Genomic DNA, 366719 nt, shown 5'->3' with positions numbered 1-366719 from the left:
ATTTTTGTTTTAGAGACTCCCTGCTTGAGCAGTTGTCCAATTGCTCTTCGATGGAAGACGGTGAGATGATGGTAGCGTTTCATACGAGTGAGTAGTTATCAAACGCCCAGGGAGTGATGCACTTCGGCAGTTAATCCGCACGCCTAACACCGACCTTACCGCCATGAAACCCGCCCAATCTACTCATCCCCAGCACCTCCCGCTTGAGGACCAGCTCGTCGGCGTGAACGCCAAAACTGGCCTCTATCCTGCCGCGCGTTCCTGGTCCGGCGGACGCAGACGCATCCTCGGCAACGGGCCGCTGGAGTCCTACTGCTACCACATCATGTCCCGCACCTGCGGCGGCGAAATCTGGTTCGATGACGTCGAAAAAGAAGCCCTCCGCCGCATCCTCTGGCGCATGGCTGAGTTCTCAGGCATCAAGATCCTCACCTACTGCCTCATGGGCAATCACTTCCACCTCCTCGCCGAGGTGCCCCATCGCCCCACCTGGCTCCAACGCTTCGACGGCCCCAGTGGCGAACACAAGCTCTTCCAGCACCTCAGCATCCTCTACAGCAAGACTTGCCTCGGTTTGCTTCGCGACGAACTCACCAACCTCCGCCAGCGTGGCATGGCCCTCCTGGCCGACCAGAAAATCGAGGCTCTCAAAAAGCGCTTCTGCGATCTCTCCCTCTTCGTCAAAGAAATCAAAGAGCGTTTCAGCCGCTGGTTCAACAAACGCCGTGGCCGGCGCGGCACCCTCTGGATGGACCGCTTCAAAAGCGTCCTCGTCGAAGGCAAAGGCGAGCCCCTGCGCACCATGGCCGCCTACATCGACCTCAACCCCGTGCGTGCTGGTCTGGCGAAAGACCCGAAAGACTACCGCTGGTGCGGCTACGCCGAAGCCCTCAGCGGCAGCCGCCGGGCCCAGCGCGGCCTCTGCAAAGCCCTGGGCAAACCGGTGGACGGCTGGAAAAGCACCGCTGCCGCCGAAGCCTACCGCTGCTTGCTGCATGCCGACGGCCGCGAAATCAAAGACGCCCGGAACGAACACGTCGTGCGCTCCGGTGTCAGCGCAGACACCGCCCGTGCCGTGCTGGCTGCGAAAGGCAAACTCAGCACCACCGAGCTGGTGCGCCTGCGGGTGCGCTACTTCACCGATGGCCTCGCACTGGGCAGCAAAGAGTTTGTGGAAAGCATCTTCGAGGCGCAGCGCGAGCTCTTCGGCCCACGGCGGAAAAATGGAGCGCGGCGCATGGCTGGGGCTGAGGATGCTTTTTACACACTGCGCCAGCTCCGCATCCGGCCTCTGGGCTGAGCAGGCTGCCGTTGGGAATGAGGTATGAGTGCCTTGCATGCTCATGCCATACGCCCCCTCACTCCTTCACAAAATCTCTCATCTCATACAGCTTCGGATCCCTCACCGGCTCTTTGCGCGAGGCTTTGGCACGCTTGAGCATCTGTGAAAAAAGCGCATCTCCCGCCTCCCCCTCGTCCATCCCTCCAAACTGCTCCTCCAGTTTCTCCGGATCTTCGCCCGCCTCAAGGCGGCGCACCATCTCGCGGAGCTCCGGAGGTGTGCGGTCACCCATCATGTCCGTCATCTTGCGCATGAAATGCCCAAGCTGGCGCGGATCAGGATTCTCCTCATCCATCCCCCCCATCTCACGTTCCATGTCGGCCATGAAACTCTCCATCTTCGACTCATCGACCCCAGCAAAAGGGTCATCCCCCGCATCCTCCTTCGCCTTCCCGATCACCGCAAACGCAGACACCCGCCGCTCCATTTTCAAACCTTCACCATCTGGGCACACCGGCACCTTGTCACGGTAGGCCAGCGAACGCGCCAGGAAAGAATATAGTTTGTTGTTGTCAGGGCAGTAGAACTCGTAAATCGGCATGGCAGTCGGAAGAAATCTTCATCCAACATAACCAGCCAGCTCTGCCGCTCAAGCCCCTCCCAGAGGCTTCACTTGCCAAAAATCTTCACTTGGCAGAGCCCTGATTCATCGGCACACCATCCACCGTGCCCGCACTCTTCACGCCCACCGATCACTTCCGCGAACTCACCCGCGCCGAAATCTTCCCCAACCCCGCCCGCCCTCTCGAAGTCGATCTCGGCTGCGGCGACGGCACCTTCCTCACCGGCATGGCCGCCCACCATCCCGAACGCGATTTCCTCGGCGTCGAGCGCATGCTTGGCCGCGTCAGCAAAACCGCACGCAAAATCGAGCGTGCCCATCTCCCCAACGCCCGCATCATGCGCCTCGAAAGCGCCTACACCGTCGGCTGGCTCCTCCCCACCGCCTCCGTCTCCCGCCTCCACCTCCTCTGCCCGGATCCCTGGCCAAAGAAAGGCCACACCTCCCGCCGCCTCGTCAATCAAGCCGAATTCCTCGACGGCCTCCACCGCATCCTTATCGGCGAAAGCGGCGAATTCCTCCTCAAGACCGACGACCAGAACTACTTCGAAGACGCCCTCGCAAGCTTCGCCACCCGCACCCACCAGTTCACCCGTCTCGACTGGCCCGCAGACGCCTTCCACTACCCCACCACCGACTTCGAACAGGACTGGCTCAACATGGGCCGCACCATTCACCGTGCGAGATGGCGGAAAATCGCACGTTAAAATCTCGCCATGATCCGCCGCAGCCTGCTCCTCCTTGCCCTCGGTCTCCACATCAGCACCACCCATGCTGACGAAGCCCGCACCCGCATCGCCCTCGCAGGAGACTCCACCGTCACCGACAAAGCCGGCTGGGGCGCGGCCTTCGCCAAGCTCCTCGGCCCCAGCGCCGAGTGCCTCAACTTCGCCGCCGGCGGCCAGAGCTCCAAGAGCTTCCGCGACACCGGCAACTGGAAAAAAGTCATCGACTCCAAACCCGCCTACATCCTCATCCAGTTTGGCCACAACGACATGCCCGGCAAAGGCCCCAAACGCGAAACCGACCCCTCCACCACCTACCCGCAAAATCTGACCCGCTTCATCGAAGAAGCCCGCGCCATCGGCGCCAAACCCATCCTCGTCACCTCTCTCGCCCGCCGGACCTTCGACAACGGCAAAATCCGCGGCGAACTCAAACCCTGGGCCGACGCCGCCACCAAAGTCGCCACTGAACAGCATGCCCCCCTCATCGACCTCTTTGCCCGAAGCGTCGAACTGCACAAGAGGCTGGGTGTGGCTGGCTCCGACACATTTAACCCGCCGGGAAAAGACGCCAAAACCACCGACCGCACCCACCTCAACGCTCACGGTGCCGAAGTTATCGCCACTATCATCGCCGAAGAAATCCGCAAAGTCGCCCCGGACCTCGCCAAGCTCCTGAAGTAGCTGCGCCCAACGTGTTGCAGCTTGGCGCTGGCCGCAAAAACGTCTATGATCGAGCCGTGAAGCACATGCCGGGTCAGTTCTGGGGATTCAGGCGCCTTGCAAGGGCGCTGGCGCTGGCATTCGCCTTGCAAATTCACGCGCAAAACACCGCCAAACCCTGGGCTGAGCGCGAAACAAAGCTGGCCAATGAATATCTCTCCCTTTTGGTGCAGCAGCCGGAATACGGACGAGTGCTGGACTTGCTTTGGGCACTCTATGAGAAGCACGATGCCACCCAGCTGCTCGTCGAGAACGTCTCCCAGCAGGCGCAGAATTCCAAATTTGAAGCCGTCAAAATTGTCGAAGCACATCTGATCCGGCGCAGTGGCGACCTGAAACGGGCTGCGCAACTTTACGACGAACTGCTCAAGACAGCACCGAAGAACCTGATCCTTCTCAAATCGCGTGCGGAAGTGGCGCGCGAACTGTCAGACCCGGCCACGGCTTTCACCCTGCTCAAGAAGGCGGCCGAACTCATTCCCACGGATGATCCCCAGGGGCCACCCATGTGGATTGAACTGGGAGGAATGGCCATGGCAGGCGGAAAGAATGCCGAAGCCGCAGACGCTTATGAGCAGGCAGCCAGACTGAAGCCGCAGGACATCGATCTGGCCCGCCAGGTGGCGCAGCTGCTTCTGCAGGCGGGTTTCCCTGAGCGGGCGGCAAACTTTTTCTCCAAGCTGGCGGATCAAAAGGAACCGCAGCGCAAGCTCGACGCACTGTATGATCTGGCGCGGATTTACGAACACGCCGACCAGTTTGCGAAGGCAGACAAGGCCCTCACAGACGGTCTGGCGCTGCTGCATTTTCGTGATGGCCGTTATCTCGATTTTTTCCGCCGCCGAGTGAGGCTGCATGAGCGCTTTGGAACTCTGGACGACATGCGCAAAACCTTGGTGGATGCCGCCGCAGCATCTCCACCCTCTGAACAGGCTCTGCTGGACGCCTCCCGTTTTTTTGAGCTGACGGTCGAGCCTGATGAGCAGCTGCGCTGGCTGCGGGCTCTGGTGCAGGCAGTTCCGCAGACGGAGGACTACCGCTGGCAGCTGGTGCGTGCACTGCTGGACCATGAAGGAGCTGCAGAGGCGGCCAGGCTTCTTGATGAGCGCCTCAAAAACGACGGCACCGACCTGCCCGCCATCGTGCTTCTGCGCAGTGAGGCAGACCTGCGCAGCGGCGATGCGACCAGCGCAAGCCGACGCCTGCTGAAACTCCTGGAAGCCCAAAGCTCCACCGATGTGGAAAAGCAGGTTTTGAGTTTTGCTCAAACCCGGGCGCTCGACGCCGTCATTGAAAAAATCCTGCGCGCCCGCGTGGAGCGCGATCCTCAGAAAGCTGAGGCGGTGTTTGACCTGGCCGGGTATTTCCGTGCACGCCGGGATGTGGCGGCTGAGGACAAACTGCTCCATGAGTTCACCGACAGCGCGAAGACGCAGGAGGAACGGCAGAAGCGGCTTAGCGATGCCTCGACCTTTCTGGCGGCAAGCAACAACCTCGACAGCGCGATCATGCTCGCGCGCGAAGCCGTCTCCAAACCAGGCGCGGGCCGTGATGCCTGGCTGCATCTGGCGGAGCTGCTGGCTGAACAGGGTGAAAACGACGAGGCTGTGGAATGGATTGAAAAGGCCTGGCATGCCAGCACGACGGACGACGAGCGGGTGGATGTGGACGAGCGCATGCTCTCCATCCTCATGGGAGACACCAAGGCGGCTCCAAAGCTTCAGGGACTGGCTGCCGAGTTCAAGCTGCCTGATGCGTTCACAGGAGCCGGCTTCGCCAGCGACTCTGGAGACGGCGAGACCGCCAGACGCGAAAAACTCCCCGAGCGCGTGCTGGAGTTTGCAAAAAAGGCCATCTCCAGCGCCCGACAGGCAGACCCCAGCTCCAAAGATGCCCAGGCCACACGGTTTCGGGGCTGCTGGTGGGCTGTGCGCACAAACCAGCTTGATGACGCCTACCAGCTGCTCAATGCCCTGGAGTTTGATCCCCTGACGGAAAAGAAACAGCCGGTCTCCCTGGTGGTGGAACTGCTGAAGCTGGATCTGGCGCAGGAGGATGACAACCATGCGCTGATGGAGAGGCAGCTGAGGCGCCTGTCTGAACTGGATGCCGCAGGACGCGTGCGCTACACGCTGCGTCTGGCGGAACGGCTGATGGAATCAGAGCGTCGGGTGGATTCCGAAACCAGCAGCCCGGGCTGGAAAAGCACCACTCCCCTGCCACCACCGGGGCTGGCGGCAGCCAGACTGCTTGAACGCATCTACCGTGAATTTCCTGACTCAGGCCAGCTGCTCTCGGCTCTTTCCCAAATATACTTCCTGCAACGCCGCGCGGATGATGCGCTGGCTCTTTGGAAGCAGGCGGTGAAACGGGTCGAAGGCCCGGCGGCCATCCCTCTGCTGGAAAATTATGCAGACATCCTGCTGCGGCAGCATCGCATCGCGGATCACGTGGAGGTCCAGGCGCAGATTTTGGAACGCGAGACGGATGTGCAGCGGCGCCGCGAAGTGCTGCGCCGCTGCATCGACAGGCTGACGTTTTCTGATGCCAGCGGCGGCGAACTGGCGCCGAGTGTGGCGCGCGACCGCATGAAACTGCTGGAGCGCGCCCTGCAGGAGAGGGTGCAGCGGCATCCGTTTGACGGGTTTTACCACGAAGCACTGGCGCAGGTGTATGAACGGGGCGGCGACCATGTGAAGGCCTTTGCGAGCATGAAGCAGGCGTACTACACCGCGCCGGACACGCCCTTCTCTATGGATCAGTTGCGCGATGCCGCGCTGAAGGTGGCTGACTTGAATTCGGCGATTTATTTCCAGAAACAGATCGCCGCGATGGCTCCCCCCAAGGAGATCGCAACAGAGTCACGACGGCTGGTGGAGCTGCTGGAGCAGACGTTTCAGATCACGGAGGCGGACCGTGTGCGGCGGCGCCTGGAGAGCCGTTTTTCGCAGGATGCCGCAGCACTGGAGGAACTGGCAAAGTATTATCAAAACTCCGGGCAGGATGAGGCGGAAAGACGGGTGTATGAGCAGATGACCCAGGTGCGCCCGTGGGACGGCCGGGCGCGGCTGCGGCTGGCGCTGAAGTGCCTGCGTTTTGCGGATGAAGCAGAGGCAGAGAAACAGCTGCAGACAGTGCTCGCCACACCAGTGAAGGCGCCCAATTACGCCACGAGCGGAGTGCGGGCGCCGCTGCCTCTGACGGATACGCGTCGCACCGGCGGCGGCGTGACCACTGGAGACATCGTGTCTCTGCTGGATCTGGCCCCAGGACTGGAACGCAAGGACCTGGACACCCTGCGGGCTTTTCTGGGCCAGCCAAGGGCGGAGTTTGCCGAGCTGCCGGAAGACGCCGCCCTGGTGCGGTTGAGGGCGGTTGAAGAACTGGCAAAACTGCGCAGAGACCACGGCGGTGAGCCGCTGAGCCGGTGGATCAAGCAATGGAGCACCGGCGCGCAAGGAAACGAGGTGGAAAAACTCTGGGCGCTGTTTTACGCCGGAGCAGGCGCGGAATTTCGTATGGCGCTGAAGAAGGTGCTGCCAGACACCAGCAGCCTGGAGGCGCAGTTCGCAATGGTCTGGCTGACTCTCCACAGCCACGGGATGGATGAGGCGGTGCGCTGGGCAAATGAGAAAGGATGGTCGTCTGAGGTGCTGAAGGCACGGGCAGGCCTGCTGCAGGCCTGCGTCTCTATGCTTGCTGATGTCAGCTCCTTCCGCTTTCGCTCAGAAAGCCTGGAGCTTCTGGGCAGCAGCCGAGTGCTGCGCAACTCGGCCATCGTGGAGCTGACCCGCAAGCTGCAGGACAAGCAGCGGTATGACGAGGCGCTGGCGCTGGGTTCCTGCCTCCCGCTCAATTCACCGGAGATGGCCATGGATTACTCGCTCTTTCTCGCACGGATCGCTGAAAGCGCCGAGCGGTGGGAACTCGCACGGCAGTATCTTGCCGTGGCGGTGCGTGGCCCGGTGGCGGCAGAGAACTACCGCACCACTTACGACCCGTATTTGCTGAGCCTCTCCTCGCTGAGCCGCATGACCAATTCCGAGCAACAGCGCGAGGAAGCCCTGCTGGCGGCATGGCGCCGGTTGCAGCGCACCCAGCCTTCAGCACTGACGGCCATTCGCAAAGCGGCTGTGGCCGGACTGGCGGGCGCGGACCAAACGGGAGCAAACACCCTGGGCGGATTTCTTTCCGGGCCGTTCATCGCCCAGCGTGACATGGCGGACTCCAAGGGCAGTCTGCTGCCGCAGGGGTCATCGCGCTATGAGGAGGCTGCACACCTGCGCAGCCTTTGGGAGGAGACGCGCGAGATTGAAGCGCTGCTGATGCAGCAGGGACTCAACGGTGTGGTGAATGGAGCGAACAGCGCCCTGGCCCGGCATTACGGAGCCACGATGCTGGGGCCGCGCTCAGATTCAGAATTCGGCGAATGGAGAATCAATGACCTTCTGGGCAGACTGCGCGCGGCGGACTACCCCACGCGGCGGCGGCTCATCCGCGAGCATCTGGCTGCGGTGGATCTGCGGACTGAGCATTCGGTGGACACGCTGGGCAACCTCGGCAGCCGTCTGGAAAGCGCAGGCTTTGTGCGCGAGGCCATCGACATCTACATGATGCTGCCAGACCGGGCCCCTTCGAATCCGGACTATGCGCTGTGGCTGCTGCGGGTGTGTGAAACTTCCATGGAGATCGAGCCGGGTCTGGGCTTTGCGCTCAAGCTGCTGCTGGCCGAGCCGCCGCTGAAGCCCCCGCAGCCTGGAGATGACACCCTGCGCGAGAAGCATGCACTCTTCCTGGCGCGTGATTTCAACGTGGACGAGCTGCACCGCCAGGGCTTTCGCGAGCAGTTCTCCCAGGTGCTCGAGCGCAGGCGCCCTCACGAGGTCTCCTACCTGCGTGAACTCGGCCTGCTGCAGGAGCGCATGCAAAACCATCAGGCGGCGCTTTCTGCCTGGGACCGTGTGCACGCCTGCTACGTGGCGAATGACCAGGCAGGCACAGACCTCGACATCGAGGCCAGTTTGCACCGTGCCCAGATCCTGCAGCGCATGGCACAGCCGCTGGCCGCGCTGAAGGTGCTGCGTGAGGTGCCGCTGGCAGAGCCTCTGGACCCCATCGCACAGGACCTGCTGAAACTGCGCTGCCAGATCGCCACGGCCGCCGGTGCCTGGGATGATGTGCGTGCTCTGATGACACTGTGCGTCGAACGCAAATCCCTGCCCTGTGTGGTGGCGCTGGCAGATGGGCTGCGCACGCATGACCGCGCTGCCGAAGCACTGAACCTGCTCACTCAGGCAGACCGCACGATCAAGGGAGACCATGAGCGCTTCGCGCTCAGACTGGAGCAGCTCAAGGTGCTGGCAGCGGCACCAGACTGGGCCCCTGAACGCGGAAGGGCGCAAATCGCCGCGCTGTTCCGCACCACGACCAGGGAGCTGGACACACTTAAAGACATGCATGCATGGCTCAAGGGGCTGGCGGCAGGGAGTCAGGCCGCCGGCTGGGCTGCCATGCTGCGCACAGAGGCTCGCGCAGGCACCGACCGCCCCCTCGCGGCGCTGGCGCTGAGCGCCTTCACGGCCGTCCTGCCAGAGGAAGCGCATGCAGACTTCATCAGCGCGTGGCAGAGGGTGGAGGAAAAGGACCGGTCCTGCATCGAACTCGCCGCCGAAGAAATGCTCAAGGCAGGACGCGCAGCATGGGCCTGGAGCGCCTGCGAAATCGTGGCCGAGATCCCGACCTTTCGCGAACAGGGGCGAAAGCTGCCGCTGGCCGTGCGTGTCGCAGCTGCCCTGCATGATGAGACGACGGTGAAGGAGCTTTTCAGCGAAACCTTGCGGCTGTCCTTTCCAGGTGGTGCGCAGACGGTCGAGTGGGCAAAAGCCTTTGAGGAGACAGGACACGCCGGACTGGCGCAGGAGCTGCTCGCTGCAGCTCTGCAGCGCCTGGAGGACACCGCAGGTCTGCAGCCAGAGCTGTTTGCCGCGCAGGCACGCTTCCTGATCCGCCAGCAAGATTACGAAGCTGCGGAGATTTTTCTCATGCGCATGAGCTGGACCATGCCAAACGAGTCGGCAAAACTCATCTTTGAACTCTACCAAAGCTGGGGCAAACTGGCAGGGCTCGAAAAGGAACTGCCAAAATTCCGCCTTCCTGGGGGAGTCAGGCAGGAGATCCTTTTTCTCAACCGAATGGCAGCCACGCCCAGACCCAAGCCATGAACCGACCCATGATCATCACGATCTGCCTCAGCAGCGTGCTGCTGTGCCAGTGCTCAGGCCCGGAGGAAAAGAAGGTGGATCCCTCCAAAATGAATCTTGCGCAGCGCTCCATGCTGAAACCGAATGAAAATCAGCGCAGCCGATATGAGAAGTACATGAGCGATAGCCATCTGAGCAAAAGCAGCGCTGGCTCTTATTTTCAGAAGCAGACGCATCACTCCAAAAACTTCAACGGAGGCAACTCCTATTCCGGACAGAAGGAGTTCAAGACAGGTGAAAGCGTGTATGGCAGACCGAAATCAAAAGATCTCGACATGACTTACATGCTTGGAGACAAGCAGGCCCTGGGCAAGAACAGCAGCTTCAAGGCTGATGAATCCCGCTTTGGCAGCCAGAAGGCCAGGGAGGGCAGCGCGATCTTCGGCGGTGCGGACAATCAGTTCAAAACAGGCTCGGCGCTGACGAGATCGAAAAGCACCGGCAAGGAGCCGAAGATCATCGAAAATTACAATGACAGGGGTGAAGGCAAAAAGAGCGCGTACACGGAAGATGAGGTGCGGCAGCTCCTGAATCGGAACTAAAACCTGCCGCGCAAATGCTGGTGTGTCAGGCTGTTGGTGATGACGGTGCTTGCAGGAGCCTGCGCTCCTGCTTATGCAAACGTCATGCGCATTCTCCATACCGCAGACTGGCATCTCGGCGCACGGCTCGTCGAGCGTGACCGCCTGCCGGAGCATGCCGCTCTTTGTGACTGGCTGATCAGGACACTTAGCGAGGAAAAGATCGATGCGCTGCTGCTGAGCGGAGATGTCTTTGATGCTGCGAATCCGCCACAGGATGCGGTGGGCCTGTACTTTGATTTTTTGAAGCGCCTGGCAGACCTGCGCACGGTGAAGGCGGTGATCACGGGCGGAAATCATGATTCGGCATCCCATCTGAATGCGCCGCGCGAGCTGCTGAAGCGCTTTGAGGTGCATGTCTTTGGGCATGCGGGGGAGAATGTGGTGGACCTCGGTGATGCGGTGGTGGCGGCGGTGCCTTTTCTGCGTGAGCGAGATCTGAGACAGTCCACCACAGGCGAGGCGATGACGGAGGTGCAGGCACAGGTGCGTGCGGGGATCCGGGATCACTATGCCGCGCAGCTGACTGCCTGCCGGGCGCTGGCGGGAACACGTCCGGTGATCGCGATGGGACACCTGACCGCGCTGGGTGCCACGACGAGCGACAGCGAGCGCGACATCCACATCGGAAATCTTGGCGCGGTGGGCGCGGATGTGTTTGCAGGCTTTGATTACACAGCCCTGGGGCATCTGCACCGGCCGCAGAAGGTGGGCGGTCAGGAAAATGTGCGCTACAGCGGCTCCCCGTTGGCTCTGAGCTTTTCAGAGGCGGGAGACAGGAAGAGCATGGTGATCGTGGACACTCAGGGAATGAAGATCGAGACGCTGGTTGCACCTGTGACGCGCGTGCTGACCCGCGTCAGTGTGAGCCGGGCCAGCATGACGGAGGAACTGGCGCTTGTACCCGCCTCCAGCTGGGCGGAAGTGACGGTGAAGCTGGACGCGCCAGAGGCAGATCTGGACCGGCAGGTGCGTGAGGCTGCGGGCGGACGCTTTGACGTGTTGAAGGTGCTGGCAGATTTGCCCGCCAGCCAGACGAGCGCCTGGCAGCACCACGGACCGAGCCTGAGCGAGCTGCAGCCTCGCAAGGTTTTCCGCGAGCTGATCAAGGAAAAGCAGATTGCCAGTGAGGAGCTGTATGAGGTGTTTGATGAGCTGCTGGCCATCCGGGAACAAAAAATCACGGCCTGAAGCCATGCGACTCCTTGCTGTAAGACTCCAGAACCTAAACTCCCTCAGCGGCATGCATGAGGTGCGGTTTGATGCGGTGCCGCTGAGCACTGCAGGGGTGTTTTTGATCACAGGTCCGACAGGGGCGGGGAAATCGACACTGCTGGACGCCATGACGCTGGCGCTTTACGGTCGCGCAGCACGCTATGGCAATGACAAGGCGGATGAGATGATGAGCCGGCACACCATGGAGTGCTTTGCCGAGGTGGACTTTGAGACCGGCGGCCGCAAGCTCCGCGCGACGTGGCGGCTGGGAAAGACGAAGGGCGGCAATTTGAGGCCTGTGCAGCGGACACTGGCAGATGCCAGCACGCTCGAGATCCTTGCCGACAAAGGGCGTGAGATGGACCCGATGATCGAGTCCCTGACCGGACTGGATGCGCAGCGCTTTCTGCGCTCCGTGCTGCTGGCGCAGGGGCAGTTTGCCGCGTTTTTGAAGGCGAAGCCGAATGAGCGCGCGGAACTGCTGGAGAAGATCACGGGGACGGAGATCTACAGTGACCTCTCCGTCCTGGCCTATGAAACACACAAGGCGAAGGATGAGGCGGCGCGTCTGCTGAAGGAGCGGCTGGGGGCGGTGCAGGTGCTGGATGAAGAAAAGCGGACGCAACTGGAGACTGACCTGACGGCAGCGCGGACGAGCGCCGAAAGCCTGCGCATGGACAGCGATGCGGCGAGCAGGCAGCTGCATGCGCAGCGGGAGCACGGAAGCATTGCACGAGAGATAACCAAGCTGATAGTGACGAGCCGGTCACAGCAGGAAGCAGTGACGGCTGCGAGTCACGAAGCGAGCCATGCGAAGGCCGGCGCTGAAGCCGCAAAACAGGAACGCGCGAGGCGGGAACCTGTGTGGGAGCAGGCGGCGGGCATGGCAGCACAGAGCGAGCAGTTTGAAAAACAGCTCGGCGAGAGCCGGACGATGTACCAGACATGGGCGAAGGATCAGAAAGAAGCATCCGCCCGCCGTGCAACCGCTGAAAAGGCGCTGGCGACTCACCTGGAGGCCACCGAGGCGCTCGAAGAGTGGCTCAGGCAGAACGCAGGCGATGCACAGCTCGGCGAAGCCCTGCCAAAGCTGCGCACGTCCCTGCGTGCATGGCGTAGTGCGTATGAAAAGCTCGCCGAGCACCGGAAGTGTCACGCCGAAGCGGCGGCTCTGAAGCAAAAACTCGCCGAGGTAGAGGCTCATGCCAATGAGCTGGCAAAGCAACGGGACGAAAAGAATGCGAAGCTGAAACGGGACCGTGCGGAATCTGAGCGCCTGGGCAAAATGCTGGAGGGGCAGAGAGAGGTGGTGCGGCGGGCTGAACTGGTGGCGGGCTTTGATGAACATCGCCACGACTTAAAGACGGGCGAGCCCTGCCCGCTGTGCGGTGCGCTGGAGCATCCGTATGCGCACACCACCACCGATTTTGAATCGCAACTCCAGGGAGCGCGGAAACTTCTCGGCACCTTGGAGAAGCAGTGGGAAAAAGCCGGGCGTGATCTCGGAACGCTCGAGCGTGAGCTGGCAAAAAACGAGGCGGAAGTGGCGGCAGAGAAAAAAAGGGCCGCGGAGATGAAGAAGCGGGTGATGGAGCTGGAGGCGCCCACTGATGAAGAACTGCGGCAATGGGAGGCCGAAGAAAAAGAAAAACGCATGGCTCTGGCGGGCCTGCCGCACTCCGGCGAGCCCGGCTACGGCCCTGACGCGGCCGAACGCGAACTCGGCGCGCTGGAGCAGCGTGTGACGGTCTTTGCAAAGAGACGCGATGAGGCGGCACAAAAACGTGGCGAGCGGCAGAGACTTGAAAGCGACATCCAACTGGCAACGCAGGAAGACGCCGCAAAATCAAAGCGCCTGGAGGAACTGAAGAATGAAGGTGTGACGCTGCGGGCAAAGGCGGATGCGCTGAAGTCTCAGCTGAATGAGCTGCTCGGCGGCAGGACTCTGGCGCAAGACCGCGAGCAGCATGAAAACCGTGTCGCAACAGCAGAGAAGATCTGGCGCGAAGCGGAGGCAAAGCTCAATGCGCTGCAAACCCAGATGGCCGCAACCCTGGCGAAGCTGGAACAGCTCGAGGTGCGAAGGAAGCCCTTTGAAGGCCAGGCGGTGCCAGATGAAGAAGGGTTGCGACATCTGGAAATGGCGGCGAAACGGCTGGATGATGAGTTTGCAGCCAGGCGAACGGAGCTGGGATCTCTGCAACAGCAGGTGATCAATGATGATGCGGCGCGGAAGCGGCGTGAAACAGGTGGCGCAGAACTGCAGGCGGCGGAGGCCGAGGCACTGCGCTGGGGACGGCTGAGGGAGCTGATCGGATCGGCAGATGGAGCAAAGTTTTCCAAATTCGCCCAGTCACTGACGCTGCGGCAGCTCATCGGTCTGGCGAACGAGCATTTGAAGGTCCTGGCGGAACGCTACCGGCTGATGGCGGCGGAGGGCGATGAGCTGGATCTGCGCATCGTGGACCTGTATCAGGCGAATGTGGACCGGCCGATGGAAAGCCTTTCAGGTGGCGAGAGCTTCCTCGCGAGTCTGGCCCTGGCGCTGGGCCTCAGCGAGCTGGCCAGCCGCCATCACCCGATTGATTCGCTGTTCATTGACGAAGGCTTTGGCACCCTGGACACCGGGACGCTGGAGGTGGCGCTGAGCGCACTCGAAAATCTGAGATCGCGCGGAAAGACGATCGGTCTGATCTCACATGTGGAGCTGCTGAAAGAGCGGCTGACAACGCAGGTGCGCGTGGTGCGCGGAGCAGGAGGGACGAGCAGGATTGAGGTGGTGGCGTAAAAGCGCGATATCTTCGAGTCACTCCTTCTCGAAGACGACTTTCCCACCCAGCCAGGTTTTGAGCACCTGGGTTTGCACGAGGTCGTCGATGGGGCAGGTCAGAGGATCGCGATCGAGGAGGATAATGTCGGCGAGTTTGCCGGGCTCGAGGCTGCCGGTGTTTTTTTCGGACTTGAGGAGGAAGGCGTTGTTGGAAGTGTAGAGGCGGATGGCTTCCTCACGGGTGAGGCCGTTTTCAATGTGAACGGGCTGGTCGAGCTTGCGTGCCTTGCGGGTGATGGAGGTCCACATGCCGAGCCAGGGATTGTAGGGATTGATGCTGCGGAAAGAGCCGATCTTCTGCATGTGGTCGCTGCCGCCTCCGACGATGACTTTTTGGTCGAAGCAGGCACGGAGAGGCTGGAAGCGCGACATGCGCGCCTCGCCGAAATGCCCGGTGAGCGTGCGCCCGTCCATGTGCAGCCAGATGGGCTGGAGATCGATGCAGACGCCGAGCTTGGCAGCCTTGGCGATGGAGTCCGGGTGCATGAAATTGCAGTGGGTGACACTGCTGCGCGCGGCGCGGATGCTTCCGGGCTTCTGACCATCGACGGCCTCGTAGGTGTCGATCAGGAGCTGCACGGCGGCATCGCCGACACTGTGGGCGGTGAACTGCAAACCGGAGGCGGTGACTTTTTCGACGAGCTGCTTGAGGCGGTCGGCGGGAATTTTCTGCACACCACGATATTGAGGATCGGTGATGCCGTAGGCTTCGCTGATGCCCCAGGGCTCCAGCATCCAGGAGCTGCCGGTAAGCATGCCGCCGTCGAGATAGACCTTGGTGCCGATGATCTGCAGCATGGGATCTTCCTTGGTCAGCGGATGCTGGATGACTTCGTCGATGGCTTTTTCACAGGCCGGCCAGAGGCTCATGCTGGGAATGCCTGGAGAGGGGCGCATGCGCACGGTGAGATCGCCATTGGAGAGCATCTTTTGATAAAGCTCGCACTGCTTGAGGCTGGAGTCGCGATCTGCCACGGTGGTGAGGCCGACGGAGTTGTAGTCGTGGAAGAGCTCCACGGTGCGGCGGTAGGTGTCCTCGGGTTTGGGAGACTTTACCGAGATGGGTGCCTTGACGTTGTGGCTGAGGCTGCGGAGCAGTCCGGTGGGTTCGCCCTTGGCGTCCACTTCCATTTTGCCGGCGCTGCCTGCGGGCACTTTGTAGTCGCGGCTGTAACCGCCGAGCTTGAGAGCCAGACTGTTGAGCATGGAGTCCGGCCCGGTGGAGAAGACGACAGGATTGTTGGGTGCGATGCGGTCCAGCTCCTCGCGCGTGGGGTAGCGCTTCTCTTCGAGGCGGGTGATGAAAATCTGCCGCACGCTGATGAGATCGCCCGGCTTGGAGACTTTGACGCGTTCGCTGAGGTAGGCGAGCACATCGGCGATGGTCTCCATCGTGGGGATCTCGTGGTCAAACTCGATCATCGCCGCGCCGGGATGGACGTGGGAGTCCATGAGTCCCGGAAGGACGGCCTTGCCCCCGAGATCGACCAGCTGGCTCCCCTCCCCTTTCAGCTTCAGGACGTCGTCATTGCTGCCGACGGCCTCAATGCGTCCATCTGAATCGATAGCGATGGCTTCGGCGATGCGGAAATCTTTGTCCACTGTGACGACCTTGCCGTGATGGAGGATCAGGGCCGGAGCGGCGTGCAGGGAGACAGATGCCAGGGCGGTGAACAGGAGCGCGAGTTTCATCCGCATACCAACGCCGTAAAAATCCAGTTTGTGCTTCTCTGAATCGTCAGCCCGTGCTTGGTTGAATCCAGCAATGGCCATCTCCAATGTCGAAAACAAAGAGTCCCAGATCCGGGTGTATGATGAAAACAGCCAGTGCGTGGGACACATGCCAAACAAGCGGGTGGAGATAGCCGGATTTACCTCCGACTTCTTCGTCACCGTGGAGGGTGGCTGGATCCGCACCTATGACCAGGAATGCGAGCGCCTGGGCAGCATGAGCGGCATCGGTGTCACCGTACGCAGCGTGTCGGGCGGAAACTTCACGGTGTCCGAGGCGGGTGATGTGAGGACGTATGACCGAAAGTGCAAGGAAGTGCGTCCGCGCCGCACTTGACCGTCACACCCACATGGCCTCCAGCCGCTTGGCGCTCACGGGCTGGGCGGTGCCAAGCTCCTGGGCGAAGGTTTGAACGCGGTATTCCTCGAGCATCCAGCGGAAGGTTTCATGCTGCGATTTGGGCACGTGAGACTGCCAGCCGTCGAAGTCGGCGATGAGGTTGTATTTCTCCATGTCCTTGGCGGGATTCGCGAGGCAGCGCTCGTTGCGAATCTGGATGGCTTTTAAGTAGCGCGGCAGATGCTGCAGCTGCTCGTGCGGCGTGGTGGCCAGGAGATCGGCAGGAATGAGGCGGGCGACATCCTGCTCCAGGCCAGGGTAGCGTTTGGGCAGGGCGAGAAGCTTGGCGCGCAGATCGTGGATCTGGGTGAAGAGTGTCTTCACACGATGGGTGACCGCAGGGAGCTCGCGGCGGACGGTTTCGCACAGCTTGAAGAAGCGCTCCTGGGTGAGAGGAAAAGTGGGCTGCAGACGCAGCATGTGCGCGAGGATGTGCTCGTGGGCCTGCTGGGCGAGATTGGACGCGGGCGCTGCAGCGGGAGCATTAAGCTGGCTGAGCGCGGCCTGGAAACTGGCGGGCTGCTGCGGCTTGGCGGAAACTGAACCGCCGATGCTGCGGAGTTCCTTGGGCAGCCAGGCGAGATCTTTGCTCAGCGTGTTTTCGGCAAGCTTTCGGACAGCCGCAGGCGTGCCGCGGGCAGCTTCGGCAGCCGTGCGGAAGAGTCGCACGTCCACTTCGCCGTCACGCAATACGAGACCGAGATAACCGAGAACAGGAGTGCCGTTGATCTCTTCGACGACGATGGATTCCGGCAGATCGCCAAAGGACCAGGTCTTGAGGGCGAAGCGTTCGACGCGGGGCAGTGTCTTTTCCCAGGCATCCGAGCGCGGGTTCTGCTTCTGCACACTGCTGCGGAGCTCGTCCAGATCGCGGCTGGCGGCGATAACAGTGTTCTTTTTCGGATCGAGCACCTCGACACGCGGCTGCAGGTGCGCTGGCAGGCTTTGAGGAGGCCAGTCCTCCGCGCGCACATGGATGCGGTAGCGGCGCGTGATGAAATCAGCGAGCGCCGCATGAAAATCCTCCCGCCCGGGATCAAAAGCGGCGGCAATCTCGCGCGCCTTGGGATCGATGGGCATCAACTGGCGGCGGATGACTTTCGGCAACGCACGCAGCATGACGTTGGCAAGCTCTTCCCGGATGCCGGGCACCATCCACTGGATCTGACCGGTGGTGAGATGACCGGCAAGTTGCGCGGGCACGCGCACGGTGACGCCGTCGGTTTCCTCGCCTGGCTGGTAATTGTAGGTGACCGGCAGCGCGGTATTGGCCAGGGCCACCTGATCGGGAAACATCTGCAGGTCGGCCTCAAATTCTTCGCCAGCCGTGAGATCGTGCTCGGTGGCGCAGAGGAAGTCCGGCTGCTCCTCGATGTGCTCTTTGACGAGACGATTGAGGTCATGAATGGACGAGACGTTTTTAATGCGCTCGTCGTAGAAGCGGAACAGACGCTCCTCGATGGCATAGACGCGATTGCTGCGTACGCGGGTGAGCATGGTCTCGATCTTTTGGCGCAGCTTGTTGTTATGCGTGTAGAAGCGCTGAGTGATGGGCACTTCCTGACTGTCAATGAGCGCAGCGCGAATGAACATCTGAGTAGCCGCCACGGCATCGACCTTGAGGAAGTCGATATGCTGACGCCTCACCTCCAGGCCGTGAATAAGGACACGCTGAGTCACGAGCACGCGCCCCGCTTTGAGGTTCCAGTGTGGCTCGCTGTATTTGAACTGGCAGAGATGCGCACCGAGTTCAGCAATCCAGTTGGGGTCAATTTTCGCGAGCGTGCGCGCAAAGAGCTGCGAGGTCTGCACGATCTCGCCAGCGACGATCCACTGCGGCTGGCGGCCTTTGTCCTGACCCGGCTTGCCCTTGCCATTCTTCTCACGGCGCTCGTAAAGGTTTGAGCCGGGGAAGACGCAGACCTGGCGGTTGCCCGCGGCCTTGTAGAGATTGCGCTCCTCCTTCATGGCGATGTGGCCGAGCTGAGCCGTGAGGATGGAGCGGTGGATGGCGTTTTGCGTGGCCTGATCCAGGCCGCTGTCATCATCGGATGAGCTGGCGGCCTGATTTTGATTTCGCTGCCGCTCCCGGGGGCTGGAGCTGTTTTTCAGATCATCGCTGAAGCAGTCACAGAGCTGCTTCCAGACATCGCGCCACTCCTGCATGCGGGTAAAGGAGAGAAAGCTGCCTTTGCAGAATTTGCGCAGGGCGTTGCGTGAGTTGCCCGTGGGCTCAGGCGAGGCGCTCCAGATCTTAAAGAGGGTGAGAAAATCGGAATCGGGTGCCGCGAAGGCTTTGTGGGCGGCGTTGGCGAGTTCGCGTTTTTCTTCGGGCCGCTCGCGTGGATCCGGGATGCTGAGACCGGCGGCGATGATGAGCATCTCTGGCAGGGCTTTCTCAATGCGTGCCTGGAGCAGCATGCGGCCCAGCGTGGGGTCGAGCGGCAGACGGGCGAGCTCGCGACCTAGCGGCGTGAGTTCATGCACTTCGCTGAGGGAGCCAAGCTCGTGGAGCAGATCGTATCCGGCACGGATGGCAGCGCTGACGGGCGGATTGATGAAGGGGAAGTCCTCGATCTCTCCGAGCTTGAAGGCCTTCATGCGCAGGATGACCTCGGCCAGATTGGCGCGCTGAATCTCCGGCATGGTGAAGCGATCGCGCTTTTCAAAATCCTCCTGCGAATAAAGACGGATGCAGACGCCGTCCTGCACACGCCCGGCGCGGCCCGCACGCTGGTTGGCGCTGCTCTGGGAGACGGGCTCCACGGGCAGGCGCTTGGTGCGGGTGCGGGGATTGTAGCGGCTGATGCGGGCGAGGCCTGTATCCACCACATAGCGAATGCGCGGGATGGTGATGGAAGTTTCCGCCACGTTGGTGGCGATGACGACGCGGCGCTTGCGCCCCGGCTGGAAGATGCGCTGCTGCTCGGCGGAGGCCATGCGGCCAAAGAGGGCGAGGACTTCAAAGCCAGCACCCAGACGGCCATCAAGAAGATCGCGCGTGTCGCGGATGTCGCGCTCGGTGGGCATGAAGACGAGGACGTCTCCGTCGTCGGTTTCGATGAGGGCGTTTTCCACAGCGGCCACGGCGCCGTCGATGAAGCCGTAGTCATCCTCCCCGCCAGCAAGAGGCGCATAGCGAATATCCACGGGATACAGACGGCCTGAGACTTCGATGATGGGGGCACCGCCAAACGCGGCTGAGAAGGCCTCAGTGTCGATGGTGGCGGAGGTGACGAGGAGCTTGAGATCCGGGCGCTTCTTCAGCAAGCCGACGAGGTAGCCGAGGAGGAAGTCGATGTTGAGTGAGCGCTCGTGCGCTTCATCCAGAATGAGGACGGAGTAGGCCCGGAGCATGGGATCGCTCTGGATCTCGGCCAGCAGAATGCCGTCCGTCATGAATTTGATGCGGGTGTCGCGGCTCGTGTCGTCGCTGAAGCGCATCTTGCAGCCCACCTCCCTGCCCCAGGGCACGTTCAGCTCTTCGGCCACGCGTTTGGACACGCTCATGGCCGCCACACGGCGCGGCTGGGTGCAGCCGATCTGGCCGCGCACGTCCTGCAGGGCCTCCAGGCACATCTTCGGCAGCTGGGTGGTCTTTCCAGAGCCCGTCTCGCCCGCGAGAATGACGACCTGGTTCTGACGGATGGCCGCGATGATCTCCTCACGGCGGGCCGTGATGGGGAGGTCTGCGGGATAGCTGATCTGCGGCATGGGGCGAAAAGGGGGCGCGAAGAGTAGGCGGAAAATGAAGAATGACGAATTCCGAATGACGAATGTGCCGGAGATGTATTGTCCAGGATGGAATCCACCCGCGCCAAGTCGGCCCCCATGGGGGTCTGTTCTGTCACCGGCAAGACACAGCCTCTGGCCAAGATGCAGATGCTGCGGGAGCTGCGGCCCAACATCTCTCAGACGCTGCGCAACCGTCATCCTGAGCTGGCTGAGGACTCGCTGCTGTGCGCAGAGGCGGTGAATGCCGCACGGCTCGAGTATGTGCGCCATGTGCTTGAAAACCAGGTGGGCGACCTGACGCGGCTGGACGAGGAGGTGGTGGAGAGCCTGCACAAGCACGAGGTGCTGAGCGAGCGCCCGCTCTCTGAGATCGAGGAGGAGCAGCACCTCACCTTTGGCCAGCGGCTGGCGGACAAGATCGCAGACTTCGGCGGCAGCTGGCGCTTCATCATCCTTTTCTGCTCCTTTTTGCTCGTGTGGGTCGTCATCAACTGCGGCGTGCTGCTCAAGCAGCCCTATGACCCCTACCCCTTCATTTTGCTGAACCTGATGCTTTCATTCCTGGCCGCCCTTCAGGCCCCCGTCATCATGATGAGCCAGAACCGCCAGGAAGCGCGCGACCGCCAGCACGCCGAAGGGGACTACAAGGTGAACCTCAAGGCCGAGCTGGAAATCCGCCACCTGCATGAAAAGATGGACTACCTGCTGCACCAGCACACGACGAAGCTGATGGAGGTGCAGCAGATCCAGCTGGACCTGCTGCGCGAGCTGGCGCATTCACGGACCAAGGCAGCCAATTGATTCAGATAGACCGTGGCAGCGGACCGCGAGGTGTCAGCTCCACGTTCTGGGCAGGCAACGGCGCACCGTCCCTGATCCAATGGCGGAGAATCTGCGCATCCTTCCTGGAGATGGCATGCCCGCTGGGTGGCATGGCCCCCGGGATTTCATCCGGGAAAATGACCACCTGATAAAATCGGCTGGCCTCAGGCCTCCCAGGCACAATCCAGCGGGAGCCGATGAGCTTCGAGATCGCCCGGGTGTCGTTGATCGGCGGCATGGTGGAGAGGCGGTTGTCTCCATGGCAGTGCACGCAGTTGTGCTCCAGCACACGGAGCGCAGCCTCAGACTTGCCAGTTTCGGCACGGGCGGCGGTTTCTTCACTCACAGGCTGTGCGCATGAAGACAGCAATGCGGTGAACACGAGCAGCAGGCGCAGGCTTTTCATGCCGCACAGTTTGCCAGATCTTCGGCCTCAGGGAAACTGCAATGCATGCGCAGAAATTGGCTCACTCCTCGCCTTTGAAGTAGTCCGCCTCCTGCATTTCAAAGACCTTCCGCTGCGGCTTGGTCATCCATTTGCCGGAGTCGGGGTAGTGGATCACATCGGCGCGGGGCTGGTCGGCAACGACGATGAACGTCAGGTCTTCGGAGCCGTTGTTGATCAGCTGATGAGCCTCGCCGGGCGGAAAAACAAGGTAGTCGCCTGCCTTGATGGACTCCTTGCCGGCCGGGGTGCGCACCTGGCCGAAGCCGCTGAGGATGTAGTAGGCCTCCCACTGCGCCGAGTGCTCATGCAGGGGAAAATTGACTTTCCCCGGCGGGATGCGGTGGATCTCAAGGTCAAAAGGGTGCCCCCCTCCCCAGGTGCCCACATCCTTCTGCCCACCGGCGGCGATGGAGAGCGAGCGGCGGGCAAGGCCATACTTGCCCAGAGGCGAGTTTTGCTGGGTCCAGGGGAGATCTTCGGCGTGCGTGCGGGTCATGGATGCAGGATGTAGCACGCCAGTGGTGGTTTGGCGTCGCCGGGAGCAAAGAATTTTCAGGGAAAATGGCATCCCCGCTTGCCAACAGGCCGTACCCAATGCAGTTAGAATCATTCTAATTCTAAAGTTGTCATGCCCCCCTCCCCTTCACGCACTCCTGCCAAACCTTCCGGTCTGGACTGCCGTCTTGCCGTGCTGGGTTCGGACGTACGCCTCACGCCGCATCGGCGCGAGGTCTTTGAGGTACTGGCCTCCTCCACGGACCACCCCACGGCCTACGACATCCTGGACCGGGTCAAAAGCCGCAGCCCGGGCATCTCCCTGGCCACGGTGTACAACTGTCTGGAGCACCTGACCACCGCCGGCCTCATCAAGCTCGTCCATCTGGAGCGCGGACAGTCCCGCTACTGCGCAAACCTGCACGAGCACGTCCATTTCCACTGCGAGTCCTGCGGCAAGGTCATCGATGCACATCCGGTGACGGATTTTGACCCTGCCAAATTCTGGAATCTCCCCGCAGGCACCAAGGTGACCCGGACGGACCTCGCCATCCACGGCACCTGCTCCGCCTGTGCCGCCAAATCATAACCCCCATTTCTCCTCCCACATGTCCCTCGAAATTAAAGCCCTCCACGCCCAGATCCCCGGCCGCGAAATCCTCAAAGGCCTGAACCTCACGATCAACCCCGGTGAAGTCCACGCCATCATGGGTCCGAACGGCTCTGGCAAAAGCACCCTGAGCAAGGTCCTCTGCGGCCACGAAGACTATGAAGTCACAAGCGGCGAAGTCCTGCTGGATGGCGAAAACATTCTCGACATGGCCGTGGACGCCCGCAGCCGTGCCGGCCTCTTCCTGGCATTCCAGTACCCGCATGAAATCCCTGGCGTGAGCAACGCCAACTTCCTCCGCGCCGCGCTGAAGGCCCGCCTGCCCAAGGGCGAGGACATCGACGCCGTGAAATTCTACAAGCAGCTCTACGCCCGCATGGACCAGCTTGAGATGGACCGCAGCTTCACCAGCCGCAGCGTCAATGAAGGCTTCTCCGGCGGTGAAAAGAAGCGCAACGAGATCCTGCAGCTCATGATGCTGGAGCCCAAGTACGCCATTCTCGACGAAACCGACTCCGGCCTCGACATCGACGCCCTCAAGATCGTCTCCCGTGGCGTGAACGCCATGCGCAGCGAGAACCGCGGCTTCCTCGTGATCACCCATTACCAGCGCCTGCTGAACTACATCCAGCCTGACATCGTCCACGTCCTGATGGACGGCCAGATCGTCCACACCGGCGGCAAGGACTTGGCCCTCAAGCTGGAGGAGAAAGGCTACGACTGGGTGAAGGAGGAGATGCTGGCGGCAGCTTGAACATCTCACCGGCTTTAAACCCTCAACTTTTCTTCTTATGGTCTCCGCTCCTGACACAACCCTCGAAGCTCAAGCTTCCGAAATTCCCGACATCTCCGACATCAAGGTGGACAGCGTCGGCGATTTCACTTTCCCTGAGCGCAATAAGTACGACTCCGGCTTTGGCATCACCGAAAAGACGGTCGATTACATCGCCGATGTGAAGGGCGACCCCGACTGGATTCGTGAGTTCCGCCACAAGGCGCTCAAAGTCTTCCAGGAAAAGCCCATGCCCACGCATTGGGCCACCAAGGATCTGGAGAACATCAAGTTTGACGAATTCCGCTACTACCTAAGCGACGGCCAGAAGCCCAAGCGCTCCTGGGACGACGTGCCCGAGGACGTGAAGAAGACCTTTGACCGCCTGGGCATTCCTGAGCAGGAACGCAAGTTCCTGGCGGGCGTGGAGGCGCAGTATGACTCCGAAGCCGCGTACTCGAACATCAAGGCGGCGGTTGAAGAACAGGGCGTCATCTTCGTGAACAGCACCGAAGGTCTGCACAAATACCCGGAGATCTTCAAGAAGTGGTTCGGCAAGGTCATCCCCACGGGTGACAACAAGTTTTCCGCGCTGAACAGTGCCGTGTTCTCCGGCGGCTCCTTCATCTACGTGCCCCCGGGCGTGAAGGTGAAGCACCCGCTGCAGGCCTACTTCCGCATCAACAGCGAGCAGTTCGGCCAGTTTGAGCGCACGCTCATCATCGCTGACGAAGGCGCGGAAGTGATGTACATGGAAGGCTGCACGGCGCCGAAGTTTGAAACCGCCACGCTGCACAGCGCGGTGGTGGAACTCGTCGCCATGAAGGGCGCCAAGATCCAGTATGTGACCGTGCAGAACTGGAGCAGCAATGTCTTCAACCTGGTGACCAAGCGCGGCATCGCGCATGAGGACGCGGAAGTTCGCTGGATCGACTGCAACATCGGCAGCCGCCTCACCATGAAGTACCCCGGCGTGATCATGAAGGGCAAGCGTGCCCGTGGTGAAGTCATCAGCATCGCCCTGGCCAACAGCGGCCAGCATCAGGACACGGGAGCCAAGATGGTTCACGCCGCCGATGACACGACGAGCAACGTCATCTCCAAGTCCATCTCCATCGGCCAGGGCCGTAGCACCTACCGCGGCCTCGTTCACATCCCGAAACACCTCAAGGGCTGTAAGAACAACACCGAGTGCGATGCGCTGCTGATCAACAGCAACAGCCACACGGACACCTACCCCGCGATCAGCGTGCGGGGCAACCAGCACTCCACGCAGCATGAGGCCAGCGTGAGCCAGGTGAGCGCGGATCAGATTTTCTACCTCATGCAGCGCGGCCTCACCGAAGCCGAGGCCATGAGCCTCTCCGTGAACGGCTTCATCAACGATCTCGTGAAGGAATTCCCGATGGAATACAGCGTGGAACTCAAGCGCCTCATCGACCTCGAAATGGAAGGCAGCGTCGGCTAACCAGAACCACCGGCCCAACAACCTCCCCTGCCATGTCCGCCACTCTCGCACCAGCCCCCAAAAACACTCCCGCCCCAGTGTCCCCCGACTCCGACTCCCCTGCTCCTTCCGGCCTCGAAATCACCGTGCCTGTGCGCGATGAAAAATCCGCACCCGGCTGGTTCCTGGCCCGCTCCGAAGCGGCCTGGGCTGAATTCCAGGCGCTGCCGATGCCGGGCATCAAGGACGAGAACTGGCGCTACTCCAGCTCGAAGAAAATTGAGCTCGCTGATCACACCCCTGCCGCCGCACCCACGGCTGCAAACACCGCCGCTGCTCTCGCGGCCACAGAGGGCCTCAAGGAACGTGCCGCACGCTTTGTCTTCGTGAACGACGTGCTCGTCGAGTCCGACACCGCAAACCTGCCTGCCGGTGTGGTCTGCGTGACCTTCGCCGAGGCTCTGCGCGATCACAGCGACGTCCTCAAGCAGCACTTCATGCAGCGCGAGATGACGCTCGGCTCCGCCAAGTTTGCAGCGCTGCATCTCGCGCATGTCAAAGCTGGCGTGGTGGTCATCGTCCCCAAGAACGTGGCCATCGAAAAGCCCGTCGAAATTTTCCACTGGGTGGTGGGCGATCACGCCGCCATCTTCCCGCACACGCTCGTGGTCACCGGAGACAACGCCGAAGTCAGCGTGGTGGATCACTACCGCAGCCTCGACGGTGAAGGCGGGCTGAGCATCGCCATTGCCGACCTCGTGGGCGGTCGCGGCAGCAAGATCACCTACGCCGCCTGCCAGGAGCTGGCGGATGACGCGCAGGCGCTGCACCTTTCCAGCATCGTGGCCGGACGTGATGCTGCGGTGAAGAGCTTTCAGGTGCAGCTGGGCGCGAGCTTCAGCCGCAGCGAGAGCGTGAGCGACCTCATCGGAGAAGGCTCCCGCAGCGACATGCTCAGCGTGTCCCTGCCCATCGGCGAGCAGATCGTGGATCAGCGTACGCTGCAGAACCACAAGGCCCCTCATGCCAGCAGCGACCTTCTCTACAAGAACGCCCTCTACGGCAAATCGCGCAGCATCTTCAGCGGCCTCATCACCGTGGATGAAGGCGCACACTACACCGACGCCTACCAGACCTGCCGCAATCTGCTCAACAGCAACGAGGCCGAAGCGACGAGCCTGCCAGGCCTCGAAATCAGTGCTGACCAGGTGAAATGCAGCCATGGCGCCACGAGCGGCCCCATCAGCGACGAAGAACTCTTTTACCTCAAGGCACGTGGCATCAGCGACAGCGAAAGCCGGAAGCTCATCATCGAAGGCTTCCTGGCCGGTGTGATCGAGCGCTTTGGCAACGGCGAACTGCTCGACACGCTGGTCGCCCGCATTGATGAAAAACTGGAGCGTGCCGAGTAAGGCGGGTCCCGGCTCAGACCACGGCAGGAATCACCCCGACGGACAGATCCACCGGGCATTGGGTGACGCTTGGCGTGAGCCGTTCCCACATGTACTGCACGGCCCTTGCCAGCAGACGCACGTCCACACGCGCGTCATGCCGTTTCACCCCCTTGCTGGAGACCCCCACACGGCCGAGCACGGCATCCAGCCCGTGCCCGCCTTTGCCGCCCCAGATTTTGCGGGAAAAATCACGCGAATCCAGAGCGCTTGTCTCACGCACGGGAATGCCGTGGCGTTTGCAGTTTTCGGCGATGAAGCGCATGTCGAAGCGAATGCCGTTGTGCGCAATGAGCGTGGCATTCTCTCCGACAAAGCGGGAGAAATCCATGAGGACATCCACCGGTGAAGGGGCGTCCGCCACCTGCGCCTGCGTGATGCCGGTCAGCTTGGTGATGAAAGAGGGGATGCGGTTCTCGGGCCGGACGTAGCTGTCAAAATATTCCCCCTGGTCCCACCGTCCAGCCGTCACCTTCATCGCCGCGATCTGGATGATCTCGTGTTGAGAAGGGAGGAGGCCGGTGGTTTCGAGATCAAAGATGACAATATTCATGAATGCGGTCGGAACACGCCTTCGCATCCCGCCTCTTTGTTGCGGTCATCAGAGGCCGATTGCAAGCCTTTAAACGTACACCCTTGGAACACGGGTGTTGATGTTGGTCAGTACCTCGTAGGCGATGGTGCCTGCCGCATCTGCCACATCCTGGGCGGTGATGGACTCAGAGCTGTCGCTGCCGATGAGGGTGACGGTATCTCCATTGTAGGCGGTGCCCCACTCCAGATTCACCATGAACTGGTCCATGCACACACGTCCGACAATGGGGTGACGCTGGCCGCGAATGAGCACGGAGCCACGGTTGGAGAGGGCACGAAAATAGCCGTCCCCATAACCGACCGGCACCGTGACCACGCGCACTTGATGGTCGCTGCTCCAGGTGCCACCGTAGCTGATCGGGCTGCCCGGTTGCACCACCTTGAAAAACACGACCTGGGATTTCCAGCTCAGCGCCGGTGTCAGTTGCACCGGGCGCAGCACGTCCTTGGAGGGATACACGCCATAGAGCATGATGCCCGGCCGCACCAGGTCCAGATGACTCTCCGGCAGTTGCAGCACACCGCCGGAATTGGCAATGTGGCGCAGCGGAGTCTGCAATCCGTGTTTGGGATAGAACTCCAGCACCTCAAGAAAACGGGATAGCTGCTCCCTGGCGGCAGAGAGGTCGGAATCGTCCGAGCAGGCAAAATGGGAGTAGATGCCCGCCACCTCCACATTGGAAAATTGCAGGCTGGCCTCCAGCAGCTTCTCAGCGCTGTACCAGTGCACCCCGATGCGCTCCATGCCGGTGTCGATCTTCAAATGCACGCATGCCTTGGTCTTCACCGCCGCAGCCGCCTCGTCGATCTGCCTCAGCTTGTCCACGGATGAGGCGGCCATCATCAGGCCATGCTGGATGAACTGCGGGATCTGCCGCGTGGCCACACCACCAAAGACGAGGATGGGGATGCTGATGCCCGCCTGGCGCAGGACGATGGCCTCCTCCAAAAGGGCCACCCCAAGGCAGGGGGCCCCGTGGTTCATCAGATGCCGCGCCACCTCGACGATGCCGTGGCCGTAGGCATTGGCCTTGACCACCGGCATGACCTGCGCCGTGCCCACATGGGCGCGGATGGCGTCATAGTTCTGCGCGATGGCGCCGAGGCTGACCTCGACGTGGGCTGGGCGGATGGCGTCGGCTGGGTTCAAGTCGGGGACACTCGACTAACCCAGGATCGCTTTCAACTTCGCAGACACATCGGCAAAGGCTTCGTCGCTCAGCGCAGGTGTGGCAGCGGCAGCCAGTGGCAGTCCTTCCTCCGGCAGGGTGATCCAGGAGCGGCAGCCGCCGTAGCTCTTCGCATAGGGGAAGTGCCAGTTCTGCGGCAGCCTGTAGGCACGCACCAGCGCGATGTGCAGGCAGCTCTCGTCGTCATAGACAAAGCGCTCCTTCACCACGTCCTCGTTCCAGATGTGCAGCGGGGCCAGAGCGGCCACCTTGTCCCAGTCCGTGACCTTCCAGACCTGCTCCAGCGTCGCGCAGCCGTCGATGTCCACGCTGGTGCGCTGCTCCTCGGGCGGGAAGTCGCGCTGAGTATTTTCCGGCACCCAGCTGAGCTTTTCGGCCTGATTGTGAAACCAGGTGGGGAAGAGGAAAAACTGGCGGTGCTTCCACTCAAAGCCGCCGCGGCCTTCATGGATGCCGCCCTTGCGGAGAATGATGCTGAGGCGGCCCTGCGCGAGGGCATCGCAGACGAAGGACCATTCTTTGAATCCGGTGGGGGTGGTAAGGTTGGGCATGTGTGCGGATACATCGCCGCTCAGCCCCCCGCAAGTGCTGGCAGAGCGTGGAAAGTGCGGCATGCTGCGCCACGTTTGACTCCTCACATGTCATCCGCCCGCAATCCCACCGGGGCCTGCACCCAAATCAGCCGCCGCCAGCTCCTTTCCGCCGGCGGGCTGGGGATGTTTGGCCTCACGATGCCCCGCTTTCTCCGTGGCCTGGAAAGCCAGGGGGCGGACAAGCTCATCGCGCGCGCCAAGTCGGTGATCTTCTGCTTTCAGTGGGGCGGCCCCAGCCACCTGGAGACTTTTGACATGAAGCCGGACGCGCCCGAGGGCATTCGCGGCTTTCACAAACCCATCAAGTCCAATGCCGACGGCATCTGGGTCTCAGAGAAGCTGCCAAAGACCGCCAGGGTGATGGACAAGGTGACACTGGTCCGCTCCGTGCATCACACGATGAAGAACCACAACAGCGCCGGCTACTACGCTCTGAGCGGCCATGCCCCGCCCAGCGATGACCAGCGGCTGAAGGATTCGCCGGAGCTTTTCCCCGCCTACTCCTCCGTGGTGGACAAGATCGCGCCGCTGAGGGGCGAGATCCCCACGTCGGCCACCTTCCCGTACATCGTGAGCGACGGCTCGGTGACACCGGGCCAACGCGGAAGCTTTCTGGGCAAAGAACACGATCCTTTCATCGTGCTGCGCGACCCAAACGCGGCGGGCTTTGCCCTGCCAGAGCTGAGCCTGCCCAGCGGGGTGAGCTTTGAGCGGCTCAATGCACGCCGCGAGCTGCAGAAGCTCGTGGACTCCCAGGCCCGGTTGCTGGACTACTCCGCCGAGGCACGGGGCATCGAAAGCTACTACGACAAGGCGCTGGCCATGCTGCACAGCGAGAAGCTGCGCGCGGCCTTTGACCTCACCAAGGAGCCCGACAAAGTACGAGACGGCTACGGCCGCACCCCCTATGGCCAGAGCCTGCTGCTGGCACGCCGTCTGGTGGAGGCGGGGGTGAAGTTTGTCACGGTAAACTTTGCCCAGAGCATCGGCGGACAGAGCACCACTGAAGGCGGCTGGGACACGCACGGCTTCAATGACACACGCATGTTCCCCATCATTGAGAAGTACCACCTGCCCATCACCGAGCAGACGCTGCCGACCTTCCTCACGGACCTCGATGAGCGCGGCCTGCTGGACGAGACGCTGGTGGTCTGGATGGGCGAGTTTGGCCGCACGCCCAAGATCAACAAGAACGTCTCACGCGACCACTGGCCGCAGTGCTACACCGCACTGCTGGCAGGCGGCGGTGTGAAGCGCGGCTACGTGCACGGCGCCTCGGACAAAAACGGGGAACACCCTGCGGACAAACCAGTGAAGCCGGATGATCTGGCCGCCACCATGTACCACCTGCTGGGCATCCAGCCAGACACCGAGGTGCGTGATGTGGTGAACCGTCCCGTACCCATCAGCTACGGAAAAGTCATCCAGGAGATCATCTCATGAAAGCACTGCTCACCACCCTCTGCCTTCTGGCCTGCGCCAGTCTCAATGCCAGGGATCTTGGCATGAGTCCTCTCTTTAAACACTACATCGGCAGCTGGAAAGCCGCTGGTGAACTCAAGGGGGAAAACAACACCCTGGAGATCAAGGAGGAATGGACCGGCGCAGCGGAGGGGGACAATTCCTTTGTGATCAAAGGCACCCGCACCATCAACGGCGACACCCAGCCCTTTCAGTGGACCATCACCTACAATGAGGGCGCAGACAGCTACGAAGCGAACCTCACGGGCGCTGACGGCTCCCAAAACATCCATTTCGAAGGCCATGTGTCTGAGGTGAATCTCACGCTCGAGCTCAAGGCCATCACCGGCAGCGGCCAGAGCAGCATCACCATCACAGAAGCGTTCGCAGGCACAGGAGAAGCCAAAGATGTGATCGAGAGCAAGGTGACCTTCACTGGAGATGCAGGCCAGACGACGCTGGAAGGCGTAATCAAGCACGAGAAGGAGAAACAACCGTAGTGAACATCACCAACTGGGACCAGGCGTATCAGGAGAACTTCACCCCGTGGGACAAAGGCCTGCCAGCCCCTCCGCTGGCGGAATGGCTGGAGCACAACACCCTCACAGGCCGCGTGCTCGTGCCCGGCTGCGGCGTGGGCCACGATGTGGCTCATCTGGTGTCGCGCGGCATTGACGCCCACGGGCTCGACATCGCCCCCACGGCTGTGGAGCGGGCCAGGGCGCACTACCCCCAGCTGGCGGAGCGCTTTGTGTGCGCAGATCTGTTTGAGTTTCGCGGTGAATACGATGCCATCGTGGAGCACACCTGCCTCTGCGCGCTGCCGCCCGAGTGGCGGACGAAATACCGGGATGCGGTGGCGGGCCTGCTGAAGCCCGGCGGGCTGTTCGTTGGCGTGTTTTTCATCAATCCGGAAATGGACCCAGGTGAAACAGGGCCGCCGTTTGGCATCGCTCATGACGAGCTCAGCGCCCTGTTTGCCCCTCGCTTTGAAGTCCTGGAAAGCTGCATCCCGGCCAAGGCCTACCCGGGCCGTGAGGGACGTGAGTGCTTTCGCGTGATGCGGCTTACTGCCGCCTGATCTCCCCGGACAAAGGCGACGCAGGGACCATGACCCGCCGGGTGCTGAAATCCTGCGGCACCAGCTCTTTGACCGTACCTGCGATGATGTCTTCAATGCCGGAGGCAAACCGGGTGGGGCGGCCATAATACACCATGGCTCCGCCGCCTTCATAGCCTCCTTCCTCCCAGACCCGCTGAGATGGGATGTAGCAGGGCACATCGTTGGTGTAGCCGTTCACCCAGGTGCGGGCGGGGTCAAACTCACGTTTGAAACGCAGGCTGTAATCCACCACCACTTCCCCCGGGAGATTGATGGTGATCAAGTCGCTGCCATAATTCCATACCTGGATGCTGTATGGCAGCGCAGATGGAATTTTCTCTCCTCGCCCGAGCATGGCGAGATGCTGCCGGGCATGATATGCCGTCCATTTGTTCGGGTCAGCCGCCCGTGCCTGCCATTCCTCCTGCTTGGGCAGCGTGTCGTATGGGAGCATCACCTCGCGCTGGGCACAGTTGAGCGGGCCGTTCAAAGTCTGCATGGGACTGTTGATGAGGCGCACGGTCTCCTTGGCGATGCTGACGCCATGATCCACGGCAAAACGGTTCTCCCTGCGCGGGTAGGGGTTCTGGTCCGCACCACAGCCGACGGCGATGAGGCAGACAGAATCCGGAAAGCGCAATTCGAGTTCTTCGTGTGCCAGACCCGCCCAGTCGCCGTGCAATTCATTGATGCCCAGCGTCGTACAGTGACAGGCGTAGCTGATGTGCGTGGCAATCAGCTTCTGCCCATCAGCAGAACGGACACACAGCACGGGCAGCGCGCGGTCCGTTGGCCCGCTGAAATTTTGCGCATTTTGGAACCCGGCATCTGTTTTGAGCCGGCGGTTGAAGGCGAAATAGACCTTCCCCACATTCCATTCGAGCTTGGCCGGCACCATCTTGTCCAGAGCCCGGGTCACGATGCTGACGATGTGCGCGGTCAAATCCTCCGTGTAGCGCTCGATGTGCTTGGCGTGCTCCGCCGGCAGGTCTTCCCCGAAAAGACAGGTCAGCACACCTTTGAGCATCGGTGCACAGTGCGTATGCGTTGAGTGCAGGGCGAAGCGCTCGTCAGCAAGGGCCCTGCCTCCGGCAGCAAGCCGTTTCAGCACTTCGGCACGGACAGCCCCCGGCACACCGCAGTTGTCGACACAGACAAGCACTGCGGGCTTGTCGCCACGCCACTGCAGGGCCAGGGCATTGGCATGCAGACGCTGCGCGACCTTGGTGGCTTCCTCTGTCCGGCTGCCGTAGCCGCTGAGCCTTACGGGATAGTCGGGAGTGATGTCCACATCCGCCGCACCAGCTTTCCAAGCCACAGCCTGCTCCGCCAGCAGCGGCGAATGAACCAACAGCAAGAATATCGGGAGGATGATTCGTCGCATTTGTCCGATTATGGACAAATACGACGAATGCTGACAAGGCTAATGTGACCCCAGCCTACGAAATGCTAGGCATTTGCATTGGTCCAGTCGATGGCAGCACGGCAGATTTCCCAGAAACTGCCGGGTTCCATGCTGGCACCGCCCACGAGCGCGCCGTCCACATCCTTCTGGCTGATGAGCTCGGCCATGTTGCCGGGCTTCACGCTGCCACCGTACTGAATGCGGATCTTCGCGGCAACGTCTTCGCCAAAGAGTTCTCCGAGCACCTGGCGCGTGAAGGCGTGGGCCTCCTGCGCCTGCTCAGGGCTGGCGGTGCGGCCGGTGCCGATGGCCCAGACGGGCTCATACGCGATCACACAATCCGTGATGCGGCGGGGGCCGACGTCAGCGAGGGATTCACGAAGCTGGCTGCCGAGCACCTGCTCGATCTGGCCGTTGTCGCGCTCAGCGAGGGTTTCACCGATGCAAAGGATCGGGTGCAGACGTGCCTCGAGAGCCGCGAGCACCTTGGCGTTCACAATGGCGTTGGTTTCGCCATAGAGGCTGCGGCGCTCACTGTGGCCGAGGATGACGTGCCTGCAGCCGCACTCTTTGATCATACGTGCGCTGATCTCTCCGGTGAAGGCACCGGCAGGCTGGGCGCTCATGTTCTGGGCGGCCAGTTCGACGCTCTGCTCACGGGCGTTGATGAGCACATCCTGGGCTTTGGCCAGGCTCACAAAGGGTGGAGCCACGACGATCTGCACCGGCACCTTGTCGGGCACGAGACGGGCAAAGGAGCGGAGGAAGTCATCCGTCTCCTGGGGTGTCATGTGCATTTTCCAGTTGGCGGCGATGATGGGTTTGCGGAAGTGGACGAAGGCCATAAGGGGAGGGTTGCAGTTGTTTACAATGGTTGTCGGTGTTGACAGTGATTGGGCAAACAATTGTCAACCATCGTCAACAACCGTAAACCACCGTCAACGGTTTGAGTTACTTGTCTTTCAGGCAGGCGACGCCGGGGAGGACTTTGCCTTCGAGGAGCTCGAGGGAGGCACCGCCGCCGGTGGAGATAAAGGTCATTTTGTCGCCAAGCTTGGCCTTTTTGACCGCCTTCACGCTATCGCCACCACCGATGATGGTCTTGGCGCTGGAGTTGGCAGCCACGGCTGCGGCCACGTCAAAGGTGCCCTTCGAGCTGTCCTTGATCTCAAAAACGCCCATCGGGCCGTTCCAGATGACCGTCTTGGCCTTGGCGATTTCTTCGGAGAAGAGCTTCACGGACTCAGGGCCGATGTCCACACCTTCCCAGCCGTCCGGGATGCTTTCGCCAGCAGCGGTAAACTTGAGGTTGCCCAGCTTTTTGGTGTCGAAGTCAAAGGAGTCGGTGATCATGGCATCCACCGGGATGAGGATTTTCACGCCACGCTCCTTGGCCTTGTCCAGTGCGGCCTGCGCGATGGGCTCCCACTCCGGCTTGTAAAGGCTCTTTCCGATCGAGATGCCCTCCACGATCTTGCGGAAGGTGTACGCCATGCCACCGCCGATGATGATGGTGTCTGCCTTTTCGAGCAGGCGGTTGATGACGCCGATCTTGTCGTTCACCTTGGCACCGCCGAGGATCACCACAAAGGGGCGCTCGGGGTTTTCGAGTTCATCGTGCAGCCAGGTCAGCTCCTTCTCCATAAGCAGGCCGGAGACTGCTGGCAGGTAGTCGGCAATGCCGGCTGTGGAGCTGTGCGCACGGTGCGCGGAGCCGAAGGCGTCGTTCACAAAGATTTCGGCCAGCTCGGCCATGCCCTTGGCCAGGGCGGCGTCGTTTTTCTCTTCGCCAGCATGGAATCGGGTGTTTTCCAGAAGGAGCACATCGCCATTGCCCAGCGCCAGGGCCTTGGCCTTGGCTTCTTCGCCGATGCAGTCGCTGGCGAAGGCCACAGGCTTGCCGATCAGGGCGCTCAGAGCCGGAGCCACCGGAGCCAGGCTCTGCTTGGGGTCACGCTGGCCCTTGGGACGGCCCAGGTGGCTCGCGAGGATGATTTTAGCGCCTTTTTCGATCAGAAAATTGAGCGTGGGCAGAGTCTCCTGGATGCGCGTTGCGTCGGTGATGACCATCTGGCCGTCCTTCTCTTCGAGCGGCACGTTGAAATCTACGCGCACAAAAACGCGTTTTCCGGCGAGGTCGAGGTCACGAATGGTCTGCTTGGGCATGGTGTTTTTTAATGTGGGGTAAACAGGCCGCAAGGCGGCGGGGGCGTGATTCCTAGCACAGAGCGTGCTCGGTGCGCATGCAATTTTTTGCAGACAGGAACTGCGGGATCGGCGAAATGCCTATCGCTCATTCAAGTCCAGCCGGTGAATTTCCAGAGGAAGCTCCTGCTCCAGGAACTCGATCAGGCTTTTCACCCGCTGCGGCAGGTGCTCGTGCGCCGAATGGGCAATCTGGAGGTCGATGGGGGCCAGATGCCAGTCCGGGAGCAGTTGTACCAGGCGCCCCGCAGTGATGTCCCGGGCTGCCATCCACTCCGGCAAAATCGTGAATCCGGCACCCTCGATCGCGGCTTCTCTCAGAGCTGTCACGGTATCCAGCAGCATGACCGGGCTCAGCTTGAGCTTCTTGACCTGTCGGGACCGCTCCAGCTCCACACGGTCTCTGGAATAGAAATGCGGCTGCAAAATGCCCAGCCACGGCAGATCGTTCAGGTCATCCGGCCGGATGGGCAGACTGTGATATTTGAGCAGGGAGGGAGCCGCCACCAGCCTGCGATGCAGCTTGGCGATCTTGCGGATCGTCACCCTGCGGTCCGTCGGAGCCCCCACCATGATGCCGCAGTCAAAGCCCTCCTTGATGAACTTGGTGGGCCTGTTGATGAGATGCAGTTCGGTCGTGACATCCGGGTGCTGTCTCTGAAAGCGGGAGAGCACGCGCGAGACGATCCACTGCCCCACATCCACCACGGAGACCATGCGCAGGTGCCCGCGCAGGGCACGGCGCTCCGCACGCAGCCGGCTGCCCAGACGGTCTGCCACGGTGAGAAGCTCCCGGGCATCTGCCAGCACGATGCTCCCCGCGTCCGTCAGCCTCATCGTGCGCGTGTCCCGCCGGATCAGCGGAGCGCCAATCTGAGCCTCAAGGGATGCAAGATGCCTGCTCAGCGTGGGCTGAGCCACCCCCAGAACTCTGGCGGCACGCGAGATGCCGCCCGAGTCGGCAATCTGCACAAATTCACGCAAAAGGTGGAGGTCGTTCAAGCTGCTCATGCATTTACTGTATAAGTGATATGTCGATTATGCACTATTTAAGCTGTCGCATTGTTCGTAACTCTGATCATGGCGCGCGCATCGTTCTTTTCCGTCCCCCTTCTTCCAGCTCTGCGGCAGGCCCTTGTCGGCCTGCTCGTCCTGAGTTCCATGACCGCCTGCAAACGCAGCAGCACGGCCACCGCCGGCCCGCCACAGACAGCGGTCCCTGAAGTGACCGTGGCCAGGCCGGTCGCCAAGCGGCTGATGGACTGGGACGAATTCACCGGCCGCCTGACAGCACGCAAACGCGTTGAGGTTCACGCCCGGGTCTCGGGTTATGTGACCAAGGTCAGCTTCAAGGAAGGTGCCGAAGTCAAGGCCGGAGACCTGCTCTTCACCATCGATCCTCGCCCTTACCAGGCCATCGTTGAACGCGCCGAGGCCATGCTCTCCCAGGCAAAATCTGCGGCAGAAGTGGCCAGCGTGGAAGCACGAAACGCCACCGCACTGCGTCAGGGGCAGGCTATTTCTGTGGAAGAGTCCGAACGCCGTCTGAAAAGCGCCACCGGTGAAATGGCGGGCGTGCGCGGCGCTGAGGCAGCCCTGCGCGCCGCCAAGCTGGATCTCGAATTCACCGAAATTCATGCCCCCATCAGTGGTCGCATCAGCGATGCCCGTGTGACTGAGGGCAACCTCGTCAGCGGTGGCAACCAGGGGGCCACCCTGCTGACCACCATCGTCGAGCTGGACCCCATTTACTGCGAGATCGAGGCCGATGAGCGTTCCGTGCTCAAATACCGCGAAATGCACAAGACCGGCGAGCGCACGAGCGCCATGTTCGCCCGCATTCCCGCCCAGATGGAACTGCTGAACCAGGATGGCTGGCCCAACCACGGCGAAATCGATTTCGTGGACAACCAGATCAATCCCGCCACCGGCACCATCCGCGCCCGCGCGGTCTTTCCCAACGCTGACCGTCTGATGTCCCCCGGCTTCTTCGCACGCGTGCGCATCCCCGGCAGCGGCGAATACGACGGCCTGCTCATCCGTGACTCCGCCGTGGGAGACGACCAGGGCAGCAGTTTTGTGTGGGTGCTGGATGCCGAGGACAAGGCTGTTTACAAGCCCGTCACCCTCGGCCCGCTTCTGGATGGCATGCGCGTCATCCGCAAAGGTCTGGCAGCGGACGACCGCGTGGTGGTGCTGGGCCTCATGAGCGTGCGCAACGGCGCCAAGGTGAAGCCCACACTGACAGACATGCAGCCAGCGGCGGAAGCCACCAAATAACATCGACATGAATTTCGCCCGCTTCTTTGTGGACCGGCCCATCTTTGCGGCCGTGCTGAGCATCGTCATCACCCTGCTGGGCGTGCTGGCCTACCTGGCGCTGCCCATCGCGCAGTATCCCGAGGTCATCCCGCCCACCGTCGTGGTCTCGGCCACCTATCCTGGCGCAGATGCGCGCACGCTGGCGGAAACCGTCTCCACACCGCTGGAGCAGGAGATCAACGGCGTGGAAAACATGCTCTACCTCTCCTCATCATCCACCAGCGATGGCAAGGTGCAGATCACCGTGACTTTCCGCCTCGGTTCGGATTTGAATGAGGCCCAGGTGCTGGTGCAAAACCGTGTGAACGCCGCCGTCTCACGCCTGCCTGAAGAGGTCCGCCGTCTGGGGGTGAACGTCAACAAGCGCTCGCCTGACCTCACACTGGCCGCGCAGTTCTACAGCCCCGACGGTTCGCGTGAAGTCTCGTATCTCAGCAACTACGTCACACTCCAGGTGCAAAACGAGATCGCCCGCATTCCGGGCGTCGCCGAGGCCTCCTCCCTCGGAGGTCTGGACTACTCCATGCGCATCTGGCTCGACCCTGAAAAAGTGGCCAGCCTTGGCCTCACAGCGGGTGACGTCGTCCGTGCCATCCGTGAGCAAAACGTGCAGGTGGCCGCAGGCTCGCTCGGCCAGCCGCCTGCCTCCAAGGACTCGCAGTTTCAATACACCCTCACCGCTCCGGGCCGCCTGAAGAAGGCCGAGGAGTTTGGCGACATCGTGCTCAAGACCGGAGAACAGGGCGACGTCGTGCGTCTGGCCAACGTGGCACGCATTGAGCTCGGCTCCCGCGACTACTCCAGCCGCACCTACATGGACGGCTACAACGCCGTCTCGCTGCGCGTTTTCCAGCTGCCCGGCAGCAATGCCATCGAAACCGCCGACGCCGTCTACAGGCGCCTCAAGCAGCTCAAGGAGCGCTTCCCTCCAGGAGTCGATTACGTCATCAATTACGACACCACCAAGTTTGTGCGCGCCTCGATTGAGTCCGTGCTTCACACCCTCATGGAGGCGGTGCTTCTCGTGGTGTTCGTCGTCATCATCTTCCTGCAAAACTGGCGCGCCTCCATCATCCCGCTGCTCGCCGTTCCGGTCTCCCTCATCGGCACCCTCGCCGTGATGCAGTGGATGGGCTTCTCGCTGAACAACCTCTCGCTGTTCGGGCTCGTGCTCGCCATCGGCATCGTGGTGGACGACGCCATCGTGGTGGTGGAAAACGTCGAGCGAAACATCGCACTCGGACTGAGCCCGCGTGAGGCCTCGGTGCGTGCGATGAATGAGGTGAGCGGCGCTGTCATCGCCGTGGCCCTGGTGCTCTGCGCGGTGTTCGTTCCCACGGCTTTCATCAGCGGCATCACCGGCCAGTTCTACCGTCAGTTCGCGCTGACCATCGCGGTGTCCACCGTGATTTCCGCCTTCAATTCCCTGACGCTCAGCCCCGCCCTCTGCGCCCTGCTGCTGCAGCCGCACGGTGTGAAGCAGGACTGGTTCAGCCGCATGCTGAACTTCCTCCTGGGCTGGTTCTTCAGCGCCTTCAACCGCGTGTTCCAGTTTGGCTCCGACCTTTATGCCTCTCTCGTCGGCAAACTCATCCGTCTGGCCGTGCTGGTGCTCATCGGTTACGGCGGGCTCATCGGCCTTGCCGGCAAGCTTTTCAAAGACGTCCCCGCAGGCTTCATCCCCTCCCAGGACATGGGCTACGCCATCGTGCTGGTGCAGCTGCCTGACGCCGCGTCCTTTGAACGCACCGACACCATTGTGCGCCGCATGGATGCCATGGCACGCGAAATCCCCGGAGTGGCACACACCTTCGCCATCTCCGGCTACTCCTCCGTCCTGCAGGCCAACCAGCCCAACGTCGGCGCGGCCTTCCTTGTCTTTGACGAATTTTCCAAACGCCAGTCTCCCGAGCTGAAGGGAGACGGCCTTCTGGCAGTCATCCGCAAAAAATTCTCCACCATCCAGGAAGGCCGTGTGCTGGTTCTTCCACCACCACCCCTCCGTGGCCTGGGCAATGCCGGTGGCTTCAAAATCCAGGTCCAGGACCTCAACAACGCCGGCCTGCCAGCACTGGAGGCCGCCACGCAGAAGCTGCTGGCCGCCGCCCAGCAGGAGCCGGGGCTGATCTCCCTCATCACCGGCTTCCGTGCCCGCACGCCCCAGTTCAAGCTGGAGATCAACCGCGCACAGGCCAAGACCATGGGCGTCTCCCTGGCCGACCTCAATGAGGCGCTGCAGATCTACCTCGGCTCCGTTTACGTCAACGACTTCAACCTTTTCGGCCGCACCTACCAGGTCACCGCTCAGGCAGAAGCCCAATACCGCAAAGACCCCGCCGATGTGAGCCGCATCAAAATCCGCAACCAGGCAGGCGAGATGGTGCCGCTGGCAGCACTGGTGAAAGTGGTTAAAACCGGCGGGGCTGACCGCGTGCAGCGCTACAATCTTTACTACTCCGCAGACATCAACGGCAACACCCTTCCCGGCATCAGCTCCGGCCAGATGATCGAGAAAATCGAGCGCCTCGCCAAGGAACACCTGCCGGTCGGGTTTGCCATCGAGTGGACGGACCTCACCTACCAGCAGATCCTGGCGGGAGACACCCTCATCTACATCTTCCCCCTTTGCGTCATCTTCGTTTTCCTGGTGCTCTCCGCACAGTATGAGAGCTGGAGCCTGCCCATGGCCATCATCCTCATCGTCCCGATGTGCCTTCTCTCCGCCATCGGCGGCGTGTGGCTCCGTGCGCAGGACAACAACATCTTCACCCAGATCGGCCTGGTGGTGCTCGTCGGCCTCGCGGCCAAAAACGCCATCCTCATCGTGGAATTCGCCAAGCAGCTGCAGGACACCGGCATGGACCGCGTGAAGGCGGCCGTGGAGGCCTGCCGGCTCCGCCTTCGTCCCATCCTCATGACCAGCTTTGCCTTCATCCTCGGCGTGCTCCCGCTCGTGCTGGCCACGGGCGCCGGCGCGGAAATGCGTCAGGCTCTTGGCACGGCGGTGTTCTTTGGCATGATCGGCGTCACCATCTTCGGCCTTCTTTTCACCCCGGTGTTTTATGTCATCATCCGCGCCTTCGTGGAACGCCGCGAACACCGCCTCCAGTCAGCCGCCCCCGCCCCTGTGATTCATGAAGCCCACTAATCCGCTCCTCCTCGTCGCCTGCCTGGTTTCCAGCTGCAATGTGGGGCCGAAGTTTGTCAAACCGCAGCCCAAAATGCCCGCGGACTATGCCTCCCGCAACACGCAGGAGCAGCAGTCACACGAAGTGGACGCAGCCTGGTGGCGCAAGCTCAATGACAGCACTTTGAACGAACTGGTGGCCCAGGCCGAGACGCAGAACAAGGACATCGCCGCCGCCCGCGCACGTCTGCTGGAGGCCCGTGCCCTGTGGCGCGAGTCCCGCTTCAACTACGCCCCCACCGTCACTCTGGGCTCCACCTATGAAAACACCCGCAACGGTGCCACTTCCTTCTCCGGCCTGCGCACTCGCGACTTCGAGCTCTACCGCACCGGCTTCGATGCAGACTGGGAGCTCGACTTCTTTGGCCGCATCCGCAACTCCGTCAAAGCCGCCAAGGCGAACTCCGGCGCCATGGACACCAATCTGCAGGACCTCCTCATCTCCCTCCAGTCCGAAGTCGCCAGCAACTACATGGAACTCCGCGGCGCCCAGGCCCAGTTGAGAGTGGCCAATGAAAACGCCAGCAACCAGCGCGACGCCCTCCACATCGCGGAGGCCTCTCTCAAAGGAGGCCGCGGTACGCAGCTCGATGTCGCACGGGCCAATGCCCTCTGGAATGCCACCCTGGCGCAGATTCCCACCTACCAGGAAAACATCGCCAGATCGATTCACCGCATCGCCGTGCTCTGTGGTCAAAACCCCTCGGAGCTGCGCGGAAAACTTCAGGTCAGCAAAAAACAGCCCTCCGTCCCCAGCCGCATCGGCATCGTCAAGCCTGCCGATCTGCTGCGCAGACGGCCGGACATCCGCACCGCCGAAAACATTCTGGCGGCGGAAACGGCACGCATCGGAGTCGCCGTGGCAGATCTGTTTCCCCGCGTCACCTTCAACGGGCGCATTGGCTTTGAGTCCTCCACCCTGTCCTACATGACCAACCAGCCCAACGCTGACGGCTACAGCTTCGGGCCGCGCATCACCTGGGCGGCTTTCAATCTTGGCCGGGTCAGGCAGCAGATCGCCGCCGCCGGAAAGCGGGCAGACGCAGCGCTCGCACGCTATGAGCAGACCGTCCTGCTCGCGCTCGAAGAGGCTGAGAACGCACTCACCGTGTATGATCGTGAGCGCCTCCGGCTGCACCACCTCGAAGCCTCCGCCGCCTCCGCACGCGAAGCCGCCACCCTTGCTCGCAAACGCTACCAGGATGGCATCGCCGACTTCCTGACGGTTCTCGACGCAGAGCGTATGGCTCTGGGAGCTCAGAATGACATCGTCGTCAGTCGCACCCGCGTCGCCACGGCTTGGGTCACGATCTACAAGGCGATGGGCGGCGGCTGGAACGGCTAGCTGCGCCGCCTGGCAAAAACCCGGCACGCGGGCACGCTTTCACACGCGTGCCTCGACGGCAGATTCCCCCCCGGCTTGCCCAGCAGACACATCACGGACCGACCATCAGGAGCTGCCCCTCGCTTTTGGGCACGCCGCCTTTTTTCTCGACACTGAGAGCAAACTTGGCCTCGCCAGTCACCGGTTCCACAGGCCTGAAGCTGACTTTCGCTGACCCTTTGGCATCGATGCTCACCACTCCGGCGCTGACCGGAGCCGGCTTGCTGGGGTCCACCACCCACAGCTGGTAATCTTTGTCAGACTCCACTTTGGGCATCTTTTCGAGCACGATCACCCCCTGGCTGCGCTTTTGGTCCCAGACCACAAGCATTTCGCTCCGGCGGTATTCCCACACTTTGCTCTGCAGCGTGGCGATCTGAAGCTGCGACTGCTGCTCCTGCTCCTTCAAAGTCTTCACTTCAGCGGTGAGCTGGGCGATCTGCCCCTTCGCTTCGGACTCCCGCTTGTTCAAAGATTCGATCTCCAGCGCCAGCGCCCTTTTCTGCGCCTCAAATTCATCGCGCCGTTTTTTGAGCTCTTCTTCCAGCGTACGCGTCTTGCCGTCGTCCACGACAGGGACGGTCTGGTTCACAGGCGCAATGGCGCGCGAGGCTGCTGCAAGCTGCTGGGTCAGGCCAGAACGCTCCTGCCACAGCCACACAGAAGTCACGGCAAAGCTGGCGGCGATGGCCCAGCCGATGCCTCCCACAATCACACCGGGTGAAAGCCCGGCGCCCTTGACCCCGGTGGCACGCATCTTGGCACGGATGCGCTTCTTCATGTCCGCAGGCGGCTCCACCGGCTTGATCAGAGTGCCCATGTCCGCCGCTGCCTGCTCCAGCTCCCAGGCCAGCGCGCGCAGCTCCTTGTCACGTGCCACGGCACCGTCCAGAGAGCGCTTTTCGTCATTCTCCAGCATGCCGAGAGCATTCATGGCAGCCAGTTCTTCAAATCGTTCCTGTTCCATCATGCCCCTCCTTTCAAAAGATCGCGCAGGCGCATCAGCCCGCGGCGGATGTTGGTCTTCACAGTGCCGAGCGGGAGCCCCAGCGATTCGGCGATCACATGGTGTGTGAGCCCCTTCAGGAAGGCAAATTCGATCAGCTGGCGCTGCTCCGTAGGCAGCTCGCTCAGGGCCGCGTGCACCACCACGCCACGCTCACGGGCCTGCACATCCTCGTCAGCCCCGGCTTGGGCGGGTGCACCCAGCGTCGTTTGTTCCAGCAGCGCACTGTCCACCAGGCGGTTGCGCCGGCCCAGCATGCGCATGCGGTCGATCGCTTTGTGCCGGAACAGCATCACCGCCCAGGTGAAGGCTTTGCTGCGCTCCGCATCAAAGGTGGAGGCACGCTCCCACAGCAGCACAAACCCGTCCTGCAGCACATCTTCGGCTTCACGTTCATCGTGCAGCATCTGGCGCAGAAGGCCAAAAAGCCGCGGAGCCATGCGGTCATAGAGCTGGTCAAATGCACGTGAATCCCCACGTCCAGCACGCTGGAGCAGGTCTTCATCGCTAAGTTCTGGCTGGCTCATGTGGGGTTTGGTCGCAGTTCGTGCCGAAAAAGCCTCGATGCGCGGATTCCATGCCAGAGCTAATGCGATCACACAAGTTTTTGCGTCATCAAAGGCGGCCTGGATTCAAAAAAAATCACTTTATGTCCACCAGGCGGCAGCTTCGGGTGAAGAGCAGGGCGGATTCTACCTGCTCCAGCTTCAGCCCGGTCAGCCGCACCAGAGCCTGGCGGTAAAGCATGATCTGCGGGCGGTACCCCGCCACTTTTTCGGCCAAAGCCTCGTCGTCAGCCACCTCATCCGTTTTAAAGTCGATCAGACGCACCGAATCACGCTGGACTACGACCCGGTCAAACACGCCGCTGATCCAGCTCCCCTCGTGAATGAGGTCAAAAGGGCGCTCCCTCCACGCCTCGGCGCCTTCACAGGGCCTGACAAACGCCGCCCGCGCAGCCGCCGACTGCAGCACCCCACGGACCATGGACAGCGCGGCCGCCTCAATCGCCTCACCACGCAGCAGTCCGGAGGCCTGCCAGCGTGACTCCAGCACCGGCAGGCTGTCAGTCTCGGCATCCCACCACTCGACGTGAGCCAGCAGTTCATGCACCAGATTGCCCAGCTTCCGGCCAGGCTCCCGCCCGGCGCTGAAGAGCATGCTGCCTTTCACCTGAAAAGCTTCTTCACCAGAAGGCGTCACGCGCTTGGCCAGCGGCTGAAATTCCCGCAGCAGCTCGCCGAGCGGACGCGAAACCACAGGCACCTCCGCCACCGCGGGGGCCACGCCAGGAGACTCGGCATACCATTGCGCATCCCCCGTCTGCCATTCCACCTCATAGTCCCCGCAGGCCTCGCCAGCCCCCGCCACGCCCAGCATGCGGCGTAAAAACTGCGCCTCCCTCATCGAGGGCTCCTTGGACTTCGGCGGCGGCTCGGCCACGAGATACAGGCCGCGTTTGGCCCGTGTCATCGCCACATACAGGCGGCACAGCGACTCAAAACCCGAACGCTGCTTCGAGGTCTCCAGCTCCTGGTTCAAAGCTTCGTGCAACGGTGCAAAAATTCGCGGCGGCTCCTGCAGCACCCAGGAGATGCCCTGCGCATCCCGGTCCACGATCAGCGAGCGCCGCCGCACATGATCCATGGCATCTCCGTTCAAATCTGGCAGGATGACCACATCAAACTCCAGTCCCTTGGCCTTGTGCACCGTCATCACCTGCACAGCACACGCCGCCCCCCGCACCTGCACCGGCATTTCACGCACATGCTGCAGAAACGCATCGATGTCACGCGAGCCGCCGGCATCAAATTCAGCGGCCATTTCACCAAACTGGCGCAGCCGTAGCTCGTGAAAGGCATCAATCTCCGGCAGCAGGGTGCGCACATGCCGGGTCCAGGCCTCCGTGAAGCCGACAAACCCACGCTCAAAAACACACTCCCTCACCTGATGACAGGCAAGCGGCCAGCCCTGCCCCGGCTGCTCGATCTGCGACCACAGGGGCGTCATTCTCAGATGCTCCAATGCCAGCGCATCCCCCGGATGCGCCGCCAGTTGCAGCAGCGAGAGCAGCGCAAGCGTCACCGCATTGTCCGTAGCGGGATGGATTTGCGATTCGCACACCACCTCCATGCCCGTCGTCGCACGCAGTTCTTCGGCCACGGCGCTGGCGCTCTTGTTGCCGCGCACCAGCACCGCGCACGTCAGCCCGCGCTCCAGAGGACGGATCTCATTGAGCAGGGCTGCCACCGTGGGCGTCGTGGATGGATTGCGCCTGCCATCCTCGCTGGGCACGCTCAGCAGGGCTGCATAGCCGCCAAGCCGCTGATTTCGCTCGGCAGGCACATGGTTTTTAAAGGCAAAGCCGGCGGTGCAGCCCGGAAGCACCGCTTCGATCGCCGCCGCACTGGCAAAGACCGCATTCACCGCATCCAGCACCGCCGGGGCACTGCGGAAGGACTGGCTCAGCGTCTGGGGCTCCAGCCCGTCCTGGCCCTGGTGCGGCCACTCCTTCAGCACATCATCAAACAGCCCGGGCTCAGCCTGCCGCCAGAGGTAGATGGACTGCTTGGGGTCCCCCACAGCGTAGAAACTGCGCCTGCCGGACTCATCCTGCATCACCTCGTCCACCAAGCCCCGCACCACGTTCCACTGCACGCGGCTCGTGTCTTGAAACTCGTCAAACAGCCAGTGGTCATGGCGGCCGTCCAGGCGGAACCACAGATCTCCGCTCTCACCGTCCGCCCACTCCGAGCCATCGTTCGCAGCCGCCGCCAGGAGCCTTTGGACATCGGCAAAAGACAGCCTGCCCCGCGCGCGCACCCGCCGTGCATATTCGGCCTCATACAGTGCCATCAGAGCCGCCATGCCCTGGGTGCGCTGCACACGGCAGGTCAGCTCCTGGTCCAAAATCTCCCTGGCGACTCTCACCCAGGCACGCGCGGTCTCCCCGCTGAGTTCAGATTTTTTGCCACGCCCCCAGGCGATTTCGGCCCGGCCGGATTTGAGGTCCTGCCAGACCGCTGTCGTCTTGTCCAAAAAATACTTCACCCGCGTGGGTAGCGTCGCCCCCGGCTCCAAGGCCGAGGCTTCAGCCACCAATTCGTCAAAAAATCTCGCTCCCTCATCGGTTCGCGGGACGAAGCGGTCCCTGAGTTCGCCGAGGGCCGCCGTGAGACTGCCGGCACGCGCCTGCCCCACCCCCGGCAGCCTTCCCCAGGGGGCCCCATCTCCGCTGTCCAGCCAGGTGCTGTGATGGTCATTGATCCACGCCTCCAGGCTGCCCGCTGCACTGCGCTCCTCAATGCCAAAGGTGGCCTGCTTGAACCCCTCGAGCAGCGCGCGTCCTGCCTGCTCATCCCGCGAGGAATGAATGCGCTCAAGAAGCGCATCCAGCGCCTCCTGCCGGGCTTGGGCGGCTTCATTTTCGGCCATCACACTGGCGCCTAGGGGGAGGCCCAGTTCCAAAGGAAAACAGGCGGTGATGCCCGCAAAGAAACTGTCCATCGTGCCCAGGCGCAGGCGGTGGAGCTGCTGGGTCACCTTGCGCAAAAGCAGCACAAACTCCGGCCACTCCTCCGGCAAGGGCGCCATCCCCGCAAAGTAGTGCTCTGGCAGCTCCCCGTGGCGTGACAGCACCGAGAGCCGCTGCAGGATGCGCTGGAAAAACTCCCCTGCCGCCTTTCGCGTGAAGGTCATCGCCGCAATCCCCTGCGGTGACTGCCCGAGCACGAGCAGATGCAGATGCCGCCGCACCAGCTGGTAGGTTTTCCCGGAACCGGCGGAGGCGGAGACGAGGATGTGGCGGAGGCGGTTCACGTGCCCGGGATGCAAGCCCACGCGCCACCACATGTCCAGCACTCTCACGCCTCCACCCAGCGCCGGATCCAAGGCAGCGCCAGCACGACGGCGACAATCACCGATGCTCCAAGGTAAAAGCCGGCGCTCATATGCTCCGCCTGCCCAAACACCAGCGCCGCCAGCAGGATGCCGTATACAGGCTCCATGTTGTAAACCACGTTGACCGTGAAGACGCTGACACGGCGCAGCACATCCATAAAGCCCGCATAGGCCGCCACAGTGCACACCAGGGCAAGCACCCCGAGCCATAGCGCGGATGCGGCATCCGGCATTGTCGGCATGAAACCACCTTCGAGGAAGGGGCGTGAAAGCAATGCAGCGATGCAGGCACCCCCCATCTGATAAAGGCCGATGACGCTCCAGTCGGTGTCCCGGGCCACCTGCTGCTTGCTCAGGGTGGCAAAAAAGGCGGCCAGCACCGCAGCGGCAATCGCCACGGAAAAGCCGAGCCAGTGGCGGAACTCCACCTGATAGATAAACCAGACGGCCCCGACCATGACCGCACCCACCAGAAGCTCGGCCAGCCGCCAGCGCCTGGAGCCGTCTATGAGGGGCTCGATCAGGGAGCACCACAGCATGGCCGTAGGCATCGCCGCCAGGCAGACTGAAGCCGTGGCCAGCCGGGCAGACCAGAAAAACAAAACCCAGTGCAATCCCAGAATAACCCCCACACCCAGCATGGCCAAACCTCTGCGGTAACTCACCCAAAATGAACACCTTCGAAATCGGGTCAGCACCGCAAAACAAATCACGGCGAGCGCCGTGCGCCAAAACACGACATCCACAGGAGGCAGGACGATGAGCTTGCCTAAAATCGCCGTCAGTCCCCAGGCCAGCACCACGAGATGCAGCTGGATGTAATTGCGCACATTGGAACGGGACATGCTTTGTGACGGAACTGTTGCTCTGGCCGCTACACGTTTGAAGCGCCTCTTTTTAGGGCTTCATACAAGGACGAAACCTCCTCTTTGGCCATCATTTCATCTCATGACTGCAAAAATTGGCAGGAACCCCCATAGAACTTACGCCTTGACGTGGGGCAGTGCGGAAGCAGTAATGCAGGCTTGTCATGCTCCAGTCTGGGCGTGTCCTGCCGCCCGGTCATCCTCCTGTTTGTCTTATCTGCTCTGCCTATGAATTACGGAACTCCCTCCATGTCTCGCCTGACACTTTTTTCTGTAGCGGCCATCGCTTTGATGATGTTCCCAACACAGCAGGCACGGGCGCAAGCAGTGCTCCCCTCGGCACCGGTGGCAAAAAAGATCGTGCAGGATGTCCAGATCGTCCTCAAAGGCGCGGTGAAGCTGGACGAGAACCGCATTCGCAGCCAGCTCTCCACCCGTGTCGGACAGCCCTTCAGCAATGAAGCGGTGGAACGTGACATCCGCGCCCTCTACAGCACCGGCGCGGTGGAAAATCTGGACATCAACGCCGTGGATGTGCCGGGCGGCGTCAAGGTCATCGTCGAAATCGTCGGCCGCGGTGGCATTGCAGAAATCAATTTCATCGGCAACACCGCCATCGACAACAGCAGGCTGCGCAAGGACATCGCAGTCAAGGTGGGTGACCCGGTGGATGACATCAAGCTCTCGGCTGCACAGCAGAAGATCGTCGAGATGTATGAGAAGAAGGGCTTCTCCGACGTGATCGCCAGCTATGACATCACCCCCTCCGCCCGCGAGGGTTTCTCCACGGTGACCTTCAAGATCGACGAAGGCGCACGCGGCATCATCCATGACATCCGCTTTGAAGGCAACACGGCCATCAAGTCCCGCGTGCTGCGTGGCAAGATCAAATCCCAGGAGCATCACATCTGGAACCTCTGGGGCAAAAAGGGCAAGCTCAGCAACCAGGACCTGCAGGAAGACATCAAGAAGATCGAGCAGGCTTTCCAGGACGAGGGCTACGTTTACGCCAAGGTCACCGAAGTGCGGCGTGAACCGGTCTCATCCAAGCAGATGGACCTGGTGTATGTGATCAATGAAGGCGCCAAGTATGACGTCTCCGGCGTCAAGATCTCCGGCAACACCATTTTCACCACGGAAGTGCTCATGCAGGGCATCAAAACGGAGCCCGGATTTCCGTATGTCGGCAGCTTCATCAAGGCAGATGAAAAGATGGTGCAGGACTACTATGGCTCACGCGGCTATGCAGACGCCCGTGTGGAGACCAGCATCCTGGAAACTGGCGCAGGACAGGTCGCCGTGGCCTACAACATCACGGAAGGCACCAAGTCCTACATCAGCAAGGTGAACATCTCCGGCAACTCGGTCACGAAGGATGAAGTCATCCGCCGGGAACTGCCCTTCGCCCCCGGAGAGGAGCTCAACACCGTCAAAATCGAGGCGGGCAAGAACCGCCTGCAGAACCTGAACTACTTCAGCTCTGTGGACATGCGGAACACGCCCACGACCGCCCCCGGCTACAAGGACGTGGACATCAATGTGCAGGAACAGTCCACCGGTACGGTGAACTTCGGCGCAGGTTTCAGCTCCATCGACAGCATCACGGGATTCATCCAGGTGACCCAGACGAACTTTGACATTCGTGACTGGAAGGACTTCCGCGGGGGTGGCCAGCGCTTCAACGCCAACATCCGTGCGGGTGCGCTCCGTCGTGACGTCACCATCAGCTGGACGGAGCCGTGGTTCCTGGGACGCGAACTGGCCCTCACGGTCGAAGCGTTCTATCATAACCTCTACTACCTCTCCAACTTCTTCAACCAGACCAACGTCGGTGTTTCATCAGGCTTGCGCAAGCGGCTCGGAGAACACTCCTACATTGAAAGTACCTACACCCTTCAGCAGGTCAGAATTGACAGCATTGCCAGCGGTGCCTCGGCCCTCATTGCCCAGGAAGCAGGGTCCTACATCCAGAGCAAGATCGACACGAACTTCGTGCATGACACCCGCGACAGCGTCTTCATCACACGCAGTGGCCACAAGATCGAAGCGGGCATCCTGCTTTCCGGTCTTGGAGGTGACGTCCCCGTTTACGGCGGCAACATCGGCGGTCAGCAGTATTTCAACCTGCCTGGAGACACCATCCTCAGTTTTGAAGGAATGTTCCGCGTGGTCAACAGCTGGAACAACAAGCGGGTGCCCATCTTTGAGCGCCAGTTCCTCGGTGGCGCCAACAACCTGAGAGGTTTCACCTACCGTCATGCAGGCCCCAAAGATGCAACCGGTGAGCCTATCGGTGGTCTGACTTCCATTTACGCTTCCAGCGAGTTTTCCGTTCCGGTCCACATCACAGCCAACACTGAAAAATCGCCTCGCGTGGTGTTCTTCGGCGACGTCGGCACCATTTCCGGAGCCAGCGGCGCCACCACCGGCAATGGGTCGATCTACTCCGATGCCGGCATCGGCCTGCGCCTCTTCCTCCCTGTGGGTCCGATCCGCGTTGATTACGCCGTTCCGATCTCCAAGGACGCCACCTCAGGCTCGGGTCGCTTCCAGTTCAACATGGGCTACAAATTCTAGCCGCCTGTTGCCCTGTCTGTCCTCTCTGACGTCTTTTCATCTCTTCCAATCTCGTTCAACCTCCCAAAACTTATGATTCGCAGCGCGTTCATCGCCCTTATTCTCGCCACCGTCACCACTCTCCAGGCCGCCGATCTCAAAATCGGTGTGATCGACATGTCCAAAGTCTTCCAGGAGTACCACAAGACCAAAACCGCGGCGGACAAGTACAAGACTAATTATGAAAAGGCAGCTCAGGAAATGACTGAGTTCCAGAACACCTACAAGAACCTGACCGCCGAGGCCCAGAAGCTTCAGAAGATGGCGCAGGATCCCATCATCACTCCGGAACAGCGTGCCAAGTACGGCGCAGAGCTGGGTGAAAAGGTGAAAGAAATCCGTGCCCTGGAAATGGAAATGCAGGAATTTGCAGACCGCCGCCAGCAGCAGCTCAAGCAGGAGGACATGCAGATCCGCAAAGGCCTCTATGAGGAGATCCTTGTCGTCGTCCGCGCCCGCTCCAAAGAAGACGCCTACGACTTCGTCTTCGACAAGACCGGCGTCAGCCTCTCCACCGTGCCGATCATCCTGCACGTCCGGGAAGGTGCCGCAACCGACCTCACCGACCAGCTCATCGTTGAGTTGAACAAAAACGCACCGCCTCCAGGAGCCGAGCCCAAGAAGGAAGACGCCGCCGCTCCGGCAACCAAGGCAGCGGAGCCCAAAAAATAAGCCAGCGGCTGTCAGTTTCCCAAAGGCACGCCGCTAGCAACAGCGACGTGCCTTTTTTCGTTTTAGCGTTAATATGCCTGTCTGCACCATGAGCCATTCCATCACCCTGCAGAAACTTGCCGAGCTTGTCGGAGGGACCCTCTCCGCAGGCAGCCCTGAATCCGTCATTTCGGGATTGAACTCCCTGATGGAAGCAGGCCCTGGTGACGTCACCTTCCTCGGCAATGCACGCTACCTGCCTGCCCTGAAAACCACCCGCGCCTCCGCCGCCCTTGTCCCTGAGGACCTGGATGCCGGTGAGGCCAGAGAGGGGCTCGCGCTCATCCGCCTCAAAAACCCGACGCTCGCTTTTTCACACGTCATCCGCTTCTTTGGCCCGCCTGCCGTTGAATTCGCGCCCGGGGTTCACCCCACAGCCACCGTGGCCGAAGATGTGGTTTTTGACCCGCAGAAAGTCAGCATCGGGCCTCATGCCGTCATTGAGAGCGGGGTCCGCCTGGGTGATGGCTGCAGGATCCACGCCGGAGTCTATCTCGGGCGGGGGGTGCAGCTCGGCGCTGAATGCGTCATCCACGCCAACGCCGTCATCAAGGAATACTGCGTCCTGGGCCGGCGTGTCATCCTCCACAGCGGCTCCGTCATCGGGAGCGACGGCTTTGGCTATGAACTCGTCCAGGGACGCCACCAGAAGATTGACCAGGTCGGCATCGTGCAGATCGATGATGATGTGGAAATCGGCTCCTGCACCACCATCGACCGCGCCCGCTTTGGCCGCACCTGGATCGGCGAGGGCAGCAAGATCGACAATCTCGTGCAGATCGGCCACAACTGCACGCTTGGAAAGCACTGCATCATCGTCTCTCAGACCGGCATCTCCGGCAGCACACGTCTGGGCAACTACGTCACCATGGGCGGTCAGGTCGGCGTGGCCGGGCACCTCGAGATCGGAGACCGCGTCATGTTCCTTGCCAAATCCGGCGTCACCAAAAGCATCCACGATGCAGGCGCCTACACCGGCTACCCCGCCCGCCCGCTGATGGAAGGGCGCAAAATGCTCAGCCTTCCGGCCAAAATCCCGGATCTGCTGGAGCGCGTGCGCGTTTTGGAAAAAAAACTCGCCGCGCTCGAAGGCGAAGCAGTCCGCTCCTAGTCAGAAGCGTAACTTTGCCAGAAGCCAGAGCGGACGTTGCCAAGGTCCGCTCTTCGATCTAACGTCTCCACCCATGACAGCCGCCTCCCCCCTTCCCCTTCCCGTGATGCCGGACAGCCACGGCCACTATGGCCAGTACGGCGGCATGTTCGTGCCCGAGACTCTGATGTCGACGCTGAAGGAGCTTTCGGACCACTATGAGAAGGCGAAAGCTGACCCTTCTTTCCAAAAGGAGCTCGACAGGCTCCTGCATGAGTATGTCGGCCGCCCGACACCGCTCTACTTCGCTGAGCGCTGGACCGAAAAGCTCGGCGGCGCAAAGATCTACCTCAAGCGCGAAGACCTCCTGCACACCGGCGCCCACAAGATCAACAATGCCCTCGGGCAGATCCTTCTGGCGCAGCGCCTGGGCAAGAAGCGCATCATCGCTGAAACCGGGGCTGGCCAGCACGGCGTGGCAACGGCCACAGTATGCGCACGTTTCGGCTTCGAATGCGTCATCTACATGGGCAAGGTGGACATGGAGCGCCAGGCGCTGAACGTCGCACGCATGCGCTTCCTGGGAGCCAAGGTGGTCGCCGTGACAGCGGGACAGGCCACGCTCAAAGAAGCCGTGAACGAAGCCATGCGCGACTGGGTCACCAACGTGCGCAGCACGCATTACATCCTGGGTTCCGCTCTCGGCTCACACCCCTTCCCGATGATGGTGCGGGATTTCCACCGCGTCATTGGCGTCGAGGCCAGGCGCCAGATCCTGGAGCGTGAGGAGCGTCTGCCAGACCTCCTCGTCGCCTGCGTCGGCGGCGGCAGCAACAGCATCGGCCTCTTCCATCCTTTCCTCAATGACAAGGATGTGCGCATGACCGGCGTCGAAGCCGGCGGCGACGGCATCATTCCTGAACGCCATGCCGCACGCTTTCAAGGCGGACGCCTCGGTGTTCTCCAGGGGACCAAGACCTGGCTGCTCGCCAACGCCGACGGCCAGATCGAACTCACCCACAGCGTCAGCGCCGGCCTCGACTACGCCGCCATCGGCCCCGAGCACGCCTGGCTCCATGAGCAAGGCCGTGTCACCTACAACTACGCCACCGACAGCGAGGCGCTGGCGGCCTTCCAGGAGCTGAGCCAGGTCGAAGGCATCATTCCCGCCCTCGAAAGCAGCCATGCGATCGCGGAAGTCCGCAAAGTGGCCCCCACCATGCGCAAGGACCAGATCATCCTCGCCAATCTCTCCGGCCGTGGCGACAAAGACGTCGCGCAGGCTGCACGCATGATTTTTGGCGAAGAACTGAAGTTTTGACCTCGGGTCATGAAACTGCTGAGCATCGCTCTGAGCCTGCTTTCAAATGCCGAAGCCCGCACCGGCTCTCAATTCCTGAACCGGTGCAGCTGCAAGCACTCAAAAACCGCAGCGGGAGTGTTTTCCAACCTGCAGTAAAATGACCCCCACCGTTCCACCCGTCATGCAGGCGCAGCCCACGAATGCAATCCAGCAGGACATGCAGAAGCTGAAATCTCTTCTGCACGACTCGCTCTCTCCACACCTGCCTGCGGGGCAGAAGGACATGCGCATTCTGAATCTTGCCTGCGGCCGCTGCGACGAGGCGGAAACCCTGATCCAGGTCGGCTCCGAGCTCACCCAGGGCGGCGGCGTGGAGATGATCGGCGCAGACATCCGCATCCGCGAAATCCGCCAGGCACGTGAAACACACGGCCACCTGCCCGCACAGTTTTTGATCGAGGACGCCACCAGGATCGACCAGCACAAAGAGCTCAGCGACGACTTCAACATGGTCTTCCTCCGCCACCAAAACTTCTGGCACGGCCAGGAGCTGTGGAAAAAGATTTTTGACCAGGGCATCGCCAAACTGCGCCCCGACGGCATGCTCGTGATCACCAGCTACTTCGATGTCGAGCACCGGCTCGCGCTCCGGGCGCTGGAATCCCTGGGCATGGAGGTCGTCAGCAACAAACGCAACAAGGAAAGCAGGGCCCTGAAGGATGCTCCCGGCAAGTCCGTGGACCGCTGGGTCGCCGTTTTGCGGCAGAGGCGCGCCTGAGACAGCTCGCCAAGACCATTTACAAGGCTGCCGCCAGGCGGTAAACTTCACCCCCCTTCCCTAAAATCCCATGAATCGCCCCTTTTACGTCCTCACCCTCCTGGCGGCGCTTGTCCTGGCCACCCCGGTGACGCATGCCCAGTCCGTCGATACCAGCAGCGAGGTGGCAGACCAGTATTTCCGCGGCTTTGTCCTCAACAACGAGGCGGCCTCGCTCGAGGCAGCCGGAGACTACACGCTCGCCCAGACCAAGTTCAAGCAGGCTGGCGAGATCATGGACAGCATCGCCAGGAACTACCCCACCTGGCAGCCGGAAATGAGAGCGGCACGCCAGCATAAAATTCAGGACGCCCTCACCCGTCTGCAATCACGTTCTGCGCAGGCCCAGGCCCAGGCACAAGCCCAGGCTCCAGCCGCCACCCCTGCCCCGGCACCCGCAGCGGCAGCCGCTCCTGTGATGCCTGCAGCCACCATTCCGACCCCTGGCGCTCTGGCGCAGCCTGCGGTCACCATGCCCACCACCCCAGGCTCTCTCCCCAGCCTCAGCGACCTCCTCAGCCAGTGGGAGCAGATGCACAAGCAGCGCGTTCTCGAGCTCGAGGCCAAAAACAACCAGCAGCAGATCGACCTCGGCAAATGGCAAAACTGGTACCAGTGGGCCTCTGGCGAAATCACCACCGCACGCCAGCAGAACGACACCCTCGGAAAGAAGGCCGCCGCTCTGGAGCAGAGCATCCTCGCCATGGGCAGAGATGTCGAGGAAGGCCGCGCAGCTCAGACCCAGCTCGCCAAGCTCATGGAGGAAAAAATGGCCGTGGACCTCGAGATGCGCAAAAACGCCCAGAAGCTCACAGCCGCCGAAGCCGCAGCCAAGGAGGCCTCTCAAAAGCTGGCCGAAGCCTCCACTCAGATGGCCGCCGTTCAGCAGGAGCGCGACAAGATCCTCGGCGAGCGCGACAAAATTGTGAAGGAACGCGATGACGCAGTGAAACAGCGTGAGGTCGCAGTCAAGGAACGCGATGCCGCCAGCGCCCGCAGTCTGGGACTGCAGGCGGAGGTGGACGATCTCAAAAAGAAAACCGGCAATGCGGCGATGCAGCGCCTCATCGCAGAAAACGAGCGCCTCAAGAAAGAGGTCGCCGAAGCTCAGAAACAGGTCGAAACACTCAAGGCCGATGTCGGCCGCAAGGATCAGGAAATCGCCGCCCTGCGCGGGCAGCTCACCGGTTTGCAGGGCCAGCTGGCCGAGCTGCGCAAAGAGAGCGCCGCCTACCAGACCCAGGTGGCCGAGCTGACCAAGCAGCTCAAAGAAGTGCAGAACGGCATGGGAGGCAAGATGGCTGCCACCCCTGAGCTCACACAGGAAAATGAAATGCTGCGCGGCATCATCATGCGCCAGCTTCGCACGCAGCACCGCCAGCAGGCCGCCAAGGACCTCATGATCGCAGAGCTGCAGAAAATGGAGAGCGCCTCCAGCGAGCTCGTCAAGCAGGTCGAGGAAATGAAAAATGCACGCATGATCCTCACCCCCGAGGAGGAAAAGCTCTTCTCTGACCCCGTCGTGCGTGAACTCCTGGGCCCCAAGGGCGTGCAGGCCACCCTCATTGCCAATGCATCGCCCGACAGCGACAAAAAGGCCGCCCCACCCGCACCGACCTCCGTGGAAAAACTCATCAGCCAGGCCAACGAAGCCTACATGAACAAAGACTTCGAAAACGCCGCCAAGCTCTACCAGGACTCCCTGCGCGCAGAGCCCAAAAACGTCACCGCCCTCATCGGGCTTGGCATCACACGCCAGCGTGAAAACAAACATGCCGATGCCGAGGTCTCCCTCCAGAAGGCGCTGGCCTACGATCCCACGAACGAACCGGCCGCTTTTGCCCTCGGCGTCACCTACTTCAAGCAGGAGCGCTGGAAGGATGCCATGACCTACTTTGAGAAGAGCCTTGCCAAACGCCCTGACAATGCCAGCGGCAGACACTACCTCGGCATCATCGCCACCAAGCTGAACCTGATCGAGCGCGCTGAGCGCGAGTTCAAAACCGCTCTGGCCATCGATCCCGCCTATGGCGAGGCCCACTTCAATCTGGCCGTGCTCTACATCACCTGGGATCCGCCCCAGTGGGACAAGGCACGCGAGGAATACGGGGAGGCCATCAAAAAAGGCGTCCGGCCCGACAAAAATCTCGAAAAGCTCCTCGAAGGCGGCAAGGTTTCGCAACGTTGATGAGATGGCGGGCTCGCAGTCTCCGCTGCGCTTCCGTCATGAAAATCCTGTTCGTTTTCTTTCTCGCGGTATCGGGCATCCAGGCCCAGTCTTTGGTCGAAATCGGCGGCAAAGACGACGGCTTGGTGATCGATCTGCGCTACACCACGGCAGACAATTTTTTCAAAACAGCGTTCTATCCCGCGCACGCACGCGCCCTCCTCCGTCCTGAGACGGCCAAGAAACTGGCCCGCGTGCAGGCAGAGCTCAAGCCCCAGGGGCTGGCCCTTAAAATTTGGGACGCCTACCGCCCGCTCTCTGTGCAGCGCGCGATGTGGAAAACCCTGCCAGATGCTCGCTTCGTGGCAGACCCCGCCAAAGGCGGCCGTCATAATCGAGGCGCGGCGGTGGATGTGACGCTCGTCGATGCCCGGGGCATGGAGTTGCAGATGCCAACGGCACACGATGACTTCTCCGAGAAAGCCGGTGCTCACTTCAAGCTGGTGCCACCCGAAATCTTCAAAAACCGCGAAAAGCTCCAGCAGGTGATGACCAGGCATGGCTTCGCCGTGTTTGAGAGCGAATGGTGGCATTTTGACGACGCAGACTGGGAACGGTATGAAGCACTCGACGTTCCCATAGCCCCGGCGGAGGCCTTCCTGCGGCAAAAGCATCTCCTGCTCGACTCACGGGTGGTTAAAGAGGCGCGAAATGCCACACTGGTCCTGGGCACACCGCAGAAACATCCGGCCAATCCGCTGTTTCAGGCGGACAAGCCCTGGGAAAACTCGCTCAACAACCTCTATCCCAACGTTGTCTGGGATGAGGACAAGCAGATTTTCAAAATGTGGTACAAATGCGTTTTGGCTGACAAGGAAGTCATCGCACAAATGGATCAGCCCAGCACAGTGCATGAGGTCGGCTGGTATTTGCTTTACGCCACTTCCAAAGATGGCGTTCACTGGGACAAGCCCGAACTTGGCATCCACAAGTTCGCCGGCAGCAGCGCCAACAACATCGTCGCCCGTGACTGCCCCAATGTCGGCGTGTTCAAAGACCTTCACGATGCTGATCCCGCACGACGCTACAAAATGGTGAGTGATGTCGGCCTCGGCAAACCGCAGGTGCGCTTCTCAGCCGATGGCATTCATTGGAGCCCAGCCCTGGCCGCCCACGGCTTCGGCGCGCAGAACGGAGACACCCACAACAACGCTTTCTGGGACGAACGCACCGGCAAATACCTCTGGTTCACCAAACTTTACCTTGGCGAGCGGCTGGTCTCCCGCTTTCAGAGCGCTGACTTTCTCCATTGGCAGAATGACGGGCTGGTGCTGCGCTCCGGCATCGCCGAAGGCCGCGCCAGCCAGACCTACTGCATGCCGGTGTTCCGCTACGGCAGCATCTACCTGGGATATGTGATGATGTACCACGTCGGCGACGGCCGCTCAGTTGACTGCGAGCTTTCCTGGAGTCCTGACGGCCTGCAATGGCAGCGCGTGGCCCCAGGAACGCCATTCATTCCACGCGGGGCACAGGGCGGCTATGACAGCGAATGCATCTATGCCATGGCTGGACCGCCCATCCTCAAAGACGGCAGGCTCATGATCTTTTACGGTGGCGATGACTTTCCTCACACAGGCTGGAAGCGTCATTGCCTCCCCTGCCTGGCCACTCTGCGGCCAGATGGCTTCGCTGGCTATGCCCCTCTGGAGCAGGCAAAGCCCGCCCAAATCGTGACCCGTCTGCTCAGGCGCACATCAGAGCCCGTCTGCATCACTGCGGATGTGGCCGCAGGTGGGAGCCTTCGTGTCCTGGCGCTGGATGAGCAGGGCCAGGCGATCGCTGAAGCAGAGCGCATCACCACCTCTGTGACGGACGCCCCGCTCAGATGGCAGCCCGCCGACTGGCAGGCTTCCGCATTCCGTCTGAGGATGGACCTGGATCATGCAACCGTTTACGCTTTCCAAGCCGGTGAGCTGTTGGACCAGGAGCTTCCGAAGCCCAGTAGCCCATTGAAAGCAGCCAATCGCAAAATGCCTCCCCCGGCAGCACGGACGCTTTCATTCGACGCGACTGCCGAGGGCTGGAAGGGAGTGGACCGGCTCGAGCACCATGCCGCAGGAGGCGCAAAAGGCGGCTACATACAGGTATCACGCAGCGGCAGGGCGCTGCCCATTGCCCTCTCTCCGGCGACTGCCAAAGAATCACCGCTGGCGGGGGACTGGTCGCAGCTCTTTGGCGGCAAAGGCGCGGAGATCTCCTGCCATGTGCGTTCCTCAGAGAAAGGTGGACGCGTCATGATTGAGCTCTTCGCCAGGGATGTGGCGCAGTGGCAGTATGAGACTCAGACCACGTTTGCACCTGAATGGAGCCGCGCGGCTGCCGCACTACGCTATGACTGGGACGATGCCGAGGCGCTCGCCGCAGGCTGGAAGCGTGCGGCCAACGGCTTCTCATGGTCGGAAACGATCCAGTGCATCGGCAAAGTCGTGGTCGTCCCCAGCGCTGCTGGAGCGCTGGAGAGCTTCGACCTGGACGAACTGACCATCAGCGGCTCAGACCGCTGAGATCAGGGGCGGATCTCCTCGCCTGTGACAGCATTCGCCAAAGTGATCTGCTCACGATGGAAGGCAGGGTCACTGCGGAAGGTCAGGCGTGCCTGGTACTTGCGTTCGAGATCGACCAGCAGCTCACCATCTTCGGTCTTGAGGCGGGTCATCACCTCGGGATGCACGATGACGATGAGGCTCTTCTGGTCTTCCTTGGCTCGGCCCAGCACCGAAACAAGACGGCGCTGCAGCTCCACGCTCATGGTGAGGGGTGTTTTGACCTGGCCATGGCCTTTGCAGTACGGGCAGGGTTCATACAGCGTGGTGCCCAGGCTTTCATTCAGGCGCTGGCGCGTCATCTCCATGAGGCCAAACTGCGAGATCGGCAGCACCTGCGTCTTGGCCTTGTCGCGCTTCAGGTGCTCGAGCATGAGCTTGTACACGGCCTGCTGGTCACGACGGTGCTTCATGTCGATGAAGTCCACCACAATGAGCCCGCCCATGTTCCTCAGGCGGAGCTGCCGTGCGACTTCAGCCGCGGCTTCCAGGTTGGTTTCGAGCAGGAGCTTGTCCACATCCTTGTGGCCTTTGTTGCGGCCGGTGTTGACGTCGATGGAGACGAGAGCCTCAGTCTGATCGATCACAATGTAGCCACCGCACGGCATCCAAACCTGCCGGTAGAAGGCGTTGTCGATCTGCTTTTGAATGCCGTAGTGCTCAAAGATGGCGCTCTGCCCCTGGTAAAAGTTGATCCGGCGCTTCGCACGCCCGGAGATGTGGGCGGCCATGCGCTGCATGCGCTCCACGGTGGCGGCGTCATCGCAGGCCACTTCATCGATGTCCTCGGTGAGAAAATCACGCACAGTGCGCTCCACAAGATCAGGCTCCTGGAAGCAGCAGACCGGAGCGTTCTGTCCGTCACGCTTGGCCACGATCTGGTCCCACTCATCGAGCAGGATGTTCAGATCACGCACAATGTGCCGCGCACGCTTGCCGGAGGCTTCGGTGCGCAGGATGATGCCCATGCCTTCGGGCAGGCTGATTTTCTCGATGATCTTGCGCAGCCGGGAGCGCTCCTTCGGGTCCTCGATCTTGCGGGAAATCCCGCAGGTGTCGTTCAGCGGCATCAGCACCAGCAGACGGCCTGCGAGGGAGATGTTCGTGGTGACGCGCGGCCCTTTGTTGCCCACCGGGCCTTTGGTCACCTGCACCATGATCTCGGACCCAATCGGGTAGAGGCTCGGGATGTCCTTGGCCTCGATCCGCTTTTTCTTTTTGCTGCCGCCACGGTTGATCTCCTCCAGGCCGGCGTCCAGTGCGGCCGGGATGGCATCCCAGAAATGGAGGAAGGCGTTTTTGTCGAACCCGATGTCGATGAACATGGCCTTCAGGCCCTGCTCAATGTTGCGGATGCGGCCCTTGAAGACACTGCCGATGAGGCTCTGGGTGCCGACACGCTCGATGTTGTATTCTTCGACGACGCCTTTGTCGAGCAAGGCGACTCGGTTTTCCAGCTTCTCACAGTTGATGACGAGGCGCACACCGCTTTTGATGTCGCGTTTGCCCGTGAGCAGTTCTTTGATTCTTTGAACGAAGGTCAATGCCATAATGTAAAGTCTCCCTGAAAATGAGGCAGTTCTTCAGCGGAAGATCCTGCGTAAAAATCCGCCACCGCCGGGAGCGGGGTCGGATGGTTTGCTATCCTGGGAGCTTCCCCGGTTGAAAATACCGACCCTGCGCACTGGCACGGCCTTGGGCACGTTCTGTCCGGAGTTGCTCCCCGCCGATCCCGCTGAATCGGCTTTCGGCTTGATGTTGGGCGCCGTTTTCACGCGCGGCGCGTCAGCATCGACCGACTCTGGCGCGGACACACCCGTGCCCACGTCTCCGTCCTCATCCCCGCCGAGTGCCTCAGCGGGCACTGCGGCATCGGCGTATTGGACGGATGCGATATGATTGAAATGACCTTCCGCAGGTTCCATCGGCGTGACATCGACGACGAACTTGGGATTGTCCAAAGCCAGGCATTGCTCCAGCACGCGCCGGGCCACAGGCGCCGCGCAGCCGCCGCCGGACTTGCCGTTTTGCACCAGCACAGCCACGGCAAACCTGGGGTTTTGATAAGGCGCGAAACAGATGAACCAGGTGTGGTTGTCGTCATGCTTGACCCCCTTCTCGTCACGCCGCCAGTTCTGCGCAGTCCCGGTCTTGCCCGCGACTTCCACCCCGGTGATGCGGGCGCCTTTGCCCGTTCCGGAAGGATCGTTGACCACCTTCCACATCCCCTTGCGGATGACTTCGATCTGCTCCGGTTTGACGCTGGCGGAAAGGTCTCCCCGCAGGCTGGGTGGGTTGTCCAGCACCGCCCGGTCATGATCCATCACCCTTTTCAGCAGGTGCGGGCTCCAGGCCTTGCCGCCATTCGCCACCGTGGCGCTGACAGAGGCCATCTGCAAAGGAGAGGCCAGCACATACCCCTGCCCGATGGAGGTGTTCGCGGTGGCACCGTCGCTCCAGCGTTCATTGGGGTGGTTCGCGCGGAGCCAGTCAGGGTTGGGCAGAATGCCCGGGCTTTCATCTTCCAGCTCGATCCCCGTCCTTGTCCCGATGCCCAGGATTTTACCCACTTTGGTGATGTTGCTGATGCCCGCCGCATTGCCATAGCGGTAAAAGAAGCAGTTGCAGGAATACTTGATGGCATCACTCAGTCCCAGCGTGCCATGAGAGCCGCCGCTCTGACGTTGGATCCAGCACTGCATGGCCTTGTTGCCATACGTCACACTGCCGCTGCAGTTGAAGTGGCTCATGTTGATGCCGGCCAGACACCCGGCAAACGAGATCGGAATTTTGAAAGTCGAGCCCGGCACGTGCCCTTTCACCGCCCGGTTGAGCAGCGGCACGGTGTTGTTGTTCAGCAGCGCATCCCAGTCTGACTGCTGGATGCTGGGAATGAACTGGTTGGGATCGAAAGAGGGAACGGACACCATGGCCAGCACCTCACCGGAACTCGGCTCGATCACGGCTACGGCCCCACGCCCGACCTTGGCATCCCGCAGGGCTTTGTCCGCAATGATCTGCATGCGGGCATCCAGTGTCAGATACACGTCGTTGCCCTTTCTGGGCTCCTCGTATTCCTCATCCACTTCTCCCACGGGCCTGCCGCGCTGGTCGCGCTGCATGACACGCACACCGGGCTTGCCACGCAGGTAGTTGTCGAAGCTTTTTTCCACACCGGCCCCGCCAAAGTCATCCGGCACATAGTAGTCCCACCCCTTGCGGTCTTCAGCCGAGGCACGCTGATCATCCGGCAGGCGCACGTAACCCAGGATGTGGCAGGCGACTGATTTCAGAGGATACACTCGCGAGGCACGCTCGGCCACGGTGACCCCTGGCAGGCCCAGGTTGTGCTCGGCAATGCGGCTGAACTCGGCAAAGGTGAGGTCATCCCGGTAAACCCAGGGCACCGCACCGCCAAAGCTGCGGTAATGCACCCTCAGTGAATCCACGGAATAGTCCTTGTGCACGCCCATCTCCATCATGCGGCGCGTGATCGTCTCTTCAAAAACCTTGTAGATGTCGAGCTCCGGCTTTTTCCGCTTGATGCCCTTTTCGACAATCTCAAACGTGATTTCAGGAATGGGAGCCTTGGTCTTCTTGGCGATGCGTTTGAACTCGGTGACGACCTCGGCCAGATTGATCCGCACCTCGAAGCTCGCCTTGTTCGTCGCAAGCACGACACCGTTGCGGTCCTTGATCTCACCGCGCGGCCCGGGAATGCGCGCACGTTCCTTCTTCGCCCCGGGAATCATCTTCGCAAACTCCTCGCGGCGGTCGATCTGCAGCGACCACAGCCGGAACACAAGCAGCCCAAACCCGCACAGCATGGCGAGTGAGAACAGGTAGAGACGGAAGCGGTATTTAACGACCATCGAAACGGTACCTCAGGCCTTCGTATTTAATTTCATAGCTGGACAGACGGGCCAGCGAGTACAGCAGAAGAAAGATGAGCGGCGCGGCCAGCATCGCAAGCAGGCTGTCAGTGATCATCTTTGACCATACCCCTGTGGGAAACTGCAGCGAACCGCGCAAAAAGGTCATGATGAGATACTGCGAGAGCAGCCAGGAAAAAGTCGCCAGCCCGACCATCAGCACCGGGAGCTCAAGTCGGCCGCGCTTGAACAGCGGGCGTATGCCCTGCAACAGCGTCCCCAGCATGCCAAACAGCACGATGGAGAGCCCAAACGGCAGAGGATGGCTGCCAGCCCCCAGTTCCACATCGGCTCCGGTTCCAAAGACATCCTCCGCTCCTGCGAAGCCCTGCATCACCCCCGGCAGGTGCCTTGCATCCCAGATGAACCCGGTGATGAACGCCAGCAAAAGCATCATGGAAAAAGGGGCCGCCACCGAGGCGCTGAAAAAAAACACCGCCGGCAGAAAAAGCGTGGCAAACTGGGCGATCTCCAGCCCAGGAATGAACTCCTGCACCATGAAGGTCAGCAGGAGCAGAATGATGGAGATCGGGTGGAACAGCATGGCGGCTCAAGGCTTGGTGCGTGCCGGTGTCGCCGCAGGCTCCGGCGTGGGCTCGGCCACCTGCATTTCGATCACAAAGACATAATCCAAGGTGGAGAAATCAACGGCGGGTTCGATGACGGCCTCTCCGGAAATTTCACGATTCTCAAAGCGCTTCACACGGCCCAAAAGCAGGTCCGCGGGGAACACGCCTCCTTCACCAGAGGAGTAAACCCCGGCACCGGCATTGATGTTCGAGTTGCGATCAAGAAAACGCAGATGCAGCTCCGGGCGCACTTCCAGAGCAGCCCGCTCACCAACAAGAATGCCCTGATCCCGCGTGCCTTCGATCTTGGCGGACACGCGGCACATTTCATCCGTCAGCAGGATGACCTTGGCCATGTGGGGGGCCAGCGTGGAGGTTTTTCCCACCAAGCCTACCGAGGTGATGACCGGGCTGTCCGTGCCGATTCCATCGAGCGAGCCTTTGTCGATGATGAGGCTGTTCCACCAGGTGGTGGAGCTGCGGCGGATGACCTTGGCGGCGGTCATTTTAAAAGGAGCGGACTGCTTGAACTCAATGAGCTGGCGCAGCTTGGCATTCTCCTCGATGATCTGGTTGTACTTCTGCTGGATGATGCGTAGCCGCTCCAGCTGGACCCGCTGCTCGTCGTTTTCCCGTTTCAGCTCGGCCGGATTGACCTGCGGAGCCACGGCAGATTCCGCCGCCTGCTCCATCGCCGCACTGCTGTGGATGAAAGGGGACAGCAGACTCAGGACACGCGACTGGATCTGCCGGGTGGTCGCAGTGTCAAAGGTGAACACGGCAACCAGCCCTGCCACGAAGATCAGAAGCGCGAGGATGTTGAGCTTTTTCATGATTGGCCTTTCCTCCGGGCTGGGTGCGCTGCTTTTCGGCGGATGCTTTCAAGCAGACACAGTGCAGCGCGAAATGGTCATCAGACTTCGGTCGTGCTCACTTTGCGCAGGAATTCGAGTTCGCTCAGCACCCGTCCGGTGCCTTCGCCGACGGCGCTGAGCGGATCCTCCGCCACATGCACCGGCAGCGCCGTCTCTTCCTGCAGCAATTTGTCGAGGCCGCGCAGCAGCGCACCGCCACCGGCAAGCATGATGCCACGATCCACAAGGTCGGCTGAAAGCTCCGGCGGGCAGCGTTCCAGCGTGGTGCGCACGGCGTCGATGATCGCATTCAGCGGCTCCAGCATGGCCTCGCGCACTTCCTGGCTCGTGATGGTGATGGTCTTCGGCAGGCCGGCCACCATGTCGCGTCCTTTGACTTCCATGGTCGTTTCCTTGCCCAGCGGGAAGGCGGAGCCGATGCGCAGCTTGATTTCCTCCGCAGTGCGCTCGCCAATCATCAGATTGTAGGCACGCTTCATGTAGTTGATGATCGCCTCGTCGAGTTCGTCCCCTGCAACGCGCACACTGCGGCTGTAAACAATGCCGGAGAGCGAGATGATGGCCACCTCCGTGGTACCGCCGCCGATATCGACGATCATGTTGCCGGCGGCTTCCTGCACCGGCAGGCCCACTCCGATGGCCGCGGCCATCGGTTCTTCGATCAGATAAACCTCACGAGCGCCCGCCTGCTCCGCGCTTTCCTTCACCGCGCGCTTCTCGACTTCCGTGATCCCTGAGGGCACGGCGATGACCACACGCGGTCCGCGCATCTTGCGGCCGCCGCCTTGCACCTTCTTGATGAAGTGGCGCAGCATGGCCTCCGTCACGCGGAAGTCGGCGATCACCCCGTCTTTCAAAGGGCGGATGGCCGTGATGCCCCCCGGTGTACGCCCCAGCATGCGCTTGGCGTCGTCACCCACAGCGACGACTTCGTTGGTGCCGGTTTTAACCGCCACCACTGAGGGTTCTCTGAGGACGATGCCGTGGTCTTTTACATAAACGAGCGTGTTTGCCGTGCCGAGATCGATGCCGATGTCTTGGGCGACGAAGCCAAAAAGTTTGCCGAACATTGAGAATAAATGGGAAAAGTGTTGATGCGATCAGGAATCAGAACGGTTTGCGCGACGTGGAATTCCATCTGTTTTGAGAATCACGAAAGGCAACGCGCGCGCGTTATTCTAACCCAATACAAAACTAAAACCGCCTGAAAATGCGTCAAGGGATGTTTCTAAGAAGCTAGGAATTGGCGATTTCAGGCCATTTCTGTCACCACCCCGCCCTTTTCAGCCGCGAACATGGGTGAAAACGGACTTTTCGACGCCAAAGACCCGTCCGGCCAGGTGGTCTGCCTCCACCCAGTCCAGATTCGTGGTCGTGATGATCTTCTGCGTGCCCGGCGGCAGGCAGGCAAGCAGCGCACGCCGGCGGTGGGAATCCAGTTCGCCAAAAACATCATCCATCAGCATCAGGGGGGGCGCACCACAGGCATGCTCCAGCACCCTCGCCTGGGCGAGCTTCATCGCCAGCGCAAACGAACGCTGCTGGCCTTCCGAGGCAAAGGTGGTGGCATCCAGCTCGTTGAGCCCCATTTCAAGGTCATCACGATGCGGCCCAAGCGCCGTCGAACGCACACGGGCCTCTTCATCCCGCATCGTCAGCAAGGCCTCAAACAAACCCAGCGCCTCATCGTGGGTGCGCCGGTAGGCCATGCTCACCTTTTCCACCCCCTCGCTCAGCCTTGCATGCGCCAGCGAGACCTCCGGGCCCAGGGCGGCGCACAGCTCGGCACGCCTCTGCCACACCGTCCTGGCAAAGCCATCCATCACATGCGCAAAGGCGTCCGCCTGCTTCCAGGCGATGCTGGCATCCCTTTTCAGCACATGATTGCGCCCGCGCAGCGCACGCTCATACCCGCGCAGGGCATGCAGGTAATCTGGAAACATCTGGCTGGCGGCAAAGTCCAGAAACCTGCGCCGATGCTCCGCTCCACCACGCAGCAGGTTCATGTCGCGGTGGTCCATCCACACCACCACCCCGGAGGCCGCCAGATAGTCCGCCGACCGGCCGCACGTGACGCCGTCCAGCGCCAGCCGCCGCGTCGTGGCAGACTGCGCATAGCGCAGGCGTCTGCCATGCCACTGCGCCTCCACGAGGCATGTGGCGGCACCAAACCGCACCAGCTCCGCGCGGTTCGATGTCCGGGGCGACTGCAGCCGCAGCAGCACGCACGCTGCCTCAATGAGCGAAGTTTTTCCCTGCGCATTCCTCCCCACCAGCAGCGTCACATCAGGATGCAGTTCCAGCTTCGCCTCGGCGAAGCAGCGGAAATCACGCACAAACAGGTCGGTCAGCATGCAGTCAGACTCTTCTGCACCACGCTGCATTTCCGGTTGCGTTCACGTTGCACATGAAGATCAATCCCGCCCCTCTATGGCCTCCATCCAAACAGTCAAAGGCTTTCGCGACTTCTTCCCCGAAGAATGCGCTCTGCGTAACTACATTTTCGACACCTGGCGCGCAGTCGCACGTCGTTACGGCTTTGTGGAGTATGAAGGCCCCGTGCTGGAGCCCACCGACCTCTTTCGCAAAAAAAGCGGCGATGAAATCACCAGCCAGCTTTTCTGCTTCGTGACCAAGGGTGAGGATGACGTGGCTCTGCGCCCCGAGGTCACCCCTTCCCTCGCCCGCATGGCCACAGCCCGGCAGCGTGACTTCAAGAAGCCCATCAAGTGGTTTCAAATCGGCTCCTGCTTCCGCTATGAGGCCCCTCAGGAGGGCCGCACCCGAGAGTTCGTGCAGTTCAATGCGGACATCCTCGGAGATGCCTCCCCTGCCACGGACGCGGAGCTCATCGCCCTGGCGATCGACACCGTGCGCGAGTTCGGCGTGAGCACGGAGGACTTTGCCATCCGCCTGAGCAATCGCGAGATCTGGAACTCCTATCTGGCCGAACGCAACATCCCCCCTGAGCACACCTCGACCTTCCTTCAGATCATCGACAAAATCGAACGCGCCAAGCCCGAGGACACGGAAAACAAGCTCGCCGCCATCGGCCTCAGTCTCGCAGACGTGCGCGCCTTCATGGCGTCCGCAGACGAAAATCACCCCGCCTTCGCTGCCCTGCGCGAAAACCTCTCCGCACGCGGCCTCTGGCAGCAGGTGCGCATTGATGCCACCATCGTCCGCGGCCTCGCCTACTACACGGGCACCGTCTTTGAAGTCTTCGATCTCAAGCACGGCCTCCGCGCCGTCGCAGGCGGCGGCCGCTATGACAAGCTTTGCTCCCTGATGAGCGACGGCAAGGTGGACATGCCCGCCGCCGGCTTCGCCATGGGCGACGTGGTTCTCGGCATCCTGCTGAAGAAGACCCCGGGCGCACAGATGAAGCTCACCAGCGCCCTGCTCGCCTCCAGCAGCATCGATGCCTACGTGGTCGTGGCCGACGAAGCCCAGCGTGGAAACGCGCTCGCCGCCGTTCAGGCGCTGCGCTCAGCCGGCATCCGCGTGGACTACAGCTTTGCTGCGCAAAAAGTCGGCAAGCAGTTCCAGGCCGCCGAGGATCGCAAAGCACGCTTCGCCATCACCTTCGGTGCCGAATATCCCGAGGTCGTCGTCAAGAACCTCCTCGCCCGTTCTCAAAGCACCGTCCCAGTGGACGGCCTCGTCGCAGAAGTTCAGCGCCTGCTCGCCGAACCCGCACTGGGTCCGCTGATCGCCTGATCAAAGGCAAACAAGTAGCCTTCATGAGCGTTGGTTTGAGCCACTCTCATGAAGTCTCTCCTGTTTCTTCTCGGCCTCGCTGCCATCACCGCACAGGCTCAGCCGGCCTTCCGCGCAGGCGTCTCCGCCATCGACATCACTCCAAAGACCTTTCCACGCATCATCGCAGGCGGCTTTCTCGAAGGACGCGGGGACAAGATCGCCGACCGCCTGCACGTCCGCAGCTTTGTGCTCGATGACGGCAAGATGAAGATCGCCTTCGCCATCGTGGACACCTGCATGATGGAGCAGACGCTCATCGATGAAGCCAAGGCGCTCGCTTCAAAACAGTGCGGCATTCCGGTGGACCGCATGATGGTCAGCGCCACGCACACGCACTCCGCACCCGCCGCCATGGGCTGCCTCGGCACGCGCAAAGACACCGAGTATGGCCAATTCCTCACGCCAAAAATTGCCGAAGCCATCGTCGCGGCGGACAAGGCACTGCAGCCCGCGCGCATCGGCTGGGGCAGCTTTGACGACTGGGAGCACACGCACAACCGCCGCTGGATTCGACTGCCAGGAAAAGAGGTCATCGACCCCTTCGGCAATCCCACAGGCCGCGCCAACATGCATCCCGGCTACCTCAGCAAAGACGTCGTCGGCCCCAGCGGCCCGGTCGATCCCCAGCTCTCCGTCATCTCGCTGCAAACCATCGACGGCAAACCGCTCGGCGTGCTGGCAAATTACTCCCAGCACTACTTCGGCAGCGGCCCGATTTCGTCCGACTACTACGGCCTCTTCTGCAAACACCTCGCCGCCAAAATGGGCCAGTCGAACGAAGGCAACGGCCCCTTCGTCTGCGCCATGAGCCAGGGCACCAGCGGTGACCAGATGTGGATGGACTACGGCGCGGAGAAAAAGAACATCACCCTGGATGAATACGCCAGTGCCGTCGCTGAGAGTGCAATGAAAGCCCTTCAAAAGGTGGAGCATCTTGATTATGCCCCATTGGGAATGGTGGAGAAAACGCTGGAGCTCAGCTACCGCGTCCCCGATGAAAAACGCCTCGCTTGGGCACGCCCAATCGCAGCGAAGATCGTGAACGACGTGCCGAAAAACAAGGAGGAAGTCTATGCCCGCGAGGCTCTGATCCTGCACCAGCGGCAGAAGACGAGCGTGAAACTGCAGGCCATCCGCATTGGAGCACCTGACATTGGAGAGCTGGGTATTACCACGATGCCCAATGAAGTTTTTGCACTTACAGGTCTGCTGCTGAAATGGACATCGCCTTTTCACAATCACTTCAACATCGAGCTGGCGAACGGAGCTGAGGGCTACATCCCGCCACGTGAGCAGCATGCGCTGGGAGGCTACACCACATGGCCGGCCCGCACCGCAGGACTTGAGGTGGAGGCGGAAGGAAAGATCCGCACTGCATTGCACAAGATGATAAGGGAGCTTGATCTGGCTCCAGGCAGAGGCATGAGCGAAGATTGTCCTCCTTACACCTCGTCGATCATCGACTCTCATGTAGATCTGTTTATCGATTTTCAATGGGGTCTCAGTGATCTTTGCGCGGTGTATACAGGCGCCAGAACGGTCGTGAAAGGCGGCCATGCACTCTGGCTTTCCGGTTTTAATGCTGGAAGAGGATATGGAGATGAATCGGCGCTCAGGCCTCAGCAGGTCCAGGTGCCACGCGACAAGATCAACCGCTCCATTCACCTTGCTGGCGGCCATCTGGAAACTTCCCATCTCAAACTTGGAACTCAGGCCAGCGCCGCCCTCTGGTTCTGGCTGGGCCACGAAAGCGGCGCGAGTGATCGCACCGGCGAGCTTGTCAACGTATTCGGCATCAGCCTGAAAGCACATCAGGATGCAAAGCACCGCGTACGGCTTTCATTAGGGGGAGAGGAATCAAAGGAGGAGCTGTTTGCCGACGACTGGCATTTTGTAGTGCTCGTGCGTGATGGCGACGGCGTCCGCGTGCATATCGACGGGGCAGAAAAACCTTCGCTTCAGGCAAAGACCGGAAAAGTGAACGAAACACTGCTCTTTGGCAGAGGGCTTGAAGGCAGGCTAGATGAAATCACCGTTTGGAACAGGGCGGTCGAAACCGCGGTCATCACAGAGTTATGGCATATCTCAAAGCTGTCTGAAGACAATGCGCGGCATGCGATCACGCGGAAGGAAAAAGCCAAACAAGCTCAGGCCCAAACCTCGGCCATGCTGAAGGGCCATGAAAACTGGTCGGCCTCACTTCGCTTTCGCAACACCAAGGCAAACGACGCCTCCGCTGTGACCGCCTACCTCATCTCGCGCGGCCCAAAGGGCGATCATCTGGCTCCCGGCGACCACCTTGGCATTGGCGGCAGCTACAAAGACTCGCTGCCCGGAAGGTTGTTTGTCTTCAATGGAAACGCGGCCGATCAAATCGTGCGAGGGAAGACCATCATCACCCCTGGATCATGGAACAACGTGTCACTTCAACGCACCGGCTCACACGTGAAAGTCATGCTGAACGGTCAGGTGGAGATTGACGCCGAGCTTCCCGTCACAGCGCCCGGTGCTACAGAGCTCTTCTTCGGCAAACGTTGCGATGACTTTGCCCCCTTGGAAGGCGAGTTCACAGACGTGGCGGTCACTGGCCTGGAAAAGCCTGCCGCCGCACCCAAGCCAAAGGTGGAACTCGCCTCTCAGCCGCTCAGCCCAGAGGAATCAGCGAAGAAGTGGCATATCCGCGAAGGCTACCGCATCGACCTCGTCGCCGCAGAGCCTGTGGTTCTCGATCCCGTCGCATTTGACTGGGATGACAAAGGCCGCCTCTGGGTCATCGAGATGGCGGACTACCCCCTCGGCATGGATGGCAATGGCAAGGCGGGCGGACGTGTGGTCATGCTCGAAGACACCAACTCCGACGGCCGCTACGACAAACGCACCGTCATCGTGAACGACCTCAGCTATCCCACCGGCATCCTGACCTGGCGCGAAGGCGTCCTCGTGACCGCCGCTCCAGACATCTTCTTCATCAAGCCGAACGGTGAAAAACAAATTCTCTACACCGGCTTCAGCACCGGCAACCAGCAGCTCCGTGTCAACGGCCTGCGCTGGGGCATGGACGGCTGGGTTTACTGCGCAGCCGGGGCGCACCACGGCGGCTACAACAAGGGCACCCAGATCGAGTGCAAGCTCACCGGTCAGAAGATCGACCTCGGCAGCCGCGACTTCCGCTTCAAGCCGGACACCGGCGAGTTTGATCCGCAGAGCGGCCCCTCGCAGTTCGGTCGTGCGCATGATGACTGGGGCCACTGGTTCGGCGTGCAGAACAGCTTCCCGCTCTGGCACTACGTGCTGCAGGACCACTACCTGCGCCGGAATCCGCATGTCATTCCGCCGGACCCGATTCACCAGCTTTTCCCGCGCAATCCCCCTGTGTATCCCGCCAGCAGCATGGAAAAGCGCTTTCACAGCTTTGATCAAGCCGGCCGCTTCACCAGCGCCTGCGGCATCGAGGTCTATCGCGACCGCGTGCTGTTTGATGATAACAAGACCCACGCCTTCACCTGCGAGCCCTTCCACAACGTCGTGCAGCATCACATCCTCGAAGACGACGGTGTCACCTTCAAAGCCCTGCGCGATCCCGCCGAGTCAAAGCTGGACTTCCTCGCCAGCGAGGACCGCTGGTGCCGCCCCGTGATGGTCCGCACAGGCCCCGATGGCGCGCTCTGGGTGGCGGACATGTACCGCTACATGATCGAGCACCCGCAGTGGCTGCCACAAAATGGCAAAGACGAACTGCTGCCACACTACCGCGAAGGAGATGACAAGGGCCGCATTTGGAAGGTGGTCCGCATCTCTGCGCCATCCACACGCACAGATGCAGGGCAAGGCCTTGCCTCTGCCAATGGATGGCAGCGCGACAAGGCCCAGATGCAAATGGCCTGGGAAAACAGGAAAGCGGAGGCCAATGACCTCCTCCAATCCAAGCAGCCCCAGACGCGTGCGCAGGCGGCATGGTCATCGCTGAGCCAGGGCCGGCTGACCACCAGCGCGTGTCTGCAATTGCTGGAGGATGAGTCCCCCCACGTCCGCGAGCAGGCCTTGCAGATGGCCGAGCAGTTGAAATGGAAAGGCGACTCATCCGCATTGCAGCAGGCGCTGGCCAAACTCCTGCACGACAAAGATGAAAAGGTTCAGCTCCAGCTCGCCTGCACCTTGGGCGAACTGCGTGGCGACTGGGCGGCAGATCTGCTTGCGGAGTTGCTCCGCACAGCCCCCCCAGCTTCACCGCTGCAAGGCGCGGCCTTGAGTTCCGTACTGCCGCACCTGGAACGTGTCTGCGCTGCTTCTCCCGAGAGCGACAACCGCGTTGCAGGCATGCTGTTTCGCTGCGCTCTGGCGGTGAAAAATGAAAACGCCCTGGCAGCTCTGCTTTCGCGTCCGGCATCACAAAAACAGGCCGCAGAATTTCTGGCCGTTCTGGATGAAAACGGCCTTTCTCTGGCCCAGTTCGCCAAGCAGACCACTTCGCCAGCCGCGCAGCAGGGATTGAAACAAATGTCTGACATGCTTGCCAAAGCGGCCGCCGCGTTGAAGACCTCACAAACTTCACCACCCATGGCAGACCTGGAGCTGCTCGCCTCAGACCGCGAGCATCGGGAGATGGTCAAAGCTCTGCTGCCTGAGCTCTGGCAGAAATCGGCAGACGCCGGAGTGCTGCGTCTGGTCACCAGGCTTCAGCCAAAGAGCGGCCCTGAATTTCTCCTCGCAGGCTGGAACGAGCGCACGCCTGCGGTTCGCATGCAGATCCTTGAAACCCTCCTCTCCAACGACGGCTGGACACTCGCCCTGCTCCGGCGCCCCGAGGCCAAAGGCTGCGACGCCGCCACGCGGGCCCGGCTGACAAAGCACCCGAAAAAGGAGATCGCCAAACTGGCCGCAGCCGTGTTTGAAGATGCCTCCAGCTCCACCCGCGCAGCCGTCGTCGAAAAGTTCAAACCCGCCCTCAAGCTCAAGGGAGATGCCGCCAGAGGCAAAACCACCTTCGCCCAGGTGTGCATCAGCTGCCACAAGCTCGACGGCGTCGGCATCGAGCTCGGCCCGGATCTCCGCAGCGTCGTTCAGCACGATGCCGAGAAGCTTCTCAACTCCATCCTCGATCCCAGCGCCATCATCGAGCCCGGGTTCATGGCCTACCACTGCACCCTGAAAAACGGCGAGCAGCTCTACGGCGTGATCGCCACGGAAACGAGCGCCAGCCTCACCCTGAAAATGGCCGGCAACATGACCAAATCCGTGCTGCGTAGCGACATCGAAAAACTTCAAAGCACCGGTGCCTCCCTGATGCCGGAAGGTCTGGAGGCCGCGCTCACCCAGCAATCCCTGGCAGACCTGATCGCCTACCTGCAGACACCGAAGTAATTTTCGGATTCGCACTATGTGGCTAGAGAGCCCTCCTCTGGCGCGTATTGCACCTCGATGTCTTCTCCCGATCATCACTGCAGCGGCCACGGCGGACAGCATGCCTTCGGCTTCATGAACCCGCGCCTGCGGGACGGTGTGGTCGTCCACAGCCGCCGCTCCGTGCTCAAAACCAGCCTGGCAGGACTGGGCGGCCTGACACTCCCAGCTCTGACCAAACTTCGGGCCGAAGGCAAGACCGCCAAAAGCGGCAAGTCTGTGATCCTGCTCTGGATGACCGGCGGCCCCTCCCAAATCGACACCTGGGACCCAAAGCCCGGCCGCCCGCGCGAGATTCGCGGCCCCTTCAAGACCATCCCCACCAAGCTCCCCGGCACCCACATCTGCGAGTACCTGCCCAGGCAGGCCGCCATGCTGGACAAGTTCACGCTCATCCGCTCGGTGGACTGCCGCTTCAGCAACCATGAACCCAACATGGTCATGCAGACGGCGAACCTCGCCAACGAGCCGCGCACCAATCCCAAGGCTAAGTACTACCCTTCATTCGGCAGCATCGTGGCCAAGCATCACGGCGCGAATCATCCATCTATGCCGCCCTACGTGGTGCTGAACATGAAGTCCCGCTCCCACGTGGGCTGGGGTGGCTACCTCGGCACCCAGTACGATCCTTTTGATGGCAACAACGCCTCCAAGCTCTTCCAGCTCCCCGCCGGCCTCAGCATGGAGCGCCTGCAGGCACGCCAGACCCTCAGCCAGCAGATGGACGGCTTGCGCGCCGAGATCGACGCCAGCGGCATGATGAGCGCCATGGACAGCTTCTCCCAGACCGCCTTCGACATCGTCGCCGGTGGCCGCGCGCAGGAGGCCTTTGACCTCAGCCGCGAACCCCAAAAAGTGCGCGACCGCTACGGCGACCACGACTGGGCCAAACAGGCCCTGCTGGCACGCCGCCTCGTCGAGCGCGGCTCCTCCTTCGTCACCATTGACCTCAGCAACCACGGCGCTTCCGGCACCTGGGACAATCACGGCGACAACATCCCACCCTACGGCGGCATCTGGAACGGACTCCGCCCCCTGCTGCCAGTCTTCGACCACGTCATTACCACGCTGGTCAGTGACCTCGGAGAGCGCGGCCTCCTGGATGACACCCTCGTCATCTGCATGGGCGAGTTTGGCCGCACCCCCACCCTCGGCACCCAGGGCAGCACCGATGGCCGCAACCACTGGCCCTATGTCATGTCCATGTGCCTCGCCGGCGGCGGTTTCCGTCATGGCCAGGTCATCGGCGCCTCAGACAAAGACGGCGGCCAGATCGACGAGCGCCCCGTCACTCCTGGCGACCTCGCCGCCACCATCTACCACCACATGGGCGTGCCCCTCGACACCACCTACACCGACCACCAAGGCCGCCCCAACTTCATCGTGGACCAAGGTGCCCCCATCCGGGAGCTGATCTGAGTCCGCGCTGGCTCTGCATCGCGAATCTTTGAGCACCTGCTCCAGTCCGTGTATGCTGCACTGTAATCGATGCGCATCCATGTGGTCAGCGATCTTCATCAAGAGTTCGGCGAAGTTCCTTTGCCAAAGGTGGACTGTGACTGTGTGGTCCTGGCTGGAGATGTCTCGACTAAGACCAACGGTCTGAAATGGATATTGCGGGAGATCCCAGATGTCCCCGTGATCTACATCTGTGGCAACCACGAGTTCTACGGAGAAAACTACCCCAGTCTCTTCGGCAAACTGCGCACCTTGTCACAAGGCACCAACGTTCATTTTTTGGAAAATGAGTCGGCCACCATTCAAGGTGTGCGCTTTTTTGGTTGCACCCTATGGACTGACATGGCGCTGATGGGCGGCTGGATGGACGGCGCGGCCGAGGCAGGTCCTGCCATGAACGATTATAAAAGAGTGCGCAACTCTGCCCGGGGATACAAGCACCTCGCACCACGTGAAACACGTCTGGCCCACATGGCTTCTGTGGAGGCTCTGCGCTCCTTTCTCAGTTCAGGTCCGCCAGAGAGCTCTGTTGTCGTGACACATCATGCCCCCTCTCTCATCTCATTACCTGCACACAGACGCACAGAGCCAATAAGCTGCGCCTATGCCTCCCATCTCGACAGCCTGATCCAAGAGTTCCAGCCACAACTCTGGGTTCATGGTCACATTCACCACAGCAATGACTACATGATTGGCTCCACCCGTATTCTGGCCAATCCCCGAGCCTACCCGGATAAACCCAATCAAGGCTTCATCCCGGATTTAGTTGTGGAGATTCCTTCCGATTAACATCTTCACTGACTGTTCCCTGGCCATCACGATGTTCTCGCTCGCTTTGGCTCTCGCTTGAGGGGGCTCTGACTCACCACTCTGGAGCCCCCCATCTCCCAAATTCGCGACCTAATTGTGAACAATTGAACAGTTTGTGAATACAGGAGGAGTATTTTTTCGCGAATAATTATGGCAAACGCACTGACAATCTCTTATTTAAGAGATATTAAACACCGGTTCGTTTGTTTTCGTCACCGGAATTTCCGTTTGTCTGCTCATGTCTGCCGCCAAGAATGGTTCAAAGAAACCAGCCAAGCGCCCTTCCCGTAAGCGCAAGGGGGTTGGCTCGCACGTGATCGATTACGAACCGGAGTCCCCAGTCATCCGCGAGCACGAGGCGGTCGAGCGCCGCCGTCGGGGCTTCCGCACCGCCATGTGGCTGATCACGGCCATGCTCGTGATCGGCGTCTGCTGGGTGACCTGGCACGAGGCCTTGGAAAAAAACTCACAGTTTCTGCTCAAGAGCGTTGAGGTAAACACTGAGGGAACCCTCACGCGGCAGCAGATCGTGGCCGCCACCGGCCTCACCGAAGCCACCAACCTGCTCACCATGAACCTGCGTGAAGTGCGCGCGAAAATCGAGCGCCTGCCCCAGGTGAAGTCCGCGGTGATCCGCCGCGACTACCATGGCAAGCTCAAGCTCGATGTCGTGCAGCGCCTGCCAGTGGCCTGGATGGAGTGCCCCAAACACAAGCTCATGGGCCCGCTCAGCGGCAAGGGCTGCCTGATCGACGCCGAGGGTGCTCTCGTGCCATGCAATGTCATCACCAAAGACTATCTTGCCATGCCGCGCATTCAGTTCCCGGCACTCAGCGAGGCCACCCCCGGGATCCCCTCCCCGGACCTGCAGGTCCATGCGGCGCTGCGCCTCATGGAAAAGCTGCAAAGCCGCCATCAGGACGGGCACCCCGCGCTGGAAGTGATCGAAATTCCCAATCCATGGTCGCTCGTCGCCCATTTCAACGGCGACACCCGGGTCACCTTCGGCCTCGACGACCTTGACCCGCAGCTGGTACGATTTGACCGCGTCATGCATGAGGCCCATGAGCGCAAATGGCGCATCGCCACTGTAAACTTGATTGCAAGCATCAACACCCCCGTCACCTTTCATGAAACACCGGACGTCACCGGGCTGAATCTGGCGGACACCGCCTCCACCCCACCCGCACGCTGAAACTCATGGCAAAAAGCACCATCTACGCAGGTCTTGAAATCGGAACACACAAGATCTGTGTCGTCGTGGGTGAGGCCAAGCGCGACGGTGCCATCAAGATTCTCGGTGTCGGCCAGGCCCCCTCCCGTGGCGTGCGCAAAGGCGAGATCGTTGACTTCGAGAAAGTCCAGACCTGTGTGAACGACGCCCTTGTGCGTGCGGAGGACCGCAGCGATGTGATGATCCGCAACGTCTTCCTCGGAGTGACTGGCGCGCACATCGAAAGCCTCAACAACCGCGGCCGCCACCGCCTGCCGGACGAGCAGACGGAAATCACCGAGGACGATGTGGAGGAGGCCAAGGAAATCGCCCGCAGCGTCTCCATCCCGCAGTCGAATGTTTTCCTGCACAGTGTCACACGCCAGTACATCGTGGACGGCCAGGAGGCCGTGCGCCAGCCCATCGGGCGTGAGGGCCGCGTGCTGGAGGCGGACTACCACATCATCCACGGCGTTCGCGGCCGTGTGCAGAATGCCATCCGCTGCGTGCGTGAAATCCCGCTCGAAGTCGAGGACGTGGTCTTCAATCCCGTCGCGGCGGCACAGGTCGTGCTCACACGCGAGGCGAAAATGCAGGGCGCGCTCATGATCGACTTCGGTGCCGGCACTTGTGACTACGTCTTGTATGAAGACGGCATGATCACCGCCTCCGGCTGCGTCCCCCTCGGCGGCGACCACATCACCAATGATGTCTCCATGGCGCTGCAGATTCCGAACGGCCGCGCCGAACGCCTCAAGGTGGAGGAAGGCAGCGTGCTCTATGACGATGTGCCGGAAGGAGAAATGCTCAGCATCGAAGACGACACCGGCCTGATCCTTGGCGAGATCGAACGCGCCTTTTTGAACGAGGTCATGAATCTCAGAACCAAGGAGATCCTCACCCAGGTGCGCGTGCGCGTGGAAGATCATCTCGGCCGTTTGGGGGCGGGCGTTTTCCTCACCGGGGGCGTCAGCATGATGAAAGGCGTTGACGTCGTGGCCCGTGAAGTGTTTGGAATCAAGGTCACGCGCGCAGGTTCGGCCCCCGTCAGCGGCATCACCGCCACTTTCGAGAATCCGCAATACTCCGCCCCGATCGGCCTCATTCGTTATGCGCAGATTCTGGACAGCGAGAAGCCTTTTCTCTCCCCCCTGAAGCGTCTCGGCAGGCGCATGCAGGAACTTCTCTCGTCCGTCACACTTTAAAATTCAGCAGCAGCCCAACCCTAACCACCCACGATTATGGTAGAATACGACCGCTCCCAATCACCAGAAGGTGCCAGCAAAGCGGCGCCTCGCATCTGCATCGTCGGTGTCGGCGGCGCGGGTTCCAACGTCGTCGATCGCATCACCCTGGACCGCATCGTGGATGCCACGCTGGTCTGCGCCCATACGGACGTGCGGGTGTTGGGCCACTCGATGGCTCCTGTGAAGATCCAGCTGGGGGCCGAGCTCATGAAGGGCATCGGCGCTGGCGGTGACCCTGACCTGGGGCGTGAAGCAGCGCTTTTCTCCCGCGAACAGATCCGTCAGGCCATCGAAAACCACGACATCATCTTCATCAGCGCCGGACTCGGCGGCGGCACCGGCAGCGGCGCGGCCCCTGTCATTGCTGAGATCGCCAAGAACACCGGGGCGCTCGTCCTCGTCGTCGCCACCATGCCCTTCAGTTTCGAAGGCCGCCGTCGTCTGGCCCAGGCCGAGGAGGCGCTGGAGCTGCTGCAAAAACGTGCCGATGCCCTCGTGCTGTTTGAAAACAACCGCATGGGCGAGCTCATCCTTCCAAAGGATGGCATTCAGAAAGCCTTCAATCAGGCCGACCAGCTCATTGCCCAGAGCCTGCGCGCCATCTCCACCATCACCATCACGCCAGGCCTGGTGAAGCTCGGCCTTGATGACCTCACGTCCGCCCTGGCCAATGCAAATGGCCGCTGCCTCTTCGGCTTCGGCGAAGCCCGTGGCCAGAACCGTGGCGCCGAGGCGCTCAAGAAAGCCCTCAAGAGCCCGCTCATCGACTCCGGCCGCCTCCTGCATCAGACGAAGAACCTCCTTGTACACGTGGCTGGCGGCGAATCGCTCACACTGGTGGAAGTCGAAGGCGTCATGAAACAGCTCGGCCGCCATGTGCCGGACCAGACGCACATCCTCTTCGGTCTCGGAGTCGATGCAAAGCTGGGAGACGCCGTCGCAGTCACCCTCATCAGCTCTCTGGGCCTCAATCAGCTCAACGCACACGCCACGGCGGCGCCCCCCTCTGAAATGCTCATGCCGCGCCCTGAAGCGCCTGCGGCAGCCCCGGCCCCGGCTCCCGCCCCCAAACGCGAGACTCCGGCCCGCAAGGCCCCTTCCCCCTATGCCCCGCCGGCGGAATCCGTCCCGGATCTCCTCTTCAAGTCCGAGGAGTTCGCCTCCGTACCAGCCATCGGTGACTCCTTCCCAATGGCCAGCCTCCAAGCCGAGATCGCCAAAGTTCAGACTCAGGAGCTGCCGGTCTCCCATGTGGAGGAACCCGCTGATTTTGCCGACTTTGCGGCATTTGAAGAGCCCGCGCCGCCCGTGATGCCGACCGCCCCTGAAACGGCACGCATTCCCGTGCGCACCCCTGCCGCCAAGGAACTCGCAGACGCCGCCCGTAGCAGCAAGGAATCCACCCTCGCTGCCGTCGTGGCCCGCAGCGTCACCCTGCAGACCGAAATCTCGCCTGCACAGGATGATCTCATCTCCTTTGACGAGCCGGAGTCGGAGCCTTCGGCAGTCACTGCCGCCGTTGCGGCCACCACAGCCGTGCTTGCCCGCACCAAGCCCGCAGCGGAAAGCCAGCAGACCTTCAGCCTCGGCGAGGAAGACCGCGGCCGCTTCAAGGACACCGAACCCTCCATCGTGCAGGGTGAGGACCTCGACGTGCCGACCTGGATGCGCCTCAAGAAGAAGCTGCGCCGCTAAGACATTGCTTTTGCTGCTCAAAAACAGCATCCCAGGCGCGTTTGTTCCCACCCATGAACGCTCCTTTCTCACGTCGTCGCCTGCTTCAGTCCCTGCCCCTTGCTGCATGCGCCGGCAGTTTCAACATCCTCGCCCGCTCCCAGGAGTCGAAAAAATCATGGATCACCGGCAATCCGGCGATCGACAAGCCGCGCGAGATCGCGCTCAGCCTGCTCAAGCCCTCTCAGGCGCAGATTGACCATGCTTGGGAGCTCCATTTCGGCTCCGTCGTCTTTGAGAGCTACGGCTTCGCTCCTCGCTGCGCCATCGACGCCGAGGCCATGAACGAGGCCATCAAATCCGGCATGGGCGCCGCCGAGATCAACGACCTCCGCGAGTCCATGTCCATGAACCGCAACGCGACCAACGAGCGCGAGCGCAAGGAGTTCCTCGACGCCTTCCACGCCGCCGGTGTCACCTGCATTTTCCAAAATACCGGCGAGGAAGGCAGCGACCCCATGCGGCTCATCAAACGCCTCGCCCACTTCACCAAGGCCACCGACTTGCTGAATCCGACACTCTCCAAGGTCGTAACCTCCGACGAAATCGTGGCCCTCAAGAAGGCCGGAAACGTCGGTATATGCTTCACCACCAACGGTGTACCACTCATGCAGGACTGGGAAAGCGTCCGCGACGAACTGCGCTTCATCCGCCTCTTCCACGAACTCGGCACCCGCATGATGCATGTGACCTACAACCGCCGCAATCCGCTGGGAGACGGGGCCGGAGAGCCACACGATGGCGGCCTGAGTGATTTCGGCCACGCAGCCATCGCAGAGATGAACAAAATCGGTGTCATTGCCGATGTAGCGCACAGTGGCTGGAAGACGGCCTACGATGCAGCGAAGTGCAGCACGCGCCCCATGGTGGCCAGCCACACTACCTGCTGCGGGGTATATGAACACTTCCGCGGCAAGCCGGACGACACCATCAAGGCCATCTGCGACACTGACGGGCTCGTGGGCATCTGCTGCATCCCGCGTTTCCTGGGCGGCAAAGGGGACATCACCGCGCTGCTCGACCACCTGGACCATTTGATCAAAAAATTCGGTGCCAAGCATGCCGCCATCGGCTGCGACGTGGCCTACACCTCCCGTTTTGACAAAGAGGAGCGGGCCAAGCTGCTCAAAGCCCCGGGCGGCAGCGCGGACAAGTGGGAGCACCTCTGGCCCAAGGATGATTATGTCACAACTGTGACAGCGGAGCAGAGTGTCGCCTGGTCAAACTGGCCGCTTTTCACCCTCGGCATGATCATGCGCGGTCACAGTGATGAGACGATCCGGCAGGTTATCGGCGGCAACATGCTGAGGGTGCTGAAGGCAAATCAGGTCTGACAGGTGGCAAAAACCGCATTTGACCACCTGCAAGGTGGCAGGTTCGCTGCGCGTTTGGTTTTTGGTGGGAAGTGATGTAGAATCTCCCTCCAAACCCCCACATGACCCCGCGTTTCCAGTTTCCCTCTCTCGTTTTGGGCGGCCTTGCCGTCGCCAGTTCGGTCGCATCCGCCGCCGAATCGTTCCCTGCGGACCAGATCGAGTTTTTTGAGAAAAACGTCCGCCCCGTGCTGGCAGAACGCTGTTACGACTGCCATGGTGCCAGCAAGCACCAGAACGGCCTTCGGCTCGATTCACGAGCTGCCGTCATTCATGGCAGCGATTACGGCAAGGTCGTGGAGCCTGGAAATCCTAGCGCCAGCAAGCTGATCAAGGCAGTCAACCACATCGCAGGTGTGGAAGCGATGCCGAAAAAGGGCGATAAACTGCCCGCACCGCAGATCGCCGCGCTGGAAAAGTGGATCAGCATGGGCCTGCCGTGGCCCACCGAGGCCGCGCCTGCCGCCCACGCCAAGGCCGACCCCATGCAGCACTGGGCCTACAAGCCGGTGCAGAAACCCGCCCTGCCGGCTGGCTTCAACGGCAATCCCATCGACGCCTTCGTCGGTTCCAAGCTCAAGGCCGCCGGGTTCGACTTTGCCCCGCCTGCCGATGCCGCCACTCTCACGCGCCGGCTCCACCTCACCCTCACCGGCCTGCCGCCCACCTACGAAGAGCTGCAGAAAAAGCAGGATCCTCAAAAGCTGATTTCCGAACTGCTTTCCAAGCCCGCCTACGGCGAGCGCTGGGCGCGCTTCTGGATGGATGTGGTGCGCTACGCTGACACCAACGGCTACCAGGTGGCTGGCCGCAGCAACTACTACCCCTACGCCTACACCTACCGTGACTGGATCGTAAAGGCGTTCAACGACGACATGCCCTACGACAAGTTTGTGAGCTACCAGCTCGCGGCGGACCGCATCACCGCTGGCACGCCCAACTCTCCGGACCTTGCTGCGCTGGGCTTCTACAACGTGGGAGAACGTTTCATCAATGACCGCCTGCTGATCGCGGATGACCGCATCGATGTCATCGGCCGTGGCCTGCTGGGTCTTACCGTGGCCTGCGCCCGCTGCCACGATCACAAATTCGATCCGATCCCGAGCCGTGACTACTATGCGATGTACAGCATCCTCAACAGCAGCGACGAGCCGGATGACACCGCCATGCCCATCATCGGCAAGGCGGCCAATGAAAACGACGCCAAGGACTACGAAGCCAAGGTGGCCGAGATCGCCAAGAAGGAGCTCGATTTCAAACGCACCGTCTATGAGGAATTCCGCAAGCCGGAGCGTCTGGCCGAGTATCTCGCCTTTGCGCAGGAGACGGTGGACATCAAGGACAGCACGATCTTCAAAGGAAAAGCCGGCCAGATGAAGCTGCGCGACCGCGTGGCCAACCAGTGGCGCGATTTTCTGAAACGCTATGCGCTGACCGCCAAACCGCACGCCGCCATGGTGGCCTGGAGCCGCTTTGCCAAGCTGGCTGAGGCTGAATTCGCGGCAAAATCCCCCGCCATTGTCCAGGAACTGGTAAAACCTGAAAGCGGCTGCACGCCTGAGGTGGCCGCCGCGTTTGCACAGACGCCGCCGAAGTCCATGAAGGACGTTGCCCTGTCCTACGCACGCATCATCCTCGACAGCAAGGTGGAGCCCGTGCGCCAGCTCATGCAGGACAAGCTCTCCCCCATGTCCGTGCCGGTGGAGGGAGCCGAGGTGTTTTTCACCCGCAAAGACAGCGAGACTGTGGTGCGGCTTAACAACGAGCGCACCAAGCTGGACAGCACGCATCCAGGCACACCTCCGCGCGCCATGGTGATGGTGGACAAGCCCAAGCCCCAGGATGTGCGCGTCTTCATCCGTGGCAATCCCGGGCGTCAGGGAGATCCCGCGCCGCGAGCCTGGCTGACGATGTTCGGCGGCGAGAAATTCACGGACGGCAGCGGCCGCCTGGAGCTGGCCAAACACATCGCCAGCAAGGACAATCCACTCACTGCGCGCGTCATTGTGAACCGCGTGTGGTTGCAGCACTTCGGCAAGCCGCTCGTCTCGCAAACCAGTGATTTCGGTGTCCAGACGCCGAAACCCGTGCAGGCAGAACTGCTCGACTATCTGGCCGCCACCTTCATGGAAAATGGCTGGAGCCTGAAGAAGCTGCACACGCTTATCCTCACCTCCCGCACCTTCCAGCAGAGCAGCCATGCCACGCCGGAAAAAGCCACCAAGGATGCAGAGAACGACCTGCTGAGCCGGTTTAACCGCCAGCGTCTGGATTATGAAACCATGCGCGACGCGATTCTTGCCGCCACGGGTGAGCTCAACACCACCAAGCTAGGCGGCCGCGCTGTGGAGCTCAACGCCCAGGACGCCGACACCCTGCGCACCCTCTACCTCAAGGTGGACCGTTACGACCAAGCCAGCGTGCCAGCCATGTTTGACTTCGCCAATCCGGACGGTCACAGCCCGCAGCGCTTCAACACCACCGTCCCGCAGCAGGCGTTGTTCCTCATGAACAGCCCCTTCATGCGCGCCCGTGCGGACGCCATCGCCAAAGCCACACCGCTGACCGGCACCACGCTCGATTCCGAAGCCATCCGCGCGATGTACCACCGCGTGCTCTCCCGCGATCCGAAGCCGGATGAGGTGGAACTGGCCCAGCGCTTCGCCGCCGATGCGACTGCCCTCAATGCCGAGAAGCCCTTCCGTTGGAGCTACGGCACGATGAAGTTTGAACGCACCCCCGATGGCAAGCCCGCCTTCACCGACTTCCAGGCCTTCACACACCTGACCGAGCGCGGCAATGGGGGGCAGCGACTTTGGAGCCCTGCTCCCAAAATCCCTGATTCCACCTGGGGCCATGTCTTCTGGGCGAACTACGGCGGCCACGCCGCGCCCAATGGTTACATCGTCACCGCCCGCTGGCATGCGCCCGCTGATATGAAGGTCTCCATCGACAGCACGCTCAGCCGCAGCAGCGACCGTGGTGACGGTGTGCGCGGCTGGATCTACAACATGCGCACCGGCATCCTGGCCGAGCAGCTCTGCAACCCGCAGAACAAGAAGGTCCCCGTGCAGCTCACCACCGAGGTGAAACGCGGCGACATCCTCTGCTTCATCATCCACAACGAAGGCGGCACCGACAGCGACAGCTTTGACTGGCAGCCCACCATCAGCCGCGCCGACAACGGCGAAACGCTGACCAACCTCAAAAACGACTTCTGCGACTCCAGCCGCTGGCCCTTCGGCCGCGCCAGGCCCCAAAGCGCCCTCAGCCAGCTCGCTCAGGTGCTGCTCATGAGCAACGAGTTCATGTTTGAGGATTGAGTTGGGAGTTTTAGGTGTCACGCCAAAAAGCTCGACAGTCTCTCTGCAGGCGCAGTAGCATCGGGCCATGAGATTCGTTTTCCGCGTTCTCGCAATGGCGGCTGCACTGGCATTCACTGTGGGGTGTGGGCGCTCTGCCTTTGCACAAGCAAAACTAGCGATTGAAAGTCAGATTCAGCATTGGTCGGAGTGGTGGCTGATTGAAGTGGGACGGCACCCCCTTCCTGTTCCGCAGCTGCTTTCTATTGGCAGCCGATTTCCAGCGGCTGAAGCGGATCTGGTAAAACTGGAACCAAACGACGGGCCTCTGAGCGTTATAGCGGCATTCAAGGTTGTGGATCCCAACATTTCCGAGGGAAAATGGCACCTCGGATTGCTCACGACAGAAGCGCTCATACCACCTCCAAACAACCAGCCTGTTTATGCTGTTGCACGAAGCGGACCATCTTGGGCTAGGTTGCAATTGGCGGCACCTTTGCCTTGGTGTGGCTTGGCAGAATTTTCAGGGCTGAAACCGGTGCAAAAAAATCGCAACGCGTTTTCATGGCCGGGAAACATCCGCGCACCTGCATCCATCGGCTCAATTGCATTCTCCGACATGCATCTAGATGGCAACCCTTTCCATCTCAACATCCCCAAACGTCTGTCCGTCTATGGTGAAGATCTCAGGCTGTTTGAATTCAGCCTTCATCGTACAAGCGATGACTCGTTTGGTTTTGGAAACAGATGGACAGCGCTCTTCTTCAGATGGTCCCCGCCCGAGCTGGACGAAATGTTCTCGACACCTCTCCCAGCTTCGAGGTAGCCTGTTCTTCATGAAATCGCCGCGTGCTCGTTTCTGCCTGCGTTGTGCCGCCGTCTGCTCTTCGTTGGGGCTGCTGATTGGCTGCGCGTGGTTCGCCCACAAGCAGGCCAATCCGGCCATGATGCCAGGTTCCAAAAGCGGTCCAATACTCATGCCTGGCAGCAAATCGTTCACCGGCGGCACCTCGATCACCTCAGGTGCTTTGCAGACTGACAAGCCGCTGCTGCCGCCAGGGAAGCCATGAACAGGACGGCCCAATGCCTTCGCTCCTCCCTGCTGGCATCTGCATTTGCGCTGCTGACGGGTCATGCGCGGCCGTTGGAAGCGATGACTGCAGACACCGTGAACAGCATTGATGTCGAGCGCTGGGTTGAGTCAGGAACGGATGACGTCCGCCGGCTCGCTGCGCCGGTGCCTCAGTTGCTCTTTTCACATCCCGTCTGGCTGACAGGTGAGGAACTTCGTCCCTTCCAGGAACGACTGACTCTTGACGCTAAACTCACAGATCTCACTCACATGCCGGGAATGTGGAATCAAGCCTTCGCTGAACTGCTCACAACGGAAGGTCTGCTGATTACTGAACGACCCAATGAACCTGTTCAGGGAAACTTCTGGCTTCATTACTCCTATTACGAGGACAAGCTGTGGGAGTCCTTCTGGAGAAAGCACCTGCCAGTGCCAAGCGTCATACGCTCCACGGCATTCACGCCAGAGCTATTGCAGGAACACGGCGCACTGTACTGGAACACCTCCATGAGGTTCTGCAGTTTTTAATAACAGGGTATTTCCATCGGCCATGAAACCCCCGTCAAAACTCGTCCGCCTCGCGGTGCTGGTTTCATCCCTAACGCTGCTGACGGTCTATGTGGTCCATTCACAATCCAGAGGTCAAATGGCGTCTCCTCAAACGGAGGAGAAGTTGATGTTTCCCAGCTCCAAGGCTCTGACCCAGCCCGTGTTTTCAACCCGCAAGGTGAAATCAAACACCGTGGCAGCCGATACTTTGGCACCTCCAATGCAAAAGCCATGAACCTGCCAGCCCTCATCCTCTCCACCGGCGTGAGCCTGCTTTTCCTCGTGTTGCTGTTCCGCCCCTTGGAAGCACTCTTTCCTGCACGTGAGGGACAGAAGTTTTTCCGCCCGGCTTTCTGGACGGACCTGTGTTTTCTGCTGGGGCAGTACCTGCTCTGGAGCGGGCTGGTGTTCTGGACGTTGAATCACTTCCGTAGCTGGCTGGATGGCATTGTGCCTGCACATTTTCGGGCGGGGGTGGCGGAGCAGTCTTGGTGGCTGCAGGCGGTGGAGATGGTGGTGCTGAGTGACATCCTCATTTACTGGGCGCATCGGCTGCAGCACACGGTGCCGTTTCTGTGGCGCTTTCATTCGATCCATCACAGTGCGGAGCATCTGGACTGGCTGGCGGCGCACCGGGAGCATCCGCTGGATACGATTTACACGGTGGGCGTCATCAATCTGCCAGCGTTCATGCTCGGCTTTCCGTTGGAGACGCTGGCCGGGTTCCTGGCTTTTCGCGGGCTGTGGGCCATCTTCATCCATTCGAATGTGCGCCTGCCCATCGGGCCGCTGGGCATGATCCTGGGAGCGCCCGCGTTGCACCACTGGCACCACGACAAGGCACGCGATGCGGGGAACTACGCGAACATATCCCCGCTGATGGACATCCTCTTTGGCACTTACCGCTGTCCTGCTCACGAGCCCGAGGCATTCGGCATTCACGAGCCCATTTCCAAACACTACCTGGGGCAGCTCTGGCATCCGTTTCGCCGCAGGAAGCGAGAAAAAGCATGATCCCCTCCCCTGGCATGGAGTTTCCTGCCCAGCCATGACGATCTACCCCCAAAATGGCAAGATCAGCCCTTCCTTGTCGTACATGCCCCCGATATTGACCTCTCATCTCAACCCTTAGCACACCATGTTCCGCATTCCTGGCGTCCCCGGCAAAGACCTTTGCGACAAAAACCTCGGCTTCTCACGCCGTGACATCCTGCGTGTGGGCGGAGGATCCATGATGGGCCTCACGCTCAACAATGTGCTGCGTGGCCAGGCCATGGCGGCGAATTCTCCGAACGCAGGCCGTGCGGGCTGGGGCAAGGCGAAGCACGTGCTCATGATCTACCTCCAGGGCGGCCCCAGCCACCTGGACCTGTGGGACCCGAAGGAAAACGTGCCGGACAAGGTGCGCAGCGCCTTCAAGACGATCCCGACCAAGGTCCCCGGCAAGCACTTCACCGAGATCCTGCCAGGGCTCGCGAAGGTGAACGACAAGTTCACCATGATCAATTCGATGAGCTACACGCCGAATGGTCTTTTCAACCACACGGCTGCGATCTACCAGATCATGACCGGTTACACAACGGACAAGGTCAGTCCCTCCGGCCAGCTTGAGCCGCCGAACGCGAAGGACTTCCCGAACTTTGGCAGCAACATCGTGCGCCTGAAGCCGCTGCAGGAGCCGATGCTCCCCTTTGTGCAGCTTCCCCGGCCTCTGCAGGAGTCCAACGTGGTCGGCAAAGGCGGCGGTGCCGGCTTCCTGGGCAAGGCCTACGATCCCTACACGCTCTTCCCCGATGGCGATGACCTCGACATGGGCAAGATGGACCGGATCAAGATCGACGATCTTCAGCTCCGCCCGGATCTCTTCAGCGTGCGCCTGGAGCGCCGAGCCAAGCTGCGCGACGCCATCAATGACCAGATGCCGCAGATCGAGGCTGCCGTGAAAGACATGAGCCTGGACAGCTACTACAGCCAGGCGCTGAACCTGATCTCCAGCGGACGTGCCCGCGATGCCTTCGCGCTCGATCGTGAGCCTGACAAGCTGCGGGACCGCTACGGCCGCAACACCTTTGGTCAAAGCTGCCTGCTGGCCCGCCGTCTGCTGGAAGCAGGCACGCGCGTGGTGGAAGTGATCTGGCCCAAGGTCGCGAACTCCGACAACCACTCCTGGGACCATCACGTGGGCCTGACCGAGCGCATGAAGAACAAGTCCGGCCCGATGCTGGACCAGGGTCTCAGCGCGCTGTTTGAAGACCTGGATGCCAGCGGCCTGCTGGACGAGACCATCGTCGTGGCCCTTGGCGAATTTGGCCGCAGCCCCGAGAAGGGTGTGTCCACCAGCGGCAATGGCAACAGCGCGGATGGCCGTGACCACTGGCCGTACTGCTACACCGCCGTTGTCGGTGGTGCCGGCATCAAGCGTGGCTACGTCCACGGCAAGTCTGACGCCACCGGCTCCGCCCCTGCGGAAGATGCGGTGCATCCGACCGAGCTCCTCGCCACCATCTACCACGCCGTCGGCATCGACCCGGAGACGATTGTTTACAATCATCTCAACCAGCCGCGTGAGCTGGTGAAGGCCAAGCCGGTGACGAAGCTGTTTGCCTGATCGAATCCTTACCAAAGAGGCAGGGCGAAAGCTCTGCCTCTTTTTTGTTTACTCTTACTTCTGCGGCACCTTGGCCAGCAGGCGTGTGTCGTAGCCCTGTTTCGCCATGCGCTCCAGAATGCCGCGATAGGTGGCGTCATCGAGCACCGGCCTGCGGCTGAGCACCCAGGCCAGTTTGCGGCTGGGGTAGCCGATCACGCTCCACTGGTAGTCTGGGTCGAGGTCGATGATGAGATAAGGCACCCGCAGCGGCCAGACGAACTGCACGCGCCACTCGGCATTGGTGGCTTTGTTGTGAACCCAGGCCACGCCCTTCCACTGCTCCAGCGGCGCGTCGAGGCTGCCGCGCCGGAACAGGAAGATATTGTCCATCCTGCCATCCGGACGCATGGCGTAGCGGTCCAGCGTGCCCACCTTGCCCTTTTCCAAGGAATACGGGATGTTCGCAAAGACAAACCAGTCGCCCACGTAGCGCTGCAGATCGACGTGAGGAACGGTTCGCAGTGGAGCAGGCTTCATGGAGGAGCAGGAGACGAGGCTAAGCGAGGAAAGCAGCAGAAAGCCGAGGCTCAAAAATCGGTAGCGCATGACAGATGAACGAATCCGAGCGGTGCCTGGGTGCGAATTCAATCGTATCATCCCGGCATGCCAGCCGCCCCCACGCTCGAATCCCGTCTCGCCTTCCGTGAGCGCCCGACGCGTGCGCACGTGATGTCTCAGCGCTGGGAAAGCCTGCTCTTCCTGCACTGGCGCTGGGATGCGGCGGAGATTCAGAGCACGCTGCCGCCCGGGCTGTTTGTGGACACGTTTCAAGGCGATGCGTGGCTGGCCATTGTGCCATTCTACATGTGCGGCATTCGCCCGCGCTTCTGCCCGCCGGTGCGCGGCATCAGCGATTTCCTTGAACTCAATGTGCGCACCTATGTGCACGATGAGCAGGGCCGGCCCGGCGTGTGGTTTTACTCGCTGGACTGCAATCAGCGGCTCGCAGTCTGGACTGCGCGCACCTTCTTCCACCTGCCCTATCAGAATGCACGAATGAGCGCACAGGTGAGAGACGGCTGCATCGACTACCGCTGTCAGCGAGGTGGTGAACCGGCCGCGTCACATTTTCGCTATCGGATCGCCGCAGAATCTCAGATCGCAGAGCCTGGATCGCTCGCCTTTTTCCTCGCCGAGCGCTACCTGCTGTTCGCGCAGACACCGCGTGGCATCCGTTGCGGGCAGGTGCACCACACGCCTTACGCGCTTGCAGAGGCAAGTCTGGAGGCATGGGATGCGAAGCCGCTGCTGCAGGCAGGTTTCACGGACCCACGGCGCCCGCCAGATCACATTATTGGCTCGTCAGGTGTTGATGTGGCGGTGTATCCGCTTACTTCATGAACACCGAGATGCCTTCATCCACCAGAGGCTTGGCGGCACGCAGCTTTTTGTCGGTGGAGGAGAGCTGTTTGTCGCCGCTGAGATACTCCGGAATGTTTTCCGTGGTGGGGCTGAAGCGGATGCTCACCTTCCCCTCCAGTTTACCGCCTTCGAAGTTTGCGTAGCCACCGTAGTCCCATTCAAATCCGGCGATCTTGAAGGGCTTGCCGTTGATCTTCTCCACTTCTTCAACGGTCATGCCCGACTTGAGACCGTTTTCGAACTTCCAGGCCTTGCCCATGACGCGGATGTCGAAGACGACCTGCTTCTTGTCGTTGTCCGGGTCCCACACGATTTCCAGCTCACGATCCGTACCCGCAAACAACTTCGCGCCATCGATTTCCTCGCCTTCCGCGCCGGGGATCTTTTGCTGCTTGAGGCTGCCCTTGCCATAAGCACGCTCGATGTCCGTGGAGGTCATGCCCGGTTTGATCAGGCCCACGCGCTTGCCGAGGACAATCGTGTTGTCCTTGGGATCAAACTCATCGGCATGAAGAAAGGCGGTGAACAGCAGCAGGCAGGCGAGGATTCGGTTCATGCTGGGAATACGCCGACAACCGGGTCGCAAATCAAGCCGTTATTTGATCGTTGTGAGATGGCCGCGAAGCACACGGCGCGATTCCCAGCGCTGGTGCAGACGCATGACCGCATAGATCAGCCTGGACAATGGAGAAATCCATGAAGCCTCGTAATGATGAATGGCGTAGGAACCGAGCTCAGCAGCCCGCCTGCGACGGTTCTCAATGAGGCGCTCCGTCGGCGCCGCTGGAAAAAAGAGCTCGTGAGCATGAATGGTGACGTCTCCGACAGACCGGCTGCGTTCCTCCAGCGCCTCACTGCACATCCGCATGCCCATTTCGATCGTGTAGGAGGAGCAGGGCTCCAGCCTTTTCTTCATGCGGTAGCCTGATGCCATCCTATGCATGATTTCCAGCCAGACCGGGTGACCTGCGGGCGAGGCGATCAGCGCACTGCAGATAAAGTCACTGCCACGCATCCGCCGCCCGATGCCGTTGAATTCCCGACCGGACATGATGTTCGAACCACTCAACAGCGGATCGAACGGCTTGATCACCTCAACATCCAGGTCTGAATAGATGCCGCCTTGATGATGCATGTAGACGGCACGAATGAAATCCATCTTCAAGATGTAAGGGGTCAGCTTGGTGAAATACCCGGTGAACTCCGGATAGTGCTGCTGAATCAGGCCAAGGTTGTCAGCTTCAGTCCACAGGCGGTATTCAAAGCCGGGGTGATGTGCCCGCCATGAATGCTGAAACTCGCGGAGGTTGCCTGGTATTTCCGGCGTGTTCCATGTCTGGTGAATGATGCGCGGGATCATTAGGATCAATTATGTCAAAACGACGCTTGGGGATTACAACCAGATCATGAGGATTTACGGCCCCGCCTCCGGCGGCGATTCCACAACTGCTTGGTCGCTTCAACCAGATTGATCAAACGGATGTGCCAGCCCACCCAGGTATTGGCATAATGATGAATGGCATACGAGTTCAACCTGGATGCCAGTTCACGGCGCTCGTCCTTAAACCTCATCGACGGAGGCGCCGGGTAGAAAGGAACATGCGAGTGGATGGTGATGTCATCATGATCGCATGCATAGGCCTCGATCCGCTCATCGAAGATCTTAATGCCCATGCGAATGACGTGGAAAGCATGCGGTTCGAAGCGCCGCCTTGGGCGGAACCGATCAACCGTCGCCTGCATGATTTCCAGCAACAAAGGATGCCCAGCTGGCGAGGCAATGAAGGCATTGATGATGAAAGGCCGCCCGCACATGGGGATGCCGATGCCGCCATTTTCGCGCCCCACGATGATGCGGCCGTCCGCCACCAGAGGTTCCAGAGAACGAAGCGCTTCAAAATCCATGTCCGCGTAAATGCCGCCGAACCTGTGCATGTATGCGAGACGGATAAAGTCGATCTTGATGATTGACGGCGTGAAGCGATGAAAGGTCTCCTCAAACTGCGGATAGTGCTCACGGATCAGACGATCATTGTCTTCATCAGTCCACAGCCTATACTCCCAGCCAGGATGGTGCTGCAGCCAGGATTCCTGAAACTCGCGCATGGAGGCTGGCACCTCCCTTGTCTTCCAGGACTGATGAATGATGCGTGGGATCATGGTGTGAGGACAGGCTGCATGCGGCTCTCCAGCCATTTCAACAAGAGGGCAGCGGGAGGACGTTCAAGAAATCGCCGGCGGCATTCGGAGGCACTCGAGCGGACAGACTTGTCCGTCAGACAACGACGCAAAAGCGGGATGGCCCGTGCGGAAGAAAACGAGGCCAGAGGCAGCGCGAATCCAGCACCGGTTTTCACGACTCGCTCCGCATTGTCCGGCTGGTCAAAAACTGAGCAGGCGACGATCTGCGGAACTCCTGCGGCAAGAAACTGGGATACGGTACCGACGCCTCCTGCGTGGACCGCGACATCCATGAATTTGAGCAACCTTGAGTAAGGAGCATAGCTGGCCACATGGACAGAAGGAGGCAAGGACGGGGGGAAATGCGCAGGCTCACCGCAGATGAAAACCGCCTGACAGTCGAGCTGCAAGGCACACTCCAGGGCCGCCCTGAAAAACCCTGCTGCATGCCGCGAACCACCGCCGGCACTGCCAAGAGTGAAAAGCAGCTTTTTGCCTGGCGCCTCCAGGAAAGCGATAAAATCTGCGGACAGGGGAGATTCCTCAGCCAGATCTTCGAGAGGGAAATCCCACTGGAAGGTGTTGGCTGGCCAGTCAGGCTGGGGTTTTCCGAACCAGGACGGGAACAGCGCCAGGACTCCATCGGGTGAGTGGTACCAGTCTTTCCGCAGGCTGCGCGGAGGTCGCACCCCCTGATCAAGGCAGCATTGCCTGAGCACCGGCATGGGCTGGAAATCGCCGGATGCCGCCGCGAGTATCAGTTTGCGCAGAAAGACCGGGAGCTTTCTCAGCACGCGCACCCAGGGCAGTCCGGCGGGCAGATCGTAGGCGCTGATGAATGGAGCAGGCTGGATGTTGGTGGAAACAAACGGAATGCCATGCCTCTCCCGCAGCAACCGCGCCGCGAAGGAGATCATCGGCCCGAGGATTAGATCTGGCCTGCCGCGTGGTGCCACCTCCTCTGCGTAGGCCTGCAGGCAGGCGGCGGTACACCGGTCTGCATAGGCGTGCCCTTGCCGCATGGACTGCGCCCCTGACCACAAGGCAGACTCGTGCGACATCCTCTGAAACTCTCCTCCGTCCTTGATGGAGACAAAGTCGATCCCTGCGCGTGTCGCAGCATCGCGATACATGTCCACCCAAAGCATGGTCACCTCATGCCCCCGCTGTTTCATCTGGCGGCCCAACCAGATGAAGGGCAGCACATCCCCGGCCGTGCCGTGAGGCATGAGAAGGATTCGTTTGCTCATCGGTTAGGAATAATTGGAGGGCTGCATGCGCTGCTCCAGCCATTCCATGAGTGCGCTGGTTGATGGGCGGTTTTTCATGAGCCGCTTCGTGCAGTCGGCGGCTTTTTGACGCATGGCCGCGTCTTCCAGGCATTTCCTCAGGAGAGGCAGCGCCCGTCTGCAGTCGAATTTTCGAATGTCCAGCCCCACCCCAGCCCCCATGCGCTCCAGACGTTCCGCGTTGTCCGGCTGGTCGAAGCCCATGAAGACGATGAACTGCGGCACGCCGGCCTTGAAGCCTTGGGCAGTGGTGCCTATGCCACCATGGTGCACAAAGACGCTGGCGTGCTGGAGCAATGTGCTGAAGGGCGCATACTTCACGGCAAGAACGGTGTCAGGCAGACGGCCGGGCACCTGCCCGAGCTCACGAGTCACAAAGACAGCGCGGCAGCCAAGGCGTGTGCAGAGCTCCAGCGCGGTTTCAAAGAACTCACGGGCGTGCAGGTTCCCGGTGCCGGGCGTGAAGACCACCGGCTTTTCTCCCGCCGCGAGAAAGGCGACGAGTTCAGGCGACATGGATCTTTCTTCTGCGAGGTCTTCAAGCGGGAAGTCCCATTGCAGAGTGTTCACAGGCCAGTCGGGCTGTGCCTTTCCATACCAACCAGGAAACAGGGCCAGAACGCCATCGGGAGAAAGCCACCAGTGGCGCTGGAGATTGCGGGGTGGGGGCACGCCATTTTCGTGGCAGTTTCGACGCACGTGAGGCATGGCAAAACGGTCATATGGCATCACCAATCCAAGGATGATCTTACGCACGAAGACCGGCAGCATTCTCATCAGCCCCGCGCACAGCATGCCACCGCATATCTCATGCGCGCTGATGAAAGCGGGGGGATACAGCACCACCGAAATCAGGGGCAACCCGTGTTTTTCACGCAAAAAACGTGCCGCAAAATTGATGTGAGGCGCGACCAGAAGGGCGGGCATCCCGTCATGCGCCACAGAGGTGGTGAATGCCTTGATGTACTCTTCCATGCACTCTCCCGCGTACGCAAAACCCGCCTGCAATCCCCTGTGGGGCAACCATAAGTCGGGATTCCGAAGGAGTTTCTCAAATCCAGCACCGGGCATCGGCACATAATGAATGCCCGCCCTTTCGGCGGCTGGCTGGAAGGATTCCACCCAGATCATCGTGACGCTGTGCCCCCGCCGGATCAACTGCCGGCCAAGCCAAATATAAGGCAGCACATCACCCGCAGTGCCATGGGGAAGAAGGAAAATTTTACTCATGCAATTTTTTATTCTTTCCTCCGGACATGATTCTCTGCTCAATCCATGCGACCACTGCTTCTGTATCTCTGGCGACGTCGTTCCGGGGGGCCAGCTGGCGCGCCTTTTCCCGCATGTGCGGGTCCGACAGGCAGCGCTGCAGCAAGGGCAGCGCACGTTCGACTGAAAAACGGCTCACAGGGATGCTCAAGCCCACGCCGAGGCGCGCCACGCGTTCCGCGTTGTCATGCTGATCCAGCGCCATCTCCACCACGAGCTGCGGCACACCTGCCGCCAGACTTTGCGCAATGGTGCCAATGCCACCATGATGCACAAACGCGCTGGCGTGCGGCAGCACCGCGCTGAACGGAGCATAGGAAGCGACGAAGATACCCGCAGGCAGGTCAGCAGGCACCTGCGTCGTTTGAGGAGTCAAAAACACAGCGCGGCAGCCGAGTTTTTCTTTCAGGGCGAGCGCGGTTTCAAAAAACTGCCTGGCGTGGTGGTGTCCGGTGCCGGGCGTGAAGACCACGGGGGCCGCCCCGGCATCCAAAAACGCTTTCAGTTCGGGGTCCAGCGGACGCTCTGCCGCCATGTCTTCCATCGGAAAATTCCACTGCAGCAGATTTTGCGGCCAGTCCGGCTGAGGCTGTGCAAACCACGCCGGAAACAGGGCCAGAACTCCGTCAGGAGAGTGCCACCACTGCTTCCACAAGCTCCACGGCTTGGTGACACCGTTTTTGGCGCAACTCCGCCACACGGAGAACAAGGCAAAAACATCGAGCGGGTTCGGGAACGCCAGGATGGCCTTGCGCACCCATACGGGCAGTCTTCTCACCCAGCGAACCAACGGAATGACGAGCGGCACATCATACGCGCTAACAAACATCATGGGGTAGAGATGCACGCTGACCAGCGGGATGCCGCGCTTTTCCCGCATCAGCCTGGCACCAAAGCAGATCATGGGAGCCAGCATCAGATCAGGCATGCCCTCCCTGGCAATGAACGCCTCCACCGCCTCCACATAATCGCCCGTGGCGCGCCCGGCGTGCTGGTAGGCCACTTTGGAGCCATGCCCTGCCCGCCATAAGTGCGGATCGCTCAGCATCTGCTCCAGCGCATCATTGCCGACAGCCGCAAAATTCAGCCCTGCGCTGACGGCATGCTGCTCGTGAAGACGTGCCGTGATCATTGTCACGCGGTGCCCTCTCCGCATCAGCAACCTGCCCAGCCAGATGAATGGAAAAATGCTGCCGGAAGTGCCAAACGGCAGCAGCAGGACATGGCTCATGAGATGGGGTGGCAGGGCTTCATGCGTGATTGGATCCAGGCAAAAAGCACCTCGTGAGAAGGCATCTGCCGCAATTTCGCCGCGCATTCTAGCGCAGCCTGACGAATTTCAATGCCCTCCAGAAGGTGTTTCAGCTCATGCGCCACACGCTCAGGCGTGAACTGCCGCACGTTGAGCCCCCTGCCAGCGCCGAGGCGTTCCAGACGGTCCGCGTTGTCGGGCTGATCATGGGCCATCGCCATGATGAGCTGCGGCACACCGGCGGCAAAACCTTGGGACATCGTGCCGATGCCGCCGTGATGCACAAACACCGCGGCATGCTTCAGCAGCGTGCTGAAAGGCGCGTATTCGACCGTGAGAATACTGGATGGCAAATTGGGCGGCACCTGCTTAGGCTCGCGCGTGACAAAGACTGCACGGCAGCCGATTCGCTCGACGGCTTCCGCAGCGACAGCAAAAAAGCGTGATGCCTGCACATTCGCACTGCCCGGGGTGAAGATGACCGGGGGCTCTCCGTGTGCGAGAAACGCCTGCAACTCCGGCTGCAGCGTCTGCTCCCTGGCGAGGTCTTCGAGTGGAAAGGTCCATTGCAGCAGATTGGCCGGCCAGTCTGGCTGCGGCGCTGCGAACCATGCGGGAAACAAGGCGAGCACGCCATCCGGTGAGTCCCACCACTCACGCCACAGACTGCGCGGCGGTTTGACGCCATTCGCCGCACAGATGCGGCGCACTTTGGGCAGCGCGAAGAGATCGACAGGATTCGGCAGTGAGAAGATCAGCTTTTTGAAACCCGCAGGCAGCTTGTTGAAGAGGCGCATGAGCGGATGCAGCAGCGGTGTCTCATGCACGCTCAAAAAAACGGCGGGCTGCAAATGCACAGTGATCAACGGGATGCCATGCTTCTCACGAGCCAAGCGCCCGGCAAATGCGGTGACGGGAGCCAGCATCAGATCAACTTTTCCGCAGCTCTCGATGGCCGCGAGATAAGGCTCGACGGATTTGGCGGCGAACTCAAACACGACCTTGGTGCCGATGCCGGACTTCCAGATGCGGGGGTCTCGGATCATGGCCTCGAACTCATCTCTTTCTCCGAGAGAAATGAACTCAATGCCGACTTTGCGCGCCTGCTCTTCAAACAGACATGCCGTAATCATTCTCACGCGGTGTCCGCGCGCCGTGAGCTGCCTTCCCAGCCAGATGAAGGGAAACACATCGCCGGCACTGCCGAAGGGAAGCAAAAGAATCTCAGCCATGCGTCCAGCGTTTGAGCAACGCAGGCAGGGCCTGCGGACGCGACATTGTCACATAGATGCCTCCGACCACCGCACTGGCTCCACAGAACCAGAAAATGTCCCCGGGCGTCCAGCCAAGGCGGATGTTCAGCTCCTTTTGCAGCAAAGCGGCGGCACTGATGCCCACCCACGACAGCCACGAGGCCGCTCCCTGCACCGAGCCTTTGCGGTCTGCCGGCGGCCGGTGCTGCAGCACGGCAGCAAGCGGCACAATGAACATGCCACCGCCGATGCCCAGCAGGGTGAGGCAGACAGTGAATGCCGATTTGGAAATGTCGGTCAGCCCGAGCGCGAAACCCATGCTCGCCATGAGGAAGGCCCCAAGCGGAATGAGACCATACTCCACATGATCCCCGCTCAATTTTCCCGCGAGCAAGCTGCCCGCCGCCATGCCGACGGCAAGCGCGACCTGCAAGGCGCTGTTTTCCATAGGCTTGATGTGCAGCACCTGCTCCGCATAGAGAACCAGGTTCATCTGAATGAGCACGGCGATGAAAAAGAAGCCCGTGTTGCCGAGATTCGCCCGCCACAGATCGCGGTCCTTGCGCATCCATTTGAATTCACGCCACAGGTCACCCAGGAAGTTGATGCGCAGCGGTTTGTCAGGGCTCGCGGCAGGCACGCGCGTGATGCCCAGGCTCATGAGCCAGCCAGCAAAAGCGAGGGCCAGCAGAATGCCGCCCGACCACGCCGGCCTGCCAGCAAAGCTCTCCGCCAGCCAGGCGGCGGCCAGGGTGCCGAAGATGGCCGCGAGGAAGGTGAGCATCTCGATCACGCCATTGGCCCACGAAAGCTTTGCAGGAGGCACCACTTCAGGCAGCGAACCGTACTTGGATGCCGCAAAGAAGGCACTGTGAACTCCCATGAGGCAGATGCTCAAGAGTTGCAGCCCCATCCTACCGGAAGCCAGCGCATAGGTGGCGAAGATCATGATGCCGATCTCCATGATCTTCACGCCTATCATCACATGCCGTTTGCTGAAGCGGTCTGCCATCCAGCCGCCAAACATGGAGAGCAGCAGGAAGGGAATGGCGAAGTACATGCCCGAATCCGACACGAGCGCGTCGAGCTGCTCCTTGGGCAGCTTCTGAGCGATCACCAGATAGATGACCAGCCACTTGAGCACGTTGTCAGAGAAGGCTCCTTGAAACTGAGTGCCCATCAGGCTCCAGAAGCCGCGCTGCCAGCTGGATTGAAGAGTTGGAGGGGAAGAAGCATTCATGCGCGTTTGGCGGCGGCTTGTTCGGGCGTGGGACAGATTTTCTTCAGAACAAAGTGTGTCGGCACAAAGACCACGAAGATGAGCAGCGCAAGCCATGTGACGAGATAAAGTTCGGGGCTCATCCAAGTCTGGGGGTGCGCGTCGTCCATACCGAAAACGTAGTTCACATTACGCGGCAGATTGGGGTCGGAAAGAATGGCACCGGCCTTCGGCATCCAAAAATAGGCCACGAGGCACGAGGCCGAGGCCACCACCGTCCAGCCTTTGAGGGCACGCCTGTCATAGCCCAGCCTGAACACGAGCCAGGCCAGCAGAAAGGGCAGCCAGCCGTGGAAGAGAGACAGGCTGCGCAGAAACAAAGGCTTGGTCTCATCAACCATGTAGGCCGTCATTCCCGTCATCTTGAAACCGCAGAGCTGTGCGGCAAAGTCCACGCACCACAACGCCTGAGGCATCAGGATTCCCACCGCTGGCAAGGAGAGGAGCAGCGGACTTTCCCGCCATATCCCGAACAGCGTGAAGACAAGGGCGATGTCGCAGAAATAGAGGAAGTTCGTCGGGCCGTAGTGATACCAGTAAACGGGAATCAAAACCGCCATGAAGGCAGTGTAGGCAAGCTTGAGCCAGAGCGGGATGGCGTGGGCGGATGGAGTGTTGCTGTTCATGCATCAGGAGCATCCAACCATCGGCCCAGTCTGACCAATCGACCGTCTGTGAGCTTGCATTGAGAAAATGCATGACCCGCCGCCATCAGGCGCGTCAGGCCTACTGCACGCTCAGGCAGACCATGTCACCGGCGGCGTTGCGCACGTAGATGTGCCCGTTGGCAAGCACCGGAGCGCTCCAGCAACGGCCGGTGAGCACCGGGGTGCGGGAGATGGGCTCAAACTTAGTGGCGCTGGCCTTGGCGATGATGAGCTCGCCTTTGGCGGTCATGATGATGAGCTTGCCATCGGCTGCCATGAGAGAACAGAAGCCGACATCGGCGGCGCTCCACTTCTCCGTGCCCGTGGCAAAATCGATGCACTTCAGGCTGGCGGATTTGTCTGAATCGCCATCGCTGCCATACAGATGACCGTCAATCAGCACGCTGGAGTTGAATTGGTTTTTCATCACCCGGCTTCGCCAGATCTCCTTGGGTTCGGCGGAGGCGAGATCGAGCAAGGCGCAGCCTTTGTTGTAGCCGGAGGAGATGAAGAGCTGCGTGCCGCTGAGGATAGGATCTGCCGCATTCACGCCGTAGCTGGTGGACCAAGTGTGCTCCCACAGCACGCTGCCGTTGCTGGGGTCGACACCTTTGTAGGCGCGGCCGGAACTCAGCACGACCTGCGACTTGCCATTCACTGTGATGGGATACGGCGTGCAGTAGCCGGAGCTGGCCTTGTCGCTGGTCCACACGGTCTTCCCCGTGGCTTTGTCAACGGCAGTGCCGGCTTTGCCAACGTTCACTATGAGGAGCTTGCCAGCGACCAGCGGCGAGCCTGCGAAACCCCAGTCCGGGATGTCAGCCTCGGTTTCCTTCTGGATGTTTTTCTGCCACACGACCTTGCCCGTGGCGGCATCAAAACAAATCAGGTCGCCCCAGCGGCTCAGATGGTATGCCTTGCCATCTTCAATCGTCGGCGTGGCGGAGGTGCCGCCTTCATAATACTTATCCCCGAGGTCGGCGGCGTAGGCGTGCTTCCAGACTTCCTTGCCAGTGGTGGCGTCAAAGCAGAAGACCGTGTCCTTGCCGTCCGCATGCCCTGTGGTGTAAACGCGACCGGCAGCCACGGTGAAAGAGGCAAAGCCGATGCCAATCTGTGCCTCCCAGACCTTTTTGACCGCCGTCCCCGCCAGTTTCTCACTTGAGATACCGTCATGATTGGGGCCGCGCCAGACCGGCCAGTCAGCGGCTTGCAGGGCTGTGGTGGCAAGAAGGAGAAGGAGCGTGGATTTCATACCCCCAGAATGGAGCGGGAACGGCCTGAAATGGCAAGCTTGATCTCGATTGCGCCGCAGTGTTCCATTCCTGCGCTGCCAGTGCGGTTTGCACTCGCCGTCCGCCTGTTCTTGTGCTTTTTCACCTGCCCATGCCAGCCACCGCCACGATCACCAACATCTCCTGCTATCAGTTCGCCGACCTTTCCGGATTGAAGGACATGCGTGCCCGCCTCCTGGAACGCTGCAAAGAGCTGGGACTCAAGGGAACCATTTTGCTGAGCACGGAAGGCATCAACATGTTTGTGGCAGGCGTGCGGGAGAATGTGGATGCTCTTATGGATGAACTGCGCGCCATTCCAGGGCTGGAAGGACTGAAGCCCAAATACAGCGAGAGCACGGAACAGCCGTTCCGCCGCATGCTGGTGCGCATCAAGAAGGAGATCATCGCCTTCGGTGTCGAAGGCATCGAACCGGCAAAGTACACCTCGCCACGCCTTGAGCCCAAGGTGCTGAAGCAGTGGCTGGATGAAGGCCGCCCGGTCATTCTGTATGACACACGCAATGACTACGAAGTGAAACTGGGCACCTTCAAAGGCGCCGTCGTGGCGGGTGTCGATTCCTTCCGCGAATTCCCCGAGGCGGTGCGCCGCCTGCCACCGGAGATGAAGAAGGCGGAGATCGTGTCTTTCTGCACCGGCGGCATCCGCTGTGAGAAAGCCGCGCCCTTCATGGAGCGCGAGGGCTTTGAGCATGTGTGGCAGCTTGAGGGCGGCATTCTGAAGTACTTTGAGGAATGCGGCAGCGCGCATTACGACGGCGAGTGCTTTGTCTTCGACCAGCGTGTGGGCGTCGATCCCGGCCTGCATGAGACCGCCTCCTCGCAGTGCTTTGCCTGCCAGACTCCGCTCACAGCGGAAGAGCAGGCCGACCCCCGCTATGTGGAGCATGTCTCCTGCCCGTACTGCTTTAAAACCTCCGAGGAGCAGCAGCGCGAGAATCTGGCGCAGCGCCATGCGGCGATCCTCCAGGCGGTGACGCCGCTGCCGGGCAGTGTGCCCTATGATCAAACGCGGCCGCTGAATGTACCGGAGGCCTGTGATCACGCCACCATTCTGGACTGCCTCTGCCACGTGATGCCGCACATCCCGCGCGAGCAATGGCTCGCGGTCTGTGAAGAAGGACGCATGGTGACGGATGAGCGCGTGATCGTGCCGGCTCACCAAATCGTGCGCGCCGGGGAGCGCTACCTGCACCTGAAGCCTGCCCAGCGCGAACCGGATGTGAATGCGGACATCCGCGTGCTGTTTGAAGATGAGGCCATCATCGTCCTCAACAAACCCGCCCCGCTGCCGGTGCATGTGGGCGGCAGGTTCAACCGCAACACGCTGCAGTTCATCCTCAACACCGTCTGGCATCCGCTGAAGCCGCGCAGCGTGCATCGCCTCGACGCCAGTACAACGGGCGTGACCGTGCTGTGCAAGACACGCCACTTCGCCAGCTTTGTGCAGCCACAGTTTGAGCGTGGAGAGGTCGAGAAGCTTTATCTTGCCCGCGTGAAAGGACACCCGCCACAGGATGCCTTCACCTGTGATGCGCCCATCAGTGATGAAGCCGGCAAACTGGGTGGCCGCTCCGTTGATGCCGAAGGACAGGAGGCCAGGACAGAGTTCCGCGTGCTGCGGCGCGATGCCGATGGCACCGCACTCCTTGAGGCCCGCCCGCTCACCGGACGAACGAATCAAATTCGCATCCATCTCTGGCATCTCGGCTTCCCGATTCTCGGCGATGCCGCGTATCTGGCCGATGGCGAAGTCGGCGAGACGCAGACCCTGGCCGTGGGAGATCCCCCGCTCTGCCTGCATGCCCTGCGCATCACCTTCACGCATCCTTTGACGAAGGAACGCGTGACGTTTGAAGCAGAGCCGCCAGAATGGGCAAAATGAACCTCACTCTTGCCGACCCTCTTTATCGCCAGAACCTGAAGGCGCTCTACCGAGACACGTTGCTCAAGGACGTGATGCCCTTCTGGATGAAGCACGGCATGGACCGTGAGTTTGACGGCATCATCACCTCGCTGGATCGCGATGGATCCATCCTGGACACGGACAAGAGCATCTGGTTCCAGGGCCGTGCGGCCTGGACGCTTTCCACATTGTACAACACCGTGGAGAAGCGCAGTGACTGGATCGAGGCGGCGGGATCGTGCCTGGCGTTTCTGGAGAAGCATGGCTACTCCACGGATGGAAAACTGTTCTTCACCGTCACCCGCGAAGGCAGACCGCTGCGCATGCGGCGCTATGTATTCAGCGAGGCCTTTGCAGCCATTGCCCATGCAGCCTATGCCAAGGCCACGGGCGATGAGGGCTACGCAGAAAGGGCCAGGAGAGATTTCGCCACCTATTTGAAATACTCCTTCGAGAAAGGTTTGATGCACCCGAAGATCGAGCCGAACACGCGGCCGATGATGGGCATCGGGGCCTTGATGATCGGCATTGCCACGGCGCAGGAACTGCGCGCCAACCTCGGTGATGTGAAGATTTCAGGACATAGCTGCACGGAGTGGGTGGACCGCTTTATTTTGGAGATTCAGCAGTTCTTCTTTAAACCAGACATCGGGGCCCTGATGGAGGTCGTTTCACCGGATGGCGCGCTCATCGACCACTTCGACGGCCGAACCCTGAACCCGGGGCATGCGCTGGAGTGTGCGTGGTTCATCCTGCATGAGGGCCGCTGGTGGGGGGAAAAGAGCTACATCAAGCTTGGGCTGGAAATCCTCGACTGCATGTGGAAACGCGGCTGGGACGAAGAGCACGGCGGCATTTTCTATTTCCGCGATGTGCTGGGGAAACCGGTGCAGGAATACTGGCACGACATGAAATTCTGGTGGCCGCACAACGAGGCCATCATCGCCACGCATCTGGCCTGGCACATCACCGGGGATGCCAAGTACGCCACGTGGCACCAGCAGGTGCATGACTGGAGTTTTGCACACTTTCCCGATGCGGCCCACGGCGAGTGGTTTGGCTACCTCCATCGTGATGGCAGCCCCTCCTCGCTGCTGAAGGGCAGCATGTGGAAGGGCCCGTTCCATCTGCCGCGCATGCTGTGGTACTGCGGGCAGCTGCTGGAAGAACACGGCATTCCGTCAGATTCCCTGTAACAAAAGCCTGAGAGGAGGGTTGAGCACCTGAGCGGCGCCCGCTAGCTTGCTAACCACCATGGCCATTACCATCGACGAGATACTCCAAGCCGCCGAAGACCACCAGGCGAGTGACATTTTCCTGCAGGAAGGCGAGGTGCCGCGCATGAAGATAGCCGAGCAGCTCATGATTTTCGGCGACGAACCGCTGCTGCTGCCTCAGATGGCCGGGCTCTGGCAGGCCTGCGGCGGAGACACGCTCAATGACACGGATCGTGACTCCGGCCTGGTGTCACGCACTCATGTGCGCTTCCGTGTGAACCTGCACAAAGTGCTGGGCCGCATGGCGGCCGTGCTGCGCCGCATCCGCACGGACATCCCTGCCCTGCACACATTGGGTGCGCCGGACTGGCTGCTGCAGCGCTGGGCTCAGAAGCAAAACGGCATGATCCTCGTCACCGGCGCCACAGGACAGGGCAAATCGACCACCCTGGCGGCGCTGCTGCAGTGGATGAATGAAAACATCGCAAGGCATGTGATAACGATCGAAGATCCGGTGGAGTACATCTTTGCCAACAACCGCTGCCTCTTCACCCAGCGTGAGGTCGGGCGTGATACGCCCACTTTTGCCCGTGGGCTGCGCAGCGCCATGCGGCAGGCGCCGGATGTGATTTTTGTGGGAGAAATTCGCGACCAGGAAACGGCCCTGACCGCACTCCAGGCCTGTGAGACGGGCCATCTTGTGCTTGCCTCGATGCATTCCGCCACCGTCTCCGAAACGATGGAGCGCTTTGTGAACCTCTTCCCGCCGGAGCAGCTCGGCATGGGGCTGCACCTGCTGGCACATCAGCTGGTCGGAGTTTTGTGCCAGAAGCTCGTTCAGAATGTCCATGGCAAGCTTTTCATGCTGGCTGAGCACCTGGAGAACGGTGGTGCCGCGCGTGATTGGATCGCAAAACGGAACCTTTCCGGCATCACCGACTACATGAGCCGGGGCAGCGATCCCAGCACGAGGACATTCCTGCACTCGACCGTGGCGGCTTACCAAAACGGCATCATCTCCGAAGCTGAAGCCGTGGCCTCCGTGGGCAACGAGGCTGAATTTCGCCGTGCGGCACGCGGCATCTCCTGAGCCCCTCCTTTTTCATCCTCATGCGCTCTCACGACCTCATCGAATACCTGGCCATGGTCACAAACCAAGGCGGCTCGGACTTGCACCTCAGCGTGGATGCCCCACCCACGGGCCGCCTCCATGGCCAGCTCCAGCCGCTGACGGATGAGATTCTGGAAGCGGGAGACATCCGAGAGCTCGTCTTTGCAGTTTTGAAGGAAACCCAGCGCGCCAAACTGGAGCAGGACTGGGAGCTGGACTTCGCCATTCAGGTGGAAAACCTGGGGCGCTTTCGTGGCAACGCCTGCTACGTGCTGGGCCGCGTCGAGGCCTCGTTTCGCTTCATCCCTGAGCAGATTCCCGAGCTGCGTGATCTTGGGCACGGGCCGACGGTGGAAAGCCTGTGCAATCTGCGCGACGGGCTGATCCTCGTCACCGGGACCAGCAACTCAGGCAAGACAACGACGCTGAGCTCGATGACGCAGCACATTTCCCGGCAACGGCAGGCCAACATTGTGAGCATCGAAGACCCCATTGAGTATGTGTTCAAGCACTCGCGCAGCCTGGTGCGTCAGCGTCAGGTGGGCAGCGACACGCACACCTTTGCACAGGCTCTGCGCAGCGCGCTGCGGCAGGACGCGAATGTGATCATCATCAGCGAGCTGCGGGATCTCGAAACCATCAGCACCGCCCTGACAGCGGCTGAAACCGGCCACCTCGTCATCAGCACGCTGCACACGCAGGATGCACCATCGACCGTCATGCGTGTGATGGATGCCTTTCCTGAAGATCAGCAGGACTTCGTCGCCTCTCAGCTCGCGCACAGCCTGCAAGGTGTGATCTGTCAGAACCTGCTCTCCAGGCTTGACCAGGAGGGACGGGTCATGGCTTCGGAAATCATGGTCAACAACCAGGGCATCGCCTCCTGCATCCGCTCCCGGAGGCTCCAGCAGCTGCCCAGCCTGATCCAGATCGGAGCCAACGACGGCATGCATACCATTGATGACAGCGTGACCCATCTGGCGATTCATGGCTTCATTTCGCTCGACGACGCGCTGCTGCGAGCACGCGACAAGGACTTCGTGATCGCCGGCTATGAGCGCAAGATGCGTGAGCGTGAGGGCAGGAAGCGCTGAGGCACAAAAAAGCGGAACCAGTCGCCCGGTTCCGCTTTCTAAACGCTGATCATGCCAGCGCCGTGGGGACTACTTGTTCTTGGCGTCGAATTTGGCTTTGCACTTCTCGCAGCAGAAAGCGACGGTTTTGCCGTCTTTGCCGGTGCTGGTGATGCTGGGGTCAGCAGGCTTGCCGCTGATGGGGCATTTGTCGGCAGCCATGGCGGCCGAAGCGAAGGAGAGGGCGCAGATGGTGAGCAGTGTTTTCATCGATTTGTATGGGTATGGGTGTGACCGGTGAAATGACCGGCCAATGCTCGAAACGTATGAAACAGGGCGTTTCTTGTCGATCTTTGAGCGTTCCTTGCCCGATCTGCCAGAAAACCACCCGCGGCCTGCTACTCCCCAAAACCATGTCTTTCCTCTCCCGTGAAGCCACCGTCGCCAGCCCTGGATTCAGCCGCTGGCTAGTACCGCCCGCAGCCATCGCTGTTCACATGTGCATCGGGCAGGTGTATGGGTTCAGCGTTTTCAAGAAGCCGCTCGCCAGGGCTCTGAGCATCACCGCTCCCGGTGCGGGCGATTGGAGCGAAGCCGATGTCGGCGTGGCCTACTCGATCGCGCTCGCCCTGCTCGGGCTCTCGGCAGCTTTTTTCGGCAAGTGGGTGGAACGCAGCGGCCCGCGCAAGACCATGCTCGCCAGCATGCTCTGCTTTTGCAGCGGTCTGGTGCTCACCTCACTCGCCGTGCGCTGGCATCAGCTCTGGCTGCTGTATGCGGGCTACGGATTGATCGGCGGCATTGGGCTGGGACTCGGCTACATTGCACCGGTTTCCACCTTGATGAAATGGTTCCCTGACCGGCCCGGCATGGCCACAGGCATGGCGATCATGGGATTCGGCGGCGGTGCGCTTATCGGCGGGCCGCTGGCCGAGGAATTGATGAAGCACTTTTCCACTGCAAGATCCGTCGGGGCCAGTGAGACGCTGCTGGTGATGGCGGGTCTTTATGCCATCTCGATGCTGTTTGGGGCTTTGATCGTACGGGTGCCGCCTGAAGGCTGGCAACCCGCTGGCTGGGTGCCCAAGGAGCATGTTTCAAAACTGGTCACGACCGCCAATGTCGCCGTGGACACCGCCTGGAAGACACCTCAATTTTGGACGCTCTGGGTCGTGCTCTGCATGAATGTGAGCGCCGGCATCGGCATCCTCGGACAGGCCTCGCCGATGATTCAGGATATGTTCAAGGTCACGCCAGCCGCAGCGGCCGGATACGTCGGCCTGCTTTCGCTCTGCAATCTCGGCGGCCGGTTTTTCTGGTCTTCCATGTCCGACTTCATCGGGCGCAAGGGCATCTACTGCATCTACTTCATTCTGGGGGCCGCCCTGTATGCCAGCGTGCCGTGGATCCAGGGCCAGGGCAGCGTGACGCTGTTCGTGGCCGCCACCGGGCTGATCCTCACGATGTATGGCGGCGGTTTTGCCACCATCCCGGCCTACTTGCGCGATCTCTTTGGCAGCTATCAGGTAGGCGCGATCCATGGCCGGCTCATCACCGCCTGGTCCATGGCTGCGATCATCGGCCCGCAGCTCATGGACCGCCTGTCTGTGGCCAACAAAAAAATCATGCCTCCCGAACAGGCCTACAACTCGATCTTTCACCTCATGGTGGGCCTGCTCGTTGTCGGTCTGATCTCCAACCTGCTTGTCCGCCCTGTCGATTCCAAGCACCACATCGCTGAAAACGCCCAAGCCTGACTCCCGCCATGAAAGCTCTCACCCTTCTCCTCGCCTGGACGTGGATCACCCTGCCGCTGGGCTGGGGCGTGTATCAGTCCGTGCAGAAATCACTGCCCCTGTTTGGCATCACGGCAGTTGCGAAGTAGCGCGGGCGTGGCTTTGATGTGCCACACATGCTTTCGAACGCCACCTTCTTCCTAGCCCGCCGCTACCTGCGCGCGAAGCGTTCGTTTGTCTCTGTCATCACCGTCATCTCGATCCTGGGTGTCGCGGTCGGCGTTCTGATGATGATCGTGGTCAGTTCGGTCATGAAAGGGTTCGAAGGCGAGTTTCGGAAAACCCTCATTGGGTCTGAGCCTCACATCCTGCTGCATCCGCAGAACCAGAAACCCACGGACTCCAGATCAGCGGCCGATGTGCTGGCCAAGGTGCGTCAGCAGCCTGACGTGCTCGCCGCCAGCAGCTACGTCGGCGGCACGATGTTTGCGGAGCATGCGGGCCAGCAGTCCGGCATGGATGTGCTGGGCCTTCCTGAAGATGGCGCCAAGTTTTACATGGCAAAAATCGCCAGGCACAAGGACGAAGGCTCGCTGGAGCTCGCTCCGGGCGGCGTGGTCTGCGCCGACTATGTCGCGAGCGGGCTCGGGGCACATCCCGGCGACGCCATCAGCGTTTATGCCTCCGGCAATGTCACCAGCGCAGTCAGGCGCTTCCGCATCGCCTCGGACGAGCAGGACGAAGCCAAGCGCCATGCTGCCTACGAGGAGATCAAGCTCAACCCCAGGGATATCCAGCTGCTGGGCACCACCCGGGTGGAATCTGCGGGCACCTATGGCTATGTCACGCTTGAAACAGCGCAGCAAATCTTCGGCCTGGGTGATCAGGTCAGCGGTGTGCTGATCGAGCTCAAGCAGCCCGGAGAGGTCAAGGAAGTGATCAAACGCTTCACCGCTGCGGGCATAGTCCCACCCGAATGGAGTGCCTCGCTGTGGACCGATGCAGGCGACGCCCGCCTTGCCGCCATGAGCAATGAGCGTGTGATGATGTGGATCGTGCTCCTGATCATCGCGATTGTCGCAGCGTTCTCGGTCATGAACACGACGATCACTGTCACGACACAGAAGCGGCGCGAGATCGGCGTGCTGACAGCGCTAGGTTCAAGGCAGAGCCAGATCATCGGCATTTTTGTCTCCCAGGCGGCCTTTGTGGGCATTCTCGGAACATTGGCCGGGCTCATTCTCAGCGGGCTCGTGCTGCGATACCGTGATGAAATCCGCATGGGCATCGCAGTGCTGAGCGGTGGCAGCGCCAATGCCGACTCCGGCATGTTTCTGGCCACCATCCCGGCACAGGTCGAGCCCTGGTTCGTCGTCGTCACCTGTCTGGGCTCCATCACATTCTGCCTGCTCGCCGCCCTGCCACCCGCCTGGCTGGCCTCCCGCGTGGACCCTGCGGTGGCGCTGCGTGACTAATCTCAAAACTTCCATGACCAGCGCCCCCCTCTTCCTCGCCCTGCGCTATCTGCGGCCTACGCGCTCATTCATCTCGGTCATCACCGTGATCTCGATGCTCGGCGTCATGCTCGGCGTCGGCGTGCTGGTCTTTGTCATGTCCGTTTTCAGCGGGTGGCAGCGTGAGTACCGGCAGATGCTCATCGGCTTTGAGCCGCATGCCATGGTCGAGCCCGTGGGAGGCCCCGAAGGTGCGCCCCACGTTGACTGGCGCGAGCTGAGAAAAAACCTCGCCGCACGGCCAGAGGTCGTTTCCGCCGTGCCGGTGGCAGACAGAACGAGGGAGGGGCGGGCCGGCATCCTTGTCGTGGAAAACGAGGGCAGCCTGCAGGGAGTGAGCGTCATCGGCATGGCTGATGACAAGGACAACGGGCTTCTGCAAAAATTGAAAAAGCACGTCAAGGAGGGAAAGTTTGATCTCCAGAACGACACCATCATCCTCAGCGACAAGTTTGCGAAGGAGATCGGGGCCAAGGTCGGTGACACGCTGGTCGTGCATGCGGCCGAAAGCGTGAACCAGTTCATCCAGAAGTACCGTGAGATCCCCGAGAACGGCGACAAGAAAAAACGTGCCGAGGCGCTCGACAGCGTCACCGTGCTGTCCAAGGACCTGATCCTTGCCGCCACTTTGCGTGCGGACACCGCCGGCCTGCGCGGGTATGTGCCGCTGCATGTCGCCCAGGAGTTCTTCAACCTCGACAGCGCCATCAGCGGGATCGACCTGGAACTGAAGGACCCGGACAATGCCGAAGAAGTCATGGCCACGATCTACCAGTCAGGAGCGCTGCCTGAAAGCTGGGGCTACCGCACCTGGGAGCAGGAGCATGGCATGATGCTGGAGTCCGTGAAAAACCAGGAGACGATGATGTGGTTTCTGCTGCTTTTCATCATGCTCGTCGCCGCCATCTGTGTGATGAACACCACCATCACTGTCACTGTGAAAAAGCGCCGTGAGATCGGCATTCTCACGGCGTTGGGCACGCGTGCCTGGCAGATCATCGCCATTTTTGTCACCCAGGCCGGAATCGTGGCTCTCGTCGGTGCGGTGGCCGGACTCGCAGGTGGCTTCTTCGTTCTCAGCATCCGCAACTGGTTGCGCGAGCAAATCGCCGGCCTGACCGGCCGCGACATCTTCCCGCAGGACATTTATTTTCTCTCCAGCATCCCGGCGCACGTCGATCCAGAGAAGATTCTCGCCATCTGCGCCACCGCCATCGCCCTCTGCCTCCTGGCCGCGCTGGTTCCTTCATGGTTCGCCGCACGAGTGGATCCTGCGGTAGCGTTGCGGGACGGGGGCTAGGACTTGTGCGAGGTGTCATTTTGTCTGCGCCATTCATCCAGCCTCTGGGCAAGCGTCTCCGCAGTGACGGATTCCGTGATGCCATCCACAAGGGTTTTGGGTTTGCCGAAGATCGTCTCTGCGCGCACACGGTAATAAAACTTGCCGCCTGACTGCATGTCGGAGTCATGGACGAAGCCGGTGATGTGGCGCGGCTCGAAGGTCTCATGCCAGGAGTAGAAGGGGCCCACGCGGTTCAAGATGCGGATCTCCCGTCTGTTGATCTCAAGGCTGCGGCTGTGCAGCAACATCCACACCCCGCCCCCGACAATGAGCGGCGAGGTGATGCCCCAGAGGAGCCGGAAGACAAGCGGAGCCCCCTGCGCCTGCATGAAAAAAAAGGCCGCAGACCAGATGGCCCCAAACAGCAGCAAAAAAATGCCCGCTGCACGATTCCTCCCTGGAGGGCACAGGATGGAGACAGGCAGGCCACCGTCATCCACCTCCATCTCAATGCCCCTGGCATTCAGCCGCATGAGCAGATCATCCATGCTCAGCAGCGGCGCCCGCCCCGGCTGTGCAGACACGACTTGCCCTGCGCTTTCCACGGCTTCGGCCGCGGAAATAAAAACAGGCAGCGGCAGCACCACAGGTCTGCCACCTTGAGAGGAGCTGACTTCCAGTGTCCACACATGCTGCTCTCCCTCCGTCGTAACGATTGAGGCCTCGTCCAAGACAGCACATGGCAGGCCACGCGGAATTTCGATGCGGAGCGGCAGCGCCACGCCGCCCGCATCACGCCGAGCCTCGGCAGCGGGCAGTGTTGCAGCATGCTCCCAGATGGTTTCCTTCGCGGTGGCGTGGGAGTCACCGCTGTTGCGCGTGATGTGCCGCTGGCAGAGCACACGTACTGAAAAGGTGCTGTATGGAGAAGGCACACGGGAAAGCCTCAGTTCGCCCAGCAGCGGATGCCCCGGGGCAACCGGCACCCGCTGGAGCAGCAAAACGGGGCGGCCCAAGGTCATCCGGGACTTGAGCCGCCTCCAGGCGAAGTGAAGAGGAATCCAGGCCAGCGCGGTGGGGATGAGCGCGAGCCAGGCCAGCGCCGACCTGAAAAGCTCCCCGCTCAGAATCACGGCGAGGCTCAACGGCATTTGCACCAGAAGAATCCAGCCGGCGACTCCAAGAATAAACAGCAAGGGGTCTGGCTCTGGATAAACCCTCTCCCCCACCCACTCGGGACGCCAGAGCCACGGAGCCTCCGGGTGCTGCGCTCTGTGCCGTGCGATCTTGGCCGCCCTGCGCGACTGGCGCCAGCCGCCGATCGAGACCAGGCAGCCCGCCAAGGGAAATGTGGTCGGAAAAATGGAAATCAGGAGCAGCAGCTGCCAGCGGAGATCACGGAACAGCAAAGCCTGATCCGGCCTGGATGGATTCACAAAGCAACGAAACTGACCTCCAGACCTCCTTGCAGACTCAAGCTGCTGAAAAGCCTCCTGCTGAAAGCTGCCCATGTTGTCCGAACCGCCAAAGATCCCCACCTTTTCACCACGGTAGGCACGGCGGTCAAACTCGTAACGATACCTGGCCAGAACTTCATAGGTCGGCCCGCCTTTGCCGCTGTAGGACTTTTTGAGCTCTGCTGTCTCAATCCAGCACGGTGCCTCCACCCACTCACGCGCCTCCCACCATCCGCCAATCATGGGCAGATAGAAAAAGAAGCCGACGGCAACCCCAGCCAGTATAAAAGGCAGACCAAAGAGCACTGCACAGCCTCCGCTGAGCTGTTTCGTGGAACGGACCGAAGAGCGGTTTGAGCGTAACATCTTCACAAGATGCCACAAACCGTCTGACTTCCGCAACAACCGCGTATGATTCCGGCCATGCCTCCCGCCTTTCATCCCTATGGCCCTTCGCACAAGGCGGCGCTTGCCGTCACTCTGGCGGTGTTCATCGTCATGCTGCTGCTCTCCCGGACACGCTGGGCCGTGCTCTCGCAGCGGGTGCTGGGGGGCATGCTGCTGGCCCTGTACCCCATCGGTCTCAGCGTGCATGCCATGCATGGCTCTCTTAATGTTACGACGGCGCTCCCGCTCCAGTACTGTGACATTGCGACGCTCGCGGCGGGCTTGGCACTATGGACGCACCGCCCGTTTTTTTGTGAGGTGGTTTACTTTTTTGGCATTGCCGGGACCCTGCAGGGGCTGCTCACCCCCGCTCTGATCTACGAGTACCCGGACCCACGTTTCTTTTTGTTTTTCATCATGCACGGAGGGGTGCCGATCACGGCCTTCTACGTCGTCACCGCCATGAAAGCCCGCCCGCGTTCCGGAGCCGTACGGCGCATCATGACCTTCTCAGTAGCCTGGTATGCAGCAGTGGCGGTCGTGAACTGCACGCTGGGGGCAAACTACGCATTCCAGTGTTCAAAACCCGTCCAGGCCAGCCTGTTTGACAAGCTGGGGCCCTGGCCGTGGTACAACTTCAGCACCATCGGGCTGGGTCTTGTATTTTACACCGTTCTCCACCTCCCCTTTGCCTTTCGCAGACCCCGCCCTTGACACAGGGAGCATTTCCGGGCGTTTCGCCCCCCCTCAACCTCCCCGAGATGTCGCTTTGCATTTCCAAATTTGCCCCCATAATCGCCGCCCTTGAAAGCCCCTCCAACCCAGCCCACGAAAATGAGAACCCCAGCATGGACCACCGACGACAGCGCCGAGCTTTATGGCATCCGCGAATGGGGGCATGATTACTTCAACATCGCCAAAACAGGCGAGGTCACGGTGAAGCTGAAGGACGGCAAGAAGACCAAGGATGTCTCCCTCGCCTCCATCGTCAAAGGCCTGCGTGAGCGCGGCACCCAGCTCCCGCTGCTCATCCGTTTCGGCGATCTGCTGCGCTGGCGCATCGACGAACTGAACGAAGGCTTCGCCTCCGCGATCAAGGAAGGCAAATATCAGGGTGTTTATCGTGGCGTTTACCCCATCAAGGTGAACCAGCAGCAGGAAGTCATCGAGGAAATCACCCGCTATGGCCGCAAGTATCACTACGGCCTCGAAGCCGGCAGCAAGCCGGAGCTGATCGCCGCGCTCAGCTACATGCACGATCCGGAAGCCTACATCGTGTGCAACGGCTACAAGGACGAGGAGTTCATCGACCTGGCGCTCAATGCGCAGAAAATGGGCCTGCAAGTCATCCTCGTTCTTGAGATGCCAACGGAGCTGGACCTGATCCTCGAACGCTGTGAGAAGATGGGCGTGCGCCCCACGCTGGGGGTGCGCTTCCGCCTCAGCGCCGAAAGCGCCGGCCACTGGAGCGGCTCCGGCGGAGACGCCAGCGTCTTCGGCCTGAACATCTCCCAGCTGATGCATGTGGTCGATCACCTGCGCGAACGCGGCATGCTCGACTGCCTGCGCATGCTGCACTACCACCAGGGCTCCCAGATCCCGAACATCCGCGCCATCCGCCAGGCCGTCACGGAGGCCACACGCGTTTACGTCGGTCTCGTCCAAGAAGGCGCCCGCATGGGCATTCTGGACCTCGGCGGCGGTCTGGCCATCAGCTACGACGGCCTCAAGGGCGCCAGCGAAGCCAGCAGCAACTACGGCACCAAGGAATACTGCGCCGACATCATTGAGGCGATCACCGAAGTCACTGCCGAGGCTGGCGTGCCCCACCCGGACCTCATCACGGAATCCGGCCGCGCCATCGTGGCCTATTACTCCGTCCTGATCATCAACATCCTCGACATCAACCGCTTCGAACCTCGCAAGAGCGTGGCGGAACTCGAGCTCGACAAGGACGCCCCTCCCCTCCTGCGCAATCTCTTCGAACTCCGTCTCGACGCGGAAAAGCATGCCACCAAGACCTCCCGCGACCGCCTCCAGGAGATCTACAACGATGCCATCTACTACCGCGACAAGCTGCGCAGCGAGTTCAATTACGGCAAAGTCAACCTCCGCGAGCGCGCCCACGGTGAGGAGCTCTACTGGGACATCCTCACCTGGGTGTCCAAGATGCTCGAAAGCTGCGGCCACGATGGCAGCCAGATGGACCGTCTGGACACCATCATGACCGACTTCTACTACGGCAACTTCAGCGTCTTCCAGAGCCTGCCGGACCTTTGGGCCATCGACCAGATCTTCCCGGTCATGCCCATCCACCGCCTCAAGGAGAAGCCCACGCGCAACGCCGTGCTCTCCGACATCACCTGCGACAGTGACGGCAAGATCGACAAATTTGCCCACTCCAGCGGCATCAACCCCACTCTCCCACTGCACGATCCGCAGATCGAGAAAGGCCACGAGTACATGCTCGGCATTTTCCTCGTCGGCGCGTATCAGGAAACCCTCGGCGACCTCCACAATCTGCTCGGCGACACCAACGTCGTCAGCGTCCGTGTGGAAAACGGCAAGGTGAAGTACAGCCGTGAACTCGAAGGCGACAGCGTCTCGGAAGTGCTCACCTACGTGGAGTATGACCCGAAGGACATGCTCACGCGTTTCCGCAACCTCGCTGAAAGCGCCGTGATTTCCAAACGCATCACCGCCACTGAGCGCCGCGAGATCATGGAAAGCTTCGAGGCCGGCCTGCGAGGCTACACGTATTTCGAGAGCTGATTCAGCTCACATAAACGTCGCCTTCCGCAAGATCGCGCGCTGCAGCATCTCCAGATACTGCGCGCAGGGGATCTCGTGCCCGCCAAACATCGCCAGGTGCGGCGTGGTCCACTGCGTGTCATGCAGCAGGTAGCCGCGCTCGTGCAGACGTCTTTGCAGGTAGGTCAGCGCCACCTTGGACGCCTGCGGCTCGCGACTGAACATCGACTCGCCAAAAAACGCCCCGCCGATGCTCACCCCGTAGACGCCGCCGCGCAGCTTGCCGTCCCGCCAGACCTCCGCGCAGTGGGCAAAGCCCAGCCGGTGCAGTTCCTCATAGGTGTCCATGATGGTGTCGGTGATCCAGGTGCTCTCTCGGTCGGCGCAGCCACGTATCACATCGCCAAAGGCGCTGTTCCAGCGCACTTCAAAGGGATGGTCTTTGAGGTAGCGCTCAAAGCGGCGCGGCACATGAAACTCCGCCACGGGCAGGATTCCACGCATCTTGGGCCGGTACCATGATATGGAGCCATCCTCCTCCCCCATCGGGAAGGCACCCTCACAGTAGGCATTCAAGAGGTCCACAGGCTCGATTCGCTGCATGGGGCCAGTTTCAAGTTCCCCCCTCAAAGTTTCAAGCCGCGTGATTCAAACTTTGAACTTTAACCATGAAACTTTAAACTGAGCACTCGTGAACCTCGCCAATCAGATCACCGTTTTCCGTATCCTGCTGATCCCCGTCTTCATCGGGCTGGTCATCTACTACGGCGACAGTGCCCGCAGCGAGCACCCGGACGAAGCCCTGCGTCTTTGGGCGGCGGCGGTCTTCGGAATCGCCGCCATCAGCGATGCCTTCGATGGCTGGATCGCCCGCCGGTTCAATCAGCGCACCCGTTTCGGCGCCATCATGGACCCCCTTGCGGACAAGCTCCTGATGCTCGCCGCCATCATCCTGCTGAGCTTCACCGCCTGGCGGCAGCATTTTCCTCTTTGGTTCCCCATCCTGGTCATCGGGCGGGATCTCCTCTCCATTGGCGGCGCTTTCGTCATCGACCACTTCGCCGGAAAGCTGCAAATCCACACGCACTGGACTGGCAAAACCGCCACTTTTTCCCAGATGGCGGCTATTTTGTGGATCCTCCTCGACCTCAAGCCCGAATGGTGCATCTGGCCCACGCTCTTCGCCGGTTTCTTCACCGCGCTCTCCGGAATCATCAATCTGGTGGACGGATACCGGCAGCTCCAGTCTGCGGGTCACGATTGACGCGGGGGGCTCACCGTGCTCCTTGAGCAATGCTCAAAACCGTCGCCATCGTCGGACGCCCGAATGTGGGCAAGTCCGCGCTCTTCAACCGCCTTGCCGGCAAAACCATCTCCATCGTCCATGACCAGGCCGGTGTGACACGGGACCGCATCACCGCGCAGTGCCGCCGCGGGCCTGCTTGGTTCGAGATCATGGACACGGGAGGCATCGGCGCCAGCACGGACGATGTGCTGACTGACCAGGTCCAGACGGAGGCCTCCATCGCCCTTGATGTGGCGGACCTGCTGCTCTTCGTGGTCGATGTCGTCGATGGCATCACCACCATTGATCAAAGCCTCGCCCGCGAGCTGCGCCGGACCAGCAAGCCCGTCATCCTCGTGTGCAACAAGGCCGACTCCCCCAAGCGCAAGCTCAATGCCGGCGAATTCGCCCGTTTCGGCTTTGCCGACACCGTCGAAGTCAGCGCCGCGCACGGGCTCGGCATCGACGATCTCGTTGCGCTCATCTCCGAGCGCCTGGACCTGAAGGAGTCCACCGAAACGGAGGACGCCATCGCCCATCAGAATGTGCGCCCCTTGAAGCTTGCCATCGTCGGCCGGCCCAATGCAGGCAAATCATCTCTCGTGAATGCCATCCTGGGCAAGGAGCGCGCCATCGTCAGCGATGTGCCCGGCACCACGCGCGATGCGCTCGACATCAAGGCCACCTACAACGGCAAGCACTACCAGCTCATCGACACCGCAGGCATCCGCCGCCGCTCGCATCTGGACACAGTCGTGGAGATTTCAAGCGTGGACCGCAGTCTGCAGAGCATCAAGCGCGCGGACCTCTGCCTGCTTGTCATTGACTGCGCCGCCGGTGCCAAGATGCAGGACCGCAAGATCGCCCAGCTCATTCTGGAGGAGCGCAAACCCTGCATCCTCGTCATGAACAAGTGGGACCTCTTCCACCCGGATGCCAAGCAGAAGGACCGCATCGAGCATCTGGACGAGCTGATGCGCCGCGAGTTTTTCTTCCTGAACTACGCACCGCTCGTGGCCATCTCGGCCAAGAACAAGGACCACATCGGCAAGCTCTTTGTGCAGATCGAGAAAGTGCGCAGCGGTGCGCAGAACCGCATCGGCACCGGTGCCCTGAACCGCCTGCTGGCCAATGCCATTGAGAACACCCCCGGAGCCCTGGGGCGCAGCACCCACAGCTTCAAGCTGCTTTATGCCACCCAGGTCAACGAGGCCGAAGGCTTCGCCATTCCCGTGCCGCACTTTGTGCTCTTCGCCAACCGCGCCTCCAAGCTCACTGACAGCTACATGCGCTATCTGGAGAAAGTCATCCGCGACGAATGGAACGCCCCGGGCGTGCCCTTCAAGATGAGCGTGCGTGGCAAAGGGCCGAAGAACCCGAAGTAAGCTTGTCCGATGCCTGCCTGCCTTTGGACTTTGGCACTCGCGGCTTCCATGCTTTGAAGATGGTGACTAGGCTGCTGCATGGCCACCATCCAGACCACCACCGTCGGCTCCTATCCCGTCCCCGAATGGCTCAGCGCGCTGCCCAGCGAAGCCGCCGTGATCGACGCTACGCGTGTGGTCTTCGACACGCAGCGGCAGGCGGGCATTGACCTGCCGACCGATGGCGAGCTCTACCGCTTTGATGTGAACCATCCCGACACCAACGGGATGATCGAATACTTCGTCCACAAGCTCGGCGGCATCGACAGCCGTGTGGGTCGTGCAGACGCCGCCGCATTCCGCGCCAAAAACGAAATGGCCTTCCGCAGCAAACCCGCAGCGGTGGTTCGCGGCCCCATCACCGAAGGCGTGCTCAATCTGCCCGAAGACTGCGCCCGTGCCGCCCGAGTCGCCGGTGGCCCCTTCAAGTTTACCCTCACCAGCCCCTACATGCTGGCCCGCACGCTGCTGGACACGCACTACCACGATTTCGAAGCGCTCAACATGGCCATTGCCGACGCGCTTGCAGCTCAGGCCGCCCATCTGCAATGCGACTGCGTGCAAGTCGATGAGGCCAACATCCCCGGAAATCCGGCGGATGCCCCCATCGCGGCCGCAGGTATCAATCGCGTGCTGGACGCCGTCAAAGGCACCAAGGCCGTGCACTTCTGCTTTGGCAACTACGGCGGCCAGACGATCCAAAAGGGCGAGTGGGCCGCACTCATCGCTTTCCTCAACTCCCTGCATGCCGACCACCTCGTTCTCGAGCTAGCGCATAGGCCTGCCGCCGACTTGGACGCCCTCAAAGACCTAGACTCAAAAATCGGCGTCGGCCTCGGAGTCGTGGACATCAAGGTCAACCACGTCGAAACCGCCGACGAAATCGCCCGCCGCATCGAAGCGGCAGAGAAAAAACTCGGCTCCGGCCGGGTTAGGTTCATTCACCCAGACTGCGGTTTCTGGATGCTTAAGCGAAGCGTGGCCGACCGAAAAATCGCGGCTCTGGCAAAAGGGCGTGACAGGTTTGAAGGAAGGTGATTGCTTCCGGCACCAGCCTATGAAGCGTTTTTTCCTCTTCTCCTCGGTGCTCGCACTGGCCTCATGCGCCAGCTTCATCAACAGCCACCGCATGCATGCCGCAGAGACCAAACTGCAGGCCACACGCACCCTGCAGCAGTCCGGCCAATGGGACGCCGCTCTCGAAATGGCCGAGCGCATGCACTCCAGCGTGGCCAAAACCGTTCAGAGCGCCCCAGCTCACAAAAGCCCAGGCGGCAGGGTGGACCTCCGCCCCCTTCTCACAGGCTGGGAGACCGGCCCTTTTGCAGCCCTCAAAACCGCACTGCAAAAGCACGATGCCAAAGCCTCCACCACCGCTTTTTCCTCTCTCCGCCAGCAGTGCATGAACTGCCACACCGTGATTGGGAAGGCCGACATCAAGCTGAAGGAGATTCAGTAAACCTCACGTCAGGCCAAACAGCCTCTTCAGCGCCGCCTCATCCGCCCTCGTGGCCAGAATGAAGCTCTGATTGCCGTCGCTCCAGCTGGCCATGTTCCAGTTTTTGCAGGACTTGAACTGCGGCTGCAGCTGCGGCGGCACGTTGGCCATGCCGGCATTGTCCATCACCACCAGATGGGCTTCCTTCCCGGGCTCAATCTCAAAGCAGATGATCGAGGCCGTGCGCCCGGACACCTTGATGCATTTGCAGGCCAGCACCGGCATGGCCCCCACCTTCCCCGGCAGGCGCTCAGGCGTTGGGGACTGGTCGGCCACCAGCATCTTTTTGATGGCCTCAAAGTCACGCGACGGGTGCACCTTGGACACGCCATATTCCACCTTCGTCACCGCCGCGAGAGACTCCGCCTGCCAGGCGGGCATGGTGCTTTCAACCGGCCACAGCAGCGTCCAGCCCAGCGCAATGGCAGCAGCCCCCGCAGCCAGGGTGGGAAGCGCCCAGCGCAGCGGGCGTCGTGCAGGCTCGCGCGCATTTTGCAAAATGTTCTGACGCAGTCCCGCAGGCACCGTTGCCGCAAAGACCTCGGCCACCTCTTCATCAAAGGCGGTTCGCTTCTTCAGCCACGCGCCCAGTTCGGGATCGCTCTCCGCCATCGCACGCGCCTCCGGCGACGCATCCTGAGGACGGAGCGTCGTGGCGTCGAGTTCGAGTCTGGCTTCTTCGCGGTTCACGAGGCGGTGATGGGGATGATGTTGGCGGGAGTGGTGTTTTCAAGCCGGTGCAAAATGGCACGCAGGCTGTCCTTGGCTCGGGAAAGTCGGGACATCACCGTGCCGATGGGCACGCCAAGCGTCTCGGCAATGTCGCGGTATGATAACTCCTTGAGATAAAAAAGCACCAGCGGAGCGCGGAAGTTAGGCTCCAGCTGTTCCAAGGCCGTCTGCAGGGTGGCGCTGTCCACGCGGGGGTTTTCGCCATCGTCCTCCTCTTGCGTGGCTCCATGCACCTCGGCCTCAAACTCCACCTCCTCGTATTTCTTCTCCCGCCGGGCGATGGCCAGCCACTCGCGGTAGATCGTGGTGAAGAGCCAGGTCTTCACCTTGGAGGCATCCCTCAGGGAGTGGCCCTTCTTCGCCCATTGCAGGAAGGTCTGCTGCACCAGATCCTGCGCCGTCGCCTCGCGCCGGCTCATGCTCAGCGCAAAGCGGTAGAGCCCCTGATAGTGGGCGTCCACGATCTGCTCAAAGCTGGGCACGGGATCAGTCACGCAGCGAGGTATCGTGCGGGTTGCAGGCAGTTCAATGCCGAATTGAAGGGCGAGTTCCATGAATTCATGGGCGGGAGATGCAGGTAGGAGGCGGCTCTGCGGCGTTTATTCCCGGTTTTTTAGAATTTTTTTCGGTGCTGCACCAGCCCATCCACAGAAAGCCTGCCCGGGCCAAAAATGAAGACAATCGCCGCCGCCAGCAGAAAGAGGAAAGGCGGTGCCGTCACAAACGAGTCCGGGTCCGACCAGATTGTTTTGACCACATCCAGATGCGCCGTGCCATACGCCACCAGCATGGTGCAGATCAGCGGCACGCAGGTTACCCGGGAAAAAAGCCCCGCCAGCAGCAACAACCCGCCAAAACATTCCGTGCCTCCGGCCAGGTAGGCGTTCAGCTTCGGAAACGGAATGCCCAGCTCGGTGAAAAACGCGGTGGGGGCGCTGATGTCGCTCAGCTTGCCTTTCCCCGTCTGGAAAAACTGCCAGCCCCAGTAGAGGCGGATGCTCAGGAGAAAAGGATTCGGCAGCCAGCTGGCGGCGCGATCAAGAAAAGAATTGGCAAGCGTCCAGGGGTTCATGATTGGCGGGAGTGTTTTTGGGTGAGCCAGCCGAGCTGGGAAAATTCATTGAACCAGTCTCGAATCTGCGCAGGCCAGTCAGTCTCCGGGCATGCTTCGGAAAGCGCTCTCTCAATGGCCTCAGCGAGCGGAGCACCATCCTTCAGTGCGCAAAGCAGGGCATGGGCCTCCGGGGCCAGCCGCTTGAAGTACAGCCGGTTGTCATGCCGGTGCACGGCCAGATGCACACGCTCCCGTTTGAGTCTTGGCGCTCTGGCTGTGGCCGTACGCAAAGGCGCTTCAGTGACAGCCTGACTGGCGGAGCCGCGCACATCCGCGTCGCTCTTTTTCATCGCTGTGATGAAGTGGTCCACCGCATGCCCGATCTGCAGCAGCACCACGCAGGGCTGCACATCCAGGCGCAGCGTTGCAGGATCCTCCCCCAGCAGATCATCCACATGCAGCGGCTTTTTCTGCGCTTCATCAAAGGCCAGTGTCTGCGCCCATTCCACGCGCGCAATGTCTCGCGCCCTGGCATCAGTGATAAATGCGGGCAGCTCTGCCCCCAGATTTCTCAGAGTCCATGACATGCTCGGATGCTGCGCCAGGTAGTCGCGGCAGAGCTGGTGAAAGCGGCGTTCACCCAAAAACACACGCAGCGCCGGATAGTCATCGTAAAGGCAGTCCAGCAGCCGAAACCAGTACTGCCGCGCATAGATCTCCAGCCGTTCAAAACCGCTCATGCGGTCATTCGGTGCGATGTAGTCCGCCCTCGTTTCAGAGCGCAACCGGTCCTGCTTCGTCAGCGGCTGCATCAGGGCGGCGGCCATGCTGCGCTGCAGGTGGCGCAGATCAGCATTGGTGCGCAGTCTCTCAGGCGGCGTGTGAGTGCTCATGCAGATACAGGTTGGCTTTCAGCGCTTCGGCATGGACCTCGTCAAAGCTGGGAATCTTGTCATCCCACTCCAGCAGCGTGGCCGTGCTGCCGCACGATTGAATGGCGGCCGCATACAGATCCCACACGGGATCCGGCACAGGATGGTCATGCGTGTCGAGAATCACGTGATCCAGCCTCGTGTGTCCGGCGATGTGGATCTGCCCCACACGCTCATGCGGCACCGCCCTCAGGTATTCAAAAGGATCAAAACCATGGTTCTGCGACGACACATAGATGTTGTTTACATCCAGCAGGATGCCGCAGTCAGCACGCTCCACGACCTCGTTGAGAAACTCCCATTCCGTCATCTCATTCTGGGTGAATTCCGCGTAGCTGCTCACATTCTCCACGCAGATGGGCACCTCCAGAAAGTCGCGTGCCTGCCGTATTTTTTCAGCCGTGTGCCTGGCCACGCTCATCGTGTAGGGCATGGGCAGCAGATCATGCGAGCACCGCCCGTCCACGCTGCCCCAGCAGAGATGGTCGGAGAGCCAGGGTGTGTTGGTGCGTTTTACCAGCCGCTTCAGTTTTTTGAGGTGCTCTCGGTTCAGCGGATCCGCATTGCCAAAGTACATCGACACCCCATGCTGCACCACGCGGTACTGCTCCAGAATGCTGTCCAGAATCTCCAGCGGCCGGCCGCCATCGACCATGAAATTTTCAGAGATGATCTCAAACCAGTCGCACACAGGCTTCTTCTCCAAGATGTGCCGGTAATGCGGCACCCGGAGTCCGAGACCAATGCCGAGATCGGTGTGGCCGTTGTGTGGGTTGGCAGGCATGAGAATGACAAGAAGGGAGTAGCTTGAATTGATGAAAGGATGGAGGCGTGCGTGGCTGCCGCCTCCATCCCTTCAGCCCGGGCATCAGGGCTTCTTCGGCATGGTGTTGCAGCCGCCTTTGCCCTTGCAGGAGTTCTTGCCCTTGCAGCCGTTGTCACCGGACTTGCAGCCGCCCTGGCCCTTGCAGTCGTTGTGTCCCTTGCAGGCGTGCTGGCCCTTGTCTGCCATCTTCTCGATGGAGACGCCCAGGCTGGCGGCCTTCTGCGTGTTGGTGGTCTGGGCGGCGTAGGCTCCGGAAAGGAGACCGGTGAATGCGGCGGCGGCGATGATGTGCTTGGTGCTCATGGCAGTGGTGGTGTGCGTTGTATTTGGTTTGGATTTCCGGCTGGCAGGATCGTTTCCGGCCATCGCAGCGTGTGAGCCTCCGCCCCGGCGATTATTCCCACCGGATTGAACTTTCTTTTAGCAGGGGGCAAAAAGGCCTGCTTTAGTCCGCGCCTGCGCCTGGATTTCGAACCGAGCGCCTTCTCCCCCCATGGCATCTCCAAAGCATATTCATTTCATCGGCATCTGCGGCACCGCAATGGGCTCGACTGCGGTCGCACTGCGCGCCCTCGGCCACACCATCAGCGGCTCGGACAATCAGGTCTATCCGCCCATGAGCGACGTGCTGCGTGATGCCGGCATTACCGTCACAGAAGGGTACAATCCTGAAAACCTGCCGCTGAAGGCCGATGTGTACGTCGTTGGCAACGCCATCTCCCGCGGCAATCCCGAACTCGAAGCGCTGCTGGAGAAAAAGCTGCCCTACGTCTCCATGGCGGAGATGCTCAAGCGCGAGGTGATCCAGGGCAAGCGCAGCTTCGTCATCAGCGGCACCCACGGCAAGACCACCACCACCACCATGCTGGCGTGGATCTATGAGCACGCGGGTAAAAACCCCGGCTTCATGATCGGCGGCGTTCCTGAAAATTTCGAATCCGGCGCACGCTTCACGCACTCCGATCTCTTCGTCATCGAAGGGGACGAATACGACACCGCCTACTTCGACAAGCGCAGCAAGTTCCTCCACTACCTGCCCGAGTGCGCCATCGTGAACAACATCGAGTTCGACCACGCGGACATTTTCCGCGACCTCGATGAAATCCTGCTCTCCTTCCAGCGCTTCCTCAACACGGTGCCGCGCAACGGCCTCGTGCTCATCAATGGAGACGACCCCAACTGCCTCAGCCTGCGCGCCAAATGCCCTGCCCCGCTCAAGACTGTCGGCCTGGGCCCTGACTGCGACTTCCGCATCACCATCACCGGCACCACGCCTGAGAGCACTCAGTTTGCTATCAACGGCGTCGCCTTCGAGGTCCCCATGGTCGGCGAGTTCAATGCACGCAATGCCGCCATGTGCGTCTGCGCCGCGCGCTTTGCCGGATTGAGCGACGACGAGATCCGCGCCGGGCTTGAGAGCTTCCGCGGCATCCGCCGCCGCCAGCAGGAGCGCGGAGAGGCCCATGGCATCACCATCATCGACGACTTCGGCCACCATCCCACCGCCATCCGCGAGACCCTGCGCGGCCTGCGCCAGCGCTACGCCGGACGCCGCCTCTGGGCCCTCTTCGAGCCGCGCTCCAACACCAGCCGCCGCAACGTGCTGCAAAACGAACTGATCGATGCCCTCACTGAGGCCGACGGCTCCGTCATCGCTGCCGTGGCCAATCCCGAAAAAGTCGCCGCAGACCAGCGCCTCGACACCGCCAAGGTGGCCGAGTCAGTCACCGCCCGTGGCAAGCCCTGCTATTTCGAAGCCAGCACCGACGCCATCGTCGCCCGGCTCAAGCAGGAAACCCGCTCCGGTGATGTCATCGTGGTCTTCAGCAATGGCGGCTTCGACGGCATCCACGACAAGCTGCTGAAGACGCTCTAGCCACAGTGCCGTTTTTCCAGGCCTGACTTGAGGCTCTGCCGGCGTTTGGGGCATCCTCGCCAAAAGCAGGAGCAAATCTTCAATAGACAATTTCCACTTCGTCTCCCACCCGCACCTGGGCAAAAAACTCCTTTGCCTTTTCATACGGGAGGCGGATGCAGCCGTGCGAGGCAGGCTGGCCCGTGACATATCCGCTATGCAGGCCGATGGCGCTGCAGTTTAACCGCATGAACCAGGGCATGTTCACATGATACAGCGTGGAGACATGGGAGGTGTGCTTGTCGGTAATGACATACCGGCCCGGCGGGGTGCCGTAGCCCTCGCGCCCGGTGGAAACCATCGTGTGGTTGATGATTCGGCCCTGCTTGGTCACCCAGGCGCGCTGGCTGGAGAGATCCACGGTGACAAGCATGTCCGGCTCGGAATCTGGATCACGGCCCAGCAGCACGCGCATGAGAAAGAGATAGCCTTGCGTGGCGGCAAAGTTGATCGGGTACCGATGATATCGTGTAGTACCCATGCCAGGCCTGGCGCCAGCACGCATCAAAACCACCGCGCCTTCCACATCGCCGCGCGCGGCACAGCAGATCAGGGGGGTTATCCCACGGTCACTTTCCATGGCATTCCTGAGATCTTTGATGGAGCAGCGGTCAATCACCTGCTTCTGCACAGGCGAGTTGAAGCGGGTGTTGGGGTCAACGCCAAAGTCGAGCAGCGTCTTCAGCACAGGCACATTGCGGCGCATTGAGGCCAGGGCTATCGGCGGCTGTTTTTCATGGGCAGGCTGGCTCAGGTTCACCCCCGAAAGAGCCAGCACGCGCACGCACTCAGCCCGCCCCATGCGCACGGCGGCGCACAGAGGCGTGTCACCTCCCAGGGTCATTTCGTTGGGCGAAATGCCCATGGCGATGATTTTTGCCAGATGTTCAGCATCATCATTGAGCACCGCCTGATAAGCTTGCGGCAGCGCAGATGAACGCGGCATGAGGCGGTTCCAGTGCTCCGTAATCGGATCAATCAGTGGTCGCCATGCAGGTATTTGGACTTTCGCGAACGCGGCAGGCTTGTCGGTTTTTTGGACCGCTGCCGTCGAAGGCTCCACGTTGGCCGCTTTTGCAGGCAGGGCAGGCTTCACTGCGGCCGCCTCAGCCGCGCGCCTGAGGGCAGCTTTTTCAGGATCTGGCGGCACCGCAAGCGGCCTTACCGGATCAAATCTCGCATCAACGGGTAACGCGGCACGGATCTCTGCTCCCGTCTGGCTCAGCCTGCCCTGGCGCACTTTGCTCACTGCAGCCGTGGGTATTGCAACAGGCTCAAGGCGAAACATGTCATGGTTCTTCAAAAGCTGGACGATACCCCAGCAAACCCCCACGCCGACGAGCGGCGGGAGCACGCAGGCACCGAGCATGTTGATGAATGAACCTGGCTTCATTTTTGAGTCACAAGCCTGCCATTCATAACAAAAATGATCAGGGTGTCGAGCAGGTATTTGGCTGAAAAGGCGGCATATTATTCCCAAAGTTGATTTAGCTGATGACCGAAGGGCAGAGTTCAAACGGCTCGCAAAGTTTTATGGTAATTCTATAAAATGATGGAACCGTAGTTGATGGTCATGCCCTCCAAAGCACCAGCACCCAAATGCCTGCGCATCATGTGCGCGACATTCGCCTTGCTCTGCCTGAGCCTTGTTCCATGCAAAGCCATCGTGTTTGAGGCCACCGCTGATCCGAACCACAACATCACGGCGCCCACCGGCATTTTTGCGAATTCAGGATGGCAGTATGAGGGCACTTACGGAGCCTACCTCGGCACCATGATTGCGCCGCAGTACTTCATCACTGCACAGCACTTCGGCACCCAGGGCACCACCTTCACTCAAAACGGTGTTTTCAGCGGTGGCGCAGACGTGACCTATAACATCGATACCGCAGCCAACAGTGGCCTCGGCTACTGGGACATCGCGGGCACGGATCTGCGCATCTTCAAAATTCAGGAGACTTTTTCCGCCTACGCCCCGCTCTACACGGGAGCGTCAGAACTGGGCATGACCATGGTGATCAATGGCCGGGGCGGCCCTCGGGGCGCAGATGTCCTTGTCAGCGGCGTGCTGCACGGCTGGCAGGACACCAACCCGGATGGCATCGCCCGCTGGGGCACCAACACCGTCAGCAGCATTTATTCGAGCGCTGTTGGCGACCTTCTTGCGGCCTCATTCAGCGCCAGCGGGACTGCCGAAGAAGCCACGCTCTCCAACGGTGACTCAGGGGGCGGCGTCTTCGTCAATGATGGCGGGATCTGGAAGCTGGCGGGGATCAATTACAGCATCGATGGAATGTTCGACACCAACAATGTTTCCGGTGATGGCAGCGACTTCAACGCAGCCTTGTTTGACCGAGGCGGACTTTACCAGGGATCCGACTCCTTTGGCTGGACGTACATCCCCGACCTGCCGCTGGACAATCCCTCCAGCATGTACGCCTCGCGCATTTCCTCCAGCGCCTCCTCCATCATGGCCATCACCCTGGTACCAGAGCCGCACTCCGGCCTGCTAGTGATGATGGCGCTCTCTGCAGGCCTGCTTCAGCGCAGGCGCATCAGGCAGCCGGTTTGATCTCTGCAAAGATCAGCCTTCCTGCACTCGTGGGCAGGGTGCCCGAAACCACCACATCCACCGTTTGGCCGATCAGTGCCGCCGCATTGTTGACCACGATCATGGCACCGTCTGGCAGGTAGCCCACCGCCTGGTTTTTGTCCTTGCCCGGCTTGGTGAGCGGCAGCCGGAGCTCATCGCCCACGCTGAGCTCAGGATTCAGAGCTGCGGCAAGTTCGCGCATGCTCAGCACGGTGATGCCCCGCAAGCGGGCCACCTTGGCCAGGTTGTCATCATTGGTTAGCAGCCGGGCATTCAGCTCCCGCGCGAGAGTCACCAGACGAACCTCCACAGGGGCGTCTGAAGCTCCGTCCTCATGGATGGAAACTTTCATTTCCGGCTTTGCCCGCAGCTTTTCCATGGTGTCCAGCCCCCGCCGGCCTCGCAGTGACTGCGCGACTTCACTGGAGTCAGCCAGATGCTGAAGACCATCCAAAACACAACGCGGCACCACGACGGCACCGCTGAGAAATCCAGTGGCAAAAACCCCTGGCAAGCGGGCGTCCATGACCACATTGGCATCCAGCAGCAGCGGTTCGCCCTCGGAGCCGTCACGACGGAAACGGATGTATGGGATGAGAAATGCAAACTGATCACGGTCACTGCGCAGGGCAAATGTGACTCCAAAAAAAGCCAGCGTGCCGTAGATGCAAATTTCAGCGATATTTTGCAGCGCCGCCCCTTCTTCATGATTTTGAAAATAGGCGAGCTGGAAGACGCCGATGCGTGTGATCAGCCAGGCGCAGAAGAGCCCCACCGCCAGCCCCAGCGTGGCATGTGAAAAATCACGGAGAGTAAAGTGAGCCAGCATCACATCCAGCACCACCAGCAGCCCCATGAACACCGCCCCACTGAGCGCCCCGACCCAGGCATCCTGGTCCAGCCCCAAGGCGATCGCGATGCCGATGAAAACGGAAAAAGCAAAAAACAGCGCACGCACAAGGCGGATGGGCCAGGAGGTTTTCATGGAGTTGCTCAGGGATTAAAGCAAAATCCAGCAGGGGCAAAAGGATTCTCCCCCGGAATTGATCACGGCCGCATGGCCAGCCCACCGCGCCGAGTAAACTGCAGCTCCACACCGGCGCCTGCAAACACCCTTCCCATCTCACGTTCCAGCTCCGTCACACTCCGTCCGGCCAGGATAAACTCCCGCACCGCCCTCTCCTCATCCATGCCTTGTCCCATGGCCTGCAGCAGTGCTTTCACGCCTGCCCCGTTCCCTGCACGGTCAAGATAGGTGAGGTAGAAGGTCAGAAGCATTGCCGAGGCACGGTTTTCAGCGGCCACCGGCGTTTCCAGGCTGGCCGCCCATGATTTGGGATCTATCGCCATCAGTTCAGACAGGTTCAGCATGCCAAACCGCACCGCCTCCCCCATCTGCCTGGCACCCGACTCACGCAGGCTTTGCCGAAGTTGCTCAATTGTCTGAGCTGGAGACCTCCCCATATTCTTCACATCTGCGAATTCAGGCCTGTCAATCAGCAGCCAGGCTGGCGGCACCTGGGGAGACACTGGGGGCAACGCCACAGTTGCGGGCGCAGAAGACTCTATGGAAGACTTTTTCAACGCATAGGTGCCCGATGCCGGCGAGCGCACCGTCGGCAACAGCGACTTTAGGCTCTGAGCCTCCACCAAGGTAGATTCACGAACCGCAATGGCAGCGCTGGGGTGCGGCGTCTCCACCTTCAGCCACAGTGCAAATTCTGTGACTCCTAAGACTGCCGTAGCAAGTATGGCCACACGCAGCATCGAGACAACACCCGTGACTCCAAGACGACGCCGCTTACGGACGATTCTGGCTTGGTCCACCAGCGCTATGGGTGCGCAGCTGGGTGCTAAGGGTTCCATGACTGCAAGTACTGACCGGGTAAAAGCCAGGAGCGTCAAGCTCACCAGTCTAAACATTGATTCAAACAAAGTTAACTTATGCAAACTACTGCATCATCGCCTGCGCTTTTTCTGCCATCACTTCTTCCCCGCGGAAGGCCGCCAGTGCAGGCCTCCGCAGTAGCGGGTCCTCATCCAGCGTCCGCTCGGCCAGCTGTCGTGCCAGTCTCACCAGGCGCGTATCGGCCAGCAGTTCCCCAAACAGCAGCGGAGCCTGCCCGCTCTGCGCATTGCCCAGCACATCCCCTGGCCCGCGCCTCCGCAGGTCCTCCTCGGCAATCTGGAAGCCGTCGCTGGTCTCCTCCATGATGGCCAGGCGCTGCCGGTTCTCCTCGTCCTTGTCGTCCACAAACAGCACGCAGTAGCTCGTGTGCGCCCCGCGCCCGATGCGCCCGCGCAGCTGGTGCAGCTGCGCCAGCCCAAAACGCCCCGCATCATGAATGAACATCACCGTCGCGTTCGGCACATCGATCCCCACCTCGATCACCGTCGTGGAAACCAGCGCGTCCAGCTTCCCGGCTCGGAATCGCTTCATCACATCCTCCTTCTCTTCCGCGCTCATCCGCCCGTGCAGCAGCCCCACCTCGCACGGGGCCAGCAGCTTCGACCACTCCTCATGCCCCTTCGTTGCCGCGCCGGCCTCCAGCTTGTCTGACTCATCGATCAGCGCATACACGATGTATCCCTGCCGCCCCTCCTCGATTTGCTCCCTCAGAAACTTCGCCGCCTCTTTCAGCTTCGTCTTGGGCCTCACCTTCGTGATGATTTTGACCCCGTCACGCGGCCGCTGGTCGATCGTTGAGACCTCCAGGTCTCCGTAAATGGTCAGCGTCAGCGTGCGCGGGATCGGCGTGGCCGTCATCACCAGCACATCCGGTGTATCCCCCTTGCGGATCAGCTTCGCCCGCTGCGCCACCCCAAACTTGTGCTGCTCATCGATCACCACGATCCCCGTGTTGTGCATCAGCTCCATATCATGCAGCAGCGCGTGCGTGCCGATGACGATCTCAGCTTTACCCGTGCTGTTTTTTCCACGCATCAATTCCAGATCATCGCCATCCTCCCTTTTCGATCCCGTCCTGAGCGCCACCCGCAGCCCCAGCGGTTCCAGCCACTTCCGTGCATTGCGCGCATGCTGCTCTGCCAGGATCTGCGTGGGCGCCATCAGCACGGCCTGCCGCCCGGACTCAACCGCCCGCAGCATCGCCGCAAACGCCACCACCGTCTTCCCGCTGCCCACATCTCCGTGCAGCAGCCGGTTCATCGGATTCCCCGAAGCCATGTCTTTGTGAATCTCCTCCAGACAGCGCAGCTGAGCCGCCGTCAGTTGGAAGGGCAGCTCATTGAAAAAGTCCTTCAGCAGCTCCCCGGTACCAGTCTGCCTGCGCCCTCCTGACTCGATGACCTGCCTCTTTCTCCGCGCCACGCGGAGCTGATATCCATAAAACTCCTCCAGCGCCAGATAGCGCTTCGCCTGCTCCAGGCCTTCCGTGCTCGTGGGAAAATGCACCTCCTTCAGCGCCTTGGCGCGTGACATCCCTGCAAACTCCCCCTCCGCACTCGGCGTCGGCAGCAGATCTTCCACAAATGCATCCGGCAGCGCCTGCAGCACATGCCACGCCGCCACCCGCAGCGCCTTCTGCGTTATGCTGCCTCTCAGCCGGTACATCGGTGTGATGCGCCCCGTGTGAATCTGCTCCGCATCGTCATCCGCCCCGCCTTTGATGATCTCATACTCCGGATGCGCCATGCTCAGCCGCCCCTTCGTGTCCTTGATCACCCCATAGACGATCAGTTCCTGCCCCTCCGCCAGCACCCGGCTCATGAAGGGCATGTTCCACCACTTCAGCGTCAGCTGCTGCCCCAGCAAGCCCGTGGCATGCTGCACCACCGCCTCAAACACGCCCGAGCGCCCGCCAAAAAACTTGGTCCCCGTCTTGGTCACCAGTACGTGGTGGCACGCAGGCTGCAGCCCCGCCTGAAACGCCAGCGCCTGCATCTGCCGCCGGTCCTCATGCCGGAAGGGCAGATGCCACACCACATCCGCCGCCGTCTTCACCCCCTCCTTGCCCAGCAGCCTCGCCGCATGCACAGGCAGGCCGGGAACATCAGAAAGGGAAAGGTCGAGGGGGATCACAAGGGTGAGATGGAATGCAGGATCGACGCTGTCAAAGGCGATCTCGGTTCAAGGCACCGGCTTCTCCATCACATAATCATCCATCACAAACCCGCTGCCGATATCAGTCACAACATCCTCGGTGAATCGAAATCCCGCGCGCAGGTAGGAGCGGATGGCGCCCGCATTCTTCTTGTTCACCCGCAGGCGCACCGTCTTGCACTCCATCTCACGGGCCCGGTCCTCGGCCCAGCTCAGGGTAAAGGCACCCAGCCCATGCCCATGCACCTCGGGCAGCAGGTACAGTTTGTTGATGAAAAGCACGGGCTCAAACAGCTGCTTTTCAAAGGAGATGTACCCCACGGCCTTCGGCCCGGCCACTTCCACCAGCGCATACCATACATCCCGCGCCTGCATCTCGTGCGCCATCGCCCCCGGCTGGTACCAGATGGACAGCATGTAGCGGATCTGCGTCCCGCTGATGATGCCGGGGTAGCACGCATGCCAGATCTCGTGCCCCAGCCTCTGCACCACGGGCAGCTCTTCAGGCCCGATCCGCCGGATGCGCGCAGCCAGCGCTCCGCGCGGTTGCTGCTGGATCGTGTTCAGCGCATGCAGCCATACCTCTTCATCCCTCGCAGGCGAAAGCCGGTGCAGATGCGCGGATATCTCCTCCTGCGTGGGCTCCACCACCTGCTCCTCACGAATCTGCTTCTGGTCCGCAGGGAATTCCGCCTCGGGCAGGATCAGCCGTGCCAGATGCCAGCAAGCCCAGGCGCGCCAGGTGCGCAGTTCCTTGTTGGGCTCCACCATCCGCGTAGCCAGGTGCTGCCAGTGCCGGCGCGGATTTCCAATAAACTGCCCCTCCACCCGGTGCTGCATGATCCACACGAGCGCCAGATACGGCAGCGGCCATTTCGCCAGGATCGGCTCATCCGCCGCCAGTGGCAGGGAAAGCGCACGATTGATCAGCAGAATGCTCTTTGCCGGAAATCCCTCCCGCCACAAGCTCTGCGCATAGTGCAGCGCCACCTCATAAAACCTCGGCCCCCGGTCATGCTGCAGCGCCTGGATGTCATGATGGTCGTAGTGCCGGTTTTCCTCCGGCAGCATCGGACAGGGCGGATTGATCCACTCGGTGTGTTTCACTTTATTTCTCCTCCCATGCCATCGCACGTCCCAGCGCCCGTTTCCAGCCCTCCGTGATCCGGCTGCGCATTCCCGCCTTCATCGTGGGCTTAAACTTGCGGTCCGCCTGCCAGTGCTTGGCGATGTCGGCCACGTTTTTCCAGTAGCCCACCGCCAGTCCTGCCAGGCAGGCAGCTCCAAGTGCCGTGGTCTCGTTCACCTTCGGTCGTACCACCGGCACGCCCAGCAGGTCGCACTGCATCTGCATCAGCAGGTTGTTCACGCTCGCACCGCCATCCACCCGCAGCTCCTTCAGCTTGATGCCCGCATCCGCCTCCATGGCCTTCAAAATATCCATGACCTGCAGGGCGATGCCCTCCAGCGCCGCTCGCGCAATATGCGCCGCCGTGGTGCCACGTGTCATACCCACCAGCGTGCCACGTGCATACGCATCCCAGTGCGGTGCACCCAGCCCGGCAAACGCAGGCACCAGGTACACTCCGCCCGTGTCAGGCACGCTAGCGGCCAGCGCCTCCACATCCGCTGACTGGCGGATGATGCCCAGCCCGTCTCGCAGCCACTGAATCGCCGCCCCCGCGATGAAAACGCTCCCCTCCAGCGCATACTCCGTGCGTCCGTCGATCCTCCACGCCACCGTCGTCAGCAGCTTGTTTTTGGACGCGATGGGTTTCGTCCCCGTGTTCATGAGCATGAAGCAGCCCGTGCCATACGTGTTCTTCACCATCCCTGGCTTGGTGCACACCTGCCCAAACAGGGCCGACTGCTGATCTCCGGCGATCCCAGCGATGGGCGTCAGCCCGCCGAGCAGCTTCGTCTCACCAAACACCCCGCTCGAGTCCCGCACCTCCGGCAGCATCGAGCGCGGCACACCAAAGATTTTCAGCAGCTCCTCATCCCATGTCCCTTTGCGGATGTCATAGAGCATCGTGCGCGAGGCATTGCTCACATCCGTCGCATGCACCTTGCCTCCGGTCAGGTTCCACAGCAGCCAGGAGTCGATCGTGCCAAACGCAAGCTCCCCCTTCGCCGCACGCGCCTTGGCCCCCTTCACATTTTGCAAAATCCACTGCACCTTCGTGGCGGAGAAATACGCATCCACCACCAGCCCCGTCTTCTTCTGGATCACCTTGTCCAGCTTCTGCGCACGCAGCTTGTCACACATCGGTGCCGTGCGCCTGTCCTGCCACACGATCGCATTACAGACCGGCTTCCCCGTTTTGCGGTCCCACACTACGGTGGTCTCACGCTGGTTTGTGATACCGATCGCGGCCACATCCCCCGCCTTCGCACGAGCCTTGTGCAGCGCCTCGGCCGCCACCCCGGCCTGCGTCGCCCAGATTTCCTGCGCATCATGCTCCACCCAGCCGGGCTTGGGGAAGATCTGCCGGAATTCCTTCTGCGCCGTAGCCACAATGCCGCCGTCATGGTTGAAGAGAATAGCGCGGGAACTGGTCGTGCCCTGATCGAGAGCGAGGATGTATTTCATGGTTATTCAGAATGTTCCCAAGCCCAGCGCACAGAGTCAATGCCTTACAAACTGCCTGGCAACGTGTAGCTGGCATTTTTCCCCCTGAATGAATACTTTCCGCCGGAAAGCATCCAAACCACCGTCATGCAAGCCACCCCTGAACCCGCAGCGCCCGCCACAGCCCCCCGCGCGCGCTCCACCAAAAAAATCATCCTCATCACCCTCGCCGTCATCCTTGGCTGCGCGGGCATCGCCGCCGCCACCGGGGCCTTGTGGGTCAAGCACACCTTCTACCCCTCCCCCATGAAGCCGGTCAGTCTCACCGCCTCGGAGCAGGCCGCCCTCAACGGCAAGCTGCAGGCCCTCAACAACCCGGCCGCCATCCCGCCTGACGAGGCCAACCGTACCATCATCATCAATGAGCGCGAGGTAAACGCCTACCTCGCCCAGCAGCAGCTCGGCGAGAGCGTGCAGGTTCAGTTTGCTGAAGGCCAGGTCTCCGCTGCCATCATCCTCACCGCCCCTCCGGATTTCCCGCTCGTGCCCAATCAGAAAATCCGCCTCCGCTTCACCTTCGGCACCAGCCTCACCCCGGCCCACAAGCTTTCCCTCAAGCTCGACGATCTCAGCCTCGGCGGCATCTCCCTACCCAATAGCTGGATCGGCGACATCAAGGGCCTCGACCTCATCGCCGCCAACGTGGAATCCGACCCCGCTCTGCAAAAATTCGTCGCCGGCATCCAGTCCCTCGACATCCACAACGGCACCCTCCGACTCGTGCTGAACAAGTAACCGTTCAAAAAACAAAAAACCGCAGAGGATCATTCCCCTGCGGCTTTTTTCGTTTGGATTCAGCAGCTACTTCTTCGCATCAGCCTCGGCCAGGATCTTCTTGGCCTCCTCGGCACCGATCTCCCGCACCTGCAGGTTCCGCCAGCGGATCTCACCGCCATGCGTCTGCAGCATGATCGGCCCCTTCGCATGCAGCGGCTTCGTGCGGTCATAGTAGTTTTCCATCACGTTGCCATCCACCACCAGCTTGTCATTCAGCCACACCCACGTGCGTGCCCCGATCTGGCGGATGCGGAAGCTGTTCCACTCGCCAAAGGGCTTGTCCGCCACGACCAGAGGGTCACGTCCCGGCGTATCAGGAGTGTTGTTGAAAAGACCGCCCGAACCCAGATGGGGCCTGCGTGTCGGCTTGGACGGGTCAAAGACCTGGTTCTTGTCCCAGATCTGCACCTGTGGCACCCCGCGCAGATAGATGCCGCTGTCAGCACCCGCCACGGTTTTGTACTCAATGAGGAACTCCATGTCACCAAACTCCTGCTCCGTGGTGGCGTAGGGGCCATGACCGTCATTGACCAGTTCACCGTTTTCCACCTTCCAGAAGGTCGCGAACTCCTCGCGCATCTTCTTCAGCGCAGCCTCCTTCTTCTCGCCTTCCAGTTTGACGACGGAGTGCGGATTCAGCCCGTACCAGCCGGTCAGATCCTTGCCGTTGAAGATCGGCTTGAATGCGGAGTCTTCCGCACGGGCCACAAGACAAAAGGCCATCATCAGGCCGCTGAGGGAGAGTGTGTGTAATTTCATGGTCGTAGATCGATGGATTGCCGGATGCTTGTCACTTCGCTCCCTTGAGCTTGGCGATCAGGTATTCTGTGGTCGTTTTATACTTCACATCGGCAGCACCTGGATACACCACCTCGCAGCCCACGCCCTTTTCCTTGCAGTGTTCCTGCAGCTTCACGCCAAAGTTGGCCGTGTGTGTGGGGTCCTTCTCATCCTTGCCGATGGCGGGAGGCGCACCAAAGCTGCAATACACGCCTGGATCATCCGAGCTCACCAGCGCATAAGGCGAGTACTCATTGATCCACGGAAGGATGCGCTCGCGTGCAGCCACAAAGTCGTCGAAGTTTTTAAACTCGCCCGCCTTGCTGAAGGCATGGCCGCCATAGCGGCTGTTCGGCGTCCATTCACGCATCTGCTTCGGGTCCAGCGTCGTCTGCGGACCATTCACCGCTGCCGTCAGCAGGCGGGTGGACTCGCGCTTGATCGGATCGCTGCTCTTCGGATCCGCCATGTCGTCATGGTAGGCCAGCCACAGGCTGCTGCACGCACCAGCCGAGCCGCCGCTCGCCGCGATGCGTGTCTTGTCGATGTTCCACTCCGCCGCCTTGCTGCGCACCGTTTGCAGCGCCAGCGCCGCATCCGTCAGCGGGGCCTTCACCGGCGGCACCACATCCTGCGCCTGCGAAATGTAGCGGTAGTTGATCGACACCACCGAGATGCCTTCCTTCAAGAAGGGCTCCACCGCGATCCCCTTCTTGTCTCCGCCCTGCCAGCCACCGCCATGGATGAAGAAAAGCACCGGTGTCGGCTTGTCAGACTTGGCCTGCCAGAAATCCAGCACATTTCGTTCAGCAGGCCCATACTTAAAATCCGCCACCGTCGGCAGCGGATTCTTCGGATAGACCTTCTTGGCCGGTGCTTTTTTGACAGGAGCCTCAGCCTTCTTCGCCGGAGCATCGGCGGCAGAGGCAATGGAAACGAGCAGGAGGAGGGAGAGAGCGAGTTTCATGGTAAAGTTGAGTGAATCTTATCGCTCGTCGTTCAGGGTTTCTTCAGCGTCTCAATCAAAAACTCCGCAATGCTCTTGTGCTTCACGTCCGGCGCACCTGGATAAACCAGCTCGCATTCGTCGCCGATCTCACGGCAGTGCTCCTGCAGCTTCACGCCGTAGTTCGAGGTATGCGTCGGGTCCTTCTGCTCCTGCCCGATAGCCGGAGTGCTGCTGTAGTAGAGGTAAACAGGCGGATCATCCTTGCTCACCCATTCATACGGCGAGTACATCTTGATCCACTTCAGCACCGACTCACGCTTCTCCAAAAACTCCGCAAACCGCGTGTCGCGTGTCTTGCGCTCGTTCGGGTCCATGAAGCCAAAAGCATGACCGCCGTAGCGGCTGTTCGGCGTCCACTCCTTGAGCTGCTTCGGGTCCAGCGAGGTCTGCGCGCCGCTCACCGCCGCACACCACAGGCGCGTGGACTCACGCGCGATGGGATCACGGCTCTTCGGATCGGCCATATCGTCATGGAAGGCCAGGTAAAGACTGCTGCAGGCCCCGGCGGAGCCGCCGCTGGCGCCGATTCGCTGCTTGTCGATGTTCCACTCCGCCGCCTTGCTGCGCACAAACTGCAGCGCACGCGCCGCATCCTCCAGCGGCCACTGCACCGGCGGCATCACGCCAGCAAGCTGCGCCTGCCAGGAGTAGCGGTAGTTGATGGACACCACGGAAATGCCCGCCTTCAGGCAGGCCTCCAGCTCGCCCACGCCCGATTTGTCCCCCGCCACCCAGCCGCCGCCGTGGATGAAGAAAAGCAGCGGTGCCGGTTTCGCGGAATCGGCTTTGTAAAAATCGAGCACCTGCCGCTCATGCGTACCATAGGGCACATTCGCGAGCGTGGGCGCCCTCTTCGGCGCGGCAGGCTTCGCAGCAGGCGCAGCAGCAGGTTTCGTCGCTGGGGCAGGTGTCTGTGCGTTCAAAGACGCAGCAAGGATCAGTGTCAGAATGGCAGATGATTTCATGGTTGGTGGTGGATTGAAAGGATCAGGGTTTGGCAAAATGGTCCGCAGCAGCCTTCTGGAACGCCGGCAGAATCTTCTTCCCCTCGTCTGTTCTCCAGCCGGCATTCTGCACCATAAAGACGGTCACGATGCCCTTGGCCAGATCGATGGACATATTGGTGGAATAAGCCCCCCCGTGACCAAACGAGCTGCCATTAAGCGAGAAGCCCAGGCTGTAGGCGTTCAACCCCTCGCCGGTCTGCTTCGTCTGCAACTGTTTCAGCGCCGCCTCTGAAATATAGCGCTTCCCGTTCAGCTGGCCGCCATTGAGCAGCATCTGGCAAAACTTCACCACATCCGCCGCCGTGCTGAAGAGTCCCCCTGCGGGCATCGGCTGGCGGATGCGCTCATGCAGCGGGTAGTACAGCTGCCCCACCGTCGTGGCCTCCAGATCCGTCTTGCTCTCATTCGCCTTGTAGGAAGTCGCGATGCGCTTCTCCTGCTCCTCGCTCGGCCAGAAGGTCGTGTCCACCATCCCGAGCGGCGCAAAGAGCCGCTGCTGCATGAAGTCCTCATAGCTCATGCCAGACACCACTTCGATGATCCGCGCTGCAGTGTTGATGCCCGCATTCGCATACTGGTATTTCGTGTCCGGCTCAAACTGCAGCGGTGCCGCCGCATAGCTCAGCACCGCCACCCGCAGCGGCAGCATGTCCAGCGTCGGGCTCTCCACTGCCGATTTAAAGGCCAGCCCGCTCGTATGGCTCAGCACATTGCGCACCGTGATCGGGTGCTTCGGCTTCTTCAGCACCACATGCTCCGCATCCTTTTCCGCTATCACCATCTGCCCTTTGAATTCCGGCAGGTATTTCTCCACCGGATCATCCAGAGACACCTTCCCCTCGTCCACCAGCATCATGAAGGCTGTCGTCGTGATCGGCTTGCTCATCGACGCGATCCAGAAAATCGCGTTCTTAGCCATCGGCTTCTTCGCCGCGATGTCCGCCCAACCCACCGTCGTCACATCCAGCACTTTGTCCTTGTCTGCCACCATCGTCACCGCTCCCGCAAGCACCTTGTCCTCCACATACGGCTGCAAAACCGAGGCAATCGGCTTGGGCGCTTCAGCACGGAGACTGACAAGGGCAATGAAAAGAAATGAAGTGATATGTTTCATGATCACGGACCATTCCAAACGCTCCGCTCACGCCGTTCCATCAAACAAAACACAACCTCCAATCGGTGCCCCTAGGCTCACGCCAGCACCTTCTCAATCACCTTCCGATCCTCCACCCCCGTCAACCGCTGCGCCAGCCCCTGGTGCAGATAGCTCAGCCGCGAGTGATCAATCCCCATCAGATGCAGAATCGTCGCATGCAAGTCGCTCACATGGCAGCGGTCCTCCACAGCCTTGAAGCCCAGCTCATCCGTCGCACCTATGGCCTGCCCGCCTTTCACGCCAGCTCCCGCCAGCCACATGGAAAAGCCATGCCAGTCATGGTCACGTCCCGGCTTGCCCACGCCCTCGCTCGTCGGCGTGCGGCCAAACTCCCCGCCCCACACCAGCAGCGTCTCCTCCCACAGTCCCGTGCGTTTCAGATCGGCGATTAGCGCGGCTATCGGCTGGTCCGTCTCCCCCGCATGCAGCGTGTGGTTCGTGATGCAGTCATTGTGCCCGTCCCACGTGTCCTCGATATGCCCGCCACCAGAGTACAGCTGGATAAAGCGCACCCCTTTCTCGATCAGCTTGCGTGTGATCAGGCACTTGCGGCCAAATTCCGCCGTGCGTGGGTTGTTCAGTCCATACATCTCGCGCGTGGCTGCGTCTTCGTTGTCCAGATCCACAACGCTCATCGCCTCCGTCTGCATGCGGTAGGCCAGCTCATAGGATTCAATGCGCGCCATCAGCTCCGTCTCCTCAGGGTGCCGCAGCAGGTGCTCTTCGTTCAAGGATTTCAGCAGGTCCAGGCTGCGCCGCTGCGTGCGCTCGCTCGTCCCCTCCGGCGTGGCCAGATCCAGCAACGGCGAGCCCCCGCTGCGAAACAGCGTGCCCTGATATGCCGCAGGCATGTAGCCCGCTGTCCAGTTCGAGGCACTGCCGATCGGTCCGCCACGCGGGTCCGTCATCACGACAAATCCCGGCAGGTCTTGATTCGCCGAACCCAGCCCGTAGTTCAGCCACGAGCCCAGGCTCGGCTTGCCGATGAAGATGCTGCCTGTGTTCATCTGCAGGCAGCCCGAGGCATGTGCCGCCGTATCGGCATGCATCGAGCGAATCACGCACAGGTCATCCGCATGCATCGCCACATGGGGAAACAGGCTGCTGATCTCCAGCCCGCTCCGCCCATGCTTCTTAAACTCAAACGGCGACTGCATCAGATGCCCCACCGCACGTCCGTTCGATCCCACCTTCGCATCCCCCGTATAGGGCATGCCATTGTACTTCTTCAGCGCCGGCTTGGGATCAAACGTGTCCACCTGACTCGGCCCGCCGTTCATAAAGAGAAACACACAATGCTTCGCCTTCGCCACAAAATGCGGCCTCTTCTCAGCCAGCGGCGATGCAGCCATCGCATCCGCCGCCAGCAGATCCGCCAGCGCCAGCCCGGTAAAGCCGCCGGTGGCACGCATCAGGTATTCACGTCGTGTGAGAGGTCGGCTCATGATCATCACTCAGGATAAACAAACTCGTTCAGGTTCAAAATCACACGGCACGCTTGCTCCAGCGGCTGCTCCTGCAGAAACACAAGCATCTTCGCCAGCTCATCGCCCTTGGGCTCCCGGCACAGCGCCAGCTTCCACGCCAGCGCGATCTGCCTCTCCGCATCATCTCCCGCCTCTCGCCTGAGGCGTGCCGCAAAGTGCCGCGCCTGCTCGTTCACAAACTCACCGTTGAACAAGCTCAGCGCCTGCGGTGCCACCGTCGTCACCTGCCGCTGCGGGCAGCTGCTCACGGTGTCGGCAAGATCCAGCGTCTCAAACATCGGCACCACGAGCCCGCGCTTGATAAAGGCATAGATGCTTCGCCTCGACGCCTCGCCCTCATCCGAGGCTTTCCAAACCTTGTCCTTGTCCGTATTCGCTTCCAGCGCCGCCAGCGGAATGCCGGGCTTCATCGCGGGTCCAAATCGTTTCGGGTTCAGCCTGCCACTCACCGCCAGCATCGAGTCTCGAATAGCCTCCACCTCCAGCCGTCGATACTTCATCAGCGCCTCCGATGACCTTCCCATCTGCCACGCCTTGCTGGCCAGGATCAGACGATGCAGCTTCTTCAGCGACCACCCCGCATCGTGCATGAACCAATGCGCCAGCCAGTCCAGCAGTTCCGGATTTTCAGGCGCTGCGCCCATCAGCCCAAAGTCATTCGCCGTGCTCACCAGCCCCTGGCCAAAATGCTGCTGCCACACACGGTTCACCATCACCCGCGCCGTCAGCGGATTTTGCTCGCTCGCCATCCATCGCGCCAGCCCCAGACGCCGCTGCGTGGTCTTGTCATTTGCCGTTGGAAACGGCGGCTGCTCCTTCACCAAGATGGCAGGCACCGCAGGTCCCACCAGATCGCCAAACCGAGTCGGCGATCCACGCACCAGCACATGCGTCTCCGGCGCTTTCGCAGACGGTTCCTTCCACGCATACACCTCCGTGCCATCCACAGCCACCGTCAGCTCCTTGCGTCCATTGGCAGGACGTTGCAGCGGATTAAACACCGCCACCAGGCTGTAATAGTCACGCGTGGCCAGCGGCTCAAACTTGTGATCATGGCAGCGGGCACAGCCGATCGTCAGCCCCAGAAACGCCTGCCCCGTGGTGCTCACGATGTCATCCAGCTGGTCATACCGGTCCGCCGCAGGATCAGCAGGCTCATCATCCCAATGTCCCAGCCTCAGAAACCCGGTGGCAATAACTGATTTTACAGACCTCTCCGCCAGCTCATCGCCTGCCAGCTGCTCCATCACAAAGCGGTTGTACGGCTTGTCCTCATTGAGCGCCTCAATGACGTAGTCTCGGTAGCGCCACACAAAGGGCTTCTCCGCATCACGCTCATAGCCGTTGCTGTCTGCATAGCGCACCACATCCAGCCAGTGCCTCGCCCAGCGCTCGCCGTAATCAGGGCGTTTCAACAGATCATCCACCACCGCGCTCAGATCACCAGATTGGGCAAATCGCACCTGCTCCTCCACCGTGGGTGGCAGCCCCGTCAGATCCAGATGCACCCGCCGTAGCAGCGCCTGCGGACTCGCCTGCCGCACAGCCTCTGCCTTGCCAAACACAAACGCATCAATCGGATTCTTGTGCGCCGACTCCGGCACCGCCACACGCCTCACCGGCTGGAATGCCCAGTGCTCCGAAGGCTTTTTCGGAATCATCTCGTTCTTCGGAAACGGTGCCCCCGCTGCGATCCATTGCTTCATCAGCTCGATCTGCTCCGCACTCAGTCGCTTGCCCTCAGGCGGCATCTGCTCGTCCTCATCATTCGAGACAATCCGCTCCAGCAAAGATTCATGCGCCTCCTTCGGGATCAAAGCCCCCGCATCCAGCCGCAGGTCGCCTTTCTGCTTCACCGTCCCATGGCACGACACACAGCGCTCTTTCAGCAACGGCTTGATGTCCTTCACATAATCCACCGCCATCAGCGGCAGCCCTGTCACCAGCATCCAGACACACCCATGCAGCCCTGCGCGCGGCGCAGATGGCCGGAAGCTGCTGGAGTATGGGTTAGACGTTTGCATGGCTGGCATAGATCATCTGTCACATCAATACGGCCATTCCACACCTCTCTAAATTGAATGTCTGGCCTAATTCATGCATATTTTGGCATGGCCTCAGAGCACGACCCCAACCTCTATTTCAACATTCCAGGCCCTTGGAATGTGAACGCCACACGCCCTGTGCACTGCGATCTGGGGCAGATCGTTTACGCTGGCACCAAGTGGAACAGCCAGGCCACCTACGCCCACGCACCACCGCCGCACTACCTGCGTCCCACCCCCAATTACCTTCTCGTTCTCACGCTGGAAGGCACTGCAGACTACATGGACGACACCGGAGTGCGCTGCGTGTTGCAGCCCGGCACGCTCGTGTGGTCAAAACCCGGCATCAATCAAAGCTACGGCCCCCAGCATGGCGTGCGCTGGAGCGAGCTCTTCCTCTGGTTCAATGGCAGCGTGTTCGACGCCTGGCAGTCTGCTGGTTTCCCCGGCGAGCGCAGCCGTGTGCTGGAGCTCAGCCCCCTTCCTTACTGGACTGACCGACTCCGCCGCATCCTCCAGCCGCCGCCCGATGCACCGGCTCAGACACCTCTCTCCCGCCTCTGCCACTTTCAGCAGTGGCTCGCAGATGCGCTTCAGCAGGATGACGCACGGCACCAGACCACGGAAACCATGCAATGGCGCGAGACCGCTGAGCACATGCTCGCGCGTGGCAGGCTCGGCGCCCCCTCGCTGGAGCAGATCGCGGCAGACCTCGGCATGTCCTACAGCGCCTTCCGCAAACGCTTCCTGCACATGACCGGCAAAAGCCCCGGCGAATTCCGCGCCGACGCCATTGTGCTGCGCGCCTGCTCCCGCCTTCTCGAAAGCAGCCACACCCTCGCCCGCATCGCCGACGACCTCGGCTTCCACGATGCCTTCCATTTCTCCCGCCGCTTCAAACAAGTCGTCGGCATGTCCCCCAAAGACTTCCGCCGTCAGCACCGGCAGCGCTGAGCCACTACACCTCCGGCAGCTCAAACCCGGCGGCATACACTTCCTGCGCCAGCTTGTTCGCCTCGGCGGCAAACTCACCGGTGAATACCTCGTTCACCGGATCAAAGTCCAGCCACGGCCCCACAATGACCTGATCCACCTCGGTGTTGATCTGGTTCGCCGCCAGCGTGGCCAGCATGCCCTCAAACATCGTCTGTCCCATCTTGTCTCCCTGCAGTCGCTCTTTGATCTCCTCGTTCTTCATCGCCTTGCCCAGGCGATACGACGTATTCGCCAGATGCGAGAGCGCCGCCGCCTGCTGCCCATGCCGGATGTGCAGCACATCCTTCGTGTATTTCCCGGCACGCACGGAATCGATGAAGTTCTTCATGTGATCAGGCCCCGTCAGGAAGTTCTCAAACTTCGTGATCGTCTTGCCCTCGTTGTCGTAGGCCTTGGACTCCGCCACATAGCCGCCTTCACAGTGGATGATGTTCCCCGTGCGGATGCCCTTGTAGGGCGGTTCGCCGCTTTTCTTGTCCATGTTCTTCATCGGCAGGCCAAACATGTCCATCAGCAGCGGCACCGGCTCATACGGGTGAAAGGCCAGCTGGCAGTTCGCCGTCTGCCCGTCGTCCACATACCCCCAGCGGTGGCCCAGGCTCATCACACGCTGCGGCAGCACCGCAGGATCATTCAGCGCCCAGCGCGCCACATCGTACTGGTGCGGGCCCTGGTTCCCGATGTCACCATTCCCATACGGCCACTGCCAGTGCCAGTCGTAGTGAAACTGCTTCCTCATGATCGGCAGCACCGGACGCGGCGCAGACCACAGATTGTAGTCCACCGTGGCTGGCGGCTGCTGCGCGGCATCCACTTTGTCGATGCTCAGCCGCATCCCGTGCACCAGCGCATGAGACAGCTTCTTTTTCCCGATGTGCCCCTCGTTCACCCACGCCATCGCCGCAGCCCATCCCAGATCCGACCGCCGCTGCATCCCATGCTGCACGATGATCCCCTTCGCCGCCGCCTTCGTGGCCGCCGCCATCAGCTTGCGCCCCTCCACCAGATTGTGGCACACAGGCTTCTCCACATACACATGCTTGCCATGCTGCAGGGCCGTCAGCGCGATCAGCACATGGCTGTGGTTCGGCGTGGCAATCGTCACCGCATCGATTTCCTTGTCCGCGCAGCACTCACGAAAATCACGATAAGTCTTCACCGTGACATTCAGCTTGGACAGCTCCGCCACCTGCTTGTCGATCACCTCCTGGTCCACATCACACAATGCCACCAGACGCACTCCTGGCACCTTCATCAGCTCCTTGATGTGCCCGCGTCCGCGTCCGCGGAAACCGATCACCGCCACACGCACATCGCCATTCGCCCCTAGCGGTGCCGCCCACGCGGGCATGGATGCCATTCCGGCAAGAGAAGTCTGAAGAAACCGACGACGAGAAGTGATGGGCGCGTTCATAGTGCATCTCATACGTCCGCACCGGGCTTGCCTTTGCGAACTTCATGCCTAGCCATGCAAGATGCAGCCCCTGCCGACCCTCAGCGAAATCGAATCTGCCAAGGCCCTCATCCGCCCGCACATCCGCGAGACCCCCACCTACCGCTGGCCGCTGCTGGAGTCAGGACTCGGCTGCGAACTCTGGCTCAAGCACGAAAACCACACGCCCGTCGGCGCTTTCAAAATCCGTGGCGGTCTCGTTTACATGGACGAGCTCAAGCGCCACCAGCCCGACGTCCCGGGAGTCATCGCCGCCTCCACCGGCAATCACGGCCAGTCCATCGCCTACGCCGCCAGGCGCAATGGCCTGCGCGCCGTCATCGTCGTTCCGCATGGCAACAACCCGGAAAAAAACGCCGCCATGCGCTCTCTCGGTGCCGAGCTGGTCGAGCACGGCCGCGAATTTCAGGAAGCACTCGAATACTCCCGCGAGCTCGCCGCCAGGGAGGAGCTGCACGCCGTTCCCTCCTTCCACTCCTGGCTAGTGCGCGGCGTCGCCACCTATGCCCTGGAGCTCTTTCACTCCGTCGCGGATCTCGATGCCATCTTCGTCCCCATCGGCCTCGGCTCCGGCTTCTGCGGCATTGCATCAGCGCGCGAGGCACTGGGCCTTAAAACCAAAATCATCGGCGTGGTCTCCGCACACGCACCCGCCTACGCCCTCTCCTTCCAGCAGCGTCAGTTCGTCGAGCAGTCCAGCCAGACCCGCGTCGCCGAAGGCGTCGCCTGCAAGACCCCCAACCAGGACGCCCTGCGACACATCCTCCAGCACGCGCACGACATCCTCACCGTCACCGACGAGGAGGCTCTCGCCGCCATGCGCGAGATCATCCAGTCCACCCACAACATCGCCGAAGGCTCCGGTGCCCTCGCCTACGCCGCCCTCAAAAACCACTCCACCGCATGGCAGGGCAAACGCGTCGCCTGCATCCTCTCCGGCGCAAACGCCAGCATGCACATCCTCCGCGAAGCACTCAGCTAAGGACGCTCCACCACCGGCAGCACAATCTGCGATGGATGCTCACGGTCATGATGCACCGTATTCGTAGCGGTCACCGTCCTCCGGTGCTGCTGCAGCGGCTCCCCCGTGTTCGGGTTCACATCAAAACGCGGGAAATTGCTGCTGCTGATGTCCACACGAATCCGGTGCCCCTTCTTGAAGACATTGCTCGTGGGATAGAGCTTGATCGTGATAGGATACACCTTCCCCGGCTGCATCAGCTTCTCCTCCTTCAGCGAATCCCGAAACCGCGCCCGCATGATCCCGTCTGTCAGGTTCAGGTCAAAGCCATGCGGCCAGTCCGCGCTCGGCGGATACACATCCACCAGCTTGGCCGTGAAATCGGTGTCCACGGCGGACGACGAAATCCACAGCTTCACCTCCATCTCACCCGTCACTTCCGTGTCTTCCGCCAGCGGTGCTGTTTGAAACACCAGCACATCACTGCGCGCCGAGAGCGGAATGGGCTTCGTCCAGTTCCAGAACTTGTCACTGCCACGTTGATCCCACGCCCCCTGCTGCATGATGCCATCTCCCGAGGAGATGTTGCCTCCGAGCGTCGGCACCGGATTCTTCGGATCAAACGCATAGCTCTGCGCCGCCGCCTCCACCTTCGGCTTTGCATCACTCAGCAACCCTTCCGGATGCAGATAAAACGGCGTCGCCTTCGCCCGCGCCAGCGGCCACTCATTCTCATCGCGCCACTGCCCGCCATGATTCAGCAGCCCATCCTTCGTCTTGCTGCCATCACCCGTGCCCATCACAAAAAGACGCACCTTCTTCGCAAAGGGAGCCGCCTTGCCCACGCTGTTGTCCAGCCCCTTCATCCAGTGGTCAAACCACTCCTTGCGCCACGCCAGCTGGTCAGCGATGGCCGCCTCCGCGCCAAACTCCACCTGCCCGTGCGCCGACTTGTTCTGCATCCCGTGAATCCACGGTCCCATGATCAGGTACACATCACTTTTGAGCGCCTTGCTTAGCGCCTGAAAATTCGCCGAGGTGTTCCCCGCCCACGAGTCATACCAGCCGCCCACCAGATACACCGGCATGTCCTTGTATCGCTTCGGATCAGCCAGGATGTTGTTCTGCGCCCAGAAGTCATCGTCCTTGCCATGCCGCATCGCCTGGATCAGCCAGTCCTCATACTCCGGCGCCAGCTTCAGCGGCGTGCAACCCGGCCGCAGCGGCAGCAGGGACAGGTAGTCCCACCGGTGGTCCGCCATCTCCTTCAGCTCCACCTGCGTGGCCGGATTCAGCGCCGCATTGCTGCCCTTCCCGGCGTTCAGCATGATCCAGTTCCAGAAGCGCATCTCAAACGCCCCCGCATTCCGCATGCTCTGCCGTCCCATGTTCGACACCGCATCCACCGGGATCACCGTCGTCAGCTCCGGCACCTTCGCCAGCGCCATCGCGTGCTGCGTGCCGCCCACATACGAGGTGCCCACCATCCCGATCTTCCCGTTCGCCCACGGCTGCGCGGCTATCCACGCGGCGCAGTCCGTTCCATCAACGCCATCATCCGTCATCCAGTGCCACACGCCCTCGCTGGCGTAGCGCCCGCGCGTGTCCTGCGCCACAAACACATACCCATGCCTGGCAAAGTACTCGCCATAGCTCTTCGCTCCGTCCTTGTTGTACGGCGTGCGCGTCAGCACCACCGGCAGCTTCTCACTGCTGCCCGCCGGCAGATACACATCCGTGGCCAGCTTCACGCCATCGTGCATCGGCACCATGACGTTTTTCTCCACCTTCACGCCCGCCTCCTGCGCCTGCACATGCAGCCAGGAGACGGCGCAAAGAACCGTGAGCGAAAGCCGGTGCTGCCTCATAAAATCACTCCGCCAGCAGCTTCGTCACCGCCTCTTCCAGCTGGCCGCGTGCATTCGTGCTCACCACCATGCCCTTCTTATTCAGCAGCCACATGGCTGGGATCGATTGAATGCCATACTTGCTGGCGATCTCATTCTGCCAGCCCTTGCCGTCAAAGTACTGCGGCCACTCCATGCCCTTTTCCTTCACAAAGCCTTCCAGCTCCGCCTTGTCCTGATCCAGCGAGATGCCCACGATTTCAAAACCCTTGGCATGCAGCTCCTTGTACGCCTTGATCACGTTCGGCAGTTCGGCCACGCACGGTCCGCACCAGGTGGCCCAGAAGTCCACCAGCACCACCTTGCCCTGCAGCTTGCTCACATCCACCTCACGGCCATCCACAGCGGTAAACTTGAGCTCCAGCGGCTTGGCCTTGAGGTCGGCGCTCGCCTTGATGCTCTTCAGCTTGCCCTCCACCATCTGGTTCATCTTCTCCTCCGGGAAATCTTTCAGATGCTTCTCCGCCTTCGCGGTCCATCCGGCCAGGTCACCGCCGGGAGCCTCGGCGGCTTCCACAGATTCCATCACGCTCACCAAGCTGGCCTGGGATTTGGTTTCCGCTTTGGCATCCGCCGCCTTCACAATGTCATCCAGGCTGATCGCCGGCTTGGGAGCAGGAATTCCGGCCACCTCGCGCACGCGCCCCGTCATTGCTTCAAACAGCGCCGCATCCCAGCGCGCCGGATTGGACGGCCCCGCTTTCAGCGCCGCAGCATACGCGGCATCAAATTCCGTGATCCCCTTCTTGAGCATCGCGATCGCTTCTTCACGCGTCTTGGGCTTCTCCTTCGGATTTTTCACCCCCTCCACGATTTGATTGACCTTCTGCCATTCGGCATCGCCGTCGGCAGCACGCATTGAAGAAGAGACAGCCAGGACAAAAGTCGTGACTCCGAGGCAGAAAAGACGGTGGGCTTTCATGAAGGTGATCAGCCTAAACGGACACAATCCCCCACACCAATCTTTTTACGCAAAGATTTCCATCACACCCTGCTGCACTGCGGTGTGGATCTTTCGCATCAGCATCTCACGCCACCTACTCAGCCAGCAGCTTCTTTACCTGCTCCTCAAGCCCTTCAAAGGCAGTCTTGCTCGCCACCACGCCCTTCTTGTTCAGCAGCCAAGCCGTCGGGATGGACTCGAGTTTGTATTTCATGAACAGCTCATTCTCCGCGCCTTTGCCGTCAAAATACTGCGGCCACTCCATGCCTTTCTCCTTCAAGAAGGCTTCCAGCTCCGCCTTGTCCTGGTCCAGCGAGACGCCGATCACCTCAAAGCCTTTTTCGTGCAGCTCTTTGTAGAGCTTGATCACCTTCGGCAGTTCTTCCACGCACGGTCCACACCATGTGGCCCAGAAGTCGATCAGCACCACCTTGCCCTGCAGCTTGCTCACATCCACCGCACGACCATCCAAAGCCGTGAACTTCAGCTCCAGCGGCGCGGCCTTGGACTTCATGTCCTTGATCCGGTCTTCCACCATCGTGTTCATCTTTTCTCCGGGGAAGTCCTTCAGATGCTTCTCCGCTTTGGCGATCCAGCCCTCCACATCGCCTCCCGCTTCCGCAGCTTTGTCAGAGGCGATCATCACACTCGCCAGGCTGGCCTGCGATTTCGTCTCGGGTTTCGCATCCTCGGCTTTGACGATCTCATCCAGACTGATCGCCTCCTTCTCAGGCCCGGCCACGCCAGCCATCCCACGCACACGTCCCAGCATGGCTGCAAACAGTGCCGCGTCCCAGCGGGCGGGGTTGTTCGGTCCGGCTTTCAAAGCCGCCGCATAGCTCGCGTCAAATTCGGCCAGCCCATTCTTCAGCAAGGCGATCGCCGCATCACGCGACTGCGGCTTGTCCTTCGGATCTTTGATCGCTGCGATGGCTTCATTGACCTTCTGCCATTCAGCATCGCCGTCAGCGGCATGAAGGGAGAGTGAAAAACCCAGGGCAAGAGCCAGGGCGCAGGCGCGAAAAATTGGATGGACGTTCATTGAGAATGCAGGGAAGCCTAAACGGGCTGGATCCAGGCAACCAATCCTTTTACGCAAAGATTTCCGTCACCGCCTTTCCTTTTCCATCCTCCGTCACGTAGAAAGGCCGTCCCTCGATCTCAAATTCCGTCTTCGGGCTGATGCCCATCGCCGTCATGATCGTGGCATGCAGGTCCATCACACTCACGGGATTCTTCGTGGCAATCAGCGGCCTCTCATCGGCCGTCTCTCCATACAGGTGCCCCTTCTTCACGCCGCCGCCAAACATCACCACGCTCGTCCCGCCGGTAAAGTGGCGGTGCAGCCCGTAGTGCTTCATCTCACTCAGCGTATCCACCTTGAAGGTCGTCTGATCGTTCGCATTCGACCCCGGCTTGCCCTCCATCAGCGCATCACGGCTGAACTCGCTCGCGATGATAATCAGCGTGCGGTCCAGCAGCCCCTTCGCCTCCAGGTCACGCACGAGCTGCGAGATCGGCATGTCAATCTCCTTGTGCATCGCATCCACCGTCGTGTGGCCGTCCTTGTGCGTGTCCCACTGGAAAAACGGCACATACTCCGTGGTCACCTCCACAAACCGCGTCCCTGCCTCCACCAGCCGCCGCGCCAGCAGGCATCCGCGCCCAAAGCGCCCCGTGTCATACTTTGCGTAGCTCTCCTTCGGCTCCAGCGTAATGTCAAAGGCCTCCCTTTCCTTCGCGCTCAGCAGGCGGCACGCGTTGTCCATGCTGCGCAGCATCGACTCCTGCTGGTAGTCGCTCATAAACTCCCGCTGCGGGCTCTGGTCCACCAGCTTGCGGAAAAGCCGGTCCCGGTTCGCAAAGCGGTTCGCGTCCATCCCCTTCGGCGGCTTGACCGACTGCGCCGCCTCTTCCGGGAAGGGCAGGTTCATCGGCCCAAACTCGCTGCCAAAAAATCCCGCTGTCGTAAAGGCCTTCAGCTCCTCGCTTTCGCCCACGCCTTCCAGGCGCTGGCCGATGTTGATGAAGGCAGGCATCACCGGATTGCGCGGCCCAAGCACCTTCGCCATCCACGCACCGATGTGCGGACACGCCACAGTCTGCGGCGGCACATAGCCCGTGTGCCAGTGATACTGATGCCGCGAATGAAGAATGCTCCCCAGGTCCGGTTGCACCGCGCTGCGGATCAGCGTCGCCCGGTCCATCACGTGCGCGATGTTTTCCAGCCCCTGGCAGATTTTGATCCCGTCCACGCTCGTGTTGATCGCCGGAAACGTGCTCAGCATCCGCTTCACCTCCAGCCCCTTCTCAAAGGGCAGATAGCCCTTCGGGTCAAACGTGTCCGGCGCCGCCATGCCACCCGCCATCCACAGCAGGATGCACGCATCCGCCTTTGCTGGCGGGTGCGTCACCTTGTCGCCAGACTTCGCCCAGATGGCACGCGGCTCGCCCGTCATCCACGCAGCAGTGCCGGCTGCCGCCAGTTTCTTCAGGAAATCGCGGCGCACCAAGTGCTCGGGCAGGGAGGGATCAAATTCGTGCATGGCAGTACCAGTAAAACGCTCCCAGAATCACTTCGCTGGCTCATTTTTCTTCTTTCCCGGCCCGCGAGGCGGATCGCCCGGCATGCCCGAGTGCATCTTTCCCGCGGATGGGTCATGCGGCCCTTCCGGCAGCGTTTTGGCCCACGCCATCACCTTCTCGGCCAGCTTTTCCACCACCTCAGGATGATGCTCGGCCACGTTGTTCAGCTGCGTCAGGTCCTTCGTCACGTCATACAGCTCCACGCGGCTCCGGTCAGGGTTCACCAGCAGCTTCCAGTCCCCTTCACGGATTGCCAGCTCCGGGCTGTGGTGAAAGGGCTCGCCCGCGATGTTAAACCGCCACTCCCACATCAGTGGCTTGCTGCGTGGGCGCGCGACTCCTGTCATCACGTCGCTCACATCCTCCCCGTCCAGCGCATGCCCTTCAGGAATTTGCACCCCCGCCACTTTGCAGATCGTCGGCAGCCAGTCCACACCGGCCAGCACAGCTTTATCATTGATCTGCCCTGCAGGCACCTTGCCCGGCCAGCGCACGATGCCTGGCACGCGAATGCCCCCTTCATACAGGCTGCGCTTGCGCCCGCGAAAAGGCCCCGCGCTTCCCACACCGCTGTGTCCTGCATTGCCGATGTGGATGTCCTCCGGCCCGTTGTCGCTGCTAAAAAGAATCAGCGTGTTCTTGTCTTTGCCCATCTTCTCCAGCCCCGCCATCAGCCTGCCGACCTGTGTGTCCAGGTCCGTCACACTCGCGGCGAAGACCTCCATCGCAGCCGCCAGTGGAAAGTCCTTCCCACCCGCCCTCAGATGCACATATGCCCTCATCTGCTCAGGCGTCGGGTTCAGCGTCGCATGCGGCACCAGCGTCCAGAGCTGGAGATAGAACGGCCTGTCACCCGCCTGCCCGATAAACCTGAGCGCCTCATCTACAAACAGGGCCGTGGACTTGGCGCGGAAATACGGATCAGCTGCAGGCCCGTTTGCGCCCTCTTTCTCAGACGTACCCACATAGTCGAAACCATACTGACCGATCTCCGGCCCGCCAGAGCCATTGCCCAAATGCCACTTGCCGATATGCGCCGTCGTGTAGCCGGCGGTCTTCAGCAGCAGCGCCGCGTTCGGCACCTGCGGCTCCAGCCAGTTGGACATGCCACGTGCCTCGTTCTGCTGCGGCGTGGCGTAGTGCCCGTGGATGCGATGCCTGGCCGGATACTGCCCGGTAAAAAAGGCGCAGCGGCTCGGCGAGCACACCGAGGCGTTCACGTAGAACTGCGTGTACACCGTCCCCTGCTTTGCCATCCTGTCCAGGTTCGGCGTGCGGATGATCCGGTTGCCATAGCATCCAAGATCTCCCCAGCCCAGGTCATCGGCCAGGATGAAGAGGATGTTCGGCCTGTCCGCGGCAGCGGCGGAAATCGAGATCAGCAGGAGAAAGGCGAAAATGCAGCGCATGGCTGCCGCAAACGATGCCAGGCACCTCAAACTGTCACCAATGCCCCCAAGATTCCACGATTGACGCGCGTCCTCCTCTCCGCCATTTCCATACTGTGCTCGTCAGTCTCCACCATCTGCTGTTTGTGCTGCTGCCCCTGGCCTTGGCGGCCCGCCACATCATCCGGCCGCGACCGGACACGCTTGCCATGTCACATGGCGTCACCCGCTTCTGCCTCGGGGTCGGAAAATGGGTGCTGCTGGTCGATCCCCTGTGGCATCTGGCAGACATGACCTTCCGTGGCGGGCCCGAAAGCCTCGGCACCAGTGTGGCTTGGATGGGCTTTCTGGGCCTGCTGCTCAGCCTGCATTTCGCTGCCACCGCCGCTGGCGACACACTCGCCGGGCTCGGCGGCATGTTTGGCTTTCCAGTGTCTGACCTGGTGCAGGAGACGCTGTCGCTGCGGCGCTTCACCCAGGGAAAATGGCTGCGCCTGACCGCCCTCCTCCTGGCGGCCACCGTTCTGGCGGCCCTGCTCCTGACAGCCTCGTTCAACGACACCTGGCTGCATCTGAAGGCACTCTTCTCACCTCCGGCGCGGACAGCTTCCAGCGTGCTCCAGCAGGCACGCGTGCGCACAGACTTTCATGTGCTGACGATCGTCGCAGCACTTGCCAGCCTTGTCGCCCTGCCTCACTCACGTGATTTCCTGCGCGAGCCTGCCCCCTGGAAGGCTACCCTCTGCATCCTCATTTTCACCCTTGCTGCGGCAATGCTGTGGACGCATGCCGCCCCTGTGTCATGAAACCGCTGCCTCCACGAATCGACCCGGCAAAGCGTACGCCAGTCCCTCCAAGCCCGGAGCTAACCCCCCGGGCGGCGCAAAATATCGTCCGCGTGTTTGCTCTTCTGCTGGCCGTCCCCCTGCTGTTCGAAGCAGCCTCCTGGTTTACCTCTTCCAGGACCAATCTGGCGGCCGCCACCGTGCGTAGCGGTGTGCAGTGGCTGCTGATGCACGCCCTCAATGAAGGCAACCGCACAGTCTTTCTCGGCCGTGACGGCTGGCTTTTCGACCACCAAGAACTCGACCGGCTGGCCCATGCCAAGCGTGCGGGCAATGACGTGCATTCCGGACTGATCCGCCTCGCGGCTCAGTTGAAAGCACAGGACACCCAGCTGCTGGTCATCACCATTCCAGACCGCGCCACGCTCTACCCTGAAAAAATACGCCCCGGCCGCTATCTGGACGTGATCCGCCTGAAGGACGAGGCTGGCAGCCTGGCCGCCTTGAAAGCCGCAGGAGCCGATGTGCTGGACATGACCGACGGCCTCTGGGATTTCCGTGACAAAAAGCCGGTTTTTTATGCCCATGACAGCCACTGGACCCCTGAGGCCATGAAGGCTGTGGCGCTGGCGGTTCACAAGCATGTGCGCGAAAAATTCCCCCGGCTGAGCAGCGCCGAGACACCTGTCATCAATGCCAGCATTCTCGAACACACCGACCCAGGCGATCTGGCACGCAGGCTCGATCCGCTCCATGCATCCACTTTGCTGGGGGTGGAAAAAGCCGATCTGGTTTCCATCCAAGGCCTCCCGCAGAGCATCAAGTCTCCAGTTGTTCTCCACGGTGGCGACCTCATGAGGGTCTATGATGATGCTCAGCTCAGTTTTGGCGGCGGCAGGTCGCCGGACGCGGGCTTTGCCACACAGTTCGCCACATTGTTAGGACGCCCGCTGGATGTCAGAGGCATGCCACAGCCTGGAGAAAGCTACGATGACAAGAAGCTTGTCATCATTTTGTTGCCGATGGCTGAACTGGTGCCGTAAGTTTGCCCATCCATGCTCAGGCTCCTCCTCCACTTTTTTTTCGGCGGCGTTTTTGTCTATGCCGGGCTTTTGAAGGTGGCGGACCCCATGTCTTTTCTGGATGACATCCGCAGCTTCGACCTTCTCGGAGATCCCTGGGCCGCCTGGCTGGCCATGGGGCTTCCCTGGCTGGAAATTTTCGCCGGACTGTCCGTGATGAGCGGTCTCCTGCGTCCCGGAGGGTTGCTGATTTTGAACGGATCACTGCTCATCTTCCTCGTCGCCATCAGCATCTCCTGGTGGCGCGGCATCGACATCCGCTGCGGCTGCTTCGGCCACGCAGACGCCACCTCCAACTATCGCGACCTCATCCTGCGGGACATCCTGCTGCTCATCAGCGGACTCGTCCTGGTATGGCACGGCAAGCCCAGATCCAAAGCATGAGCACCGGACTCAAATACCACTTTGCCTCGGACAACACCTCCGGCATCTGTCCTGAGGCCTGGCAGGCTCTGGAGGAGGCCAACTCTGGCTACCAGCCCAGCTACGGCGCAGACACCATCACCAGCGAGGCCTGCGAAACCTTCCGCAGCTTCTTTGAAACCGACTGCGACGTCTATTTCGTCTTCAACGGCACCGCGGCCAATTCGCTCTCCCTCGCCACTCTCTGCCAGAGCTACCACAGCATCATCACCGCGCAGGAGGCCCATGTGGAGACGGATGAATGCGGTGCACCGGAGTTCTTCAGCCACGGCTCCAAGATCCTCCTCGCCCGCAGCCCCCTGGGAAAACTCGACCCCTCCGATGTCGAGCGCCTCGCCACCAGTCGCTCCGACGTCCACTTCCCCAAGCCCCGCGCCCTCAGCCTCAGCCAGAGCACCGAGCTTGGCACTGTCTACCGCCCAGGCGAAGTCAAAGGCCTCGGCGCTGTCGCGCGGCAGCACGGCCTCTCCATCCACATGGACGGCGCTCGCTTCTTCAATGCCCTCACCGGCCTGAATTGCGCCCCCGCAGACATCACCTGGCGTGCAGGCGTGGACGTCCTCTGCTGCGGCGGCACCAAGCTCGGCATGGCCGTCACCGAAGCCGTCGTCTTTTTCAACAAGGAGCTCTCCCAGGAGTTCGCCTACCGCTGCAAGCAGGCCGGACAGCTCTGCTCCAAAATGCGCTTCATCTCCGCCCAGTGGCTCCGCATCCTGCGAAACGACACCTGGCGCAAGCACGCTCAAAACGGCAACACCCTAGCACGGCGCCTCGCAGACGCCCTCGGCCACCTCCCCGGTGTGCAGATTCTCTACCCCGTGGATGCCAACGCCGTCTTCGCCAGACTGCCTGAAAAAATGAAGGAAGCACTCAAGGCGCGCGGCTGGGTCTTCTACAGCTTCATCGGCGGCGGTTCCCGCCTCATGTGCTCCTGGCGCACCACCGAAGCAGACGTGGACGCCTTCGTCTCTGACGCCGCATCGGCCGCCTGACCTCGCCTGTTTTACAATCCCTCAGGCTCGTCGCTGTCCGCCTTATTCTCCTGATCCTGCGCCACGGCAGAGCTCCGCTGGAAATGCAGCTGCAGCACACGCCGCAGATCCGCCTTCGTCGTCGTCACCTCATAGTCCTCGATCGTCACCTTCTCTCCCACCTTCGGCAGATGCCCCAGCAGGTGCGTCACATAGCCGCCGATGGTCGTCACCTCATCGCTCTCCAGTTCAATACCCGTCTGGTCCGCCAGCTCATAGAGATTGAATGTCCCTTCGACCGTAAACTCGTTTTCATTGATGCGGCGGAACTCGCTCACCTCGTGGTCAAACTCATCCTGAATGTCGCCCACGATCTCCTCCAGCACATTGTCCAGCGTCACGATGCCCACCGCTCCGCCAAACTCATCCACCGCCAGCGCCACATGCACATGCTTGTCCAGAAAGAAGCGCAGCAGCTTGTCGATCGGCATCATCTCCGGCACCATGTGCAGCGTCCGCATGATCTTGCGCAGGTCCGGCTGCGGCTGCCCGATCAGGCTGAGCAGATCCTTGATGTGAATGATGCCGATCGCGTGATCCAGGTGACCCTCCACCAGCGGGTAGCGCGTGTGCTTGGTGTCGATCGCGATCTTGAGATTGGCCTCAAACGTCTCGTCCGCGTCCAGAGACACCACCTGGTTGCGCGGCGTCATCACATCACGCACGCAGCGGTCATTCAGCGCCAGCGCGTTGAGCAGAATGTCCTTCTCTGTCTCCGTCACCTCCTTGGACTTCTGGCTTTCCGCCACGATGTGCCGCAGCTCTTCTTCAGAATGGGCGATCTCATGCTCGGAGACAGCGCTGATGCCCATCGTCCGCAGCACAAGGTTCGTGCTCGCGCTCAGTATCCAGATCGCCGGCTTGAGCACGACGTAAAACAGATGCAACGGCCGCGCGATCAGCAGCGTCATCGGCAGGGATTTGCGGATCGCCAGCACCTTCGGCGTCTGCTCCCCCAGCACCACATGCAGGTAGGTCACAATCGCATACGCGATGCCGATCGAGGTCCAGCGGATCACCGTCTCGCTGACAATGCCGATTTTAAAAAGCATCGGCTGCACCACGATGGCCACAAACGGCTCGCCAAAAATACCCAGCGCAATGCTCGTCAGCGTGATGCCCAGCTGCCCGGCGGAAAGGTACGCATCCAGGTTGCGCGTCACATTTTGCGCAAACTTCGCCCCGCGCGTCCCCTCATCAATCGCAGCCTGCAGCTGACTGTCCCGGACTTTCACGATCGCAAACTCCGCCGCCACAAAAAAGGCGTTGAGCAGCACGATCAGCAGCACAATCACGGCCTGCCAGAAAAGCTCCGAAGAGGTGAAACTCCACTCGCGCACGAGTTCAGCGGAGGCGTTGGCGAGCAGGAGTGTCATGAGGCGGCGCGGTCAGACGTTCACAGCTTCTCGTAGTTACCATCACATCTCTTTTCGAGGATGGTGAAGCCGGCGGCTTTCGCGTCGGAAACAGAAAGGGGTTTGGTGATCTTCGGTGTGTTGAAGCCCGAAATAAGTTTTTTGACCGGCTGCTTGCACAGCGGGCAGTTTTCCAGCGCAGGCCTGCTGAGAGGCCTACGCAGATCAAAGCCTCTGCGGCACGCAGGGCATCCTTTTTCCGGGTCTTCAGCGATGTAGGAGTAGGTAGGCATCTACAATAAAATATAAACGCTCCGCCTCTCCATGCAGCCGGAGAAAGCCCCGGCTGCAAGTTCGGACATGACTTTTACCAGCTGGACTTCGTCACCCCGGGGATCATTCCCTGGGAGGCGAGTTCGCGGAAGGTCATACGGGACATCTGGAAGCGGCGGATGAACGCACGACGACGGCCGGAAACGCGGCAGCGGTTGATCAGACGGGTCGGACTTGCGTCACGTGGAAGCATGGAGAGGCCGACGTAGTCGCCTTTCTCCTTGAGTTCAGCACGGAGTTTAGCGTACTTTTCGACAGTTTTACGTTTGCGCTTGTCGCGCTCGAGCCAGCATGTTTTTGCCATAGGGGCGCGGAGTCTGCCTCAAAGCCTTCTTTTCGCAAGAGAAAATTTCCACTGGCGCTGCCTCTGTTTCACGCTAAAAACCCCTTACTATGGTCATCTTTTACGGAATGTGTCTCGCTGCCTGCCTCCTTTTCTGCGGAGTTCTCGCTTTCACCTACTTGGTGAAAGGCTGAATCAGGCTGCGTCAGTGTCACTTATAAAGAAACGTCGTCAGCGGGCTGGTGGCTGAGGCCTCCATCGATCCCTCGCTGACTCCGATCTCATAGGCACTGCGTCCTGCCTCGACGCTCATTTTGAATGCTTTAGCCATTCGCACGGGGTCAGACGCCACCGCGATCGCTGTATTCACCAGCACAGCGTCTGCACCCATCTCAAAGGCCTCGGCCGCATGACTTGGCGCTCCGATTCCGGCGTCCACCACCACCGGCACCGTCGCCTGCGTGATGATGATCTCGATCTGCCGCCGCGTCGTAATTCCTTGGTGTGAACCAATCGGCGATCCTAGCGGCATCACCGTCGCCGTGCCCACATCCTGCAGTCTGCGGGCCAAAACGGGGTCCGCATTGATGTAGGGCAGCACAGTAAACCCTTCTTTCACAAGCACTTCAGCTGCTTTCAGCGTCTCGATCGGGTCTGGCAGCAGGTAGCGCGGGTCCGGGTGGATCTCCAGCTTTACCCAGTTTGGCAGCCCTGCGGCCACCGCCAGCCTGGCCAGCCGCACGGCCTCCTCCGCATTCATCGCCCCGCTGGTGTTCGGCAGCAGCAGCACGTTTTTCGGGATGAAGTCGAGGATGTTCGCAAAGGGGTCCCCCTTGCCAGAAAGATCCGCACGCCGCAGCGCCACCGTCACAATCTCCGTCTCCGACGCCACAATCGCATCTCTCATCAGCTCCCCGCTGGCAAACTTCCCCGTGCCCAGCATGAGACGGGAGTTAAACTGACGGTTGGCAATGATGAGAGGTTGATTGGACACAGGAAGTCAGAGATGCACCCAATCCTGCCTCACGCAAGCATCACCCGCTGCAACAGCTCGCCCGTCGGTGTCTGGATGCCGATGTAAAAGTCGCCAAACTCCCCGTACTGCGCCGTCACTTCGTCAAAGCGCATCTCATACACGATGCTCTTGATCTGGAACATGTCGTGCGCAAACAGCGTCACGCCCCACTCATAGCTGTCCAGGCCCGTCGAGCCCGTGATGAGCTGGCGCACCTTGCCAGAGTACTTGCGTCCAGTTTTCGCGTGGCCGCCCATCAGCTCACGACGCTTCGCAAATTCATTCGCATACCAGTTCGCGCCCACGTTGCGGCGCTTGCTCATCGGGTAAAAGCAGAAGACCTGCCAGTCCGGCATGTTTGGGTACAGGCGGTCGTTGAAGTATTTCGTCATGTGGCCCTTCCACTCGCCCAGCCGCTTCTCAAAGGCCTCAGTGCCCGGCGTCAGGTTCTCCGCCTTCTCCAGCTGAACTTTAAACTCTTCCTCGCTCTGCGAGTACTCCGTCCACTCGGTCATCGAGAGGTAGCTGTACGCCGGCGTCAGCACATCCGGCCCCAGCGCCAGGCTGATCTGCTTTTCAAATTTCTGCGAGTCATGCAGGTCCGGCGTCACCAGCATAAAGCCCAGCTCCGACTTTGGAGACACCATCGCAAACGCCAGCAGCTGCGTCCCCGGGTGCTTGCGGATCGCCTCAATCGTGCGCGTGAAATTCTCCCGCCGCTCCTGCCGCTCCTCCGGCGTCAGCGCCGCCCAGTAGCCATGATCGATGGTAAAAAACAAATGCTGCACCACCCAGCCCTCCTGGGCGATGAGCGGCTTCGATTCAGCAGGACCATTGGACGTGGGGAAAGAGGTGGGGATGAGCATGCAGGTTGGGATGGGGTTCCCTCCCCCATACGCCGGAATTCCCCCCGCTCAACGGCCTATCATTGGCTTTTGCTGCGCTTTATCGGTTCTTCCACAGCTTTAGTCATAGCGAATCTCAAACCTTCGAAGCATGGCCACGAATCGGCGGCTGCGGCGCAGAAGGGACGCCAGCCCAGCCAGCCAGAGCGCCAGCCCTAGAATCCAGGGCAGATCAGGGTGCAAAGGAGGAGGCCGCATCATCGTGTGCCTGCCCTCAAGCCAATGAACAGGTGCCACGATGATATCAGCAAGCATCGCAAACCCATCCGAGCTGCGGAATCCCAGGCTAAATCCAATCAAATAGGTCATTGCTGGCGGAATCCAGGAACGCGGCATGAGGCACGCTAAAAGGACCGGAAAAACAGAGCAGTAGCCGCCCCTCAGTAAAACCGTGCTGAGATCGAGCACCCGGCCTCCGATACCGTTTCCCCAGAGCCCAAGAAAAAAGCCAGCGATGCCGGCGGGAACACCTCCGACCACGAGCGCCACAAACTGGCGCTCATGCCAGGCAAGTTCACGCATGGGATTCATGAGAGTGGCATTCTTCACAGCTGTGGCTAGCTTGGCATGACATGAAAAATTCGTCGAGACTGTTTCTGCTGCTGTTCGCCCTGGACGTCTGCTCTGCGCAGGAGGCGTTTGACCGGCTGACCTTTCATGCGTCACCGAAGCCTCTGGCGGCAGAAGCGAAGACGAGCGACTGGCCACGGGTGCTCGGCCCCACGAACGATGCCCATTCACCTGAAACGCATCTGCTCAAGACCTGGGGGCGGGGCGGGCCGGAGAAGGTGTGGGAAGTCCAGATGGGTGAGGCCTATAACTCCCCCGCCATCAGCGGTGACTACTGCGTGATCTTCCATGCTCTGGAAGGCAGGGAAACCATCGAGTGCCTTCACCGTGAAACGGGGAAGCGATTCTGGTCCCAAGATTACCCGATCTCGTACCAGGATCGCTATGGCTTCGGCAATGGCCCGCGTGGCAGCCCGGTGATTGCCAACGGCATTGTGGTGACCTTTGGTGTGACTGCCGAGCTGCACGCGTTTGATTTAAAAACCGGCAAGCCATTGTGGCAGCTTGACCTGCGCAAAGAATACAACGTGCCGCAGGATTTCTTCGGCGCGGGAGGCACGCCGCTGATTCTCGACGGACGCGTGATCGTGAATGTCGGCGGCAAAAAAGCCCCCATCGAAGACAACGAAGGAATGCGTGACCGTAAAGCGAAGCTCGCGGAGGCAGGAGTGAGCGTGGCCGCCTTCGATTTGCAAAGCGGCAAGGTCGTTTGGACCATCGAGGACATCTGGGGCTCTAGCTATGCATCCCCCATTCCCGCCAAGATGCATGGGCAGACGAAGGTGCTGATCTATGCCGGTGGGGAGAGCGACCCGGCCACGGGCGGCCTCATGTGCATTGATCCCTCCTCCGGCAAGCTCCACTCCAAATTTCCCTGGCGCTCCGAGGACTACATCCAGGCCATCGGGACATCCCCCGTCGTCATCCCCGGCCAAAACCGCGCCTTCATCACCACGGCGTATCCGAAGGGCAGGCCACTCGGCGGCGCGATGGTGGAGTATGACGCGGAGTTTCAGGCCAAAGAAGTCTGGCAGTCCAAAAAGCTCGGCGTCCACTGGATGAACCCGGTGTATCACGATGGTCATCTGTATGCGATTGACGGTGAGACGGAGCCCAAGTCGCGCCTCGTCTGCGTGAACGCCGAGACTGGTGCAGAGGTGTGGGAGCAGCACATTGAATGGGAGGACGCTGAGTTTAGCAAGCTGACCGGACGTGCCAATCCCACACGTCTCAGCATCTTGCGTGCGAGTTTGCTGAAAGCCGATGGGGGCTTCCTTTGCCTCGGAGAAACCGGTTCACTGCACTGGCTCGATCTGAGTCCGGCCGGGGCCAAAGTGCTGGCACAAGCGCAGCCGTTTTATGCACTCAACACCTGGAGCCTGCCCGCGCTCAGTCACGGCCTGCTCTATGTGCGCCAGCAGTCGCAGGATCTGCTGCACAAGTCAGGCCCACGGGTCATGGCCCTGGATTTGAGAGGGAAGTAAACCATCCCCATAAATGGACATGAGTCAGCAGCCAGGCACCGCTTGCAGAGAGCTGCCGTGCTGCTGTAGCGAACTCTAACAAAAGAAGTAGAGGCTGGCGCCACCCCTGTTTCAGCAAGCCTTGCTGAAAACATATGAGCACCATGCGCCTGCCGTTTTTCACCACCTTTAAATTCCTGCAAATGAGGCATTTGAAATACGCATGTGAATGCGGATCATTTGCTGCCTGAGCACTCTGCAAACGATACTCGCTCAATCATCGAGACGATCTGTTGCATCGGAGTCCGGTTGTGTGCCAGTCAGCGCATCTTGAGAAATGGCACGTCAAATGCTAGACGACTGGAGTCTCGTTACAAATGTCACTTCAGATTCCAGAGACATCAAATCCCAATGACAATTGTCAGATCAAACCTAATGACATGCCCATGATCTCAAATGCATACATCATCGTAAGATCTGCCGGATCGAGAGCCGTCCTTGGCCTGTCCCTGCTTCTGTTACTGAATTCCTGCAACGAGAGTGCGACGGCGACAGGCAATGAAGTTAGAAAAACATTCCCCGTCACCTCCGCCGTGGTGATGAATGTCCCAAACGGCAAGGAATACGTTGCCAGCATACAAAACTCAAATTTCATCGAGCTGCGCGCCCGGGTGAACGGACGTCTCGAAAAAGTCTCTGTGGACGAAGGCCAGCGGGTCACTGCCGGCCAGCTCCTCTTCACCATCAGCAGTCATGAATACCAGGAGGAGGTCAAGCGGGCCAATGCGAAGCTCAAGAGCGCCCAGGCAGAGGCCAAGATGGCGGAGATCGACCTGCAGAACAATCAGCTGCTGCTGGAAAAAAAGATCATCGCCAGGTCCGAGTGGGAAATGGCCCAGGCCAGGCTGGACTCCGCCATGGCCAAGGTGGACGAGGCGCAGGCCACAGTCGCCGACGCCGAGCGCAGGCTCTCCTACGCCGAAGTCCGCGCCCCCTTTGATGGGATCATCAACCGCATCAAAAACAAAACCGGCAGCCTCGTCTCCGAAGGTGACCTGCTGACATCCATTTCCAATGACGGCGATGTCTACGCCTACTTCAACGTGTCGGAGCGTGAGTATCTGGAGCTGGCCAAACGCAAGGATCTCGGCGTTCAGGGCAGCGTTGCCCTGGAACTGGCCAATGGTGAAATCCACCCGTACAAAGGCCGAATCGAAACCTGGGAAAGCGTCATTTCAAAAAGCACCGGAAACATCGCCTTCCGCGCCAGCTTCCCCAATCCTGACCATCTCCTCAAGCACGGTTCCAGCGGCAAGGTGATCGTTCAGTCTGAGCTGAAAAATGCTCTCGTGATACCTCAGAAATGCACCTTCGAGGTACAGCACAAAACCTGTGTGTACATGCTCAACCCGGACAACAGCATCCAGCTGCGAGCCATCGACACCAAACTGCGCCTTCCCAACCATTATGTGGTCGACTCCGGTCTGAAACCCACAGACCGCATCATCTTCGAAGGCATCCAAGTGGTGAAGGAAGGTGATGTGATAGCACCGGACTTCAAAGCCCTCGCTGACGTGGCCCCGTTCTGATGCAGCACGCTCCGTAGCCAGCGCTCAGGACAGAAATGCCTGAGACCGCTGTCTCTCGTCCGGCAGTTCCGGACTTCAGAAGTCATGCACCCAACCGATGAATAAAAACGCCTGAATGATAAACGAGTTTATCCGCAGACCTGTGCTGTCGATGGTCATATCCATCATCATCACATTTCTAGGCCTGCTGGCACTGTATCAGCTGCCCATCACGCAGTTCCCCAGCATCGCACCGCCCGAGGTCAACGTGACGGTGGAGTACATCGGTGCCAATGCCGAAACACTGACCAAGGCGGCCATTGTCCCCCTGGAGAGGTCGATCAATGGCGTTCCCAGGATGAAATACATGTCCTCACGGGCCGCCAATGATGGCGTCGGTGTCATTTCAGTCATCTTTGAGGCGGGCACAGACCCGGATGTCGCGGCGGTGAATGTTCAAAACCGCGTCGCCACTGTGATGGGCGAGCTGCCTGAGGAAATCATCAAGGCCGGGGTCAGGATCGCCAAGGAAGAAAAGGCCATGCTGATGTATCTCGACATCACCAGCACGAATCCCGACATCGACGAAATGTTTCTCTACAACTTTGCCGACATCAACATCCTCACCGAGTTGAAGCGGATCAAGGGAGTCGGCTTTGTGGACATCCTGGGAGCCAGGGAATACGCCATGCGCATCTGGCTGAAGCCGGACAACATGCTCGCCTACAACATCTCGGCAGACGACATCCTGGCCGCCCTGAAGGAGCACAATGTTGAAGCCGCCCCGGGAAAGGTGGGCGAAAGCTCGGACAAAACAGAACCTCATCTCCAGTATGTCATCCGCTACTCCGGCAAATTCCGGTCCAAGGAGGATTACGAAAAAATCCCCATCCGCTCCAATGAAGAAGGCCAGATCCTGCGGATTAAGGACATCGCCGAAGTCGAGTTCAGCACCAATTATTTTGACGTCGAGGCAAAACTCAATGGCAGGCCCACGGCTGCCATTCTGCTGAAGCAGCTCCCCGGCTCCAACGCCAACGAAGTCATCGCCAACATCAAGCAGCGCATGGCCGAGATCAAGGAAGCCACCTTCCTCCAGGGCATGAACTATGAGATCAGCTACGATGTGTCGCGGTTCCTTGACGCCTCCCTGCACGAGGTGGTGCGGACTCTGGCAGAAGCCTTCCTGCTCGTTTCACTTGTGACGTTTGTCTTCCTCCAGGACTGGCGCTCCACCTTGATCCCCGTCATTGCCGTGCCCGTGTCGCTGGTCGGCACTTTCTTCTTCATGCAGTTGCTGGGCTTCTCCCTCAATCTCATCACCCTGCTGGCTCTCGTTCTGGCGATCGGCATTGTGGTGGACGGGGCCATTGTGGTGGTCGAGGCCGTGCATGCGAAAATGGAAAGCACCGGGGCGGGCCCGCGCCAGGCCACCGAGGAGGCCATGGGAGAAATCGGCGGCGCCATCATCGCCATCACTCTGGTGATGGCCGCAGTCTTTGTCCCGGCATCCTTCATGTCCGGCCCTGCGGGCATTTTCTACCAGCAGTTTGCGCTGACGATGGCCATTGCGATCGTGCTCTCAGGCTGCGTTGCGCTCACGCTGACGCCCGCATTGTGCGCCTTGATGCTGAAAAACATGCATCATGCGCCCAAAAGCAACAGCCTGCTGAACCGGTTCTTCAGCCTCTTCAATCGTAGCTACGACAAAGTCTCGGGGACTTACAACCGCTGGATTTCGGCGCTGGCAGGCAGGCGTGTCCTCAGCTGGGGCACCCTCCTCGGCTTCTGTGCCGTCATGGTATTCATGGGAGGCAGACTCCCCTCCGGTTTCATTCCCAACGAGGATCAGGGAGCGTTTTATGTCGGGGTCACCACCCCGGCGGGTTCCACCCTGGAACGAACCAAGGCGGTGGTGGATGAAATCCAGCACTGCTGCGAGGGCATTTCCGCCATCTCCTCAGTGTCCACGCTCGCAGGCGTCAACATCATCACCGACGCCAGCGGCTCGACCTACGGCTCCTGCCTCATCAATCTCACCGGCTGGCATGAGCGCACCGAGTCCGTCAGGGCCGTGATGGACGAGCTTCTCCGCCGGACACGGCACATCAATGACGCCGAGATCGAGCTCTTCTCACCACCCGCAGTGCCAGGCTACGGCAACGCCAGCGGCTTTGAACTCCGCCTCCTGGACAGAACGGGAAGCGGCGATTTTAAAAAGATGGAGGGCGTCGCCGCCAAGTTCATTGACGACCTGCAGGCACGGCCGGAAATCGCCAATGCCTTCACCAGCTTTGACGCCAGCTTTCCCCAGTATCTCCTGCATGTGGACAGCGACATGGCAGCGCAAAAAGGCGTGACCACAAACAACGTGATGAGCACACTGCAGACGATGCTGGGCGGCAAATACGCCACCAACTTCATCCGCTTCGGCCAGCTCTACAAGGTCATGGTGCAGGTGCTGCCGGAGTACCGTGCGCGCCCTGAGGACATTCTGAAGCTCCATGTCAAAAACGACCACGGGGAGATGGTTCAGGTCAGCACGTTTGTGGAGCTGGAAAAAGTGTATGGCGTGGACCAGGTCACCCGTTACAACATGTTCACCTCCGCGGAAATCAACGGCGAGCCAGGCGCCGGGTTCAGCAGCGGCGCTGCCATCAAAGCCATTCAGGAGACAGCCAAGGAAAAACTGCCCAAAGGCTATGGCATCGACTGGGCTGGCATCACCCGGGATCAGATCCTCGCAGGAAATCAGGCGGTGATTATTTTCATCATCTGCCTGGCCTTTGTGTATCTGCTGCTCTCCGCTCAGTACGAGAGCTTTCTGCTGCCCATGCCCGTCATTCTTTCACTCCCCACCGGGCTTCTTGGGGCCTTTGTTTTTCTGCTTTGGATGGGGCTTGAAAACAACATCTACGCCCAGGTGTCCATGATCATGCTGATCGGCCTCCTGGGGAAAAACGCCATTCTCGTGGTCGAATTCGCCATCCAGCGGCAGCGCGAGGGATTCACCCCTCTCCAGGCGGCGGTGGAAAGCGCGACCTCCCGACTGCGCCCCATTCTGATGACATCTCTGGCCTTCGTGGCCGGCCTGAGCCCGCTCATGGCGGCATCAGGGGTAGGCGCGGCTGGCAACAGAACCATCGGTGCCTCGGCGGTAGGAGGCATGATCTTCGGCACTGTTTTTGGCATGCTCGTGATCCCCGGGCTCTACGTCATTTTTGCCTCCTTCACTTCAACCACCAAACCATCCAAGGAACCGGAACATGCGTGAGACTTTGCATCTGAGCTGGCCATTCCTAAGCACGTGCGTTTCATTCATGACGCTGATGTTCACCAGCTGTGAAGACCTGCGCCGTTTTGGAAAAAAAACAAACCAGCCCCCCGCCACAGCGCAGGCACCGGAAAAATCTGCCTCCTTCACAGGCGTCAGCCAGTGGAAGAAACACTTCACAGATCCACGCCTTCAGGCCCTCACCGATCAGGCCCTGGAAAACAACCGCGACCTCAAAATCGCGCTTCAGCGCATCGAGATGGCGAAGGCGCAGATCACCGCCTCACGCAGCATGCTTGCCCCCAAAATCTCGGCGGTTGCAGGCGCCGGACTTCAGCGCTTCGGCCTCTACACGATGGATGGCGCCGGCAACAGCACCACCCCCATCTATGATGGCCGGATCGTCCCGCGGGATCTGCAAGACTACAGTATTGGCCTGCAGTCGAGCTGGGAGATAGACATCTGGGGGAAGCTGCGCAGCAAAAAGGCTTCCGCCACCGCACGCCTGCTCGCCAGTGTTGAAGGCAGAAACCTGGTGCAGACACAGCTGATCGCCGAGCTCGCCACGGCCTACTATGAGCTGCTGGCGCTGGACGCCGAAATCATCAACATTGACGAAACCATCAAAATCCAGCGCGATGCTCTGGAGACCGTGCAGACGCAGAAACAGGCGGGAGCTGCCAATGAGCTGGCCGTGCAGCAGTTCGAAGCGCTGCTGTACAATCTGCAAAGCATGCGGCTGGACACACAGCAGCAGATCGTGGAACAGGAGGGCATCATATGCAGCCTTCTGGGAGATCCAAAGCGGCCCATCGCACGCCACCGCATGGCCTTGATGGACTCCAAACTGCCGCAGCTGTCCTCCAGCGTGCCAGCCGACATGCTTAAAAACCGGCCCGACATCCGCCGTGCGGAATTCGAACTGGCGGCGACAAAGGCCGATGTGAAGGCCGCCAAGGCTGCCTTCCTGCCTTCGGTGTCCATCAATGGCATGCTGGGACTACAGGCGTTTCAAAGCAACCTCCTGCTCAACGTCCATTCCGCAGGCTACTCGGCACTCGGGGGCCTGGTCGCCCCATTGATCAACCGCAAGGCGATTCAGGCCGAGTTTGACCATGCCAGCGCCTCCCAGCTGGAGGCTCTCAACACCTATCAGCAGTCCATCGTAAACGGCTATGTGGAGGTCCACAATCAGCTGGCCTTCATCCGTATCCTGAAAAATCTCCAGGCCCTGAAGGCCAAGGAGGTCCATCTGCTGATCGAGTCTGTCAGCACGGCGGCAGATTTGTTCCGCACCCGCAGGGCCACTTACATCGAAGTGCTCAATGCCCAGCAAAATGCACTCAAGGCACGGCTGCAGCTCATCGGCGTGACCAAACGGCAGTTTCAGGTGCAGGCCAACCTGTATCGGGCGCTCGGAGGCGGCTGACCGGGATGGCCGCCAATTTCGTGCTTGGCGGGGGGCGGGCGTTTTGATAGCCTCGTCCCTACATCCCGAATAATGAACACTGCACTTGTCATCCGCATCTGTGTCATCACGATTGTACTGGTGGTCATCGCCCTGGCCTGGAGCTACTTGAAAGATGCGAGCGACGGCATGAAGCTTGTGTTTGTCATCCTCGTCGGCCTCGCAGGCGGGCTGCTCTCCGTCAAGTATGTCATCCCCTGGCTTGGCGACGTCATGGGAGAGGCCGTGTTTTCCTCAGGCGAAAAAGTGGAGCAGGACCACATGACCAAGGCCGCTGCCCGCATCGCCCAGGGTGACTATGAGGGAGCCATCGGTCATTATGAAAAAATGCTCGAAGAAAAGCCGGATGACCCCTTCCCTGTCGCCGAAATCGCCAAGATACACGCCGAGCGTCTGCACGACCCTCAGGCCGCCCTGAAAGTCCTGGAGGCACATCTGCAAAGCAAGGACTGGCCGGTGGATGATGCGGCCTTCATCATGTTCCGCATTGCCGATGTCCATCTGACTCAGCGGCATGATTTTGAAGCCGCCCGCGACATGCTGGAGCAGGTCATTGGCAACTTCCCAAACACACGACACAGTGCGAATGCACATCATCGCATCAGCGAACTCGAACAGATGCAGTTCAAGCTGCTCATGGAGCAGAGAAACAAGGCGGCCACCTCCGGTGCGGATCAGGCGTGACCCCCCAACCAGATGTCCGTGAAGATCCAGCTCTGGACACGGGCAAACCCTTTGATGGCCCTCGCGCTCGCCGCCGTGGCAGGCATCCTCGGCGCTGAATCGGGCTGGCTCCCTGCGCAGGCTCCCTGGTTTTTGCCCTCCATCTTGCTGCTGCTCGGCGCAGCTCTCGTCAGCGGTCGCGCCTGGCTGCTTGTTCCGGCAACGTCCCTCGTCTTTGCTTTTGTCCATGCGGTGCGCATTGAGGAAACTTTCCGCCACCCGCTGCGCCTTGCCCTGCAGCAGGCTGACAAGCCGGTGCCCGCCGTGGTCCGCGGGAGCCTGCTGCCGGAGTTTGACACCTCGGCAGATGAGCGCACCCACGCTCTCTGCATCACTGAAAAGATCGAAATCCCACAGGCAGGAATGGTGACCGGTCAGGCCGCAACACTGCTGGTGCGGCTGCCCAAAGACCTGTCGTTTCCAGGCGCTGGAGTTTATGAGCTGCACGGCAGCATCTACCTTCCGCGCACCGCTGCCAACCCCGGCACCTTCGACGCACAGCAGTACGCCCTTCGCATGGGCCGGGTGGCCCGTTTCGACGTTTCCCGCATGCAACGCCTTGGCGGCGGTGGCGCCGCCAGATGGTGCGCTTTCTTGGAGCAGGCGGAAAAATGCAGAAACTGGATCAGCACACAGCTCACCAAAGATCTCGAAGAAGATCCCCAGACAGTCGCGGTCCTGCGCGCCATGGCTCTGGGAGTCTCCGCCGAGGCGGACGATGAGATCGAAGATGCTTTTCGCAACAGCGGCACGCTTCATGTTTTTGCCGTAAGCGGCATGCATGTTGGGCTTCTGGGGCTCATCGCGCTGATGCTGCTTCGCCAGGTCGGCACACCACGGGCGCTGTCGCTCTGGCTTGTGATTTTCATCGTGTTTGCCTACGCGTTTGTCACCGGCTGGCGTCCCTCGGCGGCACGGGCGGCTTTCATGGTGGCCATTTACATGAGCGCAGTGCTGGTGGACCGTGAGTCATCCCTGCAAAACAGTCTGGGAGCCGCAGCCCTCCTGCTGCTGGCCACCGACTCTCATCAGCTTTTCATGCCGGGTTTTCAGCTATCTTTCGGCGTGTTGTGGCTCAGCAGCCTGGGCTCTGCCCCCCTTCTGAAAATACTTCAGCCGTTCACCCGGCTCGATCCATTTCTCCCCCCTCAGCTCGCCAGCTGGTCCCAGCGCAGCTGGAGCAGATGCAGGCTCTGGCTTGCCACCACATTGAGCGTGTCCTTTGCCGCATGGATCGGCAGCCTGCCGTTCATCCTCGGGCATTTTCAATCTGTCACGCCTGTCGCCGTGCTCGCCAACTGCGTGCTCGTGCCGCTCTCATCCATGTGCCTGGGTTCCACCTGCATCAGCCTCTGCGCCGCAGCTTTGCATCTGACCGGCGCCCAGGTCATCTTGAACAACGTCAGCTGGATGCTCGCGAAAGCGATGATCGCCAGCGCCCTATGGTTCGCCGGCCTGCCTGGCGCAAATTTTCATCTCCAGCCAGGCAGCGCAGCCACCCGCGCCCCTGCCGTCTGGCACATGCTGGAGCTGCCCCAGGGCGGCGCAGCCAATCACCTGCGCATCGGCAGCGCCCACTGGTTGTTTGACACCGGCAGTGAGACCAGCTTTCGCAGAGTGTTGCAGCCCTACCTGCATGCCAGTGGTGTGAATGCACTCGCCGGCGTCTTCCTGAGCCATAACGACGCCGACCACATCGGTGCGGCCGCGCAGATCGGCACGGCTTTTGATGCGCCGTTGCTGTATTGCAGCGCCCAGGAGCCCGGAAAGCATGACTCCTCACGCTCCGCAATGCGTCACCTGCTGGAGCGCCCCCTGCCACCACCCCTGCGAAAGCTGCATGTCGATGAAACAGTCACCTTGTCAGATGCCCGCGGCTTCAAAGTAGACGCACGTGTTCTTTACCCGACATTCCAGGTGCAGAATGATCGTGCCGACGATCGCACCATGGTCCTGATGGTACATCTTGGCCCCTGGCGCGTGCTATGGCTGAGCGACACCGGCTGGCACGCCGAAAAAGCCCTCTGCTCCAGCCCGCAGGACCTGCATTGCGATGTGCTGATACGCAGCCAGCATGAAGCGGACCTCTCCACCAGCGCCGAATTCCTGCTCAGGGCACGGCCTCAGGTCATCCTCTGCGGCAGTGATTCACGCGCCGTCGAAACAGCTCTTCCAGACTCACTCATTCAACGCGCCAGGCAGCTGGACACTCCTCTGCTCGACACCTGGAGCGCCGGCTGCATCAGCCTGCAGTTTGACCAGAACGAGCTGCACATCCAGACCACCCGCAGCAGACGGAGCCTGGTGCTGAAACCTCGATGACAGGCGGCCTTGCTGCCAGGCTACGGCGTCGCATCAGGCCTGGCTCCCAGCCTGGCAATGATGTCACCCATCTTGTTGTTGCGGATGACCTCGAGCTTCACCTCGCTGCCAGGCGGTTGTGTGCGGATGATCTGCAGCAGGTCTGCCGGAGAGCGGAAGGCCATGCCCTGAAACTTGGTGACCACATCTCCCTGCCTCAACCCCGCCTCCGCCGCAGGAGAATTGGCACCGATGTCCGTCACCAGCGCCCCGCGACGCGAGGTGCCCCACACCGGATCAATCTCCACCGGCTCGCTGCTGACTTCGAGCCCCAGGTAGCCTTTGCCCGTCGCACTGCTCACACCGGCGGTTTGCTTCTCGCTTTCCTTTAGCTTGGCCTGGATGTCGTCCACCACGGTTTTGGCCTGATTGGAGGGCACAGCCAGTCCCACCCCCTGCCAGGCGCTCACAGTCTCGTCTCCCCGGTAAATGGCGACGTTGATGCCAATGATCTCCCCGCGGATGTTCACCAGCGGACCGCCAGAGTTGCCCGGATTGATCACCGTGTCCGTTTGCAGGTAGTCGTACTGGCTGTCGCTGAGATGGCGGTCTCTCGCACTGATGATGCCCTGGGTCACCGTGCCGCTGAGGCCGAAGGGATTGCCCACAGCAAGCACGATCTGCCCCACCCGGGCGTCATCGGAATTGGCAAAGCTCAGCGCAGGAAAATCCACCCGCGGACTGTCGATTTTCAGCAGGGCAATATCCCGTTCTTTGTTGTACCCGAGAATCAGCGTCAGATATTTTTTATTGTCGTTGGTGGTGATCTGGATGTCCGCCGCCTGCACCCCTTCGATGACGTGGTAGTTCGTGACCACGTGCCCCTCCTTGCTGACGATCACCCCAGAACCGAGACCCGGCACGATCTGCTCACGCTGGCCGATCAATCCATAGAGCGGATGCCAGCTCATCGGCCCCGGCCGCACCGTCTTGGTCGTGACACTGACCACCGAGGGGAGCACGACTGCGGAAATCTTGGCAAACTCATCGTTCAGACGGCTCAGCAATGGCAGCTCATCTGGCGCTATTTTCGGCTTTTTCGGCATGGTCAGCGCTGCCGGGCCTGGCTTTTCCCCCTTCAGCAAATTGATCACCCCATAGCCCCCCTCCCGGCCATGCCGCCACCACGCAAATATCAGCGCGGCCAGCACGAACACAGAGAAGGCAAAAAGCAGACGACGGAGGTTTTCCATGGGGTACCAATGCGCCAACGGCTGCGAACTTCAAAGATCAAAGTTGAATCCCCCGGCCCCTCCCCGCTGGCATCATGCCGCCCGTTTCGGTCACAAAAATCACCAGTCCTCTGGCAGAAAGCCGGGAAGGGCCCGGCAGAGGGAAGAAAGGAGCTTGAGTACCGGCCGATGATCCCCAATAACAGCAACATTTGCCACATTGAATCAAATGCCAGCTCCCCCCTTGGCCTCAGCAAGGCCCCTGTAAGAAACTTGCCCCCCCACTCTTCACAGCGCGGCTTCCCGTTTGCTTCGCGGCGGCAATCCGGCATTTTAACCACCCGCCATGTCTTCCCCCCTGCTCCGCTACTGCACCGACCTCTACAATTACCAACGCCGCGAAACACGCCCTGTTTTGGTTGGAAACGTCCAGATCGGTGGCGGTGCCCCCGTGGTGGTTCAGAGCATGCTCACCAGTGACACACGCGACGCCGCCGCCTGTGTAAAGGAAGCTCTCGGACTGGCCGAAGCCGGCTGCCAGATCGTCCGCGTCACCGCCCAGACCCGCGTCATCGCCGAAAACTTGCAGCACATCCGCGACGGCATCCGTGCCGCAGGCTGCGATGTCCCCCTCGTAGCCGACATCCACTTCAAGCCAGACGCCGCCATGGAGGCCGTCAAATGGGTCGAAAAAGTCCGCGTCAATCCCGGCAACTACGCCGACAAAAAGAAGTTCGCCGTCAAGGAATACACCGACGACGAATACGCCGCCGAAGTCGCCTACATGGAGGAGCAGTTCGTCCCCCTCGTCAAGGAGTGCATCCGCCTTGGCCGCGCCATGCGCATCGGCACCAATCACGGCTCCCTCAGCGACCGCATCATGAACCGCCATGGGGACACCCCGCTTGGCATGGTGGAGAGTGCGCTGGAGTTTGCCCGTATCGCACGCGCCCAGGGTTACCACAATTTCCTCTTCTCGATGAAGGCCAGCAATCCGAAGGTCATGATCGAGGCCTACCGCCTGCTCGTTGCCCACCTCAACCAGCTCGGCAGCGACTGGAACTACCCCATCCACCTCGGCGTCACCGAGGCTGGCGATGGCGAAGACGGCCGCATCAAAAGCGCCATCGGTATCGGCTCCCTCCTCGCAGACGGCATCGGCGACACCGTGCGTGTCTCGCTGACAGAAGACGCCATCTTTGAGATCCCCGTCGCCCAGCAGCTCGTCAAACCCTACAACGAAGGCCTGCCTGCCAAAAACGAGCGCATCGAAAACGCCCCGCCCGTCAGCTACGATCCCTTCGACTACCAGCGCCGCGCCTCCCACACCGTCACCATCAATGGCGTCAAAGCCGGTGGCGGAGAAACCGTCCCCGTCTTCACCACCCGTCAGAAATGGGACGCCGTGGCCCACAAGATCGACAAGCTCGGCGACTACAAGCCCGAGGTCGTCGTCGAAGACAGCGGTGTCATCGAAATCGACCCGCGTGACGACTCCGCAGTCACCGATATCAACGCCAGCGCTGAGCCTCGCCTCGTGGCTGTGAAAAACGGCCTCAGCATCCCCGTCATTTCCGCCTACCGCCTGCTCGCCGCCAGGCTGCAGCCCCGCCACCCCATCCTGCTCAAAGACACCTTCCTGCCATCCGGCAGCGATGACTTCACTCAAAACCTCCTCGTGGCCGCCACCAACATCGGCTCCTTGCTGTGCGATGGCATCGGCGACGCCGTGATCGTCAGTGGCGAGCCCGCCCCCGGCCAGTCCCTCCGCATCAGCTACAACATCCTCCAGGCTGCCGGCGTCCGCATCTTCAAGACCGACTACGTCGCCTGCCCCAGCTGTGGTCGCACCCTCTTCAATCTCCAGACCACCACGCAGAAAATCCGCGCTGCCACCGGCCACCTCAAAGGCGTCCGGATCGCCGTCATGGGCTGCATCGTCAACGGCCCCGGAGAAATGGCCGACGCCGATTTCGGCTACGTCGGCGGGGCTCCCGACAAGATCAACCTCTACGTCGGCAAGACCGCCGTGAAGTTCAACATCCCCGAAGAAGAGGCTGTCGAACGCCTCATCGATCTCATCAAGGAGCACAACCGCTGGTTCGACGCACCACCCGCCATTGCCTGACGGCCTCCGCGTTTGCATCAAACGCAAAGTCATCCAGCGGCACTTCGTCCAGCGCACAGATCATGCATTCAGACACCTCCGAGGCCTGCATCACCACGTTGTCAAAATTCGGCACCCGCGCGTAAAAGCACAGATCCAGCGTCGGCCAGGTAAAGCCCTGAAATGGATACCGGTTGTTCAGCGCGCAGTAGTACGTGAAGGCGCTGGCAGGCAGATCAATTCCCACTTCCTCCAGCGTTTCACGCGCCACGGCCATCTCACCAGTTTCCCCAGGTTCAATGACGCCACCCGGCAGCCCCAGCAGGCCAAGGCCGGGCTCATGCGCCCGGCGGATCACCAGCACCCGGTCCTCTGCATCGAGCAGCAGCGCCACGGCAGCCGGAATCGGCGTGATGAAATGACGGAAGCCACACGCAGAGCAGACAAACTCGCGGTCACTTCTCGTGACCCATCCGTCGCTGCCGCAGTCGCTGCAAAATTTGAAGGGAGACTCAGCCATGGGGCTTCCCCTGCCGCCGATGTGCGCCCCATGCCAGCAGAAACACCAGCACGCAGGCAGCTTTCATCATGAACAGCCACAAAGGCTCCCACCAGGCACCGGTCTGCACTTCGATCAGATCAGAGACGCCAAAACATGCAAAAGCCAGGGGCAGCAGCCAGCGCCAGGGACGCTTCATTCGCAGCCGCACCGCAAGAACCAGCGCTATGATGAACCACAGCCCGGCCTCGGCGTAGTTGAACACTGCATGCAGCGTCAGCGTTGCTTCTTCATTCATGGCTCATGTTTCCCTGCACTCATCTCCCAGGCAAGGTCCATGCACGCGATAATTCTTCAGAACGACTCTTGGCTTGGCGGACATCCTTTGGCAGTATTCACGTTTATTCATCACCATGAGCACCACCCTCCTCCAGTCCTGGCTGCGTCTTCCCAACGGGGAGCGCCATGAACTGAACGGCACCTGCTCCATTGGCCGCTCTCCGGACAATTCGCTGCCACTGGCAGACAGTGAGGTCTCTCGCCGCCATGCCATCATCCAGGCCCAGGGAGAGCGCGAGTTCTGGCTGGTCGATCTCGGCAGCGCGAACGGCACCTACGTCAATGGCCGCCGCATCTCCCAGTCCGTGCGCCTGCACAACGGAGACCTCGTCCGCATCGCCAGCAACGAGCTGGAATTCGCCACAGAAATCCTCAGCGCGATGCATCCCGCCGGCCAGCAGGTCATGGCCTCCACCATGATCCACATCCGCCAGGCACAGTGCTGGCTCATGGTCGCCGACATCATCGGCTCCACACAGCTCTCACAGACCCTCCAGGGGGCTCAGTTCCCGCGCATGACTGGCAGCTGGTTCAAAAACTGCCGCCAGATCATCGACGAATGCGGCGGCCACATGTCCAAATATCTCGGCGACGGCTTTTTCTGCTACTGGGACGACACTGCGGACAGCGCCATCCAGGTACGCCAGGCGGTGGCACGGCTGTATGAAGCACAGCTCGCCGCCAATCCGCCTTTCCGCGTCGTCCTTCACTTCGGTCCCGCCATGCTCGGCACCGTGCCGACCATGAGCGAGCTCAACCTCCACGGCCCCGAGGTCAACTTCGTCTTCCGCGTCGAAAAAGTGGCCGCCGTGCAAAAGCAAAACATCCTGTTTACCGAGGCTGCAGTCCAACGCATGGCGGCGGAGCAGGAAGTGCGGCTCGTCTGCGAATGCACGGTGGAAGGCTTCTCAAAGAAGTTCCCGTTCTACACCCCGAGCCACTGAGGCGCGCACCGCTCAATCCACCGCACTCGCCACTCCATCCGCCTCCTTCGGCTCAGAAGGCAGCATAAACGCCACCGCTGCCGACGGAATGAACAGGAACCCCGCATACAGCAGCGCCGCCCTGAAATCCCCCACCTTCACAAAGATCCCAAAAAACACCGTCCCACCCGCAGCCACAATGCGCCCGATGTTATAGCAGAAGCCCGAGCCCGTCGTCCGCAGCAGCACCGGAAACACCGGCGGCAGGCACATCGTGAAAAGCCCAAACACACCCTGGCAGGCGCCGATGATCGCAAACTGCCACTTCGTCGCCTCCCAGCTCCACACCTGCGAAAACGACACATACATGATCGCAAAATACGCCAGCATCATCCCCACGATCGTGTTCCGGTAGCCAAACACCTTTGCCAGCCCGCCGTTGATGAAATTCCCGATCAGCGAGCCAAACATGATCCACATCAGCGCCGTCACCACCGCAGCATCCTTCCCCGCTTTGTCCAGCGGCACGATCTCCGCCAGGCTCAGCACGTGCTTCTGCTGCCAGAAAAGAAAGGTCCAGTGCGCCGTCAGAGACACCGAGCAGATCAGCATCACCCGCCACGTCACGCCCCGCACCGCCGGGCTGAAAAGATCTCCCAGTTTCGGCACCGGCTGCCCTTCACGCGCCTGCACCCACTCCTCCGTCTCAGGCACCGCCTTGCGGATCCACAGCGTGATCAGCGCCGGCAGGATCCCGATCAGGAAAATGTAGCGCGGCTCCTTCCCCGCCAGCAGGTAACCGGCAAAGCACGCCAGCAGCACGCCGCAGTTCACCGCGCTTTGCAGCGTCGCCGCGATCCACGGCCGCCACTTCTTTGGCCACGTCTCAGACAGCAGGGACGCGCCCACCGCCCACTCCCCGCCGATCCCCAGCGCCGCCAGGAAACGGAAGATCATGAGGTGCCACCACGTCTGCGCAAAATACGACAGCCCAGTGAAGCACGCATACGTCAGGATCGTCAGCGTCAGCGCACGGCTGCGCCCCAGCACATCGCCGATGCGGCCAAAGAAGGCACCACCGACAGCCCAGCCCGCCAGAAACGCAGCCTGAATGATGGACCCATGCGTCCCCACCGAGGGATCGCTCTCCGGCACCATCATGAGCTGCGCCACAAACGCCGTCGCGACGAGCGTGTAGAGATGCATGTCGAGCCCGTCAAACATCCAGCCCAGCCATGCGGCCAGCCCGGAACGGCGTTGCTCAGGCGAAAGATCCCTAAGGCGGGTGATTTCAGTGGAGGCTGGTTGGCTCATGCGGGCGCGAGTCTTTCGCAGACCGCCCCCAATGGCAAGCTCTTTACCTCCCCAGGCCAAGGTTCCATTCCACCCGCCCTGACCCACGCATCGCGTAGCGATGCCTGCACTGCCACCCGCCGCCCCCACATCATCTCCCATCTCGGAACAAACCTGCAATTTCCCCCCTGCCAATCCGTTCGCATGCGCTCATGCCCTCACATCTTCCTCCCCGTCTTCTGCTGCTGCTCGGTCTTGGCATGCTCATCTCGCCGGCTCTCTCTCAAGAAGCCCCTTTGAAACGCCCGCCTCCGCCTGTGCTGAAAAAAGGTGAGAAGCAGCTCTTTGTGGACAGCGTCATGATCCGCAGCAAGCAAGGCGTCACGCGAGTCGTCCATCCGGCCAGAAAGCTGGAGCATCCCGTCCTCACCGCAGAAATGCCCTGGGAGGTGCGGACCAAAGACGGCATTCTCGACAAGCGCGTAAACATCTACGGCACCGTCCTGCGCGATGAAAAAACCGGCTCTTTCCGCATGTGGTATGCAGACCCCGGCAGCGTCCTCTACGCCACTTCCGCCGATGGCATCCACTGGGAAAAGCCAGTTCTGAAGGTCGCTGGCGCCACCAATGAAACAGACCTGCGCCTCCACAGCCCCAGCATCATCGAGGACAAATTCGAAACAGATCCCAGGAAACGATACAAAGCCGTGGGCAATGCAGGCCGCGGCGTGGACGACGCAAAGCTGCAGCGGCTCAAAGACAAGTTTGAGCTCGTGGACTGGTATCGCGACAAAGATCATCGGCTCTATTACTCCGCCTACTCGGCCGATGGCTGGCATTGGACCGTCGAGCCCGAGCCCATCCTCCTCGGCTGCGACACCATCACCCTCTCCCAGGATCCGCAGACCGGCGAATACCTCGCCTTTCACAAACGCCAGGGAGATCCCCGCGTCATCGGCATTCGCCACGTGTTCCTTTCCGTCAGCAAAGACATGCAGCACTGGTCAGAGCCACATCCCGTCGTCGTCGCCGACGAGGTGGACAACAAAGCAGCCCGAAAGCTCAAGGGCGGCACCTACTCAGAATACTACAATCTCTCCGCTTTTCCTTATGCAGGTCAGTGGCTGGGTTTTGTGACCCATTTCCGGCGGGTCGAGCCACCCTCAGCCTTGTTTGGCAATGACGAGGTCGATGGCCGCAAGCGCTCCGCCACCGGCATCATTGATGTCAAGCTCATCACCAGCCGTGATGGCCGCCACTGGGACCGCTGCTCAGACCGTACTCCCGTGATTCCGCTGGGCCCGCATGCCTACGATGCCGGCAGCATCTTCGGCCTCTGCAACGCCCCCGTTTTTGTCGGCGACGAAATGTGGATGTACTACACCGCATCCACCACCCCGCATGGCGGCCTGGCCCCCGAAAAGCAGCAGTCCATCGCCCTCGCCATCTGGCGCACAGATGGCCTTGCCTCACTGCAGGCTGGAGAAAAAAACGGCACCATCGAAACCCATGACTTCACCCCCCAGGGCACGCAGCTTTTCGTCAACGCAGACCTCACCAAAGGACAGCTCAGCGTCGAGGTGTTGGACGCCACAGGGCAGACAATCAAAGGCTACGAAAAAGAAGCCTGCGTGCTCAAAGCTCAGGACGGCGTCAAGCTCCCCGTTCAGTGGGGAAACACCACCACACTTCCATCAGGCATCCCCATCCGTTTGCGGTTCCACCTCCAGAACGGAGATTTGTTTAGCTATGTGATCGAGTAGCTCAGGGGGGAGCCCCCGCCCCGCGCATCTCCATCTGAAAATCCGGTCTAACCATTGCCAACAATCGCAAACAACCGCCAGCCACCGCAGACTCACTTCCCTTTCGCCAGCTTGTTATACTTCTCCACCAGCTCGTTGAACTCCCGCGTCCGCGCATTCAGCTTGGAGATGGCGTCATTCCGCTCATCCACCAGCTGTTTCAGGAGCTCGTTCTGCTTCTCCATCGCAGTGTTCTGGGAGGTCACCATGCTGTTGTGGCTCTTGATCGCCTCCGCCCCTTTGCCAAAAGCGATCTGCGTGGCCTCAAGCCCGTGCTGCAGCTGCATCAGCTCCCGCATGTAAATGGCGATGGTGATGCCGCGCGCCACGGAGTCGGCGGAAAGGTCTTTGTACTCACGTGACACCTCCACCAGCCGGGCCTCCACCTCAGCCCGCAGTTCCGTCAGGCGGGCGATTTCCTTCTCATACTCACGCACCTTGCGCAAAGCCTCCACCTTGGCGGCGTTCTCCGCTTCAAGCTGTTTGACGAGGTCCAGAATATGGCCGCGCAGGCGCGTCTCTCTCTGCCACTGCACGATGCAGACGACACAGAGTCCCAGCGAGATGACGACCAGCAGCGTGGTGAGCAGACGCTTCATGGGTCAGAGTGCAGGCTTGGCCGAATTGGCAGGTTTCACATTGAAGGCCACTTTGGTGAAGCCGATCCGCTTGGCGGCATCCAGCACTTTCACCAGATCGGCATACCGCGTGTTCACATCCGCGCTGATGTAAACGGGCGTGGCGGGGTCCTTGCCGAAGCGTTCGGCCAGTTTGCGATCCAGCTCAGGCAGCGTGATCGCCGCCTTGTCGAAAAACACATCCCCGGTGGCGTTCACCGCCAGATTGATCATGTCCGGCTTGAAGTCGGACTGGGCGGAGGAGGCCACCGGCAGGTTGACCTTGATCGTCTGCTGCTTGCTCATGGTGAGACTGACCATCATGAAGGAGGCCAGCAGGAAGAACATCACGTCAATCAGCGGAATGATTTCCAGCCGCGTCTTTCGCTCGGGCAAGGGTGAATGCAGTTTCACGTAGATCAGGCCTTCGGGGTGGTTTTGTCAAATCCGTGCTGCACAGCGAGAATCAGCACATTGTTTGCCGCAGCTTCGAGATCAAACTTCAGAGCGGCAAGGCGTGCGTGGAAGTAGTTCATGGGCACCAGCGTGCCAATCGCGATGCCGAGACCGGCGGCGGTGGCGATGAGCGCCTCGCCAATGCCGCCCGTGACCTTTTCCACGGCAAGTTCGCTGCCGCCGATGCTGGTGAAGCTGCCCATGATCCCGGTCACAGTGCCCAGCAAACCGAGCAGCGGCGCGAGGGTGACGATGGTGTCCATCGCGCTCAGGTAGCGTCCTGCGTCACGCAGTTCCTGCCCGGCCGCCACTTCCAGAGCGCCCTGCATGCTGGTATGACGGTGGTTGAGCCCATGATGAATCATGCGCACCACCGGATCGCTGGATTTTGCCGAATGGGCAATCGCCTGGGCCAGATCTCCGGCCTCCAGCTTCTCATAGACTTCATCCAGCTGCTTGACGGAACGCTTGGCGGTGAACCTCAGCCACCAGAACACACGCTCCACAAAGATGCAGACAGCCACAACCGTGACCACTGCGATGGGGTACATGATGGGACCGCCTTTGTGAAAGAGATCGACGACGACGTTGGCTAGGATGGGCATGGAGGGGGATTAAAACGGACGAAACAAAAAAGCGGAAGGACCGTCAGTTCAGGCGGAAGGTCAGCGGCACAGTATGCCGGTGCGCCACGCCTGTCGGCCAGTGCCAGTTCCGACGCACAAAGGACACCGTGGACTCGTCCAGCGCACTGAAGCCTGTGGTGCTGATGACACTGACGCTTTCCACAGCGCCCGAAGGACCAAAACTGACGGCCAGGCGCACGGTGCCCTGCATGCCTGCGCTTCTGGCAAATTCGGGATAGGGCGGCTTTGGCAGCCTCCCTTTTCCGCTGCCCGCCCCGGTGCCGGTGGCTCCTGCCGTCCCGGCCTGCGTTGAGCTGGCTCCTGTGCCTTTGCTCTTGGCCACCGGGCCCTGCCGTGGGCGCGAGGGCGCCACAGGGGCTTGCTTCACCACCGGGTCCACCGGACGCAGAGCATCCTCGATCTTGGGCGCCGTAGGAACAGCAAAGATGTCCTCGACCGTCATCGCTTCGGCGATCTCTGGCAGGTCCAGGTTTTGCGGCGGAGTCTCGATGATTTGGGGAATCTCAACCTGGGTCACAGGATCAGGCTCAGTTGCCTCCTCAGCACTTTCCCCCATCGCCATCAGCTCGGACATGGACATTTCATCCATCGGCAGCTCCTCCTCCTCAGCGGACTCCAGCGTCTTCAGATGAATCGGCGGCAGATCATCCGCAAACATGCCGATGACCCCAACCGTCAGAAAGCTTCCCGTAATTCCAACAAGCCATGAGAGCGTGATGACAAACCGCACCAGACTGCCCTTGTGACGAGCCGTCACTGGGGAAGGAACAGCAGCAGATCTCGGTTGGGTGCGTTCGTAGCCCATGGTGGGCAGAGGATTTATCATCGTCGAGGTCATTGCACAAGGGGGGCGGGTTCGGAGGATGAAACGTAAGATCTGCATGTCAACTTGCAATTGCGACTCAGTCGCATCATTGATCATTTTTTGCTCATTCCCACCCTTCGCTTGTCCCGATCACCCTTTTTGGAGCCCCTCTGCATGCCCCCGCCTTCCCTTCCCCATGATTCGTCTCCTGAAGAGCGCAATGCCCAAGCCAAGGTTTGGATGAAGCGCGGCATCGCCCTCCTTTCCGCCAACAACCCGGAAATCCTGCCTGAGTCCCTCAAATGCTTCGATCAGGCACTCGCCATCCGCCGTGAGCTACCGCACGAGACCAGTTCCTTCTACCGCTGGCTCCTGACCGCCTGCTGGATGAACCGCGGAGATGTGCTCACCCGTCTCGGTAAACCGGCGGATCTCGCTGCCGCCATCCAAAGCTTCGACGAAGCCATTCTTCACCTCCAAAAACTCCCGCTGGAGGAAGACTCCCAGTATCGCGGCAGGCTGGCGCTGGCCTGGATGAACCGCTCCCTGGCGCTTCGGGCTCAAGCCCGGCCAGAAAGCCTGGAGGCAGCACTGCGTTCGCTGGATCATGGCCGGCAGGTGATCGAGGAAAGCGAGAAAGCGCAGCTCCCCGTCAACAAAGCCCTTCTCCCCACCCTGCTGCTCAACCGTGCCGCCCTGCTCCTGGAAATTTCCCCGCCGCTCCCCCTTCAGGCGCTCGCCACAGCCGAGGAAGTTCTCTCCTTGTGCCATTCCGGTGAGCATCTGACCCTCCAGGCTGCCGAGATTGGCCTGAAAGCACGCCATGTCTTTTGCCATGCTGTGGCAGTGCTTCTCGAAACCCCTCCCGTGGACATTTCCCGCGCTGACGGCTGGATCATGCAGGCCACCGACAAGGTGGATGAAGCCATGCACCTCACCGCCAAATGGGAGCCCCAGGCCGTGCACACAGACTTCCGCTCCATCCGGCACGAGCTCTTTCGCTACGGCTGCAATCTCCTCCTGGCTTACCAGCCCCACTTCATGGCGGAGTTTTTGCTCGATGTCCTCGACCCAGAACAAGGCTCACCGCTTCTCGCCAGAGACACCGCCCTTTATCAGGCCGGACTTGAGTCGCTCGAGCTGGCTGCGGCCGAGCTTCGGCGGCGCGGCCCCCTGGATCTGGGTCTTCAGAAAATGGACCGCCTGATCGAGGTGCTCGAGTCGTTGAGCCTTGCGGCGGAACGGATCAAAAAGCGCGCAGAGCAGGCTGCGACTGGGTGATATTTGCCCATTCAGGCAATCTCCCGAGGGGAGTCATTGACGGTTTCTTTCCCTTTTTGGTTACTCGCGCCCGCCAAGGAAAAAAATCAAGACTCATCCCAATCCTCCCTCCCCATGACAAAGCCATCCCTCGGAGCGTTTCATCGGCTCCGCAGCACCGACGCCCTCTCTGTTTCGACCCTGATGTGTGCTGCCAGCAGTCTGGCTGCGCAAACGGCCGACACCCCCGCCCCGCCATCCTTGGCGGGCACAGCCTCGCCCACAGAACTTGAGGAAATGCTCATTGAGGGCCGCCTCTACAATCCCAAACGGCTTCAGTCTCCGAAATACACAGAACCGGCACGCAACATTCCCCAGACTCTCACCATCATCCCCAAAACGGTGATCGATGACCGTGGCGCATTCACTCTCCGTGATGTGCTCAAAAACACCCCTGGCATTTCCATGCAGGCAGGCGAAGGGGTCAGCGGCACAGGCGGCGGGGACAACCTCACCATCCGCGGCTTCAGCTCTCGCAGCGACTGGTTTGTCGACGGCATTCGCGATCTTGGCACCTACAACCGTGACCCATGGAACACGGAGCAGGTCGAAATCGCCAAAGGTCCGGCTTCCACCACCATGGGACGTGGCTCCACCGGCGGCTACATCAACATGGTCTCCAAAATGGCAGGCCTGCAGGATGCCACCACCACCACTGCCACCATCGGCACCAGCAATCTCTATCGCGGCACAGTGGACTCCAATCAAAAGCTCTCCGAGCACACCGCCCTCCGCCTCAATGGCATGTGGAACTCCAATGACGTCGCCGGCCGCGACAACGTGTTCATGGGCCGCTACGGCATCGGTGCCTCGATCGCCTTCGGGCTCGGCACAGACACCCGCTTCACCCTGAACTACATGCGGCAGGAAGAGAACAACATGCCAGACTTCGGCATCCCCTGGGTCCCCGTAGCCAGCGGAGGCTACTCCGGCACCGGCGCAGGCCTCGGGAGCTTCGTCAACCAGCCCGCTCCCGTCAGCTACAGCAATTACTACGGACGCCGCAACTACGATTTCCAGAGGATCCAGAACGACATGATCACCGCGATCTTTGAGCATGATTTTTCCAGCACGCTCAAACTGCGCAACACCACCCGCTGGGCACGCAACCACTACGACGCCCGCCAGACGGCACCGCGTTTTCTGGACACCGTGCCAGGTGGCACCAACCAGTACACCAGCACCCTCGTTCTCGAAGAACAGCGCCGGAGATCCACCAACTCGGTTTTCAGCAACCAGACTCTTCTCACCGCTGACTTTGACACTGGTCGCCTCAAGCATGGACTCGTCATGGGCTTGGAATTCGCCTATGAACAGCAGCTCACCGCCTCGCGCGCCGGCGACGTCTCGGTCACTGACCTCTACAACCCCGGCCAGGTGGCTCCTCTCACATCCATTTCGCCGACTTACGCCAACGGTGTCCCCGGCCCCGGCAACCCCCTGGCAAACCGCACCAACACCATCGCAGGCATCGGCCCCACCGACCTTCCCGCCTCCGCCGAAGCCCATCTTTCCACGGTCTCCGTGTATGCCATGGACACGGTCAAAATTGGCAGGCACTGGCAGGTCAGCGCCGGCATCCGCTATGACCATCTCCATGCCGTGCAGCACGGCATCTACTACACCGGAGCCAACGACATTTTTGGAGGCAGCAACCCGGGCCCCACCAACAACGACGACCTCTTCAGCTGGAAGGGTGCCCTCGTTTACAAGCCCGTGGACCATGGCAGCTTTTACTTCGGCTATGGCACCTCCTACAATGCCACGGCGGATGGTGGAAACCCCGGCGGACTCGGACTGACCAATGTCGGAGCCGCTGGCAGCACGGGCAACAACACATTCGCAGGCCTGAACCCTGAACAGGCCACCACCTATGAGTTGGGCACCAAATGGGATTTGCTCAAGGAGCGGCTCTCTCTCACAGCAGCGCTCTTCCGCACCGAAAAGCGCAACGTCCGCACCACCAGTGCCAACGTCACCACCCCCGCAGGTGATCAGACTGTGGATGGAGTCGAGATCGGCATTGCCGGCCAGCTGACCCGAAAATGGCAGATTTTTGCCGGCGGCTCCCACATGGCGAGCAAGGTGAACAGCTCATCCATTGCCGCTGAAATCGGCCAGTCGCTTCCCAACGCACCAGATTACACCTTCAATCTCTGGACCACTTACAGCGTGACAGACGCCCTCCAGATTGGCGGTGGCACCCAGTACATGGGCAAGGTGATCGGCAATGCTGCAAACCCCTCACGCATTGTTCCAGACTACTGGACGACCGACCTGATGATCAGCTACCGCTTCAGCAACTCCTTCAGCCTGCGCCTGAACATCTACAACGTCGCCAACGAGCGCTACATCGAGACTAGCAGCAGCACTGGCCATGTCATTCCAGGCCCGGCACGCTACGCAGCGCTGACGGCCACCCTCAAATTTTGAATCTCGGTTGCTGGGTTGCTGAGGATGGGCCTTGGCGGTGCCACAGGGCGCCCCAAGGCCCATTCAATACCCCCGCCAGGGTGGAAAGCAAAAGAGCGCATGTTTTGAGCAAAAAGTTTCTAGTTTCCAGAGTTGACGGACTTTGAAACTGAGACTTAATCGCAACAAGTTAATGAAAACGAATCTCATTAGCAAAAAGACACCCTTTCCAGAACGCCCGCTCATGCAGAAAACCCTCGCTCCATCCCTCACCAGTCGTGTTCTCAAATCAGGTTCCGAGGCCCTCTCCATCACCACCCTGGTGTGTGCCGCAGGCAACCTGAGTGCCCAATCCGCCACCAGCAAGCCAGCCCCTGAGGCAGAGGAAATCGCAGAGTTGCCCGAGGTCCTCATTGAAGCCACGGGCTCGGTTTACAATCCGCAGCGCCTTCAATCCCCCAAATACACCGAGCCCCTGCGGGACATCCCCCAGACCATCACCGTCATCCCCAAGGCGGTCATTGAAGACCGTGGCGCCTTCAGCCTGCGTGACGTGCTCAAAAACACACCCGGCATCTCCATGCAGGCAGGTGAAGGCGGTGCAGTCTCCGGAGACAACCTCTCCATCCGTGGCTTCAGCGCACGCAGCGACATTTATCTCGACGGCGTGCGTGATTACGCCAACTACAACCGCGACCCCTTCAACACAGAGCAGGTCGAAATCACCAAAGGGCCTTCGTCCTCCACCGTTGGCCGCGGCTCCACCGGCGGCTCCATCAACACCGTCAGCAAGATGGCCAACCTGACGGACTCCGTTCTTTCCACGGTCAGCGCCGGCACCAGCAACCTCTACCGTGGCACGGTGGACGTGAACCAGAAGCTTTCTGAGCACACGGCCTTCCGCCTCAACAGCATGTACCACACCGCCGACACCCCCGGGCGTGATGAAGTCTCCATGGAGCGCTACGGCATCGCCGCCTCGCTCGGCGTAGGCCTTGGCACCGACACCCGCTTCATGCTGAATTATCAGCGGCTGGAGGAAAGCAACATCCCTGACTACGGCCTGCCTTGGATTCCCAACAACGGCACCTTCAGCGGCTCCGGGGCCGGGCTCGCCAACTACCAGAACCAGCCGCCCCCAGGCGTCAGCTTCAACACCTTCTACGGCATTCCCGGCGTGGACTATGAAAAGATCCAGACCGACCATTACACGGCCATCTTTGAGCACGATTTCTCCGAGCACACCCGCATCCGCAACGTCACCCGCTTCTCCCGCAGCCACCGCGACTCTGTGAGCACCGCACCACGCCTCCGTGACGTTGGCGTCGCCCCGGGCAATCAATACACCACGGTCCTGAACCGCCAGCTCCAGCGCCGTCAGCAGTTCACCGAGATGTTCGGCAACCAGACCAACTTCGTCGCCGACTTCGAGACCGGCCCCATCAAGCACGCTTTGGTCACTGGCATGGAGTTTTATCTTGAGCACCAGCAGAATGCGAACGTCGCAGGCATTTCCACCGTTTCAGATCTCTACAACCCTGGCGTCGTCAACTCCCCCGGCTCCGTCTCCCCCCCGTCCAGCGCCCAGGACATCACCAGCAAATATCCCGGCCTTCCGGCCCCGACAGAGGCTTACCTCTACACCTGCTCCGCCTACGTGTTCGACACCATGAAGCTCGGCAGGCACTGGGAGTTCAGCGGCGGTCTCCGCTATGACCACATGTACGCCACCGTGAGCCTCCCCGGCAACGCGCCCGGCTATGCCAACGCTGACGACCTCTTCAGCTACAAGCTCGCCCTGATCTACAAGCCCGTAAAGCAGGGCAGCATCTACTTCGGCTACGGCACCTCCTTCAATCCCACCATCGACGGCGCTTCAGGCGCGGGATTGGGCCTCACCGCCGCCACATCCACTTTGGACCCCGAACAAACCGCCACCTACGAGCTCGGCACCAAGTGGGATGTGCTCAAGGAGCGCCTCTCGCTCACCGCCGCACTCTTCCGTTCTGAGAAAACCAACGCCCGTACCACCGATGCCTCCGGCATCACCACTCTGGGCGGGAATCAGCTCGTCCAGGGCATCGAATTCAGCATGACCGGCAGCATCACCAAAAACTGGCAGGTCTTCGCAGGTTACGCCATCATGGAAAGCGAGACCAAGGCATCCACCGCTGTGGGAGCAGTCGGTCAGTCCCTCTCAAACGCCCCACCCCAGACCTTCAATCTCTGGACGACCTACAACGTCCTGGAAAAAACACAGGTCGGCTTCGGCGCTCAATACATGGGCGAACGCACCAGCAGCGACTCGTCCGCAAGCTCCCGCACCGCCCCCGCCTACTGGACGCTCGATGCCATGCTCAGCTACAAGCTGTCCGAGAAAGTCAGCTTCCGCCTCAACATCTACAATCTCGCCGACGAGCGCTACGTCGGCAGCGTCGGCGGCGGCCAGTTCGTCCCCGGTCCGGGCCGTTCCGCAGCTCTGACCGCCAGCATCAAATTCTAACCTGTTTCCCCTCCCCATCATGCTCATCGCAATTCCCGATGTCCTCACCCCTGAGCAGGTCGCTCAGGCGCGCCAGCTCCTGGACTCCACCGAATGGGTGGACGGCAAAGGCACCGCCGGCTACCAATCCGCCAAGGCCAAGGACAACATGCAGTTGCCCGAGGACAGTCCCGCCGCGCGCGAGCTCGGGGAGATGATCCTCACCGCCCTGTCAAAAAATCCCCTGTTCCACGCCGCCGCCCTGCCGCAGCGGATTTTCCCGCCGCTGTTCAACCGCTACTCCGGCGGCCAGTCCTTTGGCACCCATGTGGACAATGCCATCCGCCAGCATCCCACCATGCCCGTCCGCATCCGCACAGACCTCAGCGCCACGCTGTTCTTCGCCGGTCCGGAGGAGTATGACGGCGGTGAGCTCTGCATCGAGGATACCTACGGCGTGCAGCGTGTGAAGCTGCCCCCTGGCCACATGGTCCTCTATCCCTCCACCAGCCTGCATCACGTCACCCCGGTGACACGTGGGGCCCGCATCTGCTCCTTCTTCTGGCTGCAAAGCATGATCCGTGACAATGGTCAGAGATCGCTTTTGTTTGATCTCGACCTCGCCATTCAGCGCCTCGGCCGCGATCTCAAAAACAACCCCGTGGCCGAACAGACTGGCGTTCAGCTCACCGGCGTTTACCACAACCTGCTTCGCCAATGGGCGGAAATGTAATCGTGAAGCCAACCTTTCATCGCCTCATTTTCTGGGGCCATCTCATCGCAGGCCTTGTCGCCGGTGTGGTCATCCTCTCCATGGCCGTCACCGGCCTCATCATTTCCTACGAGGCCCAGCTTATCGACTGGGCCAATCGAGACCTGCGCGTCACCCCGCCTGCCGCAGGCGCCCCACATCTCGAAATCGAAACACTGCTGGCCAAAGTTCACGAAACCAAGCCCGGCTTGAATCCCAGCGGCATCACTTGGAAGGCTGACCCGGCCATGCCCGTCACACTTTCCGTTGGGAAGGAGGGCGTCTTTTTCGCCAATCCTTACACCGGCGAGTTTCTGGGCGAAGGCCACCGCGCCTGGCATGACTTCTTCCACGCAGCCACCGATTGGCACCGCTTCCTCACCGGCACCGGCCTGCCAAAAGAAACGGGCAAGGCCATCACCGGCGCGGGTTGTTTGATCTTCAGCCTGCTGCTGCTCTCCGGCATCTACCTCTGGTGGCCCCGCCACTGGCGCTGGGCCAACGTCCGGGCGGTCATCCTTCTCAATCCTCAGCTCAGCGGCCGCGCTCGCAACTGGAACTGGCACAACGTCTTCGGCTTCTGGAGCGCTCTCCCGCTGCTCTGCATCATCCTCACTGGCCTCATCATTTCCTATGGCTGGGCGAGCAATCTGCTCTTCACCCTCACCGGCAGTGAGCCACCCCCAGCACGCGAACGCCCCGCAGGCGGGCCCGGCGGCAAACGCGAGGGCGGCGGACCTGCCGCTCCCTCCCCTTCCCTCGCCGGATTACAACCTCTCCTGGCTCAGGCCCGTCAGCAAATCCCAGACTGGGCCAGCCTCAGTCTCCGCATGCCCCAGAAACCCGGCGCTCCCTTCCCCCTCATGGTGGACCGTGGCGGCCGCGGCCAGGTGCAGCTGCGCACCATGCTGAACCTCGACGTGGCCCAGGGCAAAGTGCTTCCCAGCCCGGACGATCTGCAGCAGCAAAACCTCGGTCGCCGCCTTCGCATGTACGCCCGCTTCCTCCATACCGGCGAGCTCTTCGGCCTCCTCGGCCAAACCGTTGCCGCACTCTGCACCATCAGCACCATCCTCCTGGTTTGGACCGGTTTTGCCCTGGCCTGGCGGCGCTTCCTGAAGACCTGATCTCCTGCCCCGCAGCGTCATCACAGATGCTGGAGCACAAGAAAGTCTCATAAAATTGCAATTGAGACTCTATCGCATAAAGAGCTTGAGCGTTAATGGATTCCGCTCAGTATCCCACCCTCCCTTGCGACGGAATCTCAGTATCAACATCCCCATGCCATCGACTTTCGCTCCTCTCATCCGCCTTTCCCCCGGACCGATCATCGCCGCTTCCGCCATCCTGTTCCTTGCACTGGCCTCTCACAGCCGTTCCCAGACTGCCAGACAAATCGCAGAGCAGCTCCCTGAGATCACCATCACCGCAGAAGCCGAGCCTGAGCCGCAGGTCATCATCCCCTACCTTCCTCCCGTCGAAGGCACCAAGATCTACGCCGGCAAAAAGGCGAGCTCCCTGAATATCCAGGCACTCCCTCAGGTGCAGGCAAACAACTACAGCCAGGCCTTTGCCATGACGCCCGGCCTGATCACAGCCGAAGAAAGCACCCCGCTGGTCAGCTTGGGCTTTCGTGGAATCGGCTCTCCAGACCGTGCCCAGTACTTCATGATGCTGCAGGATGGCATCCCCATCGCCGCAGACCCTCAGGGCTACCCCGAGTCCTACTGGACACCGCCGCTGGAGTCCACCCAGCGCATCGACTTCGTCCGCGGTGGTGCCTCGCTGCTCTACGGCCCGCAGCCGGCCGGCGCCATGAACTACGTCTCCTCCATGCCACGCACAGACCGCCTCTTTGGCATGCAGACCAAGCACATCTTCGGCAGCAATGACCTCTATTCCACCTTCACCTCCATCGAAGGCAGCGCCGGCAAATGGAGCTGGTACGGCTGGTTCAACCACCGCTCAGGCACCGGCTTCCGCAAAGCCAACAGCGACTTCAACGTCGATGGCGGCCGCCTGAAGCTCATCTACCAGCAGGCCACCGACACGCGCTGGATTTTTTCCCTCGATGCCGGCTCTGACCGCCACGGTGAGCCTGGCGGCCTGACCGCAGCAGCCTACAATGCCGACCGCAATCAGACCGTGCGCCCCACCGACCGCTTCCGTCTCACTCGTGTCGTCGCCAGCGCAGAGCTCCAGCACAAGTTTTCCAGCAAAACCGAGCTCAGCGTAAAAACTTGGGCAGGTGCCTATGACCGCTGGAGCAACCGTCAGGCAGGCAGCTTTGGCACCGTCACCGGCCCCACCACCGCCATCCAGCAGCAGCAGTTCTACAACTGGGGCATCGAACCCCGCATCCGCCACGATTATGAACTCTGGGGCGGCAACCACACCCTCGCTGCGGGCATGCAGTTCTACATGTGCCACTCTCCGCGCAAGGACTCCACCGGAGCCTATCCCACCGACAACATCGGCACCGTCAACACCCTCGCCTCCCGCGATGTCATCTACGGCTCCGTCTTCCTCGAAAACAAGTTCACCTTCGGCCGCCTCACCATCACGCCAGGCTTCCGCATGGAGATGATCAATCAGGACCTCACCGTCAGAAACATCGGTGTCACCACCACGCAGCGGGATTCCAGCAAGTTCGACAAGCAGCCGCTCTTCGGCCTTGGCCTTTCCTACGATCTCGGCAACCAGACCGCCGTCTATGCCAACATCTCCCAGAGCTACCGTGCCACCACCTTCGGCCAGTCGCTCATCCCCGCCGCAGGTGGCACGGCCAGTGACGTCGCCCCATCCCAGGGCTGGAGCTATGAACTCGGCCTCCGCGGCAATCCCAAACCCTGGTTCTCCTATGACACCTCCTTCTTCCTTGTGGATCTCGATGACAAGCTCGGCACCGCAGGCCTGAACATCCAGAGCGTCGGCCGCAGCATCAACTACGGCTGGGAAGGCGCCGCGCAGTTTGATGTCATCGGCGGACTCGACGCCCTCAACGGCACTCATCGCGGCGAGCGCCTCGGCGCCCTCAATCTCTACGGCAACATCTCCCTGCTTGAAGCCCGTCTCTCCGGTGGTGTGAACAACGGCGGCACCCCGCAGTATGCCCCCCCCTACATCATCCGCACCGGTGCCATCTACAAACGCAAGAGCGGCCTGAAGATCGCCTTCCTCGGCACCTTGATGGCACGCCACAATGGCAGCGACAACGCCGACAGCCGTTTTGACATTCCCGCCTACACCACCTGGGATCTCACCGCCGAAGTCCCCGTCGGTAAAAACTTCTCCGTCATGGCCGGCCTCAACAACGTCTTCGACAAGCACTACTACTCCCTCGTCACCAGCAGCGGCATCATACCCGCCTATGGCCGCAACTTCTACGTCGGCGGCAGCTTGAAATTTTGATCTGAATTAGGTTGGATCAGTTCTCTGCGGAGCGCGGAAGAGGTGTTCCGCCTCCGCAGGGATATCCCCCTTAGCTTCACTTCCGAAACGGTGCCTCCGGCATGCCCAAGCCGCTGAAGAGGCCGCCCACATTCCCTTGGTGCCTGCGGGTTTGGAATCGATCGCCCTCTCGCCCGTCATCAGCGTCTGCGGCTCAGCCGGCTCGTTCGGACAAGGAAAGAAGAACGACCGAGGCGAGTATCTTCATGGCTGGTTGGGTGAGAAGAGCCTTGTCAAGGTCAGCACCCGCACCATTGCTTCACAAATGTCTGCCGCCCTTTTTGCCGCCGGTCTTGGCGATGTGATCCGTGTCTGCTACCAGAATGCCGCCTATCGCGTGCTGAGCGAGACCACGCAGCCGATGCCCGTGATCCTGGCCTCTCACAATCCGTACTCGATCGAGATTTTCCGCCACCATCGCAACGCAAAAAATTTCATTCTCTACGATCTCGCGCATAAATATGAGGAGTTCTTCAACGCAGGCCTGCGCGGTGTGGACATCAACCGCGCGCTCTGTGCTTTTGCCGGAGTGGATCACGCCCAGCTGATACGCGGCCCTGCCAACGGCCATGTCCCGGTGTTCGACGCGCCGGATGACGTCGCTTCAGAAGGGCACATTGTGTTTCAACCCTTCGCGGGCAATGCGTCCTACCGCTCCCTGCCGCCAGATTTGATCGAAAAGGCAGCTCAGGTCCTGCGCACGCTTCCTTGCCGGGTCTTCGTGGTCACACGCAGTTATTTCCGTCCCGGCATGAAGGGAAAAACAATTCATTCTGTGGAGGATGCCCGCTCTCTGGAGGGCGGCAACATCACCGTGCTCGACAGCCTATCCGTCCCTGCCACTCTGAACCTCATCAAGAAGAGCCGTGCCTACGTGGGCAGCTGGTCCAGCCTGCAGCAGGCGGCCTGGTTTGAAAACAAACCGGTGGCGGTGTTTTACCCCGCAAACCACCACGATGTGACTCAGCCCACGGACTATGCCTTTGGCATGAGCCGGGCCAGCACGCTCGGACGTGAGTACTCGCAGATGGATGCAGCCGAACTCGCGGAGTTCCTGCACCGCTGGTGATCATCCGGAGATATGGCGGCGCAGCACTTCAAAGTGCGTGGCTGCGGCGCTGATGTCTTCGTCCAGGTTCTCCATGCGTATCTTGTAGGGCGCATCCACCGGAGTGATAAACGGCACCCGGCACGCGCGGGCGAAAACCATGCCATGGTAGCGTCCGGTGATGACCAACCGTGACCGAGCGATGGTTTCATACGCCGCCCGGGGTCCGGGTGAGGCGATGATCTGCGCCTGGGGAAAACGCTCCGCCGCTTCAGCGAGCAACGCATGATTGTCCGCCGGGGCCCCCATTCCCAGCCACGTCATCGACATGCCGCTGCCCGCAAACTGCCGCAGGTAGTGGTTTGTCAGCGCGTTCCTTGCATTGACGGCCCCCGCAGGGACCAGGGTGATGGATCTCATATCCCCCTGAGACGCCGCCGCTCCAGGCCGGTAAAGATAGGCTGCATCTGGCGCAAAGACCACATCCTCACGCCCGCACAGCTCCTGCGCGATGCCCACGCAGCGACGCGAGCGCAAAGTGACAAAATGCGCCTGCCCGAGATAAGGAGCCCACGGCTTCAGCCTGGCAGCATCATTTTCTTCACCATTGAACTGAAACTGAAATCCGCAGGAGAGAAATCCCCATGGGATGCGGCGCCTGATGGCCTCGTCCATGTAAAACCTCATGCAGCAAAAATGCGGGGACAGTCCTGCCGCATCACCTTCCTTGCCATGGTTGTACAAAATCCCGCCTCCGCCCATCACGAGCATGTCCAGATCTTCCGGCAACGCCCTGGGAAGATCCGAATTGTAGATGACCAGCTCATGCTCCGGCAGTTGCTGGGCAAAAACCAGCGGATAGGTGTCATCCCCCACATTGCCATAGCCAGAGGCTCCCACGAAAGCGATTTTCATGCGGCGGCAGCCTAACACAGTTTGCGGCATGCGTGACAGCTCCTTGGCGGAGATGCCGCAAAAAACAGACCTCTGCATAAGGGCGCCCCGGCTGCAACCCGGGGCCACGCTCGCCAGCCATCATGCCATGCTGCTGCAGGCGCTCTCAGACGCATCCCTCCGCCGTTTCGCCTGCCGTGGGGCAGCAGCCAGCAGCGCCTGGAACTGCCGCGCCACAGTTTCCCACCGAAAGGCATCACCTCGCACATAGCCCAGCCCTTCTTGGGCAAGACGGCCTCGTTCATCCTTGCTTTGATAAAGCGACTGCAAAGCAGCCACGAAAGGCTCTTCGTCCACCAGGCTCCCCACGGTGTTGATCTCGGGATGGATCAGCGTGCGCGAACATGGAATTTTGACCGCCGGCCTCGCCCACTCGCCCAGCGCGGAAGACGCAGGCACAATCTGTGGAATGCCGCAGGCCATTCCCTCCATCGTGGTCAGCCCCCAGCCTTCGCCCAGAGTTGTGGTCATTTGCACATCGAGGCTGCTGTAGATGCAGCTCAGACTGCTCACATCCTGCAGGTCTCGTATGTCCTCAGCCCCTGTGAGGATCAGAAGGTCGCTGACACCGTAGTAGCTCGCCACACGGCGCAGATCCCATCCCGTGTCCTTTTGGGCGCAGTGCAGCAGCAGATAGGCGTCGGCAATGCCGTGCTGCTTGACCCAGGCCGCAAAAATTTGCACCGTAAGATCAAGCCGTTTGCGCGGCTGGTTGCGGTTGATGTTGCCGACGATGAAAGCATCTGGAGGAACACTCAGCCCCAGTTGCAGCCGCGCCTCGGGCTTGCCCAGGGGCTGAAAAAGCTTCGTGTCAATGCCATGCGGTATCACATGCCGCAGCCCCGTGAAGCCAGCTGCCACAGCGGCACGATGGCCAAAATCCGTGTACCACACGGCGGCATGCAGCCGGTTCAGTTCCAGCATTGCCGCCGTGTCGAGATTCCCGCCGTCCACCGGCATGTACCCGATGATGGACACTCCGTCGGGTGCGGCTTTGGCAAACTCCGCCACATTCCACCAGTCGTTGTTGATGATGACTGCTGCAGGGTCAAACTCGGTGCACAGATGCTTGAAGCGGTTGATTCCCCACATGTCGCCACCCTGCCAGGCAGGCATGACATCATAGGGCAGCTCATGTGGCGCACCGTTGTAGTTCACCCCTGACACAATGACGTCCCACTCATGTCGCAGATGATTTAGCACCGCATGCGTCACCGTGGCAAAACCAGTCGGCACCAGGGCATCGCCAATCCACAGCAGGCGCGGCTTGGATGAGCGCGCCTTTCTCCTTCTGCCCCCCGCTGCCGGCGCCACATGCCCCGTCGCAACTGCGGTGACACCGCTTGCCATCACAGCCATCGGGCTGGGAAAGCCCGGGACGGCAGACTGCTTCACCGCCGCCGCACCTTTGTTCTGCGGACTTGCCGCAGCTGGCCTGGAATGCTGGCGCGCAGTTTTTCCATCGGCAGTTCCAATCGGGATGTCAGCAGGCTTGCTCATGTCAGTTTATGGGGGGCAGAATTAATCGGAGCTTATGATCTTGCACTGAGGCAGCATGACACCCAGTTTTTCCATCATCGTGTCCCCTGCAGCCAGGCGGTTCTTGCTGATCCGCAGCGCACGCAGAGACCTGCACGCGACCAGGTGTTGGATCGAGTCGTCTGTCACCAGAGAGGTCGAGGATAAATCAAGGTTCTTGAGGGTCGGCAGGGAGGTGAGATAGGCCAGCGCCGAAACCGGAACCTCCATTCCACGCAGGCAGAGATTGGTGACCGTCCCCGCCTCAAGCGCCAGCTGCGTCAGCACCTTCAAATCCTCTTCCAGCTTGATCGGCACCGTGCTCAGCGACACCCGCCAGACGGTGAAAGGCTCACTCGGTATTTCCACCGCGTTCTGAATGTCAAACCGTCCTCCCATCAGCTCTTCTTGGCTGGATGCGGTCTTCACATTCAAAAAGCCTTCATGTGCAAGAACCCATTCCGCCAGCCTCATCTGTTCAGGTGCAACCGTACTTGCGACCTCACGGCTTGGTTCCCCCGATGAACCTGCAGTCGTTTCACGGCTCTGCCCGTCATTGCGCCAGCCTCCCTGCCACACCATGCCAGCCGCTCCGGCCAGCACCATCGCTGCGGCTGCTCCCCAGACCAGCCGGCGTTTCGGCTGCCCCCGCTGCGGCATCCGGATCGTATCCGCACCTGTCGGTATTCTCACCGCCGCTCCTGCGGTACCGGCCAGATCACTTCTGGAGGGACGCCGGAAATTCTTCCAGTTGTCGCTGTTCTTGAAAAGCTTTTCCAGCACCTGGGTCATGTCCCGCACATGCTGGTAGCGCTTCTCGGGGTTGTTTTGCATCGCCTTGCTCACCACGGCGTCGATGCCCTTGTCCGCACCAGAACGAATCGACGGCGGCTCCCACACTCCCTTGGGCACATGCCCCGTGAAAAGCTCGTAAATCATCACCCCCAGGGAGTAGATGTCGGCACGGTGATCGATGTTCTTGGTCTGATCCAGCGCTTCAGGCGCGATGTAGTCCGGCGTCCCGATCGTCATGCCTGTGGCAGTGTAATCGACAGACTGCGGCCCCACGACCTTCGCCAGCCCAAAGTCAGCCACCTTCACATTGCCTCGCTCATCGACGAGGATGTTCGCCGGCTTGATGTCTCGATGCACAATCCCCTGCTCATGGGCAAACTGCAGCGCTTCACACACCTGGGTGATGATTTTGAGGATTTGCTTGGGCTCCGGCGGATCTCTCCTGAGCAGATGCTGCAGATCCATTCCGGCCACGAACTCCATCACATAGTACATCTGGCCGTCGGCTGTCTCGCCAAAGTCATGCACAGCGACGATGTGCGGATGATTCAGCTGCGCAAGCGCATGTGCCTCCCGCTTGAAGCGCTCCGCAAAGCTCTCCTTGTTCCGGTTCACCAGGGGGAGCAGTTTCACCGCCACTATGCGGTTCAGGCTTTTCTGCACCGCCTTGTAAACGGCGCCCATGCCCCCGCGTTCGATAAACTGGACGAACTTGTAGCTGGGAATCAACGCATCCAGTTCTTCGGTTGATGGCGGGATGAAGGGTTCGAAATGAACGGCTTCCCCCCCGTGGTCATTCGCCTGTTGCATGCTCCAGATTTAAGAACGCGGAGGCGTTTTGGCAAGACCCTAGGCTTCACCGGGCAAAATATTCACTAGAAAGGCCTTTAGGCGCTCTGATAGGCCGCCAGCAGCTCCTCCACGCTTCGTCCCCAGTTCAGCTCGCGTGTCAGTCGCGCATTCCCCGCAGCTCCCAAGGCTTGGCGGCGGGGCTCGTCGTCCAGCAGCTCCAGGATGGCATCCCCCAGCTGCTCCGCGGAGTTTTCCATGACATACACCGCGCTGTCTCCGGCTGAATAGCGGCCCTCCACGGTTCCAAACATCACCATCGGCCTGGAGAAGGCCATGTATTCCAGCACCTTGTTCATGGTGCAGTGGTCATTGTAGGCGTTGATCGGGTCGCAGGCGACGCCAAGATCCATCGTGCGCAAGGCGCGGCACAGATGCTCGTCACTGACCCTCCCTGGCATGCTGATGTGGTCCTGCAGACCCAGCCGGTCACGCAAAGCGACCAGTTCGGCATGCTCAGGCCCGGAGCCCATGAGCAGAAACTGCACATCTCTGCGCCCACGGTTTTTGACGATGTGGTCGGCGGCCTTCACCAGATAGTCCACGCCATCTGCGCTGCCCATGACTCCGATGTAACCAACGAGGTGTTTTTTTCCGGCACGCAACGATTCATCCGGCTCCGCGGCGGTGTTCATGCGGCTCGGCGCCGTACGCACCACGAATGCGCGCTCATCGCGCAGCCTGCCACGCCGCTTGACCGCGCTCAGCACACTCTGGTTGGTGGCGATCACCACATCCGCCAGCGCCAGCGTGCACCGCTCCGCGATGCGCACCGCCCAGTACATCAGTCCACGCCTGCCAAACTTCGCCTCAAACATCTCCGGCCAGAGGTCATGCACATCAAAAATGACCTTCACCCCGCCGAGCAGCTTGAACGGCAGCGCGATCAGGAACAGCAGATCAGGCGGATTGCACAGGTGAATAACATCAAAGCCCCCACGTCTCCAGGCCTTGAGAGCACACCTGAGCTCCCCCCAAAGCGCCGAAACGTATTCAGCTATGAAGCCGCCCAGTGATCCCGCTTCCCCGCTGATCCAGTGCCGGTAGATCTGGATGCCTTCCAGCACCTCCTCCGGCTGTGTGTACCCTCGCATCTGCGGGCACACCACAGTCACCTCATGCCCTGCATCACGCAGCGCGCAGGCCTCCTGCCAGACGCGCCGGTCGAAGGGAACAGGAAGGTTCTCGACGAGGATCAGGACGCGCATAAGCGGCGGAAATCACGCGCCCCCGGCGGCGCGTTGTTCTTTGGAAAGCCACTCAATCTTCAGCACCTTGCCCTCTTTGCCACCGCCTCCAAAAATGTCCCCGGTGTCCTTGAGGGTGACAAAGATGATGAAGCCGAAGAGCATCAGAGCGCAGGCGGTTTGCACGTATTCAAGAATCCTCCCCTGCGGCGGCTTGCGGCGGATCGCCTCCGCGATCGCCATGGTGATGTGCCCGCCATCCAGCACCGGGAAAGGCATCATGTTCAGGATGGCCAGGTTGATGTTGAAGACCACGCTGAACCACAGCACCAGGCGCCAGCCGTCCGGGTGCTCAAATAGCTTGTAATACAGGCGCCCCACACCGACCGGGCCGCTCATGTGCGCCGGGCTCAGGTCAGACTTGGGAGACAGCAGCTTGGAAACCAGATTGCCCATGTGCCTCACAGCATCGCTGATCTGCTCCCAGGGGCTGATGTGCCGGGGGACGCGTCTCCCTTCCGTATCCCAGGTGATGCCGACCATCGGGTATTCCTGGTGATCTTCCGTGACCTCCTTGAGATTGTTTTTGTCCGGAATCCGCGGCAGCACGGAGACCTGGAGGGCCTTGCCAGCACGCTCGACGCCCAGCACAATCGTCTTGCCAGGGTTGGCTTTGATGTAGTCACTCAGCTGCCCCATGCTGCGCAGTGTCTTGCCATCCACGCTCAGCACCATGTCGTTGGCCAGAATGCCCGCCTCATCTGCAGGGCTGTTTTTGGCCACTCCCGCCACCATGGGCGTCATCTGGCCTTCGAGGCCGATGGAACGCAGCTCAGGCCTTTTGAAAATCGCGCGCCACCAGGAGACCGGCTCCTCCTTTTTCTCGCTCTTGGGCCAGGCCTTCGGATCCACGTTGAATTTCATCCCCCCCGTTCCAGGACGTTCCACTTCAATCGCAATCGTCTCGCCTTCGCTCGCCACCACACCCCAGCGCACGCTGTCCACCAGCCCTTCAAAACGTTTCACTGGCGCACCATCAACGCTGAGGATTTTGTCTCCGGACTGCAGGCCCGCTTTGTACGCCGGACTGTCTTTGAGGACATAGCCCACGACAGATGTGGCGTGGGATTCACTCTCCGGCTTGCCCACTTTCCAGACCGCCACCGCAAACACACATGCCAGCATGAAGCTGAACAGCGGACCTGCAAAAGCCACGATGGCCTTGTCCAGCGGCGTGATCGGCGGCAGCACCTCCTGGCTCGTCTCCCCTTCGAGTCCTCCCATAGGAGCCATTTGCGGCAGGGCCACAAAGCCGCCCGCCGGTATGCTGCCAAGCCCGTACTCGACTCCATTGATCGTCTTCTTCCAGAGCGGCTTGCCAAACCAGATGTAGAATTTTTCCACCTTAAGACCACGCCAGCGCGCCGCAAGAAAGTGGCCCCATTCATGCACCACAATCATGAGGTTGAACACGAGGACCACCTCCAAAATGAGGATGATGAACCGGAGGATTTCACCGAAGGAACCGAGAGAGGAAAGCCATGCCATAAAATTGGAAGGAAGAGATCAGGCGGAGCGCGGCGGAATTGCCGGCGCACTGCATGACTGGGCCGGAAAGCTAACACCCCCCCATGACTGGTGCAAATGCTGCGGGGAAGTTTGTGTTGAGCCTAAAGCATGAAAGATTTGCCATTCGCCTCTCTCAAACGTATCCCCCTACAGTTCCATGATACTGACCCGTGCCACCCTTTTCCTGCTCATCCCCTGGATGATGATCTCCTGCCGTAGTGCCAAAAGCGTGGTGGTGGCCGTTGACGTCAAGCCCACGGCTTTTCTGCCTCATGCCAAGGAACTCAAGGAAGACCGCAAACGCTCCCCTTTTCTTGGCAACTGGTGGAGTACCGACAAGAAAGTTCTGGCGGCTGCCGAGAAGGTGAAGTCGATCTACATCGCCCCCGTGGTTTCTGATGAGCTGCGGGCTTCGACTCAAAAATTTGCGCTCATGGAGTTCAGCAAGGAGCGGCGTGATTCCAAGGTGAAGGACTTGGTGCGCTATACGCATGATAGATTCGTCAAGGCTTTCAAGTCGAACAAAAAATCTCGCTACACCGTTGTCGACGCGCCCTCCAAAGACGCCATGACATTGAAGCTCTCGATCATTGAGTGGGAGCCAAATACCTACTCGGGACTGGTCGTGCGGGAGGCGCTGGACATGGCGATCCCGGTGCCGTTCACTCCCGTCGGCAGTATCGTCGGAAAATCGGCACGCCCTGCCATCGCCATTCAAGGAGTTTTGACCGAGCCAAAGACCGGCAAATCCGTCTTCGAGTTTGCTGACAAGGAAGAGACCCGAATGGCGGTGCTCCTCTTCTTTCCCAATGAGCTGACTCCCACCGGCCAGGCAAAGTTTGCCATTCGCGAATGGGCATCGCAGTTTGAAAAGCTCATGAGCACACCTCCGGACAAAAAGGTGAGAGACAGCATGCCCATCCAGCTCATGGAATTCTAAGTTTGCTGAAGTTTTTCAGGGCGGCTTGTCCATAAAATTCAGAACCACTCCATCCGGGCGAAATTATACCCGAGAGGCGCTGAGGTTTAGGCGTTGCCTGTGGGACGGATTTGGTGCGCTATTCAAGCCTGCACTCCTTCGCCATGAAAAAGCCGCTTCTTCAATCTCTGGTGATTCTGCTCGCCGGTCTTTCACTGACCCTCACTGCCTGCCAGTATCCCTGCGCCTACAATAGCTCAGGCCCGTATCGCGGCACCTTCACCCCCTACCCCGCCATAGGCCGTGGCCCGCTGGGAGATCTCGCAGCCAGCACCCTTGGCTCCAACCGTGACCACTATTACTATGTGATCCGCGGTGCTCACACAGGGACGCGCAGCTACTCCATCCGCCCTTGGTATGCAGGCGCTGGCAGCTACCCAGCTCGCTATCCTGCTTCCTACCAGCTGCACCCCTATTACTCGAACAGCATTTTCAGCAGCCCGTACTACAGCCGCAGCCCTTCGTCCATCTGCAGCAGGACCAACCGTCCATGGGGCGGTGGCTACGGCTTTGGGCAGCCCTTTAGCTGGGGCACCGGTCTGGGCCTCGGATCATGCTGGTTCTGAGTCTGGCTGCCGGCAGGCGCTGGTCTCCCGGGGCTCAGTGCAGCTCAAAGATACCCTCAATCTCAACGGCGATGTTCCCCGGCAGCGAGCCCATGCCCACGGCGCTGCGTGCCCCGATGCCGCACTCCTCGCCCCAGATTTCGCCAAAAAGCTCGCTGCAGCCGTTGATGACCTTCGGATGATCACCAAAGTCCGCCGTGCAGTTGACCATGCCGAGCAGTTTCACCACGCGCTTCACACGGTCCAGGCTGCCCAGCTCGCTTTTCAGGGTGGCCAGCAAGGCCAGGCCTGTCTGCTTTGCTGCCGCCTTGCCCGCTTCGAGATCGAGATCCATGCCCACACGGCCAATGAGGTACTCGCCCTCTCCCAGGTAGGGCCCGTGACCGGACACATAGGCAATGTTCCCGACAATCACGACGGGTTTGTACACCCCCCCGCGTGGTGGTGCTGGAGGAAGTGTGAGACCGAGGGCGGCAAGCTGTTGTTCTGCGTTCATAGCATCAGGTTGGGTGGGAAAGCTTTAGGCATCGTCAAACAAATGCCGATTCTTCCAAAAGTAGCTAAATCCGGAGACCAGCGTCAGCAATGTCGTGAAATAGACCAAGGCTGAAGCCACCACACGCTCCACTTCCAGATTCGCCGTAAACGCAGGGTGTGTGAAGCCAAAGATCGGCTCCTCAGATGCGCGGCGCATCATGAAATAGATCACCGTCAAAATCTGCCACAGCATCTTGTGCTTCCCCAGTTTTTCCGCGGAAAGCACCGCCCCCTGCCCCGCCGCCACCAGCCGTATCCCGGTCACAAAAAACTCACGCGCCAGGATCACAATCGTGATCCACGCAGGCATCCGCGCTGCTTCTGGAATGCCCTTGTCCGAGGACAGCAGCACAAAAGCTGCGGCAATGAGGATCTTGTCCGCCAGCGGATCAAACAGCTTGCCGAAGTTGGTCACGATCCCGCGCGCACGCGCGATCTGCCCGTCAAAATAGTCTGTGGCCGAGGCAATGCCGAAGATGATCAGCGCCAGCGAAACCGTGTTCGACCACGGGATGTAAAAACACACCACAAACACCGCCGTCAGGATCAGGCGTGAGAGGGTGAGTTTGTTCGGCAGATTCATACAGGTTGGAGTTCTCTGTCTAGCGATGGAATCCCCCCCCTGTCAATGACGGTCCTGCAACGAAAGCACTTTGCTCGCGCATGGATGCAGCGGCCTCCCGTTTCACACTCATGCCAGGGCGGTCAAAATCACATCTCCGGAGGCTTGGCCAGTGTGGGCTCTCCTTTCAGCCACCCCAGCGAGACCAGGAACTTGTCCGTGGCCAGCAAAGTCTCGTAGTAAAACTGCATCTTGCCACCCTTGCCGGGATTGAAGAAACCATGCCCCTGCCCCTCATAAAAGATCGCCTCACAGCGCACGCCTGCCTTTTCCATGTTTGCCTTGAAACGCTCCACCACCGCCACCGGAATCAGCTTGTCCTGCGTGCCCAGAAACACGATCGCCGGAGGGTCATCGGCGCTGATGTTGTGCGCCGGCGAGTACTCCTTGTAGCGCTCCCCCACCCGGCTGTATCCCCAGCCCTGGTCCGGCCCGTTGTCAAAAACGGGATTGAACAGGGCCAGCGCGTTTGCCCTCGGCGAAATCTTCACATCGTCCTGCGGATCATCCAGCCCCTCCACCATGCCCACAAACGCCGCAAGATGCCCGCCCGCGCTGCCACCTCCGGCACCGATCCGATTCGGATCAATGCCCAGCTCCTCCGCATGCCCGCGCACCCACCGCATCGCCGACTTCGCATCATGCACGCAGTCAATCGGCGGCCCCGCGTCCCCCTTCTTGATCAGACGATACTCCACCTGCACACACACCATCCCACGCGTCGCCAGATACTCGCTGTGCTGCGTGAACTGAGTCGGCCCGCCGCCCACCCATCCGCCGCCGTGGAAAAAAACCATCGCCGGCCGCTGATCCGTCGCCTTCCAGTCCGGCGGATTGACCACGGTGAGCTTGAGCTCACGTTCACCCACCTTTTTGTAAATGCGCGTGGTCGGTTCGGCAGCGGGCAGCGCCGGGAGCAGGGCAATGAGAAAACCGATGATGCAGAGCTTCATGTTGGAGCAGGAAAATGTGAAGAGGACGATCCGTGGCCTACAACGGCGATGACCTAATCCAGTTTGCAAAAGAAGCGAAACGACCGTTCCTCTCCCTCATCTGGTATGAAAATCCTCTCTGACCCGGCTCTGTCCTGGCTTCTTGGCGGCACTCTCGCATTGCTCGTCGTCGCTTCGCTCATCGGCTGGGTTCTGGCTAAACGTGCGACATCCGAGGCCGCCAAAACCACCGTCGCAAACCTGAACGCGCGCACCCGGGCTTGGTGGGGCATGGTGGCCGTCTTTGCCGCGGCGCTCGCTGTCGGGCCGGTCGGCACGGCCCTGATGTTTTTCTTCAGTTCCTTCATGGCATTGCGTGAGTTCATCACCCTCACCCCCACCAGACCCGCCGACCACCGCACCCTCTTCTGGGTCTTCTTCATCATCACACCGCTGCATTACTGCTTTCTGGCGACCAATTGGTACCTCATGTTCCTTATCCTGATCCCGGTCTATGCCTTCCTGTTTGTCCCCATGCGCTCGGCACTGGCCGGTGACTGTGAAAACTTCCTCGAACGCACCTCCAAAATTCAGTGGGGGCTCATGATCTGTGTTTACTGCATCAGCTACGCACCTGCGATCCTCTGGATGGATCTGCCCAGCTGGCCCCAGCAGCGCGCCAAGCTGCTCTTCTGGTTCATCACCGTCGTCGAGATGAGCGACGTGATGCAGTACGTCTGGGGCAAGACCTGCGGCAGGCGCAAGATCGCTCCCACCGTGAGCCCCGGCAAAACCTGGGAGGGCTTCATCGGCGGCGGCCTCACCACCACCGCACTCGGCGCCTCCCTTTGGTGGGCCACCCCGTTCTCTCCGCTGCAGGCCGCAGCCATGGCCGCTCTGGTCGTGACCATGGGCTTTTTCGGCGGACTCGTGATGTCTGCCATCAAGCGTGATCGCGGCGTGAAGGACTGGGGCGGCGCCATTGCAGGCCATGGCGGTTTCATGGACCGCCTGGACTCCCTCGCCTTCGCCGCCCCCGTTTTTTTCCACGCCACCTGCTATTTCTTTGGCCGCTGAAGACGGAAAGCCTGGCGGGATGAGCTTCGTACTCCAAGACCATGCTCCTCCGCGCCTTCATCGCAGCCTCCCTCCTGACCGCTACCGCCTCTGCGGCGACGAAGCTCGACTTCAACCGCGACATCCGGCCCATCCTCAGTGACAACTGCTTTGCCTGCCACGGCTTTGACGCCAAGAAGCGCAAGGCCGACCTCCGGCTCGATGTCCCGGAAGTCGCCTTCAAGGCCATCGATGGCGTGTTCCCCATCAAGCCCGGCAGCCCCGAGGCCAGCTCCATCATTCAGCGCATCCTCACCAAGGATCAGAACGAGGTGATGCCTCCTCCCGAGTCCAACAAGCACATCACACCAGCCCAGGCGGAAATTCTCCAGCGCTGGATCAAGGAGGGCGCCGAATACAAGAAACACTGGTCTTTCGAAGCCCCCGTCAAAACAGCCCCCCCATCGGTCAAAGGCCCGGTCCGAAACGGCATCGACGCATTCATCCAGTCACGGCTCAGCAAGGAAGGCCTTTCTCCTTCCCCCGAAGCAAACAAGGAAACACTCATCCGCCGCGTCACCCTCGATCTCACAGGCCTGCCACCCACGCCCGCGGAGATCGACGCCTTTCTCGCAGACACCTCCCCTGACGCCTATGAGAAGGTTGTCTCCCGCCTGCTCAAATCCGAACGCTACGGAGAGCACATGGGCCGCTACTGGCTCGATGCCGCCCGTTACGCAGACACCCATGGCCTGCACCTCGACAACGAACGCAGCATGTGGCCCTACCGCGACTGGGTCGTGCGCGCTTTCAACCAAAACCTCCCCTACGACCAGTTCACCATCTGGCAGCTCGCCGGAGACCTCCTCCCGAACGCCACCGTGGACCAGCAGATCGCCTCCGGCTTCAACCGCTGCAACGTCACCACCAGCGAAGGCGGCAGCATCAATGAAGAGTTCATCTTCCGCTACGCTGTGGACCGTGCGGACTCCACCGTCGCCGTCTGGATGGGCCTCACTGCTGGCTGCGCCGTCTGCCATGACCACAAGTTCGACCCCATCTCACAAAAGGAGTTTTATTCTCTCTACGCCTTCTTCAACAGCGCCGCAGATCCCGCCATGGATGGCAACATCCTCCTCACCCCACCCATCCTGCGTCTGAGCACCGCCGAGCAGAAAAAGCAGCTCGCTGAGCTGGATCAAAACATCGCCGCGGCTCAGACGAAGATTCGCGCCGCCATCCAAACTATCAACTATACCGACCCCGCCACTCAGACTCCCGCTCCTCCAATTCAGACCAGCGAACTCGTCTGGTTTGAAGATGCCTTCCCCGTGAAAGCCGATTTTTCAGGTGAGCCCACGCAGCTCATCACCAAGGACAAGGGCCCTGTCTTCAGCGGCAATGCAGCTCTCAAACGAACCGCCACCGGTGTCGCTCAGGACTTCTTCGCCAATGGCGCCAAGTATGAAATTCCGCCCAACGGCAAGATCAGCGTCCAGTGCTACATCGACCCCGCCAATCCGCCCAAGGCCATCATGCTCCAGTTCCACACCGCCGGCTGGAATCACCGCGCTGTCTGGGGCCAGGAGGGGGCCATCCCCTTCGGGCAGGTTCGCACCCCTGAAAAAGTGCAGATGGGTGAGCTTCCCAAAGCAGGCGAATGGGTGAAGCTCGAAGTGCCGGCAGAGCGCCTGGGCCTCAAGCCCGGCATCAAGGTGACCGGCTACGCCTTCACCCAGTTCGGCGGCACCGTTTACTGGGACCGCCTCGCCATGACCTCACGCGTCGATCCCGCCAAAGACCCCCAGTGGTCCTGGAGCAAGTGGATCGAAAAAAACCAGGGCAAGCGTGTCGCCGAACTCCCCAACGACCTGCAGACACTCGTGCGCGGCAAAAAACCTGCCGAGTGGTCTGAGAAAGACGCCACACGGCTCAAGGAGTGGTGGTTCGAAAATGAATATCAGGGGGCTCGCAGTCTGGTCGAAGGCGCACGCGCCGAAAAGCTCGCTCTCGAGTCACAGAAAAAGACCTTGGATGATGTCATCCCCGCCACCTTCATCATGGCAGACCTGCCGGAAAAGCGTGAGAGCTTCGTCATGGATCGCGGTCAGTATGACAAGCCGAAAGACAAGGTCACCCGTGGCACTCCGGCCATTTTCCCACCTCTCCCCGCACAGGCCGACTACACACGGCTCGATCTCGCCAAATGGCTCGTCAGCCCTCAGCATCCCCTCACCGCTCGCGTCCAGGTAAACCGTCTCTGGCAGCAGTTCTTCGGCACCGGCCTTGTCAAGACCAGCAACGACTTCGGCTCCCAGGGAGAGCCCCCCAGCCATCCCGAACTGCTCGACTGGCTCGCCGTCACCTTCCGCGAAAACGGCTGGGACATGAAAGCCTTCGTCACCCTGCTCGTCACCTCCCACACATACAAGCAGGATGCCCGGTGCCCCGATCTCGCGCTGCAAAAGGACCCGGAGAACCGCCTCCTCGCCCGCGGCCCTCGCTTCCGTCTCGATGCCGAAGCCGTGCGTGACCAGGCCTTGTTCGTTTCTGGTCTGCTCAGCCCCAAAATTGGCGGCAAAGGCGTCAAACCCTATCAGCCCGAAAACATCTGGGAGCCCGTCGGCTTCGGCGGCAGCAACACCCGCAACTACATCCAGGACCACGGCGAATCCCTCTACCGCCGCAGCCTCTACACCTTCTGGAAGCGCACCGCCCCGCCGCCCAACATGACCTCCTTCGACGCCCCAAACCGCGAGAGCTACTGCCTGCGCCGCGAGCGCAGCAACACCCCGCTCCAGGCCCTCACCCTCATGAACGACATCCAGTTCTTCGAGGCCGCGCGCAACTTCGCCCAGCACGTCATGCAGGCAAACACCGGCACCGACGCCCGCATCACCGCCCTCTTCCGTACCGCCACCGGCCGCTACCCCAGCGCCCAGGAGGCCGAACTCATCCTCCAGTCCTTCCAAAAGGAACTCGCCGCCTACACTGCCAAGCCCGAGGAAGCCAAAAAGGCCATCACCTACGGCGAATCCAAGCCCGACGAAAAGCTCAACCCCGCCGAACTCGCCGCCTGGACCATGGTCGCCAATCTCGTCCTCAACCTCGACGAAGTGGTGACCAAGGGGTGAAACAACCATGGCCCCCTTGGAATGCCCATCATCTTGGAGAGGTTCGGCTGAGATTTGGACGCCGAATAGACAGACCCGAAGCAGCTGGCCGCTTGGTAAACTTCATTGGAGTCCCGGCAGGATTGAGATCCAGGCTGTGGGAGCAAGACTGGCATTCACGCCGACTCAAGTCATCGAGCTGCGGTTTTACCAATGGCCTCTGCCCACTCTCAAAGTGGTGATCAAAAATGGAAATCAGCATGCGCTGGTGACTTTCAGTGCCTTTCGAGGCAGTCGTATCCGGGCCGTTCTCGACACATGTGGTTTTCAGATCACAAAATACTGCCGCTGGAATATTGGAGGTGATACATCCAAGGACATGAAAACTTATGGCCTGTTTGATGCCCCCGACTGAGTCATAGCATGCCTGGTAGAAAACGGGTCTGTTTTACACCCAGCTCCACGGGAAAAGCAGGATGCCTCACGCAGGTCTTCTGGAGGAGACGGGTTGTCACGATCCCTCAACACTCTGCGATCCCCACTGTCCGCACCTCCACAAACCTTCGGGTCTCCGAAGCGAGATAGCGCCCATTTACCACGGTTCATGGTATCACCCCTCAAACTCCGTCTCTCGATCTGCTGAAGAAAAGCAGATCATCATCTCCGCATCCACGCCATCCAGCGCCCTCGCATTGTGCCACTGCCCCGCCGGAATCGAGATCGTGTCCCCCGCATTCAGCACAAACTTTTGATCCCCCAGGCTGTGCTCCAGCCTGCCCTTGAGCAGGTGCAGGATTTCATCGCAGTTCGGGTGGCGGTGCCTCGGGTTCGTCTGGTCCGCCGGGATGATCACATGCCCAAGGGTCATCGTGGTGGAGTTGCCCATTTCCCTCGATGCCAGCCAGGTGAGCTTCCCCCACGGCTGGTCGATCAAAATACCCTCGGCAAAACTGCGGATAGGAGAACGGTTCATGATGCTCGTCATGATTCCCGCGACGCTCTGTTTGGCGACTGATTTTTGGATTGTGTAAGGCGGGTAAGTTGTTTGTAAGCCAGTGCCTCACGCATTGCTTCTAATTATTGAAACTCTATCATGACGGCGTTCGCAGTTCTGAAAGCCCAACGCCTTTGTCATGCACCCCGCATCACTCACTTCACAGTTCACGCGCTCCTTGAATCGCCTGCTGTCGAAACTCCGCGTTCTCGGCTTTTTGGGACTGACGAGCATCTCAGCCGTGGCGATGGATCTGCCGGCTTATCGCAGCCTGTTTGTTGATCAGTCTCAGCGCCCAGATCCTCGTTCCCTCGCCGCCTTCGACCTCTCCGTTTTGAACCCGCAGGCAGAGCTCGACATGGAGCCCGGCCATGCCCTGGGGAATCATTACTATGCACTGCTGGATGTGGCCCACTTCCGCAACGGATCTCACGCCGCGATGAAGTGCCTGGAGCGCCAGGTGGCCTCAAAGCCCTCTGCCTCCGACCAGCAAACCCGCATTGTCGATCCTGCAGCCCCCCAGTGGGTCTCCTGGGTGGTCGAAGCACTTGCCGATCCCGCAGCAAAAAAAGGCTTCGACGGCTTCGTCCTCAGCCTCGGCTCTGAAGCAGCCACTCCCGCAGCCCGCAGCGCCATCCTTTCGCTCGCCGCCACCCTGCGCCTCCGCTATCCCGACAAGCACCTCCTGCTCGACCTCCGTCTCGCACTCGGCGTGGAGGCCGTGCACCTCGCCAGCGGGTTTCTGGCCCTCGGCGTTTACACCCGCGAAGGCAGAAACGGCGCCGCAGACTGGACGCCTCTTGCAGAGGCTCAGCGTCTCACACGCCTCATCCGCACAGTGCAGATGCAGGGCATGCGTGTCTTCGCTGTAGAGTACGCCTCGGCAGACGACCGCGCCGCCTGCCTTGAAGCCGCTCAGCGCCTCACCAGCTTCGGGGTCCTTCCTTTCGTCACCACCACGGCGCTCACCGGCGTCAACCTGGGTCCTTGGGAGGAAGCCTCCCGCCGCGTCCTCGTGCTGCATGGCTGGGATGAAAAACACGTCGGCGAAAAGTCGCCGCCTGTGGCATCCACCCTCACCTCTCGCCTCATGCGCCAGTCGCTCGAATGGCTCGGCTGCGAGCTCGATTTTCGCCAGGCAAGCGGCGCCTCCTTTCTGCCCGCAGATCACAATTTCGCCGCCGTCATTCTCGACTCCGGCCTGGTGCTCAGTCCCGATCAGCAACGCACGCTCGCCGCCTGGCTGCCTTCGCTGCGTGTCCGCAGGATCCCGCTGCTCCTCACCGGCATGCCTTGGACGGACGACACAGCACGCCAGCTTGCCATGCAGCATCTCGGCCTCGGCGGCAGCGCCCGCCCTGCGGCCCGCCTCGTCAAAACAAACGTCGTTGCCATGGACTCCGCCCTGCTGCGCGTGAACTCCAGGATCACTTCACACACGCTCGGCTTTCTCGATCTTGAAGCCCCTGCAGACGCACACATCGTTCTCGGTCTCCATGGCCAGGATGCCATGGGTACAGCTCATCGTTTTGACCAGGCCTTCCTCTCCAGCTGGGGCGGAGCCTGGGTGGACCCGGCTGCCCAGGCCGCCACTGCGCAGCTCGATCTTCCCGCATTCCTCACCCAATGGCTTGGCACAGACCGCAGCCTTCCGGTCCCGGACACCACCACCCGCACCGGACGCCAGGTGTTTTACAGCCACATCGAAAGCACCGGCTTTTCCACCCCTTCCACACTGCCCGGCTTTCCCCTCTGCGCCGAAGTCATGCGTGACCGCATCATCGGCCGCAGCCTGCTGCCCATCACCGTTTCAGTTTGCGAGGCCGAGTTGCGCGCCTGGCTGCCCGGTCAGAAGCCCGGCGAAGCAGAACGGCTGGAGCACGTGGCCCGCAGCATGTTTGAAATGCTTCAGGTCCAGGCCGCTTCGAACTCCTTTTCCCGCCCTTCCCAGTGGACCCCCGGCATCGCCATCTCCAGCACGCTCAATGAGCGCGCCAGCTCCGCACGCCATGACATGGAGCGCGAAATCGCCGGCTCCATGAGTTACATCCACCGCCGCCTGCTGCCCCTTGGCAAGGAGGTCAGCCTCATGCTCTGGCCCGCCAAAGCAGCCCCCTCCCCGGAAGCTTTGCGCTACTGCCGCACCATGAAAGTCGAGAGCCTCCCGGCGCACTCTGGCTTTGACCCCATCTCCAGCCCCTCCGGCTCCCGCAATCCCCCTCGCCTGGAACCGCTCGCCATTCGCTGCAGCTTTGCGGATGTGCGCACCGCCGCAGGCCTTGCCTCGCTCGAAAAAACCTTCGCCGCATGCTCAGAGCAGCCCCTGCACGCCATGACTGCGGCGGCTTATGCAGCCAGCGTTCGCGACGCACAGCACACCCGCATTCTCCGGGCCGCGCCAGATCATTGGATCATCCTCAACAAAGGCGAATGCCGCACCCTGAGGCTGCCCGTGACCGCCGGCCTGCCAGACATGGCGCGCTGCCAGGGGGTTTCAGGCTACAATGTGCATCAGGGCCAGCTCTACATCCACACCATGGGCCGCGCCCGCACCGAGCTTGTGCTCACCAAAGACAGGCCTGCTCAGCACATTCACCTCGCGGAGTGCAGCACCGCCGTCTCCTTCTTTGAGCTGACACCGGGCCGCGCCACCTTCCAGGTGCGTGACCTCCGCCCCGTGGAGATCGTCCTGGGTGGTTTTGAGCCTCGCGGACAGTGCGCCTACCTCGAAAATGGCCGCCCCTACACCGCACATGCAGATTCACAGGGCTTCGTCCGCCTCGAAGTCGCCTGCCGTTCCACCGTCTCTCTCCAGTCCCTGCCGCCTGCCGCACACGCGGCCATGCGCTGATCACCCCCGCATTCCCCAGTTCTCATGCGTCTCAGTCCCCGTCAGGCTTTCAGTCTCATTGCCGCCTACGCTTTGCTCGCCGCCGCCTGGGGCTGGCGCCTGCATGCGGATGATCCGGCCCCCTCAGGGGTCAATCCTCTGCTGGCAGACACACGCACAGCCATCGCCTCCAGCCTGGCCCGCGCCCCCGCTCACCTCCAGCAGCCTGCGGTGCTTCAGCTTGCACTGCTTCCTGACCATCAGGTCGAAGCGCTTCACGCCTGGCTGAAGGCGGCCCCCGAGCAGCGGCTGCGCCAGCTCACCGTACGCGAGGGCCCTCTCAACACGCCATCCCCGCTCAACACCGCACTTGTCTTTGTTGAGCTCACCCGCGCAGATGCTCCGCTCATCGAGGACAGCCGCCTTCTCCTCTCCGCTTCTGGCGATCGCATCTCAGAGCCCCACAAGATCGAGGCGCTCGAACTGCTCGCCTCTCAGGCCGCGGCAGCGGGCGAACGCACCCTGGCCATCGAAATCCATGAGCGTGTCTGCGCATTCCCTTCCGCCACATGGCAGCATGCGCTCGCTCTCATCGAAGCGGCACGCGCCGCCCGGCGCCCGGCCGCAGCCCTTCGTGTCGTCAAGGACTGGCTCAGCGAGACTCCCTCACGCCTGGATGCAGCTCAGCGCGAAGCCGCCCTCGACCTTCAGATCTCCCTCCTGCTCGAAGGCTCCCGTTATGCCGAGGCCAGCCGTGTCACGCTCGAATCTCTCCGTGCCTTGAAAGCCGGAGCCGCCATCCCCGCTCGCCTCATGCAGCGCGCTCTCCTTGCCACACGGGCCGCAGGAGAGTCCGCCGAACTGATGCCATGGATCGAGCGCCAGCTGCGCGCCTCGCCGGACCATCAGCTCTCTCTGAAAGACCTCGCTGCAAAACCATCCGTTGACGCCGGTTATCGCCACTGGCTGGCAGAAGGTGCCTGCATCGCCGATCTCAACCATCAGAGCAGCATCGCCTGCGAGTTTTTCTTCCGCCTCGCCGCCCTTGGCGAGACCCACGTGCTGGCCCGCTTGCATGCACTCGTCGCTCAGCTCGGGCGTGGCAGGGAGCTCGCCGCGGTGCTCGCCAGCCTGCAGCACCGCTTCCCCCCCCATCAGCTGGCGCAAGCCCTTGCAGAGGGCGATGCCCCGGCTGCCGCACGCGCCTTCCTCACCGCCCATCTCCAGTCCTCGGCCGATGACCGCGAAGGCTGGCGCATGCTCGCACAGATCGACATGGCCCTCCGTGGAGAAGCCGCCTCCACCATGCTTTGGCAGGGCTTTCTCAAACGCTTTCCAGGCGATGTCACTGCCATGAGGCAGCTCGCCGCATGCCAGGTCTCCGCAGCACAGCCCCGTCAGGCGCTCGACACCCTTCAGTCCATTCCCGTCGGCCAGCTCGATGAGCCCACGCTGAGGCATATCGCCGCACTCGCTGTCCAGTTGGATGACGTTCCCGCAGCACATCGCGCACAGCAGCTCCTCGTCGCCTCATCGGCCCATCCCTCCGCGCGCGATGTCCTCGCCCTTGCCACCACCACCCTGCAGCACCCCGATGCCGCGGCCGCCCATGAAGCGCTTTCAGAGGCTGCCTCCAGACTCCCTGCCGGAACCGGTTTTCACCGGTTCCTCACCGCCATCCCTGGCACCGTCGAAGCGACACACTTCAGCACTGCGGCAAAGTCTGAGTGAGAGTGCGGTTGATTCGCGGCGCGCTGTCGGCACCTTGGTCCCATGAACCGCCGTCACGCATTCCTGCTTCTTTGGCTCCTCCTCGCCAGCGCAGGCTGCAGCATGCTGCCACGCGATGAGCACGGCCGCCTTCAGTACTATGAGCGCCGTTTGCACAGCCTCGAATTTCCCGTCAGCCGCGCACGCCTCTACAAAACCCTGCGCCCCGCCTCACCTGCCGCCCCTACAGGCCAGACCGGCTCCGGCCTGCTCACCGGCAGTGAGTTCTACCGCCTGGACGACCTCTTCGTGGTCGAAATGTCCGTCGTGTACAAAGCCGTCGCAGGCATCGACGACTATCTCAGCCCCGCACCCACCATCGGCAGCCAGGTGCGCTCCATTCTCGACGCCTCTTGGAGCATCGAAAACTTCATGGACCGCGGCACCCCGGAGCATCCGTCTGACATCATTCAAAGAGCACGCATCCTGAAGCGGCCGGCGCAGAGGTATTGAGTCCCGGCTCAGCCGTGCTTCTTGATGATCTGGATGAATTCCGGCAGGTACTCCTTCGCCTTCTTCTCACCCACACCGCGGATCTTCAGCCCCGCCTCGGTCGTCTTGGGCTTGAGCCGCGTCATAAACTCCAGCGTCTGATTGCTGAAAATGATGTACGGCGGCACTCCTTCGGCCTCCGCCACGGCGGTGCGGTGGTGCTTGAGCTTCTCAAACAGCGCATCGTCAAATCCCAGCTCGCGTGCCGCCAGCTCCTCGTTCATCGCCGTCTTGCCCTTCGGCTTCGTCACCGGTGCTTGCATCGAAGGCCAGCGCATCTTCACATTCAGCCCCTTCTTCATCACCTCCGCTCCGCGTGAGGTCAGCGTGACTTTCGGGTACTCTCCGCTGCTCGTCTCGATGAGCCCGAGCTTCTCGATTTCAGCAAACAGCGGGTGCAGCGCATGCGTGCCCACATCCTTCAGCAGCCCATACGTCGTGAGCTGGTCATGCCCCGCGTCCACGATCTCCTTGGACTTGCTGCCCACCAGCATCTGGATGATCCGCCCTTTCCCAAAGCGCCCCTCCCAGGTGCCATCCGGCAGCCTCACGGACATTCGCGCGATGCCGCTCAGCGCCTGCCTCAGCATCGTGACTTCGTCCGCCCCGCCCTCGCGCGGAGGCTGCACGCCCTCGGCACGGCACACATCGCAGGTCCCGCAGGGCGTGCTCTCGCTCTCGCCAAAGTAGCGCAAAATCTGCTCCTGCCGGCAGGCCTTGTCGTCGTAGCAGAGCTCCACCATGGCCTTGAGCTTCGAGCGGTCGCGCCGGTCCTTTTCGCGCAGGGCCTCCGTGTCAAACTGCAGATCCCGCGTCAGCACATTCGGCTGCAGCAGCCGCGTGCCACGGATGCGTTTGCCGGGAATGTCAAAACGCTCGATGTAGTCGTTGCGGGCCAGGTAGCTCAGCGCCGAGCCAATCGCCATGCTGTTTTTCGCACCAGCGCGCTCCGTGATCTCATCAATCGACGCCTGCACCTCGTGATTCGAGTCCGCCGCGTTCAGCAGCGCCTGGTACACGCTGCGGATGATGTCCACGCTCGGATTGTTGCCATCAATGAAAAACTCCTGCGTCTTCGTGTCGGCAAAATTAAAAAACAGATCGCACTGCGAAGGCTCGCCATCACGCCCCGCACGGCCTGCTTCCTGGTAGTAGGCCTCCACGCTGCCCGGCACATCAAAGTGCACCACAAACCGCACATCAGAGCGGTCGATGCCCATGCCAAAAGCATTCGTCGCCACGGCCACATCCGCCTTCTTCGTGATGAACTTCGTCTGCCTCGACTCGCGCTCCTTGTCATCCAGCCCGCCATGGTACTCGATCACCTTCAGCTTCCATGACCTCAGCTCCTCGCCCACCTCCTCCACACGCTTGCGCGTGGAGCAGTACACAATCCCCGTTTTGAACTGCGTGATGATCTTCCTCAGCCGTTCATACTTGTCCGCGTTCGACTTCGTATGTGCGATGTTCAGGCTCAGGTTTGGCCGCTCAAATCCGCGGATCGTCACAAACGGATCCCGCAGCGCCAGCGTCTGCAAAATATCCCCCCGCACCTCCGGCGTCGCTGTCGCAGTCAAGGCTACCACCTGCGGCCGGTCCAGCTGCGCCAGCGCCTCTCCCAGCCGCATGTAGTCAGGGCGGAAATCATGCCCCCACTGCGAAAGGCAGTGCGCCTCGTCCACTGCAAACAGCCCGATCTGCACCTGCCGCAGCGCATTCGTAAACGCACGGCTTCGAAACCTCTCCGGCGCCACATACACCAGCTTGTACTCTCCCTGACGCAGCGCATTGATCCGCTCCTGCTGCTCTCCCAGCGAAAGCGAGCTGTTGATCAGCGTCGCCGGTATCCCACGCCTCTCCAGCGCATCCACCTGGTCCTTCATCAGCGCGATCAGCGGACTCACCACCACCGTCACCCCGTCCATCACCATCGCCGGAAGCTGGTAGCACAGCGATTTGCCACCCCCTGTAGGCATGATCACCATCGTGTCCCGCCCGCTCAGGATGCTCGCCATCACTGTTTCCTGGCCGTCCAGAAACTCACGAAAGCCAAAATACTTCTGCAACGCCATCTTGGCGTCGTGAATGGGAGTGGAGGCGGCAGTTGGAAGAAGTTCGGACACGGACTGCTCACCTTGGATGCGATGAGGAATGGCCGCAAGAAGACGCAAAAATATCAAAGACCACGCTTCCAGGCAGAGCGCTTCCGGCACGGCGCATCATGCCAGCTCGTAGGATGGATGTGGCGACAGCCCGCCCGTCCATCAGCGCACGGCAAACACCACGGCGTACGAGCCACCTCGCAGCCGGGCGGTTTGTCGAAGAATGCGTGGAAGCATCGACAGGCTCTCGACATCCCCCCCAGCCTGCGACCTGAGCCGCCACTCAATGCTCGTCCTTCTTCTTCGCATCCTTCGCTTTCAGCGAAGGCGTAAATCCATACTTCTCCCCCGCCTGCCGCAGGCATTTCACAATGTTGGTCTCCTCAAACTCCAGCGCCGCTTCCAGGCTCAGTCCCGTCGTCTTCGGCATCTTCTCCGCTTTGCGCTCTCGCACCATCGTCAGCGTCCGCGCCAGCTCCGTGCCGGGCTTCTCAGGAAAGGTGGCCCAGTAGGCTGGCTTCAGGCACGGAATGTCCAGCGGATCACGCGTGATCATCTCCAGGAGGTAGTTCACCTGCGGGTTGTATTTCTCAAACAGCGCAAACATGCGCGGCAGATCCAGAATCCCCTCTCCCAGCGGCACTTCGGCCAGCAGAAAGCCCGTCGCCGTCTCCTGCACCGCCATGTCCTTGATATGCGTGGTAACCGCAAACGGCGCCAGCGTCTCCACCACCGTCATCGGGTCCTCCAGCAATGCGATGCTGTTTCCCGTATCCACACACGCACCCATGTGCGGGCTGCTCAGCCGCCCCAGCATCTCCGCCAGTTCTGCCGCATGGAAGTCCTTGTGATTCTCAATCCCAATCTTCACCTTATGCCGTTTGGCCACCGGCTCCGCGAGCTGCATCGACTTAAACGCCCCCTCCTTCCAGTGCTTGAAATCCTCCAGGCTGGAAAACAGCTCATAGCGCCTGCCACCAGTCGCAGAGCGAAAAATCACCGCCCCCGCCTCCTTGGCCGTGCGCACCTCCTGCTCAAACCGCCCCACATCGCTTTCATTCTTCGGCAGCGTGATGCTCCCTTCCAGATTCATGCTGTACGACTCACAGGTCGCGCGCACCTTCCCCGCAAACTCACTCGTCCACCCGCCCACCAGCGTCTGCAGCGACCCCACGCCGAAATCACGCACATGATCCAGCACATCCAGCGCATGCTCAAACGGCGGGTATTTGATGTTCGAATACTTCCCCTGCCAGCGCTTCCAGTACGAGTGGATCACGATGCCCATCTTCTTTCCCTGCAAAGCAGCCGACGAAGGCAGCGCAGCTGCTAATGCGGCGGCTGCAGAGGTGAGAAAGGCGCGTCGGGTCATGGAGCTTCAGGAAACGTCTTCGAAAATGAAATCATTTCCCTCATTTGCACAGCAATCTCCCTGCAGAAACAGCGATTACCTCATTCCAATTTGGACATCCTGCCGATAAGCTGCCAAAGCCGCATCAAATCGTGCCGCCACATCACAGAATTCCCGCCCCCAGCCACTGCTGATGCTGACTTCTTGAATGGAACCCGTGGGGGCATATAAAACGGAAAGCCTCATGAGATCGCAGCGGCGGCCTGATTCCACATCTGCCACCAAAGCATCAAACTCTTCCAACGCCTCTGCGATGCCATCCCATCCTGACCAGACAAAGTCGTTTTCTGGAAGCACCATCAGCTCCCTCGTCTCTTTGAGAACGTTAAGCAGTTCTTCCTTGGCGTGATGCATGGCCGTGTCTGGCTCTCACCTCACCACACCGCCCACCCACTCAGGCTGCCGCTTTGCCAGGCACTCGGAGAGCCACCTCACCAGATCCGCCACGGACTCATGCTTCTTGCGCAGCGTGTTCAGCGCCGGCCAGTCGATGGTTTGCCGCGAGGTCGGCAGCGTGATCTTCTGGATGCGCAGCAGGTTGTGCACCGCTTCAAACTCCGCTGCGTTCATCGCCCGCAGTTCCTTGGCCGAGGGCAGGTCATCCAGCACCGTCAGCGGGATGCCCAGGCTGCAGATCCCCACACCAAATTGATGCCCCAGGCTGCGCAGCGCATCCACCAGCGCCTCGTCATTCAGACCTTCTGCGATCACGATCTCGCTTTGCAGCGTCCAGCGTGTGGCGCTCAGCGCCTGAAAAAAGTCGGCGCTGAAGGTGTCCGGCGCCACGCTGAGCTTGAGCTGCACCCCGGCCAGACCCACTACGGGTCCTCCGAGGTGGCGGCGTAGGTCCAGCATCGCCGCATCAAATCGCGGCGCATCATCACTGCCCGTGTCCAGGTCCCAGTCAGCCACCACCAGATCAGGGATGTCCCACTCACCCTCCATGCTCGGCGTCCCGCTGCTGTTGCGGTTCAGCAGGAAAGGGTAGCGCGAGCGCTGCAGGCACAGCCTCTCATAGATCGCCACCATCCTCAGGTAGCGCGACCAGCACTGGTCGCTCTCCCCCAGCTCACTGTCGAACAGCCCCTGCCGCGTCACGCCGTTGCTGCCGGAGAGCGTTTTCTTCTGCCGCTGGTAGTACCCCTGGCCCTGGTCCACCTTCGCGATGGGTGAGGTCGGGTCGTAGCTCAGAATGGAAAAATGGTAGCGCAGCGTCGCGTCGCTGTAGCCGTCACCCAGGCGCAGACGCACCAGGCGGATGAGTTCGGTGCCCTTGATCGAGTCCGCAGGATCATGCGGCAGGATTTCGGGCAGCAGTTGTCGCAGTTGTTCGCGTAGGTTCATCCTTGGTGCTGTGTCACAGCATGGCTGCGAAGCGGTTGTCTCGTCAACAACAGAAACGCATCAGCCACGCCGGTCCTCACGAATGACATAGCGCGTGCGCCGGCTGTTCAACCAGCGCACGCCAAACATGTCCATCGTCGCCCGCAGCGCGCGGTTGCCAAAGCCATACTTGCTCACCCCATGGATGCGCGGACGGTGGTTCACCGGCATTTCCGTCACCCGCCAGCCCATGTTCCGGATCAGGGCTGGGATGAAGCGGTGCATCCCATTGAAAAGCAGCAGCGCCTCCCGGCAGTCGCGTCGCATGACCTTCAATGTGCAGCCCGTGTCCCTCACATGGTCTCCCACAAAGCGCGACCTCACAAAGTTGGCGATCCGGCTCTGCAGCCTTTTGAACGTCGTGTCCTTGCGCTTGGCCCGGTAGCCGCAGACGAGGTCGTACCCCGGCGCCTCGTCCAGCTTCGCGATCATCGCCGGAATGTCCGCCGGGTCGTTCTGCAGGTCGCCGTCCAGAGTCACGATCACATCCCCCAGCGCAGAGTGAATGCCCGCGTGCATCGCTGCGCTCTGCCCGCTGTTTTTCTCAAACACAATCACCCGCACCCTCTCCCCACGCTGCACCCGTGCCAGCGTCTGGTCCTTCGAGCCGTCATCCACCAGCACCAGCTCATAATCATGCCCGCTCAGCGCCTTGTCGATCTGCTGCTGCATCTCCACGACATTATCCTCCTCGTTATAAAGGGGCACGACGACGGAGATGGCGGGAGACGAGGGCATGGGCGGGCGAAAAGGGCGTCAAAAGTCGGGCGGACGATAATCGTGGCAAGCGAAGATTTTGAGCCAGCGCACCTCATTCCCGGCATGCATGACCCGCACAACCGACAGCAGTTCCGTGCGCTGGAAGCGTTTTCTCAGCAGCTCAGGCACCCCCTTCGCGCTTCGCTCTTCCGTGACAAAAAGCGCACTGCGACCTGCAAAGGAGCTCAGATCGCTCAGCGCAGACTGCACCTTTTCCGCCTGGCCCAGGTAGTGGTCGAGTTCGGCCACCAGCGGCCACCCATCCGCAATGACAAACCACTTCCCCGTCCCGCCTGCCTGCTCCAGCACGGCAGAGACCACCTTGGCACTCTCACGCCAGCCACGCACACTCCCGGACGGGTCCGCGCTCAATGTCCTCGCCCAGTCCGTCACCGGGCCGGTTTTATGCGCAAAAGGCCAGCGCAGCCCCAGAGTGCGCGGCAGGTCCGTTTGCAGCAGAAAGGCGCTCTGCAGCGCCGCAAACATCAGAGTGACTGTTCGCAGGCTGATCTTTTGCTCGATCACCGCCGCACGGGCAACAGTGCTGCGATGCGCGAGAAGCATCGCCCCAAACAGCATCCACACCACGCCGCCCGTGTCCGGCCAGCACTCATTCGGGCCGTAAAAAAAGTCCGCCACCGCCAGCGGCAGCAGCATTGCCAGCGGCAGGCTGCGGTGGGATTGCAGCATGCCGCCGGCCACCCCCGCACGTACCGCCAGCACAAAAAGCACGAGCAGCAGCGGGGAGGCGAGCACCATCCAGCGCACTGCATTCGGAATCAGCCGCCACTCCGGCAGCCACTGCCAGGCGGCAAAGCTCGGCCAGCCATGCCCTCCCTGCCAGCCCAGCCAGCACAGCACCACCGTCGTCCACACCGCCATGATCTTTCTGAAACCAGGCCCCCGCAGGTGCTGCCGCAGCGGCTCAGGCAGCGCAAAGACGCAGCACACCGCCGCCATCATGGCCGAGGCCGGCGGTTGCGCCAGCCCCACCCCTGCCACACAGCCTGTCGCCCACCACCATGCACGCTGGCACTCTGCCTGCCGCAGCACACGGCGCACACACAGTGCCGCCGCAGGCACGAGCACGCAGGCACATGTCGCCGGCGTCAGTGTCACCGCGGCTAGATTGAAACCGGGCAGCACATTCACGATCACCACCGCCCAGCCCGCAATCTGCTCATCAAACAGCTCTCTCGCCAGCTTCCACACCAGCAAAACCGCCGCCAGCGCCAGCAGCGGCGCGAAAAACCTCACTCCAAACTCCCCCGCACCGCCAATAGCCATGCCCAGCCTGGCAAACAACGGCACCAGCGGCCCGATCTCGGAAAAACTCAGCCATTCGCCATGCTTGGCCCGAAAAACCGCCAGCGCCTCGTCCGGCGCGAGTTCCAGCGTCGGCAGCAGCGCCCAGCGCCAGAGCGTGAGCAGGCCCAGGGCGGCTATGAGAAAGCGCTGGCGCGGCATGATGGTTGGGCGCATTGAATAGAGTACGCCGTGCGCATGTCAAAGCGTCGTCACCAACCTCCCACCCTTATGAAACACCTTTACCTGCTACCGCTGCTGCTGCTGGCCCCCGTCCTGCGTGCCGAAGAGGCCCAGCCCAAGACAGCCGAGGAGATCATTCGCATCGTGCAGAACAGCTACGCCCTGCAAAACTACAAAATGAATGGCCAGCTCCGCGACGATGCCACCGGCCGCGTCGAACCCATGACGCTCACCATGCAGGACCGCGTCATGCGCTTCCTCTTCAAAAATCCGCCGCCTGAGATCGTCCACCTCGACATGAACACCTCTCCCGCCACCCTTTACCAGGTGCGCCAGGGCGGCTCCTCCGTCGTGCCCACCAGTCAGCATGGCAACAAGGTGCGCGGCATGGAGTTCAACTACGAGGACCTCTCCCTCGGCTTCCTCTACTGGCCCCGCCCTCAGCTCATGGGCGACGACCGCGTCAGCGGCCAGAAGTGCTGGCGCGTCCGCGTGACCAACCCGAGCAAAGACGGCCCTTACCATGCCGTTGACCTCTGGGTCCATCAGGGCAGCGGCGGCGCCGCCAAAATGGCCGCCTGGGACCGCAACAGCAAAATCGTGAAACGCTACCAGGTCACGAAAGTTCAGAAGGTGGAAGGCGCCACCACGCTCAAGGAACTGCGGATTGAAACCATCAATCCCGCCGACGATTCCGTCATCGGCCGCACCTACATGACACTGGAAGACCCGGTGAAAAACAACTGACGCGACGCATGCAACCGCCGCGCAAATTCAATCCCCACCCCTTCGCCTACCACCAGGAGCTGGATGTCCGCATCGAGAGCCTCACCAACGAGGGCGCCGGAGTCGCCCGCGTGGACGGCTGGGTCGTCTTCGTGCCTTTCACCCTCGTGGGCGAGCTGGTGAAGTGCCGTGTCTTCCGCAATCACAAAAACTACAGCGAGGCCGACTTCGTCTCCGTCATCGAGCCCTCGCCGCAGCGTGTCGCACCCCAGTGCACGCTCTTTGGCCAGTGCGGCGGCTGCCAGTACCAGCACCTCTCCTATGAGGAGCAGCTCCTCTCCAAGCAGCGCCAGGTGGCCGACCTCCTCCGCCACATGGCCAGGATCGAGCATCCCGTCTGCCCGGTCATCCCCTCCCCCGTTCAGTACGGCTACCGCTCCAAGATCACCCCCCATTTCCACCGCCCCAAAGAGGGAGGCATCGGCGCCATCGGCTTCCTGCGCGCACGCACCCGCAATGCCATGGTCGATGTGGAGCACTGCCCCATCGCCATGCCGCAGCTGAATGACCAGCTCGCCGCCGTGCGCGCACGTGCCCGCGCAAGCTCCGCCGAATTCAAAAACGGCGCCACCCTCCTCATGCGAGCCGCCAGCAACGGCGTCCTCACCCGCCCAGACGAGATCGCCGTCGAAGATGTGGACGGCGTCCGCTTCGAGTTCCAGGCAGGCGACTTCTTCCAGAACAATCCCTTCATCCTTCCCAAGTTCGTCCGCCATGCCATCGACGAGGCCAAGGCCACCGGCGCAAAGCATCTCGTGGACGCCTACTGCGGCAGCGGCCTCTTTGCCATCAGCGCCGCGCGCGACTTTGAGCAGGTCATCGGCGTGGAGATCTCCGAAACCGCCGTCAAAAAAGCCGCTCACAACGCCGAGATCAACGGCCTGACCAACTGCCGCTTCATGGCCGCAGATGCCCAGCACGTTTTCAAAGACGTCCCGCATGCCGGAGCCGACACCGTGGTCATCATCGACCCGCCACGTGCAGGCAGCAGCCCCGAGTTTTTGCAGCAGCTCTTCGCCTTCGGTCCCAAAGGCGTCGTTTACATCTCCTGCAATCCCGCCACCCAGATGCGCGACCTCGTCCTCTTCACCGAGGCCGGTTTCAAGCTCGGCACCGTTCAGCCCTTTGATCTCTTCCCGCAGACCAAGCACCTCGAGTGCGTCATGACACTGAGCCGATGAACCGTTTCGAATTCGCCACCGCCCAGCGCATCATCTTCGGCCGTGGCGTCTTCCGCGAGCTGCCGGATCTCTGCCGCAGCTTCGGCCAGCGCACACTGCTCATCGCCGGCAGCCGTCCGCAGCAGTGGGCGGACCGCTTTCCCCACGTGGGCATCCACTCCGTCAGCGGAGAGCCCACCGTTCAGGACATCGAATCTGGCGTCGCACTCGCCAAGGAACTGCGTGCCGACGTCATCGTCGCCATCGGCGGCGGCAGCGTGGTGGATGCCGGCAAGGCCATCTCTGCCATGAGCACGCAGCCCGCCGGGCTGATGCGCTACATCGAGGTCATCGGCGAAGGCAGATCGCTCGACGCCTCCCCAGTGCCCTTCATCGCCGTGCCCACCACCGCCGGCACCGGCGCCGAGGCCACGCGCAATGCCGTCATCGCCAGCACGGAGCACCGTGTCAAAGCCAGCCTGCGCCACATCTCCATGCTGCCGCGCATCGCGCTCATCGATCCCGAACTCGCCGCCGATGTCCCACCCGCCGTCACCGCCGCCAGCGGCATGGACGCATTGACGCAATGCCTCGAAGCCTTCGTCTGCTCCCGCGCCCAGCCCATGACCGACGCCCTCTGCCTCGATGGCATCCAGCGCGCCGTGCACTCTCTGGAGCGCGCCTTTGAAAACGGCCGCGACATCGACGCCCGTGAAGACATGGCCCTCTGCGCTCTGAATAGCGGCATCGCACTCGCCAATGCCGGCCTCGGCGCCGTCCACGGTTTCGCCGCACCCATTGGCGGCATGTTTCACGCCCCGCATGGCGCGGTCTGCGCCGCGCTGCTCGCACCCGTGTGGGAAGCCAACTCCCGCCGCGTGCAGGACCGCTCCAGGTTCACCCAGGTGGACTCCATGCTCGGCGGCGATGCCATCCCCTATCTTCACAGCCTCACAACCCGCCTCCACATTCCCAAACTCAGCCAGTGGGGCATCGCAGACAGCGACCTCGATGAAATCGCCCGCAAAGCCTCGGCCGCCAGCAGCATGAAGGCAAACCCGGTTTCCCTCAGCCACGAGGAGCTCGTTCGCATTCTGCGCTCAGCCTGCTAAAGGCACAAAAAGAAAGCCGGGGCCGCTTTCGCAAACCCCGGCCCCGCTCGTTGTTGGTTGCGGTAGTTATTTGATGTCACCGGCAAAGCCGGCGGCATTGAGGGCGGCCACCAGTTCAGACTTGGTGAACTCGCCTTCGACAGTGAATGAAGTCGCCTTCGCGACGATGTCGGTCTTCGTGATGCCCGCGACGGTCTTCACCGCATCAGCAGCGGCGATCTCGCACTTCTTGCAGCAGAGGTGCACGCCGGACACGGTGGCCTTCGTCATCTTCGCTTCAGGCTTCGCGGCCACCGCTGGCTTGTTCGCGGATTCCTCGCCTTCGATCTTGCCATAGTAGCCTGCGGCAATGATCGCCTCCGCAGCCTTCTTCGCATCGCCCTTCTTCTTCGAGACGATCGTCACGGTGGTTCCCTTGTCAGGCACGGTCACGGTGACATCGCTGCCGACGCTCATGCCGGCTTTGGTGATTCCCTTGGCGCAGCTGCCGCAGCAGTTGTGCACACCGGTCATCGTGAGTGTGGTTTCAGCACGCACTGAAGCGGCGAGAGCAAGGATGGATAGCAGAGTGAAGAATTTCATAAGCAATTTCAGAGACGATACGACAAGTCGCTTTCTTTGCACAATTTAATTTTTAACGCCGGATCGCAGTCATGAATCCACGCGCAATGATCGTGTCATGATACTCGCCAGGCGTAAATCCTGCTTTATCCAGCAGCTGCGCATACTCGCCCGTGCTGTAGCATTTCCCCTGCGTGGCATGCATCAGCAGGCATGAATACTCCGCCACATGCAGCGGTCCTGTTTTGTCCGCATTGATGAACGCATCATGAATGATCAGCAGTCCGCCCGCAGGCAGCGCTGCATGTGAAACCGCCAGCAGTTTCTCCACCTCAGCCACACCCCAGTCGTGCAGCACATTGGAAAAAAGATGCACGTCACATCCTGCAGGCATGCCTTCAACCATGTTCCCCGTCGCCACGCTCACACGCTCCGCACAGCCACGCTCCTCGATCAGCTTGCTCGCGATTCGGTCCACCGGCGCCTGATCAAACGCGACCCCTCTCATATGCTTGTGCTGCGCCGTGATCGCACACGCATACACACCCGATCCTGCGCCGATGTCCAGCACACAGCTGCGCCCCGTGAGATCCAGCTTCTTCGCCAAAGCCTGCGAGAGCAGCACCCCTCGGCAGTCCATCGCCGCCGTAAATTTTCGCGCAAAGTCCTCCTGTTCCATCGCCTTGTGCCAGTCAAACGCCGCCTTGTCTCCGCTCCACCCCGCCGGCTTGTCTGTCCTCAGCACTTCCAAAAAGTCGCGCGCAATCGGCCGGTCATGCAGCGAGGCAAAATAAGGCCTCACATCCCACACCGGCCCCGCGCACATAAACTCACGCGCCACCTCCGTCGTGTGAAACACCCCGCCCACATTCCTCACCCAGTCGTTCGCCGCAAACAGCGTCATCATCGTGTCCGCCGGACGTTCCTTAAAACCAAAGTGCTCGCAGATCCCCGCCAGCGAAGATGGATTAGCAGACAGCCATGTGAAGAAATCCACGCTCAACGCCGCCGTCACCATGTCCGCCCCGTACAGGCAGTCGCGATAACGGTAAATGCTGGTCGGATCAGTGACAGGGGCGGAGGTGAGGTCATGCATCATGGTCCCGCATGATGAAGGCTCCCCCTGTTTGCGGCAAAACCTGATTTTACTTTTTCCCCGCCTCTTCCTTGATCTGTCTCGCGATCATATTTCCCGTGATAAACAGAAAGCGCGACACACCTTCATTCGGTTGGGCGGCCAGAACGACTGTCTGTCCGTCCCAAATGCTCACCCCGGTGGAGAAACGCCTGACACCTCTTTCTGCAGTCCCGCTCTCATCATAGTTAATGATGAGCTCCATCGTGTTCCCATCCCCGCCAATCTGTGCTTCCACCTTCACATCGGCACCACCCAGCGCGGCCGGCATCTTGTACTTCTTCGATTGGCCATCCAGCACCAAATTTTCGATCTTCGCATTGGTAACGGCGATCTTCTTCATCACCGTCTTAAACTGATCCGGGGAGAAAATCCCCGCCAAGATAAACATCGGTAAAATTTCCGGCGGCCGTGACGCGCCTAAAGACAATAGCGTCGGGTCCGTGTTCACGGCTGGCTTTGGGGCATCGGGCTGGGGCGGCAGCCAGTTTTCCATCAGCTTTAAAAAATCGCCCCTCATCTCTGCCGCCTGCACAGTGACGAAAACACTCTTTTTCACCGCAGCCTCGTGGAGTTGCATGATCCAGATCTCAATGAGATCCAGCTTGGGCTTGGTGTTACGCACCGTGAGTTTTCCATCCTTGAGCACCGCTGAGGCGTTCTTTTCAAATGGAATGCCTGCGTCTTGGAGCACCTCCATCGGCGGCTTGTCTTTTGAAAAATTCGGGGGAACCCGGTACACGCGCTGACCCCATTCGTTCACCCTTTTGTCCGGCACGTCGATGCCTGTGCTCGATGGCTGCATCGTCGCGGTCGATTCAAAACTGACCGCCTTCTGCCCGGTCGGATTCAGCGCTTCAGCCGTAATGAGCACGGTGACGTGTTTTTTCGAGGTTGCGAGATGCGCCACGAGGGTCTCACCGCTCGCCAGCTCCCCCTGTGCGGACGCTGTGTAAATTTGCACTCGGTCCCAAACCGGCTTGTCCCCTTTTTGAGGCAGCCACGGTTGCACCCCATCGGGGTCGACGCCCAGATCCACTCTGGCTGCGACCAGAGCTTTGTCATCCCCCGCCAGATTGGCGGCCAGCTTGAGGCTCGGTCCGACGAGTTTGAGAGCATTTCCGGTAGTCGCGTCCGTTTGCTTCTCGGGAAGCACCTCCTTCACAATTTCATTGATGGCCTCCTGCCCAAGCTTCGTCGTGACAGCCGGCAGGGTTGCCAGCTCGATGCCCTTTTTTTGCGACACCTGCCGCCACAGTTCCCTGGCTTCATCAGGCTTTAAAATGCCACCCTGCGTTCCAAAGTAACTGTCTGCCTGAATCAGTTTGCACTGAAAGCACACCAGGGGTGTCCGCTTGCTAAGCCGGTCGATGATGGCTTCAATTTGATCGAGTGCCTGCTTGTAATGCCGCACGATCAGTTGTGAGGTCACCGGATTGTAAAGGGCACTGGCTCCTTCCGGAAAAGGAACGCCCCGATCCTCCAAAAGTTGACGGGCCGATTTTCCAAAGACCGCCTTTGTTTCCCCCTTGCCTGCAGCAAAGGGATCCGACTGCAGATCACCTAGGCTCAAAAAGTTCGGTGCCACCCTGTACGCCCGTGTGTGCATTCGACCATCATCCGCCTTGGCCTTCACAGCATTCCCCGGTTCCTGCGCCGCCGCGGTTGCAATGCCAAACGAGCCCGCAATCACCGGCGCAATGATCGCAAAAGCCACCAGCGCCAGCACAAACAGTGCCCCCACCTTCTTCCTCACACCCTGCGCCTCCATCAGCGCCACCAGTCTGGCCTTCAGCCGCCGTGCTGGCCGCGAATACGCGATCGGCATCACGCACGCCTGCTGCGGCCCCGGCCTCGCCGCACACTCCAGCAGGAAGTCCGCATAGGCCGTATGCTCACGCTCGCCGCCCACCGCAGCATCATCACACATCTCCTCGCGCGCCTGGGCATGTTCCTCCACCAGCGCATGCGCAAACGGGTTCCACCACAGGAATGCGCGAACCATGTTTTGCAGCAGCGCAGCCACCGTGTCGTGCAGCCGCAGATGCTCCCCCTCATGCCGCAGCAGCCAGCACCACTGCCGGGTTGTGAGTTTCTCAAACGCGGAGGCCGGAACCGCGATCACCGGAAAAAACCAGCCCGCCACACACGGCGAGCCTTCATGGTCAAAGACACACACACGCTCTGGATTCAGGTCAGCAGGCAGCTTCTCATGCTCGACATCGGAAGGCTTCCTCAAACCCCACACCCACCGCTGCACCCCGACACTTTGCACCAGCAGCCTCAGCAGCATAGCCGCAGTGACGATCCACGCCAGCCACCGCATCCCCCTCACCCCATCATTCACATCCCAGCCTCGTGTCTTGATCGCGCTGCTTGTCTTTGGAGCACTCGCCGGTGCCACGCTCACTCGCCAGTCCGCCTTAAAGCCCTCTCGGATCGGCGTCCACACCGGCACGCTTTCCTCCTTCTTCGGCAGCAGATCCTGCACCCTGATGTCAAAGGGCGTATACAAGCACATCAACACCGCCAGATTCGCCAGAATGCAGCGCCGCAGCGCATCGCGGATCACATACCGCACCAGCAGCCACGCCGCAGCACCTATCACCAGGCTGTGCACCACGTAATTAAGACACGCGATCGTCTCCGCACTCATGACTCCTCTCCTTTCTTCGCGCTGCTGCCACGCACCAGCTTTCGCAGTTCCACCAGTTCCTCCTCGGAGATCTCACCGCTTTCCACCAGGCAGCGCACCAGCGCCAGATTGCTCCCGCCAAAGAACCGCTGCTTCAGATCCGCCAGCACGCTCGTGCGGCCGCGCTGCTCCGGCACCGCTGGTTCATAAGAGTGGCTGCGGCTGGAGTCATCACGGCTGATCCACCCCTTCGCCTCCAGCCGCGTCAGCTGGGTTTGCAGCGTGTTGCGCGTCACCGGCTCGCCTCGCCCTTGGTTCACCGCCTCCAGCAGTTCCAGCACGCTCGCCGGGTGCTTTTTCCAGAGAATGTCCATCAGCGCCTGCTCGGCGGCGGAAAGCGGAGGCAGTGATTTTTTAGCCATATTTCGCGAGTTTGACGACATGTGTCGGATTTGTCGATCCAAAAATACGACATCTGTAGGACTTCGACCCAATGACCATCCAAATGATGAATTCCCCCCACGCAGTCCGTTGACTTGCCTCCCATCTCCTGACAGCATCGCCCCGCCATGTCCTCTCCCGCACCCAAAATCACCCTCACTCACTGGCTCATCATCATCATCGCCAGCATTGGCTTCTTGTTCGACACCTATGAGCTGCTGATGACGCCCCTCGTGGCTGCGCCGGCCATCGCCGAACTTCTCAAGCTCCCGATGAACAATCCCATCGTCACCAGCTGGGTGGGCAATCTCCTCTGGATCGCAGCCCTCTGCGGCGGCATCTTCGGTCTGCTCGGTGGCTGGCTGGTCGATCAGTTCGGCCGCAAGAAGATCATGGCCCTGAGCATCTTCCTCTACTCGTTCTCCCCCTTCTGCGCAGCCTACTCCACCTCGCTCGGCATGTTCGTCTTCTTCCGCAGCACCACCTTCATCGGCGTCTGCGTCGAGTTCGTGGCCGCCATCACCTGGCTCGCGGAGGTCTTCTCAGACAGGAAGCAGAAGGAAAAATGGATGGGCATCACCCAGGCCTTTGCCTCCCTCGGCGGTGTGTTCGTCACCCTCGTCAGCGTCTGGATCAACAAGCATGGCGTCGATCTCCCTCACATCGGCCTCCCCGCCGGCCTCGGATCAAACGACCCCTCCACTTGGCGCTACCTCCTCATGACGGGCATCCTCCCCGCCATCCCCATCGCACTGCTCCTGCCCTTCGTGCCAGAATCCCAGGCCTGGAAGGAAAAGAAAGCCGCAGGCACGCTCAAGCGCCCCAGCTTCGCCGCTCTCTTTGCACCTGAGCTTCGCCGTGTCACCCTCGTGACCGCCGCCCTCTCCGCCTGCGCCTACGGCATCGCCTTCGGTGCCCTTCAGGTCACCGTGGCACGCGTCACCCCCGGCCTGCCGGAGCTGAGAGCCCAGTCCAAAGCCCTTGCACCCCTGCGCAAGGCCGGTGAAGACCTCAACAAGCAGCTCAATGCACTCCCTGCCACAGACCCCGCCCGTAAGGAGCTTGTCGCTCAGATCAAGGCCAACTTCGGCCAGCAAAAGCCCATCAACGATGAAGTCAAAAAGATGGCCGACACCGTCCAGTTCTACCAGGAAATGGGCGGCCTCGTGGGCCGGATCGCGCTCGCCATCCTCCTCATCGTCGGCATCAGCCGCGTCGCCTTGCTGAAGATCTTCCAAATCCCCGCCCTCATCATCCTGCCGCTCACCTACTTCTATTACTTCGAGCAGGGCGGCACTGCCTTCCTCTTGGCCTACGGCATCTGCGGCCTGCTCACCGTCGCCCAGTTCAGCTACTTCGGCGAATACCTCCCCAAGGTCTTCCCCATGCACCTGCGCGGCACCGGCGGCAGCTTCGCCACCAACGTCGGCGGCCGCATGATCGGCACCAGCATGGCCTTCGTCACCACCAATCTCGTCGCCCCCATGCTCGCCGGCACCGGCCCCATGCTCCCCATGCATGTCGCCAAAGCCGCAGGCATCGTCGCCACGGTCATCGTCGTTCTCAGTTTCATCATCGGCTTCATGCTGCCGGAACCGAAGGCCGAGGAAGGCTGAAAATAACATGCTCTGCTGAAAAGCAGGTTCGTTCTCTTTTTGCCTCAAACATCCTGATTCACACCAGCCCTGAAGGGGCTGTGGATTCAGCCCAGGGTCAGCCGAGCCTAAGCGAGGCGACCCTGGGTATGGCAGGCATTACGGGTTGGCAAACCCAGCACGTCTTAGCATCACGCCGGGTTCCAGCAGCGTCTGCAACGTGTCCCGTCCCCCCCTGCCGCTGGCATCCGTGGGTATGATCACAGGATCGGCTGCGCCCGAAATCCGGCGCAGCCGTCATTCAGACTCATCTTCAACTGACCTCCGCACAAGAGAGAGATTGCATCATGGCACCGTACCCTTCCCGCCATGATTCGCTCTCTTCTCTCCCTCGTCATCTGCCTCGCCACACTCCACCTACACGCGGAGGAAAAGGACGACGGCAAGCTCCGCATCGTCGTTTTCGGCGCACATCCCGATGACGCCGAGTACAAGACCGCAGGCACGGCGGTGAAGTGGGCCCGCCTCGGCCATCATGTGAAACTCGTCTCCGTCACCAATGGCGACATCGGCCACTGGAAGGAAGCCGGTGGCCCCCTCGCCCTGCGCCGCGCAGCCGAGGTCAAAGCCTGCGCCCAAAAACTCGGCGTCACCTCCCAGGTCCTCGACATCCACGATGGCGAGCTTCTCCCTTCGCTGGAAAACCGCAAGCTCATCACCCGCATCATCCGCGAGTGGAAGGCCGACATCGTCATCGCCCACCGCCCCTGGGACTACCACCCTGACCACCGCTATGTCGGCGTCCTTCTTCAAGACGCCGCCTTCATGGTCACCGTCCCCTTCATCTGCCCGGAAATCCCGCCGCTGAAAAAGAACCCTGTCTTCCTCTACTCCAGCGACGGCTTCCAAAAGCCCTACCCCTTCACCCCGGACATCGCCGTCAGTGTGGATGACTCCTTCGACCAAAAGCTCGACGGCCTCCACGAGCTCACCTCCCAGGCCTACGAAGGCGGCGCCAGCGGCTCCGCCGAATACGTCGAAAAGGACGTCCCGCCCGCCACCGATGAAGTGGCTCGCCGCGCCTGGCTCAAACGCCGCTGGGGTGCCCGTCAGAGCAGCGAAGCCGACAAATTCCGCGACCTCCTCATCAAGCTCTACGGCGAAGAAAAAGGCAAAGCCGTGAAGTACGCCGAGACCTTCGAAGTCTGCGAATACGGCCGCCGCCCCAGCGCCACCGAGATCAAGCAGCTCTTCCCATTTTACGATCAGAAGTAAGGCCCGTTCACCGAATTTCGGAAGTTTCCTTCTCATCGCATTTCCACTGAGTTCCTCTTTAACAATCTTTTTTTCGAACTCATCTCAAGCCCTGAAAGGGCTGGGGACTCAGCCCAGGGCGCAGCGAGGCACGAGCAAGCCCTGGGTTATCCGCCAACAGATCCGGAAAGCAAACCCAGCACTCCGCCACACGCAGCTTCCACCAGCAGCGTCTGCAAGGAGCCCCGAAGCATGCCTGCTGTATAGAAACTCCCATCACCAGATCTACGACAGCGAGCCTGAACGCGCCCTATTCATTATCCCTTCATCTCACTTCAGCGCCGTGAAGCGGACCTGCAGCTTTTTCAGCGCCTCAGGCTTGCCGGCATTTTTGCGCATCAGCTCGCGCAGCAGCGTCGCGGCACGCACCTTGTCTCCCGCATTCATCAGGTCTTCGGCGTGGTTGGCCAGATCATTCTGCTGAGGAGTGAGTCCGGTTGTCGCGACAGTCTGGGCCGCCTTGCCAGGATTCGCCCGGACATGACCTCCGAAAATGTCCTCCACCTTCAGCCACGTGGCCTCTGAGCCATCCTCGGAAACCGCCAGCCAGAAAAGCGCGCCGCCTTCGCCACCCGCCTCCAGCACCCGGCGGTTTGCCACCACCGCATCCACATTCTGCACGACCCACGCATCCTTTTTCGCCCCCACCTCCAGCTCCTTGCCATTCCAGCGCATCTTCAGCTCCGCCCCCTGGTTTCGGCCCACCCAGACGATGTTCTGGATGTCCTGCGGAAAATTTTTCACAGGCTTGATCGCCGTCCCGCTTTCCGCTTTGAACTCAATCATGTCGCTGATGTTCACAGGCGTCACGAGCTTCAGGTCATCACTCACAAAATACCACGCGGCCCGCGTGTCGCTGAAAGCGAGCTGGAAGACACCCACATCCACAAAGGCATGGTCCCTGAATGGATTCTGATTCATTCCATTCCCCGTCACCGGGAAAAAGCTCTCACCATCATAGCGCAGGTGCCTGAGCGAATTCGTGCCGCGCAGATCCCACAGCACGTTCTCGATCGAGGTCGCAAATTTCTCCACCTCCGGCCATTCCTTCTGCTGACCTTGGGCAAGGCAGGCGAAAACGAAGAGAAAAAGAAAAATGGAATGCAGCAATTTCATTAGGTTCATTTTTTGGCATATCAGACGCGCTTTTGCAATCTCCAAGCCCCATCGGCATTTACAGTGGCAAACTCCCCGGAAAGGGCTATGAACACGGCCCCACTATCCGTACGACCATGCAACCGACGCCTGCCGCCCCTGAACATTCCGAGTCCGAACTCCTCCAATTCCGCCGTGAAAAGCTGGAAGGACTGGTGAAGACCGGCATCGATCCCTTTGGCGGACGCTTCGACACCACCCACCAGCCCGGCGCTCTCAAGGCCGACTTCACCGAAGGCCTCGATGTCCGCGTCGCCGGCCGCGTGCTCTCCCGCCGCGAGATGGGCAAGGCCACCTTCTTTGACCTCGGCGACATCACCGGCCGCATCCAGTGCTACCTCAGCAAGGGCGACGTGGGCGACGAGGCCTACGTGCAGTTCAACCAGCTCATCGACATCGGCGACTTCGTCGGCGTCGAGGGTCTCAGCTTCATCACCAAACGCGGCGAGCGCTCCATCCACGTCAAAAAACTGACCCCCCTCTCTAAGGCCCTGCGCCCCCTGCCCGACAAGTGGCACGGCGTCACCGACAAGGAGATCAAATACCGCCAGCGCTACCTCGACCTCATCTCCAATGACCGCAGCCGCGAGATCTTCGTGACCCGCAGCAAGATGGTCGCCTCCATCCGCAGCTACCTGCAGGAGCGCGGCTTCCTCGAAGTCGAAACCCCCATGATGCAGGACGTCCCCGGCGGCGCCGCTGCCAAGCCCTTCGAGACCTTCTTCCACGCGCTCAATCAGCCCATGTTCCTGCGCATCGCGCCGGAGCTTTACTTGAAGCGCCTCCTCGTCGCCGGCTTCACCCAGATTTTCGAGCTCAACCGCAACTTCCGCAACGAAGGCCTCAGCCGCCGTCACAACCCCGAGTTCACCATGCTCGAGGCCTACTGGGCCTACGCCGACTTCGAAAAGATGGCCGACCTCGTCGAAGGCATGATCTGCCACCTCGCCGAAAACTTCTGCGGCGGCCTCAAGATCGAGCACAAGGACGAAGAAGGCAACGTCACCAAGACCATCGACCTCACCCGCCCCTGGCGTCGCGCACGTTACACCGACCTCCTCAAGGGCATCGACCCTCAGTGGTATGAATACACCCCCGAGCAGCGCAAAGCCCGCGCCCAGGAGCTCGGCGTCGAAATCGGAGCCAACTTCGAAGACTACGAAGTCACCCAGCACGTCTTCGAGCGCCTCATCGAGGCCAAACAGTTCGATCCCCTCTACGTCACCCACTGCCCGAAGGAGCTCGTTCCCCTCGCCAAGCAGAACGCCGAGGACGGCTCCATCGTCGATGTGTACGAGCTCGTCATCAACGGCCAGGAAATCAGCCCCGGTTACTCCGAGCTGAACAACCCCATCGTCCAGCGCGACCGCCTCGAGCACCAGGCCGGCGAAGAGACCCAGAAGATCGACGAGGAGTTCATCCTCGCCCTCGAACACGGCATGCCCCCCGCCGGCGGCATCGGCATCGGCATCGACCGCCTCATCATGATGCTCACCGGCGCCGAAAGCATCCGCGACGTCATCCTCTTCCCGCAGTTGAAGCGCCGGGATTAAAAGTAGCCCAGTTGCGCCGCAACTGGGCTCCTACTCAAGGGTTGCTCACCATGCCTTTTCACAAGGCATGCTGCCCCAGCGTCAGCAAAGCAGCCATCTCGCTCCGCGAGATGAGCCGCGAATTTTCAAACGCGATCCAGTCTCGTTTGTCTCTATGGCTCACAAACGATCACACTCATGACCATGAGAATTCCTGCCCTCGCTCTGCTATTGGCTGCGTCCCCCTCATCGCTTCGCTCCGCCACACCCGAGCAGGCCGCACACGCCATCAACACCCTCGGCCTGGATCTCCACCGCCAGATGCCGAAGCAGGGCAACCTCTGCCTTTCCCCCTTCTCCATCCAGTCCGCTCTCGCGATGACTTACCTCGGAGCCAGCGGCGTCACTCAGGAGGAAATGGCCCGCGTGCTGCACTTCCCCAACGACAAACAAGCCATGGGGGAATCTTTCGCCGCGCTGAAACGAGCTTTGGACGAAGCGCGCGAGGCCTCCGTGAAGGCCGTGGCAGATGCCAAAAAATATGGTGGCCCCAGCGAGGTCACAACGCTGCGTGTGGCAAACCAGCTCTTCGGACAAAAAGGCCATGCCTTTCGTCAACCATTCCGCTCAGACGTAGAGAAGCATTTCGCCGCCCCGCTGAAGTTCATGGATTTCAGCAGCGATCCGGCCGGAGCCCGGATGGAGATCAACGACTGGGTGGCAAAGCAGACACGAGACCGGATTCGCGATTTGCTCCCCAAGAATGCGCTGACCAAGGACACACGCCTTGTGCTGACAAACGCGCTCTATTTCAAAGCCTCCTGGCAAAATGAATTCTACCAAGGATACACCCAACCAAAACCATTTCATGTGAATGGCGGTAAAGAAACAGTGCTGACGCCCACCATGACCCAACGAAGTCACCTGCACTACTACAATGGCCGCGGCTTCCAGGCGGTCACCCTGCCCTACGCAGGAGGTCGCCTGCATTTCCTCCTCATCGTGCCCGACAGCATCAACGGCATTGCGAACATCGAATTAAAGCTGACGCCTGAGCTGCTGCTCGCCTGCGCACACGCGGAAGAGCAATATGTCCTGCTGGACCTGCCAAAATTCAACATCGCTCCGCCCAGCCTACAGCTCGGCGAGATGCTGCAAAAGCTGGGCATGACCACCGCCTTCGACATCCCGGCGGGCAGCGCGGACTTTGATGCCATGTCTCCCAGGGGTCCGGATGACTACCTCTCCATTTCCAAAGTGTTTCACAAGACCTTCCTCGCACTCGATGAAAAAGGCACGGAAGCAGCGGCCGCGACAGTAGCGGAGATGATGCTCACAGGATCAGGCCAGCCTCGCAAAAAACCTTTGGCGATCAAAGCCGACCGTCCCTTCCTCTTCGCCATCCAGCACGCTGAAAGCGGAGCCTGCCTCTTCCTCGGCCGCGTCACCGACCCGCGCTGATCACTTCTTCACCGCCTTCCCTGCATCCAGAAACTCGATCGCCTTCTTCAGCCACTCCGCCTTCGGCGGCTGATGCCCCTGCCCCGGCACATTGATCATCTCCACGGACTTGAAGCCCTCCTTCTTGAAACCGTTTTCAAACACCGCCCGGGTGTTCTTCAGGTTAAAGTCCTTGTCCCCCGTCACCAGCACATACCGGCAGTCCGTCTTGGCCAGCGCCAGGATCTCATCATGCGGAATGTAGCGCGCCTCAAAGACCTCCGCCTGGTCGAGCGTGACGGTGTCCGTGTAGAAATTGGTCCCCATGAAGGCAATCGTGCCCGTGAACATGTCTGCATAAGTCACACCCAGCATGCTCGCCACACGCCCGCCGCCGGAGAAGCCGGAGACATACACACGCTGGTCATCGATGTCGAAAAGCTCACGAATGTTGTCGTTCGCATCCACCGCCAGGCGCATGCGGGCAAACACCTCACGGTTGTTGCCTGAGTTGTGCGCGCCCACAAAGATCAGCTTCTTCTCCGCCAGCACCGCCTCCCATTCCGGCGAGATCGCGGGCGCGTTGCTCGGGCTCACCCAGATGAAGAGCCCATGCGGATCTCCCTTCTTGTACTTCTTCGGCACAAGGATGTCGAACTTCTCCATGCGCACATCATAGGGCGGCGGCGTCTCCATCGCATGCATCCGCATCTTGATCTGCGCATTGTCCGAAACCTGCGGCGAGACTTGGAAGGTGATCGGCGAACGCACACCGGGCTTGATGCCCACATCAGCGGCAAAGCTAAGTACGCTCAGAAAGGGAAGAATCAGGAAATGCCGGGACATGCGCCCGATCAAAGCGGCTCCGTTTACGGCTGTCGATGCTGAAATCGTGCAATCTCACCGCTCCCCCCGTCGTTCTGGGGGTCCGCATGAAGCACCTCCTCAGCCTGCTCCTCCTCACCCTTTCCCTGCGCGCCGCCGACCGCGCACCCAACATCGTCTTCATCCTGGCGGACGACCTCGGCTACACCGACGTCGCGTGCTTTGGCTCCAAATACTACGAGACGCCGCACATCGACAAACTCGCGCAGCAGGGCATGAAGCTCACCAGCCATCACCACTGCCAAAACTGCCAGCCCACCCGCGCCGCCCTCATGAGCGGTCAGTACGCCCCGCGCACCGGCGTGTACACCGTCGGCGGCATTGGCCGCTTCGAGTGGGAGAGCCGTCCCCTGCGTCCGGTGGAAAACGTCACCCAGCTCCCGCTGGAAAAAGTCACCATCGCCCAGACCCTGAAAAAAGCCGGCTACGCCACCGCCATGTTTGGCAAATGGCACCTCGGCGAAAAAGACGCCTACCATCCAGGACAGCGCGGCTTTGACGAAGCCATCGTATCCATGGGCAAGCACTTCGATTTCAAAACCCAGCCACCGGTCGAATACCCCAAAGGCGAATACCTCGCCGACTTCCTCACCGACAAAGCCGTCGATTTCATCCAGCGCCACAAGGACGCCCCCTTCTTCCTCTACCTCCCCCACTTCGGCGTCCATTCACCCCATGAGGCCAAGCAAAATCTCATCGCCCGCTTCAAGGACAAAGCCCCCGTCGGCGGCCATCACGACCCGGTTTACGCAGCCATGATCGCCAGCGTGGACGAAAGCGTCGGACGCGTCATGGCCACCCTCGATGAACTCAAACTCGCAGACAACACCGTCCTCATTTTCGCCAGCGACAACGGCGGCGTCGGCGGCTACGCACGCGAAGGCATCAAAAAAGGCGGCGACATCACCGACAACGCCCCCCTCCGCAGCGGCAAAGGCAGCCTCTATGAAGGCGGCACCCGCGTCCCCTTCATCGTCCGCTGGCCCGGCGTCACCACACCCGGCTCCTCCAGCGACGTCCCCACCATCCATGTGGATCTCTACCCCACCTTCGCCGAGATCGGCAAAGCCCCGCTTCCCGAAAACCAGCCCCTCGATGGCGAGAGCCTCGTTCCCCTCTTCCGCTCCGCCTCCGCCAGCCTCAAGCGCGACGCCATCTACCAGCACTTTCCCGGCTATCTCGGCGCCGGAGAAAACACCTGGCGCACCACCCCCGTGGGCCTCATCGAGCAGGGCGACTGGAAGCTCATGGAGTTCTTCGAAGACGGCCGCCTCGAGCTCTACAATCTCAAAGCCGACATCGGCGAGCAGAAAAACCTCGCCGCCGCGCAGCCAGAAAAAACCAAGGAACTCCACGCCAAAATGCTCGCCTGGCGCGAAGCCATCAAAGCCCCCATGCCCGCCAAAAACGAAGCCCAGACTACCTCCGCCCCAAAGAAACAGGGCAAGGGCAAAGGCAAAAAGAAGAAGCAGGAGGAGTAGGCAGAATAGCCCTCGCCCTCGCCCTCACCCCTTCCGCGCCAGATACACAAACGCCGGTGGCACATTCCCCCAGACGACACGGCTCGTCTCCACCCCGTGCGTCATCTCATGCAGCAGCGCCCGGAACTGCCGCCCGCCCGGCAGCTTGTGAAAGCCCCAGTACGCAAACGTGGCAAAGCACCCGCCCGGCGCCAGGTGCGGCAGTACATTGTTCAGAATCGCCTCCTGCAGCCCGCGCGGAAACGCCGTCCACGGCAGCCCGCTCACGATCGTGTCAAACTTCTCCCCCGGTGGCAGCACCTGCGTAAAATCAAACTCCTGCGCCCCCGCGCACTCAAACCTCATCGTAGGAAAGCGCGGCTTCAGCTGCTGCACAAACGACTCGATCAGCTCGATGCCCAGATACTCCGCGTCATGCGGCATCGAGTCCGCGATGGCTCCGGTAAACGCACCCGTCCCAGGGCCGAGTTCCAAAATGCGCCTGGCCTTCCACACGCCCGCTGCCTCCATCATCCGTTCCGCCAGCGCCACGCTGGAAGGCGCCACCGCTCCGATGGTTTTCCAGTTATGACGCAATTCTTTGACAAAGCTGACGGCTGACATTCGGCGCGGATGTTAACGAGTACAATCCATCACGCGAGGTTTTTTGCGGCAGAATGAACTATCACGAATCCTTTTGTTTTCTCATCTCCTCCGCGATGCGAACCCGGCACTCCTCCGCAGATTTCGTGTACGGGTGTGCCTGCCCCAGGCTCTTCTTGAACCCCTCACGCGCACGCTCCATCAGCCCCAGCGCCTCCCGGTTCTTCGCCTGCGCCTCCAGGCACAGCGCCAGGTTAAAGCAGCTCATGAAAACATCTGGATGCCCCGCACCCAGCACCTTTTCCCGCAGCGCCAGCACCGTGCGGTGCTCACGCTCGGCCTCCGCATAGCGCTCCTGCTCCTGCAGCACCGCCGCAAGGTTGTTGCGGCTGGCCAGCGTCTTCGGGTGTTTCACACCCAGCAGCTTTTCCCTCAGCGCCAGCACGGCCCGGTGTTCCTTTTCAGCCTCCGCATGCCTGCCCTGTTCATTGAGCGCGGTGGCCAGGTTGTTGCGTGTGTCCAGCGTGTCGGAGTGCTCCGGTCCCAGCACACGCTGCCGCACGGCCAGCACCGCTCGGTATTCGCGCACCGCCTCCGCCTGCCTTCCCTGCTCCTGCAGGGTCGCCGCCAGGTTGTTACGGCTGACGAGTGTGTCCGGGTGCTCCTTGCCCAGCACTTTTTCACGGATGCCCAGCACCGCGCGGTTTTCCTTTTCAGCCTCCGCATACTTCCCCTCCGCAGCCAGCGTCGCTGCCAGATCACTCCGGCTGACCAGCGTGTCAGGATGGTTTTTCCCAAACACCTCATGGCAGGTCGAGACGATCTCCCTCAGCTCCATCTCGGCCTCCGCCAGCCTCCCTTGGGCAGACATCGCCGCAGCACTTTGGTAATGCTGCTGCAGCGCCACCAGCCGTTGCTTCTCACGCGTCATGCCCTCCTTCTCGGTCTGGCCGCTCGCTCCTGCCCACGGCAGCAGGCTGGCAGCTGACATCACCAGGGTTAGGCGCATCTTTTGCATGAGCTTTGCGGGATGATGAGGATGGGGCACAGCGAATCAAGACTAAAATCCGGCCGGCCCACACTCTCACATTTGAGTTTGCTCAATGCGAAGTTTCCAAACTTTGAACATCTCACCGCTCACCACATCCAATACCGGCTCTGTCAGCTTGCTGGCCAAAAGACGACCAACCCACCATGAAAAACCACCTCCGTACCCTCTGCCTCACCTCCCTCTGTCTTTCCACGGCACTCCTTCTTTCCCAGTGCACCACGCGCCCCATTGAGACAGCACGTGTGGCCAGCCCCACCCCCACAGGAAACGTCACGGTCAAAGCTCTCGGCGACACCACCGTCGCCACACGCAGGCTCATCCATCATCCTCTGACCAACAAGGACATCGGCAAAGTGTATGAGGAAATCACCATCGTCTCGCCTCGCGGCACTTCCGTCCAGGAACGCGTCATCGTACGCGCCCTGCCAAAGCTTGAGACCAACGTCGTCTCCAAATAGCCCCCCTTCTCTCCAGGGTTAGTTTCCGCTGCCCCGGCTGTTCTCTTGACGTGTGTGGTGCTTTGCAGCGACACTTCGCGCCACACACGCCATGCCCTACCTTCTCGATGCCATCGTCATCCTCGGTTACTTCGCCCTGATCATCGGCATCGGCCTCTCGCAGCGCAGCAAAAGCGGCAGCGTCGAGGGCTTCACCCTCGGAGACCGCCAGATCGCATGGTGGGCCGTGCTCGCCTCCATCCTCGCGGCCGAGATCAGCGCAGGCACCTTCTTCGGCGCGCCCGGCGAAGGCTACGCGCTGAAAAATTTCACCTACATCCAGCTCATCGTCGGCTACCTGCTGGCACGCGTGGTGGTCAGTGCCGTGTTCATTCCCGCCTACTACCGGCACAATGTCGTCAGCATCTATGAGTTCCTCGGCCAGCGCTTCGGGCCGCGCACACGCAGGCTCACCTCCGCGGTCTTCCTCGTCACACGCACCCTCGCCAGCGGCACACGCCTCTGGGTGCCCAGCATGCTCCTCGTGCTCGTGTGGCACCTGCAGTACCCCGGCGAGACACTCTCACCCACCAAGGAGTTTCTCCTCACCGGCGGCGCGCTGATCTTCGTCACCCTCGCCACCGCGCTCTACACCTCCATCGGCGGCATCCGCGCCGTCATCTGGACAGACGTCATCCAGATCATCGTCCTCATCTGCGCCCTCAGCTTCTCCCTCATCTACCTCCTCGGCCACATCCCCGGCGGCTGGGCTGGCGCCACCAAACTGCTCACGGGCGAAAAAGACCTCCTCGTCTGGGACTGGGGCATCAAGCCGGGCGTCGGCCTCTGGGAAAACATCAAAGGCATCCTCGAGCAGGAATACACCGTCTGGGCCGCCTTCCTCGGCTCCACCTTCGTCACCCTCGCCACCCATGGCACCGACCAGGACATGGTTCAGCGCATGCTCACCGCCAAGAACAAAAAGCAGAGCGCCATGGCCACCATCCTCTCCGGCCTCGCAGACGTGCCCATCACCCTCGTTGTCCTCGCCATCGGCATCCTCCTCTGGGTGTACTACCAGCAGCACCCGGACACCACCCTGCCTCGCAGTGAATCCGGTATCGTCTCTGCCAACAAAGTCTTCCCCCACTTCATCCTCACCGTCATGCCCGGCGGCATTCGCGGCCTCGTGCTCGCAGGCGTGCTCGCCACCGCCATGGGCTCCCTCAGCACCGCCTTGAATGCCCTCGCCACCAGCTACGTGCGCGACTTCCACTTCCGCTGGTTTGGCGAGCCCGCCACCGATGCCGGCCGCGTTCGCGTCCTCCGCTTCGGCACCGTACTCTTTGCCGCGCTGCTCATCTCCGTCGCCCTCGGCACCGCCTGGGTCACCACGCACAATCCCACCCTGCGCATCCTCCCCATCATCCTCGGCATCTTCGGCTACACCTACGGCTCCCTGCTCGGCGTCTTCATGGTCGGCCTCTTCACCCGCTCACGCGGCAGCGACTTCGGCAACACCCTCGCCATGCTCGCCGGCTTCATCGCCGTCGCCTACCTCAGCGGCCTCGACATCGATGTGCTAAAACTCTTCAACCCAAAGAGCACTTGGAAGCACGCCGACTGGGTCCCCGTCATCGAGTTCCCCTGGCGCATCATGTTCGGCACCGTCGTCACCTTCTCCATCGCCATCCTCTTCCCCTCTCCCACTCAGTCCCAGGAGGACCGCGCTAACTAAGTCACCTTGCTCTTCAAGTTCGTCCTCGATCCAGCCGCCCCGCAAACTCCCAGCCCTCCGCTCGCCCAACCCGCCTGCGACTTCTGCCATCCCCGTTCATAGTTCGGGCTTCAGCCCGTTCCGCAACCCCTCCTCGATCCAGCAGCTCCGAGTCACCTCGGCACTCCACACGCACAGACCTCTGCGTTTTTCCAATCTCTGCGGTGCAATCAATCAAGCGCTCCGCAGCCCCGGCGCCCCGCCCAAAAAAAAGCGCGGACCGTTTCCGATCCGCGCTCTTCTTGATTTTATCGGACGGTCTCGCCGGCTTCACCGCCTCGACCATCTTCACCACTCTTACGAGTAGCTGGCCTGCTGGCCCTTGATGTCGCGCTTCTTGATCCACGGCATCAGGCTGCGGAGGCGTGCGCCGGTCTTCTCGATCGGGTGCTTCTCGCCATCCTTCAGCAGCTTGTTGAACTTCTTGTAACCCGTCTTCGTCTCGCGCACCCACTCCTTGGCAAACTTGCCGGTCTGGATGTCCTTCAGCGCTTCCTTCATGCGCTTCTTCACGGACTTGTCGATGATCTTCGGACCCACCTTCACGTCGCCCCACTTGGCGGTTTCGGAGATGGAGAAGCGCATGCCCGCGATGCCGGACTCATTCATGAGGTCCACGATCAGCTTCAGCTCGTGCAAGCACTCGAAGTAGGCCATCTCAGGGGAGTAGCCGGCTTCCACCAGCACTTCAAAGCCAGCCTGCACCAGCGCGCTGGTACCGCCGCAAAGAACGGTCTGTTCGCCGAAGAGGTCGGTTTCGGTTTCTTCCTTGAAGGTCGTTTCCAGCACGCCGCCGCGGGTGCCGCCGATGCCGTGCGCCCAGGCCAGCGCGATCTTCTTCGCCTGCTTGTCGGCGTTCTGGTAGATGGCGATCAGGGCTGGCACGCCCTTGCCTTCGGTGTACTGGCGGCGCACGATGTGGCCTGGGCCCTTCGGAGCCACCATGATCACGTTCACGTCAGCAGGGACGGTGATCGTCTTGAAGTGGATGGCGAAGCCGTGGCTGAACAGCAGCGTCTTGCCCTTCACCAGGTTTGGCTTGATGTCCTTGTTGAAGACGTCGGGGATTTTGGTGTCTGGAACGGCGACAAAGATCACGTCGGCCTTCTTCACAGCTTCGGCAGTGTCATAGACCTTCAGGCCCTTTTCTTCGGCCACCTTGCGGCTCTTGCTGCCAGGGTAGAGGCCGATGATCACGTTCACGCCGCTCTCTTTGAGGTTCAGGGCATGGGCGTGGCCTTGGGAGCCAAAGCCGATCACAGCGCAGGTCTTGCCTTTGAGCGGTGCAAGGCTGGCGTCTTTTTCAGTGTAGATTTTCGCGGGCATATAGGTTCTGGTTAGAGGGGCGGCGACAGTGCTTCATCGGGGGGGCGGGGTCAAACGGCTTTTTCCCGGTCCGCCAAGGCTGTCGTTGACCACCCCCGGCCACTGGGTAGTCTCCGGCCCTCCAATATGAAACCCACCATCGCCCTGCTCTGCACCGCACTTGCTGCGGCATCCCTCGTTCAAGCCCAGGAAGTCAAGCCCGCACAGCAGCAGGCCGAATCCCCCTCCTCCTCCGCACTCCCCATGGACAAAGTCAGCTACTTCATCGGTAAAAATGTCGGGGCCTCCATCTTGCGTCAGCAGGAGAAGATCGACCTCAAGGAATTCGCCGAAGGCGTCAAAGACGCCCTCACCTCCAAGAAGAGCTCCAGCTACTCCATGGGCACCGGCCTCGGCCAGCAGTTCGCCAGCGAAGGCATCCCGATCGACGTCGAAAAGCTCATCGCCGGCATCACCCACACCGTGCAGCCAGGTTCTGACAAACCCGCCTACACCGAGGAAGAGCTGACCGCCGCCATGGCCTCCTTTGAAATCTTCATGAAGGCCAAGGCTGAGGCCAACATGACCCCCGAACAGCGTGCCGAGCAGGCCGCCGTGAAGAAAAAAATGGAAGCTGCCAAGGAGGAAGGCGTCAAATTCCTCGCAGAAAACACCAAGCGCAAGGGCGTCACCACCACCAAGAGCGGCCTCCAGTATGAAGTCATGAAGGAAGGCACCGGCCCCAAGCCCGCCATCACAGACACCGTCAGCGTTCACTACCACGGCACCCTCGTCAACGGCACCGTCTTTGACAGCTCCGTCGAGCGCGGCATGCCTGCCTCCTTCGGCCTTCAGCAGGTCATCAAAGGCTGGACCGAAGCCCTCCAGCTCATGCCCGTCGGCTCCAAATGGCGCCTCTTCATCCCTTCCGACCTCGCCTATGGCGAAAGCGGCAGCCCCAGCGGTGAAATCGGCCCCGGCGTCCCCCTCATCTTCGAAGTCGAGCTCCTCGGCATCGTGAAGTAACCGGCCACCATCTCATCATCACCTTTGAAGGGCGATCCTCGCAGGATCGCCCTTTTTCGTGCCGTTTGTTGCCAGCCTTTCTGGCCATCCTTTCACACCCATGTCCGCATCCACCACCCCTCCCCCCACCCCCGCACGTCTCCTCTCCCTGGATGCCCTGCGCGGTTTCGACATGTGCTGGATTCTCGGGCTCTCAACAGTCGCCACTCAGGTGTTGAACCGCGCCTTTCCACAACACCAGGCTGTGGCTGAACTGGCCACCCAGTTCACCCACGTCAAGTGGGACGGCTTCCGCTTCTACGACCTCATCTTCCCCCTCTTCCTCTTTCTCGCCGGCGTCTCCCTCTCCATCGCACTGCCACGCCGTCTCGCGCGCGATGGCCGTGGCGCGGCCATCCGCCACCTGCTCGCACGCGCCGCCATTCTCGTGGTCCTCGGCGTCATTTTCTCCGGCGGCGTGAAAAACGGCTGGGATCAAATCCGCTGGCTCGGCGTCCTCCAGCGCATCGGCATCGCCTCTGCCGCCGCCGGTTTGCTCTCGCTGTTTCTGAAGACCCGCGGCCTCACCCTGGCCGCCGCCACCTTGCTCATCGGCTACTTCCTCCTCCTGCGCTTCATTCCCGTCCCCGATATCGGCGCAGGAAACTTTGCCGAAGGCATGAACCTCACCAACCACCTCGACAGCATCTGGCTCCCCGGCCGCAAATACGACGGCGACCACGATCCCGAAGGCATCCTCAGCACCCTCCCCGCCATCGCCACCGCCCTCCTCGGCTTGCTCACTGGCAAATGGCTCACCTCAGACACCGCCCCTTACCGCAAGGCCGTCGGCCTCATCGCCGCAGGCGCGCTCCTGCTCGCCCTCGGCTGGTCCTGGCACCCCTTCTTTCCCGTCATCAAAAAAATCTGGTCCTCCAGCTTCGTCCTCGTCGCCGCCGGCTGGAGCGCCATCCTCCTCGGCACCTTCTACTTCATCGTCGATGTCCTCGGCTTTAGTCGTGGCCTCGCCCCCTTTCTCTGGGTCGGCTCCAATCCCATCGCCCTCTACCTCGCCTCCGGCTTCGGCTTCTTCCGCACCATCAGCGAGCGCCTCGTCACCACTCCCCCGCCCCCTTACGACTGGATCCCCTCCGCCATGACCTTCCTCATCATGCTCGCCACCGCCCGCTGGCTGCATCAAAGGAAGATCTTCCTGAAGGTCTGAAGTACGACAGACACTCCTTGTATATAGATCAGCGCTCTCAAAAACAGATTCCGAGCGCAGCATCTGCCACCGTAGGATGGGTGTGGCGACAGCCCGCCCGTCCATGAGCGCGCCGCAAACACCCATGCCCCTCGCACCCCGGCCAATTCACCAAAACACGGAACAAGCAGTTCCATGAATCGCAGGAGTGATGCTGCCCCAACAACGCCCCGGCAAACCAGGCTGGGAAGCGCGTAGCGCTGGTATAACGGTAACCGTGGGAGCCAACCCTCGGAACCACGCCAGCCAATCCCTGGAAAAAATCCGGTTGAACCGCGTAGCGGTGATACAAACCTCTATTCGGCCCATCGCGCCCCTCACTTCCCGCTCGCCGGGCAATATGGCAGGCTTTTCAAAAAACAGTCAAAAGCCAGTGCAGCTTCGATTGGCAGTCAAAGCCCGTCAGGAGGTCTGCGCAGGCTTTCTGGACCACGCCAGTTTTCGCGCATGGTCAAAAGGCAGGCTGAGGTCATGAAGAACACTGCCCATGCAGCACCGTAGGACACAAACTCACGCGGCGAGACCGGTGTGATCCAAGTCTTCCATTCCAAGGGCATGCTTTTCGGGCCTTGGAAGCCCGGCTCATGGAATTTCAAAATGAGGTCTTGGTAGACGACACGACCGACAACGATGACGGCAAACAAAGCGGTTCCTGTGAACAATCGCTTCAGGCTGGTGGGAAGCAGCACTCGCAGCCTCTGCCAGTCCTGAAGCCAGACCACGCTACTTCCGTTAATCTCACACAAGGCTCGGCCAGCCGCGAAAAATGGGATGAACACAATGAGATGCAGCGCATAAAAACCGACCCAAATGCCATGGTCGGGTCTGAACACGGCTGATAGGCAAACCGCCATCGAGCAGGCATACCCCGCCCAGGCGAGCATTTTGCAAAATCGCCTCCAAAGTGACATGGCGGATCAATTTTTCCCGCTCGCCCACTTCACCGCATTGCTCAAAATCTGCTGATACGGCTTCAGGTCATGCACCCGCGCATCATGCCCCAGCGCGATCCCCACAATCTTCGCCTTCGGATGCTCCGTGATCCACACGCTCGGATGCGCCGCCTTGTACTTGTCGCTCGGGCTCGTCTCCGCCAGCACGGTGATCTTCGCCGTCCCTGCCGGGATCTTGTCCGGCTCCGCATTCACATAATACAGCTCGTCCTCCACCGTGAAGCTCGCAGGTACTCCCGCCAGGATCGCGTGCTCGGCCTTCACCGCCTTCACATCGAAAGGATGGATCTTGTCATGCCCCCTCGCACCACCGCCCACGATCTGCGCATTCAGCTCCGGCCATCCGCCAAAGCCATACCACGTGCCAGGATGCAGCATGATGATCCCCTTGCCCGCCGCCGCAAAATCAAACAGCGCTTTGCGATACGCCGCCGTGTCGAAAAACTTCCGGTTCACGCTGATCACCGCCACATCCGCATTCGCCAGCTCCGCGGCCGCCTGGTCTCGGTCCTCGGTGTAGTGCACGGTAAACCCGGCGCTCTTCAGCGTCGCCACGTCCGTCTCGCCAAAGAACTTCGCGAAGTTGTGCGATGACCCGCCGCCAATGACCAGCACCTTTGTCTTACCGGCCTCCCACTGCACCGGCGTCGCAGCCACCAGCGGTCCGTCCCCTTTGCCACCTTCCTTCGGCCCCGCCTCTGCCGCACCACCCGCTTGCGCAGTGGCTTTGGGCTTCGCCGCTGCCTCTACATTCGCAGGCTCAGCGCTCGCGGTGATCGCCACCGTGCAGGGCGTCACGATGCTCCCGCTCGTCTCCAGCGTGATCTTCTTCAGCGCCCCCTTCTTCTTCAGATTGATCGCAAAATAACGCAGCTGTCCGCGCCGTGTGAAGTCACCCGCATCTTCACTCAGCGGCACCTCTGCCTTGCCGATGTAATCGGCGAAATGCTCCCCATTTTTCAGCACGATGCTCTCCTTGTCGCCGTCGGCATAATCAACATGCACCGTCATCGCCGGCTGTCCGCGCGCCTTGTCCCCGCCAAACGGCCAGCCCCAGCCAGCCACACCGCCCAGGAAATGCAGGCTCGCGGCCGTGGTGTTCGTCGCGATCTCCACCTTCTCGGGGAAGTTGTCAGCCGCAGTTCCCTTGCCACCACCTTTGAGAGCGATCAGGCTCGCCCCTGTCTGCGACTTCTCCGGGTCCATCACGAAAAACGGCACCCCATGCACCGTCACGTTGCCAAACTTGTGCAGCGTCACCGTCTGGTCCTTCGCATCTTCCTTCGCGAAAATGCCGGCACGGCTGTCCGCATTGTAAGCCGTGCGCAGGTCCACCACCCGGAACTTCTGCTCCCCGCCGCAGATGAAGGCCAGGATGTCCCGGATGTTCTCCGCCCCCAGTCCTTCCAGCCCTTCCGGCATCAGGCTCCGCCGCGTGTTTTCCCGCGTGGCGATGTCCGCCTTCTTGATCTCAAAATCACCGCCCTGATTCCGCAGCGTCAGGCTCGCCTGGTTTTCCGTGATGATCACACCCGCCAGTGTTTCTCCTTTCTTCGTGGTGATGTTCCAGGCCCAGAAGCTCGGATCCACCTCACGGTTCGGATCCACAATGTGCACCAGCAGCTCCGCCGGTCCATGCGCCCCCATGCCCGTGAGCTGCGGCCCCACATCGCGCAGCCCCACATCTCCCAGCTTGTGGCACACAGCACACGCGGCCGTAAACATCGCCTTGCCCTTCACCGCATCCCCCGGCTTCTCCACCTCCGGTGTCAGCTGCGCGATCAGCTCGTTCTTCGCCTTCGCGTTCGGGCTCAGCTTGTCGATCATCGCATTCGCCCGCTTTGCCACATCCTTGTTTGGATGCGTCCGCAGCCGCGCAATGTTCCCCGGCCCAATCTCCTTCGGGTCAATCTTCCCGTCCTGAATCGCATTCAGCAGCGCCAGCGCAGCCTCGGGCCTCTTCAAAATCGCATCAAAGGCTTGCGTGCGCAGCTCAGGCTTCAGCCCGTTCAGGTTCGCCACCAGATCCGTGACACTGCCCTTTTCATCCATGGCCGTGATGATCGCAGCCTGCAGCGCATTGGGAGAGTCTGCTCGGGACAGCACGCCCACCACCTGCACACTCGCATCGCCGCCGATTCCGATCAGCGACTTCGCAGCCGTGATGCGCTCCGCGATGGCTGCTCCCTTGTCCTCCAGCTTCGCCGTCAGACTCGCAATCTGCGCCTTCACCTCGGCCGCCAGCGCCCCCGCCTTGTCCCACTTCACCACCAGTGGCAGCACCGCCGCCGCCAGCCTTGGCTGTTCCAGCAGCTTCTTCAGCGAGCCCGTCAGCTCGGGCGTGAGCGCAGGCCCGCCGCTCATCATCTGCGCGATGCCTTGCAGGATCACGGCTTTAAGCCCGTCCGCTTTGGCATCGGCATTGGCACAGGCGCTGATCAGTTTGTCAGCTCCTGTCGGCAGCGCCGGCGGAAGCAATGCCGCCACGAAAGCTTCCGGTGCTCCATGCACCAGCGCAGCTTCAATCATTGGCTGAGCTTCATCAGCACAGGCGGCGATCAACGCCGAGCGGCTCCAGTCCTCTTTGGCAGCCTCATAATCCTTCAGCACCTGCTGGCGTCCCGCATCAGTTTTCACCGCCTTTTCAGCGGTCTCATAGGCTTTGAGCGCGTCGCTGCCCATCCTGGCGTTGGGGTTCTTGCCCTGCTTCACCGCCTTCGTCGCCTGCTTGTGCTGCACCTTCCAGATGCGCCCAAAGTAATGGTCACGGTCAGGCCGCACCGCCGCATTGGCCGGGCCGTGGACGGGGCCGCGCGTGTCGTTGTGAATCACCGCCTGATTGTAGAAATCCACCACATACAGCGCGCCATCCGGCCCCACTCGGTTTTCAATCGGCCGGAACCACAAATCCTTGCTGCGAATGAACTCAGTCTTCTCACGCCCCGCCTCACGATGCGCCTTGTAGGTCACCCCATCCTTCTCAACAAAGAAGTGGCTCACAATGTTCAGCGTCGGCTCGGTGGTGAAGTAACTGTAGTTCCACTTCTTTGGCCAGGCGCCGCCTTCATAGATCGCACAGCCTGCCGCAGCCGTGTAGCTCCCCACCTGGTCGATCTGCACATACGCCTGCTCCGGCCACGACATCAGCGGATATGTCGGCTCCTTCGGCAGCATGCCATTTGTGCCCATCACGCCGGGCAGCTTGCCCTTCGCCAGCACATACTCAGGCAGCACCACATGGAGGAAGTGATTCCCGCTCGTCGGCTGCGTAAAAAACACCTGCCCGTCCGTCGTGATGTCCAGTCCCCACGTATTCCCACCGCGTGAGGCATACTGCTCAAACGCGCTGCCGTCCGGCTTGAACCTCACCACCCCGCTGCCGTCCGTGCCAAAATCCTGCTTCCCGTCCGGCGAGGTCACATGCCCGGAGCTGTATCCATGCGTGGCATACACCCATCCATCCAGCCCCCAGCGCAGGTTGTTGATCACCGCATGCGTGTCCCCAGTACCCAAGCCCGTGTAAAGCTTCGTCCGCTTGTCCACCACTTCATCCCCGTCCGTGTCTTCCAGATACCAGATGTCCGGCGCTGCACACGCAATAACGCCCTTCTTGTAGAAGCAGAAGCTCGTGACGAGTTCCAGCTTGTCCGCAAACACATGCTTCTTGTCCATCACGCCGTCGCCATTCGTGTCAGACAAAATTGAAATCCGGTCGATCGGGTCACGGTCATACTTCTTCGTCCACGAGCCGCTGTCCTTCCACTTCTCCACATTTAGCTCACGCCGCCCGTTCGGGTACTCCGGCGTCTCGCACACCCACAGCCGCCCCTTCTCGTCCCAGTCCACATTCATCACCTTGTTGATCAGCGGCTCCGCAGCCACCAGCGAGATGTCAAACTCCGGATGCACCTCCAGCTTCTCCGCCGCCTTCTCCGGCCGTGTCGGTCCGCCTTCCACGTAGCGCAGATTGTCCCCCAGCTCCTCCGGCTTGCACAGTTCGTCCACATTCTCCCGCTTCCCCGCCCACGCGATCCCCCTCAGCAGCAGCGCCCGGAAATTCGGCCGGCTGAAGTTCGCATAATAATGGCCCGGGATGCTGACAAACGACCGGTAGTTGTCCTTCTCATAGGTCCAGACCTGCGGCTGGATGTCATAGATGCTGACCTCCTTGCCCCCCTTCGTGATCTCCGTGGCCCGCTTCGCGGCCTTTTCGTTCCGCGCCCCGGACGGCTTGGGGGTATAGGCCCCGGCCAGAATCCGGCACTCCGGCAATACATCCATGTCGTAGTAAATTTCATCATCCATTGCGAAATTCGACACATCTTTCGTGATCGGATTCTCATGATCCGTGAAGTACAAATGCATCGGCCCCTCCCGCCATTTCGTCTGCCCATGGTGCCACGACCCGCCGATGATCCCCTTGAACCAGTCATGGTCCTTGGAAACCGATGCCGCGTGGATCGTCACAATGCCGCCCCCGCGCTGCAGGAACTCCATCAGATCCTTCCGCTCCTGCCCGATCTTGATGTCACCACCGCTGTCCAGATGCAGAATCAGTACATCCGTTGCATCCAGCTGCTCCTTGGTGGGAAAGGCATCGCCTCCTGTCGCTTTCGCCCCCCGCTCATTCAAGAGCGGCACCCAATCCCGCAGAAAGGCAGGATGATCATGCGCCCCCGGCCCGTGGGACTTCGGCCCCGACCGGATAAACACCCGCAGCGGCTCCGCCGCAAAGGACGTGTGCTGGATGACGCAGGACGTGGCAAGCGCGAGAAGGAAAAGGAAACGTTTCATGGTTGGGCCGATGGTAGCCAGAACCAACGCACGATGTGAAGCCCGTTTTCGCACGGCACACTATCAGAAATGCACATGCATTCCCCGCCTGAAAAAACAAAGGGCACGACGCGAGTCGTGCCCTTGGTGGGAAATTCAATGCAAACCGTCGCTTACTTCGGCTGTGCTGCGGGAGCCGGAGCTGGCGCTGCTGCCGGAGCCGGTGCCGGAGCCGGTGCCGGTGCCGGTGCTGCTGCAGGAGCAGCAGCCTTGGGGGCTTCGGGAGCCTTGGCAGGCTCGGTCTTCGCAGGAGCGTCCTTCTTGGCTTCGGCCTTCGGAGCTTCACCAGCCTTGGCAGGCTCAGCTGGCTTTTCCGCATCCTTCTTCACAGCCTCCTGGATTTTCCCCAAAAGCTTGGCCTTCGCCTGCTCTTCAGCGGTAGGAGCGGCTGCAGCAGCAGGAGCCTCAGGCTTGGCATCGCCAAAAAGGGATGGGGCCTTGGTCCCGGTCTGGTGGCGGCTCACGAGCACCGCCAGGAGGATGGTGATGGCAAAAAGCGTGATGGCCAGATAGACCGTGAACTTCTGCAGCACATTCGTGGTCTGCGCACCCCAGACTTGGCTGGCGGCGGCGTCTCCAAAGGAGGCGCCAAGGCCTTCCTGACGGGGGCGCTGCATAAGCACGACGAGGATGAGCAGAAGGCAGACGATGACTTCCACTACAGTGAGAATTCCAATGAAGATGTCCATAAGAGGGGGCGCGAATATGGGGGGACTTCCCCGCTTGGCAAGGGGGAGTTCCAGTTTGCACAGCCGAGGCCGGGCCCGTTCGCCCCCCCCTTTACAGGGCGTTTACAGACGCCGCACGCCGCCTGAACCACCCTGGGGGCATGAAAACGACCCTGTGCGCCCTTTTTCTCGCCTCCCCGCTGCTCGCGCAGACTTCCGGCGTTCCGGCATGGATCTCCCCCAGTGCCAGGGTGATTCTCGCCCAGCCGGTTCAGGTCACCCAGGTCGAGGCCCGCATCGACCTCGCGGACCAGCACGCCACGACCACCCTGGACATCGCCCTGCACAACCCGACGGGCCGCCCGCAGGAGTCCGAACTGCTCGTCCCCGTCCCCACCGGAGCGGTACTGAAGGCCTTCACCTTTGAGGGCGGCGGCTCCGAGGGCACGGCCAAACTGCTGCCTCGGGAGGAAGCACGACGCATCTACGACTCCATCGTGGCACAGACACGCGATCCTGCGCTGCTGGAGTTCGTGGGCAACGCGGTGGTGAAATCGAGCGTGTTCCCCGTCCCGGCCAATGGCACACAGAAAGTCCGTGTGACCTATGAGCAGCTTCTCGAAGCCGATGGCGCGAGACTCGATTATGTCCTGCCGCGCTCAGAGGCGGTGGAATATGCGGTGCCGTGGAAGCTCTCCATGCGCGTCAAATCCACGTCACGCATCGCCTCGCTCTATTCTGCAAGCCACGAGATCTCGGCCAAACAGCCCGATGGCAACACCGCCACCCTCTCTTGCGAGACCAAGGACCCGGGGGCTTTCCGGGTGTCGCTGCTGCGTGAAACCAAGGATGAAATGACCGCCTCGCTGCTGGCCTATCCAGATCCCAAGATCGGCGGCGGCTATTTCCTGGTGATGATCGCCCCGCCAAAGCCCAAAACAGATGCGAAGCCCATCCTGCGGGAGGTCACCCTTGTCATCGACCGCAGCGGCAGCATGGCCGGCCCCAAGCTCGATCAGGTCAAAGCCGCCGCCTTGCAGGTGATCGAAGGCCTGAACGACGGCGAGGGCTTCAACCTCATCGTTTATAATGAGGCCGTTGAGATGTTTGCCGCGCAGCCGGTGATCAAAAACGCCGAAACCACCAGACAGGCCCGCGACTACATCAGCGCGCTGCGGGTGAGCGGCGGCACGAACATCCATGACTCCGTGGTCGATGCGCTGCGTCAAAAGCCGCTCGAAGGCATGCTGCCCATTGTCCTCTTCCTGACCGACGGCCTGCCCACCATCGGCCAGACCTCGGAAAAGGCGATCCGTGAGGCCGTGGCCAGGGGGAATCCGCACCAGCGCCGTGTGTTTACCTTTGGCGTCGGGGTGGATGTGAACACACCGCTGCTTTCCCGCATCGCCCGTGAAACCCGGGGCAGCGCGGAGTTTGTGCTGCCCAAGGAAGATGTGGAGGTCAAAGTGAGCCGGGTGTTTGATCGCCTGCGCGGCCCGCTGCTCACAAAGCCGACCATGCGGGTGGATGATCCGAGCCGGGTGAGCGATCTCATCCCCTCCCCCCTGCCTGATGTGTTTGAGGGAGAGCAGATTCTCCTGTCCGGCACCTACCGTGGCGAGGCACCGCTGCATTTCCAGCTCACGGGCGCTGCCGCAGGGGGAGAACGAAAATTCGATTTCACCTTCAATCTCGACAAGGCCAGCACTGCCAACGCCTTTGTGGCCCGGCTGTGGGCCAGCAACAAGATCGCCGTGCTCAGCGAGGCGATCCGTGACCTCGGCGCCGATGGTGCCACGGGCGGAACGACGGAACTGGTGAATGAAATCGTGCGCCTTTCGACGCAGTTCGGCATTCTCACCGAATACACCGCCTTCCTGGCGGAAGAAGGCACCTCCCTCGCCGCCGCGCCCGCCAATGCCAGCAGGGCTGCCGACAACTATAGCGACAGGGCGATGAAGATGCGCAGTGGTGTGGGCTCCGTCTCTCAGGAAGGCAATTTGAAGAAGGCCGCTGAATCCAAGCAGCTCAATGTCCGCAATCGCTTTCTCGATGCCAAGATGCAGGCCATCGAGATCACCAGCGTGCAGCAATGCCAGGCCGGAGCCCTCTTTAACAAAGGCAACCGCTGGACCGATGCCAGCGCCGCCAAGGCCGAACGCGCCCCTGACCGCACCGTCGAAATCGGCAGCACTGAGTTTGGCCGCCTTGTCGATGAGCTCGCCGCCGACAACCGCCAGAGCCTGCTGGCCCTGCGTGGCGAGCTGCTGCTGCAGCATCGCGGCCAGCTCGTCCTCATCCGCTGAAATTCCCACAAACACACCCATGAAAACGCCATCCATCCTCATCGCCACGGCTTTGACCGTGTGCCTCGCCATCGCCAAGGACGCCCAGCCGCCCGCACCCGTGGCGGAGATCGTAAAAGTCGAAACAGCTGCCGCAGACACACCGGTGGTGCAGATTGCCGTGCTGCTGGACACCAGCAGCAGCATGAGCGGCCTCATCGAGCAGGCGAAAACCCAGCTTTGGAAGCTGGTGAATGAATTCATCACCGCGAAGCAGGACGGCAAAACTCCCGTCGTGCAGGTGGCGCTGTATGAATATGGCAAATCTTCGCTGCGGGCGGAAGAGAACTGGATTCGCCAGATCCAACCGCTCACCCGAGATCTGGACAAAGTATCCGAAGAACTCTTCGCCCTGACGACAAACGGAGGCGACGAGTACTGCGGTGCGGTGATTGAGCGGGCGACGAAAGACCTCGCCTGGGATGCGAATCCGAAAGTGTACAAGGCGATCTTCATCGCCGGCAACGAGCCTTTCACCCAGGGGCCCATCGATTCCAAAAAAAGCTGTCAGAACGCCATCGCGAAGGGCATCATCGTGAACACGATCCATTGCGGCAGCGAGTCCCAGGGCATCGCCGAGCATTGGAACCAGGGCGCGCTGCTCGCAGACGGCAAATACCTCGTGATTGACCAGAACCAGGCCATCGTTCACATCGAGGCGCCGCAGGACAAGGAGATTGTGAAACTCAACGAACAGTTGAACAGCACCTACATCAATTATGGAAAGGAAGCTCCGATGGCCAAGGCCCGGCAACTCGCCCAGGACAGCAACGCCGCCGCCAAGGCTGAATCCGGCGCCCAGGTCCAGCGCATCATCAGCAAGGCCAGCGCCAACTACTGCAACACCGGCTGGGATCTCGTGGATGCCTGCAAGCAGAAGGACTTCGACATCACGAAGATCAAGGAGGCCGACCTGCCGGAAGAGATGAAGAAGATGAGCGTCGAAGAGCGCAAAACCTACCTGGAAAAGAAAATGGCGGAACGTGAGGGAATCCAAAAGCAGGTGCTGGCACTGAACAAGGAACGTGAGAACTACGTGGCCACGAAACGCAAAGAGTCCGCCAAAACCGACACCCTTGACACCGCCATGACCAAGGCTCTGCGGTCCCAGGCGGAGAAAAAAGGCATCGCGTGGGAGAAATGAACCTTTAAACTTCGCCATGCCGTCCACCATTCTTGTTGTTGAAGACGACGCCGCGATCCGTCGCGGCGTCCTGGATGCGCTCAAGTTCGCCGGTCATACGACCCTGGAGGCAACCGATGGTGAGAAGGGCATGAAGCTGGCCCTGAGTTCGACCTTCGACCTCATGCTGCTGGACCTGGTGCTGCCGCATGCGAGCGGCTTTGACATCCTGAAAGCCCTGCGCCGAGAACGACCCGGCACACCGGTGATCATCCTCTCCGCCCGCGGCGAGGAGAATGACCGCGTTCGCGGCCTGCGGCTGGGTGCGGATGACTACGTGGTGAAGCCGTTCAGCGTGCGCGAACTGCTGGCCCGTGTGGAGGCGGTGCTGCGCCGTGCACCCGAACGCCAGCCTGTGAGTGAAACGCTCACGCTCACCGCAGCGACGATCGATTTCGGGCAGAGCGTGGCCCGTTTTGAGAATGGCGAGAGCGCCGAACTGTCCGAACGCGAGCGTGATGTGCTGCGCTACCTGGCGCTGAATCGCGGCAGGCCGGTTTCACGGGAGGAGCTTCTGCAGCGTGTCTGGCACATCGAGAACCAGCAGACGGAAACACGCACCGTGGACATGCACATCGCAAATTTGCGCCACAAACTGCGAGATGATGCAGAAGCGCCGCGTGTGATCGTCACGATACGAGGCAAAGGTTATCAACTTGCCTGAACCCATGAACTTGAACTCCAACTTCTACGGCAGTTCCACCACTCTGAGGATCTTCTCAGCAGCGGCCATCGGAAGCATGGTTGGGGGATGGATCTTCTTTTTATTGGATTGGTTTGGACCGTGGCTGTTCAGCCAGTTCATTGCTTTCGTTCTGGGCATGAGCTCCTGTTGTCCCCTTGGGGGAATTGTCACTGCATGCTCTGTGCTCTCCCTGGCCACATGGTTTGTCTGGGCCATGATGAATTCCGCATCTTGAAAAAATCATGCGCAAACCGCTCCACATCTGGATCACCTTCATCGCCTGCCTCGGGCTGCTGCTCGCGGCGATGGCGTGGGTGAGCTGGCACACGCTGGCTCTGGAGCGCGAGCGGGAAACGGCGGCGAGGGAGGCCGACCAGCAGGAACGCGTACGGCTGGCGCTGTGGCGGCTCGATTTCCAAGCGAGTGCGCTCATGATCCGCGAAAATGCGCGGCCGCCCTATGATTTCCGTCCGTTTCATTCGCCGGAAGGTCTGATCAACAAAGCGTACGACAATGTGGCGAAGGGAGAGGTGCTGGTACCATCCCCGCTGCTCGCCGAGGTGCCGGAGCATGTGCTGCTGTATTTCCAGATGGACACGCGCGGCCAGGTTTTGTCCCCGCAGGTGCCGCAAAACAACGAGCGCACCCTGGCGCTGGCGCAGTTCATCAATGCAGATGACCTGACTCGCAGTGAACAACGTTTGAGTGGATTGCGTGAACTCCTCGCCAAGCCGGTGCAGATGATCACACTGCCGCAACAACGCGAGTCCTCGGTCCGGAACAACGGACGTGCTGCACCAATGGCTCCTGCGGCGGCAACCGCCCTCAATCGTCAGCTGCTTGCCGAGATGGCCTGCGTGGCCCGCTTTGACATTGATGACTCCAAGGCGGCTGAAGCCAATGATGCCAAACTTCCACGCAACCCGGCCTGGAATACGCAGCAGGGCCAGGTGGCGTCCCAGCAGTTGATGCTGAACAGCACGGAAAACTACTCGCGCAATCGGGCCGTCAGCCTGCAGGCCGAGGAGGCGATCAAACAGCAGCCGCAAATCAAGCTGAAGGAAGGATCCAACGCGCTGGCCTACTCCAAGGAAAGTGGGGCCGAGCCCAAGCCAGCACCGGCAAAGGCTTTGAAAAAAGAATCAGCGAAACCGGCAGACAAAAGCGAGGGGTCCAGCCTCGTAGCATCCACAGGGGCTGCGGCAAAGGCTGTGGATGAAAAGCAAATGTCGTCCCAAAGACAGCCACAAGATCTGGCCCCTGCGGCAGCTCCCGCGCCTATGCCTTTGGAGCCGAAAGCGGATGGTGCGGCCCGAGCCTTGGGGAATGAGTCCTCCGCGGCTCCAGCCGCTCCAGTTGCTGTTCAGCCGCCACCCAAAAACGCCTCCGCCGTGAACAGCTCGCGGCCTTTTCAAGGTGTGTGGATCGGCAGCAACCTCATGCTGACCCGGGAGGCCTTCGTGGACGGTGTGCGCATGGTGCAGGGCGTGTGGCTGGACTGGCCCGCGCTGCGCGACTCCCTGCTGCGAGAGATCACCGATCTGTTTCCCGATGCGAAGCTGGAGCCAGCGGCAAACGCCACCGCTGGCACGCGCCCGGATGACGACCCGCTGCGCTTTGCCGCGCTGCCAGTGCGGCTGGTGCCGGGGAGCATCCAGCTACCGCCGCTGCCATTCTGGACGCCGCTGCGAAGATCACTGGGGATCGCGCTCGCCTGCGGCCTGCTGGCCGCCGCGGCGGTGGGGCTGGTGCTGTTTGGCACGGTGGCGTTGAGCGAGCGACGCGCCGACTTCGTCTCTGCCGTGACGCACGAGCTGCGCACGCCGCTGACCACCTTCCGCCTGTATTCTGAAATGCTGGCGGATGGCATGGTGACCGATGAAGCGCAGCGCAAGACCTACCTCGACACCTTGACCGGGGAGGCGAGCCGGCTGAGCCATCTGGTCGAAAACGTGCTCTCCTACGCCCGGCTGGAGCGCGGCAGCGCCAAGGCGAGGGCCGAGAAAATTAGGATCGGCGAACTTCTGGACCGCATTTTGCCACGGCTGCAGCAGCGTGCGGATGCCTGCGGCATGACCGTGTGTGTGCAGGCGACGGAAACCGACCGCAAAACAGAGCTGCATGTGGACGCGGCGGCGGTGGAGCAGATCCTGTTCAACCTGGTGGACAACGCCTGCAAATACGCCGCCCCGCGCTCCTCAGAGCCGGTGATCCATGTGGAGGCGGACACGGGCGGCAAGTTTGCCATGCTGCGCGTGCGCGACCACGGCGGGGGCATCTCCCGCAGCGAGCGGCGGCGGATTTTCCACCCCTTTCACAAAAGTGCTGATCAGGCGGCGCACTCGGCTCCAGGAGTCGGGCTGGGCCTGGCGCTGTGCCGGCGGCTGGCTGCGGCGCTGGGCGGGGCGATCACCCTGGATGCCACGCACAAGGACGGGGCCTGCTTCATGCTGCGCCTGCCGAAGTGATCAGCGCTCTCCGGCGAGAGTGACCGCCCCGGTGAGGATGACGTTTCCCGCATCATCCCGGATTTCACCGCTGATCTGGCCCAAGGTGTCGAGCACGCCCTGCAGCGAGCCGCTGAGGTGAAGCGACTGGCCGGGAGTGATGCTGCCGAGAATTTTGATCTGCCGCACGGCGGTGAGGCGGAGATTTTTGAGCGGCGGCTCGCCCGGGCGGGTCTGTATGAGGATGCCGCCCAGCTGCGCCAGCGCCTCGATCATGAGCACGCCCGGCATGAGCGGCGCCCCTGGAAAATGCCCCCTCAGAAACTCCTCCCCCCCTTTGAGCCTCCACACCGCCCTGGCGGACACACCAGGAGTCAATTCAACCATTTCGTCGATAAAACGGAATTCAGAACCATGCGGCAGGGAGGAAAGCGCTTGAACAAGCTCAGCTGAAGATGTCATGCTGAAGTCTCTTATTCACGATTCCCCACCAGAGCAAACTCCAAGATGCGCACCGGCGCCGATGATTTGCCGTGTGCTGATCCAGGCATGGCATGCCGCCGTGCTGCTGACGAGCATGGTGTTCTGGGTGGTGGGCGGCCTGCTCTTTGTGCTGGCAGGAGCCTTGCTGGTGCCAGTGCTGCCGGTGGAAAAATCCCGCGCCATGGGGCAGTGGCTGCTGAGCGCGGCCTTCCGGATGTTTCTCGCCTTTCTCTGGATATGCGGAGTTTATGAGTGCGAATACATCGGCTTTGAGGCGCTGCGGGGCGTGAAAGGCGGGCTGATCATCGCGCCGAACCACCCGGCGCTGTGGGACGCCGTGTTCATCCTTTCCAAAATCCACGGTCTGCGCTGCATCCTGAAGGACACCCTGATGCACAACCCCTTTCTGCGCGGCGGTGCCAAGCTGGCGGGCTTCATCCCAAACAAGCCTGCGCACAAGATGCTGCAGCATTCCATCGAGGCCCTGCGCCAGGGAGACCGGCTGCTGTTTTTCCCGGAAGGAACGCGCACAAGGAAAAATGAGGAGTGCATCAACACCCTCCAGGGCGGCCTGGGCATCATCGCCACGCAGTCGAGCGCGCCGGTGTGGCCGGTCTTCATCGAAACCAACAGCGACTACCTTTGCAAAGGCTGGCCACTGTGGCACCTGCCAGACAAGAAGATCCGCATGCGCATCACGCTGGGAGAACCGCTGGCCAGCCCGCCGGATGAAAGCGCGGCGGCCTTTCTCCGACGGCTGCGCGAGGTGTTTCTGGCGGCGCTCGACAAAGGGACGAAAGCCTGATGGGAGGCCGGATCTGGCGCGTTATTCACTGCATGCGCCCGCTGCTCTTTGCACTCCTCTGCGGCACCAGCCTGCATGCTGAGCCGGACATTCTTCTCATCGTGGCCGATGACCAGAGGCCGGACACGATTCATGCATTGGGCAATGCCTTGATCGAGACTCCGAATCTCGACCGCCTCGTCGCACGCGGCACGTCGTTTTCGCGGGCGTATGCTGGCTACCCCATCTGCCATGTGAGCCGGGCGCAGATCCTCACCGGAAACCCGGCCTTCAAGGCGCTGCCGAAATACCCCGGCGGCGCGATCGATCCACGGCTTGCCACTCTGGGCGGCACCTTGCAGAAAGCGGGCTACCACACCTGCTACACTGGCAAATGGCATAATGACGGACATCCGCAGCAGCGCGGCTACACCACCACGAGCGGCCTTTACTCCAGCGGCGGCGGCAAGGGTGTGACACAGCCGGACGTAGATGACCGGGGCCGCCCGCTCACGGGGTATCGCGGTTGGACATTCAAGGACGGAAACAACCAGGCTGAACTGGACAAAGGCGTGGGCCTGCAGCCCGACAACAACCGCCACGTCGCAGATGGGGCCATTCGTGCGATCCATGCCGCCCCAAAAGGAAAGCCGCTGTTTCTGCATGTGAACTTCGCCTTTCCCCACGATCCACGGCAGTGGCCTGCAGGCATGAAAGATTGCTACGCTGCCGCGAAAATGCCGCTTCCGGCCAACTTTGCGGCGAAGCACCCCTTTGACCATGGCAACATCAGCGGGCGCGATGAACTGCTGCTGCCAACCCCACGCACGCCTGAGGCGGTGCGTGCAGAGCTGGCACTTTACTATGCCATGATCACGGATCTCGACGCGCAGCTGGGCCGCATCCTGGCGGCGCTGCCAGAGCCAGAAAACACGATCATCATCTTCACCAGCGATCAAGGTCTTGCGCTCGGCAGCCATGGGCTGCTGGGCAAACAGAACGAATATGAGCACAGCATCCGCAGTCCGCTGATCGTCTGCGGCCCCGGCCTGCCCAAAAACGAGCGCAGCGCCGCGCTGGCGAATCTGAACGATCTTTTTCCCACGCTTTGTGATCTCGCGGGGATCGCGGTTCCTGCCACTGTGCAGTCGAAGAGTCTTGCGCCGGTGCTGCAGCACCAAACCGAGCGTGTGCATGAGTTTGTCACGGGAGCCTACACGGACACCCAGCGCATGATCTGCGACGAACGCTGGAAATTCGTGCTCTACACCAAGCTGGGACGCGAACAGCTTTTTGATCTGCAGACCGATCCTGATGAGCTGCACGATCTCAGCGCCGATCCGGCCCACCGGGCCAAGCGTGATGAACTGGGAGCCAAGCTGCGAAATTGGCGTGAGCAGAATGGCGACCCCGATCTGTCAAAGCCGGGCCAGCTTCGATGAAATGGCTGCGCCTTCATCAGCGTTCCCGGTCTTTCCACCATGAACCGTCTCTGCCTCACGCTTCTTCTTTTTGCCTGCGCCCTGAATGCTCAAACCCCGGCTCCGACGGCCAAGCCAAAGGCCGCCGACGCGGTGGACAAGATGGCCGCCGGGCTGAAGCCCACGCGCATCCTGCCCTACAAGAAGACCGGTGACACCGAGCTGAAGCTGCATGTGTTTGAGCCGGAGGGCTTCAAGCCGGGCGACAGCCGCGCCTGCTTCCTCATCATTCACGGTGGCGGATGGACAGGAGGCTCTCCGCCGCGCATGTACCCCTTTGCCGCGCACTACGCCAAGCACGGCATGGTAGGCGTCAGCATGCAGTACCGGCTGCATAGCGCCAAAACAGGCGTGAGCGTCTTTGACTGCGTGAAGGACGCCCGCTCGGCGATGCGCTACATCCGCAGCCATGCGGCGGAGATGGGCATTGATCCGCAGAAGATCATCGTCAGCGGCGGCTCCGCAGGTGGTCATCTGGCGGCGGCCACAGCCCTCTTTGACAACGTTAACGAGGATGGCGACGACCTCAAAGTCTCGCCCATTCCGAATGCCCTGGTGCTGCTCTTCCCCGTGATCGACACGTCCAAGGATGGGTATGGAAACGCGAAGATCGGTGAGCGCTGGCAGGAGCTGTCGCCCGTGCACCTGGTGCGCGCCGGGGTACCGCCGACCATCATCTTTCACGGCACAGGAGACACCGTAACACCCTTTGCCGGCGCCAAGGCCTTCCAAGAAGCCATGCTGAAGGCGGGCAACCGCTGCGAACTCGACATCAATGAAGGCGGTGCCCACGGCTACCTCATGCGCAGTCAGGTGCTCTTTGACGACACGATGCAGAAGACGGATGTGTTTCTGAAGTCACTGGGGCTGCTCAAGTGACGCGCCAAGGCCCGGCAGTCACTCCTCAATCCACACGGCCGTGCCTTCGGGTACGAGATCAAAGAGCTCGATCATCTCCTGGTTGCGCAGGCGAACGCAGCCGTGGCTGGCGGGGCGGCCAATGGCGTTTTCGTCATTGGTGCCGTGGATGTAGACATAGCGCTGGTAGGTGTTGGCATTGCGCGGCTCGGTGCCATGCAGCCAAAGAATGCGGGTGAGCACGAAGTCGGATTTTGTGTCCATCCCAGGCACCCAGCGCCCGACGGGCTGGCGTGACTTGAAGATGGTGCCGCTCTCCGCGCCGTGGCCGTGCTTTTCTTTGACCACAAAGCGGCCCAGCGGCGTCTTGTTGCTGCCTTCGGTGAAGCCGATGCCGAATTTCGACGTGCTGCACGGCCATTCGCGCACGAGCTTCATGCCATCGTACAAACGCAGCCGCTGCGTGCCGATGCTGACTTCGAGGCGTGGAGAGGCGAGATTCATAGCTGTGATGAACCATTCATCAGCATGCGTATGACTGCACGCGAGAACTGCACCCGTGAGTGCGGAGCGGGTGTTTGAAAAAGCATTTGACGAATTAGACCAATCAGTCTAATCACTCCAATATCATGAGCGACCGGACGACCAAAGAACGCATTCTCGACGCAGCCGAAGGGCTGATGCTCGAGAAGAGCTTTCACTCGGTCGGGCTGAACGAGATCCTGGAGGCCGTGAAGGTGCCGAAGGGCTCGTTTTACCACCACTTCAAGTCCAAGGAGCAGTTTGGCGTGGAACTGCTGAAGCACTACGTGTCTGATGCCAATGCCTACAAAAGGCAGATGCTGCTCTCCCCTACGCCCGAGCCGGACCCGCTGCGCAGGCTGCTCAGCATGTGCGAGGGAACCATCTGCCGCGTGCTGGAAACGAAGGGAAAATGCCCCTGCCTGGTGCTCAAGCTGGCGGCCGAAGTCTCTGACATGAGCGAACCCATGCGCGAGGTGCTGGCCGAGGGAAACCGCGAGGCCATCGCCATTCTGGAGCAGGTGCTGCAGGAGTGCATCGAGAAGGGCAAAATCGCCAAAACCATCCGCCCTGCCGAGATGGCCCGGATCATCCACGACCTCTGGAATGGGGCCATGCAGCGCTCGATCGTGTGCCGCGACGTCACCCCGCCGCGCGAGGCGCTGGATTTTATTCGCACACTTCTCGCAGCCTGATTTTCTTTTTAGCCGTAAATAAACCGACCGGTCTATTCTTGAAACCAAAAACGCATCCTATGAAACCCATCGCCCTCACCTCTGAAACTTTTGATGCCACGCTCTCCGGCACCGACCAGCCCGTCCTCGTGGACTTCTGGGCTGAATGGTGCGGCCCCTGCAAAATGATGGCCCCCATCCTCGACCAGCTGGCCACCGAGCAGGAAGGCCGCGCCATGATCGCCAAAGTGGACATCGACGCCTATCCCGACCTGCAGGCCCGCTTTGGCATCCGCGCCATCCCGACCCTGATCGTCTTCAAGAATGGCCAGCCCGTGAACACCATCACCGGCGTGAAGAGCAAGGGCTTCCTCGAAACCGCACTGGCTGCCTGATTTTTCCTCAAAAACCCAACACAAACAAAATCCCCACTCCATGTCCATCGACCTGACCCAGCGTCCCCCACGCAGCCCACGCGTCCGCCTCGGCGGTTATGTGATCCTGCCCCGCCTGCTCGACAAATGCCGCGCGGAGATCGCCGGCAAGAACGGCGACTACCACTACAACTGCCCGCTGGATCAGCGCTTTCTCAGCTTCACCGGAATCGACCCTGAGGCACTGAAGGCCGAGGCCGCCAAGGGCCTGGGAGACGGCGACATGTTCTCCTGGATCGAGAAGACCGCGCTGCATCAACGCAGCGACTATGAGATTGCCCACTGGAGCGAATTCCGCGAAAACGCCGTGCCGTCCGACAACGAAAGCCGCGAATACATCAGCGCGCAGATTGCCAAGGCAGGCGGTGCGGCACGTGAAGACATCGGCACGTGGTTCGATTTCCTGGACTTCGATGACTACGTCTCCTTCGGCGGCAAAGCCTGAATTCATTCCCCAGCAACCCCACACTCTCAAAACACACCCGTTCAACAATATGCAAACCTCATTCCAAAACAAAGTCGTCCTCATCACCGGTGCCACCAGCGGCATTGGCAAAACCAGCGCACTCGCCTTCGCCAAAGCCGGAGCCAAGGTCGTCGTCAGCGGCCGACGTGAAACCGAAGGCCAGGCCGTGGTGGCCGAAATCAAAGCTGCCGGAGGCGAGGCCACCTTTGTAAAAGCCGACGTGGCCGTGGAGGCCGATGTGGCCGCGCTCGTGACCAAAACCGTGGCGACGTATGGCCGCATCGACGTGGCATTCAACAATGCCGGCATCGAATCCACCGGTCCCATTCCGGACGTGACCGAGGCCGACTACCGCCGTGTTTTTGATGTCAATGTGTGGGGTGTCATTGCCTCCATGAAGCATGAAATCCCTGTGATGCTGAAGCAGGGCGGCGGCGTCATCATCAACACCAGCAGCGTGGCCGGACACATCGGCATGGGCGGGGTGAGCGTGTATGTGGCGAGCAAGCATGCCGTGGAGGGACTCACCAAATCCGCCGCGATGGAATATGCGAAGCAAGGCATCCGCGTGAACGCGGTGGCACCTGCTGCCATCGAGACCGAGATGTTTGACCGCTTCACCGGCGGCAACGAGGACGCGCTCAATTACATGCGCAATCTGCATCCTGTGGGTCGCGTGGGGCGGTCGGAGGAAATCGCCAATCCCGTGCTGTTCCTGGCCAGCGATGCTGCATCGTTCATCACCGGCATCTCGCTGAATGTTGACGGCGGCTTCCTGGCACAGTAACAGCCGCGCATCATGACCCCGCTCGAAACCGTCCGCGAAGTGTACCGCGCCATGCGCGCGGGGGATGACGCCGCCTTCACCGCGCTCTGCACCGACGATCTCGTCTGGCAGCAGAGTGCGGGGTTTCCCGGCGGCTCCACGTGGCACGGAGCCGCCGCTGTGATTGAAAATGTCTTCCGTGCCAATGCCAGGCGCTGGACCGGCTTCAGCTTTACCGAGGAGGAAATCTTTGGCACCAGCAGCCGAGTGGTGGTGCTGGGTCACTACAGCGGCACCGCTCCTGCCACAGGCAAGGCCATGAGAGCCGCTGTGGCCCATGTGTATGATCTGAGAGACGGCAAAATATGCCGCTTCCGCATGTTTGCGGACACCCAACCGATGTGGCAGGCGCTGACCGCCTAACCATCAATAAGGAGGGAGCATGCGGCGAAAGCCGTGCAGGATCACGACGGCGAGAAAAAACAGGTTTCTCAGCAGAACGGCGGGCCAGAAATAGCGTGGCGCATGATCGTTTCCCGAAGCCAGGGCGTCCGCCATGCGTCGGATGTAATCGAGCGAGCGGGGCCACTCCCATATTCCGTCGATCCAAGTGCGTTGGATGCCTGCCTCTCCTGTTTCAGTGCCACAGATGGCTCCCGTAATGGCCGCGACGGTGTCGGTGTCGCCGCCGCAGGCGATTACTGAACGCAGCGCTGAGCCGAAGTCTCCACGATGCCGCAGCCAGGCATAAAGAGCCACGGCAACGCTATTCGGCGCATAGCCGCTGACTCCGTGAATGCAGCCTATTCTTTCTGCGTATTCGCCGACGGACATGCCTTCCTTGAGGCAGTCCTTCAATACAGCGAACCTCATCCGCATCTCTTCGGTTTGTACCAGCGGCTCGAGCTCAGCTAGAATTGCCGCCTGTTCCATGCCTTTTGCAGCCAAAGCCGCCGCCTCCGCCACGATCAGTGCGGATTCCTCTGCATGAGGTCCGCGATGAGTCACACGACATAGAGCCAGCGCCATCTCGCGCCGTTTCTCTGCATTATCACCAAACACCACGCCAATCACAGCACTTCGCATTGCCGCACCGTTTCCAGCCGATTTGACACCTGCCCGAGAAGGAGGGAAACCCAGCCAAAGTCGTATCACCGCTCTGGCAGTACTGAGCCCCACGCCCGCCGGAAGAGCGAGAAACCACCAGCGCAGCTCCCACGCAAACGCGCGCTGCACCGCAGGCATGTCTCCACGGTGTTTGGCCAGCGCCGCCGCGACCATGAGCGTATGCTCTGTGTCATCACTGAACATGCCGCGCCCAAACACAAAGCGATGATCCTGGCCCAGTGCAAACTTGGCCACCCGCTTCCGCGACAGCCCCTCCGCAGGCAGGCCCAGCGCATCTCCGACTGCGGTGCCCAGCAGGCAGCCAAGCAAGGCATCTGTAGAATTCGGTTTCATGATTTGGATGATATTTGGCCGCACAAAGTCAATTCCCGTCGCTGTGTCCCCAGCGGAACTGCAGCGCCTCCACCTCGTCGATCACAGAGGAGGTGGCTGTTCGCACACCGTCGTCTGTGACCAGATTGATGAATGCCATGGCATCGCCAAATGGCGCGCGGCCATCTTCAGCACCATAGTGAAGAATGAGCCGGCCTATGCCTGCCATGTGAGCGGCGAGGATCTGCAGCAAGGCCATCAGCGTGCGGTTGCCGCCGAAGGCACCGCAGCCCCACCAACCGGTGTGGATTTCAACGTCACTCGCCAGCACTTGGTCGCGCTGCGATTCAAGCCGTGCGGCCACAAAGCCATTGTAAGCGGTCTGCAGAATGTCGGTGATCTGCCTGCGGGTGTAGGCACCGGTGCCGGTCGGCGAAGAGATTGCCAGTATGTTGGAGGGAACGGCTGGTTTAAGCACTGTCAGCGCGCTCATCACCTGCTCCGCCGAGGCTTTACGAAAGTCGTTCCCATACAGCGGGCTGAGATTTGTCACCGTACCGCCGACCAGAACTTCCAGCCAGGCGCGCAACCCGGACTTGGCAGATGCAGTCCTGCCAGTCAGATCGAGCACGCACTGTCGTGGCACCTGAGAGACCAGCACGGGCGTACTCACTCCATTAGCGCGGGTAAGTGCTGGCAGTTCTTCATGCAGCAACACCTCTCTGATGGATCCCAGCAGCGGATGCTCCAGCACCTGCCACTCATCCTGCGCCATCAGGGGTGATCCATACGCAGCGAAGAGACGCGGATCAGCAAAGTTCAGGTGCCATACACCTGCATTTGAGGTGCTGTAGGTGAAGAAACCAGGCTCAGCACTCACTGCACAGCACCCAAGCCTTATCTCTTCCGGCAGCAGCCCCATGCTCCAGCGCGTGAGACGAACGCGCCCCTGCGGATGCCTGCCTTCCTCAAGCACACGTTTGTAAACGGCTTGCTTGTGCGCATGCCGCCACACAGGCGGGAAATCTGCCGCCAGTTGCGCGGCATCCCATTCTTTTTCTAGAATCAGCGCAGGTTGGTTCATGGCAGGGGTATCAGTTCAATGGAAGCCTCCGCATTCATACGATCAGCGCCTGATAGCGCGCCAAATCCTCCCGTCCAAAGCAGCAGAAAATCACACTCTCGATGGAAGTGGGCGTAGCAAGGAAAGCACGCACGGTCTCCACGGCAATCTCCGCCGCCAGATCTGCTGGAAAGCAATACACTCCGGTGGAAATGCAGGGAAAAGCGATGCTCTTCAGCCCATTCGCCGCCGCCAGTTTCAGGGAGTTCTCATAGCATGCCCGCAGCAGCTCCGGCTCTTTGTTGCGTCCGCCATTCCAGATCGGACCAACGGTGTGAATGACATGCCGCGCCTTTAGCCGATAGCCCTTCGTCATCTTAGCCTCGCCTGTACGGCAACCGTTCAGCGTGCGGCATTCAGCGAGCAACTCAGAGCCAGCCGCGCGATGGATGGCACCATCCACCCCACCGCCTCCGAGGAGGGAGGAGTTGGCGGCGTTGACGATGGCATCCACGTCGAGCGTGGTAATGTCGGCTTGGATAGTTTTGAGAAGGGTATTCATGAGGGTTTAAGATCGTAAACAGTGACAGGAATGCCACGCTGACAAAGATGCGTGATCAGCAAAGGTTCGACGAACTCCCATCGGCCACCTGCGAGTCCACAGCCGATTCTTGGCATGTGCACACTGGCCTTGGTTTTCAGAGCGTGATCGCCCACTTTGGCCAGAGCCCGGTCTATGGCCTCATAACGGACTGGCGGACTTCCTCGCTTTTTGAGTCCACGGGAGATTCCGTGCTGCCCTATCATGTTGGCGACCCAAATGTCATTCGTGACTTGAACGAATTGAACTTCTCCCAAAGCAAATTTTGGCATATCAGCGGGAGCCTTGCTGAACCAGCGGCGATACTCCGACTCGGGCTGCTTCCAGCGCTTTGAGAGAGCGCAGACAAAGCCAGCACCCCATGCACCCACGTCATTGCAGACATGGGCGATCAAGGCAGGCCCTCCACCAATGGGCACAGTGGCGTCCCCCACGCAGTAGGTGATGGCGTTTGAGGGCGTCATGCAGGGAATTGAATAAACTCCACCGGCACATGCTCCACGAGCCAGACGCCGTTGGTGCTGCGGTAGAAGGTGTGTCCAGCAGTGCTCATGGCGGCGGCGCGGATGGTGAGGAGAGCAGGCTTTCCATGACGAGCGCCGACTTCCATCGTGATTCGTGTTTCTGCTGAGAGATGCACATGATGGCGCTCCATCTTGAGCAGCCCTTGTGCACGAATGAAATCCAGAAACCGAGTGGCCGTGCCGTGGTAGAGCACTTCGGGAGGAGGCATCGGCTCATAAGCCAGATCCACCTCGATGGAGTGCCCCTGGCTGGCGCGAATGCGTTTACCATCGGCACTGAACTCAAAGCGCTTCTTGGCGTTGGTGTCCACGATGTGCCGCAACTGATCGCGTGTAATGGGACGTCTTGCCCTGGCACAGCCACATAGCAGCTCCTCCACGTCTGTCCATCCGGCGGAATCGAGGGTCAGAAAGGCCGTTTCAGGCTGATGACGCAGCACCAGGCTGAGAAACTTGCTGGTGCGGGTGGTTTGTTCGGGGTTCATTGAAATTCTAAATTGAGTGGTTCGCGAGATGCCAGCCACTCGTCTGGGATTCCAGCGCGGCCTATGGAAAGGGCTACCAAGCTGCCGACGATGGCGCAGTTGGTGTCCATATCGCCATGGACTGACACTGCCGTCCACAAGGCTTCGGCATAGTCATCGGGATGACGGCATGCACACCACAGGCAGAAAGGCACAGTGTCAGAGGAGATCACCTGTGAGCCGTTGCCCAGTATCGACGCCGCGGTTTTGGGCGAAAGCTCCAATGGTAATGTCAGCGCCTTTTTGAGCCTCCAGTAAGTTTCTGTTTGGGGCATATTGGCCAGCACAAAACGAATCATCTCAAACTCTTGTGATTTTGAGGTTTCACGCTGCAAAACCATCCAGGCGGCTGCAAGCGCCACGGCTATTGCGCCAGTCTGACCATCCTCGTGTGCATGGGTAACCTGGGCTGATTTGCGGGCATGTTCGATCACTATCTGCAGATCATCCGCAAAGTAGGCACCTATGGGCGCGGCACGCATGGCACCACCGTTGCCGCAAGAGCCTTCACCATCAAAGACACGCCCTGCAGCCTCCTGCCACGCCACGCCTTGACCAATCGCCTGCAAGATACCACGAGCAGTGCCACCGTAGCCGCGATCCGGCTCTCTGGCATACTCCCTGGCAAACTCTTTTGCAAGCCAGTCAGGCTCTATTGCCCGATGCTTCTGCAAGCAACGCGTGACGGCGACTCCCATCACGGTGTCGTCTGTGTAGAACCACGGAGGCGGTGGAATGAAGCGTCCTTCCAGCCGTTGATCAGCCGTCGCAGCGGTGACAAAGAAAAAACTTTGTCCAAAAGCATCCCCCACGGACAAACCGTCGAGCGAAAGCAGCGCGCGCTGGAAGCGCTGGTCGTGATCTTGATGATTTTCAGAGCTCATCCGTTATTCTTGTTTAATTGTTGCCGCACTTCCATGAGGGCAAACCCCAGGAGGTTCAGGCCTTTCCAATGCTGAGGCTTTTCTGCATTGTCATCCGTGGCCAACATCCCGATGCCCCAAATGCGATCATATGGGCTGGCTTCGACGAGAACTCGATCGCCAGTCTGAAGCAGAAAAGTTTTCAGCTCCTCATGTTGGGCAAATTTTGCTCCGTTACCGCGCACGACAATATCCCACCGATGCTGCAACCACGCCCGGTCATCGAAATTGGCCACCTGCCGACCAAGCTTTTTGGCTATAGCAGGACTCTTGGCGGCGATGATTTTAGAGAGCGTGGCTTCATCATGGAAAAGCCGCGCTTTTTCAGCCATCATGTAGTGCTCGGCAGTAGCGTAACGTATACCGTCGACATCGAATGGATGCCCGGCCCACCACTGGCTGAAGCACGACTTCGTCACAGACCCGTCTTTCGATGGAGTATGTCCCCAGAAAAAAGCCCACTTGGGACGCCATCCCATCTGCATTGCCTGGCTGAGTTCGGTCTGTGTCCGCGGTAATGTCGTATTCATATCTCAAACAAAAATCCCTTCTTCTTCAGCTTCTCATACCGCACGGGATCGAAGCGGAAGAGCTGGGCGGGGCGGTGGGTGCCTTCGCGGTGGGTTTCTTTGAGGGGGACGAGGAGGTCGTGGCTGAGGACTTTTTTGCGGAAGTTGCGCTTGTCGAGCGGGGTGCCGAGGACGCTCTCGTAGAGGCGCTGGAGCTGGGTGAGAGTGAACTTGGGCGGGAGAAGCTCGAAGCCGATGGGCTCGTAGCGGAGCTTTCCGCGGAGGCGGGCGAGGGCGGTGGCGAAGATCTCGGCGTGGTCGAAGGCCAAGGGCGGGAGGTCTGACACGGGGAACCAGCGGGCCTCGGCGGCGTCGGTGGAGGCGGCGGTGGTGTGGTCGGCGGGTTTTGTCAGGGCGTAGTAGGCGACGCTGACGACGCGCTCGCGGGGGTCGCGGTCCACGGTGCCGAAGGTGTAGAGCTGCTCGAGGAAGACGGTGCTGAGGTTGGTCTCCTCCTCGAGCTCGCGGCGGGCGGCTTCGTCGAGGGTTTCCTCCACGCGAACGAAGCCGCCGGGGAGGGCCCAGTGGTCTTTGAAGGGGGCGAGGCCGCGGCGGATGAGGAGGACCTGCAGCGCAGCCCGCGTGCTGTCGAAGCCGAAGACGACGCAGTCCACAGTGAGCGCGGCGCGCGGGTATTCATAAGTGTATTTCACACACGAAGTAATGTTTTAATTTTACACTAAGTCAAGGATGGGATTTGTGGGGAAGAAGGATGACGTCCAGTTGCGCTGAGACTGGGCAGGCGGTTTGGGCGTTAGGAGGGCGGCAGGGTCGCTCGGGTCTCAGTTGCGGCGCAACTGAGCAACTTTGCTGGCGCGCGTCGAGAAGCCTGGGAGGAGGAGGAAGCTGAGAGAACGGGGAGAAAGCGGACGCTGAGGATGATGCGGCGCTTTGGGGGAGAGCGGGGCGGATGGGTCGAGGACCCATTCTTTGCTGAAGCTTCGAAGGGCAGGCAGAGTTCGAGTAAGAGGACAAGGACGAGGACGATGCGAGGCCCGGGAGGAGGAGTATGAGTAGGAGGAAGAGGAGGATTGGGGGAGCTGCGCCCCGGTGCCCCACGCGGTCCTTGCATCCATGCTGGGAGGGGGTAGTATCGCGGCCCCCTTGAACCAACCCCATCGTTAGAACCGTTAGAATACCATGAGCACCCTGAAGAATGTCGCCATCGTCGGAGCCACAGGCGCTGTGGGCGCGGAGATGATCCGCTGCCTGGAAGAGCGCAAGTTTCCCGTGGGCCAGCTGACCCTCCTCGCCTCCGCACGCAGCGCCGGGAAGAAGCTGAAATTCAAGGGTGAAGACATCACCATCCAGGAGCTGACGCCGGATTCCTTCAAAGGGATCGACATCGCGCTGTTCAGCGCGGGTGGTGGCATCTCGCGTGACTTTGCCCCGCATGCGGTGAAGGCCGGTGCGGTGGTGGTGGACAATTCCTCCTTCTTCCGCCAGGACCCGAACGTGCCACTGGTGGTGCCGGAGATCAACGCCGCCGACGTGAAGAACCACAAGGGCATCATCGCGAACCCGAACTGCACGACGGCCATCTCCCTGATGGCGCTGTATCCGCTGCACCAGGCCTTTGGCGTGAAGCGCATCTTTGCCTCCAGCTACCAGGCGGTGTCTGGCACGGGCGCGCAGGCCATCGAGGAACTGGCCAACCAGTCCCGCGAGTGGGCCTCCCAAAACCGCGCCTGGGATGCGGCGAAGCTGGACAGCAAGCCACATGTGTACCCGCACCAGATCGCCTTCAACGCGATCCCCCACGTGGATTCCTTCCTCGACTCCGGCTACACCAAGGAGGAGATGAAGATGGAGAACGAGGGGCGCAAGATCATGCACCACGACAAGTTCCGCGCGTCCGTGACCTGCGTGCGCATCCCGGTCTTCCGTGCGCACAGCATCGCCATCAGCGCGGAGTTTGAAAAACCGGTGACAGTGGAAGCTGCGCGTGAAGTGCTCAGCAAGGCCCCTGGCCTGGACGTGCTGGATGATCCGGCCGCGAAGCAGTACCCGCTGGCGCTGGACATCGCGGGCCGTGACAACTGCGCGGTGGGCCGTCTGCGCCTGGACTGCGCGCTGGACAACGGCCTGTGCTTCTGGGTGGTGGGCGACCAGCTCCTGAAAGGCGCTGCGCTGAATGCCGTGCAGATCGCGGAGTGCCTGCTTTAAGCAGCCGCAGGCTGACCAAGCCATAAAAAATCGCGAAGGCGGGCTCCTGAAGAGCCCGCCTTTTTGTCTTTCCTCCTCAAAACACCGCGGTCTTACAACTTCCTTACAACCTGCTCACAAGGTTCTGACTCATTTTCCTCTAGGTGTAGAATGCTGTAGTTAGATCTGAGGACTGCGGCGTGGGCCGAATCTTGTGATCCTACATTTCTACTGTGTGGGTTATCCTTCTGGCTGTTGGAGATACCTGAGAATCACCGAGGCGGACTCACAAGGTCCGCCTCGGTATTTTTATGGATTTTATAAAATTTAGATGACCGAATAAATCGCGGGGCTAAATTATACGCCTCGCGAATGCTTCAACGCCGCTCCACGATCTTGTTCATCATCCTGGTGATTTTGCCACTGGCCCTGCTGGCGTGGCTGGGAACGTACCTGATCCGTGATGCGGAAAAGCGCACCGACGCCTCCATGCAAGCCGTTCTTGCTGAGAGGCTTAGCGCGGCAGATCAGCACATTCTGCACGACATGCGGCAGCTGACCGACCGGCTGGATGCCTGGGGAGCGCAGAGCATTGGGTCAGCGCGCCTGATGTCTGAGCGGCTGGCCACGCACCCTTGGATCGCGCAAACCTGGGCTGTGGCCGGAGAGGGTGAAAAAGTGCCGCTGGAGTCCTTTGAGGGACGTGCAGGTTACCAGCCGGGGAAGATTTTCGATGCCAAGGAGCGCGTCCAGGCGATCTTGGAGTCCACGCGAAATCCTGACAGCATGCCGCAGTTTGTCTCCATGCTGGAGGATGGCGGACCGCCCTTTCAGCGCATCTACACCCCAGGCAAGCTCCCGGGCATTCAGCAGCGCTCCTCGCAGTGGATGACGTACATCAAGATGTTTGGCTACCACATTGACGACAGGCCGGTGCTGTCAGACGCCCCCATGTCCTGGAGCGGCTGGCATGTGGGAGACTGTGTCTTCATCTACTGGCACCGCTTTGCGGACGGCAGTCTGAGCTGCGCGCTGATGAACCCGCAGATGCTGATGCACTCTTTTTTTCAGCGGCTGCCGCAGCCGGGGCTGGCCATCCCGCCCGGGCGGATGATGCTGACCACGGTCAAAGGCATACCCCTGCATGAATGGGGGAAGAGGCTGCCGGGCTCTGAACGCCCTCCGGCTGCGCACCGTGCGTGCTCGGAGCCGCTGTCCCAGTGGGAAATGGCCTACACGCCGGCGAATGAGGAATTTCCAAAGCCCTACTTGTTTCCGATCCTGCTGGGGGTGAGCTCCGGCATCGTGCTGGTGTTTGTGGTGGGGTGGCTGTACTTCCACGAGAGTGCCAGCGAGATCCGCGTGGCGCAGCAGCGTGTGACCTTCGTGAACCAGATCTCGCATGAGCTGAAGACCCCTCTGACAAACATACGCCTGTATGCGGAGATGGCGGCGCATCGTGCGGAATCTCAGGGCGACAGCATCGCCAAACGCCAGCTGGGGGTGGTGGAGGCCGAGACCTGCCGCCTGGACCGCCTGATCCAGAACGTGCTGAACTATGCCAGGCAGCAGCGCGACAAGCTGACCATCCAGCCCAAGGAACTGGCGCTGGATCAAACCGTGTCGCGCATTGTGGAGTTCTGGAAGCCGCTGCTGGAGAACAAGGGATTTGAGATCGTGACCTCGCTGCAGGGCCCCGAGACTGTGATGGCGGACCCCGATGCCATCGAGCAGATCCTCGGCAACCTCATTTCCAATGTGGATAAATACGCCAATGCGGGCAAGTGGATCGCCATCCGCACAGAGCACGATGAGCGCAACACGCGCATCATCGTGGAGGATCGCGGGCCAGGCATTCCCACCGGCAAACGCCGCACCGTCTTCGAGCCCTTTGAACGCCTGCGCTCAGACCTGGCCGAAGGTGTGAGCGGCACCGGCATCGGATTGACCATCTCGCGCGAACTGGCACAATTGCACGGCGGCTCCCTCACCGTGTGCCCCAACTACCGCGAAGGCGCACGATTCATTCTCTCAATCCCGAACAAACCATGACCAAAATACTCATCGCCGAAGACGACGACCACACGCGTGATGCGCTGCGCGAAGTGCTCACCATGGAAGGCTACGAAGTCATTCCCGCCAGCGACGGACTGCAGGCGGTGGATTTTTTCCGAGCTGAAAACCCCGACTTCGTCTGCCTGGATGTGATGATGCCCGGCCTGAACGGCTACGAAGTGTGCAAGCAGATCCGTCGCCAGGACGAAAAGGTGCCCATCCTCTTTCTCACCGCGAAGGCGGAGGAGATCGACACGGTGCTGGGCCTGGAACTGGGGGCGGACGACTACATGACCAAGCCCTTTGGCGTGAAGGAGATCATCGCGCGCATCCGCGCCATCCTGCGCCGCACCGCCTCCCGTGGCGGTGGCAGGACGGATGACGACTTCATGATGGATGACCTGCGTGTGGTGCCCACAGAGCTGCGCGCCTACCGTGAAAAGGCGGAGATAGCACTGAGCCCGCGAGATGTGAAGGTGCTGCGCCTGCTCTACGAGCGCCGGGGCAAGGTGATCGACCGCAACACCCTGGCCGACGAGGTCTGGGGCGTGGATTATTTTCCCGAAAGCCGCGCACTGGACCAGCACATCTCCCAGCTGCGCAAGCGCATCGAAAAAGACCCGGCGCAGCCACGCATCATCCGCACGGTGCATGGAGCGGGATATCGGTTTGAATGAGGTGTGGAGCATTGTGCGTAGAATGACGCTCGCTTCCGTCATTCAGCTCCCCACATTCGTCATTCATTCTCATGCTCACCTTCGACGCCCACCTCGACCTCAGTCTCAACGCCCTCGGCGGATTCAATCGCGACCTGCGCCTGCCCGCGCATGAGATTCGTCGGCGTGAGGCGGGCATGACGGGCAAAGGGCGCGCAGGAGGCACCACTACGTTTCCCGACATGCGGCGTGGCAAGGTAGGCCTGTGTGTGGCCACGCAGCTGGCAGGCTGCATGCCTGGGCCGTCTCCCATCGCCGGATGGATGTCTCCGGAGCAGGCCTGGGCGGAGACGCAGGGCCAGCTCTCCTGGTACCGCGCCATGGAGGAGGCCGGTGAGATGCGGCAGATCACCAATCTCAAAGAGCTGGATGGAATGCTGGCTCTCTGGAACGACACCTCGATTCCCGACGACAAAAAAGCCATCGGCTACATTCTCAGCCTGGAAGGCGCGGACTCCATCCGCACTGTTGGCCATCTGGAGAAGGCGTGGGAGCAGGGGCTGCGCGCCATGGGTCCTGCACACTACGGCGTGTGCCGCTATGCCCTGGGCCATGACAAGGTGGGCCCGCTGCCGCAGGGAGGCAAAGAGCTGATCCAGGAGATGGACCGCCTGGGCATGATCCTGGACGTGACGCACCTGAGCGATGACTGCTTCTGGCAGGCGCTGGAGATCCACCAGGGCACCGTGTGGGCCAGCCATAGCAACTGCCGTGCGCTGGTGCCTGATCCGCGCCAGTTTTCTGATGAACAGCTCAAGGCGCTGATCCAGCGCGGCGGTGTGGTGGGTGCGGCGCTGGATGCGTGGATGATGGTGCCCGGCTGGGTCCGTGGAAAGACCACTCCGCAGGAGATGGGACTGAAGCTCGAAGTGATCTGCGACCACATCGACCACGTGTGCCAGCTGGCGGGCAATGCTTTGCACAGCGGCATCGGCACGGATCTGGACGGCGGCTACGGCATCGAACAAACGCCGGAGGATCTGGACACCATCGCCGATCTGGCGCGCATCCCAGACATGCTGAGGAAGCGTGGCTACAAGGAGGAAGACATCGCCAACATCATGCACGGCAATTACCTGCGCCTGCTGCGTGAGGCGTGGGCGGAGTGATGGAGGGACGAACTTGGAAGTTCGTCCCTCCATCCTCGCGCGGTGCCTTAGCGGCAGCTGATGCTTTTCACCCCTGGGGCAGGCTCCTCCACGGCAAACTTCACGGGCAGGAACTGCTCGATGAGGGCCATGTTGGTCTGTGTATGATTGCTGATGGCGAGGGTATGGAAGACACCGCCGCCAGCCAGGGCCATGGGCAGCAGGAGCTGGTCTGCAAGATGCACTCCGACGGGAGCCTCAGAGGCGAGGTAGGAGAGCAGACCCTTCGCCGCACCTGTGGCCACGGCTTCTGCCGACCTGCCCTGCTGCGCGATGCCGCTGCTGATCTCGCACACGTTCTCAAAGCGTGCGCCCAGCAGGATGGCGTTGCCGGGGCCGGTGCTGTCATTGGCGTAGCGCAGATCGATCTGACCCACCGGCCACTCGAGCAGTTGGGTGGCAGTGGCGATTTCGCGCTCGGCGATGTCCCGATGCAGGTGGGCATGCAGCACGCAGCCGAATGCTTCGTGCAGCGCACCGCGCTCGATGAGTTTGAGCTTCTTCCATTTCTTGATGGGCCGGATTTCTACGGAGATGACTCCGCCGCCTGCCTGCATAAAGCCGGCGCGCTCCAGCTTCACCTCGGTCTTTGCACCGAGGCTCTGAATCACCGGCATGTAGCAGTGCTCGATGAAATCGAACGGCGGAGCCATGGGGTTGTGCGTGCCGCCTTCGATGCGCAGTGTGCTTGCGGCTTCCGCATGCAGCAGCGCGGGCAGCAGAGTCTGCAAAACGAGGGTGGTGCTGCCACCTGAGCCGATGGCAAATGAATAGTTTCCACCCATGACTTGGCCGGGACGGAACACAAGCTCCACCGAGCCGAGCTCTGCACCATCGACGCAGGCATCGCAAACTTTCGCCGCCGCCTTCACGCAGGTGAGATGCTGACGCATGAGGCCCGGCTTGGGCCGCTTGCCACGGATGTTGGTCATGCGGAAGGGACGGCCGGTGATCATCGCCAGAGACAGTGATGAACGCAGAAGCTGCCCGCCGCCGGAGTCGCCGGAGATTTGGAGGATGGGGATGGATTTCATGTTTGTTTGGCAAGCGTCAATGAGCCTGACGTGGCTGTGACCTCGGCTGGACCGCGTCCGAAGCGCAGAATGAGAGATTTCAACTGCCAGATCCCGAGTAAAAAAATCAAGAACCCGATGGCTATGAGAATCAAACAACCCGCTCCCGCCAATTTCGATTGGAAAGATTGAGGTTCGGGTTTGCGGAGTGCATCGACACGACGCACTCCGCTGAATTCCACACACTCGGCAGCAATGGGAGCTTTTCCCTCAGTAATCGCAATATCAATGGCATCGCGAAGGGCCATCAGACCGCTCCGATCACCAGAGAGAATCATCCCTCCAGAATCGTGATCCTCATCGACCTCAACCCATGTTGAAATGGGCTCTGTTTTTTGACTGCTCACAAATTGTTTAGATAACCGCTCATGTTTTCAATCATCCGCCTCCGCCGCATCCTTGATGACGAAACGGGCTTTGAGTTTGCACACCTGCTGGGCCAGACCGGCGGACTCGACGCTGCGGAGGACTTCTTTGAAATCCTTGTAAGCGTTGGGAGCTTCGTCGATCGGGTACTGGCGGGAGTTGAAAAGGATGTCGTGGGTGTCGAAGTCGGCGTCCACGGCCTTCTGGTCGAGGGTGCGTGCAGCGGCCTTGCGGCCCATGCAGCGGCCGGCGCCGTGGTTCACACTGTAGCAGCTTTTCACGGCATCGGGCTTGGCCACCATCACCACGGAGCCATCGCGCGGATTTCCGGGCAGCAGGATCGGGTGGCCGGTCTCGGCAAACGGTGTGTCCTTCAGCGCGTGGTGACCGCCTGGAAAGGCACGTGTGGCACCTTTGCGGTGCACCCAGGAGAGCTGGTTATTCACCACCTCCTGACGTGCGATGTTGTGGCTGATGAAGTACACGAGCTGGCCTTTCGCCCCTGGCAGCACTTCCTGGAAGGCTTCAAGAACGAGGGCATTGATGAGCATGTGGTTCACGGTGGCGAAGTTGGCCCCGAGCGCCATGTCATCGAGATAGGCGTCCGCTTCGGGTGTACCGAGCGGTGCATAGACGAGCTGCTTGTCCTCAGCCGGGAACGACATTCCCCAGGTGCGGAAGAAACCCTCCAGCGCCTTGAACTGGCGCTGCGCCAGGATGTTCCCGAAACCACGAGAACCGCAGTGGCTGAGGAAGGCGACACGATTATCCTGCAGGCCGAAGACTTCGGCGGTACGGCGCATGGCAGGATCATCGGCAAGCTGCACCACCTCGCACTCACCAAAGTGGTTTCCACCCCCGTAGGAGCCGAGCTGGGTCATCTTGTTCTCAAAGCCTGGGAAGCCGTTGAAGGCGCGCATTTTGTCCAGCCGCTCGTGCAGGGTGGAGATATTTCCATCGTGGCCGACGTGCGCGCTGTCCTCGCAGCGCAGCGCCCACTCCGGCGGGATGCCGAGTGCTTCGCACACGCTTTTGCTGGCGCCCTCAGTGCACACCTGCACACCGAGATCCGCGGACACACGACGGGATTTTTTCGCCTCGCGCTGACCACGGCCTGCGCCCGTAGGCGTGCGGGCTACGATGGCTTCGATGAGCCGGCGGCGGATCGTTTTGTCCACGATCTCCTCGGCAGGAATGTCCATCTGGAGGAGCGACATGGAGCACTTGATGTCCACGCCCACCGGGCCTGGATAGATGTGCGTTGGCGAAACCATCACACAACCCACCGGCGCACCGTAACCGGCATGTGCATCGGGGTTGAGCACGAGATCGGTCACGCCCGGAGCGGAGCGCGAGTTGAGAGCCTGGTCGATGCAGGTCTGGTCAAAGCCGGAACGAATGGCTTCGGTACCGATCACGGTGATCGGTTTACCGGCGTTGTTACGCGCAGGCAGGAAGGCTTCGGCTTCGGCGGTGATGTGGAATGGGGAGTCTGGCATAATGGTGTTTTGAAAAAAGAAAGAGGTGATGAATAAGTTGGATTATAAACTGATGTGACTTTGAATGACTCCGAGCAGCTTCTGCTCGGCTTCTAAAATGTGACGTGACTGAAGTTTGAACCGGCGAATGGGAGAACCGGAACGAGTCCAGGCAAAATCACGCCATAGTGCAAGAACGGCAGGGCCGTCTGAAATACCCTGTAGGCGATTCAACAATGCCTCGCCGTACGCCGAGAGGGAGGCTTGAAACCGCAAAGCCTCATCGCAGAGGCTTTTTCTGATTTGCAGTTCGAAGGATGGCAGACCTTCCTCGCGTGCGAGCATCTCCATTCGGCGCACCCGCAGCCTGCCAGCACGCTCCTTGTCTGCACGAGTGAGAGATTTAGGCTTCAAATGTTGTGCACGAACCAGACGCACGCAATAGGAGCAAAAGCAGTCGCAATCGCTGACATAACGGTCTTTGGGGCGGGCTTCGATGTCAAAAGAGGTCTCCAAGTAAGTTCCGAAAAAGTTCGCAAACGGCGTCATCTCATCTGCCAGTGGACGGCATTCATCCGGGAGATTGTAGAAATGTGCTTCCACCCAAATTCTGGCAGCATGGCCTGCGTCCGTCACATCATGAGCCTTCATGACGGGAACAAACCCCTCACGAATGGCATTGCCGAGCCACTGCAAAAGCTTGAAGCAGCGGTTTTGGATGGAGAGCGCGAATTCAATGTCCGTTTTGGAAAGCATGGCTTGGCGTTGGTTGTGTGCGTATGCCAGCCTCTATTGCTAGCCACGTGCCAAGTGCCTGAGGCTGGGGGAGCGAGTGAGGCTGGAAGCCTTGAAAAACAAGGGAAAGAAAAGTTTTCAGCCCTTTTTCAAGACCACTTCAGCTCTTGCGCTTTGTTACAGTTTATTATCTTATTAGATACAATTTTATCTTTAATGCCATACTCCAGACCAACCATCGTCTTCGGATTCCTCGGTTCGAACCTGGACCGTGCCTCTGGTCCGGAAAGATGGTCGAAATGGCGGCCTACGGTGGCAATGTGTCAGCAGGAGGATTTGCTGATTTCACGGCTGGAACTGCTGGTGGAGCCGAAATTTTCAGAACTGGCGCGGCAGGTGAAGGCGGACATCGAGAAAGTGTCGCCGGATACGATGGTGGTGGTGCATGAGTTCCCACTGAAGGATCCGTGGGATTTTCAGGAAGTGTATGAGCGGCTCTATGACTTTGTGCGTGGCTTCAGCTTCGACACGGACAAGGCGGACTACCTGATCCATCTCACGACAGGCACGCATGTGGCGCAAATCTGCTGGTTTTTGCTGAACGAGGCGAATTTCATCCCCGCGCGACTGCTGCAGACCTCGCCCTCGCGTGAAGGCGGGCGTGATGCGAGCGCGGCGGGGCGGTATGAGATCATCGATCTCGATCTCTCGAAGTATGACCGGCTCTCCACGCGCTTTGCGCAGGAGCAGGAGCGCGCGCTGGATTTTCTGAAGAGCGGGATCGCAACGAAGAGCAAGAGCTTCAACAAGCTGATCGGCCAGATCGAACTGGTGGCGGTGAACTCCAAGGCACCCATCCTCATCATGGGGCCAACGGGTGCGGGCAAATCCATGCTGGCAGGCCGCATCTACGATCTACGCCGCGAGCGTGCGGGACTGGGTGGCAGGTTTGTCGAAGTGAACTGCGCCACGCTGAGGGGAGACCAGGCGATGTCCGCACTGTTTGGCCACAGGCGCGGGGCCTTCACGGGTGCACAGTCGGACAGGCCAGGCCTGCTCAAGGAGGCGGACAAAGGGCTGATCTTTCTGGATGAGATCGGCGAGCTGGGGCTGGACGAGCAGGCCATGCTGCTGCGTGCGCTTGAGGACAAAACCTTTCTCCCTCTGGGAAGCGACAAGGCGGTGCAGAGCGACTTCCAACTCATCGCAGGCACGAACCGCGATCTGCGTGCGCAGGTGGCTGCGGGGAAATTCCGCGATGACCTGCTGGCACGCATCAACCTGTGGACCTTCACGCTGCCCAGTCTGGCAGAAAGGCGTGAGGACATCGCAGCCAATCTCGACTTTGAGCTGGAGCGCTTTGCCAAAACGCATCGGCGTCAGGTGCGCATGAACAAAGAGGCTCGGGAGACCTTCCTTAAATTTGCCCGCAGCCCGGAGGCGAAATGGAGCGCGAACTTCCGCGACCTGAACGCGGCAGTGACGCGCATGGCCACGCTGGCACCCCGAGGCAGGATCACCGTGGAATGCGTGGAGACGGAGATGGCGCGACTGCGCGAAGGGTGGCGCGAGGTAAATGCCAACATGCCGCAGACAGGAAGCACTGTGCTCAATGAGGAGCAGAGGGCGGCGATTGATCCTTTTGACCTGGCTCAACTCGACTACGTGCTGCAGGTCTGCCGGGAGAGCAAAACGCTCTCGGATGCGGGACGAAAGCTCTTCGCCGTCTCGCGCACCAAGCGGGCGAAGATGAATGATGCCGACAGGCTCAAGAAATATCTGGCCCGCTTTAAACTGCGCTGGGATGACTTGGCGGAGTGATCACACCGCAGGCTGACGAGCACGCAGTTTCGTGATCTCGTTCTTGCTGAGCTCGCGCCACTTGCCTTTTGGGAGACTGCCGAGCTCCAGCGTGCCGATCTTCACACGCATGAGGCGGAGGACCTCGATGTTGAAGGCTTCCAGCAGGCGGCGGATGTGGCGGTTGCGGCCTTCATCCAGGATGACTTCGAGCCACATGTTTTTTTCGCCGGCACGGAGAATTTTGACCGCCTTGGCGGAGAGGTGGCCGCCTAATTCTTCATCCTCGACGCCCTTCCGGATCTGGGCGAGACGCTTTTCATCCACAGTGCCGCCGATCTGCACGTGATAGGTTTTGTCCACATGCGTGTCGGGGTTGGTGATGGCGTCCGCCCAGGTGTTGTCATTGGTGAAGAGCAGGAGGCCCTCGCTGGCCTTGTCCAGCCGGCCCACGGGGGAGAGATGCGGCAGACGGGAGCCCTCAAAGCAGGAGTACACCGTCTCGCGCCCGAGCTCGTCTGAGGCGCTGGTGACGAGGCCGCGCGGCTTGTTGAGCATGACATACACCTGCTTTGCCTGATTGATGCTGACGTCATCCATGATGATGACGTCTTTTTTGAGCACCACGGGGAATTCGGGATTCTTCCGCACGACGAGGTTCACCTTCACCTTTCCCATGCGAATCAGCTCGGTGGCGCGGCTGCGCGAGCAGAAGCCCAGCTTTGACATGGCGCGGGCGAGTCCGGTGCGGGTGGGGGGGGGCGGCTGTTGTGACATGCAGGCAGAGTTAGCGCATGCGTGACAGCTTTGCCGGTGGAATCTGCTGGTGAAGAGGCATGAACGGGCAATAACTGCGGCACCAACCTCGTTTGCCAATAACGAACCGCATGACTTCACGACGCGCAACCAAGCTGATCTTTCCCCTGCTTGCCTGCCTGCTGCTGACGTCTCACGCATCTGCAGCGACGATCGACGCGATCACCTTTGCGGCCGAACCCGGAAAGCTGTTTTTGCCGGCCAACGAAGCGTTGGATGAGCTGAAATGGCCGGTGGCCCGGAATGATAAAGGAAGAATCTCTCTGCTGAACGAAATGGAAGTGAAGGCCGGAGTACTGCGCACCCTGCCAGACGGCACCGAACTGGTGAGCACCGATCTCCTGGCCCAGGCCGGAGCGCAGGTGGCAGCACCGGATGAAGAAGGTCGTGTGAAGGTGGGTGGATTGTTTCGAGGCTTCACCTTGAAGGTCGGAGCGCAGCGGGTGGTGGTCAGCCTCAAACGACAGCAGCTCCAGGGATGGCAGGGCGACCGCCTGGTGCTGCAGACGCACATCAGCTCCGGCCGCAATGGGCGCACGCCCGCAGGTGAATTCCGCGCGGGCCCCTTCCGCACAGCGATGCATTACTCCACGCTGTACCAAAATGCGCCGATGCCCTGGAGCGTGCAGATCAACGGCAATGTCTTCATCCATGGCTTCACCAGCGTGCCTGATTACCCTGCGTCGCATGGGTGCATCCGGGTGCCGCTGACGAATGGCAACCCGGCCAAGTTTTTCTACGAGTGGGTGCTCAATGGCACGCCTGTGAGCGTCACGAAGGATTGATGCTCAGGCGCGTGGCCTCAGGTCGCGCTCGATGTCCTCACGATCGACGCGGTTGCGCGCCTTGATTTTGTGGTCCCGCTTGTTGCGGCGCTCGACGGTCATCTGGCGTTTTTTGCGCTGCTTGCGCAGTTTTGCGATCTCGTCTTCCAGCTTCAAGTAGCCCTCATACCGCTCCGCATCCAGCGTACCAGCCTCCACCGCGCCGCGGATGGCGCAGCCGGCGTCGGAGCCGTGCTTGCAGTCGCCGTATTTGCACTGGCGGGCGAGTTCGTCGATGTCGGCAAAGCGTTCGCGCAGCGTGGTCTCATTCGTCCACATCTGCACTTCCTTGATCCCGGGGTTGTCGATGATGATGCCCCCCTTGTCGAGCACGAGGAGCTCGCGTGCGGTGGTGGTGTGGCGGCCTTTGCCGGTGATCTCATTCACCTCGTCCACCCACTGCCAGTCTTCCCCGAGCAGCAGGTTGACCAGCGCGGATTTGCCCACACCGCTGGAGCCGATGATGGCCACGCTCTGGCCGCGCTTGAAGTAATCTTTCAGCACCTTGAGCCCCTTGCGTTTTTTCACGCTGGTCACATGCACGTCGGCATCGGAATTCAGCGCCCGGATCGCCTCTGCGGCCTCCTGGTTTTGTTTGTCGGGATAGAGGTCGGCCTTGTTGACCAGCACGACGGCTTTGGCACCGCTGCGAGCGATGAGCGTGAAGTAGCGCTCCATGCGGCGCAGGCTGAAATCTGGACCGGCGTCGGTCACGACGATGACTGCATTCACGTTGGCGGCGATGACCTGCTCCTCGGCGCTGAAGCCGGAGGCCTTGCGGGAAAAGCAGGTCTGGCGCGGCAGGCGGGCGCGAATGATGTTGTCGCCATCTTCGCCGCCCACTTCCAGGGCCACCCAGTCGCCCACGGCGGGCAGGTCGGCGTCGGTTTCGGCATCGTGATAAACCTTGCCGCTGAGGATGACCTCAAACTCGTCAAAGCCCTTGGCTCCGTCCTCCAGCAGCGCGCCGTAGCTGATCTTGTTGTCACGGATGAGGCGCGCGGGCTTCCAGCCCTGGGCATGGTAGGGCTCAAAATGCTTCGCAAAGAAGTCATTCCAGCCGAGGTCGATGAGGCTTAGCGACGCCATTGGTACATCCAGCGTTCAGAGATGACCTTCTTTTCGTCCTTCAGCTCCATCATGATTTCCAGCAGGTTGGAGGCCTCGGGAATGTCGAGCTTGAAGAAGGCGCGCCAGCCGCCGGTCTCGTTGTTGCGCATCACACGCTTGTCCAGCACCTTGCCTTCGCCGCCGCTGAGCACCACGTCGATGTCGGGCGTCCAATCCTTGGGCTTGCCTGCGCCGGTTTCACCGCCCTTGGCAAAGTCGATCACGTAGAGGTGGTCGTCGGAATCCATGACAAAGCCACGGCGGGAGCTGATGACTTTGCACAGCGTGCCGGGCTCGTGCTGATCCAGCCAGCTCAGCTTGTACTCCACCTTGAGCGGCTCCTGGGGAGTGGCTGGCAGGTGGTCGGGCTTCCACATGGCCACGATGTTGTCCCAGGTCTCCTCGCCGCTGGAGAGCTCCACCAGCGTCACCGCACCTTTGCCAAAGCCGCTGACGGGCTGCACCCACACTGCCGGACGGCGGTGGTAGTTGGCCTCCAGATCCTGGAAGTTGTTGAAGTCACGATCACGCTCAGCCAGGCCAAAGCCCTTCAGGTTTCCCGTTTCGAAAATGCTCAGGCGCATGTCGCGGCTGACATCCAGCGGACGCCAGATGCTGGGGCCGCCCTCGATCTCGATCTGCAGGCCGTCCGAATCATGCACCTCAGGGCGGAAGTCATAGGGCTTGGGGTGTGAGTTTTCGCCAAACCAGAACATGCTGGAGAATGGGGCGATGCCGAGCATCTTGACCGCTTTGCGCAGGTGCAGAGTAGCCTTGATCTTCATCTCGGTGCTGACGCCCGGGGTGGACTCAAACTCATACGCGCCCGTGACGCTGGGGCCATTCAGCAGGGCCAGCAGCTTGAAGGACTTTTCCCCCGGCTTGGACTGCTGGAACCAGAAGTGGGTGAAATCGGGAAACTCCTCGGGCTCACCGCCGATGGTATTGACCGCCACACCACGCGCGGAAATGCCGTAGCCGAGCTCTGTGGTCACCGCACGGTAGTAGCTGGCCCCCATGAAAACCATGAACTCAAAAGGATGCTTCACAAGAGAGTCAGGCGCCAGCACACGGAAGCCGGCATAGCCCACTGGATTTTTGGCGCCGGCAGGTACTTTGAGCTCGCCGTAGTCGAAGTGGCTGCCGTCAAAGGGCACGCCTGAGGTCCTGGCATCCTGGATGTTGTAAAACACGACCGGCTTCTTGAACATCCAGCCGGGATGAAAGAACTCCACGCGGAAGACATCTCCCTGATCGGCAAAGAGCGCCTTGTCACGGCGAAAGCGGATCTGCCGGTGACCGTCATACTTCAGCCCTTCAAAAAAGGGATCCAGCTGCTGCGTGGGCGCCTGATAGGGCTGCAGGGCCAGCTGAGCGGCCACTTTTTCGAGATCGGCAAAGCCTTTGACCGATTCCAGGGCGACCTGGGCCGGACTCGATGATGCAGCTAGGATCAGGGCGGCAAACGGGAAGATGAATTTCATGCGGGAGGGGTGTGCTAGGATGCAGCACACAGGATGCCAGTCAACCTGTGTAGCAGGAAGGTCTTGCCAAAGCCCCGGCCAGTCCTGCATCTTTGCGGCATGTCCTCCGCCGCCCAAGTGAAGCTGCTGCCAGTCATTCTTTTCAACGCCGCCTACATGCTCGCCGCCGTTGTGGGAGCCGTGGTTCAAGGCAACCGTGAGTTCATTTTTTACATCGTGGTCATGCTTGTGCTGATCAGCGTCATCGGTGCCGTCCACCGCAGCGTGAGGCTGACCACTCCCCTGCTTTGGGCCTTTTCGCTGTGGGGTCTGGCCCACATGGCCGGGGGCCTGTGCCCCCTGCCCTCCGGCTGGCCCTACAATGGCGACAATGAGGTGCTCTACAGTGCGTGGCTCATCCCCGACCTGCTGAAGTACGACCAGATCGTACACGCCTACGGCTTTGGCATCACGACCTGGGCCTGCTGGCATATTTTGAGCCATGCGCTGCGGCAGCCAGATGGCGGGGCTGTGCGCCCCACGTTTGGCATCCTCACTCTCTGCGCGGCGGCGGGCATGGGCTTTGGCGCGCTGAATGAAGTGATCGAGTTCATCGCGGTGCTGACGATTCCCAACACCAATGTCGGCGGCTATGAAAACACGGGCTGGGACCTGGTTTCAAACTTGGTAGGGGCCACGATCGCGGTGGTGATCATCCGCCGCCGCTGCCGGGTCAGCCGCTGATCTTGAGCCCGCGAAACTCCAGCGCCCCGGCTTTTTCTCCCTCAGGACCGCCAGACTCGCCACCGAGGCCAAAGGTCAGCTTTTCCTCGGCAATGCAGGGATGGCTGGCTGAGATCGTCTTACCATCGACCGTGGCGGTGATGCTTTCGCCTTTGAACACGACTTTCACCTGATGCCACACGCCAGCAGCCAGAACATTGGGCTGCTTCAGCAGCTCGGTGCTCTCGCCTTTCTTCGGATGCGCCAGGATGCGCAGCTCACGGATGCTCATGACCAGGTGCACGATGTGCCCTCGCTCCTGGGCGCCGTTGAAAATGATGCCGGCAAACTGGGCCTTTCCCTCCAGTCGGAACTCGCACTCAACGACGCCATCCTTGAGCGGAAATTTGCGCACCTTCAGCGGTCCATGACGGCGCGGCCCTGATTCAAAACCACGCAGGATGCCATCCTTGGCCGTCCAGGTGCCCAGGCCCCAGTACCAGTCTTTGGACAGGCCGTCAGCAAAGCTCTCTTCGAGCAAAATCTTCACTTCGGCCCCCTGGAGCTGAATGCCCAGCAAAAGCAGCAACCACACGAGCTGCCTCATGGCTTGGTCTCTCCGCTGATCTTGAGATTGCGCACCTTCACGGATTTACCGGCTGCGAGCCAGCTCTGGCGCTTGGGCGTGGCCAGAAAGGCATGCTGCGCCTTGAGCTCCTGGCCGTCGAGATTGGCGGCCATCTGGTCGCCCCGCCACTCGACGCGCAGCTTGTGCCATTCGTTGGGCTTCACGGTCAGCGGCAGCTTGGCGATGGTGTGAGAGGGCTTCGCGGAATCTTCGGCAATGCTCAAACTCGTGGCATTGACGACCACACGGCCCACATGCTTGTCTGAATCACAGCCGACAAGGAAACTGCCCGGACCTTCGATGAGAAACTCCACCTCGATGGTGGCGCTGGCGAGCCCCACCTTGTGATGAAGCACGGGAATGTGCTTCTGCTCCGGCAGGTCCAGCACGCTGAGCACTCCGCCTTCGGCTGTCCATTTGCCTTTGGCGACGCTGAAACTCGCGTCCAGCGGGCCTTTGAAATCAGGCGCGGCCAAAACGGGCAGCACGTGGTCGTTCAGCAGAGGTTTGGAGTCTTCCGCGAGAGCAGCAGATGAAACGAGCAGACCCAGGGAGGCGGCGAAAAGATGGCGGAGGTTCATGGTGTGATGGTTTAAGAGGCAACGCCGTTCACAATGTTTTCTAACGGCTCATTGCGCACAGCCGCCAATGCGATGCGTGCGGAGGTGCTGCGCATCTCGATTTTGCTCTCCACGCTACAAAAGGCGGCATGGCAGGTGGCGATGAGGTTGGGGGCCGCAGCCTCCTCCTTGGTGCGCAGAGGCTCGTCTTCGATCACATCCAGCCCGGCACCGGCGATGCGGCCCTCGTTGAGCGCCGCGAGAATGGCGGTCTTTTTGATGATGGCGCCACGTGCGGTGTTAACGACAAAGGAGCCGGGTTTCAGCAAGGCCAGCTCGCGCTCAGAAATCAGGTGCCGCGTTTCCTCACTCAGCGGGCAGTGCAGCGAGAGCACATCGGTCTGCGAGAGGAGTTCATCCAGGCTGCGACAACGGGTGATGCCGACGGCTTTGTCAGCGCCATTCGGGAGGTAGGGGTCATGGAATATAACGCGAAAGCCGAGCGCCTTGGCGCGCAACGCCGTGGCGGTGCCGATACGGCCCAGGCCGACGATGCCGAAGGTGAGAGTGCTCAGGCGGCGAAGCTTTGGCGTGACGCGGATGTTCCAGCCGAGCTGCTTGGCCTCGGCATCCAGCGGCAGGATCTGCCGGCAAAGGGCCATGGCAAGCGCGATGGCGTGGTCTGCCACCTCCTCGGTGCCGTAGTCAGGCACATTGCACACGGCGATGCCGCGCTCGCGTGCTGCGTTCACGTCCACGCTGTCAAAGCCCACGCCATTGCGGATGATCGCGCGACAGTTCTTCAGCCGGGCGATGCCTTTGGCGGTGAGCGGCATGTTGTGCCAGATGATGATGGCATTAGCGCCGCAGACCTCATCGGTCAAATCGGCGTCAGTTTCGCAGAGCGTGCGGGTGACGCGTGCGGCACCGCCGATGATCTGGCGTTCGATGTTGGATTCAGGATCACCTTGTGGAGAGGTGGTCCAGTCGATGATGGCGATGTGAGGTTGGGACATGTGAAAATGCAGTGAGAACCTATGTGAGAATATCTTTGATGACGTGTCCATGCACGTCGGTAAGTCGGCGATTGATGCCATTGTTGTAAAAGCTGAGCTTCTCGTGGTCGATGCCCAGCAGATGCAATGCGGTGGCGTGCAGATCGTAGCAGTAGGCGGGGTTTTCTGCGGCCTTGGAGCCGAGATCATCCGTGCTGCCGTAGGCGGTGCCGCCCAGGATGCCGCCGCCGGCCATCCAGGCGGTGAAGGCGCCGGGATTGTGGTCGCGCCCCTTCCCCTGCGCGGCAGGCTGACGACCAAACTCGCTGGTGCATATGACGAGGGTGCTGTCCAGCATGCCGCGAGATTTGAGATCACGCAGCAAGGCTGCGGCGCCGGAGTCGAGCACCTGGCCCCAGTAGCCGTGGTCGCGCACGAGGTCTTCGTGGCTGTCCCAGTTCGGGCGGATTTTTTTGGCCGTGGTGTTTTCTGCGCCGCAGTAGATCTGCACGAAGCGCACACCGCGCTCAACGAGGCGGCGGGCGAGAAGACACTGGCGGCCAAAGGGGCCGATGTCTTCGTGATCGAGCTGGTAGAGCTGCTTGGTGACGTCCGTTTCGCCGCGCAGGTCGGTGACTTCGGGAGCGCTGAGCTGCAGGCGTGCCGCGAGTTCATACGCAGCGATGCGGGCTTCGAGTTCCGTGTTGCCCGCACGTTCGGCGGCGTGGGCGCGATTGAGGAATTGCAGAAAATCGCGGCTGGTCTGCTCGGTGTCGCCACGCAGTTGCGCGAAGCTTTTGGGCGGAAACAGATCGGCGATGGGCGGCTTTTCGGCATCGGTCTGCAAGGTCGTGCCCTGATGCACGGCAGGGAGAAAACCCGCGCCCCAGTTGATCACGCCCCCGGGCGGCAGGCCGCGCTGATCAGGCAGCACCACAAAGGCGGGCAGGTTTTCGCTTTCGCTGCCGAGGCCATAGGTGACCCACGCGCCCATGCTGGGGAAGCCGGGGAGGATGAAGCCGGTATTGGCCATGAACATCGCAGGTCCATGCAGCGCGCTTTTGCTCTGCATGGAATGAATGAAGGCCATGTCATCGACACAGGTCGCGAGCTGCGGGAAGAGATCGCTGATCCAGCGCCCGCACTGCCCGCGCTGCCGGAAAGGCCAGTAGCTGCCCTGGCAGTTGCCCGGCTTGGAGGCGAAGAACTGCATCTTGCCATCGGGATCGAAGGGCTTGCCGCTGCGCTTAGCCAGCTCCGGCTTGTAGTCCCAGGTATCCACATGGCTCAGACCGCCGGGGCAGAAAATCTGAATCACAGCACGTGCCTTTGCAGGCAAGGGAGGCTGCTTGGCGGAGAGCGGATTTGTCACGCCCCGAGCGTCCCGCTCGAGCAAGGAAACGAGGGCGATGCTGCCGAAACCGCCGCCGATTTTCTGAAGGAAATCGCGGCGTGAGGGGCCTGTGAAGTGAGTACTCATAGGGAAGTTAGCGAATCCAAATGCCTTTTCCGGAGCCTCCCTGCGGCGTGGTCTTGGGATAGTCGGGATTGGGCTTCAGCTCGATGACTTTGACGACCTCATCGATGGGCAAATCGGCCTTTGCCTCCTGCCAGCGAACGCCGGAGACGCTCAGATTGCGCACCGTGCAGCTGAGATCGGGGGAGAAGATTTCGGTCCAGGTGGCCGGGTCGTCCGCCTTACGTTTGTAGGTCTGCGATTTGGGGCCGAGTTCGATGAGGCGGAAATCCGCTGCGAGCGGGAAGTTGAGCTTCACGCCGCGGACGCTCAGGCTGTCAGTGTTGGCGTGGACCTGGATGCTGCCAGGACGTTTGAAGCTGAGGTTTTCGAAGACGATACAGCGCAGCGTGCCGATGCCTGCGCTGGCGTCTTTGTCGCGTCCGATTTCGAGATTCGGCTGATCGTAGAGCTTGAAGTCACGGATGCCGGCAACGTTGCGCACAGTGATGTCGTGGATGGGGCAGTCGAGTGTGGAGCCATCACTAAAGCGCTTCACGCCGGGAAGCAGGCGGATGGAATTTGCCGACGGCACGCCATCAGGCGAGCCATGGATCTCTTCGATGACGATGTGATGAATGGCCCCAAAGCTGGGCGCGTAGTTTTTCCATTCCCAGGCGTTCAGAGCGACGGTGTCATCATGTGAAACGCCGCTCACGCGACGGATGAGCCCTTGGCTGGCCGGGGCGTTTACATGCACTCCGTCACGCCCGTGACGATCCAGCGTGACGCCATCAACGGTGAAATCAGTGACGTTGGCCAGATGCACCGCGAAGGCCCGGCTCTGGCGCACGGTGATATTGCGAACGGTCACATGACGCACGTTGTGAAGAAGAATGACGCCATGCGTCCCAGGCACAGGATCTTTCTTTAACGATGCGCCACGTTGGTTGCCGTTGCCGTCCTTTATGCCATTGGCCAGCGTCGTCCAAATGCCGCCTTCGATGCTGATGCCGGTGTCGGGCTTGGTGTCTTCAGGCACAGGCTGGTCCGCAAAACCGACCATATGCTCATTGCGCACCATGCAGGTATTGGTGCCGGGTTTCAGCCGGATCTCGGCGTCTGGATCTGCCGTGAGCTTCTGACCGGACTTCAGGATGATCGGCCCATCGAGGTAGTAGGGCTGATCGCGCTTCGGCAGATGGACTGTGTTGTCTTTGTCGAGAGCAGTCTGAATGGCGGCGTTCCAGATGTTTCCCTGCACTTTGCGTGTCAGGGGTTTTCCCGCTGCATCAGGCCAGATTTCAGTCCAGACCGATGCATGCGCCAGTGATGGATCGACCTCCGCGGCAGAGAGCGATGCAAGCAGGCCTAATAAAAATGGAATGATTGGTTTGATCATGGGAGCAAGTTCGGCCTGCATCAGTCGAGGTAAACAAACTCATTCGCATTGATGAGCATGCGGCAGAGGGCAAAGAGCCCCTGCTCGGCGACGAGATGGGTGGCGGCGCTTTGTTCTTCAGCCTTCGGCTCTCTTTGAAAGCAGAGAAGGAAGGCCCGCCGGATGGCGGCTGCACGTGAGTCGGTTTCGTTTTCGATGCGGGAGACAAGGTTCGCGGCCTGCTGCAGCATGAATTCGTTGTTGCTCAACGTGAGCGCCTGCAGCGCTGTGGTGGTTTGTGCACGGGCCGGTGTGAGATTGGCGGGATCAGGGCAGTCGAGCGTGGACATGAACTGATGCGGCGTGGTGCGCACCACGAAGCGGTAGATGCTGCGGCGCAGCAGCTCGGGCCTGTCAGGCGTGATGTAGTCGTAGATGGGAGCGTAGGCCTCGGTGAAATTGAAATCACGGTAGCCGGGGCCGCCCATGGCGGGGTTCAAGGTGCCTGCGACACTCAGCACGGCGTCGTGCACGGACTCGGCATCCAGGCGGCGCGGGTTCTGCCGCCAGAGCAGGCGGTTTTGGGCATCCAGACGATTTGCCGTTTCATCGGGCAAAGCGGACTGCTGCCGATAGGCGGCGCTCATGACGATGAGCTTGTGCAGGTGCTTCAACGACCAGCCGCTCTGCAGCAGCTCACTGGCCAGCCAGTCGAGCAGTTCAGGGTGCGAAGGCCTGTCGCCGCCGAGACCGAAGTCACTGGGAGTGCTGACGATGCCCTGTCCGAAATGATGATGCCAGAGCCGGTTTACGAGCACACGGCTGGTGAGCGGATTGGCCGGATGGGTGATCCACTCTGCCAGCAGGCGGCGGCGCTGGCCCTCGGGCGTTTCATTTGTGCCGAAATCCATGCTGGCATGGCGTGCCCAGGCAAATGCCCCGGGCTGCACCTGCTGCTGCGGATCTTCAGGATTGCCCCGCCGCTGCACCCTGACCAGAGGCGGCTGTGCTTCGCTCACGACGGCATAGACTTTGGCCGGATCTGCCTGCGCTTTAAGTCCTGCGTCGAGCCTGGCGGCTTGAGCCCGCAATTGCTTCAGCTTTTCCTGATCAGCAGCCGTGAGCGTGCTGTGCTCCACCTCGGGCACCAGCCGTGCAGCGCCCAAAAACAGCAGGTCGCTGCCGATGCCGTCGCCGCCATCTGTGGCAATAAGGGTGAGCGTTTTCGCCGCCGCCGGAATGGCGATGTCCAAATGCGTGAACTCATCTTTGCGCATCTTGAGCTTCTGAAACTTGCGCTCCGCATCGACAAAGACGGTGAAGTCCGCACGCGAGGCCGCAGCACCGGCATCCGCACCAAAGCCTAGCGCCGCCGTCAAACGCATGTCCCCCAGGCCGCTGCTCCGACGGATTTTCACGAGGTCAAAGGTGATTCCGCTGTTTGCATGCAGCCCGAGAATGGAATGATCTTTCTCTGCGTAATCAACGCCACCGATTTTGGTGCTGCGCTGCGCATTCAGCGGGCCGTTGCGAATGGCATCCCACGTATGTCCGCTGGTGGCTGGCAGTCCTTTGACCTCCTGCTTGGCGGCCACGGGCACAGGGTTCCGGCCATCGGGAACAAAGACCCAGGAGACAAAACGGTCTGCATCTGCCACCTCCGCAGGCCACTCGATGCGCTGCGGTCTGTTCGTCTGGATGTCGCGATGATAGCCGAGCTTTCCCGTCGTGAGACTTCCTGTTCTCAGGTCGATGCCACGGCCTTTGACACCCCCGCCCGCCATGCCGGCAAGATCCAGCCCCTCCCCTGCCAGCTTTGCGATCTGGGCACGTGTCTGCGCCAGCTCCTTGTTCAGACGCGCTTTTTCCTCAGCCACGTGTTTAGCCTCCGCCGCGTCCACCTCGCGGTCTCCGCGCTTCACTCCGGCAAACACAGCCCACAGCCGGTAATATTCCTCCTGCGTGACGGGGTCTAGCTTGTGATCATGGCAGCGCGCGCAGTTGATGGTGATGCCCATCGTCGAGGTGATGACCTGCGTGACCATGTCATCCAGATCGCCTGCACGGGCGGCACGCCTGAGCATCTCGCTCTTCGTTTCCACCTGCCCCACAAAGTCCCACGGCCCGGCGGCGAGGAACCCGGTGGCGATGACGGCCTTGGTATCATTTGGCGCGATCACGTCTCCCGAAATCTGCTCGCGGATGAACTGGTCGTAAGGCTTGTCGGCATTGAGAGACTCGATGACGTAGTCGCGATAGCGCCACGCATTGGGCCGCAGCTGGTCGCGCTCAAAGCCGTGCGTGTCGGCATAGTGGGCGATGTCCAGCCAATGCCGCGCCCAGCGCTCGCCGTAGTGCTGGGAGCGCAGCAGCTCATCCACCAGCTTTTCATAGGCATTGGGGTCGGCATCTTTCACAAACTGCTCCACACGCTCCGGCGCAGGTGGCAGACCGAGCAGGTCAAAGCTCAGGCGGCGGATGAGCGTGCGACGATCCGCCTGCGGCGACATCTTGAGTCCTTTTGTCGCAAGCTTTGCCGTGATCAGCGAATCGATCGTGTCGTCCTTGGACGCGCGCCTGACAGGCTGCACCGCCCAGTGCTGCAGGCGCCTGTCAGTGGCGGCATCTTTGTCAGCAGCATTCTCAGGCCAGACCGCGCCTGATTGAATCCAGTCCTTCACCTGCTGAATCTGCGCCGGTGAAAGCGGCTCGCCCTTGGGGGGCATCCGCTCATCATCCTGCGTCGAGACGATGCGCTGATACAGCAGGCTTTTGCCAGCATCTCCCGCCTGGATGGCAGCACCGTCATGGCCTCCTTTGAAGGCGAAGATTTTGGCATCGAGGCGCAGCTCTCCCTTCTGCTTCTTTGCGCCATGACACTCGACGCAGCGCCGCTCCAGCAGCGGGCGGATGTCCTGATCGAAATCAACGGCCCGCACAGATGCAGCCGCCATGAGGATGAAGAGCGTCGTTTTCATCGTTTGGCTTTCGTCTTGGCGCCCGTCAGGTCGCGCGCTGCTTCGTCCATGTGGTGTTTCATCGCTTCGGCGGCCGCACCGGCATCATGCGCCGCCACCGCATTCAGGATGGCGGCGTGGTGGTCGATGGCCCGCTGCCTGCCCACGTTCCCAATCGTCACCCGGCGGCTCTCACGCCCCAGATCAGCCAGAGATTCCAGCATGAGCTTCAGGATCTCATTTCCTGCAATGCGGGCCAGCGTGCGATGAAAGTCGATGTCCGCCTCCACCTCTTCGTCATGGGTCTCCGCCGCCACGAGCCGCTCGTGCACGGTGCGCAGCTGCTTCACATCAGCGGCCCTGGCTTTCAGCGCAGCCTGTCGTGCGATCTCGGGCTCGATCACTGCTCGCGCCTCGATCAGTTGCCGCAGTCTCTCAGCCGCCTCCGGCAGCAAAATGGCCACGGAGCTGCTCAGCGGCTTGTGCAGACGGTTCACAGCCCGGATGCCGCTGCCATGGCGGATCTCCAGCAGTCCTTGCAGTTCCAGACGTTTGGTGGCCTCCCGCAGCACCGTGCGGCTCACGCCCAGGCTCTCGGCCATCTGCCTCTCCGGCGGCAGCCTGCCGTCGCCGGAGCCGGCTTCATCCCGCAGCTGAAGCGCCAGCCGTGTACACACCTGCTCAACGAGCGAGGGGGAGGATTTGAGAGGAGCTATGGTCATCGTATTGGTAGGAGGTCATACCAATTACGCCACCTCTGAAAAACTCTTTCGTGTCTCTTTTCCGCCTCCCCGGCATTCTCGCGCTCGCAGCACTTGAAACTTGAGCCTCCCCCCAAACGCGGGAAATTGCCCGGTCCCACCTCCAGCCGCGCCGCATGCCCTTCCGTGACACCCTGCTCAATCTCGCCATCACCTTTGTGCTGGTGCTGATCATCGTGCTCGTGGCTGTGCTGCTGAAACAAAACCACCCGCCGCCAGCGCAGGCGCTGCCAGTGGCTGTGGCCCATGTGCCAGGAGGGCAGGCTCAGACTGATCCCACACGTGCTCCGCTGCCGGAGTTCAGGATCTTCCCCAAGGCCCGCCTCATTGAAAGCCGCGCCAACGAGGCCGACACGCTGCGCATCAAGGTCAGCGACACCGAGGACGAGCACATCTTCGTGCTTTACTACGTCGATGCGCTGGATGCCTCCCTGACCCACCCGCAGCGTGTGCAGGATCAGGCGCGCTACTTTGGCGTGAGCAGCCAGCGTGTCATTGAGGAAGGGCAGCGCGCAGTGCATTATGTGACGCAGCTGCTCAAAGACCACACCTTCACCGTGATGACACGCTGGGAGGAGGTGCCCGGCCTCAGCCGCTACTATGCCCTGATCATCGTGGAGATCAGCCCCGGCAAACAGGTCTACCTGGCAGACCTGCTGGTGCAGCAGGGCTACGCCCGCGTGGCTGGCGTAACCTCCAGCCTCCCGGGAGATGCCCGCTCCATCAATGACTACGCCCTGGAGCTCCAGGGACTGCGACGGCAGGCACAGCAGGGCAAGGCGGGCATCTGGGCCGCGTCCAAGCTTTGAAACAGCCGCCTCACAGGTGCAAAACTCTGGCATTGATGAATCATCATACGTTGATACGATGACTTCACCTTGGCCTCCGTCCTCAAATCTCTCAGCCTCATCGCCGACCCCACCCGGGTGCGGCTGCTGCTGCTGCTCAAGCAGGAGGAGCTGAGTGTGGCGGAGCTGCAGGAGGTGCTCTCCCTGCCGCAGTCCAACATCTCCGCACAGCTGGCCAAGCTCAAGACGGCTGGACTGGTCAGCGACCGCCGCAGTGGCAAGAACCGGCTCTACCAGCTGGACCAGCCCGGCACCAAAGACCAGCCCACGCATGAGCACTTCCTAGCCCTGCTGGAGGCTGCCGGCGCTGAACTGCGCGAGGTGGCCAAGGATGCCGACGCGCTGCAGATCGTGCTGCGCAAGCGCGCCCAGACGGCCAAGGCCTACTTTGACGCACTGGCCGGGAAGTTTGGCCGCCACTACATCCCCGGCCGCTCATGGAAGGGCCTGGGTGAGACGCTGCTCAAGCTCATGCCGCCGCTGGTCATCGCCGACCTGGGCGCTGGCGAGGGCACCCTTTCCCAGCTTCTGGCGGAGCGCGCCAAAAAAGTGATCGCCGTGGACAGCAGTGAAAAGATGGTGGCTTACGGTGCGGAGCTGGCGCAGAAGCACGGCTTTGCAAACCTCGAATTCCGCCTCGGGGACATCGAGGCACCGCCCATCCCGCCGCTGAGCGTGGACCTCGTTTTCCTCAGCCAGGCACTGCACCACGCGCAGAATCCGGAAAAGGCGCTCAAAGCAGCCCATGGCATCCTGCGGCCCGGCGGTCGCATCGTGGTGCTGGATCTGCTGAAGCACCAGTTTGAGCAGGCGCGCGAGCTGTATGCCGACGTGTGGCTGGGCTTCTCCGAGAGCGATCTGCATGAGATGCTCGCCAAGGCGGGCTTCAAAAAGATCGAGACCAGCGTGGTGCACCGGGAGAGCAAGAGCCCGCACTTTCAGACCGTGCTGGCGCTCGCAGAAAAGGAAAACCGCCTCACTGCTTCGGGGCACTGGATGGGGTCTTAACCCTTGGTGCGGGCACCGTCAGTCCGTTTTGCAGCAGCGTAAGGCCATTGATCTGTTTGTCATCATCTCGGGTGAAGACGAGCGCCGCCTGCACCACATCGTATTCGAAGCGGTCGGCCTCCGTTTCAAAAACAGGCGCGGCAGGCTGGCCTTCCATCTGGGCGAAAAGCGTGCGCCCCTTGACTGAGACGGTGAGCTTTTGCATCCCCATCAGCGCGTACTCGCCTGCATAGGGCTGCAAGGCCTTGGCAGAGCCCAGCTTGTAGTCCGGCGGCGGTTTGGCACTGAGCTTTGCGGTGATCTCATTACCATTTTGAAAAAGGGTCACCGACCGGATGGCGCCCTCGGCGCGGTTAAAGCCGACCTCAGCCGCCACCTCTTTCATAAAAAAGCGGTCGGGGCCCTTGGCAAAAAGCCGCAGAAACATCTGCCCGGTCAGCTTTAGGTAGAGGTTTCCACCGTCGAGCTTCACGATGAAGCTCGAGTTGCGATCAAGTTCATAAAGCCCGGGGTACTGTTTCAGCATCTCCGCCGGCAGGGAGGTCTCTTTCTGCGTCGCCGGATCGAACGGTTTGACGGTGGTGGTGCCCGCAATCACCTCGCTGCCTCCCAGCGCGTTGCTGTTGATCAAGACCACACGCACGATGCCGCTGGCCGGTATCACCTGCAGCCCTGAGCAAAAACCTCCGGTGCCACCGTCATGGTGGAGCGTGGCATCGCCATCAAACTTTCCCAGCAGCACCCCCAGGCCGATCTGCCCACCCATGGAGGGCGCATCTGCCTGCGGCTTCAAAGCCAGTGCAAAGGCCTCCTTCAAAGGAGTCTGGTCAGGATGGAGCAGCGCCTCGCCAAATTTCATGAGGTCTGCCGCCGTGCTGCGCAGCGCGCCACACCCGGCCAGCGCGGCCATGTGCCAGGGCTTGGTTGCCTTTGCTCCATCATGTGGCATGGCGCGCGGCAGCCTGGCCTCAGGCTGCGGCGCCGTGTCCTTCATTCCCAGCGGCAGGCATATTTTCTCCACCACAGCCTTGTCCCATGACGTCTGGCATACCCCGCCCAGCAGATGCCCCAGCAGCCCCATGCCGAGGTTTGAGTAGCCAAAGGCGAAAGGGCTTTCCCCCTCCAGCTTTGCGGTGGCGAGATAGCTCCACAGCAGCTTCTCATCATAATTCGCATACGGGTCATCCTCCGCCATACCGGCGATGGCATTCTCCGGCAGGCATGGCAGCCCGCTGGTGTGGGTGGCCAGCTGCCTCAGCGTGATGGCTGCCACGCGTGGATCAGCAAACTTCACCTTCCCAGCCAGCATACCGCCGATGGTGGTGTCCAAAGTCACCTTTTTTTCCACCACAGCCTGGGCCAGCAGCAGCCCGGTAAAGACCTTGGTGATCGAGCCTATCTCAAAGACAATCTGCTCCGGCTTTGCCTCTCCGGCCTCCGGGGCTTTGCCGGCCATCGCATAGCTCACCTGGCCGCCGATGAGCTCCCCGGTGACAATGCAGCCAGCCGGGAGCAGCTTTTGCCTTCGCGCCGCCGCCTCGGCCAGAGTACCGGCCTGGGCCCATGAAACGGCTAGCAGCAGACAGGGCAGCATTCGGACGATTGTTTTCATTTCCATAAGGCTACAAAACTCCGCAGCAATCAGCAAGGCGTCTCGTTGACGTGGCGCGCTTTCCCGCCTCCTATGCCCTTCTTGTGAGAGACACCCTGGAAGACATCGAAAACTTCGTCATCGACGTGGTGATCAACAACCGCCGTGGCATCCGCGCATCGCTGCTGCGGGTCGTTTTCCGTGGTCTCTCGGGCATTTATTCCGCCGTCGTACGCACGCGGCTCTATCTTTACCGCCACCGCTATATCCATGACCACCACCTGGGGGTGCCTGTCATCAGCGTGGGAAACCTGACCACCGGCGGCACCGGCAAGACCCCCGTGGTGGAGATGCTCTCCAAGGCCCTGCACGAGCACGGCCGCAGGGTCTGCATCCTGAGCCGGGGCTACAAAAGCAAGCGGCAGAAAAAGCTCCCCTTCACCAAAAAACTGGCCTCACGTCTGGGCCTCATCCCCAAGCCCGCAGAGCCTCCGCCGCGCATCGTCTCCGATGGTGAAAAGGTGCTTCTCGACTCCCACAATGCCGGAGACGAGCCTTTCATGCTGGCCAAGAACTGCCCCGGCATCCCCGTGGTGGTGGACAAAAACCGCGTGAAAGCCGGAGCCTTCGCCATCCAGCATTTTGGCGCGGACGTGCTCGTGCTCGACGACGGCCTGCAGTACCTCAAGCTCAAGCACCGGCACGACATTGTGCTGATCGACAAAACGGCCGCCTTTGGCGTAAACGGCTACATGCTGCCGCGCGGCACCCTGCGCGAGCCCCCCCGCAGCCTGCGCCGCGCCAGCTACATCTTTATCACCAAATCTGACGGGGACAGCGAGGATGTGGTGAAGCAGATCCGCCGCTACAACCGCGCCGCCGAGATCATCGAGTGCCGCCACCGCGCGATGCACTTTGAAAACATCCACACCGGCGAGCGCATCCCCATCGACGGCCTGCGGGACAAGTTTGTCGGCGCACTTTCGGGGATCGCCGTGCCGGAGAGCTTTGAAAACGGCCTGCGCAAGCTGGGGGCCAAGGTGGAGGTGACCGCCCGCTTTGCGGACCATCACCGCTTTCGCGGCCCTGAGCTGAAGCAGTTCATCGAGCGCTGCTCCCGGCGGGATGTGCACTGCATGGTCACCACCGAGAAGGATTACGTGCGCTTTTCCAAGCTGCCGGAGTCTGACATCCCCTTCTACTTCATGCGCGTGGAGATCGAGATCATCCGCGGCCGCGATGTCTTTGAAAAAATGGTGCGCCTCATCGCCGAGCCGCGCCGCGTGCCTGCGGGCGTGCTGCCTGCGGATTTCATGGAGGCATCCTGATGAGCGCTGAAAATCCAGCCATGGCCGCCGTGCATCTGCACAAGTTGAGCACCGCCGGTGGCGCGGCTGAAGTGGACGATGTGACCGCCCGTGAAGAGCCGCTGGAAATCCGCGTGGAGGGCCGCTCCGTGGCCGTGGTGATGCGCACGCCGGGGCACGACGAGGAACTGGCGTGCGGCTTCCTCGTGAGCGAGGGCGTGGTGAAAAACCCGCGTGACATCCTCGAGGTCTCCCAATGCCCCAGCGTGAACAACAAGCATGGCAACATCGTGGATGTGCTGCTGGGCGGCGCAGTGGTGAACTGGGACTCCCTCACCCGCCATGTCTTCAGCGCCTCAAGCTGCGGGCTGTGCGGCAAGACCAGCATCGAAAGCGTGTTCCAGCAGTTCCCTTCCGTGAATGGAGACTGGCAGGTGGAGCCAAAGCTCATCGCCAGCCTGCCCGACAAGCTGCGTGCGGCTCAGGAAACGTTTTCAAAGACCGGCGGCCTGCATGCCAGCGGCCTTTTTGATCTGGAGGGCCGCCTCATCGTGCTGCGCGAGGACGTGGGCCGCCACAATGCGCTGGACAAGATCCTCGGCTACGCGCTCCAGCGCGGCATGCTGCCGCTGGACCGCCACATCCTGCTGGTGAGCGGGCGCGTGTCCTTTGAGATCATCCAGAAGGCGCTTGCCGCGCGCATTCCCCTGCTCGCCGCCATCTCCGCCCCGAGCAGCCTGGCGGTGGATTTTGCCCATGAGGCGGGCCAGACACTCGTGGGCTTTCTCCGTGGAGAAACCATGAATGTTTACACGCATCCGCAGCGTGTGAAGATGGCACCATGAAAAAAGCGAATCCCATTGTCCTGATCATCTGGGGAGCACTGTGCAGCTCGCTCTGCCTGTATGCCGTGATGCTGAGTTCGATGACTTTCGCGCCATCCAAGAGCGCCCCCGGTGCCATGGGGCAGGTCATCGCCCTCATCGCCGGAAGTGCCACGGTCCTGAGTTTTTTGCTGCGCAGGCTTCTGCTCGGCGGCTTCACCTCGGGTGCGCTCAATCCTGACGATCCGGAGCAGCGGGGCCGCTTCATCGCGGGTCATGTCGTGGTCTTTGCCTTGAGCGAAGGCATCGGCGTGCTGGGGCTTGTCAACGGCCTCCTCTCCAATGGACAGGGCGGCTCATGGCTGCCTTACCTTGGGCTCTCGCTCGCCCTCATGCTGCTGCACATCCCGCTGCCATTCCGTTTCAAACCTGCTGCATGAACGGCTACTTTGACCACAATGCCACCACCCCGCTGCACCCCGCCGCGCGAGATGCCTGGCTGCGGGCCAGTGAGAAGCACTGGCACAATCCCTCCAGCCTCTACCGCGATGCCGGCATGGCCAGCCAGCATCTGGAGTCCGCGCGTGAACGGCTGGGCACGCTGATCGGGACGGACGCAGAGCGCATCGTCTTCACCTCAGGAGCCACAGAGTCCAACAACGCGCTCTTCGCCCCCCTGCCGCCAGATGCGCTCGTTTTGATCTCCGCCATCGAGCACCCCAGCCTTCGTGAGGCCTCGCGTGGCAGACAGGTGCTGGAGCTTCCTGTCAACACCGACGGTGTCGTGGAACCCGACACCCTCAAAAGCCACCTCTCCGCCCACCGCCCGGCGCTCGTCTCAGTGATGGCGGCCAACAACGAAAGCGGCACCCTCCAGCCCTGGCGCGAGCTGGCGGCGCTTTGCCGCGCACACGGCGTGCCGTTTCACACGGACGCCGCGCAGTGGCTCGGCAAGATCGATGCCGCAGATCTTGGCGAGTGTGATTTCATCACCGGCAGCGCGCATAAGTTTGGCGGCGGCAAAGGCTGCGGCTTTCTGGTCCTGCCGTCCGAAGATTCACGGCTCGGCTTCATCCGTGGCGGCCCGCAGGAGCATGGGCGCCGTGCGGGCACGGAAAACTATCCGGCCATCGAGGCCATGGTCACAGCCCTAGAGTCGCTCACTCTGCGCTTGGGCGAAGTCGCGCAGACACAAAGCGGGCTGCGTGATGCCTTCATCGCTCAAATGCGGGCGCGTTTCGAGCCTCTGCGCGTCATCAGCGAATGCTCACCCCGGCTCTGGAACACCGTGCTCATGGTCATGCCGGAGCACGACAATCTGAAATGGCTCACGCGGCTCTCGCGGCGCGGTTTCAGCATCTCCACCGGCTCGGCCTGCAGTTCAGGCAAAGAGGGCTCCTCTGTGGTGGTGACGGCGCTCGGCGCCAGCGCGGCTGAACTGAAACGCGTCGTGCGCATCAGCAGCGGCTGGGAGACGACGGCAGAAGACTGGCAGGCGCTCGCGGTGGCTTTCGAGGAAGTGTTTGAAGAGCTGAACCGTGGCGGCAGGCCACAGTAGAAGGCTCACGCTCCTGGACGCGGACGGATCAGCAGCACGAGCAGTAGCGAGAACACACAGACCATGGCGAAGACGCCGAAGATGACGTTGAGCGGTATCTGCATGTCGCGCATCCTGCCGAAACCCCAGTCCGCCAGTCCGCCGCACATCATGCTGACGAAGTTCATGAGACCGTAGCCGGTGGCGCGCATGTGAGGCCGCACAATCTGGCTGAGGATGGGCATGTTGTTGCAGTCAAAAAAACCCCACCCGACACCAAACAGGATCAGCGAGGCGATGGCGAGCCCGAAGGAGTTCAGCGCAGGGGCATTGCCCACGCCAAACATGGCGGGAACGATGAGCATCATGCCGATGGCGCTGACGTAGATGCGGCCACGGTCGCTGCGCCGCATCCAGCGGTCCGCCAGCCAGCCGCCGAGGATCGCGGAGAGCAACGCCGCACCCTGCCAGTAAAGAGCGGCAGACACTCCGGCCTTGCCCTGGCTGATGTCGAAGGCCTTTTGCAGAATCGCCGGCATCCAGTCGCGCACCACCCAGGCGGCGAGAGCGGGCAGAGTGAAGTAGAGCACCAGCAGAATGAAATTGCGATTGCAGAGCAGTTCTCCAATCGCACCGCCGCGTCCGGCAGGCATCAGAGCCTCCTGAGTGTCCGTCTGCCGTGGCACGTCCCGCAGGAGCAGGAGCAGCGGGATGGCATAGAGGATGCCGGCCAGCCCCGTGAAATCGAACATGAAGCGCCAGCCGAGCTCAGGCTGATCTGCCACAAAGCCGGCAAAGCCGCCGACCATCACACCGCAATAAATGCCCATCTGATGCACGCCGATGGCGCGCGAGCGCGTCCCGGCGGTGTGATAATCCGCGATCAAGGCCAACGCCGCAGGGATGTAAAAAGCCTCGCTGATGCCCATCAGCGTGCGCGCCCAGTACAGCTCATTGAAGCTGCTCACATGTCCGGTGAGCCAGGTGATGAGCGACCATACGAACAGACTGCCACAGATTGTCAGCCTGCGGCTGAAGCGGTCTGCGATGTACCCGCCGATGGGACTGCAGATGGCATAGACCCATTTGAATGACGCCAGCATATGCCCCCAGTTTTCCTCCGTACCGATGTCCTTGATGTCGCCCATCACAGAGACCTTCATCGAGGCGATCATCTGGCGGTCCAGGTAGTTCAGCAGCGCCACTGGAAACAACAGCCCCACGATGAGCCACGCCCGGCGCATGAGGGGTGATGAAGTGTCAGCTTGGGTTGGAGACAAAGACATCCGCCCATTAACCACACACCACCCCGGGCGAAAAGCCTGAATTCATGCTTCGTCTTGACCCGTCCATGACTTAAAATGCACAGGCAAACCGGCTGGCCCGTCACAATCAAATCCTCCCGGGCTAATTCGCTAGGCGGCGCTTGATGTGACGCCACCGCCAACCAACCCACCCCCCACCACTTCTATGAAGCCTCTCATGCTGTGTTTTTGTTTGCTGCCCATGGCCGCCGCCCCCGCCGAAGAAGTCCGGCTGCAATGGATGAATGCGGGAATGTACTCCAAGGTCCACTACCAGGCGCCTGTCGTGACCAAGTTCCTGCAGCAACAGCCTGCGCAGATCGTCAAGGTCCCGGAAGGGCTTGTCGATCCGCAGTATGTTCTTCTGGAAACCGGACCCAGGGCGCAACGCAAGCTGGTGGGACTCATTCTGGATCAGCGCACGCCCAGGGAGGCGCACCTATGGGTGGATGCGAATGGCGATGGTGACCTCACCAACGATCCTGAAGCCAAATGGGTGTCTGCAGCGAGGGGGCCTGAGGGCAGGGAAATCATTTCCTGGCATGGAGCAGCCTCCGTTCAGATCACCTATCCGGATAGCACTCAGCAGATGGTGCTGGTCTTCTACCGGAATGGCTCCTCCTCAGGCCCCGGGCCTCTCATCTATCACCGCGACTACGGCCGTCAGGGCAAAGTCTCAGTCGGCGGCCGTGAAATGGATGTCTATCTGAGTGACGACACCACCACAGGCGAATTCACCCCGGAGCGCACCAGACTCATCCTCGACATGAATGGAGACCATCGGATCGATCCGAGGGCAGAGCTGTTCCAATTCGACAGGCCCCTTGTGCTCCAAGGCTCGGTGTATGAGACGAAGAATCTCTCCCCTGACGGCTCCCGCTTTGAGCTGGTGCCATCGGCTCTGAGTGTGGCTCAGGTCGAGGAGGAAAAGAAAAGCCGGGCAGCTGCCCAAATGGCGGGCCGGCGCAAGGCGCAGGAAGGTGAGATCGGCAAGCCGGCTCCCTCCTTTGAAGCCAAAACCATCGACGGCAAAACCGTACGCTTTCCTGAAGACTACAAAGGCAAGCTGGTGATGCTCGACTTCTGGGCCACCTGGTGCGGACCATGCCTGCATGAGCTTCCCGGGCTGATCAAAGCGCATGAGGAATTCGCCCCGCAAGGCTTCACCGTGCTGAGCGTCAGCCTGGACCACGATGAAGACGTGGCCACCCTGCCGGAATTTGTGAAAGCCAGAAACATGAACTGGCCGCAGGTCTGCGATGGAAAGAGCCGGCAGAGCGACATCGTGAGGCAGTACGGCGTGAATGGTATCCCCGCCTGCTGGCTGGTGGATGGAGACACCGGCCGCATCCTGGCCACTTCGGTGGATCTGCGTGGCGAGGCCCTGCGCGAGACCCTGGCCAAAGCGCTGGCGGCCAAGGGCTTTGGAAAAGCGCCTGCCCCCATGGCCACCATCCCCCCCAGTGCAGAAAAGGCGGAGCGTGAAGACCTCGCCTCGAATTCACTGGTGGACCGGCTGCAAAAACTGGCTGCCAAAGAAGGCCTGATGTCCGCCCAGGCCCTTCAGTCCCAGCTCGCTCATCCGACGCCTGCCCGCCTGAATCTGGCCACGCCACTGAACACTCCGCTGCGGGGGCGCGAGATCGCAAAACGCGCCGCTGAGGCTCACGTGCGTGTGGGCTGGGTTTATCAGTGCACCAAGTGCAGCCGCTGACACACACGCATGGATGTCAGTGCAGACTGGGCATCCGGCAGCAGCGGTGCTGCCATTCTCGACGCCTATGGAAATGCCATCGGCCATGTGGCACGCATTCGTCCCCTGCTCGGCTCCCAGCTAGCCTCGGAGGCCGGCAACGGCAAAGCCACCATCCCCACGCTCATGACGCTAAGCGAAGCCATCCCGGCATCCGTGGTGCTTTCCTTGATCGGCAAGGACAGTCAATGACTCAGGTCTCCTCCAGCCGATAGCCAATGCCGGGCTCGTTCACGATGCGGGGCCCGGCCTGACCAAGCTTTTTGCGCAGGTGGTTGATGTGCACGCGCAGACCTTCGCTCGGGTCGCTTGTCTGGCCGGCCCACACCTGCTTTGTGATCTGATTTTGCGTGACGATGCGCCCCGCGTGCTCTGCGAGCACCTTGAGCAGCACGAATTCGGTGGGCGTGAGTTTGAGCGGCGCCTCATCCAGCATGGCCTCGTGATGGAGCAGATCCAGCTTCAGAGGTCCGACCATGATTTCGGCACTCTGGCGCGTGAAACGGCGGCGCTGGATGACCGTGAGGCGGGCCAGCAGTTCGGCGGTGCCGAAGGGCTTGGTCACGTAATCGTCCGCGCCGTTTTCCAGGGCCTCGACCTTGATGGTCTCCTGGTCACGCACGCTGAGGATGAGCACCGGCACGTCGCTCCATTCCCGCAGCCGCTTCAGCACCTCGATGCCGTTCATTCCTGGCAGTCCAAGGTCCAGCAGCACCACATCGGGCCGGTGAAACGCAGCCTCCTGCAGGCCCAGCTGTCCCTCCGCTGCCTCGCTGACCTCGTAACCGCGCGACTCCAGCACCATGCGCAGCAGGCGGCGCATCTGCTGTTCGTCGTCAATGATGAGTGCCTTGCTCATGCAGCGCTGCGAGTTTTCACCGGAAGGTGCAGCACAAACTCCGCGCCGCCTTCAGGATGGGTATGCGCCTCAATGTCACCTTTCATGGCGCGCATCAAGCCGCGTGCGATGGCCAGCCCCAGACCGGTGCCGCCTGCGGGTGAATCTGGAGCACGGTAAAACTTGTCAAACAAATGCTCTTCCGAGCCAAGGGGCAGACCGGGGCCGTGATCTCGCACACTCAGCTCCAGAACATCGTCCGAAAGCGCAGCATGCACCTCGACAGCGGTGCCGGGTGGCGCATAGCGCGTTGCATTGTGCAGCAGATTGCCCAGCACCTGGGCGAGAAGGCGGCTGTCGAGCTTGAGCAGGGGCAGTTCCTCGGCACCGGAGACATGCAGCGTGTGCGCGGCCAGTTCAGCCTGGATGGGAGCCGTGGCGGCGTGCAGGACATCGCCCATCTCGCACCAGTCCGCGTGCGGCTCCAGGGCCTCAGACTCCACCCGGGTCATTTCCAAAAAATTTTCCACGATGCGCTGCAGACGCCGGTTGGCCGTCTCAATTTCCCTGGCATAGGCATTCCCCTGCCCCAGTCCGTCCAGAGCGGTGCGGATGATGGCGATGGGCGTTTTCAGCTCATGCGCCACGCTGTCCAGCAGCGTGCGGTGCAGCCGCTCAGACTCCGCAAGCAGTTCCGTGCGATGTTTCAGCTCCAGCAGATGTTCCCTCTCCTGATGATGCTGCGCCAGCGCCGCCTCACGTGCACGCAGCCGGATGATGAGATGTCCCATGCTCAGCGCCACGATGAAAAACAGGCTGAACATCACCATGTCCTGCGGCTTGTCGATGTGCAGCGTGAACTGCGGCGGGATGAAGAAATAATTCCACACCAGCGCGCTGACCACCGCCATCATCAGCACAGGCCCTCGGTTCCACCGCGTGCCGGCCAGCACGATGGCCATCAGAAACACCAGCGCGGCAAACAGATCTCCGGTGTAAGGCAGCAGCACCCAGCAGGTGGACGCCAGCACAAACACCAGAGTCAGCCCCCAGCTGTACTGCCCCACCTCCGCCAGTGGAACCGGCGGGGGGGCGGAGGGCTTGAAGCTCACGGCGTTTGGCATGGCAGCCCCATCCTTCGCTGCAAAGCGTCTCCACGCCAGTAAACAGCAGCAGCCAGGGCGTTAAGAAAGTGTAAAAAGAAAGGCTCAGTTCCCTTCCAGCCGATAGCCGATGCCGGGCTCGTTCTTGATCTCCAGCGTTGATCCCTCCAGCTTTTTGCGCAGGTGGTTGGCATACACCCGTAGGTAGTGGCTCTGCTCCTCCGCCTGCGGCCCCCACACGGCACGCAGCAGTTGCTTCAAAGTGACCACCTTTCCCGCATGCCGCACCAGTTGCGCCAGCAGCGCGTATTCCGTGGGGGTAAGCTTGAGCGGCTGTCCATGCAGCGTGGCCTCGTGGTGCACCGGGTCCAGCACCAGCGGCCCCGCCTGCAAAGCGGCATCATCCTGCCCTCCATGCCGCCGCTGGATGGCGGCCAGACGCGCCATGAGCTCGGCGGTGCTGAAGGGCTTGCACACATAGTCATCCGCCCCGGCGTCAAAGGCCGCCAGCTTCACCGCCTCCTGGTCGCGCACGCTGAGGACTAGCACCGGCACACTGCTCCATTCGCGCAGCCGCTTCAGCACCTCCACACCGTCCATGTCCGGCAGGCCGAGATCCAGCAGGATGACATCGGGCTTGTGAAAAACGGCCTCCTGCAGCCCGAGCTGACCTTTGTCCGCCTCGCGCACCGTGTATCCCCTGGACTCCAGCGCCATGCGCAGCAGGCGGCGGATCTGGATTTCGTCATCAATGATGAGTGCGGTCATGGGAACGTGAAAAACGAATCTCCAGATTCGCTCAGGCCATCTTATCGGCAGGATCAAAAACCGGCACGCGGTTTATTTCGATCACAAACTCAGCACCACCGCCCGGATGATTCCGCGCCGTGATGTCACCTCCCTGCGCCTGTACAAACCCGCGCGCAATAGCCAGACCCAGCCCCGTGCCTCCGACGGGCGAGCCCTGCACACGATAAAATTTTTCAAACACCCGCCGCTCAGTACCCGCAGGCAGGCCGGGGCCATGATCGCGAATGATAAGCCTGAGCTGCTGATCTCGAAGAGAGACGCTGACATCGATCCCCGTTCCCGGCGGTGTATAGATGGCGGCATTGTGCAGGATGTTGGCCATGGACTGCGTCAGCAGCGCATGGTCCAGTTTCAGCAGCGGAAAGTCCTCCGGTATGTGCAGCCGCACCTCATGCGCCGCCAGCGGATCTCCGACGGCCTTGCGCGCTGCAGCGATGACGTCCCGCACGTCGCACCAGTCCAGATTGGGCTTGAGCACATCGGACTCCAGCCGGGTCATCTGCAGCAGGCTGTCCACCACACGCTGCAGGCGCTGCGTGGCAGTGGTGATTTCTGTCAGGTAGGGGCTGCTCTGGCCGCCCATGCCTTCGAGCGCGGCATGGATCACGGCGATGGGCGTCTTCAGCTCATGCGAGACACTGTCCAGCAGCGTGCGGTGCAGCTTCTCAGACTGTGCCAGCACCTCGGCATGGCTCACGGCCTGGATGAAGTGCTCCTTTTCCAAAACCAGCGCCAGTTGCAGCGCAAAGGCCTCGATCATCTGCCGTGTGGCAAAGTCGAGCCGAGTCTCATGCTCAAACTGCAGGCCCAGCACGCCCATCGTGGCCGTGGCGGTCTGCAGCGGAAACCAGGTGGCCTCGGACTCCGGCAGCGTGTCGGTGAAGCGCCCGGCGCACTGCTTGTTCTCATAGCTCCACGCCACCACTCCCCACTCCTTGAGGCTTGGCTGAAAGGTGCTGGCCACATGGGCTGTCTTTGGCAGGGCACGGTCATTTTCACGCACAATGAGCGCAGTCTGCACATGCAGCAGTTCATTGATGCTGCGCAGCGCCTCGGCCAGCCCCTTGGCGGGCTCCGCCGCCAGCGCGGCACTCTGAGTCACACGCAGCAGCGCCCCGGTCTGTCGCGCTCGCCTGCGCTCGGCGGCCTCGCGCATCCGCAGCCGGCTTGTCAGGCTGCCCATGCTCAGCGCCACGATGAAGAACATGATGAACATGATCCAGTCCTCGGCCTTGTTGATGTAAAACGTGAACTGCGGCGGTATGAAAAAATAATCCCAGCACAGCGCGCACAGCGTGGCCATCACCAGCACAGGCCCCCGGCTGAAGCGCATGGCCGCCAGCACCACGCCCAGCAGAAACACCAGCGCCACAAACATGTAGCCGGTGTAAGGCACCACACCCCAGCACAGGCTAGCGATGGTGAACACGGAGACCAGCACCCAGCTGTACTCTCCAATGACCGAACCCGCCCCGGTCTCGTTCCCAGATGTCATGAGGGTCTTTTCCGCAGCCGCCATCGGCCGTACCACGCAGACGTCGATGTCGCTGCTCCCGATGATGATCTGATCCGCCAGCGACTGCCGCCACCACGCTGGCTTGTCCGGCTTTCCCACCACGATCTGCGAGACATTGCGCTCACGCGCCACCTGCAGCAGTGCTTCGGAGACGTTTTCCCCCGTTACGGAGACCACCTCGCCGCCCAGCTTGCGCGCAAGGCTGAGCGCACGTGTGAGCCGCTCCTGCTCCACCGGAGCGAGCACGCGGGAGCTTTCCACCCAGGCCACGATCCATGGGCATCCAAGCCGTGTGGCGGCGCGGCGCGTCCAGCGGATCAGGCTCTCGGCATACGGGCTGGGCCCCACACCCACCAGCAGGCGTGCATTCGTTTTCCACGCGCTGCTCACGCGCCTGGAACGGCGGATGTCTTCGAGATCGCGGTCCACTTGCTCGGCGGTAAAGCGCAGCGCCAGTTCGCGCAGCGCCGTGAGGTTCCCCTCCTTGAAGAATCCGCTCACGGCCTGCTCCGCACGCTCGCCGAGGTACACTTTCCCCTCCGCCATGCGCTCCAGCAGCTTTTCCACGCTGAGATCGATGAGCTGGATCTCGTGCGCGCGGTCCAGGATGGAATCTGGCACCGTCTCCTGAATGGTCACACCGCTGATCTGGCGCACGATGTCCACCTGGCTGTCGATGTGCTGCACATTGAGCGTGGTGTACACGTCGATGCCCATGTCAATCAGCTCCAGTACATCCTGGTATCGCTTTGTATGGCGCGAGCCCGGCGCGTTGGTGTGCGCCAGTTCGTCCACCAGCACCAGCTGCGGGCGTTGCGCCAGTACAGCATCGATGTCAAACTCCTCCAGCGTGAAGCCACGATGCTCCAGCTTCCGGCGCGGCAGGACGCGCATGTCGTCCAGCAGCGCCGCCGTCTCCGACCTGCCGTGTGTCTCCACCAAGCCAACCAGCACCTCCACGCCTTCCTTCACGCGCTGCCGCGCCGTCTGCAGCATGGCGTAGGTCTTGCCCACGCCAGGACACATGCCAAGAAAGATGTGCAGCTTGCCTGATTTGGACACAGCATCCGCCTTCTGCACCTGCGCCAGCAGGGCATCGGGGTCAGGGCGTGTGTCGTCATTCATGGCCGCTGGGGTTATTTCAAAGCATCGAGGCTCAGATTCAACTTCAATACATTCACCCCGGCATCTCCCAGCACTCCAAAGTCTGGCGGCGTGGTGTTGGCCACGATCAGCTCCTTCACTTTCTCCACGCTGAGTCTGCGCGCCTTCGCCACACGCACCGCCTGCAGCTCTGCATTCTTGATGCTGATGTGCGGGTCCAGGCCGCTGCCCGAAGCGGTGACGGCATCTGCTGGCACTGCCTCTTGATCGCTGAGACTGTTTTCAGCGCGATACACGGCAAGGCGCTCTTTGACCGCATCATTCAGCTTCTGCGAGGTGGGCCCCAGATTGCTGCCGCCAGAACTGGTGGCGTCATAGCCGGCGCCCGCTGCGCTTGGGCGCGGATGGAAGTACTGAGCGCCGGTGAAGCTCTGCCCCAGCAGGGCGGAGCCGCGCAAGACTCCGTCTTTGTCCATGATGAGACTGCCGTGGGATTTGCTCTTGAACGCAGCGTGGGCAATGCCGGTGACCACGAGCGGATACACACCACAGGTGACCACCGCGAGCACCAGCATGGCGAAGACAGCGGGGCGGAGTTCGGATACAATGGCTTTCATGGGATTAAGCGAGGTGAAGGGTGGCGATAATGACATCGATGGCCTTGATGCCGATGAAGGGGACAACGACACCGCCAAATCCGTAGATGAGCAGGTTGCGCTGCAGCACGGCGGCTGCGCCCATGGGGCGATACGGCACGCCTTTCAGCGCCAGCGGAATGAGGGCGATGATGATGAGTGCATTGAAAATGACGGCGCTCAGGATGGCGCTCTGCGGGCTGGCCAGCCCCATGACGTTCAGCGGGCTGATGGCGGGAAAGGTGGCCATGAGCATCGCCGGAATGATGGCGAAGTATTTCGCGATGTCGTTGGCGATGCTGAAGGTGGTGAGCGAACCGCGCGTCATGAGCAGTTGTTTCCCGATTTCCACGATCTCGATGAGCTTCGTCGGGTTGCTGTCCAGATCGACCATGTTGCCCGCTTCACGTGCGGCCTGCGTGCCGGTGTTCATGGCCACGCCCACATCGGCCTGGGCCAGGGCGGGGGCGTCATTGGTGCCATCTCCGGTCATGGCCACCAGGTGGCCCTCAGCCTGCTCGGCGCGGATGCGGCGCAGCTTGTCCTCCGGCGTGGCCTGCGCCATGAAGTCATCCACGCCTGCCTCTGCGGCGATCGCGGCTGCGGTCATCGGATTGTCTCCCGTAATCATCACCGTCCGGATGCCCATCTTGCGCAGTTGGGCAAAGCGCTCCTTGATGCCGCCTTTCACCACGTCCTTGAGCTCCACCACTCCGAGCACCTTGCTGGATTCGCATACCACCAGAGGCGTACGTCCAGCACGTGAGGCGGCCTCCACGATCTTGGCGATCTCAGGTGGATAAACACCACCCAGAGACTCGACATGATTTTTGATCGAGTCCGCTGCGCCTTTGCGGATGCTTCGGCCATCGAGATCGACACCGCTCATGCGAGTCTGCGCAGTGAATGGAATGAAAGTGGCATGCGGTGCAGCCAGCTCGCGTCCGCGCAGGTTGAACTTGTCCTTGGCCAGCACCACGATGCTGCGACCCTCCGGGGTTTCATCCGCAAGGGAGGCGAGCTGCGCCGCATCAGCGAGCTGCGGCTCCGTCACGCCAGGCGCAGGACGAAAATCGGACGCCATGCGGTTGCCGATGGTGATGGTGCCGGTCTTGTCCAGCAGGAGCACATCGATGTCTCCCGCGGCCTCCACAGCACGTCCGCTGGTGGCCATGACATTGCGGCGAATGAGACGGTCAATGCCGCTGATGCCGATCGCGCTCAGCAGTCCACCGATGGTGGTGGGAATCAAACAGACGAGCAGCGCGATGAGCACCGGTGTGGAGAATTCGACCCCCGAGTAGATGCCAAACGGACGCAGCGTGATGCAGACCAGCAGAAATATGAGCGTCATGGCGGAAAGCAGGATCGTGAGTGCGATCTCATTCGGCGTTTTCTGACGCTGCGCGCCTTCCACCATCGAGATCATGCGGTCGATGAAGGTGTTCCCCTTCTCCGAGGTGATGCGGATGACGATGCGGTCACTGATGACGCGTGTGCCTCCTGTCACGGCGCTGCGGTCGCCGCCGCTCTCGCGGATGACAGGAGCCGATTCGCCTGTAATGGCGGCCTCATCCACGCTGGCGATGCCTTCGATCACTTCGCCATCCGCAGGGATCACATCGCCGGTCTCACAGACCACGAGGTCTCCTTTTTCCAGGGCAGGAGCCGGCACCTGGATCTCAGTGCCGTTTTTCAGCTTGCGGGCGATGGTGTCCTTGCGTGCGGCACGCAGGCTGGCGGCCTGCGCCTTGCCACGGCCTTCCGCCACGGCCTCGGCATAGTTGGCAAACAACACGGTGAACCACAGCCAGATGCTGAGCTGGGTGATGAAGCCATGGTCGGCCTTGGTGGTGAAGATGCTCACGGTGGTGAGAACCGCTCCGACGAGCGTGACGAACATCACCGGGTTTTTCACCATCAGGCGCGGGTCCAGCTTCTGCAGCGCCCCGCCGACAGCGGGCACGAGGATGGAAGCATCAAAGAGCGAGGTAGGTTTGTGAGACATGAGGGGAGGGCCTTGGGCCGTTGGGTTCGAAGAATGAGTGTCAGGAAAAGCGGATGCTGAAGGATGCCAGGAGAGAGGTGCTGCTGCGCACCAGGGAGTCGCCCCGCTGAAAAGCCGGGGTGCTGTTGTGCAAGTAGCGCATCTCCACGCGAAAGAGCAGGTTCTTGCTGATCTGGCGGTCCACATTGAATGACACGCCGGTGAGGGCGGTCCTGCCCGGCAGGCTTACGATGACCCCGGAGGCATCGTTATACTGCTCCACGCGAAAGGCCGTGGCCCAGCGGTCGTCCAGCTTCCACCGCACGATGACATTGGGAGACCACCACAGGTTGTTTCCGCTGCTCGCACGCTGCTGCCAGCCGATGTCGCAGCCCACATACATGCTCACCGCGCTGCTCAGCACTAGGTGGGCATACAAGTTGTTAAAATAGCGCATGCGGCGCTGATCATCTGGAAACTCACTGCCCACATAGGTGCTCCAGTTCAGCAGCAGACGGTCATGGGGCGCCCATGCCACCTTGGTGCCAAAGCCCGGCAGGCTGTTGCCCGCCAGCGGGCGCACGCGCTGCCAGCCATCCACCACCAGGAATGCCAGCTCCCACTCCTTTTTCGGCTTCCAGGTCAGGCGGCCGCCGGTCAGAAAGTAGGGGGAGTTTTCCGCCATGAGACTGCGGCTCAGCGTGTAGTTGTCCGCGCCGATCGCGCTTTCAAAACCGATGTGCGAGCTGAACTCCCCCACATCCAGCCAGAGGGTGCGGCTGCGGTTCAAAGCGACTCCCACATAAGTGTCGTAAAAGTGCTGCAGCAGATCCGGCTCGGCGGCCAGATTGATCCGTGAATACGTGCCCGCCATGAGCCCCAGGCTCGCGTGATACCAGCCCCCGTTGAGATCGGCCTGGATCAGCGCCAGGTTGATGGCCGGGGCGTCAGTGGTGGTGTGGTTGTAGAGAAATCCCGGCCTGCGATGATTCGCGGGCTCGTTGAAATCGTACCCGTAATAGCTGTCCAAAAAACCTTTGTAAGCCACCGTGGGTGCGTCGTCCGCTGCCGGCACTATGGCAGGCGCGAGCATAAGAAGACTGAGAATGGATGCTTTCATGATGCGGAACCTTCGTGATGAGATGCCGGGGTTAAAAAAGTTTTCCCTGCGCCGTGAGGAAGTGCTCCACCACCGGCCCGAGGGCGAGTGCAGGCAGAAAATTGAGCGCGCCAATCAGCAGCACGGTACCGATGAGCAGCACGGTAAACGTCGCGCCATTGACCGGGAAGGTTCCGGCACTCGGCGGCACCGCCTGCTTGCCGGCGAGCGATCCCGCAATGGCCATGATGGGCACGATCATGAGGAAGCGCCCAATGAGCATGGCCAGGCCCAGCGTGGTGTTATACCACGGTGTATTAGCAGTGAGCCCGGCGAAGGCGCTGCCGTTGTTGCCGGTGGCGGAGCTGTAGGCATAGAGCATCTCACTGAAGCCATGCGGCCCGGCATTGTTCAGGCCAGCCACGCCCCACGCGCTCACGCAGGCCCAGGCCGTGAAGCCCAGAATGCTGAGAGTGAGGATCAGCAGCGTCAGCATGGCCAGCTTCACCTCCTTGGCCTGGATCTTCTTGCCCAGATACTCCGGTGTGCGGCCCACCATGAGCCCGGCGATGAACACCGCGAGAATGACAAACACGAGCATGCCGTACAAACCAGCGCCCACACCGCCGATGACCACCTCTCCCAGCTCGATCATGAAGAGCGGCACCAGCCCGCCGATGGCGGTGAAGGAGTCGTGCATGGAGTTCACCGCACCGCAGGACGCCGCCGTGGTGATGGTGGCGAAGAGCGAGGAATTGAAAATGCCAAAGCGTACCTCCTTGCCCTCCATGTTGCCATCCGCAGCGGCCACGCCGAGCTGCTGATGGACCGGATTTCCCGCCGCTTCACTATGAGCGCACACCAGCACACCGCCGACAAAGAGCACCATCATCGCTGCCCACACGGCCCAGCCGTGCCCCTGGTTCTTCACCATGCGGCCGAGGTAGTAGGTCAGACCGCTGCCGATGGCGAAGATCGAGAGCATCTGCACAAAGTTGGAAAGCGGTGTCGGGCTCTCAAAAGGATGCGCGGCATTCGCGTTCATGAAGCCGCCGCCATTGGTGCCCAGCATCTTGATGGCCACCTGCGAGGCCACCGGCCCCTGGGCAATGACTTGCTCCGCACCTTCCAGCGTCTTAGCATGGGTGTAGGCGTCAAAGTTTTGGATCATGCCCTGCGAGACCAGGAAGATGGCAAACACCACGCAGATCGGCAGCAGGAGGTAATACGTCACGCGCACCAGATCGGCCCAGAAGCTGCCCACCGTCCTCGAGGAGCTGCGCGCGATGCCGCGCACCAGCGCTGCCGCGATGCCGATGCCCACGGCAGCAGAAGTGAAGTTGTGGAAAGTCAGCCCCACCATCTGCGAGAAGTAGGACATCGTGGCCTCGCCGCCATAGCTCTGCCAGTTGGTGTTGGTGGTGAAGCTAACCGCCGTGTTGAAAGCCAGGTGATGACTCAGCGCAGGAAATCCCTGCGGATTCAGCGGCAGCACATCCTGCAGGCGCAAGATCGCATAAGTGAAGACCACGCCCGCAAGGCTGAAGGCCAGCATGGAAAAGGTGTACTGCAGCCAGGTCTGCTCACGTTTGGGGTCCACCCCCAGCACCTTGTAGGTGGCTCTTTCCAGCGGCTTGACCACCGGATCCAGCCAGGTGCGTCCGTCGGCATCCAGCACCTGCATGAGGTAGAGGCCCATGGGCTTGGTGAGGAGCGCCAGGAGGCCGAGGAAGAGGGCAAATTGCAGCCAGTCGGTGGAGTGCATGGTGAAAGAAGCGAGTTAGAATTTTTCCGGACGCAGCATCGCCACCATCAGGTAGGCGAGCAGGGCGAGGGCGATGAGCCCGACAAGGATGGTTTCCATGGTGGGCGGGGAGTTAGAGATTTTCGCAGCCGCGTGCGTAGAGCCCGCAGAGCACAAAGAACGCTGCGGTGATGCCGAGGCAGATGAGATCATTCATGGCGTGATGGATGTTGTTCCACCACCACGATGCCCGCTTCTCACATCCTGCCGAGTTAAAGGCAGGACTTGAGCCGTCAAAAAAGCGTTAAACCGGCTTTAAAAACGACATCTAGCCTGCGGTGCCCCTGCCTCCCGTCAATGTGACAAGCTCGGCAGCCAGTCTAGATCTCCACCTGCTGCCCCAGTTCGATCACCCTTCCTACTGGAATTCGAAAGTAGGTCGCCGGCTGCTGCGCCAGCTTGCTGGCAAAAGAGAAAAGGTGCTCGCGCCAGCGCGCCATGCCCGGTTTATGGCTGGGCACAATGATCTCACGGCCAAGAAAGAAGGTCGCTTTCACGGCCTCGACTTCGAGCCCGTAGCTGCCGCAATACTGCAGCAGCCGAGGCACGTCGGGCTTTTGCATAAACCCGTAGCGGCCTGTCACACGCCAGAAACCTTCGGAAAGCTTTTCTACTTCCACACGCTGGGTTGCAGGCACCCAGGGCTCGTCCTCGGTGATCAGTGTCATGAAAATGACCCGCTCATGAATGGCCCGGTAATGTTTAAGGCTGTGCAGCAGGGCGATGGGCGTGCGACCGCTGGTGCTGGACATGAAGATGGCCGTGCCGGGCACCGTGACCGGGGGGCTGCGCCTGATGCTTTCACAGAGCGTCTCCTGGCTGAGCGCGCTTTTCTCCATCGAGGCACGCACCAGACGCCTCCCGGTGGCCCAGGTCGTCATCAGCGTGAAGATGACAACGCCCACCACCAGCGGGAACCAGCCACCGTCGAAGAACTTCACCAAATTGGCGCTCAGAAACGCCAGTTCGATCACCCCAAAAACAAAGCACAAAGAGAGCGTCTTGAGCAGCCCCCATTGCCACAGGTGCCGCGCGGCAAAGTAAAACAGCACCGTGGTGATGAGCATCGTCATCGTCACCGCCACGCCGTAGGCGGCGGCCAGATTCGTCGAGTTGCGGAAGGCCAGCACCAGCGCCAGGCAGGCAAGCATGAGCAGCCAGTTGACCAGCGGGATGTAGATCTGCCCCATCGCATGCTCCGAGGTGTGCCGTATGCTCAGACGCGGCAGGTAGCCCAGCTGCACAGCGCTGAGTGTCAGCGAGTAGGTCCCGGTGATCAGCGCCTGCGAGGCGATGACCGTCGCTGCGGTGGCCAGCAGCACCATTGGCAGTGCGGCCCATCCGGGCGCCATCTGGAAAAAAGGCGCATGCGCCAGCTCCGGCTTTTGCATGAGCATCGCTCCCTGCCCCAGATAGTTCAGAGCCAGCGCAGGCAGCACCAGCGAAAACCACCCGCGCCGGATCGGCCCGGCGCCAAAGTGCCCCATGTCGGCATACAGCGCCTCCCCGCCCGTCACCGCCAGAAACACACTGCCCAGAATCACAAACGACTTGTGGCCGCCTGTGGTCAGAAAGTGCCACCCATGCCAGGGATTGAACGCGGCCAGGATTTCCGGCCCATGCACCAGATGCGTCACGCCGAGCACCGCAAGCGACACAAACCACAGGCCGGTGATCGGTCCGAAGAAACGCCCGACCCGGGCCGTGCCCAGGTACTGCACCGAAAAGAGCACCACGAGAATCACGATGGTGATGCCCATGATCAGCAGCTCCATCTTTTCATCCCACAGGGCCGCGGCGGCTGCATCCGCCGGCGCACTGCCCAGCAGCCCGCCATCTTTCAGGCCCTCCACCGCGCTCAGCACCGAAATGGCCGGCGTGATGATGCCGTCCCCAAACAGCAGCGCCGCACCAAACAGCCCCAGCAGCACGATCACCACACGGCGCTTGAGCGTCTCCGCCATGCCATGTGAGGCCAGAGCCATCAGCGAGAGCACGCCCCCCTCCCCCTTGTTGTCCGCACGCAGCACAAAGACCAGGTACTTCACGCACACCAGCAGGATCAGCGACCAAAGCACCAGCGAGACAACCCCCAGCAAATTCTCATGCGTGGCCGCCACATGATGCGGGCTGTGCGGGCCAAAGCATTCCTTGAGGGTGTAAATCGGGCTCGTGCCGATGTCTCCAAACACCACCCCCAGCGCGGCGATGACCAGGGTGGTGGTGGAAAGCTTGGGGTGGCCTGTCTTTTCTGCTGTGTCACTCATGACGGTGTGATGATCACTGGAAACCCCGAGGCCTCCAGTGAATGCCCCTGACAGGCGCGTTAAGAATGTGTGAAGAAAGGCTCGCCCGGCCCCGGATCAGCTCAGTCCAGGAATGAGCAGATGTACTCGCAGATCCCGGAGCCGACGCTGATGTCAAACCCGCTGTTGGCTGGCACATCAAAGAACTGCCCGCCTGCATACGGCACCTTTTCATCACTGCCGTCGAGCTTCACGACGCACTCACCGGCCACGATCTCCATGCGCTCCGCCTTGGCAGTGCCAAAGTGGAAATCGCCAGGATAGATGAGGCCCAGGGTTTTCTTGCTGCCATCAGGAAACAGAATGCTGTGGCTGACGACTTTGCCGTCAAAATAGATGTTCGCTTTGGTGACGGCGGTGACTCCGGAAAATTCGGCGGGGATGGCTGACATAAGGCGCGAGAAATAGGCGATCTTTTTGCACGCGGCAAGCACCGACCTGCGTCTTGACCCAACGGATTACTTCACCGGCACCCCCTGCAACAGTCCGATCGTGGCCCACGAACATCCCCAGTAGGTGTAAATGCCGGTGGCATCCTTGAAGGATTTTGCTTTGGCAGGGCCGCTGCGGTCAACCTGGCTGATGTGCGTGATGTCGATCGGCCAGCTGCCATCGTCGCTCTGGGTCTTCAGCAGCCAGTGCTGGGCACGCGCAATCGCGTCCGCCACAGCTCGGTCCGGGGCGTTTTCCTGCAGCACGTAAAGCACCTGTCCGGTGGCGAGGACGTCGCTCATGTTTTCGCCAAGGATGTAGCTCCAGCCCCCGTCGCCGCGCTGCCGTTTGAGGATGTCTTTGATCAAAGCTCCGACGTCCTCCGTCTTGCCAAAGCGGCGCGCATAAAGTGTGCGAAATACAATCGACTCCATCGTGGTGGGCATGTCCATTTTTTGCAGCGCGGGCGCGGCCTTGGCCTGCACCCCGGCAGCCTCTGGCACCGATGGCTGAGGCGTGGCAAGAGCGATCAGATGGAGGCGCAAAGCATTGGCCTGAGCATCACCCGCACCCCGTTTCTGCATGCCGGCAAACTGCCCGGCGGCACTCCATGAACCGTCCTGCTTTTGCTCAGCAGCGAGCAGTTTCGTCAATTCAGGCGCGCCCCTCTCAGGGAGTGCCAGGATCATCAGCGCGGCTTCTTCAAGCCCCGGCCGTTTGTCCGTCGCGCGTTCGACAGCCCATGCCAGCCATTCCTCGTACTTTTTGGCATCCACCGCAAATCCACGCCTCCGCGCCTCACGATGGCTCCAGAGCATCTCGGGCATGTGATGGCAGCCGTTGCAATTCTTGGCAGCCATCCATTCCTCCCCTTCCCTTTCAATAAAGCCGAGACTCTTGGTGATGCCGGCGCGGAGATCCGTCTCGCTCGGCGGCTTCACCGGCTCCGCAGTTTTCGCCGGAGCTTGCCTGGCAGCTTCAGCAGGATTCGCCGCAACCGGGGGCTTGTCATCCGCACGGACAATCGACAAAGCGCTCCCCAGCAGCACGAGCAGAAACGTCAGGTTGCGAATCTCGTTCATACAACCTTGAACGCTCATGCGGCGGAGTTGTTGCAGCGGCCCGGCTGGCTAAAGCCACGCGGGCGGGGCGAGCATGAATCACTCCCACACGCCCAGCTTCACCAGCTGCTTCGTGGCGGCCCCGGCCCAGTCACGGTTCGCGGCGGGGCTGGCAGGGCTGGGGTGAAGGACACGGCCCGTTTTGAAATCGCCTCCCATGGCCTCCTTGGCTCGCAGGGCGCACGCTTCCGCGAAGGCCCCCACCCCGATGACCCATTCGGGCTGCAAAGCACCAATCACGGCCTGCAGGTGCCTGTCACAGGCGGCCTCCAGCGCGGCAGTTTCGGCAGCAGGCAGTTTGTCTGGCGTGAAGTTGCGGCCACTGCCCTCAATGAAAACCAGCGGGCAGTAGTTCGCCACAAAGTGCTCTTTGAAGAAAGCCTCCGCCTTGCCAAACCGCTGGGCAAAGAGCCCCCACAGGCGACGTCCGCTGACTTCGGACTGCGGGCAGTCAAAGCCGACGACGGGCCGCTTCGGGTGTTCGCGCTCCGGTTTGCCCACCGGCTCACAGATCCCCATCCAGTCCCGCACGGCCGCGATTTCACCGAAGGGAACCCCCGTCTGCGTCATGCCAAAGGGCCCCGGGTTCATCCCCACGAGGACCACTTTCTTGTGGGTGCTGCCAAAGCGGCGCAGGTAGGCCTCATGCGGTGCCCAGGCGTAGTCGAGCGGCTGATAGACATACTCGACCGGGGCGGCAAACCGCAGCGGGCGCAGGGTTTCACGCAGGGTCTGGGCGGCGGCAATGAGGGCGTTGGCAGGCATCGCCGCATGAGATGCGCGGAGCTTCGCCGAGTCAAGATATGCAAAAAGAACTCGTATCCGCAAACACGTCCGCTAGAGTTCAAACCCGTGATGCGAAACAACCTGAGCTTCGGAATCCTGGCGGCGGCCTGCCTTGCAGCCCCTTCTTTGTCGGCAGAAAACGTCAGGATCGTGCTCAAAAACGGTGCCGAGCTGCGCGGTGAAGTGCTCAAGGACCGTGAAGACACCGTCGTGCTGGACCTCGGCCACACCGTGCTCACCGTGCCCCGCTCCGAAGTCTCTCTCTTTGAAAAAGCTGGCGCCGCCGCCGCCAAAACCGCCGCCGTTCAGGGGGAGGACATCTATTTTGTGGAACCCTCACGTGAGGCCATGACGGTGGAAAAAAACGTGCAGCGCGTGGCCGAGTCCGTGGTGCAGATCCAGACCGCTTCAGGCCTCGGCTCCGGCTTCATCATCAACAAGCTCGGCTACGTCATCACCAACCAGCACGTCATCGCCGGCGAGCGCGAGATCACCGTGGTGGTCTACCGCAAAAAGCCCGACGGCCTGGAGAAGCAGCAGTTCACCAAGGTGAAAATCATTGCCATGAACGGCTTCCTCGACCTCGCCATCCTGCAGATCGACGATGAAGCCGTGGACAGGCTGCCCTTCGTTCCCTTGGGGGACTCAGACGCCCTCACCCAGGGGCAGGATGTGTTTGCCATCGGCAGCCCTCTGGGGCTGGAGCGTTCCGTCTCCAAGGGCATCGTCAGCATCCGCGCGCGGGAAAGCGGCGGCCGCTGGTACATCCAGAGCACCACGCAGATCAACCCGGGCAACTCCGGCGGCCCGCTCTTCAACGCACGCGGCGAGGTCGTGGGCGTGAACAACATGAAGACCGCCGGCGTGGGCGTCGAGGGCCTGGGCTTTTCCATCCCCTCCAGCGTCCTCAGGCTCTTCCTCAAAAACCGCGAGGCCTTCGCCTTCGATCCGCGCAATCCCAACAGCGGCTTCCGCTACCTGCCCCCGCCGGCACCACCCCGGCAAAAAACAAAGCCGGATTCTGTAACCACCGGCGGCTGATTTTTCTGTACCTGGTATGACCCTCTTCCTTCCCCCCTCCATGAAACGCGCCTCCCTCCTTTTCTCGCTGCTGCTCACCAGCATCCTCCCCGCCTCCGCCGCAGACCGGCTGGAGCAGTGGTACAACCTCATGCCGAAAAACACCGTCGGTGTCATCGCCATCAAGAACACCCCTGAGCTGCTCACAGACTGGGACAAAAGCAGCTACGCGAAGTTCATGCAGGACGACGAGGCCAAACGCTGGATGTCTCCCATGCGCAAAGACGGCGACGCCCCCTGGGACAAGTTTTTCAAGGACATCTACGGCACCGGCATGTATGACACGCTCAAGGAATACCCGGGCGCGGTGGTCAGCTACCTTGTAATTGGCGACATCAGCCAGTTCGACAAAAATCCCCCCAACGTCTCGCTCTGCGAAGTCGGCGGCAAGCAGAAGGAGATCGAGGCTCAGAAGCTCGCCGAGGTGGAGTCCAAGAAAAAGGAAAACCCCGACCTCAAGCTCCGCACCGAAGACATCGGAGGCGTGAGCGTGCAGATCGCAGCGCTTTCGGATGACGCGGATGCTCCTTGGGTCATGGGCTGGGGCGTAGTCGGGGACGTGATGATCGAGGCCAACACCCACGCGCTCATGGAATACATGGTCGGCGCCCTCAAAAACAACGCCGGAGATCCTCCCGGAGCCGCTCGTGAACACCTCACACGCATCGGCCAGTTCACCAACGGCGGCGGAGACATGATGATCTACTTCAACGGTGTGAAACTGCTCGAGCTCGGCGAGCAGGCCCTCACCGCCGCAGAGGCCAAAAAGAAGGCGGAGGGCAAGGCCAACGCCGGCATGGGCCTGGACTTCAAGCCGCAGATGATCATGGACATGCTCGGTGCCAAGGAGCTGCAGGCCTTCGCTCTCACCGCAGAGCTCACGGACACCCAGTCACGCATGGACATGACCATCCTGCATCCGGAAAAGCCCTCCGGGCTGCTTGCCCTCATGCGTGGCACCAGCAATGAAGTCTCCCTGCCCGCCTTCATTCCCGCCGGCATCCTCACCGCCAGTGTCTCGCGCATGGACTTCGGCAGGGTCTATGACTCGCTCCTCGGCATGCTTGGAAAGCTCGGCCCCATGTCGATGATGGTCACCATGCAGCTCGCTCAGTTCGAAGGCCAGCTCGGCTTCAAGATCCGGGATGATCTCTTCGGCAGCCTGTCAGATGAAGTCATCCAGGCCCAGGACGGCGCTGGCACCAAGGAAAGCCAGGTCATGGGCTTCAAGATCAAGGATGCCGACAAGCTCGGCGGCGCGCTCGAAGGCCTCAAACGTTATGTCGGCGCAGGTTTCGGCGCTTTTGAGGAGAGCGACTACCTCGGCTTTGCCATCAACGCCCTCAAAGTTTCCCAGACTTCCAACGCCGCCACCGAAGTCGCCTACTGCAACACCGGCAAGTACCTGCTCATCTCCATAGGTGGCCAGGACACTCTGAAAAAAGTCCTGGGCCGCATGAAGGACCCCTCCGGCCCCAGCATCTGGGAGACTCCCCACGTTCAGAGCCTCCTCTCCATTGTGCCTAAAAACTACAACGGCGTCGGCGTCACAGATGCGGGCCGCCTCATGACCATGGTCGCCACCGCCGCAGCCGCTCTCGAGAGCAAAACCGGCGCAAAGGCCAAAACAGCCGCAAAAAAGAAAGGCCCGGGCAAAAAGGCGCTCTCCCCGGAAGAGGCCGTCACCGCAGCAGCCAGCGGCTGGTTTGACTCCAGCGCTCGCCCCTCCAACGAAACCTTCGAGCGCTACTTTGGCAGCCTGCTCAGCGCCAGCTATTCCCACCCGGACGCCATTCAGGTGCACTACCTGACCACCCCCGTCGAGGCCAAGTAATCCCCACTCCCACCACTCACCATGCGCCTTGCTCTCCTGCCCTTGCTGCTGGCGACCAGTGTCCTTGCCGAAAAGCCGGCACTGTATTTCGACGGGCCGGAGATCGTGAAGCTCGACTGGAACACCGCCAGCCCGCGTGCCGCTGACTTTAATGGCGATGGCCTGACAGACCTCGCCATCATCAACGCCTCGCGCGCACGCATCGAGTTCCTCCTCCAGCGCAAGGACGGCGTTCAGACCGGCACCCCGGAAAAATCCGCCCGCGCAGACCGCTGGAACCCGGTCCTCGAAGTCTCCCGTTTCGACAAGCAGCCGCTCGTCATCGGGCGTGCCGCCCTCGCGCTCGCCGTGGGCGACTGGAATGCCGACAAGAAGGCGGACATCGCCTTCATCACCGACGAGGACAAGCTCGTCCTCCGCATGCAGGATGAAAAAGGTGTCTGGGCGGCCAAGCGCGAGTTCACTCTCGACTCCACCGCCGACGACACCGAAGTGCTCGTCGCACGCGATTTGAATGGCGACGGCCGCGATGACATCGCCCTGCTCACCAGCACCCGCCTGATGGTACTTCTCCAGGACAAGCCCGGAGGCTGGGCGGAGCCGCAAAACTACGCCCTGGGAGAGGGCGGCTGCGCCGGACTCAGCAGCACCGACCTCAACAACGACGGACGCCCCGATCTTTTTTACACCTCCCCGGATGGCGATGCCCTGCTCGTGCGCCTTCAGAACGAGGGCGCAACCTTTGGCGAAGAGTGGCGGCTCGAAATCCCCGCCGCCAGGCACTGGCTGCATTCCATCCGCCTCGGTGCAAACAGCACAGGCGTCGCCTGGATCCAGGACGAAACCAACATGGTCGAAGTCGCCAGACTTACCCAGGGAGCCGCCGAACCCGATGCCGAGCGCGCCGCCACCATCCGCTACGCCATGCCTCCCACAGAGGCAAAAAACGGGGCTGTCGCCTTTGGCGACCTCACCGGAGACGGCCTGCCGGACGTCATCATGTCAGAGCCCAAGGCCGCACGCGCCTGGCTCTTCCAGGGCGGCAGCGGCGGCACCTTCAGGGAAGGGCGTGAGTTTCCCATCCTCAGTGGCGTCGAGTCGCTGGCCATTGCCGATGTGGATGGTGACAAAAAAGCCGAGCTCGTGCTGCTCAGCCCCGCGGAGCAGTCCGTCGGCCTTGCCCGCTGGCAGGACAACCGCCTGCTCTACCCCGAGATCATCTATCAGGCCAAAGAGGGCGAAACCCTGCTCACCCTGACCACCGACTCCGCCGTCCTCTGCGTCACCGAGATCAAATCCAAGCCTCAGCTCGTCACCCTCCGCAAGACCGCGGCGGCCAAAGGGTTCACCGCCACCACTCAGGAGCTCACCATCAAAACCGGCCGCATCAGTGGCATCCGTGTCGTCGATGCCAATCAGGATGGCCGCGGCGACCTCGCCCTTTTTTCCAATCTCGGCCCGCTGCAGATTCTCCTCAGCACCGCAGACAGCAAAGCGCCCTTCAAACGCGTCGAAGGCATCCCCGACGCCTTTGTGAGCAAGCTCGCCCCCGCCGCACTCACCACCGGAGACCTGGACGGCGATGGCAAGCCGGAGATCATCATCGCCCACCAGCAGCTGGCCCGGGCTTTCAAAGTCGATGCCGAGGGCAGGGCCAGCATCGTGGAGCAGTTCAATGCACCCGATGCCGCCGCAGAGCTGCACAGCGCGCTCGTTTCCCGCAAAAATGGCAAGACCTCCGTGCTGCTGATCGACGCCACACACAGCCGGCTGCACGAACTCACCGCCGGCGCTGACCGCGTCTATCGCCCCGACCACACCCATGCCCTGCCCGCCATGACGCCCGAGCTCTGCGCCCTCATGGCTGCAGAGAAAAACACCCGCCTGCTGCTGCTCGGCAAGACCAGCTTCCAGCTCGCACCGCTGGACGGCTCCACCCTCAAGCTCGAGACTGTGGCCAGCTTTGACAGCGAGCTCAAGGACACCTCCCCCTCAGACCTCCTCACCGCCTCGTTCTCAGGCGGTGACTTTGATGACATCGCCCTGCTCGACACCTCCAAGAGCCGCGTCGTCGAAATCTTCCAGCCCGCATCCGCGCAAAAATGGGACAGCGCCATGTACTTCCGCGTGTTCGAAACCGACCCGCACTTCCGTGGCAAAACCGGCCTAGAAAACGAGCCCCATGACTACGCTGCGCTCGATCTCAACGGCGACGGCCGGCTCGACCTCTGCCTGCTCACGCACGACCGCGTGCTCCTCTATGTGCGCCAGTAGCGGCACCTGCGCTGCGCCCTGAAACCGCCCCTGCGTCAGAGGATCTCATTTCACAGGCTTGCACAGGCTGAAAAAATGCCTGACATCATCGCTTCATGAAACGCCTCTACCGCAACGCCCAGATCGCCAGCGAAGACAGCCCGCAGCTCCAGACGGCCGACGTGCTCGTCGAAGGCGGCAGAATCATCGGCGTGGCGGCAGGCATCGGCGGTGTTGAAAATGCGGAGGTCATCGACTGCACCGGCCGCATTCTGCTGCCAGGCCTCTTTGACACCCATGTCCATGCCCGTGAGCCCGGCCAGGAGGACAAGGAAAACATCGCCTCCTGCTCGGAGGCCGCGATCAATGGCGGAGTCACAGGCTTCGTCATGATGCCCAACACCACACCCGCCATCGACAGCGCAGGTGTCGTCCGCAGCGTGCTGGAAAGCGCCCGCCGCACCCGCATCGGCCCCGGCATTCACACCGCAGGCGCCATCACCAAAGGCCGCAAAGGCGAAGAGCTTGCAGGTATCGCCGGCATGAAGGCCGCTGGCTGCGTCATGCTCACGGATGACGGCTACGCGGTGGACAATCCCCAGGTGCTCCGCCGTGCCATGGAGTACGCCCGCGACTATGACCTGCCGCTGTCCAGTCACTGCGAGCTCAAGGCGCTCACCGGCAAGGGCTGCATGCATGAGGGCAGCATCAGCTACGCACTCGGTCTCCCCGGCATCCCCAACATCAGCGAGGAGATCTGCATCTCACGCGACATCCGCCTCGCCGAATACACCGGCGTGCATCTCAACATTCAGCACGTCACCACCGTCGAAGGCATGCGCACCATCAGGCGTGCCAAGGACCGCGGCATCCGCGTCACCTGCGAGGTCACGCCTCATCATCTCATGTTCAACCATGAGCACATCGGCGACTACGACACGCACTACAAGATGAATCCCCCCCTGCGCACGCCTGAGGACAATGCCGCGCTCCTTCAGGGCCTCAGGGACGGCTGGTTTGACGTCATCGCCACCGACCACGCCCCGCACACCCCGTTTGAAAAAAACCAGGACTTTGCCAGTGCGCCCTTCGGCATCACCGGCCTGGAAACCGCCCTCGTCTCCCTCTACGACCGCTTCATCTCCAAGGGCCTCCTCGGCTGGCAGCTCATCGTGCGGCACTACAGCGCCGGGCCCCGCCGCCTCATGAAGCTGGCGCCCGTGCCCATCCAGGAGGGCGGCACCGCCGAGTTCATCGTCTTCAATCCCGCCCGCACCACCACCTTCAGCCGCGACTTCATGAAGTCCAAGAGCCTCAACACCCCCTTCCTCGACAAAACGCTGCAAGGCATGGTCGAGCGCGTGATCTATCGCGGCGAGGAGCTGCTGGCGCGCTAGGCTTCACCCCAGCCCGAGATTCCGCGCCATCAGCGCGGCGCTCGTGCGGTCCGGCACCTGCAGTTTGTCGAGCACGCAGGTCATGTGGTTTTTCACCGTGCCCTCCGCAAGGTTCAGCGCCGTGGCGATCTCCTTGTTGCTCATCCCTCTCACCAGGTGGCGCAGGATGTCCCTCTCACGCCGGGAAAGCTGGCTGGCGCGGTGGCGCTCCTCCACGCTCAGCAGACCGGTCTGTGAAAGCCGGTTGAACTCGGCCACCACATGCGTGGCGATCGCAGGCTGCAGGTACGTCTGTCCGGCTGCGACGGCCCGGATCGCATCCACCATCTGCGGCACCGGGGTATCCTTCAGCATATAGCCTGAGGCGCCCGCGCGCAGCGCCTCAAACACATCCTCCTCCTGGTCAAAGACTGTCAGCACCAGCACCCGGATCTCCGGATGCACCGCACGGATGCGCCGCGTGGCCTCCGCCCCGCACATCACCGGCATGCGCAGGTCCATCAGCACCACCTGCGGCCGGTGCTCAGCGCTCCGGTGCAGGGCTTCCTCTCCATTGGCAGCCTCCGCCACGATCTCCACCCTGCTGTCGAGCCCAAGCACGGCCTGCACCGCCTCGCGAAACGGGGCCTGGTCATCGACGAGCAGGATCTTGATCGGTGAGTTCATGCGTTTATCCCGGGACCACCATGCGGCAAAAGCCGCCGCCGCGCTGCTCACTTCCTGCGAAAAAGCTCCCATTTAGCAGCACCGCGCGCTCACGCAGGCCTTTCAGCCCATGGCCGTTTTCGGGCATGGCGCTGAAGCCCCGCCCGTTGTCAGCCACACTGAGCGCCACACTCGTGTCCGAGGTGAAATCAAGATGCACCGTGATCTCTGACGCACCCGCATGCCTGCACGCATTCGTGATGCCCTCCTGCGCACAGCGGTACAGGGAGATCTCCACCAGGGAGGGCAGCGGGCGCGATTTCCCAGACTGCTGCAGCACCAGCTTCAGCCCCGGCCTCTCTGCTCCGGTGATCAGGGAGGTGAGTGACTCCGCCAGGGTGCGCTCATCCTGCGGTGTGGCTCGCAGCGAGGACACCGACCGGCGGATTTCCGCCAGCCCCTCCCGGCTCGAACGCTGCGCCTTCTGAATCGAATCCAGCGCACGCGCAGGCGACTCATGGAGCAGGGCCTGAGCTGCTTCGAGCTGCACCACCACCACCGTCAGGCTGTGCCCTACCGCATCATGAATCTCCCGGGCCAGACGGTTGCGCTCCTGCTCCACCGCCACCACCGCCGCCTGGTCCGCCCGCAGCTCCAGCTGGGCATTGGCGGAGCGCAGCTCCGCCGCCACGCGCGCCGTGTTCTTCCGCTGCCTCGACGCCTGCGTCATCACAAAGCAGCAGCCCATGATGAACACACTCGTGGTCAGCTGGCCGCATGCCCAGTACAGCGCCGGGTACACCCCTTGGACGACGTATTCACGCGCCGAAGAGACCGCCAGCATGAGGCACAGCACCACCACCATGTGCAGACGCCGCGTCAGCAGCACTCCGGCAAAGCCCGCTGTCGGCATCCAGAACCACTGCTGCATGCCGATGGGGTTGATCTCCCCAGACGCATGCGTGCAGGCAATGGCCAGCAGAAATTGCACACCAAACACCCGGGCCGCCTGCAGGCCGCATTTCCCCTCCTCCATCCCTGGCTTGTCAGGGTGATAGAGGTCACACAGCAGCCAGCGCAAATGAAAAAGATTCCAGCCAAACGCCGCCAGCCCGCAGATGATCAGCATCACCATCTCGGAGCGCATCGCCCGCTCAAACATCAGGTAACCGATCCAGCCAATCGGCATCAGGCTGATCCATGCCAGGATCATGCTTGCGACCAGGACCATCCAACTGGCGGAAACCTCCGGCCTCCCCTGATTTGAACTCCCCCCTTTGTTAGTCTGTTGTTCGAAAGATTGAGACACCACTTTTGAAACCATTCAGATCCTTATCTTTCACAGATTTTTATTATTCGCGAACATTCCCCGCGCCACATGACTTTAGTCATACGCACCAGCCCAAATGTTGAATCTGGTTTAATCACCCTAGCAGGATTTCTGCCACTGCGCCTCCCACCAGCTTTCTCACCCCGGCAATCCCCGCTTGAATTGAGGCAGACTTACGGCTTCACAGTGCCCATGTCCGATCTCAAAGAATACCTCGCCCAGCGCTGCCAGCTTGTGGATGCCGCACTCAACCGCCTCATCCCGGACGCTGCCACACGGCCCATGACGCTCCACAAGGCCATGCGCCACAGCATGTTCGCCGGCGGCAAACGGCTGCGGCCCATTCTCTGCCTGGCCGCGGCGGAGGCCTGCGGCGGCTCCATCGATGACGCCATCTACAATGCCTGCGCCGTCGAATGCCTCCACACCTACTCCCTCATCCACGATGATCTGCCCTGCATGGATGATGACGACATGCGCCGCGGCGTTCCCACCTGCCATAAAGTCTATGGCGAGGCCATGGCCCTCCTCGCAGGGGATGCCCTGCAGGCCCTGGCTTTTGAACTGGTGACCAAAACCCCCATCGCCTCTCTCCACCCCGCTGCCGTCATGGTGCTGGAACTCGCACGCACGGCAGGAAGCCTCCACCTCGTGGGCGGCCAGGTGGCGGATCTCGAGGGCGAGGGCAAAAAGCTCCCGCTGGAGGACCTCCGCTTCATCCACGAAGGCAAGACCGCTGCCCTGCTGACCACCAGTGTCAGGCTCGGAGCCATGAGCGCCAATGCCAGCCCCGACCAGATGCAGGCGCTGCACGATTTCGGCATGGCCACCGGCCTGGCCTTCCAAATCATCGACGACATCCTCGACGTGACCCAGACCAGCGAAAAACTCGGCAAAAGCGCCGGCAAGGACGTCGAGTCAGAGAAGAGCACCTACCCCGCGCTCATGGGCCTGGAGGCCTCCCGCACCGAGGCCCATCGCCTCACCGAGGCAGCCAACCGCGCCTTGGATGTGTTTGGCGACTCTTCCACACGCCTTCGCCAGCTGGCGGACTACCTGTTGAACCGGGATTATTAGACCTGACGTTCATGAGTGAACTTCTGTCCAAAGAGGATGTCATCGGGCATCGGATCTGGGTTCCTCGCACAAACATTCACTGGCCTGATTACGGTGACTACTGGGAATGGCACGCCAACCATTCGCAGGATGCCTCTCACTGCGGCTGAAACAGCGGCGTGAGATCCCCGGCAACCTTCTCAGGCGGGCCAAAATTGAGCAGCAGGGTGGAGCCATCCCCCTGCACCACACGGAAACCCAGCAGCCTCCTGCCCCCGGGCTCGATTTGCATGTCGAGCTGCCTGAGATACTTTTTGATCAGCAGCGGCCGTGGAATCATCGCCACAGTGACGAAGCTCTTCTCCTGCTGGGTGATCCTGAGCGTGAAGTTGTTCGTCAGCGAACCGGCGTCCATCTCCCGGCCGCTGAGAAATTTCATCCACATCCGCACCCGGCTGTCATCCGGCTTCAGCGTCTGCCAGGGCGTCTCCGCGCTCTCTTTGAGCCGCACCGTTTCTTTGTCAAAAACCAGGATCGTCGCCGCAGGCTGCCCTAGCTCCAGGCGAAACCGGCCGTCGGCCATGCGCCAGAACCGCCCGCTGGCGGTGACCGGCTCCTTCAGCGCAGGCGTGGTACGCGTCTGCTGGAAGGCGACCTTGATGCTGCCAATGTCCTTCTGCGCCGCCATCCATGCCTGCATCACCGGTGGAATCGGCGGGGGCTCAGTCGCCGCCAGGGCAGGCAGTGTCAGCGCGAAAACAGCAGCAAAAACGGAGGGCAGTCGGATCACACCGCCAGCAGGACACCCAAATCCCCCGTGTCTCAAGCCTTTCGCTGCCATGTTTTCCCTTGCCCCCCCGTGCAAACCGTGTTCTCTGACCCTTCACCCCAACCCCCTACTTCACACACATGAGCGAACGTCGCGTCGTCATCACCGGCATGGGAGCCATCGCCCCCAACGGCAACAACAAAGATGACTTTTGGAAAAACCTGGTGGCAGGCAAGAGCGGGATCCGCCGCATCCAGTCGATGGACACGGAGAAGTACGACTGCAAGATCGCCGGTGAAGTGGTGGACTTTGACCCCACCGTCCATTTCAACAACCACAAGGACGCCCGTCGTGCGGACCGCTACTTCCAGTTTGCCATGGCCGCCTCCAAAATGGCCGCCAAGGACGCCGGTCTCAACCCCGACAGCCTGGACCCCCACCGCGTCGGCGTCATGGTGGGCAGCGGCATCGGCGGCCTCAGCACCATCGAGACCCAGTATGAGATCCTGCTCAACAAGGGTCCAAACCGCGTCTCCCCCTTCCTCATCCCCATGATGATCACCAACATCGCCAGCGGCATGATCGCGGCAGAATATGGTTTCATGGGCCCCAACATGGTCATCGTGACCGCCTGCGCCACCTCCAACAACAACATCGGGGAAGCCTGGCGCATGATCAAATTTGGCGACGCCGACGTGATGATCGCCGGTGGTGCCGAGGCCTCCATCCGTCCCTGCGGCCTCTCAGGCTTTGCCAACATGAAGGCTCTCAGCCTGCGCAATGACGAGCCCGAACGCGCCTCCCGCCCCTGGGACAAGGACCGCGACGGCTTTGTCATGGGCGAAGGCGCAGGCGTGGTCGTCATTGAAGAACTCGAACACGCCAAGAAGCGCGGTGCCACCATCTACGCTGAACTCGCCGGTTACGGCGCCACGGCAGACGCCTACCACCTCACCTCCCCGCATCCGGAAGGCCTCGGCGCCGCCAAGTGCATGGAGATGGCCCTGCGCCACGCCAAGCTGAACACCACCGACGTGCAGTACATCAACGCCCACGCCACCTCCACCCCGGTGGGCGACCTCTGCGAGCTGCGCGCCATCAAGCGCACCTTTGGCGACTACGCCACCAAGGGCCTGCTCGTCTCCGGCACCAAATCCATGACCGGTCACCTCCTCGGCGCTGCCGGCGGTGTGGAGCTCATCGCCTCCGTCATGGCCATCAAGGACCAGGTCATCCCGCCCACGATCAACGTCGAAAACCTCGACCCCGAAGTGGACGTAGACATCGTGCCAAACACCGCACGCCCCGCCAAGGTGGACGCCGCCCTGAGCAACTCCTTCGGCTTCGGCGGCCACAACGCCGCGCTGCTGATCAAGAAGTTCTAAAACTGAACTGGAATCACAAGACGGGTGTGGCGCAAGCCCACCCGTCTTTTTTTGGCGGATGCCATGGGAGCTCTCTTTTATACCACGATCAGTTAAAAACGGGTCTGAAGGTGGAGGCACGAGCTGACGGAGGGGGATCATCTTGATCCCCCCACCTGCAGCGTGTTCGCGGATGTGCGAGAGCGCTGGCTGGCCTCATGGAATGCTGACACCCACCAGTGAGACCTGTTTTCAGCTGTGCGTGGTATTACCGCGTCACCGCCAGCTCCACATCCTTCGCGCCTTCCACCACATCCAGGCTCCAGTCTCCCGCGCCGGGCTTCTGCTCCTTTGTCGTCACCGTGCCATCCGCTGTTTCCAGCCCCGGCACATCCGCAGCGCTGTAGCTCACCGTCAGCTTCACCTTGCCCACGATGGGCCCGGTCTTTTCTTCCAGCTTGAACTTGCCGCCCATCACACGTGCGCAGGCCACGGGGGCGGAGGGATCGTCTGAGGCAAAGATCACGCTGCCCCAGCTCACCGGCTTGCCGTTCACCGTAACCTTGCCGTTGATGGCCGTACGCTTCATCGGCTTGAGAAAGCCCTGGTTCCGCAGCCAGTCGCGCAGGTGCATGCTCCAGGTGCCCAGCACCGGATCACCCAGGAAGAGACCCACGCCATGCGGACCGGGGCGGTAGATGTGCAGCTCGGCGGGCACCTTGTTTTTGCGGCAGGCCAGGTAGAAAGCCACGGCGTTTTCGGCAGGCACCACCGTGTCCTCATCCGTCTGGAAGATGAAGGTGGGCGGCGTATTGGCCGTCACTCGCGTCTCGGTGCTCACGTGCTTCGCCAGCTCGTCGTTGTCATTCGGCCCCAGCAGGTTCTTGCGCGAGCCCTTGTGGCCGTAGTCCTCGATCATCGAGATCACCGGATACGTCGGCGCGGCCACATCCGGGCGTGCGCTGACCTGATCAATCGCGTCATTCGTCATGCCTGCGGGCTTTTCATCAAACATCGTCGCCGCCATCGAGGTCAGATGCCCGCCTGCGGAAAAGCCGATGATGCCGATCCGGTTCGGGTCGATGCCATACTGCTGCGCATTCGCCCGCACATGGCGGATCGCACGCTGCACATCGATGAGCTGCGTGGGAAAGTGATACCCCTGGCTGCCAAGACGGTAGTGCAGCACAAAGGCGGACACGCCCAGGCCATTGAACCACTTGGCTACCTGCACGCCCTCATGATCCGCCGCCAGCCCTCCGTAACCGCCACCCGGGCACACCACAAACGCCGCCCCGTTGGCCTTGTCCTTCGCCGCCGCCCACACATTGATGAAAGGCTGGTCCTTGTCCTCATCCCCCTTCGCTCCCGGTGCGCCCTCAGGCCAGAGACGGACCTTCGTCGGCTCGGCATGCAGTGAAGAGATCGTGGCGGAAACAAACAGCAGGGTCAGCAAAGTCAGCGGCTTCATGGTACCGCAAGAAGGCAAGCTGAGGCATCACTGCAACAAATCCCCCACTTTCACCCGGATCCACCAGCCATAAAAAATATGCGGTTGCCCGCTTTAACGATTTGCCTAGCATAAACTGCGCACATGACCACAGCAGACCCCGACCTCACCCCCCTGATGACGGTCGGCACACCTGCCTTGTATGCCCACAACGCCTTCCGCATCACGGGATTGATGGTCACTGCCTCCATGCGCGAGGTGACGCGCTACGGGGAAAGGTTGAAACTGCTGCAGCAGGTGGGCGGACAGGCCGCCGCAGGCCTGCCCGCGATGCTGGGCAGCACTCATGTCCCAGGGCCCGATGAGCTCCGAACAGCTCTCAGAAACTTGATGGATCTGCCAACCCGCGCGCTGCATGAATTCTTCTGGCTGTGGCCAGACAGCTGGGAGCAGCCGGAGGGGGATCCGGCCTTGATGAGCCTGAGACAGATGGACCTGGAGGGCGCCAAGGCCATCTGGACTGCGCGCGAGGCGGATGGCCAATGCTGCATTTCTACGCATAATCTTGCGGTGCTCAGCCACATGCGGGCCCTGGACTTGTCGCTGCGCGACTTGGCAAAGCCGCTGCCGCCAGAGGCACTCAACGAAATGTACGCTGAATGGCGGATGGCCATGAAACGCTGGAGGCGGATCGCGGAGGATGAGGATTTGTGGGACCATTACAAAGCGCGCATCATACAAATGGACGACCCGTCTGTGACCACAGGCCTGGCGCGGCGTCTGCGTGGAGACTTGCACTGGGCGTTTGACCGGATCCAAGCCATGCTCGCGGTGGCTTATGCGCAAAAGAAGCGCCGCATCGAGTGTCAATGGCTCATCAGCTTTTTGAAGTCTTCCCTGGGAGGCTTCGGCGAAGCTTTTCAATGCGCGACGGACCATGCGCTGGCCCGCGTGCGCGAGCGGCTGGACCATGCCCTTCAAAATGCCAGGCGGCAGGTTCAGACGGCGGAGATCGAAGGCATCGCCAGCGCTCGCCTGCTGCTGGACGCCGCCACCCCCTTGCTCAAGGTCGTGGAACTGGTGCAGCCCGGCCAGATGGGAAGCCCTGACCGCGAAAAAATCTCCCGGGGCGCTCTGAGTATCGCGGTGACAGGTTACAACTTGATCTACTGCTCCAAAAATCCCTCCCCTGCGGTGCTGGCTCAGCGGGAAAAACGAAGGCATGCGGAAGAATACCTCCCCATCATGGCGACCTGCCGCGCGCTGACGACTGACGCCGAGCTGCTCGGAATCATCAATTCCAATGTCCAGATCGCCCAGGCTCTTCTGCAAAGAATGCCTCCGGAAATAAACTTTGAGTACTCACGTCCAAAGCTGGTGAATGGCAGGAAAATGCTGTACCCCGCACAGCGCCCCAGATGGAGCACTCTCTTCCTTCACTGGCTGCGACTCGTCCCCCGGAGTGTCTGGATCTTGATGGTGATCATCTCCACAACCGCCGTCATTTCGCTGGTGGTCAATTCCATTTCTGCCAAACCCATAGCCACAGGAAAATTCACGCCCGAGGAGCTGAAAGCACACGGCCTGCCACAGCGCCTTGGTACGCAAGCGCTCATGGATTTGCCCAGCACCGGCGTGCTGCAGCGAAGTCCGGCTTTGCGAAGCGATCGTTCAAGATTGCAAATCTCGGCCCCCGTGAACGATAACGGCATTCATTTTTGCGCAATTCTGACTCTGCTGCTCAAGCCTGATCAATCTCTAAAGGTGTTTATCAGAAACGGGGAGAAGGCCGACATCAGGCTCCCGGATGATATTTATATGTTGACGCTCACCTGGGGAACCTACTGGAGCATTTTGGACAATCGGTTCGAGCCTCTCTATCAGGACAAGCTTTCTCCTTCACTCCTCCCCAATGGAATGCCCGCTGTCCTTCATATAACTTCGCTGCAGGACGGCGAGTTCCACATTCAACCCGCACACTGATCATTCCCTTCTCTTCCCACCATGAGCCAGTCCATTCCGACATCAATCTCATCGCCAGAAGCGGTCGCACCGAGAGATCCTGCGCCACAAAACGAGGGACACGTACCCCTGACAGCTCTCTGCGACATCGCCCTCCATGCATGGCGCCTGCAGCGGCGCATGACGGACCGTACCACCAAGGAAGTGAAGGAGGAGCACCGGCCGCTGGCGCGCCATGTGACTGCCATATTGGACACGCTGGAAAGGGTTGGCTTGACGCTGCGGGATCGTGAGACCGAAGCCTATGACTACGGCCTTCCAGAAAAGGTGGTGGCGGCGGAGCGCTCCGCAGCGGTAAGCCGTGAAACGGTGCTTGAGACCATCCGGCCCACGTTGTTTTTCCGCAACCAGATCGTCAAGGCGGGAGAGATCATCATCGCCCTGCCATTGGAGCCTTCCTCAGACTCCATCAGATGAGCTTCATTGCCTCACACTCTTCATCCTTAACCTCTCCAGATTCAATCATGCCACGTCAGACCCTCGATTTCGGAATCGATCTCGGAACCACCAACAGCGCCATCGCCGTGATGGAGGGCATCGCGCCCGCCATCATCAAAAACAACCAGGGGCAGGACACCACGCCCTCTGCCGTTGGCTTCACCAAGAACGGCGTGCTGCGGCTGGGAGAGGCCGCGCGGCGCGTGCAACTGGCGCAGCCCCAGGACGCTTACACGGAGTTCAAGCGGCGAATGGGCTCGGACGAAGTCTATGAGTTTCGTTCATCCGGCAAGCGCCTCAAGCCGGAGGAGCTTTCCGCCGAGGTGCTCAAATCACTGAAGGGAGATGTGGAACAGGCGCGCGGGGAGCAGGTGGCGGCGGCCGTGATCACCGTGCCTGCGGCGTTTGAACTGCACCAGTGCGAGGCCACGCAGCGTGCGGGCGCACTGGCGGGCTTCAGCATGACGCCACTGCTGCAGGAGCCGGTGGCTGCGGCGCTGGCTTATGGATTTCAGAAGGACCAGGAGAAAGGCTACTGGCTGGTCTATGACTTTGGCGGCGGCACCTTTGATGCGGCGCTGATCCGCGCGGAGGAGGGCATCATTCAGGTGACGGCGCATGAGGGGGACAATTTCCTCGGGGGCTCGGACATCGACTGGGCCATCTTTCAGCAGCTGCTGCTGCCGCGCCTCACGGAGCAGTTTGACCTTCCCGACTTTCGCCGGGGCAATCCCCGCTGGGAAGTGGCCGTGCAGAAGCTCAAGTCCGCCATCGAAAAGGCCAAAATTGAAGCCAGCCGCACCAGCCGCGCCCCGCTGGTGGAGTGCCTGTTTGAAGACGCCGCAGGAGCGGAGGTGGACCTTGAGTCTCTGGGCATGGAGCTGTCGCAGGAGGACATTGCACGCATCGCAGCACCGATCATCTCCAGATCGATCAGCCAGGTGAAGCGCCTGCTGGCCGGCAAGGGGCTGGCCTGCCACGACCTGGCCAGGACCATCCTGGTGGGAGGCCCCACCCTGGCACCCTATTTCCGTGCACAGTTGCAGTCGGAGCTGGGGACCAGCGTGGATTTCAGCGTGGATCCCATGACAGTCGTGGCCTGCGGCGCGGCTGTGTTTGCCAGCACGCAGCCCTTCACCGCAAAGGTGACGGTGGCCGTGTCCGCAGGAACGGTGGGGCTGGATCTGAAATACAAGCCCGTGGGCGTGGATGCCGATCCTCTGGTGGGCGGCCGCGTCCAGGCTGGCGCGGAGGGCTGTGCCAACCATACGATCGAATTCGCCAATGCCAGCAGCGGCTGGACCAGCGGCCAGGTACCGGTGAATCAGGACGGCACCTTTGCTCTCACTCTGGCAGCAGAGCGCAAGATGCGGAACGAATACCAGATCACCCTGCGGAACGCCGCCGGACAGCCGCTGAAGACCGCCCCCGAGAGCATCCATTACACCATCGGCGCAGCGGTGGAGGAGCAGCCTCTCATCCACTCCATCAGCGTGGCGCTGGCAAACAACAAAACACGCCAGTATTTCAGCAAAGGCTCGGGCCTGCCGCAGAAGTGCACGCATTCGCACCACACCGCCGACGTGCTGGTGGCCGGGGACAAGGAAAGCAGCCTGCGCATTCCCGTGGTGGAGGGTGAAAGCGCTCACAGCGACCGCAACCGCGTCATAGGCCACATGGAAATCCGCGGCGACCAGATCCGCCGCGATGTGCCCGCAGACCAGGAGATCCAGGTGACGCTCAAAATGGACGAATCACGCGACATCGTGATGGAGGTGTACATTCCCTATCTGGACGAGGAGTTTTCCACTCGTCTGGCACTGGGGCGCAAGGCCGCCGCAAACTCCGTGGAATTTCTGCACCAAAGGCTGATGAACGAAAACTCCCGCCGCCAGCTGCTGCGACGCAAGGCGGACGAGACCGAGGAGCGCACCGCAGCCCAGATCATCACCGATCTGGAACGCGAAATCTCCTTCGCTGAGCTGGAGGAGCGCATCCGTCAGGCCGACGGCGACTTTGTGACTTGCGAGCAGTGCGACAAGCTGCTGCTGGAGGCGGCCTGCCGTCTGGATGAGGCCGACGCGCTGATCAAGTGGCCCACCCTGGTCAGGAAAGTCAAACAACATGACAACGCCTTTTTCCAGCTGGCCCGTGAATGTGGCACCCCTGCCGATGTGCAGAAGGCGCAGGAGATGAATGACCGGATGCAGGAGTGCATACGCGCGAAAAACTTCGCCCGTCTCGATGCCGTGGACGATGAATTGTGGAGGCTGTACTCCAATCTGAGACACGGCCATTTCCCCTACTGGGAGAGAACTTTCCTATGGCTGGAGCCGCAGGCTCCGAGTTTGAGCGATCCCGAGGAAGCCCGCCGTTATGTACTGCTGGGGCGCCATGCGCTCACTGAAAAAAACCTCGCAGGATTGCGCTCTGCGTGCCACGGACTTTGGGGGTTCTTCCCCGACGAGGTGGAGATGTACCGGGGTCTGAAAGCGGGGATTACATGATCCCATCATCCGCCTCGACAAATTCGTTCTGTTTCCTCAGTATGGTACGACTCTAATCTTCCACCTCTCACCAACCGCACTCCCACCATGATCTCACGCCGTCATTTTCTCTCCACCAGCCTTGGCGCACTCAGCGTCTCCACCCTGCCTGCCATCGAGCCCATCAAGCGTCCCGGCAAAAGCCGCATGCAGCTCGGCGTGGCCGCCTACAGCTTCCGCGAGTACTTCCAGTGGATGCGCGACAAGGAGCAGAAGCCGAAGGACGGCAAGCCGCAGTGGAGCATCCTCGATTTCATCGACTGGTGCGGCGACAACAACGTCCCCGGCGCAGAGGTGACCAGCTACTTCTTCCCGAAGGATGTGGACGAAGCCTTCCTGCTGGAAGTGAAGCGCCGCGCCTACCTGCGTGGCGTGCAGCTCGCAGGCACCGCCGTGGGCAACAACTTCGCGCTGCCCAAGGGTGAAAAACTCAGCGAGCAGATCGCCTACACCAAGAAGTGGATCGACCACTCCGCCGTCATGGGCGCGCCGCACATCCGCGTGTTTGCGGGCCCGCAGCCCAAGGACCTCAGTGAGGAGCAGGCCGTGGCCAACTGCCTGGAGTCCTATCAGGAGTGCCTCGACTACGCCGCCAAGAAAGGCGTCTTCCTCGGCCTGGAAAACCACGGCGGCATCGTCGCAGAGCCGGACAATCTCATCAAGATGGTCAAGGCCGCCAAGAGCCCCTGGGCCGGCATCAATCTCGACAGCGGCAACTTCCACACCGAAGACCCTTATGCCGACCTCGCCAAGATCGCCCCTTACGCCGTCAATGTGCAGCTCAAGATGGAGATCAGCCGCAAGGGTGCCAAGAAAGGCGAAAGCGAACCCAGCGATGTGAAACGCGTCATCCAGATCATGCGCGACGCCAACTACCAGGGCTGGTTCACCCTCGAGTTTGAGACCAAGGAAGACCCCTTCGTCCGCGTCCCCGAAATCTGCAACATGCTGCGCCCGCTGCTGGGCTGAGTTTGCGGTGGTTGGCAGTTGTTTGCAATGGCTTGCAGTGGTTGATTGAAACCTTGGGTGCGATTCTGCACCTCGGTTCTTCATCGCTGCATACCATGAGAAAAGAATTCCCCTTTGAGAAGCTGGAAGTCTGGCAGGATGCCCGGCAGCTGGTCCGCTCCGTGTATGAGTGCGCAGGTGCATTTCCATCTGCAGAGCGCTTTGGCCTGGCCAGCCAGCTCACCCGTGCCTCGGTTTCCGTGGCCAATAATCTGGCTGAAGGCAGTGGGCGGTCCAGCCTAAAAGATCAGGCACACTTTTCCAGTCAGGCCTACAGCTCCCTCATGGAGACAGCGTGCGACCTGATTCTCTCCAACGACCTCGGCTTCACCTCCAGGGAGGCCACCGATCCCATCCTCAATCAGGCCTACGATCTTTCTGTCAGGATCCACAACCTCCGCGAATCCCAGCTGCGCCGCGCGGCACAGGCTTGAAACCACTGCAAACAATTGCAAACCATCGCCAACCACCGCAAACTTCTCCCCATGTCCCACGCCCCCACCGTCGTCATCGAAAATTTCTACCCCTGCCTTGATGGCGGGCAGCATCCGGTCAAGCGGGTCATCGACGAGCCGCTGGATGTCTGGTGCGACATCTTCAAGGACGGGCACGATGTGATGAGCGCCGTCCTGCGCTGGCGCGCGGCAGGCTCCAAGCGCTGGCTTGAGGCCCCCATGAAGCTGCTGGAAAACGACCGCTGGCACGGCCAGTGCCGCTTTTCCAAAGCCGGGCGCTGGGAGTATGTCGTGGAGGCTTGGGGAGACACCTTCCGCTCGTGGAAAAAGACCTTCGCCGTCCGTGTGCAGGCCAAGGACCCCGACGTGCCCGTGGAGGCTCAGGAAGGCGCACGCCTGCTGCGAGAGGCTGCCGGTCGCGCACGCACCGCAGGCGTCCCCACCGCAGCCACCCAGCTCGAAAACTGCGCAGACCTTCTCACCTCCGTAAAGCCCGCAGACATCATGGAGGTGCTGCTCTCCGACGAGATGCAGAGCCTGATGGACCAATACCCGGACCGCTCACAGTCCACCACCTCCGGCACTCTGCGCGCCACCGTGGAGCGCGAGCGCGCACGCTTCTCCGCCTGGTATGAGTTCTTCCCGCGTGGCGCTGAGGGTCGCAGCGACAAGCACTCCACCTTCCGCGACTGCCTGGGCCGCCTGGACCACGCCGCGCACATGGGCTTTGACGTGATTTATTTCCCGCCGATCCACCCCATCGGTGTCACCGCACGCAAAGGCAAAAACAACACCCTCACCGCCAAAGAGGGCGACGTGGGCAGCCCCTGGGCCATCGGCGGCCCCGCTGGCGGGCATTACAGCATCGAGCCCGCGCTCGGCACCGAGAAGGACTTCGTCTGGCTCGTGAAGGAGGCGAAAAAGCGCGGCCTCGAAATCGCGCTCGACTTCGCGCTCAACTGCTCGCCGGATCATCCTTATGTCAAAGACCATCCCGAGTGGTTCTACAAGCGCCCGGACGGCAGCATCCGCTATGCGGAAAATCCGCCGAAAAAGTACCAGGACATCTACCCGCTCAACTTCCACTGCGACGACTGGCGCAACCTCTGGAAGGAGCTCATCGCCGTGGTGCAGTTCTGGGTGGACCGCGGCGTGAAGATCTTCCGCGTGGACAATCCGCACACCAAGCCCGTCGCCTTCTGGGAGGAGCTCATCGCCACCATCCAGCGCAAGGACCCGGACGTGCTCTTCCTCGCCGAGGCCTTCACCAAGCCGAAGATGATGCAGGTGCTGGGCAAGGTGGGCTTCACGCAGAGCTACACCTACTTCACCTGGCGTGAGGACCGCCAGTCACTCACCGAATACGCCACGGAGCTCACGCGCAGCGACATGCGCTGGTACTACCGCGCCAATTTCTGGCCCAACACCCCGGACATCCTGCCTGGCCACCTCCAGAATGCGGGCTCCCAGATGTTCCGCATCCGCGCCGCCCTGGCCGCCACACTCTCCTCCACCTGGGGCATGTACTCCGGCTACGAACTCTGCGAAAACGACCCCTACCCCGGCAAGGAGGAGTACAACAACAGCGAGAAGTACGAGCTCAAGCAGCGCGACTACAACAGGCTCGGCAACATCACCGGCTTCATCCGCCAGCTCAACCTCATCCGCCGCGACAACCCGGCGCTGCACCTCTACGACAACCTTCGCTTCCACGGTGCGGACCACGCCCAGATGCTCTGCTACAGCAAGGCCACGCCCGACTTCAGCAGCCGCATCCTCTGCGTCATCAGCCACGACGCACACCAGCCGGCCATCGGCATGGTGCATCTGGACCTCAGCGCCCTCGGCCTGGACGGCAGCCGCCCCTACAAGGTGACCGACCTCCTCCACAACCAGACCTACGAGTGGCGCGGCGCGGACAACTACGTGGAGCTCCGCCCCGGCGGCACCTCCATGCACATCTTCCGCGTGGAGCAGTAAAGTGTCATGAAACCGCTGCTCTGCAGTTAATCGGTCCCTTGGCTCGCAGGGCGGTTCGGCTGCCTCGTCCTGCAGAGATAGATTTCTGCTGCATGGAGGTATTGGTGAGATCCCCAATCTCACACATCATCATGCTGAAGCAGCTTTGTTCTATCCTCGTCGTTGCCCTGATTGCCTCGCCACACTCGCTGAGCGCCGCAGATTCGATCATCGTCGAACAAGGCAGGCCTCATGCGGAGATCGTCATCTCTGACAAACCCGCGCGCATGACGAAGCTGGCGGCGAAGGAGCTGCAGCAGTACGTGGCCAAAATGTCTGGCGCGACTCTGCCAGTCGTCACGGAGCGCACGCCGGGAAAATCCACGATCTTTGTGGGCATGAGCCGCCACACGGAGGCTCTTGGCCTTGCGACACAGACGCTCCAGCACGGTGCCTTCCGCATGGCCTCAGGCGAGGGCTGGCTGGCCCTGCTGGGCGCGGACAAGGACTACGTGCCCATCGAGCCCTGGGGCCGCAAGCGGGACAAAAATGAAACCGCCCGCGTGAATGCCGAGTGGGACAAAATCACGGGAGACACTTTTTGGAACACCGCCGGCGAGCTCTACCAGCGCTACCACCCCGAGCTCGACATCTGGGAAATGGATGATGCAGGCACCTTCAATGCCGTGAATGAATTCCTGCGCAGCCTCGGCTGCCGCTGGTTCGCCCCCGGAGAGATCGGCGAGGTGGTGCCGCAGGTGGCCACGATCACGCTGCCGCAGGTAAACCGCACGGTGGCTCCCGACTTTGGCTTTCGCCGCTTCTCCTACTACACGCAGCACACCGGCATTGGCGACAGGGCTCTATGGGATCTTCGCCTCGGCCTCAACTTCGGCGCGGAGATCGCGGGCTTTCCGCAGATCTGCCACGGGCTGAAGTTTGTCATCATGCGCGATGAGATGAAAAAAGCGCACCCGGAGATGTATCTGCTGCAGGAGGGCAAACGCAGCACTCGCAGCGAAGGCATCCCCAATCTGCTCTCTCCGCTGCTGTTTGAAAAACAGGTGAAGCATGTGCGCGCGATGTTTGACCACTTCCACGAGCCGATGCACAACATCGACCTCGTGGACGGCTACAGCGGCCTGACCTCCGACGATCCCGCCTGGATGGCGCAGCTCACACCAGAGCGCGGCTGGAGAGGCACCATGTCCGACCACGTCTGGGGATACCTGAACCGCGTGGCGCTGGAGGTGAACCGCAGCCACCCGGACCGGCTCGTCAGTGCGCTGGCCTACGGCGCCTACACCCAGCCGCCGCTGAAGATTGAAAAGCTCAGCCCCAACCTCGCACTGATCGACGTGCGGCACCGTCAGGAGTTCTGGGACGAGGCCAAATGGAAGGAGCGCCGGGAATGGCGCGCCGAGTGGCTGAAGAAGCTGCCCTCCGGCAAGTACATCAGCTGGGACTTCTGCACCAATGCACGCCCGGAGCAGGTCGGACGTCCTGTGGTTTACACTCAGCAGATCAGCCGGGACCTGCGCGAGCTGAAAGGTGTCAGCCTTGGCGAACTGGTGGAAATTTACGCGCACCCCACAGACAAGGAGTCATCCTTTGGCTACAACGATCTCGCCATCGAGCATCTCAATCTCTATCTCACCGCACGTCTCTACTGGGATGTGAATCAGGACGTGAATGCGCTGCTGGCAGATTATGTCACCAGCTACTACGGCCCTGCGGCTGAGGCGATGCGGGCCTTCATCACCCATGCTGAATCCAACTGGATGCACATGAATACCGACGCGGCAAAGATCGGCGAGTCCCTGGACCTCCTCGCCAAGGCCAAGGCCGCCGCCGATCCGGCCAGTCTCCCGGGCCGCCGCATTCAGCAGATCGCGGAGCTCATGAAGCCTCTGGAAGCCCTGCGCATGCAGCTCAGCCGTAAACGCGAAACGGATCTCTCTTATCGCGTGCTGGAAACCTCCAACACCGGAGCCAAACCGCTCGGCAGCAAGCCGCTCGATGGCAATGTGGACAAAGCCTGGTGGGGCGAGGTACGCATCGCGCCGCTGATCAAGCTGCGCTCTGAAGACCCTCAGCCCAAATGCAACAGCAGCTTCCAGATCCAGCGCGATGGCGGCACCTTGCACATCGGCATCGTCTGCCTGGAGCCGGACATGAAAGGGCTGCAGACCAGCACAACTCAAAACGACGACCCCAAGCTTCTGGAGGGCGACCACATCACCCTGCTCATCGAGACATCCACGCGCAGCTACTACGAGATCTCCATCAATCCAGCCGGAGCCGTGTATGATCTCGACCGCGCCACGGGCGGACGTGGGCTCGGCTGGAGCAGCGGCGCGCAGGTGGCCGTGCATCGCGGCACAGATCGCTGGAGCATCGAGATGAGACTCCCGATCGTCGGAGACGAGGCCTTTGTGCTCGATCCCACCAAGGGCATCGATGGCTCGCGGCCCACCGAGCTCTTCCCATGGCACTTCAATCTCGGCCGCAGCCGTGTGCGTGATGGCAAAGCAGAGCGCACCGCCTTCTCCCCCACCGGCAAGGCAGACCTGCGCGTGCCTGAGAAGTTTGCCAAGCTCTGGGGGCGGTAAAACTTTACGTCACCAAATTCCCGGCGAGATCCACGCTTCTTCGTGCGTTCGAAAAAGATGCGCCCAACCATTTTCAGCATTCTTCTCCTCGGCCTGCTCTCCACCGCCTCCGCCGCAGAGCCGCGCTGGTACAAGGGGAACACGCACACGCATTCCCTGTGGAGCGACGGCAATGACTTTCCGGAGATGATCACGGACTGGTACAAGCAGCATGGCTACGACTTCCTGGCCATCTCCGACCACAACGTGCTCCAGGCGAAAGAGGTGTGGATGAGCGAGCCCGCCATCGAAAAGCGCCGCAAGGCCCTGGGCAAGACCACGATGGAAAAGTACCGCGCCCGCTTTGGCGACGAGTGGGTGACCACACGTGTCAAAGACGGCGTCACCGAGGTGCGGCTGAAGAAGCTGGAGGAGTACCGCCCCAAGTTTGAAGTGCCCGAAAAATTCCTCATCGTGCAGGCGGAAGAGATCAGCGCGGGGCTGGGCAAGGTGCCAATCCATCTGGGAGCGGTGAACCTGCGCGAGGAGATCAAACCGATCAAAGACCTGGGCAGCGTGCAGGAGGTGCTGCGGGCAAACTTTCAACTGATGAACGAGCAGTCCAAGCGGCTCGGCGTGCCGATGCTGACGCACATCAATCATCCCAATTTCCGCTGGGCCTTCACGGCAGATGACATGGCAGCCGTGCTGGAAGAAAACTTCTGGGAGATCTACAACGGCCATCCCGGCATCAACTGGCTCGGCGATGAGACGCGAGTGGGGCATGAGAAACTGTGGGACATCGCAAACACGCTGCGCATCGCCCAGTTCAAGGCGCCGCCCATGTATGGGGTGGGCACCGATGACGCGCACAATTACCACGGCGAGGAAGCAAGCCCCGGGCGCGGCTGGGTGATGGTTCGCGCATCGAAGCTCGATCCGGATGAACTCGTGAAGGCGATGAAGGCTGGCGATTTTTATGCTTCTTCCGGCGTCACGCTGGATGATGTGAGCTTCACCGACGGCACCCTGCGGATCCGCATTCATGCCGAGCCCGGGGTCATCTATGAAACGGTGATCCGGGGTACGTTGCAGGGCTTTGATGCGACGACAACGGACGTCAAAACTCCGCCGGGCGACACCTACCCCACCCGCAAGATTTACTCCGAGGATGTGGGCAGGACGCTGGCAAAGATCGAAGGCAGCGAGATCGTCTGGAAACCCACCGGCAAGGAATTGTACTTCCGCGCAACGGTTGTTTCTTCAAAGCCACATCCGAACCCCTCCTTCAAAGACCAGACCGAGATGGCATGGACGCAGCCGATGGGCTGGAAAAAGTAGCCCAGTTCCTGTGGAACTGGGGAGCGCTCCACAATGACGCAGAGTGTGGGACAGCCGGGTGGCGTGGGTGCAGCGAAAGCCCACCCTTGTTGCACAGCAACAAGGCTGCTTTCACCTCACCCTCATCCCCTGCATGCGCCCCTGCATGCCTTCGAGCATCGGGGCCATCTCCAGCTTCATGGAGAGCGGCGCCTCCTTGAAAAAGAGCCCCATGTCCTTCGTGAAGTTCTTTTCAAAGCTGGCGGCATCCTGATCCAGCATCATCTGCATTTCAGGGTTCTTTGAAGCCTTCTTTTTCATCTCGCGCTGGATGCCTCCAATGATCCGCCGGCGGTCCTCGGCGGGCAGCTTTTCCAGCCCCTTCATCACCGCCTTGAAGTTCTCCTCCACCGTGCGGCCCACATACACGCCCTTTTCTTCGTCCGTGAGCGATTTGGTAAAGCGCTCCATGGTTTCCAGGCCGTCCTCGCGCATCTGGTTGCGCTGGCTGAAGTCGAGCTTGAGCACGGAGCTGATGACCTTGTCCAGATACGCTTTCCGCTTCGGCTCAGAGAGGTTTTCATCCTCCAGCCACGGAGCCTCGGCCATCAGCGCCAGCGTCTTGTCCGGAGAGAAAACGGAGTCCTCCGTCACCCACATGACCACGCCGACTCCAGCCCACACGAGCACGAGAAAAGCGGCGATCTGGAGCCAGAAACGTTGGAGAGCCATGGTCCGCTACTTTTTGCCAAAGCGGCGGCCTAGCAACGAGAGAAATTCCCCGGCTTCCTCCACCTTGAGCAGCTTGGTCACGGCAAAATACGCTGCGGCAGACGCGCCGATGCTGATGCCCAGCGTGGCGCAGCGCAGCATGAACTGCAGATGCGCCCAGTCGGCCATGATGCTGCTCTTGGCCGCAATGCAGATGGCGGACATGGCCCCGATGCCCACCAGCAGCCTGCCGAGCGATTGCATCAGCGGGCCCGTCTCCAGTCCGGAGGCAAACTTGCGCATGCAGAGGTAAAGCGTGAGAAAATTGAGCAGCAGGCCCACCGCTGTGGCCCAGGCCAGCGCGGTGTGGTCCCAGTGGAAGACGAAGACGGTGATGGAGTTCACCGTGGCGGTGAAGACGATGACGCCAATGCTCACCACCATGGGAATGAAGCGGCGGTTGATGGTGTAAAACGCCGGCTGCAGCACCTTGATGGCGGCGTAGAAGATGAGCCCAAAGGCGTAGGCCTGCAGCGGCGCGGCGGTGTTGCGCACGTCCATGGCATTGAATTTGCCATGCTCAAAAATGACGGAGATGATCTCATCGGCAAGCAGCGTGAGCCCGACGGCGCAGGGCAGCGTGAGAAAGAGCACCAGACGCAGCCCCTTGGCCAGCGCCCCACGAAAGGCGGGGGTGATGCCATCCGTGGCCAGGCGCGAGAGCATGGGCAGCGTAACGGTGGCCACGGCCACGCCAAACAGCCCCAGCGGCAGCTGCTGCAGGCGCTGCGCATTCGCCAGCCAGGCGAGGGATTTTTCATGCCCTGCGGTGAAGGAGGCGAAGATGGAGTTGAGCATCACCGCCACCTGCGTGCCGCTGGCGGCCAGCATGGAGGGCCACATGAGATGCAACACCTCTTTCACGGCGGGGTCTTTGCAGCCAAAGTCAAAACGGAAGCGAAAGCCCACCCGACGCAGCGAAGGCAGCTGAATGCCGAGCTGCATCACACCGCCGATCAGTGTGCCGATGGCGAATCCCGTGAGCCCCTTCTCACTGACATGGCCATGGCGGAAGCCGGGATCGATGATCCACGCCAGCACCACGCCGCCGACAATGCAGCCGAGATTAAAAAAAGCCGAGGCCACGGCGGGAATGAAGAACACCTTCTTAGAGTTCAGCATGCCCATGACCAGCGCCGTGACGGACACCAGCGCGATGAAGGGGTACATGATCTGCGCCAGCCAGGTGCCGAGCACCTTGGCCTCCTCGCTCAGGCCCGGCGTCAGGATGCGGAAGAGGATGGGCGCCAGCGCCACGCCCGCGATGGCCACGAGCGTCATGAACCACATGGAAAGGGAGATCATCTTGCGCCCGAGCACCCACGCGGCCTCATCGCCCTCCGTCTTCATCTTTTTGGAGAAGGTGGTGACAAAGGCCGTCGAAAGAGCGCCTTCGGCAAAGAGATCGCGCAGCATGTTCGGCGTGCGAAAGGCGGCGGTGAAGATGCCGGTGAAGGCAGAGCCAAAGAAGCCGTTGAGCATCTGATCCCGCACCAGCCCGAGCACGCGGCTGCACAGGATGGCGATGGAGACCACCCCCGTGGAGCGGGCCGTGGCGCCTTTCTCCGTAGTGCGAGCCTCCGGCAGGCCTTCCTTCGCTGGTTCTGATGAAGATGCTTCAGTCATGGGGGTGTGATGCGTGATTCAAAGCGGTGCGTGCAGGCCAGGCGTGAATTTGGAGTGCGGTTGCGAAGCGAGGGACGAGCGCAGCCACCGCTTTCCGCAGGCCGCACGGCGCACGAACGCCCCAGTCCACCCGCCACCACGAGACGTTCGAAAGCGGCAGCTTCGTTCGCTCCTCACTGCGCGGCTGTACTCCAAAGGGCTCCCGCCACTTGCGCTGCCACTGGAACGAAGGACGTGAGGTCATCGAAGATGTTGAAGGGAGGACGGTTGCGCTACACCCGGCGGCTTGCGCGGCGGAGCTTGTCCATCATGGCGATTCCCATGCCATGTTCATGCAACGGTTCTGCAATGATTTCATCCACGCCCAGCTTGTCGAGCGCGCGGAGGACGTAGAAGAAGCGCACCGCCGCCTCCGGCAGCTTGCCGTTGCCGGGGCTCAGCATCATGACTTCCTCCCAGTCGCAGAGATTGAGGTAGCCGTCCTTCTCCTCGCCACGATAGCTCATGAGGGCGTAGCGCTTGCCCTCTTCGGGAATAAAATCCTCCGGACGCTCCAGCAGGCGCAGCGGCGTCTTGGGCGCGTAGTGGGAGGCCAGCTGGCCGGGCGCGGCGGTGGCTTCATCCACCACGGTACGGGTGGCCTGGCGCACCTTGCCGTACGCCTTCAGATCCTCCGGCGTGATCGGGCCGGGGCGCACGATGTCGATGAACATCTTCGGCGTTCCAGGCTCGATTTTGATGATGGTGGACTCCAGCCCAAACATGCACGCTCCGGCATCGACGATGAGGTGGATCCTCCCGTCCAGCTCGGCCTGCACAGCGCTGGCGGAGGTCGGGCTGATGGAGCCAAAGCGGTTCGCACTCGGCGCCGCCAGCGGCTTGCCCAAGCCGGTGATCACACGGCGGAAGATCGGGTTGGAGCTCACACGCACGGCCACCGTGGGCAGCCCGGCGGTCACGAGATCCGGCACGATCGGCTTTTTGGGCAGCAGAATCGTGAGGGGCCCCGGCCAGAAGCGCTCGACCATTTTCTTGAGCGTGGCGGAAATCTCCGGCGGCACATCGGCCACAAGGTCGATCTGGTCCTTGCTGGCGAGGTGGACGATCAGCGGGTCAAAGCTGGGGCGCTCCTTGGCCTCAAAGATCTTCGCCACAGCGGCCGCGTCCAGCGCATTCGCCGCGAGCCCATAGACCGTCTCCGTGGGCAGGGCGACGACTTCACCTTCCTTCAGCAGACGCACGGCTTCATCCACCGCCTGGTGCATGAGCGGCGGCTGGTCGGTGGGGAGGACGGCGGTGACGTAGGTGGACATGGAAGAAGTGAAAGATGAAGGCTGAAAGATAAAAGCTAAAAGGGTTCCAGAGCGGGTGATCGAGGCAGAACGATGTTCAGATTTAAGCTTTTATCTTTTAGTTTTCCGAACGCGTGAAGACTCCCCTGCCGGCAAAGCATGACTCCTTCACTTTGCCGCAGGAGCCGCCCCTCCCTCAATCATCGCCCAGGCGTTGTGATTGTGGATGGACTCGTAGTTCTCCGCCTCCACGCGGAACCAGGTGATGCGCGGATGCGCCCTGGCCTTCACCGCCACGTTGCGCACCAGATCCTCCACGAAAACGGGGTTGTCGTAGGCGGCTTCGGTCACATGCTTTTCATCCGGGCGCTTGAGGATGCTGTACAGTTCGCTGCTCGCGCTGGACTCCACCAGCTCCAGCAGGTCCTCGATCCACACAGGGTCGCTGAAGCGCACGGCCAGGGTCACGGTGCCGCGCTGATTGTGCGCGCCACGGGCGCTGATGGCCTTGGAGCAGGGGCACAGGGTGGTCACGGGCACCTCGACGGTGAGCACGAAGTCGGTGCTGTCCTTGTCGGCGTTCACTTCAAAGACCACGCCGTAGTCCAGCAGGCCCTCGGCACCGGAGACCGGGGCCTTCTTGGAGCGGAAGTAGGGGAATTTCATCTCCACGTGCGCCTTGTCCGCATGGAGCTTTTTCATCAGCTCGTGCGGCATGGCGACGATGTTGGAGACCGTCAGCTCCGTACCATGGGCGTGCAGCACCTCCACAAAGCGGCTCATGTGGGTGCCTTTGAAATGATGCGGGAGATCGACGGCCAGGGAGACGGTCGCAACCGTGTGCTGCACGGCGGCATCCCGGTCACGGATGCTCAGGGGAAACCTCAGGCTGCGCACACCCACGCGGTCGATGGGGAGGCGGCGGTCGTCGCGTTCGTTTTGCGTGTCGGAAAGGGCGGACATGGGCTGTAAATAGAACTTCCCACTGCCGCGTTATGCAACAGTGGGAAGCAGATCAAAAATTACCCTTCACAGGCAGAGCCTGCAAATCAAGGCAGAAGGTTGACGGCGCGGGAGCGCTTGATCTCACGCACGACCTTGCGGTGCAGCCAGGCGGGAAGACCGGTGATGCGGCGGGGGATGAGCTTGCCGGACTCCGTGGTGAAACGGGCGAGCAGCTCAGGATTGGTGTAGTTAATCTTCTCCACCGGGATGTCCACACGGCGGCGCGGCATCTTGCGATTCGCGCGGCGGAAGTTGGACATGCGTTCTTTGGTCTTCGGTTGCATGGCAGTCTTGGGTAAAAATTAGCGGGTTTCGCGGTGAAGGGTACGCTTCTTCATGAAGTGATTGAACTTCACCTTTTCAAGACGGCCCGGAGTGCGGACGCTCTTCTTGTTGCGCGTGGTCACGTAGCGGGAGGGCGGCATACCTGCGGCTTTCGCTTCGGTGCATTCAAGGGTGATGATTTCTCGCGGCATAAATTTGGGGCGTGGAGGCTAGATCACTCTTTGGAGAAGTCAAGCGATTCGCCAGAGTTGTTGTTCGAAGAGCTCGGCGCGGCATCATCATCATCCTTGTCGTCGTCGGCGGCATCGTCCGCATTGTCGAGTCCAAAGAGGGAGTGCACCGGGCGGCTCCAGCGGCCGCTCATCTGGCTGCGCTCGATCTTTTCCTGGTAGGCCACGGAGAAACGCGCGAAAGGCATCGCCTCCAGTCGCTCTTCCGGGATCTTGGTGCCGGTGCCTTCGCACACGCCATACGTGCCGGTCTCGATGCGCTTCAGCGCCTCGTTGATTTCATAGAGGGCATCCTGTTCCTTGCCCAGGAGGCTGAGGGCGAAGTCGCGGTCATACGCATCGCTGCCGGCATCGGCCTGATGCATGCCGAAGGCGGAGGCGTCGCCGTTTTCATTGCGGATGGTTTCGCTGGCCACGCCTTCGATGGAGTTGAGGTAGGCGTCGCGCAGCTCCACCAGGCGCTGCTTCTGCTTCTTGAGGAAAGGCGTCATCTTCACCGGGCCCTTGGCGATCTCGATGGTGATGCCTTCTTCCTCACGGTTGATGCGTGAGCGGGGCGTACCCGTGGTGGAGACAGAAGTGCGGGTTTTGGGAGTCAGCGGCGCAGGCGCGCTCTTCGGGGCGGGCTTCGCGGCCTTGACCGGAGCGGCCGCAGGGGCTGCCTTCACGGGCGCTGCCTTGGCAGCTGGTGCGGGCTTGGTCTCCTTGGCCGGAGCCTTGGCGGCTGGCTTCTTGGCGGCTGGCGCGGCCTTGGCTGCGGGCTTTTTGGCAGGGGCGGCTGCTTTCTTGGCGGGGGCTTTTTTCGGGGCGGGTTTCTTCACAGGTGTGGGGGAGGGTTTCTTCGGAGCGGGCTTTTGCGGCGCCGCTTTCTTCGAAATGGGCTTGCTCTTCGGTTTCGCGGCCTTGGCAGGGGCGGGCTTGCTCTTCGACTTCACCGCCTTCACCGGAGCTTTTTTCACAGGCTTGGCAGCGGACTTCTTAACTGCGGGTTTCTTGGATTTCGCAGGCATGACTTTGGCGGTGTTGGGTTAGTCGATGAACGTCTCCTTCCTTGCGCCCGGCAGCAGGGCGGAAAAAGAGGCGCGGATTCTGGCTGCGGTTCTCCCCACGCGCAACCAGTATTCCAGCACCGCCACAAGGTTCCCGTTTCAGCCTGTGATCTGGCCGGTTGCACCTGCCTGGCACAGGCCTACTCTTGCCCCCATGAATGCCGAGCCCCCCTCCAGTTCCGTGCTCTCCAGCCTCTGGCTGCAGATCCGCGCCGTCCTCGATCTGGTGCTGGATCTCTCCTTCCAGCGCTTTGTGACGCCGCGCCTGGTGCGCATGCTCTACGTGCTCAGCCTGCTGGCGGCGGCCTTTTACGCCTTCTCCTACATGTTCAGCGGGTTTAAAAACGGCACCTTCACCGGCCTTTTCCAGATGGCCACGGCCCCGCTGGCCTTTCTGCTCTACCTCATCGTGGCCCGTGTCACCGTGGAGCTGATCCTGGCCATCTTCCGCATCGCCGACCACCTGGCGCCGAGACCCGATGAGCCCGGAGCCAAGCCGCCGGTGAAGCCGGGGAATTTCACCGACCCGGTGCGGTAGGCGGAGGTATGACGAATGAGTAAATCCGAATGACGAGCCCTGCGGCCCTGGAGGCTGCGGCGGGAGACTTTGTGAAATTTTTCACAAATTGCGGTTGCCGCCCCCGGCTGCACCCTGATAATCGAGCCGCCGATGTACACTCCCATGCTCGCCACCTTCGATCTCATTGCGCTCGCCGTCTCGGTGGGGAAGATCGTTTTCCTCACCTTTCTGGTCATCCTCCCCCTGGTGTCCATCGCCGTTTACTTTGAGCGACGCATCTCCGCCGTCATCCAGGACCGCGTGGGCCCCAACCGCGTGGGCGTGCCGCTGACCCTCTTTGGCTTCAAGAAAGACTGGCAGCCCTTCGGCATCGGCGGCCTCGCCCAGGCAGCCGCAGACGGCCTGAAGTTCATCCTCAAGGAGGACTTCGTCCCCTCCCATGTCCGCACTTTCTACTACTGGCTGGCGCCTTGCCTCACCGTGGTGCCCGCGCTCCTCACCTGCGTGGTCCTGCCCTTCGGCAGCGAGCTCAATCTCTCCTTCCTCGGCATCGCCGAACCGGTCAAGCTGGTGATCGCAGACCTCAGCATCGGCCCTCTCTTCACCTTCGCCATCGCCTCCCTCGGCGTTTACGGCATCGTGCTCGCCGGCTGGTCCTCCAACTCCAAGTATCCCTTCCTCGGCGGCGTGCGCGCCAGCGCGCAGATGATCTCCTATGAGATGTCACTCGGCCTGTCCATCATCCCGGTGCTGATGATCTTTGGCGAACTCAACCTCACCAAGATGTCCTCCTTCCAGGACGCCAACGGCTGGCTGCTCCTGCCCTTCTGGGGCGAAGGCCTCAGCCTCTCCCGCTGGGTGCTCCTCATCCCCATCGTCATTTCCTTCGTCATCTTCACCGTCTCCATGTTTGCCGAGACGAACCGCCTCCCCTTTGACCTCGCCGAGTGCGAAACGGAGCTCGTCGCCGGCTACCACACCGAGTACAGCTCCATGAAGTTCGCCCTCTTCTTCATGGGTGAATACGCCGCCATGATCATCGGCTCCGGCATGGCCGTCACACTCTTCCTCGGCGGCTGGAGCATCCCCTTCTGGCCCTACCTGGAGAAAATCATCCCGCTGCAGCTCCACTACACGCCTGACACCACGCCGTTCTACACCGGCCTGCTGCACATCGGCACCTTCTTCGCCAAGGTCTTCGGCTTCATCGTCTTCTTCATCATCATCCGCTGGACCCTCCCCCGCTTCCGCTTTGACCAGCTCATGGCCCTCGGCTGGAAGGTCTTCTTCGAGCTCGCGCTCGCAAACGTCTTCCTCACGGCGGTGCTGATGTATTACTTCCCGCTGAAATAAGGCGAAGCCAAGTTGCTCAGTTGCGCCGCAACTGAGGCCTCTTCTGCCCACGACAGCCCCAGCGCACGATTCAAAGCCCTGCCTCTACCCCTGCGTGACCGCCGGCCTGCCAAGGCCCGCCCACTTCTGCACGCACATGGCGATGCAGGCGCCTATAAAGCCGCCGAACACATCAGCCGTCCAGTCCCACACATCCCCGCCGCTGCGGCCCGGCGTGTAGGTTTGGTGCCACTCATCAAAGCCGCCGATGGCCCCACAGAACAGGACGGATGCGAGAATGGCCATCGCCGTGGCTCCGGCACGGCCCGCCAGACGCAGGCTCAGCACAAAGCACATGCCGCCAGCCGAGAAAAAAACCGCGTGCTCCAGCTTGTCCACACCTTCAAACTTCGCCGGCGACGGCAGATGACTCTGGGACGAAAGCCAGTACAGCGTGCCAAACCACAGCAGCACCAGAACACGCCAGAGCCACGGCGACGAAAAGAAGCGGGGGAGTTGCATCGTCAGCCGCGTTATCACCCCCCTTGCCAAACAGCAAGCACGATCCGGCCCTTCCCGCAAAGCGATAGACAAACCTGAGCCTGCACGTTAAACCTCGCCCGACTGATTCTCACCACCAACCCATCATGAAACTGCACCTCGCCCTTGCCGCCTTGTTCGCCGCCCTCTCCTTCGCCAGCGCAGAGGAAAAAGAAATCTTCAATGGCAAGGACCTCACCGGCTGGGAAGGCAACAAGGACCTCTGGAGCGTGCAGGACGGCGCCATCACCGGCAGGACGCCCGCGGCCCCTGCCGACCCTGAGAAACCCGACGCCCCGGTCAAGAGCATCCTCAAGCACAACACCTTCCTCATCTGGAAAGGCGGCACCGTGGGCGACTTCGAGCTCACGTTTCAGTACCGCATCGAAAAGGGAAACTCCGGTGTGCAGTACCGCAGCAAGGAACTCCCTGCCGGCGAAAACGGCCCCATCATCAGCGGCTATCAGGCCGACTTCGAGGCCGGCAAGACCTACAGCGGCATCCTCTATGAGGAGCGCGGTCGCGGCATCCTCGCCAAGCGCGGTGAAAAAACCGTGATCAAGCCCGCCGCAGACGGCGGCAAGAAAGCCGTGGTGGAAGTCACCGGCAGCGTGGGCGAAAGCGACGCCATCCAGGCCAGCATCAAATCCGAAGACTGGAACGAGTATCGCATCGTCGCCAAGGGCAACCACGTGCAGCATTTCATCAACGGCATGCAGACCATCGACGTCACCGACGAAGACGCAGCCAACGCCCCCAAGGAAGGCCTGCTGGCCCTGCAGATCCACGCCGGCCCGCCGATGGTGGTGCAGTTCAAAAACTTCAAGCTCGTCGAAACGAAGTAGCCGTGCTTAGTTGCCCGCCGTCATGACCCGACTGCTCCTCTCCACGTTTTTCCTCCTCATCACCTGCGGCTTCGCCACCAAGGCCGCCGCAGAAACCGAATACCTCGTCGTCAGCGGCGGGCCTGCGGTGCGTGAGTTTGAAGACCTGCGCAAACCCGGGGAGCAGCATGACCGCTGGTGGGGAAACTTCATCCGCACCGCCCGTGTGCGCATGCAGGAGATCCACCAGACCGCCCCTGCGGGCACACGCATCACCTGGCTGGTGTATCGGGACGCCTACGTCCGCCGCGCCGCCTCCGAGCACCAGCCTCTGATGCAGAACGTGGAGTCCGTGACCAAGGCCTACCCCTACATCAATCTCGTCTGGTTCCGCAGCACGGACGAACTCATCCGCTACATCAATCACGGAGGCGCGGCAGGCCGCAGCGGCCTGAAGATCTCCGGCTTCGAGTACTTCGGCCACTCCAACAAGTACAGCTTCATGTTTGACTACAGCTCGGACGTCTACGCCACCTCCACCGCCTGGCTGCATGAGAACGACCTGCGCAAGATCAGCCGCTGGGCCTTCAGCGGCAAGGCCTACTGCCAGAGCTGGGGCTGCCACACCGCCGAAAGCTTCAGCAAAGCTTGGAAACGCGCCACCGGCACCAAAATGGTGGGCGCCCAGGGCAAGACCGACTACTCCGACATGCACCTGCGCAACTGGCACGTGGGCCTCTCCAGCGGCGCACGCTGGGTGCGCTAGGACAAGCCTTAGACTTGGTAGCTGGGCCACAATTCCTCCCTGGCGTTCTCCTCTGGGACAAACGCTCACCGGAACCCCTTTGTTGATCCACCAGTGGGGCGCTTCGTTAGGCAGGCCGGGCACAAGTGCAGAAGCCCCCTCCCGTCCCTTCTTGCGGATGACATGGGCAGTCATGATTCTCCCCGTTCGCTGGCAGTCCCGACCTGCACGATGAACGTCTCCCCCACTCGGCGGCACCTGATGCCATAATACCACGAGCTGTTGAAAACAGGTCAACGCTGATCCGTGGCGGCTGGACAAACAACCGCCACGCACGCACAGAGCGGCTTACTTGCCGCTCCACACAAACGTCACCGGCTTGTCGATGTCCGGATGCACGCTGTGGTGCACAGGGCAGCCGAGGGCGGTGGCTTCCAGAAGCTTGCGGTCCGGATGATCTTCCGGCAGCGGGATCTCGATGGTGATGGGCAGGCGCACGATGCGGCGCGGGCTGTCCTCGCTCATGTGCTTCTCCACGCTCACCTTCATGCCCGCGATGTCATAGCCCTTTTGCTGGGCCTTGATGCCGATGACGGTGGCCATGCAGGAGGCCAGCGCCGTGGCCACCAGATCGGTGGGGCTGAAGGACTCCCCCTTCCCGTGGTTGTCCACAGGGGCGTCGGTGATGAACTGGTTCTGGGATGGGCCATGCGTGGCCCGGCAGCGCAGGCCGCCTTCGTAATCGACACTGATGGAGACGGCCATGGCTGTAAGGAAAAGCTGAGGCTTACTGCACGGTGATGACGCCGTTCATCAGCATGAAGTGGCCGGGGAAAGTGCAGAAGAAGGGGTACTCACCGGCGGCTGGCACGGTGAACTCGATGCTCTCGCTCTGGCCGGGCTGCACCAGCTTGGTGTGGGCGAGGATGTCCGGGGAGTCGGGGATGAAGCCCTTGTCCGGGATGGTCATGCCGGCGGTGGCGATCGCGGACATCTTGTCCTTGGTGCCCGCCTTGCCGATCACCACATTGTGCGGCAGCGGCAGCGGGTGCGTGTTGTTGAAGGTCAGCTTGATCTTCTGACCCGCCTTCGCGCTGATGGTTTTGGTGTCAAAAGCCATGCCGCTGGGGCCTTCTGGCTTCAGGGTCACCTCCAGCACAGCCAGGCCGGCGGCAGGGGCTGCGGCTGGCGCGGCAGCAGCCGCAGGTGCGGCGGCGGCAGGCGCAGCAGCCGGTGCAGCAGCCGGTGCAGCAGCGGCGGCTGGCGCAGCCTCGGCTTTCGGCTTCGGACGCAGGGAGCCCAGGCCATCGAATACAAAAGCCAGCACCCAGAGCAGCACACCACCACCGATGGCAGATCCGATGATCACGTTGAGAACAGACCAGATGGAGGAGGATTTTTCCGAGGAATGGGAGTGCGCAGACATGGGCTTGGGGTGGGGATTGAGCGCTCATCAGAGCACAGCAGCGCCTGAAAGCAACCACCGTCTGATTGCGGGAAAATTCAGCCCGCTGCCAGCTCTGGCGGCACGGGGAAAAGGAGGCCCGCCGGGGGGCGCAAAAGCCCCGTTATTTCACCTGCGCCGGCTGCTGCCTGGGCGTTTCCCCGGTCACCTTCGCCATTGCCAGCCCGACCTGGGGGGAGATCAGGTCCAGCAGGTCGTTGTGGTGACCGCCCGGCACAGCTTGAAAGGTCACCATTTTCGGGTGGGCCGCCGCCAGCTCGGCCCCCATTCGCACCGGGATCACCTCATCCTCAGCCCCGTGGAATATCACAAATCTCGCCCCTGCGCGTGCGGCCATCTCTTCCAGTGTCTGGCGGTTGTTGAACCGGTGCATGTTCAGGTGGCACAGCGGCCAGCCCAGCACGATCCGGCCCATGTCCGTCATCGTGGTGAAGGGAGAGAGCAGCACACCGCGCCGGATGTCGAGATCCGCCGCCGCCATCAGGGCCGCCGCAGCGCCCAGGGAATGTCCCAGCACAGCCAGCCGCGGCTGCAGCTCAGACATGGAGGTGTGCAGGTGCACGGCCAGCGCCTCCACCGCAGCCTTGCCGCTCTCGCGGATCCGCGCCGGAGTCGGGTGGCCCTCGCACTCACCGTAGCTCGGGTAGTCCACCAGCAGGTAGGCATAGCTCGCGTCCCATTGGTCGGCCTCATACAGCCAGTCCAGCGCCAGGGCCCCGTTCCCTCCAAAGCACAGCCAGACCGTCCGCGGCAGCCCTCTCTCCGGCGCACGCGGGGGTATGTAAAACGCCGTCTGCCCCCCCTGGGAGGTCTCAAACCTCACACGCTGCCCGTGCGCGCTCTCCAGCATGGCCTCATGCTCCACCTGGTAGGCATTCGGGTGGTAGATCAGGCCGGACTGGCAGCTGAGCAGAAAAATCACAGGCACAAGGAGGAAAAGGACGGTCAGACGCACAAGGCGTTTCCAGAGCGGCATGGCATTCAGTCGGGGGAGTAGGTCTTGGACTTCAGCTTGCCCTCTTTGAAAGCCAAAATGATGCCTTCGCAATTGGGTTCTGCTGCATTTTCCGGATCCATGAAAAAAGTCAGGCTCCTGTCATCCTCGATCATGAGCAGGGGCCTCTTCCGTCCTCCCTCCGCAGGGTACTTCCGCGCCTGCCAGTCCATGATTTCTGCACGGGTCATCCCGAGCTCAATACCTTCGTAAAACTCCTTGTAGGTCCGCAGCCTCTCATCCGTCCACTCCGGATGCAGCGCCAGCAGCAGCAGTCCCGCAGGCGCCAGCGTCACGACGGAGATCAGCACCAGCAGCAGTTTCAGTCCGGCACGCCGCACCTTGCACGCCGTGATCAGCATGATCACCGTCGCCACACAGCCCAGCGCAGCCAGAACAAACAGAGGATGAGGGGAGGAACTCATGCCCGCACATGCTGAAGGGTGCCGCTGGGAAAGGCGATCAAAATCTCCACACTGCCCCGGAGCCTGGCGGCAAAAAGCCTGCCGTCGGCGCAGCACTCAGGCCCCCACCACAAAGAGGGAGGTCACCAGCCTGCGCGTGCTCACCTTTTCTGGCTTCGCGCCCCCCGCCTCCAGGCGGAAGACCCCCGAGCCATTCGAAAAAAAGATCGTCCCACCCGCGCCCACCGCATAGGCCATCACACCTTCGCAGACCACCTTCGCGTCCTCCCCGGGCACATGGCGCATCAGCTGCCAGTTGCGTGGCACCAGGTTGCTCAGCTCTTCCTGCGCCGCCTTGCGCATCGCCTTCTCCATGCTGACCCACCGCCCGTGCAGAAACACCGCCTTCGGGTCTGCCGCCTGCGGCTGCGGAGGCTTGCCCGCCGTTTGCAAAGGCTTGCCCGTAAACAGCATCGAAAACACATTCAAAAAGCCAAACACAGCCCGCACCAGCCGGAAAGGAAACAGCACGATGTCCTTCAGGATGCCCCAAAACGAAGGCGTATGGAAAGGCTCATACGGCCTGCGCAGGTAGTACAGCACCCCCTCCGGCGAAAAGGCGGGGCAGAGAAAGTCAAACCGCTCATCCTCAGCCACCGTCTCCATCGCGCGGGTGTCCAGATTCAGCCGGTGCAGAGCCGCAGGCCCCAGCCCCGCCCACTCACTCGTCCGCGCATGACGGCCGATCCCGCACGTCTGATACACCAGCGCCCGCTGCTCCCCAGGCTCCCACACTGGAAAAGTGTCCAGCGAATCCCCCTCCGTCAGCTCCACCAGACCTCCGCCCGCTTCCGGCCTGAAAAGACAGACGCGGCTCACCCCATGGTCCTGCGCCGCCGCCAGCAGCCATTCAGGCCCGTCCTCGCTCCGCCGTGTCGAGATCGACGTAAACCGGTGCTTCGGGCCATGCAGCAGGCGGCGCTCATACTTCTCTTCAGGCTGGTATTCGAACAGCGCACGCACACCGTCCGCATCGATCGCGTAGCAGACCGCCTCCCCCTGGCTCCCAGCGCACGAAAACTCACTGTGAAAAGTGTCCTCCACGCTCACCCCCTCCGCAGACGGCAGCCCCCCGCGCAGAAAGCTGGCACCACTGCCGCCGCCCCGGAAGCTCTGCCGGTCCTGCACGCTCTGCAGCCGCTTTTTCAGCTGGCTGGCAAATTCAGACACGATCTCCACCTCACCGCCATCCCTCGGTTTCAGATAAAGTCTGCCATTGGAGATGTAGCCGATTTGTCCGCTCATAAAATAAAGGCTCGAATTTCCCGCCCTCAGAAAAAATCTGCAAGCAAACATCCAGAAAAGTACACCCCCCAACCTTTTTGCACCCACCGTTTCACAAGGCTTGCCCGCAGGGCCGTTCTCTGAAACATTGCCCCTGTGAACCCTGACCCGGCCCAACCTGCACCCACCCCCTCGGACGACACGGATGCGAAGTTCATGCCGCCCGAAGAAACACCCACCGGCATGGTCACCATGGGGCCCGAGGATGTCACCATCGCCATCCCCAATCTCAAGCCAGGCAGGCCGCCCTCACCCGCGCAGAGCACTCCCCCGCCCCCCCAGGAGATCCTCACCGGCATGGTCACCCTGGGCCCGGAAGATCAGACCATCGCCATCCCCAATCCCAGCCGCACCCTCCCGGCGGCCACCATGGGGTCCGCCCCCCAGCCTCCGCCCTCCCTCGCCACCGGCAGCATCACCCTCGGCCCGGAGGATCAGACCATCGCCATCCCCACCGGAAAGCCCCGGACACTCCCAGGCGCAGCCACCCTCCCCGGTGCCGCCACCCTGCCCAGCCACGGCGGCCTCCCCGCCGCCACCGCAGCCTCCATGGCCTCCATGGGCAGCACCTCCAAGCCGAGGTCGCACATGGAGTCCCTCACCGGCAATGACGGCTGGATCGGCGACCGCTACCGCCTCCTCGACAAGCTCGGCGAAGGCGGCTTCGGCGTCGTTTACCGCGCCGAGCAGGTCAAGCCCATCCACCGCATCGTCGCCATCAAGATCGTCAAGGCAGGCGTCACCTCCTCAGACATCCTCGGCCGCTTCGCCATCGAGCAGCGCACCCTCGCCATCATGGAGCACCCCAACATCGCCCGCATCCTCGATGCCGGCGAGACGGACATCGGCGCCCCCTACTTCGTCATGGAGATGGTCAAAGGCCGCTCCATCACCAGCTACTGCAAGCAAAACGACCTCGACCTCCGCCAGCGCCTCGCACTCTTCATCCCCGTCTGCCGCGCCGTCAATCACGCCCACCAGAAGGGCATCATCCACCGCGACATCAAGCCGGGCAACATCATGGTCATGGACGAAGCCGGCAAGGCCGTCCCCAAGGTCATCGACTTCGGCATCGCCAAGGTCCTCGAAGGCGAAGGCTCCGGCCACACCATCGCCACCGGCGTCGACCAGCTCGTCGGCACCCCCGGCTACATCAGCCCCGAGCAGATCGAAAACGGCAGCTCCCACGTCGACACCCGCTCAGACGTCTACGCCCTCGGCGGCGTCTTCTTTGAGCTCATCTGCGGCAAGCCCCTCATCACCCCGGCGGACATCGCCTCCAAGCCCGTCCACATCCTCCTCCGCGACCTCGCGGAGAAAGATCCCCCCAAGCCCTCCTCCATCGAGCCCACCGTCCAGGGAGACCTCGACTGGATCGCCCTCAAGGCCCTCGAGCGCGACCCCAACCGCCGCTACGGCAGCGCAGACGATCTCGCCGACGACATCACCCGCTACCTCAGCTTCCAGCCCATCACCGCCCGCCCCCCCAGCAGAAGCTACCTCATCACCAAGTTCGTCCGCCGTCATCGCGTCGGCGTCGCCGCCGCCATCGCCATCGCCCTCGCCGTCCTCATCGGCGGCATCACCAGCACCGCCCTCTACTTCAAGGCCGAGCGCAACCGCGCCGAAGCCGAGCTCGGCCGCGAAAACCTCAAAAAATCCTTCAGCCGCTCCGACGAGCAGATGGCACGCCAGTTCACCGAGCGCGGCCAGTACAACGACGCCGTCGCCTACCTCACACGCTCCCTCCGCACAGACCCCTCCAACGAGCTCGCCTCCGTCAATCTCCTCTCCCTCCTCGCCAACGTCCACCTCATCCGCCCGGACACCGCCCCGCTCACCCTGCCCGAAGGTGCCGCAGAAGCCTCCAAAGTCGCCATCAGCCGCGAGACCGGCAAAGTCCTGGCCGCCTCCTTCATCCGACCCGCCGTCCAGCCCTCCGCCCCTCCGCCCCCCCGCCGCCAGGTCATTTCCGTCTGGAACACCAAAACCGGCGAGCGCACCGACCACCCCGTCCCCCCCGGCGTCGAAATCACCTGCCTCGACGTCACCCCCGACGGCCAGCACGCCGTCATCGCCCGCGACGACGGCAACGTCGAGCTCTGGACCCTCCAGGACGGCAGGCGCCGCAATCTCCAGCCGCGCATGCCCAGCATCGTCACCTGCATCACCTTCTCCGGCAACGGCACCAAACTCCTCGCAGGCAGCGAAGTGGACGCCAGCGACATGGGCTCCATCCACCTCTGGGACCTCCGCCAGCCCCAGCAGCCCGCCGTCGTCATGAAGCAGAAAGGCGCCGTCGGCGAGATCGCCGTGGACAACGACGGCGTCTTCGCCACCTCCATCTTCAGCGGCAGCCTCATCGACCCCACCGGCCCCGACGGCGCCGCCACCACCTGGGACCTCCGCCTCGGCCAGCCCGTCGGCGACCCCGTCGAGGTGGACAAAGGCCTCCTCCACGTCGCCATCGAGCCCGCCAAAGAGCTCATCGCCCTCGGCATGAACAACGGCGAAGTCTTCGTCGGCAGCTTCCGCAACGGCGGCGAAGTCGTCAAGCCCTTCACCCACCCCTCCTCCATCACCTCCCTCGCCTTCAGCGCAGACGGCCAGAGCATCGTCGTCGGCGACGGCGGCGGCTACGTCCACATCTGGAACCTCAACGACGGCCACCTCCGCTTCCCCACCCGCAAGCACGACGGCGAAATCATCAAAGCCACCCCCGCCGCAGACACCAGCCTCATCACCACCCTCTCCAGGCACGGCGACGTCAGCGTCTTCGACATCCAGACCGGAGCCCTCCTCTCCTCCCACATCGAATACTCCGTCAAAGACGCCCGCATCACCCGCGACGGCTCCTACCTCGTTCTCGCCCCCCGCGGCGTCCCCTCCATCCAGGTCTGGGACATTCACGAGCGCATGTCCCGCCGCAAATTCGTCGACGTCCTCGACAAAAACCTCATCACCCGCATCAAAGGCCCGGACAACTCCCCCGAGCAGCTCCGCTTCTCCGAAGCCGGCGGCGCCAACCGCCAGAAATCCCTCTACGCCGCCGCCGACCCCGACGGCACCGTCTTCATCTACGACGCCAAAACCCTCAAACCCCTCGGCAAGCCCTTCCACCATCCCCCCGCCGTCGGCGCCGTCACCCTCACCCAGGACGGAAAACTCCTCATCACCTCCGGGCGCGACCGCGCCGTCCGCGTCTGGGACATCGCCACCCGCCAGAACATCGTCACCATGCCACATCACTCCTATGTGCCGGTCCTCGCCCTCAGCCCCGACGACCAGCGCCTCGTCACCGTCACCGACGAAGGCGAACTCCGCGTCTGGGAGCTCCGCAGCGGCAACTGCCTCACCCCCGGCATCCGCGACACCCCCCGCACCACCGACGAAGAAGAAGGCATCGTCGTCGCCCGCGTCTCCGACGACGGCACCCAGGTCCTCTTCCGCGTCTCCGGCCACGGCTTCTTCAGCGCCGCCATGCCCCCCCAGGGCACCACCCTCCCCGAGTGGTTCCTCAGGCTCGCCGAAGGCCTCGCCCGCCTCCGCCTCAATCCCTCAGGCAACATCGAAGAAGTCTCCCTCGAAGACTTCCAGGCCGCCGTCGCCGCCATTCCCCAGACCCCCGCCAAAGGCGAAGAAACCGCCCACACCTGGGCCCGCTGGCTCCTCGCCACCGCCGCCACCCGCCCCATCTCCCCCCTCGAGCGCCAGTCCTTCTCAGACTACCTCACCTCCCTCAAGCAGCAGGGCTCCCCCGCCGCCGCCCGCGAGCTCCTCCGCTACCGCCCCCGCGACAAAGACGCCGCCGATCGCGCCAAGCTCCTCGTCCCCGCCCTGCCAAAGTAGCTCAGTTGCGCCGCAACTGATCCGGGAACCAATCATTCGCTCATCACATTCCCACTCACCCAGCGCGAAGTCGTCCGCACTCTCCGAGTGCGGCTCCCAGCAGTCTCAAGCAGCAGGGCTCCCCCGCCCGCCAAAGTAGCTCAGTTGCGCCGCAACTGATCCGGGAACCAATCATTCGCTCATCACGTTCCCACTCACCCAGCGCGAAGTCGTCCACACTCTCCGAGTGCGGCTCCCAGCAGTCTCAAGCAGCAGGGCTCCTCCGCCCGCCAAAGTAGCTCAGTTGCGCCGCAACTGATACGGGAACCAATCATTCGCTCATCACATTCCCACTCACCCAGCGCGAAGTCGTCCGCACTCTCCGAGTGCGGCTCCCAGCAGTCTCAAGCAGCAGGGCTCCTCCGCCCGCCAAAGTAGCTCAGTTGCGCCGCAACTGATACGGGAACCAATCATTCGCTCATCACGTTCCCACTCACCCAGCGCGAAGTCGTCCGCACTCTCCGAGTGCGGCTCCCAGCAGTCTCAAGCAGCAGGGCTCCTCCGCCCGCCAAAGTAGCTCAGTTGCGCCGCAACTGATCCGGGAACCAATCACTCGCTCGTCACGTTCCCACTCACCCAGCGCGAAGTCGTCCACACTCTCCGAGTGCGGCTCCCAGCAGTCAGCAGACTGCCCGTACGACGGGTGTGGCGACAGCCCGCCCGTCCCCGAGCGTGTCCAAAAACACTCAAAGTTAGGCCTCCCCCATTTGGACTGCGGCCGCGCAGCGAGGCACGAGCGCAGCCACCGCTTTCCGCAGGCCGCATCCGCTTACGCCCTCCACGCACCCCTCGAACGCTACCCTCGAACGCACCACCTCGCCAGCCAGCTCTCGAAGGCCAACGGCCTTCCGTATTTCAGCCCAAGGATGCCGAGCTTTAGCAAGCGCTCCCCTGCGCAAGCACGCTCCCCCAAGTACGATGGACACTCCTTGTATGATGGGGTTGTTCTGCAATCGTGATTGCGGCTAAGCTGGCCGCAGGCTGGATGCTGCGGCAGGCTGGCCCTTTACACCAACCTGCCGCAGAGCGTTCCGGGGAGCCTGCGGGCACTCAAGGCCCTTGGAGGCCGTCGGACAGCAAAGCACCCGGGACGCCAGAACAGACGGTA

Annotated in this window: 304 protein-coding genes and 2 pseudogenes; 148 read left to right on the top strand and 158 right to left on the bottom strand. The window is 61.2% G+C overall.

All coding sequences use genetic code 11. The features are described from left to right. Positions 1 to 163: 163 nt before the first annotated feature. Positions 164 to 1300 (top strand): transposase, encoded by a 1137-nt coding sequence (locus ACFQDI_RS17715; protein WP_377169221.1) that lies wholly within the window; start codon positions 164 to 166, stop codon positions 1298 to 1300. 58 nt (positions 1301 to 1358) lie between these two features. Here the strand turns inward: ACFQDI_RS17715 and ACFQDI_RS17710 are convergent, their stop codons facing one another. Continuing rightward, positions 1359 to 1883: an FmdB family zinc ribbon protein gene (locus ACFQDI_RS17710; RefSeq protein WP_377169219.1), complete on the bottom strand. Its 525-nt coding sequence runs from the start codon at positions 1881 to 1883 to the stop codon at positions 1359 to 1361. 125 nt (positions 1884 to 2008) lie between these two features. Here ACFQDI_RS17710 and trmB point away from each other — a divergent pair, with 125 nt between their 5' ends. From trmB to ACFQDI_RS17680, 6 genes are all read left to right on the top strand, one after another. Then, positions 2009 to 2611, top strand: a complete 603-nt coding sequence (trmB, locus tag ACFQDI_RS17705; RefSeq protein ID WP_377169217.1) for a tRNA (guanine(46)-N(7))-methyltransferase TrmB — start codon at positions 2009 to 2011, stop codon at positions 2609 to 2611. Positions 2612 to 2620: 9 nt separating this feature from the next. Next, positions 2621 to 3313 carry a rhamnogalacturonan acetylesterase gene (locus ACFQDI_RS17700; RefSeq protein WP_377169215.1) on the top strand — a complete coding sequence of 231 codons (693 nt, stop codon included), beginning with the start codon at positions 2621 to 2623 and terminating at the stop codon, positions 3311 to 3313. A 65-nt stretch (positions 3314 to 3378) separates the two neighbouring features. Further along, on the top strand, positions 3379 to 9573 hold the full coding sequence (locus ACFQDI_RS17695) for a tetratricopeptide repeat protein (protein ID WP_377169227.1): 6195 nt from the start codon (positions 3379 to 3381) through the stop codon (positions 9571 to 9573). Beyond that, positions 9570 to 10154, top strand: coding sequence for a hypothetical protein (locus ACFQDI_RS17690; protein ID WP_377169213.1), 585 nt, complete (start codon positions 9570 to 9572; stop codon positions 10152 to 10154). Before ACFQDI_RS17695 ends, ACFQDI_RS17690 begins: the two co-directional genes overlap by 4 nt. 84 nt (positions 10155 to 10238) lie before the next feature. Continuing rightward, positions 10239 to 11384 carry an exonuclease SbcCD subunit D C-terminal domain-containing protein gene (locus ACFQDI_RS17685; RefSeq protein WP_377169211.1) on the top strand — a complete coding sequence of 382 codons (1146 nt, stop codon included), beginning with the start codon at positions 10239 to 10241 and terminating at the stop codon, positions 11382 to 11384. Between the two features lie 4 nt (positions 11385 to 11388). Then, positions 11389 to 14196 carry an AAA family ATPase gene (locus ACFQDI_RS17680; RefSeq protein WP_377169209.1) on the top strand — a complete coding sequence of 936 codons (2808 nt, stop codon included), beginning with the start codon at positions 11389 to 11391 and terminating at the stop codon, positions 14194 to 14196. A gap of 18 nt (positions 14197 to 14214) precedes the next feature. Here the strand turns inward: ACFQDI_RS17680 and ACFQDI_RS17675 are convergent, their stop codons facing one another. After that, positions 14215 to 15930: an amidohydrolase gene (locus ACFQDI_RS17675; protein ID WP_377169207.1), complete on the bottom strand. Its 1716-nt coding sequence runs from the start codon at positions 15928 to 15930 to the stop codon at positions 14215 to 14217. Between the two features lie 73 nt (positions 15931 to 16003). On the opposite strand from ACFQDI_RS17675, the gene ACFQDI_RS17670 reads away from it, so the two are divergent. Next, entirely contained in the window at positions 16004 to 16306 is a 303-nt protein-coding gene (locus tag ACFQDI_RS17670) for a hypothetical protein (protein ID WP_377169205.1), read from the top strand. Between the two features lie 3 nt (positions 16307 to 16309). On the opposite strand, the gene hrpA is transcribed toward ACFQDI_RS17670, so the two are convergent. Next, on the bottom strand, positions 16310 to 20083 hold the full coding sequence (gene hrpA / locus ACFQDI_RS17665) for an ATP-dependent RNA helicase HrpA (RefSeq protein ID WP_377169203.1): 3774 nt from the start codon (positions 20081 to 20083) through the stop codon (positions 16310 to 16312). 87 nt (positions 20084 to 20170) lie between these two features. On the opposite strand from hrpA, the gene ACFQDI_RS17660 reads away from it, so the two are divergent. Further along, positions 20171 to 20905 carry a DUF1003 domain-containing protein gene (locus tag ACFQDI_RS17660; RefSeq protein ID WP_377169201.1) on the top strand — a complete coding sequence of 245 codons (735 nt, stop codon included), beginning with the start codon at positions 20171 to 20173 and terminating at the stop codon, positions 20903 to 20905. Between the two features lies 1 nt (position 20906). Here ACFQDI_RS17660 and ACFQDI_RS17655 read toward each other — a convergent pair whose 3' ends face one another. Next, positions 20907 to 21332 (bottom strand): hypothetical protein, encoded by a 426-nt coding sequence (locus tag ACFQDI_RS17655; RefSeq protein WP_377169199.1) that lies wholly within the window; start codon positions 21330 to 21332, stop codon positions 20907 to 20909. 61 nt (positions 21333 to 21393) lie between these two features. Continuing rightward, positions 21394 to 21870: a cupin domain-containing protein gene (locus ACFQDI_RS17650; RefSeq protein ID WP_377169197.1), complete on the bottom strand. Its 477-nt coding sequence runs from the start codon at positions 21868 to 21870 to the stop codon at positions 21394 to 21396. Positions 21871 to 22002: 132 nt separating this feature from the next. On the opposite strand from ACFQDI_RS17650, the gene ACFQDI_RS17645 reads away from it, so the two are divergent. Genes ACFQDI_RS17645 through sufD form a run of 4 tightly spaced genes read left to right on the top strand, consistent with a single transcriptional unit; the run spans position 22003 to position 26110 of the window. Beyond that, positions 22003 to 22458 (top strand): Fur family transcriptional regulator, encoded by a 456-nt coding sequence (locus tag ACFQDI_RS17645; protein ID WP_377169195.1) that lies wholly within the window; start codon positions 22003 to 22005, stop codon positions 22456 to 22458. A gap of 19 nt (positions 22459 to 22477) precedes the next feature. After that, complete coding sequence (gene sufC, locus ACFQDI_RS17640; protein ID WP_377169193.1) at positions 22478 to 23233, top strand: Fe-S cluster assembly ATPase SufC; 756 nt, start codon at positions 22478 to 22480, stop codon at positions 23231 to 23233. 37 nt (positions 23234 to 23270) lie between these two features. Next, entirely contained in the window at positions 23271 to 24719 is a 1449-nt protein-coding gene (gene sufB / locus ACFQDI_RS17635; RefSeq protein ID WP_377169191.1) for a Fe-S cluster assembly protein SufB, read from the top strand. Positions 24720 to 24751: 32 nt separating this feature from the next. Next, positions 24752 to 26110 (top strand): Fe-S cluster assembly protein SufD, encoded by a 1359-nt coding sequence (sufD, locus tag ACFQDI_RS17630; protein WP_377169189.1) that lies wholly within the window; start codon positions 24752 to 24754, stop codon positions 26108 to 26110. Between the two features lie 13 nt (positions 26111 to 26123). Here the strand turns inward: sufD and ACFQDI_RS17625 are convergent, their stop codons facing one another. The 3 genes from ACFQDI_RS17625 to ACFQDI_RS17615 form a co-directional block, all read right to left on the bottom strand. Beyond that, a complete protein-coding gene (locus ACFQDI_RS17625; protein ID WP_377169187.1) occupies positions 26124 to 26702 on the bottom strand; it encodes a 3'-5' exonuclease in 579 nt (192 codons plus the stop codon). 69 nt (positions 26703 to 26771) lie between these two features. Beyond that, the gene (gene alr, locus ACFQDI_RS17620) at positions 26772 to 27893 is read right to left on the bottom strand and encodes an alanine racemase (RefSeq protein ID WP_377169185.1); all 1122 of its coding nucleotides are present in this window, start codon (positions 27891 to 27893) and stop codon (positions 26772 to 26774) included. A gap of 15 nt (positions 27894 to 27908) precedes the next feature. Further along, entirely contained in the window at positions 27909 to 28484 is a 576-nt protein-coding gene (locus ACFQDI_RS17615) for a DUF1802 family protein (RefSeq protein WP_377169183.1), read from the bottom strand. An 87-nt stretch (positions 28485 to 28571) separates the two neighbouring features. On the opposite strand from ACFQDI_RS17615, the gene ACFQDI_RS17610 reads away from it, so the two are divergent. Genes ACFQDI_RS17610 through ACFQDI_RS17600 form a run of 3 tightly spaced genes read left to right on the top strand, consistent with a single transcriptional unit; the run spans position 28572 to position 31068 of the window. Beyond that, entirely contained in the window at positions 28572 to 29969 is a 1398-nt protein-coding gene (locus tag ACFQDI_RS17610) for a DUF1501 domain-containing protein (protein ID WP_377169181.1), read from the top strand. Beyond that, positions 29966 to 30487 carry a hypothetical protein gene (locus ACFQDI_RS17605; RefSeq protein WP_377169179.1) on the top strand — a complete coding sequence of 174 codons (522 nt, stop codon included), beginning with the start codon at positions 29966 to 29968 and terminating at the stop codon, positions 30485 to 30487. The genes ACFQDI_RS17610 and ACFQDI_RS17605 overlap by 4 nt, the downstream gene beginning before the upstream one ends. Then, positions 30487 to 31068 (top strand): methyltransferase domain-containing protein, encoded by a 582-nt coding sequence (locus tag ACFQDI_RS17600; RefSeq protein WP_377169176.1) that lies wholly within the window; start codon positions 30487 to 30489, stop codon positions 31066 to 31068. The genes ACFQDI_RS17605 and ACFQDI_RS17600 overlap by 1 nt, the downstream gene beginning before the upstream one ends. On the opposite strand, the gene ACFQDI_RS17595 is transcribed toward ACFQDI_RS17600, so the two are convergent. The 4 genes from ACFQDI_RS17595 to ACFQDI_RS17580 form a co-directional block, all read right to left on the bottom strand. Continuing rightward, complete coding sequence (locus ACFQDI_RS17595; protein WP_377169174.1) at positions 31055 to 32446, bottom strand: neutral/alkaline non-lysosomal ceramidase N-terminal domain-containing protein; 1392 nt, start codon at positions 32444 to 32446, stop codon at positions 31055 to 31057. The two genes, ACFQDI_RS17600 and ACFQDI_RS17595, sit on opposite strands and share 14 nt — an antisense overlap. 92 nt (positions 32447 to 32538) lie before the next feature. After that, the gene (tpiA, locus tag ACFQDI_RS17590) at positions 32539 to 33339 is read right to left on the bottom strand and encodes a triose-phosphate isomerase (RefSeq protein ID WP_377169172.1); all 801 of its coding nucleotides are present in this window, start codon (positions 33337 to 33339) and stop codon (positions 32539 to 32541) included. Between the two features lie 106 nt (positions 33340 to 33445). Then, positions 33446 to 34660, bottom strand: coding sequence for a phosphoglycerate kinase (locus ACFQDI_RS17585; RefSeq protein ID WP_377169170.1), 1215 nt, complete (start codon positions 34658 to 34660; stop codon positions 33446 to 33448). Between the two features lie 120 nt (positions 34661 to 34780). Continuing rightward, complete coding sequence (locus ACFQDI_RS17580; RefSeq protein ID WP_377169168.1) at positions 34781 to 35710, bottom strand: LysR family transcriptional regulator; 930 nt, start codon at positions 35708 to 35710, stop codon at positions 34781 to 34783. A gap of 69 nt (positions 35711 to 35779) precedes the next feature. Here ACFQDI_RS17580 and ACFQDI_RS17575 point away from each other — a divergent pair, with 69 nt between their 5' ends. From ACFQDI_RS17575 to ACFQDI_RS17565, 3 genes are read left to right on the top strand one after another with little or no spacing between them, the layout of a single operon-like run. Continuing rightward, positions 35780 to 36979: an efflux RND transporter periplasmic adaptor subunit gene (locus tag ACFQDI_RS17575; RefSeq protein WP_377169166.1), complete on the top strand. Its 1200-nt coding sequence runs from the start codon at positions 35780 to 35782 to the stop codon at positions 36977 to 36979. 7 nt (positions 36980 to 36986) lie between these two features. Beyond that, the gene (locus tag ACFQDI_RS17570) at positions 36987 to 40169 is read left to right on the top strand and encodes an efflux RND transporter permease subunit (RefSeq protein ID WP_377169164.1); all 3183 of its coding nucleotides are present in this window, start codon (positions 36987 to 36989) and stop codon (positions 40167 to 40169) included. Further along, a complete protein-coding gene (locus ACFQDI_RS17565; protein WP_377169162.1) occupies positions 40156 to 41553 on the top strand; it encodes an efflux transporter outer membrane subunit in 1398 nt (465 codons plus the stop codon). Before ACFQDI_RS17570 ends, ACFQDI_RS17565 begins: the two co-directional genes overlap by 14 nt. 91 nt (positions 41554 to 41644) lie before the next feature. On the opposite strand, the gene ACFQDI_RS17560 is transcribed toward ACFQDI_RS17565, so the two are convergent. From ACFQDI_RS17560 to ACFQDI_RS17545, 4 genes are all read right to left on the bottom strand, one after another. Then, a complete protein-coding gene (locus ACFQDI_RS17560) occupies positions 41645 to 42562 on the bottom strand; it encodes an anti-sigma factor (RefSeq protein ID WP_377169160.1) in 918 nt (305 codons plus the stop codon). Beyond that, positions 42559 to 43125 (bottom strand): RNA polymerase sigma factor, encoded by a 567-nt coding sequence (locus tag ACFQDI_RS17555; RefSeq protein ID WP_377169158.1) that lies wholly within the window; start codon positions 43123 to 43125, stop codon positions 42559 to 42561. The genes ACFQDI_RS17560 and ACFQDI_RS17555 overlap by 4 nt, the downstream gene beginning before the upstream one ends. 115 nt (positions 43126 to 43240) lie before the next feature. Beyond that, positions 43241 to 46417: a UvrD-helicase domain-containing protein gene (locus tag ACFQDI_RS17550; protein ID WP_377169156.1), complete on the bottom strand. Its 3177-nt coding sequence runs from the start codon at positions 46415 to 46417 to the stop codon at positions 43241 to 43243. A gap of 44 nt (positions 46418 to 46461) precedes the next feature. Further along, the gene (locus ACFQDI_RS17545) at positions 46462 to 47343 is read right to left on the bottom strand and encodes a DMT family transporter (protein ID WP_377169154.1); all 882 of its coding nucleotides are present in this window, start codon (positions 47341 to 47343) and stop codon (positions 46462 to 46464) included. 270 nt (positions 47344 to 47613) lie between these two features. Here ACFQDI_RS17545 and bamA point away from each other — a divergent pair, with 270 nt between their 5' ends. The 7 genes from bamA (at position 47614) to ACFQDI_RS17510 (ending at position 58635) form a co-directional block, all read left to right on the top strand. Beyond that, entirely contained in the window at positions 47614 to 49941 is a 2328-nt protein-coding gene (gene bamA / locus ACFQDI_RS17540; protein ID WP_377169152.1) for an outer membrane protein assembly factor BamA, read from the top strand. 72 nt (positions 49942 to 50013) lie between these two features. Beyond that, positions 50014 to 50652, top strand: a complete 639-nt coding sequence (locus tag ACFQDI_RS17535) for an OmpH/Skp family outer membrane protein (RefSeq protein ID WP_377169150.1) — start codon at positions 50014 to 50016, stop codon at positions 50650 to 50652. 88 nt (positions 50653 to 50740) lie between these two features. Beyond that, a complete protein-coding gene (lpxD, locus tag ACFQDI_RS17530; protein ID WP_377169148.1) occupies positions 50741 to 51802 on the top strand; it encodes a UDP-3-O-(3-hydroxymyristoyl)glucosamine N-acyltransferase in 1062 nt (353 codons plus the stop codon). A gap of 73 nt (positions 51803 to 51875) precedes the next feature. Continuing rightward, the gene (gene trpB, locus ACFQDI_RS17525; RefSeq protein WP_377169145.1) at positions 51876 to 53102 is read left to right on the top strand and encodes a tryptophan synthase subunit beta; all 1227 of its coding nucleotides are present in this window, start codon (positions 51876 to 51878) and stop codon (positions 53100 to 53102) included. A 139-nt stretch (positions 53103 to 53241) separates the two neighbouring features. After that, positions 53242 to 53862: a methyltransferase domain-containing protein gene (locus ACFQDI_RS17520; protein ID WP_377169143.1), complete on the top strand. Its 621-nt coding sequence runs from the start codon at positions 53242 to 53244 to the stop codon at positions 53860 to 53862. A gap of 70 nt (positions 53863 to 53932) precedes the next feature. After that, complete coding sequence (locus tag ACFQDI_RS17515; protein ID WP_377169141.1) at positions 53933 to 56089, top strand: tetratricopeptide repeat protein; 2157 nt, start codon at positions 53933 to 53935, stop codon at positions 56087 to 56089. 38 nt (positions 56090 to 56127) lie between these two features. Beyond that, complete coding sequence (locus ACFQDI_RS17510; RefSeq protein ID WP_377169139.1) at positions 56128 to 58635, top strand: M15 family metallopeptidase; 2508 nt, start codon at positions 56128 to 56130, stop codon at positions 58633 to 58635. 2 nt (positions 58636 to 58637) lie between these two features. Here the strand turns inward: ACFQDI_RS17510 and ACFQDI_RS17505 are convergent, their stop codons facing one another. The 6 genes from ACFQDI_RS17505 to recF form a co-directional block, all read right to left on the bottom strand. Next, positions 58638 to 60224 (bottom strand): Rne/Rng family ribonuclease, encoded by a 1587-nt coding sequence (locus ACFQDI_RS17505; protein WP_377169137.1) that lies wholly within the window; start codon positions 60222 to 60224, stop codon positions 58638 to 58640. A gap of 33 nt (positions 60225 to 60257) precedes the next feature. Beyond that, positions 60258 to 62546: a penicillin-binding protein 2 gene (gene mrdA / locus ACFQDI_RS17500; protein WP_377169135.1), complete on the bottom strand. Its 2289-nt coding sequence runs from the start codon at positions 62544 to 62546 to the stop codon at positions 60258 to 60260. Beyond that, entirely contained in the window at positions 62536 to 63150 is a 615-nt protein-coding gene (locus tag ACFQDI_RS17495; RefSeq protein WP_377169133.1) for a hypothetical protein, read from the bottom strand. The genes mrdA and ACFQDI_RS17495 overlap by 11 nt, the downstream gene beginning before the upstream one ends. Positions 63151 to 63156: 6 nt before the next feature. Further along, the gene (mreC, locus tag ACFQDI_RS17490; RefSeq protein ID WP_377169131.1) at positions 63157 to 64008 is read right to left on the bottom strand and encodes a rod shape-determining protein MreC; all 852 of its coding nucleotides are present in this window, start codon (positions 64006 to 64008) and stop codon (positions 63157 to 63159) included. An 80-nt stretch (positions 64009 to 64088) separates the two neighbouring features. After that, positions 64089 to 65120: a rod shape-determining protein gene (locus tag ACFQDI_RS17485; RefSeq protein WP_377169129.1), complete on the bottom strand. Its 1032-nt coding sequence runs from the start codon at positions 65118 to 65120 to the stop codon at positions 64089 to 64091. 213 nt (positions 65121 to 65333) lie between these two features. Continuing rightward, a complete protein-coding gene (gene recF, locus ACFQDI_RS17480; RefSeq protein ID WP_377169127.1) occupies positions 65334 to 66404 on the bottom strand; it encodes a DNA replication/repair protein RecF in 1071 nt (356 codons plus the stop codon). A gap of 76 nt (positions 66405 to 66480) precedes the next feature. Here recF and hisS point away from each other — a divergent pair, with 76 nt between their 5' ends. From hisS to ACFQDI_RS17405, 15 genes are all read left to right on the top strand, one after another. Beyond that, a complete protein-coding gene (hisS, locus tag ACFQDI_RS17475) occupies positions 66481 to 67770 on the top strand; it encodes a histidine--tRNA ligase (protein ID WP_377169124.1) in 1290 nt (429 codons plus the stop codon). 48 nt (positions 67771 to 67818) lie between these two features. Next, positions 67819 to 73173 carry a neutral/alkaline non-lysosomal ceramidase N-terminal domain-containing protein gene (locus ACFQDI_RS17470; RefSeq protein ID WP_377169122.1) on the top strand — a complete coding sequence of 1785 codons (5355 nt, stop codon included), beginning with the start codon at positions 67819 to 67821 and terminating at the stop codon, positions 73171 to 73173. Positions 73174 to 73230: 57 nt separating this feature from the next. Beyond that, positions 73231 to 74631, top strand: coding sequence for a DUF1501 domain-containing protein (locus ACFQDI_RS17465; protein WP_377169120.1), 1401 nt, complete (start codon positions 73231 to 73233; stop codon positions 74629 to 74631). A 69-nt stretch (positions 74632 to 74700) separates the two neighbouring features. Further along, a complete protein-coding gene (locus ACFQDI_RS17460) occupies positions 74701 to 75459 on the top strand; it encodes a metallophosphoesterase (protein WP_377169118.1) in 759 nt (252 codons plus the stop codon). A gap of 259 nt (positions 75460 to 75718) precedes the next feature. After that, positions 75719 to 76675, top strand: coding sequence for a cell division protein FtsQ/DivIB (locus ACFQDI_RS17455; RefSeq protein WP_377169116.1), 957 nt, complete (start codon positions 75719 to 75721; stop codon positions 76673 to 76675). A 5-nt stretch (positions 76676 to 76680) separates the two neighbouring features. Further along, positions 76681 to 77898 carry a cell division protein FtsA gene (gene ftsA / locus ACFQDI_RS17450; RefSeq protein WP_377169114.1) on the top strand — a complete coding sequence of 406 codons (1218 nt, stop codon included), beginning with the start codon at positions 76681 to 76683 and terminating at the stop codon, positions 77896 to 77898. Between the two features lie 36 nt (positions 77899 to 77934). Beyond that, complete coding sequence (locus ACFQDI_RS17445) at positions 77935 to 79635, top strand: cell division protein FtsZ (RefSeq protein WP_377169112.1); 1701 nt, start codon at positions 77935 to 77937, stop codon at positions 79633 to 79635. Between the two features lie 53 nt (positions 79636 to 79688). Further along, positions 79689 to 81008, top strand: a complete 1320-nt coding sequence (locus ACFQDI_RS17440; protein ID WP_377169110.1) for a dipeptidase — start codon at positions 79689 to 79691, stop codon at positions 81006 to 81008. Positions 81009 to 81109: 101 nt separating this feature from the next. Then, positions 81110 to 84370: a PSD1 and planctomycete cytochrome C domain-containing protein gene (locus ACFQDI_RS17435; RefSeq protein ID WP_377169108.1), complete on the top strand. Its 3261-nt coding sequence runs from the start codon at positions 81110 to 81112 to the stop codon at positions 84368 to 84370. 67 nt (positions 84371 to 84437) lie between these two features. Next, entirely contained in the window at positions 84438 to 85175 is a 738-nt protein-coding gene (locus tag ACFQDI_RS17430; RefSeq protein WP_377169106.1) for a hypothetical protein, read from the top strand. A gap of 10 nt (positions 85176 to 85185) precedes the next feature. Continuing rightward, positions 85186 to 85419 (top strand): hypothetical protein, encoded by a 234-nt coding sequence (locus ACFQDI_RS17425; protein WP_377169104.1) that lies wholly within the window; start codon positions 85186 to 85188, stop codon positions 85417 to 85419. Then, positions 85416 to 85949: a hypothetical protein gene (locus ACFQDI_RS17420; protein ID WP_377169102.1), complete on the top strand. Its 534-nt coding sequence runs from the start codon at positions 85416 to 85418 to the stop codon at positions 85947 to 85949. Before ACFQDI_RS17425 ends, ACFQDI_RS17420 begins: the two co-directional genes overlap by 4 nt. Positions 85950 to 85971: 22 nt before the next feature. Continuing rightward, a complete protein-coding gene (locus ACFQDI_RS17415; protein ID WP_377169100.1) occupies positions 85972 to 86205 on the top strand; it encodes a hypothetical protein in 234 nt (77 codons plus the stop codon). Next, positions 86202 to 86984, top strand: coding sequence for a sterol desaturase family protein (locus tag ACFQDI_RS17410; protein ID WP_377169098.1), 783 nt, complete (start codon positions 86202 to 86204; stop codon positions 86982 to 86984). The genes ACFQDI_RS17415 and ACFQDI_RS17410 overlap by 4 nt, the downstream gene beginning before the upstream one ends. 124 nt (positions 86985 to 87108) lie before the next feature. After that, the gene (locus tag ACFQDI_RS17405; protein ID WP_377169096.1) at positions 87109 to 88578 is read left to right on the top strand and encodes a DUF1501 domain-containing protein; all 1470 of its coding nucleotides are present in this window, start codon (positions 87109 to 87111) and stop codon (positions 88576 to 88578) included. 54 nt (positions 88579 to 88632) lie between these two features. Here the strand turns inward: ACFQDI_RS17405 and ACFQDI_RS17400 are convergent, their stop codons facing one another. Next, positions 88633 to 89166 (bottom strand): lipocalin family protein, encoded by a 534-nt coding sequence (locus ACFQDI_RS17400; RefSeq protein WP_377169094.1) that lies wholly within the window; start codon positions 89164 to 89166, stop codon positions 88633 to 88635. Between the two features lie 57 nt (positions 89167 to 89223). Here ACFQDI_RS17400 and ACFQDI_RS17395 point away from each other — a divergent pair, with 57 nt between their 5' ends. Beyond that, complete coding sequence (locus tag ACFQDI_RS17395) at positions 89224 to 89961, top strand: YqjF family protein (protein ID WP_377169092.1); 738 nt, start codon at positions 89224 to 89226, stop codon at positions 89959 to 89961. Here the strand turns inward: ACFQDI_RS17395 and ACFQDI_RS17390 are convergent. The 11 genes and pseudogenes from ACFQDI_RS17390 to ACFQDI_RS17340 form a co-directional block, all read right to left on the bottom strand. Continuing rightward, entirely contained in the window at positions 89951 to 90538 is a 588-nt protein-coding gene (locus ACFQDI_RS17390; RefSeq protein ID WP_377169090.1) for a hypothetical protein, read from the bottom strand. The genes ACFQDI_RS17395 and ACFQDI_RS17390 overlap by 11 nt on opposite strands. Before the next feature lie 39 nt (positions 90539 to 90577). After that, positions 90578 to 91342, bottom strand: coding sequence for a glycosyltransferase family 32 protein (locus tag ACFQDI_RS17385; protein ID WP_377169088.1), 765 nt, complete (start codon positions 91340 to 91342; stop codon positions 90578 to 90580). A gap of 44 nt (positions 91343 to 91386) precedes the next feature. Then, a complete protein-coding gene (locus ACFQDI_RS17380; RefSeq protein ID WP_377169086.1) occupies positions 91387 to 92142 on the bottom strand; it encodes a glycosyltransferase family 32 protein in 756 nt (251 codons plus the stop codon). Next, positions 92139 to 93413 (bottom strand): glycosyltransferase, encoded by a 1275-nt coding sequence (locus ACFQDI_RS17375; protein WP_377169084.1) that lies wholly within the window; start codon positions 93411 to 93413, stop codon positions 92139 to 92141. The genes ACFQDI_RS17380 and ACFQDI_RS17375 overlap by 4 nt, the downstream gene beginning before the upstream one ends. Positions 93414 to 93416: 3 nt before the next feature. Next, complete coding sequence (locus ACFQDI_RS17370) at positions 93417 to 94124, bottom strand: glycosyltransferase (RefSeq protein ID WP_377169225.1); 708 nt, start codon at positions 94122 to 94124, stop codon at positions 93417 to 93419. A gap of 186 nt (positions 94125 to 94310) precedes the next feature. Continuing rightward, positions 94311 to 94682: pseudogene (locus ACFQDI_RS17365) on the bottom strand (glycosyltransferase); the annotation flags it as partial. Further along, the gene (locus ACFQDI_RS17360) at positions 94675 to 95952 is read right to left on the bottom strand and encodes a glycosyltransferase (RefSeq protein WP_377169082.1); all 1278 of its coding nucleotides are present in this window, start codon (positions 95950 to 95952) and stop codon (positions 94675 to 94677) included. The gene ACFQDI_RS17360 and the pseudogene ACFQDI_RS17365, both read right to left, overlap by 8 nt. Next, a complete protein-coding gene (locus ACFQDI_RS17355) occupies positions 95949 to 97205 on the bottom strand; it encodes a glycosyltransferase (RefSeq protein WP_377169080.1) in 1257 nt (418 codons plus the stop codon). The genes ACFQDI_RS17360 and ACFQDI_RS17355 overlap by 4 nt, the downstream gene beginning before the upstream one ends. Continuing rightward, a complete protein-coding gene (locus tag ACFQDI_RS17350) occupies positions 97198 to 98466 on the bottom strand; it encodes an MFS transporter (protein WP_377169078.1) in 1269 nt (422 codons plus the stop codon). The genes ACFQDI_RS17355 and ACFQDI_RS17350 overlap by 8 nt, the downstream gene beginning before the upstream one ends. After that, positions 98463 to 99131 carry a hypothetical protein gene (locus tag ACFQDI_RS17345; RefSeq protein ID WP_377169076.1) on the bottom strand — a complete coding sequence of 223 codons (669 nt, stop codon included), beginning with the start codon at positions 99129 to 99131 and terminating at the stop codon, positions 98463 to 98465. The genes ACFQDI_RS17350 and ACFQDI_RS17345 overlap by 4 nt, the downstream gene beginning before the upstream one ends. Positions 99132 to 99231: 100 nt before the next feature. Continuing rightward, complete coding sequence (locus ACFQDI_RS17340; protein ID WP_377169074.1) at positions 99232 to 100407, bottom strand: outer membrane protein assembly factor BamB family protein; 1176 nt, start codon at positions 100405 to 100407, stop codon at positions 99232 to 99234. A gap of 131 nt (positions 100408 to 100538) precedes the next feature. Between ACFQDI_RS17340 and ACFQDI_RS25190 the strand changes: the two are divergent. From ACFQDI_RS25190 to ACFQDI_RS17320, 5 genes and pseudogenes are all read left to right on the top strand, one after another. Further along, positions 100539 to 101372, top strand: a pseudogene (locus ACFQDI_RS25190) (sulfurtransferase); the annotation flags it as partial. Between the two features lie 48 nt (positions 101373 to 101420). Next, a complete protein-coding gene (locus tag ACFQDI_RS25185) occupies positions 101421 to 102332 on the top strand; it encodes an RluA family pseudouridine synthase (protein ID WP_464694260.1) in 912 nt (303 codons plus the stop codon). Further along, positions 102329 to 103549: an AGE family epimerase/isomerase gene (locus ACFQDI_RS17330; RefSeq protein WP_377169070.1), complete on the top strand. Its 1221-nt coding sequence runs from the start codon at positions 102329 to 102331 to the stop codon at positions 103547 to 103549. The genes ACFQDI_RS25185 and ACFQDI_RS17330 overlap by 4 nt, the downstream gene beginning before the upstream one ends. Positions 103550 to 103607: 58 nt before the next feature. Continuing rightward, entirely contained in the window at positions 103608 to 104660 is a 1053-nt protein-coding gene (locus ACFQDI_RS17325) for a type IV pilus twitching motility protein PilT (RefSeq protein WP_377169068.1), read from the top strand. Positions 104661 to 104680: 20 nt separating this feature from the next. Next, a complete protein-coding gene (locus ACFQDI_RS17320) occupies positions 104681 to 105775 on the top strand; it encodes a type IV pilus twitching motility protein PilT (protein WP_377169066.1) in 1095 nt (364 codons plus the stop codon). 69 nt (positions 105776 to 105844) lie between these two features. Here the strand turns inward: ACFQDI_RS17320 and ACFQDI_RS17315 are convergent, their stop codons facing one another. Continuing rightward, positions 105845 to 106024 carry a hypothetical protein gene (locus ACFQDI_RS17315; RefSeq protein WP_377169064.1) on the bottom strand — a complete coding sequence of 60 codons (180 nt, stop codon included), beginning with the start codon at positions 106022 to 106024 and terminating at the stop codon, positions 105845 to 105847. A 143-nt stretch (positions 106025 to 106167) separates the two neighbouring features. Here ACFQDI_RS17315 and ACFQDI_RS17310 point away from each other — a divergent pair, with 143 nt between their 5' ends. The 4 genes from ACFQDI_RS17310 to ACFQDI_RS17300 are packed head-to-tail and all read left to right on the top strand — an operon-like array spanning position 106168 to position 110304. After that, the gene (locus tag ACFQDI_RS17310; protein ID WP_377169062.1) at positions 106168 to 107511 is read left to right on the top strand and encodes an L-lactate MFS transporter; all 1344 of its coding nucleotides are present in this window, start codon (positions 106168 to 106170) and stop codon (positions 107509 to 107511) included. Between the two features lie 8 nt (positions 107512 to 107519). After that, positions 107520 to 107639, top strand: coding sequence for an MFS transporter small subunit (locus ACFQDI_RS25180; RefSeq protein WP_417715080.1), 120 nt, complete (start codon positions 107520 to 107522; stop codon positions 107637 to 107639). Between the two features lie 27 nt (positions 107640 to 107666). Then, a complete protein-coding gene (locus ACFQDI_RS17305; protein WP_377169060.1) occupies positions 107667 to 108965 on the top strand; it encodes an FtsX-like permease family protein in 1299 nt (432 codons plus the stop codon). A 13-nt stretch (positions 108966 to 108978) separates the two neighbouring features. Beyond that, positions 108979 to 110304, top strand: coding sequence for an FtsX-like permease family protein (locus ACFQDI_RS17300; protein ID WP_377169058.1), 1326 nt, complete (start codon positions 108979 to 108981; stop codon positions 110302 to 110304). On the opposite strand, the gene ACFQDI_RS17295 is transcribed toward ACFQDI_RS17300, so the two are convergent. Then, positions 110301 to 111986, bottom strand: coding sequence for a DUF3592 domain-containing protein (locus ACFQDI_RS17295; protein ID WP_464694179.1), 1686 nt, complete (start codon positions 111984 to 111986; stop codon positions 110301 to 110303). The genes ACFQDI_RS17300 and ACFQDI_RS17295 overlap by 4 nt on opposite strands. A gap of 180 nt (positions 111987 to 112166) precedes the next feature. Here ACFQDI_RS17295 and ACFQDI_RS17290 point away from each other — a divergent pair, with 180 nt between their 5' ends. Next, the gene (locus ACFQDI_RS17290) at positions 112167 to 112844 is read left to right on the top strand and encodes a YwaF family protein (protein WP_377169054.1); all 678 of its coding nucleotides are present in this window, start codon (positions 112167 to 112169) and stop codon (positions 112842 to 112844) included. A gap of 120 nt (positions 112845 to 112964) precedes the next feature. Then, the gene (gene speA, locus ACFQDI_RS17285; protein ID WP_377169052.1) at positions 112965 to 114902 is read left to right on the top strand and encodes a biosynthetic arginine decarboxylase; all 1938 of its coding nucleotides are present in this window, start codon (positions 112965 to 112967) and stop codon (positions 114900 to 114902) included. A 6-nt stretch (positions 114903 to 114908) separates the two neighbouring features. On the opposite strand, the gene aat is transcribed toward speA, so the two are convergent. Continuing rightward, entirely contained in the window at positions 114909 to 115484 is a 576-nt protein-coding gene (gene aat, locus ACFQDI_RS17280) for a leucyl/phenylalanyl-tRNA--protein transferase (RefSeq protein ID WP_377169050.1), read from the bottom strand. A gap of 88 nt (positions 115485 to 115572) precedes the next feature. Here aat and pgsA (ACFQDI_RS17275) point away from each other — a divergent pair, with 88 nt between their 5' ends. The 4 genes from pgsA (ACFQDI_RS17275) (at position 115573) to ACFQDI_RS17260 (ending at position 119049) form a co-directional block, all read left to right on the top strand. Beyond that, on the top strand, positions 115573 to 116145 hold the full coding sequence (pgsA, locus tag ACFQDI_RS17275) for a CDP-diacylglycerol--glycerol-3-phosphate 3-phosphatidyltransferase (RefSeq protein WP_377169048.1): 573 nt from the start codon (positions 115573 to 115575) through the stop codon (positions 116143 to 116145). A gap of 29 nt (positions 116146 to 116174) precedes the next feature. Further along, a complete protein-coding gene (gene der, locus ACFQDI_RS17270; protein ID WP_377169046.1) occupies positions 116175 to 117551 on the top strand; it encodes a ribosome biogenesis GTPase Der in 1377 nt (458 codons plus the stop codon). 78 nt (positions 117552 to 117629) lie between these two features. Further along, a complete protein-coding gene (locus ACFQDI_RS17265) occupies positions 117630 to 118628 on the top strand; it encodes a cobalamin-independent methionine synthase II family protein (RefSeq protein ID WP_377169044.1) in 999 nt (332 codons plus the stop codon). Positions 118629 to 118647: 19 nt separating this feature from the next. After that, complete coding sequence (locus tag ACFQDI_RS17260) at positions 118648 to 119049, top strand: outer membrane protein assembly factor BamD (RefSeq protein WP_377169042.1); 402 nt, start codon at positions 118648 to 118650, stop codon at positions 119047 to 119049. 3 nt (positions 119050 to 119052) lie between these two features. Here the strand turns inward: ACFQDI_RS17260 and ACFQDI_RS17255 are convergent, their stop codons facing one another. The 6 genes from ACFQDI_RS17255 to ACFQDI_RS17230 form a co-directional block, all read right to left on the bottom strand. Continuing rightward, complete coding sequence (locus tag ACFQDI_RS17255) at positions 119053 to 119778, bottom strand: hypothetical protein (RefSeq protein ID WP_377169040.1); 726 nt, start codon at positions 119776 to 119778, stop codon at positions 119053 to 119055. Then, complete coding sequence (locus tag ACFQDI_RS17250; RefSeq protein WP_377169038.1) at positions 119775 to 120374, bottom strand: RNA polymerase sigma factor; 600 nt, start codon at positions 120372 to 120374, stop codon at positions 119775 to 119777. Before ACFQDI_RS17250 ends, ACFQDI_RS17255 begins: the two co-directional genes overlap by 4 nt. A 59-nt stretch (positions 120375 to 120433) precedes the next feature. Then, positions 120434 to 120892: a DoxX family protein gene (locus ACFQDI_RS17245; RefSeq protein WP_377169036.1), complete on the bottom strand. Its 459-nt coding sequence runs from the start codon at positions 120890 to 120892 to the stop codon at positions 120434 to 120436. Then, the gene (locus ACFQDI_RS17240) at positions 120889 to 121767 is read right to left on the bottom strand and encodes an HvfC/BufC family peptide modification chaperone (protein ID WP_377169034.1); all 879 of its coding nucleotides are present in this window, start codon (positions 121765 to 121767) and stop codon (positions 120889 to 120891) included. Before ACFQDI_RS17240 ends, ACFQDI_RS17245 begins: the two co-directional genes overlap by 4 nt. Continuing rightward, positions 121745 to 122590 carry an MNIO family bufferin maturase gene (bufB, locus tag ACFQDI_RS17235; protein ID WP_377169032.1) on the bottom strand — a complete coding sequence of 282 codons (846 nt, stop codon included), beginning with the start codon at positions 122588 to 122590 and terminating at the stop codon, positions 121745 to 121747. Before bufB ends, ACFQDI_RS17240 begins: the two co-directional genes overlap by 23 nt. Before the next feature lie 84 nt (positions 122591 to 122674). Next, a complete protein-coding gene (locus ACFQDI_RS17230; RefSeq protein ID WP_377169030.1) occupies positions 122675 to 122935 on the bottom strand; it encodes a hypothetical protein in 261 nt (86 codons plus the stop codon). A 190-nt stretch (positions 122936 to 123125) separates the two neighbouring features. On the opposite strand from ACFQDI_RS17230, the gene mpl reads away from it, so the two are divergent. Further along, positions 123126 to 124508 (top strand): UDP-N-acetylmuramate:L-alanyl-gamma-D-glutamyl-meso-diaminopimelate ligase, encoded by a 1383-nt coding sequence (gene mpl / locus ACFQDI_RS17225; RefSeq protein WP_377169028.1) that lies wholly within the window; start codon positions 123126 to 123128, stop codon positions 124506 to 124508. A gap of 79 nt (positions 124509 to 124587) precedes the next feature. On the opposite strand, the gene ACFQDI_RS17220 is transcribed toward mpl, so the two are convergent. Further along, the gene (locus ACFQDI_RS17220; protein ID WP_377169026.1) at positions 124588 to 125493 is read right to left on the bottom strand and encodes a L,D-transpeptidase family protein; all 906 of its coding nucleotides are present in this window, start codon (positions 125491 to 125493) and stop codon (positions 124588 to 124590) included. Between the two features lie 627 nt (positions 125494 to 126120). On the opposite strand from ACFQDI_RS17220, the gene ACFQDI_RS17215 reads away from it, so the two are divergent. Further along, positions 126121 to 127119: a hypothetical protein gene (locus ACFQDI_RS17215; protein WP_377169024.1), complete on the top strand. Its 999-nt coding sequence runs from the start codon at positions 126121 to 126123 to the stop codon at positions 127117 to 127119. On the opposite strand, the gene ACFQDI_RS17210 is transcribed toward ACFQDI_RS17215, so the two are convergent. The 5 genes from ACFQDI_RS17210 to glpK all read right to left on the bottom strand — a co-directional run bounded on the left by ACFQDI_RS17210 (position 127103) and on the right by glpK (position 133796). Next, positions 127103 to 128125 carry a PIN/TRAM domain-containing protein gene (locus ACFQDI_RS17210; RefSeq protein WP_377169022.1) on the bottom strand — a complete coding sequence of 341 codons (1023 nt, stop codon included), beginning with the start codon at positions 128123 to 128125 and terminating at the stop codon, positions 127103 to 127105. The genes ACFQDI_RS17215 and ACFQDI_RS17210 overlap by 17 nt on opposite strands. Positions 128126 to 128187: 62 nt before the next feature. Then, entirely contained in the window at positions 128188 to 128907 is a 720-nt protein-coding gene (locus ACFQDI_RS17205; RefSeq protein ID WP_377169020.1) for a hypothetical protein, read from the bottom strand. 184 nt (positions 128908 to 129091) lie between these two features. Then, complete coding sequence (recG, locus tag ACFQDI_RS17200) at positions 129092 to 131182, bottom strand: ATP-dependent DNA helicase RecG (protein WP_377169018.1); 2091 nt, start codon at positions 131180 to 131182, stop codon at positions 129092 to 129094. A gap of 48 nt (positions 131183 to 131230) precedes the next feature. After that, on the bottom strand, positions 131231 to 132310 hold the full coding sequence (locus tag ACFQDI_RS17195) for a GNAT family N-acetyltransferase (RefSeq protein ID WP_377169016.1): 1080 nt from the start codon (positions 132308 to 132310) through the stop codon (positions 131231 to 131233). A gap of 1 nt (position 132311) precedes the next feature. Continuing rightward, complete coding sequence (gene glpK / locus ACFQDI_RS17190; RefSeq protein ID WP_377169014.1) at positions 132312 to 133796, bottom strand: glycerol kinase GlpK; 1485 nt, start codon at positions 133794 to 133796, stop codon at positions 132312 to 132314. A 126-nt stretch (positions 133797 to 133922) separates the two neighbouring features. Here glpK and ACFQDI_RS17185 point away from each other — a divergent pair, with 126 nt between their 5' ends. Next, positions 133923 to 134570, top strand: coding sequence for a hypothetical protein (locus tag ACFQDI_RS17185; RefSeq protein WP_377169012.1), 648 nt, complete (start codon positions 133923 to 133925; stop codon positions 134568 to 134570). Between the two features lie 66 nt (positions 134571 to 134636). Here ACFQDI_RS17185 and ACFQDI_RS17180 read toward each other — a convergent pair whose 3' ends face one another. The 6 genes from ACFQDI_RS17180 to ACFQDI_RS17155 all read right to left on the bottom strand — a co-directional run bounded on the left by ACFQDI_RS17180 (position 134637) and on the right by ACFQDI_RS17155 (position 142075). After that, on the bottom strand, positions 134637 to 135371 hold the full coding sequence (locus tag ACFQDI_RS17180; RefSeq protein WP_377169010.1) for a 3-keto-disaccharide hydrolase: 735 nt from the start codon (positions 135369 to 135371) through the stop codon (positions 134637 to 134639). 31 nt (positions 135372 to 135402) lie between these two features. Continuing rightward, positions 135403 to 136359: a carboxylesterase family protein gene (locus ACFQDI_RS17175; protein ID WP_377169008.1), complete on the bottom strand. Its 957-nt coding sequence runs from the start codon at positions 136357 to 136359 to the stop codon at positions 135403 to 135405. Between the two features lie 32 nt (positions 136360 to 136391). Then, positions 136392 to 137366 carry an alpha/beta hydrolase family protein gene (locus tag ACFQDI_RS17170; RefSeq protein ID WP_377169006.1) on the bottom strand — a complete coding sequence of 325 codons (975 nt, stop codon included), beginning with the start codon at positions 137364 to 137366 and terminating at the stop codon, positions 136392 to 136394. Between the two features lie 22 nt (positions 137367 to 137388). Next, on the bottom strand, positions 137389 to 138522 hold the full coding sequence (locus ACFQDI_RS17165) for a serine hydrolase domain-containing protein (protein WP_377169004.1): 1134 nt from the start codon (positions 138520 to 138522) through the stop codon (positions 137389 to 137391). A 77-nt stretch (positions 138523 to 138599) separates the two neighbouring features. Continuing rightward, complete coding sequence (locus tag ACFQDI_RS17160; RefSeq protein WP_377169002.1) at positions 138600 to 140009, bottom strand: DUF1501 domain-containing protein; 1410 nt, start codon at positions 140007 to 140009, stop codon at positions 138600 to 138602. Positions 140010 to 140014: 5 nt separating this feature from the next. After that, positions 140015 to 142075, bottom strand: coding sequence for a DUF1553 domain-containing protein (locus ACFQDI_RS17155; RefSeq protein ID WP_377169000.1), 2061 nt, complete (start codon positions 142073 to 142075; stop codon positions 140015 to 140017). Positions 142076 to 142162: 87 nt separating this feature from the next. Between ACFQDI_RS17155 and ACFQDI_RS17150 the strand changes: the two genes are divergently transcribed. Continuing rightward, entirely contained in the window at positions 142163 to 143050 is an 888-nt protein-coding gene (locus ACFQDI_RS17150) for a helix-turn-helix domain-containing protein (RefSeq protein WP_377168998.1), read from the top strand. 4 nt (positions 143051 to 143054) lie between these two features. On the opposite strand, the gene ACFQDI_RS17145 is transcribed toward ACFQDI_RS17150, so the two are convergent. Next, the gene (locus tag ACFQDI_RS17145) at positions 143055 to 144452 is read right to left on the bottom strand and encodes a Gfo/Idh/MocA family protein (protein ID WP_377168996.1); all 1398 of its coding nucleotides are present in this window, start codon (positions 144450 to 144452) and stop codon (positions 143055 to 143057) included. Positions 144453 to 144567: 115 nt separating this feature from the next. On the opposite strand from ACFQDI_RS17145, the gene ACFQDI_RS17140 reads away from it, so the two are divergent. Next, positions 144568 to 145527 (top strand): threonine dehydratase, encoded by a 960-nt coding sequence (locus ACFQDI_RS17140; protein ID WP_377168994.1) that lies wholly within the window; start codon positions 144568 to 144570, stop codon positions 145525 to 145527. Here ACFQDI_RS17140 and ACFQDI_RS17135 read toward each other — a convergent pair. The 5 genes from ACFQDI_RS17135 to ACFQDI_RS17115 all read right to left on the bottom strand — a co-directional run bounded on the left by ACFQDI_RS17135 (position 145524) and on the right by ACFQDI_RS17115 (position 152351). After that, positions 145524 to 147374: a CocE/NonD family hydrolase gene (locus tag ACFQDI_RS17135; protein WP_377168992.1), complete on the bottom strand. Its 1851-nt coding sequence runs from the start codon at positions 147372 to 147374 to the stop codon at positions 145524 to 145526. The two genes, ACFQDI_RS17140 and ACFQDI_RS17135, sit on opposite strands and share 4 nt — an antisense overlap. 4 nt (positions 147375 to 147378) lie before the next feature. Further along, complete coding sequence (locus ACFQDI_RS17130; protein WP_377168990.1) at positions 147379 to 148335, bottom strand: TlpA family protein disulfide reductase; 957 nt, start codon at positions 148333 to 148335, stop codon at positions 147379 to 147381. 115 nt (positions 148336 to 148450) lie between these two features. Further along, positions 148451 to 149398: a TlpA family protein disulfide reductase gene (locus ACFQDI_RS17125; RefSeq protein WP_377168988.1), complete on the bottom strand. Its 948-nt coding sequence runs from the start codon at positions 149396 to 149398 to the stop codon at positions 148451 to 148453. A 49-nt stretch (positions 149399 to 149447) separates the two neighbouring features. Beyond that, positions 149448 to 150902 (bottom strand): DUF1501 domain-containing protein, encoded by a 1455-nt coding sequence (locus ACFQDI_RS17120; protein WP_377168986.1) that lies wholly within the window; start codon positions 150900 to 150902, stop codon positions 149448 to 149450. Positions 150903 to 150929: 27 nt separating this feature from the next. After that, positions 150930 to 152351: a sulfatase family protein gene (locus ACFQDI_RS17115; protein ID WP_377168984.1), complete on the bottom strand. Its 1422-nt coding sequence runs from the start codon at positions 152349 to 152351 to the stop codon at positions 150930 to 150932. Between the two features lie 95 nt (positions 152352 to 152446). On the opposite strand from ACFQDI_RS17115, the gene ACFQDI_RS17110 reads away from it, so the two are divergent. The 4 genes from ACFQDI_RS17110 (at position 152447) to ACFQDI_RS17095 (ending at position 155612) form a co-directional block, all read left to right on the top strand. Continuing rightward, complete coding sequence (locus ACFQDI_RS17110) at positions 152447 to 153136, top strand: hypothetical protein (protein WP_377168982.1); 690 nt, start codon at positions 152447 to 152449, stop codon at positions 153134 to 153136. A gap of 92 nt (positions 153137 to 153228) precedes the next feature. Further along, positions 153229 to 154158, top strand: coding sequence for an alginate O-acetyltransferase AlgX-related protein (locus ACFQDI_RS17105; protein ID WP_377168980.1), 930 nt, complete (start codon positions 153229 to 153231; stop codon positions 154156 to 154158). 12 nt (positions 154159 to 154170) lie between these two features. Further along, complete coding sequence (locus tag ACFQDI_RS17100; RefSeq protein WP_377168978.1) at positions 154171 to 154581, top strand: MauE/DoxX family redox-associated membrane protein; 411 nt, start codon at positions 154171 to 154173, stop codon at positions 154579 to 154581. After that, positions 154578 to 155612 carry a threonine aldolase family protein gene (locus tag ACFQDI_RS17095; RefSeq protein ID WP_377168976.1) on the top strand — a complete coding sequence of 345 codons (1035 nt, stop codon included), beginning with the start codon at positions 154578 to 154580 and terminating at the stop codon, positions 155610 to 155612. The genes ACFQDI_RS17100 and ACFQDI_RS17095 overlap by 4 nt, the downstream gene beginning before the upstream one ends. Before the next feature lie 11 nt (positions 155613 to 155623). Here the strand turns inward: ACFQDI_RS17095 and ACFQDI_RS17090 are convergent, their stop codons facing one another. The 6 genes from ACFQDI_RS17090 to ACFQDI_RS17065 all read right to left on the bottom strand — a co-directional run bounded on the left by ACFQDI_RS17090 (position 155624) and on the right by ACFQDI_RS17065 (position 160064). Continuing rightward, positions 155624 to 157027 carry a hemolysin family protein gene (locus tag ACFQDI_RS17090; RefSeq protein WP_377168974.1) on the bottom strand — a complete coding sequence of 468 codons (1404 nt, stop codon included), beginning with the start codon at positions 157025 to 157027 and terminating at the stop codon, positions 155624 to 155626. Positions 157028 to 157047: 20 nt separating this feature from the next. Continuing rightward, the gene (locus ACFQDI_RS17085; RefSeq protein WP_377168972.1) at positions 157048 to 157299 is read right to left on the bottom strand and encodes an FmdB family zinc ribbon protein; all 252 of its coding nucleotides are present in this window, start codon (positions 157297 to 157299) and stop codon (positions 157048 to 157050) included. Positions 157300 to 157373: 74 nt separating this feature from the next. After that, the gene (rpsN, locus tag ACFQDI_RS17080; protein ID WP_377168970.1) at positions 157374 to 157643 is read right to left on the bottom strand and encodes a 30S ribosomal protein S14; all 270 of its coding nucleotides are present in this window, start codon (positions 157641 to 157643) and stop codon (positions 157374 to 157376) included. A 190-nt stretch (positions 157644 to 157833) separates the two neighbouring features. Further along, on the bottom strand, positions 157834 to 158616 hold the full coding sequence (locus tag ACFQDI_RS17075) for a thiazole synthase (RefSeq protein WP_377168968.1): 783 nt from the start codon (positions 158614 to 158616) through the stop codon (positions 157834 to 157836). Between the two features lie 29 nt (positions 158617 to 158645). Continuing rightward, positions 158646 to 159503, bottom strand: a complete 858-nt coding sequence (gene hemQ, locus ACFQDI_RS17070; RefSeq protein WP_377168966.1) for a hydrogen peroxide-dependent heme synthase — start codon at positions 159501 to 159503, stop codon at positions 158646 to 158648. Positions 159504 to 159602: 99 nt separating this feature from the next. After that, positions 159603 to 160064: a hypothetical protein gene (locus ACFQDI_RS17065; RefSeq protein ID WP_377168964.1), complete on the bottom strand. Its 462-nt coding sequence runs from the start codon at positions 160062 to 160064 to the stop codon at positions 159603 to 159605. Between the two features lie 50 nt (positions 160065 to 160114). On the opposite strand from ACFQDI_RS17065, the gene ACFQDI_RS17060 reads away from it, so the two are divergent. From ACFQDI_RS17060 to ACFQDI_RS17035, 6 genes are all read left to right on the top strand, one after another. Then, positions 160115 to 161596, top strand: coding sequence for a PQQ-binding-like beta-propeller repeat protein (locus ACFQDI_RS17060; protein WP_377168962.1), 1482 nt, complete (start codon positions 160115 to 160117; stop codon positions 161594 to 161596). 419 nt (positions 161597 to 162015) lie between these two features. Beyond that, positions 162016 to 163164 (top strand): efflux RND transporter periplasmic adaptor subunit, encoded by a 1149-nt coding sequence (locus ACFQDI_RS17055; RefSeq protein ID WP_377168960.1) that lies wholly within the window; start codon positions 162016 to 162018, stop codon positions 163162 to 163164. 115 nt (positions 163165 to 163279) lie between these two features. Beyond that, positions 163280 to 166417: an efflux RND transporter permease subunit gene (locus ACFQDI_RS17050; RefSeq protein ID WP_377168958.1), complete on the top strand. Its 3138-nt coding sequence runs from the start codon at positions 163280 to 163282 to the stop codon at positions 166415 to 166417. 46 nt (positions 166418 to 166463) lie between these two features. After that, on the top strand, positions 166464 to 167846 hold the full coding sequence (locus ACFQDI_RS17045) for an efflux transporter outer membrane subunit (RefSeq protein ID WP_377168956.1): 1383 nt from the start codon (positions 166464 to 166466) through the stop codon (positions 167844 to 167846). Positions 167847 to 167918: 72 nt separating this feature from the next. Beyond that, a complete protein-coding gene (locus ACFQDI_RS17040; RefSeq protein ID WP_377168954.1) occupies positions 167919 to 168569 on the top strand; it encodes a tetratricopeptide repeat protein in 651 nt (216 codons plus the stop codon). A gap of 12 nt (positions 168570 to 168581) precedes the next feature. Continuing rightward, positions 168582 to 170930, top strand: coding sequence for a ComEC/Rec2 family competence protein (locus ACFQDI_RS17035; RefSeq protein WP_377168952.1), 2349 nt, complete (start codon positions 168582 to 168584; stop codon positions 170928 to 170930). A gap of 20 nt (positions 170931 to 170950) precedes the next feature. Here the strand turns inward: ACFQDI_RS17035 and ACFQDI_RS17030 are convergent, their stop codons facing one another. Then, on the bottom strand, positions 170951 to 172162 hold the full coding sequence (locus ACFQDI_RS17030; RefSeq protein ID WP_377168950.1) for a S1C family serine protease: 1212 nt from the start codon (positions 172160 to 172162) through the stop codon (positions 170951 to 170953). Positions 172163 to 172487: 325 nt separating this feature from the next. Here ACFQDI_RS17030 and ispG point away from each other — a divergent pair, with 325 nt between their 5' ends. Beyond that, positions 172488 to 174269: a (E)-4-hydroxy-3-methylbut-2-enyl-diphosphate synthase gene (gene ispG, locus ACFQDI_RS17025; protein ID WP_377168948.1), complete on the top strand. Its 1782-nt coding sequence runs from the start codon at positions 172488 to 172490 to the stop codon at positions 174267 to 174269. On the opposite strand, the gene ACFQDI_RS17020 is transcribed toward ispG, so the two are convergent. Together ACFQDI_RS17020 and ACFQDI_RS17015 are read right to left on the bottom strand one after the other, a co-directional pair. Further along, positions 174223 to 174768, bottom strand: coding sequence for an NUDIX hydrolase (locus ACFQDI_RS17020; RefSeq protein ID WP_377168946.1), 546 nt, complete (start codon positions 174766 to 174768; stop codon positions 174223 to 174225). The two genes, ispG and ACFQDI_RS17020, sit on opposite strands and share 47 nt — an antisense overlap. Further along, complete coding sequence (locus tag ACFQDI_RS17015) at positions 174761 to 175045, bottom strand: hypothetical protein (protein ID WP_377168944.1); 285 nt, start codon at positions 175043 to 175045, stop codon at positions 174761 to 174763. The genes ACFQDI_RS17020 and ACFQDI_RS17015 overlap by 8 nt, the downstream gene beginning before the upstream one ends. Before the next feature lie 115 nt (positions 175046 to 175160). Between ACFQDI_RS17015 and ACFQDI_RS17010 the strand changes: the two genes are divergently transcribed. After that, complete coding sequence (locus ACFQDI_RS17010) at positions 175161 to 176030, top strand: FHA domain-containing protein (RefSeq protein ID WP_377168942.1); 870 nt, start codon at positions 175161 to 175163, stop codon at positions 176028 to 176030. 12 nt (positions 176031 to 176042) lie between these two features. Here the strand turns inward: ACFQDI_RS17010 and ACFQDI_RS17005 are convergent, their stop codons facing one another. Continuing rightward, complete coding sequence (locus ACFQDI_RS17005; RefSeq protein WP_377168940.1) at positions 176043 to 177323, bottom strand: MFS transporter; 1281 nt, start codon at positions 177321 to 177323, stop codon at positions 176043 to 176045. Positions 177324 to 177514: 191 nt separating this feature from the next. Between ACFQDI_RS17005 and ACFQDI_RS17000 the strand changes: the two genes are divergently transcribed. Continuing rightward, positions 177515 to 179065 (top strand): hypothetical protein, encoded by a 1551-nt coding sequence (locus tag ACFQDI_RS17000; RefSeq protein ID WP_377168938.1) that lies wholly within the window; start codon positions 177515 to 177517, stop codon positions 179063 to 179065. Positions 179066 to 179157: 92 nt separating this feature from the next. Here the strand turns inward: ACFQDI_RS17000 and ACFQDI_RS16995 are convergent, their stop codons facing one another. From ACFQDI_RS16995 to ACFQDI_RS16980, 4 genes are read right to left on the bottom strand one after another with little or no spacing between them, the layout of a single operon-like run. Further along, entirely contained in the window at positions 179158 to 179703 is a 546-nt protein-coding gene (locus ACFQDI_RS16995) for a hypothetical protein (protein ID WP_377168936.1), read from the bottom strand. Positions 179704 to 179706: 3 nt separating this feature from the next. Next, the gene (locus ACFQDI_RS16990; RefSeq protein WP_377168934.1) at positions 179707 to 180135 is read right to left on the bottom strand and encodes an ExbD/TolR family protein; all 429 of its coding nucleotides are present in this window, start codon (positions 180133 to 180135) and stop codon (positions 179707 to 179709) included. Positions 180136 to 180140: 5 nt separating this feature from the next. Continuing rightward, positions 180141 to 180782, bottom strand: coding sequence for a MotA/TolQ/ExbB proton channel family protein (locus ACFQDI_RS16985; RefSeq protein ID WP_377168932.1), 642 nt, complete (start codon positions 180780 to 180782; stop codon positions 180141 to 180143). Between the two features lie 43 nt (positions 180783 to 180825). Beyond that, positions 180826 to 181629 (bottom strand): energy transducer TonB, encoded by an 804-nt coding sequence (locus ACFQDI_RS16980; RefSeq protein ID WP_377168930.1) that lies wholly within the window; start codon positions 181627 to 181629, stop codon positions 180826 to 180828. Positions 181630 to 181803: 174 nt separating this feature from the next. Here ACFQDI_RS16980 and ACFQDI_RS16975 point away from each other — a divergent pair, with 174 nt between their 5' ends. From ACFQDI_RS16975 to ACFQDI_RS16945, 7 genes are all read left to right on the top strand, one after another. After that, positions 181804 to 182910, top strand: a complete 1107-nt coding sequence (locus tag ACFQDI_RS16975; RefSeq protein WP_377168928.1) for a hypothetical protein — start codon at positions 181804 to 181806, stop codon at positions 182908 to 182910. Positions 182911 to 183024: 114 nt separating this feature from the next. Continuing rightward, positions 183025 to 185382, top strand: a complete 2358-nt coding sequence (locus ACFQDI_RS16970) for a TonB-dependent receptor (RefSeq protein WP_377168926.1) — start codon at positions 183025 to 183027, stop codon at positions 185380 to 185382. A gap of 223 nt (positions 185383 to 185605) precedes the next feature. Then, the gene (locus ACFQDI_RS16965) at positions 185606 to 187864 is read left to right on the top strand and encodes a TonB-dependent receptor (RefSeq protein WP_377168924.1); all 2259 of its coding nucleotides are present in this window, start codon (positions 185606 to 185608) and stop codon (positions 187862 to 187864) included. 19 nt (positions 187865 to 187883) lie between these two features. Continuing rightward, positions 187884 to 188576 (top strand): Fe2+-dependent dioxygenase, encoded by a 693-nt coding sequence (locus ACFQDI_RS16960; protein ID WP_377168922.1) that lies wholly within the window; start codon positions 187884 to 187886, stop codon positions 188574 to 188576. 2 nt (positions 188577 to 188578) lie between these two features. Next, entirely contained in the window at positions 188579 to 189721 is a 1143-nt protein-coding gene (locus ACFQDI_RS16955; RefSeq protein WP_377168920.1) for a PepSY-associated TM helix domain-containing protein, read from the top strand. Between the two features lie 154 nt (positions 189722 to 189875). Beyond that, positions 189876 to 192005: a TonB-dependent receptor family protein gene (locus tag ACFQDI_RS16950; RefSeq protein ID WP_377168918.1), complete on the top strand. Its 2130-nt coding sequence runs from the start codon at positions 189876 to 189878 to the stop codon at positions 192003 to 192005. A gap of 304 nt (positions 192006 to 192309) precedes the next feature. After that, positions 192310 to 193113, top strand: a complete 804-nt coding sequence (locus ACFQDI_RS16945; RefSeq protein WP_377168916.1) for a hypothetical protein — start codon at positions 192310 to 192312, stop codon at positions 193111 to 193113. Here the strand turns inward: ACFQDI_RS16945 and ACFQDI_RS16940 are convergent, their stop codons facing one another. The 5 genes from ACFQDI_RS16940 to rseP form a co-directional block, all read right to left on the bottom strand. Further along, positions 193114 to 194007: a polysaccharide pyruvyl transferase family protein gene (locus tag ACFQDI_RS16940; RefSeq protein ID WP_377168914.1), complete on the bottom strand. Its 894-nt coding sequence runs from the start codon at positions 194005 to 194007 to the stop codon at positions 193114 to 193116. A 120-nt stretch (positions 194008 to 194127) separates the two neighbouring features. Further along, positions 194128 to 195546 carry a glycosyltransferase family 4 protein gene (locus ACFQDI_RS16935; protein WP_377168912.1) on the bottom strand — a complete coding sequence of 473 codons (1419 nt, stop codon included), beginning with the start codon at positions 195544 to 195546 and terminating at the stop codon, positions 194128 to 194130. A 21-nt stretch (positions 195547 to 195567) separates the two neighbouring features. Further along, a complete protein-coding gene (locus ACFQDI_RS16930) occupies positions 195568 to 197169 on the bottom strand; it encodes a serine/threonine-protein kinase (RefSeq protein WP_377168910.1) in 1602 nt (533 codons plus the stop codon). A gap of 77 nt (positions 197170 to 197246) precedes the next feature. Next, the gene (locus tag ACFQDI_RS16925; protein ID WP_377168908.1) at positions 197247 to 198416 is read right to left on the bottom strand and encodes a glycosyltransferase family 4 protein; all 1170 of its coding nucleotides are present in this window, start codon (positions 198414 to 198416) and stop codon (positions 197247 to 197249) included. Positions 198417 to 198428: 12 nt separating this feature from the next. Further along, positions 198429 to 199943, bottom strand: a complete 1515-nt coding sequence (gene rseP, locus ACFQDI_RS16920; protein ID WP_377168906.1) for an RIP metalloprotease RseP — start codon at positions 199941 to 199943, stop codon at positions 198429 to 198431. A gap of 178 nt (positions 199944 to 200121) precedes the next feature. Here rseP and ACFQDI_RS16915 point away from each other — a divergent pair, with 178 nt between their 5' ends. Further along, positions 200122 to 200904 (top strand): DUF3313 family protein, encoded by a 783-nt coding sequence (locus ACFQDI_RS16915; protein ID WP_377168904.1) that lies wholly within the window; start codon positions 200122 to 200124, stop codon positions 200902 to 200904. A 143-nt stretch (positions 200905 to 201047) separates the two neighbouring features. Next, complete coding sequence (locus ACFQDI_RS16910) at positions 201048 to 201509, top strand: hypothetical protein (protein ID WP_377168902.1); 462 nt, start codon at positions 201048 to 201050, stop codon at positions 201507 to 201509. A gap of 34 nt (positions 201510 to 201543) precedes the next feature. On the opposite strand, the gene ACFQDI_RS16905 is transcribed toward ACFQDI_RS16910, so the two are convergent. From ACFQDI_RS16905 to ACFQDI_RS16895, 3 genes are all read right to left on the bottom strand, one after another. Continuing rightward, complete coding sequence (locus ACFQDI_RS16905) at positions 201544 to 202005, bottom strand: RidA family protein (RefSeq protein ID WP_377168900.1); 462 nt, start codon at positions 202003 to 202005, stop codon at positions 201544 to 201546. A gap of 24 nt (positions 202006 to 202029) precedes the next feature. After that, positions 202030 to 202629 carry a CDP-diacylglycerol--glycerol-3-phosphate 3-phosphatidyltransferase gene (pgsA, locus tag ACFQDI_RS16900; RefSeq protein ID WP_377168899.1) on the bottom strand — a complete coding sequence of 200 codons (600 nt, stop codon included), beginning with the start codon at positions 202627 to 202629 and terminating at the stop codon, positions 202030 to 202032. Positions 202630 to 202757: 128 nt separating this feature from the next. Further along, positions 202758 to 203621 (bottom strand): alpha/beta hydrolase, encoded by an 864-nt coding sequence (locus tag ACFQDI_RS16895; protein WP_377168897.1) that lies wholly within the window; start codon positions 203619 to 203621, stop codon positions 202758 to 202760. Positions 203622 to 203726: 105 nt separating this feature from the next. Here ACFQDI_RS16895 and ACFQDI_RS16890 point away from each other — a divergent pair, with 105 nt between their 5' ends. Continuing rightward, positions 203727 to 204677, top strand: coding sequence for a phosphatidate cytidylyltransferase (locus tag ACFQDI_RS16890; protein WP_377168895.1), 951 nt, complete (start codon positions 203727 to 203729; stop codon positions 204675 to 204677). A 41-nt stretch (positions 204678 to 204718) separates the two neighbouring features. Next, positions 204719 to 207790 (top strand): PSD1 and planctomycete cytochrome C domain-containing protein, encoded by a 3072-nt coding sequence (locus ACFQDI_RS16885; RefSeq protein WP_377168893.1) that lies wholly within the window; start codon positions 204719 to 204721, stop codon positions 207788 to 207790. Positions 207791 to 208379: 589 nt separating this feature from the next. Here the strand turns inward: ACFQDI_RS16885 and ACFQDI_RS16880 are convergent. Continuing rightward, complete coding sequence (locus tag ACFQDI_RS16880; RefSeq protein WP_377168891.1) at positions 208380 to 208742, bottom strand: cupin domain-containing protein; 363 nt, start codon at positions 208740 to 208742, stop codon at positions 208380 to 208382. 160 nt (positions 208743 to 208902) lie between these two features. On the opposite strand from ACFQDI_RS16880, the gene ACFQDI_RS16875 reads away from it, so the two are divergent. Genes ACFQDI_RS16875 through ACFQDI_RS16865 form a run of 3 tightly spaced genes read left to right on the top strand, consistent with a single transcriptional unit; the run spans position 208903 to position 213816 of the window. Next, the gene (locus ACFQDI_RS16875) at positions 208903 to 211614 is read left to right on the top strand and encodes a hypothetical protein (protein WP_377168889.1); all 2712 of its coding nucleotides are present in this window, start codon (positions 208903 to 208905) and stop codon (positions 211612 to 211614) included. A 24-nt stretch (positions 211615 to 211638) separates the two neighbouring features. Then, positions 211639 to 213324 carry a tetratricopeptide repeat protein gene (locus tag ACFQDI_RS16870; RefSeq protein ID WP_377168887.1) on the top strand — a complete coding sequence of 562 codons (1686 nt, stop codon included), beginning with the start codon at positions 211639 to 211641 and terminating at the stop codon, positions 213322 to 213324. A gap of 42 nt (positions 213325 to 213366) precedes the next feature. Continuing rightward, positions 213367 to 213816, top strand: a complete 450-nt coding sequence (locus ACFQDI_RS16865) for a hypothetical protein (protein WP_377168885.1) — start codon at positions 213367 to 213369, stop codon at positions 213814 to 213816. A gap of 8 nt (positions 213817 to 213824) precedes the next feature. Here ACFQDI_RS16865 and ACFQDI_RS16860 read toward each other — a convergent pair whose 3' ends face one another. From ACFQDI_RS16860 to ACFQDI_RS16835, 6 genes are all read right to left on the bottom strand, one after another. Further along, entirely contained in the window at positions 213825 to 215978 is a 2154-nt protein-coding gene (locus ACFQDI_RS16860) for a RecQ family ATP-dependent DNA helicase (protein WP_377168883.1), read from the bottom strand. A gap of 262 nt (positions 215979 to 216240) precedes the next feature. Continuing rightward, positions 216241 to 217329: a sugar phosphate isomerase/epimerase family protein gene (locus tag ACFQDI_RS16855; RefSeq protein WP_377168881.1), complete on the bottom strand. Its 1089-nt coding sequence runs from the start codon at positions 217327 to 217329 to the stop codon at positions 216241 to 216243. A gap of 75 nt (positions 217330 to 217404) precedes the next feature. Continuing rightward, positions 217405 to 217722, bottom strand: coding sequence for a hypothetical protein (locus tag ACFQDI_RS16850; RefSeq protein ID WP_377168878.1), 318 nt, complete (start codon positions 217720 to 217722; stop codon positions 217405 to 217407). A 15-nt stretch (positions 217723 to 217737) separates the two neighbouring features. Further along, positions 217738 to 218712 (bottom strand): hypothetical protein, encoded by a 975-nt coding sequence (locus ACFQDI_RS16845; protein WP_377168876.1) that lies wholly within the window; start codon positions 218710 to 218712, stop codon positions 217738 to 217740. Between the two features lie 60 nt (positions 218713 to 218772). After that, positions 218773 to 219489: a glycosyltransferase family 2 protein gene (locus ACFQDI_RS16840; RefSeq protein ID WP_377168874.1), complete on the bottom strand. Its 717-nt coding sequence runs from the start codon at positions 219487 to 219489 to the stop codon at positions 218773 to 218775. Positions 219490 to 219507: 18 nt separating this feature from the next. After that, positions 219508 to 220992 (bottom strand): glycosyltransferase family 39 protein, encoded by a 1485-nt coding sequence (locus ACFQDI_RS16835; RefSeq protein WP_377168872.1) that lies wholly within the window; start codon positions 220990 to 220992, stop codon positions 219508 to 219510. Positions 220993 to 221046: 54 nt separating this feature from the next. On the opposite strand from ACFQDI_RS16835, the gene ACFQDI_RS16830 reads away from it, so the two are divergent. The 3 genes from ACFQDI_RS16830 to ACFQDI_RS16820 are packed head-to-tail and all read left to right on the top strand — an operon-like array spanning position 221047 to position 224056. Further along, positions 221047 to 221745, top strand: coding sequence for an outer membrane lipoprotein-sorting protein (locus tag ACFQDI_RS16830; RefSeq protein ID WP_377168870.1), 699 nt, complete (start codon positions 221047 to 221049; stop codon positions 221743 to 221745). A gap of 8 nt (positions 221746 to 221753) precedes the next feature. Continuing rightward, positions 221754 to 222965 (top strand): class I SAM-dependent RNA methyltransferase, encoded by a 1212-nt coding sequence (locus tag ACFQDI_RS16825; RefSeq protein WP_377168868.1) that lies wholly within the window; start codon positions 221754 to 221756, stop codon positions 222963 to 222965. Beyond that, the gene (locus tag ACFQDI_RS16820) at positions 222962 to 224056 is read left to right on the top strand and encodes an iron-containing alcohol dehydrogenase (RefSeq protein ID WP_377168866.1); all 1095 of its coding nucleotides are present in this window, start codon (positions 222962 to 222964) and stop codon (positions 224054 to 224056) included. Before ACFQDI_RS16825 ends, ACFQDI_RS16820 begins: the two co-directional genes overlap by 4 nt. A 66-nt stretch (positions 224057 to 224122) precedes the next feature. Here ACFQDI_RS16820 and ACFQDI_RS16815 read toward each other — a convergent pair whose 3' ends face one another. The 4 genes from ACFQDI_RS16815 to ACFQDI_RS16800 all read right to left on the bottom strand — a co-directional run bounded on the left by ACFQDI_RS16815 (position 224123) and on the right by ACFQDI_RS16800 (position 228809). Beyond that, entirely contained in the window at positions 224123 to 224638 is a 516-nt protein-coding gene (locus tag ACFQDI_RS16815; protein ID WP_377168864.1) for a hypothetical protein, read from the bottom strand. A 52-nt stretch (positions 224639 to 224690) separates the two neighbouring features. Next, positions 224691 to 225716 carry a methyltransferase gene (locus ACFQDI_RS16810; RefSeq protein ID WP_377168862.1) on the bottom strand — a complete coding sequence of 342 codons (1026 nt, stop codon included), beginning with the start codon at positions 225714 to 225716 and terminating at the stop codon, positions 224691 to 224693. Positions 225717 to 225762: 46 nt separating this feature from the next. Further along, positions 225763 to 228324, bottom strand: a complete 2562-nt coding sequence (locus ACFQDI_RS16805; RefSeq protein ID WP_377168860.1) for a M56 family metallopeptidase — start codon at positions 228322 to 228324, stop codon at positions 225763 to 225765. Positions 228325 to 228404: 80 nt separating this feature from the next. Then, the gene (locus ACFQDI_RS16800; RefSeq protein WP_377168858.1) at positions 228405 to 228809 is read right to left on the bottom strand and encodes a BlaI/MecI/CopY family transcriptional regulator; all 405 of its coding nucleotides are present in this window, start codon (positions 228807 to 228809) and stop codon (positions 228405 to 228407) included. Between the two features lie 147 nt (positions 228810 to 228956). Here ACFQDI_RS16800 and ACFQDI_RS16795 point away from each other — a divergent pair, with 147 nt between their 5' ends. Both ACFQDI_RS16795 and ACFQDI_RS16790 read left to right on the top strand, forming a co-directional pair. Then, positions 228957 to 230444: an MFS transporter gene (locus ACFQDI_RS16795; protein WP_377168856.1), complete on the top strand. Its 1488-nt coding sequence runs from the start codon at positions 228957 to 228959 to the stop codon at positions 230442 to 230444. A 348-nt stretch (positions 230445 to 230792) separates the two neighbouring features. Then, the gene (locus tag ACFQDI_RS16790; RefSeq protein WP_377168854.1) at positions 230793 to 231698 is read left to right on the top strand and encodes a PIG-L deacetylase family protein; all 906 of its coding nucleotides are present in this window, start codon (positions 230793 to 230795) and stop codon (positions 231696 to 231698) included. 309 nt (positions 231699 to 232007) lie between these two features. Here ACFQDI_RS16790 and ACFQDI_RS16785 read toward each other — a convergent pair whose 3' ends face one another. Then, on the bottom strand, positions 232008 to 232853 hold the full coding sequence (locus tag ACFQDI_RS16785) for a hypothetical protein (RefSeq protein ID WP_377168852.1): 846 nt from the start codon (positions 232851 to 232853) through the stop codon (positions 232008 to 232010). A gap of 116 nt (positions 232854 to 232969) precedes the next feature. Between ACFQDI_RS16785 and lysS the strand changes: the two genes are divergently transcribed. Together lysS and ACFQDI_RS16775 are read left to right on the top strand one after the other, a co-directional pair. Continuing rightward, entirely contained in the window at positions 232970 to 234445 is a 1476-nt protein-coding gene (gene lysS, locus ACFQDI_RS16780) for a lysine--tRNA ligase (protein WP_377168850.1), read from the top strand. Between the two features lie 183 nt (positions 234446 to 234628). Further along, on the top strand, positions 234629 to 235885 hold the full coding sequence (locus ACFQDI_RS16775) for a serpin family protein (RefSeq protein ID WP_377168847.1): 1257 nt from the start codon (positions 234629 to 234631) through the stop codon (positions 235883 to 235885). Here ACFQDI_RS16775 and ACFQDI_RS16770 read toward each other — a convergent pair whose 3' ends face one another. Beyond that, positions 235886 to 236710: an alpha/beta hydrolase family protein gene (locus ACFQDI_RS16770; protein WP_377168845.1), complete on the bottom strand. Its 825-nt coding sequence runs from the start codon at positions 236708 to 236710 to the stop codon at positions 235886 to 235888. An 86-nt stretch (positions 236711 to 236796) separates the two neighbouring features. Between ACFQDI_RS16770 and ACFQDI_RS16765 the strand changes: the two genes are divergently transcribed. After that, positions 236797 to 238230 (top strand): sulfatase, encoded by a 1434-nt coding sequence (locus ACFQDI_RS16765; RefSeq protein ID WP_377168843.1) that lies wholly within the window; start codon positions 236797 to 236799, stop codon positions 238228 to 238230. Between the two features lie 24 nt (positions 238231 to 238254). On the opposite strand, the gene ACFQDI_RS16760 is transcribed toward ACFQDI_RS16765, so the two are convergent. Further along, on the bottom strand, positions 238255 to 238833 hold the full coding sequence (locus ACFQDI_RS16760) for a class I SAM-dependent methyltransferase (RefSeq protein WP_377168841.1): 579 nt from the start codon (positions 238831 to 238833) through the stop codon (positions 238255 to 238257). A 61-nt stretch (positions 238834 to 238894) separates the two neighbouring features. Continuing rightward, positions 238895 to 239803, bottom strand: a complete 909-nt coding sequence (locus ACFQDI_RS16755) for a tetratricopeptide repeat protein (protein ID WP_377168839.1) — start codon at positions 239801 to 239803, stop codon at positions 238895 to 238897. Between the two features lie 203 nt (positions 239804 to 240006). Between ACFQDI_RS16755 and ACFQDI_RS16750 the strand changes: the two genes are divergently transcribed. Continuing rightward, positions 240007 to 240321, top strand: a complete 315-nt coding sequence (locus tag ACFQDI_RS16750; protein WP_377168837.1) for a hypothetical protein — start codon at positions 240007 to 240009, stop codon at positions 240319 to 240321. Positions 240322 to 240412: 91 nt separating this feature from the next. After that, the gene (locus tag ACFQDI_RS16745; protein ID WP_377168835.1) at positions 240413 to 242038 is read left to right on the top strand and encodes a sodium:solute symporter; all 1626 of its coding nucleotides are present in this window, start codon (positions 240413 to 240415) and stop codon (positions 242036 to 242038) included. A 336-nt stretch (positions 242039 to 242374) separates the two neighbouring features. Here ACFQDI_RS16745 and ilvC read toward each other — a convergent pair whose 3' ends face one another. Further along, positions 242375 to 243403, bottom strand: a complete 1029-nt coding sequence (gene ilvC / locus ACFQDI_RS16740; protein WP_377168832.1) for a ketol-acid reductoisomerase — start codon at positions 243401 to 243403, stop codon at positions 242375 to 242377. A 126-nt stretch (positions 243404 to 243529) separates the two neighbouring features. On the opposite strand from ilvC, the gene ACFQDI_RS16735 reads away from it, so the two are divergent. Further along, positions 243530 to 244408: an FKBP-type peptidyl-prolyl cis-trans isomerase N-terminal domain-containing protein gene (locus ACFQDI_RS16735; RefSeq protein ID WP_377168830.1), complete on the top strand. Its 879-nt coding sequence runs from the start codon at positions 243530 to 243532 to the stop codon at positions 244406 to 244408. A 100-nt stretch (positions 244409 to 244508) separates the two neighbouring features. Further along, positions 244509 to 245612 (top strand): acyltransferase family protein, encoded by a 1104-nt coding sequence (locus tag ACFQDI_RS16730; RefSeq protein ID WP_377168828.1) that lies wholly within the window; start codon positions 244509 to 244511, stop codon positions 245610 to 245612. 431 nt (positions 245613 to 246043) lie between these two features. Here ACFQDI_RS16730 and ACFQDI_RS16725 read toward each other — a convergent pair whose 3' ends face one another. From ACFQDI_RS16725 to secG, 3 genes are all read right to left on the bottom strand, one after another. Next, positions 246044 to 246484 (bottom strand): hypothetical protein, encoded by a 441-nt coding sequence (locus ACFQDI_RS16725; protein ID WP_377168826.1) that lies wholly within the window; start codon positions 246482 to 246484, stop codon positions 246044 to 246046. A gap of 84 nt (positions 246485 to 246568) precedes the next feature. Continuing rightward, complete coding sequence (locus tag ACFQDI_RS16720) at positions 246569 to 251398, bottom strand: PVC-type heme-binding CxxCH protein (protein ID WP_377168824.1); 4830 nt, start codon at positions 251396 to 251398, stop codon at positions 246569 to 246571. A gap of 152 nt (positions 251399 to 251550) precedes the next feature. Further along, positions 251551 to 252126: a preprotein translocase subunit SecG gene (gene secG / locus ACFQDI_RS16715; RefSeq protein WP_377168822.1), complete on the bottom strand. Its 576-nt coding sequence runs from the start codon at positions 252124 to 252126 to the stop codon at positions 251551 to 251553. 140 nt (positions 252127 to 252266) lie between these two features. Here secG and ACFQDI_RS16710 point away from each other — a divergent pair, with 140 nt between their 5' ends. From ACFQDI_RS16710 to ACFQDI_RS16690, 5 genes are read left to right on the top strand one after another with little or no spacing between them, the layout of a single operon-like run. Beyond that, positions 252267 to 254411: a VIT and vWA domain-containing protein gene (locus tag ACFQDI_RS16710; protein ID WP_377168820.1), complete on the top strand. Its 2145-nt coding sequence runs from the start codon at positions 252267 to 252269 to the stop codon at positions 254409 to 254411. 19 nt (positions 254412 to 254430) lie between these two features. Beyond that, on the top strand, positions 254431 to 255594 hold the full coding sequence (locus tag ACFQDI_RS16705) for a vWA domain-containing protein (protein WP_377168818.1): 1164 nt from the start codon (positions 254431 to 254433) through the stop codon (positions 255592 to 255594). Between the two features lie 16 nt (positions 255595 to 255610). Further along, positions 255611 to 256297 (top strand): response regulator transcription factor, encoded by a 687-nt coding sequence (locus tag ACFQDI_RS16700; RefSeq protein WP_377168816.1) that lies wholly within the window; start codon positions 255611 to 255613, stop codon positions 256295 to 256297. A 4-nt stretch (positions 256298 to 256301) separates the two neighbouring features. Beyond that, complete coding sequence (locus ACFQDI_RS16695) at positions 256302 to 256553, top strand: hypothetical protein (protein ID WP_377168814.1); 252 nt, start codon at positions 256302 to 256304, stop codon at positions 256551 to 256553. 7 nt (positions 256554 to 256560) lie between these two features. Beyond that, on the top strand, positions 256561 to 258786 hold the full coding sequence (locus ACFQDI_RS16690) for a sensor histidine kinase (protein WP_377168812.1): 2226 nt from the start codon (positions 256561 to 256563) through the stop codon (positions 258784 to 258786). On the opposite strand, the gene ACFQDI_RS16685 is transcribed toward ACFQDI_RS16690, so the two are convergent. Next, positions 258787 to 259227, bottom strand: a complete 441-nt coding sequence (locus ACFQDI_RS16685) for a 3-hydroxyacyl-ACP dehydratase FabZ family protein (RefSeq protein ID WP_377168810.1) — start codon at positions 259225 to 259227, stop codon at positions 258787 to 258789. A gap of 61 nt (positions 259228 to 259288) precedes the next feature. On the opposite strand from ACFQDI_RS16685, the gene ACFQDI_RS16680 reads away from it, so the two are divergent. The 3 genes from ACFQDI_RS16680 to ACFQDI_RS16670 are packed head-to-tail and all read left to right on the top strand — an operon-like array spanning position 259289 to position 262392. Further along, on the top strand, positions 259289 to 260053 hold the full coding sequence (locus tag ACFQDI_RS16680; RefSeq protein WP_377168808.1) for a lysophospholipid acyltransferase family protein: 765 nt from the start codon (positions 259289 to 259291) through the stop codon (positions 260051 to 260053). Positions 260054 to 260085: 32 nt separating this feature from the next. Further along, on the top strand, positions 260086 to 261474 hold the full coding sequence (locus ACFQDI_RS16675) for a sulfatase-like hydrolase/transferase (protein WP_377168806.1): 1389 nt from the start codon (positions 260086 to 260088) through the stop codon (positions 261472 to 261474). 39 nt (positions 261475 to 261513) lie between these two features. Next, positions 261514 to 262392, top strand: coding sequence for an alpha/beta hydrolase (locus tag ACFQDI_RS16670; RefSeq protein ID WP_377168804.1), 879 nt, complete (start codon positions 261514 to 261516; stop codon positions 262390 to 262392). An 18-nt stretch (positions 262393 to 262410) separates the two neighbouring features. On the opposite strand, the gene ACFQDI_RS16665 is transcribed toward ACFQDI_RS16670, so the two are convergent. After that, entirely contained in the window at positions 262411 to 262875 is a 465-nt protein-coding gene (locus ACFQDI_RS16665; protein ID WP_377168802.1) for a L,D-transpeptidase family protein, read from the bottom strand. Between the two features lie 125 nt (positions 262876 to 263000). Between ACFQDI_RS16665 and ACFQDI_RS16660 the strand changes: the two genes are divergently transcribed. The 5 genes from ACFQDI_RS16660 to ACFQDI_RS16640 are packed head-to-tail and all read left to right on the top strand — an operon-like array spanning position 263001 to position 265656. Continuing rightward, on the top strand, positions 263001 to 263588 hold the full coding sequence (locus ACFQDI_RS16660; protein WP_377168799.1) for a TetR/AcrR family transcriptional regulator: 588 nt from the start codon (positions 263001 to 263003) through the stop codon (positions 263586 to 263588). Between the two features lie 59 nt (positions 263589 to 263647). Then, positions 263648 to 263962, top strand: coding sequence for a thioredoxin (trxA, locus tag ACFQDI_RS16655; RefSeq protein ID WP_377168797.1), 315 nt, complete (start codon positions 263648 to 263650; stop codon positions 263960 to 263962). A gap of 40 nt (positions 263963 to 264002) precedes the next feature. After that, positions 264003 to 264446 carry a DUF5069 domain-containing protein gene (locus ACFQDI_RS16650; protein WP_377168795.1) on the top strand — a complete coding sequence of 148 codons (444 nt, stop codon included), beginning with the start codon at positions 264003 to 264005 and terminating at the stop codon, positions 264444 to 264446. 49 nt (positions 264447 to 264495) lie between these two features. Next, a complete protein-coding gene (locus ACFQDI_RS16645) occupies positions 264496 to 265254 on the top strand; it encodes an SDR family oxidoreductase (RefSeq protein ID WP_377168793.1) in 759 nt (252 codons plus the stop codon). 12 nt (positions 265255 to 265266) lie between these two features. After that, entirely contained in the window at positions 265267 to 265656 is a 390-nt protein-coding gene (locus ACFQDI_RS16640; RefSeq protein ID WP_377168791.1) for a nuclear transport factor 2 family protein, read from the top strand. 3 nt (positions 265657 to 265659) lie between these two features. On the opposite strand, the gene ACFQDI_RS16635 is transcribed toward ACFQDI_RS16640, so the two are convergent. From ACFQDI_RS16635 to ACFQDI_RS16600, 8 genes are all read right to left on the bottom strand, one after another. Beyond that, complete coding sequence (locus tag ACFQDI_RS16635; protein ID WP_377168789.1) at positions 265660 to 266670, bottom strand: ADP-ribosylglycohydrolase family protein; 1011 nt, start codon at positions 266668 to 266670, stop codon at positions 265660 to 265662. 52 nt (positions 266671 to 266722) lie between these two features. After that, positions 266723 to 267649 carry a hypothetical protein gene (locus ACFQDI_RS16630; protein ID WP_377168787.1) on the bottom strand — a complete coding sequence of 309 codons (927 nt, stop codon included), beginning with the start codon at positions 267647 to 267649 and terminating at the stop codon, positions 266723 to 266725. Between the two features lie 142 nt (positions 267650 to 267791). Then, on the bottom strand, positions 267792 to 268298 hold the full coding sequence (locus ACFQDI_RS16625; protein ID WP_377168785.1) for an O-acetyl-ADP-ribose deacetylase: 507 nt from the start codon (positions 268296 to 268298) through the stop codon (positions 267792 to 267794). After that, positions 268295 to 268801, bottom strand: coding sequence for a macro domain-containing protein (locus tag ACFQDI_RS16620; RefSeq protein ID WP_377168783.1), 507 nt, complete (start codon positions 268799 to 268801; stop codon positions 268295 to 268297). Before ACFQDI_RS16620 ends, ACFQDI_RS16625 begins: the two co-directional genes overlap by 4 nt. Beyond that, on the bottom strand, positions 268798 to 269346 hold the full coding sequence (locus ACFQDI_RS16615; RefSeq protein ID WP_377168781.1) for an RNA 2'-phosphotransferase: 549 nt from the start codon (positions 269344 to 269346) through the stop codon (positions 268798 to 268800). Before ACFQDI_RS16615 ends, ACFQDI_RS16620 begins: the two co-directional genes overlap by 4 nt. Continuing rightward, entirely contained in the window at positions 269343 to 270269 is a 927-nt protein-coding gene (locus ACFQDI_RS16610) for an ADP-ribosylglycohydrolase family protein (protein WP_377168779.1), read from the bottom strand. Before ACFQDI_RS16610 ends, ACFQDI_RS16615 begins: the two co-directional genes overlap by 4 nt. Then, positions 270266 to 270838 (bottom strand): NADAR family protein, encoded by a 573-nt coding sequence (locus ACFQDI_RS16605; protein WP_377168777.1) that lies wholly within the window; start codon positions 270836 to 270838, stop codon positions 270266 to 270268. Before ACFQDI_RS16605 ends, ACFQDI_RS16610 begins: the two co-directional genes overlap by 4 nt. After that, positions 270835 to 271530, bottom strand: coding sequence for an NUDIX hydrolase (locus ACFQDI_RS16600; RefSeq protein WP_377168775.1), 696 nt, complete (start codon positions 271528 to 271530; stop codon positions 270835 to 270837). Before ACFQDI_RS16600 ends, ACFQDI_RS16605 begins: the two co-directional genes overlap by 4 nt. 487 nt (positions 271531 to 272017) lie before the next feature. Here ACFQDI_RS16600 and ACFQDI_RS16595 point away from each other — a divergent pair, with 487 nt between their 5' ends. The 4 genes from ACFQDI_RS16595 (at position 272018) to ACFQDI_RS16580 (ending at position 276902) form a co-directional block, all read left to right on the top strand. Then, positions 272018 to 273043, top strand: coding sequence for an aspartate-semialdehyde dehydrogenase (locus tag ACFQDI_RS16595; RefSeq protein ID WP_377168773.1), 1026 nt, complete (start codon positions 272018 to 272020; stop codon positions 273041 to 273043). A gap of 351 nt (positions 273044 to 273394) precedes the next feature. Continuing rightward, positions 273395 to 275074: a sensor histidine kinase gene (locus ACFQDI_RS16590; protein ID WP_377168771.1), complete on the top strand. Its 1680-nt coding sequence runs from the start codon at positions 273395 to 273397 to the stop codon at positions 275072 to 275074. Continuing rightward, a complete protein-coding gene (locus ACFQDI_RS16585) occupies positions 275071 to 275754 on the top strand; it encodes a response regulator transcription factor (RefSeq protein ID WP_377168769.1) in 684 nt (227 codons plus the stop codon). The genes ACFQDI_RS16590 and ACFQDI_RS16585 overlap by 4 nt, the downstream gene beginning before the upstream one ends. A gap of 71 nt (positions 275755 to 275825) precedes the next feature. After that, positions 275826 to 276902, top strand: coding sequence for a dipeptidase (locus ACFQDI_RS16580; RefSeq protein WP_377168767.1), 1077 nt, complete (start codon positions 275826 to 275828; stop codon positions 276900 to 276902). Between the two features lie 47 nt (positions 276903 to 276949). Here ACFQDI_RS16580 and rtcA read toward each other — a convergent pair whose 3' ends face one another. The 4 genes from rtcA to ACFQDI_RS16560 are packed head-to-tail and all read right to left on the bottom strand — an operon-like array spanning position 276950 to position 280614. Continuing rightward, on the bottom strand, positions 276950 to 277975 hold the full coding sequence (gene rtcA, locus ACFQDI_RS16575) for an RNA 3'-terminal phosphate cyclase (protein ID WP_377168765.1): 1026 nt from the start codon (positions 277973 to 277975) through the stop codon (positions 276950 to 276952). After that, complete coding sequence (locus ACFQDI_RS16570) at positions 277972 to 278361, bottom strand: hypothetical protein (protein ID WP_377168763.1); 390 nt, start codon at positions 278359 to 278361, stop codon at positions 277972 to 277974. Before ACFQDI_RS16570 ends, rtcA begins: the two co-directional genes overlap by 4 nt. A 27-nt stretch (positions 278362 to 278388) precedes the next feature. Next, on the bottom strand, positions 278389 to 279879 hold the full coding sequence (locus tag ACFQDI_RS16565; protein WP_377168761.1) for an RtcB family protein: 1491 nt from the start codon (positions 279877 to 279879) through the stop codon (positions 278389 to 278391). A 42-nt stretch (positions 279880 to 279921) separates the two neighbouring features. Next, positions 279922 to 280614: a hypothetical protein gene (locus ACFQDI_RS16560; protein WP_377168759.1), complete on the bottom strand. Its 693-nt coding sequence runs from the start codon at positions 280612 to 280614 to the stop codon at positions 279922 to 279924. 195 nt (positions 280615 to 280809) lie between these two features. Between ACFQDI_RS16560 and rtcR the strand changes: the two genes are divergently transcribed. Further along, positions 280810 to 282414, top strand: coding sequence for an RNA repair transcriptional activator RtcR (gene rtcR, locus ACFQDI_RS16555; RefSeq protein WP_377168757.1), 1605 nt, complete (start codon positions 280810 to 280812; stop codon positions 282412 to 282414). On the opposite strand, the gene ACFQDI_RS16550 is transcribed toward rtcR, so the two are convergent. Continuing rightward, positions 282415 to 283170 carry a pseudouridine synthase gene (locus ACFQDI_RS16550; protein ID WP_377168755.1) on the bottom strand — a complete coding sequence of 252 codons (756 nt, stop codon included), beginning with the start codon at positions 283168 to 283170 and terminating at the stop codon, positions 282415 to 282417. It lies immediately after the preceding gene. A gap of 110 nt (positions 283171 to 283280) precedes the next feature. On the opposite strand from ACFQDI_RS16550, the gene ACFQDI_RS16545 reads away from it, so the two are divergent. Next, entirely contained in the window at positions 283281 to 283994 is a 714-nt protein-coding gene (locus tag ACFQDI_RS16545; RefSeq protein ID WP_377168753.1) for a L,D-transpeptidase, read from the top strand. A 3-nt stretch (positions 283995 to 283997) separates the two neighbouring features. Here ACFQDI_RS16545 and rsgA read toward each other — a convergent pair whose 3' ends face one another. Beyond that, the gene (gene rsgA / locus ACFQDI_RS16540) at positions 283998 to 285122 is read right to left on the bottom strand and encodes a ribosome small subunit-dependent GTPase A (RefSeq protein ID WP_377168751.1); all 1125 of its coding nucleotides are present in this window, start codon (positions 285120 to 285122) and stop codon (positions 283998 to 284000) included. Beyond that, positions 285110 to 286627 carry an OpgD/OpgG family glucan biosynthesis protein gene (locus ACFQDI_RS16535; protein ID WP_377168749.1) on the bottom strand — a complete coding sequence of 506 codons (1518 nt, stop codon included), beginning with the start codon at positions 286625 to 286627 and terminating at the stop codon, positions 285110 to 285112. The genes rsgA and ACFQDI_RS16535 overlap by 13 nt, the downstream gene beginning before the upstream one ends. 99 nt (positions 286628 to 286726) lie before the next feature. On the opposite strand from ACFQDI_RS16535, the gene ACFQDI_RS16530 reads away from it, so the two are divergent. Further along, on the top strand, positions 286727 to 287350 hold the full coding sequence (locus tag ACFQDI_RS16530) for a DUF2238 domain-containing protein (RefSeq protein ID WP_377168747.1): 624 nt from the start codon (positions 286727 to 286729) through the stop codon (positions 287348 to 287350). On the opposite strand, the gene ACFQDI_RS16525 is transcribed toward ACFQDI_RS16530, so the two are convergent. Genes ACFQDI_RS16525 through ACFQDI_RS16495 form a run of 7 tightly spaced genes read right to left on the bottom strand, consistent with a single transcriptional unit; the run spans position 287340 to position 296028 of the window. Beyond that, complete coding sequence (locus ACFQDI_RS16525; protein ID WP_377168745.1) at positions 287340 to 287936, bottom strand: 3-keto-alpha-glucoside-1,2-lyase-like domain-containing protein; 597 nt, start codon at positions 287934 to 287936, stop codon at positions 287340 to 287342. The two genes, ACFQDI_RS16530 and ACFQDI_RS16525, sit on opposite strands and share 11 nt — an antisense overlap. Then, positions 287933 to 288538, bottom strand: a complete 606-nt coding sequence (locus ACFQDI_RS16520) for a hypothetical protein (protein WP_377168743.1) — start codon at positions 288536 to 288538, stop codon at positions 287933 to 287935. Before ACFQDI_RS16520 ends, ACFQDI_RS16525 begins: the two co-directional genes overlap by 4 nt. A gap of 11 nt (positions 288539 to 288549) precedes the next feature. Beyond that, on the bottom strand, positions 288550 to 289533 hold the full coding sequence (locus ACFQDI_RS16515) for a C-terminal binding protein (RefSeq protein WP_377168741.1): 984 nt from the start codon (positions 289531 to 289533) through the stop codon (positions 288550 to 288552). A 19-nt stretch (positions 289534 to 289552) separates the two neighbouring features. Next, on the bottom strand, positions 289553 to 290992 hold the full coding sequence (locus tag ACFQDI_RS16510; protein WP_377168739.1) for a DUF1501 domain-containing protein: 1440 nt from the start codon (positions 290990 to 290992) through the stop codon (positions 289553 to 289555). Positions 290993 to 290999: 7 nt separating this feature from the next. Then, positions 291000 to 292370 carry a hypothetical protein gene (locus ACFQDI_RS16505; protein ID WP_377168737.1) on the bottom strand — a complete coding sequence of 457 codons (1371 nt, stop codon included), beginning with the start codon at positions 292368 to 292370 and terminating at the stop codon, positions 291000 to 291002. A 20-nt stretch (positions 292371 to 292390) separates the two neighbouring features. Further along, complete coding sequence (locus tag ACFQDI_RS16500) at positions 292391 to 295327, bottom strand: DUF1553 domain-containing protein (protein ID WP_377168735.1); 2937 nt, start codon at positions 295325 to 295327, stop codon at positions 292391 to 292393. Next, positions 295324 to 296028 (bottom strand): FadR/GntR family transcriptional regulator, encoded by a 705-nt coding sequence (locus ACFQDI_RS16495; protein ID WP_377168733.1) that lies wholly within the window; start codon positions 296026 to 296028, stop codon positions 295324 to 295326. Before ACFQDI_RS16495 ends, ACFQDI_RS16500 begins: the two co-directional genes overlap by 4 nt. 155 nt (positions 296029 to 296183) lie before the next feature. On the opposite strand from ACFQDI_RS16495, the gene ACFQDI_RS16490 reads away from it, so the two are divergent. Further along, entirely contained in the window at positions 296184 to 296876 is a 693-nt protein-coding gene (locus ACFQDI_RS16490; RefSeq protein ID WP_377168731.1) for a hypothetical protein, read from the top strand. Positions 296877 to 296945: 69 nt separating this feature from the next. After that, complete coding sequence (locus tag ACFQDI_RS16485; RefSeq protein ID WP_377168729.1) at positions 296946 to 297923, top strand: ArsR/SmtB family transcription factor; 978 nt, start codon at positions 296946 to 296948, stop codon at positions 297921 to 297923. Here the strand turns inward: ACFQDI_RS16485 and ACFQDI_RS16480 are convergent. Further along, positions 297892 to 299535, bottom strand: a complete 1644-nt coding sequence (locus ACFQDI_RS16480; RefSeq protein ID WP_377168727.1) for a serine hydrolase — start codon at positions 299533 to 299535, stop codon at positions 297892 to 297894. The genes ACFQDI_RS16485 and ACFQDI_RS16480 overlap by 32 nt on opposite strands. 83 nt (positions 299536 to 299618) lie before the next feature. Here ACFQDI_RS16480 and lpxK point away from each other — a divergent pair, with 83 nt between their 5' ends. The 4 genes from lpxK to ACFQDI_RS16460 are packed head-to-tail and all read left to right on the top strand — an operon-like array spanning position 299619 to position 303203. Next, positions 299619 to 300842, top strand: coding sequence for a tetraacyldisaccharide 4'-kinase (lpxK, locus tag ACFQDI_RS16475; RefSeq protein WP_377168725.1), 1224 nt, complete (start codon positions 299619 to 299621; stop codon positions 300840 to 300842). After that, positions 300842 to 301666: a formate dehydrogenase accessory sulfurtransferase FdhD gene (gene fdhD / locus ACFQDI_RS16470; protein ID WP_377168723.1), complete on the top strand. Its 825-nt coding sequence runs from the start codon at positions 300842 to 300844 to the stop codon at positions 301664 to 301666. The genes lpxK and fdhD overlap by 1 nt, the downstream gene beginning before the upstream one ends. Further along, positions 301663 to 302085, top strand: a complete 423-nt coding sequence (locus ACFQDI_RS16465) for a hypothetical protein (protein WP_377168721.1) — start codon at positions 301663 to 301665, stop codon at positions 302083 to 302085. Before fdhD ends, ACFQDI_RS16465 begins: the two co-directional genes overlap by 4 nt. Continuing rightward, positions 302082 to 303203 carry a cysteine desulfurase family protein gene (locus tag ACFQDI_RS16460; protein WP_377168719.1) on the top strand — a complete coding sequence of 374 codons (1122 nt, stop codon included), beginning with the start codon at positions 302082 to 302084 and terminating at the stop codon, positions 303201 to 303203. Before ACFQDI_RS16465 ends, ACFQDI_RS16460 begins: the two co-directional genes overlap by 4 nt. A gap of 5 nt (positions 303204 to 303208) precedes the next feature. Here ACFQDI_RS16460 and ACFQDI_RS16455 read toward each other — a convergent pair whose 3' ends face one another. Then, positions 303209 to 304426, bottom strand: coding sequence for an MFS transporter (locus ACFQDI_RS16455; RefSeq protein ID WP_377168717.1), 1218 nt, complete (start codon positions 304424 to 304426; stop codon positions 303209 to 303211). A 262-nt stretch (positions 304427 to 304688) separates the two neighbouring features. On the opposite strand from ACFQDI_RS16455, the gene ACFQDI_RS16450 reads away from it, so the two are divergent. Together ACFQDI_RS16450 and ACFQDI_RS16445 are read left to right on the top strand one after the other, a co-directional pair. Next, complete coding sequence (locus ACFQDI_RS16450; RefSeq protein WP_377168715.1) at positions 304689 to 306200, top strand: TlpA family protein disulfide reductase; 1512 nt, start codon at positions 304689 to 304691, stop codon at positions 306198 to 306200. 9 nt (positions 306201 to 306209) lie between these two features. Further along, positions 306210 to 306431, top strand: coding sequence for a hypothetical protein (locus tag ACFQDI_RS16445; protein ID WP_377168713.1), 222 nt, complete (start codon positions 306210 to 306212; stop codon positions 306429 to 306431). A 1-nt stretch (position 306432) separates the two neighbouring features. On the opposite strand, the gene ACFQDI_RS16440 is transcribed toward ACFQDI_RS16445, so the two are convergent. From ACFQDI_RS16440 to ACFQDI_RS16380, 13 genes are all read right to left on the bottom strand, one after another. After that, positions 306433 to 307098, bottom strand: a complete 666-nt coding sequence (locus tag ACFQDI_RS16440) for a response regulator transcription factor (RefSeq protein ID WP_377168711.1) — start codon at positions 307096 to 307098, stop codon at positions 306433 to 306435. Further along, a complete protein-coding gene (locus ACFQDI_RS16435) occupies positions 307095 to 308201 on the bottom strand; it encodes a sensor histidine kinase (RefSeq protein WP_377168709.1) in 1107 nt (368 codons plus the stop codon). The genes ACFQDI_RS16440 and ACFQDI_RS16435 overlap by 4 nt, the downstream gene beginning before the upstream one ends. A gap of 84 nt (positions 308202 to 308285) precedes the next feature. Then, positions 308286 to 308948 carry a response regulator gene (locus ACFQDI_RS16430; RefSeq protein ID WP_377168707.1) on the bottom strand — a complete coding sequence of 221 codons (663 nt, stop codon included), beginning with the start codon at positions 308946 to 308948 and terminating at the stop codon, positions 308286 to 308288. A 31-nt stretch (positions 308949 to 308979) separates the two neighbouring features. Then, positions 308980 to 311631 (bottom strand): DUF4118 domain-containing protein, encoded by a 2652-nt coding sequence (locus ACFQDI_RS16425; RefSeq protein WP_377168705.1) that lies wholly within the window; start codon positions 311629 to 311631, stop codon positions 308980 to 308982. Positions 311632 to 311642: 11 nt separating this feature from the next. Beyond that, a complete protein-coding gene (gene kdpC, locus ACFQDI_RS16420) occupies positions 311643 to 312227 on the bottom strand; it encodes a potassium-transporting ATPase subunit KdpC (RefSeq protein ID WP_377168703.1) in 585 nt (194 codons plus the stop codon). A 4-nt stretch (positions 312228 to 312231) separates the two neighbouring features. Further along, positions 312232 to 314253 carry a potassium-transporting ATPase subunit KdpB gene (kdpB, locus tag ACFQDI_RS16415; protein ID WP_377168701.1) on the bottom strand — a complete coding sequence of 674 codons (2022 nt, stop codon included), beginning with the start codon at positions 314251 to 314253 and terminating at the stop codon, positions 312232 to 312234. A gap of 40 nt (positions 314254 to 314293) precedes the next feature. After that, positions 314294 to 315352, bottom strand: coding sequence for a porin (locus ACFQDI_RS16410; protein ID WP_377168699.1), 1059 nt, complete (start codon positions 315350 to 315352; stop codon positions 314294 to 314296). Positions 315353 to 315383: 31 nt separating this feature from the next. Continuing rightward, positions 315384 to 317096, bottom strand: a complete 1713-nt coding sequence (kdpA, locus tag ACFQDI_RS16405) for a potassium-transporting ATPase subunit KdpA (RefSeq protein WP_377168697.1) — start codon at positions 317094 to 317096, stop codon at positions 315384 to 315386. Positions 317097 to 317111: 15 nt separating this feature from the next. Continuing rightward, on the bottom strand, positions 317112 to 317288 hold the full coding sequence (gene kdpF / locus ACFQDI_RS16400; RefSeq protein WP_377168695.1) for a K(+)-transporting ATPase subunit F: 177 nt from the start codon (positions 317286 to 317288) through the stop codon (positions 317112 to 317114). A 167-nt stretch (positions 317289 to 317455) separates the two neighbouring features. Then, positions 317456 to 319402, bottom strand: a complete 1947-nt coding sequence (locus ACFQDI_RS16395; RefSeq protein ID WP_377168693.1) for a potassium transporter Kup — start codon at positions 319400 to 319402, stop codon at positions 317456 to 317458. Positions 319403 to 319503: 101 nt separating this feature from the next. Further along, positions 319504 to 319833: a pyrimidine/purine nucleoside phosphorylase gene (gene ppnP, locus ACFQDI_RS16390; RefSeq protein WP_377168691.1), complete on the bottom strand. Its 330-nt coding sequence runs from the start codon at positions 319831 to 319833 to the stop codon at positions 319504 to 319506. Positions 319834 to 319899: 66 nt separating this feature from the next. Continuing rightward, positions 319900 to 320955, bottom strand: a complete 1056-nt coding sequence (locus ACFQDI_RS16385) for a hypothetical protein (protein WP_377168689.1) — start codon at positions 320953 to 320955, stop codon at positions 319900 to 319902. 78 nt (positions 320956 to 321033) lie between these two features. Beyond that, a complete protein-coding gene (locus ACFQDI_RS16380; protein ID WP_377168687.1) occupies positions 321034 to 321759 on the bottom strand; it encodes a uracil-DNA glycosylase family protein in 726 nt (241 codons plus the stop codon). Between the two features lie 90 nt (positions 321760 to 321849). Here ACFQDI_RS16380 and ACFQDI_RS16375 point away from each other — a divergent pair, with 90 nt between their 5' ends. The 4 genes from ACFQDI_RS16375 (at position 321850) to ACFQDI_RS16360 (ending at position 328344) form a co-directional block, all read left to right on the top strand. Then, a complete protein-coding gene (locus ACFQDI_RS16375) occupies positions 321850 to 322821 on the top strand; it encodes a S1C family serine protease (protein WP_377169223.1) in 972 nt (323 codons plus the stop codon). A gap of 40 nt (positions 322822 to 322861) precedes the next feature. Then, the gene (locus tag ACFQDI_RS16370; protein WP_377168685.1) at positions 322862 to 324694 is read left to right on the top strand and encodes a hypothetical protein; all 1833 of its coding nucleotides are present in this window, start codon (positions 322862 to 322864) and stop codon (positions 324692 to 324694) included. Positions 324695 to 324715: 21 nt separating this feature from the next. Continuing rightward, the gene (locus ACFQDI_RS16365) at positions 324716 to 326968 is read left to right on the top strand and encodes an FG-GAP repeat domain-containing protein (RefSeq protein WP_377168683.1); all 2253 of its coding nucleotides are present in this window, start codon (positions 324716 to 324718) and stop codon (positions 326966 to 326968) included. A 95-nt stretch (positions 326969 to 327063) separates the two neighbouring features. After that, positions 327064 to 328344 carry a dihydroorotase gene (locus ACFQDI_RS16360; RefSeq protein ID WP_377168681.1) on the top strand — a complete coding sequence of 427 codons (1281 nt, stop codon included), beginning with the start codon at positions 327064 to 327066 and terminating at the stop codon, positions 328342 to 328344. A gap of 3 nt (positions 328345 to 328347) precedes the next feature. On the opposite strand, the gene ACFQDI_RS16355 is transcribed toward ACFQDI_RS16360, so the two are convergent. Both ACFQDI_RS16355 and ACFQDI_RS16350 read right to left on the bottom strand, forming a co-directional pair. Beyond that, positions 328348 to 329010, bottom strand: a complete 663-nt coding sequence (locus ACFQDI_RS16355; protein WP_377168679.1) for a response regulator — start codon at positions 329008 to 329010, stop codon at positions 328348 to 328350. A 4-nt stretch (positions 329011 to 329014) separates the two neighbouring features. Then, a complete protein-coding gene (locus ACFQDI_RS16350; RefSeq protein WP_377168677.1) occupies positions 329015 to 330220 on the bottom strand; it encodes a sensor histidine kinase in 1206 nt (401 codons plus the stop codon). Positions 330221 to 330511: 291 nt separating this feature from the next. Between ACFQDI_RS16350 and ACFQDI_RS16345 the strand changes: the two genes are divergently transcribed. Further along, positions 330512 to 331396, top strand: coding sequence for a polyprenyl synthetase family protein (locus ACFQDI_RS16345; protein ID WP_377168675.1), 885 nt, complete (start codon positions 330512 to 330514; stop codon positions 331394 to 331396). Positions 331397 to 331532: 136 nt separating this feature from the next. Here ACFQDI_RS16345 and ACFQDI_RS16340 read toward each other — a convergent pair whose 3' ends face one another. Continuing rightward, a complete protein-coding gene (locus ACFQDI_RS16340) occupies positions 331533 to 332165 on the bottom strand; it encodes a LolA family protein (protein WP_377168673.1) in 633 nt (210 codons plus the stop codon). A 119-nt stretch (positions 332166 to 332284) separates the two neighbouring features. On the opposite strand from ACFQDI_RS16340, the gene fabF reads away from it, so the two are divergent. Further along, positions 332285 to 333529 carry a beta-ketoacyl-ACP synthase II gene (gene fabF / locus ACFQDI_RS16335; protein WP_377168671.1) on the top strand — a complete coding sequence of 415 codons (1245 nt, stop codon included), beginning with the start codon at positions 332285 to 332287 and terminating at the stop codon, positions 333527 to 333529. 247 nt (positions 333530 to 333776) lie between these two features. On the opposite strand, the gene ACFQDI_RS16330 is transcribed toward fabF, so the two are convergent. Next, positions 333777 to 334979, bottom strand: a complete 1203-nt coding sequence (locus ACFQDI_RS16330) for an alpha/beta hydrolase (protein ID WP_377168669.1) — start codon at positions 334977 to 334979, stop codon at positions 333777 to 333779. Between the two features lie 468 nt (positions 334980 to 335447). Here ACFQDI_RS16330 and ACFQDI_RS16325 point away from each other — a divergent pair, with 468 nt between their 5' ends. From ACFQDI_RS16325 to ACFQDI_RS16290, 8 genes are all read left to right on the top strand, one after another. Next, positions 335448 to 336941: a hypothetical protein gene (locus ACFQDI_RS16325; RefSeq protein ID WP_377168667.1), complete on the top strand. Its 1494-nt coding sequence runs from the start codon at positions 335448 to 335450 to the stop codon at positions 336939 to 336941. 159 nt (positions 336942 to 337100) lie between these two features. Beyond that, on the top strand, positions 337101 to 337397 hold the full coding sequence (locus tag ACFQDI_RS16320; RefSeq protein WP_377168665.1) for a hypothetical protein: 297 nt from the start codon (positions 337101 to 337103) through the stop codon (positions 337395 to 337397). Between the two features lie 47 nt (positions 337398 to 337444). Then, positions 337445 to 339925, top strand: coding sequence for an Hsp70 family protein (locus ACFQDI_RS16315; RefSeq protein ID WP_377168663.1), 2481 nt, complete (start codon positions 337445 to 337447; stop codon positions 339923 to 339925). Between the two features lie 87 nt (positions 339926 to 340012). Next, the gene (locus ACFQDI_RS16310; RefSeq protein ID WP_377168661.1) at positions 340013 to 340933 is read left to right on the top strand and encodes a sugar phosphate isomerase/epimerase family protein; all 921 of its coding nucleotides are present in this window, start codon (positions 340013 to 340015) and stop codon (positions 340931 to 340933) included. A 95-nt stretch (positions 340934 to 341028) separates the two neighbouring features. Further along, complete coding sequence (locus ACFQDI_RS16305; RefSeq protein WP_377168659.1) at positions 341029 to 341406, top strand: four helix bundle protein; 378 nt, start codon at positions 341029 to 341031, stop codon at positions 341404 to 341406. Positions 341407 to 341457: 51 nt separating this feature from the next. After that, positions 341458 to 343407: an alpha-1,4-glucan--maltose-1-phosphate maltosyltransferase gene (locus ACFQDI_RS16300; RefSeq protein WP_377168657.1), complete on the top strand. Its 1950-nt coding sequence runs from the start codon at positions 341458 to 341460 to the stop codon at positions 343405 to 343407. 131 nt (positions 343408 to 343538) lie between these two features. Next, positions 343539 to 345998 (top strand): DUF4838 domain-containing protein, encoded by a 2460-nt coding sequence (locus ACFQDI_RS16295; protein ID WP_377168655.1) that lies wholly within the window; start codon positions 343539 to 343541, stop codon positions 345996 to 345998. Between the two features lie 57 nt (positions 345999 to 346055). Continuing rightward, entirely contained in the window at positions 346056 to 347318 is a 1263-nt protein-coding gene (locus ACFQDI_RS16290; RefSeq protein ID WP_377168653.1) for a CehA/McbA family metallohydrolase domain-containing protein, read from the top strand. A 111-nt stretch (positions 347319 to 347429) separates the two neighbouring features. Here the strand turns inward: ACFQDI_RS16290 and ACFQDI_RS16285 are convergent, their stop codons facing one another. From ACFQDI_RS16285 to ACFQDI_RS16255, 7 genes are all read right to left on the bottom strand, one after another. Next, positions 347430 to 348029: a hypothetical protein gene (locus ACFQDI_RS16285; RefSeq protein ID WP_377168651.1), complete on the bottom strand. Its 600-nt coding sequence runs from the start codon at positions 348027 to 348029 to the stop codon at positions 347430 to 347432. 6 nt (positions 348030 to 348035) lie between these two features. Continuing rightward, positions 348036 to 349694, bottom strand: coding sequence for a murein biosynthesis integral membrane protein MurJ (murJ, locus tag ACFQDI_RS16280; protein ID WP_377168649.1), 1659 nt, complete (start codon positions 349692 to 349694; stop codon positions 348036 to 348038). Between the two features lie 272 nt (positions 349695 to 349966). Further along, positions 349967 to 351007, bottom strand: coding sequence for an L-threonylcarbamoyladenylate synthase (locus tag ACFQDI_RS16275; RefSeq protein ID WP_377168647.1), 1041 nt, complete (start codon positions 351005 to 351007; stop codon positions 349967 to 349969). A gap of 147 nt (positions 351008 to 351154) precedes the next feature. Beyond that, positions 351155 to 351949: a GTP cyclohydrolase FolE2 gene (gene folE2, locus ACFQDI_RS16270; protein ID WP_377168645.1), complete on the bottom strand. Its 795-nt coding sequence runs from the start codon at positions 351947 to 351949 to the stop codon at positions 351155 to 351157. A gap of 86 nt (positions 351950 to 352035) precedes the next feature. Next, complete coding sequence (gene rpsR, locus ACFQDI_RS16265) at positions 352036 to 352275, bottom strand: 30S ribosomal protein S18 (RefSeq protein WP_377168643.1); 240 nt, start codon at positions 352273 to 352275, stop codon at positions 352036 to 352038. An 18-nt stretch (positions 352276 to 352293) separates the two neighbouring features. Next, positions 352294 to 352467, bottom strand: a complete 174-nt coding sequence (rpmG, locus tag ACFQDI_RS16260; RefSeq protein ID WP_294397372.1) for a 50S ribosomal protein L33 — start codon at positions 352465 to 352467, stop codon at positions 352294 to 352296. Positions 352468 to 352490: 23 nt separating this feature from the next. Beyond that, positions 352491 to 353516, bottom strand: coding sequence for a TraR/DksA family transcriptional regulator (locus tag ACFQDI_RS16255; protein WP_377168640.1), 1026 nt, complete (start codon positions 353514 to 353516; stop codon positions 352491 to 352493). A gap of 193 nt (positions 353517 to 353709) precedes the next feature. Between ACFQDI_RS16255 and ACFQDI_RS16250 the strand changes: the two genes are divergently transcribed. Then, complete coding sequence (locus ACFQDI_RS16250) at positions 353710 to 354093, top strand: DUF4282 domain-containing protein (RefSeq protein ID WP_377168639.1); 384 nt, start codon at positions 353710 to 353712, stop codon at positions 354091 to 354093. Between the two features lie 144 nt (positions 354094 to 354237). Then, entirely contained in the window at positions 354238 to 355428 is a 1191-nt protein-coding gene (locus tag ACFQDI_RS16245) for a complex I subunit 1/NuoH family protein (RefSeq protein WP_377168637.1), read from the top strand. Positions 355429 to 355512: 84 nt separating this feature from the next. Here the strand turns inward: ACFQDI_RS16245 and ACFQDI_RS16240 are convergent, their stop codons facing one another. Further along, positions 355513 to 355929, bottom strand: coding sequence for a VanZ family protein (locus ACFQDI_RS16240; RefSeq protein ID WP_377168635.1), 417 nt, complete (start codon positions 355927 to 355929; stop codon positions 355513 to 355515). Positions 355930 to 356054: 125 nt separating this feature from the next. On the opposite strand from ACFQDI_RS16240, the gene ACFQDI_RS16235 reads away from it, so the two are divergent. Both ACFQDI_RS16235 and ACFQDI_RS16230 read left to right on the top strand, forming a co-directional pair. Continuing rightward, positions 356055 to 356792, top strand: a complete 738-nt coding sequence (locus ACFQDI_RS16235) for a 3-keto-disaccharide hydrolase (RefSeq protein ID WP_377168633.1) — start codon at positions 356055 to 356057, stop codon at positions 356790 to 356792. A 22-nt stretch (positions 356793 to 356814) separates the two neighbouring features. After that, positions 356815 to 357537, top strand: a complete 723-nt coding sequence (locus ACFQDI_RS16230; RefSeq protein ID WP_377168631.1) for a hypothetical protein — start codon at positions 356815 to 356817, stop codon at positions 357535 to 357537. Between the two features lie 327 nt (positions 357538 to 357864). On the opposite strand, the gene ACFQDI_RS16225 is transcribed toward ACFQDI_RS16230, so the two are convergent. The 5 genes from ACFQDI_RS16225 to ACFQDI_RS16205 form a co-directional block, all read right to left on the bottom strand. Then, the gene (locus ACFQDI_RS16225; RefSeq protein WP_377168629.1) at positions 357865 to 358281 is read right to left on the bottom strand and encodes an OsmC family protein; all 417 of its coding nucleotides are present in this window, start codon (positions 358279 to 358281) and stop codon (positions 357865 to 357867) included. A gap of 22 nt (positions 358282 to 358303) precedes the next feature. After that, a complete protein-coding gene (locus ACFQDI_RS16220) occupies positions 358304 to 358942 on the bottom strand; it encodes a plastocyanin/azurin family copper-binding protein (RefSeq protein WP_377168627.1) in 639 nt (212 codons plus the stop codon). A 142-nt stretch (positions 358943 to 359084) separates the two neighbouring features. Beyond that, positions 359085 to 359957 carry an alpha/beta hydrolase family protein gene (locus ACFQDI_RS16215; protein WP_377168625.1) on the bottom strand — a complete coding sequence of 291 codons (873 nt, stop codon included), beginning with the start codon at positions 359955 to 359957 and terminating at the stop codon, positions 359085 to 359087. A gap of 5 nt (positions 359958 to 359962) precedes the next feature. Further along, positions 359963 to 360400, bottom strand: coding sequence for a hypothetical protein (locus ACFQDI_RS16210; protein WP_377168623.1), 438 nt, complete (start codon positions 360398 to 360400; stop codon positions 359963 to 359965). Between the two features lie 96 nt (positions 360401 to 360496). Continuing rightward, entirely contained in the window at positions 360497 to 361684 is a 1188-nt protein-coding gene (locus ACFQDI_RS16205) for a TolB-like translocation protein (RefSeq protein WP_377168621.1), read from the bottom strand. Between the two features lie 135 nt (positions 361685 to 361819). On the opposite strand from ACFQDI_RS16205, the gene ACFQDI_RS16200 reads away from it, so the two are divergent. Then, entirely contained in the window at positions 361820 to 365572 is a 3753-nt protein-coding gene (locus ACFQDI_RS16200; RefSeq protein ID WP_377168619.1) for a WD40 repeat domain-containing serine/threonine protein kinase, read from the top strand. The last annotated feature ends 1147 nt before the right edge of the window (positions 365573 to 366719 follow it).

The sequence above is a fragment of the Prosthecobacter fluviatilis genome (assembly GCF_042655725.1).
Lineage (GTDB): Bacteria > Verrucomicrobiota > Verrucomicrobiia > Verrucomicrobiales > Verrucomicrobiaceae > Prosthecobacter > Prosthecobacter fluviatilis.
This window is presented reverse-complemented; position numbering and strand designations above follow the sequence as displayed.

What these genes read in the sequence shown, in the direction of transcription:
- ACFQDI_RS17715 (WP_377169221.1), top strand. Translation starts at nt 164, where the DNA reads ATGAAACCCGCCCAATCTACTCATCCCCAGCACCTCCCGCTTGAGGAC.
- ACFQDI_RS17710 (WP_377169219.1), bottom strand. Translation starts at nt 1,883, where the DNA reads ATGCCGATTTACGAGTTCTACTGCCCTGACAACAACAAACTATATTCT.
- ACFQDI_RS17700 (WP_377169215.1), top strand. Translation starts at nt 2,621, where the DNA reads ATGATCCGCCGCAGCCTGCTCCTCCTTGCCCTCGGTCTCCACATCAGC.
- ACFQDI_RS17695 (WP_377169227.1), top strand. Translation starts at nt 3,379, where the DNA reads ATGCCGGGTCAGTTCTGGGGATTCAGGCGCCTTGCAAGGGCGCTGGCG.
- ACFQDI_RS17690 (WP_377169213.1), top strand. Translation starts at nt 9,570, where the DNA reads ATGAACCGACCCATGATCATCACGATCTGCCTCAGCAGCGTGCTGCTG.
- ACFQDI_RS17685 (WP_377169211.1), top strand. Translation starts at nt 10,239, where the DNA reads ATGCGCATTCTCCATACCGCAGACTGGCATCTCGGCGCACGGCTCGTC.
- ACFQDI_RS17680 (WP_377169209.1), top strand. Translation starts at nt 11,389, where the DNA reads ATGCGACTCCTTGCTGTAAGACTCCAGAACCTAAACTCCCTCAGCGGC.
- ACFQDI_RS17675 (WP_377169207.1), bottom strand. Translation starts at nt 15,930, where the DNA reads ATGAAACTCGCGCTCCTGTTCACCGCCCTGGCATCTGTCTCCCTGCAC.
- ACFQDI_RS17670 (WP_377169205.1), top strand. Translation starts at nt 16,004, where the DNA reads ATGGCCATCTCCAATGTCGAAAACAAAGAGTCCCAGATCCGGGTGTAT.
- hrpA (WP_377169203.1), bottom strand. Translation starts at nt 20,083, where the DNA reads ATGCCGCAGATCAGCTATCCCGCAGACCTCCCCATCACGGCCCGCCGT.
- ACFQDI_RS17660 (WP_377169201.1), top strand. Translation starts at nt 20,171, where the DNA reads ATGGAATCCACCCGCGCCAAGTCGGCCCCCATGGGGGTCTGTTCTGTC.
- ACFQDI_RS17655 (WP_377169199.1), bottom strand. Translation starts at nt 21,332, where the DNA reads ATGAAAAGCCTGCGCCTGCTGCTCGTGTTCACCGCATTGCTGTCTTCA.
- ACFQDI_RS17650 (WP_377169197.1), bottom strand. Translation starts at nt 21,870, where the DNA reads ATGACCCGCACGCACGCCGAAGATCTCCCCTGGACCCAGCAAAACTCG.
- ACFQDI_RS17645 (WP_377169195.1), top strand. Translation starts at nt 22,003, where the DNA reads ATGCCCCCCTCCCCTTCACGCACTCCTGCCAAACCTTCCGGTCTGGAC.
- sufC (WP_377169193.1), top strand. Translation starts at nt 22,478, where the DNA reads ATGTCCCTCGAAATTAAAGCCCTCCACGCCCAGATCCCCGGCCGCGAA.
- sufB (WP_377169191.1), top strand. Translation starts at nt 23,271, where the DNA reads ATGGTCTCCGCTCCTGACACAACCCTCGAAGCTCAAGCTTCCGAAATT.
- sufD (WP_377169189.1), top strand. Translation starts at nt 24,752, where the DNA reads ATGTCCGCCACTCTCGCACCAGCCCCCAAAAACACTCCCGCCCCAGTG.
- ACFQDI_RS17625 (WP_377169187.1), bottom strand. Translation starts at nt 26,702, where the DNA reads ATGAATATTGTCATCTTTGATCTCGAAACCACCGGCCTCCTCCCTTCT.
- ACFQDI_RS17615 (WP_377169183.1), bottom strand. Translation starts at nt 28,484, where the DNA reads ATGCCCAACCTTACCACCCCCACCGGATTCAAAGAATGGTCCTTCGTC.
- ACFQDI_RS17610 (WP_377169181.1), top strand. Translation starts at nt 28,572, where the DNA reads ATGTCATCCGCCCGCAATCCCACCGGGGCCTGCACCCAAATCAGCCGC.
- ACFQDI_RS17605 (WP_377169179.1), top strand. Translation starts at nt 29,966, where the DNA reads ATGAAAGCACTGCTCACCACCCTCTGCCTTCTGGCCTGCGCCAGTCTC.
- tpiA (WP_377169172.1), bottom strand. Translation starts at nt 33,339, where the DNA reads ATGGCCTTCGTCCACTTCCGCAAACCCATCATCGCCGCCAACTGGAAA.
- ACFQDI_RS17585 (WP_377169170.1), bottom strand. Translation starts at nt 34,660, where the DNA reads ATGCCCAAGCAGACCATTCGTGACCTCGACCTCGCCGGAAAACGCGTT.
- ACFQDI_RS17580 (WP_377169168.1), bottom strand. Translation starts at nt 35,710, where the DNA reads ATGAGCAGCTTGAACGACCTCCACCTTTTGCGTGAATTTGTGCAGATT.
- ACFQDI_RS17575 (WP_377169166.1), top strand. Translation starts at nt 35,780, where the DNA reads ATGGCGCGCGCATCGTTCTTTTCCGTCCCCCTTCTTCCAGCTCTGCGG.
- ACFQDI_RS17570 (WP_377169164.1), top strand. Translation starts at nt 36,987, where the DNA reads ATGAATTTCGCCCGCTTCTTTGTGGACCGGCCCATCTTTGCGGCCGTG.
- ACFQDI_RS17565 (WP_377169162.1), top strand. Translation starts at nt 40,156, where the DNA reads ATGAAGCCCACTAATCCGCTCCTCCTCGTCGCCTGCCTGGTTTCCAGC.
- ACFQDI_RS17560 (WP_377169160.1), bottom strand. Translation starts at nt 42,562, where the DNA reads ATGATGGAACAGGAACGATTTGAAGAACTGGCTGCCATGAATGCTCTC.
- ACFQDI_RS17555 (WP_377169158.1), bottom strand. Translation starts at nt 43,125, where the DNA reads ATGAGCCAGCCAGAACTTAGCGATGAAGACCTGCTCCAGCGTGCTGGA.
- ACFQDI_RS17545 (WP_377169154.1), bottom strand. Translation starts at nt 47,343, where the DNA reads ATGTCCCGTTCCAATGTGCGCAATTACATCCAGCTGCATCTCGTGGTG.
- bamA (WP_377169152.1), top strand. Translation starts at nt 47,614, where the DNA reads ATGTCTCGCCTGACACTTTTTTCTGTAGCGGCCATCGCTTTGATGATG.
- ACFQDI_RS17535 (WP_377169150.1), top strand. Translation starts at nt 50,014, where the DNA reads ATGATTCGCAGCGCGTTCATCGCCCTTATTCTCGCCACCGTCACCACT.
- lpxD (WP_377169148.1), top strand. Translation starts at nt 50,741, where the DNA reads ATGAGCCATTCCATCACCCTGCAGAAACTTGCCGAGCTTGTCGGAGGG.
- trpB (WP_377169145.1), top strand. Translation starts at nt 51,876, where the DNA reads ATGACAGCCGCCTCCCCCCTTCCCCTTCCCGTGATGCCGGACAGCCAC.
- ACFQDI_RS17520 (WP_377169143.1), top strand. Translation starts at nt 53,242, where the DNA reads ATGACCCCCACCGTTCCACCCGTCATGCAGGCGCAGCCCACGAATGCA.
- ACFQDI_RS17515 (WP_377169141.1), top strand. Translation starts at nt 53,933, where the DNA reads ATGAATCGCCCCTTTTACGTCCTCACCCTCCTGGCGGCGCTTGTCCTG.
- ACFQDI_RS17510 (WP_377169139.1), top strand. Translation starts at nt 56,128, where the DNA reads ATGAAAATCCTGTTCGTTTTCTTTCTCGCGGTATCGGGCATCCAGGCC.
- ACFQDI_RS17505 (WP_377169137.1), bottom strand. Translation starts at nt 60,224, where the DNA reads ATGGCATTGACCTTCGTTCAAAGAATCAAAGAACTGCTCACGGGCAAA.
- mrdA (WP_377169135.1), bottom strand. Translation starts at nt 62,546, where the DNA reads ATGGTCGTTAAATACCGCTTCCGTCTCTACCTGTTCTCACTCGCCATG.
- ACFQDI_RS17495 (WP_377169133.1), bottom strand. Translation starts at nt 63,150, where the DNA reads ATGCTGTTCCACCCGATCTCCATCATTCTGCTCCTGCTGACCTTCATG.
- mreC (WP_377169131.1), bottom strand. Translation starts at nt 64,008, where the DNA reads ATGAAAAAGCTCAACATCCTCGCGCTTCTGATCTTCGTGGCAGGGCTG.
- ACFQDI_RS17485 (WP_377169129.1), bottom strand. Translation starts at nt 65,120, where the DNA reads ATGTTCGGCAAACTTTTTGGCTTCGTCGCCCAAGACATCGGCATCGAT.
- recF (WP_377169127.1), bottom strand. Translation starts at nt 66,404, where the DNA reads ATGCTGACCGACCTGTTTGTGCGTGATTTCCGCTGCTTCGCCGAGGCG.
- hisS (WP_377169124.1), top strand. Translation starts at nt 66,481, where the DNA reads ATGGCCTCCATCCAAACAGTCAAAGGCTTTCGCGACTTCTTCCCCGAA.
- ACFQDI_RS17470 (WP_377169122.1), top strand. Translation starts at nt 67,819, where the DNA reads ATGAAGTCTCTCCTGTTTCTTCTCGGCCTCGCTGCCATCACCGCACAG.
- ACFQDI_RS17465 (WP_377169120.1), top strand. Translation starts at nt 73,231, where the DNA reads ATGTCTTCTCCCGATCATCACTGCAGCGGCCACGGCGGACAGCATGCC.
- ACFQDI_RS17460 (WP_377169118.1), top strand. Translation starts at nt 74,701, where the DNA reads ATGCGCATCCATGTGGTCAGCGATCTTCATCAAGAGTTCGGCGAAGTT.
- ACFQDI_RS17455 (WP_377169116.1), top strand. Translation starts at nt 75,719, where the DNA reads ATGTCTGCCGCCAAGAATGGTTCAAAGAAACCAGCCAAGCGCCCTTCC.
- ftsA (WP_377169114.1), top strand. Translation starts at nt 76,681, where the DNA reads ATGGCAAAAAGCACCATCTACGCAGGTCTTGAAATCGGAACACACAAG.
- ACFQDI_RS17445 (WP_377169112.1), top strand. Translation starts at nt 77,935, where the DNA reads ATGGTAGAATACGACCGCTCCCAATCACCAGAAGGTGCCAGCAAAGCG.
- ACFQDI_RS17440 (WP_377169110.1), top strand. Translation starts at nt 79,689, where the DNA reads ATGAACGCTCCTTTCTCACGTCGTCGCCTGCTTCAGTCCCTGCCCCTT.
- ACFQDI_RS17435 (WP_377169108.1), top strand. Translation starts at nt 81,110, where the DNA reads ATGACCCCGCGTTTCCAGTTTCCCTCTCTCGTTTTGGGCGGCCTTGCC.
- ACFQDI_RS17430 (WP_377169106.1), top strand. Translation starts at nt 84,438, where the DNA reads ATGAGATTCGTTTTCCGCGTTCTCGCAATGGCGGCTGCACTGGCATTC.
- ACFQDI_RS17425 (WP_377169104.1), top strand. Translation starts at nt 85,186, where the DNA reads ATGAAATCGCCGCGTGCTCGTTTCTGCCTGCGTTGTGCCGCCGTCTGC.
- ACFQDI_RS17420 (WP_377169102.1), top strand. Translation starts at nt 85,416, where the DNA reads ATGAACAGGACGGCCCAATGCCTTCGCTCCTCCCTGCTGGCATCTGCA.
- ACFQDI_RS17415 (WP_377169100.1), top strand. Translation starts at nt 85,972, where the DNA reads ATGAAACCCCCGTCAAAACTCGTCCGCCTCGCGGTGCTGGTTTCATCC.
- ACFQDI_RS17410 (WP_377169098.1), top strand. Translation starts at nt 86,202, where the DNA reads ATGAACCTGCCAGCCCTCATCCTCTCCACCGGCGTGAGCCTGCTTTTC.
- ACFQDI_RS17405 (WP_377169096.1), top strand. Translation starts at nt 87,109, where the DNA reads ATGTTCCGCATTCCTGGCGTCCCCGGCAAAGACCTTTGCGACAAAAAC.
- ACFQDI_RS17400 (WP_377169094.1), bottom strand. Translation starts at nt 89,166, where the DNA reads ATGCGCTACCGATTTTTGAGCCTCGGCTTTCTGCTGCTTTCCTCGCTT.
- ACFQDI_RS17395 (WP_377169092.1), top strand. Translation starts at nt 89,224, where the DNA reads ATGCCAGCCGCCCCCACGCTCGAATCCCGTCTCGCCTTCCGTGAGCGC.
- ACFQDI_RS17390 (WP_377169090.1), bottom strand. Translation starts at nt 90,538, where the DNA reads ATGAACCGAATCCTCGCCTGCCTGCTGCTGTTCACCGCCTTTCTTCAT.
- ACFQDI_RS17385 (WP_377169088.1), bottom strand. Translation starts at nt 91,342, where the DNA reads ATGATCCCGCGCATCATTCACCAGACATGGAACACGCCGGAAATACCA.
- ACFQDI_RS17380 (WP_377169086.1), bottom strand. Translation starts at nt 92,142, where the DNA reads ATGATCCCACGCATCATTCATCAGTCCTGGAAGACAAGGGAGGTGCCA.
- ACFQDI_RS17375 (WP_377169084.1), bottom strand. Translation starts at nt 93,413, where the DNA reads ATGAGCAAACGAATCCTTCTCATGCCTCACGGCACGGCCGGGGATGTG.
- ACFQDI_RS17360 (WP_377169082.1), bottom strand. Translation starts at nt 95,952, where the DNA reads ATGAGCCATGTCCTGCTGCTGCCGTTTGGCACTTCCGGCAGCATTTTT.
- ACFQDI_RS17355 (WP_377169080.1), bottom strand. Translation starts at nt 97,205, where the DNA reads ATGGCTGAGATTCTTTTGCTTCCCTTCGGCAGTGCCGGCGATGTGTTT.
- ACFQDI_RS17350 (WP_377169078.1), bottom strand. Translation starts at nt 98,466, where the DNA reads ATGAATGCTTCTTCCCCTCCAACTCTTCAATCCAGCTGGCAGCGCGGC.
- ACFQDI_RS17345 (WP_377169076.1), bottom strand. Translation starts at nt 99,131, where the DNA reads ATGAACAGCAACACTCCATCCGCCCACGCCATCCCGCTCTGGCTCAAG.
- ACFQDI_RS17340 (WP_377169074.1), bottom strand. Translation starts at nt 100,407, where the DNA reads ATGAAATCCACGCTCCTTCTCCTTCTTGCCACCACAGCCCTGCAAGCC.
- ACFQDI_RS17330 (WP_377169070.1), top strand. Translation starts at nt 102,329, where the DNA reads ATGAACCTCACTCTTGCCGACCCTCTTTATCGCCAGAACCTGAAGGCG.
- ACFQDI_RS17325 (WP_377169068.1), top strand. Translation starts at nt 103,608, where the DNA reads ATGGCCATTACCATCGACGAGATACTCCAAGCCGCCGAAGACCACCAG.
- ACFQDI_RS17320 (WP_377169066.1), top strand. Translation starts at nt 104,681, where the DNA reads ATGCGCTCTCACGACCTCATCGAATACCTGGCCATGGTCACAAACCAA.
- ACFQDI_RS17315 (WP_377169064.1), bottom strand. Translation starts at nt 106,024, where the DNA reads ATGAAAACACTGCTCACCATCTGCGCCCTCTCCTTCGCTTCGGCCGCC.
- ACFQDI_RS17310 (WP_377169062.1), top strand. Translation starts at nt 106,168, where the DNA reads ATGTCTTTCCTCTCCCGTGAAGCCACCGTCGCCAGCCCTGGATTCAGC.
- ACFQDI_RS25180 (WP_417715080.1), top strand. Translation starts at nt 107,520, where the DNA reads ATGAAAGCTCTCACCCTTCTCCTCGCCTGGACGTGGATCACCCTGCCG.
- ACFQDI_RS17305 (WP_377169060.1), top strand. Translation starts at nt 107,667, where the DNA reads ATGCTTTCGAACGCCACCTTCTTCCTAGCCCGCCGCTACCTGCGCGCG.
- ACFQDI_RS17300 (WP_377169058.1), top strand. Translation starts at nt 108,979, where the DNA reads ATGACCAGCGCCCCCCTCTTCCTCGCCCTGCGCTATCTGCGGCCTACG.
- ACFQDI_RS17295 (WP_464694179.1), bottom strand. Translation starts at nt 111,986, where the DNA reads ATGATTGGCGGATGGTGGGAGGCGCGTGAGTGGGTGGAGGCACCGTGC.
- ACFQDI_RS17290 (WP_377169054.1), top strand. Translation starts at nt 112,167, where the DNA reads ATGCCTCCCGCCTTTCATCCCTATGGCCCTTCGCACAAGGCGGCGCTT.
- speA (WP_377169052.1), top strand. Translation starts at nt 112,965, where the DNA reads ATGAGAACCCCAGCATGGACCACCGACGACAGCGCCGAGCTTTATGGC.
- aat (WP_377169050.1), bottom strand. Translation starts at nt 115,484, where the DNA reads ATGCAGCGAATCGAGCCTGTGGACCTCTTGAATGCCTACTGTGAGGGT.
- der (WP_377169046.1), top strand. Translation starts at nt 116,175, where the DNA reads ATGCTCAAAACCGTCGCCATCGTCGGACGCCCGAATGTGGGCAAGTCC.
- ACFQDI_RS17265 (WP_377169044.1), top strand. Translation starts at nt 117,630, where the DNA reads ATGGCCACCATCCAGACCACCACCGTCGGCTCCTATCCCGTCCCCGAA.
- ACFQDI_RS17260 (WP_377169042.1), top strand. Translation starts at nt 118,648, where the DNA reads ATGAAGCGTTTTTTCCTCTTCTCCTCGGTGCTCGCACTGGCCTCATGC.
- ACFQDI_RS17250 (WP_377169038.1), bottom strand. Translation starts at nt 120,374, where the DNA reads ATGGAACTCGCCCTTCAATTCGGCATTGAACTGCCTGCAACCCGCACG.
- ACFQDI_RS17245 (WP_377169036.1), bottom strand. Translation starts at nt 120,892, where the DNA reads ATGAACCCCTGGACGCTTGCCAATTCTTTTCTTGATCGCGCCGCCAGC.
- ACFQDI_RS17240 (WP_377169034.1), bottom strand. Translation starts at nt 121,767, where the DNA reads ATGAGCACTCACACGCCGCCTGAGAGACTGCGCACCAATGCTGATCTG.
- bufB (WP_377169032.1), bottom strand. Translation starts at nt 122,590, where the DNA reads ATGCCTGCCAACCCACACAACGGCCACACCGATCTCGGCATTGGTCTC.
- ACFQDI_RS17230 (WP_377169030.1), bottom strand. Translation starts at nt 122,935, where the DNA reads ATGAGCACCAAGCACATCATCGCCGCCGCCGCATTCACCGGTCTCCTT.
- mpl (WP_377169028.1), top strand. Translation starts at nt 123,126, where the DNA reads ATGGCATCTCCAAAGCATATTCATTTCATCGGCATCTGCGGCACCGCA.
- ACFQDI_RS17220 (WP_377169026.1), bottom strand. Translation starts at nt 125,493, where the DNA reads ATGCCGCGTTCATCTGCGCTGCCGCAAGCTTATCAGGCGGTGCTCAAT.
- ACFQDI_RS17215 (WP_377169024.1), top strand. Translation starts at nt 126,121, where the DNA reads ATGCCCTCCAAAGCACCAGCACCCAAATGCCTGCGCATCATGTGCGCG.
- ACFQDI_RS17210 (WP_377169022.1), bottom strand. Translation starts at nt 128,125, where the DNA reads ATGAAAACCTCCTGGCCCATCCGCCTTGTGCGTGCGCTGTTTTTTGCT.
- ACFQDI_RS17205 (WP_377169020.1), bottom strand. Translation starts at nt 128,907, where the DNA reads ATGCTGCGTGTGGCCATACTTGCTACGGCAGTCTTAGGAGTCACAGAA.
- glpK (WP_377169014.1), bottom strand. Translation starts at nt 133,796, where the DNA reads ATGAAATACATCCTCGCTCTCGATCAGGGCACGACCAGTTCCCGCGCT.
- ACFQDI_RS17185 (WP_377169012.1), top strand. Translation starts at nt 133,923, where the DNA reads ATGCAAGCCACCCCTGAACCCGCAGCGCCCGCCACAGCCCCCCGCGCG.
- ACFQDI_RS17180 (WP_377169010.1), bottom strand. Translation starts at nt 135,371, where the DNA reads ATGAAATTACACACACTCTCCCTCAGCGGCCTGATGATGGCCTTTTGT.
- ACFQDI_RS17175 (WP_377169008.1), bottom strand. Translation starts at nt 136,359, where the DNA reads ATGAAACTCGCTCTCTCCCTCCTCCTGCTCGTTTCCATTGCCTCTGCC.
- ACFQDI_RS17170 (WP_377169006.1), bottom strand. Translation starts at nt 137,366, where the DNA reads ATGAAATCATCTGCCATTCTGACACTGATCCTTGCTGCGTCTTTGAAC.
- ACFQDI_RS17165 (WP_377169004.1), bottom strand. Translation starts at nt 138,522, where the DNA reads ATGAAACATATCACTTCATTTCTTTTCATTGCCCTTGTCAGTCTCCGT.
- ACFQDI_RS17160 (WP_377169002.1), bottom strand. Translation starts at nt 140,009, where the DNA reads ATGAGCCGACCTCTCACACGACGTGAATACCTGATGCGTGCCACCGGC.
- ACFQDI_RS17155 (WP_377169000.1), bottom strand. Translation starts at nt 142,075, where the DNA reads ATGCAAACGTCTAACCCATACTCCAGCAGCTTCCGGCCATCTGCGCCG.
- ACFQDI_RS17150 (WP_377168998.1), top strand. Translation starts at nt 142,163, where the DNA reads ATGGCCTCAGAGCACGACCCCAACCTCTATTTCAACATTCCAGGCCCT.
- ACFQDI_RS17145 (WP_377168996.1), bottom strand. Translation starts at nt 144,452, where the DNA reads ATGGCATCCATGCCCGCGTGGGCGGCACCGCTAGGGGCGAATGGCGAT.
- ACFQDI_RS17140 (WP_377168994.1), top strand. Translation starts at nt 144,568, where the DNA reads ATGCAGCCCCTGCCGACCCTCAGCGAAATCGAATCTGCCAAGGCCCTC.
- ACFQDI_RS17135 (WP_377168992.1), bottom strand. Translation starts at nt 147,374, where the DNA reads ATGAGGCAGCACCGGCTTTCGCTCACGGTTCTTTGCGCCGTCTCCTGG.
- ACFQDI_RS17130 (WP_377168990.1), bottom strand. Translation starts at nt 148,335, where the DNA reads ATGAAAGCCCACCGTCTTTTCTGCCTCGGAGTCACGACTTTTGTCCTG.
- ACFQDI_RS17125 (WP_377168988.1), bottom strand. Translation starts at nt 149,398, where the DNA reads ATGAACGTCCATCCAATTTTTCGCGCCTGCGCCCTGGCTCTTGCCCTG.
- ACFQDI_RS17120 (WP_377168986.1), bottom strand. Translation starts at nt 150,902, where the DNA reads ATGCACGAATTTGATCCCTCCCTGCCCGAGCACTTGGTGCGCCGCGAT.
- ACFQDI_RS17115 (WP_377168984.1), bottom strand. Translation starts at nt 152,351, where the DNA reads ATGCGCTGCATTTTCGCCTTTCTCCTGCTGATCTCGATTTCCGCCGCT.
- ACFQDI_RS17100 (WP_377168978.1), top strand. Translation starts at nt 154,171, where the DNA reads ATGCTCAGGCTCCTCCTCCACTTTTTTTTCGGCGGCGTTTTTGTCTAT.
- ACFQDI_RS17095 (WP_377168976.1), top strand. Translation starts at nt 154,578, where the DNA reads ATGAGCACCGGACTCAAATACCACTTTGCCTCGGACAACACCTCCGGC.
- ACFQDI_RS17090 (WP_377168974.1), bottom strand. Translation starts at nt 157,027, where the DNA reads ATGACACTCCTGCTCGCCAACGCCTCCGCTGAACTCGTGCGCGAGTGG.
- ACFQDI_RS17085 (WP_377168972.1), bottom strand. Translation starts at nt 157,299, where the DNA reads ATGCCTACCTACTCCTACATCGCTGAAGACCCGGAAAAAGGATGCCCT.
- rpsN (WP_377168970.1), bottom strand. Translation starts at nt 157,643, where the DNA reads ATGGCAAAAACATGCTGGCTCGAGCGCGACAAGCGCAAACGTAAAACT.
- hemQ (WP_377168966.1), bottom strand. Translation starts at nt 159,503, where the DNA reads ATGCTCATCCCCACCTCTTTCCCCACGTCCAATGGTCCTGCTGAATCG.
- ACFQDI_RS17065 (WP_377168964.1), bottom strand. Translation starts at nt 160,064, where the DNA reads ATGCGTGAACTTGCCTGGCATGAGCGCCAGTTTGTGGCGCTCGTGGTC.
- ACFQDI_RS17060 (WP_377168962.1), top strand. Translation starts at nt 160,115, where the DNA reads ATGAAAAATTCGTCGAGACTGTTTCTGCTGCTGTTCGCCCTGGACGTC.
- ACFQDI_RS17055 (WP_377168960.1), top strand. Translation starts at nt 162,016, where the DNA reads ATGCCCATGATCTCAAATGCATACATCATCGTAAGATCTGCCGGATCG.
- ACFQDI_RS17050 (WP_377168958.1), top strand. Translation starts at nt 163,280, where the DNA reads ATGATAAACGAGTTTATCCGCAGACCTGTGCTGTCGATGGTCATATCC.
- ACFQDI_RS17045 (WP_377168956.1), top strand. Translation starts at nt 166,464, where the DNA reads ATGACGCTGATGTTCACCAGCTGTGAAGACCTGCGCCGTTTTGGAAAA.
- ACFQDI_RS17040 (WP_377168954.1), top strand. Translation starts at nt 167,919, where the DNA reads ATGAACACTGCACTTGTCATCCGCATCTGTGTCATCACGATTGTACTG.
- ACFQDI_RS17035 (WP_377168952.1), top strand. Translation starts at nt 168,582, where the DNA reads ATGTCCGTGAAGATCCAGCTCTGGACACGGGCAAACCCTTTGATGGCC.
- ACFQDI_RS17030 (WP_377168950.1), bottom strand. Translation starts at nt 172,162, where the DNA reads ATGGAAAACCTCCGTCGTCTGCTTTTTGCCTTCTCTGTGTTCGTGCTG.
- ispG (WP_377168948.1), top strand. Translation starts at nt 172,488, where the DNA reads ATGTCTTCCCCCCTGCTCCGCTACTGCACCGACCTCTACAATTACCAA.
- ACFQDI_RS17020 (WP_377168946.1), bottom strand. Translation starts at nt 174,768, where the DNA reads ATGGCTGAGTCTCCCTTCAAATTTTGCAGCGACTGCGGCAGCGACGGA.
- ACFQDI_RS17015 (WP_377168944.1), bottom strand. Translation starts at nt 175,045, where the DNA reads ATGAATGAAGAAGCAACGCTGACGCTGCATGCAGTGTTCAACTACGCC.
- ACFQDI_RS17010 (WP_377168942.1), top strand. Translation starts at nt 175,161, where the DNA reads ATGAGCACCACCCTCCTCCAGTCCTGGCTGCGTCTTCCCAACGGGGAG.
- ACFQDI_RS17005 (WP_377168940.1), bottom strand. Translation starts at nt 177,323, where the DNA reads ATGAGCCAACCAGCCTCCACTGAAATCACCCGCCTTAGGGATCTTTCG.
- ACFQDI_RS17000 (WP_377168938.1), top strand. Translation starts at nt 177,515, where the DNA reads ATGCCCTCACATCTTCCTCCCCGTCTTCTGCTGCTGCTCGGTCTTGGC.
- ACFQDI_RS16995 (WP_377168936.1), bottom strand. Translation starts at nt 179,703, where the DNA reads ATGAAGCGTCTGCTCACCACGCTGCTGGTCGTCATCTCGCTGGGACTC.
- ACFQDI_RS16985 (WP_377168932.1), bottom strand. Translation starts at nt 180,782, where the DNA reads ATGCCCATCCTAGCCAACGTCGTCGTCGATCTCTTTCACAAAGGCGGT.
- ACFQDI_RS16980 (WP_377168930.1), bottom strand. Translation starts at nt 181,629, where the DNA reads ATGGGCTACGAACGCACCCAACCGAGATCTGCTGCTGTTCCTTCCCCA.
- ACFQDI_RS16975 (WP_377168928.1), top strand. Translation starts at nt 181,804, where the DNA reads ATGCCCCCGCCTTCCCTTCCCCATGATTCGTCTCCTGAAGAGCGCAAT.
- ACFQDI_RS16970 (WP_377168926.1), top strand. Translation starts at nt 183,025, where the DNA reads ATGACAAAGCCATCCCTCGGAGCGTTTCATCGGCTCCGCAGCACCGAC.
- ACFQDI_RS16965 (WP_377168924.1), top strand. Translation starts at nt 185,606, where the DNA reads ATGCAGAAAACCCTCGCTCCATCCCTCACCAGTCGTGTTCTCAAATCA.
- ACFQDI_RS16960 (WP_377168922.1), top strand. Translation starts at nt 187,884, where the DNA reads ATGCTCATCGCAATTCCCGATGTCCTCACCCCTGAGCAGGTCGCTCAG.
- ACFQDI_RS16950 (WP_377168918.1), top strand. Translation starts at nt 189,876, where the DNA reads ATGCCATCGACTTTCGCTCCTCTCATCCGCCTTTCCCCCGGACCGATC.
- ACFQDI_RS16945 (WP_377168916.1), top strand. Translation starts at nt 192,310, where the DNA reads ATGTCTGCCGCCCTTTTTGCCGCCGGTCTTGGCGATGTGATCCGTGTC.
- ACFQDI_RS16940 (WP_377168914.1), bottom strand. Translation starts at nt 194,007, where the DNA reads ATGAAAATCGCTTTCGTGGGAGCCTCTGGCTATGGCAATGTGGGGGAT.
- ACFQDI_RS16935 (WP_377168912.1), bottom strand. Translation starts at nt 195,546, where the DNA reads ATGAGCAAGCCTGCTGACATCCCGATTGGAACTGCCGATGGAAAAACT.
- ACFQDI_RS16930 (WP_377168910.1), bottom strand. Translation starts at nt 197,169, where the DNA reads ATGCAACAGGCGAATGACCACGGGGGGGAAGCCGTTCATTTCGAACCC.
- ACFQDI_RS16925 (WP_377168908.1), bottom strand. Translation starts at nt 198,416, where the DNA reads ATGCGCGTCCTGATCCTCGTCGAGAACCTTCCTGTTCCCTTCGACCGG.
- rseP (WP_377168906.1), bottom strand. Translation starts at nt 199,943, where the DNA reads ATGGCATGGCTTTCCTCTCTCGGTTCCTTCGGTGAAATCCTCCGGTTC.
- ACFQDI_RS16915 (WP_377168904.1), top strand. Translation starts at nt 200,122, where the DNA reads ATGATACTGACCCGTGCCACCCTTTTCCTGCTCATCCCCTGGATGATG.
- ACFQDI_RS16910 (WP_377168902.1), top strand. Translation starts at nt 201,048, where the DNA reads ATGAAAAAGCCGCTTCTTCAATCTCTGGTGATTCTGCTCGCCGGTCTT.
- ACFQDI_RS16905 (WP_377168900.1), bottom strand. Translation starts at nt 202,005, where the DNA reads ATGAACGCAGAACAACAGCTTGCCGCCCTCGGTCTCACACTTCCTCCA.
- pgsA (WP_377168899.1), bottom strand. Translation starts at nt 202,629, where the DNA reads ATGAATCTGCCGAACAAACTCACCCTCTCACGCCTGATCCTGACGGCG.
- ACFQDI_RS16895 (WP_377168897.1), bottom strand. Translation starts at nt 203,621, where the DNA reads ATGAAGCTCTGCATCATCGGTTTTCTCATTGCCCTGCTCCCGGCGCTG.
- ACFQDI_RS16890 (WP_377168895.1), top strand. Translation starts at nt 203,727, where the DNA reads ATGAAAATCCTCTCTGACCCGGCTCTGTCCTGGCTTCTTGGCGGCACT.
- ACFQDI_RS16885 (WP_377168893.1), top strand. Translation starts at nt 204,719, where the DNA reads ATGCTCCTCCGCGCCTTCATCGCAGCCTCCCTCCTGACCGCTACCGCC.
- ACFQDI_RS16880 (WP_377168891.1), bottom strand. Translation starts at nt 208,742, where the DNA reads ATGAACCGTTCTCCTATCCGCAGTTTTGCCGAGGGTATTTTGATCGAC.
- ACFQDI_RS16875 (WP_377168889.1), top strand. Translation starts at nt 208,903, where the DNA reads ATGCACCCCGCATCACTCACTTCACAGTTCACGCGCTCCTTGAATCGC.
- ACFQDI_RS16870 (WP_377168887.1), top strand. Translation starts at nt 211,639, where the DNA reads ATGCGTCTCAGTCCCCGTCAGGCTTTCAGTCTCATTGCCGCCTACGCT.
- ACFQDI_RS16865 (WP_377168885.1), top strand. Translation starts at nt 213,367, where the DNA reads ATGAACCGCCGTCACGCATTCCTGCTTCTTTGGCTCCTCCTCGCCAGC.
- ACFQDI_RS16855 (WP_377168881.1), bottom strand. Translation starts at nt 217,329, where the DNA reads ATGACCCGACGCGCCTTTCTCACCTCTGCAGCCGCCGCATTAGCAGCT.
- ACFQDI_RS16850 (WP_377168878.1), bottom strand. Translation starts at nt 217,722, where the DNA reads ATGCATCACGCCAAGGAAGAACTGCTTAACGTTCTCAAAGAGACGAGG.
- ACFQDI_RS16845 (WP_377168876.1), bottom strand. Translation starts at nt 218,712, where the DNA reads ATGAACCTACGCGAACAACTGCGACAACTGCTGCCCGAAATCCTGCCG.
- ACFQDI_RS16840 (WP_377168874.1), bottom strand. Translation starts at nt 219,489, where the DNA reads ATGCCCTCGTCTCCCGCCATCTCCGTCGTCGTGCCCCTTTATAACGAG.
- ACFQDI_RS16835 (WP_377168872.1), bottom strand. Translation starts at nt 220,992, where the DNA reads ATGCGCCCAACCATCATGCCGCGCCAGCGCTTTCTCATAGCCGCCCTG.
- ACFQDI_RS16830 (WP_377168870.1), top strand. Translation starts at nt 221,047, where the DNA reads ATGAAACACCTTTACCTGCTACCGCTGCTGCTGCTGGCCCCCGTCCTG.
- ACFQDI_RS16825 (WP_377168868.1), top strand. Translation starts at nt 221,754, where the DNA reads ATGCAACCGCCGCGCAAATTCAATCCCCACCCCTTCGCCTACCACCAG.
- ACFQDI_RS16820 (WP_377168866.1), top strand. Translation starts at nt 222,962, where the DNA reads ATGAACCGTTTCGAATTCGCCACCGCCCAGCGCATCATCTTCGGCCGT.
- ACFQDI_RS16815 (WP_377168864.1), bottom strand. Translation starts at nt 224,638, where the DNA reads ATGAAATTCTTCACTCTGCTATCCATCCTTGCTCTCGCCGCTTCAGTG.
- ACFQDI_RS16810 (WP_377168862.1), bottom strand. Translation starts at nt 225,716, where the DNA reads ATGATGCATGACCTCACCTCCGCCCCTGTCACTGATCCGACCAGCATT.
- ACFQDI_RS16800 (WP_377168858.1), bottom strand. Translation starts at nt 228,809, where the DNA reads ATGGCTAAAAAATCACTGCCTCCGCTTTCCGCCGCCGAGCAGGCGCTG.
- ACFQDI_RS16795 (WP_377168856.1), top strand. Translation starts at nt 228,957, where the DNA reads ATGTCCTCTCCCGCACCCAAAATCACCCTCACTCACTGGCTCATCATC.
- ACFQDI_RS16790 (WP_377168854.1), top strand. Translation starts at nt 230,793, where the DNA reads ATGATTCGCTCTCTTCTCTCCCTCGTCATCTGCCTCGCCACACTCCAC.
- ACFQDI_RS16785 (WP_377168852.1), bottom strand. Translation starts at nt 232,853, where the DNA reads ATGAAATTGCTGCATTCCATTTTTCTTTTTCTCTTCGTTTTCGCCTGC.
- lysS (WP_377168850.1), top strand. Translation starts at nt 232,970, where the DNA reads ATGCAACCGACGCCTGCCGCCCCTGAACATTCCGAGTCCGAACTCCTC.
- ACFQDI_RS16775 (WP_377168847.1), top strand. Translation starts at nt 234,629, where the DNA reads ATGAGAATTCCTGCCCTCGCTCTGCTATTGGCTGCGTCCCCCTCATCG.
- ACFQDI_RS16770 (WP_377168845.1), bottom strand. Translation starts at nt 236,710, where the DNA reads ATGTCCCGGCATTTCCTGATTCTTCCCTTTCTGAGCGTACTTAGCTTT.
- ACFQDI_RS16765 (WP_377168843.1), top strand. Translation starts at nt 236,797, where the DNA reads ATGAAGCACCTCCTCAGCCTGCTCCTCCTCACCCTTTCCCTGCGCGCC.
- ACFQDI_RS16760 (WP_377168841.1), bottom strand. Translation starts at nt 238,833, where the DNA reads ATGTCAGCCGTCAGCTTTGTCAAAGAATTGCGTCATAACTGGAAAACC.
- ACFQDI_RS16755 (WP_377168839.1), bottom strand. Translation starts at nt 239,803, where the DNA reads ATGTCAGCTGCCAGCCTGCTGCCGTGGGCAGGAGCGAGCGGCCAGACC.
- ACFQDI_RS16750 (WP_377168837.1), top strand. Translation starts at nt 240,007, where the DNA reads ATGAAAAACCACCTCCGTACCCTCTGCCTCACCTCCCTCTGTCTTTCC.
- ACFQDI_RS16745 (WP_377168835.1), top strand. Translation starts at nt 240,413, where the DNA reads ATGCCCTACCTTCTCGATGCCATCGTCATCCTCGGTTACTTCGCCCTG.
- ilvC (WP_377168832.1), bottom strand. Translation starts at nt 243,403, where the DNA reads ATGCCCGCGAAAATCTACACTGAAAAAGACGCCAGCCTTGCACCGCTC.
- ACFQDI_RS16735 (WP_377168830.1), top strand. Translation starts at nt 243,530, where the DNA reads ATGAAACCCACCATCGCCCTGCTCTGCACCGCACTTGCTGCGGCATCC.
- ACFQDI_RS16730 (WP_377168828.1), top strand. Translation starts at nt 244,509, where the DNA reads ATGTCCGCATCCACCACCCCTCCCCCCACCCCCGCACGTCTCCTCTCC.
- ACFQDI_RS16720 (WP_377168824.1), bottom strand. Translation starts at nt 251,398, where the DNA reads ATGAAACGTTTCCTTTTCCTTCTCGCGCTTGCCACGTCCTGCGTCATC.
- secG (WP_377168822.1), bottom strand. Translation starts at nt 252,126, where the DNA reads ATGGACATCTTCATTGGAATTCTCACTGTAGTGGAAGTCATCGTCTGC.
- ACFQDI_RS16710 (WP_377168820.1), top strand. Translation starts at nt 252,267, where the DNA reads ATGAAAACGACCCTGTGCGCCCTTTTTCTCGCCTCCCCGCTGCTCGCG.
- ACFQDI_RS16705 (WP_377168818.1), top strand. Translation starts at nt 254,431, where the DNA reads ATGAAAACGCCATCCATCCTCATCGCCACGGCTTTGACCGTGTGCCTC.
- ACFQDI_RS16700 (WP_377168816.1), top strand. Translation starts at nt 255,611, where the DNA reads ATGCCGTCCACCATTCTTGTTGTTGAAGACGACGCCGCGATCCGTCGC.
- ACFQDI_RS16695 (WP_377168814.1), top strand. Translation starts at nt 256,302, where the DNA reads ATGAACTTGAACTCCAACTTCTACGGCAGTTCCACCACTCTGAGGATC.
- ACFQDI_RS16690 (WP_377168812.1), top strand. Translation starts at nt 256,561, where the DNA reads ATGCGCAAACCGCTCCACATCTGGATCACCTTCATCGCCTGCCTCGGG.
- ACFQDI_RS16685 (WP_377168810.1), bottom strand. Translation starts at nt 259,227, where the DNA reads ATGACATCTTCAGCTGAGCTTGTTCAAGCGCTTTCCTCCCTGCCGCAT.
- ACFQDI_RS16680 (WP_377168808.1), top strand. Translation starts at nt 259,289, where the DNA reads ATGATTTGCCGTGTGCTGATCCAGGCATGGCATGCCGCCGTGCTGCTG.
- ACFQDI_RS16675 (WP_377168806.1), top strand. Translation starts at nt 260,086, where the DNA reads ATGCGCCCGCTGCTCTTTGCACTCCTCTGCGGCACCAGCCTGCATGCT.
- ACFQDI_RS16670 (WP_377168804.1), top strand. Translation starts at nt 261,514, where the DNA reads ATGAACCGTCTCTGCCTCACGCTTCTTCTTTTTGCCTGCGCCCTGAAT.
- ACFQDI_RS16665 (WP_377168802.1), bottom strand. Translation starts at nt 262,875, where the DNA reads ATGAATCTCGCCTCTCCACGCCTCGAAGTCAGCATCGGCACGCAGCGG.
- ACFQDI_RS16660 (WP_377168799.1), top strand. Translation starts at nt 263,001, where the DNA reads ATGAGCGACCGGACGACCAAAGAACGCATTCTCGACGCAGCCGAAGGG.
- trxA (WP_377168797.1), top strand. Translation starts at nt 263,648, where the DNA reads ATGAAACCCATCGCCCTCACCTCTGAAACTTTTGATGCCACGCTCTCC.
- ACFQDI_RS16650 (WP_377168795.1), top strand. Translation starts at nt 264,003, where the DNA reads ATGTCCATCGACCTGACCCAGCGTCCCCCACGCAGCCCACGCGTCCGC.
- ACFQDI_RS16645 (WP_377168793.1), top strand. Translation starts at nt 264,496, where the DNA reads ATGCAAACCTCATTCCAAAACAAAGTCGTCCTCATCACCGGTGCCACC.
- ACFQDI_RS16640 (WP_377168791.1), top strand. Translation starts at nt 265,267, where the DNA reads ATGACCCCGCTCGAAACCGTCCGCGAAGTGTACCGCGCCATGCGCGCG.
- ACFQDI_RS16625 (WP_377168785.1), bottom strand. Translation starts at nt 268,298, where the DNA reads ATGAATACCCTTCTCAAAACTATCCAAGCCGACATTACCACGCTCGAC.
- ACFQDI_RS16620 (WP_377168783.1), bottom strand. Translation starts at nt 268,801, where the DNA reads ATGACGCCCTCAAACGCCATCACCTACTGCGTGGGGGACGCCACTGTG.
- ACFQDI_RS16615 (WP_377168781.1), bottom strand. Translation starts at nt 269,346, where the DNA reads ATGAACCCCGAACAAACCACCCGCACCAGCAAGTTTCTCAGCCTGGTG.
- ACFQDI_RS16610 (WP_377168779.1), bottom strand. Translation starts at nt 270,269, where the DNA reads ATGAGCTCTGAAAATCATCAAGATCACGACCAGCGCTTCCAGCGCGCG.
- ACFQDI_RS16605 (WP_377168777.1), bottom strand. Translation starts at nt 270,838, where the DNA reads ATGAATACGACATTACCGCGGACACAGACCGAACTCAGCCAGGCAATG.
- ACFQDI_RS16595 (WP_377168773.1), top strand. Translation starts at nt 272,018, where the DNA reads ATGAGCACCCTGAAGAATGTCGCCATCGTCGGAGCCACAGGCGCTGTG.
- ACFQDI_RS16590 (WP_377168771.1), top strand. Translation starts at nt 273,395, where the DNA reads ATGCTTCAACGCCGCTCCACGATCTTGTTCATCATCCTGGTGATTTTG.
- ACFQDI_RS16585 (WP_377168769.1), top strand. Translation starts at nt 275,071, where the DNA reads ATGACCAAAATACTCATCGCCGAAGACGACGACCACACGCGTGATGCG.
- ACFQDI_RS16580 (WP_377168767.1), top strand. Translation starts at nt 275,826, where the DNA reads ATGCTCACCTTCGACGCCCACCTCGACCTCAGTCTCAACGCCCTCGGC.
- rtcA (WP_377168765.1), bottom strand. Translation starts at nt 277,975, where the DNA reads ATGAAATCCATCCCCATCCTCCAAATCTCCGGCGACTCCGGCGGCGGG.
- ACFQDI_RS16565 (WP_377168761.1), bottom strand. Translation starts at nt 279,879, where the DNA reads ATGCCAGACTCCCCATTCCACATCACCGCCGAAGCCGAAGCCTTCCTG.
- ACFQDI_RS16560 (WP_377168759.1), bottom strand. Translation starts at nt 280,614, where the DNA reads ATGCTTTCCAAAACGGACATTGAATTCGCGCTCTCCATCCAAAACCGC.
- rtcR (WP_377168757.1), top strand. Translation starts at nt 280,810, where the DNA reads ATGCCATACTCCAGACCAACCATCGTCTTCGGATTCCTCGGTTCGAAC.
- ACFQDI_RS16550 (WP_377168755.1), bottom strand. Translation starts at nt 283,170, where the DNA reads ATGTCACAACAGCCGCCCCCCCCCACCCGCACCGGACTCGCCCGCGCC.
- ACFQDI_RS16545 (WP_377168753.1), top strand. Translation starts at nt 283,281, where the DNA reads ATGACTTCACGACGCGCAACCAAGCTGATCTTTCCCCTGCTTGCCTGC.
- rsgA (WP_377168751.1), bottom strand. Translation starts at nt 285,122, where the DNA reads ATGGCGTCGCTAAGCCTCATCGACCTCGGCTGGAATGACTTCTTTGCG.
- ACFQDI_RS16535 (WP_377168749.1), bottom strand. Translation starts at nt 286,627, where the DNA reads ATGAAATTCATCTTCCCGTTTGCCGCCCTGATCCTAGCTGCATCATCG.
- ACFQDI_RS16530 (WP_377168747.1), top strand. Translation starts at nt 286,727, where the DNA reads ATGTCCTCCGCCGCCCAAGTGAAGCTGCTGCCAGTCATTCTTTTCAAC.
- ACFQDI_RS16525 (WP_377168745.1), bottom strand. Translation starts at nt 287,936, where the DNA reads ATGAGGCAGCTCGTGTGGTTGCTGCTTTTGCTGGGCATTCAGCTCCAG.
- ACFQDI_RS16520 (WP_377168743.1), bottom strand. Translation starts at nt 288,538, where the DNA reads ATGAACCTCCGCCATCTTTTCGCCGCCTCCCTGGGTCTGCTCGTTTCA.
- ACFQDI_RS16515 (WP_377168741.1), bottom strand. Translation starts at nt 289,533, where the DNA reads ATGTCCCAACCTCACATCGCCATCATCGACTGGACCACCTCTCCACAA.
- ACFQDI_RS16510 (WP_377168739.1), bottom strand. Translation starts at nt 290,992, where the DNA reads ATGAGTACTCACTTCACAGGCCCCTCACGCCGCGATTTCCTTCAGAAA.
- ACFQDI_RS16505 (WP_377168737.1), bottom strand. Translation starts at nt 292,370, where the DNA reads ATGATCAAACCAATCATTCCATTTTTATTAGGCCTGCTTGCATCGCTC.
- ACFQDI_RS16500 (WP_377168735.1), bottom strand. Translation starts at nt 295,327, where the DNA reads ATGAAAACGACGCTCTTCATCCTCATGGCGGCTGCATCTGTGCGGGCC.
- ACFQDI_RS16495 (WP_377168733.1), bottom strand. Translation starts at nt 296,028, where the DNA reads ATGACCATAGCTCCTCTCAAATCCTCCCCCTCGCTCGTTGAGCAGGTG.
- ACFQDI_RS16490 (WP_377168731.1), top strand. Translation starts at nt 296,184, where the DNA reads ATGCCCTTCCGTGACACCCTGCTCAATCTCGCCATCACCTTTGTGCTG.
- ACFQDI_RS16480 (WP_377168727.1), bottom strand. Translation starts at nt 299,535, where the DNA reads ATGAAAACAATCGTCCGAATGCTGCCCTGTCTGCTGCTAGCCGTTTCA.
- fdhD (WP_377168723.1), top strand. Translation starts at nt 300,842, where the DNA reads ATGAGCGCTGAAAATCCAGCCATGGCCGCCGTGCATCTGCACAAGTTG.
- ACFQDI_RS16465 (WP_377168721.1), top strand. Translation starts at nt 301,663, where the DNA reads ATGAAAAAAGCGAATCCCATTGTCCTGATCATCTGGGGAGCACTGTGC.
- ACFQDI_RS16460 (WP_377168719.1), top strand. Translation starts at nt 302,082, where the DNA reads ATGAACGGCTACTTTGACCACAATGCCACCACCCCGCTGCACCCCGCC.
- ACFQDI_RS16455 (WP_377168717.1), bottom strand. Translation starts at nt 304,426, where the DNA reads ATGCGCCGGGCGTGGCTCATCGTGGGGCTGTTGTTTCCAGTGGCGCTG.
- ACFQDI_RS16450 (WP_377168715.1), top strand. Translation starts at nt 304,689, where the DNA reads ATGGCCGCCGCCCCCGCCGAAGAAGTCCGGCTGCAATGGATGAATGCG.
- ACFQDI_RS16445 (WP_377168713.1), top strand. Translation starts at nt 306,210, where the DNA reads ATGGATGTCAGTGCAGACTGGGCATCCGGCAGCAGCGGTGCTGCCATT.
- ACFQDI_RS16440 (WP_377168711.1), bottom strand. Translation starts at nt 307,098, where the DNA reads ATGAGCAAGGCACTCATCATTGACGACGAACAGCAGATGCGCCGCCTG.
- ACFQDI_RS16435 (WP_377168709.1), bottom strand. Translation starts at nt 308,201, where the DNA reads ATGCCAAACGCCGTGAGCTTCAAGCCCTCCGCCCCCCCGCCGGTTCCA.
- ACFQDI_RS16430 (WP_377168707.1), bottom strand. Translation starts at nt 308,948, where the DNA reads ATGACCGCACTCATCATTGATGACGAAATCCAGATCCGCCGCCTGCTG.
- ACFQDI_RS16425 (WP_377168705.1), bottom strand. Translation starts at nt 311,631, where the DNA reads ATGAATGACGACACACGCCCTGACCCCGATGCCCTGCTGGCGCAGGTG.
- kdpC (WP_377168703.1), bottom strand. Translation starts at nt 312,227, where the DNA reads ATGAAAGCCATTGTATCCGAACTCCGCCCCGCTGTCTTCGCCATGCTG.
- kdpB (WP_377168701.1), bottom strand. Translation starts at nt 314,253, where the DNA reads ATGTCTCACAAACCTACCTCGCTCTTTGATGCTTCCATCCTCGTGCCC.
- ACFQDI_RS16410 (WP_377168699.1), bottom strand. Translation starts at nt 315,352, where the DNA reads ATGAAAGCATCCATTCTCAGTCTTCTTATGCTCGCGCCTGCCATAGTG.
- kdpA (WP_377168697.1), bottom strand. Translation starts at nt 317,096, where the DNA reads ATGCACTCCACCGACTGGCTGCAATTTGCCCTCTTCCTCGGCCTCCTG.
- kdpF (WP_377168695.1), bottom strand. Translation starts at nt 317,288, where the DNA reads ATGATCTCATCTGCCTCGGCATCACCGCAGCGTTCTTTGTGCTCTGCG.
- ACFQDI_RS16395 (WP_377168693.1), bottom strand. Translation starts at nt 319,402, where the DNA reads ATGAGTGACACAGCAGAAAAGACAGGCCACCCCAAGCTTTCCACCACC.
- ppnP (WP_377168691.1), bottom strand. Translation starts at nt 319,833, where the DNA reads ATGTCAGCCATCCCCGCCGAATTTTCCGGAGTCACCGCCGTCACCAAA.
- ACFQDI_RS16385 (WP_377168689.1), bottom strand. Translation starts at nt 320,955, where the DNA reads ATGAACGAGATTCGCAACCTGACGTTTCTGCTCGTGCTGCTGGGGAGC.
- ACFQDI_RS16380 (WP_377168687.1), bottom strand. Translation starts at nt 321,759, where the DNA reads ATGCCTGCCAACGCCCTCATTGCCGCCGCCCAGACCCTGCGTGAAACC.
- ACFQDI_RS16375 (WP_377169223.1), top strand. Translation starts at nt 321,850, where the DNA reads ATGCGAAACAACCTGAGCTTCGGAATCCTGGCGGCGGCCTGCCTTGCA.
- ACFQDI_RS16370 (WP_377168685.1), top strand. Translation starts at nt 322,862, where the DNA reads ATGAAACGCGCCTCCCTCCTTTTCTCGCTGCTGCTCACCAGCATCCTC.
- ACFQDI_RS16365 (WP_377168683.1), top strand. Translation starts at nt 324,716, where the DNA reads ATGCGCCTTGCTCTCCTGCCCTTGCTGCTGGCGACCAGTGTCCTTGCC.
- ACFQDI_RS16360 (WP_377168681.1), top strand. Translation starts at nt 327,064, where the DNA reads ATGAAACGCCTCTACCGCAACGCCCAGATCGCCAGCGAAGACAGCCCG.
- ACFQDI_RS16355 (WP_377168679.1), bottom strand. Translation starts at nt 329,010, where the DNA reads ATGAACTCACCGATCAAGATCCTGCTCGTCGATGACCAGGCCCCGTTT.
- ACFQDI_RS16350 (WP_377168677.1), bottom strand. Translation starts at nt 330,220, where the DNA reads ATGGTCCTGGTCGCAAGCATGATCCTGGCATGGATCAGCCTGATGCCG.
- ACFQDI_RS16345 (WP_377168675.1), top strand. Translation starts at nt 330,512, where the DNA reads ATGTCCGATCTCAAAGAATACCTCGCCCAGCGCTGCCAGCTTGTGGAT.
- fabF (WP_377168671.1), top strand. Translation starts at nt 332,285, where the DNA reads ATGAGCGAACGTCGCGTCGTCATCACCGGCATGGGAGCCATCGCCCCC.
- ACFQDI_RS16330 (WP_377168669.1), bottom strand. Translation starts at nt 334,979, where the DNA reads ATGAAGCCGCTGACTTTGCTGACCCTGCTGTTTGTTTCCGCCACGATC.
- ACFQDI_RS16325 (WP_377168667.1), top strand. Translation starts at nt 335,448, where the DNA reads ATGGACCTGGAGGGCGCCAAGGCCATCTGGACTGCGCGCGAGGCGGAT.
- ACFQDI_RS16320 (WP_377168665.1), top strand. Translation starts at nt 337,101, where the DNA reads ATGACGGACCGTACCACCAAGGAAGTGAAGGAGGAGCACCGGCCGCTG.
- ACFQDI_RS16315 (WP_377168663.1), top strand. Translation starts at nt 337,445, where the DNA reads ATGCCACGTCAGACCCTCGATTTCGGAATCGATCTCGGAACCACCAAC.
- ACFQDI_RS16310 (WP_377168661.1), top strand. Translation starts at nt 340,013, where the DNA reads ATGATCTCACGCCGTCATTTTCTCTCCACCAGCCTTGGCGCACTCAGC.
- ACFQDI_RS16305 (WP_377168659.1), top strand. Translation starts at nt 341,029, where the DNA reads ATGAGAAAAGAATTCCCCTTTGAGAAGCTGGAAGTCTGGCAGGATGCC.
- ACFQDI_RS16300 (WP_377168657.1), top strand. Translation starts at nt 341,458, where the DNA reads ATGTCCCACGCCCCCACCGTCGTCATCGAAAATTTCTACCCCTGCCTT.
- ACFQDI_RS16295 (WP_377168655.1), top strand. Translation starts at nt 343,539, where the DNA reads ATGCTGAAGCAGCTTTGTTCTATCCTCGTCGTTGCCCTGATTGCCTCG.
- ACFQDI_RS16290 (WP_377168653.1), top strand. Translation starts at nt 346,056, where the DNA reads ATGCGCCCAACCATTTTCAGCATTCTTCTCCTCGGCCTGCTCTCCACC.
- ACFQDI_RS16285 (WP_377168651.1), bottom strand. Translation starts at nt 348,029, where the DNA reads ATGGCTCTCCAACGTTTCTGGCTCCAGATCGCCGCTTTTCTCGTGCTC.
- murJ (WP_377168649.1), bottom strand. Translation starts at nt 349,694, where the DNA reads ATGACTGAAGCATCTTCATCAGAACCAGCGAAGGAAGGCCTGCCGGAG.
- ACFQDI_RS16275 (WP_377168647.1), bottom strand. Translation starts at nt 351,007, where the DNA reads ATGTCCACCTACGTCACCGCCGTCCTCCCCACCGACCAGCCGCCGCTC.
- folE2 (WP_377168645.1), bottom strand. Translation starts at nt 351,949, where the DNA reads ATGTCCGCCCTTTCCGACACGCAAAACGAACGCGACGACCGCCGCCTC.
- rpsR (WP_377168643.1), bottom strand. Translation starts at nt 352,275, where the DNA reads ATGCAACCGAAGACCAAAGAACGCATGTCCAACTTCCGCCGCGCGAAT.
- rpmG (WP_294397372.1), bottom strand. Translation starts at nt 352,467, where the DNA reads ATGCCGCGAGAAATCATCACCCTTGAATGCACCGAAGCGAAAGCCGCA.
- ACFQDI_RS16255 (WP_377168640.1), bottom strand. Translation starts at nt 353,516, where the DNA reads ATGCCTGCGAAATCCAAGAAACCCGCAGTTAAGAAGTCCGCTGCCAAG.
- ACFQDI_RS16250 (WP_377168639.1), top strand. Translation starts at nt 353,710, where the DNA reads ATGAATGCCGAGCCCCCCTCCAGTTCCGTGCTCTCCAGCCTCTGGCTG.
- ACFQDI_RS16245 (WP_377168637.1), top strand. Translation starts at nt 354,238, where the DNA reads ATGCTCGCCACCTTCGATCTCATTGCGCTCGCCGTCTCGGTGGGGAAG.
- ACFQDI_RS16240 (WP_377168635.1), bottom strand. Translation starts at nt 355,929, where the DNA reads ATGCAACTCCCCCGCTTCTTTTCGTCGCCGTGGCTCTGGCGTGTTCTG.
- ACFQDI_RS16235 (WP_377168633.1), top strand. Translation starts at nt 356,055, where the DNA reads ATGAAACTGCACCTCGCCCTTGCCGCCTTGTTCGCCGCCCTCTCCTTC.
- ACFQDI_RS16230 (WP_377168631.1), top strand. Translation starts at nt 356,815, where the DNA reads ATGACCCGACTGCTCCTCTCCACGTTTTTCCTCCTCATCACCTGCGGC.
- ACFQDI_RS16225 (WP_377168629.1), bottom strand. Translation starts at nt 358,281, where the DNA reads ATGGCCGTCTCCATCAGTGTCGATTACGAAGGCGGCCTGCGCTGCCGG.
- ACFQDI_RS16220 (WP_377168627.1), bottom strand. Translation starts at nt 358,942, where the DNA reads ATGTCTGCGCACTCCCATTCCTCGGAAAAATCCTCCTCCATCTGGTCT.
- ACFQDI_RS16215 (WP_377168625.1), bottom strand. Translation starts at nt 359,957, where the DNA reads ATGCCGCTCTGGAAACGCCTTGTGCGTCTGACCGTCCTTTTCCTCCTT.
- ACFQDI_RS16210 (WP_377168623.1), bottom strand. Translation starts at nt 360,400, where the DNA reads ATGAGTTCCTCCCCTCATCCTCTGTTTGTTCTGGCTGCGCTGGGCTGT.
- ACFQDI_RS16205 (WP_377168621.1), bottom strand. Translation starts at nt 361,684, where the DNA reads ATGAGCGGACAAATCGGCTACATCTCCAATGGCAGACTTTATCTGAAA.